436 protein-coding genes, 6 tRNA genes and 1 other RNA gene (2 of these 443 running past the window's edge) are annotated in these 453544 nt (G+C 60.2%); 208 read left to right on the top strand and 235 right to left on the bottom strand.

The annotated features are described in order from the left end of the window. Positions 1 to 409, top strand: partial view of a pentapeptide repeat-containing protein gene (locus VL130_RS07350; RefSeq protein WP_325362099.1) — the 3' portion only. Its footprint begins 788 nt before the window's first position; the window shows 409 of its 1197 coding nt (coding positions 789-1197); its start codon lies off the left edge, out of view; it ends in the stop codon at positions 407 to 409. Positions 410 to 562: 153 nt separating this feature from the next. On the opposite strand, the gene VL130_RS07345 is transcribed toward VL130_RS07350, so the two are convergent. The 5 genes from VL130_RS07345 to VL130_RS07325 form a co-directional block, all read right to left on the bottom strand. Next, positions 563 to 1528 carry a magnesium transporter CorA family protein gene (locus VL130_RS07345; protein WP_325362098.1) on the bottom strand — a complete coding sequence of 322 codons (966 nt, stop codon included), beginning with the start codon at positions 1526 to 1528 and terminating at the stop codon, positions 563 to 565. Between the two features lie 60 nt (positions 1529 to 1588). Beyond that, on the bottom strand, positions 1589 to 2485 hold the full coding sequence (locus tag VL130_RS07340; RefSeq protein WP_325362097.1) for a CHAP domain-containing protein: 897 nt from the start codon (positions 2483 to 2485) through the stop codon (positions 1589 to 1591). A gap of 90 nt (positions 2486 to 2575) precedes the next feature. Then, the gene (locus VL130_RS07335; protein WP_325362095.1) at positions 2576 to 3673 is read right to left on the bottom strand and encodes an acyltransferase; all 1098 of its coding nucleotides are present in this window, start codon (positions 3671 to 3673) and stop codon (positions 2576 to 2578) included. Between the two features lie 241 nt (positions 3674 to 3914). After that, positions 3915 to 4301: a YdbL family protein gene (locus VL130_RS07330; RefSeq protein WP_325362094.1), complete on the bottom strand. Its 387-nt coding sequence runs from the start codon at positions 4299 to 4301 to the stop codon at positions 3915 to 3917. Between the two features lie 20 nt (positions 4302 to 4321). Next, on the bottom strand, positions 4322 to 4504 hold the full coding sequence (locus tag VL130_RS07325) for a YnbE family lipoprotein (protein ID WP_325362093.1): 183 nt from the start codon (positions 4502 to 4504) through the stop codon (positions 4322 to 4324). A 149-nt stretch (positions 4505 to 4653) separates the two neighbouring features. Between VL130_RS07325 and VL130_RS07320 the strand changes: the two genes are divergently transcribed. Then, positions 4654 to 5682 (top strand): potassium channel family protein, encoded by a 1029-nt coding sequence (locus tag VL130_RS07320; protein ID WP_325362092.1) that lies wholly within the window; start codon positions 4654 to 4656, stop codon positions 5680 to 5682. 44 nt (positions 5683 to 5726) lie between these two features. Continuing rightward, positions 5727 to 6272 (top strand): dihydrofolate reductase family protein, encoded by a 546-nt coding sequence (locus VL130_RS07315; protein ID WP_325362090.1) that lies wholly within the window; start codon positions 5727 to 5729, stop codon positions 6270 to 6272. A gap of 5 nt (positions 6273 to 6277) precedes the next feature. On the opposite strand, the gene VL130_RS07310 is transcribed toward VL130_RS07315, so the two are convergent. Then, entirely contained in the window at positions 6278 to 9799 is a 3522-nt protein-coding gene (locus tag VL130_RS07310) for an intermembrane phospholipid transport protein YdbH family protein (RefSeq protein WP_325362089.1), read from the bottom strand. Positions 9800 to 10335: 536 nt separating this feature from the next. Here VL130_RS07310 and VL130_RS07305 point away from each other — a divergent pair. Next, positions 10336 to 11802 carry a M23 family metallopeptidase gene (locus tag VL130_RS07305; protein WP_325362088.1) on the top strand — a complete coding sequence of 489 codons (1467 nt, stop codon included), beginning with the start codon at positions 10336 to 10338 and terminating at the stop codon, positions 11800 to 11802. Between the two features lie 95 nt (positions 11803 to 11897). Here the strand turns inward: VL130_RS07305 and VL130_RS07300 are convergent, their stop codons facing one another. After that, the gene (locus VL130_RS07300) at positions 11898 to 13172 is read right to left on the bottom strand and encodes an MFS transporter (protein ID WP_325362087.1); all 1275 of its coding nucleotides are present in this window, start codon (positions 13170 to 13172) and stop codon (positions 11898 to 11900) included. 80 nt (positions 13173 to 13252) lie between these two features. On the opposite strand from VL130_RS07300, the gene dapE reads away from it, so the two are divergent. Continuing rightward, positions 13253 to 14413: a succinyl-diaminopimelate desuccinylase gene (gene dapE, locus VL130_RS07295; protein ID WP_325362086.1), complete on the top strand. Its 1161-nt coding sequence runs from the start codon at positions 13253 to 13255 to the stop codon at positions 14411 to 14413. Here the strand turns inward: dapE and truA are convergent. From truA to ffs, 8 genes are all read right to left on the bottom strand, one after another. Beyond that, positions 14362 to 15144 (bottom strand): tRNA pseudouridine(38-40) synthase TruA, encoded by a 783-nt coding sequence (truA, locus tag VL130_RS07290; RefSeq protein ID WP_325362085.1) that lies wholly within the window; start codon positions 15142 to 15144, stop codon positions 14362 to 14364. The two genes, dapE and truA, sit on opposite strands and share 52 nt — an antisense overlap. Continuing rightward, entirely contained in the window at positions 15144 to 16073 is a 930-nt protein-coding gene (gene fmt, locus VL130_RS07285) for a methionyl-tRNA formyltransferase (protein ID WP_325362084.1), read from the bottom strand. The genes truA and fmt overlap by 1 nt, the downstream gene beginning before the upstream one ends. Positions 16074 to 16135: 62 nt before the next feature. Further along, positions 16136 to 16672, bottom strand: a complete 537-nt coding sequence (gene def / locus VL130_RS07280) for a peptide deformylase (RefSeq protein WP_325362083.1) — start codon at positions 16670 to 16672, stop codon at positions 16136 to 16138. Between the two features lie 36 nt (positions 16673 to 16708). Next, positions 16709 to 17995: a DNA recombination protein RmuC gene (rmuC, locus tag VL130_RS07275; RefSeq protein ID WP_325362082.1), complete on the bottom strand. Its 1287-nt coding sequence runs from the start codon at positions 17993 to 17995 to the stop codon at positions 16709 to 16711. A 53-nt stretch (positions 17996 to 18048) separates the two neighbouring features. Beyond that, positions 18049 to 18651: a recombination mediator RecR gene (recR, locus tag VL130_RS07270; RefSeq protein ID WP_325362387.1), complete on the bottom strand. Its 603-nt coding sequence runs from the start codon at positions 18649 to 18651 to the stop codon at positions 18049 to 18051. A 111-nt stretch (positions 18652 to 18762) separates the two neighbouring features. Continuing rightward, a complete protein-coding gene (locus VL130_RS07265) occupies positions 18763 to 19095 on the bottom strand; it encodes a YbaB/EbfC family nucleoid-associated protein (RefSeq protein WP_414636240.1) in 333 nt (110 codons plus the stop codon). Further along, on the bottom strand, positions 19092 to 20903 hold the full coding sequence (locus tag VL130_RS07260) for a DNA polymerase III subunit gamma/tau (RefSeq protein WP_325362080.1): 1812 nt from the start codon (positions 20901 to 20903) through the stop codon (positions 19092 to 19094). The genes VL130_RS07265 and VL130_RS07260 overlap by 4 nt, the downstream gene beginning before the upstream one ends. Positions 20904 to 21077: 174 nt before the next feature. Continuing rightward, an RNA gene (gene ffs, locus VL130_RS07255) (signal recognition particle sRNA small type) lies at positions 21078 to 21171 on the bottom strand. 230 nt (positions 21172 to 21401) lie between these two features. Between ffs and VL130_RS07250 the strand changes: the two genes are divergently transcribed. The 4 genes from VL130_RS07250 (at position 21402) to VL130_RS07235 (ending at position 25456) form a co-directional block, all read left to right on the top strand. After that, positions 21402 to 23066 carry an alpha-glucosidase gene (locus VL130_RS07250; protein ID WP_325362079.1) on the top strand — a complete coding sequence of 555 codons (1665 nt, stop codon included), beginning with the start codon at positions 21402 to 21404 and terminating at the stop codon, positions 23064 to 23066. Positions 23067 to 23162: 96 nt separating this feature from the next. Then, positions 23163 to 23663, top strand: a complete 501-nt coding sequence (locus VL130_RS07245) for a hypothetical protein (protein WP_325362078.1) — start codon at positions 23163 to 23165, stop codon at positions 23661 to 23663. Positions 23664 to 23705: 42 nt separating this feature from the next. Beyond that, positions 23706 to 24758: a class I SAM-dependent methyltransferase gene (locus tag VL130_RS07240; RefSeq protein WP_325362077.1), complete on the top strand. Its 1053-nt coding sequence runs from the start codon at positions 23706 to 23708 to the stop codon at positions 24756 to 24758. Continuing rightward, a complete protein-coding gene (locus VL130_RS07235; RefSeq protein ID WP_325362076.1) occupies positions 24755 to 25456 on the top strand; it encodes a 16S rRNA pseudouridine(516) synthase in 702 nt (233 codons plus the stop codon). The genes VL130_RS07240 and VL130_RS07235 overlap by 4 nt, the downstream gene beginning before the upstream one ends. On the opposite strand, the gene VL130_RS07230 is transcribed toward VL130_RS07235, so the two are convergent. Further along, positions 25453 to 25872, bottom strand: a complete 420-nt coding sequence (locus VL130_RS07230) for a hypothetical protein (protein ID WP_325362075.1) — start codon at positions 25870 to 25872, stop codon at positions 25453 to 25455. The genes VL130_RS07235 and VL130_RS07230 overlap by 4 nt on opposite strands. A gap of 16 nt (positions 25873 to 25888) precedes the next feature. Further along, the gene (locus VL130_RS07225) at positions 25889 to 26500 is read right to left on the bottom strand and encodes a TetR/AcrR family transcriptional regulator (protein WP_325362074.1); all 612 of its coding nucleotides are present in this window, start codon (positions 26498 to 26500) and stop codon (positions 25889 to 25891) included. Between the two features lie 87 nt (positions 26501 to 26587). Between VL130_RS07225 and VL130_RS07220 the strand changes: the two genes are divergently transcribed. Further along, positions 26588 to 26986 carry a hypothetical protein gene (locus VL130_RS07220; RefSeq protein WP_325362073.1) on the top strand — a complete coding sequence of 133 codons (399 nt, stop codon included), beginning with the start codon at positions 26588 to 26590 and terminating at the stop codon, positions 26984 to 26986. Here VL130_RS07220 and VL130_RS07215 read toward each other — a convergent pair. The 4 genes from VL130_RS07215 to VL130_RS07200 form a co-directional block, all read right to left on the bottom strand. Further along, on the bottom strand, positions 26983 to 27531 hold the full coding sequence (locus VL130_RS07215; protein WP_325362072.1) for a hypothetical protein: 549 nt from the start codon (positions 27529 to 27531) through the stop codon (positions 26983 to 26985). The two genes, VL130_RS07220 and VL130_RS07215, sit on opposite strands and share 4 nt — an antisense overlap. A gap of 59 nt (positions 27532 to 27590) precedes the next feature. Further along, positions 27591 to 28472, bottom strand: a complete 882-nt coding sequence (gene aguB, locus VL130_RS07210; RefSeq protein ID WP_325362071.1) for an N-carbamoylputrescine amidase — start codon at positions 28470 to 28472, stop codon at positions 27591 to 27593. Between the two features lie 199 nt (positions 28473 to 28671). Then, positions 28672 to 29703: an agmatine deiminase family protein gene (locus VL130_RS07205; RefSeq protein WP_325362070.1), complete on the bottom strand. Its 1032-nt coding sequence runs from the start codon at positions 29701 to 29703 to the stop codon at positions 28672 to 28674. Positions 29704 to 29841: 138 nt separating this feature from the next. Next, complete coding sequence (locus VL130_RS07200) at positions 29842 to 32346, bottom strand: TonB-dependent receptor (protein WP_325362069.1); 2505 nt, start codon at positions 32344 to 32346, stop codon at positions 29842 to 29844. Here VL130_RS07200 and VL130_RS07195 point away from each other — a divergent pair. After that, positions 32324 to 32680, top strand: coding sequence for a hypothetical protein (locus VL130_RS07195; RefSeq protein ID WP_325362068.1), 357 nt, complete (start codon positions 32324 to 32326; stop codon positions 32678 to 32680). The two genes, VL130_RS07200 and VL130_RS07195, sit on opposite strands and share 23 nt — an antisense overlap. Positions 32681 to 32695: 15 nt before the next feature. Here VL130_RS07195 and VL130_RS07190 read toward each other — a convergent pair whose 3' ends face one another. Further along, a complete protein-coding gene (locus VL130_RS07190; RefSeq protein WP_325362067.1) occupies positions 32696 to 33934 on the bottom strand; it encodes an OmpA family protein in 1239 nt (412 codons plus the stop codon). Positions 33935 to 34338: 404 nt separating this feature from the next. Here VL130_RS07190 and VL130_RS07185 point away from each other — a divergent pair. Beyond that, positions 34339 to 34428, top strand: a tRNA-Ser gene (locus VL130_RS07185). 285 nt (positions 34429 to 34713) lie between these two features. Here VL130_RS07185 and VL130_RS07180 read toward each other — a convergent pair. Genes VL130_RS07180 through VL130_RS07170 form a run of 3 tightly spaced genes read right to left on the bottom strand, consistent with a single transcriptional unit; the run spans position 34714 to position 38992 of the window. Next, positions 34714 to 35955 (bottom strand): hypothetical protein, encoded by a 1242-nt coding sequence (locus VL130_RS07180; protein WP_325362066.1) that lies wholly within the window; start codon positions 35953 to 35955, stop codon positions 34714 to 34716. A gap of 31 nt (positions 35956 to 35986) precedes the next feature. Then, on the bottom strand, positions 35987 to 38359 hold the full coding sequence (locus tag VL130_RS07175; RefSeq protein WP_325362065.1) for a bifunctional diguanylate cyclase/phosphodiesterase: 2373 nt from the start codon (positions 38357 to 38359) through the stop codon (positions 35987 to 35989). Between the two features lie 3 nt (positions 38360 to 38362). Beyond that, complete coding sequence (locus tag VL130_RS07170; RefSeq protein ID WP_325362064.1) at positions 38363 to 38992, bottom strand: hypothetical protein; 630 nt, start codon at positions 38990 to 38992, stop codon at positions 38363 to 38365. 141 nt (positions 38993 to 39133) lie between these two features. Here VL130_RS07170 and VL130_RS07165 point away from each other — a divergent pair, with 141 nt between their 5' ends. The 3 genes from VL130_RS07165 (at position 39134) to ybaK (ending at position 41127) form a co-directional block, all read left to right on the top strand. Continuing rightward, positions 39134 to 39436 (top strand): antibiotic biosynthesis monooxygenase family protein, encoded by a 303-nt coding sequence (locus tag VL130_RS07165; RefSeq protein WP_325362063.1) that lies wholly within the window; start codon positions 39134 to 39136, stop codon positions 39434 to 39436. 64 nt (positions 39437 to 39500) lie between these two features. Further along, the gene (locus VL130_RS07160; protein ID WP_325362062.1) at positions 39501 to 40517 is read left to right on the top strand and encodes a threonine aldolase family protein; all 1017 of its coding nucleotides are present in this window, start codon (positions 39501 to 39503) and stop codon (positions 40515 to 40517) included. A 136-nt stretch (positions 40518 to 40653) separates the two neighbouring features. Next, positions 40654 to 41127, top strand: a complete 474-nt coding sequence (gene ybaK, locus VL130_RS07155; RefSeq protein WP_325362061.1) for a Cys-tRNA(Pro) deacylase — start codon at positions 40654 to 40656, stop codon at positions 41125 to 41127. A gap of 135 nt (positions 41128 to 41262) precedes the next feature. On the opposite strand, the gene VL130_RS07150 is transcribed toward ybaK, so the two are convergent. Beyond that, positions 41263 to 42027, bottom strand: coding sequence for a molybdopterin-dependent oxidoreductase (locus tag VL130_RS07150; RefSeq protein WP_325362060.1), 765 nt, complete (start codon positions 42025 to 42027; stop codon positions 41263 to 41265). Between the two features lies 1 nt (position 42028). Continuing rightward, entirely contained in the window at positions 42029 to 42640 is a 612-nt protein-coding gene (locus tag VL130_RS07145; RefSeq protein WP_325362059.1) for a cytochrome b/b6 domain-containing protein, read from the bottom strand. A 133-nt stretch (positions 42641 to 42773) separates the two neighbouring features. Between VL130_RS07145 and VL130_RS07140 the strand changes: the two genes are divergently transcribed. Further along, the gene (locus VL130_RS07140) at positions 42774 to 43232 is read left to right on the top strand and encodes a DUF4442 domain-containing protein (protein ID WP_325362058.1); all 459 of its coding nucleotides are present in this window, start codon (positions 42774 to 42776) and stop codon (positions 43230 to 43232) included. Here VL130_RS07140 and VL130_RS07135 read toward each other — a convergent pair. Genes VL130_RS07135 through VL130_RS07125 form a run of 3 tightly spaced genes read right to left on the bottom strand, consistent with a single transcriptional unit; the run spans position 43229 to position 44564 of the window. Further along, positions 43229 to 43357 carry a hypothetical protein gene (locus VL130_RS07135; RefSeq protein WP_325362057.1) on the bottom strand — a complete coding sequence of 43 codons (129 nt, stop codon included), beginning with the start codon at positions 43355 to 43357 and terminating at the stop codon, positions 43229 to 43231. The genes VL130_RS07140 and VL130_RS07135 overlap by 4 nt on opposite strands. A 54-nt stretch (positions 43358 to 43411) precedes the next feature. Beyond that, a complete protein-coding gene (locus VL130_RS07130) occupies positions 43412 to 44041 on the bottom strand; it encodes a glutathione S-transferase family protein (RefSeq protein ID WP_325362056.1) in 630 nt (209 codons plus the stop codon). A gap of 58 nt (positions 44042 to 44099) precedes the next feature. Next, positions 44100 to 44564 carry a DUF2269 domain-containing protein gene (locus tag VL130_RS07125; protein WP_325362055.1) on the bottom strand — a complete coding sequence of 155 codons (465 nt, stop codon included), beginning with the start codon at positions 44562 to 44564 and terminating at the stop codon, positions 44100 to 44102. Positions 44565 to 44617: 53 nt separating this feature from the next. Between VL130_RS07125 and VL130_RS07120 the strand changes: the two genes are divergently transcribed. The 3 genes from VL130_RS07120 to VL130_RS07110 are packed head-to-tail and all read left to right on the top strand — an operon-like array spanning position 44618 to position 46729. Continuing rightward, positions 44618 to 45022: a DCC1-like thiol-disulfide oxidoreductase family protein gene (locus tag VL130_RS07120; protein ID WP_325362054.1), complete on the top strand. Its 405-nt coding sequence runs from the start codon at positions 44618 to 44620 to the stop codon at positions 45020 to 45022. Next, positions 45019 to 45645 carry a DUF4166 domain-containing protein gene (locus VL130_RS07115; protein WP_325362053.1) on the top strand — a complete coding sequence of 209 codons (627 nt, stop codon included), beginning with the start codon at positions 45019 to 45021 and terminating at the stop codon, positions 45643 to 45645. The genes VL130_RS07120 and VL130_RS07115 overlap by 4 nt, the downstream gene beginning before the upstream one ends. Then, positions 45638 to 46729 carry a saccharopine dehydrogenase family protein gene (locus tag VL130_RS07110; RefSeq protein ID WP_325362052.1) on the top strand — a complete coding sequence of 364 codons (1092 nt, stop codon included), beginning with the start codon at positions 45638 to 45640 and terminating at the stop codon, positions 46727 to 46729. The genes VL130_RS07115 and VL130_RS07110 overlap by 8 nt, the downstream gene beginning before the upstream one ends. Before the next feature lie 132 nt (positions 46730 to 46861). On the opposite strand, the gene VL130_RS07105 is transcribed toward VL130_RS07110, so the two are convergent. Next, on the bottom strand, positions 46862 to 47377 hold the full coding sequence (locus VL130_RS07105; RefSeq protein WP_325362051.1) for a DUF1993 domain-containing protein: 516 nt from the start codon (positions 47375 to 47377) through the stop codon (positions 46862 to 46864). 45 nt (positions 47378 to 47422) lie between these two features. Beyond that, positions 47423 to 48202: a tetratricopeptide repeat protein gene (locus tag VL130_RS07100; protein WP_325362050.1), complete on the bottom strand. Its 780-nt coding sequence runs from the start codon at positions 48200 to 48202 to the stop codon at positions 47423 to 47425. Positions 48203 to 48406: 204 nt separating this feature from the next. Here VL130_RS07100 and VL130_RS07095 point away from each other — a divergent pair, with 204 nt between their 5' ends. The 3 genes from VL130_RS07095 to VL130_RS07085 all read left to right on the top strand — a co-directional run bounded on the left by VL130_RS07095 (position 48407) and on the right by VL130_RS07085 (position 50445). Beyond that, positions 48407 to 48997 (top strand): YceI family protein, encoded by a 591-nt coding sequence (locus VL130_RS07095; RefSeq protein ID WP_325362049.1) that lies wholly within the window; start codon positions 48407 to 48409, stop codon positions 48995 to 48997. A 19-nt stretch (positions 48998 to 49016) separates the two neighbouring features. Next, positions 49017 to 49577, top strand: a complete 561-nt coding sequence (locus VL130_RS07090) for a YceI family protein (protein WP_325362048.1) — start codon at positions 49017 to 49019, stop codon at positions 49575 to 49577. Positions 49578 to 49647: 70 nt separating this feature from the next. Next, positions 49648 to 50445: a class III extradiol ring-cleavage dioxygenase gene (locus VL130_RS07085; RefSeq protein ID WP_325362047.1), complete on the top strand. Its 798-nt coding sequence runs from the start codon at positions 49648 to 49650 to the stop codon at positions 50443 to 50445. 44 nt (positions 50446 to 50489) lie between these two features. Here the strand turns inward: VL130_RS07085 and cysK are convergent, their stop codons facing one another. Next, entirely contained in the window at positions 50490 to 51461 is a 972-nt protein-coding gene (cysK, locus tag VL130_RS07080) for a cysteine synthase A (protein WP_325362046.1), read from the bottom strand. A gap of 216 nt (positions 51462 to 51677) precedes the next feature. Between cysK and chpT the strand changes: the two genes are divergently transcribed. Further along, positions 51678 to 52391 (top strand): histidine phosphotransferase ChpT, encoded by a 714-nt coding sequence (gene chpT / locus VL130_RS07075; protein WP_325362045.1) that lies wholly within the window; start codon positions 51678 to 51680, stop codon positions 52389 to 52391. Between the two features lie 117 nt (positions 52392 to 52508). Here chpT and trhA read toward each other — a convergent pair whose 3' ends face one another. Continuing rightward, positions 52509 to 53180 carry a PAQR family membrane homeostasis protein TrhA gene (gene trhA / locus VL130_RS07070; protein ID WP_325362044.1) on the bottom strand — a complete coding sequence of 224 codons (672 nt, stop codon included), beginning with the start codon at positions 53178 to 53180 and terminating at the stop codon, positions 52509 to 52511. A gap of 223 nt (positions 53181 to 53403) precedes the next feature. Between trhA and VL130_RS07065 the strand changes: the two genes are divergently transcribed. After that, positions 53404 to 54576: an MFS transporter gene (locus VL130_RS07065; RefSeq protein ID WP_325362043.1), complete on the top strand. Its 1173-nt coding sequence runs from the start codon at positions 53404 to 53406 to the stop codon at positions 54574 to 54576. Here the strand turns inward: VL130_RS07065 and VL130_RS07060 are convergent. Next, positions 54573 to 55520 carry a cation diffusion facilitator family transporter gene (locus VL130_RS07060; protein WP_325362042.1) on the bottom strand — a complete coding sequence of 316 codons (948 nt, stop codon included), beginning with the start codon at positions 55518 to 55520 and terminating at the stop codon, positions 54573 to 54575. The genes VL130_RS07065 and VL130_RS07060 overlap by 4 nt on opposite strands. Positions 55521 to 55691: 171 nt before the next feature. Between VL130_RS07060 and VL130_RS07055 the strand changes: the two genes are divergently transcribed. Together VL130_RS07055 and VL130_RS07050 are read left to right on the top strand one after the other, a co-directional pair. Continuing rightward, positions 55692 to 56930: an SGNH/GDSL hydrolase family protein gene (locus tag VL130_RS07055; protein WP_325362041.1), complete on the top strand. Its 1239-nt coding sequence runs from the start codon at positions 55692 to 55694 to the stop codon at positions 56928 to 56930. Between the two features lie 2 nt (positions 56931 to 56932). After that, on the top strand, positions 56933 to 58033 hold the full coding sequence (locus VL130_RS07050; RefSeq protein ID WP_325362040.1) for a nitronate monooxygenase: 1101 nt from the start codon (positions 56933 to 56935) through the stop codon (positions 58031 to 58033). Between the two features lie 116 nt (positions 58034 to 58149). On the opposite strand, the gene VL130_RS07045 is transcribed toward VL130_RS07050, so the two are convergent. Together VL130_RS07045 and VL130_RS07040 are read right to left on the bottom strand one after the other, a co-directional pair. Further along, positions 58150 to 58518, bottom strand: a complete 369-nt coding sequence (locus VL130_RS07045) for a hypothetical protein (RefSeq protein WP_325362038.1) — start codon at positions 58516 to 58518, stop codon at positions 58150 to 58152. A gap of 101 nt (positions 58519 to 58619) precedes the next feature. Then, a complete protein-coding gene (locus VL130_RS07040; protein WP_325362037.1) occupies positions 58620 to 58946 on the bottom strand; it encodes a DUF1491 family protein in 327 nt (108 codons plus the stop codon). A gap of 90 nt (positions 58947 to 59036) precedes the next feature. Between VL130_RS07040 and VL130_RS07035 the strand changes: the two genes are divergently transcribed. The 3 genes from VL130_RS07035 (at position 59037) to VL130_RS07025 (ending at position 60786) form a co-directional block, all read left to right on the top strand. Then, on the top strand, positions 59037 to 60014 hold the full coding sequence (locus tag VL130_RS07035) for a hypothetical protein (RefSeq protein ID WP_325362036.1): 978 nt from the start codon (positions 59037 to 59039) through the stop codon (positions 60012 to 60014). A gap of 138 nt (positions 60015 to 60152) precedes the next feature. Beyond that, positions 60153 to 60365: a hypothetical protein gene (locus VL130_RS07030; RefSeq protein WP_325362035.1), complete on the top strand. Its 213-nt coding sequence runs from the start codon at positions 60153 to 60155 to the stop codon at positions 60363 to 60365. 4 nt (positions 60366 to 60369) lie between these two features. After that, positions 60370 to 60786 (top strand): DUF1801 domain-containing protein, encoded by a 417-nt coding sequence (locus VL130_RS07025; RefSeq protein WP_325362034.1) that lies wholly within the window; start codon positions 60370 to 60372, stop codon positions 60784 to 60786. Positions 60787 to 60943: 157 nt separating this feature from the next. Here the strand turns inward: VL130_RS07025 and VL130_RS07020 are convergent, their stop codons facing one another. Together VL130_RS07020 and VL130_RS07015 are read right to left on the bottom strand one after the other, a co-directional pair. Then, on the bottom strand, positions 60944 to 61111 hold the full coding sequence (locus tag VL130_RS07020; protein WP_325362033.1) for a DUF559 domain-containing protein: 168 nt from the start codon (positions 61109 to 61111) through the stop codon (positions 60944 to 60946). 112 nt (positions 61112 to 61223) lie between these two features. After that, positions 61224 to 63062: a HAMP domain-containing sensor histidine kinase gene (locus tag VL130_RS07015; RefSeq protein WP_325362032.1), complete on the bottom strand. Its 1839-nt coding sequence runs from the start codon at positions 63060 to 63062 to the stop codon at positions 61224 to 61226. 255 nt (positions 63063 to 63317) lie between these two features. Between VL130_RS07015 and VL130_RS07010 the strand changes: the two genes are divergently transcribed. Continuing rightward, positions 63318 to 64085, top strand: a complete 768-nt coding sequence (locus VL130_RS07010; protein ID WP_325362031.1) for a HAMP domain-containing sensor histidine kinase — start codon at positions 63318 to 63320, stop codon at positions 64083 to 64085. On the opposite strand, the gene VL130_RS07005 is transcribed toward VL130_RS07010, so the two are convergent. Further along, complete coding sequence (locus VL130_RS07005) at positions 64082 to 65593, bottom strand: FAD-dependent monooxygenase (protein WP_325362030.1); 1512 nt, start codon at positions 65591 to 65593, stop codon at positions 64082 to 64084. The genes VL130_RS07010 and VL130_RS07005 overlap by 4 nt on opposite strands. Positions 65594 to 65770: 177 nt before the next feature. Here VL130_RS07005 and VL130_RS07000 point away from each other — a divergent pair, with 177 nt between their 5' ends. Then, positions 65771 to 66181 (top strand): SufE family protein, encoded by a 411-nt coding sequence (locus VL130_RS07000; protein ID WP_325362029.1) that lies wholly within the window; start codon positions 65771 to 65773, stop codon positions 66179 to 66181. 14 nt (positions 66182 to 66195) lie between these two features. Here VL130_RS07000 and VL130_RS06995 read toward each other — a convergent pair whose 3' ends face one another. The 4 genes from VL130_RS06995 to VL130_RS06980 all read right to left on the bottom strand — a co-directional run bounded on the left by VL130_RS06995 (position 66196) and on the right by VL130_RS06980 (position 69757). Further along, entirely contained in the window at positions 66196 to 66621 is a 426-nt protein-coding gene (locus tag VL130_RS06995; protein WP_325362028.1) for a helix-turn-helix domain-containing protein, read from the bottom strand. A gap of 281 nt (positions 66622 to 66902) precedes the next feature. Further along, a complete protein-coding gene (locus VL130_RS06990; RefSeq protein ID WP_325362027.1) occupies positions 66903 to 67406 on the bottom strand; it encodes a PAS domain-containing protein in 504 nt (167 codons plus the stop codon). 422 nt (positions 67407 to 67828) lie between these two features. Further along, on the bottom strand, positions 67829 to 68260 hold the full coding sequence (locus tag VL130_RS06985; RefSeq protein WP_325362026.1) for a MucR family transcriptional regulator: 432 nt from the start codon (positions 68258 to 68260) through the stop codon (positions 67829 to 67831). Positions 68261 to 68449: 189 nt separating this feature from the next. Further along, positions 68450 to 69757, bottom strand: a complete 1308-nt coding sequence (locus VL130_RS06980; protein WP_325362024.1) for a DUF2336 domain-containing protein — start codon at positions 69755 to 69757, stop codon at positions 68450 to 68452. 141 nt (positions 69758 to 69898) lie between these two features. Between VL130_RS06980 and VL130_RS06975 the strand changes: the two genes are divergently transcribed. From VL130_RS06975 to VL130_RS06950, 6 genes are all read left to right on the top strand, one after another. Further along, positions 69899 to 70594: a glutathione S-transferase family protein gene (locus VL130_RS06975; RefSeq protein ID WP_325362022.1), complete on the top strand. Its 696-nt coding sequence runs from the start codon at positions 69899 to 69901 to the stop codon at positions 70592 to 70594. Between the two features lie 62 nt (positions 70595 to 70656). Then, complete coding sequence (locus VL130_RS06970) at positions 70657 to 72675, top strand: glycoside hydrolase family 97 protein (RefSeq protein WP_325362021.1); 2019 nt, start codon at positions 70657 to 70659, stop codon at positions 72673 to 72675. A 201-nt stretch (positions 72676 to 72876) separates the two neighbouring features. Beyond that, positions 72877 to 74088 (top strand): multidrug effflux MFS transporter, encoded by a 1212-nt coding sequence (locus VL130_RS06965; RefSeq protein ID WP_325362020.1) that lies wholly within the window; start codon positions 72877 to 72879, stop codon positions 74086 to 74088. Positions 74089 to 74170: 82 nt separating this feature from the next. Next, positions 74171 to 74533, top strand: a complete 363-nt coding sequence (locus VL130_RS06960; protein WP_325362019.1) for a PadR family transcriptional regulator — start codon at positions 74171 to 74173, stop codon at positions 74531 to 74533. After that, on the top strand, positions 74530 to 75096 hold the full coding sequence (locus tag VL130_RS06955) for a DUF1700 domain-containing protein (protein WP_325362018.1): 567 nt from the start codon (positions 74530 to 74532) through the stop codon (positions 75094 to 75096). Before VL130_RS06960 ends, VL130_RS06955 begins: the two co-directional genes overlap by 4 nt. A gap of 88 nt (positions 75097 to 75184) precedes the next feature. Then, the gene (locus VL130_RS06950) at positions 75185 to 76576 is read left to right on the top strand and encodes an alpha/beta hydrolase family protein (protein ID WP_325362017.1); all 1392 of its coding nucleotides are present in this window, start codon (positions 75185 to 75187) and stop codon (positions 76574 to 76576) included. Here the strand turns inward: VL130_RS06950 and VL130_RS06945 are convergent. The 5 genes from VL130_RS06945 to VL130_RS06925 form a co-directional block, all read right to left on the bottom strand. Continuing rightward, positions 76573 to 76971 (bottom strand): metallopeptidase family protein, encoded by a 399-nt coding sequence (locus VL130_RS06945; protein WP_325362016.1) that lies wholly within the window; start codon positions 76969 to 76971, stop codon positions 76573 to 76575. The genes VL130_RS06950 and VL130_RS06945 overlap by 4 nt on opposite strands. Positions 76972 to 77087: 116 nt before the next feature. Beyond that, positions 77088 to 77903: an enoyl-ACP reductase gene (locus VL130_RS06940; RefSeq protein WP_325362015.1), complete on the bottom strand. Its 816-nt coding sequence runs from the start codon at positions 77901 to 77903 to the stop codon at positions 77088 to 77090. Positions 77904 to 77913: 10 nt separating this feature from the next. Next, the gene (fabB, locus tag VL130_RS06935) at positions 77914 to 79137 is read right to left on the bottom strand and encodes a beta-ketoacyl-ACP synthase I (RefSeq protein ID WP_325362014.1); all 1224 of its coding nucleotides are present in this window, start codon (positions 79135 to 79137) and stop codon (positions 77914 to 77916) included. A 57-nt stretch (positions 79138 to 79194) separates the two neighbouring features. Next, complete coding sequence (gene fabA / locus VL130_RS06930; protein ID WP_325362013.1) at positions 79195 to 79713, bottom strand: 3-hydroxyacyl-[acyl-carrier-protein] dehydratase FabA; 519 nt, start codon at positions 79711 to 79713, stop codon at positions 79195 to 79197. Between the two features lie 183 nt (positions 79714 to 79896). After that, complete coding sequence (locus tag VL130_RS06925; protein ID WP_325362012.1) at positions 79897 to 80418, bottom strand: SH3 domain-containing protein; 522 nt, start codon at positions 80416 to 80418, stop codon at positions 79897 to 79899. A gap of 346 nt (positions 80419 to 80764) precedes the next feature. Here VL130_RS06925 and VL130_RS06920 point away from each other — a divergent pair, with 346 nt between their 5' ends. The 3 genes from VL130_RS06920 (at position 80765) to VL130_RS06910 (ending at position 82692) form a co-directional block, all read left to right on the top strand. Next, positions 80765 to 81751: a D-glycerate dehydrogenase gene (locus VL130_RS06920; protein ID WP_325362011.1), complete on the top strand. Its 987-nt coding sequence runs from the start codon at positions 80765 to 80767 to the stop codon at positions 81749 to 81751. A 198-nt stretch (positions 81752 to 81949) separates the two neighbouring features. Then, positions 81950 to 82024: transfer RNA gene (locus tag VL130_RS06915), tRNA-Gly, on the top strand. A 410-nt stretch (positions 82025 to 82434) separates the two neighbouring features. Beyond that, positions 82435 to 82692 (top strand): DUF2171 domain-containing protein, encoded by a 258-nt coding sequence (locus tag VL130_RS06910; protein WP_325362010.1) that lies wholly within the window; start codon positions 82435 to 82437, stop codon positions 82690 to 82692. Between the two features lie 61 nt (positions 82693 to 82753). Here the strand turns inward: VL130_RS06910 and VL130_RS06905 are convergent, their stop codons facing one another. Beyond that, positions 82754 to 83236: a hypothetical protein gene (locus VL130_RS06905; RefSeq protein WP_325362009.1), complete on the bottom strand. Its 483-nt coding sequence runs from the start codon at positions 83234 to 83236 to the stop codon at positions 82754 to 82756. Between the two features lie 83 nt (positions 83237 to 83319). Between VL130_RS06905 and VL130_RS06900 the strand changes: the two genes are divergently transcribed. Next, entirely contained in the window at positions 83320 to 83493 is a 174-nt protein-coding gene (locus VL130_RS06900) for a hypothetical protein (RefSeq protein ID WP_325362008.1), read from the top strand. On the opposite strand, the gene VL130_RS06895 is transcribed toward VL130_RS06900, so the two are convergent. Beyond that, positions 83468 to 83752: a hypothetical protein gene (locus VL130_RS06895; protein ID WP_325362007.1), complete on the bottom strand. Its 285-nt coding sequence runs from the start codon at positions 83750 to 83752 to the stop codon at positions 83468 to 83470. The genes VL130_RS06900 and VL130_RS06895 overlap by 26 nt on opposite strands. Positions 83753 to 84136: 384 nt before the next feature. Between VL130_RS06895 and VL130_RS06890 the strand changes: the two genes are divergently transcribed. Together VL130_RS06890 and VL130_RS06885 are read left to right on the top strand one after the other, a co-directional pair. Next, positions 84137 to 86698, top strand: coding sequence for a PAS domain S-box protein (locus VL130_RS06890; protein ID WP_325362006.1), 2562 nt, complete (start codon positions 84137 to 84139; stop codon positions 86696 to 86698). A 218-nt stretch (positions 86699 to 86916) separates the two neighbouring features. Beyond that, positions 86917 to 87486, top strand: coding sequence for a Smr/MutS family protein (locus tag VL130_RS06885; RefSeq protein WP_325362005.1), 570 nt, complete (start codon positions 86917 to 86919; stop codon positions 87484 to 87486). Positions 87487 to 87559: 73 nt separating this feature from the next. On the opposite strand, the gene VL130_RS06880 is transcribed toward VL130_RS06885, so the two are convergent. Beyond that, a complete protein-coding gene (locus tag VL130_RS06880) occupies positions 87560 to 88555 on the bottom strand; it encodes an adenosine kinase (RefSeq protein WP_325362004.1) in 996 nt (331 codons plus the stop codon). Positions 88556 to 88614: 59 nt separating this feature from the next. On the opposite strand from VL130_RS06880, the gene VL130_RS06875 reads away from it, so the two are divergent. The 3 genes from VL130_RS06875 to VL130_RS06865 all read left to right on the top strand — a co-directional run bounded on the left by VL130_RS06875 (position 88615) and on the right by VL130_RS06865 (position 91077). Next, a complete protein-coding gene (locus VL130_RS06875) occupies positions 88615 to 89508 on the top strand; it encodes a hypothetical protein (protein WP_325362003.1) in 894 nt (297 codons plus the stop codon). Beyond that, positions 89471 to 90010: a GNAT family N-acetyltransferase gene (locus VL130_RS06870; protein ID WP_325362002.1), complete on the top strand. Its 540-nt coding sequence runs from the start codon at positions 89471 to 89473 to the stop codon at positions 90008 to 90010. Before VL130_RS06875 ends, VL130_RS06870 begins: the two co-directional genes overlap by 38 nt. 80 nt (positions 90011 to 90090) lie before the next feature. Further along, on the top strand, positions 90091 to 91077 hold the full coding sequence (locus VL130_RS06865; RefSeq protein ID WP_325362001.1) for an acyl-CoA desaturase: 987 nt from the start codon (positions 90091 to 90093) through the stop codon (positions 91075 to 91077). On the opposite strand, the gene nth is transcribed toward VL130_RS06865, so the two are convergent. Next, a complete protein-coding gene (nth, locus tag VL130_RS06860; RefSeq protein WP_325362000.1) occupies positions 91074 to 91748 on the bottom strand; it encodes an endonuclease III in 675 nt (224 codons plus the stop codon). The genes VL130_RS06865 and nth overlap by 4 nt on opposite strands. A 58-nt stretch (positions 91749 to 91806) precedes the next feature. Between nth and VL130_RS06855 the strand changes: the two genes are divergently transcribed. From VL130_RS06855 to VL130_RS06845, 3 genes are read left to right on the top strand one after another with little or no spacing between them, the layout of a single operon-like run. Further along, positions 91807 to 92271, top strand: a complete 465-nt coding sequence (locus tag VL130_RS06855) for a low molecular weight protein-tyrosine-phosphatase (protein WP_325361998.1) — start codon at positions 91807 to 91809, stop codon at positions 92269 to 92271. Between the two features lie 29 nt (positions 92272 to 92300). Beyond that, positions 92301 to 92594, top strand: a complete 294-nt coding sequence (locus VL130_RS06850) for a DUF3144 domain-containing protein (RefSeq protein ID WP_325361997.1) — start codon at positions 92301 to 92303, stop codon at positions 92592 to 92594. 2 nt (positions 92595 to 92596) lie between these two features. Next, positions 92597 to 92875 carry a DUF3144 domain-containing protein gene (locus tag VL130_RS06845; protein WP_325361996.1) on the top strand — a complete coding sequence of 93 codons (279 nt, stop codon included), beginning with the start codon at positions 92597 to 92599 and terminating at the stop codon, positions 92873 to 92875. Here the strand turns inward: VL130_RS06845 and hslU are convergent, their stop codons facing one another. The 3 genes from hslU to hslV are packed head-to-tail and all read right to left on the bottom strand — an operon-like array spanning position 92876 to position 95198. Further along, on the bottom strand, positions 92876 to 94171 hold the full coding sequence (gene hslU / locus VL130_RS06840; protein WP_325361995.1) for an ATP-dependent protease ATPase subunit HslU: 1296 nt from the start codon (positions 94169 to 94171) through the stop codon (positions 92876 to 92878). A gap of 2 nt (positions 94172 to 94173) precedes the next feature. After that, the gene (locus tag VL130_RS06835) at positions 94174 to 94644 is read right to left on the bottom strand and encodes a GNAT family N-acetyltransferase (RefSeq protein ID WP_325361994.1); all 471 of its coding nucleotides are present in this window, start codon (positions 94642 to 94644) and stop codon (positions 94174 to 94176) included. Continuing rightward, positions 94641 to 95198, bottom strand: coding sequence for an ATP-dependent protease subunit HslV (gene hslV / locus VL130_RS06830; RefSeq protein ID WP_325361993.1), 558 nt, complete (start codon positions 95196 to 95198; stop codon positions 94641 to 94643). Before hslV ends, VL130_RS06835 begins: the two co-directional genes overlap by 4 nt. A 181-nt stretch (positions 95199 to 95379) precedes the next feature. Between hslV and VL130_RS06825 the strand changes: the two genes are divergently transcribed. Then, complete coding sequence (locus VL130_RS06825) at positions 95380 to 96153, top strand: HesA/MoeB/ThiF family protein (protein ID WP_325361992.1); 774 nt, start codon at positions 95380 to 95382, stop codon at positions 96151 to 96153. Here the strand turns inward: VL130_RS06825 and VL130_RS06820 are convergent. The 7 genes from VL130_RS06820 to VL130_RS06790 all read right to left on the bottom strand — a co-directional run bounded on the left by VL130_RS06820 (position 96150) and on the right by VL130_RS06790 (position 102346). Continuing rightward, positions 96150 to 97520 carry a sigma-54 dependent transcriptional regulator gene (locus VL130_RS06820; protein ID WP_325361991.1) on the bottom strand — a complete coding sequence of 457 codons (1371 nt, stop codon included), beginning with the start codon at positions 97518 to 97520 and terminating at the stop codon, positions 96150 to 96152. The genes VL130_RS06825 and VL130_RS06820 overlap by 4 nt on opposite strands. Continuing rightward, complete coding sequence (gene fliN / locus VL130_RS06815; protein ID WP_325361990.1) at positions 97517 to 97846, bottom strand: flagellar motor switch protein FliN; 330 nt, start codon at positions 97844 to 97846, stop codon at positions 97517 to 97519. Before fliN ends, VL130_RS06820 begins: the two co-directional genes overlap by 4 nt. Before the next feature lie 10 nt (positions 97847 to 97856). Further along, on the bottom strand, positions 97857 to 98495 hold the full coding sequence (locus VL130_RS06810) for a flagellar assembly protein FliH (protein WP_325361989.1): 639 nt from the start codon (positions 98493 to 98495) through the stop codon (positions 97857 to 97859). A 159-nt stretch (positions 98496 to 98654) separates the two neighbouring features. Continuing rightward, positions 98655 to 99686 (bottom strand): flagellar motor switch protein FliG, encoded by a 1032-nt coding sequence (fliG, locus tag VL130_RS06805; protein ID WP_325361988.1) that lies wholly within the window; start codon positions 99684 to 99686, stop codon positions 98655 to 98657. A gap of 3 nt (positions 99687 to 99689) precedes the next feature. Further along, positions 99690 to 101360, bottom strand: coding sequence for a flagellar basal-body MS-ring/collar protein FliF (fliF, locus tag VL130_RS06800; RefSeq protein ID WP_325361987.1), 1671 nt, complete (start codon positions 101358 to 101360; stop codon positions 99690 to 99692). 249 nt (positions 101361 to 101609) lie between these two features. Continuing rightward, a complete protein-coding gene (locus tag VL130_RS06795) occupies positions 101610 to 101909 on the bottom strand; it encodes a hypothetical protein (protein WP_325361986.1) in 300 nt (99 codons plus the stop codon). Then, positions 101909 to 102346 (bottom strand): hypothetical protein, encoded by a 438-nt coding sequence (locus VL130_RS06790; RefSeq protein ID WP_325361985.1) that lies wholly within the window; start codon positions 102344 to 102346, stop codon positions 101909 to 101911. Before VL130_RS06790 ends, VL130_RS06795 begins: the two co-directional genes overlap by 1 nt. Positions 102347 to 102514: 168 nt before the next feature. Here VL130_RS06790 and VL130_RS06785 point away from each other — a divergent pair, with 168 nt between their 5' ends. Both VL130_RS06785 and VL130_RS06780 read left to right on the top strand, forming a co-directional pair. Next, positions 102515 to 103417, top strand: a complete 903-nt coding sequence (locus VL130_RS06785) for an AraC family transcriptional regulator (RefSeq protein ID WP_325361984.1) — start codon at positions 102515 to 102517, stop codon at positions 103415 to 103417. A gap of 216 nt (positions 103418 to 103633) precedes the next feature. Next, positions 103634 to 104662, top strand: a complete 1029-nt coding sequence (locus VL130_RS06780; protein WP_325361983.1) for an aspartate-semialdehyde dehydrogenase — start codon at positions 103634 to 103636, stop codon at positions 104660 to 104662. Positions 104663 to 104692: 30 nt separating this feature from the next. Here VL130_RS06780 and VL130_RS06775 read toward each other — a convergent pair whose 3' ends face one another. The 5 genes from VL130_RS06775 to VL130_RS06755 form a co-directional block, all read right to left on the bottom strand. Next, a complete protein-coding gene (locus VL130_RS06775) occupies positions 104693 to 105385 on the bottom strand; it encodes a glutathione S-transferase (RefSeq protein WP_325361982.1) in 693 nt (230 codons plus the stop codon). 133 nt (positions 105386 to 105518) lie between these two features. Continuing rightward, entirely contained in the window at positions 105519 to 105800 is a 282-nt protein-coding gene (locus VL130_RS06770; protein ID WP_325361981.1) for a DUF1153 domain-containing protein, read from the bottom strand. A gap of 236 nt (positions 105801 to 106036) precedes the next feature. Next, a complete protein-coding gene (locus VL130_RS06765; protein ID WP_325361980.1) occupies positions 106037 to 107554 on the bottom strand; it encodes a flagellar hook-basal body complex protein in 1518 nt (505 codons plus the stop codon). 43 nt (positions 107555 to 107597) lie between these two features. Continuing rightward, positions 107598 to 108254: a flagellar hook assembly protein FlgD gene (locus VL130_RS06760; RefSeq protein ID WP_325361979.1), complete on the bottom strand. Its 657-nt coding sequence runs from the start codon at positions 108252 to 108254 to the stop codon at positions 107598 to 107600. A 9-nt stretch (positions 108255 to 108263) separates the two neighbouring features. Next, a complete protein-coding gene (locus VL130_RS06755) occupies positions 108264 to 110291 on the bottom strand; it encodes a flagellar hook-length control protein FliK (protein WP_325361978.1) in 2028 nt (675 codons plus the stop codon). A 519-nt stretch (positions 110292 to 110810) separates the two neighbouring features. Between VL130_RS06755 and flgK the strand changes: the two genes are divergently transcribed. Beyond that, positions 110811 to 112976, top strand: a complete 2166-nt coding sequence (gene flgK, locus VL130_RS06750) for a flagellar hook-associated protein FlgK (protein WP_325361977.1) — start codon at positions 110811 to 110813, stop codon at positions 112974 to 112976. Positions 112977 to 112981: 5 nt separating this feature from the next. Continuing rightward, entirely contained in the window at positions 112982 to 113908 is a 927-nt protein-coding gene (locus VL130_RS06745; RefSeq protein ID WP_325361976.1) for a flagellin, read from the top strand. Here VL130_RS06745 and arsH read toward each other — a convergent pair whose 3' ends face one another. From arsH to VL130_RS06720, 5 genes are read right to left on the bottom strand one after another with little or no spacing between them, the layout of a single operon-like run. Then, complete coding sequence (gene arsH, locus VL130_RS06740) at positions 113909 to 114601, bottom strand: arsenical resistance protein ArsH (RefSeq protein WP_325362385.1); 693 nt, start codon at positions 114599 to 114601, stop codon at positions 113909 to 113911. It lies immediately after the preceding gene. Between the two features lie 22 nt (positions 114602 to 114623). Continuing rightward, the gene (gene arsC, locus VL130_RS06735) at positions 114624 to 115046 is read right to left on the bottom strand and encodes an arsenate reductase (glutaredoxin) (RefSeq protein ID WP_325361975.1); all 423 of its coding nucleotides are present in this window, start codon (positions 115044 to 115046) and stop codon (positions 114624 to 114626) included. Then, positions 115043 to 115717 (bottom strand): MIP/aquaporin family protein, encoded by a 675-nt coding sequence (locus VL130_RS06730; RefSeq protein ID WP_325361974.1) that lies wholly within the window; start codon positions 115715 to 115717, stop codon positions 115043 to 115045. Before VL130_RS06730 ends, arsC begins: the two co-directional genes overlap by 4 nt. Continuing rightward, entirely contained in the window at positions 115717 to 116217 is a 501-nt protein-coding gene (locus VL130_RS06725) for an arsenate reductase ArsC (RefSeq protein WP_325361973.1), read from the bottom strand. The genes VL130_RS06730 and VL130_RS06725 overlap by 1 nt, the downstream gene beginning before the upstream one ends. A 7-nt stretch (positions 116218 to 116224) precedes the next feature. Beyond that, positions 116225 to 116557 (bottom strand): metalloregulator ArsR/SmtB family transcription factor, encoded by a 333-nt coding sequence (locus VL130_RS06720; RefSeq protein WP_325361971.1) that lies wholly within the window; start codon positions 116555 to 116557, stop codon positions 116225 to 116227. A 218-nt stretch (positions 116558 to 116775) separates the two neighbouring features. Here VL130_RS06720 and VL130_RS06715 point away from each other — a divergent pair, with 218 nt between their 5' ends. Next, positions 116776 to 118128: a hypothetical protein gene (locus VL130_RS06715; protein ID WP_325361970.1), complete on the top strand. Its 1353-nt coding sequence runs from the start codon at positions 116776 to 116778 to the stop codon at positions 118126 to 118128. Positions 118129 to 118132: 4 nt separating this feature from the next. Here the strand turns inward: VL130_RS06715 and VL130_RS06710 are convergent, their stop codons facing one another. Next, complete coding sequence (locus VL130_RS06710; protein WP_325361969.1) at positions 118133 to 119029, bottom strand: AraC family transcriptional regulator; 897 nt, start codon at positions 119027 to 119029, stop codon at positions 118133 to 118135. A 135-nt stretch (positions 119030 to 119164) separates the two neighbouring features. On the opposite strand from VL130_RS06710, the gene VL130_RS06705 reads away from it, so the two are divergent. The 3 genes from VL130_RS06705 (at position 119165) to VL130_RS06695 (ending at position 122077) form a co-directional block, all read left to right on the top strand. After that, positions 119165 to 119920 carry an SDR family NAD(P)-dependent oxidoreductase gene (locus VL130_RS06705; RefSeq protein WP_325361968.1) on the top strand — a complete coding sequence of 252 codons (756 nt, stop codon included), beginning with the start codon at positions 119165 to 119167 and terminating at the stop codon, positions 119918 to 119920. A 159-nt stretch (positions 119921 to 120079) separates the two neighbouring features. After that, entirely contained in the window at positions 120080 to 121264 is a 1185-nt protein-coding gene (gene mnmA / locus VL130_RS06700) for a tRNA 2-thiouridine(34) synthase MnmA (protein WP_325361967.1), read from the top strand. Positions 121265 to 121333: 69 nt separating this feature from the next. Beyond that, positions 121334 to 122077, top strand: coding sequence for a hypothetical protein (locus VL130_RS06695; RefSeq protein ID WP_325361966.1), 744 nt, complete (start codon positions 121334 to 121336; stop codon positions 122075 to 122077). A 60-nt stretch (positions 122078 to 122137) separates the two neighbouring features. On the opposite strand, the gene VL130_RS06690 is transcribed toward VL130_RS06695, so the two are convergent. Both VL130_RS06690 and VL130_RS06685 read right to left on the bottom strand, forming a co-directional pair. Further along, the gene (locus VL130_RS06690; RefSeq protein WP_325361964.1) at positions 122138 to 122923 is read right to left on the bottom strand and encodes an ABC transporter ATP-binding protein; all 786 of its coding nucleotides are present in this window, start codon (positions 122921 to 122923) and stop codon (positions 122138 to 122140) included. A gap of 107 nt (positions 122924 to 123030) precedes the next feature. Next, entirely contained in the window at positions 123031 to 123441 is a 411-nt protein-coding gene (locus VL130_RS06685) for a hypothetical protein (protein WP_325361963.1), read from the bottom strand. A 251-nt stretch (positions 123442 to 123692) separates the two neighbouring features. Here VL130_RS06685 and VL130_RS06680 point away from each other — a divergent pair, with 251 nt between their 5' ends. Beyond that, positions 123693 to 124097: a response regulator gene (locus tag VL130_RS06680; protein WP_325361962.1), complete on the top strand. Its 405-nt coding sequence runs from the start codon at positions 123693 to 123695 to the stop codon at positions 124095 to 124097. Positions 124098 to 124106: 9 nt separating this feature from the next. Here the strand turns inward: VL130_RS06680 and VL130_RS06675 are convergent. Next, positions 124107 to 124183 (bottom strand) — tRNA-Met (locus VL130_RS06675). Positions 124184 to 124265: 82 nt separating this feature from the next. Then, positions 124266 to 125300 (bottom strand): glycosyltransferase, encoded by a 1035-nt coding sequence (locus VL130_RS06670; RefSeq protein WP_325361961.1) that lies wholly within the window; start codon positions 125298 to 125300, stop codon positions 124266 to 124268. Positions 125301 to 125527: 227 nt separating this feature from the next. Between VL130_RS06670 and VL130_RS06665 the strand changes: the two genes are divergently transcribed. From VL130_RS06665 to VL130_RS06645, 5 genes are all read left to right on the top strand, one after another. Further along, complete coding sequence (locus VL130_RS06665) at positions 125528 to 126040, top strand: Lrp/AsnC family transcriptional regulator (RefSeq protein WP_325361960.1); 513 nt, start codon at positions 125528 to 125530, stop codon at positions 126038 to 126040. After that, a complete protein-coding gene (locus VL130_RS06660; RefSeq protein WP_325361959.1) occupies positions 126040 to 127305 on the top strand; it encodes a tetratricopeptide repeat protein in 1266 nt (421 codons plus the stop codon). The genes VL130_RS06665 and VL130_RS06660 overlap by 1 nt, the downstream gene beginning before the upstream one ends. A 585-nt stretch (positions 127306 to 127890) precedes the next feature. After that, positions 127891 to 128409, top strand: a complete 519-nt coding sequence (locus VL130_RS06655; protein ID WP_325361958.1) for a hypothetical protein — start codon at positions 127891 to 127893, stop codon at positions 128407 to 128409. 202 nt (positions 128410 to 128611) lie between these two features. After that, positions 128612 to 129115, top strand: coding sequence for a helix-turn-helix domain-containing protein (locus VL130_RS06650; protein ID WP_325361957.1), 504 nt, complete (start codon positions 128612 to 128614; stop codon positions 129113 to 129115). 133 nt (positions 129116 to 129248) lie between these two features. Further along, positions 129249 to 130091 (top strand): endonuclease/exonuclease/phosphatase family protein, encoded by an 843-nt coding sequence (locus VL130_RS06645; RefSeq protein WP_325361956.1) that lies wholly within the window; start codon positions 129249 to 129251, stop codon positions 130089 to 130091. Here VL130_RS06645 and VL130_RS06640 read toward each other — a convergent pair. Further along, on the bottom strand, positions 130088 to 130390 hold the full coding sequence (locus VL130_RS06640; protein WP_325361955.1) for a DUF883 family protein: 303 nt from the start codon (positions 130388 to 130390) through the stop codon (positions 130088 to 130090). The two genes, VL130_RS06645 and VL130_RS06640, sit on opposite strands and share 4 nt — an antisense overlap. 217 nt (positions 130391 to 130607) lie before the next feature. Between VL130_RS06640 and groES the strand changes: the two genes are divergently transcribed. Further along, positions 130608 to 130898, top strand: coding sequence for a co-chaperone GroES (groES, locus tag VL130_RS06635; protein ID WP_325361954.1), 291 nt, complete (start codon positions 130608 to 130610; stop codon positions 130896 to 130898). Between the two features lie 153 nt (positions 130899 to 131051). After that, positions 131052 to 132698, top strand: coding sequence for a chaperonin GroEL (gene groL / locus VL130_RS06630; RefSeq protein ID WP_325361953.1), 1647 nt, complete (start codon positions 131052 to 131054; stop codon positions 132696 to 132698). A gap of 77 nt (positions 132699 to 132775) precedes the next feature. Here groL and VL130_RS06625 read toward each other — a convergent pair whose 3' ends face one another. Then, the gene (locus VL130_RS06625; RefSeq protein WP_325361952.1) at positions 132776 to 133885 is read right to left on the bottom strand and encodes a DUF4236 domain-containing protein; all 1110 of its coding nucleotides are present in this window, start codon (positions 133883 to 133885) and stop codon (positions 132776 to 132778) included. A 363-nt stretch (positions 133886 to 134248) separates the two neighbouring features. Here VL130_RS06625 and VL130_RS06620 point away from each other — a divergent pair, with 363 nt between their 5' ends. From VL130_RS06620 to VL130_RS06595, 6 genes are all read left to right on the top strand, one after another. After that, positions 134249 to 134680, top strand: coding sequence for a hypothetical protein (locus tag VL130_RS06620; RefSeq protein WP_325361951.1), 432 nt, complete (start codon positions 134249 to 134251; stop codon positions 134678 to 134680). Positions 134681 to 134744: 64 nt separating this feature from the next. After that, complete coding sequence (locus VL130_RS06615) at positions 134745 to 135329, top strand: YdeI/OmpD-associated family protein (protein WP_325361950.1); 585 nt, start codon at positions 134745 to 134747, stop codon at positions 135327 to 135329. Positions 135330 to 135397: 68 nt separating this feature from the next. Further along, complete coding sequence (locus VL130_RS06610; protein ID WP_325361949.1) at positions 135398 to 137458, top strand: AsmA family protein; 2061 nt, start codon at positions 135398 to 135400, stop codon at positions 137456 to 137458. 67 nt (positions 137459 to 137525) lie between these two features. Further along, positions 137526 to 138173, top strand: a complete 648-nt coding sequence (locus VL130_RS06605; RefSeq protein WP_325361948.1) for a helix-turn-helix transcriptional regulator — start codon at positions 137526 to 137528, stop codon at positions 138171 to 138173. A gap of 80 nt (positions 138174 to 138253) precedes the next feature. After that, entirely contained in the window at positions 138254 to 138709 is a 456-nt protein-coding gene (locus VL130_RS06600; protein WP_325361947.1) for a hypothetical protein, read from the top strand. A 32-nt stretch (positions 138710 to 138741) separates the two neighbouring features. Then, a complete protein-coding gene (locus tag VL130_RS06595; RefSeq protein WP_325361946.1) occupies positions 138742 to 139398 on the top strand; it encodes a DUF6629 family protein in 657 nt (218 codons plus the stop codon). On the opposite strand, the gene VL130_RS06590 is transcribed toward VL130_RS06595, so the two are convergent. Beyond that, positions 139392 to 140180 carry a DUF899 family protein gene (locus tag VL130_RS06590; RefSeq protein ID WP_325361945.1) on the bottom strand — a complete coding sequence of 263 codons (789 nt, stop codon included), beginning with the start codon at positions 140178 to 140180 and terminating at the stop codon, positions 139392 to 139394. The two genes, VL130_RS06595 and VL130_RS06590, sit on opposite strands and share 7 nt — an antisense overlap. Before the next feature lie 89 nt (positions 140181 to 140269). On the opposite strand from VL130_RS06590, the gene VL130_RS06585 reads away from it, so the two are divergent. After that, complete coding sequence (locus tag VL130_RS06585; RefSeq protein WP_325361944.1) at positions 140270 to 142450, top strand: glycoside hydrolase family 3 C-terminal domain-containing protein; 2181 nt, start codon at positions 140270 to 140272, stop codon at positions 142448 to 142450. A gap of 59 nt (positions 142451 to 142509) precedes the next feature. Continuing rightward, positions 142510 to 143190, top strand: coding sequence for a peptidylprolyl isomerase (locus VL130_RS06580; RefSeq protein ID WP_325361943.1), 681 nt, complete (start codon positions 142510 to 142512; stop codon positions 143188 to 143190). On the opposite strand, the gene VL130_RS06575 is transcribed toward VL130_RS06580, so the two are convergent. Together VL130_RS06575 and VL130_RS06570 are read right to left on the bottom strand one after the other, a co-directional pair. Further along, positions 143187 to 144413 carry a Xaa-Pro peptidase family protein gene (locus VL130_RS06575; RefSeq protein WP_325361942.1) on the bottom strand — a complete coding sequence of 409 codons (1227 nt, stop codon included), beginning with the start codon at positions 144411 to 144413 and terminating at the stop codon, positions 143187 to 143189. The two genes, VL130_RS06580 and VL130_RS06575, sit on opposite strands and share 4 nt — an antisense overlap. Then, positions 144410 to 144751, bottom strand: coding sequence for an MmcQ/YjbR family DNA-binding protein (locus VL130_RS06570; RefSeq protein WP_325361941.1), 342 nt, complete (start codon positions 144749 to 144751; stop codon positions 144410 to 144412). Before VL130_RS06570 ends, VL130_RS06575 begins: the two co-directional genes overlap by 4 nt. A 158-nt stretch (positions 144752 to 144909) precedes the next feature. On the opposite strand from VL130_RS06570, the gene VL130_RS06565 reads away from it, so the two are divergent. Then, positions 144910 to 145113: a hypothetical protein gene (locus VL130_RS06565; RefSeq protein WP_325361940.1), complete on the top strand. Its 204-nt coding sequence runs from the start codon at positions 144910 to 144912 to the stop codon at positions 145111 to 145113. A gap of 59 nt (positions 145114 to 145172) precedes the next feature. On the opposite strand, the gene VL130_RS06560 is transcribed toward VL130_RS06565, so the two are convergent. After that, a complete protein-coding gene (locus VL130_RS06560) occupies positions 145173 to 145811 on the bottom strand; it encodes a hypothetical protein (protein ID WP_325361939.1) in 639 nt (212 codons plus the stop codon). A 365-nt stretch (positions 145812 to 146176) separates the two neighbouring features. On the opposite strand from VL130_RS06560, the gene VL130_RS06555 reads away from it, so the two are divergent. The 3 genes from VL130_RS06555 to VL130_RS06545 all read left to right on the top strand — a co-directional run bounded on the left by VL130_RS06555 (position 146177) and on the right by VL130_RS06545 (position 148221). Then, positions 146177 to 146866, top strand: coding sequence for a hypothetical protein (locus tag VL130_RS06555; protein ID WP_325361938.1), 690 nt, complete (start codon positions 146177 to 146179; stop codon positions 146864 to 146866). 142 nt (positions 146867 to 147008) lie between these two features. Then, entirely contained in the window at positions 147009 to 147770 is a 762-nt protein-coding gene (locus VL130_RS06550; protein ID WP_325361937.1) for a prephenate dehydrogenase/arogenate dehydrogenase family protein, read from the top strand. A 67-nt stretch (positions 147771 to 147837) separates the two neighbouring features. Next, entirely contained in the window at positions 147838 to 148221 is a 384-nt protein-coding gene (locus tag VL130_RS06545) for a hypothetical protein (RefSeq protein ID WP_325361936.1), read from the top strand. On the opposite strand, the gene VL130_RS06540 is transcribed toward VL130_RS06545, so the two are convergent. Next, the gene (locus tag VL130_RS06540; protein WP_325361935.1) at positions 148218 to 150080 is read right to left on the bottom strand and encodes a cation:proton antiporter; all 1863 of its coding nucleotides are present in this window, start codon (positions 150078 to 150080) and stop codon (positions 148218 to 148220) included. The two genes, VL130_RS06545 and VL130_RS06540, sit on opposite strands and share 4 nt — an antisense overlap. A gap of 230 nt (positions 150081 to 150310) precedes the next feature. On the opposite strand from VL130_RS06540, the gene VL130_RS06535 reads away from it, so the two are divergent. Continuing rightward, entirely contained in the window at positions 150311 to 152446 is a 2136-nt protein-coding gene (locus VL130_RS06535; protein ID WP_325361934.1) for a M13 family metallopeptidase, read from the top strand. A 262-nt stretch (positions 152447 to 152708) separates the two neighbouring features. Here the strand turns inward: VL130_RS06535 and VL130_RS06530 are convergent, their stop codons facing one another. Further along, positions 152709 to 152894, bottom strand: coding sequence for a hypothetical protein (locus tag VL130_RS06530; protein WP_325361933.1), 186 nt, complete (start codon positions 152892 to 152894; stop codon positions 152709 to 152711). A gap of 47 nt (positions 152895 to 152941) precedes the next feature. Beyond that, positions 152942 to 153562 carry a TetR/AcrR family transcriptional regulator gene (locus VL130_RS06525; protein ID WP_325361932.1) on the bottom strand — a complete coding sequence of 207 codons (621 nt, stop codon included), beginning with the start codon at positions 153560 to 153562 and terminating at the stop codon, positions 152942 to 152944. 267 nt (positions 153563 to 153829) lie between these two features. Between VL130_RS06525 and VL130_RS06520 the strand changes: the two genes are divergently transcribed. Next, entirely contained in the window at positions 153830 to 154069 is a 240-nt protein-coding gene (locus tag VL130_RS06520) for a hypothetical protein (RefSeq protein WP_325361931.1), read from the top strand. Between the two features lie 96 nt (positions 154070 to 154165). Here the strand turns inward: VL130_RS06520 and VL130_RS06515 are convergent, their stop codons facing one another. Beyond that, entirely contained in the window at positions 154166 to 156238 is a 2073-nt protein-coding gene (locus VL130_RS06515) for a M13 family metallopeptidase (protein ID WP_325361930.1), read from the bottom strand. 427 nt (positions 156239 to 156665) lie between these two features. Continuing rightward, complete coding sequence (hisS, locus tag VL130_RS06510; RefSeq protein ID WP_325361929.1) at positions 156666 to 158168, bottom strand: histidine--tRNA ligase; 1503 nt, start codon at positions 158166 to 158168, stop codon at positions 156666 to 156668. A gap of 179 nt (positions 158169 to 158347) precedes the next feature. On the opposite strand from hisS, the gene VL130_RS06505 reads away from it, so the two are divergent. The 3 genes from VL130_RS06505 (at position 158348) to VL130_RS06495 (ending at position 159676) form a co-directional block, all read left to right on the top strand. Then, positions 158348 to 158518, top strand: coding sequence for a hypothetical protein (locus VL130_RS06505; protein ID WP_325361928.1), 171 nt, complete (start codon positions 158348 to 158350; stop codon positions 158516 to 158518). A 217-nt stretch (positions 158519 to 158735) separates the two neighbouring features. Continuing rightward, positions 158736 to 159224, top strand: coding sequence for a hypothetical protein (locus VL130_RS06500; protein WP_325361927.1), 489 nt, complete (start codon positions 158736 to 158738; stop codon positions 159222 to 159224). Further along, positions 159224 to 159676, top strand: a complete 453-nt coding sequence (locus VL130_RS06495) for a hypothetical protein (protein WP_325361926.1) — start codon at positions 159224 to 159226, stop codon at positions 159674 to 159676. Before VL130_RS06500 ends, VL130_RS06495 begins: the two co-directional genes overlap by 1 nt. Before the next feature lie 168 nt (positions 159677 to 159844). On the opposite strand, the gene VL130_RS06490 is transcribed toward VL130_RS06495, so the two are convergent. From VL130_RS06490 to VL130_RS06465, 6 genes are all read right to left on the bottom strand, one after another. After that, complete coding sequence (locus tag VL130_RS06490) at positions 159845 to 161911, bottom strand: protein-disulfide reductase DsbD family protein (protein WP_325361925.1); 2067 nt, start codon at positions 161909 to 161911, stop codon at positions 159845 to 159847. A 178-nt stretch (positions 161912 to 162089) separates the two neighbouring features. Next, a complete protein-coding gene (locus VL130_RS06485) occupies positions 162090 to 162779 on the bottom strand; it encodes a hypothetical protein (RefSeq protein ID WP_325361924.1) in 690 nt (229 codons plus the stop codon). Positions 162780 to 162854: 75 nt separating this feature from the next. After that, positions 162855 to 165056 (bottom strand): phosphoenolpyruvate--protein phosphotransferase, encoded by a 2202-nt coding sequence (gene ptsP, locus VL130_RS06480; RefSeq protein ID WP_325362383.1) that lies wholly within the window; start codon positions 165054 to 165056, stop codon positions 162855 to 162857. 219 nt (positions 165057 to 165275) lie between these two features. Continuing rightward, complete coding sequence (locus tag VL130_RS06475) at positions 165276 to 166058, bottom strand: polysaccharide lyase (RefSeq protein ID WP_325361923.1); 783 nt, start codon at positions 166056 to 166058, stop codon at positions 165276 to 165278. A gap of 3 nt (positions 166059 to 166061) precedes the next feature. Further along, complete coding sequence (locus VL130_RS06470) at positions 166062 to 167747, bottom strand: methyl-accepting chemotaxis protein (protein WP_325361922.1); 1686 nt, start codon at positions 167745 to 167747, stop codon at positions 166062 to 166064. A gap of 157 nt (positions 167748 to 167904) precedes the next feature. Continuing rightward, positions 167905 to 169173: an aspartate kinase gene (locus VL130_RS06465; protein WP_325361921.1), complete on the bottom strand. Its 1269-nt coding sequence runs from the start codon at positions 169171 to 169173 to the stop codon at positions 167905 to 167907. A gap of 129 nt (positions 169174 to 169302) precedes the next feature. Here VL130_RS06465 and ubiG point away from each other — a divergent pair, with 129 nt between their 5' ends. The 3 genes from ubiG to VL130_RS06450 all read left to right on the top strand — a co-directional run bounded on the left by ubiG (position 169303) and on the right by VL130_RS06450 (position 172483). After that, positions 169303 to 170091, top strand: a complete 789-nt coding sequence (ubiG, locus tag VL130_RS06460) for a bifunctional 2-polyprenyl-6-hydroxyphenol methylase/3-demethylubiquinol 3-O-methyltransferase UbiG (RefSeq protein ID WP_325361920.1) — start codon at positions 169303 to 169305, stop codon at positions 170089 to 170091. A 192-nt stretch (positions 170092 to 170283) separates the two neighbouring features. Beyond that, positions 170284 to 171138: a peptide chain release factor N(5)-glutamine methyltransferase gene (prmC, locus tag VL130_RS06455; protein WP_325361919.1), complete on the top strand. Its 855-nt coding sequence runs from the start codon at positions 170284 to 170286 to the stop codon at positions 171136 to 171138. A 316-nt stretch (positions 171139 to 171454) separates the two neighbouring features. Continuing rightward, positions 171455 to 172483: a DUF4167 domain-containing protein gene (locus tag VL130_RS06450; protein ID WP_325361918.1), complete on the top strand. Its 1029-nt coding sequence runs from the start codon at positions 171455 to 171457 to the stop codon at positions 172481 to 172483. 40 nt (positions 172484 to 172523) lie between these two features. Here VL130_RS06450 and VL130_RS06445 read toward each other — a convergent pair whose 3' ends face one another. Genes VL130_RS06445 through VL130_RS06430 form a run of 4 tightly spaced genes read right to left on the bottom strand, consistent with a single transcriptional unit; the run spans position 172524 to position 174974 of the window. Beyond that, positions 172524 to 173012, bottom strand: a complete 489-nt coding sequence (locus VL130_RS06445) for a DUF1178 family protein (RefSeq protein ID WP_325361917.1) — start codon at positions 173010 to 173012, stop codon at positions 172524 to 172526. Continuing rightward, a complete protein-coding gene (locus VL130_RS06440; protein ID WP_325361916.1) occupies positions 173009 to 173839 on the bottom strand; it encodes a carbon-nitrogen hydrolase family protein in 831 nt (276 codons plus the stop codon). The genes VL130_RS06445 and VL130_RS06440 overlap by 4 nt, the downstream gene beginning before the upstream one ends. Beyond that, the gene (gene grxC, locus VL130_RS06435; RefSeq protein WP_325361915.1) at positions 173840 to 174094 is read right to left on the bottom strand and encodes a glutaredoxin 3; all 255 of its coding nucleotides are present in this window, start codon (positions 174092 to 174094) and stop codon (positions 173840 to 173842) included. Between the two features lie 55 nt (positions 174095 to 174149). Further along, positions 174150 to 174974 (bottom strand): ComF family protein, encoded by an 825-nt coding sequence (locus tag VL130_RS06430; RefSeq protein ID WP_325361914.1) that lies wholly within the window; start codon positions 174972 to 174974, stop codon positions 174150 to 174152. A 15-nt stretch (positions 174975 to 174989) separates the two neighbouring features. Between VL130_RS06430 and VL130_RS06425 the strand changes: the two genes are divergently transcribed. Beyond that, a complete protein-coding gene (locus VL130_RS06425; protein ID WP_325361913.1) occupies positions 174990 to 175889 on the top strand; it encodes a methyltransferase domain-containing protein in 900 nt (299 codons plus the stop codon). Here the strand turns inward: VL130_RS06425 and VL130_RS06420 are convergent. The 5 genes from VL130_RS06420 to VL130_RS06400 all read right to left on the bottom strand — a co-directional run bounded on the left by VL130_RS06420 (position 175886) and on the right by VL130_RS06400 (position 180206). After that, entirely contained in the window at positions 175886 to 176221 is a 336-nt protein-coding gene (locus VL130_RS06420; RefSeq protein WP_325361912.1) for an excalibur calcium-binding domain-containing protein, read from the bottom strand. The two genes, VL130_RS06425 and VL130_RS06420, sit on opposite strands and share 4 nt — an antisense overlap. Before the next feature lie 69 nt (positions 176222 to 176290). Then, on the bottom strand, positions 176291 to 176689 hold the full coding sequence (gene mutT, locus VL130_RS06415; RefSeq protein ID WP_325361911.1) for an 8-oxo-dGTP diphosphatase MutT: 399 nt from the start codon (positions 176687 to 176689) through the stop codon (positions 176291 to 176293). A gap of 64 nt (positions 176690 to 176753) precedes the next feature. After that, on the bottom strand, positions 176754 to 177056 hold the full coding sequence (locus tag VL130_RS06410) for a DUF1330 domain-containing protein (RefSeq protein ID WP_325361910.1): 303 nt from the start codon (positions 177054 to 177056) through the stop codon (positions 176754 to 176756). 264 nt (positions 177057 to 177320) lie between these two features. Beyond that, positions 177321 to 178742 (bottom strand): bifunctional glutamate N-acetyltransferase/amino-acid acetyltransferase ArgJ, encoded by a 1422-nt coding sequence (gene argJ / locus VL130_RS06405; RefSeq protein WP_325361909.1) that lies wholly within the window; start codon positions 178740 to 178742, stop codon positions 177321 to 177323. A gap of 483 nt (positions 178743 to 179225) precedes the next feature. Then, on the bottom strand, positions 179226 to 180206 hold the full coding sequence (locus VL130_RS06400; protein WP_325361908.1) for a peptidylprolyl isomerase: 981 nt from the start codon (positions 180204 to 180206) through the stop codon (positions 179226 to 179228). Positions 180207 to 180505: 299 nt separating this feature from the next. Here VL130_RS06400 and secA point away from each other — a divergent pair, with 299 nt between their 5' ends. The 7 genes from secA (at position 180506) to gabT (ending at position 190848) form a co-directional block, all read left to right on the top strand. Continuing rightward, positions 180506 to 183385, top strand: coding sequence for a preprotein translocase subunit SecA (gene secA, locus VL130_RS06395; RefSeq protein ID WP_325361906.1), 2880 nt, complete (start codon positions 180506 to 180508; stop codon positions 183383 to 183385). Between the two features lie 200 nt (positions 183386 to 183585). Next, the gene (locus VL130_RS06390; RefSeq protein WP_325361905.1) at positions 183586 to 184173 is read left to right on the top strand and encodes a hypothetical protein; all 588 of its coding nucleotides are present in this window, start codon (positions 183586 to 183588) and stop codon (positions 184171 to 184173) included. Positions 184174 to 184220: 47 nt separating this feature from the next. Next, positions 184221 to 185156 (top strand): hypothetical protein, encoded by a 936-nt coding sequence (locus tag VL130_RS06385; protein ID WP_325361904.1) that lies wholly within the window; start codon positions 184221 to 184223, stop codon positions 185154 to 185156. Between the two features lie 69 nt (positions 185157 to 185225). Then, the gene (locus VL130_RS06380) at positions 185226 to 186356 is read left to right on the top strand and encodes a succinylglutamate desuccinylase/aspartoacylase family protein (protein WP_325361903.1); all 1131 of its coding nucleotides are present in this window, start codon (positions 185226 to 185228) and stop codon (positions 186354 to 186356) included. After that, entirely contained in the window at positions 186353 to 187975 is a 1623-nt protein-coding gene (locus tag VL130_RS06375) for a tetratricopeptide repeat-containing sulfotransferase family protein (protein ID WP_325361902.1), read from the top strand. The genes VL130_RS06380 and VL130_RS06375 overlap by 4 nt, the downstream gene beginning before the upstream one ends. Then, positions 187962 to 189503 carry a tetratricopeptide repeat-containing sulfotransferase family protein gene (locus VL130_RS06370; protein WP_325361901.1) on the top strand — a complete coding sequence of 514 codons (1542 nt, stop codon included), beginning with the start codon at positions 187962 to 187964 and terminating at the stop codon, positions 189501 to 189503. The genes VL130_RS06375 and VL130_RS06370 overlap by 14 nt, the downstream gene beginning before the upstream one ends. A 67-nt stretch (positions 189504 to 189570) precedes the next feature. Continuing rightward, positions 189571 to 190848 (top strand): 4-aminobutyrate--2-oxoglutarate transaminase, encoded by a 1278-nt coding sequence (gene gabT / locus VL130_RS06365; protein ID WP_325361900.1) that lies wholly within the window; start codon positions 189571 to 189573, stop codon positions 190846 to 190848. On the opposite strand, the gene VL130_RS06360 is transcribed toward gabT, so the two are convergent. From VL130_RS06360 to VL130_RS06345, 4 genes are all read right to left on the bottom strand, one after another. After that, complete coding sequence (locus tag VL130_RS06360; protein WP_325361899.1) at positions 190845 to 192350, bottom strand: tryptophan halogenase family protein; 1506 nt, start codon at positions 192348 to 192350, stop codon at positions 190845 to 190847. The genes gabT and VL130_RS06360 overlap by 4 nt on opposite strands. Next, the gene (locus tag VL130_RS06355) at positions 192347 to 193873 is read right to left on the bottom strand and encodes a tryptophan halogenase family protein (RefSeq protein ID WP_325361898.1); all 1527 of its coding nucleotides are present in this window, start codon (positions 193871 to 193873) and stop codon (positions 192347 to 192349) included. The genes VL130_RS06360 and VL130_RS06355 overlap by 4 nt, the downstream gene beginning before the upstream one ends. Next, the gene (locus VL130_RS06350) at positions 193870 to 195405 is read right to left on the bottom strand and encodes a tryptophan halogenase family protein (RefSeq protein WP_325361897.1); all 1536 of its coding nucleotides are present in this window, start codon (positions 195403 to 195405) and stop codon (positions 193870 to 193872) included. The genes VL130_RS06355 and VL130_RS06350 overlap by 4 nt, the downstream gene beginning before the upstream one ends. A gap of 183 nt (positions 195406 to 195588) precedes the next feature. Further along, positions 195589 to 199119: a TonB-dependent receptor gene (locus VL130_RS06345; RefSeq protein WP_325361896.1), complete on the bottom strand. Its 3531-nt coding sequence runs from the start codon at positions 199117 to 199119 to the stop codon at positions 195589 to 195591. 783 nt (positions 199120 to 199902) lie between these two features. Here VL130_RS06345 and VL130_RS06340 point away from each other — a divergent pair. Beyond that, the gene (locus VL130_RS06340; protein ID WP_325361895.1) at positions 199903 to 200937 is read left to right on the top strand and encodes a cupin-like domain-containing protein; all 1035 of its coding nucleotides are present in this window, start codon (positions 199903 to 199905) and stop codon (positions 200935 to 200937) included. 35 nt (positions 200938 to 200972) lie between these two features. On the opposite strand, the gene VL130_RS06335 is transcribed toward VL130_RS06340, so the two are convergent. The 3 genes from VL130_RS06335 to VL130_RS06325 all read right to left on the bottom strand — a co-directional run bounded on the left by VL130_RS06335 (position 200973) and on the right by VL130_RS06325 (position 204408). Continuing rightward, complete coding sequence (locus tag VL130_RS06335; RefSeq protein WP_325361894.1) at positions 200973 to 202112, bottom strand: aminotransferase class I/II-fold pyridoxal phosphate-dependent enzyme; 1140 nt, start codon at positions 202110 to 202112, stop codon at positions 200973 to 200975. Positions 202113 to 202225: 113 nt separating this feature from the next. Next, positions 202226 to 203260, bottom strand: coding sequence for an ABC transporter substrate-binding protein (locus VL130_RS06330; RefSeq protein ID WP_325361893.1), 1035 nt, complete (start codon positions 203258 to 203260; stop codon positions 202226 to 202228). A gap of 119 nt (positions 203261 to 203379) precedes the next feature. Continuing rightward, positions 203380 to 204408: a glycoside hydrolase family 5 protein gene (locus tag VL130_RS06325; RefSeq protein ID WP_325361892.1), complete on the bottom strand. Its 1029-nt coding sequence runs from the start codon at positions 204406 to 204408 to the stop codon at positions 203380 to 203382. Between VL130_RS06325 and VL130_RS06320 the strand changes: the two genes are divergently transcribed. Next, positions 204368 to 204796 (top strand): hypothetical protein, encoded by a 429-nt coding sequence (locus VL130_RS06320; protein WP_325361891.1) that lies wholly within the window; start codon positions 204368 to 204370, stop codon positions 204794 to 204796. The genes VL130_RS06325 and VL130_RS06320 overlap by 41 nt on opposite strands. A gap of 95 nt (positions 204797 to 204891) precedes the next feature. On the opposite strand, the gene mgrA is transcribed toward VL130_RS06320, so the two are convergent. Together mgrA and VL130_RS06310 are read right to left on the bottom strand one after the other, a co-directional pair. Next, complete coding sequence (mgrA, locus tag VL130_RS06315; protein ID WP_325361890.1) at positions 204892 to 205932, bottom strand: L-glyceraldehyde 3-phosphate reductase; 1041 nt, start codon at positions 205930 to 205932, stop codon at positions 204892 to 204894. A 27-nt stretch (positions 205933 to 205959) separates the two neighbouring features. After that, the gene (locus VL130_RS06310) at positions 205960 to 206379 is read right to left on the bottom strand and encodes a heme-binding protein (RefSeq protein WP_325361889.1); all 420 of its coding nucleotides are present in this window, start codon (positions 206377 to 206379) and stop codon (positions 205960 to 205962) included. A gap of 225 nt (positions 206380 to 206604) precedes the next feature. Here VL130_RS06310 and VL130_RS06305 point away from each other — a divergent pair, with 225 nt between their 5' ends. Then, positions 206605 to 209064, top strand: coding sequence for a glycoside hydrolase family 3 protein (locus VL130_RS06305; RefSeq protein ID WP_325361888.1), 2460 nt, complete (start codon positions 206605 to 206607; stop codon positions 209062 to 209064). A 43-nt stretch (positions 209065 to 209107) separates the two neighbouring features. Here VL130_RS06305 and VL130_RS06300 read toward each other — a convergent pair whose 3' ends face one another. The 3 genes from VL130_RS06300 to VL130_RS06290 are packed head-to-tail and all read right to left on the bottom strand — an operon-like array spanning position 209108 to position 211408. Continuing rightward, on the bottom strand, positions 209108 to 209341 hold the full coding sequence (locus VL130_RS06300) for a DUF6587 family protein (protein ID WP_325361887.1): 234 nt from the start codon (positions 209339 to 209341) through the stop codon (positions 209108 to 209110). Further along, a complete protein-coding gene (gene feoB / locus VL130_RS06295) occupies positions 209338 to 211167 on the bottom strand; it encodes a ferrous iron transporter B (RefSeq protein WP_325361886.1) in 1830 nt (609 codons plus the stop codon). The genes VL130_RS06300 and feoB overlap by 4 nt, the downstream gene beginning before the upstream one ends. A gap of 1 nt (position 211168) precedes the next feature. Continuing rightward, positions 211169 to 211408, bottom strand: coding sequence for a FeoA family protein (locus VL130_RS06290; RefSeq protein WP_325361885.1), 240 nt, complete (start codon positions 211406 to 211408; stop codon positions 211169 to 211171). Positions 211409 to 211640: 232 nt separating this feature from the next. On the opposite strand from VL130_RS06290, the gene VL130_RS06285 reads away from it, so the two are divergent. Together VL130_RS06285 and VL130_RS06280 are read left to right on the top strand one after the other, a co-directional pair. Beyond that, positions 211641 to 213905 carry a catecholate siderophore receptor Fiu gene (locus tag VL130_RS06285; RefSeq protein WP_325361884.1) on the top strand — a complete coding sequence of 755 codons (2265 nt, stop codon included), beginning with the start codon at positions 211641 to 211643 and terminating at the stop codon, positions 213903 to 213905. A gap of 78 nt (positions 213906 to 213983) precedes the next feature. Beyond that, positions 213984 to 214664 carry a Fe2+-dependent dioxygenase gene (locus tag VL130_RS06280; protein ID WP_325361883.1) on the top strand — a complete coding sequence of 227 codons (681 nt, stop codon included), beginning with the start codon at positions 213984 to 213986 and terminating at the stop codon, positions 214662 to 214664. 37 nt (positions 214665 to 214701) lie between these two features. On the opposite strand, the gene VL130_RS06275 is transcribed toward VL130_RS06280, so the two are convergent. Beyond that, positions 214702 to 215391, bottom strand: a complete 690-nt coding sequence (locus VL130_RS06275) for a TetR/AcrR family transcriptional regulator (RefSeq protein WP_325361882.1) — start codon at positions 215389 to 215391, stop codon at positions 214702 to 214704. Between the two features lie 309 nt (positions 215392 to 215700). Here VL130_RS06275 and VL130_RS06270 point away from each other — a divergent pair, with 309 nt between their 5' ends. The 4 genes from VL130_RS06270 to VL130_RS06255 all read left to right on the top strand — a co-directional run bounded on the left by VL130_RS06270 (position 215701) and on the right by VL130_RS06255 (position 222041). Further along, entirely contained in the window at positions 215701 to 216888 is a 1188-nt protein-coding gene (locus VL130_RS06270) for an efflux RND transporter periplasmic adaptor subunit (protein WP_325361881.1), read from the top strand. 187 nt (positions 216889 to 217075) lie between these two features. Next, entirely contained in the window at positions 217076 to 220285 is a 3210-nt protein-coding gene (locus VL130_RS06265; RefSeq protein ID WP_325361880.1) for a multidrug efflux RND transporter permease subunit, read from the top strand. Between the two features lie 10 nt (positions 220286 to 220295). Further along, positions 220296 to 221690 (top strand): efflux transporter outer membrane subunit, encoded by a 1395-nt coding sequence (locus VL130_RS06260; RefSeq protein WP_325361879.1) that lies wholly within the window; start codon positions 220296 to 220298, stop codon positions 221688 to 221690. Positions 221691 to 221967: 277 nt separating this feature from the next. Further along, a tRNA-Gly gene (locus VL130_RS06255) sits at positions 221968 to 222041 on the top strand. A 292-nt stretch (positions 222042 to 222333) separates the two neighbouring features. On the opposite strand, the gene VL130_RS06250 is transcribed toward VL130_RS06255, so the two are convergent. Further along, positions 222334 to 222549 (bottom strand): Arm DNA-binding domain-containing protein, encoded by a 216-nt coding sequence (locus VL130_RS06250; protein WP_325361877.1) that lies wholly within the window; start codon positions 222547 to 222549, stop codon positions 222334 to 222336. A gap of 169 nt (positions 222550 to 222718) precedes the next feature. After that, a tRNA-Leu gene (locus VL130_RS06245) sits at positions 222719 to 222805 on the bottom strand. A 212-nt stretch (positions 222806 to 223017) separates the two neighbouring features. On the opposite strand from VL130_RS06245, the gene VL130_RS06240 reads away from it, so the two are divergent. Continuing rightward, a complete protein-coding gene (locus tag VL130_RS06240) occupies positions 223018 to 224304 on the top strand; it encodes a cyclopropane-fatty-acyl-phospholipid synthase family protein (protein WP_325361875.1) in 1287 nt (428 codons plus the stop codon). Here VL130_RS06240 and VL130_RS06235 read toward each other — a convergent pair. Continuing rightward, positions 224209 to 225087, bottom strand: a complete 879-nt coding sequence (locus tag VL130_RS06235; RefSeq protein ID WP_325361874.1) for a LysR family transcriptional regulator — start codon at positions 225085 to 225087, stop codon at positions 224209 to 224211. The genes VL130_RS06240 and VL130_RS06235 overlap by 96 nt on opposite strands. Positions 225088 to 225202: 115 nt before the next feature. On the opposite strand from VL130_RS06235, the gene VL130_RS06230 reads away from it, so the two are divergent. From VL130_RS06230 to VL130_RS06210, 5 genes are all read left to right on the top strand, one after another. Further along, positions 225203 to 226810, top strand: a complete 1608-nt coding sequence (locus tag VL130_RS06230) for a carboxyl transferase domain-containing protein (protein WP_349255484.1) — start codon at positions 225203 to 225205, stop codon at positions 226808 to 226810. A 21-nt stretch (positions 226811 to 226831) separates the two neighbouring features. After that, positions 226832 to 227599, top strand: a complete 768-nt coding sequence (locus VL130_RS06225) for an enoyl-CoA hydratase-related protein (protein WP_325361873.1) — start codon at positions 226832 to 226834, stop codon at positions 227597 to 227599. Further along, complete coding sequence (locus VL130_RS06220) at positions 227599 to 229308, top strand: acetyl/propionyl/methylcrotonyl-CoA carboxylase subunit alpha (RefSeq protein WP_325361872.1); 1710 nt, start codon at positions 227599 to 227601, stop codon at positions 229306 to 229308. The genes VL130_RS06225 and VL130_RS06220 overlap by 1 nt, the downstream gene beginning before the upstream one ends. Before the next feature lie 88 nt (positions 229309 to 229396). Next, on the top strand, positions 229397 to 230560 hold the full coding sequence (locus VL130_RS06215) for an isovaleryl-CoA dehydrogenase (protein ID WP_325362380.1): 1164 nt from the start codon (positions 229397 to 229399) through the stop codon (positions 230558 to 230560). Continuing rightward, the gene (locus VL130_RS06210; protein WP_325361871.1) at positions 230557 to 231453 is read left to right on the top strand and encodes a hydroxymethylglutaryl-CoA lyase; all 897 of its coding nucleotides are present in this window, start codon (positions 230557 to 230559) and stop codon (positions 231451 to 231453) included. The genes VL130_RS06215 and VL130_RS06210 overlap by 4 nt, the downstream gene beginning before the upstream one ends. On the opposite strand, the gene VL130_RS06205 is transcribed toward VL130_RS06210, so the two are convergent. From VL130_RS06205 to VL130_RS06185, 5 genes are all read right to left on the bottom strand, one after another. Next, the gene (locus tag VL130_RS06205; RefSeq protein WP_325361870.1) at positions 231450 to 232961 is read right to left on the bottom strand and encodes a tryptophan halogenase family protein; all 1512 of its coding nucleotides are present in this window, start codon (positions 232959 to 232961) and stop codon (positions 231450 to 231452) included. The two genes, VL130_RS06210 and VL130_RS06205, sit on opposite strands and share 4 nt — an antisense overlap. Positions 232962 to 233052: 91 nt before the next feature. Further along, entirely contained in the window at positions 233053 to 235908 is a 2856-nt protein-coding gene (locus tag VL130_RS06200) for a TonB-dependent receptor (RefSeq protein ID WP_325361869.1), read from the bottom strand. Positions 235909 to 236285: 377 nt separating this feature from the next. Beyond that, positions 236286 to 237308, bottom strand: a complete 1023-nt coding sequence (locus VL130_RS06195; RefSeq protein WP_325361868.1) for a LacI family DNA-binding transcriptional regulator — start codon at positions 237306 to 237308, stop codon at positions 236286 to 236288. An 89-nt stretch (positions 237309 to 237397) separates the two neighbouring features. Next, positions 237398 to 238300, bottom strand: coding sequence for an alpha/beta hydrolase (locus tag VL130_RS06190; RefSeq protein ID WP_325361867.1), 903 nt, complete (start codon positions 238298 to 238300; stop codon positions 237398 to 237400). Then, a complete protein-coding gene (locus VL130_RS06185; protein ID WP_325361866.1) occupies positions 238297 to 240408 on the bottom strand; it encodes a glycoside hydrolase family 97 protein in 2112 nt (703 codons plus the stop codon). Before VL130_RS06185 ends, VL130_RS06190 begins: the two co-directional genes overlap by 4 nt. A gap of 658 nt (positions 240409 to 241066) precedes the next feature. On the opposite strand from VL130_RS06185, the gene VL130_RS06180 reads away from it, so the two are divergent. Continuing rightward, complete coding sequence (locus tag VL130_RS06180; protein WP_325361865.1) at positions 241067 to 243487, top strand: glucan 1,4-alpha-glucosidase; 2421 nt, start codon at positions 241067 to 241069, stop codon at positions 243485 to 243487. A gap of 99 nt (positions 243488 to 243586) precedes the next feature. On the opposite strand, the gene mscL is transcribed toward VL130_RS06180, so the two are convergent. From mscL to VL130_RS06155, 5 genes are all read right to left on the bottom strand, one after another. Further along, complete coding sequence (mscL, locus tag VL130_RS06175; protein WP_325361864.1) at positions 243587 to 243982, bottom strand: large-conductance mechanosensitive channel protein MscL; 396 nt, start codon at positions 243980 to 243982, stop codon at positions 243587 to 243589. A gap of 15 nt (positions 243983 to 243997) precedes the next feature. Next, complete coding sequence (locus VL130_RS06170; protein WP_018080639.1) at positions 243998 to 244294, bottom strand: integration host factor subunit beta; 297 nt, start codon at positions 244292 to 244294, stop codon at positions 243998 to 244000. Positions 244295 to 244684: 390 nt separating this feature from the next. Further along, positions 244685 to 246376 carry a 30S ribosomal protein S1 gene (rpsA, locus tag VL130_RS06165; protein WP_325361863.1) on the bottom strand — a complete coding sequence of 564 codons (1692 nt, stop codon included), beginning with the start codon at positions 246374 to 246376 and terminating at the stop codon, positions 244685 to 244687. 238 nt (positions 246377 to 246614) lie between these two features. Next, the gene (locus VL130_RS06160) at positions 246615 to 247229 is read right to left on the bottom strand and encodes a d(CMP) kinase (RefSeq protein WP_325361862.1); all 615 of its coding nucleotides are present in this window, start codon (positions 247227 to 247229) and stop codon (positions 246615 to 246617) included. Then, the gene (locus VL130_RS06155) at positions 247226 to 248503 is read right to left on the bottom strand and encodes a 3-phosphoshikimate 1-carboxyvinyltransferase (protein WP_414636225.1); all 1278 of its coding nucleotides are present in this window, start codon (positions 248501 to 248503) and stop codon (positions 247226 to 247228) included. Before VL130_RS06155 ends, VL130_RS06160 begins: the two co-directional genes overlap by 4 nt. A 126-nt stretch (positions 248504 to 248629) precedes the next feature. Between VL130_RS06155 and VL130_RS06150 the strand changes: the two genes are divergently transcribed. Both VL130_RS06150 and VL130_RS06145 read left to right on the top strand, forming a co-directional pair. Further along, a complete protein-coding gene (locus VL130_RS06150) occupies positions 248630 to 249121 on the top strand; it encodes a TIGR02300 family protein (protein ID WP_325361861.1) in 492 nt (163 codons plus the stop codon). Positions 249122 to 249281: 160 nt separating this feature from the next. Next, a tRNA-Ala gene (locus VL130_RS06145) sits at positions 249282 to 249357 on the top strand. A 216-nt stretch (positions 249358 to 249573) separates the two neighbouring features. Here the strand turns inward: VL130_RS06145 and VL130_RS06140 are convergent. The 4 genes from VL130_RS06140 to VL130_RS06125 are packed head-to-tail and all read right to left on the bottom strand — an operon-like array spanning position 249574 to position 251134. Then, the gene (locus VL130_RS06140; protein ID WP_325361860.1) at positions 249574 to 249966 is read right to left on the bottom strand and encodes a DUF1801 domain-containing protein; all 393 of its coding nucleotides are present in this window, start codon (positions 249964 to 249966) and stop codon (positions 249574 to 249576) included. Positions 249967 to 249972: 6 nt separating this feature from the next. Then, positions 249973 to 250365 carry a VOC family protein gene (locus VL130_RS06135; protein ID WP_325361859.1) on the bottom strand — a complete coding sequence of 131 codons (393 nt, stop codon included), beginning with the start codon at positions 250363 to 250365 and terminating at the stop codon, positions 249973 to 249975. A gap of 17 nt (positions 250366 to 250382) precedes the next feature. Next, positions 250383 to 250814: an SRPBCC domain-containing protein gene (locus VL130_RS06130; RefSeq protein WP_325361858.1), complete on the bottom strand. Its 432-nt coding sequence runs from the start codon at positions 250812 to 250814 to the stop codon at positions 250383 to 250385. Further along, entirely contained in the window at positions 250811 to 251134 is a 324-nt protein-coding gene (locus VL130_RS06125; RefSeq protein WP_325361857.1) for a metalloregulator ArsR/SmtB family transcription factor, read from the bottom strand. Before VL130_RS06125 ends, VL130_RS06130 begins: the two co-directional genes overlap by 4 nt. A gap of 192 nt (positions 251135 to 251326) precedes the next feature. Here VL130_RS06125 and VL130_RS06120 point away from each other — a divergent pair, with 192 nt between their 5' ends. The 11 genes from VL130_RS06120 (at position 251327) to ptsN (ending at position 259253) form a co-directional block, all read left to right on the top strand. Then, complete coding sequence (locus VL130_RS06120; RefSeq protein ID WP_325361856.1) at positions 251327 to 251470, top strand: hypothetical protein; 144 nt, start codon at positions 251327 to 251329, stop codon at positions 251468 to 251470. Positions 251471 to 251546: 76 nt separating this feature from the next. After that, positions 251547 to 252209, top strand: coding sequence for a dienelactone hydrolase family protein (locus VL130_RS06115; RefSeq protein WP_325361855.1), 663 nt, complete (start codon positions 251547 to 251549; stop codon positions 252207 to 252209). A gap of 25 nt (positions 252210 to 252234) precedes the next feature. Further along, a complete protein-coding gene (locus tag VL130_RS06110; protein WP_325361854.1) occupies positions 252235 to 252756 on the top strand; it encodes a hypothetical protein in 522 nt (173 codons plus the stop codon). Further along, positions 252753 to 253259: a hypothetical protein gene (locus VL130_RS06105; protein ID WP_325361852.1), complete on the top strand. Its 507-nt coding sequence runs from the start codon at positions 252753 to 252755 to the stop codon at positions 253257 to 253259. The genes VL130_RS06110 and VL130_RS06105 overlap by 4 nt, the downstream gene beginning before the upstream one ends. A 91-nt stretch (positions 253260 to 253350) precedes the next feature. Then, complete coding sequence (locus VL130_RS06100) at positions 253351 to 253971, top strand: ribonuclease D (RefSeq protein WP_325361851.1); 621 nt, start codon at positions 253351 to 253353, stop codon at positions 253969 to 253971. A gap of 37 nt (positions 253972 to 254008) precedes the next feature. After that, complete coding sequence (lptC, locus tag VL130_RS06095) at positions 254009 to 254707, top strand: LPS export ABC transporter periplasmic protein LptC (RefSeq protein WP_325361850.1); 699 nt, start codon at positions 254009 to 254011, stop codon at positions 254705 to 254707. A gap of 39 nt (positions 254708 to 254746) precedes the next feature. Then, positions 254747 to 255259 carry a lipopolysaccharide transport periplasmic protein LptA gene (lptA, locus tag VL130_RS06090; RefSeq protein ID WP_325361849.1) on the top strand — a complete coding sequence of 171 codons (513 nt, stop codon included), beginning with the start codon at positions 254747 to 254749 and terminating at the stop codon, positions 255257 to 255259. 5 nt (positions 255260 to 255264) lie between these two features. Continuing rightward, complete coding sequence (gene lptB, locus VL130_RS06085) at positions 255265 to 256044, top strand: LPS export ABC transporter ATP-binding protein (RefSeq protein ID WP_325361848.1); 780 nt, start codon at positions 255265 to 255267, stop codon at positions 256042 to 256044. A 174-nt stretch (positions 256045 to 256218) separates the two neighbouring features. Beyond that, a complete protein-coding gene (gene rpoN / locus VL130_RS06080; RefSeq protein WP_325361847.1) occupies positions 256219 to 257739 on the top strand; it encodes an RNA polymerase factor sigma-54 in 1521 nt (506 codons plus the stop codon). Positions 257740 to 258003: 264 nt separating this feature from the next. After that, the gene (gene hpf / locus VL130_RS06075; protein ID WP_325361846.1) at positions 258004 to 258618 is read left to right on the top strand and encodes a ribosome hibernation-promoting factor, HPF/YfiA family; all 615 of its coding nucleotides are present in this window, start codon (positions 258004 to 258006) and stop codon (positions 258616 to 258618) included. Positions 258619 to 258788: 170 nt separating this feature from the next. After that, positions 258789 to 259253 carry a PTS IIA-like nitrogen regulatory protein PtsN gene (gene ptsN / locus VL130_RS06070; protein ID WP_325361845.1) on the top strand — a complete coding sequence of 155 codons (465 nt, stop codon included), beginning with the start codon at positions 258789 to 258791 and terminating at the stop codon, positions 259251 to 259253. 126 nt (positions 259254 to 259379) lie between these two features. Here the strand turns inward: ptsN and VL130_RS06065 are convergent, their stop codons facing one another. Next, entirely contained in the window at positions 259380 to 259799 is a 420-nt protein-coding gene (locus tag VL130_RS06065) for an Hsp20 family protein (protein ID WP_325361844.1), read from the bottom strand. 36 nt (positions 259800 to 259835) lie between these two features. After that, complete coding sequence (locus VL130_RS06060) at positions 259836 to 260801, bottom strand: alpha/beta hydrolase (protein ID WP_325361843.1); 966 nt, start codon at positions 260799 to 260801, stop codon at positions 259836 to 259838. Between the two features lie 274 nt (positions 260802 to 261075). Between VL130_RS06060 and VL130_RS06055 the strand changes: the two genes are divergently transcribed. Further along, the gene (locus tag VL130_RS06055) at positions 261076 to 261594 is read left to right on the top strand and encodes a hypothetical protein (RefSeq protein ID WP_325361842.1); all 519 of its coding nucleotides are present in this window, start codon (positions 261076 to 261078) and stop codon (positions 261592 to 261594) included. 33 nt (positions 261595 to 261627) lie between these two features. Here the strand turns inward: VL130_RS06055 and rimO are convergent, their stop codons facing one another. Next, positions 261628 to 263052 carry a 30S ribosomal protein S12 methylthiotransferase RimO gene (gene rimO / locus VL130_RS06050; RefSeq protein ID WP_414636223.1) on the bottom strand — a complete coding sequence of 475 codons (1425 nt, stop codon included), beginning with the start codon at positions 263050 to 263052 and terminating at the stop codon, positions 261628 to 261630. Between the two features lie 110 nt (positions 263053 to 263162). On the opposite strand from rimO, the gene fsa reads away from it, so the two are divergent. After that, positions 263163 to 263816: a fructose-6-phosphate aldolase gene (gene fsa / locus VL130_RS06045; RefSeq protein WP_325361841.1), complete on the top strand. Its 654-nt coding sequence runs from the start codon at positions 263163 to 263165 to the stop codon at positions 263814 to 263816. Positions 263817 to 263933: 117 nt separating this feature from the next. Beyond that, complete coding sequence (locus VL130_RS06040) at positions 263934 to 265109, top strand: DUF1624 domain-containing protein (RefSeq protein WP_325361840.1); 1176 nt, start codon at positions 263934 to 263936, stop codon at positions 265107 to 265109. 32 nt (positions 265110 to 265141) lie between these two features. Here the strand turns inward: VL130_RS06040 and glmM are convergent, their stop codons facing one another. Then, positions 265142 to 266767 (bottom strand): phosphoglucosamine mutase, encoded by a 1626-nt coding sequence (glmM, locus tag VL130_RS06035; protein ID WP_325361839.1) that lies wholly within the window; start codon positions 266765 to 266767, stop codon positions 265142 to 265144. Between the two features lie 274 nt (positions 266768 to 267041). Here glmM and glmS point away from each other — a divergent pair, with 274 nt between their 5' ends. The 8 genes from glmS (at position 267042) to VL130_RS05995 (ending at position 275308) form a co-directional block, all read left to right on the top strand. After that, the gene (gene glmS, locus VL130_RS06030; protein WP_325361838.1) at positions 267042 to 268880 is read left to right on the top strand and encodes a glutamine--fructose-6-phosphate transaminase (isomerizing); all 1839 of its coding nucleotides are present in this window, start codon (positions 267042 to 267044) and stop codon (positions 268878 to 268880) included. Positions 268881 to 268910: 30 nt separating this feature from the next. Next, on the top strand, positions 268911 to 269825 hold the full coding sequence (locus VL130_RS06025; protein ID WP_325361837.1) for an EamA family transporter: 915 nt from the start codon (positions 268911 to 268913) through the stop codon (positions 269823 to 269825). A 59-nt stretch (positions 269826 to 269884) separates the two neighbouring features. After that, positions 269885 to 270364, top strand: a complete 480-nt coding sequence (locus VL130_RS06020; RefSeq protein WP_325361836.1) for an SRPBCC family protein — start codon at positions 269885 to 269887, stop codon at positions 270362 to 270364. Beyond that, entirely contained in the window at positions 270354 to 270662 is a 309-nt protein-coding gene (locus VL130_RS06015) for a metalloregulator ArsR/SmtB family transcription factor (protein ID WP_325361835.1), read from the top strand. The genes VL130_RS06020 and VL130_RS06015 overlap by 11 nt, the downstream gene beginning before the upstream one ends. Before the next feature lie 94 nt (positions 270663 to 270756). Continuing rightward, entirely contained in the window at positions 270757 to 271965 is a 1209-nt protein-coding gene (locus tag VL130_RS06010; protein ID WP_325361834.1) for an MFS transporter, read from the top strand. A 282-nt stretch (positions 271966 to 272247) separates the two neighbouring features. Next, positions 272248 to 273453, top strand: a complete 1206-nt coding sequence (locus tag VL130_RS06005; protein WP_325361833.1) for an LL-diaminopimelate aminotransferase — start codon at positions 272248 to 272250, stop codon at positions 273451 to 273453. 306 nt (positions 273454 to 273759) lie between these two features. After that, positions 273760 to 273987: a hypothetical protein gene (locus VL130_RS06000; protein WP_325361832.1), complete on the top strand. Its 228-nt coding sequence runs from the start codon at positions 273760 to 273762 to the stop codon at positions 273985 to 273987. A gap of 43 nt (positions 273988 to 274030) precedes the next feature. Continuing rightward, complete coding sequence (locus tag VL130_RS05995) at positions 274031 to 275308, top strand: glycosyltransferase (protein WP_325361831.1); 1278 nt, start codon at positions 274031 to 274033, stop codon at positions 275306 to 275308. On the opposite strand, the gene VL130_RS05990 is transcribed toward VL130_RS05995, so the two are convergent. Continuing rightward, positions 275262 to 276125, bottom strand: coding sequence for a LytTR family DNA-binding domain-containing protein (locus VL130_RS05990; RefSeq protein ID WP_325361830.1), 864 nt, complete (start codon positions 276123 to 276125; stop codon positions 275262 to 275264). The two genes, VL130_RS05995 and VL130_RS05990, sit on opposite strands and share 47 nt — an antisense overlap. A 198-nt stretch (positions 276126 to 276323) precedes the next feature. Between VL130_RS05990 and VL130_RS05985 the strand changes: the two genes are divergently transcribed. The 4 genes from VL130_RS05985 to rimM all read left to right on the top strand — a co-directional run bounded on the left by VL130_RS05985 (position 276324) and on the right by rimM (position 281155). Beyond that, positions 276324 to 278261: a TonB-dependent receptor plug domain-containing protein gene (locus tag VL130_RS05985; protein ID WP_325361829.1), complete on the top strand. Its 1938-nt coding sequence runs from the start codon at positions 276324 to 276326 to the stop codon at positions 278259 to 278261. A 219-nt stretch (positions 278262 to 278480) separates the two neighbouring features. Beyond that, positions 278481 to 280055 carry a signal recognition particle protein gene (ffh, locus tag VL130_RS05980; protein ID WP_325361828.1) on the top strand — a complete coding sequence of 525 codons (1575 nt, stop codon included), beginning with the start codon at positions 278481 to 278483 and terminating at the stop codon, positions 280053 to 280055. 25 nt (positions 280056 to 280080) lie between these two features. Further along, positions 280081 to 280581, top strand: coding sequence for a 30S ribosomal protein S16 (gene rpsP, locus VL130_RS05975; protein ID WP_325361827.1), 501 nt, complete (start codon positions 280081 to 280083; stop codon positions 280579 to 280581). 73 nt (positions 280582 to 280654) lie between these two features. Beyond that, the gene (gene rimM / locus VL130_RS05970; RefSeq protein WP_325361826.1) at positions 280655 to 281155 is read left to right on the top strand and encodes a ribosome maturation factor RimM; all 501 of its coding nucleotides are present in this window, start codon (positions 280655 to 280657) and stop codon (positions 281153 to 281155) included. On the opposite strand, the gene VL130_RS05965 is transcribed toward rimM, so the two are convergent. Continuing rightward, the gene (locus VL130_RS05965) at positions 281152 to 281904 is read right to left on the bottom strand and encodes an SDR family NAD(P)-dependent oxidoreductase (RefSeq protein WP_325361825.1); all 753 of its coding nucleotides are present in this window, start codon (positions 281902 to 281904) and stop codon (positions 281152 to 281154) included. The two genes, rimM and VL130_RS05965, sit on opposite strands and share 4 nt — an antisense overlap. Positions 281905 to 281998: 94 nt before the next feature. On the opposite strand from VL130_RS05965, the gene VL130_RS05960 reads away from it, so the two are divergent. Next, on the top strand, positions 281999 to 282895 hold the full coding sequence (locus VL130_RS05960; RefSeq protein ID WP_325361824.1) for a LysR family transcriptional regulator: 897 nt from the start codon (positions 281999 to 282001) through the stop codon (positions 282893 to 282895). Between the two features lie 51 nt (positions 282896 to 282946). On the opposite strand, the gene phnD is transcribed toward VL130_RS05960, so the two are convergent. Continuing rightward, complete coding sequence (gene phnD / locus VL130_RS05955; protein WP_325361823.1) at positions 282947 to 283987, bottom strand: phosphate/phosphite/phosphonate ABC transporter substrate-binding protein; 1041 nt, start codon at positions 283985 to 283987, stop codon at positions 282947 to 282949. A gap of 306 nt (positions 283988 to 284293) precedes the next feature. On the opposite strand from phnD, the gene VL130_RS05950 reads away from it, so the two are divergent. Further along, positions 284294 to 285568 carry a type III PLP-dependent enzyme gene (locus tag VL130_RS05950; protein ID WP_325361822.1) on the top strand — a complete coding sequence of 425 codons (1275 nt, stop codon included), beginning with the start codon at positions 284294 to 284296 and terminating at the stop codon, positions 285566 to 285568. 80 nt (positions 285569 to 285648) lie between these two features. On the opposite strand, the gene VL130_RS05945 is transcribed toward VL130_RS05950, so the two are convergent. Beyond that, positions 285649 to 286071 (bottom strand): DUF3597 domain-containing protein, encoded by a 423-nt coding sequence (locus tag VL130_RS05945; RefSeq protein ID WP_325361821.1) that lies wholly within the window; start codon positions 286069 to 286071, stop codon positions 285649 to 285651. 89 nt (positions 286072 to 286160) lie between these two features. On the opposite strand from VL130_RS05945, the gene cutA reads away from it, so the two are divergent. Beyond that, on the top strand, positions 286161 to 286478 hold the full coding sequence (gene cutA, locus VL130_RS05940) for a divalent-cation tolerance protein CutA (protein WP_325361820.1): 318 nt from the start codon (positions 286161 to 286163) through the stop codon (positions 286476 to 286478). Here cutA and VL130_RS05935 read toward each other — a convergent pair. Further along, complete coding sequence (locus tag VL130_RS05935) at positions 286475 to 287275, bottom strand: methyltransferase (protein ID WP_325361819.1); 801 nt, start codon at positions 287273 to 287275, stop codon at positions 286475 to 286477. The two genes, cutA and VL130_RS05935, sit on opposite strands and share 4 nt — an antisense overlap. Before the next feature lie 106 nt (positions 287276 to 287381). Between VL130_RS05935 and VL130_RS05930 the strand changes: the two genes are divergently transcribed. After that, positions 287382 to 288506: a serine hydrolase domain-containing protein gene (locus VL130_RS05930; protein ID WP_325361818.1), complete on the top strand. Its 1125-nt coding sequence runs from the start codon at positions 287382 to 287384 to the stop codon at positions 288504 to 288506. A 33-nt stretch (positions 288507 to 288539) separates the two neighbouring features. On the opposite strand, the gene rarD is transcribed toward VL130_RS05930, so the two are convergent. The 3 genes from rarD to VL130_RS05915 all read right to left on the bottom strand — a co-directional run bounded on the left by rarD (position 288540) and on the right by VL130_RS05915 (position 291060). After that, positions 288540 to 289442, bottom strand: a complete 903-nt coding sequence (gene rarD / locus VL130_RS05925; protein WP_325361817.1) for an EamA family transporter RarD — start codon at positions 289440 to 289442, stop codon at positions 288540 to 288542. A 76-nt stretch (positions 289443 to 289518) separates the two neighbouring features. Then, on the bottom strand, positions 289519 to 290550 hold the full coding sequence (locus VL130_RS05920) for an aspartate-semialdehyde dehydrogenase (RefSeq protein ID WP_325361816.1): 1032 nt from the start codon (positions 290548 to 290550) through the stop codon (positions 289519 to 289521). Positions 290551 to 290649: 99 nt separating this feature from the next. Further along, positions 290650 to 291060 (bottom strand): response regulator, encoded by a 411-nt coding sequence (locus VL130_RS05915; protein WP_325361815.1) that lies wholly within the window; start codon positions 291058 to 291060, stop codon positions 290650 to 290652. A gap of 82 nt (positions 291061 to 291142) precedes the next feature. Here VL130_RS05915 and VL130_RS05910 point away from each other — a divergent pair, with 82 nt between their 5' ends. After that, positions 291143 to 292009, top strand: coding sequence for an NAD(P)/FAD-dependent oxidoreductase (locus tag VL130_RS05910; protein WP_325361814.1), 867 nt, complete (start codon positions 291143 to 291145; stop codon positions 292007 to 292009). Here the strand turns inward: VL130_RS05910 and VL130_RS05905 are convergent. After that, positions 291985 to 292251, bottom strand: coding sequence for a hypothetical protein (locus VL130_RS05905; protein WP_325361813.1), 267 nt, complete (start codon positions 292249 to 292251; stop codon positions 291985 to 291987). The genes VL130_RS05910 and VL130_RS05905 overlap by 25 nt on opposite strands. A 182-nt stretch (positions 292252 to 292433) precedes the next feature. Here VL130_RS05905 and zapE point away from each other — a divergent pair, with 182 nt between their 5' ends. Beyond that, positions 292434 to 293546, top strand: coding sequence for a cell division protein ZapE (zapE, locus tag VL130_RS05900; protein WP_325361812.1), 1113 nt, complete (start codon positions 292434 to 292436; stop codon positions 293544 to 293546). A 48-nt stretch (positions 293547 to 293594) separates the two neighbouring features. Continuing rightward, positions 293595 to 295178: a citramalate synthase gene (cimA, locus tag VL130_RS05895; RefSeq protein WP_325361810.1), complete on the top strand. Its 1584-nt coding sequence runs from the start codon at positions 293595 to 293597 to the stop codon at positions 295176 to 295178. A gap of 4 nt (positions 295179 to 295182) precedes the next feature. On the opposite strand, the gene VL130_RS05890 is transcribed toward cimA, so the two are convergent. Next, positions 295183 to 295968: a CoA ester lyase gene (locus VL130_RS05890; protein ID WP_325361809.1), complete on the bottom strand. Its 786-nt coding sequence runs from the start codon at positions 295966 to 295968 to the stop codon at positions 295183 to 295185. A gap of 9 nt (positions 295969 to 295977) precedes the next feature. Further along, positions 295978 to 297012 carry an aldo/keto reductase gene (locus tag VL130_RS05885; protein WP_325361808.1) on the bottom strand — a complete coding sequence of 345 codons (1035 nt, stop codon included), beginning with the start codon at positions 297010 to 297012 and terminating at the stop codon, positions 295978 to 295980. A gap of 153 nt (positions 297013 to 297165) precedes the next feature. Between VL130_RS05885 and VL130_RS05880 the strand changes: the two genes are divergently transcribed. Then, positions 297166 to 297918 carry a Bax inhibitor-1/YccA family protein gene (locus tag VL130_RS05880; protein WP_325361807.1) on the top strand — a complete coding sequence of 251 codons (753 nt, stop codon included), beginning with the start codon at positions 297166 to 297168 and terminating at the stop codon, positions 297916 to 297918. 57 nt (positions 297919 to 297975) lie between these two features. On the opposite strand, the gene VL130_RS05875 is transcribed toward VL130_RS05880, so the two are convergent. The 5 genes from VL130_RS05875 to acnA form a co-directional block, all read right to left on the bottom strand. After that, positions 297976 to 298323 carry a DUF2794 domain-containing protein gene (locus VL130_RS05875; protein ID WP_325361806.1) on the bottom strand — a complete coding sequence of 116 codons (348 nt, stop codon included), beginning with the start codon at positions 298321 to 298323 and terminating at the stop codon, positions 297976 to 297978. Between the two features lie 411 nt (positions 298324 to 298734). Continuing rightward, positions 298735 to 299373, bottom strand: a complete 639-nt coding sequence (locus VL130_RS05870; protein WP_325361805.1) for a glutathione S-transferase — start codon at positions 299371 to 299373, stop codon at positions 298735 to 298737. A 65-nt stretch (positions 299374 to 299438) separates the two neighbouring features. Next, complete coding sequence (locus tag VL130_RS05865) at positions 299439 to 299714, bottom strand: hypothetical protein (RefSeq protein ID WP_325361804.1); 276 nt, start codon at positions 299712 to 299714, stop codon at positions 299439 to 299441. Between the two features lies 1 nt (position 299715). Continuing rightward, positions 299716 to 299973, bottom strand: coding sequence for a hypothetical protein (locus tag VL130_RS05860; protein WP_325361803.1), 258 nt, complete (start codon positions 299971 to 299973; stop codon positions 299716 to 299718). A 157-nt stretch (positions 299974 to 300130) separates the two neighbouring features. After that, positions 300131 to 302836 carry an aconitate hydratase AcnA gene (gene acnA, locus VL130_RS05855; protein WP_325361802.1) on the bottom strand — a complete coding sequence of 902 codons (2706 nt, stop codon included), beginning with the start codon at positions 302834 to 302836 and terminating at the stop codon, positions 300131 to 300133. A 189-nt stretch (positions 302837 to 303025) separates the two neighbouring features. Between acnA and ccmA the strand changes: the two genes are divergently transcribed. Both ccmA and ccmB read left to right on the top strand, forming a co-directional pair. After that, entirely contained in the window at positions 303026 to 303661 is a 636-nt protein-coding gene (gene ccmA, locus VL130_RS05850; protein ID WP_325361801.1) for a heme ABC exporter ATP-binding protein CcmA, read from the top strand. Positions 303662 to 303811: 150 nt separating this feature from the next. Then, positions 303812 to 304480: a heme exporter protein CcmB gene (ccmB, locus tag VL130_RS05845; RefSeq protein ID WP_325361800.1), complete on the top strand. Its 669-nt coding sequence runs from the start codon at positions 303812 to 303814 to the stop codon at positions 304478 to 304480. A 3-nt stretch (positions 304481 to 304483) separates the two neighbouring features. Here the strand turns inward: ccmB and VL130_RS05840 are convergent, their stop codons facing one another. Continuing rightward, on the bottom strand, positions 304484 to 304834 hold the full coding sequence (locus VL130_RS05840) for a hypothetical protein (RefSeq protein WP_325361799.1): 351 nt from the start codon (positions 304832 to 304834) through the stop codon (positions 304484 to 304486). A gap of 70 nt (positions 304835 to 304904) precedes the next feature. Between VL130_RS05840 and VL130_RS05835 the strand changes: the two genes are divergently transcribed. The 4 genes from VL130_RS05835 (at position 304905) to VL130_RS05820 (ending at position 306949) form a co-directional block, all read left to right on the top strand. Then, positions 304905 to 305624, top strand: a complete 720-nt coding sequence (locus VL130_RS05835; protein ID WP_325361798.1) for a heme ABC transporter permease — start codon at positions 304905 to 304907, stop codon at positions 305622 to 305624. A 9-nt stretch (positions 305625 to 305633) separates the two neighbouring features. After that, positions 305634 to 305789, top strand: a complete 156-nt coding sequence (gene ccmD, locus VL130_RS05830; RefSeq protein ID WP_325361797.1) for a heme exporter protein CcmD — start codon at positions 305634 to 305636, stop codon at positions 305787 to 305789. Beyond that, the gene (locus tag VL130_RS05825) at positions 305786 to 306316 is read left to right on the top strand and encodes a DsbE family thiol:disulfide interchange protein (protein WP_325361796.1); all 531 of its coding nucleotides are present in this window, start codon (positions 305786 to 305788) and stop codon (positions 306314 to 306316) included. Before ccmD ends, VL130_RS05825 begins: the two co-directional genes overlap by 4 nt. Positions 306317 to 306412: 96 nt before the next feature. Beyond that, positions 306413 to 306949, top strand: a complete 537-nt coding sequence (locus VL130_RS05820) for a response regulator (RefSeq protein WP_325361795.1) — start codon at positions 306413 to 306415, stop codon at positions 306947 to 306949. Between the two features lie 122 nt (positions 306950 to 307071). On the opposite strand, the gene VL130_RS05815 is transcribed toward VL130_RS05820, so the two are convergent. From VL130_RS05815 to VL130_RS05805, 3 genes are read right to left on the bottom strand one after another with little or no spacing between them, the layout of a single operon-like run. After that, entirely contained in the window at positions 307072 to 307464 is a 393-nt protein-coding gene (locus VL130_RS05815; RefSeq protein ID WP_325361794.1) for a hypothetical protein, read from the bottom strand. 6 nt (positions 307465 to 307470) lie between these two features. Continuing rightward, entirely contained in the window at positions 307471 to 307668 is a 198-nt protein-coding gene (locus VL130_RS05810; RefSeq protein WP_325361793.1) for a SlyX family protein, read from the bottom strand. Next, positions 307665 to 308528: a prephenate dehydratase gene (locus VL130_RS05805; protein WP_325361792.1), complete on the bottom strand. Its 864-nt coding sequence runs from the start codon at positions 308526 to 308528 to the stop codon at positions 307665 to 307667. Before VL130_RS05805 ends, VL130_RS05810 begins: the two co-directional genes overlap by 4 nt. Before the next feature lie 297 nt (positions 308529 to 308825). Between VL130_RS05805 and VL130_RS05800 the strand changes: the two genes are divergently transcribed. Continuing rightward, the gene (locus VL130_RS05800) at positions 308826 to 309470 is read left to right on the top strand and encodes a cytochrome c family protein (protein ID WP_325361791.1); all 645 of its coding nucleotides are present in this window, start codon (positions 308826 to 308828) and stop codon (positions 309468 to 309470) included. Between the two features lie 96 nt (positions 309471 to 309566). Here the strand turns inward: VL130_RS05800 and VL130_RS05795 are convergent, their stop codons facing one another. Continuing rightward, positions 309567 to 310421, bottom strand: a complete 855-nt coding sequence (locus VL130_RS05795) for an NlpC/P60 family protein (RefSeq protein WP_325361790.1) — start codon at positions 310419 to 310421, stop codon at positions 309567 to 309569. A 150-nt stretch (positions 310422 to 310571) separates the two neighbouring features. Beyond that, entirely contained in the window at positions 310572 to 311981 is a 1410-nt protein-coding gene (locus VL130_RS05790) for a leucyl aminopeptidase family protein (protein ID WP_325361789.1), read from the bottom strand. 84 nt (positions 311982 to 312065) lie between these two features. Here VL130_RS05790 and VL130_RS05785 point away from each other — a divergent pair, with 84 nt between their 5' ends. After that, complete coding sequence (locus VL130_RS05785) at positions 312066 to 312917, top strand: tetratricopeptide repeat protein (protein ID WP_325361788.1); 852 nt, start codon at positions 312066 to 312068, stop codon at positions 312915 to 312917. A 444-nt stretch (positions 312918 to 313361) separates the two neighbouring features. Continuing rightward, positions 313362 to 314420 carry a ribonucleotide-diphosphate reductase subunit beta gene (locus tag VL130_RS05780; protein ID WP_325361787.1) on the top strand — a complete coding sequence of 353 codons (1059 nt, stop codon included), beginning with the start codon at positions 313362 to 313364 and terminating at the stop codon, positions 314418 to 314420. A gap of 286 nt (positions 314421 to 314706) precedes the next feature. Here the strand turns inward: VL130_RS05780 and VL130_RS05775 are convergent, their stop codons facing one another. Continuing rightward, entirely contained in the window at positions 314707 to 315303 is a 597-nt protein-coding gene (locus VL130_RS05775) for a hypothetical protein (RefSeq protein ID WP_325361786.1), read from the bottom strand. Between the two features lie 393 nt (positions 315304 to 315696). Here VL130_RS05775 and VL130_RS05770 point away from each other — a divergent pair, with 393 nt between their 5' ends. Both VL130_RS05770 and VL130_RS05765 read left to right on the top strand, forming a co-directional pair. Beyond that, a complete protein-coding gene (locus VL130_RS05770) occupies positions 315697 to 316059 on the top strand; it encodes an endonuclease domain-containing protein (protein ID WP_325361785.1) in 363 nt (120 codons plus the stop codon). A 102-nt stretch (positions 316060 to 316161) separates the two neighbouring features. Next, complete coding sequence (locus VL130_RS05765) at positions 316162 to 316518, top strand: hypothetical protein (RefSeq protein WP_325361783.1); 357 nt, start codon at positions 316162 to 316164, stop codon at positions 316516 to 316518. A gap of 475 nt (positions 316519 to 316993) precedes the next feature. Here the strand turns inward: VL130_RS05765 and VL130_RS05760 are convergent, their stop codons facing one another. Next, on the bottom strand, positions 316994 to 317191 hold the full coding sequence (locus tag VL130_RS05760; protein WP_325361782.1) for a CsbD family protein: 198 nt from the start codon (positions 317189 to 317191) through the stop codon (positions 316994 to 316996). A 176-nt stretch (positions 317192 to 317367) separates the two neighbouring features. Here VL130_RS05760 and VL130_RS05755 point away from each other — a divergent pair, with 176 nt between their 5' ends. Beyond that, positions 317368 to 318939 (top strand): DUF5060 domain-containing protein, encoded by a 1572-nt coding sequence (locus tag VL130_RS05755; protein WP_325361781.1) that lies wholly within the window; start codon positions 317368 to 317370, stop codon positions 318937 to 318939. Here VL130_RS05755 and VL130_RS05750 read toward each other — a convergent pair. The 5 genes from VL130_RS05750 to VL130_RS05730 all read right to left on the bottom strand — a co-directional run bounded on the left by VL130_RS05750 (position 318936) and on the right by VL130_RS05730 (position 322320). Further along, the gene (locus VL130_RS05750) at positions 318936 to 319673 is read right to left on the bottom strand and encodes a hypothetical protein (protein ID WP_325361780.1); all 738 of its coding nucleotides are present in this window, start codon (positions 319671 to 319673) and stop codon (positions 318936 to 318938) included. The genes VL130_RS05755 and VL130_RS05750 overlap by 4 nt on opposite strands. Beyond that, positions 319670 to 319957: an HPr family phosphocarrier protein gene (locus tag VL130_RS05745; protein WP_325361779.1), complete on the bottom strand. Its 288-nt coding sequence runs from the start codon at positions 319955 to 319957 to the stop codon at positions 319670 to 319672. Before VL130_RS05745 ends, VL130_RS05750 begins: the two co-directional genes overlap by 4 nt. Before the next feature lie 89 nt (positions 319958 to 320046). Continuing rightward, positions 320047 to 320451 carry a PTS sugar transporter subunit IIA gene (locus tag VL130_RS05740; protein ID WP_325361778.1) on the bottom strand — a complete coding sequence of 135 codons (405 nt, stop codon included), beginning with the start codon at positions 320449 to 320451 and terminating at the stop codon, positions 320047 to 320049. Between the two features lie 254 nt (positions 320452 to 320705). Continuing rightward, complete coding sequence (locus VL130_RS05735; protein WP_325361777.1) at positions 320706 to 321143, bottom strand: HPr kinase/phosphatase C-terminal domain-containing protein; 438 nt, start codon at positions 321141 to 321143, stop codon at positions 320706 to 320708. A 64-nt stretch (positions 321144 to 321207) separates the two neighbouring features. Next, positions 321208 to 322320 carry an aspartyl protease family protein gene (locus VL130_RS05730; RefSeq protein ID WP_325361776.1) on the bottom strand — a complete coding sequence of 371 codons (1113 nt, stop codon included), beginning with the start codon at positions 322318 to 322320 and terminating at the stop codon, positions 321208 to 321210. Positions 322321 to 322409: 89 nt separating this feature from the next. Here VL130_RS05730 and bioB point away from each other — a divergent pair, with 89 nt between their 5' ends. From bioB to VL130_RS05715, 3 genes are all read left to right on the top strand, one after another. After that, entirely contained in the window at positions 322410 to 323390 is a 981-nt protein-coding gene (bioB, locus tag VL130_RS05725; protein WP_325361775.1) for a biotin synthase BioB, read from the top strand. A 47-nt stretch (positions 323391 to 323437) separates the two neighbouring features. Continuing rightward, a complete protein-coding gene (locus VL130_RS05720) occupies positions 323438 to 324943 on the top strand; it encodes an AMP nucleosidase (RefSeq protein WP_325361774.1) in 1506 nt (501 codons plus the stop codon). 277 nt (positions 324944 to 325220) lie between these two features. Then, positions 325221 to 326624 (top strand): anthranilate synthase component I family protein, encoded by a 1404-nt coding sequence (locus VL130_RS05715; protein ID WP_325361772.1) that lies wholly within the window; start codon positions 325221 to 325223, stop codon positions 326622 to 326624. Here the strand turns inward: VL130_RS05715 and VL130_RS05710 are convergent. From VL130_RS05710 to VL130_RS05700, 3 genes are all read right to left on the bottom strand, one after another. Continuing rightward, the gene (locus VL130_RS05710; RefSeq protein WP_325361770.1) at positions 326621 to 327208 is read right to left on the bottom strand and encodes a TadE/TadG family type IV pilus assembly protein; all 588 of its coding nucleotides are present in this window, start codon (positions 327206 to 327208) and stop codon (positions 326621 to 326623) included. The genes VL130_RS05715 and VL130_RS05710 overlap by 4 nt on opposite strands. A gap of 1 nt (position 327209) precedes the next feature. Next, the gene (locus VL130_RS05705; protein WP_325361768.1) at positions 327210 to 327734 is read right to left on the bottom strand and encodes a TadE/TadG family type IV pilus assembly protein; all 525 of its coding nucleotides are present in this window, start codon (positions 327732 to 327734) and stop codon (positions 327210 to 327212) included. 84 nt (positions 327735 to 327818) lie between these two features. After that, positions 327819 to 328250 carry a pilus assembly protein N-terminal domain-containing protein gene (locus tag VL130_RS05700; RefSeq protein ID WP_325361767.1) on the bottom strand — a complete coding sequence of 144 codons (432 nt, stop codon included), beginning with the start codon at positions 328248 to 328250 and terminating at the stop codon, positions 327819 to 327821. A gap of 379 nt (positions 328251 to 328629) precedes the next feature. Here VL130_RS05700 and VL130_RS05695 point away from each other — a divergent pair, with 379 nt between their 5' ends. The 10 genes from VL130_RS05695 (at position 328630) to VL130_RS05650 (ending at position 338353) form a co-directional block, all read left to right on the top strand. Next, a complete protein-coding gene (locus VL130_RS05695; RefSeq protein WP_325361766.1) occupies positions 328630 to 328818 on the top strand; it encodes a Flp family type IVb pilin in 189 nt (62 codons plus the stop codon). A 128-nt stretch (positions 328819 to 328946) separates the two neighbouring features. After that, positions 328947 to 329123: a Flp family type IVb pilin gene (locus VL130_RS05690; protein WP_325361765.1), complete on the top strand. Its 177-nt coding sequence runs from the start codon at positions 328947 to 328949 to the stop codon at positions 329121 to 329123. 56 nt (positions 329124 to 329179) lie between these two features. After that, positions 329180 to 329707: an A24 family peptidase gene (locus VL130_RS05685; protein WP_325361764.1), complete on the top strand. Its 528-nt coding sequence runs from the start codon at positions 329180 to 329182 to the stop codon at positions 329705 to 329707. A 243-nt stretch (positions 329708 to 329950) separates the two neighbouring features. Then, complete coding sequence (gene cpaB, locus VL130_RS05680) at positions 329951 to 330898, top strand: Flp pilus assembly protein CpaB (RefSeq protein WP_325361763.1); 948 nt, start codon at positions 329951 to 329953, stop codon at positions 330896 to 330898. Next, entirely contained in the window at positions 330895 to 332418 is a 1524-nt protein-coding gene (locus tag VL130_RS05675; protein ID WP_325361762.1) for a type II and III secretion system protein family protein, read from the top strand. Before cpaB ends, VL130_RS05675 begins: the two co-directional genes overlap by 4 nt. A gap of 8 nt (positions 332419 to 332426) precedes the next feature. Further along, positions 332427 to 333110 carry a CpaD family pilus assembly protein gene (locus tag VL130_RS05670; RefSeq protein WP_325361761.1) on the top strand — a complete coding sequence of 228 codons (684 nt, stop codon included), beginning with the start codon at positions 332427 to 332429 and terminating at the stop codon, positions 333108 to 333110. A 13-nt stretch (positions 333111 to 333123) separates the two neighbouring features. Beyond that, a complete protein-coding gene (locus VL130_RS05665) occupies positions 333124 to 334590 on the top strand; it encodes an AAA family ATPase (RefSeq protein WP_325361760.1) in 1467 nt (488 codons plus the stop codon). 10 nt (positions 334591 to 334600) lie between these two features. After that, on the top strand, positions 334601 to 336238 hold the full coding sequence (locus VL130_RS05660; protein WP_414636217.1) for a CpaF family protein: 1638 nt from the start codon (positions 334601 to 334603) through the stop codon (positions 336236 to 336238). 83 nt (positions 336239 to 336321) lie between these two features. Further along, complete coding sequence (locus VL130_RS05655) at positions 336322 to 337317, top strand: type II secretion system F family protein (RefSeq protein ID WP_325361759.1); 996 nt, start codon at positions 336322 to 336324, stop codon at positions 337315 to 337317. Between the two features lie 13 nt (positions 337318 to 337330). Then, positions 337331 to 338353: a type II secretion system F family protein gene (locus VL130_RS05650; RefSeq protein ID WP_325361758.1), complete on the top strand. Its 1023-nt coding sequence runs from the start codon at positions 337331 to 337333 to the stop codon at positions 338351 to 338353. 172 nt (positions 338354 to 338525) lie between these two features. On the opposite strand, the gene VL130_RS05645 is transcribed toward VL130_RS05650, so the two are convergent. The 3 genes from VL130_RS05645 to VL130_RS05635 all read right to left on the bottom strand — a co-directional run bounded on the left by VL130_RS05645 (position 338526) and on the right by VL130_RS05635 (position 341761). Continuing rightward, on the bottom strand, positions 338526 to 340343 hold the full coding sequence (locus VL130_RS05645; RefSeq protein WP_414636216.1) for a ribonucleoside-diphosphate reductase subunit alpha: 1818 nt from the start codon (positions 340341 to 340343) through the stop codon (positions 338526 to 338528). 299 nt (positions 340344 to 340642) lie between these two features. Further along, the gene (panD, locus tag VL130_RS05640) at positions 340643 to 341020 is read right to left on the bottom strand and encodes an aspartate 1-decarboxylase (RefSeq protein WP_325361756.1); all 378 of its coding nucleotides are present in this window, start codon (positions 341018 to 341020) and stop codon (positions 340643 to 340645) included. 81 nt (positions 341021 to 341101) lie between these two features. Beyond that, complete coding sequence (locus tag VL130_RS05635; RefSeq protein ID WP_325361755.1) at positions 341102 to 341761, bottom strand: helix-turn-helix domain-containing protein; 660 nt, start codon at positions 341759 to 341761, stop codon at positions 341102 to 341104. A gap of 285 nt (positions 341762 to 342046) precedes the next feature. Here VL130_RS05635 and VL130_RS05630 point away from each other — a divergent pair, with 285 nt between their 5' ends. Next, positions 342047 to 343126: a glycosyltransferase family 1 protein gene (locus tag VL130_RS05630; protein ID WP_325361754.1), complete on the top strand. Its 1080-nt coding sequence runs from the start codon at positions 342047 to 342049 to the stop codon at positions 343124 to 343126. 99 nt (positions 343127 to 343225) lie between these two features. Continuing rightward, complete coding sequence (locus VL130_RS05625) at positions 343226 to 344245, top strand: LacI family DNA-binding transcriptional regulator (RefSeq protein ID WP_325361753.1); 1020 nt, start codon at positions 343226 to 343228, stop codon at positions 344243 to 344245. Here the strand turns inward: VL130_RS05625 and VL130_RS05620 are convergent, their stop codons facing one another. Beyond that, positions 344246 to 345193 carry a glucokinase gene (locus tag VL130_RS05620; protein ID WP_325361752.1) on the bottom strand — a complete coding sequence of 316 codons (948 nt, stop codon included), beginning with the start codon at positions 345191 to 345193 and terminating at the stop codon, positions 344246 to 344248. It abuts the gene before it with no gap. A 141-nt stretch (positions 345194 to 345334) separates the two neighbouring features. Between VL130_RS05620 and VL130_RS05615 the strand changes: the two genes are divergently transcribed. The 5 genes from VL130_RS05615 (at position 345335) to VL130_RS05595 (ending at position 350464) form a co-directional block, all read left to right on the top strand. Continuing rightward, positions 345335 to 345985, top strand: a complete 651-nt coding sequence (locus VL130_RS05615; protein WP_325361751.1) for a phosphoribosylanthranilate isomerase — start codon at positions 345335 to 345337, stop codon at positions 345983 to 345985. Positions 345986 to 346023: 38 nt separating this feature from the next. Beyond that, a complete protein-coding gene (trpB, locus tag VL130_RS05610) occupies positions 346024 to 347259 on the top strand; it encodes a tryptophan synthase subunit beta (protein ID WP_325361750.1) in 1236 nt (411 codons plus the stop codon). Beyond that, positions 347256 to 348074, top strand: coding sequence for a tryptophan synthase subunit alpha (gene trpA / locus VL130_RS05605; protein ID WP_325361749.1), 819 nt, complete (start codon positions 347256 to 347258; stop codon positions 348072 to 348074). The genes trpB and trpA overlap by 4 nt, the downstream gene beginning before the upstream one ends. 17 nt (positions 348075 to 348091) lie before the next feature. After that, positions 348092 to 349027 (top strand): acetyl-CoA carboxylase carboxyltransferase subunit beta, encoded by a 936-nt coding sequence (locus tag VL130_RS05600; protein WP_325361748.1) that lies wholly within the window; start codon positions 348092 to 348094, stop codon positions 349025 to 349027. A 135-nt stretch (positions 349028 to 349162) separates the two neighbouring features. After that, complete coding sequence (locus VL130_RS05595; RefSeq protein ID WP_325361747.1) at positions 349163 to 350464, top strand: folylpolyglutamate synthase/dihydrofolate synthase family protein; 1302 nt, start codon at positions 349163 to 349165, stop codon at positions 350462 to 350464. On the opposite strand, the gene trxA is transcribed toward VL130_RS05595, so the two are convergent. The 7 genes from trxA to VL130_RS05560 are packed head-to-tail and all read right to left on the bottom strand — an operon-like array spanning position 350461 to position 360460. Continuing rightward, complete coding sequence (gene trxA, locus VL130_RS05590) at positions 350461 to 350787, bottom strand: thioredoxin (RefSeq protein ID WP_018080668.1); 327 nt, start codon at positions 350785 to 350787, stop codon at positions 350461 to 350463. The genes VL130_RS05595 and trxA overlap by 4 nt on opposite strands. 58 nt (positions 350788 to 350845) lie before the next feature. After that, a complete protein-coding gene (addA, locus tag VL130_RS05585; RefSeq protein ID WP_325361746.1) occupies positions 350846 to 354358 on the bottom strand; it encodes a double-strand break repair helicase AddA in 3513 nt (1170 codons plus the stop codon). Further along, the gene (gene addB, locus VL130_RS05580; RefSeq protein ID WP_325361745.1) at positions 354355 to 357378 is read right to left on the bottom strand and encodes a double-strand break repair protein AddB; all 3024 of its coding nucleotides are present in this window, start codon (positions 357376 to 357378) and stop codon (positions 354355 to 354357) included. The genes addA and addB overlap by 4 nt, the downstream gene beginning before the upstream one ends. Continuing rightward, on the bottom strand, positions 357375 to 358085 hold the full coding sequence (murU, locus tag VL130_RS05575; RefSeq protein ID WP_325361744.1) for an N-acetylmuramate alpha-1-phosphate uridylyltransferase MurU: 711 nt from the start codon (positions 358083 to 358085) through the stop codon (positions 357375 to 357377). The genes addB and murU overlap by 4 nt, the downstream gene beginning before the upstream one ends. Then, positions 358082 to 359161 (bottom strand): N-acetylmuramate/N-acetylglucosamine kinase AmgK, encoded by a 1080-nt coding sequence (amgK, locus tag VL130_RS05570; RefSeq protein ID WP_325361743.1) that lies wholly within the window; start codon positions 359159 to 359161, stop codon positions 358082 to 358084. Before amgK ends, murU begins: the two co-directional genes overlap by 4 nt. A gap of 8 nt (positions 359162 to 359169) precedes the next feature. Beyond that, positions 359170 to 359643, bottom strand: a complete 474-nt coding sequence (tsaE, locus tag VL130_RS05565; protein ID WP_325361742.1) for a tRNA (adenosine(37)-N6)-threonylcarbamoyltransferase complex ATPase subunit type 1 TsaE — start codon at positions 359641 to 359643, stop codon at positions 359170 to 359172. After that, positions 359636 to 360460, bottom strand: coding sequence for a GNAT family N-acetyltransferase (locus tag VL130_RS05560; RefSeq protein ID WP_325362376.1), 825 nt, complete (start codon positions 360458 to 360460; stop codon positions 359636 to 359638). The genes tsaE and VL130_RS05560 overlap by 8 nt, the downstream gene beginning before the upstream one ends. 118 nt (positions 360461 to 360578) lie before the next feature. Here VL130_RS05560 and VL130_RS05555 point away from each other — a divergent pair, with 118 nt between their 5' ends. After that, positions 360579 to 360746, top strand: coding sequence for a hypothetical protein (locus VL130_RS05555; RefSeq protein WP_325361741.1), 168 nt, complete (start codon positions 360579 to 360581; stop codon positions 360744 to 360746). Between the two features lie 146 nt (positions 360747 to 360892). Further along, positions 360893 to 361765, top strand: a complete 873-nt coding sequence (locus VL130_RS05550; RefSeq protein WP_325361740.1) for a hypothetical protein — start codon at positions 360893 to 360895, stop codon at positions 361763 to 361765. Between the two features lie 144 nt (positions 361766 to 361909). Here the strand turns inward: VL130_RS05550 and VL130_RS05545 are convergent, their stop codons facing one another. Genes VL130_RS05545 through atpH form a run of 6 tightly spaced genes read right to left on the bottom strand, consistent with a single transcriptional unit; the run spans position 361910 to position 367797 of the window. Beyond that, a complete protein-coding gene (locus VL130_RS05545) occupies positions 361910 to 362185 on the bottom strand; it encodes an ATP synthase F1 subunit epsilon (RefSeq protein WP_325361739.1) in 276 nt (91 codons plus the stop codon). A 2-nt stretch (positions 362186 to 362187) separates the two neighbouring features. Then, the gene (atpD, locus tag VL130_RS05540; RefSeq protein WP_325361738.1) at positions 362188 to 363636 is read right to left on the bottom strand and encodes a F0F1 ATP synthase subunit beta; all 1449 of its coding nucleotides are present in this window, start codon (positions 363634 to 363636) and stop codon (positions 362188 to 362190) included. Positions 363637 to 363683: 47 nt separating this feature from the next. Beyond that, complete coding sequence (locus tag VL130_RS05535) at positions 363684 to 364787, bottom strand: phytanoyl-CoA dioxygenase family protein (RefSeq protein WP_325361737.1); 1104 nt, start codon at positions 364785 to 364787, stop codon at positions 363684 to 363686. An 18-nt stretch (positions 364788 to 364805) separates the two neighbouring features. Beyond that, positions 364806 to 365681: a F0F1 ATP synthase subunit gamma gene (locus tag VL130_RS05530; RefSeq protein WP_325361736.1), complete on the bottom strand. Its 876-nt coding sequence runs from the start codon at positions 365679 to 365681 to the stop codon at positions 364806 to 364808. Between the two features lie 23 nt (positions 365682 to 365704). Further along, complete coding sequence (gene atpA / locus VL130_RS05525) at positions 365705 to 367237, bottom strand: F0F1 ATP synthase subunit alpha (protein WP_325361735.1); 1533 nt, start codon at positions 367235 to 367237, stop codon at positions 365705 to 365707. Between the two features lie 5 nt (positions 367238 to 367242). Next, positions 367243 to 367797, bottom strand: coding sequence for an ATP synthase F1 subunit delta (atpH, locus tag VL130_RS05520; protein ID WP_325361734.1), 555 nt, complete (start codon positions 367795 to 367797; stop codon positions 367243 to 367245). A gap of 307 nt (positions 367798 to 368104) precedes the next feature. On the opposite strand from atpH, the gene VL130_RS05515 reads away from it, so the two are divergent. Then, positions 368105 to 368848, top strand: a complete 744-nt coding sequence (locus VL130_RS05515; RefSeq protein WP_325361733.1) for a TerC family protein — start codon at positions 368105 to 368107, stop codon at positions 368846 to 368848. 178 nt (positions 368849 to 369026) lie between these two features. Then, positions 369027 to 370283 carry a serine hydrolase domain-containing protein gene (locus VL130_RS05510; protein ID WP_325361732.1) on the top strand — a complete coding sequence of 419 codons (1257 nt, stop codon included), beginning with the start codon at positions 369027 to 369029 and terminating at the stop codon, positions 370281 to 370283. A 1-nt stretch (position 370284) separates the two neighbouring features. Here the strand turns inward: VL130_RS05510 and VL130_RS05505 are convergent, their stop codons facing one another. Next, positions 370285 to 372507 carry a primosomal protein N' gene (locus tag VL130_RS05505; RefSeq protein ID WP_325361731.1) on the bottom strand — a complete coding sequence of 741 codons (2223 nt, stop codon included), beginning with the start codon at positions 372505 to 372507 and terminating at the stop codon, positions 370285 to 370287. 93 nt (positions 372508 to 372600) lie between these two features. On the opposite strand from VL130_RS05505, the gene VL130_RS05500 reads away from it, so the two are divergent. From VL130_RS05500 to VL130_RS05485, 4 genes are all read left to right on the top strand, one after another. Next, positions 372601 to 373284 (top strand): DUF484 family protein, encoded by a 684-nt coding sequence (locus VL130_RS05500; protein ID WP_325361730.1) that lies wholly within the window; start codon positions 372601 to 372603, stop codon positions 373282 to 373284. Between the two features lie 113 nt (positions 373285 to 373397). Then, a complete protein-coding gene (locus VL130_RS05495) occupies positions 373398 to 374846 on the top strand; it encodes a hypothetical protein (RefSeq protein WP_325361729.1) in 1449 nt (482 codons plus the stop codon). 300 nt (positions 374847 to 375146) lie between these two features. After that, a complete protein-coding gene (locus tag VL130_RS05490; protein ID WP_325362375.1) occupies positions 375147 to 376061 on the top strand; it encodes a tyrosine recombinase XerC in 915 nt (304 codons plus the stop codon). Between the two features lie 62 nt (positions 376062 to 376123). Beyond that, a complete protein-coding gene (locus VL130_RS05485; RefSeq protein ID WP_325361728.1) occupies positions 376124 to 377143 on the top strand; it encodes a LacI family DNA-binding transcriptional regulator in 1020 nt (339 codons plus the stop codon). On the opposite strand, the gene VL130_RS05480 is transcribed toward VL130_RS05485, so the two are convergent. Further along, positions 377140 to 378771: a tryptophan halogenase family protein gene (locus tag VL130_RS05480; protein ID WP_325361726.1), complete on the bottom strand. Its 1632-nt coding sequence runs from the start codon at positions 378769 to 378771 to the stop codon at positions 377140 to 377142. The two genes, VL130_RS05485 and VL130_RS05480, sit on opposite strands and share 4 nt — an antisense overlap. Before the next feature lie 210 nt (positions 378772 to 378981). On the opposite strand from VL130_RS05480, the gene VL130_RS05475 reads away from it, so the two are divergent. The 4 genes from VL130_RS05475 to VL130_RS05460 are packed head-to-tail and all read left to right on the top strand — an operon-like array spanning position 378982 to position 383054. Continuing rightward, the gene (locus VL130_RS05475) at positions 378982 to 379458 is read left to right on the top strand and encodes a (2Fe-2S)-binding protein (RefSeq protein WP_325361725.1); all 477 of its coding nucleotides are present in this window, start codon (positions 378982 to 378984) and stop codon (positions 379456 to 379458) included. Between the two features lies 1 nt (position 379459). Further along, positions 379460 to 381607: a xanthine dehydrogenase family protein molybdopterin-binding subunit gene (locus tag VL130_RS05470; protein WP_325361724.1), complete on the top strand. Its 2148-nt coding sequence runs from the start codon at positions 379460 to 379462 to the stop codon at positions 381605 to 381607. Next, on the top strand, positions 381604 to 382491 hold the full coding sequence (locus tag VL130_RS05465; RefSeq protein ID WP_325361723.1) for an XdhC family protein: 888 nt from the start codon (positions 381604 to 381606) through the stop codon (positions 382489 to 382491). Before VL130_RS05470 ends, VL130_RS05465 begins: the two co-directional genes overlap by 4 nt. Continuing rightward, positions 382467 to 383054: a nucleotidyltransferase family protein gene (locus tag VL130_RS05460; RefSeq protein ID WP_325361722.1), complete on the top strand. Its 588-nt coding sequence runs from the start codon at positions 382467 to 382469 to the stop codon at positions 383052 to 383054. Before VL130_RS05465 ends, VL130_RS05460 begins: the two co-directional genes overlap by 25 nt. Here VL130_RS05460 and VL130_RS05455 read toward each other — a convergent pair. Next, complete coding sequence (locus VL130_RS05455) at positions 383026 to 384555, bottom strand: tryptophan halogenase family protein (RefSeq protein ID WP_325361721.1); 1530 nt, start codon at positions 384553 to 384555, stop codon at positions 383026 to 383028. The genes VL130_RS05460 and VL130_RS05455 overlap by 29 nt on opposite strands. Continuing rightward, positions 384555 to 385265 (bottom strand): SapC family protein, encoded by a 711-nt coding sequence (locus VL130_RS05450; RefSeq protein ID WP_325361720.1) that lies wholly within the window; start codon positions 385263 to 385265, stop codon positions 384555 to 384557. Before VL130_RS05450 ends, VL130_RS05455 begins: the two co-directional genes overlap by 1 nt. Positions 385266 to 385448: 183 nt before the next feature. Here VL130_RS05450 and VL130_RS05445 point away from each other — a divergent pair, with 183 nt between their 5' ends. Then, the gene (locus VL130_RS05445; RefSeq protein ID WP_325361719.1) at positions 385449 to 386468 is read left to right on the top strand and encodes a cupin-like domain-containing protein; all 1020 of its coding nucleotides are present in this window, start codon (positions 385449 to 385451) and stop codon (positions 386466 to 386468) included. Positions 386469 to 386521: 53 nt separating this feature from the next. On the opposite strand, the gene VL130_RS05440 is transcribed toward VL130_RS05445, so the two are convergent. Beyond that, a complete protein-coding gene (locus VL130_RS05440; protein ID WP_325361718.1) occupies positions 386522 to 389437 on the bottom strand; it encodes a TonB-dependent receptor in 2916 nt (971 codons plus the stop codon). A gap of 635 nt (positions 389438 to 390072) precedes the next feature. On the opposite strand from VL130_RS05440, the gene VL130_RS05435 reads away from it, so the two are divergent. Then, positions 390073 to 391524, top strand: a complete 1452-nt coding sequence (locus VL130_RS05435) for a GH1 family beta-glucosidase (RefSeq protein ID WP_325361717.1) — start codon at positions 390073 to 390075, stop codon at positions 391522 to 391524. Between the two features lie 239 nt (positions 391525 to 391763). On the opposite strand, the gene VL130_RS05430 is transcribed toward VL130_RS05435, so the two are convergent. The 6 genes from VL130_RS05430 to VL130_RS05405 form a co-directional block, all read right to left on the bottom strand. Next, positions 391764 to 392384 carry an urea carboxylase-associated family protein gene (locus VL130_RS05430; RefSeq protein WP_325361716.1) on the bottom strand — a complete coding sequence of 207 codons (621 nt, stop codon included), beginning with the start codon at positions 392382 to 392384 and terminating at the stop codon, positions 391764 to 391766. Further along, the gene (gntA, locus tag VL130_RS05425; RefSeq protein WP_325361715.1) at positions 392371 to 393066 is read right to left on the bottom strand and encodes a guanitoxin biosynthesis heme-dependent pre-guanitoxin N-hydroxylase GntA; all 696 of its coding nucleotides are present in this window, start codon (positions 393064 to 393066) and stop codon (positions 392371 to 392373) included. The genes VL130_RS05430 and gntA overlap by 14 nt, the downstream gene beginning before the upstream one ends. Next, positions 393060 to 394034, bottom strand: a complete 975-nt coding sequence (locus VL130_RS05420; protein ID WP_325361714.1) for a hypothetical protein — start codon at positions 394032 to 394034, stop codon at positions 393060 to 393062. Before VL130_RS05420 ends, gntA begins: the two co-directional genes overlap by 7 nt. A 29-nt stretch (positions 394035 to 394063) precedes the next feature. Next, positions 394064 to 394279 (bottom strand): hypothetical protein, encoded by a 216-nt coding sequence (locus VL130_RS05415; RefSeq protein WP_325361713.1) that lies wholly within the window; start codon positions 394277 to 394279, stop codon positions 394064 to 394066. Between the two features lie 103 nt (positions 394280 to 394382). Beyond that, positions 394383 to 395108: a DUF6445 family protein gene (locus VL130_RS05410; protein ID WP_325361712.1), complete on the bottom strand. Its 726-nt coding sequence runs from the start codon at positions 395106 to 395108 to the stop codon at positions 394383 to 394385. A 50-nt stretch (positions 395109 to 395158) separates the two neighbouring features. Next, positions 395159 to 395896, bottom strand: coding sequence for a GntR family transcriptional regulator (locus tag VL130_RS05405; RefSeq protein ID WP_325361711.1), 738 nt, complete (start codon positions 395894 to 395896; stop codon positions 395159 to 395161). Positions 395897 to 396641: 745 nt separating this feature from the next. Between VL130_RS05405 and VL130_RS05400 the strand changes: the two genes are divergently transcribed. Next, a complete protein-coding gene (locus tag VL130_RS05400; protein ID WP_325361710.1) occupies positions 396642 to 399167 on the top strand; it encodes a family 20 glycosylhydrolase in 2526 nt (841 codons plus the stop codon). Between the two features lie 10 nt (positions 399168 to 399177). Beyond that, on the top strand, positions 399178 to 400080 hold the full coding sequence (locus VL130_RS05395; RefSeq protein ID WP_325361709.1) for a glycoside hydrolase family 16 protein: 903 nt from the start codon (positions 399178 to 399180) through the stop codon (positions 400078 to 400080). 41 nt (positions 400081 to 400121) lie between these two features. On the opposite strand, the gene lpdA is transcribed toward VL130_RS05395, so the two are convergent. From lpdA to VL130_RS05350, 9 genes are all read right to left on the bottom strand, one after another. Then, on the bottom strand, positions 400122 to 401528 hold the full coding sequence (lpdA, locus tag VL130_RS05390) for a dihydrolipoyl dehydrogenase (protein ID WP_325361708.1): 1407 nt from the start codon (positions 401526 to 401528) through the stop codon (positions 400122 to 400124). 182 nt (positions 401529 to 401710) lie between these two features. Then, complete coding sequence (locus VL130_RS05385; RefSeq protein WP_325361707.1) at positions 401711 to 402253, bottom strand: hypothetical protein; 543 nt, start codon at positions 402251 to 402253, stop codon at positions 401711 to 401713. Positions 402254 to 402308: 55 nt separating this feature from the next. After that, the gene (locus VL130_RS05380) at positions 402309 to 403181 is read right to left on the bottom strand and encodes a hypothetical protein (protein ID WP_325361706.1); all 873 of its coding nucleotides are present in this window, start codon (positions 403179 to 403181) and stop codon (positions 402309 to 402311) included. 104 nt (positions 403182 to 403285) lie between these two features. Next, positions 403286 to 404485: a patatin-like phospholipase family protein gene (locus VL130_RS05375; RefSeq protein WP_325361705.1), complete on the bottom strand. Its 1200-nt coding sequence runs from the start codon at positions 404483 to 404485 to the stop codon at positions 403286 to 403288. Between the two features lie 96 nt (positions 404486 to 404581). After that, the gene (gene odhB / locus VL130_RS05370) at positions 404582 to 406132 is read right to left on the bottom strand and encodes a 2-oxoglutarate dehydrogenase complex dihydrolipoyllysine-residue succinyltransferase (protein WP_325361704.1); all 1551 of its coding nucleotides are present in this window, start codon (positions 406130 to 406132) and stop codon (positions 404582 to 404584) included. 76 nt (positions 406133 to 406208) lie between these two features. Continuing rightward, a complete protein-coding gene (locus VL130_RS05365; protein ID WP_325361703.1) occupies positions 406209 to 409181 on the bottom strand; it encodes a 2-oxoglutarate dehydrogenase E1 component in 2973 nt (990 codons plus the stop codon). A gap of 184 nt (positions 409182 to 409365) precedes the next feature. After that, a complete protein-coding gene (gene sucD / locus VL130_RS05360) occupies positions 409366 to 410253 on the bottom strand; it encodes a succinate--CoA ligase subunit alpha (protein ID WP_325361702.1) in 888 nt (295 codons plus the stop codon). 6 nt (positions 410254 to 410259) lie between these two features. Continuing rightward, positions 410260 to 411465, bottom strand: coding sequence for an ADP-forming succinate--CoA ligase subunit beta (gene sucC / locus VL130_RS05355; RefSeq protein WP_325361701.1), 1206 nt, complete (start codon positions 411463 to 411465; stop codon positions 410260 to 410262). A 264-nt stretch (positions 411466 to 411729) separates the two neighbouring features. Next, the gene (locus VL130_RS05350; RefSeq protein WP_325361700.1) at positions 411730 to 412158 is read right to left on the bottom strand and encodes a DUF2306 domain-containing protein; all 429 of its coding nucleotides are present in this window, start codon (positions 412156 to 412158) and stop codon (positions 411730 to 411732) included. A gap of 63 nt (positions 412159 to 412221) precedes the next feature. Here VL130_RS05350 and VL130_RS05345 point away from each other — a divergent pair, with 63 nt between their 5' ends. Next, positions 412222 to 413043, top strand: coding sequence for a LytTR family DNA-binding domain-containing protein (locus VL130_RS05345; protein WP_325361699.1), 822 nt, complete (start codon positions 412222 to 412224; stop codon positions 413041 to 413043). 67 nt (positions 413044 to 413110) lie between these two features. Here VL130_RS05345 and VL130_RS05340 read toward each other — a convergent pair whose 3' ends face one another. From VL130_RS05340 to VL130_RS05270, 15 genes are all read right to left on the bottom strand, one after another. Then, on the bottom strand, positions 413111 to 413605 hold the full coding sequence (locus tag VL130_RS05340) for an SRPBCC domain-containing protein (protein WP_325361698.1): 495 nt from the start codon (positions 413603 to 413605) through the stop codon (positions 413111 to 413113). Positions 413606 to 413607: 2 nt separating this feature from the next. Continuing rightward, the gene (locus VL130_RS05335; RefSeq protein WP_325361697.1) at positions 413608 to 414018 is read right to left on the bottom strand and encodes a VOC family protein; all 411 of its coding nucleotides are present in this window, start codon (positions 414016 to 414018) and stop codon (positions 413608 to 413610) included. A gap of 12 nt (positions 414019 to 414030) precedes the next feature. Beyond that, positions 414031 to 414507 (bottom strand): SRPBCC family protein, encoded by a 477-nt coding sequence (locus tag VL130_RS05330; RefSeq protein WP_325361696.1) that lies wholly within the window; start codon positions 414505 to 414507, stop codon positions 414031 to 414033. Position 414508: 1 nt separating this feature from the next. Next, entirely contained in the window at positions 414509 to 415198 is a 690-nt protein-coding gene (locus VL130_RS05325) for a YceI family protein (protein WP_325361695.1), read from the bottom strand. Positions 415199 to 415228: 30 nt separating this feature from the next. Beyond that, positions 415229 to 415777, bottom strand: coding sequence for an SRPBCC family protein (locus tag VL130_RS05320; RefSeq protein ID WP_325361694.1), 549 nt, complete (start codon positions 415775 to 415777; stop codon positions 415229 to 415231). Then, positions 415774 to 416265, bottom strand: coding sequence for an SRPBCC domain-containing protein (locus VL130_RS05315; protein ID WP_325361693.1), 492 nt, complete (start codon positions 416263 to 416265; stop codon positions 415774 to 415776). Before VL130_RS05315 ends, VL130_RS05320 begins: the two co-directional genes overlap by 4 nt. Next, positions 416262 to 416777 (bottom strand): SRPBCC domain-containing protein, encoded by a 516-nt coding sequence (locus VL130_RS05310; protein WP_325361692.1) that lies wholly within the window; start codon positions 416775 to 416777, stop codon positions 416262 to 416264. Before VL130_RS05310 ends, VL130_RS05315 begins: the two co-directional genes overlap by 4 nt. Before the next feature lie 9 nt (positions 416778 to 416786). Continuing rightward, a complete protein-coding gene (locus tag VL130_RS05305; RefSeq protein ID WP_325361691.1) occupies positions 416787 to 417233 on the bottom strand; it encodes an SRPBCC domain-containing protein in 447 nt (148 codons plus the stop codon). A gap of 117 nt (positions 417234 to 417350) precedes the next feature. Further along, positions 417351 to 417689 (bottom strand): metalloregulator ArsR/SmtB family transcription factor, encoded by a 339-nt coding sequence (locus VL130_RS05300; RefSeq protein ID WP_325361690.1) that lies wholly within the window; start codon positions 417687 to 417689, stop codon positions 417351 to 417353. Positions 417690 to 417697: 8 nt separating this feature from the next. Then, on the bottom strand, positions 417698 to 418081 hold the full coding sequence (locus VL130_RS05295; RefSeq protein WP_325361689.1) for an iron chaperone: 384 nt from the start codon (positions 418079 to 418081) through the stop codon (positions 417698 to 417700). A 91-nt stretch (positions 418082 to 418172) separates the two neighbouring features. Continuing rightward, positions 418173 to 418730, bottom strand: coding sequence for a GNAT family N-acetyltransferase (locus VL130_RS05290; RefSeq protein ID WP_325361688.1), 558 nt, complete (start codon positions 418728 to 418730; stop codon positions 418173 to 418175). Positions 418731 to 418732: 2 nt separating this feature from the next. Continuing rightward, entirely contained in the window at positions 418733 to 419050 is a 318-nt protein-coding gene (locus tag VL130_RS05285; protein ID WP_325361687.1) for a hypothetical protein, read from the bottom strand. Beyond that, on the bottom strand, positions 419047 to 419739 hold the full coding sequence (locus tag VL130_RS05280; RefSeq protein WP_325361686.1) for an MliC family protein: 693 nt from the start codon (positions 419737 to 419739) through the stop codon (positions 419047 to 419049). The genes VL130_RS05285 and VL130_RS05280 overlap by 4 nt, the downstream gene beginning before the upstream one ends. Before the next feature lie 95 nt (positions 419740 to 419834). After that, on the bottom strand, positions 419835 to 420797 hold the full coding sequence (mdh, locus tag VL130_RS05275; protein WP_325361685.1) for a malate dehydrogenase: 963 nt from the start codon (positions 420795 to 420797) through the stop codon (positions 419835 to 419837). Positions 420798 to 421044: 247 nt separating this feature from the next. After that, entirely contained in the window at positions 421045 to 421662 is a 618-nt protein-coding gene (locus tag VL130_RS05270) for a hypothetical protein (RefSeq protein WP_325361684.1), read from the bottom strand. Positions 421663 to 421843: 181 nt separating this feature from the next. Between VL130_RS05270 and sdhC the strand changes: the two genes are divergently transcribed. The 6 genes from sdhC (at position 421844) to VL130_RS05240 (ending at position 426580) form a co-directional block, all read left to right on the top strand. After that, entirely contained in the window at positions 421844 to 422425 is a 582-nt protein-coding gene (gene sdhC / locus VL130_RS05265) for a succinate dehydrogenase, cytochrome b556 subunit (protein WP_325361683.1), read from the top strand. After that, a complete protein-coding gene (gene sdhD, locus VL130_RS05260; protein WP_325361682.1) occupies positions 422425 to 422799 on the top strand; it encodes a succinate dehydrogenase, hydrophobic membrane anchor protein in 375 nt (124 codons plus the stop codon). The genes sdhC and sdhD overlap by 1 nt, the downstream gene beginning before the upstream one ends. 3 nt (positions 422800 to 422802) lie before the next feature. Then, entirely contained in the window at positions 422803 to 424593 is a 1791-nt protein-coding gene (gene sdhA / locus VL130_RS05255; protein ID WP_325361681.1) for a succinate dehydrogenase flavoprotein subunit, read from the top strand. 7 nt (positions 424594 to 424600) lie between these two features. Continuing rightward, positions 424601 to 425329: a class I SAM-dependent methyltransferase gene (locus tag VL130_RS05250; RefSeq protein WP_325361680.1), complete on the top strand. Its 729-nt coding sequence runs from the start codon at positions 424601 to 424603 to the stop codon at positions 425327 to 425329. Then, complete coding sequence (locus VL130_RS05245) at positions 425322 to 426098, top strand: succinate dehydrogenase iron-sulfur subunit (RefSeq protein WP_325361679.1); 777 nt, start codon at positions 425322 to 425324, stop codon at positions 426096 to 426098. Before VL130_RS05250 ends, VL130_RS05245 begins: the two co-directional genes overlap by 8 nt. 161 nt (positions 426099 to 426259) lie before the next feature. Continuing rightward, positions 426260 to 426580 carry a 2Fe-2S iron-sulfur cluster-binding protein gene (locus VL130_RS05240; protein WP_325361678.1) on the top strand — a complete coding sequence of 107 codons (321 nt, stop codon included), beginning with the start codon at positions 426260 to 426262 and terminating at the stop codon, positions 426578 to 426580. Positions 426581 to 426616: 36 nt separating this feature from the next. Here VL130_RS05240 and pyrF read toward each other — a convergent pair whose 3' ends face one another. Next, positions 426617 to 427303, bottom strand: a complete 687-nt coding sequence (gene pyrF, locus VL130_RS05235; RefSeq protein WP_325362374.1) for an orotidine-5'-phosphate decarboxylase — start codon at positions 427301 to 427303, stop codon at positions 426617 to 426619. Between the two features lie 90 nt (positions 427304 to 427393). On the opposite strand from pyrF, the gene VL130_RS05230 reads away from it, so the two are divergent. After that, on the top strand, positions 427394 to 428125 hold the full coding sequence (locus VL130_RS05230; protein WP_325361677.1) for a MarC family protein: 732 nt from the start codon (positions 427394 to 427396) through the stop codon (positions 428123 to 428125). Here VL130_RS05230 and VL130_RS05225 read toward each other — a convergent pair whose 3' ends face one another. Together VL130_RS05225 and VL130_RS05220 are read right to left on the bottom strand one after the other, a co-directional pair. After that, a complete protein-coding gene (locus VL130_RS05225) occupies positions 428126 to 428698 on the bottom strand; it encodes an ActR/PrrA/RegA family redox response regulator transcription factor (protein WP_325361676.1) in 573 nt (190 codons plus the stop codon). Positions 428699 to 428708: 10 nt separating this feature from the next. Then, positions 428709 to 430100 (bottom strand): ActS/PrrB/RegB family redox-sensitive histidine kinase, encoded by a 1392-nt coding sequence (locus tag VL130_RS05220; RefSeq protein ID WP_325361675.1) that lies wholly within the window; start codon positions 430098 to 430100, stop codon positions 428709 to 428711. A 25-nt stretch (positions 430101 to 430125) separates the two neighbouring features. On the opposite strand from VL130_RS05220, the gene VL130_RS05215 reads away from it, so the two are divergent. The 3 genes from VL130_RS05215 (at position 430126) to VL130_RS05205 (ending at position 432890) form a co-directional block, all read left to right on the top strand. Next, on the top strand, positions 430126 to 430755 hold the full coding sequence (locus tag VL130_RS05215; RefSeq protein ID WP_325361674.1) for an SCO family protein: 630 nt from the start codon (positions 430126 to 430128) through the stop codon (positions 430753 to 430755). Positions 430756 to 430906: 151 nt separating this feature from the next. Then, positions 430907 to 432157: a polyhydroxyalkanoate depolymerase gene (locus tag VL130_RS05210; RefSeq protein ID WP_325362373.1), complete on the top strand. Its 1251-nt coding sequence runs from the start codon at positions 430907 to 430909 to the stop codon at positions 432155 to 432157. Beyond that, complete coding sequence (locus VL130_RS05205; protein WP_325361673.1) at positions 432141 to 432890, top strand: SprT family zinc-dependent metalloprotease; 750 nt, start codon at positions 432141 to 432143, stop codon at positions 432888 to 432890. Before VL130_RS05210 ends, VL130_RS05205 begins: the two co-directional genes overlap by 17 nt. A gap of 162 nt (positions 432891 to 433052) precedes the next feature. On the opposite strand, the gene VL130_RS05200 is transcribed toward VL130_RS05205, so the two are convergent. Then, positions 433053 to 435125 (bottom strand): transglycosylase domain-containing protein, encoded by a 2073-nt coding sequence (locus VL130_RS05200; RefSeq protein WP_325361672.1) that lies wholly within the window; start codon positions 435123 to 435125, stop codon positions 433053 to 433055. A 312-nt stretch (positions 435126 to 435437) separates the two neighbouring features. On the opposite strand from VL130_RS05200, the gene VL130_RS05195 reads away from it, so the two are divergent. Further along, positions 435438 to 437000, top strand: a complete 1563-nt coding sequence (locus tag VL130_RS05195) for a RecQ family ATP-dependent DNA helicase (protein WP_325361671.1) — start codon at positions 435438 to 435440, stop codon at positions 436998 to 437000. 48 nt (positions 437001 to 437048) lie between these two features. Here VL130_RS05195 and VL130_RS05190 read toward each other — a convergent pair whose 3' ends face one another. The 9 genes from VL130_RS05190 to VL130_RS05150 form a co-directional block, all read right to left on the bottom strand. Then, on the bottom strand, positions 437049 to 437894 hold the full coding sequence (locus VL130_RS05190) for a hypothetical protein (protein ID WP_325361670.1): 846 nt from the start codon (positions 437892 to 437894) through the stop codon (positions 437049 to 437051). Next, complete coding sequence (locus VL130_RS05185; RefSeq protein WP_325361669.1) at positions 437891 to 438415, bottom strand: PadR family transcriptional regulator; 525 nt, start codon at positions 438413 to 438415, stop codon at positions 437891 to 437893. Before VL130_RS05185 ends, VL130_RS05190 begins: the two co-directional genes overlap by 4 nt. Positions 438416 to 438474: 59 nt before the next feature. Further along, the gene (locus VL130_RS05180; protein WP_325361668.1) at positions 438475 to 438894 is read right to left on the bottom strand and encodes a diacylglycerol kinase family protein; all 420 of its coding nucleotides are present in this window, start codon (positions 438892 to 438894) and stop codon (positions 438475 to 438477) included. Positions 438895 to 438942: 48 nt separating this feature from the next. Continuing rightward, positions 438943 to 441381, bottom strand: a complete 2439-nt coding sequence (gene gyrB / locus VL130_RS05175) for a DNA topoisomerase (ATP-hydrolyzing) subunit B (protein WP_325361667.1) — start codon at positions 441379 to 441381, stop codon at positions 438943 to 438945. Positions 441382 to 441395: 14 nt separating this feature from the next. After that, entirely contained in the window at positions 441396 to 442505 is a 1110-nt protein-coding gene (gene recF / locus VL130_RS05170) for a DNA replication/repair protein RecF (RefSeq protein ID WP_325361666.1), read from the bottom strand. Positions 442506 to 442658: 153 nt separating this feature from the next. Further along, complete coding sequence (dnaN, locus tag VL130_RS05165) at positions 442659 to 443780, bottom strand: DNA polymerase III subunit beta (RefSeq protein WP_325361665.1); 1122 nt, start codon at positions 443778 to 443780, stop codon at positions 442659 to 442661. A 225-nt stretch (positions 443781 to 444005) separates the two neighbouring features. Then, a complete protein-coding gene (gene dnaA / locus VL130_RS05160; protein ID WP_325361664.1) occupies positions 444006 to 445409 on the bottom strand; it encodes a chromosomal replication initiator protein DnaA in 1404 nt (467 codons plus the stop codon). Between the two features lie 911 nt (positions 445410 to 446320). Next, positions 446321 to 446590 carry a 30S ribosomal protein S20 gene (rpsT, locus tag VL130_RS05155; RefSeq protein ID WP_325361663.1) on the bottom strand — a complete coding sequence of 90 codons (270 nt, stop codon included), beginning with the start codon at positions 446588 to 446590 and terminating at the stop codon, positions 446321 to 446323. 233 nt (positions 446591 to 446823) lie between these two features. Next, complete coding sequence (locus VL130_RS05150) at positions 446824 to 447327, bottom strand: response regulator (protein WP_325361662.1); 504 nt, start codon at positions 447325 to 447327, stop codon at positions 446824 to 446826. Positions 447328 to 447529: 202 nt separating this feature from the next. On the opposite strand from VL130_RS05150, the gene VL130_RS05145 reads away from it, so the two are divergent. Together VL130_RS05145 and pbpC are read left to right on the top strand one after the other, a co-directional pair. Then, positions 447530 to 452518, top strand: coding sequence for an alpha-2-macroglobulin (locus VL130_RS05145; protein WP_325361661.1), 4989 nt, complete (start codon positions 447530 to 447532; stop codon positions 452516 to 452518). Between the two features lie 100 nt (positions 452519 to 452618). Continuing rightward, a protein-coding gene (gene pbpC / locus VL130_RS05140; RefSeq protein WP_414636215.1) for a penicillin-binding protein 1C crosses the window boundary here: on the top strand, positions 452619 to 453544 show its start. 1231 nt of this gene lie beyond the right edge of the window; 926 of the gene's 2157 nt are visible here — the first part of the coding sequence; it begins with the start codon at positions 452619 to 452621; the stop codon falls past the right edge of the window.

The raw sequence follows: 453544 nt of genomic DNA, 5'->3' as shown, positions 1-453544 counted from the left end.
CCAGAGCCTGCCTGGCATCGATTTTCGCCTCGCTGGCGATATGCGCAAACGCGTCCTGACCACGCTCGATGCGGAAGGGGCCTGTTTCTTTGGGCTGGATATGAGCGGAGTCGAACTTCAGGGCGCCAACCTGGTCAATGCCGATCTGCGCCGCTGCAATCTCTCCGGGGCCGACCTGCGCGGCGTGCGCCTGATCGGCGCCAAACTGAGCCACGCCAATCTTTCAGGCGCGAATATCGGTCCGCTGGAACTGGGCGGCGGCCGCATCATGCGCAGCGATCTGTCGCGTGCCGTGCTCAATCACGCCAATCTTTCCGGCGCCGACCTGACCCGCGCCCGTATGCTGGAAATTCAGGCCGAACACGTTATCGACAAGGGCTGCAATTACATGCTCACGGAAAGAGCGTGAAGTTTGAGATTAAACTTACTCATCTTCGCCCTCCCCGTTTACGGGGAGGGGGGACCGCGAAGCGGTGGGCGGGGCCTTACTGTCTGTGGAGCGCCCCCTCCGTCGCCGACTGCGCGGCGACACCTCCCCCGTGAACAGGGGAGGCGATTCAGCTTAAAACCAACGTCGCGCTTTGAAATAGGCCAGCATCCCGATGATAATGGTGATCATCAGCGCGCATATAGCCTCAAAGGCATAGGGCTGGTGCAGGAACGGCATATGGTCGAAATTCATGCCGTAGATACTGGCGATCAGGGTCAATGGCAGGAAGATGGCCGAAACGATCGAGATCACCTTGACGATATTGTTCTGCTCGACATTGATCAGCCCCAGCGCCGCATCGAGCAGGAAGGCGATGTGGGCGGAGACATGACTCGAATGGTCGTTCAGGCTGGTCACGTCCTGGCTCATAGTGCGTAGGCGTTCATGAAATTCGCGCAGTTCCGTGGCCTTCTTCAACCCAAGCACCTGACGCTCAAGCCCGGCGGCGAAAACCGTCAGGCGCGCCAGTGACACCAGGGAGTCGCGGATCTTGGCGATATCGTTTTGCGCCGCCCCCAAACGGATCAGCACGGTTTCCAGCTTGGTTCGCCGGCGCGTGATGAAGACCTCTTTCGACAGTTCATCAATGCCGCGACTGGTCTTTTCAATCAGGTCGGCGGTGCGGTCGATGATAATATCGACCAGGTTGAGAAAGGTTGTCGGCCCATCGACACAATGCACCGGCTGCTTTTCAAGCTGATCGCCAAAAATCTTGAATGAGGCCGGATCGATATAGCGGATGGTGACCAGCCGCCCGCCGGTCAGGACAAAGGTCACCGGCCCGGATTGCAACTGCGCCAGGCCACCGAAAAAGGCCACCTGCGCCGTCATGAAAACACCGCCCTCTTCGAGATAGAGCCGGCTGGAGGTCTCGATCTCGTCCATGTCCTCGCGCGTCGGCAGCAGGACGCCGAGTTGCGCTTCCAGCTTCAGTTCTTCGTCGCGGGTGGGATTGTAGAGGTCGATCCAGGTTGTGTGCGGATCGAAATCGCCAGCCTGGGCGGCGACGTGGAAGCCTTGCGAATGAAGTGTCAGCACGCGAATATCCCTCTGGCGACCTCGAAGCTCTGTAGCTTCAAAGGAATAGAGCGTAAAGGCTTACTTCTTTTGGGTATGCTTGCGGGCCTTAGCCTTGGATGGCGACTGGGCCTTCGACTTCGCCTTGACCGACTTAGGCGCAGGCTTGATGGCGGTCTTCGCCGTGGCATGGCCGGCGGCGGCATTATCCGAATCGATCTGCGCCACCAGTTCGGCGGCCGGCTTGCCGCTGACATGGGCGGCGACGGTGACTGCCTTGCCAGAGACGTGGGATGCGGCCTTGCCATTGGCCGGGGTCAATACGCTCTTCAGGTCGGAAGGCAATTCGGTGGTATCGGCCGAAGCGATCTGCAAATAAGGACGGGCGGTGGAAGGCGCGGCTTCCGGTTGGGCGATAGTCGTAACCTTTTCACCCATTCGGACCTGCGCCGAGTCCTGATAGATAAAGCCGTAGGTCGAATAGACCGTGGTGCCGAGGTCGTTCAGCGGGCCGTACCACACCTTGACCTTCGACCAGTCGCCCTTTTCCGATACGTCCATGACGTTGACATTGTCTTCCACCTGACCGCGGCGGCCATTGATCGGCGACCAGTTGGCGTGCGTGACCTGGATGTAGCGATCGGTGATGATCTGCGAGACGACGGCGACGTGGCCGAGCTTCATTTTGCCCTGCGAGCGGAAAACGAGGACGGCGCCGGGCTTGGGCGCGGAGCCTTCTTCATAGCGGCCGGTGGCTTTTTCCCACCAGGTCCAGGCGTCGCCGAATATCTGAACACCGCTGAACTGGCGTGCGAAGGTGACACATTGGAGGTAGGCGGAACCGGCAGACGTCCTGTGGGCAGCGACCTTGACGGCAGCCGGTTTGCTGGCTTTATGGGCTTTGGTCCTGGCTTCAGCGGAGCCGGCGACACAAAGGGCAAGAAGGGCAAAGGCAATCGCCGACACGGTTTTCTGCACGCAAACACACTCGTTAACTGTTAGTCCTGTGTCTTTGCTACATCAGAAAAATTAATTTTCAAATACTTTTTCGCCCAATCCGCGTAATAGTTAACCTTCTTTAACCCACGAATACGTGATCAGTCCGTGAAGACGTTCGCCATAGTACCGCACAATCTTGCGGAACGGGCGCTCGACGAGATGGTGCGCCAGCATCGAAAGCGGAACCAGGGCAAGCAATCCGGCGAACCACCAGACGAACGGCAGGGCGGCGTGATCAGTGCCCAGCAGGCCATTGACGGCCTTGAGATAAACCCACTTCCACGGCACGTAGATCATGTAGGTGGCGAAGGAAATTTCCCCCAGATAGACCAAAATTTTGCCGGACATGGCCCCCTTGCCATCCTGCCCCAACCCGGAAATCGACAGGACCAGCAGGCCGAGCGCGATGACGGTCAGGATATCGGACTGGCCGAAGGAGGTCGAAAACACCACAGTCAGCAGGCCGATACCGGTGCCGATCAGCGCCACGCCCGGCTTGGCGACGGCGCCGGAGCGCCAGGCGAGATAAAGCGCGCTGCCATAGAGGAAGCTCGGTACGATGCGCAGGGCGCCCCACTGGAAAGTAGCATTCGTGAGATTGAAGCCGGCGAAGGCCGCGAAAGTCAGATTGACGGCTGTCAGGAAGATGATGGCGAGGGAAACGGCTACCATCGGCCGGTCACGCAAACGCCAGGCGAGAAAGGCCACGACCGGGAAGGCGAGATAGGCGAACCACTCGGCCGAGATCGACCAGGAGGGGTGGTTGAACGAGGCGGTCGGCGCCAGCCCCCAGGCCTGGGTCAGGGTAAGATGCGCCGGCAGGGCGGCCCAGTTGTCAGCATTGGCGTCGAGCGTGACGCCCTTGATGGCGGCGGCGGCGATCAGCAGCAGGGTGAACAGCAGGGTGGCGATATGCAGCGGATAGACCCGCGCCAGCCGGTGAATGACGAACTGTCCGTATTTGAAACGGCCTTCTCCGAAACCATGCAAATAGACATAGGACAGGATGAAGCCTGACAACACGAAGAACAGATCGACGCCAAGATAGCCCTTATCGATCAGGCCCAGGCTGATATTACCGCTCAGTTCGTGGATATAGGTATACATCACCACCCAGAAAGCGGCAAAAAAGCGCAAACTCGTCAGGGGTTTCAGGTGATCGTTCATGACTCCGGCCTTCCCGCTGTCCTTTCTCCGAAAAGAACAGTGTTGTCTTTAAAAATTACGCCCAAACAGGCGAACGGCTGGGTCCATGCAGGAAGTATGCCGGAGAAGATTGCAGATTCGGTAAACGGAACGCCTAAAAAGCTGCGGTCGCTGATTTTAAGGATATAACCACGAACCACACGAAACAAAAAAAAGCCCTCCGGAATACCGGAGAGCTTTTCATTTCAACAGGCGATGAAGCTTACTTCTTTACCCAGTTGCCGCTGGCGTCCTGGTAATACTCACCGGCCTTGAGCTTGGGCACGATGACATTGGCATAGGCCGAGATACCGGCGGCTTCGGCCGAAACGCCATTCTTCGCGGCGGCCTGGCCGTAGACGCTCTTGCGGCCGGCATTGATTTCGTCAACGGCGGCCTTGGTGGCGGCGTCACCGGAACCCGACACGAAGCCAAGGAAGCCGTTATTGCGTTCGCCGACCGTGCCCTTGGCCTTGGCGGCATCGACCAGCGCCTTGGAGGCCGCGACATCGGCGGCGGCAGGCATGGTCATGACGGCGCTGACGGCGACAACGGAAGAGGCCACGGCGAGGGCGGCCATAGCAGCCTTGAACAGAGAGGTCTTTTTCATAGAATTTCTCACTTTCTCACCTAGAACAGATCGGGGTTTTGCTGGATCAGCGCTTTCACGTCCTGATCAAGCTGAACCTTCACATTGACGTCAAGCTTGGCATAGATAGGCGCCAGGTTGACATTGACATTGACCGAAGGCGTGCAGGCGATGAGCAGAATTCCGCTCGCCCCCAAAGCTGCCGCCGCAATCGCTTTCTTCATAAATTGGCTCCCTTAATTCCGAGCTGTAAATACCGCTATACCATATAAACAGATATAGGCTGAACCGTGGCTGAACGAAACGGATATTTTGACTTGAAGTTTCCGGGCGTTTTACCGCATGACTGTCGGTTCAAACCGGAAGGCCGCCCATGCCGCAACCCGCTCCTGCTTCCGCGCCTGTGATCGCCCGGCGGAAGCCCAGCCTCAATATCTGGCAGTCACTGTGGCTGCGCGGCGTGCTTGTGCTGGTCCTGCTCAGCATCGCCCTGGCCGGCCACTGGTTTGACCGCAAGGGCCTGCAAGACAATACCGACGGCGTGGTGTCGTTCAGCGATGTCGTCTATTTCACCGCCATCACGGTCACCACTGTGGGCTATGGCGACATCACGCCGGTCACCGACCGCGCGCGGATGTTCGATACCTTCGTCGTCACGCCGGTCCGGCTTTTTATCTGGATAATCTTCTTCGGCACGGCCTATACTCTGGCCCTGAAGAGCACATGGGAGCAGATCCGGACCCGCATGATTCGCAAAGGCCTGAAAGATCACATTATCGTCTATGGCTACGGCTCGACCGGCGAGGCGGCGGTCGGCGAACTGCTGCGCCAGGGCGTAAAGCCGCAAGATATCGTGGTCGTCGATCACAGCGCCGACCGCATCGCTTTGGCCATAGACTGCGGCGTTACCGGCATCGAGGGCGACGCCACCTATAACGCCACCCAGGAAGCGGCCTGCATAAAGACCGCCCGCGCCGTCATGGTGGCCACCCACCGCGACGATTCCACCGTCCTGATCGTGCTCAGCGCCCGGCAGATGAACCCCGCCGTGCCGATCAGCGCCACGGTGCGCGCCACGGAAAACGAAGACCTGATCCGCCAGGCCGGTGCCGACAATATTATCAATCCGGTCAGCATGGGCGGCCATCTGCTGGCCCGCGCCTCGGAGGGCCGGCATGTCGCCGAATGTATCGCCGATCTGGCGTCTGCCGACGGTCAGGTGGTCATGCGTGAACGCGCGGTGGCGGCGGCCGAGATCGGCAAGCCGCTGAGCGCGCTCAAAACCGGCATGGGCCTGCGCATTTCCCGCAACAATCATATCCACGGCTACTGGGAACACGCCGCGCAAAGCCTGAAAGCCGGCGACATCATCGTCGAGATCGCCCGGACAAGTTCTGAATAGTTGCAGAAAGCAGAAACCCGTTCCCGTATTACAGAAGGTCTGTCATGGGCAAACTCATCCTGGGAATGAATGTCTCGCTCGACGGCTATGTCGACGATCTCGCGGGCGGGCTGGTCATGGGACCGCCAAGTCAAAAACACTTCAATTACTGGATCGAAACCATACAGGGCCTTGCCGGCAGCATTTACGGGCGGCGCATGTATGAGGTCATGCGTTACTGGGACGAGGATCACCCGGAGTGGGATGAGGCGCTTCGGACGTTTGCCATCGCCTGGCGCAAGCTGCCGAAATGGGTCGTCTCCCGCGCGCTCTCCAGCGTCGGACCGAACGCCACGCTCATTACCGGCGATATCGAAACCCAGGTCCGTGAGCTAAAGGCGCGCATCGGGGGGACAATCAGCGTTTCCGGTCCGGAACTCGCCGGCCTGATGACCCGGCTTGGCCTGATCGATGAATACCACCTCCACCTGCGTCCCTTTGTGCTGGGCCGGGGCAAGCCATTTTTCCATGAGGCCCGACCGCCCCTTCGCCTGATATCAAACGCGATGATCGACGAAGACACGGTTCATCTGGTCTACGTCCCCGCCTGACTGCGCTATGGCTGGGGCTTCTGGGCCGTGCGGACGTTAAAGGCGGTCAGATCATTGAGAATCTCATCGAGGTTGACCGGAATTTCAAGATACAGTTCGACCGGCGTCTTTGACGGCAGCTTGATCGGCTTCTGCATCCATTTACCGCTGATATAGTCAAGCAGGCTGATCTTCGCCTTTTGCGGCTGCGGCGGATCGTAATAGCCCTTGATGTGGAAATTGATATTGAGGATGCCGCCATCAATCGAGTTCAGGCGCGCATCGATCTGGTCATAGGCGACATGCTCCATCGCCTGGAAGGCCAGGTCCTGGAACGGATTGAAATTGGGGTCTGCTGCCGCGGCGGCTTCGGCATTCTGGCTGGCGATGGCGGCGGTGGCCGGCGGCGCGTCGGTCGTCACCGAACCCGTGGCCGAATTGACGCCGGTCACCGCCGTGCGCTTGATCGAAATCTGGCCCGGCGCGTCGGAATTCATCGCGCCGGCACTGACGGTGATATGACCCTGGTCGACGCCGAACGGGATGCGGCCCGACAGGTCGCCCTTGAAGGTCATGCTCGTGGCCAGGTCCGTGGCGGCGATGATCTTGCCAAAATCGAGTCCATTGAAAGTGACCACGCCGGACAGCGGCGTCTTGCCGTCGAAATAGACGTTTGTCGGTTCCAGCACCACCGGTCCGCCGGGGCTTTGCACCCGGGCGCTCTCGACCGCGACATGATCACCAAGGAACTGGACGCTGAGATTAAGATCGGTCAGCGGCACACCGAGATTCATGTTGGCGATGCTGATCTTCTGGCCGGGATCGGATTGCAATGGCGACAGTGAGGTAAAGACAACCTGCCCCTGAAGCCCCTGTGATGCGCCGGTCGCGCCGATAAAGTTGAGGCCGTCGAGCTTGAGAACGCCACCGCTGGAAGCGCCGGTCTTCGTCCAGTTGAACCCGCCATCGAAACTGGCCGGACCACTGACATCCTTACTGAAGATGGCGGCGACCAAAGGCGACAGGTAGACCGGTTGCAGGCCGGCCGGGACAAAATTCAGATCGAGCGTCTTGACCGACAGGCTGCCCGCGCCTGTAGCAATATCGCTGTTGAGATCGATGGCGGCGATGCGCAGGGGTTTGCCATCTGCGCCCTTGGTCGAGGGCGTGGCAGCGAAGAAGCGGCCAGTCGTGGCCTTGCGGTCCTGCTCGATCGCCCCATCGATCAGCAGCGGATTGAAGCGCGTCTGATCGGCCGGCACGCCATCGGTCAGGGTGGCGCCGGCGAGGTTCGCCTTGTAGCCCAGGCCATCGCCGAGGCTATAGGCCTGGAAATCGCCCTGCCCGCCATTCAGCCTGACGATGACATTGGGCGCGGTCAGGCCGAGATCGCGGTAGGCGCCGGTGGCCCGCCAGCCCTGCGGCGTATAGACAAGGAACGACTTGCCGGTTTGCACGATCGTGCCCGACAGCCCGGTCAGTTGGTCGCCGATCTGGGCCGAGGCCGCCGTGAAGTTGGCCGTATCCGCCAGGGTGACGTTGAAGCCGCCGCCCGGCAGGGTATTGAAGCGGCCGTGACCGTCGATCTTCGCGCCTTGCAGAGGATCGAAATCGAACTGCGCCGCCAGGGTATAACCGCCGGACAGAATGCCCGTATTATCTATCGCCAGGCCATCAAGCCCCAGCGCCACTTGCGGCAGGCCGTCGCCGGTCAGCGCGATACCCGCCGCGCCGGATTGGCCGCTGCCGATCAGGGGCTTCGAGCCGTGCGGCACCAGGGTCGCCTTGCCGCCGCCATTCAGCGCCGCTTCAGCGCCTTGCACACGAAGCGCCATCTGCGCCGGCGTATCGGCGTCACCGTGCAGATTCAGGCTCAGGCCCTTGACGCGCAACGCAAACCGCTGGAAGGCCTGGTCGAGTGTGATAATGGCATCGGCGGGCAGGGGATCAGGCGCACCGGGGATCGGCGGTTTGCCGGCGGCTTCGGCGCGGGCGGCGACGCGTTCCTTCGCCATCGGGGCCAACCCGCTGTAGCGTCCGCGTTCGGAGCGGATATCGCTCTTTATAGTGACGCCCCACGGCCCGGCATCGGCGCCGGCCTGCGCGCCCCCCTTGAGCGACAGGCTGGTCTGATCGAGCGACAAATCCGCGCCTTGTGCCAGATGACCGATCGTCATGCCGCCGGCGAAGGTCGCCTTGGCGCCATCGGCGTCGGAAGCCATCGACAATTCGGAGAGATTGAGACGCGCGGCCTGAACGACCAGATCGCCCTGCTTGAAGTGGCCCGCCTCGCCGGTCATCGGCCCATTGAGATTGAAGGCCAGGCCGGTTTCGCTGGAGAAGCCGGTATTAAGCGTCAGATCATCGCCGGCAATGTGCAAGCCCTCGGCCTGCATATCGCCGGAGGTCAGGTCCTTCACGCTCGTATTGACCCGCGCCTGACCGGAATAGGCCATGCCCTTCTCATTGGTCTTGAGCGCGCCATCGAGACGCAGGCTGTTTTCAAAACCGCTGGCGCGTGTACCGGCACTGACCACTTCGTCGCCAGTCAGGGTAAGCGTCGCGTCGGTGGCGCCGCTGAAGGCCTCGTACATCGACTTCGAATGGCGATACGGCAGGTGGCTGTCGAGATCGAGCACGACATTCTGCGCATGGAAACGCTGTTCCTCGGCGCCGATGGTCTCGACGAGATTACCACCGCCCTTGACGGTCCAGTTGTCTCCGACCAGATGCGCCTTGACCTGCAACTGGTCGCCATTTTTACCGGTATTTACCGAGCGCGCGGTGACACGGCCTTCGCGCAGATCGCCCGTGCCCAGCGTACCGGTCAGGTGCGTGGCCGGCAGTTTCAGGTCGAGCTGGGTGAGCAGGCCATTGCGCAGGCTCAAACCGCCATGGCCTTTCAGCAGGCCATAGTCACTGGCGAGGCTGACATCCGCATCCTCGACGACGATCTCTTCCGGCGGCGGCGCATTGGAAGGCTTGGCCGAAAGCGCATCCTGCACGATCTTGTCGAGCGAACCGAATTTCAGCTTGCCGTCCCTGATCGAAATGGCGACGACCGGCTTGACCACATGCAGGGTTTTCACCCGCGCCAGCGGCAGGCCATTGCCGGCGAAAGGCGTCAGGGCGTAATCGACATCGAAGCGCCCGACCGACATTTCCGGTTTTTTGGCATCGCCGATCAGCACGCTGCCCGTGGCATGACTGAGCGACAGCTTGTCAATGGTCACATGGGCGGTGACGCCCTGCCCTTTCAGCCAGCTTTCGGCGACCGATTCCGCGATAACCTTGCGACCCGCCACCCCGACGATACCGAGCGCGGTCACGCCGCACAGCGTAATCCACAGCCAGCTCGCGGCGCGAAAATTTCCCCCAGAACCGTTCCCGGCCCCCCCGCCTTTTCCTGACGGCCGGCGCCCCGGCAGGCCGATATCATCTTCAGAAGGAGGCGCACCATCAACCCCCGTCGGACGCGAAAAGCTCTCTCCGGTGCTCATATGCGCCGGAAACCACAGGGCTTCATCAGACAGGGAGGCTTGGCTCATCAATCGATCTTATACGGTTCTGCGCAATTCGGTAGCGGGATTTGAGCCGGCATTATGACGCATACCTCTTAAAAAGTGTGGATATAATCGATTTTCTTTTCGCACTTTAGGGTCTGTTTTAGCCGAAATTCCGGCACAAACCCCATTGACTGTGTATTTTGTGGCGCAAAATCGATTTGTGCTATTTTTTCGCACATTATGAAGCGGTTATCCACAAACCGCCCCGCCGCCCGTCATAAAAGGTTAACGCGTTAAGACCTCGTTAATTTCTTTTAAGCAGGATTTTAAGGATAACAAGGTAATGCCTTCTGCGGGCAGGGTCGGCTGATGAGGTAAAATTGCCTCATTTTCGCCTTTTTTTGGCGTAAGCAGAACCTTCCACTGTTTTGAGACTCAAGGCATATTGTGCGCTTGTACGAGTCTTAACCTGCCGCTTGACCGCCTGATTGCGGTTTTAAGCAAAGCTACACTGAGACTGCCGGCGCCTGACGATCAGGCCGGCGCCCCACGCTTAAACAGGACGAATTCGCGTATCCATGGCCCAACTCGACCCCCGCCGGCAACCTGTCAGACTGACGCCAATGATCTTCGCATTGGCGACCGCACTGACGATCGGCACCCTGTTGTGGAAGGTCGTCCAGCCGATGAACGGCGCGGTGCAGCCTATGGACCCGGCCGCCGCTATGGCGCTGGAAACCCGCGCCTTCGCCGAAGCCGCCGCGCGCCCCGGTTACGAGCAGCCGGTCGATGTGCCGGTCTCCCTGCGGTCCGGCGAAACCCTGGCCAGCGCCATCATCCGCCTGGGCGTGGCCCCGGATGAAGCCAAGGCCGCCGTCAGCCTGCTGTCCAAATCGTTCAACATCACCGATATCAAGGCCGGCCTGACGCTGGAAGCCGCCATCGCCAAGCCGACCGAAGGCACAGGTCCGGCGCAGCTTCTCGGCCTCACCGTCCGCACCGGCCCGGCCAAGCAACTGACGCTCACCACCTCGCGCGACGGCCAGATGCGCCTGCGCGCGCTGGAAGAGGCCGTGCGTGACGAGCGCCGGGTCGCCATCGGCACCATCAGCGGTTCGCTATTTACCTCCGCCGCCACCATGGGCGCCACGCCCACCCTGACCGCCCAGGTCGTCAAGCTGTTCGCCCACAAGCTCGATTTCGAGCGCGATATCCAGTCCGGCGATACCTTCAAGCTGGTGTTTGATCGTAAGGTCACCGAAAGCGGCCGCACGGTCGAGGCGGGCAACCTGCTCTATGCCGAGATCGAGGCCAAGGGCGGCGTCGATCGCTTCTATTCGTTCACGCCGAAAGGCGCCAGTTCCATCGAATATTACGATGAAACCGGCAAGAGCATCAAAGGCTTCCTGCTGGCGACACCGATCTACGGCGCTCGCACCTCATCGGGCTTCGGAATGCGTTTCCACCCGATTATCGGCTTCATGAAGATGCACACCGGCATCGATTTCGCCGCGCCTTCCGGTACGCCGATTCAGGCCGCCGGCGATGGCGTGGTGATGGATGCCAAGTGGTGGGGCGGCTATGGCCGCTGGGTCCGCATCGCCCACAATAAGGAATGGGAAACCGGCTACGGCCATATGTCAGCCATCGCTGTCAAACCGGGCCAGCATGTAACGCAGGGCCAGATTATCGGTTATGTCGGCACGACCGGCCGCTCGACCGGTCCACACCTGCATTTCGAGGTCTGGCAGAACCATCATCCGATCGATCCGAAGGGCGCCAAGGTGCCGCAGTCGAATACTCTGGCCGGCGCCGATCTGACCGCTTTCCGCGCCCGCAAGCACGAGATTGACACCATGATCGCCCAAGCCGAGGCCAGCCCCACCGGCGCTGTCGCCAATGCCGATACGACCAATGGCTACCGTTTCGACATGAATACCGATACCGCACAGCCGCAGGCCCTGGCCCAGACCGAGCCGAGCACACTGCGCAATGGCGGCCGTCCACTGCGTTCCGCCATCACCACCACGCGCGGCACGCGGTAAAAGCTGTTTGTTTTGCCCCCCTGACTTGTTCGGGGAGGGGGACCGCACAACACCGCGAAGCGGTCAGATGCGGTGGTGGGGTATCTTACTTTTCGTTACTCTAATTTATCCGCTTTCCACAACGCCGGAAACAGCTTGATCCAGGCGCCGGTGACAATCAGCGAACCGATGCCGCCGAAAAGCGCCGCATTGACCGGTCCCATCAGGCGGGCCATCACGCCGGTCTCGAACTCACCCAGTTCATTCGACGCGCCGATGAACAGATAGGACACCGAAGCGACGCGTCCGCGCATATGATTGGGCGTCACGATCTGCACCAGCGTGCCGCGCACATAAACGCTGATCATATCCGCCGCCCCCAGCACGATCATGGCGGCGATCGACACCCAGATCATTTCAGAGACCCCAAACGCGATGGTCGAAATACCAAAAACGGCCACCCCGCCGAACATCCAGGGGCCAGCGTTACGCCGGATCGGCGACCACGACAGAATGAACGACGTGATGATGGCGCCGATGGCCGGCGACGCGCGCAGAATGCCGAAAGCCTCCGGCCCGGCATGGAGGATATCCTTGACATATATGGGCATGAGCGCGATCGCGCCACCGAGCAGAACAGCGAACAGATCAAGCGATATGGCGCCCAGGATCACCTTGTTGGACCAAATATAGGCCATGCCTTCCTTCAGCATGGTCATTTTCGAACCCGATGGCGCATCGGGCGCCGTGGGCGTTTTGATGGTCAGGATCAGCACGGCTGCGATCAGGCAGAGCATGGCGCAGAAGCCATAAGCGAAACGCGGGGAAAACCCGACCAGCACGCCGCCGAGCGCCGGGCCGACAATCAGTCCGGTCTGAAAGGCCATCGAATTGACGGCGATCGCCTTGGGCAGGATATGCTTGGGCACCAGCATCGGGCCAATCGCCGAACTGGCCGGCGCACTGAAGGCCCGGCAGGCGCCCAGTACGGCGCTGAGCGCGAACAACCCCCAGAAAGGCGGATGCGGCAGGAAAGAATAGGCGAAGAAGCCCAGCGACAACAGAAATTGCGCAATCAGCACCAGACTGACAATCTTCTTGCGGTCATGGCGATCGGCGACGATCCCCGCCGGCAGGGTGAAGGCGAACAGGGTGATGAATTGCGCCAGGCCGATCAGGCCGACATAAAGCGCCGATTCGGCCACACCTTGCGTGCGCCGGGCAATTTCATAGACCTGCCAGGCGATGGCCGCGCTCTGCGCCGAGGTGCCGAGAACACCGGCAAGGCGCGAGATCCAGAAGGCACGGAAATCAGGAATTTGCAGGGGATGACGGTTGTCTTCCTGCAATGGCGGCAGGTTAATGACGGGCGGTTCGGCGGGCGTGGTCACGGCAGGGCCTTATGAAGAATACAATCCAGACTGATATTTTGAGTCTTCCCCCGGAGTCTAAACGGACTTAGAGGAAAGGCATGGCAAATGCACCAAAAAACCTTGACGTCGTTCACTTAACACAGGCACTGATTTCACGGCCCTCCGTTACCCCGGCCGATGCCGGCGCCATGGATACCGTGCAGCATATGCTGGAGGATTTGGGGTTCACCTGCCACCGGCTGAAATTCGGCGACATTGAAAATCTTTATGCCCGGCGCGGCACCACCTCGCCCAATCTCTGCTTCGCCGGCCACACCGATGTGGTGCCGACCGGCGTGCGCAATCTGTGGCGCTACGATCCCTTCGGCGCCGAAATCCATGATGGCGCGGTGATCGGACGTGGCGCGGTCGATATGAAAGGGGGGATCGCCGCCTGGATCGCCGCCGTCTCCCGTCACGCCGATCAGGCCGGTTCGCTGTCCTTCCTGATCACCGGCGATGAGGAAGGCGTGGCGACGGACGGCACAATCCGCGTGGTGCAATGGCTGAAAGCGCAGAGCGAGGTCATCGACCACTGCATCGTCGGCGAACCGTCGTCTTCGGCGCAACTGGGCGACATGATCAAGGTCGGCCGGCGCGGTTCGGTCAACGCCACCTTCACGATAACCGGCAGGCAGGGCCACGTCGCCTATCCGCATCGGGCGCTCAATCCGCTGCCGGTTCTGGTCGATCTGCTGGCGGCGCTGAAAGCCCGCGTACTCGATGACGGTTACGATCAGTTCCCACCGTCGAACCTGGAAATCACCACCATCGACACCGGCAATACGACGACCAATATCATCCCGCAGGACGCCCGCGCCCGCATCAATATCCGCTTCAATCCGGCGCATACAGGCGCGGCGCTCAAGGCGTGGTTCGAGCAACTGGCTGCTGATTTCACCGCAAAAACCGGCGCGCGGGTCGAGGTGCAAACGACCATTTCCGGCGAGGCCTTCCTGACCGAGGCCGGGCCATTCGTCGACCTGATCGCCGGGGTTATCAAGGATCGGTTGGGACTGGAAACCGACCGCTCGACCACCGGCGGCACGTCTGACGCCCGCTTTATCCGCGCCCTCTGCCCGGTGGTCGAATTCGGCCTCGTGGGGCAAACCATGCACCAGATCAACGAGTGCGTACCGGTCGCCGATCTCGAAGCCCTGACCGATACCTATTCGGCCTTGATCGAGGCGTATTTCTCGAAATTCGGTTCGGCCTCATAGGTGACGTGAGTCAGATATAACCCCTGCGCCGGCGCGACCTGCCCGCAGGCGGCGCGATTCGCCGCCGCCAGGGCTTCGGCCATATAGCCGACGGGATAACGGCCGGCGCCGATATCGACCAGGGTGCCGACCATCGAGCGGACCTGCCGGTGCAGGAAGGAGCGCGCCGCGAAGACGCAATGAACCTCCTCGCCAAAGCGCTTTACCCGGGCAATATCGAGCGTCCGCACCGGCGAATTGGCCTGACAGCCGATAAAGCGGAAGGTGGTAAAATCATGATGGCCGATCAGCGCCTGCGCCGCCTCTGCCATGACCGCGACATCGAGCGGTTTCTTGACATGCCAGACGCGTCCCTTATCGATCGCCGGCGGCGCTTCGCGATTGAGGATGCGGTAGAGATACATGCGGCCGGTGGCGGAAAAGCGCGCCGAAAAATCATCGGCGCATATGTCCGCCGCCAATATCGAGACCGGTTGCGGCATCAGCCAGGCATTCATGGCGTCGCGCACCACCCTGGGCGGGAAATCCTTTTCCAGATCGAAAGTTACGACCTGTCCGGTGGCGTGGACGCCGGTATCGGTACGCCCCGCCGTCGTGAGGCGCAGGCGCTGCCCGCTGAGTTTAAAGATCGCCTCTTCCAGCGCTGTCTGGACACTGGGCTGACCAGCCTGGGCCTGAAAGCCGTTGAACGGCCGGCCGTCATATTCGACGAGGAGTTTATATCGCGGCATCAGAGCAAAATATCGCCGGGTTCGAGCGCGGCGCCATTGAGAAAATCGGCCGCATCCTGCGCCGCCTTACCCTCGCGCTGCACGCGCAACAATTCGACGACACCCTCGCCCGTGGCGATTTTCAGGCCGCCGAGCAGACGGGTGCCGGGCGTTTCACCGGTGGCTTCGTCCGTCACGCGCGACATCAGAATTTTCAGACGCTGCTCACCTTTCGGGGTTTGCAGGATAGCCCAGGCGCCGGGAAACGGCGACAAGCCACGGATATGGAAATCGAGGTCTCGCGCTGGGCGGTTCCAGTTGACACGCGCTTCTTCAGATGTGATTTTTTTGGCGTAGGTCGGTTCGCCCACCTGTTCATGTCCGGCCGCACCGCCGCGTTCGATGGCAGCCAGAGCGACCGGCAAAAGCGACGCCCCTAACGATGCCAGCTTGTCATGCAGGGTTTGCGCGGTATCTTCCGGCGTGATTTCCTCGCGGCCCGTGAGGATGATCGCGCCTTCGTCCAGCCCCTCGCTCATGCGCATGACCTCGACGCCGGTATGGCTGTCACCGGCCATGATGGCGCGCTGGATGGGCGCCGCGCCACGCCAGCGCGGCAACAGCGAGGCGTGCAGGTTGAAACAACCAAGAGGCGGATGGTCGAGCACTTCCTTTTTGAGGATTTGTCCGTAGGCGACGACGATACAGGCATCGATATCGAGCGCCTGGAACTCAGCGATGGCTTCCGGCGCCTTCATCGACTTCGGCGTGCGGACCTCGATGCCAAGGCTTTGCGCGAAACTGTGAACCGGCGACGGACTCAATACCTGACCGCGGCCTTTCGGCGCCGGTGGCTGGGAATAGACGCACACGATCTCATGCCCGCTGGCCACCAGTTCGGCCAGGGCTTTGACAGCGAATTCGGGCGTGCCCATGAAAGCAAGACGCATAAAGAAAAACCTCACAGCTAATGCGGCGAGGTCTAATCCTTAAAGGCGGAGGGAGCAAGGGTTTAGGCCGCGTTACGCGTCAGCTTCTTGACCTTCATCACCGCCCGGTCGCGTTTCAGTTTCGACAGATGATCGATAAACAGAACGCCTTCAAGATGGTCCAGCTCGTGCTGAATACAGACGGCGTAAAGGCCATGGGCCTCTTCTTCGACTTGCTCACCCTGATAGTTCAGATAGCGGATCTTCACATGGGCCGGACGCTGCACCTCGTCATAGATTTCCGGCACCGACAGACAACCTTCTTCATAAGGCAGGGTGTCTTCCGACTTCCAGATAATCTCCGGATTGACGAAATAGCGCGGGTTCTTGACGCCCTCGGCGTCTTCCTCAGCGCCTTCGGGTTTTTCCTGCAAATCCATGACGATCACCCGGATAGGTTCACCGATCTGTATGGCGGCCAGGCCAATGCCCGGCGCGTCGTACATCGTTTCCAGCATGTCATCCATCAGGGCGCGCAGGGCGTCGTCAACCCTGTCGACGGGCTTGGATATCTGCTTCAGGAGCGGGTTCGGGACAGTAATGATTTCACGTATAGCCATGAGCGTGATGTAATATTTACGAGATAAAAAATCAAGCTAGAGCCGGTCTTCCTCAACCGATTGCAACGATTTCAGCTTGTTAGCTGCCTTCGGCTGGGCTTCGATTGCCGTCAGGTCAGGCAAGGGCTTGCCCTGGTGCTCGACCTGCAAATCCTCAAACCGCCGCGCCTGGGTCAAAACCTTGGTTTCCAGCGAACCAATGAAAGCATTGTATTTTTCGACGGCCCGGCCAAGCGCGCCGCCCAGGCCATGCACGTGGTCCCCCATCACCGACAGGCGGGCATAAAGTTCACGGCCAAGATCAGCGATATGCGAGGCATTCTTCATCTGGTCCTCGACCCGCCAGCCATAGGCCACGGCCTTGCACAGGGCAAACAGGGTGGTCGGCGTGACGATGATGACCTTCTTGTCCATCGCCTCGTTCATCAGTTGCGGCATCCGATCGAGCGCCGCCGCCAGGAAGCCGTCGCCCGGAATGAACAGGGCGACGAAATCGGGTGACTGATCCTTGAACTGATCCCAATAGGCCTTACCAGCCAGATCGCGGACATGGGCGCGCAAGGCCTGCGTATGACGCTGCAAGGCCGCCTCGCGCGCCTCATCATCGAGCGCATCCATCGAATCGAGGAAAGCGGTCAGGTTGACCTTGGAATCGATGACAAACACGCCGTTCGACTTGTCGCCCGGCATCCGCACCACCACGTCCGGACGGCGGCGGCCTTCGTCGGTATCGAGATTATGCTGCTCGATGAAATCAAAGCGCGTCAAGCCCGCCGCCTGCAAGACATTGCGCAGGGTTTCCTCACCCCACCGCCCCTGCACACCCGCGCCGCGGCGCAGGGAATTGGCCAGTTTCTGCGTCACCTCACGGGTCTGGTCCGAGGCGGTCAGCAATTGCTTGATCTGCTGTTCCAGTTCACCGCTGTTCTTCGAGCGCGCCTCTTCCATCGCCTTCACCTGGGCCTCGAACCGTGTCAGGGTTTCGGACACCGGCTTGAGACTCGAATTCATCCGCTCCAGAGCCAGCTTTTCGCGTGCCACAAAGGATTCCTCGGCGCGTTTCAACAGCGAATCCGACGACGCCTGCATGGCCTGGTGCGACACCAGTTGAAACTGCTCGCTCATGGCGGCTTTCGCATCTTCCAGATTGCGCGATCGCTCCTTTGCGCCGGAAAGTTCCGCGGTCACGTCGGTCAGGCGATCCGACAGGTCTTCATTGCGGGCGCGCAAGCGTTTGGTCTCTGCAAGAGTCAAAAACCACGCGCCGGCAAACACGGCAGCGACAACCAAAACGATCAGCAGACTCACAGTCGACATGTTCATGCTATGTTCTTAATGTCCGGAAACGCACTTGGCAAGTTCTATTTCGCGGCTATTTACCGACGAGACTTGAAGGCGTGGGCGATGGTGCCGTCGTCGAGCCAATCCAACTCGCCGCCGACGGGCACGCCGCGCGCCAGGAAGGTGATCTCGACCTGATTATCGAAGCCCTTGAGACGATCGGCGATATAGTGCGCCGTGGTCTGTCCTTCGACGGTCGCCGGCAGGGCCATGATGATTTCGCGCACCCGGCCTGCGCGCACGCGTGAGATCAGGCTATCGAGCCGCAGGTCCTCCGGCCGGATGCCATCAAGCGCCGACAAGAGGCCCCCCAGCACATGATAGGTGCCGGTAAAGGCGCCGACGCGCTCCATAGCCCAGAGCGCACTATCTTCTTCGACCACGCAGATCATGGTTTCGTCGCGCATCGGGTCAGTACAGGTGGTGCAGGGATTTTGCGTCGACAGCCGTCCGCAAATCCGGCAGGTCTCGATCTTGTCGGCGGCGTCCTGCATGGCGAAGGTCAGCGGAATCAACAGTTGATCTTTACGCTTCAGAAGCGCCAGCGCCGCCCGCCGGGCCGAACGCGGACCAAGCCCCGGCAGCTTGGACAGCAAGGCCATGAGGCGTTCGATTTCGGGACCGGCGCCGGACATCAGACGTGCCCGAAGAAAGTAAGAAACCCCACCACCACGCCGATAAATCGACGTGGTCCCCCTCCCCGACAAGTCGGGGAGGTACAAAAAAGGTGATGCGTTTCCGGACTCAAATCAGAAGAATTTCGGCATATTGGGCAGGCCGCCGCCAGGCCCCAGATCCTTGGCGGCTTCGGCCATGACTTCCGAATTCAGTTCATCGAGTTTGCGGCGTGCATCGGCGTGGGCGGCGCGGATCAAATCAGCCAGAACCTCGCCCTCGCCGGCGGTCAGCAGGCTGTCATCGATGGTCAGGCCCGACATATCACCGGAGCCCTTCAATTCCATTTTCACGAGGCCAGCGCCAGCGGAACCATGCACGGTGCTTTCGCTCATTTTCGCCTGCGCCTCATGCAGTTTTTGTTGCACCAGTTGCGCCTGCTTCATCATGGCGGCAAAATCCATCAGTCATTTTCCTTATCGATTTCAGGGCGTTCATCTTCGGGCACGACCGGCTCGATGGTGTTCACCACGGGTTTCGGCTTGGCGCGCACAGCGGTGATTTCCGCGCCGGGGAAGGCCTCCAGAACCTTGGAGACAAAGGGATTGGCCTGTAAGCGCGCCTTGGCGGCATCGCGCTCGCGGTTATCGCGCTCCATGATCGATTCGGCGCCGCCCGTGCCTTCGGTGGCGATCAGCCAGCGCTGGCCGGTCCATTCGCGCAGCTTCAGGGAGAGCTTGCGCACCAGGTCGCCCGGCGCATTGGGGGCCGGCTCGAAGGTGATGGCGCCCGGCCGGAAAGCGACCAGCCGCACGAAGCGCTCGACATCGACCCGCAGGCCAATATCACGCTTGTCGGAAATCAGCTTGAGAACGTCCTCAAAGCTTTGCGGATTGGGCATGGCCTGCTGGACGGGCCGCATCTGGACCGCCGCCTGCGCCGAAGCCCCGCCGCCGCCCGTCGGCAAACTACCCGGCCCGTTCGGCATCAGCGGTTCGCCGCTTTGCAGGCGCTTCATCAGCAGTTCCGGCCCCGGCAGGTCGGCGGCATAGCACAGCCGCACCAGCGCCATTTCAAAGGCGGCGCAGGCATCGGGCGCCCGGCGCAATTCCTCGAACGCCTTAAGCATCAGGGTCCACAGCCGCGACAAAGTGCCCGGCGAAAGCTGCGAGCCGAGCGCCGTGACGCGCATGGCCTGCGCCTTGGGCAGGCGCGTGGCGTCGGCGCCGAGCACCTTGGCCACGCTGGTGGCATGGGCGTATTCGAGCATGTCGCCCATGATCTGCGAAGGATCGGCGCCAAAGCCATAGAGGGTGCGGAAGGCCAGCAGGGCCTCGCTCATCTGGCCGGAAATGATGTTTTCAAACAGGCTTAAGGTGGCGCCGCGATCGGCCAGGCCGAGCATATCGCGCACCACTTCAGCGCTCGTCGCCTCGCCGGCTTCGCCCTGCACAAGCGCCTGATCGAGCAGCGACAGGCCATCGCGAACAGAGCCTTCGGCGGCGCGGGCGATCAGGGCCACGGCGTCCGGATCAATCTTGACGCCTTCGAGACCGCAGATTTTTTCGAGGTGCGGCGTCAGCGTCTCCGGCTCTACGCGGCGCAGATCGAAACGCTGGCAGCGCGACAGGATGGTGACCGGCACCTTGCGGATTTCGGTCGTGGCGAAGATGAACTTGGCGTGGGGGGGCGGCTCTTCCAGCGTCTTCAGCAGGGCGTTGAAGGCGCCGGTGGAGAGCATGTGGACTTCGTCGATGACGTAGACCTTGTAGCGCGCCTCGACCGGGGCATAGCGCACGGATTCAAGCAGGTCACGCATGGCGTCCACACCCGTGCGCGAGGCGGCGTCGAGTTCGAGCACGTCGATATGACGGCCTTCGATGATGGCCTGGCAGTGGATGCCCATGACCGACAGATCGACGCTGGGGCCGTGAACCGTGTCGCTCTCATAGTTGAGCGCGCGGGCCAGCAGGCGGGCGGTTGTCGTCTTGCCGACACCACGGACGCCGGTCAACATGAAGGCGTGGGCGATGCGGCCGGCGGAAAAAGCGTTGGTCAGGGTGCGGACCATCGCTTCCTGGCCGATCAGGTCCTCGAAGGTGCGCGGGCGATATTTACGGGCGAGGACGGTATAGGCCTCGGATTTCTCAATCGGCTTGGCCACGGCGACCGGCGCAGGCGCGCCGCCGAACATATCATCGGTCGCGTCATCGCGTTCCGGAAGATCGATTTCCGTGGCGGCAAAGGGATCGTCAAGGTCGGGATGTTCGGACATGAATTCTATATAGGGGCTTTTTGCACAGGCGTCACCACAATGCGCGATTCTTCAACAGGCGCAATTGTCAGCAAAGAAGGAAAGCCATCCGGCGGTTGAGGCAAGGGCGACCGGCCGCCGCCGACGTTTCGGCGAGCCATGCGGCGTCTGAGCTAAATCACCCTGCGCTATGCGCAGGGTGAGACGACTGACCCGAAGGTGAATTCGTTGTGGCTGCTGCCTTCCGGCCCTGACCAGATTGGCGAGGCCTCCGCCCAGCCGTCTCGCGGCCTATATGCGTATTTTTCGTGACCATTGCAAGAGGGGAATTTTGCGGCCAGATTGGAGGCTGAAGCAAGATACCCCACCACCATTGCGCTTCGCTTATGGTCCCCCTCCCCGACAAGCGGGGAGGAACTATTTTCTTATACCTCCCCGCTTGTTGGGGAGGGGGACCGCGCCATTCTTATGGCGGGGTGGTGGGGTATCTTGCTTAACTTTCTAACTAAAAGGTCTTCCATGCCGCCTCACACCGAAACCACCCCAAACGGCTATGTGAAACGCTGGTGGAAGGAGGCCGTCGTCTATCAGGTCTATCCGCGCTCGTTTTATGACAGCAATGGCGACGGCATAGGCGACCTGCCCGGCCTCATCGAAAAGCTCGACCATATCAAGGGTCTGGGCGTCGATGTCATCTGGCTGTCACCGCATTTCGACAGCCCCAATGCTGATAATGGCTACGATATCCGCGACTATCGCCAGGTCGGTGCCGAGTTCGGCACCATGTCGGATTTCGATGACCTGCTGGCGGCGATCAAGGCGGCCGGCATGAAGCTGATCATCGACCTGGTGGTCAACCATACCTCGGACGAACATCAGTGGTTTGTCGAAAGCCGGTCATCGCGTAATAACCCAAAACGCGACTACTATATCTGGAGCGACGAAAAACCGAACGACTGGACCTCGATTTTCGGCGGCCCGGCATGGACGCAAAGCGAAGACGGCGACTGGTATCTGCATCTGTTTGATCCGAAACAGCCGGACCTCAACTGGGATAATGCTGAGGTGCGCGAAGGCGTCTACGACATCATGCGCTTTTGGCTCGACAAGGGCATTGACGGTTTCCGCATGGATGTGATCCCCTTTATTTCAAAGGATAAAACCTTCCCCAACCTGCCGGAAGACCTGCGCGCCAAGCCGCAATATGTCTATGCCAATGGCCCAAAGGTGCATGACTATCTGCATGAGATGAACCGTAAAGTCCTGTCGCAATATGATGTCATGACCGTCGGCGAGGCGTTCGGCGTCACGCTTGCAGACACACCGAAACTGATCGATGAACGCCGGCAGGAACTGGACATGATCTTCCAGTTCGCCGCTGTTGAAGTTGATCGCGGGCGGGATGGTCGCTGGAAGCCGTGGACCCTGCCGGAATTCAAGGCGGTCTTTACGCGGCAGGATCAGGCGCTGGATCGCCACTGCTGGCCAACCTTTTTCCTCAGCAACCACGATAATCCGCGCATCGTCTCGCGCTTTGGCGATGACAGCCCGCAGTGGCGCGAAAAATCGGCCATGCTGCTGGCCACCCTCACCCTGACCATGAAGGGTACGCCCTTTATCTATCAGGGCGACGAGATGGGGCTGACCAATCGAAATTTCACAGAAATTACTCAATTCAACGATCTCTGGACCAAAAACGCCTGGCAGGCAGAGGTGGTCAATGGAAAATGGAGCGCCGAGGATTTCTTCGCCAACCAGAACAAGGTCAGCCGCGACCACGCCCGGATGCCAATCCCGTGGACGTCCGGGCGCCAAGGCGGCTTTACAGCAGGGCGGCCCTGGTTCGCACTGAACGATAATTTTCAAGACATTAATGCGGATCGGGCGATCCGCGATCCGGGGTCGATCTATTATTATTATCGGGATCTGATCGCGCGCCGCCACAAGACACCGGCGCTCATCTATGGCGACTATAAAGACCTGGCGCCCGATCATCCACACGTCTTTACCTATGAACGCAGGCTGGAAGATGAGGCATACCTCATTACCCTGAACTTTTCGCCAGTTGAAAATAAAGTGCCGTTGCCGCCACGCCTGACCGCCTGGCTGGCTGGCAATTACGGCCCTGCGGATATCTTCGACTCCTTGCGTCCGTGGGAGGCACGGATTCATCGCGTAAGCTGAGGGCCCTTATTAACCCTGTCTTATGAATTGGCGTTAAGCTTTTGTGTTGTAAGATGTTATTTGGCGGGCCAATTCAGAAAAAGGCGAATAAGCATTATGACACCGCGAAACATCCTGTTTCTGTGCAGCTTAAATGCCGGCCGCGCTATGGTCGCCAACGGCATACTCAACGCTCTCGATAGCCCGAATTACCGTGGCTTCGCCGCCGGCGATGAGCCAGATCCGATACCTTGTCCCGAAGCGCTGTCCGTACTGGCCCGCCATCTGGAAACGGTAAAAGACCTGCGAGTCAAGCACTGGAGCGCCTTTACCCAACCCGGCGCGCCCAAAATAGACGTAGTGATCAGTCTGTGTGACAATGCCAGGGGCGAAATCTGTCCGGTAACCCTGCCCGGCCGCCCTCCGATGGCACACTGGGACATCACCGACCCCTCCAGCGCACCAAACATTTCCGCGCGCCAGATCGCCCTGGAGCAGGTTTATCACGAACTCCATGCCCGTATTCTCGATCTGATAGATATTCCCCGCGACAAGACAGGGAAAAATCTTGAAAAGGCGATCAATGCGATAGGTTGGCTCAACGCCAGGGCCGCCTGACACGCTTGGCATATCGACCCCGCTGTGCGATAGCGTGCCGTTATGACTGATCCTGTTTTAGACACCCTGTTCCTGCCGTTCAAAGAGGGCGCCATCGACTGGCCCGCAAATGGTCCAGCCCTGTTCCTGCGCGCCCGCACCGGCGATGCGCTGGATGAGGTGCCGCGTGACAAACTCGTCTGTGAACAGAGCTTCAAGCCGGCGCATGATGCCCTGCTGCGCGCCGGCTTCCAGATGCGGGAAGGCCATGCCCCACCAGAGCTGACCCTGGTTCTACCACCCCGCCAGCGCGACGAAAGCCGCGCACTGCTGGCCCGCGCCATTTTGGAAACCGCCCAGGGCGGCATCGTCATGGCGGCCGTCTCCAATAACGAAGGCGCCAAAACGATCGAGGGCGATTTGAAGGCGCTCGCCGGCAATATCAGCAGTCAGTCCAAGAACAAGTGCCGCGTCTTCTGGGCGACGGTCGATCCCGCGCGCAATGACAAGACCCTGATCGACGAATGGGCGCAACTGGATGCGCCGCGCCAGATTGAGGCCAATACATCTGAAGGTCGGCGCTATATGAGCCGTCCCGGCCTCTTCGCCTGGGACCATCTCGACGCCGGTTCGAAACTGCTGGTCGATCACATGCCCACTAATCTCAAGGGCAAGGTTGCCGATCTCGGCGGCGGCTTCGGCTATCTCAGCGACGAGGTGCTGGCGAAGAACCCCACCATCACCCATCTCGATGTCATCGAAGCCGAGCACCGCGCACTCGATATGGCACGGCAAAATCTGACGAAATATGGCGAACGCGTCGCCTTCCACTGGCTCGACGCCGCCAAGACTTTGCCTGACACCTATGACGCCATTATCAGCAACCCGCCGTTTCATGTGGCTGATCGCGCCGACCGTCACGATGTCGGCAAGGCCTTCATCACCACGGCGGCGCAGTCACTGATTTCCGGCGGCCAGTTGTGGATCGTCGCCAATCGTCACCTGCCTTATGAAGAGACACTGGAAGTCTGTTTCAAGCATGTCAGCGTGGTGGCGCAGAACAACTTCTACAAGGTGTTCAAGGCTGTTGGGCCTAAGTCGGCCAAGAAAACATGAAGCTCGTAAAGCTGCTCGCCAATCTCGGCTATGGCTCGCGCAAGGAGATGCAAAAGCTGATCCGCATAGGCGCGATCACCGATGCCGAGGGCGTTCCGCTTGACGATGACAGCGCCATCGCCCACGGCGATATCCGTTACAAGGGCCGTCCACTCGATCCGGCTTTCGGCCTGGTGCTGATGCTCAACAAGCCGACTGGTTATGTCTGTTCGCTCAAGGATCGCGGCAACCTGGTCTATGAATTGCTACCAACGCGTTTTTCCGAGCGCAAGCCGGTGCTTTCCACTATCGGCCGGCTCGATTCCGACACCTCCGGCCTGCTGCTTTTTACCGATGACGGCGATTACCTGCACAAGATCATTTCGCCGAAGAACCACGTCGCCAAGATTTACGAAGTGACCTGCGCCCGTCCGCTGGAGCCGCATTATGGCGAGGTTTTCGCCGCCGGCACATTGGTTCTGGAAAGCGAAAAGGATGCGCTGAAGCCCGCCTTCCTCGAAGTGACCGGTGAAAAGACTGCCCGGCTGACACTTTATGAGGGCCGTTACCATCAGGTGCGCCGCATGTTCGCCGCCGTCGGCAACCATGTCGAAACCCTCCACCGCGCCCAGATGGGCGACCTCACGCTTGGTGACCTTAAGCCCGGCAAATGGCGCCTGCTCACCGAGGCCGAGGCGCAAGGCTTGCTAAAAGCTTAGGAAATCCATGTCGGTTTGCGATCGGCGATTTTCCATATCGATCCGTCACGATGCAGATGGATCTCCTCGCCATGACCGCACAGGCGCAGACAGAGGAAATCGACCTTGACCGTGGCTTCATCGTCATCTGTGAATTGCGGCGCGTTGAACCTTATGCTGCGTTCCGGATTACCGGTCATTGGCAGGCCAGCGGATTGGAAAGCCGCGGTGCAATCGATTTTCGTCTCGCCCTCCCCCATGACGGTCGAATCGTAATTATCGGCGGCCAGCGCCAGGCCAAGATCGCCCAGGATACGGCATTGCAGGTCGTCGCTGAGCGCCAGCCGCGCCCCGCCGGAAACATCCGCCACAGGTGGTGTGACGGCGCACCCGGCAAGGAGAAAAGCCAGGCCGGCGGCATACAAAATCTCTTTCATGTCTTTCTCCCAGGGTTCAGGTCAGGTTATGGGCGTCCAGAATGGCGGCGCTGGTCGATTTCAACAGGATCGCCACCTCCGTCGGCTTCCGGCTCTCGATCAGGATACGAAACATCGGCATACTGGTGACGCCGAACAGCAGATCAGTGGCGTCGGCCTTTGCCTTGTCGTCGCCCGTCATGCGCGCCAGCAGGGTGGCGAAAAGAAAGCGGCGGCGTTCATTGCGCGCATCGATCGCTTCGGCAAAATCCGGATCGAGTCCGGCCGCGCTGTGCAACCTCGCGAACCCCGGATGACTGCCCCAGAATTCACACATCAGGTCAATGCAGGCGAACAGGGCCGCCCTGGGATCGGGCAACTGGATCAGTTCCCGAAAGCGCATAAGGCCGCCCTTTTCGGCATTGGCATCGAACACCGCCTCCAGCAGGCCGCGCCGCGAACCGAACTGCTTGTAGACCGTCAACCGCGTGACGCCGGCCGCCTTCGCCACTGCTTCCATCGACATCAGAGCCGGCCCGTCATTGAGCAATCGGCTGGCGGCCTCGATCACGGCCTCGCGTTTTTTAGCGGCGGCGGCGTCACGCTTGGCGCTGACATAGGGACGAGATTCGGTAGCTTCTGAGCACATTGAGGCTTGCAATTCAATTTACGGCGTGTATATCTATATTTCAGTAAACGGAGTGTATATCAATTACTGACCAGACCGGAGTCTGCCATGCAAATCCTGATCATCCTAGCTCTTTCCTTGCACGTTCTGGCGGCCATTTTCTGGATGGCCACTACGGGAATGCTGGCGCGCGCCGGCGGACAAGGCGCGGAGATGCTGTTCCCCAGGCAGATGGTCGCCGTGGTTCTGGTCGTGCTGACAGGTGGATATGTGTGGAGCCAACTCCACACGGGTGGGTTCGGCACCTATGAAAAGGTGCTGGCGGCGGGTGTGGCGTGCGCCGCACTGGCGGCTTGCATTCAGGCCATAGGCGTCGGTGTCAGCTTAAAGACGCTCAAGGGCGAGCAGGGGGCGGCGGCGAGAAAACGGATTGCGGTCGTCCACCGGATCGCCGCGCCGCTGCTGGCCATCTGCCTGCTGTGCATGGTGCTGGCGCGATATATCTAGCGTTTCCAGGTGGCCAGAGGCGCGAGATCGACCTGCCAGTGACCATCCCGCCTGCTGACCGAATAGCCCGTACCTGATTGGCATTCTTTCGCGCAGTCCCTGTCCACTTCGGCATAGACGCGGTCATCGGGCAATTGCCTCGGCATGACCATGTGGCGCGCCACTTCATTCGGCGCGCCAGTTGTCATGGGAAAGCCCGTGGTGAGAATTTCCGACGCACAGTCTGGTCCTGTGCGGATATCGTTATCCCAGAACAGATAATCGACCGGCTGGGCTTCCCCTCGTGCCCGTTCCGCACTCAGGACAACGATGGCGATATCGCAAAGGTCGCTTGTCTTCGCGTAGGTCGGATAAGCCAGCCAGGCGTTACCGTTTTCGGTTCGCGTGTTTTCAATGTGCCAACCACTGGCCTTTACCGTTGTCGTCCGGGTGGTCGTCTGACCGTCGCTCGATACGGTCTCGCTGTGTGTCTCACGATATGGACCGCTGTAAATAACGCACCCCGCCAAGGGCAAAACCATCGCCGTGATCAGCCAGTTTTTCATGTATCCTTCCCCCTCTTACGGGTTCAGGATACCACACGCCGAGCGCGTGACAAGCCGGATTACGCCGGGCGCGGGCTGGCCAGGGCGGTATAGAGTTCCGGGCGGCGATCACGGAAAAAGCCCCAGGCGGCGCGGTGCGTATTCAGGTAATCGAGGTCGAATTCAGCCACCAGGACGCCCTCTTCTTTCGCGCCGAACTCGGCCACCTTGTCGCCGCGGTGACTGGCGATGAAGCTGTGGCCGTAGAAGGTTTGGCCGGCGCCATTCTGCGGCGAGATCAGGCTTTCCATGCCGATGCGGTTCGAGGCAATCACCGGCATGACATTGGCGACCGCATGGCCCTGCATGATGCGCTGCCAGGGGGCGGCGGTGTCCAGTTCGGCATCGTGCGGTTCGGAGCCGATGGCCGTGGGGTACATCAGGATTTCCGCGCCCTGCAAGGCCATCGAACGCGCCGCTTCCGGATACCACTGGTCCCAGCAGATGCCGACGCCGACTTTCGCGTACTTCGTATCCCACACCTTGAAGCCGGTATCGCCGGGGCGGAAATAGTACTTTTCCTGATAGCCGGGACCATCGGGGATGTGGCTCTTGCGGTAGACGCCCATCAGGGCGCCGTCGGCATCGATCATGACCAGCGAATTGAAATAGTGCGGGCCTTCCTTTTCGTAAATCGAGGTCGGGATGACGACATTCAGTGCCTTCGCCAGTTTCTGCATGGCCAGCACGGCCGGGTGTTCGCGCCAGGGAAAGGCGGTGGCGAACCAGCGCTCTTCCTGTGAGACACAGAAATATTCACCCTGAAACAATTCTGACGGCAGGATGATCTGCGCGCCCTTCGCCGCCGCCTCACGCACAAAGGCTTCGGTCTTGGCGATATTGGCGGCCATGTCTGCGCCATATGAGGTCTGGATGGCGGCGACGGAAACGGTTCTGGTCATTCGACTTATACTCCAAGGGGAAGCAAGAAACCCCACCACCCCGCCTCAAGAGAGGCGCGGTCCCCCTCCCCGACAAGCGGGGAGGTACAAGATAAAGATTCCAAAATTCATTCGTTGAATTTTGGCAAGGCCAAGTGGCCGCCCGAGCTGATGCGAAGCAAGCCATGCGGCGCTTGAGCTAAAGAAACCCTTATCAAGGCTACGCCTTGATAAGGGGCACCTGCTGGCTGATGCAGTGGAACGAACCGCCGCCGGTCAGGATGGCGCGCGATGACAGGCCCAGTACCTGGCGTTCGGGGAAGAGGCTTTGCAGGGCCTCCACCGCCAGTTCGCCGGGACGGTCCTTGTAGATCGGCACCACCACACAGTCATTGGCGATCAGGAAGTTCATATGGGAGGCCGGCACGATTTCGCCATCCTCATCGAGAATTTCACCCGGTGACGGGATGCGCACCACCTGCAACGGCTGGCCGCGCGAGTCGTGCTGGGTGGAAAGCAGTTTCGCCGTGGCGTCATAGACATCGGCATTGGGATCTTCGCGGCCGAACGCCACCGGACAGGCCACCACGCCCGGCGCCACGAAACGCGCCAGGTTATCGACATGGCCGTCGGTATGATCGTTCAGCAGGCCGTCATCGAGCCAGATGACCTTGCGGATGCCAAGCGACTGGAACAGGGCCTGTTCGGCGAGCGATTGCGTCCAGCCGGGATTGCGGTTCGGATTGAGCAGGCACTGACGCGTGGTGATGGCGGTGCCGTGACCATCGTGATCAAGCGCGCCGCCTTCGAGGATGAAGTCTTCAAGTTGTTGCGGAAAGCCATCCGCCGTGCTGATCTGGAGCGCTACCTCATCATCGTGCTTCAGATGATACTTGCCACCCCAGCCATTGTTGAGGAAGCTGACCGGCAGGGCCTGGTGCAGGTCGTCGTCATCGGCGTCGTCGCTGACATAGATCGGGCCGGTGTCACGGAACCAGATGTCGCCGAAGCGGCCGTCGATGATTTCGAGCCTGGTCAGGTCGCCCAGAAGTTCCTCGGCCGCGGCGCGCGCCTCGGCGCCCATGACCATCAGCCGGACGTGTTCATCGCCCAGTTCGCACAGCGCGCGCACCAGCGCCGCCACCTCGGCCTGCGCCGGGATCAGGTCTTCCTGCCACAGGTTTTCATGGCTGGGAAACCCCACCCACATCGCCTTGTGCGCATCCCATTCTGCCGGAACAAATCGTGTCATCTGATATCCTTGCCGTTCGGCCTAAGCGCCGGCTCTGTGACTGGCCTATTAGCACAGGCCCAGCCGATTTGACCACCGCTCCCACAAAAAAACGGCCCCCGAAGCGGGAGCCGTTTTCTCTTTTGCTATGCGTATCGCCTAGAAGTTGGTGTGCAGCGACAGCATGAAGGTACGCGGCGCGCCGACATTGAACGACGGCTTGTTCGAGGCGGCGACCGTGCTGCTGATCGAACCGAAGTAGTATTCGTCGGTCAGGTTGATCACGTTGAACTGGGCATAGGTGCCTTGCTTGAGGAAAGCCAGGCCCGGCAGATCCCAGCGCACCGAACCGTTCCACACCGTATAGGACGGTGTTTCCAGGTCGTTCAGGTCGGTGGCGAAGCGCTTGCCGACATACTTGCCGTTCAGGTTGAACGTAAAGTCGGTGAACGGCTTGTAGGTGACGCCGAAGGTGCCCATCCACTCCGGCACTTCCGGCAGCGCCTTGCCCTTGGTATTGACCGTCGCCGTGGCGCCCGAAGCGTAATTGTCGAGGATCTCGGTGTCGGTATAGGTCAGGCCACCGAAAAGCGCCAGCTTGGAGCTAGGCGCATAAGCCGCCGAAGCCTCGAAGCCCTTCAGATCGACGCTGCCCACGTTACGGTCGAAATAGCTGTCCGAAGCCGGATCATAGGAAGAGACGATGCGATTCTCGTATTTCTGCGCCCAGACATCCGCCGTGGCGGTGAAGGTCGGGGACGTGAAGCGATAGCCCAGTTCGACCGTCTTGTTGGTTTCCGGCAGCGGATTGGCCGGTTTGACCACGCCGTTCTCATCGACGATGACGCCGTAATAGTTGTCGGTACGCGGGGCCGACAGGGCTTCCGAGTAATTGGCGTAGACCTGGTTCGAATCAGTGATCTTATAGGTTACGCCCAGGCTGGGCAGGGTTTTCGAGAAGTCGACGGTGGTGTGGTATGGCTTGATGAAGTTGGTGTGGACAATATCGGGTCCGCCCGCAACCGGATTTTTAGTCGTAAGATAGGTGTAGCCGAAGCTGACCGTACCATCGCCATTATCAACTGTCGGCGTGCCCGTGGTGCAGAACGGGGCATAGGACCCCGAACCGTCATCCGGCGAGTAGCAGTACTGGTTCAGGTCGCGTTCCATCTTCTGCTGCTTGACACCCAGCGAGACGAACAATTTGTCTTCGAGGAAGTGGCCGCGATATTCGAGGAAGAAGGTATCGACATTGGCCAGCGAGAAGCGATAGCGGCGTTCGTGAGTCGAGCCATCGTTGCCGATGATGCGCAGGCTTTCATCTTCACGGCCGCCGAACGGATCGATATACTGACCCGCATAATTGTATCCGCCATTGCCATCGACAACCAGGGTGCTCTCACCTGACTGACGGGTACGACCACGGTCGAATGAGGCGCCGAAACGGAGCACATCGCCACGATCAAAGGTATAGACGCCCGTCGAGGTGATCGAGTAACGATTGGTGACTGTCGTGTTCGGGTTGTAGATCGAAATCGAAGTCGGATTGGGGACAGAAGGCGAACCGATCGAGCCATCGGCATTGACGTAAGGCCCACCGATGTGTCCATCGCCGTTGATATCAACGCCGCCAAGTTCATAATAGCGGAAGGTGCGGCCCGAAACGCTCATCTGGGCGTAGTCGGCGCCTTCGCTGATACCAGCAGAACCGCCGCCATTGGCCATCACGTATTGATAGGTCGGATCAACCGTGAAGAAGAAGTGGTCATTGATCACCCACTTCGAATAGCCGCGAATATTGCCGGTATTTGACGGGTTGACGCTATTGACGCCGGCGCTGTTGTAATACTTGCCATTGGCGGCGAAGCTGGCGAGGTTCTGGCTAAAGATGAAGCGGTTGCGGTTTTCATTATAGTTGCCGCGCACGCCGAAATAGCTGCCATTGGCCAGCGGCTGATAGATGTTGAAGTTATACTGCTGCTTCTTCAGCTTGCCGTTATCCGGTTTTTCGATCGTGAAGGTGTCGTAGTTCTGGTTGGAGGCGGCGAACCAGGCCTGGGTGCCGAACGGACCAATCGCGCCGGTGTTCACCATCACGAACTGACGGTTATAGTTGAAGCTGCCGGTCGAAACCGTGGCTTCGACGCCGAAGGTGTCCGAGGTCTTGCGGGTGGTATAGCTGATCGTGCCGCCGGAAGCCGAGGCGGTCATCGAGTCGACATCGGTCGCGCCGGTGATGACGGTGGCCGACTGGATCAGTTCCGGATCGAGCTGCTGGTTGGTGTAGATGGCGTAATTACCGGCGTCATTGAGCTGAACGCCGTCCATGGTCAGCGACACGCGCGCGCCATCGAGGCCGCGCAGGCGGACGTTGCCGCCCGAAGAGCCGTAAGGATCGTTATTGGTGAAATTATAGCCGGGCGCCAGGTTCAGGGTTTCGGCGATCGTCTGGCCAGCGGTTTGCGCACCGATATAGGCCTGGTCGATGGCGGTCTTGGTCTTGGTGCCGCTTTCCTTGTTGATCGGCCCCAGGCCTTTCTTTGCGCCCTTGACGACGACGACTTCGACTTCCTGGGTCGCGGTCGATTGCGCCAGTGCGGTGGTTGCCGCGAACACGCTCATCAGAGCCGTGCCAGCCAGAATGACTGATTTATTCAACTTCATGGGAAGTATCCCTCTTCCGGTTAAAAACAAGACAAGCCACCACCGTCAGGCACTATTCAGGGCGCAGTTTCCCATCGCGCAAAACGGGCCTTTTATTCCGTTCGTGCGCGTGAATGTGCTTCACAATGATTTTTTGCTGTCTCGTCTTTTAGGGGCGTCTGTGTCGATTTTTTTACAGAAGCTGCGAACCTTTTGTGACGATGGTCACAGCCGCAACGGGTTGCGCCCTAAATGTCACACGCCCATTTCGCGTGGCATATCAGTCCAGGCCTTACCGGCAAAGAAAAAGCCCGGCCTGATTGCTCAGGCCGGGCTTCATATGTTTTCGACTTAACGTCGCGTTCTGAAATTAGAACGTGATGTCGATGGTCGAACGACGGTTCAGCGGTTCCTTCACGCCGTCGCCAGTAGCGACTGCCGGGGCCGATTCACCCTTCCAGTCAACAGCCAGCTTGGAGCCGTCAACGCCGAGGCCGGCAAGGGCGTCAGCAACGGTCTTGGCGCGGCGTTCCGACAGCTTGATGTTGTAAGCGGCCGAACCGGAGGTATCCGTGTGACCGACGACAACGATACGGGCGGCGTTACCGGCCTTGGCGTAGTCGGCGGCAGCCGAGACGACCGATTGCGCATCAGTGGTCAGGGCGGACTTGTCGAATTCGAAGTACACGATGAACTCGCGGGCTTCATAAGCCGGGGCGACAGGCGCCGGCGGCGGCGGCGGCGGCGGTGCTTCCACAACCGGAGCCGGCTCAGGAGCGGGCGGCGGCGGCGGCGGCGGGGCCGCTTCGGCGCCGAAGGCCCAGCGCAGGCCGACCGTCAGGGTCTGGTCGCTGAACTTGCCGGTGAAGGTTTCAGGCTGAGTCCAGCCATCGGCAATAGCGGCGTTCGACAGCGGCGCAATACCGGCGTTGAACTTTGCCTTGCCAGCGTCGAGGTAACGATAGGTCACATCAAGGCTCAGGCGATCGGAGAGCGCCCAGGCGACACCGGCCAGCAGTTGGTAAGCGCCAACCGTGTCCTTGCCAACCATGCTGAGGTCGGAAACGCCGCCAGCCGGGCTGGTGGACAGTTGGCCGAGCATCTTCGCCTTCACGCTGTCGAGACCGATACCGGCACCGACGAACGGATGGAAGCGCGATTCCGGCATGATGTCATAGTACAGGTTGACCATGACGGTGGTTTGTTCGAACGAACCCTTGGGCGAACCGCAGGCATCGCCGGCGGCGCGGATCACACCGGTGGTGCAGATCGCGGTGTCAACCAGAGCGGCCGAACCCGGATAGGTGCGCGGGAAACCCGTGGCCGAGCTGATATCGCCAGGGCGGTAGCCGCCTTCGAATTCAACGCGCCAGTTCGGGCTGTAACGGTAACCGAGACGGGCGAAGCCGGCCCAGTCGTCGTCGGTCGCCACGTCATAGACGTAAGCGCCGCCGTCAGGCATGGCGCCTTGCGAACGCGCCTTGTAATCCGACTTCCAGTTGTAACCCAGGTCACCGGCTACATACCAGCCGTTAGCCTGTTCGGCAGCAGCGGAACCCGCCACTGCCATCGCAGCGAGAGCAGCGCTCGCTAGCAAAATGTGTTTCATGTTATTGCCCTCTCATGGCCATCCAACGAACAGCCGATCATCTCGGCTGAAACCTTAGTACGACGCTTCATAACTTTACCAGCCCGTTTTGCATAGCACCCAAATGCAACTTTGGTTAAATTCGTGCTGTTTTTTAGCCTCTTTGGCGAGAACTGACACCAGAAAGACACGCTTATGGGATTGAAGCCGTACAATGGCTCATATAGGTCAAACTTGACCGTTAAAAAGCTATAGCGCGCCATCAGCGCATTATAAAAATATCATAAAGAATGTAAAAGGGCTTGCGGTTTTCACAGGCTTTCAGTAGAGACACGCCCTCTGATCGACCCTGGCGGCGCGAGCCGTTCTGAATCAGACGCAAATGACCTTTGTTTTATAAGATTTTTTGCGTAATTCCCCCTTACGGAGAGGTGGCAGAGTGGTCGAATGTACCGCACTCGAAATGCGGCGTAGGTGGAAGCCTACCGTGGGTTCGAATCCCACCCTCTCCGCCATACCACAGCAAAACGGCTCCCCTGACCCAGGGGAGCCGTTTTGCTGTGGTATTTTGGCCGCTGTATTGATGCGCCGCAGCAGAGATGAAAAACACCACATTTAGCCCTTTTTCGCGTCTGACAGCCATTATTTCCTAACCCGGCGCACCACCACCGGCTACCGCAGATACATCACGGCGCAATCGGTCCGCCGAGAGTTGTTTTTGAAAATTTATTGTGACGCAGCACATATGCCTGCCAGTCAACGACGTCGATTATCGGGAATCGAAAGCCACCGGCCTGCGCCTAAAGACGCCACCTTAACGCGATTTGGAGCTGGGTCTGGGCCTGTTGCGGCGACAGACCGTGCGTTGTCCGCGCAGGACGATCACTGATCACACGGAGAGCCTCAATGCCGAGGTCCAGATGATCACCGACCGGCTTCATCCACGCCACGGTGGCGCTGTAGCCGGTTTCGCCATTGTTATCGACCGCTCGCCACGAATGGTCCTTGACCGCGAAATAATCAATGCGTCCCGTCAGGTGCGCGCCATTGTTATAGCTATGCGACAGCAACAGATAGGCCGACTCGAAGCCGGTATCAACGACACGGTAGCCCTGCCCCACCGGCCAGCCGGTTGCGGTCTGCCCGGTCATGTATTGGCTGAGCAGTTCGTCCTTTGCTGTCAGCCGGTAGGCTACGCCGAGATTACAGAAACGCGTCGCCCATCCCCACTGACCGTTGCGCACGGCCATCGGATCGCCTTGATTGTCGTAAAATTCGAGATTGACCGCCACCGGCGCCGGCGGTCGCCAGTCCAGCCGGACATAATAGCCCAGCCGCCCGTCCAGTTCGACCATCGGCTGGCTGGCCGGCGCCTGGTATTCATCGAAAATCCTATACCAGCCCTGATTGTCGCCATCCGGCAGTTTCAATTTGGTGTTTTCGGCGGCGGAGATATCGTGCAGCGCCCAGCCGCGCCAGCTCAGCATAGTCCCAGCCGTATCGTCGCGCGTAAAGCCGCCAACAGTCAGGCCGAGCCTATGCCCGGCGAAGGTTTGCTGCGCATTGATTTCCAGCCCGCGCACCAGCACTTCCTCGCCGATCCACGAATTGATCGCCGAGGGCGTCAGGCTGCGCGGCGTGGTCCAGCCGGTGCCGTCGTGCTCCATCGAGACCGGCGGAAACATCTGGCCAAGGCGCAGGCCATAGCGAAAACCAGATTTCGGCACAGGTTTCCATTGCAGATAGGCTTCCTCGACGCCCACCGGCACTTCGGCGTCGGAAACGCCCTGAAGCAGGACGTAACCCGAAAAGGTATCGGTCAGTTGCGGCTTCCACAGAATGGCCGCCTGGGCGATATCGGCGGCCGCTTCATCGCCATGCCGCAGCTTGCCGAAGCCGCCGTCAAGCCAGCCGCGTTCGCCGTTTGCCTGGCTGAGGCGCAGATCGATCCACGCCGTATAGTTGCCGCTGTCGAACAGGCTGGTTTCCGCCTGGGCCGTGCTTCCATACGCCGCGCCCGCCAGCAACAGCGTGGATATCAAGGCTGGAATACCCCGAACCGCCCCCATTTCGTCAGAGCGCCTTTCGATTGCGATAGGTCGGCATCTGGGTCTTGGTCTCGGCCATGCCGCTGAAATCATTCAGGAAGAGGATCAGGTCACCGAAAGGCATGGGTCTGGCTATGCCGTAGCCCTGGGCGATGTCGCAGCCCATCGATTGCAGCAGGGTAAAGGCCGCCGCTGTTTCCACGCCCTCCGCCGTCACCTTCATGCCGAGGCCGTGCGCCAGGTCTATGGCCGAGCGCACCAGCAGGGCGTCGCGCTGGCCGCTTTCGATCTCCATGATAAAGGAGCGGTCGATCTTCAGTTCGTGCGCCGGGATCTGCTTGAGATAGGCCAGCGACGACAGGCCGGTGCCGAAATCGTCGATGGAGATTTCCAGCCCGCGCTCGACAAAGGTATTGATTGCCGCCAGGCCGATCTTCGGGTCTTCGATGACCGCCGTCTCGGTGATTTCAAGGCAGATCTGCCCCACCGCCTGACCGCAGATGGCGAGCGCCTGGGCATTATAGGCTTCATCGCTGAGCAGGCGGCCGGAATAGTTGATGCTGATATCGAGGTCGAAACCGGCGGATTTCAGGCGCCCCTGATCGGCGATGCAGGTTTGCAGCACCTGGGTGGTCAGGTCGCGGATGGCGCCGGTTTCCTCGGCAATCTGGACGAAACGCTGCGGCGACACATAGCCGCGCTCAGGGTGATTCCAGCGCACCAGAGCCTCCACCGAAATGATCCGGCCTTCACGATAGCTGAACTTGGGCTGATACCACACCTGCAAGGCCTTGCTGGCCAGGGCGGCATACAGCTGATCGGTCAGCAGCAGGGTATCGGCCAGTTCGGAATAGATACGCGGGTCGAACAGGGCGATCCGGGCCTTGCCGGCGCGGGCCTGATCGAGCGCGATCAGGGCGCGTTCGATCATTTCATCCGGCGTCGGCCGGGCATTGGCCATATGGTAGACGCCGAGACTGACCATGACATCCAGGCTCTGGTCTTCGGTGACCTTGATGCGCTTGTCGAGGCGGGCGGCGATGGCGCGAGCCAGCGGCAGGGCCTGCTCGGCCTCACACGGATGCAGGCACAGGCCAAGCGTATCGGCCGACAGGCGGGCGATATAGGCGTTGGCGAAAATACGGATGAGGATATCCTGCAAACGGCCAATCAGCGTGTGGGCATAGGACACCCCCCAGACGGCGCGAATATGGGCGTAGCGGTCGATGCCGATACAGACGACGACCACGCCGTTTTCAATGCCTTTCTCCCGCAAGGCGCCGATATGATCCTCGAAGGCCGAGCGATTGGGCAGGCCGGTGGCCATGTCGCTCTTGGCCAGGCGGGTGATATCGCGTTCGCGGTCCTCGATCGAGATCGCCATATCGTTGAAGGCCGAGGCGAGATCGGCCATTTCATCATGCGTGGTGATCCGCACCTGACCGGGCTTGCCATCGCGCAGGGCGAAGGCGGCGTCCTTGAGCGCCAGGATCGGACGGGTCAGGTTACGCGCCAGATAAAGGCTGGCGGCCACCACCATGCACAGGCCGAACAGCCCGATGCCAAGCAGGGCGGCCAACAGGGGCTGGTAGGATTTCAGCGCCGCCCCCAGCGGATAGCTAAGCAGCAGCACGCTCTTTTGCCGGCTGTCGAGATTGGGCAGGGGCGTGGCGACGGCAATCATGGTGCCGTGGCTGGAAGACACCATGCTGGCGGCCTTGCTTTGCAGGCTCTTGTCGATAAAGAAGCTCAGCGAACTCGGCTTGTAGTCGCTGGTTTGTTCCTGCGGCCCCAGCCACAGGCCGCCGCGCGTCTGGGTCAGGATGCCCGCCTTGATGGGAATCGACGACAGGCCTTGCAGGTTCTGCATTTCGTTATCGTCGAGACGTTGCGCGAAAACGACCCAGCCGAGACGATCAGGCGCCATGACCGGCGCGGCCACCGCCTGATACGGATGGCTGTCGATGGCGATAATACCATTGACGGCGCCGAACTCGTTCTTGTTGCGTAAGGCGTTGGCCAGGTTCTGGCCCAGAGGCCCCTGCTCGCCGGCCATCGGCTTGCCGTCGCTGCCGATCACCAGCCCCGCCTCGACATTCAACCGCGCCTGTAGATTGTCGAAGGCGGATTCGACCGTGAGCGCGTCCTGTGTCGCCAGGGCGGACTTGAAGCCGAAATCGCGTGACAGCAGGACGGCATTGGTTTGCAGGGCGTCCGATTTCAGGGTCCAGATACGTTTGAAAACACTGGCTGAGGCCTGCAACTCCTTCTGCACCGACGTGCGGGCATAGGAGACCACCGCCATATACGAGGCAAGCGCGATCAGCAGCAGGGCCAGGGCGAACAGCCCGCCGAACATCACGGCCAGTTTGGTGCTGAGGCGTTTGAAAATCGGCATGGCTCAGTACTGGCCCGCCGTCGGCGCGATCTGGCGCACCTTGATACTGAAGGTCTGCGCGGCGGCCATTTTTCCTAAGGTGATATTTTTTACCGACTGGTGCTCCGGCGCTTCCAGGGTCGGCTGCCAGACGGCGAGACTGCCGGCGCCTTCCGGCACATTCAGGGTCACGCGGCCATCGGCGCCGGTTGTGGCGTAATACGGCGTATCGACGACGCGGATATAGGCGCTCATCGAATCGTGGATATTGCAGCCGAGCGCCACCGTGCCGGGGCGCCCGAATGTCATGGTGTGGCTCTTGCCCTTGCCGTATAACGGGAATTGAAAGGGCTGGACTGGCGAGAACGAATAGACGTGATGGTTGACGCGATCCAGATTGGGGAAAGCCACCGTCGCCCCGGCCGGAACCGCCAGCACATAGGGGGTGAACCGGACGTCTTTCTGCGCCATGACGAACGCCCTGTTCTTTTCCGCCGCCGGTATAACTGCACCACCAGCCGGCGTCCAGGTCACCACGGCAAAGGCGACCGGCTTGCCCGACGGGCTGTTGACCGCAACGGTCAGGTCAGCCGCCGTAGCCCTGCCGCCGAGCGCGAACAGCAAAATACCAAGAACAGGAAATAGGTGTTTCATACGCTCGGAATATCACAACAGTTATAAAACTCGGTTAAGCATCCATTAGAGACAAAAAGAATTGAAAACCGGTCCGGAGCGGTAAAAAGTGCGCGCATCGCGCCGGCCAAAGTATAGAATTTTCAACAGAGGGAGCCCCACATGAGCATCATGAGACTTAATGAATTCAAGGCATTACCAGGAAAATTCGAGGAATTGATCACCCGGTTTGAAGAGATAGTGGCGCAAATCCGCACAATAGAAGGCAATGAAAGCTGCACGCTCTACCTGAAAGTAGCAGACGGAATTGATGAAGATGACAAGTTGATTGTGCTGGAAGTCTGGAAAGATATTGCGGCGCACAAGAACTCTGTCTCGACAATCGATCCGAAACAGTTTGGGGCGGTCATGGCCCTGCTCAGCGAACGGCCATCCGGACAGTATTATACGGCGACGGACGCATAAAAAACGGCTTCTCAGGCGGTGATGGCGGTTCTATAGGTGTCGTTTTCTTTGTATCGAGACCCTCATGGCCAATTTCGCCAGCGACAATACCGCCCCCGTCCATCCGAAGGTGATGCATGCGCTGATCGACGTCAACAGCGGCAATATGCCGGCCTATGGCAATGATCCGGTCACCGAAAAATTGCAGGAAACGGTCCGCATGGCGTTCGGTGCGCCGCAGGCCCGCCTCTTTCCGGTGTTCAACGGCTCGGCGTGCAACGGCCTGGCATTGGCGCGGATGATCCGGCCCTATGAGTCGATCCTCACCCACCGCCAGAGCCATATCAATAACGACGAATGCGGCCTGCCGGAATTTTTCACCGGCGGCAAGATCATCGGCCTCGAAGGCGAGCACGCCAAACTGACCGTGGCCAGTATCGGCGACCTGATCGCGGCGGCGCGCGGCCATGCGCCGCATACCTCGCGCCCAAAGGTGATCAGCCTGACGCAATCGACCGAACTGGGCACGGTCTATTCGCTCGATGAGCTTAAGGCCTTGTCCGACTTCGCCAGGGCGCACGGGCTGTACATCCATATGGACGGCGCGCGCCTGGCCAATGCCGTGGCCTCGCTCGGCTGCGCACCGACCAAGGTGGTGGCCGGCGTCGATATCCTGTCATTCGGCGGCACGAAAAACGGAGCCATGCTGGCCGAAGCAGCGATCATCTTCAATCCGGCCCTGATCGAGGATTTCGCCTATATCCACAAACGCGGCGGGCAGTTGCCTTCCAAGGCGCGCTATGTCTCGGCGCAGTTGCAGACCCTGCTGGAAAACAATCTGTGGCTGGAGCTTGGCCGTCATGCCAACCGACAAGCGCAGGCCCTGCGCGATGGCCTGATCGATCGCCTGGGGGTCGGCCTGCTGCATCCAGTCGAGGCCAATGAGCTGTTCATCACCCTGCCGAAAGTCATGGCCGACCGGCTGTTCGCCAAAGGCCACCGCTTCTACAACTGGCCGAATGAAGGGCCGGACGCCTACCGCCTGGTCACCAGTTTCGCCACCACCGACGACGATGTAAAAACTTTCCTCAACGACTGCTAACCTCTTGTACCTCCCCACTCGTCGGGGTTTAGCGCCAGCGAAAGTATAGCTTTCGCCAGCTATGGGACCGTCCGGCGCAGCCTTTAGGCGAAGACGGATGGTGGTGGGGTTTCTTACTTTAACGAACACAAACACCATGTCCAAAACCACACCCGGCACATTGATGCTCACCAAACTCGGCATCGCCTTCGATCTGCACCCGTATGACTACGATCCGGACGCGCCGCGCGTCGGCTTGCAGGCGGCGGAAGCGCTCGGTATCGATCCGTCACAGACCTTCAAGACCCTGATGGCCGAGGTCGATGGGAAGCCGGTCTGCGTCGTGGTGCCGTCGGATTGCGAGGTCAGCATGAAAAAGATGGCCGCGGCTTTCCACGGCAAGTCCGGCCACATGATGAAGGTGCCCGATGCCGAACGCCTGACCGGCTACAAGGTGGGCGGCATTTCGCCTTTCGGCCAGCGTAAAGCGACTCCGACAGCGATCGACGAAACGGCGCAACTGTTTGACACGATTTACATAAATGCCGGCCAGCGCGGGCTATTATTGAGCCTCACGCCGGACGATGCCGCACGGTCATTGAACGCACCATTCGTGGATTTGACGGCGTAGCACCCTCTCCTCCCCATTTCTTGAATGGGGAGGTGGCATTGAGCAAAGCGAAATGACGGAGGGGCGCCCCTCCACCGCTTTGCAGTCCCCGGCACCGGCCGGCCGGCTCCCCACTGCGTAGGGAGGAGAAGTAGCCTAACTTCCCCCAAACCAGTTATAGCCCATGTCTTCCCAATAACCGCCAGGATAGACATTGGTGACGAATATCTCGACGATATGCTTGGGGTTTTTGTAGCCCAGCTTGGTCGGCATCCGCAGTTTCATCGGAAAACCGTATTTCGCCGGCAGCAACTGACCGTCGAAGGTAAAGGCCAGCAGGGTCTGGCTGTGCAGGGCGGTCGGCATGTCTATGCTGGTAAAATAACCGTCGGCGCATTTGAAACCGACATATTTGCATGTCGTATCGGCCCCTACCCGCTTGAGAAACTCCGAGAACATCACCCCGCCCCAGCGGCCGATGGCGCTCCAGCCCTCGACGCAGATATGGCGGGTGATCTGTTCCGTATGCGGCAGGGCATAAAGCGCCGGCAAATCCCACGGCCGGCGATCGGATATCTTGCCGGAAAGCTGAAGGCGGAAACTGCCCGGATCAACCACCGGCGCCTTATCGACGCTGTAAAAAGCGTTGAAAGGGAACGGCTCTTTGATATCGGCTTCGGTATAGGTCGGCGCCAGGTTATTCGGGTTGAAGATCACACCTTGCGCGCCATCGTTGAAGCGCGACACGGCCTTTAAAATCTCTTTCACCGAGCCATAGTGATTGAGCGCGATACCGGTGGCGAGCGACAGCCCGCCGAGCGTCAGCACATTGCCTAGCAGACGGCGCTTCGCCGGGTCTTTCAAAAGACCTTCCGCCTCTTTCAGGATCGCCTCTTCGTCAGTCTTGATGTCGTTGTCCATATCAGCGCCCCCACAACATGGCTTTGATGGTCTTCGGCACCAACAGGGCCATGACCACATGCACGACGATAAACGCCACGATCCCGCACATGGCATAGAAATGGATATAACGCGCCGCCTCATAGCCGCCGAGCAGCACCCGCAGCCAGCCGAACTGCACGTTCTTCCACAACACCAAACCGGAGGCAATCAGCACGACGAGATCGGCCATGGCGAACAGATAGGCCAGTTTCTGGATGGTGTTGTATTTGCGGATATCGGCGTGGCTGAGGTGGCCGGTGAGAAAGCCTTTGATATCGCTCCACAATACCTTCGGCGTGATCGGCCAGAACTGCTTGCCACGCCGCGAAAAGATAAACAGAACCGTATAAAGAACAGCGCTGGCGAACAGCACCCACATGGCGGCGAAATGCCATTGTATCGCTCCGCCAAGCCAGCCGCCCAGTGTCCATTTGGATGGAAACAACGGTTCATTGGTGAAGGGCACATAGAGGTGCATGAAGCGCGTGGCGTTATAGATGCGCCAACCGCTCATGATCAGCACGATCACCGCCGCGGCGTTAGCCCAGTGGATGATCCGCAGCCACAGGGGATGGATACTGATCTTGTCCACACGAAGACTCCCGGTTTTGTGTCAGCCTAACATGTATACGACTTGAAACCAAAATCGGTTACCCGCATGGCGGATTATTGACTTGCCGGCGCGCATATGTTGACGTGAACGGAAACAAATCAAGGACGTCATCATGGCTAGGACCGACCATTTCAAGATGATCAACTGGTATCCGCCACTGATCGGCGCCGGTATCAGGGTGATCGACACCGCACCGGATTTCACCGCCATTACGGTCGAGATGAAGCTGCGCTGGTGGAATAAAAACGTCGTCGGCACCCAGTTCGGCGGCTCGCTCTACATGATGTGCGATCCGTTCTTCATGGCCATTCTGATGACCAAACTGGGCCGCGATTACATCGTCTGGGACAAGGCGGCGTCGATCCGCTTTCTCAAGCCCGGCCGCAAATCCGTGCAGGCGCATTTCCATATTCCGCCGGCAGAAATCGCCCGCGTAAAGCTGGAAGCCGATACCAAAGGCAAGCTCGATGCCGAATACGAAGTCGATGTGATCGATACGGACGACGTGATCGTGGCGAAGGTCCACAAGACGCTTTACGTCCGCCGTAAGGATTTCCAGAAGCCGGCTTAAGCCTTGGCGGCTTCGGCCTTTTTCTTCTGCGCCTCGATCAGTTTGGCGGTCTGGGCCTGGATCTGGGCCTTGCGCTGTTCGGCCAGTTCAATCGGGGTCAGCAGGCGGTGCTTGGCTTTATTCATCGGACATATCTTTCAAAAAAGCTCGTATGACAGTTACGCCAGGCAAAGTACAGCTTAGGGCAGCTTCATGCCGCGCATCACCGCCGGTCGGCGGCCGACCTCGGCCAGCCAGTTGGTAATGAACGGCCGCGCCTGGATCAGCGGTTCGACATGATCGGGCACGCGGGTGCGATACTGCTGAATCCACGGATAGATGGCGATATCGGCGATCGAATATTCATCCCCGCCGACATGCTGCGACTCGCTCAGGCGCTTTTCGAGCACATTGAACAGGCGCTCGACCTCGGCGGCGTAACGCTTGACGCCCGTAGGCGTCTGGCCCTTGTCCGACACCACGAACCAGCCAAGCTGCCCCATCATCGGCCCCAGGCCGCCCATCTGCCACATCAGCCACTGGATGACGGTATAGCGTTCGTGCGGCAGGATGGGCACGAAGCGGCCATACTTATCGGCGAGATAGATCAGGATGGCGCCCGATTCAAACAGGCTCAACGGCCCGCCGTCCGCTTCGTCATCGACGATGGCCGGTATCTTGTTATTGGGCGAGATGGCGAGAAATTCCGGCCTGAACTGCTCGTCCTTACCGATATTGACCGGATGGCTCTCATAAGGAATCCCGAGTTCCTCAAGCATGATGGTGGCCTTGCGACCATTTGGCGTACCCCAGGCATAGAGATGTATCATGGTCCGTTCCTCTCGATAATTACCGTCAAAGATAGGCGCTTACCGCCCGCTTGCAAGCCTAAACCGGCCTGAAAACCATCAGCCAGAAGATCGCCACCACCGCCGGGAAGGCCATGCTGCCAAGCGTGATCCACCAGGTGTTCAAAGTCCAGTAGGCCGGCGGCAAGGGCGTATCGCTCGCCAGCGCTTCGGCGGCGAGGCGCTTCATGCGGATCTGCATCCACACCACCGGTAGCCAACAGGCGCCGGCGAATATGTAGAGCGCGAGGGCAGCAGCCAGCCAGCCGGCGCTGAACGTCACACCGGTCAGGTGCATCAGCCACAGACCGGTCAGAGGCTGGATAATGACCGCCGGCGTGGTGAAGCCCCAGTCGGCGATGACCACCGTGCGGGAGGCGAAGGTAATGGCGCGGATATCCTTGCTGAAGTTGGCCATCAGCATGAAGAAGGCCGTGCCGATACCCGTGCCGAACAGCACGGTCGATGACAGGATATGTAACCATTTGACGCAGAGATAAAGCATTGCCGCCGGTCCGCCCTGTGGTAAGATTTTGCGAACAGGAACTTAAACCCCACATGCCCGCGCCGCAATCACAACCTGACGAGACGCCGGCTATCTGGCTGGTTTACGACGGTGATTGTCCCTTCTGTTCAGCCTCCGCCCAGATGGTGCGGATCAAACAGGCGGTGGGGCGACTGCGCATCCTCAACGCGCGTGAGGCGACCAATCATCCACTGATGGCGGAGATCACGGCACAGGGGCTGGACCTCAATCAGGGCATCGCCGTCAAGTTTCAGGACCGGCTCTATCATGGCCGCGACGCCCTGCACCTGCTGGCCCTGATCGGCTCCGAAACCGGCTGGCTCAACCGGTTGAACGTCATCCTGTTTCGCCACAGGAAGACAGTCGATTTCGCCTATCCCTTCATGAAGGGCGTGCGTGATTTGACGCTGAAGGTGCTTGGCCGGACACCGATATGACCTTGCCAATTTTTGCGGAGATATTCGCCGAACAATGGAAAAGCCTGCCACCGGCGCTAAAGGCGCACTACGCCAACCGACCGTTTTCGAATGATCGCGTAACTGTGACGGGCAAGCTGACCATCCGCATGGCCCCCTTATTGCGTCTGTTCTCGCCCCTGCTGAAGGCCTGCAAGATGCTGACACCGTGGGAAGGCATGGATGTGCCCTGCACGGTCGAATTCCGCAGCGAACCGGAGTCGAAAGCGTTCATCTTCGAGCGGCGTTTTGCGTTTCCCGGACGCCCGCCATATGTCTTTCGTTCGAAAATGATCATGCAGCGGCCGCACGAAGTCATCGAATATATGGCGAACGGCGTCGGCTGGCGCTGCGCCTATTATTACGACAAGGACAAGGTACTGTTGCAGCACAGGGGTTATGTCTGGCGGATATTCGGAAGAGACCTGCCCCTGTCATGGCTCGGTGAACTTTTGCTGGGACATGGCGGCGCCTATGAACAGGCGACCGGCGAAAACAGCTTCAAGATGCGCATGGCGCTCTATGGCGGGCTGTTTCAGGCACTGACCGAATACAGTTATGAAGGCGAATTTACCGTGACGGAAGTGAGCCTGCGCGATGGGTGACATACTGATCCTGGGCGGTTACGGCAATTTTGGCAAACGCATCGCCGAGGCCCTGACGCGCCATGGCCTGCCGATATTAGTCGCCGGACGCGATCTCTCGAAAGCCGAGGCCTTGTGCCGTAAACTGCTCAATGCGCGGCCTTTGCAGGTCGATATCCACAGCAACCTCGGCACGGTTCTGGCGGCGGAGAAGCCATCCGTCGTCATCCATACCTGCGGGCCATTCCAGGGCAGCGATTATGAGGTGGCGCGGGCCTGCATCGCCGCTGGCGTTCATTATATCGATCTCGCCGACGGCCGCTATTTCGTCCGCGATTTCAGCGCTCTCGATGTCGAAGCGAAGGCCGCGGGCGTCACCCTGATCAGCGGCGCCAGCACGGTGCCCGGCCTGTCATCGGCGGTGGTCGAGCACCTGAAACCTCAATTCGCCCGCATGGATACGCTCGATTTCGGCATTTCTCCGGGGCAAAAAGCCGAGCGTGGACTGGCCACCACGCGCGCCATCATGAGCTATGTCGGCAAACCTCTGCGCCCCTTCGCCGGACATCCGCAGCCCTATGGCTGGCAGGATACGCACCGGCAGGTTTATCCGGTCATGGGAGATCGCTGGCTCAGCACCTGCGATATTCCTGATCTCGACCTGCTGCCGCCGATCTATGGTTTCCGGTCAATCCGCTTTGGCGCCGGGCTGGAACTGGGTTTCATGCACCTGGGGCTATGGGCCATATCCGGACTGGTGCGCGCGGGCCTGCCGCTTAACTTGTCGGCATTGGCGAAACCGCTGCTGGCGGTCAGTGACTGGTTCAATGTCATGGGCAGTGATGTCGGCGGGATGCACGTCACCATCAGCGGCACGGATCACATCGGCGCGCCGCTCACCCGTTCGTGGTTTATCGTGGCCAAATCCGGCGACGGCCCGCAGATCCCCTGCGTGCCGGCGATTCTTCTCGCGAAACGCCTGCATGAAAAAGACCCCACGCTTGCGCATGGGGCCTTTCCGTGTGTCGGCCTGGTCAGGCTCGAAGACTACCTCGATGAACTCCGGCGCTTCGATATTGAGGTGTTTGAAAAGAACTCCCCCTGATATCAGGGGGAGGTGGCGCTCTTGCGCCGGAGGGGGTTAAACCCAACCTCAATGCAGGCTGATTTTTCCGTAGATAACCCCACCCGGCCTTACGGCCACCCTCCCCTGATATCAGGGGAGGTTCTCACAATCTTAACCGCCCAGGAAGTCGCTCTTGCCGATCGGCACGCCGGAATGGCGCAGGATGGCGTAGGCCGTGGTGACGTGGAAAAACAGGTTGGGGATGGCGAAACCGGTCAGGTAGCTCAAACCGGTGAATTCCATGGTGCGGCTGGGGAATTTCAGCACCACTTCGCGCGTTTCCGAACCAATGAAGCCCCTGGCATCGACCGATTTGACGAAATCGATCGTCTTTTGCAGGCGTTCGTGCAGGTCCGCGAAGGTCGCTTCTTCATCGGCATAGGACGGATTTTCGACGCCACCAAGACGCGCCGCAATGCCCTTGGCCGTATCGCTGACCAGTTGGATCTGCCTGGAGAAAGGCAGCATGTCGAGTGCCAGGCGGGCGTTCAGTACGGTGGCTTCCTTGACGTTTTTCTCCGCGGCCCAGGCCTCGGCCTTGCCGAGTATGGCCTTCAGGTTGGTGAGCGCGTTAAGCACCACCGGCACGGATGCCTTGTACATATCGATTTGAACCGCCTCAGACATATGTTTTCCTCTTGGTGTGTCAGGTAGGGAGGCCTGCATATGGGGTCAGTTGGCCGGCTTGGAAGGCCTGTTCTGCGCAATATATTCAAGTTCGCTCTGGGCGGTCTCGTCATCGGGCTCCAGCTTGAGAGAGTCCTTATACGCCGTCTCGGCTTCATCCCAGCGCTCAAGCTCGACCAGCACATAGCCGCGCTTGCGCAGGGCATTGGCCATCTGCGCATCCGGCAGGTCAGGATTGCGCGCCAGGTAGGCGTCAAGCTGACCGAGCGCCTCGGGGCTGCGATGCAGCGCCGCCAGGGTCAGGGTGTCTTCCATGATCAAGGAATGGTAATTCGGATCGTTGATCAGCCCCTTGGCATAGGCGTCATGCGCCGACTGGAAATCCTCATTCTCGAATTCAATCCAGCCGACGACAAAAGCCAGCAGCGGATAAGGCAAGGCCTCATGCTGCGCCACCTTCGATGCTCCAAATTCCTTTTCATGGCCCTGGATCATGGCCGAAACCGTCAGCACGTCGCTCAGTTCATCCGAATAGACAATGATGCTGTCGCCGCAATGTTCCGGATGCGAAAGTACGTCCGGCGCATGACCGAGCGCCGCTTTCAGATCGGGCAGCCGGGCGTTCAGCTTGTCGATATCGTGCGCCTGCATGAGATCGAGCGCCGACATCGCCAGGGCCTGGTCAGCCTTTTCCTGCGTCGCGTCATGCGTGCGGCACTCGACGATCTGAACATCCGGCAGACGTGGCGTGGCATCCTCCGCCAAGGCCGGTGCGGCCACAAAAAAAGCAGCCGCCATCAGGCCAAACATACGCATCGAAATCATAAATATCCCCCTGTTCTGGATCGTGAACAGACCACACTTCTTTCACTCAGGCAATTACCGTTTCTTATCTGCCACCGCCGCAATTACGCCGTATAACAGGGGGATGAAGTTCCTTCGAATTGTGACGGCGGTCCCTTGAAATTCACAACAGTAACCACTATTGTTACGTTTCAATTTTATGATTCACCCCCTGAAAGAGTTCCAATGACCAAGTTAGCTCTCAAATCCGTCCTGTCCGCCTCGGCCTTCGCTTTCGCCCTGCTGTCCTTCTCGGCGCCGGCCTTCGCCGCCGATACCTACACTCTGGAACCCACCCATACCTCGGTGACGTTCCAGTATACCCACTTCGGCTTCTCGCACCCGACCGGCAAGTTCATGAACGCCGTGGGCACCGTGACGCTCGATGACGCCACCCCTGCCAATAGTTCGGTCGAGGTCTCCTTCGCCATCGATGGCGTCAATACCGGCGTGCCGAAGCTCGACGAACACCTGAAAAGCGCCGACTTCTTCGACGCCGCCAAGTTCCCGACCGCCACATTCAAAAGCACCAGGGTCGAGCCGACCAGCGCCACCACCGCCAAGGTGACCGGCGACCTGACGCTGCATGGCGTCACCAAGCCGGTGACCCTCGATGTGACACTGAACCAGAAGGGGCCGAACATGATGAAGAAGCTCACCGCCGGCTTTACCGCCAAGGGCACGATCAATCGTTCGGATTTCGGCATCAGCACCTATGTGCCAGCCGTCAGCGACCAGATCGATCTCTATATTGAAGCGGAAGCCAACGCTCAGTAAGCGCTGAAAGGAGGTTCGGATGTTGAGATTTGCCGCCATCTGTATTGCGCTTGGCCTCATGGCCGGTTCGGCGCAGGCTGATACCTTGACATTCGAACCCGACCACACCTCGGTCATCTTCCAATATCCACATTTCGGCCTGTCGCATCCATCGGGCAAGATCATGGGCGCTACCGGCACCCTGACGCTTGATCATGATGACCTGACGAAGAGCGCCGTCGATATCACGCTCGATATGACAACCCTGACCACCGCCCTGCCCGCTTTCGACGCCCTGCTGAAAAGCGAGAAATATTTCGCGGTCGCGCAATTCCCTACCGCGACTTTTAAAAGCGCCCAGGTCGAGTTAACCGGCGAGAACACCGCCAACATTACCGGCGACCTGACCATCCACGGCGTCACCCAAAGCGAGGTATTGGCCGTCACCTTCAACAAAAAAGCCTTCAATCCGGCCGTCTTCAAAACAGGCTATGGCTTTTCCGCCACCGCGCATCTCAGCCGCAGGGCTTTCGGGCTGGGCAATCTGGAGCCGATCGTCGGCGATGATATCGACCTGATCATCGACGCCGAAGCCTATTAGCCGCTCAAGCGCCGCCAACCTTTTTTGAAGGCATGGACTCCTCAGGTTTGGAGATTTGAGAGAAATGATTATGACCAGAACCCCGACCGTTTACATTCCTCACGGCGGCGGACCGTGCTTTTTCATGGACTGGAACCCCGCCGGCATGTGGGACAAGATGGGCGCATACCTTAAGCGCCTGCCCTCTGATGTCGGCGAGAAACCCAAAGCACTGCTAATCGTTTCGGCGCATTGGGAAGAGGCCGATTTTACCGTGCAAACCAAGCCGGCGCCGGGCATGTTTTTCGACTATTACGGCTTTCCGCCGCACACCTACGAGCTGAACTATCCGGCGCGCGGCTCCGAAGCCATCGCCGCCCGCGTGCAGGCGCTCGCCGCCGAAGCCGGCATTACGGTCGCCGCCGACAGCCAGCGCGATTTCGACCACGGCGTCTTTATTCCGATGCTGCTGGCCTGGCCCGACGCCGAGATCCCGACCCTGCAACTGTCATTGAAAAAGGGCCTCAATCCGGCGGAACATATTGCGCTGGGCAAGGCCCTGGCGCCTCTGCGTGACGAAGGCGTGCTGATCATTGGTTCGGGCATGAGCTACCATTCCATCCCCCCGCTGATGGGGCGTGGTTCCGGAAGTGGTCCGGTGTCACACGCTTTCGACAACTGGCTGAATGAGACACTGACGGCCGACATCAACGGCCTGAATGAGTGGGCCAGCGCCCCCGGCGCTCATGACTGCCACCCGCGCGAGGAGCACCTGATCCCGCTGATGGTGGCGGCCGGCGCGGCCGATGGCGACACCGTGCGCCGGACCTATCACGAGGATAGTCTAGGCACCACCGGCATCGCCATCAGCGCGTTTCAGTTTGGCTGATTTCATCTTTAAAACTCCCCCTGGTTTCAGGGGGAGTTTTTTTGCTACAGTCCGTCGAAGAGGGCCGTCGACAGATAACGTTCGGCGAAGGACGGGATGATCGCCACAATCGTCTTGCCGGCATATTCGTCCATCACCGCCAGACGGAAAGCGACTTCCAGCGCCGCACCCGACGAAATACCGACCGGCAGACCTTCGACCTGGGCCGATTTGCGCGCCATCGCAAAGGCCGCATCATTGCTGACCGTCTCGACGCTATCGATGACGCCGCGATCGAGAATGGCCGGCACAAAACCAGCGCCAAGTCCCTGGATCTTGTGTGGACCAGGCTCACCACCGGACAGGATCGCCGAAGCTTCCGGCTCAATGGCCACCATCTTTACCGACGGCTTCTTCGCCTTGAGCACTTCGCCCACGCCGCTGATCGTGCCGCCGGTGCCGACCCCCGACACCACCACATCGACCGCGCCATTGGTGTCGTTCCAGATTTCCTCGGCGGTCGATAAGCGGTGAACGAAGGTATTGGCTTCATTCTCGAATTGCTTCGGAATGACGCCGCCCGGTGTTTCTTCCAGCAGTTCCTGCGCGCGGGCCATGGCGCCGCGCATACCCTTTTCGGCGGGGGTCAGTTCGAGGCGCGCCCCCAGAATCAGCAGCATCTTGCGACGTTCGATCGACATCGATTCCGGCATGACGAGAATGCACTTGTACCCCTTGGCGGCGGCGACAAAGGCCAGGGCGATACCGGTATTGCCGGAGGTGGCTTCAATGATGGTGCCGCCGGCTTTCAGCTTGCCGGCCGCTTCCAGCGCCTCGACCATCGAAATGCCGATACGGTCCTTGACCGACGCCATCGGATTGAAGAATTCGAGCTTGGCCAGCACGGTGGCCTTGGCGCCGTATTGCGCTGACAGGCGCGGCAGGCGGATCAGGGGCGTATCGCCCATTGTGTCGAGAATCGAATCAAATATCTTGCCGCGGCCTTTGCGGGCGAGGGAGGATTGAGCATCAGCCATAAGGGGTCTCCAGGTTGTTTTTCTAAATGAACAGGGGATTCCGGGCGATCGCCCCTGCGCGCGTGCGCTTTGTAAACCGCTCGTTAAGACATATCAAAACATCTTATCTCTTCCTGGCTTCCAGAGTAAGGCAAATCACCTCACACTTCGGATCAGTCACACTAAACTGAAGCCCGACCCCAAAGCCTGAACAAGCGAACGGATAAGAAGATGAGCATGGACGATCTGTCAACACCGAACCTGAACAATGCAGAGAACGCCGCTATCGATCCTGCCATGCCGGCACCTTCGGTTCTGGAGATGCACCCGCACGACCTGGCCACCCAACTGGTCGGCAAGCTGTGCCACGATTTCATCTCGCCCGCCGGCGCCATCATGTCGGGCCTCGATCTGCTGGAAGATCCGTCCGCGCAGGATATGCGCCAGGAAGCGCTCAACCTGATCACCGCCTCGGCCAAAAAGATGCTGACCCTGGTGCATTTCGCCCGTGTCGCCTACGGCGCCGCCAGCACCTCGGAAGCCTTCAGCGGCGCCCAGCTTGAAAAAATCCTCAGCGACGTGTTCTCGACCCTGCGCGCCGAACTCGATTTCGCCATTCCGGCCGACATGTTGTTCCAAAAGCCGGCCGCGCGCACCCTGCTCAATCTCGGCCTGCTCGCCAGCAATTCCCTACCGACCGGGGGCAAGGCGACGCTGACCGCCGTGACGAATGACAATGGCCTGACCCTGACGGCCGATGCCGCCGGCCCGCGCGCCCGCCTCAAGGCCGAAGCCATCGAAGGCCTCAAGGGCCTGCCTTTGGGTGATGGCCTGAACGGTCAGTGGATTCAGCCGCACTGGCTGTGGTCTACGGTCAATGAAGCCGGCGGCACGCTCGATTTCACCGCCGAGACTGATCATCTGGTTCTGACGGTCAAGCTGCCGGGTTAAGAAATCTCCTCCCTACGAAGTGGGGAGGTGGCATTTGCGTAGCAAATGACGGAGGGGCGCCCCTCCACCACTGCGTGGTCCCCCTCCCCATTTAAGAAATGGGGAGGAGAAAGCCAGCTAATTCGAGCCCACCAGCACGACGCCGACGAGAATAGCGACATAGTGCAGAACCGCGCCGGTCAGGACGTGACCGTGCCAGATGGCGCGGCGGAATTTCAGTTTTTTCATGGCGTAGAAGATGGTGCCGACGCTGTAGGCCACGCCGCCAAGCGCCAGCAGGATCATGGCCGGCAACGGCACTTCGCGGACCATCGGCCCGATGGCGATCACCACCAGCCAGCCCAAAATCAGATAGAGCACAACCCAAAAGCCCTTGCCCAACCCCGGCAGGAACAACTTGGCCAGGATACCCAGAGCGGCCAGCGACCAGACACCGACGCTCATCCACAAGGCCCAACCGCCTTTCAGCGCCTGGGTGGTGAAGGGCGTATAACTGGCGGCGATCATCAGGAAGATGCCGGCGTGATCGAGCCGGCGCAGCAGCGGTTGCCAGCGCGGCACAGCGAAATTATAGGCCATTGAAAAGGCCAGCATGGCAATCATGCCGAGCGCGTAAATAGTAATGGCGGCGATCCGCCCCAGAAGCCCATGATTGACCGCAAGACCCAGCGCCACCCCGCCGCCGAACAAGGCAAAGGCCAGCGCCACGATATGCACGATGAGGTCGGCATGGCGCGCCCATCTGGTGGGGTAGTGCGATAGTTTTTCGGTTAGTTTCTCGATGGTCATGATGTGTATTTTAGGCCTTTGACAGCGGTCTTCCCAATCACAATTTTGCGTTTTGCAAGGGGATAAAATCTAACGTTTACGTAAGCGGAAAATGAGGTGAAGTAAAGGCCGGCCCCATCAAGAAAGGTGACGTGTTCTTTCGATGCGACTTGCCTCTGTAACTCTGGCGGTTATATGTCGCATTGGGCCTCCCTGCCCCAAAGACGCCCCCAGAGATATAAGCATGACCTCCGCCAAAACCACCCTTACGCCGGCGCTTGTCGGTCTGTTCTCACTTGTCTGCGGCGTTATCGTCGGCAATCTCTATTATGGCCAGCCGATCATCGCCCTGATCGCGCCCGATGTCGGGCTGTCCGATCATGCGGCGTCGCTGATCGTTTCGTTGACGCAGATAGGCTACGGCCTCGGTCTTTTGTTCATCGTGCCCCTGGCCGACCGGATGGAAAACCGCCGGCTGATCATGATCCTGCTGGCAGCGTCCTTCATCAGCCTGCTCATGGCGGCGCTGGCCACCAATGGCAGCCTGTTCCTCATCGTTTCGCTGCTGATCGGCGTGGCCGCCGTCGCGGTACAGGTGCTGATACCCCTGGCGGCGCATATGGCTCCGGATGAAACGCGTGGCCGCATCGTCGGCAATATCATGGGCGGACTGGTGCTTGGCATCCTGCTGTCGCGGCCGCTCTCCAGCCTGATCGCCGATCATTGCGGCTGGCGCGCCGTCTATTTCACCGCGGCCGCTTTCATGGTGCTGATGGGCGGATTGCTGGCCCTGAACCTGCCATCGCATCAACCGACCCACAGGACCACCTATGTGCGGCTGATCCATTCATTGACGGTTCTGTGGCGCGCCCATCCGAGCTTACGTCTGCGCACCTTTTTTCAGGCCTGCATGTTCTGTGCGTTTTCATTGTTCTGGACCGTGGCGCCGCTCGAGCTGGCGCGACGTTTTCATCTGACGCAAACCCAGATCGCCCTGTTTGCCCTGGTAGGGGCCACCGGCGCCCTGGCCGCACCGCTCAGCGGCCGGCTGGCCGATGCCGGCCATACGGTCAAGGCGACCTTTGCCGCGCTGGCGGTGGGTTCGGCGGCGATGCTGATTACACTCCTGCCGTCGATGCGCGGCGTCATCGTGCTGGCGCTGCTGGGCGTGGTGCTCGATTTCTGCGTTCAGATGAACATGGTGCAGGGCCAGCGTGCCATCTATGCGCTCGATCCGCTCAGCCGGGGCCGCCTGAATGGCATCTATATGGCCGGCATCTTTACCGGCGGCGCCATCGGTTCGGCGGTGGCCAGTTCGTTGTATGGCAGCGGCGGCTGGGCATATGTGGCCCTGGCCGGCGGTCTCGCGCCGCTGTTGGCGCTGGGCGTTTTCGCGCTGAATTATAAGCGGGCCTAAACCACCTCGTCCGGCGCAAGGGCGCAAGGGTGCGCGCCGTCGCTCATTTCGATCTGCACCGTGGCATGGATAATGCCGTGATGGTGTTCCAGTTCTTCGGCCAGTTCGTGCAGGAAATGATCGCCCGGATGACCGCCTGGCATGGTCAGGTGCGCGGTCAGGGCCACCTCGGTCGTGCTCATCCCCCAGATATGCAGGTCATGCACGTCGGTAACGCCCGGTTGCCCGGCGAGAAAGGCCTTGACCTTGGCAAAGTCGATATGCGGCGGCACGCCCTGAAGCGACAGCCGCACGGAATCGCGCAGCAGGCCCCAGGTGCCCCAGACGATGACCACCGACACCGCGATACTGAGCAGCGGATCGAGCCACCCCCAGCCGGTCAGCAGCATGACGAGGCCCGCAATCACCACCGCGGCCGAGACCACCGCATCCGCCGCCAGATGCGCGAAAGCCGCCTTGATATTCAGGTCCGATTGTCCCTGCACAAACAACCAGGCCGTAAAGCCGTTGACCAGGATACCCGCGCCAGCCACCCACATGACCAGATCGCCTTGCACCGGTTCATGCGATGAAAAGCGCTGCACCGCTTCCCAAACAATGCCGCCGACCGCCACCATCAACAGGATAGCGTTAAACAAAGCCGCCATGATCGAGGCGCCGCGAAAGCCGTAAGTAAAACCGGCGACCGGCTTCTTCTTCGCCAGCCACCACGCCGCCCAGCTTAGAATGAGCGAAATGACGTCGCTGAAATTGTGACCGGCGTCGGCCAGCAAGGCCAGCGAATTGGCTTTCAGGCCGTAGATCACCTCGGCGAGGATAAAGGCGGCATTGAGCGCCGCCGCCCATAGAAAGCGCGTGCCGAAATCGGTTGGCGCATGAGAATGCCCATGCCCCCCATGCGAATGGCCGTGGTCATGAGATTGCGCGTGATGATCGTGGGCCATACGGACTCGCTGAAATATGGAAGAATTGAGCTTAGGCCGCCGTTTTGGAGAAGACCAGAGGCGGCAGGAAATAAATATCGAAATCAATGAGTTAGAATATTATAACATCACATTTGACGCACCCTTACAGCCATGCCATTTGTGCAGGCACAAAACAGGGAAACCCGCACGATGAATCGCTCCGCTGTCCGCGCCATTGCTTTCGCTCTCACGCTCGCCGTCCTGCCCGTCACGCCGGCCTTCGCAAAAGCGCCCGCAACGGCCTGGGTGCCCACCTGGTACGCCTCGCCGGAGCCATCAGGCGCGCCTGACGCCAAAATCAACGACAAAACCCTGCGCCAGATTGTACGCGTCAGCGCCGGCGGCACATCTGTGCGTTTGCGCCTCTCCAATGCCTATGGCACGACGCCGCTTAAGCTGGACGATATTCATGTGGCGAAGCGGATCAGTGGCAGCCGCATTGATACCGCTACGGATCAGAGGGTCACCTTCAATGGCCATAATGGCGTCACCGTCGCGCCCGGCGCCTATGTCCTCAGCGATCCGCTGACAATGAAGGTCTTGGCCGATTCCGACCTTGCGGTCAGCTTTTATGTGCCTGGTGAAACGCCTCTGGCAACGGTTCACGATATCCAGCGCGGGGCGCTCTATGTCGCACCGGGCCGCGCCAGCAACCTATCCGAACTGCCCGAAGCAAGGACCGATATTGGCGTCGGCAACGCCTTCCCGTGGCTGGCCGAGATCGAGGTGTCCGGCACCGATACACAGGCGATCATCACCTTCGGCGACTCGATCACCGACGGCTACGGCATTACGCCCGATCAGGGCCGCACCTGGCCGGAACTCCTGAGCCGCCGCCTGCATGAGTCAGGTATAAACGTGAGTGTCGTCAATGCCGGCCTGAGCGGCAACCGCCTGCTGCACCACGGCCAGTGGGCGCGCTTCGGCGACGGCGGGCTGGCGCGCTTCGACCGCGACGTCCTGGCCCAGCCCAATGCGTCCGCTGTCATCGTGCTGATTGGGATCAACGATCTGGGCCATGCGCAGGGACCGGGATCCGACGGCTATGTTTCCGCCGACGACCTGATCGACGGCCTCAGTCAGACGGCGGCGCGCGCCCACGAGCGCGGCCTGAAAATCTACGCCGCCACGCTTACGCCGTTCATCGGCACGGTATTCGAGGGCTATTATTCCGACGAAAAAGAAAGCCGCCGTCAGACGATCAACGCCTGGATCAGGCGCCAGACCGTCTTCGACGGCATTATCGATTTCGACAAGGCCGTTGAGGCGCCGGATGCGCCCGGTCACCTGCGCCCGGATTATGATGTCGGCGATCACCTGCACCCCAATGACGTCGGCGCGGCGGCCATGGCCGAGGCTATCCCGCTTGGCTTCTTCGACAAGAGATAGACATGGCCGCCTGGAAAGACCGCCGCCTGCTGGATTTGCTCGGGATCGACCTGCCGGTCATTCAGGCGCCGATGGCGGGCGCCAACGGCATCGAAATGGTGATCGCGGTCGGCCAGGCCGGCGGGCTTGGCTCCTTGCCCTGCGCGCTGTTGTCACCGGCGCAAGTACTTGAGGCGGCACGGCAAATCCGCGAACGGACCCGCGCCCCTTTCAACCTGAACTTCTTCTGTCATGCCGCGCCTGACTTGAATGATCCAGCGGTTCAGGCGCGCCTCGCAGACTGGCGGCGGCACCTGACGCCCTTTTATGAAGCCGCGGGACTTGCCGCCGATACACCGTTTCCGCTTTCCGGCCGCGCCCCGTTCGATGACGCCTATTGCCGCGCGGTCGAAGAGGTCAGGCCCGCCGTCGTCAGTTTCCATTTCGGTCTGCCCGCGCCGGCGTTACTCGCGCGCGTGAAAGCCACCGGGGCGAAAATCCTGTCCTCCGCCACAACGGTCGCCGAAGCGCGCTGGCTGGCAGAGCGCGGTGTGGATGCGGTCATCGCCACGGGCGCGGAAGCCGGCGGCCACCGGGCGTCTTTTCTGCAAATGGACATGTCGCGTCAGGTCGGCGCCTTCGCCCTGGCGCCGCAAATCGCCGACGCGGTATCGGTGCCGGTCATCGCCGCCGGCGGTATATCCGATGGCCGTGGCGTGGCCGCGGCGCTTGTGCTCGGCGCTTCGGCAGTTCAGGTCGGCACGGCCTACCTGCTGACGGACGAAGCGACCATTAGCGAGGCTCATCGCGCGGCGCTATTGACCACGACCGACGATGGCACGCAGATCACCAATATATTCACTGGCCGGCCGGCGCGCGGGATCATCAATCAGGCGATGCGCGACCTCGGTCCGCTGTCGCCGCTTGCCCCCGATTTTCCGTTGGCGGGCGGCGCCCTCACGCCTCTGAAATCAAGCGCGGCGCTCAATGGCGCGGCGGAATTCAGTAATCTATGGGCCGGACAGGCGGCGGCACTCGCCAGACGCACGGATGCCGCCAGCCTGACAAAGGCTCTGGCGGCGGAGGCATTGGCCCGGCTGCACGGCAGTCTCCAAAACCCATAAATCCTTATGAGTTTTGGCAAGGGCAAGCGCCCGCCGCGCACGCCTAGAAGTGTGCTAACGCTTCGCTTCTTGAGCACGGTGCGCGTATCTCTTATGAGAAAAGCATCGCTTGACCCCTACGCGGCCATGCGATGCCAGACCTCGTTATCGACCTTGCGGGTGTCGAGCTGGCCGATCTTCTGCTGTGCGAACATCAGCTCCATCGCCATCTCGTTCAGCGACTTGAAGCTGGCGTCCACGCTTTCCGATCCACCACTGGTCGACGTCACGAAAAACTGGGCGGCGTTGACGCGCGGCATTTTCATGTGAATCAGGTAAGCGAGCCGGCGGGCGCGCTCCGGATTATTGCGGTGCGCCTGAACATCCTCGGCGAACATTTCCTTACCCAGTTGCGCGATATAATCGACGCTGAGCGCGGAAAAGCGTTCGGCGTCCAGCGGCTGCATCATGCGCGTGGCGTCGACATCGAGGATAAGGTCATTCAACAGAAAATACAAAACGCTACCTGTACAGAGTTATGGTCGAGAACCACACTAGCCCAGAGGTTTTGTTATTCCGTTGAAAGATAAGGTAAACCGGCGATTCATTATATTTCGACTTTTTCAGTCAGGAAATGGCGGCCTGCTGAATCCTCAATTTCCACCACCCAGATATCCGGATCATATGTGGCCTGACGGGCGATCCAGGCATCGAGATCAGCTTCATCCTTCGTCTCGACCGGCTGCATCCACACGCTTTCCTCGCCCTTTTGCGCCTCACGCAGCACATAGGTGTCACGCGTCCGCAGGTTCAGCACCTTGACCAGCACGGCGCCGAATGACTTGTCCCCGCGCCGGGCGATGTAGGCGAAGCTGCCCGCCTGCTCGACCCGCCGCAGCAGGGCGCCCACCCAGATATCCGACGAAAGTAACATTTGGCTAACCTTGATTGGAAACGCCGTCTAAAGCGCGTTGGTCTATAAGCGATGAAAAGACATTCCTTAAAGACCATGTAAAGCCGTTTTATGAACCTTCACCCGATCGCTAAAAAGCTCGCCCTGACGGCTGCCGCCCTGACGGCGTGCATTACTGCACCGCTGGTGGCCCGGACGGCGGACGACTACACCCTGCCGGTGGTCAAACGGTATTTCATGGTCCAGGCCGACGCCCGCTGCCACCTGCTCGACGGCCCGACCAGCCAGGCGCTCAAGGCCGGCTACCTGCAAGCCCGTAACGATGCCCTGCGCGCCGGCCTCAGCATGGCCTATCTCGCCCCGTGGCTGGAAAAAGCGAAGACCGCCGCCCATCAGTCCGATTGCACAGCACCGTCGCTGATCGCCGAGGTCACGACAGCCGAGGGCGGCTTTCGCCGTTTCATCGCCGTGCCGCATCTGCAACTCAGTTCCGGCCGCACGGAATGGCTGGCCAATCGCACCTATGGCGACGATCAGATCTGGCGGCTGGTGCAATATCAAAATACCGATCAGGCCGACATGGCCTTTGGTCTGTACGGCGGCCTGCACCAGAACAGTTTCAGCCTGATGACGCACTTCAAGAACGGCGCCCGCCCTTATAGCGCCCGTCTTTTGGTGCGCAATACCGATATCGTGGCGACCGGCGTGATCAATCGCGCCCCTTATGGCCTGAGCGAAACCATGCCGGCGGGCTTTTCCGACTACAGTTCCCTGAGCTTCATGGCGCACGGCATCAGCGATGTGACGGCCGATCTGCACCCTGGCATGAAGACCAACCTGGCCGGCTTTACCCTGACCGGCAACTATGTCGGCACGCAGGGACCGGAAGCCGCCATGCGCTTCGATTTTCCCAGCCGCGCTTGGATGGCCATCGCCAGGCTCGATCCGCGTGAGGATATCGTAGTCGAATTCAACAGCGAAGACGGTCCGCGTTATGCCCGTTTCGAGGTCGGCGATTTCATAACGGGCCTGAGTTATGTCGCCCTGCCGGCGCCCTATACGCATAACCAGGTCAATACGCAGAGCTGAATTTTGGCTTGACTCATCCATAGCTGAATGACTATACGTCAATTCATAGCCAATGAGGTATGAATTGACGCTTGCAGATAATAGCTGTTCAGTAAAGTCGGTTCGATAAACTTGAAACCCGCTGAAAAGGATGGACGAATGAACCGGAGCGCCTGGATACGACAGAGTCACCGCTGGGTATCGATTGTCTTTGCGCTGACCGTCGTCGCCAATTTCGTGGCGATCGGACTGGGGCATCCGCTATTATGGCTGAACTACGTGCCGCTGCCGCCGTTGTTCTATCTGCTGGTCACCGGGCTATATATGTTCACCCTGCCCTATCTGCGGCCACGCGCAATGCCTGAGAACTGACCTCATGACTGATGAGACGCCCCCTCCCCGTCTTTCTGGCGGCAATCCGCAGATCAAAAAGGGCGATGGCGATGCCCCCGTGCAGGCCTATATTGCCGCCATGCCGGACTGGCAAAGCGCGGTCGGGCGACGTCTCGACGCGCTGATCGAGCGCACCCTCCCCGATGTGCGCAAGGCCGTCAAATGGAACTCCCCCTTCTACGGCACCACGCAGAACGGCTGGTTCCTCGGCGTCCATTGCTTCACGAAATATGTAAAGATAGCTTTCTTCCAAGGCGTCTTGCTCGATCCGCTGCCGCCCGGCACATCCAAGCAGAAGAATGTGCGCTATCTCGATATCCGCGAGACTGACCTGATCGACGAAGCGCAACTGGCCGACTGGATCAGGCAGGCCAGCCTGTTACCCGGTGATCCGGTTTAAGGCAGGTACGCCCGCTTCGAGGCCGGCGATTCGGTGGGTAAATTACGGACGTTTGTCACGTATGCGATCAGTCGCCAGATTGAGCATCCCCTGAACCATTTCATCCGGCTCAACACATCCTGAGCCGGAATGCGCATAACTTCGGAGCCTTCAGTCTTCATCCAGGCATCGCGTTTTTCATCGCGAAGTAAGGACCATTGGGATGATTGCGCGTAAACCTTGGAACCCCTTCATGCCGCCCTCTGATCCGCGACCAGATCAGCATTTCAGGCAGGGACATGTTCTGGCGTAAATGACGGGCGAATTCGCACGTATCCTCGTCCATTTTTTACCCCTCTCCCTTCGCCGTAAGGCGCCGAATTGAAACTCCCTCTGCAACAAGGGGAGCTTGGAAAATCGGCTTACGATTTTTCAAGAGGGGGTAAAAAACCACACACTCAGCTCTTCGGCGGGCGGATCACGAAATCGCTGAACCGGCTCAGACTATCCGGCGTGTGGCTGATATCTTCCAGCGGATTATGCGTCGCGTGCCTGGTGGCGTTTTGGGCCGCCCGTGCGAAAGCTTCCAGCGACTGCACCACGCCCTGCGGTTCCGGCTGGACCGGAACCGGCATGGGCAGTTCCGGCTGTTCATCCGTCTGCACCACCGGCAGGGAAACCGTCACCGTCGTGCCCTCGCCAAGGCGGCTGGACAAGATCATGCTTCCGCCCAGAAGATGCGCCATCGCCTTGACGATTGACAGGCCAAGCCCCGTCCCCATCGCCCTTAGTTCCGCCGAACCCGACTGCTCATAGGGCTGGCCGATACGGCTCAGGTCCTCGGCCGAGATACCGATGCCGGTATCGGTGATGACGATATCGACCACATCCTCGCGCTGGCTCAGGCTCAGGCGCACATCCCCGCCCTGCGGGGTGAATTTCACCGCATTCGACAGCAGGTTCAGGCAAATCTGCTTGATGGCGCGCTTGTCGGCGGTGACGGTCAGGGTCATTTCCGGCATCTGGCTGATGATATCGATGGTTTTTTCATGCGCCTGTCCGCGGATCAGCCGCAGCGCCGCCGAAACCGGTTCGCGCATGTCGAAACTTTCCAGGGTCAGCTCGTATTTCTGCGCCTCGATCTTCGACATATCCAGAACGTCGTTGATCATGTCGAGCACATGCTGGCCGGATTCCCAGATCAACTGCGCGTATTCGGCATATTTCGGCGGCAAGTCACCGAACATCTTCAGGCGCATGATGTCCGAAAAGCCGATGACCGCATTGAGCGGCGTGCGCAGTTCGTGGCTCATGCTGGCGAGGAACTGCGTCTTGCCCTGATTCAGGCTCTCGGCCTCAATCCGCGCCGCCTCCAGCGAGGCTTCGTGCGCGTGTGACAAAGACGCATCGTGCATCACGCCGTAAAGCCGGTCATCCCCCCCTTTACGCAGGGACAGCAGCACGTAATGATCCATAGCGGCGTGGGGGGTGAAGCCGATGTCGGCCCGGCCTTCCATGATGGCCGTTTCAATCGCCGCCTTGACCCCCATGCGGTCGGGCACATGGGCCGAGGCCGGCAGGCCCAGTTGCAGCAGCGCCTTGAGGTCAAGCCCCGCCGGCGCCTCGCCATAAGCCGCCACCACCCGGCCGTCGCCATCGAGGCAGATCAGCAGGCTCGGCTGTTCGGTCAGCATTTTCAGCAGGCGGTCGCGGGTGTCTTCGGCCTCATTGGCGCGCTCGGAGCGCATCCGCAGGGCCGGCAGAACGGCCAGTCCCAGTCCGGCAACGATGGAGACATTGGCGATGACCGACAGCCAGAAGCCTTCCTGTTCGTCGGGCAGCTTGATGCCGTGCCACACGCTGATCATGATGGCGAATAGGGTGACGCCGAATGCCAGTGACGCCCCCAGTGTGATCAGGGTCCGCTGATTGAGCACGACCGCCGCCAGCAGCGGCAGCGCGCACCATACCGCCAGCGGGCCGGATATGCCGCCGGTCAGCCCCACAGCCAGCAAGGCGCCCAACGACCACACCCACATCAGGGCCTGGCGCATGAACCGGCTGTCACGGCTGAGCAGGATAACACAGGCAGCGCCGGGCACGGTGATCATCACCAGCGCCGCGATAACCAGCGGTGACGCCGGCAACAACAGCAGGCCAAGCAGGCCGAACAGGCAATAGCCGGCCCAGCACAGGTGCCAGACCACGACGCTCAACCGCAGCCCCGGCAACCGAAGGCCGGGCAAGCCTTCAGCGGCATTCGGGGCTTCATCCTGAAAATAGGCTTTAAGCGACACGCCTGGTGAATTCCCTAAAGACGAACAAAGTGCGCGGGTCAAATATCCCGCCTATATAATAAGCATCTGAATTTTAGCCGGAAATATGACATTGCCCAAGCATATCCCTCACAGCGGGAGATTCCGGGGACGTCACGTTACAAAACCGGGTCTTTTTACTATGCCACAGGCCGGGGTAACCGATGCTTAATACCCCCCGCCTAAATTGAGATTTATGCCGCGCGTCCTGACCACCGCCCGGCTTTCAGGTGCAGCATGTCTTTCCCGCAGCCGGCCGAAGCGCCCAACTGGCCCCTGGAGGCCGCCCGCGAGGCGGTGGCGGAAGACGCTGCGAAAGAGTCCGCAAAACGCGCCTTCCTGCGCATGGTCAGCCACGAACTGCGCACCCCGCTCAACAGCATCATCGGCTTTGCCGACATCCTGAACCAGGAACTTTACGGCCCGCTCGGTTCGCCGCAATATATCGAATACGCCGGCATTATCCGCGACAGTGGCAAGAAGCTGCTGACCCTGTTCAACAATGTGCTCGATATAGTGCGCCTCGAAGGCGGCGGCGGGCTGAACCCGATGAACGAGCCGGTCCTGCCGATCATTGAGGAAGCGATCGGAAAACTTCAATCCCAGGCAAAGGCGAGCGGCGTCACCCTGTATAATCGCCTCGTCGATGAAGACCTGCACGCCTGGCTTGATCCGCGCGGACTGGCCGTCTGTCTTGACCACCTGCTGCGCAATGCCCTCGATTTCACCGTCGCCGGTGAAGTCGTCGAGGTCAATGCCCGGCGGGCAGACGGCTATGTCGCCCTCACCGTCTTCAATCGCGGCAATGCCCCCGATCAGAGCGAAATCGAACGTTTGATGAAGCCTTTTGAACAGGGCGAAAACGCCGAGAACCGCCGCCATGAAGGCGCCGGCCTGGGCTGGGCCGTGGTCAGGCTGAATGCCGAAGCTATGGGCGGCGCCTTCGGCGTCGTGTCGCGCAAGGGCGAAGCGTTGAAGGCGATTGTGCGGCTAAAGACGGCTTAAGATCCGAACCAGGTCGTCAGCGCGTCAGTGAGGCCCGACTGAACACCTCCTCCTACCCAGGCCACATAACCGTCGGGCCGGATCAGCACGGCGGTGGGAGGCGTAACTTCTCCAAGCACCGGAAGTGTCCACGAACCCGTATATTCGGCGTCGATCACCTTCACCCGATCGGCCCACGGCGTGATAACAAAAGCGCCGGGTTCGCCGAGATTGAGCAGCACCGGCCGGGCATAGTGCAACAGGGAGAAAACCCGCAGCGGCCCACTGGCGGCAATCAGGTCGAGATCAGGCATTCGGCGTCCGAGCAACGGATGTCCCTCGCCGCAATCATAATGAATACTCAACCCCGAAATCATTGCGGCGAATGTCTTGCGCGGCGCGTCCATGCCAAGGAGTTCCGCCATTGTATCGCGCAGAGCCTTGGTGCGATCGTCTTCGCAGCGAAGGGCGACAGCGGCCATCGTGTTACGCAGCACACGGGCGCCCACCGGGTGGCGCTCGGCGTGATAGGTATCAAGCAGGCTTTCCGGTGACGCGCCTTTTATGACCTGGGCGAGTTTCCATCCCAGATTCACCGCATCCTGCATACCGGTCTGAAGGCCCTGGCCACCATCCGGCGCATGTATATGCGCGGCATCACCAGCCAGCAGCACACGCCCCTTGCGGTAGACTTCGGCTTGCCGTGCCGCATCGGTAAACCGGGAAATAGAAGCCGGACTGTGGATACCGTAATCGGTGCCGTATACGGCGACAAGCGCCGACCTGAGATCATCCAGGGTGGGTTCGGTGACGTGCCCGACCTGCCGTTCGGTCACCAGGATGCGGACCGGCCCCTCATCCGCGTAAACTATCTCGCCGTCACGAATTTCATAATCCACCCTGCCGATGGAATGGATGCCCAAGGCATCGCGCCGGATGCCCCATTGTGGCGGCGTCTCGGACAACTCGGCCTCGGCGATCAGATTGCTGGTTGTCGGGTCCGATCCGGGGAACGCGATGCCAGCGGTTTTCCGGATCACGCTACGTCCGCCATCGCACCCAACGAGATATTGCGCCCGCAACACCTCACCGCCGGACAACTCGACATCGACGCCGGACTCGTCCTGTGTGAAATCCGTCACTTCACGTCCGCGATAAACCGGCACCGCCAATTCGGCGACCCAGCCGGCCAGTATGCGCTCGATATGGTTCTGCCAAAGGCCGAGGCTGTAAGGGTGGCGGGTCGGAAAATCACTGATGCTCAACGTAACGCCGGCGAACCCGATGGCCTGCGCCTTCTGCCCCTCCGCCAGGAACCGCCCGGCGATTCCGCGCTGATCGAAGACCTCGATGGTGCGGGCGTGCAGTCCGCCGGCGCGTGAGCCGGTGATATCCTGATTGGGGCGACGCTCGACAATGGCGACGTCAATTCCCGCCAGGGCCAGTTCGCCCGCCAGCATCAATCCGGCAGGGCCACCGCCCGCGATCACCACGGCATGTTCAGTCCGTGACTTGCTCGATTGCTGCATGTTCTTTTGGCCTCTTCCACTGAGGCTCCGCAGTCTACGCATAAAAAATGGTCTGCCAATTCTTGAACTGGACTATTTTACCCCCAGATATGAATTGAGAGAGGCACCTGCATATCGGCGCTTGAACCGCACAGCGTAAATCGACATATAGGCACCAGTTTCACAACGAGCGCCGCCATGTCCGAATTCCAATCCCGCCTGAACGACCTGCTCGATGAGTTCGAGCTGTTCGATGACTGGGAGGAGCGTTACCGCTACATCATCGATCTCGGCAAGGACCTGGCGCCGCTCAAACCGGAAGAAAAAACCGCCGCCACCAAGGTGCTGGGCTGCGCCTCGCAGGTCTGGCTGGTGATGGATAAAGGCCCGGAAGGTATTTTACGCTTTCGCGGCGAGTCCGACGCCTTTATCGTCAAGGGCCTGATCGCGGTGCTGATCCGCCTGCTTGATGGCCTGCCCTACAGCGATATTCAGGACTTCTCAATCCGCGACACCCTGGCCAAACTGGGCCTCAATGAAGCCCTGTCTTCCCAGCGCACCAACGGCCTGATGTCGATGGTCGAACGGCTGAAAAAAGCGACGGCCTGAGCCATCGCCTTTGTTTAAGCCACCATCTCCATCAGATTGGTGCTGAGCAGTTTAACATCGAACGGGTCAGGCGCACTTTTCAGGCACATTTCCAGATGCTCCAGCCGGGCATCGAATGACCGGTCATCGCGCAAATCCTCGACCAGCCGGCAGGCATAACCTGCCGTCGTCCGATCACGGCCGAAAGCAGCGCCGATCCGCGCCAGCGGCCATTCAAAACTGACATAGGCAAGGTACATCGCAACCTGCCGCGCCCGCGCCGCACGGGCCTGACCGCGGGTTGCGCTGCGGATCTGCGCCGCCGGCACACCGGTCGCCAGCGCCACCAGGTCCATCACGAACAGCGCCCGCGCCACATCACGCCGCAAACCATCGGCCCGCACCTGCGGACGGCTGCCACGCATCTCCAAAACACTCGCTGTACTTTGTGCCTTTATCATCTTAACTCCCATCGCCCGCTGGCCGTGTTTAACCCACGGACAAATCATAAGCGCGCCCCACGACGAGAGGATAACTTTCCTATTTAAAAATGTGAATAGGTATAATTTCCTTTTTTACGCGCGTTTATGTAGTTAATTTATATAAATATAATTCAAGTTGTATTTTTATTTGGCGCGCGCCAGAAGCGGGCATTAGCCGCCAAATGACTTAGGGATAAAAACAGTTTGAAGAGCGGACAACCACCGTATCCAGCGGATTTTATGCTCGTGACGCGTGCTTTTTAAGCTGAGCGGATACCGGATTGCAGCAGATCGACCTTGCCGATCAGCGCATCATGTCCAAGGATCATATCGACATTGACGCCATCCGACGCCAGCGGCAAACGCAACCAGAACAGGCTTAAGCCCTTGGCGCCGCGCCAGGCCATCGAATGCAGGCCGACATTGGGCTTGCCGGTCTCAACCACTAAGGTCAGGTGTTCGGCCCAGTATTGCGCTTCGGGTTCGGTATAGATGCTGTCGAGCCGCTTGCCGGTGATCTCCTCGCCGTAGGCGGCGAAAAGCTCGGTGCCGGCCAGGCGCTGGCGGAAACCTTCGGGGTTATTTTCAGGATTTGGCGTCAGTACATCGATCAGGCTAATGGTCGGCAGGCGGCGCTTGATCGCCGCCGGGTCGAGATCTTGCCGTGAGGGCAACCTGCCGCACCGACGCAGACTCTTCCAGTAACGAAAGATGTCCTCATGCGAGCGCAGGGCCGCCAACATATCGGAAGCTAAACCAGCCATAAGTAAAAGTTCGTTTGCCCCTTCGCTAAAACCATTTCCATTGGACAAACCAAGGATAAGGCTCTCGCATTTACACCTACAAAATAGAACAAGACGCGAACACTTGAATCAAGTCTGTATAAAACAGCCCATGCCCGCGAATCACCCAAATTCACCTTCTCTTAACTGGTGAATCCTTGGCAAGCAAAAAAGGGTTAACGCAGACTTTATCCAGAACCCATTAATCCGTTTATTCATGGGGATTAATGAGATTTGGCGACCATATCTCCGTCACGGGCACCTTCGCTTTTATTTTAAATACGGCCAAATTGAGTCATATTGGCCACAGTAAAATATTGCCGATCCTCTGGATAAAAACGATCCGCAAATAAAAACCCCGGCCAACAGGACCGGGGTTTTTAAAATTCTCAATTCGGCAAGGTTTAGACCTTGGCGACGCGGGGCTTGCGGGTGACCTGACGGCCGCCCTGACCGAGGCCCATTTGCTTGGCCAGATCCGAACGCGCCTTGGCGTAGTTCGGGGCGACCATCGGATAATCCTTCGGCAGGTTCCACTTGGCGCGGTAATCCTCGGGACTCATGCCATACTTGGTGCGCAGGTGACGCTTCAGCGACTTGAATTTGCGGCCGTCTTCGAGGCAGATAATAAAGTCGGAAGAAATCGATTTCTTGACCGAAACAGCCGGTTCCTTGGGCGCTTCGATCTTGGTCTCTTCACCGGAAGAAATAGAGTTGAGCGCAGCATAGACGCTTTGGATCAGCGAAGGCAGTTCGCTGGCCGGTACGGAGTTATTACCGACAAAGGCAGAAACGATATCCGCCGTCATGTCTAAGGTATCCGTCTTGCTTTCCATTATATTATCCTTTGCACTTTGTCGACTTTACCTAAGCCACTGCTTTGCAATGTTCAAGCCTTATCGTCAAAAAAAACGCATCCCGCTCAGATGTAAGCGGCGGATTACTTGACACATGGAGAATTAAAGACAGTTCAGAGAGACTTATCAGGACTGCAAACTATAGATACATCCTGTTTTCCGGGCGCTCTACCCCTTTAAATCTTGCGCGAAAGCGAGCATGGCCGCGCGTTGCGGCACGCTCAGCGAATCGAGATCGACATCTTCGCCTGAAGATATGGCGCGCAGCATGACGTGCGTCAGGGCCGACGACAGCGACCAGTTCCAGTAACGCAGCACGGTCTGGGCGCGATCAACCGCCAGGATATCATAGGTGATCAACACTTCGGCGAGGTGCGGGTGCATGAGGCCTTCCGCTGTGCGCAGCGGACGGCGCAGGGCTTTCCACAAGGCCTTGAGCGCTTTCTTGGAGAGGCCGGTCGCCTTGCACAGCACGGCCAGGCCTTCACCGCCGCGATCGCGCATCAGCTTGGCGCCGGTGGCCGGCTTGATGCCCGACATGTAGGAAATTTCTTCGGCCATGTGGCGCGTCATGCCCAGCCGCGCCGCCTCGGCGATGGCGGCTTCCAGCGAGGCGTAGGGGCTTTTCTCCAGCGCCTCACGGTTACGCTGGCGGCGTTCGATGAATTGCAGCGCCTTGCGGGCCAGCGGGTCCTGCCACTTTTCAGCGGCCATCATGGCGAAGACATCCGACGCCATATCCTGCATGATTTCACGATTGACGCCAAAGCGGGTCAGGATCAGACGGCGGCTGTCAGCCTCCGCCCACCAGAAGAGCACATAGGCCGAGGATGGGCGCAGTTCGGCGCGCTTCATGATCAGAGGAATGAGCTGCGAGTAGTTCTGGCTCATGGCCACCGCCGCCTCAAGCGCCGGCTGCGACAGGCGCGCCCGCTGGTTTTTCAGCAGGGTCTCGATGACCGGAATATTTTCGGTATCGACCAGATATTCGCACAGGATGCTCGACAGTTCCTTGCGCGTGGCCAGAAGCATATGGTGATGGTGATTGCCGAACTTCGCACAATAATAAAGATCGGCGTCGCTGAGGGATTCGCAGTCCTCGATCAGCGGCCGCGCCACCTCGGCATCGTCGGTGATCAGCATCCGGATCAGCGAATTGGGAATTTCCGCCAGGATACTGACCCGTTTGGCGACGCGCATCCGGTCGTGCAGCGCCGATTCCCGCAGCATCTCGACCAGCAGGTCGGCGGTGACGGCGCGCTCGAAGGCGTTGATCCGGCTTTCCGGCAGGCAGACCACATCGGCCAGGCGTCTCAGCAGGACATGGCGCGCCTGGTTTTTCGGCTGCGGCGCCTCGGCGATGATATCGTCGAAAATCTGATCCAGTTCAGCGGATTGCGCCGCATCAACACCTTCGCCAATCGAGGCCTCATCGGCTTCGGACAGGGAATCGGCGCGGGCGAGGGAACTGACCATGCCGGCATCATCGCCTGCATCCGTTAATCTTTTGTTGTTTTGGCCGGAACTCGATCCTTTTTGGCGGGAAAACCCTCTGGAGATTTTACGGTCTTTGCGACATCTTCCGCGCATTGTTAGCGCTCACGGAAAGATGCTCCCATGTCCAATACCCAATACGAACTGCATATCGGCAACAAGAACTATTCGTCATGGTCGCTGCGTCCGTGGATCCTGCTGAAGGCGCTCGATATCCCCTTCATCGAGCACCAGCACTATTTCACGCCCGACAACAGCGCCTTCAAGGCGTTTTCGCCAACCGCCCTGGTGCCCTGCCTGATCGATAACAAGACCGCCGTCTGGGATTCGCTGGCCATCGCCGAATATATCTACGAAGACCACTCCGCCGTCTGGCCTGCCAACCGCGAGGCGCGCAGCTTCGCCCGCTCGGCGGCAGCGGAAATGCACGCCGGTTTCAGCGCCCTGCGCAATCTGTGTTCGATGAACGTCGGCATCCGCGTCAAGATGTTCGACACCCCGCCCGCCCTGATCCGCGACCTGGCCCGCATCGATGAGATCTGGCGCAGCGGCCTCGCCAATTTCGGCGGTCCGTTTCTCGCCGGCGGCCAGTTCACGGCGGTGGACGCCTTCTATGCGCCGGTGGTTTTCCGTATCCAGACCTATGGCATAGGCTTCGACCTCAGCAAGGAGGCCCGTGCCTATGTCGATTTCATGCTGCAACACCCCGCCATGAAAGAGTGGTATGCCGCCGGCATCGCCGAAACCGAACGCGACGCCGCGCATGAGGCCGAAATCACAGCGGCCGGCGAGGTAATCGCCGACTACCGCGCCAAATAACTTGCTCAAAAAAATCGTACATTTTAAGCTCCCGGAAAACGATAATTACCGGGAGCTTTTTCATGTCACGATATCTGCTGGCCGCCAGCCTCATCGCTTTATCTGCCGCGACGGCTCACGCTGAAACCGTCACCGTCGCATCGCCCGATGGCCGCAATATCGTGACCGTGGACAGTGACAAGCTGACCTATGCCGTCAGCCGCGACGGCAAAGCGGTCATCGATCCGTCGCCGCTGGGCCTGAACCTGGATATCGCCTCCGTGGGCGCCGGTGCGCAATATACCAATCACACCGGCATCGAGGTCAACGAAACCTGGGACATCGTCGTCGGCAAGGCCGATACAGCGCCGGATCACTACAACCAGTCGGACCTCGCCTTCACTACCGACAAAGGTTTCAAATTCGATATCATCGTTCGTGCCTATAATGAGGGCATAGCCTTCCGTTATGCCGTGCCGGAACAGCCCGGCGTCAGCGATTTCAAGGTGATGAACGAGGCGACGCAGTTCAATTTCCCGAAGGATTACGATTGCTGGGGCGCCAATATGGGCCGCTTCGACAGCAGTTTCGAGGCCGAATACGATCAGGTCAAAGCCTCGAAGATCCGCAACTTCAATAACTATATGGCGCCGCTGGTCTGCAAGACAGGTGACGCGCAAACCACCTTCGCCATCGCCGAATCCGACGTCAAGGACTATCCGGGCTTTTATCTTTCCGGCCGCGGTGATGCCGGTCTGGGCGTTATGGTCACCCTGCCGCCGCGCTTCGACAACGACCGCAATTTCCGATTCAAGCAATCCGTCTCGGCCAAGGTGCATATGTCCGGCAAGGGCTTCCAGACACCGTGGCGCGCGGTCATGCTGGGCGATATGCCGGGCGACCTGACCGCCTCCACCCTGATCCCGACCCTGGCCACCCCCTCGCAGATCAAGGATACAAGCTGGATCAGGCCCGCCAAGACCTCATGGGACTGGTGGAACGACTGGGCGCTTGATATGCCGAACGCCGGCATCAATACCGAAACCTACAAGGCCTTCGTCGATTTCTCGAAGGAGATGAAGCTCGATGATATCCTGATCGATGAAGGCTGGTCGGTCGGCAGCGATATCGAACCCAATCCGGCGGCCGATGTCACGAAAGCCAAACCGGTGGTCGACATGCCGGAACTGCTGGCCTATGCGAAATCCAAAGGCGTCGGCGTCTGGCTGTGGGTGCAGTGGCAGCAACTCGACAATCAGATGGATGCGGCGCTGACGCAATATGAGGCCTGGGGGGTCAAGGGCATCAAGGTCGATTTCATGAACCGCAACGATCAGGAGATGGTCGACTGGTATCACAAGGTTCTGGAGAAGGCGGCGGCACATCATATCATGGTCGATCTGCATGGCGCCTACCCGCCAAATGGCCTGGCCCGCACCTGGCCGAACTACATCACCCAGGAAGGCGTGCTGGGCGCCGAGAATAACAAGTGGAGCGCCCGCATCACGGCAACGCATAATGTCACCCTGCCCTTTACGCGCATGATTTTGGGGCCGATGGACTATACCCCCGGCGGTTTCCGTTCGCTGACACCGGCCGATTTCAGGACGCAGCAGCGCTATCATGCGCCGTTCGTGCAGACGACGCGCGGCCAGGCCGTAGCCATGTATGTGGTCTATGACAGCCCGTTCCAGATGGTCTCCGACAGTCCGGACGCGTATAAAAACGCTGACGGCACCTGGGCGGATGGCGCCGAATTTATCCAACAGGTGCCGACCTCGTGGGACGAAACCCGCGTCCTGGCCGGCGATATCGGGCAATATATCGTCACCGCCCGCCGCAAGGGCAACACCTGGTATATCGGCGCCATGACCAACGAAGACGGCCGCACGATCGAGGTGCCGCTGAGCTTCCTCGGTCAGGACGAATATAGCGTGCATGTCCGGCAGGATAGCGCGGATGTCAACCATCTGACGGCGTCGGATATCACCGTAGACGCTGGCAAAAGCCTGACGCTGACGCTTGCCCCTTCCGGCGGCGCGGTGGCGGTGATTGCCCCAAATGCCAAGGGTAAAAAGAAGATCAAGGCGGTCATGAAGTAAGAAACCCCACCACCAAAGCGCAAGAGCGCTTCGGTCCCCCTCCCCGACAAGCGGGGGAGGTACAGAAAGAAGCATTTCAATTCTTGTACCTCCCCATCTAGAGGGGGAGTGGGACCGCGCCATTCTTCATGGCGTGGTGGTGGGGTATCTTGCTTCACTTTCCCCTCGCACCCGCGAAACAAAAGCCGTATAGGCTGCGCCATGTCCGAAACCGCTCCCAGAAAGCCGCATTTCGCCGAATTCGTCGCCCTGATCGCCTCGCTGATGGCGCTGGGCGCACTCGGCATCGACTCTATGCTGCCCGCCCTGCCGGTGATCGGCGCGGATCTGGATGTGAAGGTCGAAAACCATCTGCAATGGATCGTTTCGATCTACTTCCTCGGCATGGGCATCGGCCAACTGTGCTTTGGCATCCTGTCCGACTGGCTGGGCCGTAAACGCGTATTGATTGCCGGCGTGGTGGTCTATGTTATCTTCAGCCTGATCGCCGCCTTCAGCCAGAATTTCGCCTTCCTGCTGATCCTGCGCCTGTTTCAGGGGTTCGCCGTCGCCACCACCGGCGTAGTGACGCGCTCGATTATCCGCGACCTCTACAGTGGCGCGCAAATGGCCAAGGTCATGTCGATCAGCGTTGTCGTCTTCCTGCTCGTGCCGATCCTCGCCCCCAGTCTCGGCCAGCTTGTGCTTCTGGTCTGGCCGTGGCGCGCCATCTTCCTGATCATGTCGATCCTGGGGGCCATGACCGCCATCTGGGCGTGGATTCGCTTGCCGGAAACCATGAACCCCGCCGATCGCCGCCGCCCTGACCTGGCGCACCTGAAACGCGTCACCTTTTTTGTCGTCACCGAACCCGGTTCGATCTTCTATTCGCTGGCCATCATGTGCCTGATCGGCGGCCTGCTCGCCTATGTCGCCCTGATGCCGCAGATATTCGCCGAAGTCTTCCACAAGCCGCACCTGATGGCCGGCATCTTCGCCGCCTGCGCCGGCACAATGGGCGCGGCCTCGGCGCTCAATGCCTCGCTGGTCGAACGCCTCGGCACCAAACGCATTTCGCATACCGCCCTCACCGGCTACCTGGTGGTGACCGCCATCCATATGGCCTGGGCGTGGAGCGGCCGCGAAACCATAGTCAGCTTCGCCCTCCTGCAAGCCCTGACGATGGGCCTGATGTCGCTGTCGACCTCCAATTTCTCAGCCGTGGCCATGGAAAAGGTCGGCCATGTCGCCGGCACGGCCGCCTCCCTGCAAGGGGTCATCACCACGGTGGGCGGGGCTTTCGTTTCCGGCTTTATCGGCGCCGGCTGGACCGGCCATATCTATTGGCTGCCGCTGGCCGCATTGATCTGCGGCACGATCGCCTTCACGCTGATCGCCATCGCCGAAAAGGGCCGGCTGTACAGAAACCAGTAATCTACCGGCACAAACCGCTTGCCAAAAACGCCGCCTGATCATATACCTTGCATCACAAAGTAATTGGTCATGAAAGGCTCAAGTGCCGCCGTCACCTGACAAAACGCCAGAAAGCCGCCGCACCCAGATGTACAAGGGCGTGCTCGAACTGGCCCTGATGCGCCTGTTGCAGGATGGCGCGCAGTACGGCCTGAAAATCCTCGACGCCCTGCGCACGGAAGCCGGTCTCGACCTGTCCGAAGGCACGCTTTACCCGTTGCTGCACCGGCTGGAAAAGGCGGGCCTGATCAAGGCCGAGTGGCGGCATGAGGCCGAAGCCAGTCATCCGCGCAAATATTACGGCCTGACACCGGCGGGCGCCACCGAACTGAAGGTGCAGACGGAAATCTGGCTGGACCTGACCGGCCAGCTGAACGCGTTTTTGCAAAGGGGGATCAAGCCATGAGCGAGCAAGCCGACATCGATACCTGGCTGGGCTATCTCGAACAGGTGCTGGCGCCCCTGCCCGCCGCCGAGCGGGAGGACATTGTGGTCGAGGCCCGTGCTCATCTGGAAGAGCGCCTGGCCGCCGGCCTTAGCGCCACTTCCGCTCTGGCCGGTTTCGGCAAGGCGGAAACCTATGCCCGCGCCTTTCTGGAAGACCACAAGCTGAATACTGCGCTCGACAGCCAGCGCAGCGTCGCCATGGTCAGGGCGCTGCTGTCCGTGGCCGGCCAGAGCCTGATCGCCACGCTTGGCCTGATCATGTTCCTGGTTTTCAGCCTCACCACACTGGGCGCAATTGCCTGCATCCTGCTCAAGATGGCCCAGCCGCAGATGGTCGGGGTCTGGTCGGAGCCAGGCTATTTCGCCCTCGGCGCCCTGACCGATCCACCGAAAGTACCGGAAATGCTGGGCGGCTGGGTTTATCCGATTTTGATCTCCATCGCCGTCATCGATGCCTGGCTGGCGCGCTTCAGCCTGGTGCTGGCGCTCAAGGGCATAAAGGGACAATCCGGTCGGGAATAGGCGGGCGGTCTTTTTCTACCCGCCCCTCTGGACATTTTGACAACTCTGGATTAATTCGGAATATGACAAAATAAGAGGGGAAATCATCATGAAGACATCTCTGGCACTGATCAGCGCCGCCCTGGCCATGGTATTCGCTGCGCCTGCTTTTGCTGAAGAGGCCGCGGGCGACTGGGGCGGGCTGCTGATGGCGCAGTTGCACATCATCGTCCACGTCAAAAAGGACGACAAGGGCCAGTACAGCGCCTCGCTGGAAAGCCCCGATCAGGGTGCCTTCGTCCTGCCGGCCGATGCGGTGACGGCCACGCCTGATCATCTCGCCTTCGCCATCACCAAGATCAACGGCAGTTATGACGGCGTCTGGGACGATAAGAAACAGGCATGGGTCGGCACCTGGACTCAAGGCCAGGCCATGCCGCTCGAACTCAAGCGACTGGCTGACGGCAAGGTGGTCGCTTCTGAACCCAAACGCCCCCAGGAAGAGGCGATCATGGCCGGGCCACGCCCCTATACGGTTGCCGAAGTCGCCTTCGACAGTTCGGCGGCCGGTGTCAGACTGGCCGGCACTTTCAGCGTGCCTGAGGGCCAAGGCCCCTTCCCCGCCGTCGTGCTGATCGCCGGTTCCGGGCCGCAGACACGCGTTGAAAACGTCTTCGGCCACAAGCTATTTCTCGTGCTGGCCGATGCGCTGAACCGCGCCGGCATCGCCGTACTGCGGTATGACAAGCGCGGTATCGGCCAGTCCACCGGCGACTATGCGAATGCGACAACGACGGATTTTACCGCCGACGCCATCGCCGCGGTGAACTGGCTGAAGACACGCCCCGAGGTCGACAAGGCGCATGTCGGCGTCATTGGCCATTCCGAAGGCGGGCTGATCGCGCCGGCTGTCGCCGTCAGCGATTCATCGGTCGGCTTTATCGTCCTGATGGCCGGTCCCGGCCTTCCCGGCGATCAGATACTTCTGTTGCAGCAGGCCGCTATCGCCCGTGCGGCCGGACAACCGGAAGCCGCTATCGCTAATGCTGAAAAGGTGAACAAGGCGGCCTTTGAGATAATCAAATCGGCGCAGAGCCTTGAGGATGCGAAAGCAAAAGCCGCCGCCATGGCCGCCGATCTGGTCGCCGGCGGACAGATGACCCAGGCCCAGGCCGATGCGGCTTTTGCCAGGGTTACGACGCCCTGGTTCTACGAATTCATCCGTTCCGATCCCCGCCCCGTGCTGGAAAAGGTGAAGGCGCCGGTGCTGGCAATCAATGGCGCGCTCGACACGCAGGTCCCGCCAAAGGAAGATCTGGCAGCGATCCGGGAGGCGCTGAAAAACAATCCGGACACGACCGTCATGGAACTGCCCGGCTTCAACCATATCTTCCAGACCGCCACGACCGGGGCGCCTTCGGAATATGAGCGCATTGAGGAAACCCTGTCACCGGTGGCCTTGAAAATCATCACCGACTGGGTAGTGGCACATAGCCGTTAAGACGTCTTCAGTTCGCCTTCCAGCCATTCCATGTCGTCGTCACTGAGGCCGAAATGGTGCCCCGTTTCGTGGATCAGGATATGGCTTACAAGGTCTTCCAGTGTGACACCGCCGTCCGCCCATTCATCGAGTATGGCGCGACGGAACAGGTGGATCATCGGCGGCAGGTCGCCGGTCATGGCTTCCAGTTCTGCCGGGCGCCCTGTGTAAAGGCCCGTCAACTCGTAAGCATCCCCGATTTCCAGTTGATTGAGCAGGTCCTCGGACGGAAAGTCCTCGACGATCAGCACGACGTCTTTCAGATAGCCCGCAAACGGGTCGGGCAGCCGTTTCAGGGCTGCCCGCGCGATTATCTCGATATCGTCAAGCGAGGGTGCAAGACCGAAAGTGTTCATAAGACGTTTCTCCCAAAAATCGCGATAGGCGAGTCGAATAGCAGGAGGCTAACGCCGTCCGTATTTAAATACGGGACAGCGACGCCGACGCACTAGGCGGCCGCCTTATGTGATTTTCAGCCTTCGATGTCTTCGGGCAGGCCCACCACATGGAAACCGGCATCGACGTGAACCACTTCGCCGGTGGTCGAGAAGCCGAGGTCCGAGGCCAGCCACAAGGCTGCGCCCGCAACGCCTTCCATCGAAGTTTCCTGCTTCATCAGCGAAAATTGCCCCGACTTGGCGTGCAGACCGCGGCCGCCGGAAATACCCGCCAGCGACAGGGTGCGCATGGCGCCCGCCGAGATGGCGTTGACGCGGATACCCTTGGGACCCAGATCGCGGGCGATATAACGGGTCGAGGCTTCCAGCGCCGCCTTGGCGACGCCCATCGTGTTGTAGTTGGGGATCACGCGCTCGGCGCCGAGATAGGTGAGCGTCACCAGCGAACCGCCGTTCGGCATCAGTTCGGCGGCGCGGCGCGACACGTCGACGAACGAGAAGGCCGAGACATTCAGCGCCAGCAGGAAGCCTTCGCGCGTGGTGTTTTCGACGAACGAGCCTTGCAGTTCGTTCTTGTTGGCGAAGGCCACCGAGTGGATGACGAAATCGATCTCGCCGAAAACCTCTTTCAGTTTGGCGAAGGCGGCGTCCATCGACTCGTCGGAGGTCACGTCACATTCGATCAGGTGCTTGACGCCGATCGATTCCGCCAGCGGGCCGACGCGGCGCAGCAGGCTTTCACCCATATAGGAGAAGGCCATTTCGGCGCCCTGGGCGGCCAGTTGCGAGGCGATGCCCCAGGCGATGGACTTGTCATTGGCCACGCCCATGACCAGGCCCTTCTTGCCCTTCATCAGAGAGCCTGTGGGGAAGTTCCATTCGTCAGCCATGGAGTAGTCCTTATAAGTCTTCTTGGGATAAGATGATCGAGCCGTTGGTGCCGCCGAAGCCGAACGAATTCGACATGACGGTGCCGATTGGCCCGTCGAAGCGCTTGCGCAGGATGTTCATGCCGTCGAACGCCGGATCGAGATTGTCGATGTGGGCGCTTTCGGCGGCGAAACCGTTCTGCATCATCAGCAGGCAGTAGATGGCTTCCTGCGCGCCGGCAGCCCCCAGTGAGTGGCCGGTCAGCGACTTGGTCGAAGAAATCATCGGGCTGTTGCCGCCGAAGACATCGCGCACCGCGCCCATTTCCTTCTCGTCGCCCACCGGCGTCGAGGTGCCGTGCGGATTTAGATAGTCGATCTTACGGCCTTTCGCATCGGCCAGAGCGATCTTCATGCAGCGCGCCGCGCCCTCGCCGGAGGGAGCGACCATATCGTAGCCATCCGAATTGGCGGCATAACCCACCACTTCGGCGATGATATTGGCGCCGCGGGCCTTGGCGCGTTCGTATTCTTCGACCACCACCATGCCGGCGCCGCCGGCGATGACGAAGCCGTCGCGGTCGCGGTCATAGGCGCGCGAAGCAATGGCCGGTCGGTCGTTGAAGTTCGACGACATGGCGCCCATCGCGTCGAACATGTCGGAAAGCGTCCAGTCGAGTTCTTCGGTGCCGCCGGCGAACATCACGTCCTGCTTGCCCATCATGATCTGCTCCGCCGCCGCCCCGATGCAGTGCACGGAGGTGGCGCAGGCCGAGGAGATCGAATAGTTGATGCCGCGAATCTCGAACCAGGTCGCCAGCACGGCCGACGGGCCGGACGACATGGCCTTGGGCACAGCAAATGGCCCGATGCGCTTGGGCGAGGTCTTTTCGCGGGTAATATCCGCCGCCGCCACGATGGCGCTGGTCGAAGGACCGCCGGCGCCGAAGATGATGCCGGTACGCTCATTGGAGATATCGTCTTTTTCCAGGCCCGAAGACGCGATCGCCTGCTCCATGGCGATATGGCCATAGGCCAGGCCCGGCGACAGGAAGCGTGCGGCGCGGCGATCGATCAGCGATTGCCAGTCATCGATCTTCGGTGGGGCATGGACCTGGCACTTGAAGCCAAGGCGCACATAATCATCGGCGGTGACCACACCGGAGCGCGCCTCTTTCAGCGACTGCGTGACCTCATCGGCGCCAAGGCCGATGGAAGACACAATTCCCAGTCCTGTAATCACGACTCTACGCATGTAATATCCTACTTGTTAGTCCCTGCGGCGAATACCAATAAAGCCTTATACTGGCCCTTAACCGAGTTCCTTGGCGTCAAACAGGCCGACGCGCAGGCCCGACGCCTGATAGATAATCTTGCCATCGGCTTCGACAACCCCGTCGCCGATGCCCATGATCAGTTTGCCCGACATGACTCGCTTCATATCGATCTTGTACGTCACTTTCTTCACGGCGTTGGTCACCTGGCCGGTGAACTTCACCTCGCCGACGCCGAGCGCGCGGCCACGGCCGGGATTACCCTTCCAGCCAAGGAAGAAGCCGACCAGTTGCCACATGGCGTCAAGGCCGAGGCAGCCCGGCATAACCGGATCGCCGATGAAGTGGCAAGCGAAGAACCACAGGTCCGGATTGATGTCGAGTTCTGCCTCGATATACCCCTTGCCGAAAGCGCCGCCCGTCTCGCTGATCTGGACGATGCGGTCGAACATCAGCATCGGCGGGGCCGGAAGCTGGGCATTGCCCGGACCGAACATATCGCCGCGCCCGCAGGACAGCAGGTCTTCGTACGAAAAGGAGGAGGGGCGTTCGGTCATCAGCAAAAAGCTCCGCGGCAATCGGGGCGCTTCAGTCAAGCGAGTTCCCAATGCGTGTAACATTAAAAAATGATGCGTTACATGATGCCGCGCGCCGGCTCAATAGTTTTAATGCGCAATCGCCGTCAGGGTCGTGTAAAACATGTGAAATGAACGCTTGTCTTCGCCAAGGAAAACGCGTCTTTATTTACTGGCGAACGGGTCCGGACGCTTGCAGGCGGCGGTGGTTTGCGTGCCCCACAGCGGAGCCTGCGGCACCCAGCCGGTCTGGCCGGAGACGGAAATACGACACCAGCCGTCTTTGCATTTATCCAGCGAGGCCAGCACCCTTGGCTTCAATATGGCCTTGATATCGGCTTCTTCATCCGGTTTCTGGCGCATTTTCAGTTTTTGCCCCGCCGGACTGAGCACGGTTTTCGGCGCCTGAAGCATGGTGCGGCTGATCCAGGCGACCGCGCCTTCCGAATCGCAGATCAGGCGCCAGTCGCGCGTTTCGGAAATGATCTGTACCGGCAAGGAAGCCTTATGATAGACCCAGACGACGCTATTATCCTTGCTCGGTCCGTTGCGGGCATTGACCTCATTACGGCGCAGCATGGCCCAGCGCGGCACTTGCAGGCCCGAGGGCGTATCGAAGACCTCGCCTTCGGCGTGAACGGGTCCAGTGACAAACCCCGCGCCAAGGACCGTCAGGGCCGCGAACATAAGCGCCGGCTTGCGCCAAAAGGCTTGAAAGAACGGGTATAAAGCGTTTATGTCGAAAAAACCTGTGAACACGGACGGACGCATATCTGGCTGACGTTTATGGGGGTGGGCGGTTTCGGCCGGAAAGACCGGAATGACAGTCCCGCATGATTGCCCGCAAGGGTTCAGATTTGGTTAACCGAGTGTGAATTCATTCGGCAGAAACGGGCGCCAACAGCCCGGCGGCGCTTCAGGGTTTCGGGAAAGGATTCTGGCTGCGCTGACAATAACGCTTACAAGCGCTTTCCGAAACGTGTGACGCACTTTTCGGGTTAAAAAGCGCGCAAAAAAAAGAACAAAGGCATTTATGAGCGCTGTAAAACTCAAGGTCGTCCTCACCATCAAGCTGCCCGACGCGGTTGAAACGCGTATGCGCGAGCTGTTCAACACCACATTGTGGCTGCACATGACTCCGATGCCACCTTCGAGTATCCTCGAAGCCGCGCAGGACACCGACGTCCTGGTCACCTCGATCAATGACCGCATCGACGCCGACTTCTTCGCCAATTGCGGCGACCGCCTGAAGATGATCGCCAATTTTGGCGTCGGTCACGAACACATCGATATCAACGCCGCCACCGAAAAAGGCATCATGGTCACCAATACACCGGGCGTTCTGACCGAGGACACCGCTGAAATGACGATGGGCCTGATCATGGCCGTGTCGCGCCGCTTCGTTGAAGGCGCCGAACTGGTGCAGAAGGGCGAGTTTTCCGCCTGGTCGCCCACCTTCATGCTCGGCCGTCGCATCTTCGGCAAGCGCCTCGGCATCATCGGCATGGGCCGCATCGGCCAGGCGCTGGCCCGCCGCGCCCAGGCGTTTGGCATGAGCGTCCACTACCATAACCGCAAGCCGGTCTCGGCGCGGATCAGCGACGAGCTGGGCGCCACCTATTGGGACGATCTCGACCAGATGCTGGCGCGCATGGACGTTATCTCGATCAATGCCCCCGGCGGCGAAGGCACCAAGCACCTGCTCAACGCCGAGCGCCTGGCGAAGCTGCAACCCCACGCCATCCTCGTCAATACGGCGCGCGGTCAGATCGTCGATGAAAAAACCCTAGCCGCCATGTTGCGCGAAAAGCGTATCGCCGGCGTCGGACTCGATGTCTACGAACGCGAACCGGCGATCAATCCGGAACTGATCGGCCTGCCCAACGCCATCCTGCTGCCGCACATGGCGTCCTCGACCATCGAGGCCCGCCAGGACATGGGCGACCGGGTGATCCTCAACATCAAGACGCACCAGGACGGCCACCGCCCGCCCGACCGTGTCATCCCGGCCATGCTGTAGTACTCCCCACCTATGGTGGGGAGGGGGACCGCGCCGCCCTTGCGGCGTGGTGGTGGGGTTTCTGGCTTCCTTTGCCGCCTGCAAAAGTTTTTCACAGGATTCCGAAAAAAGGCGCTTGCAATGAAAACGGCCTTCCGTCTATAAGGCCGCTCTCCCGGCGAGATACTGTCTTCGGACATTGACTTGCCAACGGATAACGCGGGCGTAGCTCAGCGGTAGAGCGCGACCTTGCCAAGGTCGATGTCGAGAGTTCGATCCTCTTCGCCCGCTCCAATCCCTTTCAGGGATTGTTTTTGTTGATTTTTTGAAATCATCTTGAAATGAATAAAAAGCATCCTTCGGGGTGCTTTTTTCGTTTCCGACCTTATCCCTCAGCCCCAACTTGAGAGTTTGAAGCCCGAGGCCATTACAACGGCCAACGGTGTCAGGTCTATCGATACCCACTCCATCTACGCGCGGTCTCGCATTCTAAAATCAGGCAGATGATTTTGTTTTAGCTCGACCATTATCGCGGGAGACGCATCTGCGCTTTCTCAAACAGACAGAGGCGGTTTGGCGGCACGACGGGTCGCAAAGGCAACCACAGCCTGAATCGCTACAACCGTTCCCCACATTGTTATTTTACAGGCGGGATGTCCATTACGGAAGCGGTCGTACATTGACCATATCCTCAGGAGACGAACATGGTAGACGCTGCAGATATTAAAGAACATGCCGAAGTCATTGGCGCAGATGGCGTCCACGTTGGCACGGTTGACCACGTAGATGGCAGGCGCATCAAACTGACAAAGCTGGAAGTGGAAAACAAGGCGCACAGGGGTCATCACCATTATATTGACCTCGGCCTCGTCGCGGATATTGAAGGTGATCGGGTAAGGCTATCCGCCAATGCCGACGTCGCCGTGACACTCGAAGAAGAGGAAAACGGCCAGGACGTCTGAGCCCTGTACCATGCACGCTGCCGACACCTATTAGACTTTCAAAAAGAGCGAGCACCCGCCGTCACATCACAGCGTGCAACCGCCCGGATTTTCCAACACAGCCTTCCGGCGGGACCACTTCAGGCGCCCGGCGGAAGGTCCGGCCATTGCGTTCCAGCAAAACACCCAGATCCGCCACCGCCTCGCATAAAGGCTCCGGCCGGCCTTGCCCCACCATCCAGCGCGCATGGGCCAAAGCGCGCGCCTCATCTCCGCCCTGCGCCGCCGCGAAAAGCGCCAGCAGGCTCAGTTCATCATGCGTCATGTGGATATGCCCCGGCCGCGACAGGGTGATCGGCCGTTTCCCTTTGGCGAGGGCCAGCAAGACCCGCTCGAACGCCTTGGCGCCGGCCTCGACATGCGGCCCGAAGGCATGGCTGAACTCGCGGTGGATCATGCGACATTCCGGCGCACAGGCGACCGCCGTCCGCATCACCCAGACGATGAAATGCTCGGCATAGCTCAGATTGCGGATGTCATTAGGCGCGGCTTCCGGTGCGGACATGGCTGACCTCTGCTCAGAATTATATTGCGAATAATTCTCATTAGCATTACAGTGACCCTATGGCAAGCACCTGAGGATAGATCATGACACGTACATTTACGGAACCGACCCTCGACGATCTGTTGACCGACCCACTGGTTCAGATGGTCATGCGCAGCGACGGGCTGACACGCGGCTTCGTCAGGGAATTGATGGAAACGGCCCGCCAGACTTTGAGGCGCGCCAAGGCCCTCAGACCCAATGTATATCTGCCTTAGCCGCCTGAAGATAACAAACGGCGTTGAGCGCGGCGATCCGCTTTTTGATATCATTGGTCAGGACGGCGAGGCCCGATCCTGACAACCGGCGATTCAACGACATATCCATGAAGTGATTGAACGCCCCCAGTTCGGCCGGCACCCTGGCGGCGAAATGCGATCCGACAAGCTGCTTTATGGCCGCGAAGATGATTTCCGGCTCCGCCACCTTCTGCTCAATGCGCTTCATCAAACGATCGACTTCCCGATCCAGATCCATATCGTGCTCCATAGTCGCCGGGTGAAACGCATACGCATTTCAACCGGGGCGACCGATTAAATTTCAACAGTGGGGATGCAAGGATACTGGAGGGCCGCTGGTCAGAAACGCTGATCGGGGCCGCTCGTTACTATGGCGATACGCTAACAGTCCGCGCCCAAAAGTAAACCCCATATGAGGGTAAATGGCCAGTTCACTTTACTTTTGCGTGTATAGGTTTGGCGGCCGCCTGCCAATCCCCATCCCCATCCCCATCCCCATCCCCACCAGATGATTTCGCTTGCATCCAACTCAGGTACGGTTTTTGCTTGAACCGGGGGCATCGGACGGAGTCTGTCACAAAATGACGCACCTGCCGGTTGGGGTTTGAGGTAGGGTTCGGGTATGTTGTTGCAAAGTGAGCATGATCTGGTCGCCCTTTTAGGAGTCGCCGCCTTCATCCTGCTTGCCCTGGCGGTCATCGGCGGCGTCATCGCTTCGCTCAAATCCTTCCAGGTCCGCCAGTTCCAGGACCTGCTGTTCAAGGCCGAGCGCAAGATCGACACATTAGAGCGCCGCATGTTCAACGTGCTCAACGCCGTGCCGGTGGCCCTGGTCGAAACCGACACCAGCGGCAAGTTCACCTTCGCCAACCGTTCGGCGCATCAGCTTTTGGGCCGCAAGGATTCCGAACTGCTCGGCCTGCGTTTCCATTCCGCCACCTGGGGCATCACCTATCCCGACGGCCGCATGATCCCGGCCGACCTGCTGCCGATCGCCCGCACCCTGCGCGGCCAGACCGTCAAGGGCTTCCAGCATCTGCTGGTCAATCACGGCAGCCGCGAAAAGGTGCTGGTCAGCGTCACCTCCATGCCGATCATGAACGGCGCCGGTGAGATCATCGGTTCCACCGCCGCCATGGTCGAACTGGAAACGGCCTCCGGCGAGGGCATAGACGACCTGAACGGCCTGTGGCGCGGTCAATGGTTCGCCGCGGCGACCGTGCCGTTCTGGGGGCTGGATTCCAAAGGCCAGATCATCGACATCAACAACGCCGCGCTCGACGCTTTCGATCTTACGCGCGAACAGGCGCTGGGTCAGAACTGGACGCAGTTCTTCGTGGCGGACGGCGATTTCCAGAAAGCCATCGATTATCTCGGTGACCGGCAGGATGACGCCTCGCCGCACAACCAGACCTCGATCCAACTCACGCTCAAGGCATCGCATGGCGACAGCCAGCCTTGCGTCGTCACCGCCTGGGTTGTGCGCACCCATGAAGGCGGTGACAGCGGCCTGACCGTGACGGCCCTGCCCTCCGGCATCCTGCCCGCCGCGGCACCATCTGCCGCTCCCGCCGATGAGGCACACGCGCTTGCGGCCGAGGAACTGGCCGATCACCGCCTGGCCGAAGAGGCGCGCGCCGCGCTCGGTGTCGGCACCTGGCAGTATGATGCGGAGGCCGATACCATTGTCGAAGACGCCGGCATGATGGCGCTGATTGGCCGCGAATATCCCGGCGGCCCGACGCTGATTTCCGATACCGACCAGGCCGTGGCCGATACCGCCTTCGGTCAGTTGATGAGCGGCGAAAGCGACCATCTGGCGCTCGATATCAAGGTCACGCGGCCTGATGGAAGCGAACGGTGGATTGCGCTGGAAGGCCAGGCCAAGTCCGTTAATGGCGAGCGTCATATCTATGGCGTCGCCTTCGATTGCACGACCTGGAAGAGCGCACAGCCGGCACCCGCGCTTGAAGATACTGTTTCCAAGGCCCGCGAAGCCGCTTTGGCCGAGGCGCGCACCGCTTTTGAGGCCGAGCTGGAAGCCGCCCGTATCGAAGCGGCGCTCGAACGCGAAAGCGCCATCACCGAAGCCGCCGCCGTCGCCCGCGAAGAAGCCTTGTCGGAGATGCCAACGCCCTATGACTGGCATATGCCGCCGCCCCTGCCCGATCCGGTTATCATCCACGAACCCGATCCGCTGGTCATGGCCGAGAACGCAGAACTGAGGGCACGGATCACGGACGCCGAAAGCCGCCGCGACGCCTTGCAGCGGCAACTTGATGAGGCGCTTGCGACCAAATCGGCCGAAGAGGGTCGCGTCAATGAGATGACCGCCGAACTGGGCATGGCTCGCGCCGTCCAGGCCGCGCTGGAAACCGAATTGAACGCCCTGCACAATACGCCGGTGGTCGAACCCGATTACAGCGCCTATGAAGCCCGCATCCGGTCACTGCAAACCGAGCTGAAAACGGCTGAAGACGAAAAGGCGGGTATTGAGCAACGTTACCGCGAACTGGCCGAAACGCCCGCGCCGGAGCCTGATTTCAGCGCACATGAATCCCGCATCGCCGCGCTCGAAGACAGCCTGAAAGCGGCGCAGCAGCGTCATGATGACCTGGCCCAGCGTTATCATGTGCTGTCCAATACGCCGGCGCCGGAACCGGATTACCGGATGCACGAGGCGCGCATTACCGGCCTGAAAAACGCCCTCGATCAGGCGGCGGCGCGTCATGCCGAGCTTCAGGCGGCGCATAAGGCTCTGCTGAATAGACCGGCGCCGGAGCCCGACACGTCGGAATGGGAGGCAAAACTGGCCGCCGCGCAGTTTGATATCACCAAATGGCAGGCCGCCTATCATGACGCCCAGGCGCGCCTGGAGCAGGCGCCCGCTGTCGATCACAGTGCGCTGGAAGCCCGCCTGAACGATCTGCAAACACAGTTCGATCGGGCCAACGAAGCCCTCAGCCATGCCCAGCGCTACGAGACGGTCGGCCGCCTGACCAGCGATGTGGCGCAGGATTTCGCCCAGATGCTCAATGTGATCAACGGCGCGCTGGAAGTCATGGCCCGCCAGAGCGACAGCCCGGAGAATATCCGCCGTCTGTCGGAAGCCGCGCTTGCCGCCGGCAAACGCGGCGAACGCCTGACTCGCCAGTTACAGGCGTTTCAGTCGGAAGAGTTCTGAATTCGGTAGCCTCTGGCCGCTTTTCTAAAGTAAGATACCCCACCACCACGCCTTCGGCGCGGTCCCCCTCCCCAACAAGTCGGGGAGGTATAAGGTCTATGCTTATTATCTTACCTCCCCGGCTATGCCGGGGAGGGGGACCGCGAGCCGACTCTTTAGAAGACACGCAATGAAAGGCTCGTGGTGGTGGGGTTTCTTGCTTTCTTTAGCGCAGGGTTATGGCACGGTTCGGTTTCAAGGCAGAAGATTTGCGGTTGTGGGCGCTGGTGACAGCGACCGTGCGACCGCACAAACCTGTCCGCGAACCCGAAGCCAAACCCCAGACCGAAACTCTCAAAATCGCCGACATGCCGGGCGAAATGAGCGCCACCAAGCCTGCCCCCGTGCCGCTGACGCCCTTCAAGCTCGGACAATCGCTCAAGCCCGTCAGCGGTTTCAAGATCACCCGCGCGGCGGACTATGCCCCTGATCCGATCGAGCCGAAACGCAAGCGCCGCATCAGCCGCGAACGCGACCCGATCGAGGCGCGGCTTGATCTGCACAACATGACCGCCTTCGCCGCCGAGGCCCGCCTGAAAGCCTTCGTCCAGCAGGCCTATGCCAATGATTATCGCGCCATTCTCGTCATCACCGGCAAGGGCGTTTCCGAAAACGGCATATTGAAACGCCATGCGCCCGAATGGCTGGCCGATCCGGCGTTATCGCATATCGTCGCCGGCATTTCGCAGGCCCATGCCCGCCACGGCGGCGCCGGCGCGCTGTACGTGGCGCTCAAGCGGCGAAGCTAACTCTCTCCTCCCAATCGAGCCTCGGCAAAGATGGGGAGGTGACAGCCCGTCTTCGGGCTGACGGAGGGGGCTACTAAATCAGCCCCTTTTCGGTCGCCAACGCTTTCAGCGACACCTGCGCGCGCGGGCCATAATGACCGATCACTTCCGCCGCCGCCAGTGACCCCAGTTCGGCGCAGGCGGTGACGTGCAGGCCCTGTGTCAGGCCGAACAGCACGCCTGCCGCGTAGGAATCCCCCGCGCCGGTGGTATCGACCACCTGGTCGCAATGCGCCGCCTTGATCGTGTGGGTGTCGTCCATCTTGGCGACGACCGAGCCTTGTTCGGAGCGGGTGATAAAGGCCAGATCGGCCTTGGTGCGCAGCCAGCCCAGCGCCTTGAAGAAGTCGTCGGTCTGGAACAGGGCCAGCAGTTCGCTTTCATTGGCGAAGACGACATCGATATGGCGGTCGATAAAGGCCAGCAGGTCTTCGCGCCAGCGATTGACGACGAAACCGTCCGACAGGGTAATGGCGGTCTTGCGACCCGCCGAACGGGCGATCTGCGACGCCTTGGCGAAGGTTTCGCGGCCCGACGGCGTATCGAACAGGTAGCCTTCGAGGTAGGTGATCTGCGACGCCTTGATGATGTCCTCGTCGAGGTCCTTCGGGGCGACCAGGGCCGCGGCGCCCAGAAACGTCGCCATCGTGCGCTGGCCGTCCGCCGTCACGTTGATCAGGCAGCGGCCGGTCGGGGTCGGGTCGTCATGCAGCACCGGCGTACGGAACTCGACACCCATCTTGCGCAGGTCGTGCGCGAAGAACTCGCCCATCGTATCATGCGCCACCTTGCCGACATAGGCGCATGTGGCGCCAAACGACGCCGCGCCGGAAATGGTGTTGCCGGCCGACCCGCCAGACGCCATTTCGCTCTCGGCCATCGCATCCGACAGGCTGAGGGCGCGATGTGAATCGATCAGGGTCATCGCCCCCTTGGGCAGGTCATGCCGGGCAAGAAAGGCCTCATCGGAGGGGGCGAGCACATCAACAATGGCATGGCCAACGGCGGTGATATCATAGGTGATCGTCATAAAGAGCGGTTCTCAAATTTCAGTTGCGATGTCCTAACCTAATGATCAATAAAGAGTCCATGAGCAAGCGTATTCTGATCCTGACACCCAATCCCGCCCATCCGTCGCATCATGGCCGCTGGCCCTATGTGCTGGAGGCCTACCGCGAGGCCCTGGCCGGCATAGACGCCGAAATCTTCGATCAGCCGTGGTCGGAACCGGTTACCGAGGCGTTCGACCTGATCGTGCCGCTGGTCGCCTGGGGCTATCACAACGCGCCCGATGACTTCCGCGCCGCCATGACTGCACTGGCAGGCCAACGCGTGTTCAATCCGCCGGAAATCGTAAGCTGGAATGTCGACAAGCGCTATCTGCGCGATCTTGCCGACGCCGGCATCCGCATCATCCCGACCCTGTTTGTCGATCAGGTGAGCGACAGCGAGGTGGCGCGCGCCCGTGTCGATTTCGGCCAAAAAGCGCTGGTGCTCAAACCTGTGGTTTCGGCCGGCGCCAAGCATACGCTGGTGTGGGAGGGCGACCGCCTGACCGACGCCGACGCCCCCCCGGAAGGCCAGGCCATGATCCAGCCCTTCATGCCGGCCATCCAGTCCGAAGGCGAATGGTCCCTGCTCTATTTCGCCGGACAATTCTCCCATGCCGTGCTCAAGACGCCAAAGGCGGGCGATTTCCGCTCCCAGCCCGATTACGAGGCGAATCTGCGCACGCTCGAAGCGCCCGCCGCCGCCCGCGCCCTGGCTGACGCCGCCATCGACTTCATCGGCCGCGATCGCCTGCTCTATGCCCGCGTCGATATGGTGCGCGCGTCCGATGGTGGCTTCTGCCTGATGGAACTGGAACTGATCGAGCCTGATCTTTACCTGACCTACGATCTCGAAGCCTCGATGCGCTTCAAGGATGCGGTTGAAGCGGCGCTTCATGTTTGCGGCTGTTCAAGTCCTGATCATGTTCATTGAAACCGACCGCCTGATCCTGAAACCGCTGGCCGCCACGGATTATGATTTCCTGTGCGCGCTCTGGGTCCAGCGCGGGGTCTACCATCACATCACCGGCAAGCCGATGCGGCCGGAAGAGGTGTGGCTGCGCCTGCTGCGCGATATCGGCCACTGGCAGGTTTTTGGCTTCGGCAACTGGTCGGTCCGGCTGAAAGACATCGAGCAGCCGATCGGCGTCGTCGGCATTTTCGACTATAAACGCGACATCAAGCCGGCTTTTGATACGCTTGAAACCGGCTGGGTGTTCGATCCGGCCTTTCATGGCCAGGGCTATGCCAGCGAGGCGCTGGCCGCCGCGCTCACCTGCGCCGACGACACGCTGAACCTGCCGCGCCTTGTCTGCATGATCAGCCCGGAAAATGAGGCGTCGCTGAAACTGGCGCTGAAATCCGGTTACAAACCCCTGCGTGACAGCACCTTCCACGGCGAGTCGGTATTTATTCTGGAGCGCTCACATCCTTAAATCTCCTCCGCTTGACGGTCTCAGTTTTTCATGATTAGTTATTTAGATAATTAGCTAATTGAAATTTTCAGGGATTTGCCATGTCACAGGGTTTTGAAAACATCGACCGTATTGACCCGGCTGTTGAAGCGGACGCCGTAAATGGGAAAGTCGTCTATGCTCTGGTCAAATCGCTGTTTCTGCTGAGCATGTATGCCGCCACGATCTACGGACTGATCCATTATCTGCGCTGGGATACCGCCCTGCTATTCGCCGTTAAAACAGTAGCCGTCCTCTTGCTCGGCCACAGCGTCGGGATGCACCGCCGGCTGATCCACAAGAGCTTCGGCTGTCCCTTATGGCTCGAACGCACGCTGGTCTATTTTGGTGTCCTGGTAGGACTGGGCGGGCCGTTCGCCATGATCCGCACCCACGATTTCCGCGACTGGGCGCAGCGTCAAAGGCAATGCCACGATTATTTCGCCCACCGTCGGCCCATGATCATCGATGCCCTGTGGCAAATGCACGGCGATGTTCGGCTGGACCAGCCACCTCACCTGACCATTGAATCCGAGGTTGCCAATGATCCGTTTTATCGCTTTGTCGATCGCCACTGGATCGCTGTCCATCTGCCGTGGATCATCGTCTTTTATCTGCTCGGTGGCTGGGCCTGGGTGATCTGGGGCGTCTGCGCACAAATCGCCACTACCGTGACCGGTCACTGGCTGATCGGCTATTTTGCTCATCAGGCGCATAAGGACGACTGGCAGGTGCAGGGCGCCGGTGTACAGGGCCGAAATGTCCATCTCACCGGCCTGATCACTATGGGCGAAGGCTGGCACAACAACCATCATGCCTTCCCCGGTTCGGCGCGTATCGGCCTCTACAAGGGCCAGAGTGATCCCGGTTACCGCTTTATCAAGGCGCTGGAAGCCTTGGGTCTGGCTTGGGATATCAGGGTGGCGAAGGACCTGCCCCATCGCCCGCAATTGCAATGGTCAGATGGCGCGGAACCGCATTTCAAGCCTGACACCAGGCTATGCCCATCCCTTCTTTGGATCGGTAGACACGCCCGTCTGCATCCTTAAATCAGCGGTGTGAAATCGACGCCGATCTTCGGACACAGATCACGCACAATACAGATTTCACACTTCGGTTTGCGGGCCACGCAGACATAGCGGCCATGCAGGATCAGCCAGTGGTGGGCGCGGGTCAGCCAGTGCTTCGGGATGATCTTCATCAGCTCGGCCTCAACCTTGTCCGGTGTATCGGCCGCAGCATCGACGATCCCCAGACGGTGCGACACGCGATAGACGTGGGTATCCACCGCGATGGCCGGCTCGATATCCATCTCATTCAGCACCACACTGGCCGTCTTGTTGCCGACGCCCGGCAGGCTCAACAGCGCCGCGCGGTTCATCGGCACCTGACCGCCGTATTGCGCCAGCAGGATGCGGCACATCTCCATGACATTCTTCGCCTTGTTGCGATAAAGCCCGATGGAACTGATCATCTTCATCAGCCTGTCTTCGCCGAGCGCCAGCATGTCGGCCGGATTGTCGGCGATGGCGAACAGCGGCCCGGTCGCCTTGTTGACCGATACATCGGTGGCCTGCGCCGACAGCGCCACCGCCGTCACCAGGGTAAAAGCGTTGCTGTAATTCAGTTCCGTCTTCGGCTCCGGCTTGTCCTGTTCGAAGCGCTCGAACAACTGGCGGATCAGTTCGGGATCGGGCTTGCGGGGCTTGGTGGTTTTCATCACAGGTCTTCAGCATTAGGGTCAGCGTCTCTTATGCCCGATTCTTGGAAACCCTGAAATGCCCGCCATCCTGTTCGTTTGTCTTGGCAATATCTGCCGCTCTCCCCTGGCCGAGGGCGTTTTCCGCCATCAGGTGCAGACAGCGCGGCTGGCGCATCGCTTCACCATCGATTCCGCCGGCTGCGGTGGCTGGCACGCAGGCGAATTACCCGACAAGCGTTCGGTCGCCGTGGCGCAGGCGCACGGCATCGACATTTCCGACCAGCGGGCGCGGCAGATCCATCTCGACGATTTCGATCGCTTCGACCTGATCCTGGGGCTTGATCGTGATAATGTCCGTCACCTCACCGCCATGCAGCCGCAAGGTTCACAGGCGAAGGTGGCGCTCTACCTCGAAGAGGCGCTTGGCACAGCGAAGAACGTCCCCGATCCCTATTATGGTGGCACGGCCGATTTCGAGGCGGTTTATCACCTGTGTGAAAAAGCCGGCGCGGGCTTGCTAAAAGCCCTCACAAATGCCTGAATACCGGCACACTTTATACCGAGGACATCATGGCAGAACAAAAACCGGACACCGATTTTTTCAAGCGCGTTGACGAACACATCGCCCTTTCCAATGAACAGTTGAAGACAATGGAAGGCGCGCGCGTCGCCATGTCCGGCACCTTCGCCGCCGCCCGTTTTTCCGCCTGGATGTGCGCCAATTATGACGGCTCCGGCGAGCGCATGAAGCAGCGCAAGGACGAAGCCATGCGCATCTTCACCGAGGAATTCCGCCGTATGTTCGAGGAAAGCTACGACGACTACACCAACAACTACAGCCGCTACAAAGCGAAGGCTCTGTAACCATGTCCACCCCCGAAGAACTGGCGTTTACCGCCCGCGCCAAGGCGCACATCGACATCTGTAACGAACAGAGCGCATCGGCCCATGCCGAAGACGTCGCCCTGTCGGCGCTCTATGCCGCCGCGCGTTATGGCGCCTACCTGTGCATCAACGGCAATGGCTCCGGCGAACAGATGGCGGCCCGACGCGCCGAGGCCACCCTCATGTTCGAGGAGCAGTTCCGCCAGATGTTCCACGATTGCTACGACGAGTTCGCCAGCAATTTCGAAGTGGCGAAATAGCTACAGGATATAGCGGCTCAAATCAGCGTCTGTGGCGATATCGCCCAGGCGCTTTTTGACGTAATCGGCGTCGATTTTCACCGTCTGTCCGGACATATCGGACGCCGTGTAGGAAATCTCCTCCATCACCTTCTCGATGACGGTTTGCAGCCGGCGGGCGCCGATATTTTCCACCTTGGCATTGACCGTGGCCGCCGCCTCGGCCATCACGGCGATGGCGCTGTCTTCGAACACGAGGGTCACACCCTCGGTCGCCATCAGGGCCTGGTTCTGCCGGATCAGATTGGCTTCGGGTTCGCTTAAGATGCGGCGGAAATCCTCCTGGGTCAGGGCCTTGAGTTCGACGCGGATCGGCAGGCGGCCCTGCAATTCCGGCAGCAGGTCAGATGGCTTCGAAACGTGGAAAGCCCCCGATGCGATGAACAGGATATGGTCGGTCTTGACCGGGCCGTACTTGGTAGACACCGTCGTGCCCTCGATCAGCGGCAGCAGGTCGCGCTGCACGCCTTCGCGTGACACATCGGAGCCACCGCGATCGGAACGCGAGGCCACCTTGTCGATCTCATCCAGAAAAACGATGCCTTCGTTCTCGGCCAGTTTCATGGCTTCATTCGCCACCGAATCCTGATCGAGCAGCTTGTCGGATTCCTCGGTGATCAGGCTGGGAATAGCGGCCTTCACGGTCGTCTTGACCGTCTTTTTGCGGCCGCCCATCGCTTTAGAGAGCATGTCGCTGAGATTAAACGCGCCCGCCTGCTGGCCGGGAATTTCCATGATGCCGACCGGCGCGCTGTCAGCCAGGGAAATCTCGATGTCCTTGTCGTCCAGTTCGTTGTTGCGCAGCTTCTTGCGGAAGCTTTCGCGCGTCGCGGCGGCGGCGCTTTCGCCCACCAGTGCATCGAGCAAACGCTCCTCGGCGGCGGCCTCGGCCCTGGCGCGCACACCGGCGCGGTTCTTGTCCTTCACCATGATCATGGCGGCTTCCACCAGGTCGCGCACGATCTGATCGACATCGCGCCCGACATAGCCGACCTCGGTGAACTTGGTCGCCTCGACCTTGATGAAGGGCGCCTGTGCCAGTTTGGCCAGCCGGCGGGCGATCTCGGTCTTGCCGACGCCCGTAGGCCCGATCATCAGGATATTCTTCGGGGTGATCTCGTCACGGATCGAGTCATCGGTCGCCTTGCGCCGCCAGCGGTTACGCAGGGCGACGGCCACGGCCTTCTTGGCGTCGTGGTGGCCGATGATGAAGCGATCAAGTTCGGAAACAATCTCGCGGGGAGAAAAAGTCGTCATTTTCAGGCACTCAGTTTCGGGTTTCGAGACATAAGCGTAACGCCGTCCCGTGTTTCAAGAATTTCAAAGCCGGCGGCTTTATACGCCTTGATGGCGCGATCATTATTTGCGTTCGGATCGATCACCAGGCGGATCGCACCCTTCGCCAGCAGGTCGTCGCCGAACTGGCGCAGGATTTGCGGACCAAGCCCCTCGCCCGTCAGCGACACATCACCGATAAACAGATCGACGCCCAGTGTGCCTTTCGGCTGATCGGGGCCACAGACACAAGACTGGATATAGCCGATCGGGCGTTTGTTCAGTTCGACGATAAAGGCCGCGCCGTCATCCGAACCAATCAGGTTCAAGGCTTCCTCAACCTCATCCTCCGGCGTCGAGCCAGCTTCCGTCCACCAAGGCTGAACATGTGGCGACGCCATCCAGATCAGGAGCAGACCGGCGTCGCTGTCCTTGAGGGGCCGGAAGGTAATCACGTTTCGAGCATCTCAAGCGTCAGGTGGTCATTGGTATAGACGCAGATGGAAGACGCGATCTTCATGGCCTTGCGGGCGATGACCTCGGCGTCGGGTTCATATTCCAGCAAGGCCCGCGCCGCCGACAGCGCATAGACGCCGCCCGAACCGATAGCGGCCACGCCATCCTCCGGTTCGAGCACATCGCCGACGCCGGTAATGGTCAGGACCGTGTTTTTATCGGCCACCAGCAGCATGGCTTCCAGCCGGCGCAGATAACGGTCGGTGCGCCAGTCCTTGGCGAGATCGACACAGGCGCGCGCCAACTGGTCCGGATACATTTCCAGCTTGGCTTCCAGACGTTCCAGCAGGGTGAAGGCGTCGGCCGTGGCCCCGGCAAAACCGGTGATCACCTTGCCGCCCTGGAGCGTGCGCACCTTGCGCGCTCCGCCCTTGACGATGGTCGGCCCCATCGAGACCTGGCCGTCTCCGGCGATGACCGTCTTGTTGTTCTTGCGCACGGCAATAATGGTGGTGCCGTGCCAGTTTGGAAAGGGGGAGTTATGTTCGCTCATGCGCCTGTAATTGGCCCCTTTGCCGACCGTATTCAAGAGCTTTTGCGGCGAAACCTCTGCGACACGTCATCCCAGACGGGAACAATCGCAACCACGGCCAGCATGCACCGGCGACAAAAGCCAGTACAACCTTAATAATAGGGACAGTCTCCCGGCCATCGGCAAATAAATTGATGTGGTCATGGCCGCCGCCGCACCCTATATGGAAACCATGCTGACAGACGATGAAATCGACCGCTACGCCCGCCATCTGGTGCTGAAGGAAATCGGCGGCCAGGGGCAAATGAAGCTCAAAGCCGCGAAGGTGGCGTTGGTCGGCATGGGCGGGATCGGCTCGCCGGCCGCGCTCTATCTGGCGGCGGCCGGCATCGGGACGCTTGGCCTGATCGATGATGATGAGGTGAGTGTGAGCAATCTGCAACGGCAGGTGCTGTTCGGCGCGAAGGATATTGGCGCGTCAAAAGCAGAGGCCGCCGCTGTGCATCTCGACAATCTCAATCCTTATTGCGACTGCCGCGTTCACCGCCTGCGCCTGACAGAAAGCAATGCCGCCGAGGTGCTTGGCGGCTACGACATCGTGCTCGACGGCTGCGATAATTTCGAGACCCGCCTGCTGGTCAATCGCGTCTGTCATGACCTGAAAAAGCCGCTGGTTTCGGCGGCGCTGGGGCGTTTCAGCGGCCAATTGGCGACCTTCGACTGTCGCCCTTGCTACCAATGCCTGGTGCCGGAAACCCCGCCCGATGCCGAAACCTGCGAAAGGGTCGGCGTCGTCGGCGCCCTGGCCGGCGTCATGGGATCGCTGGCGGCGCTGGAAACGATCAAGGTCATCACCGGCGCCGGCGAAACCCTGCGCGGCAAGCTGCTGATCTTCGACGGTCTCGACATGACCTCACGCATCGTCAGACTGGCCGCCGACCCGGCGTGTCCGGTGTGTGGAAGCCAGTCAGCCTAGGCCGCGCTCGCACCGCTTTGCGGGGCGGGCACCGGAATGCCGGCGTCGCCATATTCCTTGAGCTTGTTGCGCAGGGTGCGGATCGAAATGCCGAGGATATTGGCGGCGTGGGTCCGGTTGCCGAGGCAATGCGACAGGGTGTCGAGGATCAGCGTCTGTTCGACCTGGGCGACCGTTGAGCCGACAAAGGTACGCGCGGCGCTTTGGGCGGCCTCGGCGGCGCGGTTGACGTAATCCATGCCGATCGGGGCCACCGGATTGAGCGGCTGGCCATCCGGCAAACGGATCGCTTCGGCGTCGATTTCCGCCCCCGGAGAGAGCAGCACGGCGCGGTGCATGGCGTTTTCCAGCTCACGCACATTGCCCGGCCACGGATGGGCCTGCAAACGGCGCTTGGCCTCCAGCGAGATCGGCTTGAGCGCAATGGCATTGGCCTCGGCATATTTCTTGGCGAAATATTCCGACAGGGCCAGAATATCGGCCGGACGGTCACGCAGCGGCGGCAGGGCCAGATTGATGACGTTGAGGCGATAGAGCAGGTCTTCGCGGAAAGTCCCCTCCTTGACGGCCTGAACCAGATTGCGGTTGGACGTCGCCAGCACGCGGATATTGACCGGCACCGGCTTGGCACCGCCAACACGATCGATCACGCGTTCCTGCAGGGCGCGCAGCAGCTTGGCCTGCAAGCGGGTATCCATTTCGGAGATTTCATCGAGCAGCAGGGTGCCGCCGTCAGCCTCCTCGAACTTGCCGATACGCCGGGCCATCGCGCCCGTGAAAGACCCTTTTTCATGGCCGAACAGTTCCGATTCCAGCAGATTATCGGGGATGGCGGCGCAGTTGACCGAGATAAACGGCCGCGTGGCGCGCTTGCTCTTTTCGTGCAGGTAGCGCGCCATCACTTCCTTGCCGACGCCACTCTCGCCGGTGATCAGGATCGAGGCATCGCTTGCCGCCACCTGATCGGCCAGTTTCATGACCGCCAGCATGGAGGGATCGACCGTCACCAGAGGACGGGAATCGTCGGATACCGCCGCCAGCACCGCCGCGATCAGTTCGGCGTCGGGCGGCAGGGGGATGAATTCCTTGGCGCCCTGGCTGATGGCGAAGGCCGCCTTGCGCGGATCAGGATTGACGCCGCAGGCGACGACCGTGACGAAGATATGCTCACGCTCGTTGGCCTCGATCAGCGACTTGATATCAAGTTCGTAATCGACCATCAAAAGGTCCGCGCCCTGGCCTTTCAGCAGGGCGGCCGTGGCCTGGGTCGGCGTCTCGACATGCGCCACCTTGGCGCCGGTTTCCATCGCCATCTTGACCGCGACGGAGAGCTGGCCGCTCAGCTTGCCTACAACTAACAGTCTCATTGACCCGCATCCTCACTCTTGATGATTTCCGTCATGGTCACGCCCAGACGATCATCGACCACCACCACTTCGCCACGCGCGACCAGGCGGTTATTCACATAAATATCAATCGCTTCACCGACCTTCCGGTCGAGTTCTAGCACGCTGCCCTGCCCCAGTTTCAGCAACTGCGACACGGACATGTAGCTCTTGCCCAGCACCGCCGAAATATTGACCGGCACATCGAAAACCGGCGCCAGATCGGCGGCGGACTTGTCGCCTTCGTCTTCCGGACCGACGCCCGGCATACCGGCGTCTTCAAAATCTTCCAGACCCAGATCGGCCATGACTTACTCCTTACTCATGGGTGCGGGATTGATGATATGCCTCGGCTTCGAGGGCTTCATTGAGGGCGTGTTCGAGCACCTCGAACACCTGTTGCGGATTGTATTCGGCGCGGCCGTCGCTCCACACGACTTCAAAACCGCCCTTCGGCAGGTTCGGATGGTCGCGGAACTGCACGGCGCCGATGTAGCCGGCCATGATGGCGGCTTCCTCGGCCAGAGCTTTCAGCTCATCACTCGGATTGCTGGCGGACAGGATCAGGCGCGTCGCCGGTTCGATCTCCTGACCGAGCGCATCGAGCGCGGCGGTCAGGGGCGCTTCGGGGAAGCGGTCCAGCGCCTCGGCGGCGATCTTTTGCGCGCAGACCAAGGCCAGGCGGACGGCGGCTTCCTTGTGGGCGTGGATGGCGTCGGTCAGGCCGCCAAGGCCCTGCTGCGCGGCGTCGGCCAGGCTCTGCAAGGCGGCGGACTGCGCCATCTGCGCGCGGGCGAGCGCCGAGTTCTCACCCGCGGCCTGGGCGGCCTGACGGATCTCCTCGACCTCATCGGGGGTATAGAATTTCTTCGGCGGCGGCGCGGGCCTGGAGACGACATTGCCGCCGGCGCCAAAGACGGTGCCGAACTCGAAGCGCTTGTGAACGGTCTGGGTCATGCGGCGACTCCCATCAGAACTCCCCCTGATTTCAGGGGGAGGTGGCCTGCAAGGCCGGAGGGGGTTAAAACCCAAAGGATGAGCTTGCAGATACGGCGGGATTTAACCCCCTCCGTCGCTGCGCGACACCCTCCCCTGAAATCAGGAAAGGTTCCATTCTTAATAAATAAGCTCATCATCGCCTCCCTGACCGGCCAGCATGATTTCGCCCTTGGCGGCCAGGTCCTTGGCGACCTGCACCATCGCCATCTGCGCCGCATCGACGTCCTTGAGGCGCACCGGCCCCATCGATTCCATGTCGTCGCGCATGATCTTGGCGGCGCGTTCCGACATGTTGGACATGAACATATCGCGCAACGCATCCGACGATCCCTTGAGCGCCAGCGCCAGTTGATCGCGCTCGACGGCGCGCAGCAGGGTCTGCACCCCGCCCGGATCGAGCTTCGACAGGTCTTCGAACACGAACATCAGGGCGCGGATGCGTTCGGCGGATTCACGGTTGCGTTCTTCCAGCGCGGCGACAAAGCGGCTCTCGGTCTGACGATCGAAATTGTTGAAAATTTCGGCCATCAGTTCGTGCGAATCGCGCTTGCTCGTGCGCGCCAGGTTCGACATGAATTCGATGCGCAGGGTCTGCTCGATCTTGTCGAGAATCTCGCGCTGCACCGGTTCCATGCGCAGCATCCGCTGCACGCATTCGAGCGCGAAATCCTCCGGCAAGGAGGAAAGCACCCGCGCCGCATGATCGGCCTTGATCTTGGAGAGGACCACGGCGACGGTCTGCGGATATTCGTTCTTCAGGTAGTTGGCCAGCACCGCCTCGTTGACGTTGCCGAGCTTGTCCCACATGGTCCGGCCGGCCGGCCCACGGATTTCTTCCATCAGGGCCTCGACCTTGTCGGGCGGCAGGAAGTTATTGAGCAGGCGCTGGGTCTGCTCGAACGAACCCATGATGGTGCCGGAAGACGACATGCCGGAAACGAACTCGACCAGCAGGTCTTCGACGACATTGGAACTGACCGTGCCGAGCGCCGACATGGCCTGCGAAATTTCCTTGATCTCTTCCTCATCGAGCGATTGCCACAGCGAGACGTGCTCTTCGCCGAGCGCCAGCAGGACGACGGCGGCCTTTTCCACACCGGAGAGGCGCTTCGGATCATCTATGATGTTTTTGCGGGGTACACTGGCCATGTCTTAATTCTCATGCAGCCAGGAGCGCAGGATCGACACCGACTCTTCGGGGTGGCGATCGACGAATTCCGACACCTTCTTGACCGACGAGGCCTTCACCTGACCTTCGATGCGGGCGATGTCGATACCCGAAGGCTCATTGACCACAGGCGCCAGGCCGCCATTGCCGATCTGCGGGAAATGGCTTTCGGCGGGGCCGCTGAGGCCATGAGCTGCGCCGGCCGGGGCCAGGCCTTCGGGGCCTGAGAGCGCCCCGCCATTGGCCGCGACCAGGTAATTGGTCGGCGACGAGGTGATGTATTTGAGCAAGGGGCGCGCCACCAGCAACAGGGTCAGCAGGGCGACGACGAACAGGACAGCCACTTCGAGGGCGCGCATGATGTCGTTCTTGTCGAAATTGAACATCGACGCCTTGCCGCCGGTGCCGCCGGCGACATCGATATCACCATGATTGAAACGGATATTGGTGACCTTGACAACATCGCCGCGCGTGGCGTCGATGCCGACGGCGGCGCGCACCAGGTCCTCGATCTTCTGCATGTCCTCCGGCGAGCGCGCGGCATAGACCGGCGGGGTTTTGCCGTCCTTGGAAGGCGTCAGCGTGCCATCGACCACGACAGCGACGGCCAGTTTCTTGACTTCGCCGGGCGCGGTGACAGAGGTGGTCGTCGTCTTGGAGATTTCGTAATTGGTCAGTTCCGAGGTGGTGCCGCTCTGCTGCGTGGCCGTGGAAGCGCCCGGCTGTTGCTGGCCGCCGGGAATATTGGCCGAGGCCGTGACCGCGCCATTGGTATTGGGGTCGGCGGTCTTGTCGTTGCTCTCCGAGGTCTGGGTCGAGCGGACAACCTGGCCATCCGGGTCGAACTGGATCTGTTCCTTGGTGGTGCTCGTCTGGTCGAGATCGGCGGTCACCGTCACGCGGGCCGCACCTGGCCCAACCACGCCTTCGACGATATCGGTGATGCGCTTGCGCAGGGTGTCCTCGACCTCATCGCGGTGCGCCGCGCCCAGGCCATTGGCCGATTCGTCGCCGCCCGCCGCCAGCAGGTGGTTGCGGTCATCGACGATGGTGACGTCCGACGGTTTCAGATTGGGCACGGCCGATGCCACGAGATTGCGAATGGCGCCGACCTGCTCGGCATTGGGATTGCCGCTCGACAGGCCGAGCACGACGGTCGCCTTGGCTTGCTGGGCACTGTCGCTGAACAGTTCGCGCTTGGGCATGACCAGATGGACACGGGTCGAGGAGACGCCTTTCAGGGTATTGATGGTGCGCGACAGTTCGCCTTCAAGGGCGCGCTGGTTATCGAGATTTTGCACGAACTCCGTCTGGCCGAGGGTCGGCGCCTTGTCGAAGATTTCATAACCGACCGAGGCCGCGGTGGGCAGGCCCTTGCCGGCCAGCATCATGCGCGCGGTGGCCACCTTGTCTCGGTCGACCATGATGGCGGAACCATCACCCTTGGCGGTGTATTTGATACCCGCCTGATCAAGATTGGTGGTGATCTCGCCGGCTTCCTTGAGGTCGAGATTGGAATAGAGCAGCGATTGCGGCTGGGCGCTGACGTGCAGGATAATCGCGGCCAGCACCGCGGCCACGCCGGCGGCCGCGCCCAGAATGGCCGTCAGCCGGCCGATACCGAACTTCTGTAAACCTGCGAAAAAGGATTCCACGCGTCTGACGCCCCATCACCAACAGGCGGACAAACGCATTGTCCACCGAACTAGGCAGTAATTTCCCAGTAGCCGGTTAATTTGCTGTTAATGAGTGGGGGCGATTTTATGAATTTAATCAGCCGACTGCGCAAAAAAGCTTATTCCGCATGGCACTTTGCTTTTTGGAACCGGATTAACTTTTTAACACGGGCACAGGCAGTGGGCGAGTGCCCAGGCCTTCAAATTCGCGTTATTGGCGAGACGGCCTTACCGCACCGTGTGCCGGACCGGTGAAACGCTCCACGAAACCGTCCCCTGGTCGATCAGGGCATGGACCGGTGAGTCGGCCAGTTCCGTCATCACGCCGCCGGCGGCGGCCTCGCCATCCGCCACTGACGCCCAGATCAGCATGTCGACGATCAGGCCGTCGCCGCGTTCGCAGATGCGTCGCGAACGAAAGCCGGGCTGCCGCCTGAGCCAGGCATCGACATCGGCATTGGCGGCGATGAATTCGGCGCAGGTGCCGCGGGCCAGCCGGAAGCTGGTAATTTCAACGGCTTCACTCATCACAGGCGCTCCGTATTCATGACATCCGACAGGCCACAGAAGGTCAATGCGTTCTGGATCAGGTTGGGCGATGCCTGCGCTTCCAGCATCAGCAGCGCGCCGTCGCATTTCAGCAGGCCGAGGCAGGTTTTGATATCGGCTTCAGCCACGGTGCAGACGATCAGGTCGAACGCCCCTTCCAGCGCACGATGGGTCACGGGGTCATTGGTGGCGAAGTAATGATCGGCGCCCATCCACAGCCGGTCCGTCGCCGAAATCACCGGGTTGAGCACGCTGACCTCGGCGCCGGTGGCGCGGGCAATACGGATGGCCATGTGCGCCAGACCGTCGGTGCCGTATATGGCAACGCACTTGCCGGCCCCGGCATGGCGGTGGCGCAGGAGGGAATGGAAGACGTGCGGGCGGGTAGCCACGCCACAGGCGGTTATGGAAGCCATGTTGTATCCCGAATATGTGGTGATGACTGATCATGCCCTGCAAACGCGCGCGGGTGGTATAGCAATCCTGCAAGCCTTATGCACGATCCTGCAAAAGGCGCGTATTCACCATTCCCTGCGCGCGCAGCTCTGCTATGCTTGGTCCTCCAAATTATAAATGGTTTCCGCATGAGCCTGCCCTTTACGCCCTATCGTGAGCTTGCCGCGCTCATTGCCCGTTACGCCACGGCCGACGGCGAGATCATGACGCCGATCGACGGCCTGTTCCTCGGCCGGCGCTCCGGCCCGTCCGACCCCCTCCACAAGGGTCAGCACGCCTGTTTCGCCCTGGTGGCGCAGGGGGCCAAGAGCGTGACCGTCGGGACGGAAACCCACCATTACGGCGTCGGTTCGTGTATCGTGATCTCACTCGACCTGCCGGTGACTTCCTGCGTCACCGACGCCAGCCCGGAGGTGCCGCAGCTCGGCATGGGGATGCTGATCAATGCCGACCGCCTGCGCGAGGTCATCGCCCGGCTTCCGGTGCCGCATCCGGCCTTCACCACCGCGCCGGTGCGCGGCGTCGGCGTCAATACGGCGGCGCCCGAACTGCTCGACGCGGTCCTGCGGCTGCTGCGGCTGCTTGACAGCCCTGCCGATATTCCCGCCATGGCGCCGTTGATCGAGCAGGAAATCCTCTATCGCCTGCTGACCGGCCCCGATGGCCCGCGCCTGTTGAATATCGCGCGCGCCGATACGCCGGGTAACCGCATCGCCCGCGCCGTCGCCTGGCTGCGCGAACATTATGCCCGTTCGCTGCGCATCGAGGATCTGGCCGGTAACTGCGGCATGAGCGTCTCTTCGCTGCACCACCATTTCAAGGCGGTGACGGCCCTGACGCCGGTGCAGTATCAGAAACAATTGCGCCTGCATGAAGCCCGCCGGCTGATGCTGGTGGAGGCTTGCGATGCCGGCACGGCGGGCCACCGCGTCGGATATCTCAGCCCGTCGCAGTTCAGCCGCGAATACAGCCGGCTTTACGGCTGCCCACCGGCGCGCGATATCGAAACCCTGCGCGAAGGCGCCACCTGACGCCTTTACGTGTCCGACATTTCCCCCTATAAGCGCCGCCATGTCCATGATGATGACCACAAAACCGACACTGACACCGACCCGTTTGCGGGGCGGTCCTGTCGTGCTGGCGGTTTAACAGCAGACACCGGACAAAGCCCCGCGAAAGCGCGGGGCCAGTCTGTACTCACGACCATCACACCTCGCGTTTCCGCCTAATCAAAGGAGACGTGACTAATGAACAAGATTCCCAATATCGGTATTGTCGGCGCCACCGGCCTGGTCGGCAGCATGATGCTGGCCCTGCTGGCCGAACGTAATTTCCCGCTGCAATCCTTACGCCTGTTCGCTTCCAGCCGTTCCGCCGGTAAAAGCGTGTCCTTCAGGGGGCAGACGATCGTTATCGAAGATGCCGCGGCGGCCGATTATGCCGGCCTCGATATCGTGTTCTTTTCGGCCGGTGGTTCGACCTCCAAAGCCCTGGCGCCGAAGGTCGCGGCGGCCGGCGCCATCGTCATCGACAACTCCTCGGCCTGGCGCAGCGATCCCGACGTGCCGCTGGTGGTATCCGAGGTCAATCCCGAAGCCCTGCGCCATATCCCGAAGGGTATTGTCGCCAATCCCAACTGCACGACGATGGCGGCCATGCCGGTACTGAAGCCGCTGCACGACGCCGCCGGGTTGATCCGTCTGGTGGCCAGCACATATCAGGCGGTTTCCGGCGGCGGCATCGAGGGTATCGAAATTTTGCGCGACCAGATCGTGGCCGGGGCAGCGGATTGCGCGGCGCTGGCCCATGACGGTTCGGGCGTGAACCTCGGCGAGGTGCGCAAGTGGGCCGTGCCGATCGCCTTCAATGTCGTGCCGCTCAACTATGTGCTGGACGAGGATGGCTATACCGAGGAAGAACTGAAACTGCGCGACGAAAGCCGCAAGATCCTCGAAATCCCCGACCTGAAGGTGGCGGCCACCTGTGTGCGCGTGCCTGTCTTCACCGGCCATTCGCTGTCCATCAACGCCGAATTCGAGCGCCCGATCGCGGCTGAGGCCGCACGGAATGTCTTAAGCCGCGCCCCGGGTGTGGTCGTGACCGATGTGCCCAATCCGCTGGCCGCGACGGGTAAGGATGAGGTTTTCGTCGGGCGCGTGCGGTGCGACCCCACGGTGGCGCACGGCCTGACCCTCTTCATCACCGGTGATAACCTGCGCAAGGGCGCCGCGCTCAATGCGGTCCAGATCGCCGAAGTTCTGCTTAGTCAGGCGTAATCACAAGTGCCCGCGGCCGAAAACCGCGGGCTAACCCGCCACCTTCCGCAGCGACGCTTCAATCTGGCCGCCGCAGTAGGCATCCCCGAAGCGTTTTTTGGAGAAGGCTGCCAGTTCGACAAATCCTTTGGTCGCCCACATCCGCTTGGTCAGACCGGCGATCAAAGGCGCCTGATCTGGCAGAATATCGCCAATCTTTGGAAACTTGTCGGCCAAAGTCCCCCAAAGCGTCGCGGTGACGATATCGGCGATGCCCGCCTTGTCGCCACCCAGCAGGAAACCGGCTTCCGGCGTCAGGCCATTGCGCCTGGCCGTCACCTCGAAAATTTTCATCCAGCGCCTGAGCCGGGGGATAAAGGCCTTCCAGCTATCCGGCGTCCACATCTCGCGGCCGCCGTCGTTGGTGATCTCATCGATGACATCATTGGCGTCGTTGACAACCTTGATCGACATCGCCCGTCCCTCAACGCCCGTCGGCAACAGGTCGAGTGTTTCGCCGAGATAGAAGGCGATCGCCGACATTTCCGACAGCCTGAAGCCTGTGCGATCATCGATCAGCACCGGCGGCCCCATGAAGGGCACCGGCTGATCTTCCGGCGCGGCGCTGGTCAGCTCTGCCACGTCGTCCGACTCGTCCCACGCTTTGCCGGCATGAGACAGGATGGCACGGATAAACTGCCCGCGAAACGGCACCGGCCAATAGATAAGGGTATAGTCCGCCATGCTTCACCTCTGTTTCACGACAACAGAATTGGCCGGACAGCGGATAAAATCGCAATAGGGATTACAAAACGACAACAGCCACACCCGATCGCTCAGGTGTGGCTGTCAAATCTCGTCGAAAGCGCCGTCAGGGTTAACGGTAGCTCTGAATCCTCGTCGTGCGCAGGCCGGCCATGCCATGAGTCTCTATGGCCTTTTGCCAACCCAGGAACTCTTCCGAGGTAATGTTGTAGCGTTCGCACGCATCGTCGAAGGTCAGCAGACCGCCGCGCACGGCCGCCACCACCTCCGCCTTGCGGCGGATAACCCAACGTTCCGTGCCGGCGGGCGGCAGGTCGTTGAGCGTCAGTTTTGCCCCGGTAGGACCAATCACGTATTTTTCGCCTTTGTTATCGCGGCGTTGCTCTTGAAGCATGGCGTTTTGCCTTTGTTACCATCACATACGAGCATCCTATACAACGTCCTTAAACATCCGCTTAATCCCCATGGTAAATATGGTGTAAAAATTGCGGTAGGATATCGTTAATACTCTGTTTAGTATGTGTTAAGGGTTCACTTTCAAGATTAACGCGTATTAATAGTTTTTCTTCACATAAGTATAAAATGAAAAAGAGCGGTTAAAACTTCAATAACTTCGCTCTTTCAATTCATTTAACGCTTGATAGCCAGCAGTTCCTGCAACATATCGTCCGCCGTGGTGACGATCTTGGAGGCCGCCGAGTAGGCGCGCTGCGTGGTGATCAGGCCGGTGAATTCCTGCGCCAGGTCGACCGTGGAAGCTTCGAGCGTATCGGCCTCGATGCTGCCGGCGCCGTTCTCGCCCGGCGTCTTCAACAGATAGGCGCCGGAATCGGTCGATACCTGATAAGCGTTGCCGCTGACGGCCGTCAGGCCGTTGGCGTTGAGGAAGGTGGCCAGGGCGACCTGGGCCAGGGTGCGGGTATTGCCGTTGTTGTAGATCGCCTTGACGATACCGTCGGCGCCGACCTCGACCTTGGACAGGGTGCCAAATTCGGTGCCGTTGGCCTTGACCGAGACGGTGGTGGAATCGCCCGATGTCTGCGTGATATTGCTGCTGCCCGCTGCGCCAAACCCCATGCTGATGTCCTGCCCTTCGGCGCCGACCGCCGTTTTCCAGCGCGGCGCGACCGTGACGTCAGCGGACGAGGCCCCGATGCTGAAGCCGGTGTCCGACAACAGTTTCGGCAGGGTGCCGCCATAGCTCGCCGGGTCTTTAACGAGTTTGCCCTTGGAATCGAAATAGATCGAGCCGGTATCAATCTGATTCAGGCCATTGTCGGAATCGACATCAGCCGAAGAGACTTCGTAGTACCAGCGCGTCATGCCGTAGGTAGGGCTGGGCGTGGTGTTGTCGGTATCGACATTGCCCTTGAGCAGGGAAATCGTGATCGTATGTTCCTGGCCGAGCGAATCCGACACCGTGGAAGTGATCGTCGAATCCGGCTTGGTGCCCGCGCCGGTGGCGGGATCGTAGATCGACATGGCCGCGGAATAGGTCGGTGGCGTTGTCGTCATGTCCGATGCGGTGACGGCGGTGGTGGCGTTATAGGGGCCGTCATCAAAGGTCGTCGGGTCGTTATCCGCCAGGTTGACCGCATCCGAGATAGTGGTGCGGGCGTCAAGATTGGCGACGAAGTTGACCGCCGTCGTGGCCTCGACCGAATTGGCCAGGTCCGACACATTGATCGGCGCCAGCAGGTTGACGTTGGTGGCCGAGGTTGAGATGTTGCCGCTGGAATCGGCGGGCCAGCCCTGCAGGTAGTAGCCGCCCGAATTGACCAGGTTGCCCTTGGTGTCGGTGGTGAAGGAGCCATCGCGCGTGAACAGCAGCGAGCTGCCTGAGGTCAGGTCTTCCGGCTTTTCCGACACGACGAAGAAACCCTGGCCGTTGATGCCGAGGCTATAGCCTGAGGTATTGCTGTTCAGTTCGCCCTGAGCGGTGTTGTTCTGGCGATTGACCGAAACCACGCCGCCGGAGCTGAAGGAGTTCTTGTTGTTCGAACCGGAAACCAGGTCGGTGAAGTTGGTCAGGACCCGTTTGAAACCGGTGGTGTTGGAATTGGCGATATTGTTCGAGATGGTGGCGAGGGCCGTGGCGTTCGCGGCGAGCGCGGTAACCCCGGACTGCATGGCGCTGTTGATACTCATGAGATGAACTCCCGGAAACGATAAAGTGAAATGGGTTTAAAAATCAGGAAACGCTGGTGACGCCGGTGAGGGGCACGGAGGTATTGCCGACCTTGAGGACGACCGTGCCGTCGACATCGGCGGCGGAGGTGACCACGCCGGTGACGCCGATGGCGGCTTTGACGTCGCCGGCGGCGTTGGTGGCCTTGATGCTGAGCTGGTACTGATCTTCGGGCAGAGCCTTGCCGCTGCTGTCCTTGCCGTCCCAGCTAAAGTCGTGGATGCCGCTCGTCAGGTCGCCGGCGGGGCCGCTCCAGACGACATTGCCTTTGGAATCGCTGACGCTCAGGGTGGCGCTGGTCGCCTCGGCGCTCAGGGCGTATTGCCAGTCGGCCTTGCCGTCCTTCAAGGTGGCGATGTCCTGATCGGCGGTCACCGTCTTGCCGATATAGCCGACGGCGGCGTTCATCGAATTCTGCGTGTTGTTGCTGGCGATGGTCTCCAGATACCCATTGGCCTTCAACTGCTGCTCGACCGAGGAATACTGCACGAGCTGGGCCGTCCACGCGGTGGTGTCCATCGGCGACAGCGGGTCCTGGTTCTTGATCTGCGCCGTCAGCAGATTGAGAAAGGTGCTGTAGTCGGAACTGAACTTCGACGTATCCGCCGCCGTCTTGGTATTATTTGTAGTCGATGAGGTATCGGTGACGTTGGCAACCATGAGAGTTTCCTAAACGCTGAGATCGAGCGCGAGGCGCGACGCGGATTGACGGTATTTCAGGCGGGCGGCGGAGGCGTCGATCGCGCTGTTGAGCGCGGCGAGATCGGCGTCCGCCGCGGCCTGATCGGCGGCGGCCTGACTGCGGGCCAGTTGCGCCAGATGCTGACTGTGAGGGCGCTGCTGCCCCTGCTGACTGTCTGCCTGGGTGAAGGCATTTTGCTGCTGCGGCGAATTGCCCGACGAGGAGTCATCGGCGCTGCGGGCATTGGCATTGACCGTCTGCGCCTGACTCTGGGCCGTGGCGTCGGTCTTGAGGCGGGTCGAGAAACTTAAGGCGTCATCGGAAAGCTTGAGGCCGGTGGCGCTCAACTGCTGACGCAGGTCGCTTTCACGGGCGCTGAAAGTGGCGGCCGTCATATCGGAATCGAAGGTCATGTGCGCCGTCATCTTGCCGTCGCGGCCAATGCTGAGCGCCACATCGACCTTGCCGAGGTCGGCCGGGTGCAGTTCCATGGTAAACTTGGTCGCGCCCTCGGCGTTGCGCTTGTTGATCTGGACGCTGAGCGCGTTGATGTTGTCAACGGCGGTTTGCGACATCAGGCTGGCAGCCGGCGCCTGCGGGGTCGCGGCGGGCGCATAACCGTTGGCGTCGCTCGTCACGGGTGCGCTGACCAGCGAGAAACCGGACGGTGCGGCAGCGACCGGCGTGCTGGCGATTTCAGGGCTGTTTTCAGCCCGGGCTGTGGCGGTCTTGCGCGTGACGGCCTGGGCCTGAACCTGGGCGGCCTGGTTTTGCGCCAAAGTCTGAACAGGCTGGGTCTGAACTGGTTGCTGCGCTTGAGGCGCAGGCACGGCGGCCTTGGCCGGCTGCGCATCGGCCTGAACATTGGCGCTCGTCGCCGGTACGGCAGGCGCGGCGGCGGGTGTGTTCGGCGTTGCCGCGTTCAGCAGGCTGGCGAATTTCGGCGCGGCTGACGCCTGCCCCTCCGGAGCGGACGGGGTGTTCGGCGCCGCTTTAGTGTCGGCAGCCTGATTTTGAGGCGCTTGCGCTTGCGGCACGGCCGGCGCAGCCGGAGTCGGGTTGCGAACCGGCGCGGGCGTGCTGTTATCCCCGGTCGCGGCGGTGACAGGCTGACTGACCGGCGCGGCTACCGGCGCCACAGGCGGCGCGATGACGGCCAGGCTGACTGCGGGGTCCGGTGCGAGCGGGATCGTTTCGGGGGCGCTTTTGCCGGTTTCAGCAACGGCGACCTTGTCTGTTTTGGCATCCGCCGCCTTGCTTTCGCTTGGCGTCACGTTTTCTTTGGGCTTCACGTCCGTCGCCTTGACAACAGGCGCCGCGACAACCGGAACCGCTTCAATCGGTGCTTCGGTCAACACCGGGGCCTGGACCGGCAAGGCTACGGGCGTAACGGGTGCGGGCTTATCTTGAGCAACGACGGTAACCAGTGCAGGCGCCGTCTGTTCAGCTTCCGGCAACACGATCACGGGCAAGGCGACTTCGGCCTGCGCCGTTTTGGGGGCTGTAGCAGAAGGCGTCGGCGTTTCGACTGGCTTTGCCTGCGGCTTCGTTGCGGGCACGGCGGGCAGGATACCCTCAGCCGGCACCGCTTCAACGACGACATCCGGCGCCAGGATCGGCAGCGGAATCGCCTGGATCGCAGGTACCGCTTCCGGCGTCACGGCATCTGCCGGCAGGATCAGGGGATTGACCGGCATGACCTGGGGCGTGACGGTTGGCTGCGCCGTATTGACCGGAGAAGCGACCGGCGCGGAAACAGCAGCCTGAAAAATGTCGATTTGCGGGTCAACGGCCTGAGACGCGGCGATCTGGAGGGCAACACTCCGCGACGCGGCATTTATCGGGGAGGCGGATCCCGGAACACCGGCGCCCGGCGCGGCGGTCAGGCCAGTCAAAGAACCCGAAAGCAAACTGGCGAAGTCACCCGTTCCCGTATTTGAGACAGACGCAGCCGTTTCCCCGCCGGTGGATGCACCGGTCGCCACTATTGGCATAAGGGGAAGATCGAACGACATGAATATCCGCGAAAACAACGAGAACAGCCGGTCGCGTCTTGCGGCAGGCGGTCGGGGCGAAGTCAACGCATTTTGCGCATCCAATCCGGAAGCGCCTTGCAAACGCCGGGCCAGTTCTTAACCATCTGATTTAACTACAATTACCGTAAAGTGACAGCCCCTGAAACGGCGGCATTTGCCGGGGACAGTGGTCAAATTTGCCTAGACCGGCGACGTTTCGCCGCTGTCGGGCCTCTCCCTGCCCCGCGTCCTGACAAATCCAGCCCCACAATGGCATTTTCAGTCGATCCCCTGCCCCGCGATATGATGATCGCGCGCGCGGGCATGAACTTTGACGATCCGCGAAGCTGGCACGCGACTTGAAACTGTTAACGCAGACAACCGCTCACCCTGTCAGGAACAAAAAGCCAAGTTTATGAAAAACAACAGTTTTTTTAAATTCAGCCATAAAACGCCCCGGCCATTTTTGCCGGGTTGCATGCAGGGTTTGCCTATGAACGCCCGCCGGGAGGCCGCCGCATGTCGTTAGCGTCCATCATGAATATCGGTGTTTCGGGGCTGATGACGGCGCAGGACCAATTGCACGTTGTCTCCGACAATATCGCCAATCTCAACACGCCGGGCTATATCCGCAAGGTTTCCCAGCAGAACAGCGTCGTCACCGCCGGCGTCGGCATGGGCGTGCAGTCGGGCCAGGTCACTCTGGCCGCCGACAAGTACCTGCAAGCGGCGGCGCTGAAAGCGACCTCGGCCTCGGCGCAATCGGACACCAGTTACGAACTGCTCGACCAGATACAGTCGCAGTTCGGCGATATCACCGACACCAATAACCTGTTCGGCCAGGCCAGTTCGGCGCTGTCCTCGATGGCGCAACTCGGCGAAGACCCGACCTCCAGCGCCGGCCGGCAGCAGGCCGTCAGCTATCTGTCCGGCTTTCTGTCCGAAGCCGATCGCATCTCGACGCGCATCCAGACCATCCGCGGCGACGCCGACGCGCGCATAGCCACCGATGTCAGCGCCGTCAACGACCTGCTGAAAAGCATCAGCGCGCTCAATGGCTCGATCTCAGGCGCCGCCGTTTCCGGCGCCGACGCCACCGGCGCACAGACCAGTCAGATGACCTACATCGACCAGTTGTCGAAACTGGTCGATGTCAAGGTCAATCAGGAACCGAACGGCGGCGTCACCGTCCGCACCCAGTCAGGCCTGACACTGGTGACTGCCGGTTCCTACGCCACCCTTGATTACAAGCCGACAACGGGTGTCGACGCCACGACCAGCTTCGGCGCCATTACCGTCACCGGCGTCAATGGCGAAACCCGCGACCTGGCCGACAGCCTGACCTCCGGCGAAATCAAGGGCCTGCTCGATATCCGCGACAAGACCTCTGTGGCGGTCAATGACCAGCTCAACGAGTATGTCACCCAGTTCGCCAGCCAGATGAACGCCGCGCACAACGCCTCAAGCGCCGTGCCGGCCCCGACCTCCCTCACCGGCAAGAACACCAGCCTGACCGAGGCAGAAGCGATCACCGGCTTTCGGGGCGAGACCAATATTGTCACGCTCGACCAGACCGGCAACATCACTCACAAGATGACCCTGACCTTCGCTACCGACGGCAGCGGCAATGGCAGCTATCTGATGGACGGTGTGGCCGGCACCTTCTCGGTCGGCAGCTTCGTCAGCGATATCAATGCCGGCCTGGGCGGCGCGGCGACACTCGATTTCAGCAGCGGTGTGATGAAGCTGACGGCGGGCGGCACGGATAGCGTGGCTGTCGTCGATTCTCCGGCCGATCCCGCCACCAGCACCACCCCGTCGAACAAGCTCGGCCAGGGTTTTTCACAGTTTTTCGGGCTGAACGACCTGATCACGTCGGACGTGCCGACCAATTTCAAGACCGGCCTGACCGGCGCCAGCGATCACGGCTTCGCCGCCGGTGACACGATCAACTTCGCCATCAAGTCCGCCAACGGCGCGACCGTCGCCAATATCGCCTACGCCATTCCGGCCGGCGCCACCACTATGTCCGACCTGATCACCGGGACCGATGGCCTGAATGACACCGCGACCGGTCTTGGCCGCTTCGGCACCTTTTCGCTCGATGGCAATGGCCAGCTCACCTTCAAGGGTTTCGGCAGTCCGGCCAATACGCTCGGCGTCGCCGGCGATGAAACCCAGCGCAATGGCACCGGCGCTTCCTTCACCCAGTTCTTCGGCCTGGCCGATAGCGCCGGTAACGCCGCGACGCATTTCAACGTCGCCTCACGCATCGAAAACAATGTCGGCAATCTGTCCCTGGCCCAGGTCGACCTGAACACCGCCGGCGGCGTCAGCGCCCTGACCGGCGGCGATGGCGCGGGCGGCATGGCGATGGCTGCCATCGGCACCCAGGCAACCACCTTCAATGCGGCCGGGCTTAACGGCGGCGGCGCCTCGACGCTCGAACGCTACGCCGCCGATCTCGCCGGCCAGGTCGGCAATCTGGCCGCCACTGCCAAGACCACCAAGGAAAGCAACGCCTCCCTGCTCAGTGAGGCGACCTCGCGCCGGTCGAGCTACGAAGGCGTCAATCTCGATGAGGAACTCATCAATCTCACCACCTTCCAGCAGGCTTACAGCGCCGCCGGCCGCCTCGTTCAGGCGGCCAAGGACATGTACGACGTCCTGCTCAACATGGTATAAAGCACATGCGCATCTCGACAGCCGAATCCTGGTCCAACGCCCTGAATAACCTGATGACGGCGCAGACCCGGCAGGAATCCGCCAATAACCAGGTCTCGACCCAGAAGATCGCCACCGATCTGGCGGGCTATGGCCGCACCTCCGAAATCATTGCCTCCTACCAGTCGTCCCTGTCACGCACCAATTCCTATATCGACGTCACCCAGACAGTCTCCGCCCGCCTGAACAGTCAGGATATCGCCCTGACCACCACCGGCGACGCCGTGACCAGCGCCAAGGATTCGATCATGAGTTCGCTGGCCAACGCCACGGGCACCACCCTGATCCTCGAATTGCAAGGCAGCTTCTCGGCGGCGCTTTCCGGCCTCAACTACCGGCACAACGGCCAGTATCTTTTCAATGGCGGCAACGATAATGACGCGCCGGTTTCGGTCAACAGCCTGTCGCAACTGGCCGCCCTGCCCGCCGCCGCCGACGCCTTCACCAACGGCACGGTCAAGAAAAGCTCGCAGATCGACGCCGGCACCACTATCCAGACCGGGATGCTGGCCTCGGATATCGGCACGCAGTTGATGGATCTCTACAAGCAGATCCAGAATTATAACGACGACCCGACCACCGGCCCCTTCGCTGACCCGTTGACCGACGGCCAGAAGGATTTCCTGACCACCAAGGCGCAGGAATTCAGCAAGCTGTACGACCAGACGCTGCAATTCAGCGCGCTCAACGGCACCATGCAGAAACGCGTCGAAAACACCCAGACCTCACTGAAAGGTCAGGCGGATTCGATGTCGCAACTGGTCGATGACCGCACCTCGGCGGATATGGCGACGGCCTATTCCAACCTGCAACAGGCGCAGGTGGCGGTCCAGGCGTCGGCCCAGGTGCTGGCCAATCTCAACCAGACCAGCCTGCTCAATTTGCTGAAATAATCAGATCGATTTGAAATTGACCCGCGCCGACAAGGCCTCCGCACTTTCCTTGCGTTCGGAATAGCGATCAACGAGATAGCCGGCGCAATCGCGCGTCAGCCAGGTGAACTTGATCAGTTCCTCCATCACATCGACGATCCTGTCGTAATAGGGCGACGGCTTCATGCGGTCGTTATCGTCAAATTCGGTGAAGGCCTTGGCGACCGATGACTGATTGGGGATCGTGACTAACCGCATCCACCGCCCCAATACACGCAACTGATTGACCGCGTTAAACGACTGCGATCCACCCGAAACCTGCATCACGGCCAGGGTCTTGCCCTGGGTTGGCCGCACCGAACCGAGCGACAGCGGAATCCAGTCGATCTGCGCCTTCATGATACCGGTCATCGCCCCGTGCCGCTCCGGCGAACACCACACCATGCCTTCCGACCACTGGACCAGGCTACGCAGTTCCTGCACCTTGGGATGATCCGCCGGCGCATCATCTGGAAGAGGCAGGCCAGAGGGGTTGAATATCCGCGTTTCGGCGCCAAAGGCCTCCAGAATGCGCGCCGCCTCCTGCGTAACCAGCCGGCTGAATGAACGCGCTCGCACCGAACCATATAACAGCAGGATGCGCGGCGCATGATCCGAGCGCTTCGGATTGAAAAGCGCCATCCGGTCCACCGGCAGAAAGCTGGCCGCATCCATTTGCGGCCTATCGTTAAGCGGATCAGACAACGCGCTGGCCTTCCGCGTCGATCATCAACTGGCCGTCCTCCTTGGCGAACGGCCCCGGCGGATAGCGATCGATCAGGTCTAGCACGGCTTCGGAAGGCCGGCACAGCTTCACCCCGCGATCGGTGACGACGAAGGGCCGGTTGACCAGAACCGGCGTTTCCAGCATGGCTTTAAAGATGGCCTCATCGCGCACGCCCTCATCAAGCAGGCCCATCTCCTTCGCCGGAGATTTGGTTTCGCGCAAGGCCTGACGCGGCGTGAGACCGGCGGCGGTCAGGAGCGTGAGCAACAATTCGCGTGTCCAGCCGGTTTTGAGATATTCGACGATTTCCGGTCGGTAGCCCGCCGCTTCAAGCACGGCCAGCACATTGCGCGAGGTGCCGCAATCGGGATTGTGAAAGATGACGGGGTTCATGCAGTTATCTCATGTGTGGGTTTCAAAAACCAGGTGCAGACGGCCAGGGCCAGCAGCGCACCGGCGATCTGGGCGAGGATAAAGGCCGGTACGTCGACCGGTCGGATGCCGGCGAAGGTGTCGGACAGGCAGCGGGCGAGGGTGACGGCCGGATTGGCGAATGAGGTGGAGGCCGTGAACCAGTAGGCGGCGGTGATGTAAAGGCCGACAGCGACGGGCACGAACTCACGGTGCGCCCTGTGGGTGGCGAAAATGGTTAGGATCAGGCCGAAAGTGGCCACCCCTTCCGAAAGCCATTGCGCCGGACCGGTGCGGACCTTTTGCGAGACTTGCAGGATCGCCTCGCCGAACATGGCGTGCGCCAGCCAGACGCCGGCGATGGCGCCGATGATCTGAACCATCACATAGGCCGCCGCCGGCGCAGTCTTCAGTTCGCGCCGGATAGCAATAATCAGCGTGACGGCCGGATTGAAATGCGCGCCGGAAATCGGTCCCAGCATGGTGATGAGCACGACCAGAATGGCGCCGGTGGCCAGGGTGTTGCCGAGCAGGGCGATGGCGACATTACCGCCCGCCAGGCGTTCCGCCATGATACCGGAACCGACGACGGTCGCCAGCAGCAGGCACGTTCCGATGAATTCGGCGAACAGCCGGCGGCCCAGGTTTGGCATTAAAGGGCATCCTTGCCGATATCGGACAGCTTCGTTTGCAGGGAGAGCTTATCGAGACTTTTAATCGGCAGGTTGATAAAGGCGGCGATGCGATTGCGCAGCACGCGATAGGCATCCGCAAACGCCAGGGCGATTTCGGCGTCCGTTCCGGTCGCCGCCGCCGGATCGGGCAGGCCCCAGTGCGCCGTCATCGGCTGACCCGGCCAGATGGGGCAGACCTCACCGGCCGCGTTATCACAAACCGTGATGATGAAATCGAGCGCAGGCGCACCCGCTCCAGCAAATTCATCCCAGCTTTTAGAGCGGGCGAAATCCGTCGGGATACCCAAACCGGACAGAAAGTTCAGCGTATTCGGATTGACCTCGCCACGCGGCATGGAACCGGCTGAATAGCCGTTGAAACGCCCATTGCCAATCTGGTTCAGGATCGCTTCGGCCAGGATGGAACGGGCGGAATTGCCGGTGCAGATAAACAGCACATTATAGATTTTGTCAGTCATGGTTTCCTCAGCACATGCAGGCCAGTTTCTCGATGACGGGCTGGCAGAGCTCCTTGCGGCCGCCGCAACAGTCTTCGAGCAAAAATTCCAGCAATCCCTTCACCCCTTCCATATCGGCGAAATAACGGATCGAGCGGCCTTCGCGGGCGTTACGGATCAGGCCGGCCTGGGTCAGGATCGACAGATTGGCCGACATCGTGTTCTGCCGTACACCGAGCGTTTCGCCGATTCCCCCCGCCAACATGCCTTCCGGGCCAGCCGTGATCAGCAGGCGGAAAACATCAAGGCGGGTTTCCTGGCCAAGCGCTGCAAAGGCGTCGAGAGATTGCTTCTTTTCCATACATCAAGATTACATGATATATAGATATCAGCAAGCCCCAAATTCATCACATCCGGATAACCTTGTTTTTATTCCCTTTTTGGGGTAGACCCCAGCGCCGGCTCTGCTATTTTGCCCCGTCCGCTCTTGCGAACGGTCGGGGGATATCGCGCACACGCCTTGCGCATCCATGAAGGGCCTTTACCGGTTAAGACCCGTTTCAGGGAGGAGTCCTGCCCTTGATCAGCCTTATGGCCAGCGTGCTAATCGCCGCGGCAACCCCCGCCAGCGCCACCGATACGGCCTCTCCGTCCGCCTTCGCGGCCTTCGATCTCTCCGCCTGCGAAGGCGAGGATACCGCTCGCAGCTTACCGCGGCAAAAGGCCATCAGCCAGCTTTTGACACGTTACCCGATCGTGATAGACGCCGCCGATTTCAGCGGCCCGCAAACCCCGCTGGCGCAACGCGTCGCCGCGGCCTGCGCCGACAATGCCTGCCTGACAGACGGCAATCTGACCGCTGGCGCCTACGCCGCGCTCAATCGCACCGTCGGCGCCATGCTTGACGCGCGTGATGACGGACGGTTTCGGCTGATCTGGGCCGGTGAAGGCGTCGAACCGGCCTCACGCACCGACCGGATCGCTGCCTTTTTCGACCTGTCGCACGACACCTACGCCCTGCAATGCGTCGGCGCGCCCCCGCCGCCGCCGATCAGCGCGCCGGTCATCGCCGCCATTCCCAACGCAGAGGCTGCGCCGAAAAAAGGCCTGCGTGCCGCCATTTCGCACTGGCGGATCGCTTCGACCGTGAATGAAACCGAAAAGGACGACTACACCAAGCGCGATCCGGCGCGGCTGTCCTATGTCGATAACGCCGCCGACAGCGCGCCGGTGATTTCGGCGAAAGGCGTCATCGCCGCGCCGGCCATTATCACCTGGGGCGATCAGAGCGTCGCCAATCGCGGCTTCGGCGACATCCGCCCGTTCGCCGGCTATGAACGCATATCGAGCGTCAATCCCGGCAGCGAGGTCAACAACCTCGATCTCGGCCTGCGCGGTCATTTCCGCTTCGCCCGCAATGACGGCAAGGAAGCCTATATCGGCGGCCTGACCGCCGCCTACGAGACCGACGACCGCTTCCAGTCGTCTCTGACGCGCTTCGAAGCCTCGCTCAGCCTGCCGCTGAAAGCCTGGACGGACCGGACCTTTCCGGGCAACGGCTCGTCGGAATGCGTCATCTGCCAGACGGCCAACATGACCCTGGTGACCGATTATGTCGATGTCAGCGATCCCGGCGAAAAGCTGGCCCTGATCGACCTGCCGCAATATGCCCGCGCCGGCTTCGACGCCCAGTGGGATGTGCGGCTCAACCGCGGCAAGAACAAGCCGGGCTTTGGCCTCAACGTGCAATACAGCCGCCGCGATGACCTGCGCGGCGATGGCGCCACGGCCAGCCGGATGATTTCGCGCGCCGCCTATTACCCGACGCCGCAAAGCCACTATGTCTTCGGCCTCGAATACGACAAGGGCGAGGACCTGATCTCGCTCAGCACCATCGACCGCTGGATGCTGACCTGGGGCTACAGGCAGTAGACCTTTACGCCACCGCTTTCACGAGCGCTCGCGCGGCTTCGGTATCGCGGCCGGGTGGCAGGCCGAACATAAGGCCGTATTCGCGGGTGAACTGCGGCACGCTTTCATAGCCGACGGCGAACGCCGCCTGTCTGGCTGGCAGCCCTTCCAACCGCATAAGCCGCCGCGCTTCGATCAGCCGCAATTGCTTCTGAAACTGAAGGGGCGACAGCGACGTCACCGCGCGGAAATGCTGATGAAATGACGACGCGCTCATGCCGGCCACCGCCGCCAGCCGTTCCACCGGCAGGCTGTGTGTGAATTCGGCGCGCAGTATCGCCACAGCGCGCGCGATCCGCCGCGTGTGACTGTCCGGGTATCCCAGTTGCCGGATCGCGGCGCCATGGCGGCCCGTCAGCAACCAGTAGTGCAATTCACGCATCATCTGCGCCTGCAATACCGGCACGGCGGCGGGCCGTTCCAGCAGGAGTTTCATCAGCCGCAGCGCCACTTCCGTCACCGCCCTGTCGGTCGGCTCTACCGTCACCGGCGCGCCGCCAGCTACAGGCGCCATCTTCATCTCCAGCGTCAGTTCGGCGATCATCGCCGGATCGAGATCGCAGACGAGGGAGAGGTAGGGCGCATCGGCCGTCGCCTCGACCACCTGGCTGACCGTCGGCACATCGGCGGTGATCAGCAGCGACTCCCCCGCGCCGAATGTCAGCACCCGACCCTCCACCGTGACGCGCTTCACGCCCTGTACGACGAGCGCCACAATCGGACGGGAAATCGCATATTGCAGTTCGCCCGGCGCCGCAGAGCGCAGCGCTGTTACCTCTGAAATGGGGGTTTGGGCAATTCCCACCGCATCGGCATGGTCGGTCACATAGCGGGAAACGGCATCAAGAAGTGTGTCTGTCATAAGCCCATTTTAACTGATCCTGCGCGGCACGCCTAGCGGCTTCGGAGAAACAGGCAAGTCATATAGCGGTTCCGGTAACGACCGCCAGATCCCCGCCCGCTATAAACCGGCCACACCCATACAGGAAATGCAGACATGACAAAGATCGCTCTCGTAACCGGCGCCAGCCGGGGCCTCGGCCGCAATACTGCCCTTAATATCGCCCGCAAGGGGAATGACGTCATCCTCACCTATCAAAGCCGTCGCGATGACGCACAGGCCGTCGTCGCCGAAATCGAGGCCATGGGCCGCAAGGCCATCGCCCTCCCGCTCGATGTGAGCGACGTAAAAAGCTTTCCCGCCTTCGCCGGCAATGTACAGGCGGCGCTGCGCGACACCTGGCAGACCGGCACCTTCGATCACCTCGTCAACAATGCCGGCCACGGCGACATGGCCCTGATCGCCGACACCACCGAGGCGCAGTTCGATGCCCTGGTCAATGTCCACTTCAAGGGCGTGTTCTTCCTGACTCAGGCCCTGCTGCCGCTGATTTGTGACGGTGGCCGCATCGTCAATCTCTCCACCGGCCTGACCCGCGTTTCCTATCCCGGCTTCGCGGCCTATTCGGCGGTGAAAGGCGCGGTCGAGATCCTCAGCGTCTATCTGGCGAAGGAACTCGGCAGCCGCGGCATCACCGTCAATACGGTGGCGCCCGGCGCGATCGAGACCGATTTCCTTGGCGGCGCCGTGCGCGACATGCCAGACCTCAACACGATCTTCGCCGAAATGACGGCGCTTGGCCGCGTCGGCGTACCGGACGATATCGGCCCGATGATCGCCAGCCTGCTGTCCGATGACAATCGCTGGATGACCGCCCAGCGCATAGAGGTCTCCGGCGGCCAGGTCATCTGACCGCTTTTTCCGGATCATACCCTAGCAATTTACTCGGTTTTGCCCTATCTAGCGGCTTTGTTTCTGTGCTCAAACGCCGCACAGGCTCCTCGCATAGGCTCGGGCAGACACTTGTCCTTTCCAGAATGCGGTGAGTCAGGCTCACCGTATTTTGGAACCATGACCGTCTGCGCCGTCCCCCTTATCCAATCGGCTGATCTTGATGCCGCCATCGAAGCCACCCGCCAAAGCGTCGGGTTGCCGCAGGGGGCGCGCGTGGTCGCGGCCATGTCGGGCGGGGTCGATTCCACCGTGGTCGCCGCCCTGCTGCATCAGGCCGGATACGAAGTCATCGGCGTCACGCTCCAGCTTTACGACCACGGCGCGGCGCTGAAAAAGACTGGCGCCTGCTGTGCCGGTCAGGATATCCACGACGCCCGCATGGCCGCCGAAAAGATCGGCATCGCCCACTATGTGCTCGATTACGAAAGCCGTTTCCGCGATTCCGTGATCGAGGAATTCGCCGACTCTTATCTGCGCGGCGAAACCCCGGTGCCGTGCATCCGCTGCAATCAAAGCGTCAAGTTCCACGACCTGCTCGATGTCGCCCGCGACCTCGGCGCCCTTGCCATGGCCACCGGCCACTATGTCGAACGCTCGACGGATGGCCAATTGCGCCGCGCATCCGATCAATCACGCGACCAGAGCTATTTCCTCTTCGCCACCACCCGGGCGCAGCTCGATTTCCTGCGTTTCCCGCTGGCCGGCATCCCCAAGCCGCAGGTGCGCGATATTGCGCAGCAACTGGGCCTGAAAATCGCCCACAAGCCCGACAGCCAGGACATCTGCTTCGTGCCGGAAGGCAAGTACACAACGCTGATCAACAAGCTGCGCCCGCAAGGCATGGAAAAGGGCGATATCCGCCATATAGACGGCCGCGTGCTCGGCAAGCATGACGGCATCACCGGCTATACCATCGGCCAGCGCCGCGGCCTGAATGTCGCGGTTGGCGAGCCTTTGTTCGTTACCCGCATCGACGCTGACGCCCGCGCCGTTATCGTTGGTCCGCGCGAGGCTTTGCTGACCCGCGCCCTGACGCTGAAGGAAACCAACTGGCTGGGCGATGAAGCCGACCTGCTGGCCGCCGCTCGCGCAAACAAGCCGGTGCTAGCACGCGTGCGTTCCACCCGCCCGCCGGTTCTGGCGCGGCTGATCGCCACCGATGACCGCATCGAAGTCGAATTCGACGGCGCGGAAGAAGGCGTGGCCCCCGGCCAGGCCTGTGTGCTGTATGATACCGCCGATGACGGCCGCGTGCTCGGCGGCGGCTTTATCGCGTCTACGCGCGCCGCCCTGGCGTCATAATACCGAAAGCGGCTTGCGGATAAAACTCGGACAATATATCGTATACAGATATATTTGAGGGGATGTTCCATGAAAATGTTTGCGTTTGCGGCTGTGTTTGCCGCCCTCGTTCTGACGCCGGTGGCCGTGTTCGCGCAGACAGCGCCGGAAGCGCCCGAAATCACCATTACCGTGACCGAAACGGCCAATCTGCGCACCCTGGCCGATCAGCAGGGCTATGATGGCCAGTCGGCGGCCAGCTATCTGTTCGTCGTCCCGGCCAAAACCAATATTCTCGGCAATCCGGGCGGCGGCTCAGGCATCGATACCGGCAAATGGCCCGAAGGCATATCGCTGGTTCTGCTCATCAAGGGCAATGTCTATGGCGGCGGCGGCAATGGCGGCGACGGCGGCGATACGCCTTTGGTGCGCGATGGCGGCCGTGGCGGTGACGCCATCTACGTTCAGGCGCCAATCGGCATCGCCATCACCAAATCCGGTTCGGTCAAGGCCGGCGGCGGCGGAGGGGCCGGCGCGGACGGCATCGGCTCGGGCGGCGGGGGCGGCTTCCCCAATGGCAAGGGCGGCGAAGGCGGCAGCGCACTGCAAGGCGACGGCGGCATCATCGTGGCCGGCAATCGCGGCTATTACGGCACGATCGGCGGCGGCGGCAAGGGTGGCCAGCGCGGCGCTTCGGGCGGCGATGGCGGCAATGCCGGTATGCCGGGGCAATCGCTGAACCGCATGGGCGGCGGCGAAGGTTTTGCTATCCGCACCAACGATTTCCCCGTTACGTTCGACAACAAAGGCGACCTGCGCGGCCAGATCGGCTGATTCTCCTCCCCATTTCTCAAATGGGGAGGTGGCGCCGCGAAGTCGGCGACGGAGGGGGCCTTAATCCACGTTGGCGCTGTACCAGTCGCCTCGTGCCCGTACCTCGACCGGCATACCAAAAAGCGCCGTCAGGTGCGCGCTGTCGAGCAGCTCCGCCTTGTCGCCTTCATGTAATAATTTACCGTCCCGCAACATGACAATATGGCCGATCTCCGGCAGGATTTCCTCGATATGATGGGTGACCATGATCAGGGTGGTATTGACCGCAAGCCTGCGCAGGCTTTCCAGGAATACCCGCCGCGAGGCCGGATCAAGCCCGGCGCACGGCTCGTCAAGCAGCAGCGCTTTTGGCCGGTGCACCAGCGCCCGCGCGATCAGCACGCGCCTGGCCTCGCCGGTCGAAAGCGTCGACATATCGCGCCCGGCCAGATGATCCGCCCCGGTTTGAATCAGCGCCTCATGGCTGCGCGCACGCATGTCTTCGGTGACGGCGTGTTGCTTCCACAGCCCCCGCGCCGCGAAGAAACCGGAGACAACGCAATCGAAAACTTCCAGCGGCGGATGAGCGTCGAAATCAAGCTGCATCGAGGACGACACGATCCCCATCAGGCTGCGCAGGTCTGTGACGTTCCAGCGCTCATGGCCGAACAGCGACACATGGCCGCCCGCCAGCGGATAGAGCTGGCGCGTAACCAGCTTGACCAAGGTGGATTTGCCGGAGCCGTTCGGACCGAGAATGGCGGTGTGCTGGCCAGCTTTGAGGGTGAGGCTGAGACCATCGAGCAGGTGGCGTTTGCCGCGCACCACCGAGGCGTCGCGTATGGTAAGCAGGGACAGGTTGGACATCCGGGCCTTTTATAGACCTTTCAACTGAAAAACTATCTTTTTCAGCCTGCCTCAACCTATCCCCCGACATCCGCAAAGCCCGGCCTTTTCAAGCGGGACTTAGTCAATCAGCGTGTCAGTTCGGCGACCTTCTTGGCACTGAGATGCGTCGCTTTCTTCGCATAGGAGCCAACATCATGACCGGTCTTCTTAACGCGGTTAAAATCGATATCGCGCAGGCTGGACGGCAGGCGCGACATATCGACAGTCCCCAGGCCTAACTGATCGCGCAGGCGTTCCACACGCGTTTTCGCTGTTTTCTGATGGCTTTTGCCATAAGCGTAACCGGCAAGCGCGCCAGCGGCCGCCACAGCCGCATAGCCGGCAATTTTGCGCCAGTCTGTTTTCCGGCTGACGGCAACGGCCTCATCGACAACATCGTCAACAAACGTATCCGTCTCTTTATCCGTGCCGTTTTCCGGCTTCATATCATCAACAGCAGCGGCCACAGTGTTTTCGAACTTGTCCAGGGTATCCATGATCAGCTCCATTTGTCATTTAGGGGTGCGTTGCACTGCACACTAAGGACAAGGACATAAAGAATATCCGGGTTACGCAATGGAGAAACATCAATAAGAAATAAGGCTGCCCCTGCAAACTCAAGCGTGTCGCGCGTCTCCCATCGAGTCCTTATTTTGAGTGCACTAAGCTTAACGATAAGCGAAAGAATTCAGCAACTGTAGCGGGCCCGGCGGACGCTCAATTCAGCAAACGCATAAGGCGAGACATCATGTCTGAAATGACTACCCATACCGCGGCTCATACCGCCCGACGCATTCTGGTCGTCGATGACAACGAGTCCTCCGCCATGACACTAAGCTGGGCGATGGAAATGTATGGCTATGAAGTCAGGACTTGCTATGATGGTGTTTCCGCTGTTGCCGTCGCGGATGATTTTCAGCCGGAAATCGTCCTGCTCGATATCGGCATGCCCATCATGGACGGTTACGAGGTGTGCCGGCAACTGCGGAAAAATCCGGCCCTTTGTGGCCTACGCGTGGTGGCACAAACCGGGTGGGGCGATGCCGAAACGCGCCGACGCACCAGAGAAGCCGGTTTTGACGAACACCTTACCAAGCCGGTAGATTTGTGGGCGCTGAAAGACATGCTCGATAGCAATCCGGCGCCGCATTAAGGCGGCGACTGGTGGTTGGAGGCGGATCCGAACCGCCGACCTGTGGGTTATGAATCCACCGCTCTAACCAACTGAGCTACCCAACCGTACCAGTGCCTTATCGAGAGCGGACAGGTTCACGCTCTCGGAGGGAGGGCGTATAACCAATATGTCGGAGGGGTTCAAGACTTAAGATAAGTGATTTTGCGCAATTTGTTCGAGCGTCTTCACCAGACGCGCCTGGCCGGCCGCCAGGCTGAACTGCGACAGGGCATAGACCTGCGCATTACGGGCCTTTTCCAGCGTCGTTTTCCAGTCGGCCAGGGCGGTGCTTATAGCCGCCGCCAGCCCCTCCGGGTCTTCCGCGGCACAGAGCTGACCGAGCGCGCCGTGCTGTAAAATCTCCTTCGGGCCATCGATATCGGTCGCCACCACCGGCACGCCGGCCGCCATGCTTTCGGCCACCACCAGCCCGAACGGCTCGACGCGCGACGGCAGCACAAACAGGTCGAGCCCGTGCAGGTAATCCGCCGGCTCATTGATCCAGCCGGCGAACTGAACGCGATCGGAGACGCCTTCGTCGATGATCAGGCGCGTCAGGTGCGGCATTTCCGGGCCATCACCGGCGATTTTCAGGATAGCATCCACGCCCTGCGCTTTCAGAAGAGCCAGGGCGCGCACCATGACATCTATGCCCTTGTTGACGTGCAGTCGCCCCAGGGTGCCCAGCACCGGCGTTCCCTTTGGCGCCGACTTGACCGGGCGCTCATTCAGCGGACCGAAATTGGCGACGGTAAACAGCGGCATATCCGGATGCGATGCCGCCACGCTGTCATGCACCGAGTCGGAGACGCAGATAGCGGCGCGCAGCCGGCTGAGTTGGCCCTTGTGGCGGAAATTATGCACCACCTGCACCGTCTTTTTCGCCGTACCGAGAAAGGGCAGCAGCGCGATGCCGGTAGCGCGGTTGCCATGCGTCAGGACGATATCGGGGCGAAATTCGCGGGCGATGCGGCGTAGCGCCCAGGCGGCGAAGGGATCGTGATTGACCAGCGCATTGACCCGGCGGAACGCCGCCGCCGGCAGGTGATGCGCCAACACGCCATCGCTGTGGCCAAGACTTAAAACGTCTATCCCCGCCGCCGTCATCGCTTCGTGGTAACGCAGGGACATGGTTTCGACACCACCGCGCACCTGGGCCAGCATGATATTGAGGACGCGCATGGAAGACTTATCCGGAGACAGACGAAAAACTCAGGGTTTTATCGTACAGATATTCGGCGGAATTACAGCCCTTTACCGCTATTTTCGTTATTCGGATGCCGGAAAGTCGCCAATTCGTTTCATTTGATGCTTTTTAGGATTTGGCTGGCGTTTTTAGGTAGAAATTTGCCCCAAATGTGCTCAGTAATAGGAATGTGTTGTGCCGAGATGCGTTCCGGGGGTAAATTTTGTCCGATCTGATTGATGAACTTGATGCCCGTATCCTGGAACTGATCCAGGAGGACGCCTCGCTCTCCGTGGCCGATCTGGCCGAACGTGTCGGCCTGTCGCCCTCGCCCTGCTGGCGGCGCATCAAGCGGCTGGAAGACCTGGGCGTGATCCGCAAGCGTGTGACGGTGCTCGACGCCGAAAAGCTCGGCCTTGGTTTCGAGGTCTATGTCTCGGTCAAGCTGTCCCTGCCCTCACGCAGCAATCTGGAAGCCTTCGAGTCGCGGCTGGAAAACTGGCCTGAAGTCGTCAGTTGCCAGACCGTCACCGGCCACGAGGACTATATGCTGCGGGTGATGACGCGCGACATGCACGCCTATGACGATTTCCTGCGCGACAAGCTGCTGGCCTCGGACCTTGTGTCCGGCGTCGAAAGCCGCATTATCATGCGCAGCGTGCGCCAGACGACGGCGGTGCCGATCAGCCTGGTGATCGACCTGACGGGCGCCTCTAAGGCAACGGGAGAGAAATAATGCGGCATATCTGGCTGATCTCCTGTCTGGCCTTTGGTTTGGCGGCCTCAGCGCAGGCGCAGGCCGTCGACCCGGCTTCCGATCTCGGCCAGTTCCGCACCCTGCGCGGCGACGGCATGACCGCGCTCGACAAGGGCGACACGGCCGCCGCTCTGGACGCTTTCGCCAAGGCGCAGGCCATTCTGCCGGATTCGCCCTCCATTCCCCTGTTGAGCGCGCAGGCCTTCCTGAAACAAAAGCGCAAACCCGAAGCCAAGGCGGCGCTGCTCGATTATCTGCGGCGCGGCAATCTGCTCGATCTCAGCAAAAACACCGAGTTCAACGCCATCTGGGACGGCGATCTGGAAAACCAGCTCCAGGCCAACCAGACGACGATAGGCGATATGGAGGGCCTGACCGCCCTCAAAGGGCTCAATATCGTTGAGGGGCTCGCCTATGTGCCGGACCCTAGCCAGCTTTACCTGAGCAGCATCCATGACGGCAAGATCCTCGCCCTGTCGCCGGAAGGTGCGCGCGATGTCATCGCCTTCCGGCCAGGCGTCGCCGCCTATGGTCTGGGCCTGCGCGATGGCACGTTGTGGGCCGCCACAGTGCAAAGCCGCCTGACCCAGGGTTACGATCCCGCCAAGCCGGTCAATTCCAAGATCGTCGCCTTCGCCGCTGCGGATGGGAAAGTCATCTCAGCGGTCAGCGACCCGGCCAAAAAAGACCGGGAGTTCGGTCATTTGCTGCCGGGGCGCGACGATCTCTATGTCGCCGATACCGCCCACGGCGAGGTTCTGCGCCTGACCGGCTATGGCAAGGATCTGGAAGTGCTGATCCCCGAAGGCTATATGGACAGCCCGCAGGGCCTGGCCGAAAATGCCGACGCCACGGCGTTGATGGTCGCCGACTTCACCTCCGGGCTTTACCGCGTTGATCTGACGGCTGGCAGCATGGCGCGCCTGTTGCCGCCGGCGGACGGCAACCTTTTAGGCATCACCTCGCTCAGCCGCCACGGCAACGACCTGATCGCGGTGCAGAATGGCCTAAAACCCAACCGAATCCTGCGCCTGCATATGTCGGCCGACTGGACGCAGGTCGAAAAAGTCGAGATCCTGCTGCGCTCGGACAAGCTGTTGTCGCAGCCGACGCAGGGCGTGGTGGCGGGCGATGAGTTCGTCTTCGTCGCCGACAGCCAGTGGGGCAATCTCGATGATCGCGGCAATGCGAAAACCGATACCCCCGAACCGGCGATTATCGGCGTGATCAAGCTTAAGCCGTAGCTTTGTGCGAATTCCTGTTGAAGAGGATCACGGAAAGGCACGGAAGAAGACGGAAACACACGAAAATATGAGCTTGTGATGACGCCTGCGCCCGCAGGGCATTTGCCGCGCGTCTGTGAAAACAGATGTGACGTGATCGCGCGTCGCGCAGAAGCTGTCACGCAAAGAATTCCGTGCCTTTCCGTGATCCCCTTATCTTTTTCACACCAAAACGTGACTCATTTTCCGCTTGCCATTTCCGTTATGCGATTTATTCTCAATCGCATAACAGGAGTCGTCATCATGGTGTTATTGAGTCTCGGATCGGAAGCCCTGATCGCCCTTTTGCGCACAGAAGACCGCCGAACCCAGCCCAGACCGCACCCGTCGCCGCCGGAAGCCCACACGCATTTACCACCCAAGCCGGGGGAGATCTCGCCGTTTTCCTCATTTTACAATCATCTAATTAGTTAACAAATTATTATTGTCATCCGGTTGCCGCTGTGGCAAATCTGGCATCGGCCTTGCGTGAGTCCCACGCAAAGGGTTCAGGACTGTACCGAAAACGGACAGCCGGCCCGCAGGCTTACAGGTGCGGAAATGCGTATGCGAACAGTTGTTTTGGGAACTCTTTTGGCCGCTTTGGCCGCCGGCGGCATGATGATCGCCAGCCTGGCCGACGCCTCAACCCTGACGCCCGATTTCAACACCTTGAGCCACTCCAGCCAAACCCTGGCGCGCAGCGGTGATTTCGACGGCGACGGCCGCACGGACGAACTTTACATGGCGGGTGAGGCTGATACCGGCCGCGTCGCCATCCATGTCCGCCTCAATACGGTCAATGGCGATGAGGATATCCGCGTCACCAGCGTCGATAGCGGCAACAGTACGCCCAACCTGCACGTTGCCGCCGCCGGCGTTTATCAGGCCGACTGCGGCACCTACACCACCGATTGCGCCACCGCCGGCATTCACACCACAAACGACAGCCTGATCCTGGGCCTCGATGGCGATACCACAGTGCTGCTGCACTGGCAGGGCGATCATTTTGAAACCGATTTCATTCGCAATGATGAAGCCCGCATGGCGCGCGCCTTTTCCGCGCTCTACGCCCTGAATCGCTAAGCGCACTGAAAAACAAACACAAACAAAGAGATGAATGGTCGCGTGATATTTCACGCGGCACCATGCGCATGTGCGACATATTATCTTTGCATTATCTTTCATTCTCCACATAATATTAAAATTATTTTGCTTGGTTATGCGCCGTGAGCATGGCTACATCGGCCCTGCCAAAAATCGAAAAAGTAAGAGTTCAAACTGAACAATGGGTCGATCAGCAGATTACAGTAAGCAGAGGTGCGCCATCGCGGCCAGCCTTGAAATCGTCGGCGAACCCTGGACCTTGCTGATCATCCGCGATGCGTTTGACGGCCTGTGCCGGTTCGAACAATGGCAGGAAGCCCTGGGCCTGGCGCGCAATGTGCTGGCCGCGCGCCTCAAGCACCTTGTCGCCCACGGTATTTTCGAGCCGCGCCTTTATTGCGAACGCCCGCGCCGCTACGAATACATCCTCACGCAAAAGGGGCAGGAACTGCGCCCAATGATCGTTTTCATGAACGACTGGGGTTCACGTCATGTCTATGGCGAGGAAAAACCGGTCACCGAACTGATCCACGAAACCTGCGGCCATTCGTTTAGCCCGGTGGCGCACTGCGCCCACTGTGAGCAGCGCGTGCAGATGACCGACCTGTTCTCGCAGCAAAACCCCGAGGCCAAATCGATCGGCGAACTGAACCGCGCCCGCCTCGTCGCCGAAGAGATCGATTAATCCCCGCTTTTATAGAAAGCCCAGATTCCACTGTCGAACCAGACATCACTCTCGAAGATGTGTTTGGTCCTGGCGTGCCAACCGGCCGATATTATAGAATACAATAACGAGCTGACACAGGCGGAGGACTGATATGCGGATATGGACAGGCTTGGGCGCTCTGGCTTTGGCGCTGATATTCACCGCATCGCCGGTTTTGGCCGGCCCCACAGTGCGGCTGATGAGCTATAATGTCCGCGTCGATGTCAGCAGCGATAATCCGCGCTGGGCCGAGCGCCGTGATCCGATGGCGAAACAGATCGCCTTCACCGCACCCGATATCTTCGGCGTTCAGGAAGCGGCGCAGACCGCCGTGGCCGACCTCGCCGACCGCCTGCCGGGCTACGACCATTACGGCCTTGGCCGCGACGACGGCAAGAACGGCGAAACCACCGCCTTGTTTTACAGCCGTGAACGGTTTGAACGGCTTGAGGCCAGCACGCAATGGTGCTCGAAAACGCCGGGTGCGCCCGGAAAGGACGCCGACGCCGCCTATCCCCGCACCATCACGCGGTTGGTCCTGCGCGACAAACTGAGCGGCCGGTTGCTCGATGTCCGCAATACCCATTTCGACAATGTCGGCGTAGTGGCGCGCGAAAATTGCGCACGTCAGCTTGAGGCCATCCCGCGTTACAAGGAGGCCGTCGTCATGGTCATGGGCGATTTCAATACCGGCGTCGACAGTACGCCCTACCGCATATTAAGCAGCGAAGAGGGCCTCAATCTGAAGGATGCCCGCATCGGCGCCGCCATCGATTTCGGCCCGGCGGGCACCTTCAATGATTTCAAGATCGCTCAGACCAACGGCGAGGCGATCGACCACATCTTCGTCGATCGCGCGCTAACTGTCAGCCGTTTCGCCGTCCTGACCGACAGTTTCGATGGCCGGGTGATTTCCGATCACTTCCCGATCGTGGCGGATGTGGTCTTGCCTTAGCGGCGATCGCCGCGGATCAGAAGGGCGCCCAGGATAAACCCGACGCCCAAGGCAATCGCCACCGACGGCAGCGGATTTTCCTCGATCTTGTGCTTCGCCTGGCTGGAATAGCGCTTCACATCGTCACTGGCGTGATCGGCGAAATCGCGCACCCTGGCCTCGGCTTCCTTGGCGCGTTCGGCCACCACATGCGTGGCGTGCTCGACCTCGTGCCTGATCATTTCGGAAATCGACTCGACCTCGCCTTCATTGAGCGATTCCAGCTTACGGGCGGCGGCTTTGGCCTTGGCAGACAACATAACAGGCTCCTCAGAATTGCGGTTAGGATCAAACCTAACGGGAATATAGTGATTAAACCGTTCGGATTTCAGACCATTTTATAATTTTTTTGTGAGGAACCGCCCTTGCCTCCCTCTTGACTCCGGCAGGCACCGGCACTACTTCAAAGCCGCCTTAGCACTCGCCGTGGGCGACTGCTAACACGCATCCTTAACAAAATGAAAATGGAGACATCCCATGAGCTTTCGCCCGTTAGGCGACCGCGTTCTGGTCAAAAGAGTCGAAGAAGAATCCAAGACCAAGGGTGGCATCATCATCCCTGACACCGCCAAGGAAAAGCCGCAGGAAGGCGAAGTCGTCTCCGTCGGCCCCGGCGCCCGCAATGACAAGGGCGAGCAAGTCGCGCTCGACGTCAAGGCCGGCGACCGCATCCTGTTCGGCAAGTGGGGCGGTACGGAAGTCAAGATCGACGGCGAAGACCTGCTGATCCTGAAGGAATCCGACGTTCTGGGCGTTCTGACGAAGTAATTTTCTGCCCCGCCTATACCTCCCCGACTTGTTGGGGAGGGGGACCGCACGACGCCGCGAAGCGGCGAGATGTGGTGGTGGGGTTTCTTGCTTCGGGTCAAGCACCCATCCAAAAACCTTTCAATTCAACGCCAAAAGATAGGACTACATATCATGGCTGCCAAACAAGTTCTCTTCGGTTCCGACGCGCGCGACAAGATGCTGCGCGGCGTAAACATCCTCGCTAACGCTGTTAAAGTGACCCTCGGCCCCAAGGGCCGCAACGTCGTGCTCGACAAGTCCTTCGGCGCCCCGCGCTCGACCAAGGACGGCGTCTCCGTCGCCAAGGAAATCGAACTGGAAGACAAGTTCGAAAACATGGGCGCGCAGATGATCCGCGAAGTCGCCTCCAAGACCAACGACAAGGCCGGTGACGGCACCACCACCGCAACTGTGCTGGCGCAAGCCATCGTGCAGGAAGGCATGAAGTCGGTCGCCGCCGGCATGAACCCGATGGACCTGAAGCGCGGCATCGACAAGGCTGTCGCCATCGTCGTCGAGCAAATCAAGGCGTCCTCCAAGAAGGTCACGACCAACGCCGAAATCGCCCAGGTCGGCACCATCTCGGCCAATGGCGACACCGAAGTCGGTGAAATGATCGCCAAGGCCATGGAAAAGGTCGGCAATGAAGGTGTCATCACGGTTGAAGAAGCCAAGACCGCCGAAACCGAACTCGACGTCGTCGAAGGCATGCAGTTCGACCGCGGCTACCTGTCGCCTTACTTCATCACCAACCCCGACAAGATGGAAGTCGTCCTCGAAGACCCGTACATCCTGGTGTTCGACAAGAAGATCTCGTCGCTCCAGCCCATGCTGCCGATCTTAGAGGCCGTCGTCCAGTCCGGCCGTCCGCTGCTGATCATCGCCGAAGACGTTGAAGGCGAAGCCCTGGCCACCCTCGTCGTCAACCGCCTGCGTGGCGGCCTGCGCGTTGCCGCCGTCAAGGCGCCTGGCTTCGGCGACCGCCGCAAGGCCATGCTGGAAGACATCGCCGTCCTGACCAAGGGCGAAGTGATCTCCGAAGACCTCGGCATCAAGCTGGAAACCGTCTCGCTCGACCAACTCGGCCGCGCCAAGAAGGTGACCATCACCAAGGAAAACACCACGATCGTTGATGGTTCCGGCGAGAAGTCCGACATTGAGTCGCGCATCGGCCAGATCAAGAAGCAGATCGAGGAAACCACCTCGGACTACGACAAGGAAAAGCTGCAGGAACGTCTGGCCAAGCTGGCCGGCGGCGTTGCCGTCATCCGCGTCGGCGGCTCGACCGAAGTCGAAGTCAAGGAAAAGAAGGACCGCGTCGACGACGCCCTCAACGCCACCCGCGCGGCCGTTGAAGAAGGCATCGTCCCCGGCGGCGGCACGGCGCTCCTGAAGGCCTCGCTGGCCCTCAAGGGTCTCGAAGGCGTCAACCCCGACCAGACGGCCGGCATCAATATCGTCCGTCGTGCGATCCAGGCGCCCCTGCGTCAGATCGCCGAAAACTCGGGCGTTGAAGGCTCCGTCGTCGTCAATGCCGTTCTGGCCAATGAATCGGCCACCTTCGGCTTCAACGCCCAGACCGAACAGTATGTCGATCTGGTTGCCGATGGCGTTATTGATCCGGCCAAGGTTGTCCGCACGGCGCTGCAAGACGCCGCTTCGGTCGCCGGCATCCTGATCACCACGGAAGCCGCTGTCGCCGAAGCCCCCAAGAAGGACGCCCCCCCGGCTCCGCAAATGGGCGGCGGCATGGGCGGCATGGGCGGTATGGATTTCTAATCCATCCCGACCACCGACTGAAAATGGAAAGAGCGGGTCGCAAGGCCCGCTCTTTTTTTATGTAACGCTAATGGCATTTAGTCTTTTCCATACCCAATCGCATTTGGATTTTTCAACATATTGCCTATTGCCGTAGAAAAGCCCGCAGTGACACCGGTACGAGAAAACTCCACGAGTTCATTAACGCCAGAAGAGCTTGTGAAATGCATTACTTCATATCGGCATATGGGGATTTGGTGATTATCCCTAAAACGACGATCAGGCCCCCCACTTTTGTTCGGATGCTTCCAAGTATGTCCAATGACAACGGCATCACGAGGGACTGGGCCTTCCTCGATGAAATTAGAATCCTGCCACCTAATATGAAGATCGCTATATGAAATAGCTCCCATCTTAACACCATCTTGCATGAGTACGACATCAGGCAGGAAGTACATAATTTGGCGCCCAACATGAAAAGCTGGGGGCGTTACATTACTAGTGATAATGGGTGGTAATTTATAGGCCAAAATCGTTGGCTTTTTTTGAACAAGATGCGACGCTCCCGCATTCCGCTTCCACGTCGTGAGATCAGTTACAGCTCCACCTGCTTCCATGTGCCATTTCCCCGCACATTCACAAAGTTTGTCGAAGTTGGAAGTAATAGCTTGGTAACGACGTTCAAAATCCTCGTCTATTTCATAAAACAGGACTGTAGTTCGTCGATAGCTATCCATCCATTTGCCAAACCCCCATCCTGGCAAGGCGAATAAACAGAGCCAAAAATCAACATATGGCGTCATCGCAGAAATTAGAAAGCCAAGCAGTCCAATCCCCCAACCAAGTAAAGTTGATAATTTTGCCTGACCGCTTTTCTTATTAATTTCATCGAGCAAATCACTAAAAGATTCATCGCGCATACCCATAACATCCGCAGATTCAACTTCGATCATCATGAAGCTGTTAGTATCACCAAATCTCTGAGGAACCGGACTTGGCTGAAATGGGCTTTGGCTGGTTTTTCTGGCTCCAGCCTTCCCTACAGTCGCCCTATAATAAAGCCCGCCTCTTCCAGCATGGACGTAGTGACCGCGCGGTCCCGTGCCTATACGAAACCCTTTCACACCGACAGATACACCCACTCCTCCCTTTGAGAAATTGAATCTGAATGGTCCTGCACTAACTGATTTACGAAAATAAAATGGCATTACTCCCCCTCACCACGCTCCACCTCAGGTAATAGAAATTCAATTTTTGCATTAGTCAATCAGGTCGGTGAAACATTCCTGAACAGGCTTCCTTATACCTCCCCGACTTGTCGGGGAGGGGGACCATGAGCCCAGCGAAATGGTGGTGGGGTTTCTGGCTTTCTTCCTTGCGTGCAGGAGCCATTTGCGGGAAGGCTGGTTAGGACATGTCGATCGCGGATAATTAAGTAAGATACCCCACCACCACGCCGCAAGCGCGGCGCGGTCCCCCTCCCCAGCAAGCCGGGGAGGTATAAGGTAGCAGTTTTCCCCGCCCTTTCAATCGCCCGCATAATGGCCACATGGAAACCTGCGACGCGGCGGTTGCGCACCGTTGCGACCCAGATTGCCGAAGAGGTCAAGTCCATCCCCCAGCCGGTTACCTTCCTGGGCGCCGAACGCGCCGGCCGCTGCGTGCTGGCCACCGATCACATGCTGGCCCAGCTTTATGAAACACCGAAATTGCCGAAACAACCGGCTTTCACTGACGACATCGAAGACGATCCGGATGCGACTGACATCTACGGACGCATGGACGTCATGGCAAAGATCGACCGTCTGTCCGTCTTCCATGCCCACGAAAACGACATACGGTATGACGGTACGCCCTTTGATCCCGACCGCCCCGTTGCGGCAACACCATCACCCGCTTCAAGGCGCAGCAAACCGGCCACTGGCCCGATTATTCGCCCTTTAGTGACGACAATCCCCATTTTTACAGCTGCACCGAGGCGAAGCGATAACCAAGCTTCCTGACTGAAGTGCCTACTGCCAAATTCTGGCAAGAGCATCCGATAGGACAGGCCTCAGGTTTCAATCCTTGAGCAGCACCGTCATGCCATCCGCCGAACATCTCGCCTTCGCCACTCCCGCCCACCTGTCGGCCTGGCTGGAAGCCAACCATGCCAGCGCCAGCGAACTGTGGGTGCGGATGTACAAGAAAGGCACCGGCACGCCCTCGGTCACCTGGGAGGACTGCGTGGTGGTGTGCCTCGCCTGGGGCTGGATCGATGGCGTCAGGCGGTCGCTGGACGAGGTGTCGTTCATACAGCGCCTGACGCCACGGCGCGCCAAATCCAACTGGTCGAAGAAGAACTGCGAACACGCCGAACGCCTGATCGCAGAGGGGCTTATGCAACCCTCCGGCCTGAGCCATGTCGAGGCGGCGCGCGCCGACGGACGCTGGGAGAGCGCCTATGCCGGCTCGTCGAACATGGTCATTCCCGACGATTTTCTGGCCGCGCTGGAGCAAGACACCGACGCCAAAGCCTTTTTTGATACGCTGAAACGCGCGCAACTCTACACCATTTACCACCGCCTCCAGACGGCCAAGCGCCCGGAAACACGTCAGAAGCGGATCGACGATATCCTGAGCAAGTTGCAACGGCGGGAGACCATCGCCTAACGAAGTCAGTAGAGTCCCGTGGTTATAACCTGATCGATTCCTGATACGCGTCATCTTACGCTTTGCAGATGATAAGCAAGGCAGACATCGCCGGCATCGAAGCCAGGGCTGTTGACTGGCTCCGCAGGGCCTGGGCATGGCTGAAGCATTTGCCGCAGGCATTATGGATGCAACTGCGCGCCCTGCCGCGCTGGGGCCAGGGTCTGCTCGCCGCCATCGTGCTGGTGATCGGTGCGATCCTGATCTTCCTGGCGCAACCGAACTGGAACTGGGCGCGGCCGATGGTCGCCTCCCTCGCGTCGGGGCGTGTGCACAGGCCGGTGCGGATCGATGGCGATCTGCGCGTCCACCTGTTCAGTTTCACGCCGACCGCGACGGTCGGCGGCCTGAAGATCGGCCAGCCGGACTGGGGGGCGAAAGCCGGACTGAAACCTTATCTGGCCGAGGTCGATAATCTCTCCGTCACCGCCGAACTGATGCCGGTGCTTGTCGGCCGCATCGTCCTGCCCCACCTCCAGGTCGACCGGCCGAATGTGCAGCTCTACCAGGACAAGGATGGCCGCGCCAACTGGGATTTCAGCAATGGAAAGAACAAGGGAAAGCCAACCAAACTGCCGCCGATCAGGAACTTTATCATCAATGACGGGCACCTGACCCTGACCAGTGTGCAGCGCAAGCTGACATTCGCCGGCACGGTCAATGCCCATGAAAAGGCCCCCGACAAAACGACCAATGCCGGTGGCCAGGCCTTCGCGCTTGTCGGCGACGGAAGCCTGAACAATCGCAAGTTCGAGCTGAACGCGACCGGCGGCCCTCTCCTCAATGTCCGCACCAGCGTGCCCTATCCGTTCGATATGGTGGTGCGCGCCGGCGATACGCGGATTACCGCAAGGGGCCGGGTGCTGCATCCGTTCAATCTTGGCGAACTGGCCGGCGCGGTGACGGTCAGCGGCCGCAATCTGGCCGATCTCTATTACCTGACCGGCCTGACCTTGCCGAATACCCCGGCCTACCGCATTGCCGCCCAGGTTACGCGCAATAACCGCATCTACGATATCGCCGGCATCCATGGCCGGGTCGGCGGCAGCGATCTCGAGGGGACTCTCAAGGTCGATACCAGCCGCAACAACCGGCCTTACCTGACTGGTGATCTGCGTTCGCGTCTGCTCGATTTCAAGGACCTCGGCTCGTTGTTCGGCGCCACCTCGGCCAATGCGCCGCAGGGCGCGGAAATTTCCGCCACACCGACCGCGAAGACCCCCGCGCGGCGCCTGCTGCCTGATGCGACGCTCGATATCGAACGCGTGCGCGGCATGGATGCCAGGGTGCGCTACCGGGCGCTGGCGGTGAAAGCGATCCATAATATGCCATTACGCGCGGTCAGTCTCGGCATCGATCTTGATCACGGCCTGATGATCCTCGATCCGGTCGAGTTCAGTTTCCCGCAGGGCCGTTTGCAAGGTACGGCGCGGATCGATGCGCGCAATGCGGTTCAGCAAAACAGCCTCGACATGCGCCTGACCGGCCTGCGCGTTCAGGATTTCATACCCAATGTCGGCGGTTCAAAACCGCTGGAAGGAATACTCGATGCGCGGGTGAAGGCTTCCGGCACCGGCAATTCGGTGCACAAGGCGGCGGCCAGCGCCAATGGTCAACTGACGCTCGTTATGCCGCGCGGCACGATCCGCCAGAGCTTCGCCGAACTGATGGGGGTCAACGCCACCAAGGGACTGTTTCAGCTCCTGACCAAGGACCCGCACCAGACCGATGTGCGCTGCGGCGTGGCCGATTTCCAGATCCGTAATGGCGTCATGCAGGCGAGTAATGCGGTCTTCGATACCGGCATCACGCGGGTGAATGGCGGCGGCACGATCAACCTCAATGACGAAAGCCTGAAACTGGTCTTCAAGGGCAAGCCGAAGAAATTCCGGCTGATCCGCATCAATGCGCCGATCGTTATCGGCGGGCATCTGTCGGCGCCGAAATTCGGCATCGACGCCGGCCCCGCAGCGGTTCAGGGCGGCCTGGCCCTGGCGCTCAATACGATCCTGCCGTTCGTCAATATCGACTACGCCAAGGACGCCAACTGCGCCGCCCTGATATCCGACATGCCGGCAAAACGGAAATAGCACGGCCTTTGTCTGGAAACGGTCCGCGATTTCTGGTTTATATACGCCAAGGCAAGGGAGAGTCTGGATGGAGACCAAAACGGCAGGAGTAGAGGCGCTGACCAGGCGCCAGAAGGAAATCCTGCGGCTGATTTCCCGGCATCTTCAGGCCAAGGAAGTGGCGCGGCTGCTCAATATCAGCGAGCGCACGGTCAAGACCCATACCGAGGAAGCCCGCCGCCGGCTGGGCGTGACAACAAGCCGCGATGCCGCGCGTTTGCTGGCCGCCCATGAAGCCGGCCTCGGTCCCGGCGACCGAGGGACGGCAAGACCGATAGCCGAAACCAGGCCCGACGGCTCAGTATCGGTTCATGAACAAGCCCTTCTTTCCAAACGATCCCTATCTGATGATGCGCTGGAGCGATCTGGAAGTCGCCTGGCGTATGCTGGCCACCCCGGACAAGCTATCCCAGGTGGAGGAGACGCTGGAGGCGGTGTACGCGCTGAGCCAGAGCGTTGGGCCGGAGAAGGTGGTGTTCAGCATGATCGCGGCGACCGCCTGGTTGACCGACGACGGGACAGCCTTGAAAAAAGACTGAACCGCCTGAATGCTTTCCAGTGGCTGGGTCTGATCGTGATTGTGGGGGTGCTCTCTGCCATACTGGCCAGCGGGCTAATCGCGGCAGTCATCGGCACCCTGGAAGGCCTTCAGGTTCTGAATCGCCAGATCGGCTGAGGGGGCAGGTCTGGCGATTCCTCTTTGGCGTTTCTGAGGGATTTCTGCCGGATTGAAATGAAAGCATGGCGGAATAACACATGACGATCCAATTTATCTGGGGGTGGACGGGAACGATTCTGCTCATCGTCAGTTGCATATGGGCCTTGTGGCGCGGTGGCCCATCCGAACGCTGGGGCGGCGGCATCATGTTTGTCGGGTTTGGCCTGAGTATACTGGCGGATAGGCTCCAGCCCGGCGTTTATGATGGCGCCGGCTTGGTTACAGTCGATACGATTGCGCTCATCGCCTTCGTCATCCTGTCCCTGTGGTCACGGCGCATCTGGACGCTTTTCATCGCCGCTTTCCAGCTCAATGCCGTCATTTCCCATTTCGCCATCCACCTGTCCTCGCATGTCGACATGTATACCCAGATTACGGCGGTCGTTTTATGGAGCGGCTACGGCATCACCTTTGCCCTGATGGCGGGCATGTGGAGCGTCGAACGCAAACGGCTCAAGGCGAAACTGTTTACATTGCTGCCGAACACATCCTAAGCTGATCCACTGTATTCAAAGGGTTCGCTTTTATGTGTTTTTCCGCAACCGTCAGTTTCGCCGCCAGCGCGTTTGTCGCCGGGGCCGGGGCATTGGCCCTGCGTGAAACCAGTACAGCGTCGGAACGCCCCTTCGCCAGCGTGCCGCTGCTGTTCGCCATGCAGCAATTCGTCGAAGGCGTCTTGTGGTTGCTGCTGCCGCAAATCGGCACCGGCGGCGCATCGCACTTGCTGGTCCAGGTCTACGCATTTTTCATCGGTGTCATCTGGCCGATGGCGATTCCCCTCGGCATCTTGCTGATCGAGCCTGACCGCCTGCGCAAACGCCTGATGATGGGGGTCTTCACTATCGGCGTCATCGTCGCCATCGGCACCTTCATGATCATTCTGCGCTATGGCGTCGGGGTCGAGGTGATCAACCACTGCCTCGTCTACACCAACCCCTTCGGCGGCGGTCTGCTGGTGCGCTCGGCCTATGTCATCGCCACTTGCGCGGCATATTTTGTGTCGTCACACCGGACAGTGCGCTGGATCGGCGTGGCTATGGTCGGCGGCTTCGGCGTCGCCTACAGCTTCTACCATCTGAACTGGCCGTCGGTCTGGTGCTTCTTCGCGGCGCTGGTCAGCGCCCTGATCTATTACCATTTCCGCCGGTCCCGGATCACGGCGGCCGCCGTCGCCGCTCAGTAGTCGAGCTTCGGATACCAGGTTTCGCCGCGGCCTTCCGGCGTGCAGTCGAGCACATTCCACAAAGGCGCCATGTCCGGCGCGCCGCGCGGGTCCTGGCCGGGATCGGCGGTCGGGCCGGTCATTTCGCCCGACCAGAAATGGCGGATCGTGCCGTCGCGTTTGGTGAAGAAGTTGAACGCCGGAATTTCCGACCCATCCGGCAGCAGGCCGAAATAATCGCGGGAATAGGTGTCGTTCAGGTCGCTGTAGAGCCGCAGGTTCTGCCAGCCGCGATGCGTCTTCCACGCCTGCAATTTTTCGATCGGCGACCGCGCCACGACAACGAGCGATATTCGCTGGGCCAGGTCTTCGGCATTCGCATCGAGCGGCCCCAGCAGGTTGGTGCACATCGGGCACGGCTTTTCCCGCAGCGGACCGAACATGTAGCTGTAGATGGCGAGGGTCTGTTTGTCGCCGAACAGGCCGGCGAAATCGACAGGGCCATCCGTGCCCATGAACTGGTAATCGCCTGCCACCGGACCGCCCGGCGGCAGGGCCCGACGCTGAGCCGCGACCCGCTCGAGATGGCGGCGCAGCTCGATTTCCTCGACCAGCAGGGCGGTGCGCGCGGCGCGGTATTCGGCGCTTTCATTGCGGATACGGACGGGATTATTGCGCGCCAGTTCGACGGCGGGGACGAGCGTGTCGGTCATGGTGGTGGCTCCGGTTTGGAAAAACTCTACGCCGCCCGGTGTCCGGATATGGCAGCAGGCCGCGCCGGAAATGGTGCTTGCCAGCGTCATTTTCGTATGACAAATTTCACCGATAACTGCCCGTTGCGCCGGTAAAATCGCGCCAACCGAGAAGCGGCCATTTCCAGGAGAAGATACGCATGTCAGGTCATTCGCGCCGCCTTGTGCTGGCCATATCCGCCGCCTGTCTGTTGGCCATGCCAGCACTGGCGCAGAATAAATATCCGTTCCAGAACCCGGAACTCCCAACTGAACAGCGCATCGACAATATCCTCTCCCTGATGACGATCGATGAGAAGATCGACATTCTCGGCACCCAGACCGGCGTGCCGCGCCTCGGCATTCCCAATATCGGCAGTTCCGAAGGCATTCACGGCGTGGTCCAGCGCGGTGGCGGCAAGCGCAATCTGACGCCGATCCCCACCACGCAATTTCCGCAACCGCCGGGTATGGGAGAAACCTGGGACCCGGAGATTGTGCAAAAGGCCGCCGGTGTCGAAGGTTACGAGGCGCGCTATATCTCGCAGACGCCGAAATACGACCGGCAAATCCTGATGCTGTGGGGACCGCAGTCCGACCTGGCGCGCGATCCGCGCTGGGGCCGCAGCGAGGAGGTCTATGGCGAAGACCCGTTCTTCAACGGCACTATGGCGACGGCCTTCGTGAAGGGCCTGCAAGGCGACGATCCGAAATACTGGCAGTCCGCCGCCCTGCTCAAGCACTTCCTGGCCAACAGCAATGAAAACGGCCGCAGCGGTTCGTCGTCGGATTTCGATAAGCGGCTGTTCTGGGAATACTATTCCGTGCCTTTCCGTATGGCTTTTCAGGATGGCGGCGCCAAGGCGGTGATGGCCTCCTATAATGCCTGGAACGGCACGCCGATGACCATCCACCCCATCCTCGACAGCATTCTGACCAAGCAATGGGGCGTGGAAGTGCTGTCATCGGATGGCGGCGCGGTTGGCAACCTAGTCAAGTGGCACAAGGCCTTCCCCAACCAGAAGGACGCCGTGGTCGCCAGCATCAAGGCCGGGATCAACCAGTTCCTTGATACCTATAAGGACGAAACCCACGCAGCGCTGGCGGATGGTTCGCTGACTCAAGCTGATATCGATTACGCCGTGCGCCGCAAGATGCGTATCGCCATCAAGCTCGGCCTGCTCGATCCGCCGGAATTGGTGCCCTATGCCAAAATCCATGATGGCGTCGAGCCGTGGAATACCGACGCCAGCCGTGATGTGTCGAAACAGATCGCGCTGGAATCGGTGGTGCTGCTTAAAAACGAAAAGAGCGCCCTGCCACTGGACATTTCAAAAGGGTTGTCCGTCGCCGTGATCGGACCGCTGGCCGACAGTGTCCATTGGGACTGGTACGGGGGCCTGCCGCCATATGCCATTACACCTTTAGAAGCTATCCGGGCGAAAATGGGTCCCGAGGCCTCAGTGATCTACGCCGCCGATAACACCGACGGTAAGGCCGTGGCCGCCGCGAAAGCCGCGGATGTCGCCATTGTCGTCGTCGGCAATGACCCGACCTGTGGCCCGAACATGGCGCACGACTGGAACGACGCCGGCACTAACCCTTGCGTCGATCCGGGCGATGGCCGCGAAGGCCGTGACCGCGAAACCCTGACCCTGGCGCAGGAGGAACTGGTCAAACAGGTCTATGCCGCCAATCCCAGGACTGTGATGGTGCTGATCTCCAGCTTCCCCTACACCATCAACTGGTCACAGGATCATGTGTCCGCCATCCTGCATATGACGCATTCGTCGCAGGATGAAGGCACGGCTCTGGCTCAGGTGATTTTCGGCGACTACAATCCCGGCGGCCATCTGGTCACCACCTGGCCAGCCTCGATGGATCAGTTGCCGCCAATGATGGACTATAATATCCGCCACGGCCGCACCTATATGTACGCCAAGGCTAAGCCGCTCTATCCCTTTGGTTTTGGCCTGAGCTACACCACCTTCGGTTATGCCAACCTGAAAACGAGCGCCCCGCAAATCGCCAAAGATGGCGTGATCACCGTCAGTGTCGATGTCAGCAATACCGGTAAGGTCGCCGGTGATACGGTTGTCCAGCTCTATATCGGCTATCCGAAATCGAAGGTCGAGCGGCCGATGAAAGAGCTGGAAGGCTTCAGACGCGTCCATCTGGCCGCCGGCGAGACGCAGACCATGCAAATCCCGCTGAAAGCTTCGCAACTGGCCTATTGGAACGTCGATGCCAAGGCGTTTACGGTTGAGACCGCGCCGGTCAGTCTGATGATCGGTGAGTCCTCAGCCGATATCAAACTCACTCAGTCGCTTTCGGTGCAGTAGGGCTTGCCAAAGCCGCCGAAATTTCGATAGTGCGAGGCAGATCACTATTGGAGACACGTATGAAACGACGGGGATTTATCGGCGCCGGACTGGCGCTCATGGCGACAGCCGTGGCTGCCTGCTCGAAAAAGCCGGAAAAGGCCGAAGCGCCCGCCCCCGTCGCGCCGAAAGTGATCGCGCCACCACCGCCTCCGCCTGAAACCGTGACGGTGGTGCTTACTACCACCAAGGGCGATATAGAGATCGTTCTGGAAGCGAAGAAGGCGCCGCTCACCACCGCCAATTTCCTGCACTATCTCGACGCTGGCAAGATCGTGGGCGCTAATTTCTGGCGCGCCGCCCATTCCGGTCCGAGCGGCTTTATCCAGGCCAGCATCCAGGGGCCGACCTTTCCGCCGATCGCCCATGAATCGACGAAGATGACCGGGCTGTCGCATACCAACGGCGCCATTTCGATGTCGCGTTTCGCCCCCGGCACGGCGACCGGCGACTTCATCCTGTGCGTTGGCGATAATACCTATATGGACGCCGGCCGCGAAGGCTCCGATGATAAGCTGGGCTATGCTGCCTTTGGTCACGTCAGCAAGGGCATGGACGTGGTGAAGGCCATCCTGAAAGGCCGTATCGACAGCCACACGCGCGAAGGCGGCTGGTCCGGCCAGATGCTGGCTGCGCCGATCGAGATCACCGGTGCCCGGCGTGTCGAGACGGCGGCCGCCGAGACATCGTCATCCGCCTAGACAGGCTCATCAATGGATCTGGCCAACGGGGTGAACAACTTCGGGCCGGCCTCGGTCATGTGCCAGCAGTCCTCCAGCCGAATGCCGAATTCGCCGGGGATATAGAGGCCCGGCTCGTCGGAAAAGCACATACCGGACGCCAGTGGCGTCAGGTCGCTGTGCACCAGATAAGGCGACTCGTGGCCGTCCATGCCGATGCCGTGGCCGGTGCGATGCGACAGGCCCGGCAGGCGATAGCCCGGTCCCCAGCCTGCCTTCTCATAATAGGCGCGCACGGCATCATCGATACTGCCGACCGGCACGCCGGGACGGGCGGTGGCCAGGGCGATCTCCTGCCCGCGCTTCACCGTTTCCCATACCTTGCGCTGCTTGGCCGAGGGCGCGCCATAGACCCAACTGCGCGAAATATCGGATTCGTAGCCATGCACGCTGCACCCGCAATCCATCAGGATCACCGAACCTTCACGCACGGTCTGCGGCTGTTTCGAGCCATGTGGATAGGCGCTGGCCTCATTGAGCAGGACCATGGAAAATTCCGGACTGCCGCCGAGCGCTGCCGTGGCCTTGTCCATCAGGGCGCCGATATCCTTGCCGGACATGCCGGGCTGGACGGCGGCATGGACCTGACGCAGGGCGGCGATAGTAATGTCGTTGGCGACCTGCATCAACGCCAGTTCGCTGGCCGATTTGATCTGACGACAGGCATTGACCAGCCCCTGTCCGGAAACCAGTTCCCAGGCCGGGGCTTGCGCCTTCAGGGCATCGACGATGAAGAAGCGGACATCGGGTTCGATGGCGATGCGACCGGTCGTAAAACCGCGATCCTTCAGCGCCTGGATGATCAGGGCCTCCGGATTTTCGTGCTCATTCCACGGCCTGACATCGGCCTCGATTTGCAGGGTTTCGCGGACGCTCGGTTCCTCGAAAGCCGGGGTGACGACGATAGCCGCGCCCTTGGCCGGCAGGACCGCCGCTGTGACGCGCTCGGAAGTCCACCACTGGATGCCGGTGAAATAATCGAGCGTGGAGCCGGATTCGACCAGCAGGGCGGATATGCCCTGCGCCTGCATCAGGCCTTGCAGTTTGTTGATGCGCGCCAGTCGTTCGGTGGCGTCGATGGGCTTGGCACTGGCAGCCAGGGAGGTCGGTGCCTTCTGAGCGAGCGCGGGGCCTGCCAGGCCAGCGGCAGCCAGGCCAGTCAAAAAAGCGCGTTTCGAAATCATGGTTCCCCCAGAGCGGCTTGCAGCTTTTTGGATAGTCCGCTGCGGATGAGTTTGTAGGATTCGAGGATGCGCGCCCGCAGTTCATCTTCGGGCGTGCCCCACGGTAACTGAACCCATGAGCGGTGCAGGTATTTGGCGCGTTCGGCGACACCAGCCTCGATCAGCATTTCCGCTGTTTCGATATCGGCCGTCTTGACCGCCACGGCAGGGGTTATCGCACCAATCGAGGCGAACATCTTACCGCCGACCTTCCAGCAATCATGCCCGCCGCCCCAGGGGTCGGACACTTCGGCGCCGGGCAGGGTGGCGCAATAGGTATTGACGAAATCACGGCTCATGACGCGGACGCTATCACGGCTTCATGCGGCGCGATACATCCGCCATATCGCTTTTCAGGCGTAATTTCTGATTGACGGACACCCGTTAACCGGTGTTAAGAGGTTATAAATCCGGCGATCGTAAAAGTTAGAATGTCATAAGTTATGGAGACGCGTGTATGTCTTTGACTGAAAAACTGCTGATGCCGAAGAAACTGATGATCGCCGGCCTGGTGATGATCGCCACCCTGACCCTGTGCATCGGCCTGCAATATTATTTCGAAATCCAGACCGTTAAGCTGGTCAAGACCGTCTTCTATTACCTGGTGCTCGACTATATCTGGGCCTCGATCCGCCGCGAGTTTTTTCCGGATCGTTCCTGATACCGGCCACAAGCTGAAATAAAACGCTTCCCCGCCCATGGCAGGGAAGCGTTCTGCTTTCAGGCCGCGACCGACAAACTGGACGCCGAGGCCGAAGCCATCGATTTCAAGTTGTCCGAACTGTAGGCCTCGATCGCACTTTGCAGATCCTTAAGCAGACTGGCGAAATCCGTTGAGGACTCCATGCTGCTGAAGGCGCTGGACGCCGATGAGTTTGCCGTCGCGTCGCCAGCAGGCGGCGGCCCACCCCGCGGACGATTGGCGGCCATCTCGCTGTCGAAGGCCGACTTCTCGGTGGCGGTGACAGAACCATCGCTGTCGCTATCCATGACCGAGAACATCTGGTCGGCGCGGGTGGTATCTGTGCTCCCGCTTTTGGAAGTATCGAAGGCCTCCATCTCGGTCTTGCTGATGGCGCCGTCACCGTCACTGTCCATATCCGACAATTCCGGCGCGCCGCCATGTTCGCCCTCCCCCTGGACTTGCTGAGCGCCCAGCAGACCGCTCATCAACCGGTCCGAAAGCGAATTGAGGAAGTAGCTTAAGTCTTCACTGACACCGGTGGTGGTTGATGTTGAGCTTGTCGAACTGGTTGTCGAAGATGACGAGGACGCGAAGGACGTTTGGGATGCCAGCCTGGCCTGCATCTGGGACAATAACTGGCTGAGGGATGGCCCTGCCGTGCTGCCTATCTGCATGTTGATCTCCTGAAAAAGCCGGAGAAAGATATCCGGCAAGATAACAAGAGAAAATATTCAAGTTAACATGGTATTATTTTAATCCATATTTCAATATGGTTACAAAAATACCGAACTTATGACTTGAAATATACAGCAATTGGCTACAAATATATCATCATAAACATATAAATAAGCAAAATTTACTGTAGGAAAAATCGCATAGGCACGTTTTTCCCGTCGATAAAGTTCGCTTGCCTATCCGCAGGGTGACGGCTAGTCTGAAAAGCGGCCTAAAATTGACCACAAAATGACCCTAGCCAGGCTTCCATCTCCACCCCTTGAATCCAGTCTTGCACCTCCACCCCTTGAATAGTGACATCGCCATGCGCCCTCTCCGCTTCCTTCTCCCGGTTCTCATCGCTGGCGCAGGCCTCGGCACCGCCGCCGGCGCACAGGATTATGTCGGCGTCGGCATGAGCCTGAACACCTTCTTCTCGCCCTCCGGCCAGCCTTTTCGCGCCGCGGCCGGCCAGCCCTATCCGGTGGCGAAGTGGGTCGAGCAGGCCGATACGGACAAGGACGGCAAGATCAGCCATGATGAATTCATCACTGACGCCACCGCCTTCTTCAACAAGCTCGACGCCAATCACGACGGCTATATCGTCAGTTCGGAAAACAGCGCCTATGAAAACCAGGTGGCGCCGGAAATCCAGAACATCGACCCGCGCATCAGGCAACCGAAAAACTACACCGCCAGCGCCGATTCCGGCGGCGGCGATACCGACCCGACGGGCGGCCGCTATCAAAAGCAGATCGTCGGCGCCTCGCAATACGGGGTGATCGACGAACCGCAACCGATCCGCGCCGCCGACAGCAATCTCGATTTCCGCGTCAAGATCGACGAATGGATCAACGCCTCAAACCAGCGCTTCACCATCCTCGACCGCAACGAGGACGGCTTTATCACGATGGATGAACTGCCGAAGACGCCGGCCCAGATCGCCAGTGAAACGCCATCACCGGATGTGAAAAAGGGCAAAAGCGACAAGAAGAAACGTTTCGGCGGTTACTGATTTTCGGGTAAAATCGTTCGCATAATGACGGTCCGATAGTCAAAACCGTCCCTTGAAAGCCATTGTAAAGAAGTTTCATCTCGCCTTACCCCTGGTTTCGTGTTACGCCGCCCGCTTCATTTTTATCCAAGGCAGTGACGGCGTGTCCAAAAAAGTGCGTAGTTTGGGGTTATTCGGTTTGGGGGCGTTCGGCCGCCTGATTGTCAAGCATCTGTCACCCTATTTCGACGTCTATGCCTGCGACCCCAGCCCGGAGGCGCGCGGCTTCGCCCGACGCCATAACGTCACCCTGGTTGATCTGCCTGCCGCTGCGGCCTGTGACATCGTGGTGCTCGCCACGCCGATCCGCACGCTACAGGCCCTGGCCCAGGCGATCGCGCCCTATGTCAAGCCGCATGGCCTGGTGATCGATGTCGGCTCGGTCAAGATCAAACCGGCAAAGTGGCTGGTCGATGCTCTGCCGCCGACGGTTTCGATCCTGTGCACCCACCCCCTTTTCGGCCCGCAATCGGCGCGCAAGGGTATCCACGACCTTGAAATCGTCCTGTGCCCGGTGCGGGTGCGCCATATGGGCACCCTGATGCGCTTCTTCAGCCAGACGCTCGACCTGAAGGTTTCGGTCGCCACCCCTGAGCAGCACGACAAGGCGCTGGCCGCCGTGCAGGGCCTGACCCACCTGATCGCCAAGGTGTTGAGCGGGCTGGAGCCTTTGCCGACCGTCCACACCACGCGCTCCTACGACCTGATGATGCAGGGCGTCGGTCTGGTCTCCGGCGATTCCGACGAATTGTTTCTGTCGATCGAACGCGATAATCCATTCGCGGCCGAGGTGCGCAAGCGCTTTTTCCACGAGATCGACGCCCTGCGCAGCCGCCTCGAAGCCCAGGATGGCAACGGTAAATAGTCCATTATTTGGGATTTTACCGGGAAACGAGCTGTGATAGCTTGCGACGCTGCTTATGGAGTCGCGTATGATCATCCCCTTGCCGAAACGCCTGGCGCCGGCCTTTATCTGCCTGTGCCTCATCGCTACAGGCGCATGGGCGCAGACCCAGGAACAGGTTCAGGAACGCCTGGTCGATTCGGTCAAGACAGCCGAACAGGAAGCCAACAGCGCCGCCGCAAAGTTCAAGGCGAATGACGCGGCCGGCGGTTGCACCGATCTGCGCGCCACCGCAGCCGATACCGCGGCCAGCCTCGAATTGGCCCGGCAGCTTTCCGGCCTGATTTCTGAGAACACCGCGCTGAATGAAGAAACGCGCGGCCGGATGCTTCAGGATGTGCTCAGCCTGTCAGCGACCCTGGTGTCGCAAAAACAGGGCATGGACACGCAGATCACCGCCCGCTGTAATTAAGCCTTCTGCGTCCCCGCCTTTTCAGCCATTGCCAGGGCCACGGCCTCCAGCGACCGTTCCGACCTGATAGGTTCAGGCTTGCGGATGCCAAACATCTTGCGGAAGACATCGCGGCGCTCGTGAACGCTGGCCAGCACCAGCCCCATCGGCACACCGAGATCGATCAGGGTGTTTTCCGCCAGTTGCAGCGAGGCTTCAATGGTCTCCGGCACGGCATCGGTGGCGCCCATTTCATAGAGGCGCTGGGCGTGGGAAGCATCACGGGCGCGGGCGATAATATGCACATCGTCGCGCATGGCCCGCACCGCCTTGACCACCTGATCGGTAAAGACCGGGTTCGACGCCGTCACCACCACGGCGCGGGCGCGCTCGATCCCTAAGCTGTGCAGGAATTCCGCCGCTGACGCATCGCCATACCAGGCCTCGACATTCATGGCGCGGGCGCGCTGGGTCACCTGCGGATTGATGTCGACCACCATATATTCGATATTGTGCAACTTCAGCATATCGGTCACCAGTTCGCCGACACGGCCAAAACCGACAACGATGACCTTGGCTGCTTCACTGACAATATCCGGCGCGACAGAGGTGGGCGCTGCGGCGTTTTTTGCCAGCTTTTTCGACAGACGGGCAGCGCCGGCGGCGAGGAAGGGAATGCAGAACAGCGAAATAATAGAGGCCAGGATGACCGCCTGTCCAACCTCGGCGCTCAGCACCTTATGACCAATGGCCTGGTCGATGATAACGAAGGCGAACTCCCCCGCCGGCCCCAGCACCGCCGCCGTCTCGATGGCGCTGCGGTTATTGAGGCCGAAGGCGCGCGCCACCGGATAGATGACGGCGGCCTTGATGACGATCAGGGCGACGGCCAGTCCCAGGACCAGCGCAGGCTGGCTGACCACGGCGGCGATTTCGAGGCGCGCCCCGACGGTGACGAAGAACAGGCCAAGCAGCAGGCCTTTGAACGGCTCGACCATATTTTCGATTTCGCGGCGATATTCGGTTTCAGCCAGCAGCACGCCGGCGACGAAAGCGCCCAGCCCCATGCTCAGGCCGGCCATGACCGATATCTGCCCGGCGACCAGCACGCACAGCAAACAGGCGGCCATGAACAGTTCGCGCGAACGGGAGAAGGCGACCGTATTGAACAACGGACGCAGCAGCCAGCGGCCGCCGACGACCAGGATGCCAATGCCGATCAGGGCCGGGATCAGGGCCAGCAGGCCACTGAGGCCATTGGCATTACCTGATGCGCCCGCAGCCCCTCCGGCCAGCATGACGACGGTGATCATGATAGGGGCGACGGCGATGTCCTGCGCCAGAAGCACGGCGAAAACGCTGCGGCCCGAAGCGGTCTTGAGCGCCTTGCGGTCGGCCAGAACGGGGATGACGACGGCGGTGGAGGACAGGGCGATGGCCATGCCGAGCGCGATCGAGGCGACAATGCTCTGGCCAAGCACCAAAAACAGGCCGGTCAGCGCCAGGGAACACAGCACCACTTGCAGTGCGCCGAGGCCGAAAACCAGCCGGCGCATCGATTTCAGGCGCTCGAAGGTCAGTTCGAGACCGATGGAAAACAGCAGGAAGACGACGCCGAGTTCGGCAAGCTGGTGGACAGTATGCGAGCGCATGACACTAAAGGCATCGAGCACCGGCCAGGCAGTGGCCAGCCTTCCCATGACGTCAGGCCCCAGCAGGACACCGATCAGAAGAAAGCCCAGAACACTGGAGACTTTATAACGTTGGAAAATGGGTACAACGACCGCGGAAGCCAATAAAAAGACGATGATGAAGATATAATAGCCTTGCGTCTCAGAATTTAAGACTGGCGCCAGGGTTTCTTTCGCGATCGTGGACATTTGACTTGCTGCGGATGCGTTCATCTTCGGTTACTTATCCTCATTAGGGGGTGCATTTAACTATAAGGGGATGCCAGCCCCAATTGTAACCCCTGATGCACACATTTTCGTGAAAGATGACGGAAAATTCATGTGGCAGCGTTCATAAAAGCGTTAAGGTGCAGATAGTATCTTTTTTAATCAATCGGACACGGTGAACGCAGAGCGCCGGTCTCAAGGGGTGCCTCCATATGAAATTGCTGAAAATCCTTGCCTGCTCGACGGCCCTGGGCGGCCTTGCGCTAAGTATCCTGCCAGCCCAGGCCGCCGATTGTATCGACGCCTATTGCCATATGCAGACGCTGGAAAGCATCGACGCCCTGATGGCCGCCGACACATCCTCCGGCAGCGATGACGCCGCGCCGAACACGGTGGCGAAGAAATACGGCGCCTGGGGCATCGATATTTCGGGTATGGACACCAGCGTCAAGCCGGGTGACAGCTTCTTCGATTACGTCAACGGCACAGCCGTCAAAAACATTGTCATTCCCGCCGACCGCACCTCCTACGGCAGCTTCCTGGCCCTGCGCGAACTGTCGGAAAACCGCATGAAGGTGCTGGTCACCGGTCTGGCCTCGCAAACGGGCCTCTCCGGCGACGACGCCAAGATCGCCAACCTCTACAACGCCATGATGGACGAGGCCACGATCCAGAAACTAGACGTCGCGCCGCTGGCCCCCAGCCTGGTCGCCATCCGCAACATCAAGACCAAACCGCAGATGGCCAGCTACATGGGCAAGACCAGCGGTGAATTCGGCGCCAGCTTCTTCAACGGCTATGTCGACGGCGACGCCAAGAACCCGGAGATCAACGTACTTTATGTCGGCCAGTCGGGCCTCGGTCTGCCCGACCGCGATTATTATCTGCAAGCCAGCTTCGCCGAGAAGAAGGCCAAGTATGAGGCCTATGTGACCCGGATGCTGATCATGGTCGGCTACCCCAACGCCACCCAGGCGGCCAAGGATATCGTGGCCATGGAAACGAAGATCGCCGAGGTGAGCTGGACGCGCATCGACCGCCGCGACGACACCAAGACCTATAATCCGATGACGCCGGCCGAACTGGCGAAATACGCCCCGGCTTTCGAGTGGAAGGCGTATTTCGAAGGCGCCGACCTGACGCAGGCGAAGAAGATCATCGTCAGCGAAAACACCGCCTTCCCTAAGATTGCGCAAGTCTATGCCAATACCCCGCTGGAAACCCTGAAAGCCTGGCAAACCTTCCGCACGGTCGATCAGGCGGCGCCCTATCTCTCCGAACGTTTCGCCACAGCCAACTGGGAATTCCGCTCGCGCGATCTCTCCGGAGCGGAGGCCCAGCGCGAACGCTGGAAGCGCGCCATCAGCGTCACCGACGATGCGCTTGGTGAAGCCATCGGCCGCACCTATGTGGCGCAATATTTCCCTGCCGAATCCAAGGCCAAGATGGAAGGCCTCGTCGCCGACCTGCGCGCCGCCCTCAAGATTCGTATCGAGAACCTGACCTGGATGAGCGCCCCCACCAAGGCAAAGGCGCTGGAGAAACTCTCCAAGTTCGGCGTCAAGATCGCCTACCCGGACAAGTGGCGCGACTATTCCGCCCTCGATATCAAGGCGGGCGACCTCTACGGCAATGTCGAGCGCTCGTCCGCCTTTGAATGGGCCTGGAATGTCGCCAAGATCGACAAGCCGGTCGATCCGCTGGAATGGGGCATGACGCCGCAAACCGTCAACGCCTACTATTCGCCGACGCGTAACGAAATTGTCTTCCCGGCCGCCATCCTGCAACCGCCCTTCTTCGATCCGGACGCCGACATGGCCGTCAATTACGGCGGCATTGGCGGCGTCATTGGTCACGAAATCACCCACGGTTTCGACGACCAGGGCCGCAACTACGACGGCGACGGCTTCCTCAAGAGCTGGTGGACGGAAGAAGACGCCGCCAAGTTCAATGCCCAGACCAAGACATACGGCGAGCAATACGACGCCTTCGAACCCCTGCCCGGCGTTCATATTCAGGGTGGCCTGACGATGGGCGAAAACATCGCCGACCTCGGCGGCAACCTGCTCGGCCTCGACGCCTACCGCATTTCGCTGCACGGCGCGGAGTCGCCGGTACTTGATGGCTTCACCGGCGACCAGCGCGTCTTCATGGGCTTCGCCCAGGTGTGGCGCTCGAAATACCGTGACGATGCCGTCAAGCAGCAGGTCGCCACCGATCCGCACTCGCCGGCGGTTTTCCGCGTCATCGGGCCAGTGCGCAATATCGACGACTGGTACAAGGCCTTCAACGTCCAGCCGGGCGAGAAGTATTACCTGGCGCCGGAAGCCCGCGTCCGCATCTGGTAAGGGGGCAAGCCCCCTTAACCCGGAATCGTGACGGTGGACGTCGTGCCGCTGGTGCGGTTCTCACCCCTTCTCCTCCCCATTTCCTAAATGGGGAGGTGTCGAGCAAGCGCGGCCGTCAGGCGAAGCGCGTCGAGACGGAGGGGCGTCTTGCTTACTTTATTCCCGCGAACCCAAGGCCCTAAGAAAGCAAGATACCCCCACCACCAACGCGCAAGCGCGCGTCGGTCCCCCTCCCCGAACAAGTCGGGGAGGTACAAGAAGACTATTGCGGCTTCTTAAACCACGTAGATGCAAACAGCGTCACGCCAAATAGCGTCATCAAAACGCCACCCCAGAAGCTCAACATTAATAGCGACCCCCAAACTGGCGAAACAAACAGCATGGCCGCTCCATTATCCCCCCAGTTTGCAAAGGCGTATTCCGCCACGACGAGTGGGATAGCGATCATGGCCAGCCCCGTGATAGTACACAATAGGCCTCGAATTCGGGTCCGTTTCACGCGTGCGCTCTACACGCCGACCGTACCAGCCAGGCGATTTCATCGGACAGTTTCTGCGCCGGCACGGCGATCAGGCGCTCTTCCAGTCCGATGCTGATAATGCCATGCACGGCGGCGAACAGCGTGCGGGCGCGGACGGTCAGGGCCACGGTATCGAGTTCCGGCATGATGGCGTGGAGCGGTTCGGCGATATGGCGAAACAGCCGCAACTGATCCTGCGCCGCCCAATCCGGCAACGGACTATCCAGCCGCAGTTCAAAGATCATCCGCCACAGGGGCAGGTTTTCCCGTGCGAAGGTCAGGTAGGTCTGCGCCACCATAACCAGCCGATCAATGGCCTCGGCGCGGGTTGAGACCGGCAGGTGCGCCGTGGCCGTCTGCGCTGCCTCGCCCAGACGCGCCAGCGTGCGCGAACTGACCAGCAGCAGCAGGGCGTCGATATCCTGCACGATATTATAAAGCCCGCCCAGCGCCACACCGATATCAGCGGCGAGATCACGCGCCTTGAGGCTGTGCATTCCTGAGTCGCAGATACGCTTTTCGGCGGCGGCAATGAGGGCTTCGAGCTGCGCCTGGCGGCGATCGGCTGTGGCGGTGGATATGGCTTTGGCGGACATTGACGCTTATCCTGAATTATTTTGAACAAAGTTCAATTTATTTGTTGAACGTCGTTCAAATTCACGCTACATAACAATTGTGAACGGCGTTCATATCATGGTTCGCCCCCGTGAGAAAGCGTTGTTTCACACCCTTGGGGGCCAGGCGTCAAAACCTGGAAATGAGGGGGGATTGCACAGTGAAAGCGTACCGGGCGGCGGTGGGATAGCGCCGTCGCCCGACTCCTCGCCGGTGAGGTTCGCCGGCACTATCTGAGGATTTGAGACATGAAACGCCTGATGTTCGCCGTGATCGCCGCCAGCTTGCTCACCATCGCCCTGTGGGTCGCTTTTCAGGCCGCCAGCCCGAATATGCGCCGCTTCGCCTATGCTGACCGCGACTGGAACCACGAACTGGCTCTGGCGGGCAACGATCTGCCGGTCCTGCTCAAATATCAGCCGACCGACGGCGCCAGCTATGCCGGCAAGGTGCGGACCTCGATGGCCTTGACGAGCGTGCAGCCATAAGAAAAGCCCGCCTCTTTCGAGACGGGCTTTTGTGAGAACCGCGACAGCGGCGCAACCGCCACCGTCACGATTCCGGGTGCAGGGGCCGTGCCCCTGCTACCAGATCTTCACGCGGTCGGCCGGTTTGACGTAATAGATCTGGCCGTCTTTGACGTTGAAGGCCGAGTACCAGGCGTCGACGTTACGCACGGCGCCGATGGCGCGAAACTTATCCGGCGAGTGCGGATCGGACGACACAAGATATTTCAGGAAGTCCGGCTGGTATTTCGATTGCCAGACCTGGGCGAAGCCGAGGAAGACGCGCTGGTCGCCGGTATAGCCGTCAATGACCGGCGCCGGTTTGCCATTAAGCGACATATGATAGGCGTCTAGGCCGAGCAAAACCCCACCGAGATCGGCGATGTTCTCGCCCATGGTCAGGCCGCCCTGGACGTGGACGCCCGGTACAGGTTCGTAGGAATCATACTGCGTACCAAGCGCCTTGGTCTGGGCCTCGAACTTGGCGGCATCTTCCGGCGTCCACCATTCAACCAGCGCACCGGTCGAATCGTAGTGGCGGCCCTGGTCATCGAAACCGTGGGTGATTTCGTGGCCGATCACCGCGCCGATGGCGCCGTAATTGACCGCCATGTCGGCCTTCGGATCGAAGAAGGGCGGTTGCAGGATGGCAGCCGGGAAAACGATCTCGTTCTTGGTCGGCGAATAGTAGGCATTGACGGTCTGCGGCGTCATTTCCCAGTCTTCCGGGTCGATCGGCTTATCGATATGCGACACCTGGTAGGCCCATTCAAACGCTGAAGAGCGCTCGATATTGCCGTAGAGATCGTCGGCCTTGATGGTCAGGGCGGAATAGTCACGCCACTTGTTAGGATAGCCGATCTTGACACCGAAGGTAGACAGCTTTTCCAGCGCCTTAGCCTTGGTGGGGGCGCTCATCCAGGTCAGGTTTTCGATGCGCAGTTTCATGGCGGCCAGCAGGCCACTGACCAGGGATTCCATCTTGGCCTTGGATTCGGGCGGGAAGTAATCGCGGACATAGGCGCGGCCGAGCGCTTCGCCCATCTTGTCGTCGGTGGTGCCAATGGCGCGCTTCCATAACGGACGTTGCTCCGCGATGCCGTACATGGTCTTGGAGCGGAAATCGAAGCGGCGGGCGTAAAAGCGGTCCGACAGATAGGCCGAGGCCTGATCGAGCGCGTTAAACGCTTCCCAGGCCTTCAGGGTTTCCAGCGGCGCATCGGCATAGATCTGGGCGATTTTCGGGATGGCGGTATTCTGCGCCACGACCACCTTCTGCGCCTGGCTGACATGGGCGGCGGCGAAGAAATTATCCCAGCTGAAACCCGGCGCGTAGCTGTTGAGGTCCTTCAGCGCCATCGGATTATAGGTCTTGGTATCGTCGCGGCTCTCGATCTTGGTCCAGCTCACCTCGGCAATTTTCGTTTCCATGGCCACGATATCCCTGGCGGCCTTTTCGGCGTTCGGGTAATTGGCCAGGGTCAGCATGTCCTTGATATAGACTTCGTAAGCCGCCTTCTTATCGGCATAGGTGTCGGTCAGGTAATAGTCGCGGTCCGGCAGGCCCAGGCCGCCTTGCGACATCTGCAAGGCGCGGTAGCCGGGCTTCTTGGCGTCGTCATAGACGAAGATGCCGAAAAACGCCGCGCCGAAGGTTTCCGCCGTCGATCCCATGAAAGCGGCCATATCGTCCTTGTTGGTGATGGCAGCGATTTTGGCCAGTTCCGGTTGAGCCGGCTTGAGATCGAGTTGGTTCTTCAGGTCGACATTCATCGCCGAGCGGTAGAGATCGGCGATCTTGAGGTCTTCGCCTGTCAGGTCGGTGCGGGCCGCCAGGCCGGTGACCAGCGCCTTCAGGCGTAGTTCGGAGAGATCGTAGAGGGCGTTGAAGCTGCCATAGCCGGGTTGGTCGCCGGGGATGACCATGTTTTTCAGCGCCGTGCCGTTGGCGTAGTCGAAGAAGTCGTCGCCCGGCTTGATCGAGGCGTCCATGCCAGCGGTATCAAAGCCCCAGGTGCCGTAGGTCTTGGCCACTGTGCTCTCAGGCACAACGGCGGCCGGGGCTTCGGCGAAAGCCGGCAGGGCGGCCATCTGGGTCGTCAGCAGGGCGGCGGCGATGGCCAGGGAAGAAATAAGGGATTTGGAACGCATATGGCTCTCCGGCAATGGAGCGGCCCCATTATCAGCGCGCCCCCAGGATCAGGATCGCACATTGATACAGTTTAACAACTGTGTCTCATGAACATTTGGTAATCTTGTTGCGAAAGTTACCGCCGTCCCCATTTTGACAGCCTCGTCACTTTTCCGGATTTCAGGCGAAAAAAAAGCCCGCTTAGGGGGGATAAAACCCAGCGAGCTTTTTTATTTTGTAATTAAAGAGCGTTTCCTCCCCGAAACGCCGGAACTGACTTCTCTCTACGGGAAAAGTTCTGCTCTCTTGGGACGGAGAAAACATTTTTTTGCCAAGACTGTCAACTCATTTTGTAACATTGCGTCAAAATTATTTCAGCAATATGGCCGCATTGTTTTTCATATCGAAATCATCCAACAGATTGACAGCGCTGTCAGTCGGCATTTTTTACGATTCTACTATGGATTTCAGGTGCTTGATGGCTTCGCCGCGCGGCAGGGTGACTTGCCCCGGACGCCCTTCCTTCCAGGCCTTATTGTCACTTATTTGCATCGCCAGATCACGGCCAAGGTCAAGATCTTTTATGGTAACGCTACCAGCTTTCAGCTCGTCCTCGCCCATCATGACGACCGCCGGACTGAGCCTGCGGTCGGCATATTTCATCTGCGCCTTCATGCCGGAACGGCCGAGGTAAACTTCGGCCGGCAGACCAGCGGCGCGCAGTTCGGCGGCCAGTTTGAAATATTCACCCATGTCCGATTCGGAGAAGGCGATGATAACGATGGGGCCACGCGCGGCGCTCTTCTTTCCCGTCTTTTGGCCGGCCTCGATCAGCGACAGGGCCGCCGCCAGGCGCGACACGCCGAACGAGAAGCCTGTAGCCGGGGTTTGCTGGCCGGTGAAGCGCGCCACCAGATCATCATAGCGTCCGCCGCCGCCAACGCTGCCCATCTGGACGAGATGGCCCTTTTCATCGCGGGTTTGCAGCAGCAATTCAGCTTCAAAAACCGGGCCGGTATAGTATTCGAGACCGCGCACAATGCCCGGATCGAAGATGGCGGCCTGTTCCGTGACGCCCATAGCCGAGACGGCGGCATCAATACGCGCCAGGTCTTCGAGGCCCGCCTGCCCTTCGGCCGAATTGGCCAGGACGGCCGCCAGCTTTTCCAGCACGCCCGAACGGCTATCGGCCCCGCCCGCGCTGACGAAATCGAGCACCGGCTGGATCGCGCCAGCCGGCAGTTGCGCGCCCTTGGTATAGTCGCCGCTTTCATCCTTGCGGCCGGCGCCGAGCAACAGGGCCACGCCTTCCAGACCGAAACGATCGAGCTTGTCGATGGCGCGCAGCACGCCGAGTTGCTGGCCGGAATCGCTGACGCCGAGGCTCGACAGCAGGCCGTTGAGCAGTTTGCGGTTATTGATGCGGATGCGCACCGGCACATCGAGCGCCTTGTAGCCAGCGACGGCGAGGGCGATCATTTCGGCATCGGCTTCCGGGCGGTCGGAGCCGACGATATCGGCGTCGCACTGCATGAATTCGCGCAGGCGGCCAGGGCCGGGTTTCTCATTGCGCCAGACGGGGCCGAAGGCATAGCGCCGGAAGGGCTTCGGCAGGGTTTCCCAGTTCTGCGCCACGAAGCGCGCCAGCGGCGCCGTCAGATCGTAACGCAGGGCCATCCACTGATCGTCGTCATCCTGCTGCGCGAACACGCCGACATTGGGACGGTCGGAATCGGGCAGGAACTTGCCCAGCGCATCGGCATATTCAAAAGCCGGCGTTTGCAGGGCTTCGAACCCAAAATCCTCATACACCTTGGAGACGGTCTCGATCAGCCGGCGCTCGATGGCGATCTGGCCGCTGCGTTTGTCGATAAAGCCGCGCGGACTGCGGGCTTCCGGACGGAAGGCTGCGGCGGTGTTTTCAGTGTCTTTTTCGGTGTTCTGGGTCATGCGCGCGAATTAAAGCATCCCGCCGCCGGAGACAAGCCGAAACGAAAAACCCGTTCGCCTTCAAGGGGAAATAAGGATGCGACGGTATTTTGACACTTAAGTCAAAAAATTACGGTTAACCCCTTCAAAATGCGGTAAAACCGTGTTATAAATGAGGCTCCCTTAAGGAGGGCAAAACAATGAGTAAGTCGCATACAGCCGAAAACTTTTCGCGTTTTGTCGTGGCCATGGTCGTCGTCGTCGCCCTGATCGGCGCTGTCGTATGGGCCTTCTCGACGTTTGATTCCGTCGGATGCGCTGTCGGCGTACCGTGCCACAAGAGCGGTGAACCCGTGCACGTCAGTTACTGACGAAGCTAAAGGCTTCGCCACCCATTATTGCAGGTATGTATCCGGCTCAATCCATGTGATTGAGCGGCGTGATAAGTATACCCTGAACGCGCGGCCATGAACGCCGCTCCGTGCCCTATCGGAGCGGCGCTAGTGGTGTTTAGTATCGCGGCATTAACGCTTTTTTGGCCGCCGTCCTGCATAGTGCCGGACAATTGTGTCACTTCCGGAGCGCACCGTGAACCGTCCCTTTGCTATCGCCTGTATGGCCAGTGTGTTGCTGGCTTCAGGTACGCCCGTTTTCGCCACCGCCACCCCGGATAAGAGCGCCATATCGCAGGAACCGTTTTTCGCCGGACTGGTGACGGAGGCAGTACGTTTGAAGGCGAAAACCGAAACCTTCAAGCCGACGCCGGCCCTGCTGTCACAACCCGATTTTCCGGCCTATGCCCAGGCCATCCACGCCCTTTCAGCGGGTGATCAGCAAGGCCACAAGACGCTGAAAGCCCGCGGCACCGACAATGACCTGAAATGTATCCTGACCGGCCTGTCACGCGACTTGCCGATCAAGCTCACCGCCATCCAGACAGCAAAAAACGATGCCGACATGAAAGCAGCCCTGACCAATATGTCCGAACTCCTCAGCGATAATATCGATGTCATCGTTACGCCGGCCACCGCCGATTCCGGGCTGGACTGCACCCTCGAATTCGGACCAAACGCCTGATGGCGCGCGTCGGGCTGATGTGTCTCGCCTTTGTCCTGTTATCCGGCTGCGACAAGCCGAAACCTGCCGCCCCGCCACCAGTTCAGGCGTCCCTGCCCGCGAGTCAAACCGCCTTTCTGGCTATCCCGCGCAAGGGCGAGACAGCCGACAACTTATGCGGGCAGTTCAAGACCTATGACCGGTTTGAAAACTGGCATGGCAAGGTGCAGGACCTGCGTATCTCCACCCTCGACGGCACGGCTGACCTGGAGATCAATATCGGCCCAGCGGGAGGCCCCGCTATCCGGCTGGAGGCCATCGTGCCGAAGGGCGATCCGGTTTATCCGGCGTTATTAAAGTTAGGTTTGGGGCAAGCCATCGTCGTTTCCGGGCAATTCACCCATGCCAATAATGACGCCGACTGTCTGTATTATTTCGGACCGTTCGGTGTGCACCTTTCTGGTCTCCATTAGAGTCGGCCACGTCTGCCAGGCAAACAGGCTCACGGAAAAGACACGGAATTCTTTGCGTGGTGACTACTGCGCCCGAAAGGTATTGCCGTGTCTGCGAAAACAGATGTGACATGGCGCTTCGCGCAGGTGTCGCCGCACGAACCTTCCGTGCCTTTTCCGTGATCCTCTCTACTTCCCTCGGATGACCTTCACTACATCGGCCGTTTTGAGCAACTGCGGCAGGACGACCGGCTCGGCATTATCCGGGCCGTAATAGACATAAAGCGGCACGCCTGAACGGCCGAAAAGCGTCAGGTAACGGGCAATGGCGGCATCCTGATTTGTCCAGTCACCGACCATGTAAACCGTACCGGTGTCGGCCACCGCTTTTTCAAAGTCCTTCGTTGACAGAACCAGCCGTTCATTGACCTTGCAGGTGACGCACCAGGCGGCGGTGAGATCGACAAAGACGGGTTTTCCCTGCGCGCGCAGGGCCGTCAGGTTTTCGGCGCTGAAATCGCTGTGCGGCAACAGGCCTGACGGCGCGGGCTGGACCTTTTCGGTGCGCGGCAAGGACGCCGCCAGTCCGCACAGCACAAGCCCGCCAATCAGCACCACCGGCTTGATGAATTTCGGCAGGCGGATCTTCATCACTGCCAGAATGACCAGCATCAGCGCGAAAACAAGCAGGATGACGCCGGCGAGTTGGACCTGTTGGGCGAAGACCCAGACCAGCCACAGGCAGGCGGCGTACATCAACAGCGACAAGGCATGTTTCAGCCAGTCCATCCACTTTCCCGGCCTGGGCAGGGCTTTGGCCACGGCGGGCACCAGCGTGATCAGGAAGGTCAGAACGACGAATGGCAGGGCGAAACCGATACCGAGCGACACGAAGATGGCGAAGGACACCAGTCCGCCTTGCGCCAGCGCCACGCCGATGGCTGTGGCCATGAAGGGGGCGGTACAGGGGGCGGCGACGACCACGGCCAGCACGCCGGTCAGCAGGGCGCCGAGGCGCGGGCGTTTCGCCGAGACCTGGATGCCGCCGACGGCTTGCAGAGAGGCACCGATCTCGAACACGCCGGACATATTCAGCGCCACCAGCAGCATGATCAGGCTCAAACCGGCGGTGACATAGGGCGATTGCAACTGGAAACCCCAGCCGATCGACTGGCCGAATATCCGCGCCGCCGTCAGGATCAGGGCCAGGCCGACAAATGTCAGGATGGTGCCCGCGCCGTAGAACAGCGACTCCTGCTGCGCCAGCCCCTTGTCATGGCCGGAGCGCGCCAGACTGAGCAGCTTCATGGACAACACGGGGAAGACGCATGGCATCAGGTTGAGGATCAGCCCACCGATAAAGGCGCCGAATATGGCGATCAGCACGCCGCTGGAGGTGGTTTTGGTTTGTGCCGCAGCGCCAAGGCCATGAACAGCCGGGTCGAGCGACGCACGGGTGAGTTTGATCGCGTAGGCGCCGCCATCGGCAAGTTTCAGTACGCCCGACAGGTCGCCATCGGGCAGGGCCGTGCCTGCGGCCTTGGTGCGCAGAGTGAAACCATTAGCCCCCATATCAAGCGCTTGCGGCGCCGGGGCGCTGGTCACACCGGCCTGTTCGGGGAAGAAATAGGCGCCTTGCGCGTTCACATCCGCCAGCGGGAAACCGAGTTCGATCTCGCCATTACGCAGGTCTACGGTCGCGGCGGTGCGCTTGATCGGCAGGGCCTTGCGCGCCTTTTCAATCAAGGCGCTGTTCGAACCGGCGGCGGGCGGCCCGACCTTGAGATCGAGACTGACATCGAGGCTTTCAGGGATGCAGACATCCGCGCAGACGAGGAAATCGACGTGCGCCCTGATCGGCAGGGTGTCGCCCGCCGTCAGGCGTGAAGCGTTATGCAGCGGAATCAGCAGAATGGTCTGGCCGGTAAAGCCATAGCTCATCAGCCCGAAGGTGGGCAGGGTTTCCGGCACCGGCCATTTGATATCGCCAGTCGTCACGCCATCGGGCAGGTTCCACTTGAACTTCGGCGGCAGGCCGGTGTCGCCGGGATTTACCCAATAGGTATGCCAGCCGGGCGCGGGGGTATAGTCAAGCGCTACGGTCACATCGCCATTTGGCGCTACCGCGGCGGATTCGGCGACCAGCCGGGCGGTGATATGGGGCGATTTTCCTTCGGTGGCACCGTCCTGGGCATTGGCCGGCAGGGCAAAGGCAAGCACGAAGAAACAGACAACAAACCGCAGAATTGAAGACACGCGCCACCCGATGGAATTGGTTTTGCCTATCTATACGTCGAAGACCGCATTTTGGTGACAGAAAATTTCAGGAACAGTCTTAGAAAGTAAGAACCCCCACCACCACGCCGCAAGAGCGTCGCGGTCCCCGGCACCGGCCGCCCGGCTCCCCGACAAGTCGGGGAGGTATAAGAATGAATCAGGGCTCTATAGCGGTTTCGCAATCACGATTGCCGTTCATCCGCGTCACCCAGACCGGCTCGATATAGCGGTCGCCATTGCGGAAACCGGGGGCGCAGCCTTCAGGTGTGCTGGCGCCGCTGCGGTTCTTGCCGGTCATATCGAGCGACAGGGCCACCGATTGCGAGCTGCCGCCGCGACGCCCCCAGCCACGTCCATAACCGTAGCCATTATCGTCATATCCATAACCATAGGGGTCGCCATAGCCATAGCCGTAACGGGCGTTATTACCGTAATCGGTCTGGCTGACCGCAATGCCCAGGGTGCCGTTTTCGCCAAGCGGAATGAGAGAAGAAACATAGGCGCTGCGATAGCCGCCCGTGCCAACGGTAACGCTGGCCTCACCATGCACCTGGCGCTTGCTGCTTGCGTCGGCGGCGGGCCACAGGCCGTCATCCGAGGCCTGATCGCCGCGGCTGATTTTCGGGGAATGGGCCGTCCAGGCGGCGACCTGTTCCTCAGTGGTCAGGGGTCTTGTCGCCTGCTCGGCCCTGGCCTGAACGTCGGCTTTCGCCTTGGCCTGTTCGGCGGCCGTCGGCAAAGGCGCTGGGCGCGAGGCGGCGACCACGACTTCATCAGCGACAGCCAGAGACGCAACCAGTGAACCGGCCGCCAGCGCAAGGGCAAAAACAATACGGGACGCAACCATAAGCGAAACCTCCAACCGGGCCATACTGAATCCGGTCTGCCACCAAATTATGGCCTTAATATATCACCTGCGCAGCTACATATCCAGATCGAGCTTGCGCGCCAGGCTCAACACCTCGTTACGCAGGGAGCCGTTGGAACTCGACATCAGCTTGGTGATCGCCTTGTTGGCGGCTTCGCGGTCGCATGACAGGATCATGCGCTTGACCTGCCCCAGACCGGCGGGCGGCATGGACAGGCGGTCGAAACCGAGTGCGATCAGCACGAAGGCTTCCAGCGGACGGCCGGCGATCTCGCCGCAGACCGAGACCGGCGTGCCTGAGTCCTTCGCCGCCTTCTGGATCATCGACAACGCCGTCAGGAAGGGCGGCGACAGCGGATCGTAGCGATCCGACATCTTCGGATTGGTGCGATCGGCGGCGAAAAGATACTGCATCAGGTCGTTGGTGCCGACGCTGGCGAAATCGACCAGCGGCAGCAGGGCGTCGAGGTGGAACAACAGGGAGGGGCACTCGATCATGGCCCCAACGCGCAGCAGCGCAGGCAGGGCGCGGCCGCGCCGCTTGGCCCAGGCGCATTCGATATCAACCATCTCCCGTGCCTGACGGAACTCATCGATCGAGGCCACCATCGGGAACATGATGCGCAGTTCGCGGCCGCGCGCCGCGGTGATCAGGGCGCGCAACTGCATCCGCAGAAGCGCCGGGCGGTCCAGTCCCATGCGGATGGCGCGCCATCCGAGCGCCGGGTTTTCCTCGCGCTCCATTTCCATATAGGGCAGGATCTTGTCGCCGCCGAGATCGAGCGTACGGAAGGTGACCGGGCGATCACCGGCGCCATCCATGATACGCTCGTAAAGATCGGTCTGGCGCTTGAGGCGCGGCAGGTCGTCGGACACCATGAACTGGAACTCGGTGCGGAACAGGCCGATGCCCTCGGCGCCGGTTTCGTTCATGATCTCGATATCGAATTCCAGGCCGGCGTTCATCAGAAGCGTGATGCGCTGGCCGTCGCGGGTGACGGCCTCGACATCCTTGATCTTGCTGAATTCGGCGCGCTGCGCGGCGCGTACGTCCATCCGCGTCGTCGCCGCCTCGATGATATCCGGCCGTGGCCGCAGATACGCCTCGCCGGTTTCGCCGTCGACAATGACGATATCGCCCTGGGACACCCGGTCGCGCAGGTTTTGCAGACGCCCGACGCAGGGGATTTGCAGGGCGCGCGCCACGATAGCGGCGTGGTTCGAGGCCGAGCCTTCTTCGAGCAGGATGCCCCTGAGCCGCGTCCGGTCGTATTCGAGCAGGTCGGCCGGACCGAGATCGCGGGCGACGAGGATCGAATTTTCCGGAATTTCACGGACAGTGGTGTTCTTGCCGGCCAGCACACGCAGCAGGCGGTTGGCCAGGTCTTCGAGATCGTGCAGACGTTCGCGCATATAGGCGTCGCGGGCATTGTTGAGCTTGGCGCGCTGCTCGTTACGCACGCGATCGACCGCCGCTTCCGCCGTCAGGCCGTTGCGCACGGCCTCGGTCAGGTTGCGCACCCAGCTCGTCGAGTGAGCGAACATGCGGTAGGTTTCGAGCACATCGAACGTTGGGCCGGCCAGGCCGTGCGTGCCCTCGAACATGGCGTCGATCTGTTCGCGCAGAACCACAATGGCGTCGTTCAGGCGCACCTCTTCGGCCACCGAGTCGTCGCTCAGCAGATGGTCAGACGTGACCGCCACCTCATGCAGGATGACGACGCCAAGCGCCAGGCCGTCGGCGAAGATCGAACCCTTCAGGCGCTCCGGCTTCTGCGGCGCGAGTTCGATATCCTTCAGTTCTTCGAGGCCGACCAGTTCACCGGCGGTCACGATCTCGGACAGCACCATGGCGATGATTTGCAGGTCTTCGACCTCTTCTTCCTCGTACCTGCGCGCCGCCATGTTTTGTACGACCAGCACGCCGATGGTGCGGCCACCGCGCAGCAGGGGCACGCCAAGGAAGGAACGGTAAGGGTCTTCACCAGTTTCCGGCCGATAGGAGAAGCTGGGGTGCGAGGTCGCGTCCATCAGGTTCAGCGGCACACCGGCGCGGGCGACTTCACCGACCAGGCCTTCACTGAGCCGCATCCGCGTCTTGTGCACGGCGTCGGCATTCAGGCCTTCGGTAGCGAAGAGTTCAAGTTCTTCCGATGTGCGGCGCAGATAGATCGAGCAGACCTCAGCCACCATGCTTGAGGCGATAATGCGCACCACGGTATCGAGGCGCGCCTGGGCGGACTGGCCCTCTTCCATCGTCTCGCGGATCTGGCGCAACAGGCCGCGCTGGCCGCGAACAGCCAGGAAGGGTTTCGGAATACCTTCAAACGGACCCAGTTTTACCACGCTAATTTCCCTTCCGGCCCTTCGGGCGTCGATACGCGACAGGCTCTTATTTTGAAACCCTTTTCGCGCGCTGTCTAGCGGTTGCGGCCGACGCAGCGCAAGTCACGAAGGGGTTATAATCACATTGATTTAACAGTCTGATACATTTGCCGCCGGATGATGCCGCCGCCGCGTCGATACAGCGATATTGTCAAACAGGGCATACTGGTCGGCCGGCGGCGCGAAATCAGGCGTGCCACCGCCAAAAAAGGTCTCGAAGCGGAAGCTGTCGATGGCGACATCCGCCATATCGCGCCAGCGGATATGCCGGTTCAGATAGACGCGGCGGCCATCCAGCCAGGACTCGCTGACACCATCGGCCTGGCCGGGATGGTTCACCCTGACATAGGTTTCGACATGGTGCCAGGCGCCGGTCGTCAGGCGGGCATCCCGCCACGGCGCTATATCGCCATAGATATCGGCTTGGCCCGGCCAGTAGAGATACTGGGCGGCACGGTCGCCGCGCCAGATCACCCGCGATGACCAGCCATCGCGGCCATCGGGTTTCTTGCCGCCACTGTTGCAGGCGCCGCCGCAAAGCCCCAACAGCTTCCCCTCCTTCACGAAGACGAACCCCTCCGGAAAATAGACATCGAACGCCAGGTAAAGCGCGTCATGACGTGCCAGGGCGACCGGGATAATGACGCCTTCCCCTACCCGGCCTGCGGGATAGTCGACGCGCAGGGCCTGGCCGCAGCGACCGGGCGCAGACACGATGGCGGCACGGCCTTCATCTATGCCGTCACTCCATGCCGGATAATGGAAATCCGCGTTCATTGCCGCCGGCGTGTAGGGGCCGGCTGGGGCGGTTTCAAAGTCGACCTTGAACAGGACGCCGCTCGCCACAGCCAGCGCTGCCACTACCCACGGCATCGCCTAAGCCGCCTGCAACTGTTTGACGAAGTTCTGCACTTCCTTTTGCAGGTCGTCGGCCTGTTCGCTAAGACTGCCGGAGAGGCCCATGAGTTGCGTCGAGGCGGCGCCGGTCATTTCGGCGGCGCGGCCAACGCCGAAGATATTCTCGGTGACTTGCAGAGTGCCGTCAGAAGCGCGGGCGGTGTTGCCGGCGATCTCATGCGTGGCGGCGCCCTGCTGCTCGACCGCCGAAGCGATATTGGCAGAAATATTTCGCATGTCGGTGATGGTGGCGATGATTTTCTCTATGGAGTCGACCGTTCGCTGCGTGGCCGCCTGAATTTGATCGACCCTGTCGCCGATATCCTGCGTCGCGCGCGCCGTTTGCGTCGCCAGGGTCTTGACCTCGGAGGCGACGACGGCGAACCCTTTACCGGCGTCGCCGGCGCGGGCGGCTTCGATAGTGGCGTTGAGCGCCAGCAGATTGGTTTGAGAGGCAATATCGTTGATCAGCTTGACCACAGCGCCGATGCCTGAGGCAGCTTCCGACAGGGCACGGATTTCGATCTCGGTATTGCCGATCTCGCTGGCGGCTTCGCTGGCAACCTCGGCGGCGCGGATCACCTGACCGTTGATTTCCTGAACCGAAGCGGCCATTTCCTCGGTGGCGGCGGCGACGGTCTGTACATTGCCGGCGGCATCTTCGGCGGCGCCGGTGACGACCTGCGCCTGACGGCTGGTTTCTTCGGCGGTGGCGGAGAGGCTTTGCGCGGCGTCAGACACTTCGGACGACGAGCGCACAAAGGAATCGGCGAGGTTCACCATCTTGCCCTGGAAGGTTTCGACCACCTGACGTTCGCGGTGCAGACGCGCCAGTTCGGCGGCCTTGGCGGCTTCGGCGGCCTCACGCAAGACACGGCCCTCTTCCAGTCCCTTGCGGAAGGTCTCCAGGGTGCGCGCCATGCCACCCAGTTCATCCTTGCGATCCTGTCCGGGGACGGTGATATCAAGTGCGCCTCTGTCCATTTCACTCATGGTGGCGTTCAGCGCCGACAGCGGCCGCACAATGCCTATGCGCGTCACCATCATAGCGCCCAGCATGACGATCACCAGTCCGAAACCGAGACCGGCCCAGGTGATGCCGATGGTGCGCTGGGTATCGACGCCGGCGGCGGCGGAAGCGGCGGCATTATCGGCGATGGTGTCATCGACCACCTGCGCCATGGTCTTTTCCAGTTGCGATATGGCGGGATCGCAGGTGGTTTTCATCAGGCGAAGCGCATCGGCATCATCGCCACTCTCGGCCAGGCGTCGGGTTTCGGCGCAGGTTTGGTCAATCGCCGCATTATAGCTGGCCTGAATGCCTTCGATGCGTCTGGCTTCCGAAGGCAGGGCCTTTAAGGCTTCACTGGTCTCTTTGGAGAAAGAGCTTTGCGCCTGCTTCAATTCGCTGTTGGCGGCGGCGATATCCTTGGGATCATTGAATGAGACCAGCTTGTAGAAGGCCGTCTGGACGCGCTGGATATTCTTGCTGGCGCGCTCCATATCGACTGCGGCTGTGCCCGGTCCGGAAATCACCCGGCCGTAATCAGCACTGATGGCGTGCATCCGCGAGGTGGTGAAAAAGACGGCCGCGATGACGACTAGGGACAGAAAACCGAGCAGGCTCAGGATTTTAGCCAGCATGGGCATGTTTTTGAACGACATCGCAGGCCCCACCATCTACAGGATGATGTATGATGTAACCGGACGTTGTTAATAACAATTTAACCGTAAAAACGCGAACAGCGTTATGACGGCAATACGCACAAAAAACGGCGTCTGCTTCCGCAGATCGCCGTTTTTATGCGTGCAGCCCCTGGGATCAGGCGCCGATCTTGTCGAGGCCATAGGCCGCGTGCAGGGCACGAACGGCCAACTCGGTATAGGCCTCATCGATCAGGACCGAAATCTTGATCTCCGAGGTCGAGATGACCTGGATATTGATGCCCTTTTCCGACAGCGCGCGGAACATGGTCTCGGCCACGCCGGTGTGCGAACGCATCCCGACGCCGACGATCGATATCTTTGACACGCCTTCATCAACCTTCAGGTCATCGAAACCGATCTCGGCCTTGGCCTCGTTCATGATCTCGGCGGCGCGCTGGGCATCGCGGCGGCCGACGGTGAAAAGCTGGTTGGCGTATTCGCCCGAACGTTTTTCCGACTGCACGATCATGTCGACATTGATATTGGCCGCCGCCAGTTTCGAGAAAACGGCCGCTGAAACGCCGATCTTGTTGGGCAGGCCAAGCAGGGTGATCTTGGCCTCATCACGGCTGTAGGCCACGCCGGAAACGATATGTTTTTCCACGATTTCTTCCTCGTCGCACACCAGGGTGCCTTGGTCTAGGTTTTCGCCGGGTTCGACGAAGGATGAGAGTACGCGCACCGGCATACGATAGGCCATAGCCAGCTCGACCGAACGGGTCTGGAGCACCTTGGCGCCGAGCGAGGCCATTTCTAGCATTTCCTCGAAGGAAATCTTGTCGAGGCGCTTCGCCTTGTTTTCGATGCGCGGGTCGGTGGTATAGACGCCATCGACGTCGGTATAGATGTCGCAGCGGATCGCCTGGGCGGCGATGGCCACAGCCACGGCCGAGGTATCGGAGCCGCCACGGCCAAGCGTGGTTATGCGGCCGTCATCGCTGACGCCCTGGAAGCCGGGAACCACGACAATCTGGCCAGAGTCCATCGCCTCAATGAGATTGTCGGCTTCGAAATCGGCGATCCGCGCCTTGGCGTGCAGCATGGAGGTCTTGATCGGCAGTTGCCAGCCCATCATCGAACGCGCCGGATAGCCGAGATTGCGCAGGGTCATGGCCAAAAGACCGGCCGTCACCTGTTCACCCGAAGCGACGACGACATCATATTCGTCATCGCTGTTGGCGTGAACCTCGGCAGCCTTGCCGGTCGGCTGGCCGGCGCCGTCTGTCCAGGCGACCAGTTCATTGGTCTTGCCGGCCATCGCCGAAACCACCACCGCCACCTTGTGACCGGCATCGACTTCCGCCGCCACCAGCCTTGCCGCCCTGCGGATGCGTTCGAGATCGGCCATGGAGGTGCCGCCAAACTTCATCACCAACCGCGTCATTTCGCCACTTTCTTTCTGACGGACAGGCATCTATCCTTGTCCGGACTTATTGCGCGGCCTAATTAGCGGTTAAGCCCCTGTGCCGCAAGGCCGATTCCAGTGACAAAAGATCAGAAATAGGCATTCAAAATGGCTGAAAACCTAAACAGTTTGGATTCAGGGGCGGCAAGCGGTTTCAGTATCGATCAAAGCGAGGTGTCGCGCTTTTCCTCCCTGGCCGCCAAGTGGTGGGACGTGAAGGGCGAATTCGCCCCGCTGCACAAATTCAATCCGACACGGGTGAAATTCATCCGCGAAACCTGCGTGGAGCATTTTGCGCTCGATTATCAAAAACGGGCGCCGTTTGAGGGCCTGCAACTGCTTGATGTCGGTTGCGGCGGCGGTTTGCTCTCCGAGCCGATGCGCCGGATGGGCTTTACCGTGACAGGTCTTGACGCTTCGGAGAAGAATATCGGCACGGCGAAGGCACATGCCGATCAGGGCGGCCTCGATATCCGCTATCTCAACCAGACGGTCGAGCAACTGGCTGAATCGGGTGAGGTTTTGTACGATGTCGTCCTGACGATGGAGGTCATCGAGCATGTCAGCGATCCGGAGGCCTTTCTCAAGACCTGCGCGTCGCTGGTAAAACCCGGCGGGCTGCTGTTCGTGGCGACGCTCAACCGTACCATCAAATCCTATGGGCTGGCGATTGTCGGCGCCGAATATGTGCTGCAATGGGTGCCGAAAGGCACACATGACTGGAAAAAGTTCCTGATGCCGGGCGAGATCGCCAGTTTTCTCGATGGCACCGACCTGATGCCGGAACCACCCGTCGGCGTCAGTTTTAATCCGCTAAATCAGACTTGGGCCTTGTCGGACGATACCGATGTCAACTACATGGTGGTGGCGAAATATCCGGTTACGGCCGCGTTTTAACCTGGAAAGCAAGATACCCCACCACCATTGCTTCGCAATGGTCCCCCTCCCTAACAAGTTGGGGAGGTATAAGAATGAGCGCAGTTCTTTGTTCCTCCCCGGCTATGCCGGGGAGGGGGACCGCACGACACCGCGAAGCGGTTAGATGTGGTGGTGGGGTTTCTTGCTTTTCAATCACTGAAGAACTTTCCAATGCCCCTTACTCTCGTCAAAGCCTGGACCGGTGCCCAGCAACGCCTCAAGGCCGCCTTCATCGACTCGCCGGCCATCGACGCGCGCCTGTTGCTCGAAGCGGCCACCGGCGCCACCCGCGCCGATATCCTCACCGATCCCTACCGTGAGCTGACCGAGAACGAGATCAACACCCTGGAAGAATACCTGGCGCGACGTGAGAAGCGCGTGCCGGTGGCGCGGATTCTCGGCCGCAAGGGCTTCTGGAAACTGCTGCTCAATCTCTCCGAACATGTGCTGATCCCGCGGCCGGAAACCGAGGTCATTGTCGATATGATCCTCAAGCGCTCACAGCCGGGCGACAGCTTTCAACTGGCCGATCTCGGCACCGGTTCCGGCGCCATCCTGCTGTCGGTGCTGTCGGAACGCCCGGCGGCCAAGGGCATTGGCACCGATATCAGCGAAGACGCCCTGGCCGTGGCGCGCGATAATTCGGCCAATCTCGGCCTCAGAGGCCAGACGGCTTTCCTGCGCACCTCATGGGGGTCCGGCCTGCATGATGGCACGTTCGATATCGTCGCTTCCAACCCGCCCTATATCCGTTCCGACGTAATTCCGACGCTCGAACCGGAGGTCAAGGAACACGACCCGATTCTCGCGCTGGATGGCGGCTTAAGCGGCCTGGAGGCCTATATAGAGCTGGCGCCGGAGATTTTCCGACTGCTCAAGCCGGGCGGCATGGCCTATCTCGAAATCGGTTTCGACCAGGCGATGGATGTCGAAAACCTAATGAGATCAGCGGGTTTTGATGATGTCACTACGTATCTCGACCTCTCCAACCTGCCGCGCGTGGTCACCGGCCAGAAGCCCGCCTAAAGCCAGAGTGAAAATTCCGCTTGGCAGAAAGCTTCGGAAAGGCTAGAGATAACTGTCTTCCTCACATCGCGAACAAGCCCGACTTTGAGTATAAGCGGTATCAACGCGGCAGAGGACTGTGAGAGCGCGAGGTTCTACGGGTCATAAACAAGGCTCCCGCGCCCCTTAAAGCCAGGACAATTGCAAGGTTTACGACCGCTCGACACGACGATAGCCAACGGTCCGACTTGAAATTTATGCACATATTTCGCCGCCCCAGGAATACACCGGGCGGAGCGTAAGAGAGACGAAATTACCGATGAAAGACTTCAGGGGCATGAAACGGCAACGCAGCCGTAGCAACCGCAAACCCGCTGGCAATTCGAATAATCCGAACCGCGCCTACGAATCGAACGGGCCGGAAGGCACCAAGGCGCGTGGCAATGCCCAGACCATCTACGAAAAATACCAGCAGTTGGCGCGCGACGCCAATTCCGCCGGTGACCGTGTGCTGGCTGAAAACCACCTGCAACACGCCGAACATTATTTCCGCATGATCCGCCAGATGCAACCGACGCGCCCGGTGTCGGAATTCGTGCAGCGCGATCCGTTCTCCAGCGGCTTCGACGATTACGACGAAGAACTGGACGGCGACGGCGGCGACGATGAAAACACGGTCGTCGGTCCCGAAGATCCCCAGCCGAGCTTTGATGAGCCGCGTTACGAAAACCGCGAGCGCAATGATCGCGACCGGAATAACAACGGCAATCGTCAAAACAACGACCGCAATAATCGCAACTTCAAGGATCGTGACGGGCGCGAACCTCGCGGTGAATTCCGTCCGAATGATCGCAATACCGGCGAGCGCAACAACGAGCCGCGCAGTTTCGAGCCGCGCAACAATGCGCCGCGCGACGCTGCCCCCCGTGACAACGCCCCGCGCGATTCGGAACCGCAATTCGATGAAAACGGCAATCGCCGCGAAACCCGTCGCGAACGCTATGAGCGCCGTCGCCAGCAGCGCTTCGCCGAGCAGGAGCAGAACGTGAATGCGCCGGCAGCCGAAGCCGAATATGTCGCGCCGGCCTTTATCGCCTCGACCCAGCCGCTAGGCGTGCGTCCGGCCCAGGCAGATCTCAGTTTTGATGCGCCTGCCGCCGAAGCGCCCGTTGTGAAAGAAAAGCGCGAGCGTTCGGAACGCAAGCCCCGCGCCGACACCTCAAACGACGCCGCGCAATTGCCAGCCTTCCTGCACCGCCCCACGCCGGTGGCCGCTGAGGCGCCTGCCGCCGCACCGGAAGCGGAAGCCAAGCCCAAGCGGGTCCGCAAGAAAAAAGAAGATGCCAGCGCTTCGGAAGAAGCCTGATCAAAAAAGCCTCCGGTTTATGACCGGAGGCTTTTTTTTCTTAATTCAGTTTCTTGTCGATGACCGGCGACGGCGCGGGCAAGACCGGCACTTTCGTCTCCGCATCAATCGCAGACGGCGGCGAGAACACCGGCACCGCCGCGACCGGCACACCGTCCTCGACCAGCCCGCGCACCTCGTCCGGCGTCGCCTCGCCATAGATCGGGCGATCCGGCGCCAGGCCTTCATGAATATCGCGGGCCTCGGTGGCGAAACCGCTGCCAACATAATCATGCGTGTTTTCAACATGCCGGCGCAGGCGATGCAGGGCCTCGGCCACGGCCTGCTGGGCCTCCGCTAAGGAAGTGGGCGCATCCTTGCCCTTGGTGGTGCGCACCATCGGCGACATGATCGCCTTGCTCACAGCCCTGGAGCCGCACATCGGGCATTCGACAAGGCCTTGCGCCACCTGTTCGTCAAAACCATTCGACGAGGAAAACCACGCTTCAAACTCGTGCTCGACAATACATTTCAACGCGTAACGGATCATAATACTCTGAACTCTCTGTCATGCTGCAACGAAGGCAAGGCCTGCCTGGCGCGCGTGACTTCACTAAAATCGATACTGGCCTCCAGAACGGCCGGACGGTCATGGTCCAGCCGGGCGATGACCTCGCCCCAGGGCGCAATCACCATCGAGTGGCCATAGGTGGTGCGGCCGTCTTCGTGCAGGCCGCCCTGGGCCGGGGCCAGCACGAAACAGCCGGTTTCAATGGCGCGGGCACGCAGCAGCACCTCCCAGTGCGCCTTGCCGGTCGGCACGGTAAAGGCGGCGCAGACAGCGATCATTTTCGCGCCACTTTTAGCGAGGGTGCGATAGAGATGCGAGAAGCGGACATCATAACAGATGGTCAGGCCCAGGCTTCCCCACGGGGTCTGGGCCACTACCGCGTTTTCGCCCGGCCGCATGGTGGCGCTTTCACGGTAGGCGCGACCATCGGGCGTATCGGCATCGAACAGGTGGATCTTGTCATAGCGCGCGGTGATATCGCCGCGGGCATTGATCAATAAACTACGGTTTGCGGCGCGGGCATCGATCCCGGACCTGATAATCGCCGAACCAATCAGGATTTCCACCCGCAACGACTGCGCCAGTTCGCGCACACCCCTGATGAAGACATCCTCGGCCTCGGTCGTGACCACCAACGCTTTCTGTTCCTTGCGCGCCTCCATCAGGTTGGCGCATTCCGGCAGCAGGATGAATTGCGCGCCATTGCTGGCGGCCTGCATGATCAGCGGACGAACGTGTTCCAGCGCGTCAGCCGGGTTGGCCGGCGTCCGCGTCTGGATCAGGGCGAGGTTGAGGATATCTGTCATTTAAGCAGCCAGCAGCGGATCGAGACCGCCGCGCGAGTCCAGCGCCATCAGGTCGTCGCAACCACCGACATGCGCGCCGTTGATGAAAATCTGCGGATAGGTATAGCGGCCGGAGCGCTCATTCATTTCCACGCGCAGGGCCGGATCGTGCGAGGCGACGATCTCCTTGAATACGGCGCCCTTCTTCTCAAGCAGCGCCTTGGCGCGCTCGCAGTAGGGGCAATAGGGCTTGGTGTAGATATCGATCTGGGGCATGGGACACTCGGTACAAGGGATACTTTAAAGAGAATATAGGAAAACGTGTAAGAAATTAAAGTGATGAGTGCTTCACGGCTCTTGCCAGCACGCAAACATCGACTGACGCCGCCCCCGCTTTCAATAGGGTATCGGCGCAAGCGCGTAAGGTGGCGCCGGTCGTAAACACATCATCGATCAGCACGATGCGCTTGCCGGTAATGCGTTTTTGGTCCTTCGCGCTGATCGCAAAAGCGCCGCGGACATTCTCCCAGCGCGCCTGGGCGCCCTTGCCACGCTGATGGGTCTGGCGCGTGCGTTTCAGCGCATTGCCGAGATAGGTCCGGTTCAGTCGCCGCGCCACAGGCCGGGCCAGTTCAGCCGCCTGATTGAAACGGCGATGCAGCAGACGCCAGGGATGCAGCGGCACCGGCATGACGATATCAGCCCCGGCAATCACATCAGCGCCGGCACGTTCCAGCCAGCGCGTCAACATGGGGGCAAGGTCGAGCCGGTCGCCATTCTTGAAACCCAGGATCAGTCCGCTCACCGCCTCATCATAGATGCAGGCGGCACGGGCGCGACGAAACGGGAACGGCTTGTCGCTGCATTCGCTGCAATGGGCGCCCACGCCCAGGAACAAGCCGCCTTCAAACGGCCGGGCGCACATATCGCAGCCGTCATGATCGAGAAAGCGCATCCGCGACCAGCTTGCTGCTGCCAGCCCAGCGCCCATCAGGCTCTCCGGCGGCGCGTCTTCCATGCTGTCAAAGCGGTGTGGCGGGAAGACGGTATCGAGCGCGTGGGCTAAAGAGGCGCGGATATGAGCGGCCGTCAGGTGGTCCTCGACAAAAGCCTTAACCTCGGAACGGATTTGGCCTAAACGGGACTTCAGTCGCATATAGAGTCCCCCGCCATGTCGCTTCCACCTCGTCTGTTTGATCGTAATTTGCTGGCCCACCGACTTGATCGCGCGGCCGGCGGCTTTTCGCAAGCGCATTTTCTGCGCGCACGCGCCGTGGAAGACCTGATCGAGACGCTTTCCGCCATCAACCGACCGTTCGATGTGGCGCTGGATATGGCGGCGCGCGACGGCGCTTTCGGGCGGGCCATTATGGGCACGCCGGTCGCGGATAAAGTCGGCCTGTTGATCGAGGGAGACCTTTCGGAAAAACTGTCCGCGCAGCAATCAGGCGCGGCGCGGCTGATCATGGACGAGGAGGCCCTGCCCTTCGGTGATGACAGCCTCAACCTCGTGGTCAATGGCTTAAGCCTGCATACGGTCAACGACCTGCCGGGCGTGCTGGTGCAGGTCAGGCGGGCGCTGAAGCCCGACGGCCTGTTTATCGGCTCACTGTTCGGCGGCGAAACCCTGACCGAGTTGCGCGCCTGCCTGATGGAGGCCGAGCTTGAGGTGCGGGGCGGTTATGGCCCGCGCATCGCGCCCTTCGCCGAGAGCCATGACCTGATCGACCTTTTGAAGCGTACCGGCTTCAACATGCCTGTGGTTGATTCAGACCGTGTGACCGTGACCTATGAGCACCCCTTGCGCCTGATGGCCGACCTGCGGCTGATGGGCGAGAGCAATATCCTGTTGCAGCGCCCACGCAAGGGCCTGAACCGCGCCATTCTGGAAAAGGCGTCCGCGCTCTATTTCGAGCGCCATGCCGATGCGGAAGGCCGCATTGCGGCGACCTTCGAGATCATCACGCTTTCCGGCTGGAAAGCGCACGACAGCCAGCAAAAGCCCCTGCGTCCCGGCTCGGCGAAAATGCGCCTGGCCGATGCGCTGGGCGTGAAAGAGGGCAAGCTTTAGAGTTTGCAGGCGATGCCTTTGCGAGCCGTATCGAGATAACTCCAGTAGCCCGGCTGACCACGATGGGCCGGCGCCAGTTTGACCGCGCGAGCGATATCGCAGCCACCGCCCGCCGCCAGATGACGCAGGGTGGTCGGCAAGTTCCACGGGCTGAACTGGGTCAGGCCGAGATAAAGACATAGGCCGATCAGGACCACGGTGCTGATCAGTTTAAGCCGGTCGGAAATCTCGCTTTCGTGTCGCAGGCGGCCAGACGCCGCCGTCATGCGCTGTCGTAAAAAGGCGGCTTCCTTCGCCGCTGCCTGTTGTCCGTAGCTTGGTCCATGCGTCATTGCCCGCCCCTCCAAATAACGAAGTTACGCATAAATCTCTAACAGCGGGTTTTCAAAAACTCTTAATGCTTAGATAAAATCGCATAACCAGGCGACCAGCGGGTCGTCGGCCGGCGGCATCGGGTAGTTGCGCATGTCATTCGGGCGCACCCATTTGAGCGCCGCATGTTCCTTCGCCTCCGGTTCGCCTTCCCAGCGCCGGATCAGGTAAAGCGGCATCAGCAGATGGAAGCTTTCATAGGTGTGCGAGGCGAAAACGAACGGTGCCAGGCAGGCCTGTTTGACCACAATGCCCAGTTCTTCTTCCAGTTCGCGGATCAGGGCGATTTCCGGGGTTTCGCCCGGTTCGACCTTGCCGCCGGGAAATTCCCACAGGCCGGCCAGTTGCTTGCCTTCCGGGCGCTGGGCGATCAGCACCCGGCCATCGGAATCAACGAGGGCGGCGGCAACGACAAGGATGGTTTTCATAGGAACGCTTCCGGACAAAAGGAAGCTCCTTTTGGCCTAAAAGCGACGCCGAGGCAAATCCCGCCTAATCGATACAGGTGACGAACTGGTCAGTAATATAGACGCGCGCATCGCAGATGGCGTGACGGCGTTGTTCCAACTTAGACTGAGAGTCCGGATCGGCCCGGAAATCGTCAAAGGCCTTCATATCCGGAAAATGCAGGATGTGAATTTCATCCGGATCACCGGGACGCGGCGCGGAGGGCTGCGAGGCTGAGACGATCTGGCCGCCGTAGCGGTAAATGATCGGCGCCATTTCGGCCTCATGCGCCCGCAGCGCTGAGATGCCGCCATCGCCGACATAAAGGAGCACCACGATCTGGATCAACGCGCTTCACCAGTGTGGTCGGGCCTTTTGAACGCTATAGACACGATTATGCGTAGGTCATGGACGTGAATACCGCATTAATATGGTTACTGTGCCAAGATATTAGGGTTTGGAAAGCAAGACACCCCACCACCATCCGTCTTCGCCTAAAGGCTTCGCCGGAGGGTCCCCCTCCCCATCATAGATGGGGAGGTATAAAATTGCGCAGTAGCGTAAGTGGTTAGCTTTGAGACGATTGCGTCGCAGTCGTCCAAAGATAGCCTCTTACGACCGGTAATCGCCGTTGATGCTGATATACCCATGCGTCAGGTCACAGGTATAGACATGCGCCGTGGCGCGGCCGACGCCGACATCGACGCTGACCTCCAGCTCCGCCTTCTTCATATAGGCGCTCATCGCCGCCTCGTCATAGGTGCGCGACACCGCCCCGTGTTCGGCCGCCACCAGATCGCCGAAGCGGATGGCGATGCGATCGCGGTCCACCGGCTCCTCGGTCTTGCCGACGGCCATGACGATCCGGCCCCAGTTGGCGTCCTCGCCAGCGAAGGCGGTCTTGACCAATGGGCTTTCGGCGATCGACTTGGCGATCCTGCGCGCCGAAGCCGGACTTGATGCGCCGGTGACATTGACCTTGACGAACTTGGTGGCGCCCTCTCCGTCGCGGATCAGTTGCGTGGCCAGGGCGTGCATGACCCTTTCCAGCTTGGCCTTGAAGTCGGCCAGGCGCTTGTCACCGGCGCGGGAGATCTTCGGCGCACCGGCAGCCCCCGTGGCGAACAGCAGGCAGGTGTCGTTGGTCGAGGTGTCGCCATCGACCGTCACCGAATTGAAGGTGGTGCGGGTGAACAGGGCCAGCAGAGCCTGCAACACACCGGGCGACAGGGTGGCGTCGGTGGCGATAAAGGCCAGCATGGTCGCCATGTCTGGCGCGATCATGCCGGACCCCTTGGCGATGCCGTTGATGCGCACCGTCACCCCGTCGATGATCGCCGTTTCCGTGGCGCCCTTGGGGAAGGTGTCGGTGGTCATGATGGTGGCGGCGGCCTCGGCCCAGGCATCGGCGCGCAGGTCTTTTTCGAGATCGAACAGCCGGGCGGCGATCCTGGAATCGTCAAGCACCTGCCCGATCACCCCGGTCGAGGCCAGCATGATATCGCGCTGGCGGCAATCGATGCGGCGGCTGAGCGCCGAAGCCGTGCGGCGGGCAGCGTCAGCGCCCGGCTTGCCGGTAAAGGCGTTGGCGCAGCCGGCATTGCAGATCAGGGCGCGGACATCGAGACCCTCATTGGCGTCGAGTTGCTTCTTGCACCAGTCAACCGGCGCGGAGCCGATCGTGTGGCGGGTGAAAACGCCGGCGCAGGTCGTGCCCTCGGCGAACTTCATCAGCAGCGTGTCTTTGCGGTCGTGTTTGTAGAAGCCGGACTGAGCCGTGGAAAGCTGCACACCCCCGACGGGCGGCATGACGGGAAACGGCACGGCCAGGGGCGAAACGGCCAGGCCGGGCTTGCCAGGTTTGGCCGGTTCGGCGTCAGCCGGATGCGTCAGGTTGGCGACCGCATCGGCGCCGGTCTGGACGGCGCGTTTGACGGCGCTGGTGAAGGGATCAAGCGCGCGCTCAAGACCTTCGGCGGCGCGCTGGGTAATGCGGCTGGCGGCGGGGGTCTTTAAAGTCGGCGTCTTGGTCATTGGCGCGGTTCCTTGCTTTACGGAATACGGTTCTGCCCCTTAACAGAGAGCCGGTAAGGACGCCATAGCTAAAGGCATCAGGGGCAATGCCAAAGCACAACACGAACCGTTACCGGGCGTTATGTCAATTGTGATGATGAACGTCTTTCTCGCATGTGCGAAATATGATATGACAGCGCTGTCAATAAATATGAACCGGGCACTTCGCCCGCAGGAATAAGTGTTATGAAGTCCATCGCAAGCATTCTCGTGAACCTCATTGTTAGTTGGGCCAAGGCGCACCGTCTGCCGGTCGTTGACTAAAACCTTCGCTTAAACACCCCCCTGCATTTGGAAATGAGTCCAATGAAAAAGCAAATTGAAGCCTTCCTGATGGGTCTGCTGGCCTTCGGTTTCGCACCCGGAACGGCGAAATTCTAATCAAACCGCCTGTTGTCGCCTGACAGCGGATGAACAAACCTTTTAAAAAGGCCGGATTGCGCTTTACGTCTTTTTTCCAGCCTTTTTCGCGGGTTCAGCGCTGGAAGCTGATGCGCTATCCGCCGACGCGTCATCGGCGGCCTCTGAAGCCGGAGCCGAATCCGGTTCCTGGGCGCCCGACATCTTGGACGGCTTGACCAGAAGCTCGACATTGGCCTTCTTGCGCAGCGAATTCAGCATACCGGCGACCTGATTATAGATCAGGTAGCGCATGATGATCGGGCGCTCTTCCTCAAGCGTCGGCAACTGTTCCGGCCGGCGATCCTCGACCCGCAGCAGCGCCCAGCCGCCTTCCGTCTGGACCGGGCCGACCGTATCACCGGTCTTGGCCGTCGCCAGCACCGGCTTATAGACCTGCGGCATGATGTCAGTGGTGAAATAGCCCATATCGCCGCCATTGAAGCGCGTGCCCTGGTCGATCGATTTTTCCATCGCCATCGCCTCGAACAGCGCCCCAGCCTGTAGTTGCTTCAGCGCGGCGTCGGCCTCGGCTTTTGTTTTCAACAGGATCAGGCGGGTGCGGATTTCCTCGGATTGTTTCGAGAGCTGAACCTGCTCATCGTAATGCGACTTGACCGCCTTGTCGTCGATATCGCGGTCGATGGTGTTTTCGACCAGCATATCCCCCAGAATCCGGTCGTGAGCGGCGCGCAGGCGGCGTTGGGCGATGGTCGATTTTTCCAGCCCCTTGGCCACGGCCGCCTTGGCCAACAGGCGCTGATCGACCACCTCTTCAAGCGTGCGCGAAAACAGGTCCGAGGTCACATCGAGCGGCTCACCGGGGCCGATCTGGCCCTGGGCGATCGCTTCGGCGCGGACATCGGAGGTCCAGATGGTTTCACCGTCGATCCGCGCCACCGCGACATCGCCGGCTTCCGGCGGCGCTTCATTGCTGACGGTCGGCTTGTTGCAACCGGCGACGCTTAAGGATAGCGCCAACAGGGCAGGCACATAAACAAGGCGCAGAACAGAGCGTTTAACCATGAATTTCCCCAAACCTTCCCCAAACCAGCAGAGCAAACCGGGTGCTTACCGAAGCTGGCCCTAAGCTAAGATTGACATACATCATTCCGCCGCTTAAGTCAGTGCCCGTGCTTGAAAAGCGCTATTCCGGACCTATTTGACCTGTAAGTCGTTTCAGTCTCGTTACGAACACTACAGATAAATAAGAAGATTTCGCGCCGCCTTCACAATGCTCCATCTCTGGCCTCTACATCTGACAGGCTAATTTGGCCCGATTTAGGCCATTTCGACTGATACGAAATTCATAGTTAAGGTTTCTCATGCTGGCCATCGCCAAAATGCTTTTCGGCTCCTCCAATGACCGCAAGGTCAAGTCCATGTTGGTGCGGGCGACACGTATCACGGCGCTTGAACCCAAATACAAGGCCATGAGTGACGACGAACTGCGCGGCCAGACGCAAATCTTCAGGGACCGCATCGCTAAGGGTGCCTCGCTCGATTCGCTGATGGACGAAGCTTTCGCCGTGGCGCGTGAGGCCTCGCTGCGGGCCATCGGCCAGCGTCACTACGATGTCCAGCTTGTCGGCGGCATGATCCTGCACAAGGGCGGTATCGCCGAAATGCGCACCGGTGAAGGCAAGACCCTGGTCGCCACCGCGCCGGTCTACCTCAATGCCCTGGCAGGCAAGGGCGTCCACCTGATCACGGTCAACGACTATCTCGCCAAGCGCGACGCCGACTGGATGGGCCGCGTCTACCGCTTCCTCGGCCTCTCGACCGGCGTCATCGTCAATGGTCTGAGCCAGGGGCAGCGCAAGCAGGCCTATAATGCCGATGTCACCTACGGCACCAATAACGAATTCGGCTTCGACTACCTGCGCGACAACCTGGCCTACAGCACCAGTGAAATGGTCCAGCGCGGCCACAATTTTGCGATCGTCGATGAAGTCGACTCGATTCTGATCGATGAAGCCCGCACGCCGCTGATCATCTCCGGCCCGACCGAGGACCGTTCGGAACTCTACAAAATTCTCAACACCGTCACCCTTGAGCTGATCAAGGACCCGGACATGTTTGAACTGGATGAAAAGCAACGCCAGGTGCTGCTGTCGGAAGCCGGTTCGGAACGCCTTGAGGAAATGCTGGAAGCCGGCGGCCATCTGGCGGAAGATTCCGCCGGTCTCTACGACCCGGTCAATATCTCGCTGGTCCACCATTCCAACCAGGCCCTGCGCGCCAATACGCTGTACCAACTCAACAAGGACTATATCGTCAAGGATGGCGAAATCGTCCTGATCGATGAATTCACCGGCCGCATGATGTCGGGGCGCAGGCTTAGCGAAGGTCTGCACCAGGCGATCGAAGCCAAGGAAGGCGTCGAGATCCAGCCGGAAAACCAGACCCTGGCCTCGGTGACCATCCAGAACTATTTCCGCATGTACGGCAAGCTGTCGGGCATGACCGGCACCGCCGCCACCGAAGCGCAGGAATTCGGCGACATCTACAAGATGGACGTGCTGGAAATCCCGACCAATCGTCCGATCAAGCGCATCGACGACGACGATGAAGTCTACCGCACCGAGGCCGAGAAATTTGCCGCCATCGCCGCCCAGGTCGCCTATTGCTACGTCAAGGGTCAGCCGATCCTGGTCGGCACCGCCTCGATCGAAAAATCCGACGACCTGTCGAAGTTCCTCAACGACTATAGTTACAAGGTCGAGGAGTCACGCACCCTGAAATCGCAGTACGCCAATGCCGACAAGAAGGAAATCCTGAAAGCCGGCGAAGACGCCTACGACATCACCTACAAATCCGGCAAGGGCATCCCGCACAATGTTCTGAACGCGCGCTTCCACGAGCAGGAATCCGACATTATTGCCGATGCCGGTATTCCCGGCGCCGTCACCATCGCCACCAACATGGCCGGCCGCGGCACCGATATCCAGCTCGGCGGCAATGTCGACATGCGCGTGCAGAAATGGCTGGCCGAACAGGACGCCGCCGGCAACGCAGTGTCGGCCGAACAGATTCTGGCTAAAAAAGGCGAAATCGAATCCCAGGTCGCCGGCCTCAAGCAAAAGGCGCTCGAACTGGGCGGCCTGTTCGTGCTCGGCACCGAACGCCACGAAAGCCGCCGTATCGACAACCAGCTTCGCGGCCGTACCGGCCGTCAGGGCGACCCCGGCCGTTCGAAATTCTTCCTATCCTGCGAAGATGACCTGATGCGCATCTTCGCCGGCGACCGCCTGAACGCGATGATGAAGTCGCTCGGCGTCGAAGAAGGCGAAGCGATCACCCACAAGCTGCTCAACGGCGCCATCGCCACCGCACAAAAACGCGTCGAGCAACGCAACTACGAAATCCGCAAAAACCTGCTGAAATACGACGATGTGGTCAATGACCAGCGCAAGGCCGTCTTCGAGCAGCGCCAGGACTTCATGGACGCCACGGATCTGTCCGAACTGATCGGCGAATTCCGCACCGACACGATCCACGATCTGGTCGAGCGCCACATGCCGCCCAAGGCCTATGCCGAAAAGTGGGAAATCCCGGAACTGAAGGAAGCCATCCTCAACCTGACCGGCCTTGACCTGCCTATGGCGGAATGGGCCGAGGAAGAAGGCATCGCCAACGAGGAATTCGAAGAGCGTATCCAGAAGCTGGCGGCTGAGAAGATGGAGGAACGCCTGCGGCTGCTCGGCGACGACCAGATGAAGGCGCTGGAAAAGCAGTTCATGCTCCAGATGATCGACATGCACTGGCGCGAACACCTGATGCACCTCGATCATCTGCGCGCCGTTATCGGCCTGCGCGGCTACGGCCAGCGCGACCCGCTCAATGAGTACAAGACCGAAGCCTTCACCCTGTTCGAGACCCTGCTGACCAATCTGCGCCACTCGGTCACACGCTGGCTGATGACCATGGAAATCCGTTTCGAGCAGCCCACAGAGGCCGCCGATCCAATGCCGTTTGCGCCTTCGCTGCCGCAACAGCGCCGGGCCTTCGAGGAAGTGCATCTCGATCCGCACACCGGCCTGAACGAGCGTGGTCCCAAGCTGGGCGACGATCTGACGCCGGAACAGCGCGCCGCCCTGCCGCCTCAGGCCCTGCCAACCGGCTGGGAGAACACCTCGCGCAACGGCCTGTGTCCATGCGGCTCGGGCAACAAGTTCAAGCATTGCCACGGCACACTGGTTTAACGCTTCTGAGCCATCAGGAATGCGATCTTGAGGCCTCCGCCTGAACTCAGGCGGAGGCCTTTTTAATGATCCCGGCAAGGAACTGCGTTTAAAAGACACACCGAACGCCTTCCGTTCGCCTGCAGGGCATTCCCCCATTGCCACAGCCTGTGGATAGAGCTAGTCTTCATGCTTAATCTTTGATTAAGCGGAGGGGTGCCGTGTTCGGGTTCAGATTCAAGGCTTTGGTGATGGCAGGCGCCGTGAGCGCTATCGCCCTGCCGTGCGCCGCGCAGGAAATTGTTGCCGCCTCCCCCTCCAATCAATACGCCCTCGCCGCCGGTGATGTTGCGGTCAGCGCCGTGGCGCAGCTCAACGACGCCGCCGAGACCGCCCACGTTCAGGAAAAAGTCGATCTTTACAAGCAGTTGATGGAACTAAACGGCGTTTCCCGCAATGTGCGCGAAGTCATCACCAATACCAAGACCGCCACGCGCCTGATCGTCATCGACCGCGCCGGCCTGACCACGCTGACGCCGGAACAGGACGCGCGCTACAATCAGATTGCCGACAAGATCCTGCTCGATACACAAAACAGCCTGATCGAGAATATCGCCGAGGCGCAGGCGCCGGCCTTCAGTTCGGACGAGATCCAGCAACTTATCATCGCCAATTCGTCGATCGCCGCAGCCAAATATAACGCCGCCAAGTTCATGCAGCAGGACGCATTGGCCGGCGAGGTTCAGACCTACATGGTCGAGGCGGTGATCCGAATCATCAAGACCTTTACGGAATCGCAGGCGAGTTAAGACACGGCAATAGCAGAGAACTTTTGGGGGGATAGGGTTTGGTGTCGGTGTCTTTTAAACGGTTGCGGATCAGTGTGTTCGCCCTGCTCGTCTTGCCCGCGGTTTCCGCTCATGCGCAAACCGCGATGACCTTCAATCAATCTTCCCAGATGCAGGCCTATCTCAATCAGAGCACGGCTACGCCCATGCGGCCGCCAACCGAAACGCAAGGCGAGATCAACCGCGCCGTCATGCAGGCCATGAGCAGCATGACACCGGAACAACTGGCCCAGGCCACCGCCGCGCCGGTCGTGGCGACAGCGGAAGCCATGTCAATGGCGGCCGATGAAACGGCGCCTGTTAAAAAAGTCAAGACCAGGGGTATGCTGGCCATTCTCGATCTTGGCGCGCCGGAGGCCGGGTCTTCCGGCATCACCTACGGCCTGGCTGCCGGCCAGGGTGCGGCGCCCGTCGTACCGGCATCGGCCAATTTCGATCACGAAACCGCTGCCGCCATTCTCACCGCCTTCAAGGCGCCGGGCCAGACAGCTGAAAGCGCCGCCACCTACGCCGCCACGCCGGTGATCGATCCGGCCGTGGAGGAGCGCATCGATCTGGCGCGCGCGGTTTACCGCATCGACGGCACCGACGCCCTCGTCCGACACTTCATCGCCACCCAGCACATGAAACTGATCATCGAGGAAGTGGCCCGCCATATCGATTTCTCCAAGCTGTCGGAATCCGACAAATACCGGCTGGCCGCCATCGCCGCCGTGGCCCAGACCGAGCTTGAAGATAAGGTCATCCGCATGAACGCCCTTGTCCAGGCTCAGGTCCTGAGCAAGCCGGAACTGCTGCAACTGCTGGCCGCCTATGACACCGACATCCAGCGCAAGCTGACCGACCTGCGCCTGCACGACGACGGCAAGGTCGATCGCGCCGCCGAACTGGATATCCGGCTGGCGCAGTTCCAGATCGTCAAGGCGTTCGAGGCCGGACACTAAACGGATACCTTGCGGCGAAACTGAAAACGGCTAAGACTACGGATCAAAGCTGTTTAGAGAGATATCCGCATGAAATACTTGACCGCTATCGTCGCCGCCCTGCTTGTTATGTCTTCGCCTGTCATGGCGCAAACCGTCTACACCGGCGACAAGGTCGATGGCGTGGCGGTGATCGAGAAGCTGGATATCAGCGACCTGCCCACCGGGGCAGTGACGAAGCTGTGGTTCCGGGTTACCGACAATTCAGTCGGCCAGGGCTGGTACGTGCCGGTTGTTGTCATCAAGGGCGCGAAGCCAGGGCCGAAATTCCTGCTGACCGCGGGCATTCACGGCGATGAGCTGAACGGCATCGCGGTCATCCAGCAGTTGGTGACGGACATCGATCCAAAGACCCTCAGCGGCACTCTCGTCGCCGTACCGGGCCTGAATGCTGCCGGACTGGAACATTCCACCCGCGCTTTCAGCGGCTACCATTCCGGCTCCGGTGGCAATCTCAACCGCCTGATGCCCAACGATACCGCCGAGCACGGTCACGAGGGCGACGCCGCCACGCGCTATGCCGGACGGCTATGGTCGAATATCTTCACGGGTAATGCCGATTTCGCCGTCGATCTGCACACGCAATCGCGCGGCGGCACCTATCCCGCCTATGTCTTCGCCCAGACAGCCCAGGCGCGCCATATCGCCGACATGCTGCGTCCGGACGTCATCAACATGGACCCCGGTATCGACGGCGCGGTCGAGAATATGTTGAACGCCATAAGCGTACCGGCCGTGACCTATGAACTGGGCGGCGCCGAGGTCTTTGACAGCAAATTGATAGCGCGCGGCCTTCGCGGTGTGCGCAATGTCATGATCGATCGCGGCATGATCGCCGGCATACCCGATCTCAGCGATCCGGAACCCTATCTCGGCAATCAGGTGACCAATGTCGAAAGCCCGCGCGGTGGCTGGTCACACGTGAAGGTAAAGCTCAACCAAAATGTCAGGAAGGGCGATGTACTCGCCACAGTCACCGATCCGTTTGGGCAGATCATCGCCACCCTCACCGCGCCCTTCGACGCTCACATTCTCGGCATGGGCACCGACCCGCGCACCCAACCGGGCGACATGGTGGTGCGGTTGATTGCCTGGTCGGATAAGGGTGTCTGCGCCCGGACCGGTTGTCCGGAAACCGCCCCGATGGTCAAGAGTAAATGACCGGTTATATCCTCCGTCCCGCCGACGCCGCTCTTGATGAGGCGATGCAGGCTGCCGGCCGCCATGACCATGCCGCTGTCATTGCCGCCGCTCGGCGCGTCGTCGAACTCGACCCGCAAAAGCTCCAGGCCTGGTGGCTGTGGGGCATGGCGGCGCTCGATAGTTATCTATATCAGGAAGCAGAGACGGTTCTGGCTGAAGGGACCAGCTTCCTGCCGATCAATCATCCGGCCCGCGTCCGTTTTCTCGCCCAGCGTGTCCGCGCCCTGACGCCGCTTGGCCGCTATGCGGAGGCTTGCGAAGCGGCCAGGCAGGCCCTGGCCATAGGGGTTGAGGACGCAGAAACCCTGCATCTGCTGGCCACCCATCTGTCGCGTGCCTCCCGCGAAAACCTGGCCTTGCCCCTGTTGCAACGCGCCACGGCCCTGCAACCGGATGCCGCCGCCTACTGGTTCAGCCGCGGCGAAACCGAACAGTTTTTGGGAGACCTGGAAGCGGCCGAGGCCAGCTTTGAAAAAGCCGCGGCGCTTGTCCCGCATATGGGGGCGCATCTCGCCCTGTCACGGTTGAAGCGCTGGTCTCCACAGAATAACCATATCGAACGGCTGCTTTCCATCGAGCCTGATCAAACGGCGCTTCATCAGGCCAGTTATTGCTATGCCCTTTTTAAGGAATACGACGATATAGACGACCGCTCCGCCGCCTGGAAATGGCTGCAAAAAGGGGCGGAATTTGCCAAGGCGGAACCTGAAACCCCGCGCAATGCCGCCTGGTCATCGCGGCTGGAAAGCGAAATCGTCGCCGCCTGGCGGACCTGGTTCCCCGCCGAGCGCTTCACAATTCCGCAGGCAACTACGCGTACTGGCCCACGCCGCATCTTCATCATCGGCCTGCCGCGTTCCGGCACCACCCTGATGGAGCGCATCCTGGCCGCCCATTCGCAAGTGCAGGCGCCCGGTGAGTTACAGGCTTTTCCCGCCGCCATGAAGATGGTGTCGAAATCGCAGACCAAGACCTTACTCGATGCTGATACCATCTCCACGGCCGCCAGGACCGATCCGCAGGCCTATGCCGATTTCTATGAGCGGGAGACGGCCTATCTCGATAACGGCCGGCCCTACATGATCGACAAGCTGCCGAACAATACCGACTATCTCGGCCTGATCCGGCTGGCCTTTCCTGACGCCCTGTTCGTTCACATGCGCCGCAATCCGCTGGATTCGCTGTTCGGCGCCTACAAGCTGCATTTCGCCGCCCGCTGGTCCTTCGATCAGAACGACCTGGCCGACCATTACGGCTATTACCGCGACTTGATGCGCCACTGGCAGGTCTGCTTTGGTAATGACATCATCGAGGTATCGCTGGAAGCGCTGATCAGCGATCCGGAAGGCCATATCCGCCGGATTCTGGACGCCTGCGGGCTGCCATTCGAGGCCGCCTGCCTCAACCCGCATGAAACCACAGGCGCCGTCGCCTCGGCCAGCTCCAGCCAGGTGCGCAAGCCGATCAATAGCGAAGGCGTGGGCGCGTGGCGGCGCTATGCGTCAGGCTTGATGCCCCTGCGCGCGCGCCTGGAGGCCATGGGTGCGATCGATGAAGACGGCAATGCCACAAATTGATGCGCCACCTGTCGGCAATACGGACATTGTTTTCGCACTCTGGAATCTGGCCGCGCGGCTCATAGAGCGCCACGACTATACCGGGGCCGAAAGTCTGCTGGCCGAAGGGCTGCGCCAGCTCGAAGGCCCGGCGCGAATCCCGTTCCTCGCTCAGCAGGGTCGGATATTGGGACCGCTTGGTCGTCAGGCCGAGGCGGTCAGCGCCGTCCGCGAAGCCGTGGCCCTGCTGGAGACGCCGGGCGCCGAAGGCGATGCCGCCACCTGGAATATGCTCGGCCTGACGCTTTGCAATGCCCGGCTCGAATCCGAAGCCCTGTCCCTGCTGCAACGCGCCACCGAACTGATGCCGCAAACTGGTCCATACTGGAAGACACGCGGTGAAACCGAGGCATTTCTCGGCCTGACCGATGAGGCTGAACGCAGCTATGATACCGCCGCCAAAACAGGCAACTGGGCGGCCCATCTGGCTCTGGCGCGGCTGAAACGCTGGACACCGGCGCGAAATCATATCGAACGATTGCTCTCTGCCCCCGTACAGACTGCGCTGCATCACGCTTGTCAGGGTTACGCGCTTTTCAAGGAATATGACGATATCGATGATCGGGCCAATGCCTGGAACTGGCTGCAAAAGGGCGCCTCTGCGGCGCGTGCCCAGCCGGTGACGCAGAGGCGTCCGGCCTGGTCGGCAGAGGCCGAACAAACGACACTCGCCGCGTGGACAACGGCCTTTCCGCCCGAGCGTTTCGCTGCCGTGCCGGATATCCGGCGCACCGGGCCGCGCCGCATCTTCATCATCGGCCTGCCACGGTCCGGCACCACCTTGGTCGAGCGCATCCTCGGCACGCATAGCCAGGTGCAGGCGCTGGGTGAACTGCCGACCTTCCCGGCCGCCGTCAAGACCGTTTCCGGTTCGCAAAGCCCGGCTCTGCTCGACACAGATACCATCATCGCCGCAGGGCACGCCGATCCGCAGGCCATTGCCGATTTCTATGATCAGGAAACGGCGTGGCGCCACGATGGCTCGCCTTGCGTCACCGACAAACTGCCGCATAATTCCGACTATGCCGGCCTGATCCGGCTGGTCTTTCCCGATGCGGCGATTGTGCATGTCCGCCGCGAGCCAATGGATGCGCTGTTCGGCGCTTACAAGCTCTATTTCGCCGCCGGCTGGTCATTTGATCAGGCCGACCTGGCGGCGCATTACGCCCATTATCGCGGGGTGATGGCGCATTGGAAAAGCTGTTTGGGCAACGGTCTGATCGATGTCTCGCTTGAGAACCTGATCCGCGATCCGGAGACGCAGATCCGGCGATTGCTCAATGCCTGCGGCCTGCCGTTTGAAGACGCCTGCCTCAGTCCGCACACCACAAAAGGCGCTGTCTCCTCGGCCAGTGCGAGCCAGGTGCGCAAGCCGATCAATGCCGATGGTATGGGCGCATGGCGACGATATGAGGCGGAACTTTTACCTTTGAGAAGCAAACTTGAGGCAGGGGGGTTCACCGACGCCAAGGGCGACGCTTTGTCTTAAAAAAGTGTCTGGCATATTGTGATCACAATCTGTAGTCTCCGCTCAATCTGATTGCCGGAGCCTTCCCATGACCAACAATGCCGATCTCGCCGCCCGTCGCACCGCCGCTGTCGCCCGCGGTATCGGTCACGCCACCACGCTTTACGCCGGTCGCGCTGAAAACGCCGAGCTGTGGGACGCCGACGGCAACCGCTTCATCGATTTCGCCGGTGGCATCGCCGTGCTCAATACCGGCCATCGCCACCCGAAGGTGCAGGCCGCCGCGCTGAAACAGATGGACGCCTTTACCCACACCGCCTTCCAGGTCGTGCCCTATGAAAGCTACATCGCCCTCGCCGAAAAGATAAACGCCCTGGCGCCGATCGACGGGCCGGCCAAGTGCGCCTTCTTCACCACCGGCTCCGAAGCGGTCGAAAACGCCGTCAAGATCGCCCGCTGCCATACCAGGCGCGAGGGTGTCATCGCCTTTACCGGTGGCTTCCACGGCCGCACCGCCCTGACCTCGGCCCTGACCGGCAAGGTAGTCCCCTACAAGAAAGACCTCGGCCCGCAACAGCCCGGCATCTATCACCTGCCCTTTCCGGTGGAGGCGCACGGCATCGACAGCGACGATACGCTGAAAATGCTCGATTACCTCTTCAAGGCCGATATCGCGCCGGACGCCGTGGCCGCCATCATCATCGAACCGGTGCAAGGCGAAGGCGGCTTTTTGATCACCCCGCCGGAACTGATGCGCGCCTTGCGTAAAAAATGCGACGAACACGGCATCCTGCTGATCGCCGATGAGGTCCAAACCGGCTTTGGCCGCACCGGCAAGCTGTTCGCCATGGAACATTACGATGTGAAGCCGGACCTGATGACGATGGCCAAATCGCTGGCCGGCGGCTATCCGCTTTCCGGCGTGGTCGGCCGCGCCGAGGTGATGGACGCGCCGGTTGTCGGCGGCCTCGGCGGCACCTATGGCGGCAATCCGGTCGCCTGCGCCGCCGCATTGGCCGTGCTGGAGGTCATCGACGAAGAAAAGCTGCTCGACGCCGCCAACCGTCAGGGCGCGAAACTAAAGGCCAGACTCGAAGCGCTGGCTAATCGCAACGATATCGTGCCGATAATCGCGATTCGCGGCCTCGGCGCCATGATCGCCTTCGATATCGTCACCGAACGCGGCAGCCACACGCCGGATGCCGCCACCACCAAGGCGGTGACAACCAAGGCGCAGGCCAATGGCCTGATCCTGCTCTCCTGCGGGGTCTACGCCAATACCATCCGCCTGCTCGTACCGCTGACCGCCTCCGACGACATCCTTGACGAAGGCCTGGCCAGGCTGGAAATCGCGCTGACAGTTTAGATATTCGCCCGGCAGTTTTTCTCGATAAAGGCGTCATGGCTGATCAGGCCATCGACGCGATCCTGAACTTTTGACCGCACCTGAGTCAGGCGCTGCTTCAGTTCGTCTTCCGAAATCAGGTCGGCGATCGGGTGATATTCACGCGGCGGCCTGCCCTGCCCGACCATTAGCGAGAACCAGCTAACCTCCTTGAAAAGGTCGGTATTGCGCACCGCCGACTGACCAACGCTCTCGAAAAGGTCCAGCCGTTCCCTGAGCGATTCGGGAATGCTCATATGGCGGCAATATTGCCAGAAAGGGGTCTCGTCGCGCTCGGTCACATGGTAGTGCGCGATCAGGAAGTCTTTGATATTGATATATTCCGCCGCCATTTCGCGGTTGTACTGATCGACCACGGCCGGCTGGATGCCGGTCTTGGGGAACATCGCCAGCAATTTGGCGATCCCGACCTGAACCAGATGGATGGACGTCGATTCCAGCGGTTCGAGAAAGCCGGACGACAGGCCGAAAGCGAGCACATTATGGCTCCATGACTTGCGGCGGCGGCCAGTCACGAAACGCAGCACCTTCGGGTCTTTCAGCGGCTTGCCTTCGAGGCGCGACAACAATTTCGTGCAGGCCTCGTCCTCGCTGATGAATTCGCTGGAAAAAACATAGCCATTGCCTGTGCGGTGCTGCAACGGAATATGCCACTGCCAGCCGGCCTCGCGCGCGGTCGAGCGCGTATAGACCTCAATCGGTCCCTCGGCTTTTTCAGTCGGCACGGCGGCGGCGCGATTACACGGCAGCCACTGGCTCCAGTCGTCATAGCCGACTTTAAGCGTCTCTTCGATCAGCAACCCGCGGAAGCCGGAGCAATCGATAAACAGGTCGCCCTCGATCCGCTCGCCGCTCGCCAGTTCCACAGCGGTGACATCACCGGATTCGGCGGCTTGATGAACCTGGACGATCTTGCCTTCGCGGCGCACCACCCCACGCGTTTCGGCGTAATCCCGCAGGAAGACAGCATAAAGACTGGCGTCGAACTGGTAGGCGTAGTTCATGCGGGGCACCCCCGAAGCGTCGGCTTTCGCCCGGCCGAACTTGCCCTCGCGGATAGCCATGATCTCGGCATTGTAGCGGCCGTAATCCTGGCTGCCGCCCATCGCCGCCTGGCGCAGCATGAAATGATGGAACTCGATGCCGTCCATATCGGCGCCGTAAAGACCGAACGGATGGATATAGGACTGGCCATCCTTGCGCCAGTCAACGAAGCGAATACCGAGCTTGAAGGTGCCGCTGGTGCGGCGGACAAAATCGTCCTCATCCAGCCCCAGCAAATCATTGAACAGCCGGATTTGCGGGATGGTCGCTTCACCAACCCCGACCGTGCCGATCTCCGCCGATTCAACCAGCGTGATGGTGTGGTTCCGCGTGCCCAGCACTTTCGACAAGGCGCTGGCGGTCATCCATCCGGCGGTGCCGCCACCGACAACGACGATGCGTTTGATTATTTTGCTCATACTGTTTTAGCCAGGCTGCCTGCTATGTTGCGTTCGATAAACGCGTCATGTGAACTCATTTTCTCCACATGCTGCTTGATAAAGCCCAGCATCTTCTGGAAGTGGCCAATGGCGTCGGCGTCAGGCGTCATGTCGGCCACCGGATCATAACTGCGCGGCATCAGGCCGTGACCGGTGAAAAGCGCCAGCCAGTCATCGGCCACGAAAACTTCCTCTTCATAAAGCGGCACCATGCCGCGCGCCTTGAACAGTTCGATCTTGTAGGCCAGCGTATCGGGGATTTCCATCGCACGCAGCCGATCCCAGAAAGGCTCATTATCGATGCGATTGAGTTTGTAATGAGCGATCTGGTAATCACGGATACGCTCAAAACTCTGCTGCATCTGGGCATTATATTCGTGCGCTTCCAACCGGCTGTCCGGCGTCACAGGGAACAGGTCGATCAGGTGAGCCAGCCCGGTTTGAAGCGCGTGCATGCCTACATTGTCGATCGGGTCGAAACCACAAGCCGCTTCGCCCACGGCAATACAATTGCCGACCCAGGCCTGCTGCCGGCGGCCGGTCATCAGGGGTGACACGACCGCATCAGGCTGGAGGCGCAGGCCGGCGATCAGGGCGGTGGCTTCCAGCGCTTCCTGATCAGTGATGTGTGTGTCGTTGTAGACATGCTGGAGGCCGGTCATATCCTGCACCGGCGTCAGGTGGAGACATCCGGAAGACAGGGCGCGCACCTGCGAATAGGCCGGCAGGCTGCGAAGCCGTTCGCCGGAAACCGTCAGGACGCGATTACCGGGGAACCATTGCGACCAGCTTTCAAAACCGACGCTTAGAGCCTGCCCCAGCAGCAGGCTTTCTGGCCCAGTCGCGTCGATGAACAGGTCACCGGTGATCACGCGGCCATCCGCGCTGATCAGGCCGGTGATATGGCCGGTCTCCGAGTCCCGCCGGGCATCAAACAGACGCAAGGGCAGTACCTCGACACCCCGGCGCAGAGCCTGCGCTTTCAGGAACTGCACATAAGACTGTGCTTTCAGGTGATAGGCGTAATCCAGCCTGCCAAACGCGCTCATCTCAGCCGTCGGCGTGAAGAAGCGCCCCTGTTTGGCCGCTGCTGCCGTCAGGGAAAACTCCTCCAGCGCGACATTCAATCCGGCCTGCCGCGCCTTGATCCAGAACGGCATGAAGGACACACGGTTGATCGAGCCACCATGACTGCCATAGGGATGGAAGAACGGCGGCGCCGCGCTGGAGAAATTGACGAAGCTCTGGCCAAGAGAATAGCTACCGCCTGTCGCCTTGAGCAGGCTATGTTCGTCGAAACCCAGCAGGCGATGGAAGTTTTCGAGTTGCGGCAGGCTCGCCAGCGTGTCCTGCGGGCGCAGCAAACCCGGTAATTCGGCGACCTCGACCTTGAGACCGGTGCCGCCCAGCGCGCGGGCCAGCGCATTCGCCGCCAGCCAGGCCGCGACATCACGGCCGACGATGACGACCTTGCGGACCTGCCTCATATCCAGACCGGTCATTTCGCCGCTCCTTCCATCATGGCTTTTGACGGCGGCACGAAACAGTAATCACCAACAAAATCAGCGTGGTCTGGCATGGCGTCGACACTGGCCTGAATACGGCCGCGCATGGTTTCCAGCTTTTCCATCAGGGTGGCGTCATCTATATTATCGGCCATGCGATCGTACCCGTGGGCCGTAATATCCTGACCATTCAGCACCGACACCCAGGAAGGCGGCGAGAACAGGCCGTCCTTGTAATTGGGAACACGGCCGCGATGGCGGTACTGCTCGATCTTGTCTTTCAGGCTGTCGGGCACGGTCATATTGCGCGTGTATTCCCACAGGGCGGCATCGGTGCGCGTATTGGCGTAATAATGCAGGATCAGGAAATCGCGCACGCGCTTGTATTCGGTATCGATCAAGCGGTTGAATTCTTCCGCCAGCTTCGGATCTATCGATTTGGTGGAGGGCAGGAGCTGGATAAAGGTGGTGATGGCGATCTGCACCAGATATAGGCTGGTCGATTCCAGCGGTTCCAGAAAGCCGCTCGACAGGCCGATGGTCAGGCAGTTGCGATACCACGATTTCTTGCGCCGGCCAGTTGTGAAACGCAGCAGCTTCGGTTCGGCCAGCGCGGCGCCGTCGAGATTGCCCATCAGGGTTTTGTGCGCCTCGTCCTCGCTGATAAAGGCGCTGGAATAGCAATAGCCATTGCCAGCGCGGTGCTGGAGCGGAATGCGCCACTGCCAGCCGGCGGCCAGCGCGGTCGAGCGGGTGTAGGAATGGAAATCTGCCGTCCGTTCCGTCGGCACCGCCAGGGCGCGATCGCACGGCAGCCATTTCGACCAATCTTCCCAACCGGCCATCAGTTGTTCCTCGATCAGCAGGCCGCGAAAGCCGGAGCAATCGATAAACAGGTCGCCTTCGATTTCCTCACCCGATTCCAGAATGAGGCTGCGGATATTGCCGCTGTCGCTATGCAGCGTAACGTTTTTCACCTTGCCTTCGGTACGTTTCAGACCGCGCGCTTCGGAGAATTCGCGCAGGAACGCCGCGTACAGCCCGGCATCGAAATGGTAGGCGTAGGAAAAGGTCGATTTGATCGATTGCTTGTCTTCCGAGGGAAAATCGAACTTCTGCCGCCGCGCCGCCTGAATGGCGTAGCAATAGTCTTCCAGCGGCGCCGCCTTACCCAGCGCATTGGCGCGGGTCCAGTGATGCTGAAATTCGACACCGGCCATCGGCATACCGAAGGCGCCGAAGGGATGATGATAATTATTACCGAGCTTCCCCCAGTCGCGGAGTTCGATCCCCAGCTTGAAGGTCGCCTTGGTCCGGCGCATGAATTCGGCTTCATTGATGCCGAGATAATCGTTGAAATCCTTGATCTGCGGCAGGGTGGCCTCACCGACCCCGACCGTGCCGATTTCGGCCGATTCAACCAGGCGCACATCCAGCAGGCTGTCTTTTTGTCCTAGTTTCAGTACGCCGCTTAAGGCCGCCGCGCACATCCAGCCGGACGTACCGCCGCCCAGAATAACGACTCTCAAAGGTGAATTCATAGTCTTCCCGTCCGTTGCCGCTTATCCGTGCGGCCTTCCTTATTCCTGTTCGCAGGATGCACGGCGAGACAGCGCGTGCAACCCTATTTTCCCTGTTTGCATAAAGAAAAAAGCGCGCCGCAGGTTACCCCGCGACGCGCTCCCCCATTGCCCCCTGTAGAGGGTCTCTTTTTAGTACTTCAGACGGACGCCGACCTGAACGCGCTTGTCGTTCTTGAACCAGGCGTTCGGCAGAAGCGTGCCGCGGTTGTCGACCTGCTGCATCAGGACCGTATCGGAATCCAGCAGGTTCGAGCCTTGAACGCTGAGTTCGACATTGTCGCTGACGCGGTAACGGATCGACGCATCGAGGTAGCCGATACCCTTCTGCCAGATCGGGAAGCCGACGCAGCAGTCAGCGGCCGTAACCAGGAACTTCGAACGCCAGTTATAGGCGGCACGAACAGCCCAAGGGCCTTTTTCGTACATGCCGATAAGGTTGTACGAGTCGTCCGACAGACCTTCGAGACGATTGACAACAATGTTGTCGTAAGCCGCGATAACACCGCCACCGCCGGAACCAAGGCCACCGCCACCACCGGCAGACGTCGAGCCGAGGCCAGCGTTCTTGACGCCGGTGTTCTTGATCTTGGTGTAGTTCGCCTGGATGCCCAGACCGTCAAAGGGCGACGGCAGGAAGTCGAAGAAGCGCTGATACGACACTTCGAAGCCCTTCAGGCTGGCGCCTTCAGCGTTGACCGGACCTGTGACTTGAACATCACGGGTGACCGGATGACGGGCCTGCGTAACGCCATCCGCTTCATAAACGGGCGCACCGTTTGCGTCGAATGTCGGCGCGGTGCCGTGGGTCAATGTGACAAGCTGGCGGGTGCCGTTTTGTACATAGTCATAGAACTGCTTGTAGAACAGGTCGAACGAGAACGAACCCACCGAAGCGAAATAGTTTTCGAAGGTGATGTCGTACTGGTCGGCCGTGGTGGCCTTCAGATACGGGTTACCTGAAGACGCCGTATAACGGAAGCCCGTATAGCTACAGGCGGCACCAGCGGCACAATTGGTTGGTGTCGGATTGTTGACATCATTCTGCTGATGATCGTAGGCCGTATTTGTACCCAGCGTAATATACGGATTGCCGACGAAAAGATCCGAATCCGTCAAAGAGGACCCCTGGATGTAGAAATAGTTACGCAGGTAGCCCATATCCGGACGCGACATAGCGCGCGAATAGGCGAAACGCATCAGCCAGGTATCATCCAGTTGCACCTTCAAATTGAAGGACGGCAGCCAGTTGATGTGAGTTGTATTCACAACCGCTGGGAACTGCGGATCACTGGTGATCTCGCCATCACGGAACGCCACGTCATCGAGAGAGTGGTGTACGATGCAGTTCCCCAAGGCCGGATATCTGCCATTGGCAGCTGCCATATCGAGCTGGAGTTGGGTGAGCTGGTAAGTATCGCAGTTGTTCTGGTTGTATTCAAACGCATCCGGGAATTTGACGCCACCACCCTTGGAGGTAATATTCGTCTGGACCCAGCGCACACCGGCGTTACCGGTAACCGATTTACCGAAAATCGTTTTGTCATTACCGCCAAATTTCAATTGAAGATAACCGGCGTAGCTTTCTTCTTCAATATCCATGATTTCAGCCGGGGTGTAGCAACTGTTGGCCACTTCGTTGGCACGATCACAGATCGGCACCCACGAACCAATACCCGTTGGGGTCATGCTATTTGTTGTCCCAGCAACACTCATCGCTTTGGACAAAGCCTCACGGCTTTCCAGTGTGTCGTAATTAAAGAAAACAAACTCATGCTGATTAATAAGGTCACTCTGGTGCATAAAGTCATTACCGAACTCTTCGGTATGATAGAGCGGCCCACCTTCACGCAGCGGCGTATCGATGTTCCAAGTTGCAGCATTTTGACTGTAGGTATTGGAAATGTTTTTCCAATTATAGGTCGACCAATTTACATTTTGCTCGCGGTCGGCATAGCGGACGCCGACCTTAATGGTGTCGATCCAGCCTTCATCCCTAGTATATTGCAGGTCAAACCGGCTGGCCAGCTCTTTGCCTTCCGAGTCTTCAGTATGATCCATAACCGAGTTATAGTAATAGTTGTTCGGATTGGTCAGACCACCCGCCGATTGGTTAACGTTCGACGGATCTTGCAAGGTCATCTTCGGATAATCACCCGTCGCATCTAGCAGGACATTGGTGAAGGAATTTATATCGACCTCGATGTCATAATTGGTGACATTCGCCTTGACATATTGCACGTCGAAGTTAGCTCGCAACTTGTCGCTGATGATCCAGCGCAAGTTGAATGAGGTATCGGTTGTCGTTTCTTCGTTGTGGTTATAACGTGTGCCGGTAGTAAACCCGGCGCCACGACGCCCCGCACCATTTTCACCCAGTTGGCAGGTCAGAGGTGTCCCGCCCCAACCATTGTCCGAGTTATTATAACATGCGGTGACCATGGCCTGACCCTGGTCATTTTGCGCAACCAATGCAGACTCTGCGGCGCCGGAACCCCACCAGCCGATATCCGATGTCAGGACACCCGTCTGGAATAGACCCTGGTCGTTGAAGGTGAAGTTTTCACCCGCCAGCGGACTGGCAGCCGAACTATTCGAGAACTGATAGCCGAGCGGTTGTGCCCAGACGTCGAAATAGCCTGTCTGTGCAAAATGCTCGTGCCACTCGTTTTCATAGCTCGAAGTATTGTACTGCAAAGTCGCCAGCAGGCTCTTGTCCTTGCTTTCCCATTGCGCCGCTGCCGAAATACCGTTGCGCGTGCGGTCGAAGTTGGTGTCACGCATCGTGGTCGTGACGGGTATATAGGCAAAGTTATGCTGGGCGGCGTCGTTGTTGTCGTTGCCGAATTGGTTCTCATTACAGGTCGTTGGATCAGTAAGGTCCGGACGATCGGTACAGAAGATGCCGATACGGCCGTACTGGATGCCTTGCGAAGTGGTGGCAATATCCGAATGCGCGGCATTGATCATCAGGCCGAACTCACCGAGTTCGGTATCCCAGCGATTAGAATAGATGGCCGAAACCGATGGCGTCCATTGCTTGGCCAGATCGCCGTAAGACTCATCGACCGACAGGGCGATCAGTTGGCCCTTGGAATCGAACGGCAGACGGGTGCGCAGGTTGATCGAACCGGCGATGCCGCCTTCGATCAGGTCAGCGGTCTGGTTCTTGTAGGTATCGACGCCGGCCATCAGTTCGGGCGAAACGTCGCCCCAGGACAGGCCGCGCGAAGAGTTGGCGGAGAAGACGTCGCGACCGTTGAATTCCGAACGGACCTGTTGCAGGCCGCGTACCAGAACGCCCGACGGTTCAGCCGAGAAGTGCGCCGTATCCGTGGCGGCGGCGAAACGGGTGACGGTGATGCCGGCGACGCGCTGCAGCGCTTCGGCCACCGACTTATCGGGGAACGAGCCGATATCGGTCGCGGTGATCGAATCGACGATCGTATCAGCGTTTTTCTTGATATCCTGCGCCGTCTTCAACGAACGGCGAACACCGACGACGACGACTTCCTGAGCTACAGCGGCGTCATCCGTCGCCGGCGCGGCGTCCTGCGCGTATGCGGGTGTGATAAGGGTGGCCGCCATCGCGGTCAGCGCGACCGCGGACACGCCGCCCTTTAACAGAGTAAGCGCCGAGGCCTTACCTTTGAAACTCTTCATGCTTTCTTCTCCCTAATTGTCTTTACGCCAGACCCGAGATTCTGGCGGTGGGACCGTTGTTACAAAACAGCAACCTGTCGAGGTGAAGCGCCTTTGATAAATGAGGACGGACCCGATCGGCAATTTTGTACGCTTTGACGTTATTATGAACCTGGAAATTTTGACCTGAGTGTCAAAAATTTGCCGGGATATTTTCGCCGCGTATCTTGAATTCCGGGAGTGACCTCTGAGCGCTTCTCGACCTGATTAATTATTTCGTCTTTATTTGTTATATAAGCGCGACGGAAATTTCCAGCACCAATATGACGCTTTCGCCACAATGTGGACAGATAATGGCACGAATGCCACACATGATAGCGCTCACAATTGGTCGAAACCACCCCGAGGGATCAAGTTATGTTGGCAACATTGCTACATTGATATTTATGTTCCGTGCGCCTTACCCTCAATTTTCTCCAATAAAGCTATGTGATTGTGTTGATTTAACAGCCATTTTATACGAATCCCGAATTCACCCCAGCGGACAAACAAATAGGAACCTATTTGTATGACATCGATCATGCAATCTTGCGAACGCATATCAATGTTGCTTCAATTAAGGCCTGATTAAGTGCGGATTTTGAATTTTCACCGCCTATTCGGCCAAATTGGTACTTCTTTGGACAGCAAGCCCACGCAAAACCTTGCCATCGTAGAGGGCGTGATTTACCACTGGAGCCGGATCAGGCGGCCAATCAAGCCCCCCGCCCAGCCATTCCAGTTCCATTCAAGAGTCTCGCAGTTATGTCAAAAACAGCCGCAATCAGCGCCTTTCCAGAGGTGAAATCGATGGCGGATGTGACGCCGGACACCTTCGCCAAAATTATCCTGCCCGCGGGAAAGCCGGTCCTGATGCGCGGGTTGGTGGCGAAATGGCCAGCGGTGGCGCACGGCCTGGCCGGCGCCGAATCGGCCGCGGAATATCTGAAAGCGATGGATAACGGCCAGCCAACCACCGTGCTGGAAGCCAACAATAAGGTGCAGGGCCGTTTCGCCTACGGCCCGGATATGCACGACTTCAACTTCAACAAGCGTTCGAAGTCGATTTCCGCCGGCATTGACCAGATACTGGCCGCGCTTGAACATCCCAACCCGCCCTACACCTATGTGCAGTCAACGGTTATTCCGGAATATATGCCACGGTTTGTACCCGAAAATCCGTGCCCCATTCTGCCGCCAGCCATTCAGCCGCGTATCTGGATCAGCAATGCCACCCGCGCCCAGACCCACAACGACAACGACCACAACCTGGCCTGCGTTATCGCCGGCCGCCGCCGCTTCACCCTGTTCCCGCCCGAGCAGGTGGCCAATCTCTATATCGGCCCGATGGACCATACGCCTTCGGGGCGCGCGATCTCACTGGCCAGCCTAGAGGAGCCGGATTTCGAGCGCTTCCCGAAATTCGCCGAAGCGCTGAAGACCGCGACCGTGGCCGAACTGGAACCGGGTGACGCGCTCTATGTGCCGAAATACTGGTGGCACCATGTCCAGTCGCTGACGCCGTTCAATGTGCTGGTCAATTACTGGTGGGGCAACAGCGCGCCAACCGTCGAGAATCCGATGGCGCCCTTCCTCGCCGCCCTGCTGGCGCTCAAGGATATTTCACCGGCGGACAAGGTGTACTGGAAAACCATGTTCGATCACTACATTTTCCAGACCGGCGGCGATCCGGTGGCGCATATCCCGCCGGCGCATCAAGGCGGACTAGGCCGGCAGACGGCGAAAAGCCGCGCTGAGATTATCGCCGCATTGAAAGCGTTGATTGCCGGACATGGTTAAGATTCAACATTGCTTTTGTTAAGGATTTTCGCAAATCAATGATTGATCAAGGCAGATGCGCCCCGCGCCAGACTATCGCGGGACTTGGCAAAACACAGGCGCAACACGGGCAGATCCCTGCCTGTCTCGCAGAAGGCCTGTAACGGTATGGTGGCCAGACCATGGTTCCGAACGAGATTATAAGCAAAATCCAGCCCGGAGCCTTCGATGCCGGAGGCCCGCAGATCGATATTGAGAAAATAGGTGCCTTCGGCCGGCAGGAGTTTGAAGCCACCATCAGTTAGCTGTCCGGCCAGATAATCGCGCTGGTCTTTCAGTTCGGCCAGGGCCGCATCGAAACGCGCCAGCGGCAGGTCAAGCCCGAAAGCCACAGCATGTTGCAGGGCCGGAGGCGTGGCGAACGTGATGAACTGGTGCGCCCGCACCACCTGGTCGATCAGCGCCTTTTCGGCGACAACAAACCCGACCTTCCAGCCGGTCAGCGAAAATATCTTGCCCGCCGAGCCGATCTTGATCGAGCGCCGCGCCAGAGCGGGAATGTGCTGCACACTGACATGGCGGCGGTCGAAAATAACCTCTTCCCACACCTCGTCGCTCATCACGTAAGCGTCGAACCGCTCGCAATAATCGCCCAGCAGGGTCAGTTGTTCGGGCGTAAAACAGTGCGTGGTCGGGTTGTTCGGCGTGGTGATCAGCACCAGTTTCGTCCGGTCATTGAAAACGGCTTTCAGGTCGTCATCGCTGAACTGCCAGTGTGGCGGATTGAGCTGGATGATGCGCGGGATGCCGCCGGCGCGTTTGATCAGCGGCACATAGGCGTCATACATCGGCTCGAAAACGACCACTTCATCGCCCGGCGTGATCATCGAAAAAATCGTCGCGCAGATGGCTTCGGTGGCGCCGGAGGTGATCAGCACCTGCGTATCCGGCTCAAGCGTCAGACCCTGCCGTCGGTGATAAAAATCGGCAACTGCCTGACGCAGAACCGGCAAACCGCGCATCGGCGCATACTGGTTGGACCGCTCCATCAAGGCGCGTGCTGCGGCTTCACGCACCTCCGGGAAGCCGTCCGTTTCGGGAAAGCCCTGCCCCAGATTGACCGCCCCGCGCGCCTTCGCTTCCAGCGACATGATCTCGAATATACTGACGGGCAGATCGGCAAAGACAGGGTTCATGTTGCGCTCCGGAATCACCTCTTATAACAGGAAAGGCCAAAAGACTGGAAAAACACAGGCGGGGAGACCTTCGGACCCTGATTTGCGCAAGGCGTGAGGAAGGGACAAGACCCTCAGGCCACCACTCGCAAATTTTCTTTCGCCACCAGCAAGACGCCCGGTTCGGCCCACTGGCCGATCTGGTGCGACTCCGGCAGGAGATGGCGGCTCTTCAGCCAGCCGGAGAGACTTTCCAGCGCCGTCAGGCGTTCGGGCTCGAAACCGATACGGGCGCCGTCGGGCAGCAGGTCGCCATAGGCCGTTTCCGCATCTTCGACCTCGACCTTGCCCTCGATCGCCGCCTGTTTCAGCGCCTCCTTCGGGAAGGCCCGCGCCCATCGGCCGGCCTCGGTCAGGTTCCCCATAATGCGCGTCACGATATCTTCGCGGCCTTCGAGCAACACATGATCGACCGTGACCGCGCGCAGTTCGACCAGTCCAGCCAGACGCGCATCGGTACGGATCTCTTCCGCCTTAAAGCGGTGCACTTCTTTCAGGTGTGCCGAGCGCGCCAGTTCCAGGCCCTTGGCGCCGAACAGGATGGCGACATCGCTTTGCCCGCCGAGCAAGGCATCGACTTCACGCCGCGCCACATCACCGAAGGGCACGCTGGGGTGATCGGCCACCACCGGCACGAACTCGATGTCGGACTTTGGAATACCCGCGACCGAAAGCACCGTTTCCCAAGCCCGCATGGAGCGCACCTGCGCCGGCGAAAAATTCCCCGCTTCCTTGATCAGGCTGAGACGGCGACCGATAAGATCGCGCAAGCCATTGATCGGCTGTCCAGAGCGGGTGACGATGCTGACCGAATGGTATGTCTGGCCAATGGCGAGCAGGCGCGACCGCTCGTTCTGGCCGTGCGCCCACAGCGCCGTGGCGGCGTCGGCTTCGCGGATCAGGTTGGGCAGGCTATGATCGAGATGCCCCTGGCGCACGCTCGGTGTCGAATTTTCGCGCACCGAGACGAGGTGGACATTCTCGCGCAGGAACTCGCGCTGCAAGACGCCGCGATTGGCGATCAGCCCCAGGGCGGTCAGGGTCGGGCAGCGAGCGTACCAGATCAGCGGCGCCGGCGCGGGGACGTCAGGGGGGCGAAATTTCGACATGATATGGGCTTTGGGGTGTGTCCGTAGATTACGAACAATACCATATCAAATCAGTGTGGTTTTGTCGGGCGATCAAATATCGCCCGACAGTTGAGCAAAATTAAAGCGTAATCCGACCGTTAGCTTCCCGCATCGACGATAGCGGTGATGGTGTCAGGGAAGGCCTGGGTCGCCGTCGCCCGGTCGAAAAGCCCGGAGCTATGGTTGCTCGCCGGGCCATTGTCCCAGTACATCGGCACGATGCCGTGCTGATAAGCTGAGCGGGTAATGTATTCATCCCAGAAGGTGCGATACTTGCCAGGCGCATCGTATTCGGTGCGCAGCATGGCCGAGTATTCACCCAGGATCACCGGCACGCCCTTGTCGACGAAGTTGGCCTTCATCTTCTGGAACTGGGCATCGGTATAGGCTTCGTTGGCCCAGGTCTCGGTCGCGGCGGGATTGGTGGCGATAGATCCCCACTGCCAGATGCCGCTGGTGGCGTTGAGCGTGAAATTATACGGATCGTAGTAGTGGACCTCCATCATCAACTTGCTGGCGGCTGTGTCGGTCGGCAGGGTCGCGTTACAGGCCACCGTATAGTCGATATTGGTGTTGTAGCCCTGGACGACCAGATAGCGGCTGGCGTTATTGCCGCCGGTGGCGCGCACGGCATTGACGAAGGTCTGATTGAAGCTGTTCTGCACCGCGCAGTTTTCCGTGGTCGGTGCGCTGTAGACATTGGTGACCATGACCTCATTGGTGCCGGCGAACAGCAGATGATCGTCATAGGTTTTGAAGTTATTGGCGATCTGGGTCCAGAATTTGGTCAGCTTGGCGTTGACCGCCGTCTGGTCGGCATAGGTCGGCTGCATCCAGCCGCCATCCCAGTGGACATTGACAACGACATAAAGCCCGGCGTTGCGGGCATAGGTCACCACCTCGGTGACGCGCGCCATCCAGGCCGCATTTATGGTGTTGCCGCCGTCAGCATATTCGCTCCAGGCCACCGGAATGCGCACGCTCTTGAAGCCCGCCGCCTTGACGGCAGTCATCAGGGCCTGCGTCGCCGCGGGATTGCCCCAGGCAGTTTCCTGCGACACCGTAAAGGGCGCCGTGCCGCCGCCGATGGCCTCCAGCGTATTGCCGAGGTTCCAGCCCGGCGACATTTCCTGCAAGGCCGTCGCGGCGGTCAGGCTGCCCGAAGAACTGGAACTGGATGAGCTTGAAGACGCAGAACTCGATGAACTGGATGAACTGGATGAACTGGAAGACCCGCTACCGCCACTACCGGCGCTGCTGCTGCCCCCGCCGCCGCAGCCAGCGATAAAAACAAGCGCCAAAAGACCAGCCGCCCAGGACATCCTAGCCCTGCCGGCCGTCGTTTTACTCAACGAATCCAATGATATCTCCCATTCCCGCTTTGTGAGCTTTGCTCGTTATTATTATGTTGGCGCTATCAAGGCAAAGGACGCCACGGTGCGTCAAATGACTGGACAGGCCCATTTGTCATACAATCGAATAAAAACCGGCACAACACGGTTATTTTATATATGATGAGATTTTTATAGATGTGGCACTTTCATCACAGACACAAACGCCCGGCGTCATCCGGACGCCGGGCGTTGAAAGGGTCATGCGATTGGCAGGGTTTAAAGTGTCGAAGACACCTTCCACAGATCGATGCCGCCCTCGGTGGCGTAGGTGTCGATATCGGCCAGTTCCTGATCGCTGAAAGCCAGATTATCAAGCGATTTCAGCGTGTCGGCTAGTTGTTCGACCGTCCGCGCCCCGACCAGCGCCGAAGTGATACGCGGATCACGCAGCACCCAGGCGATGGCCATCTGCGCCAGGGTCTGGCCACGTTTGGCGGCGATATCGTTCAGTGCCTTGATGCGGCGAATATTGTCATCGGTGATCAGGCGCTGGTTGAAAGACCCGGCTTTCGCGGCGCGGGCGTCGGCCGGCACGCCGTTGACGTATTTGTTGGACAGCAGCCCCTGCGCCAAGGGTGAGAAAGCGATGCAGCCGGTGCCCAGTTCGGCCAGGGTATCGAGCAGGCCCTCCTCGATCCAGCGATTGAGCATCGAATAGGAGGGCTGATGAATCAGCAGCGGCACGCCCTCGCTTTTCAGGATAGCGGCGGCCTTTTGCGTCAGTTCCGGCGAATAGGACGAAATGCCGACATAGAGCGCCTTGCCCTGCCGGTGCAGGTGCGCCAGTGCGCCCATCGTTTCTTCCAGCGGCGTTTCCGGATCGACGCGGTGCGAATAGAAGATATCGACATAATCAACGCCCATGCGCTTCAGGCTCTGGTCGCAGGAGGCGATCAGGTATTTGCGCGAACCGCCGACATCGCCATAGGGCCCCGGCCACATATCCCAGCCGGCCTTGGTCGAGATCACCAGCTCATCGCGGTGGGCCTTGAAATCCGTGGCCATGACGCGGCCGAAGTTTTCTTCCGCCGAGCCGTAGGGCGGGCCGTAATTGTTGGCCAGGTCGAAATGGGTGATGCCGTGATCGAAGGCATGGTGCAGGATAGCGCGGCCGGTCTCAAAGACATCCGTGCCGCCGAAATTCTGCCACAGGCCCAGCGAAATCGCCGGCAGTTTCAAGCCAGATCGTCCGCAGCGGCGATAGGGCATGGTGTCGTAACGGGTCGGTGCGGCGACGTAAGGAACGGGAAAAGCCATTTAGGGAAGCCTCATATTTTGAAAAATTCAGGACAGGGTGGCCAGAATGGCCGCGATACCGATATTGGCGATTTCGAGATCTTCGACGCCCGACAGGCCGCTGACCGCAACCGCGCCGATACACTGGCCTTTATACATGACCGGTGCGCCGCCATCCCAGCCGACATAGCGGCTGTCGCCATGATAGTGGACGTCGGAGCCGTCGGCCTGGGCATTGCGGCCAAGATCGCCGGAGGGGCCGCGCACACGGGCGGCGGTATAGACCTTGTTTTGCGCAATGACGATCGGCGGCAGGCCGCAGCCATCGGTGCGCCACAGGGCCAGCAATTCGCCATGACTGTCACCGACCGCCACCACGCCGGCCTTGCCGCGCTTTTTCAGTTCGGCGACACAGGCGTCGATGGCCAGCCGCGCTTCGGCCTCGCCGAGATTGAGTTGGGTTTGCACGTTTCCTGTCCTTGTTGTTTTTGGCGACTGTCATAAGTGAGAAACCCCACCACCAACGCGCAAGAGCGCGTCGGTGAACAAAATGAATGGTGGTGGGGTTTCTCACTTCTTAATAGCGACAACCTGAATACGAACGCAGCGTCACCGGTGTCAATAGGCACTTGACGACAGCGCTGTCATCGTGATCCATAGCGGCAATAAAATATATCAGAGAAGAAGCGCCTCATGTCCCATCGTCCCCTTTTGAAGGGCGCCGCCTCCATGGCCGTCCTGTTTCTGGCTCTCAGCGCTAATGCTTACGCCGCTGAAAAAGCGCCGGTCGTCCATCCGAAACTATGGCCCATCGCCAAGTCGCCGATTGGTCTCGACCCGGCTATGGAAAAGCGCATTACCGACATGCTGGCGCAGATGTCGATCGAGGAAAAGGTCGGTCAGGTCATCCAACCGGAATGGAAGTCGATCAAGCCGGAAGAGGTGACGCAGTATCATATCGGCTCGATCGAGAACGGCGGCGGCGCGGTGCCCGGCGGCAATAAGCACTCAACCGTCAAGGATTGGGTCGATCTGATCGAACCCTATTATCAGGCCTCGGTAGCGCCGGGGCAAAAAGTGACCATTCCGCTGATCTGGGCGTCGGATGCCGTCCACGGCCACAATAATGTCTATGGCGCCACGCTCTTCCCGCACAATATCGGCCTGGGCGCGGCACACGATCCCGATCTTCTGCGGCGCATCGGCGAAGCCACCGCCGCCGAAGTGCGCTCGACCGGCATGGACTGGTCGTTTGCCCCCACCATCGCCGTGGCGCGCGATGACCGATGGGGCCGCACCTATGAGAGCTATTCGGAAGACCCGAAAATCGTTTCGCAATATGCCGCCGCAATGGTTTCCGGTATTGAGGGGGCTGGCCCAACCTTCCTTGATGATCACCACGTTATTTCCACCGCCAAGCATTTCCTCGGCGACGGCTCAACCGATGGCGGCCGCGACCAGGGCGAATCGTCGGTCTCCGAGGCCGACCTCGCCCGCCTGCACGGTGCGGCCTATGTCGATGCCGTCAATGCCGGCACGCAATCGGTCATGGCCAGTTACAACTCGTGGCATGGCGTCAAGATGCACGCCAACAAGGACCTGATGACCGGTGTGCTGAAAGGCCGGATGGGCTTTGACGGCTTCATCATGGGCGACTGGAATGCCCACGGCCAGATACCCGGCTGCACCAACAGTGATTGCGCCACCGCCTTCAATGCCGGACTAGATATCTTCAATGCGCCGCAGGACTGGAAGGCGCTGCACGGCAATCTGGTGCGTGAGGTGAAAGACGGCAGCATTTCGATGGCGCGGCTTGATGACGCCGTGCGCCGGATATTGCGGGTGAAATTCCGCGCGGGTGTGTTCGATCAGCCCTCGCCCGCCAACCGCCCGGACACCTTCAAACCGATCGGCACGACTGAGCACCGTGCCATCGCCCGCGAGGCCGTGGCCAAGTCGTTGGTGCTGCTGAAAAACGATGGCGTGTTGCCGCTGAAAGCCGGCGCTACAGTGCTGATCGCCGGTGATGGCGCCGATAATATCGCCATGCAGTCCGGCGGCTGGACGCTTTCCTGGCAGGGCGCCGACAACACAAATGCTGATTTCCCTGGCGCGACCTCGATCTATGAAGGCCTGAAAAGCCAGATCGAAGCCGGAGGTGGACAGGCGCTGTACAGCCCGGACGGCACCGCGCCGCAAAAGCCGGACGTCGCCATCGTCGTCTTCGGTGAGACGCCCTATGCCGAGTTCATGGGCGACCAGTCGGATGTGGCTTTGCACCACGACAACAGTGAATCGCTCGACCTGATCAAAAAGCTGAAAGCGCAGGGCGTTCCGGTCGTGGCGGTGATGCTGTCGGGCCGCCCGCTTTACGTTAATCCGCAGATCAACGCCGCCAATGCCTTTGTCGCCGCCTGGTTGCCGGGGTCTGAGGGCGAAGGTATCGCTGATGTGCTGACCGGCAAGTCGGACTTCACCGGCAGGCTCAGCTTTTCGTGGCCGAAGCGCCCCGACCAGACGCCTTTGAACGTGGGCGACAAGAATTACGATCCGCAGTTCGCCTACGGCTACGGCCTGAGTTACGCCGCTCCTGCCGAAACGCCGCAACTGCCGGAAGTCGCCGACACCACAAAATACGGCGAGAAGAATGTCTATTTCAGCAAGGGTATGGCCTGGAACGGCTATAAAATAACTCTCGCCGACAGCGATCAGCATCGCATGGAATATGTCGGCACTCAGACGACAATCTACGGCACGGCGGCCTTGACGGTCTCCCCGCAGGCGGATGGCGCGATCAAGGGCGTATGGAATGGTAAGGCCGGGGCCGCGCTCGAAGTGGGGGCTGACAAGCCGTCCGATATCGCCCGCGAAGCCAATGGCGCGATGATGATTGCGCTGACATTACGGGTGAATGCCGCCCCCTCCGGTGAGGTGCGTCTGGGCGTCGGCTCGGCATCGGTTCCTGTCACCGGCTGGCTGAAGACCGCCACGGGTTATGCGGTGCTGGCCGTACCGCTGTCGTGCTTCAAGACGCAGGATTTGGCCGCCACGCCGACGGTGGCGCGCATCGAGACCGCCGGAACGCTTGATCTGTCGATCTCGGATATCCGCCTGACGGAAACGAAAGCCGGCGCGGCCTGTCCGGCGGAGTGACTCTTCACTTCTCCTCCCCCGCTTCGCAGGGGAGGAGAAGATGTTACCGCTTCAATTCCGACAGCGCGCAGCCCCTGCACGTGCCGCAACCACTGGCGGGCGTTTCGACCGGTTGCAGCTTCCGGGCAAGGACCGGCAGCCCGGCACGATCAAGCACCCTGGCGCCCTTCATCTGAAGATGATGGCTGAGGTCGGGCATCAGTTTGCGCACCATCTGCACGGCGCAGAAAGCCACAATCGCCGTTATGATCACGGCCTGTAAAACAGCGTACATCATGTCAAAGCCTTCGTAATCTGATAGGTCAGGAACGCGAAAATATAAGCGAGCGTAAACAGATACCCCGCCGTGATGCCGACCATTTTCCACGAATTGGTTTCGCGTTTGATGACCGCCAGGGTGGACAAACACTGCGGCGCGAAGACATACCACGCCATCAGCGACAGCGCCGTGGCCAGCGACCATTGCGACGAGATCAGCGAACCGAGCTGAGACGCCACGGCGTCATCGCTGCCGGACACCGCATAGACCGTGCCCAGCGCCGAGACGGCGACTTCGCGCGCGGCCAAGCCGGGGATCAGCGCCACACAGATCTGCCAGTTGAACCCCACCGCCGAAAACACCGGTTCGATCCAGTGACCGATCATGCCGGCCAGCGAATAGTCGATCGCTGGCCCCGTAGCGCCGACCGGCTTGCCGGGGAAGGTGGTCGTCACCCACAACAGGGTATTGACGGTGAAGATGATGCCGGTGATGCGGCGCATGAAGATCATGGCGCGTTCGCCGAGGCCGATCAGCAGGTTCCTGGCGTGCGGCAGACGATAGGACGGCAGCTCCATGATCAGCGGATGCTCGCTCTTGTCACGCCGGAACAGGGACATGACCAGCGAGACCGTCAACCCACCGATGATGCCGATGATATACATGCCGAACAGGATCAGGCCGCGGAAGCTGATAAAGCCCCACACCTGCTGCTCCGGCACGAAGGCGGCGATCAGCAGGGTATAGACCGGGATGCGCGCCGAGCAGGTCATCAGCGGCGCGATCAGGATGGTGGTGATGCGGTCGCGGACATCATGGATACTCCGCGTGGCCATAATGCCGGGAATGGCGCAGGCATGGCTGGACAACAGCGGAATGAAGGACCGCCCAGTCAGGCCGGCCTTGGACATCAGGTTATCGAGCAGGAAGGCGGCGCGCGGCAGATAGCCGGATTCTTCGAGGATCAGGATAAAGAAGAACAGGATGATGATCTGCGGCAGGAAGACGATGACCGACCCCAGACCGCCGATCAGGGCGTCGGCGATGAAGCTTTTCAGCAGGCCGTCGGGCAGGGTTTCGGTGACGAAGCCGCCCAGCCATGCCATGCTGGCCTCGATGAAGTCCATAGCCGGCGTCGCCCAGGTGAAAACCGCCTGGAAAACCACGAACATGATGACGATCAGGATCGGGATGCCGAGGAACGGATTGAGCAGGATGCCGTCGAGCCGGTCGTCGATCAGAGACGTGCGCTGCGGCATCATCACCGAGGCGTCGAGGATACGGCGGACGTCCTTATGCAGGTCACCGGTTTCCTTGATCTCCGGCACATGCGGCGCCACATTGGCATCGAGGTGCGCCACCAGCGCGGCGGTGCCGTTGGCTTTCACAGCGATAGTCTCGATGACCCTGACGCCGAGTTCTGCTTCCAGCTTCGCCGTATCGATGGTGATGCCGCGCTTGCGGGCGGCGTCCATCATATTGAGCGCCAGGATCATCGGCCGGCCGAGACGCTTGACCTCCAGCACGAAGCGCAGATGCAGGCGCAGATTGGTGGCGTCGGCCACGCAGACGATCAGGTCCGGCATGGTTTCGCCCGGTCGGCGGCCGAGGCAGATGTCGCGCGTGATGATCTCGTCCGGCCCCATGGCGTCGAGGCTGTAGGTACCGGGCAGATCCAGCACCTGCACCTTGCGGCCCGACGGCGCATGGAAGAAACCTTCCTTGCGCTCGACGGTGACGCCGGCATAGTTGGCGACCTTTTGCCGGGCGCCGGTAAGCTGGTTGAAAAGCGCCGTCTTCCCGCAGTTCGGGTTGCCGACAAGCGCGATGGTCATGCTGTCCATTTTACGCCGCCCGCTCCACAGTGACGCGCGCGGCTTCCGAGCGGCGCAAGGCAAAGCGCGTAAAGCCGATCTGGATCAGCAGCGGGTCGGCGCCAATGGGTCCGCGACCGACCACCTTGACCGGCTCGCCATCGACAAACCCCAGTTCACGCAGGCGGTTGCTGATCAGATCTCCATCATGGATATCGACCACGCCGGTCACGAGGGCGGAGGCAAAGGCGGGCAGTTCGGTCAGTTTCATAGTCTCTCACTCTTACGATGAGAATGATTATCATTTATGACCGGGACAGGTCAAGACATTGCGTATGAATCGCAAAACCTGCGGCAATTTGCCCCTTCCACCTGATATAGGATTCGGACGAGATTGAGGCGATAATGCAAATTATTCGCAAAATTCAGCTTGCAATTAAGAATGGTTCGCAATAACAAGCTACGGACAGCCGCCTCCCCGGCCTAATCTGAGAGAAGAACTAATGTCCTCCATCCGCAGCCGTAAGCATACGGTAAATCCATACGCACTCGCCCTGAATGTGACCTTGGCCGCCACCGCCCTGGCTCTTCCCGTAACAGCTATGGCCGATGCGGCCGCCGATGGCTCCACCCATGTTCTGGTCAAGGGCGACCGCCGCGCGCCCTACAAGACAGACACGTCCGCCAGCAAGAAGGCGACGGCCGACCTGATCGACACACCGCAAACCATTCAGATGATCGGCAAGGAAATCATCAGGGAACAGGGCGCCACCACCCTGACCGAAGCCCTGCGCAACTCGGCGGGCGTCGGCACCTTCTATCTCGGCGAAAACGGCAATACCTCGACCGGCGACGCCGTTTATATGCGTGGCGCGGACGCCTCAGGCAGCATCTTTGTTGATGGGGTGCGCGATGTCGCCTCGGTATCGCGCGATGTCTTCAATATCGAATCCGTCGAAGTGCTCAAAGGCGCTGCCGGCACCGATGTCGGCCGCGGCTCGGCCACCGGCGCCATCAACCTCTACAGCAAGCACGCCGCTCCGCATGACTTCTATAACGGCTCTGTATCTGCCGGCGGCGGTGACTTCAGCCGCGCCACGGCAGACCTGAACTGGAAGCTGGCTGAAACCGCCGCCCTGCGCCTGAACCTGATGGCCCAGGACGCCGGCGTCGCCGGCCGCGATGAGATCAGGAACAAACGCTGGGGCGCCGCCGCATCGCTCGGCTTCGGACTCGGCACGAACACACGCTATTTCCTCGATGTCATGCACGTCGATCAGGATAACACGCCCGATGGCGGCGTTTTTACCATCGGTCTGCCCGGCTATTCCTCGCCGGACGATATCAACAAGCCCGGTTACCGCGACTTCCTTAACGATGCCGCGCCGGTCAATCCGAAAAACTTTTACGGCACAAAGGATGATTTTGACGACATCCAGACCGACGTGCTCACGTTCATGGTCGAGCATGATTTCAATAACGGCCTGCATCTAAGCAACACAACGCGCTGGAGCCAGACCAGCCAGGACTATCAGCTCAGCGCGATCATGGGACAGGCGGCAACCAGCACGCGCCCCCTGCTGACGCCCAATCCCGCCGATCCTTCGACCTGGACCCTGACGCGCCTGGTCAACAACAAGGACGCCACCAACACCATGTTGACCAACCAGACCAATGTGCAGGCACGTTTCACCACGGGCGGTCTGGAGCACAGTCTGAGCAGCGGCCTGGAGCTGATCAGCGAAGAACAGGAAAACCTGTCCTTCGACAGCACCGCCGCCGGCGCCTATCCGGCCGTCAGCGTTTACAATCCTGACGCCAATGTCGGCGGCTATACGCGCAAGCATAGCGGCGCCTATACCGACGGCAAAACCGATACGATCGGCCTCTATGTCAATGACACCATCCGGTTCAGCGAAGCCTGGCAGGTCAGCGCCGGCCTGCGCCTGGATCACTACAAGACCGAATATACCAGCATGGCGGTCGATGGCACACCCACCCGCTATGAAGCCGAGGACGATCTGGTGACCGGCAAGTTCGGCGTGGTGTACAAACCCGCCGCCAATGGCAGCGTCTATGCGTCCTACGCCATCACCCAGCAACCGCCGGGCGGCTCGAACTTCACCCTGGCCGCCGGCGACTCGGCCAATGCCAACAACCCGAACGTTGATCCGCAAAAAGCCGAGACATCGGAAATCGGCGCCAAATGGGACTTGCTGCACAAACGCCTGTCGCTGACCGGCGCGTTTTACACCACCCGTTTTTCCGACGCCATCGCCACCGATACCGACGGCACCTTCTACCGTACCGGCGAAAAAAGCACATCGGGCATCGAACTGGGCGTCGTCGGCCAGATCAATCCGCACTGGAATATCAGCGCCGGTTACACGATCATGGACACCAAGGTGAAGAACCAGGCCCTCGTGACCGCCGATGGCTCGGCCGATCTCGCCTACAGCCCGACGGACGCCTTCACGCTGTGGACGACCTACGCGCCCAGCAAGCGCTTCACCATTGGTGGCGGCGCGCGCTATAACGGCGAAATGAAGCGCGGCAAAGACGGCGCCGTCGGCACGCCTGCCTTCGTCAAGTCCTATGTCGTCTTCGACGGCGTGGCGACGTACCAGCTCACGCAGCGGGTCCAGCTTCAGCTCAACGCCTATAATCTGCTCGACACAACCTATGTGGCGGCGATCAACAAGTCCGGCTATCGCTATACGCCGGGCACGCCGCAGACCTTCCGCCTCACGGCGAACGTCAGTTTCTAAGACGGCGGCAATTGTAATAAGACCTGTGAGGCCCTGGCGAACATACGCCGGGGCTTCCCCTATGATACGAGGCTAGATATGATGCTGCATGTCCCCCACGTCCTGACCGCCCAACATGTCCGCCAGATGCGCGCGGCCCTCGATAAGGCAGATTGGCTGGACGGCCGCGCCACGGTTGGCGAGCAGGGCGCCCGTGTGAAGAACAACCGGCAACTGCCGGAGTACAGCGCCTTCAGCCGCGAACTCGGCCAGATCGTGCTCGACGCCGTGAACGCCAGCGACCTGTTTTTCGCCGCCGCCCTGCCGAAACGCATCGTGCCGCCCCTGTTCAACCGTTATGAAGACGGGGAAACCTACGGCCTGCATGTCGATGGCTCAATGCGCCGGGTGCCCGGCGAAGATGGCTGGCTGCGCACCGATCTGTCCTGCACGCTTTTCCTGTGCGATCCGGATGAATACGATGGCGGCGAACTGGAGGTGGTCGATACCTACGGCGCGCATGAGGTCAAGCTGCCGGCCGGCGACCTGATCCTTTACCCGTCAACCAGCCTGCATCAGGTGACGCCGGTGACGCGCGGCGCAAGGGTGTGTTCGTTTTTCTGGCTGCAAAGCCTGGTGCGCGACGGCACTCAGCGGCAACTGTTGTTCGATCTGGATATGAATATCCGCAAGCTGCGTGCGCAACTGGGCGATACGCCTGAGGTGCTGAGCCTGACTGCGCACTATCACAACCTTATGCGCCAGTGGGCGGAAGCGTAACAACCTCTTCTCCCCATTTCTCAAATGGAGAGGAGAGTTATGGAAACAAAAAGCTCGTTGTCGCGTCTACGATCGCCTTCAAATCCTCGCGGCTGGCGCCGGCGCGGGCGCGCACGGCCAGACTGGAGGTCAGCGAGGTGATCATCTGCGACATCACCTTCGGGTCCTGGTTGGAACCGATGTGTCCCATCTCCTGCGCCTTGGTAAAGAAGTGCTCGAAACGGGCGTCGAATTCCTCGATCGTGCCCTGCAAAACGCTCATGATCGATTCATGGCGCGGGGCTTCATTGAGCGCCGTACACATGAAGGCGCAACCGAGACAGTCTTCCGTCTCGCCGGTATAGGACGAAATCATCACGTCGAAATAGCGATTGACGATGCCGCGCAGATTGTCGCCCGGGCCATTGCATTGCAGCACCGTGTCGAGTTGACCGCTGATGCCGTTGCGATAGCGCTCCATCGCCTTGAGATAGAGCGCTTCCTTGTCGCCGAAGGTCGCGGCGAGTGAGGGACGGCTGACGCCGGTGGCGGCGGAAATATCATCGAGCGAAGTATTGGCGAAACCGCGCATCCAGAACAGTTCGAGCACGGTTTCCAGCACGACATCCGGATCGAAGGCGCGCGGGCGGCCGCGTTTGCGCGGCGTTTCACAGGCGCAGGCCTCGACATCGGTTCCCTGGCCGCCGCAGGTGACATCAGGCAGCTCAAAAGTCTTCAGATCATCCAAGACACGCAACTCCTAACCAAAAGCTTTGCCTGTTTTTGGCAGTTGCCACTTTCTGGCACGCCGACAGACTAAGCATTTTTTCCCTGTCGCGCAAAGCCCCAAAACAAGAAGGCGATAAGCGCTTGAAGGCACATTAACATATTTATTTGCGATGTCGCATAAAAATATGTTTACAAAATGACAGGGCAGGGTTATTTAAATGCGACGCCGCATTAAATTAGGTCAGCGCCGCAGAAGCGCAATCCCGATTTTAGGCCCACTGTACGCGTTCCCCCCTCCCCATTCCTTTCTCCCCAAAGGATCTCCGCTATGTTCGACCCCGTTCTCTCCTCCATCAAGCTTGACCGCTACCGCAAGTTCCTCGTCGCCGGCGCCGTGTCGCTGACCGTTTTAGCCGCCGCCGGTATCGGCACCGCCCTCTCGACTCAGGCTGCCAACCAGCCGGCCGCCGCCGCCCCGACTCCGGTCACCGTCTCTGTCGTCTCTACGCAAAACGTCGCCCAGTGGACCGACTTCTCCGGCCACCTCGAAGCGGTCGATCGCGTCGAGATTCGCCCGCGCGTCGCTGGCGCCATTAAGGCCATCCACTTCCGCGAAGGCGCTCTGGTCAAGGCCGGCGACCTGCTGGTCACCATCGACCCCGCGCCCTTCCAGGCCGAAGCCGCCAAGGCCCAGGCCGAGGTTTCCGCCGCCAACGCCCGCCTGACGCTCGCCACCTCCGAACAGGCCCGCGCCCAGCGTTTGTGGGCCGATCACGCCATCGCCCAGTCGGAACTGGAAAGCCGCACCAATGACCTGAAGGCGGCCCAGGCCAATCTCGATGCCGCGCGCGCTTCGGCGCAATATGCCAACCTCAATCTCAGCTATACGCAGGTCCGCGCGCCGGTTTCCGGCCGTGTTGGCCGCATTGAGGTGACCGTCGGCAATCTGGTCGGTTCCGGTCCGCAGGCCTCCGTACTGACCACGCTCGTTTCGGTCAGCCCGATCTATGCCAGTTTCGACGCCGACGAAGAAGTCATCCACACCACCATCGCCGATCTGGGCTCGACCTCGCTGGAAACCATTCCCGTAACCGTCGAAGCCGATGGCGGGGAACCGATTGACGGCCACCTGCAACTGATCGACAACCAGTTCGACGGCACCAGCGGCACCTTGCGCGCCCGCGCTGTCTTCCAGAATACCGAAGGCAAGCTGATCCCCGGCCAGTTCGTCCGTGTCCATATGGGCGCGGCGCAGGAAAAGCCGGCCCTGCTGGTTTCGGAGCTGGCGGTCGGCACCGACCAGAGCAAGCGCTTCGTCTATGTGGTGGGCGCCGATCACAAGGTCGCCTATCGTGAAGTGACGCTCGGCGGCACGGCCAATGGCCTGCGCATCGTCACCTCCGGCCTCAAGGATGGCGAACGCATCATCGTCAGCGGCATCCAGCATGTCGGCCCCGGCTCGGTGGTTTCCGAAACCGTCGCCGCGATGGACGCGAAAGCCAAGCCGGAAGCCTAAGTTTAGTCAGCAAGACACCCCGCCACCACGCCTCAAGTGAGGCGCGGCCCCCCTCCCCGACAAGTGGGGAGGTACAGAATTCACCAATCTTTTGTTCCTCCCCGCTTGTCGGGGAGGGGGACCATTCCGCCTTCGGAATGGTGGTGGGGTGTCTTGCTTCAAATTTCGCCCAACAAAGGGGCCACACATGAACCTCTCCAAATTCTTTATCGACAGGCCGATCTTCGCCGGCGTGCTGTCCCTGCTGTTCCTCGTGGCAGGCCTGCTCAGCTTGCGTGTCCTGCCTGTCTCCGAATATCCGGAAGTCGTGCCGCCGCAGGTCGTGGTCCACGCCATGTATCCCGGCGCCTCGCCGGCCGTCATCGCCGCTACCGTCGCCTCGCCTATCGAAGAGGCGGTCAACGGCGTCGAGAACATGCTCTACATGTCCTCGCAGGCCACCGCCGACGGTCAGATGACCCTGACCGTCACCTTCAAGCTCGGCACCAATGCCGACCTGGCGCAACAGATGGTGCAAAACCGCGTGTCGCAGGCCGAAGCCCGTCTGCCGGCGGATGTCCGCGCCCTCGGCATCACCACGCAGAAAAGTCAATCCTCGCTGCCGCTGGTCGTCCACCTGACCTCGCCCAACGGCCGCTATGACGTCAACTACCTGCGCAACTACGCCCTGCTGCACGTCAAGGATCGCCTGCAAGCCATCAAGGGCGTCGGGCCGATCCAGATGTTCGGCGGCGGCGAATACGCCATGCGCGTCTGGCTCGATCCGCAAAAGGTCGCCGAACGCGGCCTTTCCCCATCTGACGTCGCCGACGCCATCCGCTCGGAAAACGTCCAGGCCGCGGCCGGCGTCATCGGCGGTTCCCCCGGCATCCCCGACCTGACCCTGCAACTGTCGGTCAACGCACAAGGCCGCCTCTCGACCGAAGAAGATTTCCGCAACATCATCGTCAAAACCGGCGCTGACGGCGCCGTCACGCGCCTCGGTGATATCGCCCGTATTGAGATGGGCGCGGCCGACTACGCCCTGCGTTCGCTGCTCGATAACAAGAACGCCGTCGGCATCCCCATCTTTGAAACCGCCGGCGCTAACTCGCTGCAACTCTCGAAAGACGTCCACGACACCATGGACGAACTGAAAAAGGCCATGCCGGAAGGCGTCTCCTACGAGATCGCCTACGACACCTCGGAATACGTCCATGAATCGATCGACTCGGTCATCCACACCCTGCTGGAAGCCATCATCCTCGTCGTCATCGTCGTCATCCTGTTCCTGCAAACCTGGCGCGCCTCGCTGATCCCGTTGCTGGCCGTGCCGGTTTCGGTCATCGGCACCTTCGCCGTGATGCACCTTTTCGGCTTCACCATCAACGCCCTCACCCTGTTCGGCCTCGTGCTCGCCATCGGGATCGTGGTCGATGACGCCATCGTCGTCGTCGAAAACGTCGAGCGTAATATCGAAGCCGGCAAGTCGCCGCGTGACGCCACCTACCAGGCGATGCGCGAAGTCTCCGGCCCGATCATCGCCATCGCGCTCGTTCTGGTCGCCGTCTTCGTGCCACTGGCCTTCATCACCGGCCTCTCCGGCCAGTTCTATCGCCAGTTCTCGCTGACCATCGCCATCTCGACCGTCATCTCGGCCATCAACTCGCTGACGCTTTCCCCGGCCCTCGCCGCCCTGCTCCTGAAAGGCCACAATGCCCCCAAGGACGGCGTGACCCGCTTCATGGATCGCTGGCTGGGCGGCTTCTTCGGCGCCTTCAACCGCACCTTCAAGAAGTCCTCGGAATCCTATGGCCGCAGCGTCGGCAAGATTGCCGGCCGCAAGGGCCTGATGCTCGGCCTCTATGCCGGTCTGGCGGCGCTCGCCTTCGTCATGTTCCAGATCGTTCCCGGCGGCTTCATCCCGCAGCAGGACAAGGCCTATCTCGTCGGCATGGTCAAGCTGCCCGATGGCGCCACGCTTGATCGCACCGAAGCCGTGGCCCGCAAGGTCTCGGCCATCGCCGCCGCCACCCCCGGCGTCGATCACGCCCTGGCCTTCCCCGGCCTGTCGATCAACGGCTTCACCATCGCCTCCAATGAAGCCGTCGTCTTCATGCCGCTGAAATCCTTCAAGGAACGCAAGGGCGCGGCCCTTTCCGCCGGCGCCATCGCCGGCGCCCTGAACGCCAAGCTCGGCGGCATCCAGGAAGGCTACGCCGTCATGTTCCCGCCGCCGCCCCTCCTCGGCCTCGGCACCACCGGCGGCTTCAAGCTGCAACTCGAAGACCGCGCAGGCCTCGGCTACCAGAAGCTTGACGAAGCCACCAAGGCTTTCATCGCCAAGGCATCGCAAACCAAGGAACTGGCGGGCGTCTTCTCCGGCTATAACATCAACACGCCGCAGCTCTACGCCGATATCGACCGCACCCGCGCCCGCCAGTTGGGCGTCTCGGTCAGCGATATCTTCTCGACCATGCAGATCTACCTCGGCTCGCAATATGTCAACGACTTCAACCGCTTCGGCCGCACCTACAGCGTCCGGGTCCAGGCTGACGCGCCCTACCGCGCCCAGGCCGAAGACATCGGCAAGCTGAAGGTCCGCTCGAAAACCGGCGAAATGGTGCCGCTGGCCGCCGTGCTGAAGGTCGATCCGGTCTCCGGTCCGGTCAATGCCAGCCGCTATAATGGCTACCTGTCCGCCGACATCTCCGGCGGTCCGGCCCCCGGCTATTCGTCCGGCCAGGCCCAGGACGCCATCAAGCGCATCGCCGCCGAGACCCTGCCCGCCGGCATCGACTACGAATGGACCGAACTGACCTACCAACAGATCCTGGCCGGTGACTCGTCCAACCTCGTCTTCGGCCTGGTCATCCTGCTCGTCTTCCTCGTGCTCGCCGCCCAGTATGAAAGCGTCGTCCTGCCGCTGTCGATCATCCTGATCGTGCCGATGGGGCTGATGTCGGCCATGATCGGGGTGTGGCTCTCCCACGGCGACAACAACATCTTCACCCAGATCGGCCTGTTCGTCCTGGTGGGGCTGTCGGCGAAAAACGCCATCCTGATCGTCGAATTCGCCCGCGAACTCGAACTGACGGGGCTTAGTCCGCTGGAGGCCGCCATCCGCGCCAGCCGCCTGCGTCTGCGCCCGATCCTGATGACCTCGATCGCCTTCATCATGGGCGTCCTGCCCTTGGTGATTTCCCAGGGCGCCGGCTCCGAAATGCGCCGCGCCATGGGCCTGGCCGTCTTCGGCGGCATGATCGGCGCCACCGCCATCGGCCTGTTCATGACGCCCTTCTTCTACATCCTGCTGCGCGCCCTTTCCGGCAATCGTCCGCTGAAATCGCACACCTCAACGCTTGAGGGCGAAGGCGAACCCGAAGAGGAGGCTCCGCATGTTCAATATATCGACTAGAGAGGCTAAAATGCCCCGTTTCGCTACCTTAACCCTGGCCGCTCTCCTCCTGACCGGCTGCGCCACCGCCCCGCTGGAAAAAGCCGCCTTCGAGACCCCGGCTGCCTTCGCCGGTAAGACAGCCGAGGCTACACCGGCGCCCGTTCAAGGCACCGCCTGGTGGCTGGTGTTCAATGACGACGTGCTCAATGACCTGACCGCACGCGCCATGCAAAAGAACAACACCATCAAGCTCGCCTCGGCGCATCTTGAGCAGGCGCAGTCCCTGATCCGTTCGTCAAAGGCTGACCTCTGGCCGCAGGCCGGCGTCGGTTACCAAGCGGTTCACGGCGCCAATATCGCCACGCTCAATCCCGGCTCGCAAAAGCCGGCCACGGGTCACGGTCTCGGCGTCGATCTCAGCTATGAGGTCGATCTTTCGGGCCGATTGTCAAAAGCCGCTTCGGCCGCCCGTCTCGATGCTGAAGCCAGCCAGGCCCTGCTGAAGGATACGCAACTCCTGATCCAGTCGCGCGTCGCCGAAAGCTATTTCGCGCTCCGGGCATTGGATGAAGACCGCGCTATTGTCCGCGATACGCTCGTCGCCTATCGCGGCAGCCTAGATGTCACCACCCGTCGCTTCGAAGAAGGCGATGTCGCCGAAATCGACGTGGCGCGGATGCAGGCCGAGGTCGCTTCGACCGAAGCGCAAGCCTCGGCGCTCGACCAACAGCGCGCGCAGGTCGCCCACGCCCTGGCCGTCCTGCTCGGCGAACCGGCCAGCGACTTCGATATCGCCACCGTCGCCTGGTCGAGCGAGCCGTGGGCCGGCGCTGTGCCGGTGATACCTGCCGGCATCCCCGCTGACGTGCTGCAACGCCGCCCCGATGTCACCGCCTCCTATGCCTCGCTTCTGGCGGCGCAAAAGCGTGTCGGCATCGCCAGGGCGGCGTGGTTCCCGACCCTTAGCCTGACCGCTTCCGGCGGTTATGCGTCCGGCGATCTCGGCAATCTGTTCGAGGACACGGCGAAAAACTGGTCGCTGACCGGCATACTGGCGCAGGCTATCTTCGACGGCGGCCGCCGCAATGCCGGCATCGACTACACCAAGGGCGGCCTCAACGCCGCCTTCGCCGATTACCAGCAGAGCACGCTTACGGCCCTCTCCGATGTTGAGGACCAGCTTTCAGACCTGACCTACCTGAAGCAGCAGCAGACGGCGCAGGATCAGGCGGTTTCCGCCGCCAGCCGAGCGCTTGCCATGTCGCAGTCGCGCTATACCAACGGCTCATCGTCTCAGCTTGAGGTCCTCGATGCCCAGCGGCAATTGCTGACCATCCGGCGTCAGGCGCTTAAGGTCCGCGCGGCGCAATATCAGTCCACGGTCGGCCTGATCCGCGCGCTGGGTGGTGGCTGGACAAGCTGACTTCTCTGCAAACCTGAAAACGAAGTCCGGTGTGGTCCCCTCGCCGGACTTCTTCGTGAGTGGATGACATCTACGGATTCTTTTCCGGCCTTCAAGGATATATGATTCAATTGGCGATCCAGTCTGCTACCGACCACCTGTTCGTGTCGGCCATTGACCAACACGCTATTGTCGTGGCATTGGGGAAACGCTTAGCGGACACTGATGTAAACTCAAGTGTAAGCTAACGAGGTTTGCCGACGTTTCTTTTTGGAAAACGTAACATTTCCTGATAGATGCGGGTGTAGCTCAATGGCAGAGCAGCAGCTTCCCAAGCTGACAACGAGGGTTCGATTCCCTTCACCCGCTCCAAGCCTATTTTTATATGTGAGGTTGCATGCAACTTGACTCCAGTTGCGTGTAATTGACTCAAACTACGCTCCTGAGGTGAGTCTGTGGCAGAGTAGTTCACTAAGAAACCGAACTAACAGTCAACCACCTAAGCTTCACGATGATTTTCGTTCTCGAAGCAGGACGGCAATTAGCGCATACCGGACATTTTCTTACGCTAATTGTAGTCGTTCGACCGACCTCGTAGATTGCGGCAGGCCTTCCAACGTAGCAAATTGTGTTTATAGAAATTTTTATGGCATACCGACAATCGTTATGACCTCATGAGAGAAAATGGGCGATGTCTAAGGAATTGCCAAAGATAGGCGCCGAGGGATAACTGTTTTTCAGTGCCCCCGAAGCGGTACTTGAACCGCCAGAGCTTCCCACCCGTGGGCGTTATGACGACCAACAGTCCGCCGTCGTCGTAAAGTTTGTACTTGGTCGCTTGCGGCTTCGCATTGCGCAAAGCGGTATCAGATAGTGCCATTGCGTTTGTCCTAAAAGCAGGACCGCACCGCTGAGAAATCCCCCCAGAAGTCCCCCCAACAAGGGCGAATGCAGGCGAACTCCAGCGGACGGAGTTGAACTCAACGTCTTATAACTAGCACATTTTAAAGGGTTTTTCAATTTTACGCGGACAGCCGCGAACCCCTAGATGGTGCCCAGGAAAGGACTCGAACCTTCACGGCCGTTAAGCCACTGGCACCTGAAGCCAGCGCGTCTACCAATTCCGCCACCTGGGCACTTACTTAGGTGGTAGTCCCCACCGATCTCTCGGCGAAGGCGGCGACCTATAGGGGGAAATATTTCACCGGTCAACGGTTTTGATGACAGTATGCACAAAAGTTTTCGCCCCGCGCTCTTAATCGAATCCTTATTTTTGAAAACACAAAGCCGATCGGTTTTTTACGCCTTCAGTTTTCTTCTGTAACCACCCTGACAGTTGGAGGTCGTCGTGCTGCACACATATCTTCAGACCCTTATTCAACAAGGCACACTGACCGTCCGGATCAATCCCGGCAAGACCTACCACTTCGGCAATCCGATACCAGAACGGCCCGATCTCGACGTCGCCATCTGGATAAACAGCCCGTGGACCGCCTTCAAAATCGGTCTGCATCCTTATCTCTACTTTGGTGAGGCCTTCATGGAGGCCGATCTGGTTGTTGAAAAAGGCACCCTGTGGAACCTGATGGAGCTGGTCGGCCTGAATATGCGCAATGCGCCGGACCGGGGCTGGCTGTCGCGTCTGCTGCATGGCGTCAAGCGCTTCCTGCCCGGCCATTCGCTCAGCGCCTCACGCGCCAATGTGGCGCATCATTACGATCTGTCAGAAAAGCTTTACCGGCTGTTTCTCGATGAGGACATGCAATACTCCTGCGCCTATTTCCCATGTGCGCAGATCTCGCTGGAAGACGCGCAGATCGCCAAGAAGGACCATATCGCCGACAAGCTTTACCTCTCGCCTGGCCAGAGCGTGCTCGATATCGGCTGTGGTTGGGGCGGGATGGCGTTGCATCTGGCCAGGCAGGCGGGCGTCAATGTCACCGGCGTGACGCTTTCAGCCGAACAACTGACGGTGGCCGAACGTCGCGCCACGGCGCCCAGTGTCAATGCGCGGGTGCGCTTCGAGCTGTGCGACTATCGCGAAGTGACCGGCGTGTTCGACCGTATCGTCAGCGTCGGCATGTTCGAGCACGTCGGACTTGCCAACTTCGACGGCTATTTCCAGACTGTCGCCGATCGGTTGAAGGACGACGGCGTGGCGCTGATTCACAGCATCGGCCGGCGCGGCCGGGTGGGTGGGCGTTCGGCCTGGCTCAATAAATACATTTTCCCCGGCGGCTATATTCCGAGTTTACCGGAAATAACGGTGGCCGTCGAAAAATCCGGCCTGTTCATTACCGATATCGAACCCTTACGCCTGCATTACGCCGAAACCCTGCGGCACTGGCGCGAACGCTTCCAGGTGCATCGTGCCGAGATCGCCGCCCTCTATGACGAACGTTTCTGCCGCATGTGGGAATTCTATCTGTGCTATTGCGAACTCGGTTTCCGCTATGGCGATCTGATGGTCTTCCAGGTGCAGTTAGCCAAGCGGCTCGACACCCTGCCGATCACCCGCGACTACATGATGCCGCGCGCTTCAGCCCGCGTGGCCGATAGCGAAGAAACCGACAGTGAAGTCCGCAAAGGCGCCGCCCGTTCCGGCAAGGCGATCCGGCAAGGCGAAGCGCGGTAGAAACAGCGCCACCGTGCGGCGCGGGTTGAAATCGCGCATCGGTATCCGCACGACATCGGGCGCTGCATAGCTATCCGGCATAACGGTGACGCCAACGCCGGCGCCAACCATACTCAGGGCGCGCTCGTCCTGCGCAGTGCGATAAACCAAAGGCGGGCGGACATTGCGATCGGTGAAATACCGGCTGGTTTCGCTAAGGACTTCACAACGCGACCGGACGATCATCGACTCATTGGACAGGTCTTCGCCACGAATAATCCGTTCACCGGCAAGGCGATGATTGACGGATAGCGCCAGTTTGTAGCCCTCCTCGAACAATGGTCTGGATGTCTTGTCATCTACGCGCCGAAGCGACAGCGCATAGTCGAGGCCGCGTTCATCCAGCCGGTTCAGCAGTTCCTGTTCGCTGCCGTCATAAAGATCGAAACGGATGCCGGGGTGCTCGGCCAAAAAGCCGGTCAGTAATCGCGCCACCAGGACGGCAGGCAGGGTTTGCAGGACACCCAGCCGCAGAACGTCGGCCTGTTCGGCCGCGGCGATCTCGGCAGAGGCCATGTTGACCTCGTGCAGGATCGCCTTGGCGCGGGGCAGAAAGCGCGATCCTGCGGTCGTCAAAGAGACGCGCTTGTTATTGCGCACGAATAGCGACACGCCCATCTGGTCTTCCAGCCGCTTGATGCCGGCGGAAAGGCTCGGCTGGGTGATCAGGCAGGCGACGGCGGCCTTGGTGAAGCTGCCGCTTTCAACCACGGCCAGAAAATAGCGCAGAAGATACAGTTCCATGCTCTATCCAGTGACGTTAATTCATAGATATTGTCTATGCACAGAATTGTGACTATCAATTTTCCCCATAGACGCCAAGCGCGTACTATCCTCCCTGTAAAAAGACAGGGACATCATGACCGCCTTCAAAAGCGACATCGATCCGGCCTCGGACGAATTCAAGGCCAATGCCGCCGCCATGACCACCGTGGTCGAAGATCTGCGCGCGCTTTCGGCCAGGATCGCAGCGGGAGGATCACCTTCGGCGCGCGAAAAACATATGGCGCGGGGCAAGCTATTGCCACGGGATCGTGTCGCCGGTCTGATCGATCCCGGTTCGCCGTTTCTCGAATTTTCGGCCCTGGCGGCGCACAAGGTCTATCATGACGAGGTGCCGGCGGCCGGCCTGATCACCGGCATCGGCCGCATCAACGGCGCGGAATGCGTCATCGTCTGCAACGACGCCACGGTGAAGGGCGGCACCTACTATCCCCTCACCGTCAAGAAACACCTGCGGGCGCAGGAGATCGCCCAAACCAACAACCTCCCCTGCGTCTATATGGTCGATTCCGGCGGGGCCAATTTGCCAAACCAGGATGAGGTCTTTCCGGACAAGGACGATTTCGGCCGCATCTTCTTCAACCAGGCGCAGATGTCCGCCAAGCGTATCCCGCAGATCGCCGTGGTCATGGGGTCCTGCACTGCCGGTGGCGCCTATGTGCCGGCTATGTCGGATGAGTCGATTATCGTGCAAAAACAGGGCACGATCTTCCTGGCCGGCCCGCCACTGGTGAAGGCCGCGACCGGTGAAGTGGTCAGCGCCGAAGACCTGGGCGGCGGCGATGTCCATGCGCGGATATCCGGCGTAGTCGATCATCTGGCCGCCAATGACGCCGATGCGCTTCAGATTGCCCGCCGCATTGTCGGCAATCTCAACCGCACGAAAAAGGTCGAACTGGCGACGAAGCCAGTGGTCGGGCCGCTATACGATGCCGAAGAGATTTACGGCATTATTCCCGCTGACACACGCCAGCCCTACGATGTCCGCGAGGTGATCGCCCGGCTGGTCGATGGCTCGGTATTCGATGAGTTCAAGAAACTGTACGGCGAAACCCTGGTGTGTGGTTTCGCGCACCTCTACGGCTATCCGGTCGGCATCATAGCCAATAATGGCGTGCTGTTTTCCGAAAGCGCGCTGAAAGGCACGCACTTTATAGAACTATGCTGCCAGCGCGGCATCCCCTTGATTTTCCTGCAAAACATCACCGGCTTCATGGTCGGCCGACAGTATGAGAACGAAGGCATCGCGCGGCATGGCGCCAAGATGGTCACCGCCGTCGCCTGCGCCAATGTGCCGAAATTCACGGTCATCATCGGCGGTTCCTACGGCGCCGGCAATTACGGCATGTGCGGCCGCGCCTTCGAGCCGCGCTTCCTGTGGATGTGGCCCAATGCACGCATCTCGGTCATGGGCGGCGAGCAGGCGGCCAATGTGCTGGCCACGGTCAGGCGCGACGGCATAGAAGCCAAAGGCGGCCAGTGGAGCGCCGCGGAGGAGGCCGCCTTCAAGGCGCCGATCCGCGACACCTACGAGGCCCAGGGCCACCCCTATTATGCCTCAGCCCGCCTGTGGGATGATGGGGTCATCGATCCCGCCGATACACGGCGCGTTCTGGGGCTGGGACTATCCGCCGCATTGAATGCAGCCATTGCACCCACCACCTTTGGTGTCTTCAGAATGTAACCGCCGAATAGGAAAACGATCATGCAGGATATCACCGTAGAAGCCGACGAACGCGGCGTGGTCCGCGTCACCCTCAATCGCCCGGCCATCCACAATGCCTTCAACGAGGGCATGATCGGCGAACTGACCGACGCCTTTGCCGATCTCGGCAAGCAGGACGGCGTGCGTGTCATCGTGCTGGCCGGCAATGGCGCCAGCTTCAGTGCTGGCGCCGATCTCAACTGGATGAAGCGCGCCGCCGAACAGGACGAATATGCCAATCGCGAAGACGCCCTGTCTATGGCCCGCATGTTCGATACGCTCAACACCTGCCCCAAGCCGACGGTCGCCCTGGTCCAGGGCGCGGCGCTCGGCGGCGGGGTGGGGCTCGTGGCCTGCTGCGATGTGGTCATTACCCAGCCGGAGACAATGTTCGGCCTGACCGAGGTGCGCCTGGGCCTGATCCCGGCGGTGATTTCGCCCTTCGTTATCGCCAAGGTGGGCCAGTCGGCGGCGCGGCGCTACATGCTGACCGGGGAGCGCTTCACGGCCGTGGAAGCCCAGCGCATCGGCCTGGTGCATGAGGTCTCAAGCGCCCTGGAGGCCGAGGGTGCCAAGGTGGTCGAGGCCCTGCTGGCCGGCGGCCCGGAAGCCATTGCCGATGCCAAGGATCTGATCGGCGATATTACGAAGATGGACGACAAGGGCGAGTTGACCGCCCACCGCATCGCCACGCGCCGCGCTTCGGATGAAGGTCGCGAAGGCGTTGCGGCCTTCCTGAGCCGACGCAAACCCCACTGGACGCTTTGATGTTCGCCAAAATACTGATCGCTAATCGCGGAGAAATCGCCCGCCGCATCATCCGCACCTGCCAGCGGATGGGCGTGGAAACCGTGGCCGTCTATTCCGACGCCGATGCGCGCGCGGCTTTCGTGCGCGAGGCGGACCGCGCCGTACTGATCGGACCGGCGGCGGCCGCTGACAGCTATCTGCGCGGCGACCGGATCATCGCTGTGGCGCTGGAGACGGGAGCCGAGGCCATCCATCCCGGCTATGGATTCCTGTCGGAAAACGCCGAATTCGCCGAAGCCTGCGAGGATGCCGGGTTGGTGTTTATCGGCCCGCGACCGGACGCCATCCGCGCCATGGCCCTGAAAGGCGCCGCCAAGGCCCTGATGACGGCCGCCGGCGTGCCGGTGACGCCCGGCTACCATGGCGATGATCAGGACCCGGACAATCTGGCCGCCGAAGCGGCGCGGATCGGTTATCCGGTGCTGATCAAGGCGGTGGCCGGCGGTGGCGGCAAGGGGATGCGGCGGGTCGATCGGGCGGAGGATTTCAAAGATGCGCTCATTTCGGCGCAACGCGAAGGGCTGAACGCCTTTTCCGATCCCAAGGTGCTGATCGAGAAATATCTCGATGTGCCGCGCCATATCGAAATCCAGTTATTCGCCGATGAGCACGGCCATGTCGTCCATCTGTTCGAGCGTGATTGTTCGCTGCAACGCCGCCATCAAAAGGTGATCGAGGAAGCGCCCGCCCCCGGCCTCCCGGAAGCCATGCGCCGGGCGATGGGACAAGCGGCGGTTCGGGCGGCGCAGGCGATAAGCTATCGTGGCGCGGGCACGGTCGAGTTCATTGTCGATGTGTCAGAGGGCATCCAAAGCGCGCCCTTCTATTTCATGGAAATGAACACGCGGCTTCAGGTCGAGCATCCGGTGACCGAGGAAATCACCGGGCTTGATCTGGTCGAATGGCAGTTGCGCGTGGCGGCAGGCGAGACCTTGCCGAAGAGCCAAGAGGAACTCACCCTGACCGGCCACGCCATCGAGGCGCGACTCTATGCCGAAGACCCTCAGAATGACTTCCTGCCCGCCACGGGCACGCTGGAACAACTGGTGTTTCCGGCAACGGCGCGCATTGAATCCGCGGTCGAGCCAGGCGATGCGGTCAGCCCGTTTTATGACCCGATGATCGCCAAGATCATCGTTCACGGCAAGGATCGCAAACAGGCTTTGAGCCGGATGCGCGAAGCTCTGATCGAGACGAAACTGCGCGGACTGGCGACCAATCTCGGCTTCCTGCGCCGTGTCGTTTCGGATGAGGCGTTTGCGGCGGTGCAGATCGATACCGGCTTTATCGCCCGCCATCAGGAGCGCCTGCTTCTGCCCTGGCCCGACAGTGAGATCGCGCCCTCACAGGCCGATCCGACCTCGCCGTGGAACGATATTACCGGCTGGCAGCTTAACTTGCCGCCCCGTTCGCCTTTGAATCTGAAATCCGAGGCGGGTGAAGAGGCTGTGGCTTCGGGCGATATCAAGGCGCCGATGCCGGGCAAACTGATCGACGTGTTTGTGACCGCTGGCGAGACGGTCGAGAAGGGCCAGAAGCTGCTGATCCTCGGCGCGATGAAGATCGAACACACCATGAAGGCCCCGAAGGCGGGCGTGGTCAGGGCCGTTCATGCCGCGACCGGTGATCAGGTGGCCGATAAGGCCATTCTGGTTGAAATTGAATGAAAACAAGAAACCCCACCACCCCGCGCCAAGAGGCGCGCGGTCCCCTCCCCAGTAGCCCGGGGAGGTATAAGAAAAGAGACAGGCGATGATCGACTTTCCGCATCTGCAATTCGGCCACAGCGACGATATCGAGTCCCTGCGCGAAGGCGTGCGCAAATTCGCCGAGATCGAGATCGCGCCGCTGGCCGCCGAGGCTGACCGCGATGACCAGTTCCCCATGCCACTATGGCGCAAGATGGGGGAGATGGGCGTGCTCGGCCTCACTGCGCCCGAACAGTATGGCGGCGCGCAAATGGGCTATCTGGCGCACACCATCGCCATGGAAGAAATCTCCCGTGCCTCCGCCTCGATCGGGCTGTCCTACGGCGCGCATTCCAACCTCTGCGTCAACCAGATCGTCCGCAATGGTAACGAAGCCCAGAAAGCGAAGTACCTGCCGAAGCTGATTTCCGGCGAACATGTCGGGGCTCTGGCCATGTCGGAAACCGCCGCCGGTTCGGATGTGGTGTCCATGAAACTACGCGCCGACAAAAAAGGCGACCGCTATATTCTCAACGGCTCGAAGATGTGGATCACCAATGGCCCCGACGCCGATACGCTGGTCGTCTACGCCAAGACCGACCTTGCGGCTGGCTCGAAAGGCATGACCGCTTTTCTCATCGAAAAAAGCTTTGCCGGCTTCTCGGTGGCGCAAAAACTCGACAAGCTGGGGATGCGCGGCTCGCATACCGGCGAACTGGTTTTCGCCGATTGCGAGGTGCCGGTGGAAAATGTTCTGGGTACGGAAGGTCGCGGCGCCGGCGTGCTGATGTCGGGCCTGGATTATGAGCGGGTCGTGCTTTCCGGCGGACCGCTCGGCATCATGCGCGCCTGTTTGGATGTGGTGATCCCCTATATCCATGAGCGTGAACAGTTCGGCAGCCCCATCGGCACCTTCCAGTTGATGCAAGGCAAGATCGCCGATATGTATTCGACCTGGGCGGCCTGTCGCGCCTATGTCTATGCCGTGGCGCAGGCTTGCGATCGCGGCGAGACCACGCGCAAGGACGCCGCCGGCTGCATCCTCTATGCCGCCGAAAAAGCCACATGGATGGCGGGCGAAGCGATCCAGTGTCTTGGCGGCAACGGCTATACCAATGACTACCCGACGGGTAGACTGTGGCGCGACGCCAAGCTGTATGAGATCGGCGCCGGCACGTCTGAAATCCGCCGGATGCTGATTGGCCGGGAACTGTTCGAGGAAACGAAATGAGACCAGCCAAAGTCATCCTTTACGAAGTCGGGCCGCGCGACGGCTTGCAGGCGGAAACCGAGATCGTCAGCGCCGCCGACAAGATCGCGCTGATCGACACATTGTCCGCCTCCGGACTGAAATATATCGAGGCTGCCAGTTTCGTCTCACCGAAATGGGTGCCGCAAATGGCCGACGCCGCAGAAGTCATGGCCGGGATCACCCGTGCGCCGGGCGTAACCTATCCGGTATTGACCCCAAATCTGAAGGGCTATGAATCCGCCAAGGACGCCCGCGCCACTACCGTCGCCATTTTCGGCGCGGCGTCGGAAACCTTCAGCCAGCGCAATATCAACTGTTCCGTGGCCGAAAGCCTCGACCGCTTTACCTTCATCATGGAGGAATCGGCGAGCGACCGCATAAAGGTGCGCGGCTATGTCTCCACCGTCATCGCCTGCCCCTATGAAGGACCAGTCAAGCCGCAGGCCGTGGCCGAAATGGCGCGAAAAATGCTCGATATCGGCTGCTACGAAATATCCCTGGGCGATACAATCGGCGTGGGAACACCCGCCGATGTGTCGCGCCTGCTCGATACCGTACTGAAGGTTATTCCGCCCGAAAAACTGGCCGTACACTTCCATGATACCTATGGCCAGGCTCTGGCCAATATTCTGACTTCGCTCGATTACGGCATCGCCACGATTGATTCATCCGTCGGTGGATTGGGCGGCTGCCCCTATGCGCCGGGCGCTTCCGGCAATGTGGCGACGGAAGATGTGCTCTATATGCTGACCGGCATGGGTATAAACACCGGCGTCGATCTCGATGCCATCGTGGCCGCCGCCTGGCAAATATCGGATGTGCTGGGCCGGCCGCCGCGCTCGAAAGTGGCGGTAGCCAAAGGCCGCCCCTAAATCACCGGTGCCTTGCAATAACGGGCGATAAATTCGTCATGGGTCGGCATCCCGGCCACGGTGCGCGCATAGATCTGGCGCAGGCTGTCGAAATAACCGTCGAGATCGTCATCGCCGACATTCAGGGCCAGCGGTGAGAAGCTTTCCGGCATGATTCCCTGGCCGATCAGCACCTGTATCCAGTTGGCCTCCTTGAACAGGTCATCTTCCTCCACGATCACCCGGCCATGCTGGCGGAAATATTCGATCTTGGTCGTCAGGCTGTCCGGCACGGTCATGGTGCGGCAATAGTTCCAGAAGGGCGTGTCGTCGCGTTTCGTGGCGTTATAGTGCAGAATGATGAAATCGCGGATCAGTTCGTATTCGCGCTGGGTCTTGCGATTGTATTCGTCGATTTCCGGCTGGTTGAAGCCAGTGTCGGGGAACAGGTTGAGCAGGCGCTGCAAGGCCGATTGCACCATATGGATGGTGGTCGATTCGATCGGCTCCATGAAGCCGGCGGCCAGGCCCAGCGCCACGCAATTCTTTTTCCAGCTTGTCTTGCGGCGGCCCGTCACGAAGCGCAGATGACGCGGGTCCGCCAGAGGTGCGCCGTCGAGATTATCGAGCAGGATGCGTGTCGCCTCGTCCGGTTCCATGAACCCACTGGAAAAGACATGGCCATTGCCGATCCGGTGTTGCAGCGGAATGCGCCATTGCCAGCCGGCGGTGCGGGCGCGTGTCTGGGTCAGCAGGCGCAAAGGCCCCGATGTGACGCAGGGCACGGCGACGGCCCGATCACACGGCAGCCAGTGCGTCCATTCTTCGTAGCCGGCGTGCAGGCTGTCCTCGATCAGCACACCGCGGAAGCCGGAGCAATCGAGGAAGAACTCGCCTTCGACCACATCGCCCGACGCCAGGGCCAGGCTTTCGATAAAGCCGGTTTCGCTGTTCTGGTTGACGCCTGACACCTTGCCTTCACGCCGCGTCACGCCTGAGCGTTCGCACACCCCGCGCAGATAACGCGCCAGCAGGCCGGCGTCGAAATGCAGGGCGTAGTTCATGCCGTCCATCCGGGGTGCGTCCGGAATTGTCTTGATATGGGTGAAGCGATTCTGTTTCGCCGCCAGTTCGTTTAGGCTGTAATCCCACAACGAACCGCCCTTGCCCTGCGCCCTTTGCCTCAGCCAGTACTGATAAAACGGCAGGACGCCGAGCGGATTGCCGGGCGCGCCGAACATATGGCGGTAGGTGTGGCCCTTCTCGTACCAGTCAGCAAATTCGACGCCGAGCTTGTAGGTGCCCTGCACATTGCGCATCACCTCCGCCTCATCGAGGCCAAGGAAATTGAGCAGGTTGATCAGTGGCGGAATGGTCGCTTCACCAACGCCGACCGTACCGATTTCCTCGGATTCGACCAGGGTGATCTCGACCGTCTTGCCGAGCACCTTGATCATCATGGAGGCGGCCAGCCAGCCAGCCGTGCCGCCGCCGAGGATGACGATTTTGCTGATAGGCGCTGATGGCATGTTGTTCCCCGTTTTTTTTAGTCTACACTTTCCAGGCATAAAAACACCTGCCGGTCGGAACCGGCAGGTGTTTTTGACAAAGCTACAAAGTCTATTGGAACTTGTAACCAATGCTGATTGCATAGGTCGCGCCGTATTTTTCGTATTTGAGTACGTTTGTCGGAGCGTCCTTGGTGTCATAGAGGACGAACGGCCTGTTGGTAATGTTCGTCGCCGACAGATTGATCGTCAGGCCCTTGGCGGGGCCATCCTGGAATTCATAACCAATTTGCGCATCGACCAGAGCTTCCGCCTTGACATAGTGGGCGCCAAGCGAGGAGTCGAAGTTGGGCACTTCACCCAGCCAGGCGTCACGATAGCGCTCGCTGATACGCGCCGAGAACCCATGCTTTTCGTAGTATAGGGTCGTATTGATGACCTGAGGCGACAGACCGGGCAGTTCGATCTTGCTGCCTGCCGGTTTCACTTCGGACTGGTTGAAAGCGGCGCTGAAGATCACGCCGAAGCCATCAAGCGCAGACCAGATAGTTTCGCCGGGAAGCGATGCTGTGAACTCCGCTCCCTGGACGTGGCCGCCATTGCCGTTGGCCTTGACCGTAAGCACCCCGGTGGTATTGGCGCGCGCCAGGTCGTAACAGCTACCCACGGCGCAACCGGCGGGATCGTTTGGTGGCGTGTAGCCAGGCAGCGTACTGAAATCGATGACGCGGGAGTTGTTATAAACGTAGCTGTCTAGCGTTTTGTAATAGAGCGCAGCGGACAGATAGCCCTTGCGGCCAAAATATTTTTCCAGAGACACGTCGAACTGCTTGGACTTCCAGGGTTTGATCTCGGGATTACCACCGCTGCCGCCCCAGTAATATTGCTGATTGCCCTGATTGTCCGGATTGGAATTGGTCCGGGCGCCATAGGTCACGCCACCGGCCATATCGTCGAGGCGCGGGCGGGACACGGTGGCCGCTGCCGCTACGCGCAGGCTGATATCGTCAGCCAGGGAGAAGTTGAAGTTCGCGCTGGGCAGGAAATCGCCATAGGTGGTCTTGTAGTGATCCGTCCGGATGTGCAGTTGCTCAAGGGGGGACAGGCCGGGAGTGATCTTGTCAACGCCGGGCGATGACAACTGGGTCACCTGCTGATCGGCATATTGATATTGCGCGCCGATATTACCGGTAACAGGTACACCGAACAGCGTCGATTCGATGTCAGCCTTAACGTAGGCGGTGGTCAGCTTTTCTTCGACGGCCCAGGACTGACTGACTTCAAAGGTACGGTCGCCGTCACCCGCATTGGTATCGACCCGCGCATCGATGGTGTCCCAGAAGCCGCTGCGGTAAAGGCCCATAGCGTCATAGGAAATGATGCCATTGCTGTTGCCGAAGAAGGCGCCATCGGTCGTGCCGGTGCGATACTGGGTGGGGACCACAGCGGTTGACTGGCCGTCGGGCAGGTACAGTATGCTCTGCCATAGATACTTGTCCTTCTTGCGGTCGGCGAAGTTGACGCCGAAGGTGACGCCCTTGAAGAAGCCGCCACCGAGCGTGCGCGTCGCCGCCAGTTTCATCGCCTGAATTTCGTCATTGACGGTGGGGTTGCCGACGTAACCAGAGCGACGCGGACCACCGCCCCAGCCACCCGGATCGGTCAGGAACACATGGTCGAAATCGGCATAATCAAACGCCGTGGTTTCGTTCGTGGTGCCATTGGCATTGGTCGTGAAGCCCAGATTATCCTGAACCACTGATCCGGCCGGACCGGTGCCTGCGGTCGATTCCAGGCGCAGGTCGGTACGATGAACCTTGGAATAGCTGACATCCGCGTTCAGGGTCCATTCGTCGTTCAGCAAATAACTGGCATTGACTCCCAGGGAGTCGACTGTGGCGTTACGCTCATTGTTATAGTTTTCAACAATGGTCGTGACGCCGTTGAAGGTGCCGCTCGTAATGCGGTCAGCATCGGCAGTATAGCCCGGTTGCAAGACGCCGGTGCCCCAGATCGTCCCGTATTCGAGACGGCGGATGGTTTGTGCTTCCTTGAATTCGGAGTGAAAGCCATCGACGATGACATGCAACTGATCGTTGGGCTTGAATTCCAATATGCCCATGAAAGCATCGCGTTTGTAATAAGAGGCCTGGACACCATCCTTCGAGCCACCGACCACAATCTTATCGGCATCCGCCGGCAGGCACTGGGCGCCGCAGGTCGGATACCCCCAGTACTCACGGGTCTGGGCCTGGTACGGCGTGGTGTTGTGTGCGTAACCGAGCGCCAGACCGACGGTTTTGTTGAAAAATTGATCGATATAGGTCGCCGAGTAGCGGTCACCCGCTGTCATCGCATCAGGTACCGGCGACTTCATCGAGTTCATTTCGCGGCGATAATTGAGCGCGATCGCCTGTTTGCCGTAGGCCAGCGGATGGACAGTTTCAATGTCGGCTGTGCCGGCGATACCGTGATAGGACTGGGCGGCGTCCGGTGTCTTGTAGACCTTCACCTGACTGACAAGTTCCGAGGGATACTGGTCGAATTCAACCGTGCGATTGTCGTTGGTTGAGGCCTGCTCACGGCCGTTGAATGTGGTGACTGTATAGTCCGGACCCAGGCCGCGAATCGACAGGGTTTGCGCACGGCCGTTGGTACGTTGGGCGGCGATACCCGGCAGGCGGGCAATGGATTCGGCGATGGAGCTGTCCGGCAACTTGCCGATATCTTCAGCCGAAACGGCTTCGATAATCGACGAATCTTTTCTCTTAGCGCTGATGGCGTCCTGGATGCCGCGGCGAATGCCGGTGACCACGATCGTGGTCGAGTCGTCAGCGGGAGCGGCAGCGGGGGCTGCATCCTGGGCCATGACGGGAACGGCGAAAGCGCAGGCCGTTACGATGGCCGCGGTGGCGCCACAGGTCAGCAGACGCGCACGCGTCGCATTTTGACCCTTGGAATTACGCATTAGGTTTCCTCCTGGTGTTGCGTTTCGATCTTAACGCTTGCCCTGTTCTTAAATGCAGGACATTCGCCTTTAGACATCTCAACCCTCATGGCGCTCTGATGGCGCTTTAGGAAAAGTATCTATACAACACGGTTCTTTTTGCAATGCTTTGCAAAATTTTGCAGTTCGAAATCTGAACAATTCGTAATATTGTGGCTTTGAAGATACGAAAATGACAGATAAGGCGCCAAATATAGGCCTATATGTAATATAATATGCCGCATAACGCGTAAAACTCACATATTACATGACAGGAATATTTTTGACGCTTTATGTAAAAAATTGCAAAAATATGCAAAGATAGCGCTAACATCACAACGTTATCGAAACGTAGCGGATCAGCCGCCGCAGGATTCACGGACGACCAGTTCGGTGGAGACGATTTCCGAATGACTTTCATCATTGGAGATCGAGCCGATCAGCTTGGAGACCATCAGCTTGCCGGCGCGCGCCAGATCCTGCGAAATGGTTGTCAATGACGGATGGGTCAGGCTGGCCAGAACGATATTATCGTAACCGACCACCGACACATCTTCCGGCACGCGCAGGCCGGCACGCATCAGACCACGAATGGCACCGAAAGCGATAATGTCCGAACAGGCGAACAGGCCGTCGATCGGAACGTCCTTATTGATCAGATTGAGAACCGCGGCTTCAGCAGAAGCGATTTCAAAATGGGTCGGCACGACCAGACGCGGATCGAACGCCAGCCCGGCCTCGGACAGCACATTGAGATAACCCTGGTAGCGCTGCTTCATCTCCACGCCCTCGGTTTCGCCGAAATAGGCGATCCGCTTGCGGCCCAGGCGCGCCAGATGCGAGGTGGCGCGCGTGCCGCCCTGAAGGTTATTGGAACCGACGGTGCAGTATTTCTGGCCGGGAATTTCCTGGCCCCAGACGATGAACTTGTTGGTGCTGCCGGCCAGATGGTTGAAGCGGTCGTGCAGGTAGCTCTGGCCGAGGAAGATGACGCCATCGGCCTTGATATTGGCCATCAGGGTGGCGAGATCGTTCTGGCTTTTCGGCGTCAGGTGCGACAGCAGCAGGTCGCAGCCCATATCGCGCGCCGCCTCGCCGACGGCTGAGATCAGTTCCTGATAAAAGGGATCGGAAAAGCGGCCTTCGCGGCCATGTGGCGGCGGAATGACGATGGCGATGGTGGCCTGCGAGCCGGACATCGACATCGGCATGTCCTGATTGAGGACATAATTATGGTCGCGGGCGATCTTCCACACGCGGCGCTTGGTGACACGGTTGACGGCGGGCGAATCGTTGAGCGCGCGGGATACCGTGGCGACCGATACGCCGGCAATCCTGGCGATATCTTCAAGCCTGACCTTGCCTGATATGGTGTCCATCATCCCTAAACCCCTGTCCGCTTAAGCGGATTTCGGTTCAGAGAACACATTTTCTCCTGCGAAAGCAAGTGCTTTCAGCATTATGAAAAAACTTAGGGATTGAGCAGGAATATCAGCGGCACGTCCACCCGTTTGCGCCAGTCCTTTTCACTGTGTTCCGCACCCGGATAAATCGGCACGCGGAAATCGGCCTCCGTCCAGCCATTCGTGCGGAACGCCGCCACGGCTTTTTCTTCGTAGGGCGTGAACAGGCCATCAAGCCCCACCGTGCCCTGGTCGCTGTAGATACGGTTTCGGCCAGGGATCATCTGCGTCGTTTTCAACCAGGCCTGCCAGCCGGCCGCCACGGTTTCTGCGTCCGCCTGAATGGCGGCGGGATCTTTGGCCGGATCGGCCATCAGCCACGGCATGGACAGCGAGGCCGATGCGCCGAAAACCTGCGGATATTCACCCTGCGCATAGAGCGCGATATGCCCGCCCATCGAAGATCCCATGATCGAGGTATTTTCCGGGCCGGACGCCGTGTGATAGGTTTGGTCGATCAGCGGTTTCAGTTCGCTGACGAGAAACTTCAGGAAATTATCCGCGTTCGGAACTTTGCCATCTTCAAAGGCGCGGATGCGCGCCTGATAGGCCGCCGGCATGAGGTCATAGACCCGCTGCGGCATGTATTCGCGCGTCCGTTCCGGAACATTGTCGATACCGACGATGATGGCCGGCGGCGCCTTGCCCTCCGCGATCAGCTTCGGCAGAACTTCGGCCACGCCCCAGTCCGCGCCGCTATATTGACTGGGCGAGAACAGATTCTGACCATCCATCATATAGATGACCTTACAATGCGCCGTTTCCACCTGGCATTGATCCGGCACAAAGACGACGACATCACGCGGAATGACATATTGCGAAGGCACCTGCGTCAAGTGATCGAGGCGCGCCTCCGCTGCGGCGGGAGTCGCCAGCAGCAGAGACGCCAGAGCCAGATGCAGGTACGTCACTTCTTCTTTTGGGCCACGAAGCGGATGGCTTCGCCGCCGCCCGGCGCCATGCGCAGGGTCAGAGTATCGCCGGCGGTGACCGTCTTTTCCTCGATGACGATATCGAAGCGGGCGTCACCGGTCATGCCGGTATTCGGGCCATCGCGATAGATCTGCGCCTTGTAGCTGCGGCCCGCTTCGAGGAATGTCAGCGGCACATCGACGCTGCGTTCGGTTTCGTCGGTCACGGCGCCGAGATACCAGTTATCGGAATGGCGATCCTTGCGGACGATGGTGGCGAAATCGCCCGGTTCGCCATTCAGCGCGATCGACTGATCCCAGTCGGTCGGCACGTCCTTGATGAACTGGAAGGGCTTCGGGTACTTGGCGTAGTTTTCCGGCAGGTCGGCCGCCATCTGGATCGGCGAATAGAGCACGACATAAAGCGCCAGTTGCTTGGCCTGGGTCGAAGGGATCGGCTTGCCCTGCCCTTGCAAGCTGAGGATTCCCGGCGTGAAATCCATCGGCCCGGAGAGCATACGAGTGAAGACCAGATTGGCCTCGTGTTCCGGCGGATTCTGCGGATCGCCCCAGGCGTTATATTCCATACCACGCTGGCCTTCGCGCGACACCCAGTTCGGATAGGTGCGGCGCAGGCCGGTGTCCTTGATCGGCTCGTGGGTATCGATGGCGATATGGTATTTCGCCGCCGTGGTGACGTTTAGCAGGTAATGACGCACCATTTCCTGGCTGTCGTTCCAGGTGTAGCGGATTTCGCCATCGGCCGCCCGAACGCGGGCGCCGCCGGCATCGGCGACATAGCCGGTCTTCACGGAGTCGACGCCGTATTTTTCATATTGCGCAAAGCCGGCTTCCATCTGCGGTTCGTAGACAGAGACATTGCCTGAAGTCTCGTTGTGGCCGACGAGATGGACGCCCTTTTTCAGGCCATAGGCGGAAATCGCCGCCAGGTCGAAATCGGGATAGGCCTCGGTGAAGGAGAAGTTGTAGCCCTTGCCGAACCAGTCTTCCCAGCCCTTGTTCCAGCCCTCGACCAGCACGCCACGGAAGCCGTTCTTGGCAGCGAAATCGATATAGTCCTCGGTGTTTTTGGTGGTGGCGCCGTGACGCGGGCCGGCTTCCCAGGTCCATTTATTAAGGTGCATCCCCCACCAGATGCCGACATATTTATATGGCTTGACCCAGGACACATCGCCGAGCTTGTTGGGTTCGTTGAGGTTCAGGATCAGGTCGGAACTGTTGTAAAGTCCGGCGGCGGTATCGGTAATCTCCATCGTCCGCCACGGCGTCGGGAAGGGCGCCTCACGCACGACCGGCGCGCCCATTGCCGAGGGCGCCAGACGCGTTTTCAGGCGCTGGCCATCGACCCGCCGCAGCCAGTAGGCGGCGTAATCGACGAGTGCCGCCTCATGGAACGAGATATAAAGCCCCTTGTCCGTCCTGATCGTCATGGGCGTTTGCGCCTCGCTGACCTCGTTCAGCGGCGTCTTCTGGTAGAGATATTCCTCGCGGTTCCATTCGCCGGCCACGTCCCACCAGGCGGTGGCCGGATCGGCGATGGCGAACTCGGTCAGCTCGTCCATGATCTCCAGCTTGTGCAATTGCGGCTGGTCGGGGAATTCGTAGCGGAAACCCAGGCCATCGTCATATATGCGGAAGACAACAGTCATCCGGCGGCTGTCCCAGACCTTCTGGACGACATTGACGCGCAGTTCGGTATAGTGATTGCGCGTGAAGCGGCGCTCGCCCCACGGCTGCTCCCAAGTGTCGTCGTGCGATGTCGTCTCCGTATTTTCCAGCGCGAAATAACGGTCGAATTTCGGCGCATTGGCCAGGATCAGGCCCAGCCGCGACGGATTGACGATAACCTCGCCATTGCGTGAAACCTGATACGACAGGTTGCCGTCACCGCTCAGCATGACATCGACGTGCAACACCTTCCCCGGCGAATCGGCGCTGGCGATGGTCTGAAATTTCGGCGCTCCCTGCGAGGATTGCGATACATCGGCAGCCGGCGCGGCGTCCTGCGCCAGGCCCGGACCGGCGGCAAAGCCCGTTACCGCTATCAGCGAAAAAGCCATCGTCAGCAGACCAGCCGCGTTACGCATGAATAGGTTTCCTTGTTCCTGTAGTCGTTTTATCGCCAAGGCTTATGTCAAATAGCCGCCGGGCAAAAGACCTTATGTGCATTTGAAGACGTGCATACGTATTCAGAGGCCCGAATGACAGTTGAATACGTATTCAAGATTGCGCGTCGCAGAAAGCGCGCATAAGCTGATGACAACTTCGGCAAACGTTGCCTTTCGCCCGCCTGTATTCAATTTCAGGCAAACAGGCTCTCGGAAATGACGCAAAATTTTTCGCCTGATGCGCTTTTCTTATTGCCCCAGGTTAGTGCAAACGTTTACAGATAAATTTCCGGTCATTTGCCGAGAGCGTCGCTGGCGCTTTGGCTAAAAACCGGCGCTCCTATTTCGGCTGTTGTGACGCGGCCGGAATACACCAATTACAGGGTCTTGCTTTGTAAGTGGTATCTTCTCAACATAAACTGCTCTTTGGCTTCTGGCCAAAGAGCTTTTTTTTGCCCTCCAACCACCCTTAAAGCTTGTGGATTCGTATTCATGCGGATTTTGCGGTCGTGAATACGTATGCAGCGCGACGCGCCCCCTTCTCTTTGCCATAGTGATGAAAAGACGGGTTTTGCCCGATCAAAATCAATAAGATTCGCGCGCCGGAATTGGCTGCGCGGATGCAGGAGAGGACATAATGCGTAAATATCTGTTGGCCGGCTGCGCCAGTGTGGCCGTGATGAGCGGCGCGGCCTTCGCTCAAGAACCGACTATCCCTGATCACAACCCGACCGTCATCGCCGACGCCAAGGCCACCAATGGCCCCGGTCTCGCCTCGCCCTGGGCCTATTCCGGCAAGCAGGGCATCGGCAGCGCCTATGAGGCCTATAAGGACTATCAGTTCTCCGATACCGCCACGACCGGCACGGTTTCAAAAGTGTGGTTCTCGCTGGCCGAAGGCGTGGTCACCGAAACCATGTATGGCCGCATCCACGAAGCGCAGATCCGCGAATTGCAGATCGCCGTTACCGGGGCCGGATGGACCGCCTTCGAGCGCACTGACACAACGAGCCATGTTGAATATATCCATACCGACGCCGATGGCCGCCCGCTATCGCCGGCCTACCGCCTGACCAATACTGATAAGCAGGGCCGCTTCGTCATCATCAAGGACGTCTTCACCGACCCCGACCACCAGACCCTGATGGTCCGCGTCACGGTCAAGGCGCTGAAAGGGCCGGTGACGCCCTATGTCATCCTTGATCCCTCGATGGCCAATACCTCCGGCGACGATGAAGGCCATGCCAATGTCACCCACCTGCAAGCCTGGCAGGGAAATGTCGCGCTCAATCTTTCCGCCAGCGTGCCGTTCAAAAAGGCGACGGTCGGTTATACCGGCGTCTCTGACGGTATCAAGGCACTGACTGCCAGCCAGTCGCTCGGCACGCTGCACAGCTCAGCCAACGCCAAGGGCAATATCGTACTGGTCGGGCAGTTGCCGACTGTGACCAGGGAATCCACGGTAGATCTGGCGGTCGGTTTTGGCGGCACAACGCAAGCGGCCAGTGCGGAATCCGCCGCCACTTTGAAAACCGGCTATGGCAAGGTGCTGGCCAATTACAACGGCGAAGGTGCAGCGGTCGGCTGGGAAGACTATCTCGCCTCGCTTTCCGAACTGAAAAGCCTCGTGCCGGTTTCCGAAGACAACGGCAAGCTGCTCTATGCCTCGGCCCTGGCCCTGAAGGTGCAGGAAGACCATACCGCCGCCGGCGCGCTGATCGCCTCGCTCAGCAATCCGTGGGGCGATACGGTGATCACCGATGTGTCCGCCACCGGTTACAAGGGCGTCTGGCCGCGCGATTTCTATCAGGTGTCGATGGCGCTGGCCGCGCTGGGCGACAAGGAAACCCCCGTCGCCGCCTTCCGCTTCCTGCCGACCATTCAGGTCAAACCCGACACGCCGGGCAACACCGGCGCCACCGGCTGGTTCCTGCAAAAGGCTCATGTCGACGGCACGCCGGAATGGGTCGGTGTCCAGCTCGACCAGACCGCCATGCCGATCCTGCTCGGCGATCGCCTGGAGCAACTGGGCCTGATCAGCCAGGCCGAACTGCTGTCATCTTACAAGACGATGCTCAAGCCGGCGGCTGATTTCCTCAGCCACGGCGGCACGGTCGGGCTGGACTGGAACCACGCCACCATTACCCCGCCCTATAGCCAGCAGGAACGCTGGGAGGAGCAGGAAGGCCATTCGCCCTCGACGACCGCCGCGGTGATCGCCGGTCTGGTGGCCGCGTCGGATATCGCCACCCAGGCGGGCGATGCGGACAGTGCTAAGCTTTACGTTGCCAAGGCTGACGATTATTCCGGAAAACTGGAACAGCGACTTTTCACCACCACCGGTAAGGTGCGTGGCGATGACAAGCCGGCCAGCTATTTCCTGCGTATTTCGCGCTCGGAAGACGCCAATACTCCCGGCACCCAGGATGAGCGTAACGGCCGCACGGGCCTGCGCTCGGATCTGATGATCGACGCCGGCTTCCTCGAACTGGTGCGCTATGGCGTCCGCCCGGCGGATGACAAGGATATCACCGCTTCGCTGGCCGTGATCGATGACCAGACCCTGCCGGAAAACCTGCGCGTCCGTTACGATTTCCACTTCCCCGGCACGGATGTCACGGTTCCTGGCTTTCGCCGTTACGGCAATGACGGCTATGGCGAAGGCACGGACGGCGGCAATTACGGTTCGATGTCACCGGACCAGCGCGGGCGCGTCTGGCCGATCTTCACCGGCGAACGGGGCCATTACGAACTGGCGCTCGACGGCCTGAAATCAGGCGGCGTCACCGATGCCGATATCGCCGCCATCCGCGGCACCTATATCAAGGGCATGGAGCTTTTCGCCAATGAAGGCCTGATGATCCCTGAGCAGGTCTATGATGGCGTCGGCTCGAAAACCGCCCACGACTACACGGTCGGCGAAGGCACTGACAGCGCCACACCGCTGGCCTGGAGCCATGCCGAATATATCAAACTTTTGCGCAGCGTACGCGATCGTCAGGTCTGGGACCGCAATCCGGTCGCCTACGCCCGCTATTCCAACAAGGTCAAAGATTAAGTCTCAACCCCTTTGACCCAACTCAGCCCCCGGCGCTTCGGCATCGGGGGCTTTTTTATGCGTACAAAGAAGAAGGCCGGAGCGAACCCCGGCCTGTCATTATTTCTTTTTCAGTTCGGCGAGAATACCGGCCAGCAGGTCTTCCTGCGTTGGCCCAGGCACCGCCGCGGGCGGTGGCGGCATCAGCCGGTTGATCGCCTTGACCACCAGGAAAATCGCCGCCCCGATGATCAGGAACTGGATCAGGGTATTGATGAAGACGCCGTAGCCGATGGCGACCTCGGCCGTCTTGGTCACCGCGTCGGCCGGCTTCATGATCAGCTTGAGACTGGAGAAATCGACGCCGCCGGTGATATAGCCGATCGGCGGCATGATGATGTTATCGACCAGGGAGGTAACAATCTTGCCAAAGGCGCCGCCGATGACCACACCAACCGCCAGGTCGATGACATTGCCGCGCATCAGGAAGGTTTTGAACTCAGATGCTATGCTCATGATCGTTCTTTCTGTTTAGCCGTTGTCGTCACCCGAAAGATTCAGGCGTTCACGCAATTCCTTGCCGCTTTTGAAGAAGGGCACATGCTTGGCGGGCACCTTGACCGATTCACCGGTGCGCGGATTACGGCCGGCGCGGGCCGGACGGGACCGCACAGACAGGGCGCCAAAGCCGCGAAGCTCGACGCGGCCACCCTTTTCCAGCGTGGTGATCATGGATTCCAGAATGAGGTTCACCGCACGCTCGACGTCTTTTTGCGTCAAATGCGGATATTCGGAAGCCAAACGTTCAATTAGTTCAGACTTGAGCATTGATCTCCCTCACGCGGTAAATCTGAGAATGGCGAGCATGTCCGAAAATGAAAATGAGTTCAAGGGCTTGTTGATAAATTAACGTGTTGATAGCGCTACCATATGCACATTTTCCATCTGTATCAGGAAATTTTCCTGTCCACAAAGCGCAAGTCGGACATCCATCATATGAAAAACCCCCGCAATGACAAGGTTTATAAAAAAACCTTACATCACGGGGACTTATGATCTCAAAGACGGCTTGTCTCCGCTGGTGCAGGGAATTGACAGCCTAGGCACAAAAAAAGCCGGAGCCTCACGAAGAGACTCCGGCTTAATTTTCAATCCTCACCCCTTGTCACTCAAGCGCATGAAACACCGTCGTGATTCCGGGCTAAGAGCCTCTGGTCCTTAGGACTCTTGCTTGCCGCGCAGGGCGGCGCCGAGGATATCACCGAGCGAAGCGCCCGAATCCTGCGAGCCGTACTGCTCGATGGCTTCCTTTTCCGAAGCCATTTCCAGGGCCTTGATCGAAACGGAGACCTTGCGGGCCGCCTTGTCGATGTTGGTCACCTGGGCGTCGATACGGTCGCCGACAGCGTAACGCTCAACGCGTTGCTCATTGCGGTCGCGCGACAGGTCGGACTTGCGGATGAAGGCCGACATCGGGGCGTCGTCTTCACCGAACTTCACTTCGATGCCACCGGTGGTGACTTCGGTGACAGTCACCGTGATGTTCTGACCCTTGCGGTAGGTGTCGCCGGTCATCGGATCGCTGCCGAGTTGCTTGATGCCCAGGCTGATGCGTTCCTTTTCGACGTCGACGTCCAGAACCTTGGACTTGACGACATCGCCCTTCTTGTACTTGGCGATGGCTTCTTCGCCGGCCACGTTCCAGTCGAGGTCCGACAGGTGGACCATGCCGTCGATTTCGTTTTCGAAGCCGATGAACAGGCCGAATTCGGTGGCGTTCTTGACTTCGCCTTCGATGGTGGAACCGACCGGATGCTGAGCCAGGAAGTCGTCCCAGGGGTTGTTCTGGGCTTGCTTCAGGCCGAGCGACACGCGGCGCTTGGAGGCGTCGACTTCGAGCACGACGACTTCAACTTCCTGCGAAGTCGAAACGATCTTGCCCGGATGGACGTTCTTCTTGGTCCACGACATTTCCGAAACGTGCACCAGGCCTTCAACGCCCGATTCCAGCTCAACGAAAGCGCCGTAGTCAGTGATGTTGGTGATGCGACCGGAGAACTTGCCTCCGACCGGATACTTCAGGTCAACACCATCCCACGGATCGGATTGCAGTTGCTTCATGCCGAGGCTGATGCGTTGCGTATCGGGGTTGATCTTGATGATCTGAACCTTGACAGCATCGCCAACGTTGAGGACTTGCGACGGATGCGACACGCGCTTCCACGACATGTCGGTGACGTGCAGCAGGCCATCGATGCCGCCGAGGTCAACGAACGCACCGTAATCGGTGATGTTCTTGACGACGCCGTCACGGATTTCGCCTTCGGCCAGTTGGCCGACCAGCTCGGTGCGTTGTTCGGCACGGGCTTCTTCGAGGATGGCGCGACGCGACACGACGATATTGCCGCGCGGACGGTCCATTTTCAGAATGGCGAAAGGCTGTTCCTTGTTCATCAGCGGGGCGACGTCGCGCACGGGGCGGATGTCGACCTGCGAACCGGGCAGGAAGCCCGAAGCGCCGTCCATGTCAACCGTGAAGCCGCCCTTGACGCGGCCAACGATCGTACCCATGACCGGCTCACCCTTGTTGAAGATAACTTCCAGGCGGGTCCAGGCTTCTTCGCGACGGGCCTTTTCACGGCTGATGACCGCTTCGCCCATGGCGTTTTCAACGCGTTCCAGGTAAACTTCGACCTGATCGCCGACCTTCAGGGTCTCGCCATCGGCGAGGGCGAATTCCTTCAGGGAGATACGGCCTTCGGTCTTCAGACCGACATCGACCATGACGTAATCTTTTTCGACGCCGACGACGAGGCCGTGAATGACCTGGCCTTCAAGCATGTCGCGGCCGTGCATGGATTCGTCAAGCAGGGCGGCGAAATCGTCGCGCGACGGATTGTAATCGCTCATAGAGTCTCTTTTGTCTGTTAGCGCGTGTCCCGTCTTTCATATCCCGAAAACGACGTGAGGCCGTGGCGTTCGACGGGGAAAGGGCGCGGGGGTGCGACTTTGGGTTTTGTGAATATGTGTGTCGGGAGGCGGCGCAATGGCCGGCCCCAATCAGGTGCGGTGCAGATCTTTCGACCCCGAAGACGTCCCGTGTGTTGCCTCTATAAAGCCGCTGGTGGATTTAACGCTCTTAAGAGTGTCACAGACGGCTTTTCACAAGGGATCGCGCAGTTGCGATGGCGGTGTCTATACTCAAGTCTGAGGTATCTAGCAAGAGCGCATCCACCGCTTTTTCCAATGGCGCGCTTGACCGCGACGAATCACGCGTGTCGCGGATGCGAATATCATGCAAAACCTCAGTCTCGGTAAGGGCCGGATCGAGCTTCACCAGTTGCAGCCACCGCCTGTGGGCGCGGATTTCCGGCGCGGCGGTGACGAAGAGTTTGACCGTCGCATGGGGCGCTATGACGGTGCCGATATCGCGTCCATCGAGCACGGCGCCGGAGGGCTGGTTGGCGAAATCCTGCTGGTATTTGAACAGGGCCGCACGGACCTCCGGAATGGCGGCGACCTGGGAGGCGCGCTCGCCGGCTTCACGGCCACGCAGAACATCATCCGCCAGGGTCTCGGCATCGATCAGCGCGGCGGCCTGAGCGGGGTCGATATTACGAATATGCGCGAGATGGCCAGCAGCGCGATAGAGCAAGCCGGTATCGAGAAATGGCAGGCCGTAATCGGCGGCAATCACCGAGGCGAGCGTACCCTTGCCGGATGCGGCGGGGCCATCAAAGGCGATCAGGAGGGGATTAGTCATTCGAACGACATCTCGACACCCACGCTTGCCAAGTCGCGCCAGTAACCCGGATAGGTCTTGGCCGTGCAGCCGGGATCGAGGATATGGATGCCGTCAATCACGAGAGCCGCCTGCGCGAAAGCCATAGCGATGCGGTGGTCATGATAGGTATGGATGTCGGCCTCAACGCGCTTGCCGATCAGGCTGCGATCGGGCGTCACCAGGAGATCGTCGCCGATTTCTTCCGCCAGGCCGGGCTGGATGCGATTGAGTTCGGTGGCCACGGCATTGATACGGTCGCATTCCTTGACACGCAGATTGGCGATGCCGACAAAACGGACCGGATAATTATTGAACGCCGCCAGAACCGCGATGGTCGGGATGGCGTCCTGCATCTGGCTGCCGTCGATCTCGGCCGGCAGGTTGGGGAACGACTTTATATAGTCATAGGCCTTGGCGTCCGGCTGCATCATGGCTTCCGGCGCAATGCCGATATCGATGTGCGTGCCCAGCAGCGCATTAATGCCCCAGACATAGGTGGCGGCGCTGGCGTCCGGCTCCACCTGATAGTCGCGCGCGGAATAAGGCGTATTGGCAATGTCCCAGCTTAAGGGACCGGTCTGCGTGATGCCGGCGTCAAAGGCGCGCATACATTCCAGCGTAATGTCGATATAGCCGCGCGCGCCGATATCGCCGTCTTTTACCCTCAAGGAGAACGGCGCATCCCCCTTTGTGCCCGCCATCATCAAGGCCGAGACATACTGGCTGGACAGGCTGGCATCGACATCGACCGAGCGGTTGGCGAAACCGCCCTCGCTGGTCACCGTCACCGGCGGACAGCCGGTGGGCGCCGTGGCCGTCACCCCGGCCGCGTTGAGCGCGTCCACCAGTGGCGCGATCGGGCGCTTCTGCATATGCGCGTCACCGGTCAGGACGGTCGTGCCGTTGATATTGGCCGCCGCCGCCGTCAGGAAACGCACCGCCGTGCCGGCATTACCAAGGAACAGCGGTTCCTGCGAAGGCGTCAATGTGCCGGTGCTGTCGACCACGAAATCCGTGTCGCCGGCATCTTCGACCATCACGCCTAGCTGGCGCAGTGCGCGCGCCATATAGGTCGTGTCGTCGCTCTTGAGCGCGCCGCTGATATGGCTCCGCCCTTTCGCCAACGCTGCGATCAGCAGCACCCGGTTGGTGATGGATTTTGATCCTGGCAGGGCGATCTGGCCGGCAAGTCTGGCTTTGGGAGGCAGAAGCTTTACGGCATTCAGATTGGCGGCATTTGTCGGACTGGCCACGGGAAAGTCTCGGTTTATACGAAAAAATGAACGGCGCGCCAAAAAGGGGCTTTGACAGCAGGCTTATCTAGTGGCAAGGGGGCCGACGCAATAGATTTTTTCTAAAGACTGAAAGAAGGACGTCTCGTGGCTGATCCTGCCTTAGGTACCAAACAAATTTGCCCCAATTGTACGGCAAAGTTCTACGACCTTAACAAACACCCCGCGCACTGCCCGCGCTGTGACACCGAATTCGACCAGGAAGAAGTCGTCCGCACGCGCCGTTCGCGTGTCCGCACCGCGCCTGCCGATTACGAAGATACAGACGAGGAAACCGAAGACCTGGCCAAGGCAAAGGCCGCCGCGGAGGAAGATGAGGACGAAGAACCCGAAATCGTCACCCCGGAAATCGACGAAGTGGTGGCCGACGATCCGCTGCTTATCGATGAGGACGAAGACCTCGATCCGGCAGATCCGGCCCGTGTCGGCACGCCCGATAGTGTCGATATGGATATCGAAGACCCGGAACTGGTCGATGATGACGACGCCGATGACGTGCCCTTCCTCGAAGACGACGAAGACGCTGACTTCGACGAAGAGATCGAAGGCCTTCCCGGCAAAGACGAAGACGACCACTAAATTAAAGAGCCGCCGGTTTGTTCCGGCGGCTCTTTTCTTTTGCCGCCACAGGCCTGTGAAAAAGTTCAAAAAAGTTTGCGAAAGGGCTTGCGTCGCCGCGAACCCTGAACTAGAAGTCGCCGCCTCGGACGGGGCAACCCGGTCGATGCCATCTAAAGATGGGGCTTTAGCTCAGCTGGTAGAGCGCTTGCATGGCATGCAAGAGGTCAGCGGTTCGACTCCGCTAAGCTCCACCATTAAAATAGCCATCCCTTGCGGATGGCTTTTTTATTGATCAGGCATAGGTCGAACCGCGCGGTTCGGCGAGACCCGAAAGGGCGAGCGACGCCGAAGGCGCCCCGAAGGGGTAAGCCGCGTAAAGCGCGGCGCATCACTCCGCCAAGCTCCGCCAATAAAGCCCGCGTCCCTAAAGGACGCAGGCTTTTCCAATTCAAAATCAAACCTTAGCCGCGTCAGCGACGATCCGCAGGCGCTTTTTTACTGACCTTGCTCTGGTTGTAAGCAATAGCGGCGCGGACAAGCGCTTTCAAAGCCGCTTCTTCGATCCGGTCAGCTTCGGTGATATCGATCGCGCGCCACACCTTGCCATTGAAGCCGTTGTTGAACAGCTTGTCGGGATCTTCGAGGCTCGCCCCGTGGGAGAAGGTCAGCTTCACCTTGTCCTTATGGGCGTTGCCGACCGCGATCATGCCATCACGGGACCATACCGGACTGCCCATCCACTTCCATTCCTCGATAATCCCGTCATCGGCCTCAAGGATAATCTTGCGGACATGAGTGAGGGTCTGGCCGCGCCAGTCCGTGAGGCCAGCAATCAACTGGTCAATCTGTTCGGTGGCGTTCATAGGGTCTCACCAGCGCGCCAGCTGCGTAAGCTGGACCAGGTTGCCGCAGCCGTCAGTCAGTTGAGCGATGGTCGAGCCGGTGACATCGGTCGGTGGCATTTTGAATTCACCGCCATTCGCCACGATGCGTTCATGGTCGGCCTTGATATCGTCAGTGAAGAACATGACTGCCGGCTGGCCTTGCTGGAAAATGGCCTGCTGATAGGCCTTGCCCGCCGGATTATCGTCGAGCGCCAGTTGCAGCTCGGCGCCGTCCGGCTCTTCAGGCGAGGTCACGGTCAGCCAGCGGAATCCGCCATTGCTGAAATCGGCCTTTTTCGCCAGGCCCAATACCTCGGTATAGAAGCGCAAGGCCTTGTCCTGGTTGTTCACATAAAGGGTGGTCAGTTTGATTTTCATGGTCATTTCCTCTTTTATCAGTCTATCCGGCCCGTGACCTGCTCCAGGTTCACCAGGAAGTTTTGCCAGCCGAGACGGGCGCCGCCAAAGGCCTGTTTCTGGTTCGGCCGGAAGCCCGCCTGCTCCACGCGCAGATGGGTGCCCGTGGCCGTCGGGGTGAGCGTAAATGTCACCACGCTTTTCAGGTTGAAGGCCGCGTCGTCGTGGGCATAGTCCCAGGTGTAGGACAGGGTTTTGTTCGGCTCTATGGCCAGAACCGTGCAGTCGAGCACGCCGCCCCATTCGCCGCGCAAATTGAAACGATGACCCACCTGCGGCTTGAAGTCATTCTTCATCAGCCACTCCTCCATCAGATGCGGCTGGGTCAGCGCCCGCCATAGCCTTTCCGGCGGAAAGGGCATGTCCCGCTCGACAACCACCGAGCGGGTTTCGGTTTCAGCGTCGGTCATTGGTCCATCCGTTTCAGCAGGTTTTCGAGATCGTCAAACCGGCCCTGCCAGAAGGTGTTCATCTGGCGGGTCCAGTCGATTAGCGGCGCAAGAGCATCGAGCTGGGCGCTGTAATGGGTCTGTCGGCCATCGGGGCGGTCGCGCACCAGACCCGCCTGCTTCAGCATGGCTAGATGCTTCGAGACGACCGGCTGCGACACACCGGCGTGGGCGGTCAGGGCGCCGACCGTCTTCTCGCCTTCGCGGCACAACCGCTCGAAAAGAGCGCGCCGTGTCGGGTCGGCGAGCGTTTTGAAAAGGACATCTTGTGCGGTCGGCATTGCAATTCATACCCATTTGGCTATGAATTTACATATAGCTATCGAGCTATGAATAAGTCAAGACAAAAATGGCCCGGCAAGGTTAACGCTCGATTCAGGTCTTCATCATCGAATCTTGACAATTATCCGTTATAAACAGGAGACAGGTTCATAGTTAAAGGATGGGCACAGATCCATCCGAGGATTCGCATCATGCAAAAGGTCGCCGCCGTAAACTGGATTTCTGCCGCCCGCTCCTGCGCCCCGTCGCAATGCGCCGCCGCCTTCGTTTCGGCTATGGCGACGCCGCGCAACCGGGTCAATACGGATACACAGCGCCAACCGCTGTCCCGGTAAGCCGGACGCATAAGGCTTCCCAATCGCGGCAAATCGGGTGTAAGAAATTCCCCTGAACGCAGCAAGGAGCCAGCCGATGGGCCGCATGATCACCCTCAATCGCCCCGATGGCGGCCACCTCGACGCTTATCTCTCCGATATCGACAAGAGCCGGCCTTGCGTCATCGTTATCCAGGAATGGTGGGGCCTGAACGACCATATCAAATCGATCGTCGACCGCTTCGAGTTCGAAGGCTTCAACGCCCTGGCGCCCGATCTCTATCATGGCCGCATCACCAAGGATGCCGACGAGGCCAGTCACATGATGGACGGTCTCGATTTCCCTGGCGCGGTCCATCAGGATATCGCCGCGGCGTTCGACTATCTGAAAAGCATCAATCCGTCGGTCGCTATCATGGGCTTTTGCATGGGCGGCGCCCTGACTATCGGCGCGGCGGCGCGTCTCGAAGGCTTCAAGGCAGCGGTCTGTTTCTACGGCGTACCACCGAAGGCATTCGCCGATCCGGCCGATATCAGTATCCCATTCCAGGGCCATTTCGGCAAGACAGACGACTGGGTAACGCCCGCCGTGGTCGCCGATATCGAGGCCTCGATGACCAGGGCCGGTAATCCGCCGGAAGTCTACAGCTATGATGCCGACCACGCCTTCTTCAACAAGACTCGCCCGGAAGTCTACGTGCCCGAAGCCGCCGAACAGGCCTGGACCCGGATGATGGCCTTTTTGCGCGCGAAACTGTAGACTGCCAAAAAAGGGGGGATTTTCAATGAATGCACGTATCGTGGCCTTTGTCGCCAGCCGGCTTTTCGCTGTTTATTTGCTGGTGACCTATGGCTTGAGCATGACGGTTCAGGCCGTGGGGACGTTTTTGCTCGGACAAGGCGGCGGAATCGCCTATGCAGGCGCCAGTGTGATTATTACCAGTCTATACGTTTTGGCGGCAGCGGGCTTGTGGACCGGCGCAAGCTGGATTGCGCGTCATGTCAGTAAGCCGTTTCCAGAAAAGCTGGAAGCAGACATGTCCTACGAACACTGGCAGGCACTTGTCTTTTTAGCGGTCGGGTTATTTGCTCTTTTCATGACCTGTCAGGTCTTCGCCCAGCTTCTCAAGGCCATGGCCGTGGACGGTTTTTCTTACGACGAGAGTGCCGCCTCGACGATTAAGGGCGGACTCATATATCTGCTGTTTGCCCTGGTGCTGCTCCTGTTGCCGCAAACGCTTGTTCGCGGATTGAATGCGTTGCGCGCCTGGGGAAATAAGCCAATCATCGAGGCAGATGAAGAATGACTCCCGCCACCTTCGCCAAACTGGGCCTGCAGATGTTGTCGGCCTATATGCTGTTCCTGGCCCTGCCCTATAGACTGGCATTCAGCGCTCATGGGCTGTGGTACGTGCTGACGCAACGCAGTACGGACAGCCTTGCGATGACCATTTTCGAGACTGTCTTCTTTTCCAGCCTTTACGCCGTCTGGCTATGGATATGGTTCCGCGCCGAAAGCCTATCACGGCACTTCATTCCTGCGGGAGCAAACGAGGCGATTTCAGGTTATGCCCGTTGGCAATCTCTGGGTCTGATGTTGATCGGCGGCTGTATGGTCGCCATTGCCATCGCCCATATGACCGGCCCTGGTTATTTCTATTCTTTGGATGCCATTGTCGCCATAACCGTTTTCGATCTTGCGGTGGGTTTGGTGTTGATTGTGGGCGCAGGCTCGCTCAAGAGAATATGCCTGCGGCTGATCGGCACGAACTGGCTGGCCGTGCTGATGGCGCAACGCGCGAAGCTTTAAACCCGACCGCAATTGACCTTTTCGGCTTTTGGGATTAGGCCAAACCCCGAAAGGGCCGCCGTTAACCGTGCCCAAAGAGAAGGCAAGTGTTTTGACCGTATTTTACCACGAAGGCGACCTGCCCGACGGACTCGATCTGGGATCGTCCGTCGCCATTGATTCCGAGACCATGGGCCTGCGATTCCGCCGCGATCCGTTGTGCGTGGTGCAACTCTCCGCCGGCGACGGCCACGCCCATGTCGTGCGCATGAGCCGACCCGATTACAACTGTCCGAACCTCAAGCGCCTGCTGACCGATCCGGCCGTGCTCAAGCTGTTCCACTTTGGCCGTTTCGATATCGGCATGTTCGAACTGCACCTCGGCGTCACCACCGCGCCGGTCTACTGCACCAAGATCGCCTCGAAACTGGCGCGCACCTATACCGATCGCCACGGCCTGAAGGATCTGACCCGCGAACTGCTGAGCGTCGATCTGTCCAAGGCGCAGCAAAGTTCCGATTGGGGCCAGGCCACGCTTTCGGCCGAGCAACTGGCCTATGCGGCGTCCGATGTGCTGCATCTGCACGCGCTCAAGGAAAAGCTCGATCTCATGCTTGCCCGTGAAGGCCGCGATCAGTTGGCCAAGGCCGCAATGGAATTTTTACCGCACCGCGTCAAACTCGATTTGGCAGGCTGGGAAGATTGCGATATCTTCGCCCATAGCTGGGCCTAAGCGCCCTTCAATTTAGCCGTTTCTGGCAAGGTGCCGAATGACCCTGACCGAGCTTAACGCGCCGTTGCAGCCTCTGGGCATCGCGGCCCCGATCGACATAGAGGCTGAAGCCGCCGACCGTCGCGTCCGCCTGGCACAGCAGGTGGCGGCGGTGCGCCGGCGTTCGCGTCTGATCCATCTGCTGCGCCGGCTGCTGCCGGGTCTGATCATCGCGCTCGGCCTGTTCAACCTGGGCTGGATCGCCGCCCAGACCATCATCAATTCGATGAATGTCTACAGCGGCAACCTGAACGAAATCCGCTACACCAATCCGCGCTATTTCGGCCAGGGCAGCAACGGCGACCGCTATACGATCAGCGGCCTGGAAGCGGTGCGCAAGGGCATGAACGCCACGACGATCTCGCTCAAGTCGCCCAATATGGAATTCAAGAGCACCGACACCGAAAGCCCGACCAGGGTTTCGGCGGCCAATGGCGTCTTTGACCAGACCACCAACAAGTTCACCCTGACAGGTCATGTGGTGATCGCGGCGGGCGGATCGGATTTCGTGCTCCGGACCGAACTGGCGGTGGTGGACCTCGACAAATCCACCGTCTCCGGTGACAAACACGTTGAAGGAAACGGTTCGGCGGGGCATATAGTGGGGGAATCCTTCCTGGTGTCCGACAATGGCCGCTCACTTGACGTCAAGGGACGCGGCGATACCAAGGCCTGGGCGACGATAAACGAGCAATGACACTTCAAGCGGACCGCTTCTCAAAAGGATAAAGACGGTATGAAAAGGCAGACGGTTGTGACGGCGCTGATCGCGGCCGGGATGGCTGCGGCGGTTTGCGGACTGGCAGGCTTCGGCGTTGCGCAGGCTCAGGTGTCGGGCCAGGGCGGCCCCGTCATGGTTGGCGGCGACTCCATGCACATGGACGAACTGGCCCACACACAAACCATTACCGGCCGGGTCGAGGTAATGCAGGATGACGCCCGCCTGCGTGCCGACAAGGTGGTCATCACCCGCCAGGCCGGACCGAACGGCAAGGGCTTCGGTGAGGTCGTCTCCATTGTCGCCAGCGGCAATGTCTATTACGTCACGCCGGAAAGCACCATGAAGGGCGAACAGGCCGTCTACACCAAGGCGACCGACGATATGGTGCTGACCGGTGATGTGATCCTGACGCAAAACCAGAACGTCACCACCGGCACGCGCCTGGTTTATGACCTGACGCAGAAGACGACCACGTTCGACGCCGGCACCGGCCGCGTCAAGGCGATCATCTATCCGGATAAGAAATAAGCCTTATGCAAGTTTTAGAAGACGTTAATCCCGCTGCTAGCACCGAAGCGGCGTCAAATGCCGGTAATGAAGGCATCGTTGTCGAAGGGATTGGCAAGACCTACAAGGAGCGCGCCGTCGTCAAGAGCGTCAGCCTCAAGCTGGGGCGCGGCGAGGTCGTCGGGCTTCTGGGGCCGAACGGCGCCGGCAAGACCACCTGTTTCTACATGATTACCGGCCTGATCGAAGCCGATTACGGCACGATCAAGCTCGATGGCCAGGACATCACCTATCAGCCGATGTACCAGCGCGCCCGCATGGGACTGGGCTACCTGCCGCAGGAAGCGTCGATCTTTCGCGGCATGTCGGTGGAGCAGAATATCCTCGCCGTTCTCGAACTGAACGAGAAAGACCCGGCCAAGGTCCGCGAGGACGTCAACCGTCTGCTCGAAGAACTGCGCATCACCCATATCCGCCATTCGCCAGCCACCGCGCTTTCGGGCGGTGAGCGCCGCCGGGTCGAAATCGCCCGCGCCCTGGCCGGCAAGCCATCCTTCATGCTGCTCGATGAACCCTTCGCCGGTATCGATCCGCTGGCGATTTCCGATATCCGCGAAGTGGTGATGTACCTGAAAAGCCGCGGCATCGGTATCCTGATCACCGACCACAATGTCCGTGAAACGCTCGATCTGGTCGATCGCGCCTCGATCATCCATTCCGGCGAGGTTCTGTTTGAGGGCACAGCGGACGAGATCACCCACGATCCGGAAGTGAAGCGCGTCTATCTCGGCGAATCCTTCAATTAATTCACGGAATCATTAGGCATAATTTACCGATTACCGCCGCTATTAACCATTCGACAGCACTTGTTAACGCAGAATGGCGAATGATTTTCGCATGGCTCCAGCAAAAATTGCCGGAGGCTAAAGAAATATAGACGATTTTCGCTCAGTATGAGGGAAAGCTTCTAAAGGTCGGTAATGGCGCTCGGTCAAAGGTTAGAACTCAAGCAGGGTCAGGGGCTGGTTATCACCCCTCAGTTGCAGCAGGCGATCAAGCTGCTGCAACTGTCGAATCTTGAGCTTGAGGCGGTCATCGAAACCGAGCTGGAGCGCAATCCGCTGTTGCAGCGCGATGAGGCTGATCCGGTCGGTGAAGCCAACGAATCGAGCGATTCCGACGGCCCGGCCATCGAGGCCGGCGACTCCCGCGAACTCGAACTCGGCGACCGCGACGCCATGGCCGCCAACAGCGAAATGGACGCCTCGACATCCGACGTTTATGGCGACGACGCGCCGGTGGTGCGCGAGCGCGACTCAGTGGTTTCCGACTCGAACGAAGGCCCGATGGTCGACTGGTCCAAGGCGGGCAAGGGCGGCGGCTTCGATGGCGACGAAGACATGGAACGCGCCCTGACGCGCGAAAAAACCCTTACCGAACACCTGACCGACCAGGCCCTGATCGCGCATTTCAGCGCGCCGGAAATGGCCATCGCCCAGGTCCTGATAGATGGCGTTGACGAAGCCGGCTATATGCGGGTGCCGCTGGCCGAAATCGCCGATCGCCTCGGCTGTGAGCTTGAGCTGGTGGAGAAGGTGCTGACCGCCTGCCAGGGCTTCGAGCCGACCGGCATCATGGCGCAAAGCGTACCAGAATGTCTGAAGCTGCAACTGGTCGAGCGCAACCGCTTCGATCCGGCCATGCAGGCGCTGATCGACAATCTCGAACTGCTGGCCCGCCGCGATCTCTCGGCCCTGCGCAAGGTGTGCGGCGTCGATGAGGAAGACCTTAGCGAGATGATCACCGAGCTGAAATCGCTCAATCCGCGCCCTGGGTCGGCCTACGGCGCCGAACCGTCGCAGACCGTGGTGCCCGATGTCTTTGTGCGCCCGGACGCCAATGGCGGCTGGCGCATCGATCTCAATTCCGACACCCTGCCGCGTGTGCTGGTCGATCAGAAATATCACGCCAAGGTGGCGACCTCTGCGCGCTCGGACTCCGAAAAATCCTATCTGAATGAATGCCTTAGTCAAGCTAACTGGCTGATCAAGAGCCTCGATCAGCGCGCCCGCACCATCCTGAAAGTGTCGGCGGAAATCGTCCGCCAGCAGGATGCCTTCTTCGTTTATGGCGTCGAATATCTGCGGCCGCTCAACCTGAAAACCGTGGCCGACGCCGTGGGGATGCACGAATCGACCATTTCGCGCGTCACCTCCAACAAATACGTCGCCACGCCACGTGGGGTCTTCGAGCTGAAGTTCTTCTTCACCTCCTCCATCGCCTCGAACGACGGCACCTCGGCGCATTCGGCCGAAGCGGTGCGTTACAAGATCAAGACCCTGATCGACGGGGAAAAGACCTCCGGCGAAATTCTCTCGGATGACCGCATCGTCGAAATCCTGAAAGAAGCCGGCGTCGATATCGCCCGCCGGACGGTCGCCAAATACAGGGAAGCCCTGCGCATCCCGTCGAGTGTCGAACGCAAGCGCCAGATACGCTGACACGAGGCCGCCTATAAAGTCGCGCATCAGGCGTATCGGCGAGCGGCATAATGACTCCCACACTTGTAAATAATCTATAATAATCAAGGTGAACGGGGGTGGTTTTATGCCGCAGCCTATACACATTTTCTTGACTTCCAAACCCCACAGAGAGGCGTAAGCTTCTCCTGTCCAACAGGACATCATGGCCGCCGGCACCTCCAGGACACGTCCTTGGCCGGCGGTGTAGTTCTTTGTTGTTTAAGAACGGAGCGACATATCGCTATGCAAATTCAAGTCAGTGGAAAACAGGTTGAAGTCGGTGACGCTCTGCGTGAGCGCATCGAGACTCAGTTGGCTCAGGGTATTTCAAAATACTTCGAGCGCGGGGGTGACGCCGAAGTCACCATCTCGAAACAGGGCTACCTTTTCAAGGCGGATTGCTGGATACGCCTGGCGTCAGGACAGACGCTCGTATCCCACGCCTTCGGCGGTGACGCCCACTCGGCCTTTGACGGTACGCTCGACAATATGGAAAAGCGGGTCCGCCGCTATAAACGCCGGCTCAAGCAGCATCACAATGGTACGCCGGTCAAGGAAGAGACGGCGAACGTGACTGTGCTGCGCGCCTATGACGGCGAGGATGACAGCGACAGTGATCTGGATGACGGCATGGATCACACCTCACCGCCGCATTCGATGATCATCGCCGAAACCGAAACTGCCTTGCGCACCATGACGGTCTCGACCGCCGTGGCCGAAATGGAGCTGTCCAACTATCCGGCGATCATGTTCCGTAACGCGGCACATGGCGGCCTGTCGGTTATCTATCGCCGGCCGGACGGCAATATCGGCTGGATCGATCCGGAACGCACCCGCGCCAAGGTGACCACTCAGTAAACCAGCTATCCGGCAGACGGACGAGATGCGGCCCGGAAGGCCTGCCCATATGAGTGGGTTGACCTTCCGGACCCGCTTCTCTATGGAGGCGTGCGCCGCGCCCCCGCCGCTTACGAGACCCGATGGGTCAGGCCTCAGGGGGAAGCCACAATGACGATAACGGATACGCTATGTTTTTAACCACCCTGCTGGACCGGCACGCCATTCTCGGCAATGTCAGTGTCAATTCCAAGCGTCAGGCCCTGCAAATGGTAGCTGACGTGGCGGCGCGCCAGTTGGGTCTGGAAGCGTCCGATGTGCATCAGGCCTTGCTGGAACGCGAAAAACTTGGTTCAACAGGCGTCGGCATGGGCGTGGCGGTGCCGCACGCCGCCCTGCCCGGCCTTGATCGGATGCATGGCATCTTTGTGCGCCTGGATGCCCCGGTCGATTACGATTCCATCGACGATATGCCGGTTGACCTGATCTTCGCCTTGCTCGCGCCGGAAAGCGCCGGCACCGAGCATCTGCGCGCCCTGGCCAAGGTGTCGCGTCTGCTGCGCCAAAAAGACCTGCGTGAACAGTTGCGCCTGATCGACAAGCCGGATGCGCTCTATGCCATCCTCACCAACATGGCGGACACAAACGCCGCTTAATCGTTATTTGCGCAGCAAATGACGATTAAGCTTTCTTAGTAAGAAATACCTCGCAAAGGCTCAGGCGGACGTTACGCCGGTTATCCGGTCGCCCTTGCCAAATCTCATGAAGAGATTTGAAATTTATTACCCTACCACTTCAATCGGAATGATCCTGACCTCATCGCTTGGCTTTGGCCGGATGAGGTCGATATGCAGCAGGCCATAGGCCAGGCTGGCTTTGGTAATTTCCAGCCCCTCGCTCAGCACGAAGGCGCGGTTGAATCCCCGAAGCCCAATGCCGCGATGCAGATAATCCCGCTCAACCGGCTCTCCGGCACGGTCACGGGCGGCGAAGACGGTCAGATGAGCGCCGCGCACCTCGATACGCAACTGATCGACGGTGAAACCCGCCACGGCGATGCTGATGCGGATATGGTCAGCACTCAGGGATTCAACATTATAGGGCGGATAATTGTCATGGCTGCGACCGATGCGCTCGATCAGCAAACGCATATCGTCAAAACCCAGCAAATACGGGCTGTCAAAAACCACGGTCCGCGTCATCAGCACCCTCACGTTTATAAAAACGATATGGGCGCTCTAACCTTGCGATTCAAGGAAGTCGGTGATCGCTATCCGCGCCTGCGGTTCGGTCAGCAGGGGCGCGTGACCGACCCGATCGATGTCGACCCGCGTCACGTCCTTTGATGTCACCATCTTCTTCGCCTCGGCGGCGTCGAGCACATCCGACAGGACGCCGCGAATGAGCAAAATCTTTCGGCCATGCGCCAGGCTGGCATAGCAGGGCGCCAGGTCATAGGCCGCCGAACCGACCGTCAGGGACTTGAAAGCATCGGTAATGCGCGGATCGTATGCCAGGTGCAAATTACCATCGCGGCCCTTTTTAAACACCCGCCGGGCGAATTTCAGCCAGTCCGCCGGGGTATTGTCAGGGAAAACCAGCCGATATTGCTCGGCGATAAAGGCGCTGGCGTCCTGCCAGTTACGCATGGCCCGGCGCTGCATGGCGGCAAGCGCCGAAATGCGCGCCTGTCCCTTTGGGGCAAGCGTAGGACCGATATCATTCAGTATGGCCGATTTGATCAGGTTGGGCCGCAGGGTGGACAGCACCATGGCCACCAGTCCGCCCATCGAATTGCCGATCAGAATCGCCTGCCCGATACCTAAGGCGTCACACAGGTCAAGGACGTCCTTGGCGTAGGTCCACAGGTGATAGTTCATGGCGTCGGGATCGTTTTCCGACAGGCCGCGACCGCGGAAATCCGGCACGATGACGCGGCGGTCGAGCGCGGCGATCCAGGGCGCGACCTCCTCAAAATCGTTGGAATTGCGTGTCAGGCCATGCAGGCAGATAACCGGCAACCGCACCCGGCCGGCAGCGGCGGGATAATCGCGGGCGTACATCCGCAGACCGTCATCGGTCATCCACCAGCGATCATGATAGATGGGAGATTTTTTCAGCACGCCGGAAATCGACGGTCCAAGATCCGGCATGGCGTCATGCGCGCGAGTGAAGTCCTGAAGCCTGTCTTTGAGATTGATCAATCTGCCCGCCCGAATTTTTCTGGGTACGCTGTCGTTAAACCTTAACACCACTTCACTCTTCAATCATGAAGAAAATGCAAACGCCCTGACAGCGCTTTCGCCTCTTGCTTGCTTTTCGCCGCATTTGCGACTATCTAGCGGTCGAGCCTGCAGGACGGCTCGGCCCCGCGAAAGACGTTTGCGTCATCCTGTTGCAAGAGACTTGCTATACATAATCTGCTCTTTTGTGGCTTTTCGGGTTGGGGAAAAGGCCTTTGTACAAAGGAGATTTCCCATGCCGAATGCGCATGATTCCAAATCCATCGACACCTATAAACGTGACGCCGCCCGGTTGCTGAAAGCCATGCGATCAGATGACGAACTGGCCCACGCCACCGCCATGCAGCGCTTTGCCCGGCTGGTGAGCCTGGTCAGGCCTGAACAGATGCAACTCAAACACGCCCTGGCCGTGGTCGCTATGGAGGCCGGCTTTCCGTCATGGACGGCGCTCAAACAGGCGCGTGAAGGTCTCGATTTTTCCGAATTTTTCGCCGCCCCCGGCCTCAAGGATTCGATCAATCACTGGTTCGCCAGTTACGATGATGCCAAGGCGCACCAGCTTGCCCACGGCGGGGTGCTCCTGCCTTACCGGCATCAATGCTTCGTGACCTCGCTCGAAATCCTGCCGCGCCTCGGTTACGAAATGGATGACCTGGACTGGCAGGATATCGGCCATGATTTCGTCAGGCCGGTATCACAGGTGGCGACGGATCGAATCCGGATGAAGCTTACGCGCCGGTTTGCCGCGCAGTGACGAAGCCAGGCCGTCCGCCAGTCGGGCGGCCTTTTAGCGCCGCATGATCAGGTTGTGCATCCGGCGCGGGGTGGCGCCCGAAACCTGACCAGGCACACGGTTCAGCTTGATCAGGCCTTCGGGTTCGCCCCACAGGTCGTAGGCGTCGGCCTTGGTAACTTTCGCCTTGACCAGATCGCCGGCTTTCAGGCCATTAAAGCCTTTCAGGAAGATATGGCCATCGATCTCCGGCGCATCGCCCTTGGTGCGGGCGATAGCCGTGCCGTCATTGCGGATGTCATCGACCAGACAGTCCTCGATACGGCCCACCTTCGCCTGCAGCTTTTGCGCCGAAATGCGCGAGGCGACCGCCATGAAGCGCGCCAAGCGGTCCTGCTTGACCTCTTCGGGCACATGATCCGGCAGCAGCTTGGCAGCCGCGCCCTCGACGTTTTCATAGGCGAAGGCGCCGACGCGATCGATCTGCGCCGCTTCCAGCCAGTCGAGCAAGAAGTTGAAATCGGCCTCGGTTTCGCCAGGGAAACCGACGACGAAGGTCGAGCGCAGGGTCAGGTCGGGGCAGATTTCGCGCCAGGAGAGGATGCGGTCAAGCGTCTTTTCCTGATTGCCGGGGCGCTTCATCGCCTTCAGGATTTTCGGCGAGGCGTGCTGGAAGGGGATATCGAGATAGGGCAGGATCTTGCCTTCTGCCATCAACGGAATGACCGAATTGACGTGCGGATAGGGGTAGACATAGTGCATCCGCACCCAGATGCCGAGTTCGCCAAGCCCGCGTGACAGGTCCTCGAACGAGGCGTTCCAGTTCTGGCCGCGCCATTCGGATTGAGCATAACGGATATCAAGCCCGTAGGCCGAGGTGTCCTGCGAGACGACCAGCAGTTCCTTGACGCCCGACTTGGCGAGGATTTCGGCTTCGCGCAATACGTCAGCGACCGGGCGAGAGGCGAGATCGCCACGCAGAGACGGAATGATGCAGAAGGAACAGCGGTGATCGCAGCCTTCGGAAATCTTGAGATAGGCATAGTGCTTCGGCGTCAGGCGCACACCGGCGGAATCTTCCGGCACCAGCGGGCGAAACGGATCAGGCTTCGGCGGCACCACATTATGCACGGCATCCATCACGGCGTCATACTGGTGCGCCCCGGTGACAGCCGCCACATTGGGGAAGCGGGCGCGGATCATCGCTTCTTCACCGCCCATGCAGCCTGTGACGATGACCTTGCCATTTTCCGCCAGGGCCTCGCCAATGGCGTTCAGGCTTTCTTCCTTGGCGGAATCGAGGAAGCCGCAGGTATTGACCACGATGACGTCGGCGCCGGCGTAGGAGGCCGAGGTGTCGTAACCCTCGCCCTTGAGGCGCGTCAGGATACGCTCGGAATCGACCAGCGCCTTGGGGCAGCCGAGAGAGACAAAGCCGACCTTGGGCTGGGCCTCCGATTTCAAAACGGCGTCACTCATACAGATAAAACTTGCTTTTTCGGGGGGGAATGGGGATTAAGCCTCCCATACAGAATTATCGCGCGCGTTGAAAGTTTATTCCTCAACCGCGCCCGTAACAGGAACATCTCATGCTGCTTTTTGCCGACACCGCCGACACGAAAGTCCTTGCCGAACTGATGGAAACCGGCCTGATAGACGGCGTTACCACCAACCCGACCATCATCGCCAAGTCCGGCCGCAACATGTTTGAGGTCATCAAGGAAATCTGCGATATCTGCGAAGGCCCGATTTCGGCCGAGGTCGCCGCCACCGACGCCGCCACCATGATCAAGGAAGGCGAAAAGCTGGCCAAGATCGCCACCAATGTCGTCATCAAGGTGCCGCTGACCATTGACGGCCTGAAAGCCACCAAGGAATTCTCGGCGCAGGGCCTGATGACCAATGTCACGCTTTGCTTCTCGGTGTCGCAGGCCCTGCTGGCCGCCAAGGCCGGCGCCACCTTCGTGTCGCCGTTCGTTGGCCGTCTCGATGATGTCGGCGCTGACGGCATGGAACTGATCCATAACATTCGCACCCTCTATGACAATTATGAGTTCGACACCGAGATCCTGGCGGCGAGCCTGCGCCACCCCGGCCATGTCGCCGAGGCCGCCCTGGCCGGCGCCGATTGCGCCACCCTGCCGCCGCAAACCTTCCGCGACATGTTCAAGCATCCGCTGACCGACAAGGGTCTGGAAACCTTCCTGGCAGACTGGGCAAAAACGGGCCAGTCGATCCTCTAAGGCTGTAAAAGCTTCAATTTAAAAGGCCCCCGCCGGCAACGACGGGGGCCTTTTTGCGTCCGCTTGCCAAGTCCGGCCTTTGCGATACAGTGTTATCTATCATTTGGGGGAATGTAGATGTCCGAGACAGAGTTCGAAGCGCCCCGCCGGCTGGAAATCATCGACCTGCTGCGCGGCCTGGTCATTATCCTTATGGTGCTGGATCATACCCGCGACTATTTCAACAAGGATGCGCTGGCTTTCGATCCGCTCGATCTTGCAAAGACAACGCCGGTTTTCTTCTTTACCCGCTGGATCACTCACCTGTGCGCCCCGACCTTTGTTTTTCTGGCCGGAGTCTCGATCTTTTTGCAGCAGGCGCGTGGCAAGACGGCGTGGCGGCTGTCCGGTTACCTGCTGACGCGTGGACTGTGGCTGGTCGCACTCGAAGTGACGCTGATCAGCTTCGGCTTCAATTTCGAATATCCGTACTTTTTCCTGCAAATCATCTTCGCCCTCGGCGTGGGGATGATCCTGATGTCGGTGCTGCACTGGCTGCCTGGGCGGTCGGTGCTGATCATCGGTATCGTGTTGATCGCCGGGCATGGCCTGCTGGGCGGCATAAGGGCGGAAACCTTGCAGGGCACGGACCAGATCATCTGGCGGTTGGCTATGGAGCCGGGGGGCCTAAGCATATTACCCGGCATGGTCGTCTATCCGGTCATCCCATGGTTCGGTATCCTGTGCCTGGGCTATGGCCTGGGGCCGGTCTTCCGCATGGAGGAACTGGCGCGGCGACGGGCGATCACCCTGCTGGCAGCCGGCTTTCTGGGGTTGTTTTTCATTCTGCGCCTGTCGAATCTGTACGGCGATCCGAACGCCTGGGAATGGCAGAAAAATCCCGGCCTGATGGTGCTGGATATGCTCAATGTGGCGAAATATCCACCCTCGCTCGACTATACGCTGGTGACCCTGGGCCTCGCTTTTTGCCTGGCCCTGACCCTGACGCACCTGCCGCGCTTTTTGCAATCGCCGCTGCTGGCCTTTGGCCAGACACCCTTCCTTACCTATCTGCTCCATATCTATATCGTGCATGTCGGGGCGATATTGCTCGGCATGGCGCAGGGCATACCACCGGCGCATTTCACCAACTTTCTTGGTAATCCGGGGCAACTGGCGCAGGACGGTTGGGGAATCGGCCTGTTGGCGACCTATGGCGTCTGGCTGGCGATCTTGTGCCTGCTTTATCCAATCTCGCGGATGTACGCCCGATACCGGCTGAAAAACCGTCAATGGTGGCTGAGTTATCTTTAATCGAATGGGCGCAGGGACTTGTCCCTGCGGCTTTACCCTTTAATGGCCTCGATAATGGAATTGACCACAGACTTGACCTGATCGGCATCATCGCCCTCGGCCATGACGCGAATCAGCGGTTCGGTGCCGGAAGGCCGGACCAGCACCCGGCCGGTGCCTTTCAGGGTTTCCTCACCGGCGCGGATCGCCTGCTTGACGTCTTCGCGCTCCGTCGGATTGGTGCCGGAATATTTTATGTTCTTCAGCAGTTGCGGCACCGTATCGAACTGCTTGCCCAGTTCGCTCATCGGCTTTTGCTGCTCGACCAGCACAGCCAGAACCTGCAGGGCCGCCATCAGGCCGTCGCCGGTGGTGGCGTGATCATGCAGGATGACGTGACCGGATTGCTCGCCACCGAGATTAAAGCCGCCTTCGCGCATCTTTTCCATGACGTAGCGGTCGCCGACCTTGGCGCGTTCCAGCTTGAGGCCCTGCTTTTCCATGAAGCGCTCAAGGCCGAGATTCGACATCACCGTGGCGACGAGGCCGCCGCCTTTCAACAGGCCTTTCTTGCCCCAGTTACCGGCGATAATGGCCATGATCTGATCGCCATCGACGATGACGCCATTTTCGTCGCAGATGATCATGCGGTCGGCGTCACCATCGAGCGCGATGCCGATATCGGCGCGAAGTTCCTTGACCTTCTGCGCCATCGCCGCCGGCTGGGTCGAGCCGCATTTCTCATTGATATTGAGGCCGTCGGGCGTGACGCCGATCGGGAAAACCTCGGCGCCCAGTTCATAAAGCGCCAGCGGGGCCACCTTGTAGGCGGCGCCATTGGCGCAATCAAGCACGATGCGCAGGCCATTGAGCGTCAGGTGACGCGGGAAGGTGGCCTTGGCGATTTCGACATAGCGCCATTGGGCGTCATCGACGCGAGCCACGCGACCGAGCTTGGCGGGATCGGCCACGCCGGAGAGGATATTGCCGTCCATGCGGGCTTCGATAGCCAGTTCGACCTCATCGGAGAGCTTGTAGCCATCGGGGCCAAACAGCTTGATGCCGTTATCAGCGAAGGCGTTATGCGAGGCCGAGATCATGACGCCGAGATCGGCCCGCATCGAACGGGTCATCATGGCTACGCCCGGCGTTGGCAGGGGGCCGAACAGGCGCACATCCATCCCTACCGAGGTGAAGCCGGCCACCAGGGCCGGTTCGATCATATAGCCCGACAGGCGGGTATCCTTGCCGATGACCACCAGGTGGCGGCGGTCAGTTTCCGACATGAACATCTTGCCGGCGGCCATGCCGACCCGGTAAGCGACCTCGGCGGTCATCGGGAAGGTATTGGCCTGACCGCGGATGCCGTCGGTGCCGAAATATTTGCGGGTCTGGGTCATGGCGGACATATGGGTGGCCATCTCTTCGTTACGGTTGCGGATAGGGTTATAGCCGTAAAGCGACATGGCCTGACGGTAATCGGCGATCTTTTGCGTGAGCAGCGAGATGAAGGCGGCTTCGAGCTTGTCGACCGTTTCCGGGCGCGGCGCCTTGGTGGAGCCATTCATGGCGCGGAAAATACTGCTCTGGGCGATGGAGGCGGCTTCGGCCACGTCCTTGATCGAAATGCCTGAGGCATTGACCGCGGCTTGCAGTTTTTCCCACTTGTTCTCGCTCATATCAGGCTTCCTTACACACGACCTAACGCTCATAAGCTTGCAACAAATAATTTGCAATTAATTTATTGCATTATTAATTTGTGTCCACGCCGCAAATTGTAAAATTCGCGTCATTTGGTGTGCAAAGTTCGAGTGTAATGAGTTAATGACCTGTTTATGGCAAATACGGGCATTCAGGTGCCATTTTTTGTAACACCAATTTATAGCAATATAATTTTCAATGTGCTATTTGAAAATCGCAATTTAGCGCGAACGGCGAAAAGGTACGGTTCTCATGTGCGGCATCATCGGTATTATCGGCAATGAACCCGCAGCCCCGCGCCTGTTGGAAAGCTTACGCCGCCTCGAATATCGCGGCTATGACTCTGCGGGCATCGCCGTGCAGACCGCCGATGGCGTCCAGCGCCGCCGCGCCGCCGGCAAGATCCGCAATCTGGAAGCGGTCATTGCCGAAGACCCGATCGCCGGCGTCACCGGCATCGGCCACACGCGCTGGGCCACCCATGGCGCGCCGACCGTCGCCAATGCCCATCCGCACACCTATGGCAAGGTCACCCTCGTCCATAACGGCATCATCGAGAACTATGCCGAACTGAAGGCCGCCCTGAAAGCGCAGGGGCAGGTGTTTGAATCCGATACCGATACCGAGGTCATCGCCCACCTGCTCGATGGCGCCCTGCAATCCGGACTTAAGGTCAAGGACGCCTTCAAATCGGTGCTCGATCAGCTTCACGGCGCCTATGCCCTGGCGATTTTGGTGAAGGGCGAAAATGACACCCTGCTCGGCGCCCGCAGGGGTTCGCCTCTGGTCATTGGCTGGGGCGAGGGTGAGATGTATCTCGGCTCGGACGCCCTGGCGGTTGGCCCCTTCACCCAGCGCGTCACCTATCTCGAAGAAGGCGACTGGGTGATCCTGCATAAGGATTCGGCCGAAGTGCGCGATGCCGGCGGCTTCCTGGTCAATCGCCCGGTGGTGACGGTTTCGGCGTCGGCGGCGCTGGTCGAAAAGGGTTCCTATCGTCACTTCATGGAAAAGGAAGTCCATGAGCAACCGGAAAGCTGCCAGCGCACGCTCTCGGCCTATCTCGATCCGGTGGCCCAGGCCGTGCGCGCCGATATCAAGGCCGGTGTCGATTTTTCAAAAATCGTCCGCATACAGATCATCGCCTGCGGCACCGCCTATTATGCCGGCTCGATTGCCCGCTACGCTTTTGAAAAACTGGCCGGATTGCCGGTCGATGTCGAGGTCGCCTCGGAATTCCGCTACCGCACCCCGGCCCTGACGCCGGGCACCTTGGCGGTGGCTGTGTCGCAATCGGGCGAGACCGCCGATACCCTGGCCGCCCTGCGCTGGTGCAAGGATCAGGGCCTGATGACCGCCGCCTTGGTCAATGTCCATTCGTCGACCATGGCGCGCGAGGCTGATCTTCTGTGGCCCACCCATGCCGGTCCGGAAATCGGTGTCGCCTCCACCAAGGCCTTCACCGCCCAGCTTTCGGCGCTGCTGTCGCTCGTCGTCTGCGCCGCTGCCCAGCGCGGCCGCATCGGCGCTGCCGAGGAAGCCCGCCTGGTCCAGACCCTGCTGGAAGCCCCCGGCCTGATCGCCGAAGCCCTCGGCATGGACAGCGACATCGCCCGCACGGCCTACGAACTGTCCAAGGCGCGTGACGTCATCTATCTCGGCCGCGGCGAAACCTATCCGCTGGCGCTCGAAGGCGCATTAAAGCTCAAGGAAATCAGCTATATTCACGCCGAGGGCTATGCCGCCGGCGAACTGAAGCACGGCCCGATCGCCCTGATCGATGAAAACACGCCGGTGGTGGTTATCGCCCCCGATGACGAGCTGTTCGAGAAAACCGCCTCCAATGTGCAGGAGGTCGCGGCGCGTGGTGGTCGGGTGATCATGATCACCAATGCGCCCGGCAAGGTGCCGACCCTTTCGGGCGATGCCGCCAAATCGCTGAAGATCATCAAGGCGCCGGACTGCGATCCCTTCATCGCCGCCCTCGTCTATTCGGTGCCAATCCAGCTTCTGGCCTACCATACCGCCGTCCATAAGGGCACTGATGTCGATCAGCCGCGCAATCTTGCCAAGTCGGTAACGGTGGAATAGGACTGCGCGCCGTTTATAAAGGCGCGCATCATGAAACCCGACTATCTGAAAGGCTGCGGACTGGCCTTCATGTCCGCCATGCTGTGGGGCGTGTCGGGCACTTTCGGCCAGTTCCTGTTCGCGCATCGTGGCGTCAATACCGAATGGCTGGTGGCGGTGCGCATGCTGGCAGCCGGTGGGCTGATGCTCGGCTTTGTCGCCCTGCGCACGCCCCGCGATCTGTTCGCCATCTGGACGGACCGGCGGGACGCCCTGCGTATGATGGTTTTCGGTCTGTTCGGTATGCTGGCCGTACAATATACCTATTTCGCCGCCATCAATGCCTCGAACGCCGCCACGGCGACCGTGATCCAGTATACCGGCCCGGTGCTGATCGTCGGCTGGTTCGCCTTGCAAAAAAAGCGCTGGCCGACTCCGTTTGAATTTCTGTGTGTCGGCATGGCGGTTACCGGCACCTTTTTTATGGTGACGCATGGCAGACTGAGCAGCCTGTCGATCTCGAAAATGGCGCTGGTCTGGGGATTAGCCTCAGCCGTGGCTCTGGCCTTCTATTCCATCCAGCCCCTGAGCCTGATGCGCCGTTATTCGCCGCCGGTCATTATCGGTTGGGGGATGCTGATCGGCGGCCTGGCGCTCAGCCTCGTTCACGCGCCCTGGGCGGTCGAGGGCGCCTGGGATACACCGGCGATCGGCGCCTTCGCCTTTGTCATCGTTTTCGGCACCCTGATCCCCTTCTATGCCTACCTGACGGCGGTGAAAACCGTCGGCGCCGAGACCTCAAGCCTGCTGGCCTGTTCAGAACCATTGGCGGCGGCCGTGATCGGCATGATCTGGCTGGGGACACGTTTCGGCTTTTATGACTGGCTGGGCACGGCCCTGATCCTCGCAACGGTGATCTCGCTGACCTTGCGTAAGATCGAACCAAAAGCGGTCAAAATCGAATAGCAACTTTTTGGTTGCGTATTCGGCGCACAAAGCGTAAAAGGCAACCAGGGAGTTGCCAGATGCAAAATGAAATCCGCAAGGAAATTATACTCAAAGCGCCACTGGAAAAGGTCTGGGCGGCGATCAGTCATGCCGATGAATTCGGTCAGTGGTTCGGCGTCCGTTTCGATGGACCGTTCAAGGCCAGCGAAAAACTGAGGGGCGTCATCGTGCCGACCGCCGTCAATGACGAGATCGCGGCCATGCAGAAACCGTATGAAGGCACACCCTTTGAGATCGTGGTCGGTGAGATCACGCCGCAGACGCGGTTCTCGTTTCACTGGCATCCTTACGGCGTCGAAAAGGACTTCGATTACAGCCAGGAACCGATGACGCTATGCACCTTCGTCCTGTCGGAGGTCGTGGAGGGCGTCCGTCTGATGATCACTGAATCCGGTTTCGAGCACATCCCGCTTGAGCGTCGCGCCAAGGCCTTCACCGCCAATGACGGCGGCTGGGAAGCCCAGACCAGATTGATCGAGGCCTACCTTGCCTTCTGAAGCGGCGGTTTTTGCGGCCCTGGGTGACGAAACCCGTCTGGCCCTGGTCGAGCAGTTGCGGACCGGCCCCGCCTCGATCGTCAGCCTGACCGGCGAGGCGGACATGACCCGTCAGGCCGTCACCAAGCATCTGCATGTGCTGGAAAAGGCCGGGCTGGTCACCTGTACGCGTCTCGGTCGCACGACGGTCTGGCAACTGGAACGGCTCCGCTTTGATGACGCCCGACATTACCTCGATATCATCTCCCGCCAGTGGGATGGCGCCCTGGAACGCCTGCGCGTTCACGTCGAGAATTGATGCGGCGCAACAATAAGTGACCTCAAAAGCCTCGTAATCCATTATAGCGCCGTGTAAATACGCGTCTAATCTGTGTGTGTTGCGAGTTCTGAATATGGAAAGCCTTGCCCCCGGTGCGGTAATCAATGCCGCGCCCGCGCGCCGTCCGGGCGTGGTGCTGTTTGCGCTGGCTATGGGCAGTTTTGCCATCGGCACCACCGAATTCGCCACCATGAGTCTGCTGCCCTATTTCTCGCAGGATCTGCATATCGATCCGGCGACGGCGGGCCATGTCATCAGCGCCTATGCGCTTGGCGTCGTAGTGGGCGCGCCGACCATCGCCGTCCTGGCGGCGCGGCTGTCGCGTAAGTTCCTGCTGATCATGCTGATGCTGGTCTTCGGCATCGCCAACGGCCTGAGCGCGCTCGCCCCTGATTATCACTGGATGCTGTTTTTCCGCTTCATTAGTGGTGTGCCGCACGGCGCCTATTTCGGCGTCGCCTCACTGGTCGGGGCGTCGATCGTGCCGGTTGAAAAGCGCGCGCAGGCCGTGGCGCGCATCATGCTCGGCCTGACCATCGCCACGGTCATCGGCGTGCCGGCGGCCAACTGGATGGGGCAGGTGATTGGCTGGCGCGCCGGTTTCGGACTGGTGGCGGTGCTTTCGGCCCTGACCATGGGGCTGGTCTGGGTCTTCGCGCCGAAACAGGCCCGCGATCTCGATGCGCATCCCATGCGTGAACTGGGCGCGCTGAAACGCGGACAGGTGTGGTTGACGCTCGGCATTGGCGCCATCGGTTTCGGCGGCATGTTCGCCGTCTACACTTATGTCGCCTCGACGCTCCTGACCGTCACGCATGTGACGGCCGGTTTTGTGCCGGTGGTGCTGTGTCTGTTTGGTCTCGGCATGACGGTCGGCACGCTGTTCTGCGGCTGGGCAGCGGACAAGGCGCAGATGCCGGCTATTGGGCTGTGCCTGCTGTGGAGCGCCTTTTGGCTCGGCGTCTATCCGTTCGCGGCGCATAATGTCTGGGCGATCAGCCTGGTCGTCTTCATGATCGGTGGCGGCGGGGGTTTGGGGATCATGCTGCAAACCCGTCTGATGGACGTGGCCGGCGACGCCCAGACGATGGCGGCGGCGCTCAATCACTCGGCCTTCAACTTCGCCAATGCCTTGGGGCCGTTGCTGGCCGGCATGGTGATTGCCCGTGGCGCCGCTTTCAACGAGACGGGGTATGTGGGTGTCTGCCTGGCGCTTGGCGGTTTTGCCATCTGGATCGTGTCGTTGCTGGATAACCGGCGGCGCGCGGGTTTGATAAAGTAAGATACCCCACCACCACGCCTACGGCGCGGTCCCCCTCCCCGACAAGCGGGGAGGAACGATTCTTTTCTGTACCTCCCCGCTTGTCGGGGAGGGGGACCATCGAGCGAAGCGAAGATGGTGGTGGGGTTCTGACTTCTCTGTGTCCAATATTACCGCCTTCGGATAATTTCCGACATTTGTGCAAAATATTCCGAAAAAAATGGCCTTGGCGGGATGACAAACGAACCGTGATGCGCCATATGACGCTTCCCATCCCTCCTGCCAAAAGGCTCTGAGTTCGTCATGCGTGACTTTTACCGTATCCGCCGCCTGCCTCCCTATGTCTTCGAAGAAGTCAACAAGGTGAAGGCGCGTCTGCGAGCGGCGGGCACGGACATCATCGATTTCGGCATGGGCAATCCCGACATGGCGACGGCACCGCATATTGTCGACAAGCTGATCGAGACGGTCAGGAAGCCGAAGACGCATGGCTATAGCGTCTCCAAGGGCGTGCAGGGCCTGCGCAAGGCTATGGCCGGCTATTACGACCGCCGTTATGGCGTGAAACTCAACCCGGATACCGAAGTCGTCGCCACGCTCGGCTCGAAGGAAGGCTTCGCCAACCTCGCCATGGCCATCACCGCGCCGGGCGATACGATCATCTGCCCTAATCCGGCCTATCCGATCCACGCCTTCGGCTTCCTGATGGCCGGCGGGGTGATCCGCCATGTGCCGGCGCTGACGCCGGAGCAATATCTCTCCGGCATAGAAAAAGCGGTCAAGCATTCGGTGCCGACGCCATCGGTGATGATCGTCTCATATCCGTCGAACCCGACGGCGCAATGGGTCGATCTCGATTTCTACAAGGAAGTCATCCGCATCGCCAAAAAGCACGACCTGATCGTGCTCAGCGATATCGCCTATTCGGAAATCTATTTCGAGGATAACCCGCCGCCGTCGATCCTTCAGGTCGAAGGCGCCATCGAGCGCTCGGTCGAGATCAATTCGCTGTCGAAAACCTACGCCATGGCCGGCTGGCGCGTCGGCATGGTGGTCGGCAACGCCCAAATCTGCGCCGCGCTGGCCCGTGTGAAATCCTATCTCGATTACGGTGGTTTCGCCCCGATCCAGGTGGCCGCGGCCGCCGCACTGAATGGACCGCAGGATAATGTCGCCGAGATTCGCGCCACCTACAAATCGCGCCGTGACGTGCTGATCGATTCCATGAAGCGCGCCGGCTGGGATATTCCCGCGCCGCCGGCCTCTATGTTCGCCTGGGCGAAGATTCCGCCCAAGTTCGAGCACATGGGGTCGATGGAATTCGCCAAGATGCTGATCGAGGAAGCGCACGTTGCCGTGGCGCCGGGCCTCGGCTTCGGCGAATATGGCGAAGGCTATGTCCGTCTCGGTCTCGTCGAGAACGAGGCGCGCATTCGCCAGGCTGCCAGGAATGTCAAAAAACTGCTGCTGCCGAACGACAAGACGATCAAGGCTGCGGAAAAAGTATAACTTTTTTCGTTTGTTGTCCGAATACTGACAACTTCAAAACTGTCTCAAAATAAATTGATCGCAGGGGTGACAAGGCTGTCATCCCTGCGTTAAGCGTCTTTGCGGACACAGACGCGCGCCTTGAGCATTAAGTTTTGCTTAATTTTTTTGACTCACAGCCATGAATAGGTTTCACTATATTTTGTGCAGTGCACAGTTTTAGGCACAGTTTTTGCAGAACCCTGATAATTCCGGCTTGGGTTTCGCATGGTGTTTAGCGCCTACGGGTCCTAGCTATGTCAGGTAAACGAAGTCAGAGGTGCCAGCGTGGTCAGTTTAGAGTTCGATCTGAATACCGATTCCGAGCAAGACGCCTTCTTTGGGGCCTTTTTTAAATTCGTCGAAGCCGCCGCCGTCACCGATGCCGATTCCATTTCCGTGCGTTCCGACCCTATGGGCGATCATCAGATCAAGGTCGTGACCTTCGAGGACAAGGATCAGGCGGATCAATTCCAGTCCTACTGGTCGCAACGCCGCAAATGGCTTGGCCTTTGAGCCGATAAGCCTGTATAGGCAGGTTTTTCTGCCGGTTTATAACATGCTGGGCCTGAGACATCTTCCCCTGAAATATCGGCTGCCGCTGATTCATGGCGCTTTGAACCTGCTCAGCCGGGCGAAGTCCAGCGGCTGGGCGAAAGCTGTGCCGGAGGGGTTGATCAAAGGGCCGTTCGTTGTTTCCGCCTTTTTCAGTGAAACCACCGGTGTGGCGCAGGGCGGCCGCCTGAGCGCGCAGGCCTTCCGGGCGGCGGGTTACGATATCATCGAACATGACCTGCGCCCCTGCTTCAAACAGTTCGTCAGCGAGGGCGCGGACTTGCCCGGCAAGGGCGGCGTCTGGTATATCCATGCCAATGCGCCGGAAGTGCTGGTGGCCCTGATGGCGCATGAACCGGCGCAGTGGGCCGACCGTTATCGCATCGCCTATTGGGCGTGGGAAACCCCCAAGGCGCCGCATGGCTGGATACGGATCGCCGAATACCTGCATGAAATCTGGGTGCCGAGCCGCTTCGTCCATGACGCCCTGGTGGCCACCTTCAATGACGCCCTGCGTGCCGACCTGATCCCGCGCCTGCGCATCATGCCGCATCCGGTGCCCCTGCCGCCGCCGGCACGTCACGCCCTGGCCCGTGCAAAATTCGGCCTGTCCGATGAGCTGTGCGAAGTCCTGTGCCTGTTCGATACCAAGTCGTCAGCGGCCCGCAAAAATCCCTGGGGCGTCCTGATCGCCTGGCAAGAAGCGTTTCCGCAGGAGAACCCGGTGGCGCGCCTGACCGTCAAGGTCAGCGACCTGTCAGATGACCGCGCCAGCGAGCGGCGGCTTTTGGCGATGGCGGCCGCGCGCAGCGATATCCGCGTCATGAGCGACCGCCTGAGCGAAGCCGATATGGAAGCCTACATCGGCGCGTTCGATATCCTTGTCTCGCTCCATCGCGCCGAAGGTTTTGGCCTGACCCTGGCGGAAGCGATGGCCGCCGGCGTGGCGGTGATCGCCACCGACTGGTCGGGCAATATTGATTTCATGACGCCGGAAAATTCGCGGCTGATCAAGGCGTCGCTGATTCCGGTCTCCGATCCGGAGGGCGGCTATAGTATCGTCAAGCGCGACCTGATGCAGGTCTGGGCCGATCCGCATATTTTCGAGGCCGTGACCGATATCCGCCAGTTGACCGATCAGCCGGGGCTGCGCAAGGCCCTGGGAGAGGCCGGCGTTCAGGCCATCCGCGACCTGCACGCGCCGTGGCGGCATGATGCGCTGGCAGAGCTGCCGTTCAACGCGTATCTTCAAGCGGAAGATCCATTACCCGCGCAGCCATGACCTTTTGTAGCGCCGCGCGATAGGTCCGGCTTACGGATATTTTGGCGCCATTCGTCAAATGCAGGCAGGCGTCTCCCGCCGGCAGGTTTTCACAAGCGGTGATGGCCGCCGGATTGACCAGCCGTGACCGGTGAATGCGCAGAAAACCCGCGCCGTTTAGTCGTCGGGCAAGGCTGGCCAGGGTCGAGCGCATCAGCAGGGCTCGCCCTGACGTAACGTGCAGCTCGACATAATTACCAGCCGCTTCCGCCCATAAAATGTCACTGGCCGGCACATAAAGGGTTTGCGCGCCATCGCGCACATCGATCACCGCGGCAGGGCGCGCCTTCGTTTGAGAGGCGCTGGCGGATTTCGCGCGTACGGCCAGAAGATATTCCGTTCCGAGATAGATCAGGCCCAGCAACAGATAGGTTAGTACGTCCTTGTAAAGATCGGCAACGAAATCCGACCACGTGAAACGGAAGATATAGGCCTCACCCTTGGTGGCATAGATGACAATTCGCAGGGCACGTGTCAGCACAAAATGGATCAGGGACACGATAGGAATGGCAAGCGCATGGGCCGCGGGTATAGCGGGCGCCGGCATTCTAGACGGCAGGGCGATGCGGAAAATCCGGACAATAGCCGGTACGAGCAGCAGCCAGATCAATCCGCTGGTTATTTCATCGACGACCAGGGCGAACAGTTCGGCGGGACGGCCCATTCGCGCGGCCTGATCGAGGCCTGACGCCACATTTCCCGCCACGGCGATGACGAGCAGTCCGCTCACGACCACGGACGGCGCCAAACGTCGCAATCTGTCGCTGTCATTCGTCACGCCATATCCACCTTTCGTCCCCATGCCTGTTAGCTGTCCCGGCCACCCTGTCAGACGCCCCTCTCCGCTAGCCTGAGCAGCGCAGATGGATACCTTGATGCCATCCAAAACATCAGGGGATTCAAACTCATGCAATCTGTACATCAGCGTGATGGCCGTCGCAAGCGCAGGAATAGGTTCGCTTTTTCCATATTTACGATGACGTATTTTACGCTCGCATCCGTTTGCGGCGCGCAGGAAGCCTATCCAGCCGCCTATTTCACCCCCTTTTCACCTCAGACGGCGCTCGACATGGTGAAGCACCTGCCCGGCTTCAGTTTTGATCCGGGCGATGCGGGGTTGCGCGGATTTTCCGAGGCGGGCGGCAATGTGCTGATTGACGGCGAGCGGCCCGCCACGAAAAGCGGCGGGCTGGCGGCGGCGCTTTCCGCCATTCCGGCCGGGCAGGTGGCACGTATTGTCATCATAAGGGGCGGTGTGTCCGCGAACGATGTGTCGGGTCAGAGCGCCATTGCTAATATCATCCGTGTCCGGAATATCCAGAGTCTGTCTGGTAGTCTCAGTCTCTCCGGCATGGCGGAGGGCCACTTCGGAAGCGCCGTGGTGACGGCCAGCCGAACCTTTGCCGGTTTTAATCTGGCCTCGACGACGATGTTTGACGCGACCGGAGAGCGGTCACATGGTTCACGCCTGTCGTTCGATGCGGCAGGCAAGCCGGTCCGGCAGGACGACCTGTCCTATCGCACGGATTACCCGGAATGGTCTCAACGTCTGAGCCTTGACGGCGACGTCGCTCAGGGGCGGATGACGGCCAATTTCATGGTGGCTGAGGCCCGTCTGAGCGAGGCCTTTCTGTTCCGCAATGATAACCAGACCGATCGTTTCCCCAAGCATACGGGCCGCCGACGGGGTGAGGTCAGTACCGACTGGACGCGCGGGCTGGGCCATGACTACAGTCTGAAACTTCTTGCCTTGGCCAATGTCGTCGATCTCGATTCGGACTCTCTCAGTCAGAGCGGAACAACGGCAACGACCTTGCAGACAACCGATCGTTTTGAAAACCGTTCTGTATCGCGTGAGGGTATATTGCGGGCCGCCGTGACAAAAGGTGGTGACAGCCCCTTGCGGCCGGAAGGCGGCGTTGAGCTTGCCTGGAACACGCTCGATAGCCGATCCGTCATGACCGGTGCCGATCCGGATCAGATCTTTGTGTCCGAAGGCCGCGCGGAGGTTTTCGGGGCATTAAACTGGCAGGTATCCCGCAAATGGCTGCTGACCGCCGGGGCCGCTTATGAAGTGTCGCGGATAAAATCCGAAGACGACAGGGACACCAGCAACCGCTTCGCCTTTCTGAAGCCGCACCTGACAGCATCTTATGCCCCGGACCCCGACAGCAGCCTGCGCCTTTCCCTGCGGCGGTCTGTCGGCCAGCTATCATTCGGCGATTTCGCGGCGTCGGCCAATCTGGCGCAGGGCACGGCGTCTTCCGGAAATGCCGATCTAGGGCCAGATAGCAAAACCACTCTCTCCCTCGACTATGACCGGCGCTTCGGCACACGCGGGGCCTTCAACCTCAGTGCCTTTTATGACTGGCGCGAAAACGGGCTTGAGGCTTCGGTCCTGCCCTCTGGTGATATAGGCGTCGTCAATGTGAAAAGCGCACGGGTCTGGAGCCTGGCGGCAAATCTTGAACTGCCGCTCGATGTCTATGTCGCTGGCGGTCTGATCAGGCTGCATTATGTGTATCTTGATTCCATAATCGCAGATCCGATAACGCGCGTAAGACGTGACATTACCGGCCAGCGTCCCGCTGAAATTACGATTTCATTCCGCCAGGATATCGCGGCCGCCAAATTATCGTGGGGCATTGATTATGCGCGCGGCTTCGAGGCCCGTCTATGGTATGCGGATGAGGTGCGTCTGCATGAGCACTCGACCGAATGGAGTCTGTTCGTGGAAACCAGCCGGTTCCTGCGCTCGAAGCTGCGTGTGGAGGTAAACGGCCTGGCGGGTATACGAAACACCTACTATCGCACCCTCTACGCCCCCAATAGGTCCGCCACAAGGAATGGCAGCGAAATCTGGGATATTCGAACACCCCCGATGCTGACCGTTTCGCTTAGTCGCAGTTTCTGATGCCGGTCTGATGTGGCCTTGACTCTTGCGGCCTTATGGGCCAAAGAACCGGCCACATCCGCGCCGGACTTGCGCTTTACCGATAAACCCTTTGTCATCACGACCTTTCCTAATGGAATAACGAGGATGAGGAGGCTCCCCGACAGCGCGTTGCGCCCTCGGGGGTTTTTTGTTTTCGGTAAAGCCGGTCAAAGCGCAGGCTAACTAAAGGTTTTGGCAATGTTCGACAGCTTGAACGACCGTCTTTCCGGTTTGTTTGACCGCCTCAGCGGCCGCGGCGTCCTTTCGGAAAAGGATGTCGACGAGGCCCTGCGCGAAGTGCGTGTCGCCCTGCTGGAAGCCGATGTCGCCCTGCCGGTCGTGCGCCAGTTCATGGCCCGCGCCAAGGAAATGGCCACCGGCGAAGCGGTCATCAAGGCTGTCCGCCCCGCCGACCAGGTGGTCAAGATCGTCTATGACGGCCTGATCGACATGCTGGGCGGCGAAGAGCCGGTGCCGCTCAATCTCGCCGCCGTGCCGCCCGTCGTCATCCTGATGGCCGGCCTGCAAGGCTCGGGTAAAACCACGACCTCGGCCAAGCTGGCCCTGCGCCTGACCAAGTTCGACCGCAAGAAGGTCATGATGGCGTCGCTCGATACGCGCCGTCCGGCCGCCATGGAACAGCTCAAGCTGCTCGGTGAACAGGTCGATGTCGCCGTCCTGCCCATCGTCGCCGGCCAAAGCCCCGCCGAAATTACCCGCCGCGCCCTGCAATCGGCCAAGCTGCAAGGCTTCGACGTCCTGATCCTCGATACCGCCGGCCGCACCACGCTCGATGAAGCGCTGATGGCGGAAGCCGCCGAGATCGCCAAAATCTCGAACCCGACCGAAACCTTCCTGGTCGCCGACAGCCTCACCGGCCAGGACGCCGTGCGCACGGCCGCTGCCTTCCATGAGCGCCTGCCGCTGACCGGCCTGATCCTGACCCGTGCCGATGGCGATGGCCGGGGCGGCGCCATGCTTTCGATGCGCGCCACTACCGGCCTGCCGATCAAATATCTCGGCGCCGGTGAAAAGGTCGATGCGCTTGACGTATTTGATGCCCGCCGCATCGCCGGCCGTATCCTCGGCCAGGGTGACGTCGTCGCCCTCGTCGAAAAAGCCGCACAGGAACTTGATACCGCCCAGGCCGAGGCCATGGCGCGCAAGATGGCCAAGGGCCAGTTCGACCTGAACGACCTCGCCGGTCAGCTCAATCAGATGAAGAAGATGGGCGGCATGACCGGCATTATGGGGCTGCTCCCCGGCGTGCAGAAGGTCAAGAAGCAGATCGAGGAATCGAACTTCAACGATAAGATCTTTGATCGTCAGGTGGCCATCATCTCCTCGATGACCAAGCTGGAGCGCAAGAAGCCAGACCTGCTGAATGCCTCGCGCAAGCGCCGCATTGCCGCCGGCGCCGGTGTCGATGTCGCCGAAATCAACCGCCTGCTCAAGCAGCACCGCCAGATGGCCGATACCTTCAAGATGATGTCGCGCTCCAATGGCCGCGGCCAGATGGGCCAGATGGCGAAAATGTTTGGCATGGGCGGCGGTGCGCAGCCCAACATGGCCGATATCGCCAAGAAGATGGGCGTCAATACCCAGGCCGGTCCTGGCGGCAATCCGCTGGAAGGCCTCAATCCGGCGCTCGATCTCGACAAACTCAAGGCGCTCGGTGGCGGCAAGCTGCCCGATGCTCAACCCTCTTCGGGCCTGTTTGGTGGCCTTCCCGGTTTGCCGGGCGCAAAGCCATTCGACCCTACAAAGAAATAACTCTTTTTAACTCTAGGATACTGAAATGCTTAAGATTCGTCTGTCCCGCGGTGGCTCCAAGAAGCGCCCTTACTACACCATCGTCATCGCTGACGCGACCGCCGCCCGCGACGGCAAGTTCATCGAAAAGGTCGGCACCTATAACCCGATGCTGCCGAAGGACGCCCAGCGCGTTACGCTCAAGGTCGAGCGCATCGCCGAATGGCTCAAGAAGGGCGCCCAGCCGACCGACCGCGTTGCGCGCTTCCTGTCGCAAGAGGGCCTGGTGAAGTGGGAACACGGCAATAACCCGCAAAAGGCTGTTCCGGGCAAGAAGGCGCAGGAACGCGCCGCTGAACGCGCCCAGCGCGAACAGGACCGTATCGACGCCGAAGCCGCTGCCAAGGCCGATGCCGCCGCCGCCAAGGAAGCCGCCGCTGCGGAAGCCGAAGCTGCCAAGAATGCCCCGGTTGTTGAAGAGGCCCCGGCTGAAGAAGCGCCTGCTGAAGAAGTGGCCGCCGAAGAAGCGCCTGCCGAAGAACAATAAGCCTTATAACAGCTGGCTAAAAATTGAGGGTCCGGATTTGCGTCCGGACCCTTTTTCTATATATGGACAGGTTATGACCAAACCCGATCTGATCTTCGTCGCGCAGGTAAGCGCCGCCAACGGCCTGCAAGGCGAATTCAAGCTGCTGAGCTTTATGGATGACCCATTCAGCGTGCTGGAATACAGCCCCCTGCTCAATGAGAAGGGCGAACCGGCCCTGGTCATCACCAAGGCACGCGAACACAAGGGCACGCTGATCGTCAAGGCAGAGGGCGTGCCGGACCGGACCGCTGTCGACAGGATCAAGGGCCTTAAGCTCTATATCGACCGCTCAGAACTGCCTGAGCCGGAAGACGATGAATACTATATCTCCGACCTGATCGGCATGAAAGCATTCGATACCGCCGGCAATGAGGTTGGCCGTGTGATGAATGTCGATAATTTCGGCGCCGGCGACCTGATCGACATAAAGCCCTTGGAAGGCCCCAGCTTTTATCTGCTGTTCAGCGACGAGAATGTGCCGGAGGTCGACCTCGACGCAAAGCGCATCGTGGTCGACCTCACCGGCATTTAGGCGTGAATACCGCCGGAAACTTCGATACGCTGGCCATTGATCCAGCCGGCGTCTTCCGACAACAGCAGGGATACCGCGCCACCAATATCATCCGGTAAGCCGACGCGGCCCAGCGGTGTGCGCCCGGCGATAGCCGCGTTCATGGCGGCATCGTCGCGTACACGCCCGCCGCCAAAATCGGTGGCGATGGCGCCGGGTGCAATCGAATTGACGCGGATACGACGCGCACCCAATTCCACTGCCTGATAGCGGGTCAGCACGTCGATGGCCCCCTTCATGGCGGCATAGGCCGAGGACCCCGGATAGCTGAAACGCGCCAGGCCCGACGAGACGTTCAGGATGGCGCCGCCGTCATTGATCAGCGGCAGCAGCTTCTGCGTCAGGACGTAGACGCCCTTGAAATGAATGTTGAACATGTCATCGAGCTGCGCCTCGGTGGTATCAGTGAACGGTGAATAAAGCGCGGTGCCCGCATTGTTGATCAGGAAATCGAAGCGCTCGCGGCCCCAGTTGGCGTTCAGCGCATCGCGGACCTGGCCGGCGAAAGCATCAAAGCCACTGGTCGTGCCGGTATCGAGTTGCAGCGCCACAGCCTTGCGGCCCATCTGTTTCAGTTCCTCGATCAGACTGTCGGCCTCGTCCTTGCGTGAGCGGTAGGTGAAGAGGATATCGGTGCCCCTGGCGGCCAGGTGGTGGGCCATGTTGCGGCCGAGGCCACGGCTACCGCCGGTGATGAGTGCGATTTTCATGAGGATGCTCCTTAGGTGATGGCTAAGGTTTACTGTTTTCATGAAAGGCGATAAACAGATCACATCGCACATCACTGTTCGGAAAATATGAACAATGAACCGCCTTGAAGCCATGTCCGCCTTTGTCCGTGTCGCCGAATTGAGCAGCTTCACGGCGGCGGCGCAGTCGCTTGGCTTGCCTAAATCGAGCGCTTCGCAGGCGGTCAGCCAGCTTGAGGCGCATCTCAAGGTGCAGTTGCTTTACCGCACCACGCGCAAGGTCCAGCTTACGCATGACGGCCAGGCCTATTATGAACGCTGCCGCGAGGTGCTGGCCGAACTCGATGAACTGGAGTCGATGTTCGAGCAGAAAAGCGACCTCACGGGGTCATTGCGCGTCGACATGCCGGTCAGCCTGGCGCGCAATTTCCTGGTGCCGCGCCTGCCGGAATTTCTTGACCGGCATCCGGGACTGAATATCGAACTCTCCTGCACCGATCGGCGGGTAGATGTGGTGGCGGAAGGGTTTGACTGCGTTATACGCGTAGGGGTTTTAAGCGATTCCGCCCTGATGTCGCGTCACCTCGGTCTGATGCACATGGGCAATTATGCCAGCCCGGACTATCTGGCGCGCCACGGCGAGCCGAAAACGCTCGACGATCTCAAGGGCCATCATTTGATCCACTATGCCCTCCACCTCGGCAGTCGGCCCTTTGGGTTTGAATACCGCGATGGTGACGATTACAAGGTCGTGGATATGCCGGGGCGCATCACAGTCAATAATACGGAGGCCTTCAGCAGCGCGGCAGTGGCGGGACTGGGCATCCTTCAATCGCCACGTACCGGCAATCATCGCCATGTGGCCGAGGGCAGGCTGGTGGAAATCCTGCCGCAATATGAGGCCGAACCACTGCCGGTGGCCCTGATCTATCCGCGCCGCCGCCATCAGGCCCGCCGGGTGCGCGCTTTCATGGACTGGGTGGCCGAAATCATGCGCGATTACCTGGACTGATCCGGCTTATCTGCGGACCACTTTACCGGCAGGACAGTGCGCTGGCCCTGATTATCGGCCCACTGATGCCGGCCGCGCGTCGGCTGGGGCTTGCGGAGCGGTCGTGGCGTCGGCGGCGCGTTTGTCGGCGCGGGCCTTCTCAAGCCGCTCCTTTGCCTTGGCGATCAGTGCCTTGTTCTCCGCCCGCTCGGCCCGCATCAGGTCGACCGAGGCTTTCATTAGCCGGATCGGAATAAAATGATCGTCATCTTCCGGCGCGAAGCCATCGAGTTGGAGGGCGGCCAGAATCCCTCGCTGGCGGTCGCCCTCGGCGCCGGGGGCGCGGCCGTAGCTGAGGAAAAACGAGCGCAACTTCTCCCGCGTCACCGGATCGAGATCGTTACGATAGATCAGCACGTCTTCCGGCAAGGCTTCCGACGCCCAGATGACCTTTACCTTCGCAAAGGTTTCGGGAGCCGTCTGCCTGAGAGCCAGCAGGATATCGGTATCGACGGCGGCAGCGTTCAGCTTGCCGGACACCACCCCAGCTACGTTTTCGTCCGCCGTGCCTAGCGTCACCGTCTTGAAGCAGGTCTTCATATCGATCTTGTTGGGCTGGAAGAAATAATAGAGCGGCGCCTGCCCCGAAGCCGCGGCCCGGCGCTCGCCAAGCCCAAGGCTGACCTTGCGGTCGCATTTCAGCAGGTCTTCCGCTTTCAGTTTCGAGGTGGCGGGCACGATGATCAGGCTCTGGTAGGCCGTAACGCCCTCCGCCTCGGCGAAGACCTCCCCGTGACCGCGCCCCAGCACTTCCGCGCCGCTCAGGTTTGGGAACCACCCGGCCTGCACCTTTTTCGCCTGGAAGGCCAGCACCTGGGCATCATAGTTGACGGATGGCACGATTTTCACCTGCAAGCCCGTCTGCTTTTGCAGATCAGTCACCACAGGCGCCCACAAAGCCTGGGTTTTGGCGTCATCACTGGAAAGGACGGAGAACGAGATATCACGGCGCGCGTCAATGCCATTACCCAGGCGCTCGCACGCGAACAACCCAAGGCTCGCGGTGATCAGCGCGCCCACCAGGGCTTTACGTGATAAAGCACTCACGGTCATGAATCCGCCATCCCCAAGATTTTGCCCCCAATTACGCCGCCAGCCTGAATCATATGGGGCATTTCATCGTGCTGGCAACCGATTTGATCACGCCTGACAGCTTCCGTGTAAATTTTTACAGGTCTGTCCGGTTTATCCCTTTACATACGCAACTATTCCCCTATTTTATGCGCCACTTCCGGCGGACCCCGAGTTCAAATGGTCCTGCCTCATTTCTTTCGCAAAGATGTTGTATCTTTAAGGGAATTGAGGCTCAGGCATCGCTGCTAACGCCGGTCTGGGTTTAACTTATCTAAGGGTATGCTGGTGGAAATCTACCAATCAGCCCTGGACCTGGTCCGCAAGCAGCCACCGGAACGTCCCGTCGCCCTCGTGCGACGCGCGCCCGTCACAGTTGCCGCGCAATGGTTTCAGGCTAATTTCAAAGGCGACATCTTCTATGCCGTGAAGGCCAATCCGTCCGTGTGGGTGCTGGAAACCCTGTGGGCGGCTGGTATTCGCTCGTTTGACGTGGCCTCGATCCAGGAAGTGGAGTTGGTCCGCTCCACGCTGCCCTCGGCGCGCCTCGCCTTCATGCACCCGGTCAAGAGCCGCGTGTCGATCGCCCGCGCCTATTTCGATTTCGGCGTCCGCACGTTCAGCCTCGATACGCATGAGGAACTGGCCAAGATCCTCGACGCCACCGGCAATGCCAAGGATCTCAACCTGGTCGTTCGCCTCGCCACCTCCGGCGAAGGCTCGAACCTGCCACTGACCAATAAATTCGGCGCCCAGACGCACGAAGCGCCTTCCCTGCTGCTGGCCACGCGCCAGGCGACGCAGGACATGATGGGCATCTCGTTCCACGTCGGTTCGCAATGTATGCGCCCGACCGCCTACGCCGGCGCCATGCTGGCCGCATCGCGGTCGCTGGTGCGCGCCGGCGTGTTTGCCGATATCGTCGATGTCGGCGGCGGCTTTCCGTCGGTCTATCCCGGCATGATCCCGCCCGCCCTTTCGGAATATACCGACACCATCAACCGCGCCTTTAATGAAATGAAGGTGCATGAGGAAACCCAGCTCTGGGCCGAACCCGGCCGCGCCCTGGTGGCGGAATCGACCTCGGTGCTCACCAAGGTCGAGTTGCGCAAGGGCGACGCCCTCTATCTAAACGATGGCTCCTACGGCAATCTGTTCGACGCCACCCACGCCAAGTGGCCCTTCCCCGTGCGCCTGCACCGCCCGGATGAAACCCACGACGACGAGCAGTTGAAGCCCTTCCGCTTCTATGGCCCGACCTGCGATTCCATCGATTCCATGCCCGGTCCCTTCTGGCTGCCGGCCGATGTCAACGAAGGCGATTACGTGGAAATCGGCATGTTGGGCGCCTATGGCGTCACTATGGGTACGCGCTTCAACGGTTATGGCGAGACGGAAACCGTCTTCCTCGACGATGCGCCGATGGCTTCGCTGTTTGGCCTGGGGCCGCGCAGCCTGACCAATCCGCGCCAGGCTTTCGAGACCGATGACAACAAGGTCGTTCGCCTCAACCGTCCCAAGGGCGGCAAGCGCGGCAAGAAGCGCGTGAAGGCGAAGGCTTGACTTATGGGGCGTGGGGTCCGCGACCCCACAAACCTGTGTGTTTGTAAGGTGCTATAAGTGTGTAGCCGCCGGGTTGCATATTAGTTTTTCAGCTCCGCCGGCACCTTGCCGCCGTTTTCGCCCAGCTTTTGCATGACCTGCTTGTGCAGCCACACATTCATGGCGCCGGAATGGCGGATGTCTCCGGTGAAGCCCAGTTCTTCCGCCAGTTTCTGACGAACGCCGAGGTCGGATTCAAGCCCGACCAGTTTCAACAAATCGACAATCGACATGCGCCAGTTGAGCTTCGGCTCGCGTTTGGCGTTTTCCTGGTCGAGAATGGCCGCGACATCGACCTGCTCCATCACGGGCGCCGGCATCGGGTCCGCCATGGTGGTGGCCGGCGCGATGGCTTCGGATGTATGACTGGAGTCTTCGGCGGGTATCGGCTGCCGGGGCGCCGGAACAATCTGGTCGCCGTGTTTGTGGAAGATGAAATCCTTGATTTGGCTGAAAATGCTCATAAGCTTTACTCCGTCGTGCCAAACCCCCTGCCTCTCTCTAGGCCAGACGATTATAAAAATGCGATAAGGGATTTCCGCAGGATGATCATATGAGTGATATTGTTACTGTATCCATTGCCTGCGCAAACGAGGCCGAGGCGCAAAGCCTGACCGGCCTGCTGATCACCGCGCACCTGGCCGCCTGCGTGCAAAGCCACGAAATCCGCTCGACCTACCGCTGGAAGGGCGAGATCGACACAACCGACGAGATCATGCTGATCGCCAAGACATTAAGCGACCGACTGCCGATGCTGGAAGCGCTGGTCAAGGCGCATCACAGTTACGAAGTGCCGGAAATCCTCGCTACGCCGGTGGTCTGGGCCAGCGAGGATTACGCGACGTGGCTGCGTGAGGCGCTTGAGACCTAACCCGGTTTGCGGAATTTAAGCGTCATACGATCTGACTCGCCGATGGCGTCATATGCCGCCCGTTCGGCGTCGGTCAGGGTGCGGGCGTCGTTCTGGCTCTGGCGCACCGGCGGCAGGGTCCAGACGCCGAAGGGATGGTCGCGCGTATCCTTCGGATTGGCGTTGATTTCCGAGCGGCCATCGAGGACAAATCCGGCCTTTTCAGCCGCGGCGATGACATAGGATTCCGGCACATAGCCGGTGCCGGCCTTGGGATCTGAGCCTTCCGGCGCGCGGTGCTGTTCCACCGCCAGGATGCCGCCCGGTTTCAGCGTATTGAAGAAGATTTTCATATAGGTGTCGGTGGTCTCGCCCTGCCGCGACCAGTTATGAAAAGCGCGCGCCACCAGCAGGAAGTCGGCCGAATTGGCTGGCAGGTCACTCGATTGGGGTGTCAGGGTATTGGCCGAAACCGTGCCAAAGATAGAGGTGTCCGCGACTTCCTTCCAGAAGTTCTCGTCCTTGGGATTGCGTACGGCGGCAATGTAATGCCCGCCGGTCGCCTTGGCATAGGGCGCCAGGATTTCAGTCCACCAGCCCTTGGCGCCGGGATCGACCTCGACGATGGTCATGCCGGGTTTTAAGCCCCAAAAAGTCAAAGCCTCGACCGGATGGCGATATTGATCGCGCGCCTTATTGCCGGCATCGCGCCACGCACCATCCACGGCAGCATCCAGCGCCGGATCGGCGGCGAAAACCGGCGCGGCACACAGACTTAAGGCGACAAAAGCGGAGATAAAAGTACGGCGAGCGAGCATGGAAATCCTCCTGTTTTGAGAATGTGTAGCAAGTTGTATCGCGTTTGTCTTGTCACATCACGGGTGTAGCGATACACACGAAGGAAACAGCCATAGGTGCCTCTTCATGACCGATATTTCCGGTATTTGCCCGCCCAGATTCGCCGCCGTAAAGGACGCCTTCGCCGCCAATCTCGCCGAAGGCAAAGAACGCGGCGCACGCTTTTCGGCGGTGATCGATGGCGAGACGGTGCTGGATATCTGGGGCGGAAATGCCGACCGCGAAGGCGCCATCCCTTTCAGTGACACGACGCTTACGCCCATATTTTCGACCGGCAAGGCGGTGATGGCGGTGATGATCGCCCGGCTGGTCGAAAAGGGCAAGCTCGACTACGAAACCGCCGTCTCGCACTACTGGCCGGAATTCGGCCAGAACGGCAAGTCGCGCATCACGGTCGGGCAACTGATCTCGCACCAGGGCGGGCTGCCGGGCTTTTCGCCGCCGCAAGACCCGACCATCTGGTTTGACGTGCCAGCCACCCTGAAAGCCCTGTGCGAACAGGCGCCTTTGTGGACGCCGGGCCAGGGTTCCGGTTATCATCCCATCGCGGGCGGCTATCTGCTGGGTGAGGTCTTCCGCCGCGTCGATGGACGCAGCCTGGGCACGGCCCTGCGCGAGGATATCGCCGCGAAGTTCGGCCTCGACCTGATGATCGGCACACCGGACGAATATGCCCCGCGCATCGCCGTCATGCAGAAGCCAAGTTCGGCGCCTGATTTGGGCGTGCTTGATTCAATCAAGCAGGCAGCCTTCCTTGATCGCGGCTCATCTCCCGCCGGCAAGGGGTCTGCGGATTGGCGACGCATAGAGATTCCCTCGGCCAATGCCCATTCGACAGCTTTATCTCTGGCGCAGTTCATGGGGATCGTCGCCAATAGCGGTATGCTGAAAGGCCAACGTATTCTGTCGTCCGATACGCTGGCGCAACTGACCCGCGAACGCGTTTACGGCCAGGATCGCGTCCTGCCGTTCAAGCTGTCATGGGCGGCGGGCCTGTTGCGCAATACGGGCATCCGGATCTACGGCCCGAACGAACGCGCGCTCGGCCATAGCGGCTGGGGCGGTTCGTGCGTCATGGCCGATGCGGATAAGCGCCTGAGCGTCGGTTATGTGATGAACAAGCAATCGGCCTATCTGATCGGCGATCCGCGCCCGGTCGGGCTGATCAATGCGCTGTATTCCTGCCTTTAGTTATGGGATCAAAGGGGGCTTGCCCCCTTTGCCTTAAACTTCGATTGGCTTGATCGCCTTCAACCGACGCCACGCCCCAAACGCAAACACCATCGCGCCGGCCCAGATAAAGGCGAACGATACCCCACGCAGCACCGTGAAGACCTCGCCCTGGAACAGGCCGATCACCAGCGTACTCGTGGGGCCGATAAACTGGATAAAGCCCATCGTCGAAAGCGGCAGCCGGCGCGCGACATAGGAAAACAGCACCAGCGGCAACACTGTCACCGGACCGGTCAGCACGAACCAGAAGGCCTGTGACGGCTTGAAAAAGTGGCCCTGCCCGGCCCCTTCCAGCCAGACAAGATAGATCAGCGCCGGCAGGAACATATAGACGCACTCAACAAACAGTCCGGCCAGGGCATTGACCGCCAGTTGCTTGCGCAGGATGCCATAACTGCCAAACGTCACGGCCAGGATCAGCGCGATCCACGGCACATGACCGATGGCGAGCGCCTGGATCACCACGCCGATAGCCGCCAGCGCGATGGCGCCCTTGCCCCAGTTATCCAGCCGTTCCTTGAAGAGAACCGCTCCGGCCGCCATGTTGAGCAGCGGATTGAGATAATAGCCGAGCGAGGACTCGATGGTATGGCCGTTGGTGACGGCCCAGACATAGACGCCCCAGTTGGTGGCGACGAGGATCGAGGTCAGCAGCAGCATCCAGCGCAGGTGCGCGGAGGCAAACGCCGCGAAAACATCCGGCCATTGCCTAGTGAGGAAGACGAGTCCGCTGGCCCAGACGACCGCCCAGATCGAGCGGTGGGCGATGATCTCGACCGCGCCGCCGCCAAAATTGTGGATGGGGATGTAGAACAGCGGCACGAAGCCCCAGATCAGGTAACACAGTATGGCCAGGCTGATCGGTGAACTGAGCCGGGAGGTCAGGGAAGGCATGGTCGTAATCCAAAAAAGAAAAAAGCCGGCGGAACCATCAGGCTCCACCGGCTTCTAACATCACAATTTGTGAGATTTAAGCGTCGGCTCGGGCCACAATGACACCGCGTTCGTCGAGGAGTTGTGCGATCTGCACGGCGTTGAGCGCCGCGCCCTTGCGCAGGTTGTCCGAGGCACACCACAGGTTCAGGCCGTAGGGCACCGTCGGATCGTTGCGGATACGCGATACATAGGTATCGAACTCACCGACGACCTCGATCGGGGTGATATAGCCACCCGGTTCGCGTTTATCGACCACCGCCACGCCCGGCGCGTCACGCAGGATTTCGCGGGCTTCGCGTTCATCGAGCGGCGACTCAAACTCGACATTGATCGATTCCGAGTGACCGACAAACACCGGCACGCGCACGCAGGTAGCGCTGACCTCAATGGTCGGGTCCATGATCTTGTGCGTTTCCACGACCATCTTCCACTCTTCTTTCGTCGAGCCGTCTTCCATGAAGACATCGATGTGCGGAATGACGTTGAAGGCGATCTGCTTGCTGAACGTCTTCGGGGTCTTGTCGCCCATGCCGTAGATGGCCTTGGTCTGGTCCCACAACTCATCCATGCCCGCCTTGCCGGCGCCGGCGACCGACTGGTAGGTCGAGACGACAATACGCTTGATCTGCGCGGCGTCGTGCAGCGGCTTCAGCACGACCAGCATCTGGATGGTCGAGCAGTTGGGGTTGGCGATGATGTTCTTCTTCTTGGCGTGCCAGACGGCATCCGGATTGACCTCCGGAATGATCAGCGGCACGTCGGGGTCCATGCGCCAGGCCGAGGAATTGTCGATGACGATGGGGCCGAGCTTGCCGATCTTTTCCGACCAGGCTTTCGACACCTCGCCGCCGGCGCTCATCAGCACGATATCGACCTTTGTGAAGTCGAATGTTTCGAGGTCGAGGCATTTAAGGTTTTTTGTGCCGAAGGACACCTCTGCACCCACCGAACGACGCGATGCGACCGCGTAGATGTCCGAGATGGGGAAGTTCACTTCTTCGAGGATCGTCATCATTTCACGACCCACAGCGCCGGTGGCGCCGACTACGGCGACCCGATAACCCATAATGCTGCTCCTTGTTTATAATGCAGAGCAGCGCAAATGATCCTTTTTAGCCCTTATGACAAGGCCTAATTGTCCACAACAACCAATTTTACCCGGAAACTAAAGCACCAGCCTGATATCCGCCGGCCCGGTGCGATTGGCGGCGCGCAAAACGCTATCGAGCGCACCGATCAGGGCCGTCGAGGTAAAGGGCTTGCTCAGGTGGCCGTCGCCGCCGGCCTCATAGCCCTGGTCGATCTGATCAGCGCTCTGATTGCCGCTGAGGAACAGGATGGGCGTATGGCCAAGGTGGAAGCCGCCTTCCATCTGGCGGATTTCACGGACGGCCTTCAGCCCCGACAGCACCGGCATTTCCATATCCATCAGCACGGCGTCATAGTCATTGACCTGCCAGGCCTCAACGGCTTCGCGGCCGTCAGTGGCGAAATCGACATCTATCCCCGTCGCCGCCAGCATAAGATCGATCATCTTGCGTTGGGTGGCGTTGTCTTCGACGCACAACAGTTTCATAGTCTTCCCCTTTTGCCCCAGGCGTGCGATTTGTGGCGAATCGCAACCTGTAACAATTATATACAATACGTGTTAGTCAGTTATGAAGATTTCCGAAACACAGGTTCTCATTATCGGCGGTGGTCCGGCCGGGATCAGTTGCGCCATCTGGCTGAAAAAGCTGGGCGTAGACTGCGTGCTGCTGGAGGCTTCGGCGCAGCTTGGCGGCCTGCAAACGCGCAGCCCCTATGAGAATTTATGGATACCGGGCGTGCAGGGCAAAACCGGCCAGCAGGTGGCGGCTTCGCTGGCGGATCATGCAGCGGCGGTAGGTGTTGATGTGAGGCTGAAGTGCCCGGTGATTTCCGTTGATGGCCGCCAGGTGACGACCGCCATGAGCGTCTTTACCGCGCCGTATCTGGTGATCGCCACGGGCTCACAACCGCGCACCGGTGGCTTTACGGCTTCGGACCGGATTATCATCGGCCCTGGCGTGGGAATGGAGGCGCTGGAGGTCAAAGGCAAGCGCGTGGCCATTTTCGGCGGCGGCGATAATGCCTTTGATCAGGCGCGCTTTGCCCGCGATCGCGGGGCTAAGGTGACGATCTTTTCCCGCAATATGCCGCGCGCGCAGACACTGTTGCAGGCGCTGATCCCGGAGGTAGGGGTGGTGGTTGGTGACTATGCCGCCGATCAGAACGCCATGACGGTGAATGGCGAACCGTTTGATGCCTTCGGGATCATGTTCGGCTTTGAGGCTATGGCGCCGACGGGACTAACGCTTGAACTCGACAACGGCTATGTGCGTGTTGATCGCTTCGGCGAAACCAGCCTGCCGGGCGTTTATGCCTGCGGCGAGGCGACGGATTACTGGCACCCATGCGTAACGACCTCGGCCGCGCATGGCATTCAGGTGGCGAAGCAGATTTCTATTAAGCTTCAAAGCTATTCATCAAAATCGGTCAATTGACCAGGCTTGCGCTTGTCACGCTTTTCTAGGCGGATTTTTTTTGCATCTTCTTCCAATTCGTATGTAGATTTACGGTTGAAAATCGGATCCCAGCGATCGGCATCCCCAAAAGCAGTCCATAAACGATGCCAGAAAGGCTTCGACTTCCATTTTTTGTTCGTCATCACATAGACAAATATAAATATCCCGCCAAGTATCCACACGACACCATAGGCATTGTGGAAAGCATTCCAATAAGCCATCTCATATCTCCCCGTGTCGTACGACCCTTATGAAGACAGACCATAGGCGTCACCGACACATTTTCCAGCAAATTCCTTCACGCACATGCAGCATTTTTTTAACGCCATATTGAGCCGTATCGTTTATAACCGACCGCAATAACTGGTGGGTGGCCGCGCAGGCCGTCGCGTGAACAAGTCGAATGGCCAATATCCGAAGTGAATACAAACGCCTGCTGAAATCAGGCGAGATCATTCCCGATGCCGCCCAGAGGGCGGCCATCGAGGCATTGGTCGTGCTTGAGCGCCGCATCCGCCAGAGCCGCGCCTTGTGGCGGCGTATTCTCGGTATCCAGCCACGCGTTTGCGGCTTGTACCTCTGGGGACCGCCAGGCCGCGGCAAGTCCATGATGATGGACCTCTTCTACAACAATATTCACAAGATCCCGAAGCGCCGCGTCCACTTCCACGCCTTCATGGCCGAGGTGCATCACTATATCCGTCTGTGGCGCGAGAGCGACGCAAAAACACGCAAGATCAATTTCAGCACCCACAAGGGCGACGATCCGATCGCGCCGGTGGCCCGTCTGATCGCCAGCCAGTCACAGCTTTTGTGCTTTGATGAGTTGCAGGTCACCGATATCGCCGACGCCATGATCCTGGGGCGTCTGTTCGAGGCGCTGTTCGCCCGCAAGGTCATCCTCGTCGCCACCTCCAATCGTCCGCCCGACGATCTCTACAAGGACGGCCTCAACCGCGAGCATATTCTGCCCTTTATCCAGATGATCAAGGACCGCACAACGCTGGTCGAGGTGTCGGGGCCGAAGGATTTCCGCATGGACCGCCTGCGCGGCGCCAGGACCTGGTTTTCGCCGTCCACCGAACCGCACGCCATTGCCGCTTTCAATACCTTGTGGGCCGACATGAAGCATCTGATGACCGAGATGGACACGGTGCTCACGGTCAATGAGCGCAAGCTGCATTTCGCCCGCGCCGCCGGGCCGATGCTGCGCGCCACCTTCGGCGAGCTGTGCGCCGCCAATAACGGGCCGTCCGATTATCTGGCGATTGCCGAGCGTTTCACTACGGTCTTCATCGAAGGCGTGCCGATCCTGTCACCTTCCAACCGCAACGAGGCCAAACGTTTCGTCACCCTGATCGACGCGCTCTATGAGGCCGGCACCAAGACGGTGATTCTGGCCGATGCGGAGCCTTCCCGGCTCTATCCGGCAGGCGACGGCGCATTCGAATTCGAGCGCACGGTGTCCCGGCTGGAAGAAATGCGATCGGAAGATTATCTCAACCGCGCCGGTTAGTTAGCTGAAATCATTTGACCGCACTTATCCCCATTCTGTAGATGGGGCATGGCCGAACGTATCTATCTTTATGACTCCACGCTGCGCGACGGTGCGCAGGCGCAAGGAATAGACTTTTCTGTTGCGGACAAGCAGGCGATTGCTGCCGCGCTTGATGCGTTTGGCATTGACTATATCGAAGGCGGCTGGCCCGGCGCCAACCCGACCGATGACGCCTTTTTCGCCGCCCTGCCGAAAACGAAAACCGCCAAGGTGTCGGCCTTTGGCATGACGCGCCGCGCTGGCCGTTCGGCTTCCAACGACCCCGGCTTGCAGGACCTGCTGGCGGTCAATACGCCGACGGTCTGTCTGGTGGGTAAGACCTGGGACTGGCAGGTCGAGACGGCGCTGAAAGTGTCCACCTCCGAAAACCTGCGCATGATCAGCGACTCGCTGGCGCATATCCGCGCCAATGGCCGTGAAGCCGTGTTCGACGCCGAGCACTTCTTCGATGGCTACAAGGCCAATCCCGCCTATGCCATCGAAGCGCTGAAGGCGGCCCATGAAGGCGGCGCCAACTGGCTGGTGCTGTGCGACACCAATGGCGGCTCGATGCCGTCGGAGATCAGGCGCATCGTCAGCGCCGTGAAGGACGCCCTGCCGGAGGCCAATCTCGGCATCCATTGCCATGACGATACCGAACAGGCCGTAGCCAATTCGCTGGCGGCGGTCGAGGCCGGCGTGCGCCAGATCCAGGGCTGCATCAACGGCATCGGCGAGCGCTGCGGCAACGCCAATCTGATCGCCATCATCCCGACCCTGATGCTCAAGATGGGTTACGATACCGGCCTTTCCGCCGAACAACTGACGCACATCGGCGAACTGTCGCGGCTGGTCGATGACCGGCTGAACCGTGCCCCCAACCGCCACGCGGCCTATGTCGGCGCCAGCGCCTTTGCGCACAAGGGCGGGCTGCACGTCAGCGCCATGAACAAGGACAGCCGATCCTATGAGCATATCGATCCGGCCCTGGTCGGCAATTCGCGCCTGATCCTGGTGTCGGACAAGGCCGGCCGCGCCAATATCGTCAACCGCCTGCACCAGATGGGGATCGAGGTCGCTGACGATGACGATCATATCGGCGCGCTTGTCACGGCGGTAAAGGAACGCGAAGCGCTCGGCTATGCCTATGAGGACGCCAGCGCCAGTTTCGAGCTGATGGCGCGCGAACGCCTGGGCCAGTTGCCGCGCTATTACGAACTGCAAAGCTACCGCGCCCTGAATGAATATCGCCTCGACGAAAAGGGCCATGCGTTCGATGTCTCCGAGGCGACGGTAAAGCTCATCGTCAAGGGCGAGCAGGTGATGAGCGTGGCCGAGGGCAATGGCCCGGTTAATGCGCTCGACGCCGCCCTGCGCAAGGCCCTGACGCCGCACTATCCGCAGCTCGAGGCCATGCACCTCAACGACTACAAGGTGCGCATCCTGACGCCTTCGGACGCCACCGCGGCGTTGACCCGTGTCATGATCGAAAGCCGTGATGACCAGGGCCGCACCTGGAACACGCTGGGTGTCAGCCACAATGTGATCGACGCGTCATATAATGCGCTGTTCGACGCGATTACCTATCACCTGCTGAAATCCGGCGTATAATCTCTTACTTCCCCAGAATAGCCTTCGCCTGGTCCAGATGCAGGCGTTCAACCATTCCGCCATTGACCGATATGACGCCGGAGTGGCTGTCTTCAAAGGCGGCAACCACGGCCTGCGCCCACTCTATTTCCGCTTCCGAAGGCGAGAAAGCCGCTTCGCACGCCGCAATCTGTGCCGGGTGGATCAGGGTCTTGCCATCGAAACCGAGGCTGCGGCCCTGTTCGCATTCCACCGCGAAACCCGGTTCATCCGTGTACTGATTATACACGCCATCGAGCACGGCCAGTCCATTGGACCGCGCGTACAACACAATCTGCGACAGGGCGAAGAGGATATCAGCGCGGCCTTCCATCGGCCGGGTGCGCAAATCCTTGCGCAGGTCGTTCGGGCCGGCGATAAGACCCTTCACGCCGGAAGCCGCGATTTCCGCCAGATTGACCAGCCCTTGCGCCGTCTCGATCATTGCCCACAGCGCCACGCCCGGCCAAACGTGCGCCACGCCGGTGATATCGGCCACGGTGTTCACTTTGGGCACCACCAGCCCGTCGATGCGCAAGCCCGCCAATGCCTTCTGAATGCCACCCAGATATTGCGGATGGATACGTACCAGCACCGTCTTCGCCACGAACCCGCCGCTGAGCGTTTCCGCCAGCCGCATCAATGCGCCATCGCGTTCGGCATCACCGACGGCATCTTCCAGATCGAAGATCAGCGCGTCGCAGACAAGCGTCGCTGCCTTGGCCATAGCCTTCGGGTTAGCGCAGGGAATGAACAGGATCGAACGGAACATGACGATCTCCTAAGGGCAGGGATTGGGATGGCTGAGGTGCAGCTTGAGCATGGCCTTGTCGATTTCCGGCGTCCATTCGGTATCAAAGGCGTCGATATCGCTGACCAGTTGTTCCATCGTGCTGGCGCCGATAATGGTCGAGGTGACGAACGGCCGCTGATCGACGAATTTCAGCGCCAGTTGTACCGCGCTCAGACCCAGTTCGGCGGCCAGATCGACATATTTGTCGATCATCGCCTCACCGCCGGGGCCTTCATAGCGGCCCAGGCGCTGATAGAGCGTCTTGCGCGCGCCTGCCGGCAAGGCGCCGTTACGGTATTTACCCGTAAGATAACCCTGCGCCAGCGACGAATAGGCCAGCAGGCCGACATCTTCGCGCAGGGCCACTTCCGCCAGGCCGTAATCGAAGCTGCGTGAGACGAGTGAATAGGCGTTCTGGATCGAGGCGATGCGCGGCAGGCCGTGCTTTTCCGATTCAGCGATGAACTTCATCACACCGTACGGGCTTTCGTTCGACACCCCGATATGGCGGATACGACCGGCCTTTACGTGGCGATCGAGCGCTTCCAGGATATTCAGGAAGCTCTCATGATCGGCATCATAATCCGTATAGTGATGGAAACCGAAGCCGGCATAGCGGCGGTCGGGCCAGTGGAGTTGGTAGAGGTCGATATAGTCGGTTTGCAGGCGTTTCAGCGAGCTTTCCACGGCGGCGTCGATATGATCGCGGGTGTGACGCGGGCCGCCGCGTATCCAGGTCATGGCATCGGCCCGTCCGGCGATCTTGGTGGCGAGGATAATATCCTGGCGATTGCCCCGTGTGGTCAGCCATTCGCCGATGATCCGCTCGGTCGCCCCTTGCGTTTCCGGCTGCGGTGGAATGGCGTAGGCCTCGGCCGTATCGATGAAATTGACGCCGCGCGTCAGCGCATAATCCATCTGCGCCCAGGCATCGGCCTGCCCTACCTGACTGCCATACATCATGGTGCCGAGGCAGACACGAGACACTTCAAGGCCAGTGCGCCCAAGCGGAGAATATTTCATGCGGATTTCGCCCAAATTTACTTAGATAATCAAAGTCCCTGCGGGTAAGAGAAAGCCTCTTGTCAGGAAAGCGCCACAGTCCCATATTATCAGGAGATCACCTTGACAAGACAGGTCAGAGGCATCGAGACATTTAACAGGGGTTTTAAACCTATGAACGACATGGACACTCGCTATATTGCTATGCCTACGGCGGAGGAACAGGCCAAGGATATGGGCCTGAAGAACTTCCTGATGGGCATTTACCAAAAGATGGCGCTTGGCCTCGTGGTGACGGGCGCCATGGCCTGGGCCGTGGCGAATACACCGGCGCTGGCAGGCCTGCTGTATCAGATTACGCCGGAAGGCCGCATTGCCGGCTATACCATCCTCGGCTGGATATTCGCCTTCGCACCGCTGGCCCTGAGCTTTATCTCCGGCCGCTTCATGAATGGCCTGGACGCCAAGGTTTCGGGCGCCTTCTATTGGGTGTTCGTCGCCGTCATGGGCGTGTCGCTGTCGTCGATCTTCCTGCTGTACACCGGCATCTCGATCGCCAACATCTTCTTCATTACGGCCGCTACCTTCGGCGTGGTCAGCCTCGTCGGCTACACCACAAAGGTCAACATGACCGGCTGGGGCGGCTTCTTCTCGGTCGCCGTGCTGGGCCTGATCATCGCTGGCGTCGCCAACGCCTTCCTGTTCAAGAGCGGCCTGATGAGCATGGTCATGTCGGGCATCGGCGTCCTGCTGTTCTCGGCCCTGATCGCCTACCAGACCCAATCCTTGAAGAACCTGTATTATTCGGCGGGCCAGGTATCGGCCAATCACCGCGCCGCGCTGACCTATATCGGCGCCATCGGCCTGTATGTCAGCTTCATCAACCTGTTCTTGAGCCTGCTGAACCTGTTCGGCGGCCGTCGCTAAAATCGACTAAAGCCTGAAATTGAAAAGCCCTCCGGATCATTCCGGAGGGCCTTTTTGTTACAGCACGTCGAACTTGCGCTTGTCGAGCACGGCCAGAACCGGTCCCAGTTCACGGCCGCGCTTGAGGATCAGCCCCGCCTGATTGAACGCGGCGAAGGCGCCCTGCTTGCGCGCCAGCGAAGGCCGTTTTTCAATTCGGTAGAATGGCGCTTCACCGGAGCGGCGGAAAATGTTGAAAGCCACGGCTTCAGCCAGTTGATCAATGGCGTAATCGCGCCATTCGCCCGCCGCCACCTGCCGGCCATAGAGCCGCAGGATCAGCTCCAGTTCCCGGCGTTCGAAGAACACCGGGCCTTTCAAATCAGGCTGTGGGCCAAAGGCGCCGCTAAAATCCTGAATACTCATGCGCACAAGAATCCGCAGTAAAATGTGACCTGATTACGCCTGATGTGGCTGAATCGCGCAAGTAAATTTATATCCTCGTCTTTATGGGATCGTTATTAAAAGGACGCGATATGACCTTATTTTGGCCCTTTGACGGCCCGGTTCCGACGCAAATATGTAGATGTCGGCCGAGGCGATTGCTAGGGTTCCACCCTGAACAGCCCCCCCAGCCCCCGGAACTCGGTAGTTCCTTGGCCGGCAGTTAGTTTTTTCTTCCCCGAGATTATTCTGGCGCTGCTACGTTCCCCTGCGTAGCGGCGTTTTTTTTGATTTTTTGTTCTCTCAAGCCGAGGGGCTTACGCGCAAACGTGCGCGGCGGCCAGTCGGCCTTGCCAAATTCCAAGGAATTTGGAATTTATGATTATGGCCTGACTACTCCGCCCAGAGACCGACCTTCGATTTCGGCATGGCGACGAAGAAGGGCTGCGCTTCCAGCCGCGCCAGCCAGCCGGTGACATTTTCAAACGGCTTGAGATCGACCCCGCCTTCCGGCGCATGGGCGACATAGGCGTAACAGGCGAGATCGGCCAGGGTCAGGGTGTCATCCACCAGCCAGGCGCGGGTGGCCAGGTGTTCATCCATCACATGCAGGAAATCGTGGGCGATCTGGTGCGCCGGCGCCGGATCAGCCGGCGTATTGAAGATATGGATGCGCCGGGCCGCCGCCAGTCCGAAAGCGATCGGTCCGGAGGCCTTGCTCACCCAGGCCATGACCTCGGCGAAGCGCTTCGGTTCCGTCGGCAGGTATTTGCGTTCCGTATCATAGGTCAGGGCCAGATAGGTCAGGATGGCGACCGAATCCCAGATGATCGTGCCGTTGTCATCGATCACCGGCACCTGACCGAAAGGGTTCATGGCCAGGAAGGCTTCGCTCTTCTGCTGCTTGCCGCGCAGGTCGATATCGATGCGCTCGAAAGGCAGATCAAGCGCCCGCAGCAGCAATTCGACGCGGTGCGTATTGCCGGAAACCGGAAAGGTGTAGAATTTGATGGGTGTGGCAGGCTGGGTCATAACGGCTCCTCGGTGTGGTGAGGCCTGATTAGTCGGCACGCCGCCAGATTATAGCAGCAAGCGGCTTATACACCCTGGCGCAAATATAGCGCTATACGCATTCCGGCGTCGGCCAGCACGAATACCGACGGGCCGATCATGGCGATGGCGAGAAACCGCCAGCCACCGCCCTTGCGCAAAGTAACGATACCGCAGCCAAGCGCCATCAGCGCCGCGATGAGGCCCCCGATCGCCAGGGTGCGACCGGCATTAGCATCCGCCGCCGGAGCGAGGTTCAGGATAATGGCGAACAGGGCGGCCACGAGGCCGGCAATGGCGATGATCGAAGCGCGATTTTTCATATCAACAACTGGTCCACTCGACATAAACGACTTCATCAGGGTGATGCTCAGAGATCGTTTCCATCGCGTCACTGATGGCTGCACGGTCATTCAGCGGAATGTCGTATGTGAAATTGGTGATGCTGATACCCTTGCCTCGGTATGTCTGGAGTTCGACCTCAGTAAGGACGCCTTGATTGACCCAGAGATTAGGCGGAAACTTATCGAATTGTTCCGTTATCGTATCCAGACCTGCTCGTGTCATAATTAAGAATGCCATCACACCTTCCTCCACTTGATGGAGTGTTAGCCGGGATTGCTCAGGTGGTCCAGCGAGCACTACCGAGTTACGGGTGCAGGGTCGTAACGACCCTGCAAAAGAAAGGCCCTCTGGTCCGAAAACCAGAGGGCCTTTCTTTTATCAATTGTCGCAGAACTTAATCGGCCGCTTCGGCCGAGACGGTGCCGCGGGCCAGGTTACGCAGGACGTACGGCATGACGCCGCCGTTGCGATAATATTCCAGCTCGGTCGGCGTATCGATGCGGCAGCGGACCGGGAACCGGGCCACCTTGCCATCGGAAGCGCGGAACAACTCGACGATCAGCTCGGCGCGCGGCGAGACATTTTCCAGGCCACGGATGGTGACGATTTCCTCGCCGGTCAGGCCGAGCTTGGCCCAGCCGTCGACCTTGAACTGCAAGGGCAGGACGCCCATGCCGACCAGGTTCGAGCGGTGGATACGCTCGAAGGATTCGGCGATGACGGCGCGGACGCCAAGCAGCTTGGTGCCCTTGGCGGCCCAGTCACGCGACGAGCCGGTACCGTATTCCTTGCCGGCGAAGACGACCAGGTTGCGGCCTTCCGACTGGTAACGCATGGCGGCGTCATAGATCGGCATGACATCGCCGGACGGGAAGTGCTTGGTGACGCCGCCTTCGATTTCCGGGGTCATCTTGTTACGGATGCGGATGTTGGCGAAGGTGCCGCGCATCATGACTTCATGGTTGCCGCGGCGGGCGCCGTAACCGTTGAATTCCGACACAGGCACGCCGCGATCGATCAGATACTTGCCGGCGGGCGAAGCCGCCTTGAAGGAACCGGCGGGCGAGATGTGGTCGGTGGTGATCGAGTCGCCGAAGACGCCGAGCACGCGGGCTTCCACGATGTCGGTCACCTTGTCCGGCGTCATGGTCATGCCGTCGAAATAGGGCGGGTTGGCGACATAGGTCGATTCCGCGTCCCAGCCGTAGGTCTGGCCGCCGGCGACCGGGATGGCCTGCCAGTGCTTGTCACCCTTGAAGACGTCGGAGTAACGGTTGGAGAACATGGCGTTGGTGACGTGCTTGCGTTGCAGGTCGGTGATTTCCTGCGTCGTCGGCCAGATGTCCTTGAGGTACACAGGCTCGCCATTGGCGCCGGTGCCGAGCGGGTCATTGACCAGATCGACATTCAGCGAGCCAGCCAGGGCGTAGGCGACAACCAGCGGCGGCGAGGCCAGGTAGTTGGCGCGGACGTCGGGGTTGACGCGGCCTTCAAAGTTACGGTTGCCGGAAAGCACCGAGGCGGCGACCAGATCGCCGGCATTGACGGCGGCCGAGATGGCTTCCGGCAGCGGGCCGGAATTGCCGATACAGGTGGTGCAGCCGTAACCGACGAGGTTGAAGCCCATGGCGTCGAGGTCTTCGGAAAGACCGGCCGAGTTGAGGTAATCGGTGACAACCTGCGATCCGGGCGCCAGCGAGGTTTTCACCCACGGCTTCACTTTGAGGCCCAAGGCGCGCGCCTTGCGGGCCACGAGACCGGCGGCGATCAGGACCGAGGGGTTCGAGGTATTGGTGCAGGAGGTAATGGCGGCGATCACCACATCGCCGTGGCCAACGGTGAAGTCGGAGCCTTCGACCTGGACGCGCCTGGCTTCGTCACCGGCCTTGCCGAATTCACCTTGCAGGGCGGAGGTGAAGGCGGTAGCGGCGTCCGACAGCAGGACGCGGTCTTGCGGACGCTTCGGACCGGCCAGCGACGGCAGGACGGAATCGAGGGCCAGTTCGAGCGTGTCGGTGAAGACCGGTTCGACCGACGGGTCGAGCCACAGGCCTTGCGCCTTGGCGTAGGCTTCGACGAGCGCGACGCGTTCCTTGGTGCGGCCGGTTTCGGTGAGGTAATTGATGGTCGGCTGCGAGATCGGGAAGAAGCCGCAGGTGGCGCCGTATTCCGGGGCCATGTTGGCAATGGTCGCCTGATCTTCGAGGGTCAGGTTGACGAGGCCGTCGCCGTAATATTCGACGAACTTGCCGACGACGCCCTTCTTGCGCAGCATCTGCGTGACGGTCAGCACCAGGTCGGTAGCGGTGGCGCCTTCGGGCAGCTTGCCGGTCATTTTGAAGCCGATGACTTCGGGGATCAGCATGGGGATCGGCTGGCCGAGCATGGCGGCTTCGGCTTCAATACCGCCGACGCCCCAACCGAGGACCGACAGGCCGTTGACCATGGTGGTGTGCGAGTCGGTGCCAACCACGGTATCCGGATAAGCGACTTCGCCGCCATCAGCCACGGCCGTCCAGACGGTCTGGGCCAGGTATTCGAGGTTGACCTGGTGGCAAATGCCGGTGCCGGGAGGCACGACGCGGAAGTTGTTGAAGGCCGAGGACCCCCAGCGCAGGAAGTTGTAGCGCTCGATATTGCGCTCATATTCACGATCGACGTTCTGCGTGAAGGAGGTCTGCTGGCCGAAATAATCGACCATGACCGAGTGGTCGATGACCAGATCGACCGGGTTTAGCGGATTGATCTTCGCCGGATCGGCGCCAAGCTTGACCATGGCGTCGCGCATGGCGGCCAGATCGACCACGGCCGGCACGCCGGTGAAATCCTGCATCAGCACGCGGGCCGGACGGAAAGAGATTTCGTGCTCGACGGCGCCCTTGTTCTTGACCCAGGCGGCCATGGCGCGGATGTCATCGGCCTTGACGGTGTCGCCGTCTTCATTGCGCAGCAGGTTTTCCAGCAGCACCTTCAGCGAGGCCGGAAGTTGCGAGACGCCTTCGAGGCCATTGGCTTCGGCGGCTTTGAGATCGTAGTAGGTGTAGGTTTTCTTGCCGACCTTCAGTTCGGCCTTGGACTTGAAGCTGTCAACGGAAGACATGTACGCTGTATCCTTCTTTCGAATCCGCCAGCCGCCACGATGACAACTGTAAATTTAAGAACGCGCGTAAATGAAGGACGCACAGGGTCTCGACATTGCGCTGCAATACCTTAAAGGCGGAGCAACTGCCTTCTAAACTTCTTATTTGTTTTCGTCTATGTAAGCCGTAAGGCGAAAAGGGTTATTTTTATGGGCATGAGTCTGAAGGTCGAAGGGGTGAGCCTGAAAAAAGGCTATAACCTTCTGATTCATAATCTGAATTTTGATATTTCGGGCGGCGATGCGATTAGCCTGACAGGCGAAAACGGCGTCGGAAAAACGACGCTTTTACGCACGCTGGCAGGCTTTCTGATGCCGTTTGCAGGCGTGATTTCTGCATATGAGAATGATGCGCAGATCGAGCCGGAAATCATGCATGGTCGCATGACCCATTTCCTTGGACATCATGATGCCTTAAGCCCGTCGCGGACGGTGGCGCAGGAGTTGCAATTCCAGGCGGACTTTCTCGGCGGCGACGTGTCCGGCATCGAACAACTGAACCTGATCGGCCTGCTCGATCTCGAAACGCGTTATCTGTCGGCGGGCCAGAAACGCCGGCTGTCGTTCGCGCGGCTTTTGATGGCGAAGCGGCCTTTGTGGCTGCTCGATGAGCCGATGGCGCCGCTCGATGTCGGCCATCGCGCGCTATTGGCTGGGATCATGCAAAAGCATCTTGCGGACGGCGGACTGATCATCGCGGCGGTGCATGATGCGCTGCCGTTCGAGACGCGCGGTCTCAAACTCGAACGGCCAACGGCGAAAGAACGCGAGGCGGCCAGTGTTTAGAGGAACGCACATCTTCTCCTCCCCTGCAAAGCGGGGGAGGTGGCCAGCTTGTCTGGCCGGAGGGGGCCTCTTGGCAGCGGTAACGCCCCCTCCGTCGCGGACTTCGCCGCGCCACCTCCCCCGCACGCTGCGCTACAGGGGAGGAGAAGGATGATCCGCGCCGCCATCGCCTTGATCAAGCGCGACCTTGGCCTGTCACTGACCCGCGGTGGCGGCCCCTTGCTCGCCGTCGGTTTTTACCTGACCCTGATGGCGATGATCCCCTTGAGTCTCGGTCCCGATCAGGCGGTGCTGTCGCGCATCGCCGCCGGCCTGACCTGGCTGTGCCTGGCACTCTCCAGCCTGTTGTCATTGGAACGCCTGTTCGAGCGGGATTACGAGGATGCGGTGTTCGATACCCTGCGGCTCGGCCCTCTGCCGCTCGAAGGGATCGCCCTGCTGAAATGCCTCAGCCAGTGGCTCGGCACCGGCGTCATATTGTCGTTGATGACGCCCGTGGTCATGATCATTCTTGGCGCACCGGTCTCGCTGGCGCTGATGGGACTGATCTCGGCATTTCTGGGGAGTTTGAGCTTCGCCCTGATCGGCGGAATCGGCGCGTCACTGGCGCTCGGATCGCGCAAGGGCGGCGTGTTGATGGCCCTGCTGGTTTTGCCGTTTTACGTGCCGCCGGTGATCTTCGGCGCCGGCCTGATGCAGGCGGTGCAGACCTCGACGTCACCCCTGCAGGCGCTGGCGTTTCTTGCCGCCTATGCCCTGTTCGCTTTGGCGCTGGGACCGATCGCTATGGGCGCGGCCTTACGCAGCGCGCTCAGCTAAGCCTTACCACGGCAGGAAGCGGGTCACCTTGATATGGTGCTGGCGATAGACAACGCTGCGGGTGTTTTTGCTGCCGAACCAGTAGCGCGCCGGGATACTCAGGCCCAGCATGACGAGAATGGAAATCTGGATCAACATCCGCGCCACCGCCTCATCGGCCACGAAACGCGCGATCCCGGCAGTGATACCGGTCATCAGCGCGGCGATGAAAAAGGCCATCCAGCGACAGTCCTTGCGCATACTGAAATAATAGATGGCGAGGGTGATCATGAAGATCAGACCCAGAATAAAGTGATCGAACGACATCGGCGCCTCCCAGCGATTACCATGATCATAGCCGAAAACTGCAAGCAATCCGTTAACGCCATGTTGGTTCTAAGAGTGGCCTCTTGCCGAAAATCACCAAACCCCCTATGTCCGGATCATGATCAATTTCCTCGCCAATCCGGAACGTTTCACCCGCGTCACGCGGCCCCTGCGGTCGTGGCTGGCCGGATTGACCGCGCTCCTGTTCGTCTGGGGGCTGTATCTCTGCTTCGCCTCGCCGGAGGATTACCAGCAGGGCGATACGGTACGGCTGATGTATATCCATGTGCCGGCCGCCTGGATGGGACTTTTCATCTACGCCGCTATGGGGGTCGCCAGCTTTTTCGGCCTGATCTTCCGCCATGCACTGGCAGATGCGGCAGCGAAGGCCCTGGCCCCGATCGGCGCGGTCTTCACCGGACTGGCGCTTGTCACCGGTTCGCTGTGGGGCAAGCCGATGTGGGGCGCCTGGTGGCAATGGGACGGCCGCATGACCTCGGTGCTGGTGCTATTCCTGTTTTATATCGGCTATATCGCGCTTCATGCCTCGATCGAGGACGAAACCCGCGCCGCCAAATCGACCGCCATTCTTGCGCTGGTCGGTCTCGTCAATTTGCCGATCATCAAGTTTTCGGTCGAATGGTGGAACAGCCTGCATCAGGGCGAGAGCATCTTCGTCAAGGGCGGCCCCACCATCGCCGCCTCCATGCTGTGGCCGCTGTTCGTCATGGTGGCCGCCTATCATGTGCTGACGATCTGGCTGTTCCTGGTCCGGCTCGATTCCGAAATCCTCGCCCGCAAATACCGCGCCCTGCGCGCGCGCCTTAGCTTTAATTAGGAGAACGCCTTGGACCTCGATATGGGCAAGTACGCCTTTTACGTCTGGGGCGCCTATGGGGCCACGCTCCTTGGTCTCGGCGCGCTGGTCGTGATCTCCCTGCGTGTGCAGGCGCAGCGCCGCATGGTGTTGGAGGCCTTGCAGGCGGCGGCGGAAACCCAATGAAACGGCTGGTCTATTTCGCGCCGCTGGTACTGTTCGTCGGCCTGCTGGCGGTGCTGGGCTATTATAATTTCCATAAAAAGGCGCAGTACGAACCGCGCGAAATGGTCGGCAAGTCGGTGCCGGACGTGGTGATCAATGACTTGCAGGATGGCACGCCGGCGTCACTGAAAGCGCTGGTCGCCGGTTTGGACAAGCCGGTGCTGGTCAATGTCTTCGCCTCGTGGTGCGCGCCGTGCATCGCCGAAAATCCGCAACTGATGGCCTTGAAGGCGAAGGGCGTGACCATCATCGGTATCGCCTGGAAGGACGAACCGCAAAACACGCTGAATTTCCTCGCCCAGCATGATAATCCGTATGTGAAGACGCTGACCGATCCGGATGGCAAGATGGCCCTGGCTCTGGGCATTTCGGGTGTGCCGGAAACCTATATCGTCAGCCCGGACGGCACCATCACCGACAAGATCGCCGGCCCGATCGTGCCGGATACCTTTGAAGCGGTCTATGCCGAGGTCAGCGGCCGAAAATAAAAGTTGTTTTTAAGAACTTTATAAAAGGTCCGGTAACCGCGTTCGCTTATGATGATCTCAGCTCCAATCACTACCTTTGGAGACGGGGAGAGTAAATTGGCCAGTCTGGCGCGCGTAAGGTTCCTGGTCGTTGATGACAACGGCCATATGTCCAACATCATCAAGACGATTTTGCGCGGCTTTGGCGCGGTCCACATCGTCGAGGCGCGTGACGCCGCCGAGGCTTTTCATCGCCTGAAAAGCGACGCTATCGACATCATCATCGTCGATTACCAGATGGAGGTGCTGAACGGCGTCGAATTCATCAACCTGGTGCGCAAGTCATCGGACAGCACCAATCGGTTCATACCGATCATCATGCTGACGGCACATTCCGAGCGTTCCCATGTGCTTGACGCCCGCGACGCCGGTTCGACCGAGTTTTGCTGCAAACCGGTGACGGCGACGGAACTGTATCGCAAGGTGGTGTCGATCGTCGATCACCCGCGCCAGTTCATCAAGGCCGGCAACTATTTCGGTCCGGAACGCCGCCGCAAGGCAGACGCCAAATATGCGGGTCCGGAACGCCGCAAGATCCGGCCGGAAAACACGGCGCCCGACAACGAACCGACACAGCTGGATCAGGCGTCTTAAGGTCGTTATAAGAACCTGTTGTCTGTTCGGATGGCTATCACCGACGTGATCGCGGGTCCGATTGTGCCGGATATATTAGATGTATGCCGAGGCCAGTGGGAAAAAGTAGGTACTTCCTGCCTCTAACCAATCCAAGGAATAGGTGCGGGTTTCATTGCAATCACCAGGCTGGCCTCACTGCCATGCTCCACTGAAATGATATGCCGAGGCTCAAAAGGTAATTCGGTGCCAACCCGAAGACTATCATTTTCGCTTATTGTGGAAGGTTGATTATCTAATACTCCGATATAGCCCGTTTCCGTTCGCCTGCTGACAATCACCCACATTCTTTCGAAGGATTCAGCTTCATCTTCGCTATGGAGCGCAATTCGGAATATGAGCTTTGCGATGTCGCCTTTATCGAGTATTTTTCTGACTTCCAAATCAGGAATTTCGAACGTCTTTGCCGCTTCTCGGTGATACTGTTCACCATCCTCAAGACACCAACCATCCAATTCAAAATTTGGCGATCTCATCGACTTTCAATAATGCGGGGGCTTGGTCACCGGCACCTCACCTGTACCGGCATCCAGATTTTCCAGACGCTCGCCCAGGCGTTCGAGGGTGCGCTTCATCCGGTCGATGACCTTCCATTGTTCGGTCAGTTGTTCCGACAGTTCGTCGATGGTCTTGCCCTGGTGCGCGATGGTTTCCTCAAGGGCTGTAATGCGGTCGCTCATCTCTGGCCCTCGGAATTACGGAAGGGATCAAGTGGATAGGTGCCGAGAATCTCGACATCGACAGCGAAGAAATTGATCTCCTCCAGCGCCTGTTTCAGACCGCCTTCGCTCGGCCGGCCTTCGACATCGCAATAGAAGACGGTCGAGGCGAAGACGCCGTTTTCGATATAGCTCTCCAGCTTGGTCATGTTGACGCCATTGGTGGCGAAACCGCCCAGCGCCTTGTAGAGCGAGGCCGGGATGTTCTTTACGCGGAAGATAAAGCTGGTCATGCAGTCGATACCGGGCGCGGGTTCGACCACGCGGTCCTCGGTGGTGAGTATCAGGAAGCGCGTCGTGTTGTTTTGCGCGTCTTCCATATGGCGGCGCAGGATTTTCAGGCCGTAAAGCTCGGCGGCTGGCTCCGGCGCGATGACGGCGCGATCGAGTTCGCGCGTCTCGGAAAGCGCGCGCGCCGCGCCGGCGGTGTCGTGGAAAACCTCGGCGGTGATGTTCAGTTCCTTCAGCGCCTTGCGGCATTGCAGCAGCGCCATTGTGTGCGAAGCCGCCACCTTGATGTTGGCCAGTTCGGTTTCAGGCACACCCATCAGGATCATTTCGATTGGCAAAAAGCGCTCGCCGATGATCTTCAGGCCGGAATTCGGCAGCAGGTGATGCACGTCGGTGACGCGGCCGGCAACGGAATTCTCGACCGGGATCATGCCCAGTTCGCACTCGCCGTCACGCACGGCGGCGAAGGCGGCTTCAAAAGTTGGGAAAGGCGTCGGGGCAAACTCGCCAAACCAGCGCTTGATGGCCTGATGGCTGAAGGCCCCCGGCTCGCCCTGATAGGCGATCTTGCGAATGGTTTGCGCGTTCATGGTAGTCCCTCAACCTCAGAAAATGCCAAAACCGAACCCGGTTTTGGCAAGCACAAATGTGCGCCCGAGCCGATGCGAGGAGCCGCAGTTAGCGTTGAGCGGATTAAGTGCGACGAAATGCCACGCAAGGTCCTATTTTAGTCCGCAGGGCCTAAAAGTGAGCTTGCGCAATTGCCGGTAGCGTGTCAGAGAGCCAAACGCAAGTAGATCAATAAGCCTTGCTTTCGCCACATATTGACACACGTCTCTGGTGGCCTAAGCTTCGGCACGAATGAATCAACAGGGTAACTTGGCGACATGAGCGGCGACCTTCAGGTAAACAAAATTCTCGGTGCGGTCCTGGCGACCGGTCTGGTCATCATGGGCGTCAAGCTCGGCGCGGAAGCGATCTACCATCGTGAGGCGCCCGAAAAGCCGGGTTACGCGATCGAAGTCGCCGATACCGGTGGCGAAGGTGGCGCTGCTGCCGCTGTCGATACCCCGCCCGACTGGGGCACGGTGATCCCGACCGCCGATATCGCTGCCGGCGAAAAGACCTTCAACACCAAATGCACCTCCTGCCATAATGACAAGCAAGGCGGACCCAACGCCATTGGTCCGAACCTGTGGGGCGTCGTCGATCGTCCGGTGGCTTCGCATCCCGGCATGGACTATTCCGACGCCATGAAGGCCCACGCCAAGGACGTGCCGAACTGGACCTGGGACGCGATGTACGCCTTCCTCGGCGCGCCGGGCAAGGTGGTCAAGGGCACCAAGATGACCTTCGTCGGCGTCAAGAAACCGCAGGACCGGATCGACCTGATCGCCTATCTGCATACGCAAGGCTCGACAGCTTATCCGGTGCCCGCGCCCAAGTCGGCTGCTGCCGCCCCTGCCGCGGGCGAAGCGCCGGCCAGCGCCCCCGCAGCAGCTGCACCCGCCGAAGCCGCGCCCGCCCACTAACGGTGCCGCCACTCAAGACAACAAAACCCCCGCCGGATCGCTCCGGCGGGGGTTTTCATTTCTTCTCCTCCCCCGTTTCACAGGGGAGGAGATGAATTACAGCCGTCTAAACGCCAGCGGCATACCGGAACCGCAGGAATCGATGCGGCCAACCGCATCGGCCAGCGGTTCGATGGCCACCTTCATATGGTGCGCATTGGCGTGAATGATGTGCACGTCGTCGGTCATGATGGCGACATGGCCCTTCCAGAAAACCAGATCGCCGCGCACCAGGCCGCGCAGATCAGCGCCGACAATAAGCGGCAAGCCCAGCTTCATCTGCATGTCGGAATCGCGCGGGCAGCCATAGCCGGCGGCGTATAGCGCCTGTTGCAGCAGGCCGGAGCAATCCAGCCCCAGGCTTTCGCGGCCGCCCCACTGATAGGGCGCATTGATATAGCTTTCCGCCACGCTGACGAAATCAGCGGCGAAGGTCTCAAAGGTCGACAGATGATTGGCGAACACCCAGCCCATTTCGTTGATATAGGCGAAACCATTCTCATAACGTGTCACCGACACCAGCGCATTGAGGCTAAGTGCGGAAAGCGTCGAGGCCTTCAGGTTCGGACCGGCGAAAACATAGGTGCGCAGGGTCGAGACATAGTGCGTCGGCAGATACCAGTCGCGCTTGAAGGCCGACACCGGCACATAGCCGACATAGCCATCGCGCAGGGCCTGGCCCCAGAAATAATCATGCTTGCGCTCGATGACCTTGAAGCGCTCGCCCATCAGCAACTGATCCAGTTGTTCGGCGCCCTGTTCGGGCTGCGACAGGATCGGGGCTGAGGCGTCATAGCAGCTCAGGATTTCGCCGGTGACATAGGTTTTCGCGCGGATCAGGCCTTCATGCGCCTGATCGGTTACGCCGTCCTTGAGGGGCGTGGTGCGTTTATCGAAAGGGTCATCACTCATATGCGTTTGCCTTCTACAGGTCACTCTATCCGTGGCGCGTAGCTATGCGCCCTATATGTGCACTGTACGGCACGGATGCAAAGATCGCCTTAACAGCCAAGGTCAACAGGAGATTTATGACTCCTGAAGCAGGTCTTAACGCTGTATCGCTCAGTAGGACGTCAGCAACTGATAGACCGCCCGCAGCGCCTGGGCCTCGGCGCCCACCGGCGAACCGGCGCGGCCACGCGGGTTCCAGGCATAGATGTCGAAATGCACCCAGGCGCCCGATTTCGGCGCGAACCTTTGCAGGAAAAGCGCCGCCGTCACCGAACCCGCCTGCGCCCAGCCGGCCGGATCATTGCGGATATCGGCGATGTCGGACTCAAGCGCGTCAGTATAGCCCTTCCACAGCGGCATCCGCCACAGGGGGTCATTCTGCGCGATTGAGGCCACTTCCAGTTGCCGCGCCACATCCTCGTCATCGGTATAGAAGGGAATGACCTCCGGTCCCAGGGCCACGCGCGCCGCACCGGTGAGGGTGGCGAAATCAATGGTCAGGGCCGGTTCCAGTTCGCTGGCGCGCGTCAGAGCATCCGCCAGGATCAGCCGGCCTTCGGCGTCGGTATTGCCGATCTCGATGGATAGCCCGGCGCGTGAGGCGATGATGTCGCCCGGCCGGAAGGCATCGCCGGAAATCGAATTTTCCACCGCCGGAATCAGCACATGAAGCGCCACCGGCAACTGGCTGGCCATCACCCAATCGGCCAAAGCGAGCGCGTGGGCCGAGCCGCCCATATCCTTCTTCATCAGCCCCATGCCGGCGCCGCCCTTGATATTGAGGCCGCCGGTATCGAAGGCGACCCCCTTGCCAACCAGGGCAACCACGGGCAACGGACCGGGCACACCTTTCGGCGACCAGCTTATCTCGATAAAACGCGGCTGGTTTTGCGGCCCGGCGGCGCGGCCGACGGCATGAACGGCCGGATAGTTCTCTTTCAGCAGGTCGTCGCCGATAATGATGTTGATCGCAGCGCCATGCGCCCCGGCGATACGGCGCGCCTCGGTCTCGATATCCGCCGGTCCCATATCATTGGTCGGCGTATTGACAAGATCACGCGCCAGATTATGCGCCTTGACCTCACGCGCCACGGCCGTTTTCGTCGCCTCATCGAGCGCGCTGTCATCGAGCCGGACTTCGCCCAAAGAACTATTGACTGTGCTGGCCGATTTATAGTGCGTGAAACTATAGGCGCCCAATCCCCAGGCGACATGAATAGCGCGGGCGTCGAGTTCCGCGTCGTACTGCAAAGCCCACAGGCCCTTCGGCAATTGCGATGGCAGGGCGCGGAAGGTCATCGGCGTATAGGCTTTGCGTGCGCCGAGGCCAAACCACGCGCGGCAGCCGCCCTCCTCCGGCAGAACGATCAGACTACCCGCCTTGCCGGTAAAGCCCTTGAGCGTCAGGAACTTCGCCTGCGCCGGTTTCAGCGCGGCGATCGCCGCGGCGGCCTCTTCCTCGAACAGGGCGAAAAGTGTGTGTTCGGCGGCGGCCTTTGGGGCTTTGATCGGCTTGGGCATCGGTATCTGTCACCGTTAACGATTGTTAAGAGCTTTAACTATATCTTCACAGGGGTCACCGAAAGCTTAATTCTGGATACGATCATGTCGCGCCACCTGCTTGTTTCCGCCGCTCTTATCGCCTGTTTCATGGCCAGCCCCGCCTCGGCCGGCCTGTTCGGCAAGGACAAGGCGAAGGACACGCCGGCGCCGTCTGTCGCCACGCCCAAGACCGAGACTTTCAAGCCGGCCGGCAAGGCGGAGATCGAGGCCGCCCTGCGCGCCGATCCGCTCCAGCAATCCGTCTTCTTCAACGATCAGTTCGAGCATAACCCCACCGACCCGAAGATGGGGCTTTACCTCTCCAACGCCCTGCGCGCGCTCGGCCGTTATCCGGAAGCCGCCGATATCGCCCATCGCGTCCTGCTGTTCGCGCCCGACAATAGCGATATCCTGCTGGCCGCCGCCCGCGCCCATATCGCCGACAACAACGCCTTCTTCGCCATCGACCCGCTGGAACACGTCATCGAATTGAAGCCGAAGGACTGGCAGGCCTATTCGCTGCTCGGCGTCGCCTATGACCAAACCAAGCGCCCCGACGAAGCCCAGACGACCTGGGCCAGGGCGCTGGCGCTTTCCCCCAATAACCCCGCCGTCCTGACCAATATGGCGATGGCGAAAGTGACGCGCGGTGATTTCACCGGCGCCGAACCGCTGCTGCGCACCGCCGTGGCGCAACCGGGCGTCACCGTGCAGATTCGCCAGAATTTGGCGCTTGTACTCGGCCTCGAAGGCAAGATGCCGGAGGCCGAAAGCCTGCTGCGCCGCGACCTGCCGCCACAACAGGCTGATGACGCCCTGGCCTGGCTGCAACAGGCGGTGGCCGCGAAAGCCGCACCGGCCTCGACTACGGCGCCAGCGCGTTCATGGGATTCGGTCAAGGCGTCGGGCAGCTAGCAGGGGCCTCGCGCTCAAGCAGCGAAGCGGTAGCGCAACTAAAAAGCTCCCTGCACCCATAACTCGACAGCGCTGAACTGTACCAGAACTCCCCCTGATTTCAGGGGGAGGTGGCGCTCTTGCGCCGGAAGGGGTTAATACCGCCAGCGCCATTTAACCCCACCCGCCCTGCGGGCACCCTCCCCTGAAACGAAGTTCGGCGTAGCCAAATCAGGGGAGGTTCTTATCCCCCATCACCAATTGTGACTCGTTAACTTTTGCCGCTGCGCCGCGCGAGACCTTGTGCTACCGTGTGCGCAACAGGAGTCGCCTTGCGACATAATGTCGGGATTGAAAAATTATCCCCAAAAACCACATACCATATGTAGATGTTAACCTAGCCTTAACCACGAAATGTGGTGATATAGCTCTCATCTGGGCTTTAGTAGCGATTCGGGATTTTTCATGAGCAGTTCAATTATTCTGGCCAATTCATCCGCCGGTCTCCTGACCCCGAGCCATTCCTACAAGCCGTTCCGCTATCCCTGGGCCTTCGAGTTCTGGCGCAAGCAGCAGCAGGTCCACTGGATTCCGGAAGAAGTGCCGCTCGGCGAAGACTGTAAAGATTGGGCCACCAAGCTCAATGACTCAGAGCGCAACCTGCTGACCCAGATTTTCCGCTTCTTCACCCAGTCGGATATCGAGGTTCAGGATAACTACCTCGAACGCTATTCGCGCGTCTTCAAGCCGACCGAAATCAAGATGATGATGTCGGCCTTCGCCAATATGGAAACCGTCCATATCGCCGCCTACGCGTTGCTGCTGGAAACCATCGGCATGCCCGAAAGCGAGTTCGGCGCGTTCATGGACTATCAGGCCATGCGCGACAAGCACGACTATATGGGCACGTTCGGCGTCGATACCGAAGCCGATGTCTGCCGGACGCTTGCCATGTTCGGTGGCTTCACCGAAGGCCTGCAACTGTTCGCCTCCTTCGCCATGCTGATGAATTTCCCGCGCTTCAACAAGATGAAGGGCATGGGCCAGATCGTGTCGTGGTCGGTGCGTGACGAAAGCCTGCACTGCGAAGGCATCATCAAACTCTACCATACGTTCAACCGCGAAACGAAGGCCGTCACCAAGTCGGTGGCCGATGACATCATCGATTGTTGCAAGACCGTGGTGACGATGGAGGACAAGTTCATCGACCTGGCCTTCGAGCAGGGGCCGGTCCAGGGCATGACCCCCGAAGATATCAAGGCCTATATCCGCTATATCGCCGACTGGCGCCTGCGCCAGTTGGAACTGCCGGAAGTCTATGGCGGCGTGAAGGAAAACCCGCTGCCGTGGTTGCAGGTTTTGTTGTCGGGCGTCGAACACGCCAACTTCTTCGAGGCCCGCGCCACCGAATATTCCAAGGCCGCCACCAAGGGGCAATGGACCGGCGAAGAGGGCGTCTGGGGGGCGTTCGATACGCTTCTCAAGAAGCGGTCGGAAGCGACCAAGGGCAATATTATCGCATAAAGAAAAGCCTCCGGAAACGGAGGCTTTTACTTTTTTTTGCGCTTCGGTGGTTGTCGCGTATTATTCTCCCAATGCAGATCGGGCCGTACAAAGAAACTCGCATCATTATAGCTGAAAAGTACCGGCGGCATGGGAATTAGATTAAATTCTTTCCCAAATTCTTCGGGAGTCATAATGCGTGTTTTTAAAGCACTGAATGGTGGCAGGGTAAGACGAGCACGTATTTTGTTTTTTAATTTAAAGTCCATCGTCAAAAAGCAGAAGAGATCATGACGCTCTGCGGTTGCTATATGCCAGCGTCATTGCTATCATCATGGTCAAGCTTACTGTATATAGCCTCAAACAAAGGGGCTCCGTAATTTCTAATTCTTTGATGTTGCTGCTCTTGGCAACTTGGCAGGTTCAAATATGATGGCCCCAAGGTTACCTGAGCATATCCATCTATACTTGGAATAGAGATGTCTTTGAAAAGGTTGAAATCAAAATAACCGTAGCCACGGTAACGACCGATGGGCTGATAATCCTGTTCTGCATCCAACTCTGCCGAGCTAAAGAGTGACAACACTCCCTCCCGCGCCAATTGCACAATACCTGCAAGATATTTAATAGACCGGTATTCTTTGCTATCACAATCTCGGGCATGCACTGGAATTCGTGCCATATGGCCTGTTTCCACATCCCGATCACCCCATTTTTTAGAACCGGTGGAAATCCAAGCGCTTTCGTGAGTAACGGCTTTGCCAAGAATATTTGTATCCACCAATACGCGAATATTTTTGCCCCGCAATTTTCGTCGTGCATTTATAACTGACTGCCTTGTCAGAAACATCGCCAATCTGGGCATGTATTTAAAGCGGAGGTGCTCTAATGTCAGAAAGCGCATGTGATCCCCTGAGAATCAATTAAGCTAGGATGATATCTTATCGCGCACATATGTAATTTACGGTGGTTGCGCCTATGTTTTGCACGTTACAGTCATAGTATGAGCTTGTACAAGCGATTCAAGGGCCGTCTAAAAAGACTTAATTGAACATAGCCCAGTACCAATCGACATAGGAAAAGATTGGGTGTGTCTTTCTTCCTCCTCCCTTGCAAGCGTAGCGCAGCGGGGGAGGTGGCGAGCAAGGCCGAAGGCCGCGTCGAGACGGAGGGGGCCGACTCGGAGCGTGGAATGGCCCCCTCCGTCAGCGACACCAGCCCTTTGGGCTTCGCGCTGACACCTCCCCCGCTTCGCCCAAGGGCTTGCAAGGGAGGAGAAGGGTGTTAGGCTTCGGTCATGAGGGTTCGGGACAAATCCAAGATCGCCTTTGCGCGAAGGCTGCGGCGCGAGTTGACGCCGCCGGAGGCGCGTATCTGGGCGCGGCTGAGAGTGCGTGATACCGGCATCAGCTTTCGCCGACAGTATCCCATCGGCCCTTATGTGCTCGATTTCTATTGCGCCAAGGCAAGGCTGGCGATCGAGGTCGACGGCCTGATCCACACAACTGAGGATCATCCGGAACGTGACGAACGGCGGGATGCGTGGTTGTTAGAACAAGGCATAACGACATGCAGGATTGCAGCCAGCGAGATCATGGCCGATCCGGATGAAGTCGCCCTCGGCATCTGGTTATTGGCGAAAGAGCGGGCGCATTCGTAAGAGCCCCCTCCGGCGCGACTACGCGCGCCACCTCCCCCGCTTTGCAGGGGAGGAGATTGAAAACTAATCCCCGCGCGTAATTCCCGTTCCATGCTTGTCCTCATGGAACACGCAAATACCCCCATCGCCACGCCTGAACAAAGACAGGCGCTTCGTCGCAACCAGCAGCAGCGCCTGCGGGATCAGGCCGAGGCGCTGTTGCGCGCCGTCGAAGTGCTGGAACCGCCCACCACCTACAAGGAGGCCGAACAGGCCGCCAAGACTCTGCTTGTGGTCGGCAAGGTGCTCGATGCGGTCAATACCGAGACGCGCGACGACCTGCCCACCAAGCCGGCCTGGGTGACGACCGCCGATCCCATAGCCGAACAGGCGGCCCTGACCACCTGGCAGGCGGTGCTCAATCACAGTCTGGAAACCCTCGCCATCGCCCGCCGGACCGCCCGCGAAGGCGCGCCATAAAAATAGAACCTCCCCTAATTTTAGGGGAGGGCGCCCGAAGGGCGGGTGGGGTTAAATCAGGCGGTTAAGCAGGCGGAGGCTTGGGTGATAACCCCCTCTGGCCCAAGCGGGGCCCATGGCTGGCAAACATATATGTTTGCTGACGCCAAACCCCCTAATATTAGGGGCGTTCTTATAGCCCTTTTATCCTCCGTCCATTCTCCCGCACAGCAATCTTACCACCTGCACCCTAAGCTGACCCTGCCGCCGAAGACCTCTTTTCATGGGACACCCGGCGGGCCTGCAGATCAGGCGCGATGTGCGGCGGGTTTTGGCTTATCTCGCTCAATGCCGGCGTCGCGCCTGGTCCCTTCCCCAACAAGATCAGCGCAAAATAAAAGAGCGGAAAGACGCATCTGAGGAAACGCCTTCCCGCCCTTATCGTCGCAACCATCCGGCGGGAAAGAAGCGACAATCTCTTTGTGGTTTCTCGCGGCTAGTGCTTGCGGTTCCACTCATTGACCTGCTTTTCAGCTTCGTCCAGGGCGATGCCGTAGCGCTCCTGAATCTTGCCGGCCAGAAGCTTGCGATCGCCTTCGATCACGTCGAGATCGTCATGGGTGAGCTTGCCCCACATTTTCTGAACATTGCCCTTGACCTGTTCCCAGGCGCCTTGTGTGCGATCGTTGTTCATGAATATCTCCTGAAATCAATAGGTTACATAATCGGATTTACTATAGGCGGCGCGAGCCTAAATTTTCGACGCTTGAGGGGCGCTGCAACATAAGAAAGGCATAAGGCCCTCCACATGGCTTGCCTTTGTGGCCATTATAATCATATGATGACTGACAAATATAATGGGAGGTTTTCATGTCAAAACTCACGCGGCGCGGTGTCATGGCGCTTGGCGGCGCGCTGTCTCTGGCGGGGGTTGCCAAGGCAGAAACGGCATCTATCGAGCGCTGGGGCCTGTATGAAATCACGCTCGACGGGCCGAAAACCGGCAACCCCTTTGCCGATGTTACGCTTGCAGCGGAATTCCGCAATGGCGCGCAAACCCTGCGTGTGCCGGGGTTTTATGACGAAGATGGCATCTATAAAATCCGTTTCAGCCCCGAAACCGAGGGCGCCTGGCAATGGCGCACGACCAGCAATACCAGGGCACTGAATGACCGCACGGGAACCTTCACCGCGCGGCCGGCCACCGGCGGCAATCACGGTCCGGTGCGGGTCACGCCCGATGGCTACCATTTCGCCTATGCCGACGGCACGCCTTTCCGCCAGATCGGCACCACGGCCTACGCCTGGGCGCAGCAGTCCGACGCCCTGTGTGCGGAAACGCTACAAACGCTCAAGGCCGCCTCGTTCAACAAGATCCGCATGTGCGTCTATGCCAATGTGAAGGCCGAGCCGATAGAACCGTTCGCCTATAGCGGCGCAGGTCCGAAGGACTGGAATGCAGCGCGGTTTAACCCCGCCTTTTTCCGCCGTTTCGAGGATCGCGTGGCGAAATTGCAGGCGCTCGGCATTGAGGCCGATATCATCCTGCACCATCCCTATGACAAGGTGCATGGTTACGCCGAAATGGCCCGCGCCGATGATGAACGCTACCTGCGTTATATGATCGCGCGGTTGGGCGCTTACCGCAATGTCTGGTGGTCGATGGCCAATGAGTTCGACCTGGTGAAGGCGAAATCAGAGGCCGACTGGGACCATATCGGGCAGTTCGTCGCCGCCGAAGACCCGCACCAGCGCCTGCGCTCGATCCATAATTGCAAGGCGTTTTTCGATAACCGCAAGCCGTGGGTGACGCATTCCAGCATCCAGAACGGCATGTCCGTCAAGGACGATACCCGCGCCGAAATCTATCGCAGTATCTGGATGAAGCCTGTGGTCTTCGATGAGATCTGTTACGAGGGCAAGTCCGATCTGCGCTGGGGTAACCTGACCGGCGAAGAGATGGTGTCGCGTTTCTGGCATGGGCTGATCGCCGGCACCTATGTCGGCCACGGCGAGGTGCTGACAGACAAGAACCTTAGCCCGGATGGCGGCTGGACCGGTATCGGCGGGCGGCTTCTGGGCACCAGTATTCCGCGCCTGGCCTTCCTGAAAACGGTGATGGAGGCAGGGCCAAAGCCGGGCGTCGATCCGGTCGATAAATGGTGGGACCGCCATATCGGTGGCCAGGCCGGGTCCTATTACCTGCGCTATTTTGGCGATCAGTCACCCGCGGAATGGCCGCTTGACCTGCCGAAGCAGGCACTGGCCGGCGGCGAACAGTTCCGCGTCGACCTGATCGACACCTGGAACATGACAGTGACGCCGGTCGAGGGTGTTTTCACAATGCAGAAAAAGGACGGCTACGATTTCCACGACCCGGCCCGGCCATCGATCGCCCTGCCCGGAAAGCTGTGGATGGCAGTCAGAATCACGCGGGTTTAGAACAGCGTATCGGCGCGCTTCTGCGGTGTGCAATAGCCCGTTTCGCCGCGGTGCGCCGCCCCCATGCCGAGGCGGCTGGCCTCGACCTCTTCGGCATAAAACGCGCCGCTTGAGCGATCGAGCGTGATGCGCAGGGCGCCGCCGTGTTTGGTGACGCGGTTGACGAGATAATAGGCCGAGCCGGTGACTGTGGCCGAACAGCCGATATCGAGGCAGATGGATTCGCGGATGAGCGACTGGTGCGCCGGATCGACGCGCAGGAACTTGAAATCAGCGTGTTCATCGGGGAAAACCGGCGACGGGAAGAGGTCGATATAGAAGATGCCCTGCGAAATGAAGCGCTTGCCTTCGCTGACCTGAGTTTCGCATTTCAGGCTGATCTGCTGGACAAGGGACGCTGCCGCCGTCACGATGGGAGCAGGCGCGGGCGGCGGTGGCGCTTCGACCGGCTGAACCGGCAAGGGTGCGGCGGTCACGGCCACGGGCGGCGGCAGGGGTTCGAGTGCGCCCGGCGTCAGCGCTTTCGCCATGTCCGGGCTGAGCGTGCTGGTGTAAGCCATGGGCGCGTCCGGTAAGGCCGGCACAGGCTTGGCAGCCGGTTTTTTGCGCTTGACGACGGGCTTCGGCGCGGGCGCGTTTTCGTTATAAGGCGCGCCTTCGGCATGAGCCAGACCCGACATACAAAGCACGGACGCCGCCAGCAACGCGAAGCAGAGCTTGAAAGCGGCCGTCATGCGTCCTCGTCGAAGCGGTTGCTGACCAGTTCGGCCAGGGCGGCCACGGCTTCCTCGGCCTGGACGCCTTCGGCCTCGATGCCGATAGCGGTGCCCTTGCCCGCGCCGAGCATCAGCAGGCCCATGATCGACTGGGCGTCGACCTTGGTTTCGTCCTTGATGACATAGATCTGCGCGTCAAACGACGAGGCCAGCTTGACGAACTTGGCCGAAGCCCGCGCGTGCAGGCCCTTCAAATTGCAAATCTCGACCTCGGTCCGCACGCCTGGCTCAGTTTCTCTCACTCATATCTCCCCGCGGCCTTCCTTTGGCCAAGGCTTTTCGCGCCGCAGAATGCGGGCGTTCGGGTGTTTAGTCCAGAGGGAAAAGTGGATCAGTTGTCGCCCGACAAAACGTAAGAGGCGACGGTAACGTATTTGCGGCCGGCTTCCTGAGCATGGCAGACGCAGGCGCCCAGGTCTTCATTTTTACGCAAGGAGGCCAGCTTGATCAGCATTGGCAGGTTGAGGCCGGCAATGACCTCGGCCTTGGTTTGCTCCATCACCGAGATGGCGAGATTGGAAGGCGTGCCGCCGAACATGTCGGTCAGCAGGATAACGCCATCACCGGAATCATTGGCAAAGGTAGCGTCGAGGATGTCCTTGCGGCGCTGGGCCACATCGTCTTCGGGGCCGATACAGATGGCGGCCACCTGAGTCTGCGGGCCGACCACATGTTCCATCGCCGATACGAACTCGTCAGCCAGTTTGCCGTGAGTAACGATGACCAGTCCGATCATTAAAGCACAATCCTTACCAAGTCTTTGGCCTTACCAAGCCTTTTGACCTTACTAATCCTTGGGCATTCCGTGCCGGTCAGAAGGCCGGCAGGCGGGGTAGCCCACCATACTAGTCCCGATTTCATCGCACTGCAAAATGAGATTAGGTGTGTCTGGCACATTTTGCGCCGCAACAGAGCCGGTGTGCCAAATATGCCAGAGGTGACATTTACAGGACATGAATGAAATCGAAGCTTCCCTTTAGGTAAGTGTTTTTAAGAAACTTTCAAGCGCGTCAGCAATTTGCCGGTTGCCGAGGCCTCGCGCGGATTGAGGCGGATGGTCGGAATCGCGTGTCCCAATATGGTCGTCGTCTCGTTTTCCGGCAAGCGTTCGATCGGGTCGGATTGCACCAGGACAGCCAGGTGGATGCGGGTCAGCTTACGCGTTTCGGTCGCCATGATGCCGATGCCGCGAATTTCCATGCGACCTTCGATGGTTTCCGGCGCCCCGGCATAGAGCTGGCCGCCGGAGGTCCACAGCAGGCTGTAATCGTCGCTCACGAGCGCACAACCGGCTTGCCCGGCCGCCTGGATCATCCGCAGGGCGAGATCGCTCTTGCCGCTGCCGGAAGGCCCCATGATCAGTACGCCGCGCCATTCAGGGCCGATGCGCAGGCTTAAGGATGTGGCATGGATGACAAGCTTGCTCATGCCGGTATTTAGGCATGGATGGCCATCTGTGAAAGCCGTTTCTCGCAGCGGAGGTAAGGTTTATCTAATAATAGTCGCTCAAGCGCAGCACCCGCGTTTCACCACCGGCCAGGGTCAGGCGGGCGGATTGCCGGGCCGGGTCGCGCTTCCAGTCGTCTATGGCGGCCAGTTGCGCCACCGGTGTGCCATCGATAGCGGTGATGATGTCACCCTTACGCCAGCCGCCAACAGCGGCCGGACTTTCCGGCGCCACGAAGATGACATTCAGCCCCTCGTCTTCCGGCAGGTAGGCCAGGCCGGAGCGTTCACGCGCAAAGGGTTGCGTCAGGTCGGCATCGCTTCCCGCCAGCCAGATACGGCGTTTGTCCATATCCCAGAAAGACCGCAGGCGCAGGAAGACATCGAGGCCGAGATTGACGTCGAATTCGAGCAGGTTGTCCGACACCTCGACCGGAATGTCGCGGAAGGTCAGCCCGCCGATCGTGGCGTCGCGCACCGAACTCATGGTGATGGTGTGCAGGCCACTGACATCGCCACCCAGCCACTGCGAACGCTTGCGGTTATGCAGCAGGTCATGGCGCAAGGCCCAGTCGCCTTTCAGGATCAGCGGCGTGCTGGAGCCGGTATCGACACTGGCGCGCACGGGGATCCCCTCGACCTCCATATCGACCACCAGCGTATTTTTTGCGCTGCGCATGACTTTCAGCGGCGTCATATCCGCAAGGGGCAGACGCGTCGCGCGGAAGGTGGCGTGACGGCGCGGGCCATCGAGATCGAGCTTGAAATGATTGAGGATATCGCGACCGATCAGCATATCGGCTTTCAGGCCGGCCTCGCGGATCGGCATGATCATGACCGGCGCGGTATAGGCGGCGTCACCCGCCATGATATGAACCGGTTCGCTCTGACCAACGCGAATGGTGCGGTAGACCCCTGCCCCTTTACGTTCGCGCGCCACTTTCAGGCCGAGGGATTGGGCGACCTGCGTATCCATCAGGCTGGCGCTGGCGCCGCAATCGAGGATGCCCTGCAAGGGACGACCACGCACCATCACCGGCATGACCAGACCTTCATTGGTCAAGCGCAGATCGAAGCCCGGCTCGGCGGCGCGAGCGATAGAGGATGTAAAGCCTAGGGCTGTAAGCGCGGTAAGAATCTGGCGGCGATTGGTGGTCATGGCGGCAGATTATCGGAGGAAGAGAGCAGAATTAGGGTGCCGGAATGGCGCGATTGGACTAATCAAGGCCGGAAGCTAAGGATTTGATGATGAACGCACCCGCCTTTATACTGCGCCACGACTGGTCGAAAGACGAGATCGCCGCCCTGTTCGACCTGCCCTTTATGGAGCTGGTGTTTCAGGCGGCCACGGTGCATCGCCAGCATTTCAATCCGTCGGAAGTGCAGTTGTCGCAACTGCTGTCGGTCAAGACCGGTGGTTGCGCGGAAAACTGCGGCTACTGTTCGCAATCGGCGCATTTCGATACCGGCCTGAAAGCCGGCAAGCTGATGGCGGTCGAAAAGGTGCTGTCCGAAGCCAGAGCGGCAAAGGACGGCGGGGCACAACGCTTCTGCATGGGCGCCGCCTGGCGCGATTTGAAGGACCGCGATGTGCCAGCTCTGGCCGCCATGATCGGCGGGGTCAAGGCGATGGGACTGGAAACCTGCGCGACGCTCGGCATGATCACGCCGGACCAGGCGCAAGCGCTGAAAGACGCCGGCCTCGACTACTACAACCACAATCTCGATACCTCGCCGGAATATTACGACTCCGTGGTGACGACCCGCACCTATCAGGAGCGACTCGATACCTTGCAGGCTGTTTCCGATGTCGGGATGAAGACCTGCTGCGGCGGTATTATGGGCATGGGCGAGGCGCGGTCTGACCGGGTATCATTCCTCCACCAACTGGCCACCCTGCCGCATCATCCGGATTCGATCCCGATCAATAATCTGGTGGCGATTTCAGGCACGCCTTTGGGGGATAAGGTCGGCCCGGATGGCGGGATCTCCGGCATCGAATTTGTCCGCACGATTGCCGTGGCGCGAATCCTCTGCCCGGAGTCGATGGTGCGCCTGTCGGCCGGCCGCAATGAGATGAGCGAAGAATTGCAGGCGCTTTGCTTTATGGCTGGCGCCAACTCGATCTTTATCGGCGACACCCTCCTGACCACGCCCAATCCGCAACCCGGCACCGACGCCCATCTGCTGCGCGAACTGGGTTTAAGGCCGATGGCCCAAGAGTCTTAAAAACAGCCGTCATGGAAAATTGACGTTCGGCGTGGGATCCTAAAGACATGAAAACAGAAAAGAAAACGGCAGCCCCCCAAACCTCCGCCGCTGAAATTGTCCGCCAGTTGCGCCAGATCTATGACGAGGCCGTGGCCGCGCTCCAGACCGACCTGCAAGCCTACCTTTCCACCCGCCAGAAGCCGTCACGTGCCCTGCGTGATGCCGGGCGCTATTGCTACCCCAAGCTGGCTATTGTCTGGAAAGGCGTGCTCGATGACGAGGATGAAGCGCTGGTCCTCGCCAACCGCCATCCGGAAGTCAACCGCGCCTATGCCCGATTCTCGCGCCCCGGCACCTATTCCTCTTCGATCACCCGGCCGGATATTTTCGGCGACTATATCGAGGAACAGCTCGACCTGCTGATCCGCGATTACAGCGCCGAATGTACGGTGTCGCTGTCGGATCAGGAAATCCCCTACCCTTACGTGCTCGATGGCGCCGGGCTTGACCTCAACAGCGTTTCGGCCATCGACCTGTCGCGGCATTTTCCCGCCACCGAACTGGCCCTGATCGGCAATGAGGTGGCCGACGGCGTCGCCTTTATCGACGCGCACGGCCACCACCCGCTGGTGCTGTTCGACGGCCTGCGCAGCGATTTCTCTATCGCTCGCCTGCGCCACTATACCGGCACGCCGGCCGAGCATACCCAGGGCTATATCCTGCTGACCAACTATAACCGCTATGTCGATGTCTTCGTCGCCTACGCGCTGGAGCAGTTGAAAAAGCCCGACACCCCCTACACCGCGCTCTCCTGCTGTGGCAATTTCACCATCACGAAAGATACACCCGATCCGGAGGCCCTGATCGCTGCTTCACCCTGGCGCAAACACCAGATGCCGGCCTATCATCTGCTGGCGCCCGGTCGGCAAGGGATTTCGCTGGTCAATATTGGCGTTGGCCCCTCCAATGCCAAGAACATCACCGACCACCTCGCCGTGATGCGGCCACATGCCTGGCTGATGATCGGCCATTGCGGCGGATTGCGCGCCTCGCAGAGCATCGGCGACTATGTGCTGGCTCATGCTTATTTGCGCGATGATCACGTCATGGACGATGTGCTGCCGATCGAGATTCCCATACCGCCGATCGCCGAGGTGCAACAGGCTTTCCATGCCGCGGCGGTACAGGTCACCGGACAGGATGGCGAGGATCTGAAAAAGCGCCTGCGCACCGGCACGGTCGTCACCACCGATGATCGCAACTGGGAACTGAAATATTCGCTTTCGGCGCGGCGGTTTTCGCAGTCGCGCGCCATCGCCATCGATATGGAATCGGCCACGCTGGCGGCGCAGGGCTATCGCTTCCGCGTGCCCTACGGGACATTGTTGTGCGTTTCCGACAAGCCGCTGCATGGTGAGTTGAAGCTGCCGGGCCAGGCCAATCATTTCTATGAACGCGCCATCGCCGAGCATATCCGCATCGGCATTGAGACGGTCGGCATATTGCGTGATTTCGGCTCAAAGCTGCACAGCCGCAAGCTCAGGGCGTTCGACGAGCCGCCGTTTCGATAGCACAGGCGCAGGGAACGCCCCTCCGTCAGCGACATCAGCCCTTCGGGCTTCACCCAAAGAGCTGGGCGCTGCCACCTCCCCATTTAAGAAATGGGGAGGAGAAACAAAAGGAGCGGGTTGCTGTGACGCAAACCGCTCCAGTCAGATCAATGGACCTCCATCCATAGGACCTAACCTTAGCGGGCGGGCGTCATCTGACGCGGGCTTGTCGGCAGGGGTTAAATCCTGATATCATTCTGAGCCTTTTCGCTCTCACTATCGAATCAAGTTGCTGTGAATGTTGCCGTTTTCGGCCATATCCCTTACTTACGTTGTGCAAAAAAAACGGCCCTTCGAGCCCGTTGAAACCCGGCTGGAAGGCTGGCTGGAACACGCTTTCGCCGCCGGATTTCTCTCCGATGGCGGCGCGCTTGGACGGTATAGTTATCTGGTCGCCCTGCCCGTTGCAAAAGCGCACCTGGCCTATGATAATTCGCGTGAAACGGCTGATTTTTTACAGGAAATGACCGTCGCCATCACGGCCGATCACTATAATGTTGAGTTGCCGCCTTTTTCTGGCGGGCTGGTCGGCATGGCGTCGTTCGAACTGGGCCTGCGACTGGAAGCCATGAAACGCCGGCCATTTCGCATCGAGGGCCGCCAGCCGTGGCCGGAACTGGTCATGCTGTGTTATCCGGCGGTGCTGGCCTTCGATCATCATGAACGGACCCTGACCGCCATCGGGCGCGGCGCAACGCCGGCGGAGGCCGAAACCGCCCGCGATGCGCTGATCGCGCTTTATGACCAGACGCCCGTTGCCAAATCCGGCCCCAAATCCGGCAATGCCCCCTTTACAGACGGCCTGCTCGATCTGGAAACGCCCGACGAGGTTCACGAGGACAAGGTGGCCGCTTTGGTGCGGCAGATTCACGCCGGCGACCTGTTCCAGGCCAATCTGGCGCGCGGCTGGAGCGGGCGACTTAAGGCGGGCACAACGCCCGGCGCCGTCATGGCCGCCCTGCACGGGCGCGGACCGGCGCCTTTCGGCGGCTTCCTCACCCTCGGTGATCGCGCCATTCTCTCCAACAGCCCGGAGCGATTTATCCGTCTTGACGCCGATGGCGCCATGGAAACCCGGCCAATCAAAGGCACGAGGCCACGTGGCCAGACGCCCGCGGAAGACGCAGGCCTGGCAACCGAATTGACCCTAAGCGAAAAGGATCGCGCCGAAAACCTGATGATCGTCGATCTGATGCGCCACGATCTTTCCAAAGTGGCCGAGGTCGGCAGCGTCAGGGTTACGGCGCTGAACGCCTTGGAATCCTACGCCAATGTCCATCATCTGGTTTCGACCGTCACGGCCCAACTATCCGCCGGGAAAACAGCCGCCGATGTGCTGACCGCCACCTTCCCGCCGGGATCGATTTCCGGCGCCCCAAAAGTGCAGGCCATGAAGGTGATCTACGAAATGGAGGCGGCGCGCGGTCCCTATTGCGGCGCATTGTTTTTCATCGACGCCGGCGGCGCGATGGATTCAAACGTACTTATCCGCACTCTGGCGCTCGAAAAGGACGATAATGGCCGCTGGCATGTCCGGGCCTGCGCCGGTGGCGGCATTGTCGCCGACAGCGAACCGGTGGCCGAACGCATCGAAACCGAAACCAAGCTGTCGCTGATCAAATCGGTGCTGGAAGGCGGCTAATTGCACAGCGGACACGTCACCTGCGCACCATTGCGCGGATGGTGAGTGTAGGTCTCCTTGAAGACGGTCCCGCTCTTGAATAAATTACCTAGAGGTGATTTGTAATCGTATTCCACCTCGGTCAGGATCAGGCTTTCGCCGGGACTGATCTGTTTGGTGGTGATCGACGAAAGCTCTTTGTTTTTTTCATACTCGGCCAGATTTGACGCCTGGCTCCAGTCCACCATCGCCCTGGGCGTGGATTCGCTGCTCATGGTCACGGAGGTCAGGCGCATTCTCAGTGAGGCGCCGTCAGTCGGGTTTGGGTCCAGCATATTGGCGCCGATTTTCCACAGGTCGGCGATATTATCCGGCGTCAGGGTTTGCGACTGAGCGGCCAGATCGCCGATGGTGCTGGCCAGATGCGAGACGCGGCGCGAAGCCATCATGCCGAGCGTCAGTTCGGCCATGCCCAGATAAAGCAGAATCAGGACGGGGGCGACCAGCGCGAATTCAATGGCGGAGACACCCCGGCCATCATCGGCGAAGCGTTTGCCAAAGGCTTTCAGGCTGACGAGGCGATTCAGGCGGCGCAGCGATATCATCTTAAAAAGGCTCGTTTCTGAAAACGGCTTTGGCGGTGATAACCGCATTGTGGTTGCCCAGCCGCGACAGGGCGCCATCGAGAAGGGGCGTAATCAACGGCCATTCGTAATAGACGCGAACCAGTTGGACCCTGCTGCCGAGGCCGACCAGGTAAACGAAGTTGGCAGCCACGAACTTGCCATCCTCGATTGGCGGGGGCGCCGTGGTAAGCTCGGCAAAGGTGCCGTAGTTCCGGACGTCTATTTGCAGGTTGCTGGTGCAACCGTCCCCCAGCCAGCTCATCTGGTCACAGATCTTCTGTTTGAACTGTTCGACGCTGGTATTCGCCTGGGTCGTCAATCCGGTGCGGATATTCCGCGAGGCTATGTCTGTGGCGTTATCGAGCGACACCGACACGAGGAAGATCAGGGCCAGTTCGACGCAGGCGCAGATCAGGAAAATCAGCGGTCCGGCCACAAGGGCGAATTCCACGGCGGCGGAGCCACGGCTATCTTTCAGGTGTAGGTCTGCAAGCCTGGCTCGCATGATGTTTCCGCGCCCCTTATTCGCAATAGTGGCTGTTAGCTTACGGGGGTTGGGTCAATAGTCCGTTAAAACCGGCTATTATATCTACGGGTTGGCAGCGACCGGCGTGCCGACAGGTGACGCATTGCCGGCATTGCTGTTGCCGACCTCTTCCGATGTGCAGATGGTGGAGCAGACCATCAAGGACGGCGTAAGGCCCTTATAGACGGTGATCGCGCCCTTTTGCGAAGCCGTCACCACGACCTCGCCATCGAACAGGGGCCGGCCCATCTGATCGGTGATGATGACGCTTGAATTGCCGAAGCCCTTGCCGACGATATAGACCGTGCGGGAGTCGATGACATTGACATCGGCGATAGCGGGATTGGCGACGATGACCGAACCGGCGGCGCCGCTCAGCGATATGCGCGCCGAATGGTTTTTTTCGACAACCAGGCGCTGGGCGGCGGAAGCGCCAAAAGCGGTGAATGTGGCGGCGAGCGCCAGAACCATAATGCCGGTCTGTTTGCTGTTCATATTCGTCATCCTAATGGCTCTTATACCGCATCGGCCCGAAACCGTTCTGGTCCGTGAGTCTCTTTATAACAGGCGGACGTAAGGGTCCGGTTAGGAAACATCCTAAATAACATTTCTTTAAATTTGCTAAACACAATATTAACGTCAAAAAATACGCATTAATACAACGATAATTATGATTAAAATAAGTTAAGGTTAATTGAAATTAACAGTAACCGTAGGTTAACTATAGAATATTCTTATTTTATTTTGATTGTTTACTTCACTTTAATCAAACATCGCTAAGTTGATCTCGTGTTCGGGAGCAAATGAGCCGTTTACTCGGTACCCGATACGAAATGGTTCACTTGCTTACAAAATTTATCCAGGAGAAAATCACATGACCAAGTTCTTCAATCGCTTCGCTAAAGACGAATCCGGCGCCACCGCCATTGAGTATGGCCTGATCGCCGCCCTGATCGCTGTCGCCCTGATCACCATTCTCGGCACCGTCGGTGGCAAGCTGCAAGACACCTTTAACAGCATTTCCGAAGGCCTTAAGGCGACGCCGGCGGCTCCGGCGGCCTAAGTAAGCTGAAAACGGCTTATCTATAATATGGACGGTCCTGACGGACTGAACTGATGCGGGCCGCAGACGATATCTTGTCTGCGGCCTGTTCTTTTAAGCATCCCACGCATTGCAATGGGTACTGGCAGATGTTCAAACGATTTTTGACAGATGAAAGCGGCGCCACGGCGATTGAATACGGCCTGATCGCCGGGCTGATCTTTCTCGCCATCGTCACGGCGGTGCATTATTATATCGAAAACACCGAAGCCATGTACCAAAGGATCGGCGATGCCGTCGTCGGTGCGACGACCCACGGCGAATAAGCATATCCTTAACCCGGAGTTGCTACTTACTCCCGGTCATTAACCCTGTCCGAGGTATGTCGTCCGTGTCGATCGTTGTTCTGCTGGCCTGCCTGTATCCGATCGCCCTCTTCTGGGCCGCCTTTTCGGACCTCACCACCATGACCATCCCCAACCGCCTGACCATTGGTCTGGCGGTCGCTTTCGTTCCGGTCGCGCTGCTGTCGCATCTGAGCCTGACCGACTGGGGTATTCATCTTGGCCTCGGCCTGGCGGGGCTGGTGCTCGGCATGATCTTTTTCGCCCTGCGATTCATGGGCGGCGGCGACGCCAAGCTGCTGGCGGCGGCTTCGCTGTGGCTGGGGTTTCACGGCTTTGTCGCCCTGTTCCTCTATACGGCGATCTTCGGCGGCGTACTGACCCTGGGGCTTTTAGGCCTGCGCCAGTTCTTCTCGCTTTACGGCCCCAAGCTGCCGCGCTGGCTCGGCCAGCACTTCGAACCCAAGGGGGACATTCCCTATGGAATCGCCATCTGCGCCGGCGGAATCGCCGCCCTGTGGCAGAGCGACTTCATGAGCACTGTGCTGCCCCTGCCGCCGTTATAAATGCGACCTTGATCATCGCTTCTCTCCCCCTCTACCTGCAAAGGCGGGGAGAGGGGGAAGAAGATGAGGCGCAAAGGACTCTCCGCAGCGAAAATAACGGCAAAATTCATCAATTTACGGCGTCGCGGCGTTTCTTTAGCCGAACGTTAACTAACCTTAAGCGATGATTCCCTAAGTTCAATTTCGAAACTGATTTGGCCTGCATGATGCGGGTTATCGGGCTTCTCAGGGGATATGGGGTAGATGAAGACGTCACGCTATGCCGTCATCGGTCTTGCGGCCATCGCGGCGCTGATTCTGGCCTTTCTGGTGCGCGGCATGGTGGCCGGCAGCGGATCCCACAAGGCCGAGGCCTCCGTCCAGGCGCCGCCAACCCAGCCAACCGCCCGTGTGCTTGTCGCCGCCCGCGACCTGCCCGCCGGCACCCGCCTCACCGAGGCCGATCTCAACTGGCAGGACTGGCCCGTCAATACCCTGAATCCCGCCTATATCGTCGATGGCGGCAAGCCCGCTGCCGCCGCCGCACCTGCCGCCGGCAGCGAAGACGCCACCGCGAAAAAGGGCGACGCAAAAGACGATCATGTCGCCGTCAAGAAACCCGCCAATGAAGTGGTTCAGGCCATTGCCGACAAGGTAGTCCCTTCGGCCGCCAAGGAAGCCTATGTCGGCGGCGTGACGCGTGAGGCTATTCTCGCCAACGAACCGATCATCGACGCCAAGATCGTCCGCGCCGACGAAGGCGGCTATATGGCCGTCATGCTCAATCCCGGCATGCGCGCCCTGGCCGTGCCGGTCAGTGTCGATAACACCGCCGGCGGCTTCATCCTGCCGGGCGACCGCGTCGATATCCTCGTCACTCACCAGACCCCGCGCACCACCGGCAGCGGCACGATCGATTCGGTCCAGCCGGTGCTACGCAATATTCGCGTGCTGGCCATCGATCAGCAGGTCGCCGCCGAGGAAGGCAAGCAGAGCGTCATCGGCGCCACGGCCACCCTCGAAGTGTCGCCCAGCGATGGTCAGGTCGTCACCCTGGCCAAGGCGTCGGGCACCCTGTCCCTGATGCTGCGCTCTTATGCCGACACCGCCGGTCCTTCGGGCGCGGTCGCCGCGGCGCCGACGGGCGCCGGTGACAAATCGGTACGCGTTTTCCGGCCCGACCAGACCACAGAGGTGATGGTGTCACGATGAAGCCCTTTAAACATCACGCTTTAATGGCCGGCCTGAGCCTCACGGCGCTCGCCTTTACGCTTTTCAGCGCGGCCTCCGTTTCGGCGGAGCCGCGCAGCTATACGGGCAACGCCGGGCTTCAGGTCCAGACGCAAAGCGCCCCGGTCAAGACGCAGGTGCTCAACCTGCCCAAGGGCCGGTCGGCGGTCGTCGATCTGCCGGTCGACGCCAGCGACGTTTTCGTTTCCAATCCCGCCGTCGCCGACGCCGTGCTGCGCACGCCGCGGCGCATCTTCGTTCTGGGCGTGGCCAATGGCCAGTCCGACGCCATCTTCTTCGACGGCATGGGCCGCCAGATCCTCAACCTGTCGATTATCGTCGATGCCCCGACCGACGGCCTGGCCGATGCGATCGGGCGTCTGTTCCCCGGCACGCATGTCGAGGTCCAGAGCGTCAACGGCCATGTCGTTTTGTCGGGCATCGCGCATGACGTCGGCGAATCCGACCAGATCAGCCGCCTCGCCGCCAGCTTTGCCGGTTCGCCGGATAACGTGCTCAACCTGATGACCATCGCTGGCAAGGATCAGGTGACGCTCAAGGTGCGCATCGTCGAAGTCAACCGCTCGTCGATCAAACAACTCGGCCTGTCCAGTTCTATTACCTACAATAACGGCACCAAGTCCTATTCCTTTGGCCGCTCCAACACCTATGGCGCCAATGGCGGCTTTCAGGGCGGCAAGGGCCTTTGCTATGGCCAGGCCAAAACCGCGACCTTGAACGGCTCCACGACCACCACAACCACGAGCGGCGGCACGACCACCACAGTTTCCAATAGCGGCAAGCTGAACTATGGCACCAGCAGCGACGCTTGCCTCGAAGCCTTTGAACACGCCGGCCTGGCCCGCACCCTGGCCGAACCCAACCTGACGGCGGTTTCCGGCGAATCGGCCAAGTTCCTGGCCGGCGGCGAATTCCCCGTTCCCACCGGCGAGGACGATCAGGGCCGCGTCAGCATCACCTTCAAGCCCTTCGGTGTCGGCCTCGGCTTCACGCCGGTCGTGCTGTCCGGCGGCCGCATCTCGCTCAAGATATCGACCGAAGTGTCCGAACTGACCAATACCGGCGCCTTCACCGTTTCCGGCGGCGTCACCATTCCGGCGCTCAGCGTCCGGCGCGCCGAAACCAGTGTCGAAATGCAGTCCGGCTCCTCGCTGATGATCGCCGGTCTGTTGCAGTCAAAGCTCAAGGAAAGCCTCGATTCGCTGCCGGGCATGACTTCGCTGCCGGTGCTCGGTTCGCTGTTCCGCTCGCGTGACTTCCTCAACGACGAAACCGAAATGGTCGTGCTGGTCACGCCCTATATCGTCGACCCGACCAACCCTGACGCCATGCAGACCCCGGCCGATAATCTCCAGGCCGCCAGCGATATGAGCGCCACCTTTATGGGCACGCTCAACCGGATCGTCAAACCCGCCGGCGATTCCACGCAGGCCGCCGCCGCGGCGCCCTATCAGGCGCCCGTCGGCTACGTGATTGAATAGGACATAACATGACTCACTTACGTCCTTTGACCTTGGTTTTAGCCCTCACCGCATTGGCGGCCCTGACCGGTTGCGCCACCGGTTCCGGCAAGGCCGGTAATGCGGCCCTGACCGCCGCGACTCCCACCGAGCAATATCCGCTCCAGGCGCAGACGATGACGAAGACCATCAACCTGCGCATCAATGCAGGTGGCCTGTCGGATAATCAGCGCACAGCCCTCGACCAGATCGCCGAAAAGGCAAGCTGGACCTCCGGCGCACCGGTCGATGTCGAGATCATCACCAGCCCCGATCCCCGCGCCATCGCCGCCGGGCAGACTGTCGGCGGCTATCTGGTGGCGCACGATGTCGACGGGTCGAACCTGTCGCAACTGAGCCAGCCGGGTCAGCCTGCCGATATCGTTACGGTCAATATCGTCAACTTCCGGGCGCGGACCTATGCCTGCGGCCAGACCTGGGAAAACCTGGCGGCCACCCGCAACAACACCGCCTATCAGAATTTCGGCTGCGCCGTCTCCTCGAACCTGGCCGCCCAGATCGCCGATCCGCGTGACCTGCAAACACCCAGGGCGGCCACGCCGGTCGATATGGGCCGCCGCTCCGCGGTGCTCGACAAGTACCGCAAGGGCGAGGTTACGTCTTCGGCGAAGGACGATAACGCCACGGGCGCCATTTCCAACGCGATCAAGTAGAGCAAGGCAAGTCATGGCAAACCCCGCCAAACATAACGATCCCTTCGACAGCCTCGATGACCTAGACGACGAATTCGTCGATTACCGGGCCAAGCTCGACACCGAGGACGACTATGCCGTGGATAGCTACGTGGCGGAAACGCCGGTGCGCGATCCGTTCGCCGAAGATTTCGACGACGAACCGGTCGATCTGCAACGTCAGGCCTTCGCCGCGCCCGCCGCACCGCTGGGCCTGCGCGAACCGGCCGGCCTGCATGTTTCCCACGATGCTGACGACATCGGCGCGATCTCCATTCCGCGCATCGCCATTCACTTTTTCCCCGACAGCGAGGAGTCCGTCGCAGCCTGCGATGCGGCGGCGCTCGATCGCCGCATGTCGCGCGCCCAGTCGCTTGTCCGGCGCGGCGGTATGCAGGAGGCCATCGAAACCTACCGCCATGAGCCAACCCCTTCGCTGATCTTTGTGGAAAGCCAGTCGCGCGGCCGCGACCTGCTCGATCAGCTGGGCCAGCTCGCCGAGGTCTGCGACGCCAATACCAAGGTCGTGGTTATCGGCGCGCATAACGACATTTCCCTTTATCGGGAATTGATCCGCCAGGGCGTCAGCGACTACATGGTCGCACCGGTCCAGCCGATGCACCTGATCAAGTCGATCGCCACCCTGTTCAACGATCCGGAAACGCCGTTCGTCGGTCGCACCATCGCCTTTGTCGGGGCGCGCGGCGGCGCCGGGTCTTCCTCCATCGCCCATAATTTCGCGTATAATCTCAGCGAACAGATGCAGTCGAACACGGTCATCATCGATTACGACCTGCCCTTCGGCACCGCCGGCCTCGATTTCAATCAGGACCCGCTGCAAGGTATGGCCGACGCACTGAATGAGCCGGACCGCCTCGATTCCGTGCTGCTCGACCGGATGCTGGCCAAGTGTACCGATCGCCTGTCGCTGTTTTCGGCGCCGGCCGCGCTCGATCAGGACTATACCGCCGATCAGGACGCCTACGAAGAAGTGACCCGCAAGGTGCGTTCCGCCGCGCCCTATATCGTCATGGACCTGCCGCACCTGTGGACGCCGTGGCTGAAGGCCAACCTGATCGCTGCCGACGAGGTGGTGATCGTCGCCACGCCGGATCTGGCGTCGTTGCGCAACGCCAAGAACATCATCGACCTGCTCAAGCATTCACGCCCCAATGACTCCGCGCCGAAGCTAGTGCTCAACCAGACCGAAATGCCGGGCCGTCCGGAAATCCCGGTAAAGGACTTCACCGCCGCGCTCGGCATCGAGCCGTGCGCCCTGATCCCCTTCGACGCCAAGCTGTTTGGCCAGGCGTCGAATAACGGCCAGATGCTGGCGGAGGTCGCCCCCGCCGGCAAGGTGGCCGATGCGATGGCGCAACTGACGGCCCGCATCACCGGTCGCAATCCGGAACTGAAAACCAAGAAATCGGCCTCCTTCCTGGGCAATCTGTTTAAGAAGTGAGGTTCTGAACGTGTTTGGTAAACGTCCGACCGAGGGGTCTCAAGGGGTTGGGGTCCGTGCGCTTGCCGGCGCGGCCAAATCTGGCCCGTCGCCTCTGGAGATTCGCGCCCAGGCCCTGAGCCAGGGCGCGGCCCCGCCGCCCGCCTCGGCCAATTCGGATATCGCCACGCGTCCGCAAACCCTCGACGGCAAGACCGCCGCCCAGAATACCGCCACCGTGCGCACCGCCCTGCCCGAACTGTCTCAGGAGAAGCGCGTTGGCGCGGATAAGGGCGCCGCACAGGCCGTCAAGCCTAAGCTTGCCCCCAATAAGCTGAGCAAGGGTCTGGAGCAGATGCACCAGGCGCAGGCGGTCACCGAGATCGTCCGTGAGCAGTCTGACTACTATCACGCCACCAAGACGGCGATCTTCAACGCCCTGCTCAATACTATCGACCTGAGCCAGCTCGCCTCGCTCGACCACAAGGCGGCCTCCGAGGAAATCCGCGACATCGTTGCCGAACTGGTGGCGATCAAGAATGTGTCGATGTCGGTGGCAGAGCAAGACAATCTCGTCCAGGACATCATCAACGACGTTCTGGGCTACGGCCCGCTGGAGCCGCTGCTGGCGCGCGACGATATCGCCGACATCATGGTCAATGGCGCCACGCGGGTCTTCATCGAAGTCGGCGGCAAGGTGCAGCTTACCAATGTGCGCTTCCGCGACAACCAGCAACTGATGAACATCTGCCAGCGCATCGTGTCGCAGGTCGGCCGCCGCGTCGATGAAAGCTCGCCGGTCTGCGACGCCCGCCTGCCCGACGGTTCGCGCGTCAACGTCATCGCGCCGCCACTGGCGCTTGATGGCCCGACGCTCACCATCCGGAAGTTCAAAAAAGACAAGCTGACCATGCGCAACCTGGTGGAGTTCGGCTCCATCAGTCCCGAAGGGGCGCGCGTGCTCGGCGTTATCGGGGCCTCGCGCTGCAACGTGCTGATCTCCGGCGGCACCGGTTCCGGCAAGACCACCCTGCTCAATACCCTGACCGCCTTTATTGACCCGACCGAGCGCGTCATCACCTGCGAAGATGCCGCCGAACTGCAACTGCAACAACCGCATGTGGTGCGTCTCGAAACGCGCCCGCCCAACCTCGAAGGTCAGGGCACCATCACCATGCGCGATCTGGTCAAGAACTGTCTGCGGATGCGCCCCGAACGCATCATCGTCGGCGAAGTCCGCGGCCCGGAAGCCTTCGACCTGTTGCAGGCCATGAACACCGGCCACGACGGTTCGATGGGCACGCTACACGCCAACTCACCGCGCGAAGCCGTATCGCGTCTCGAATCGATGATCACGATGGGCGGCTATGGCCTGCCGTCGCGCACCATCCGTGAAATGATCGTCGGCTCCATCGACATCATCGTGCAGGCCGCCCGCCTGCGCGATGGCTCGCGCCGCATCACCCACATCACCGAAGTGCTCGGCCTCGAAGGCGATGTCATCGTGACGCAGGACCTGTTCGTCTACGAAATCGAGGGTGAGGACAAACAGGGCAAGATCATCGGCCGCCACCGCTCCACCGGCATCGGCCGCCCGCGCTTCTGGGACCGCGCCAAATATTACGGCCTTGAGCGTGAACTGGCGGAGGCGCTCGATGCGAGTGAATAGCACCTTGATTTCGCAGGGAAAGCACCCCCTCCGTCGCCGACAAGCCGCGCCACCTCCCCCGTTTCACAGGGGAGGATGAAGAGATGCTCATGACTCTTGTCATCGCCTTTCTGGGCTTCGTGATTATCGCCAGTGTCGGCTTTGCCTTCACCGGTGGCGGCGCATCGCCGGCGCTGGCCAAGCGCACCCAGACGATCGGGCTGGGCACCAATACCCGCGTCAAGCAACGCCAGAAGAGTCAGGCCAAGACGCCGGAAGAGCGCCGCAAGCAGATTACCGAACAGCTCAAGGAAGCCGACAAACGCGAACGCAAGGCGCGCCTGACCCTGCGCACCCGGATGGCGCACGCCGGCGTGTCGCTCGATATCACCCAGTTCTGGATCTATAGCGGTGTGCTTGGCGCCGTGGCCTTCTTCATCCCCCTGCTGGTTCTGGGGCAGATGCCCTTCATGATGCGCCTGCTGATCGCCTGTGGCGCTGCCTTTATCGCCTGCTACGGCCTGCCGCGCTGGATTCTGGGCATGATGGCCGCCAAGCGCGTCAAGAAGTTCACCGAAGAATTCCCCAACGCCATGGACATCATCACTCGTGGCATCAAATCCGGCCTGCCGGTCAATGACGGGCTGAAACTGGTGGCCAAGGAATGCGCCGCCCCGCTCGGCCCCGAATTCCAGCGCCTGGTCGAAAATGTCGGCGTTGGCATGGCGCTTGACGGCGCGCTGGAAAAGATGAGCGAGACCATGCCCGCGCCGGAACTGCGCTTCTTCGCCATCGTGATCTCCATCCAGTCCAAGACCGGTGGCAATCTGTCCGAAGCGCTCGGCAACCTGTCGACCGTGCTGCGCGCCCGCAAGATGATGCGCGAAAAGATTAAGGCGCTGTCTTCCGAAGCCATCGCCTCGGCCTCGATCATCGGCGTGCTCCCGCCGGGCGTCGGCGTCATGATCTCTATCGTCCGGCCGGAATATATCGCGCCGATGTTCACCGACATGCGCGGACAACTGATGCTGCTGGCCGGCGCGACCTGGATGTTCATGGGCATCATGATGATGCGCAAGATGATCAACTTCAAATTCTAGGGCAGGCAATCACATGACCGACTTCGCCGCCTTTATCATGAACCCCGGCAACCTGATCTTCGGGTTCGTGGCCATCCTGGCCTTTTTCAGCCTGCTGACGCTCGGCCAGAGCCTGACCGCCGGCGAGCAGCTTGAAAAACGCATGAAGTCCGTGGCCACCCGCCGCGAAGAGCTGCGCCGCCTGTCGCGCCAGACCGTCAAGGAAGGGTCAGGCCTGCGGCATACCGACACCAGTCCTTATCGCGCCCTGGTCGAGAAGCTGAACCTCAAGACCCTGCTGGAAGACCCGAAAGTGGTCGATAACCTGGCCATGGCCGGCTTTCGCGGTCCGAAGCCGATCTCGACCTTTTACTTCTTCCGTTTCGCCATGCCGTTCGTGCTGGGCGCCATCGCCGCCTTCGAGATGTTCGTGGTCGATATCGGCCACTATCCGATACAGGTGAAGCTGCTGATTACGGTCGGCGCCTTCGTTATCGGCTATTACGCGCCCAACCTCTATATCTCGAACCGGGCCACCAAACGCCGCACCTCGATCATGCAGGCCTTCCCCGACTCACTCGATCTGATGCTGATTTCCGTCGAGGCGGGGATGTCGATCGAAACCGCCCTGCACAAGGTGGCCGCCGAAATGGGACCGTCCTCCATCGAACTGGCGGAAGAGCTTTCCCTGCTGGTGGCCGAGCTTTCGTACCTGCCGGAACGCCGCATGGCCTATGAGGGCCTGTCCAAACGTACCAACCATCCCGGCATCAAGTCGGTCTGCACCGCCATGATCCAGGCGGAAAAATACGGCACGCCGCTCGGCACCGCCCTGCGCGTCATGGCCAAGGAAAACCGCGAAATGCGTCTCTCCGCAGCAGAGAAAAAGGCCGCGGCCCTGCCGGCCCAGCTTACCGTGCCGATGATCGTTTTCTTCCTGCCGGTGCTGTTCCTGATCATTCTGGGGCCGGTCGTGCTACGCATCAGCGACATGCAGAAAAAGGACCACAACGCGCCGATGATCGGGGATCGCCCGGCGGCGGCGCAGAAGAAGTAAGACGTGGGGTCACAGACCCCACACCCCGCAAATCGGCCTGAGCATGGGCCAGCTTTATAACTAAATAAAAAGGGCCTCGCTGGAGGCCCTTTTTATTTAGTTGCATAGTCGATCCAAACTCTGTCGAGTTATGGGTGCAGGGCCTGTGGGCCTGTGGCCCTGCGTCTTTACCTTATTGGCAGGCCAGACATTCCTCGTAGTCCGTCTTCGGCGTTTCCATCTTTTCGACGGCTTCCTTGGTGTCGCTGCCGGCGTGCGAGGCGCGCTGGACCGACTTGGAACGCAGATAGTAGAGCGACTTGACGCCCTGTTCCCACGCCGTCCAATGCAGCATGTGCAGGTCCCACTTGTCGGTGTCGCCCGGCAGGAAGATATTCAGCGATTGCGACTGGCAGATTTCCGGCGTGCGGTCGGCGGCCAGTTCGACTACCCAGCGCTGGTCGATTTCAAAGGCGGTCTTGAAGACATCCTTTTCGTCTTGCGACAATTCGTCCAGATGCGCGACAGAGCCTTCATTCTCGACGATCGAGTTCCACACGTCGGTCGTATCCAGGCCCTTGGCTTCGAGCAGTTTCACCAGGTACGGATTTTTGACGGCGAAGGAGCCGGAGAGCGTCTTGTGGGTATAGATATTGGCCGGGATCGGCTCGATGCCCGCCGAGGTGCCGCCGCAGATGATCGAGATCGAGGCGGTGGGCGCGATGGCCAGCTTGTGCGAGAAGCGCTCCATGACGCCACGCTCGGCGGCGTCTTCGCACGGTCCGCGCTCTTCGGCCAGCTTGACCGAGGCCTTGTCGGCTTCGCGGCGCAGGTGCTTGAACAGGCGCATGTTCCATGACTTGGCCATGGCCGATTCAAACGCCACGTTCTGCGCTTGCAGGAAGGAGTGGAAGCCCATCAGGCCGAGGCCGACCGAGCGTTCACGCATGGCGGAATAGACGGCGTTATCCATCGAACCCGGCGCGCACTGGATGAAATCCTCCAGCACGTTGTCGAGGAAGCGCATGATGTCTTCGACGAAGCCCGGCTGATCGCGCCATTCGAGGAAGGTTTCGGCATTGACCGACGACAGGCAGCAGACGGCGGTGCGGTCGCGGCCCTTGTGGTCGACACCGGTGTGCAGCATGATTTCCGAGCACAGGTTCGACTGGCGGACCTTGAGGCCCAGTTCGCGCTGGTGCGCCGGCATGGCGCGGTTCACGGTATCGGAGAAGATCAGGTAGGGTTCGCCGGTTTGCAGACGGATTTCGAGGATCTTCTGCCACAGCGAACGGGCGTCGATGAAGCGGACAACTTCGTCGTTCTTGGGCGAGCGCAGGCCGAACGGCGTGCCATCGCGCACGGCTTCCATGAATTCGTCGGTGATGCCGATGCCGTGGTGCAGGTTGAGCGACTTGCGGTTGAAGTCCCCCGACGCCTTGCGGATTTCGAGGAACTCTTCGATTTCGGGGTGGAAGACGTCAATATAGACGGCGGCCGACCCGCGACGAAGCGAACCTTGCGAAATGGCGAGGGTCAGCGAATCCATGACGCGGATGAACGGAATGATGCCGGAGGTCTGGCCGGCGCCCTTGACCTTTTCGCCGATCGAGCGGACGCCGCCCCAGTAGGTGCCGATGCCGCCGCCGTTCGAGGCGAGCGCGACGTTTTCATTCCACACCGACACGATGCCTTCGAGATTATCCGGCACGGCGTTGAGGAAGCAGGAGATCGGCAGGCCGCGCTTGGCGCCGCCATTGGAAAGCACGGGGGTAGCAGGCATGAACCACAGGCGCGACATGTAGTCATAGATACGCTGGGCGTGGTCGCTGTCGTCAGCATAGGTAGTGGCGACGCGGGCGAACATGTCCTGGTAGGTTTCGCCCGGCATCAGGTAGCGGTCGTCGAGCGTGGTCTTGCCGAACGCGGTCAGCAGCGAATCGCGCGACGGATCGGTGACGATTTTGGTGACCAGCTTGAATTCGGCGCGTTCCTTCGGGCGGACGGCCATGTTCGGCTTCCCGGACGTTTGGGATACTTCACGCTTCACTGCTTCGTTCGCTGACATCTTCACTCTACCCTTGAAATCTCGAAATCGCTCCGTGCCCGGAGCTACCCATATGGGAGACGTTAACAACTATATCTAGTGTCTGCGTCACCCGGCCCGTCTATATAAGGGGCCATAGGCCAGAGTTTTCGTCAAGGATCAAGTCGATGTTTTGGCGAACTTTTTCGTTAATGAGAGGTTAAATTTTCGCTTTCTCCATACCGCTCAAGGGCTTGCGCAAGCGAGACACTTTTTCGCCTCAATCACGATTTCTGTGTAAGAATCGTGGAGGGCGTTTCCGAGAGATAGCGGTCAAGTTTATTATGCCGGTCGACGAGCACAACACTGGGGATAATCGGCGCGTCGGTCAGCTCAAAACCCATGATGATGATCTGCTCCGACTCGTTGATCAGGTGCGCCGCCGCCCCGTTCATGGCGATAATGCCGGAATCGCGTTCGCCGGTGATGACATAGGTCTCCAGCCGGTGACCGGAAGTGTTGGAAACCACCAGAACGCGCTCCCCCTCCCACAGCCCGACTGCCTCCATAAGCGCCTCATCGATGGTGATGGAGCCGATATAGGCCAGGTTGGCCTCGGTGACATAGGCATTGTGGATCTTGGAACGCAGGACGTGACGCATGATAAGCACTCGGCGGTGACGGGAATGCCGTGCTTATGCGCGCCAGAGGCCCGACAGGTCAAGACCAGCCGGAAACGGAGGCTATTCGCCCCACAAATCCGTGACATCGCCCTTGCGGTTGAGCATGTGGACGGCGCGCTTGATGACCGTCAGCACGGCTTCGATGCGGGCTTCGGATTCATAGGTCAGGGCGGAGCGGTGCATCCCGTCGAGCGCAAAGCGGGCGAGATCGCGGCTGGCCTGAAAGCGGGCGTCGGCGCCGGCCATGATGAAGCCCGGCGTGGCGCGGCCCATCGCGGCGTTGTCGAAAGCTTCCTGCGCCGGACGGATGGCCTTGGCGACATCGGCATCCTGGCGGGCGGCGCGTTCAAGCGCCAGGAACGCCGAAAAAGGAATGGAACTGAGCAGCCGCCAATAGGCTTCGATGGCGCCGTCGAGCGCGTCCCGATCGGGTTTCAGCTTCTTGGCCTCGGCCTCGAAGGCGGCTTCGCGCGCGGCGTGAATATGCCAGGCGGCGGCTTCAACGAGATCTTCACGGGTCGGGAAATGGTAGAGCATGGCGCCGCGCGTCAGGCCGCAGGCCTCGGCGATGGCGGCGTTACCGGCGCGGTCATAGCCCAGTTCGGCGAACAGGCGCATGGCGGTTTCGAGAATCTGGATGCGGGTCCGGCGCGACTTCGGCGTATCTTTTGCGCCTCCGTCCTTATCCCGCACCTGCGTTGTCTTTAATCGCTCTGCCATTGGTTCCTGTTTCGCCCCACGAGCACGCCACTTTGATTATCCGGCGCCCATGAGGGTCCTGACTTTAAAAATAAAGGATTTTGGCCTTTACGCAAGCGGCAAACGATCAAACGCTTTATTGTTTCCATATAAAATCGTTTTGTGCACCGCACAAACCGCCCCACGCAACAAAAACACTCCGTCGCGTCACCAGCCAACCCGGTGGAAGGCTTTGCCCTTGCCAAACTTCGCTACAATCGGCATTGAAGGCAGGATACCTCGAACCGCCCTGAAGGACAGACGAATTTGCGCATCTTGCTGGCAACCGACGCATGGGAACCCCAGGTCAACGGCGTGGTGACGACGCTCCGCCGCACCATTGAGGAGTGCGAAAAGCTCGGCCACGAGTTTCACATCATCGACTATAACCAGTTCAAGACTGTTTCATGGCCGGACTATCCGGAGGTCAAGCTGGCGCTCGGCTGCTATGAAGAAGTGCGCGAGATCATGCTCGATTACGAGCCGGACGCCATCCATATCGCCACCGAGGGCTTTGTCGGCCTGGCGGCGCGGCGCGTCTGCCAGGAATTCAAACTGCCCTTCACCACCAGCTATCACACCAAGTTCCCGGAATATGTCTCGGCCCGGTTACCGATTCCCTTGAGCGTGGGCTATGCTTTCATGCGCTGGTTCCACAAGCCGTCGGGCCGGGTGATGGTGGCGACGCCGACCCTGCAAAAGGATCTGGAAGCGCGCGGCTTCACCAATATCTCACCCTGGACGCGCGGCGTCGATACCGAGACCTTCCGCCCCGGCCTGGAACCGATCAACGGCGACCTGCCGCGTCCGATCATGACCTATGTCGGCCGCATCGCCATCGAGAAGAACCTCGAAGCCTTCCTCAGGCTCGACATGCCCGGCACCAAGGTGCTGGTCGGCAAGGGGCCGCAACTGGAGGAATTGAAGGCGAAATACCCCGATGCCGTTTTCCCCGGCCCGCAGTTCGGCGAAAACCTGGCGCGCTACTATTGCGATTCCGATGTCTTCGTCTTTCCGTCGCTGACCGATACCTTCGGACTGGTGATCACCGAAGCAATGGCCGCCGGCACGCCCGTGGCGGCTTTCCCGGCGCACGGCCCGATCGACATCATTCCCGGTTCCGGCGCCGGCGCCATCAATGACGACCTCAAGATCGCCATCGAGGAAGCCCTGAAGATCAACCGCAAGGATGTGCGGGCCTATGCCGAGAAATTCACCTGGCCGGAATGCGCGGCGGAATTCGTGCGTAATCTCGAACCCTATCCGGAACCGGCCAAGACCAAGCTGTGGACCAAACTGCGCCAGTTGCCACGCCGCATCCGGCGCAAGAAGACAAACGCCGCCTGATATCTGCAAGGTTCAGCCCTGCCCGGAGGCGTCTGCGCTTGTCTATGGACTAAAGCGGCGGGGGGTGCGATGCTGCTCCAACAAGAACAAAAGTCACCCATGAAACGCCCCACCTCGTTTGATATCGCGGCGCTTGCCGGCGTCTCCCAGGCCACCGTTTCGCGGGCGCTTTCGGGCGCCTCATCGGTCAGCGAGGCGGTGCGCCAGCGCGTGTTCGACGCCGCGGCCCAGCTCAACTACACGGTCGATATCAATGCGCGCAAACTGCGCTCGAAGAAGATCAACACCATCGCCGTGCTGGTGTCGGAAGACCTCGACCATTCCGACAACCGCATCAATCCGTTCTTCCTGCCACTGATCGGCTCGATCCTCGACTACGCCAATTTAAAGGGCGTCGATGTGCTGATGTCGCTGCAAAAGGCCGATGCCGACTGGGGCGCCGATTACGGTTTTTCGCGCCGCGCCGACGGTATTATTTTCCTCGGTTACCGCGATTTTGAATCCTACCTGCGCAAGGTAGCGGTGCTGGCCAAGGTCGGCGAGCCGTGGGTGGTCTTCGGGCCGGTCATGCCGGAAACGCCCAACCTGTTTATCGGCTCGCAGAACGAGGAAGGGGCGCACGAGGCGGTGGTGCACCTGATCCGTCTCGGCCGCAAACGTATTGTTTTTCTCGGCGAGGCCTCAGAAGCCCATTCGGAATTTTTCGAGCGCTTCAAGGGTTATCAGCGCGCCCATGCCGAGGCCGGCCTGACGCCAGACCCGCGATTGGCGGTCGATTGCTTTATCTCGCGCGAAGAAGGCGCGGCGGCGATCGAGCGCCTGCTTGACGACGGCGTTCAATTTGACGCGGTGTTCGCCGTTACCGACCTTCTGGCCATCGGCGCGATACAGTCGCTGCAAAAGCGCGGGCTGAATGTGCCGAAGGATGTTTCGGTGATGGGCTTCGACGACCTGTGGGCCTGCACCTGCATCAACCCGACGCTCTCCACCGTCCGGCAGGACACGGCCACCGCCGCGCGGGTACTGGTCGATACCCTGGCGGCGCTGATCGACAATGAACCGGTCGAGATGACCCGCATCCCGACGCAGTTAGTTATTCGGGAATCTTGTGGCGGCTGATCAGTCGAACAGGGTCGCCAGGCCGATGATCTCCATATCGGGCGCGAGTGTGCGATAGACCGGAATTTCCGAGACATAATCGCTGAGCCGGCCCTTTTCGGCATAGCGGCGGCAAAAGGCCGGCACATCGAACAGGTCGCCGATCATGTCGAGCAGGTCGCCAGCCAGATAGACTCCGCCGCGCGCCCCCAGGATCAGCGCGACATCGGACGCCATAGCGGCGAACCAGCCCATGCTGAGATCAACGGCCTGTTTGGCGCGGCCATCGCCGGTCGAGGCGAGCGCGATGATTTCCTCGATAGAGGGCGAAGGGGCATCGTCGCCTTCGATTTTCGCCAGCGCGGCCCATAGATCGACCACGCCGGGGATGGAAATGACGCGTTCACGCGACACATGGCCGTATTTATCGATCAGCACGCGCATCACCGCCTCCTCGATATCCGAGGTTGGCGCCAGGTCGGAGTGACCGCCTTCGGTCGGCATGGCCGTCCAGCCGCCCATGCCGTCCGGCACCAGCGCCGACATGCCAAGACCATTGTGCGGTCCGATAACCGCGAGGACCTGTTCTTCCATCGCATCGCCGCCACAGATTTTTTCGCATTCATCGCCATGCAGGCGCGGAATGGCCAGGGCCTTGGCGACGAAATCATTGACGAGGTTGATGCGCTGGGTATCGAGAAAGCCGCGCATGTCGGCCCGGTCGATCGAAAAACCATGATTGGGGAGTTGAATGACACCGCCACGTTCCCAGCCGGCGGCCGAAATGGCCGCGCCGGCGAGACGCGGCTTATCCTGCGCTTCCAGAAAGTCAGAAATGGCGGCTTTGTAGCTTTCGAGACTGTTACAAGCGTAATGAGTCGATTCCCGCGGGCGTTCGCCGCGTCGCGCCAAGGCCAGCTTGAGATAGCTGCCATTACTGATGTCACTCAGCAATACAAAGTCAGTCATGATTTCCTTGCCCTACGTTTTTATTTTATCCCCGGCCTTTTTATTTTTGTGGGCCGGCTTAATTAAGTTTGAAATGTAAATTCCAAACCTTGATTTTTACTAAAGCATCTGTCCAAAAGAACGCCAAATCGAGGTCTTTTTATGCCACCCAAGGTAAAAATTTGCGGAATTCGGACAATCGAAGCGGCTATCGCAGCGATAAATGACAGCGCTGACTTTTTGGGCTTCATCCATTTCCCGAAAAGTCCGCGTCATTTGACGCTCAACGCCATGAAAAACCTGATCCAGGCGATTCGTAGCGTTAACGCTAACATTCCCTGTGTCAGCGTTGTCGTCAACCCGGATGATTCGCTGCTGTCAGACCTCAAAAACACCGTCAGGCCGGACCTGATCCAGCTTCATGGTAAGGAAACACCGGCGCGCGCGGCGCAGATCGCGGACTTAACACATATTCCCCTGATCAAGGCCGTCAGCGTCAGTGAAAAAGGCGATCTCGATGGCATATCCGCCTATGAGCCGCATGTCGAATATATGATGTTCGACGCCAAGACGCCGAAGGAGGCTGACCTGCCCGGCGGACTGGGCCTGAGCTTCGATTGGAGCATCATGCAGGGCTATTCGGGTGCGAAGCCGTGGTTTCTGGCGGGCGGTCTGTCGGTTGAAAATGTCGCCGAAGCCGTCAGATTATCCGGCGCGCCCATGTTGGATGTCTCGTCAGGTGTCGAATCCGCCCCCGGCGTGAAGGATAACGGACTGATTTCGGGCTTCCTAAAAGCAGCAAAGTCGCTATAAGGCCTGTCTCCTGACCTTAATTTAAAGGAATTCCCACGGTGAGCGATCCCGTTCTCAGAAACAGCTATAGCCAACCGGACGCCAAGGGCCGGTTCGGTTCGTTCGGCGGGCTTTACGTCCCCGAAACCCTGATGCCGCTGGTGCTGGAACTGACGCAAGCCTGGCATGACGCGCGTAACGATGAGGGTTTCTGGGCCGAATATCATAGCCTGATGAAGCATTTTGTCGGCCGCCCGTCGCCGCTCTATTTCGCCGAACGCATGACCGAGCATTTCGGTGGCGCGAAAATCTATTTCAAGCGCGAAGAGCTGAACCACACCGGCGCGCACAAGATCAACAACTGCATCGGCCAGATTCTTTTGGCGAAACGCATGGGCCGCAAGCGCATCATCGCTGAAACCGGTGCAGGCCAGCATGGCGTCGCTTCGGCCACGGTCTGCGCCCGCTTTGACCTGCCCTGCATCGTCTATATGGGCGCCACCGATGTTGAGCGGCAAAAGCCCAATGTCTTCCGGATGCAGCTTCTGGGCGCCACGGTCTCCCCGGTCACCAATGGCCAGGGCACGCTGAAGGACGCCATGAACGAGGCCCTGCGCGACTGGGTGACCAATGTTCACGACACCTATTACATGATTGGCACGGCGGCGGGGATGCACCCCTATCCGGAGATGGTGCGCGAATTCCAGACCGTCATCGGCAAGGAAACCCGCACGCAGATTCTCGAACTGGAAGGCCGCCTGCCGGATGCCGTGATCGCCTGCGTCGGCGGCGGATCGAACGCCATCGGCATGTTCCACCCCTTCATCGATTACGATACCGTAAAGCTGGTCGGCGTCGAAGCGGCGGGCCACGGGCTTGACGTCTATAATGGCCACGCCTCTTCGCTGAATGGCGGTCGCCCCGGCGTGCTGCACGGCAACCGCACCTATCTGTTGCAGGACGATGACGGCCAGATTCTCGAAGGCCATTCGATTTCCGCCGGTCTCGACTATCCCGGCATCGGGCCGGAGCACGCCTATCTCTTCGATACCGGCCGCGCCAAATACGTCACCACCACCGACGAGGAGGCGCTGGCCGCCTTCGCCCTGACCTGCAAGCTGGAAGGCATTATTCCGGCGCTGGAATCCTCACACGCCATCGCCCGTGTCGGTGAACTGGCAAAGGAAGTCGGCAAGGGCGGGATCGTCGTCCTCAATCTGTCGGGCCGCGGCGACAAGGATATCGCCACCGTGGCAAAACATATGGGTGAAGCCGGAGCGAGTTTGCTGTCATGAGTGTTGCCCGTATCGACAAGCGCTTCGCCGACCTTAAGCGTGCGAATAAATCCGCCTTCATCGCCTATATCATGGCCGGTGATCCCAATCTGGAAACGACCTTTGATATCCTGAAAGGCCTGCCGGCGGCGGGTGCGGATATCATCGAACTCGGCTTTCCGTTTTCCGATCCGATGGCCGAAGGGCCGACGATTCAGCGCGCCGCCGAACGCTCGCTGGCCGCCGGCACCAAGCTGCGCGACGTCTTCATGCTGGTAAAGCGTTTCCGCGAGATAGACCAGGACACGCCGATCATCCTGATGGGCTATATGAATCCGGTCGAATTCCTCGGCTATGAACGCTTCGCCGCCAGCGCTTCGGAAGCTGGTGCGGACGGGCTTATTGTTGTCGATTGCCCGCCGGAAGAAGCCGATGGCCTGACCGATGCGCTCGATGATCACGATATCGCCCTGATCCGCCTGGCCACCCCGACTACGGACGCCAGCCGCCTGCAAACCCTGGTCAAACGCACCAAGGGCTTCATCTATTATGTCTCGGTGGCGGGCGTCACCGGCGTCAAGTCAGTCGATGCCGACGCCATCGCCGATCAGGTGGCCAGGGTGCGTGCCGCCGCCAATCTGCCGGTGGCCGTGGGCTTCGGCATCCGCACGCCGGAAAGCGCCGCCAGCGTCGCCCGCATCGCCGATGCGGCGGTTGTTGGGTCGGCGCTTGTGGACGAGATCAAGAATTCTTTACCGAATAGTAACCGGGCCAGCACGAAAGTTCTGGAAAAGGCCGCCATTTTGGCTCAGGCTGTCCACACTGCCCGGAATTAACAGGAGTACCTTAGAGTATGGCTATGGCTGATACATCTAACAAAGGCCCCAAATTACCGGCCGCCGCCAAGAACACCGAACGCCGCGAGCGTGGTGGCTGGCTGTCAAAAATTGCACCGGGTATTTCCAATTTCGTCGGCAGCAAGCGCGAAACGCCGGAAAACCTGTGGGTGAAAGACCCCGATACCGGCGACATGATCTATCGCTCGGACCTGGAAGCCGCCCTGTGGGTGACGCCTTCCGGTCGCCATATGCGCATCGGCCCCAAGGCGCGCATGAAATTCACTTTTGATGACGGCCAATACGAAAGCCTGCCGACGCCGGAAGTCACCGAAGACCCGCTGCACTTCTCCGATGGCAAGCCCTACAAGGACCGCCTGAAAGCCGCCCGCGCCGCCACCGGTGCGCGTGACGTCATGGCCATCGGCTACGGCAAGGTGCAGGGTGTCGATTGTATTGTGCTGGTGCAGGATTTCGCCTTCATGGGCGGATCGCTCGGCATGGCCGCCGGCGAGGGCTTTATCGCCGCCGCCAAGGCCGCCGTGGCCCGCAACTTGCCGATGGTGGTCTTCACCGCCGCCGGTGGCGCCCGCATGCAGGAAGGCGCCCTGTCGCTGATGCAGATGGCCCGCACCACCCTGGCCATCCAGGAACTGAAAAAGGCGCAACTGCCTTATCTTGTGGTGTTGACCGACCCGACCACCGGCGGCGTCACCGCTTCCTACGCCATGCTGGGTGATATCCACCTGGCCGAACCGGGCGCGCTGATCTGCTTCGCCGGCCCGCGCGTGATCGAAACCACCATCCGCGAAAAGCTGCCCGAAGGGTTCCAGCGCTCGGAATTTCTGGTTGAAAAAGGCATGGTCGATCGGGTGGTGCCGCGGTCGGAACTGCCGGAAGTGCTGGGCGCGCTGATGTCGATGCTGATGAGCGGCAAGCGCAAGGCGGCATAAGTTATGGGGCTTGGGGCCTGGGGCCCCAAGCCTTCCCTTCCAATAAAAAGTCCGGCCCGCTTCGGCCGGATTTTTTATTGGAAAAGACAAGATGTGGGGTCGCAGACCCCACGCCCCATGACATAAGATGAGCCTATGACCGACCGCTTACTCCCCTTCGACGCCCCGCTTGAACGCCTGAAAGCCCTGCATCCCAAGCTGATTGACCTCAATCTCGACCGGATGCTGCGCGTCTGCGAGGCCCTGGGCCGACCACAGGACAAGCTGCCGCCGGTCGTCCATGTGGCGGGCACCAACGGCAAGGGCTCGACCATCGCCCTGCTGCGCGCCATGGCCGAGGCGCAAGGCCTGAAGGTTCACGTCTATACCTCGCCGCACCTCGTCCGCTTCGCCGAACGTATTCGGCTGGCGGGCACCCTGATTGATGAGGATTATCTGGCCGATTGCCTGAACCGCGTCGAAATCGCCAATGCCGGCCAGCCCCTGACCTTCTTTGAATCGACCACCGCCGCGGCCTTTCTCGCCTTTTCGGAAACGCCCGCCGACCTGCTGCTGCTCGAAACCGGCCTTGGCGGTCTGCTCGACGCCACTAATATCATCGGGCATCCGAAACTCACCATCATCACGCCTATCGATTACGATCATCAGGCCTTCCTCGGCAACGATCTCAAGACCATCGCCAGCCAGAAGGCCGGCATCTTCAAACGCGGCATGCCGGCCCTCTCCGCCCGCCAACCGGACGAGGCCGCGCAGGCGCTGGAGCGGCAAGCCATGAAGCTCGGTGTGCCGTTGACCAGTATGGGCCAGGGCATCGACGCCTGGCGCGAAGGCGATCGCCTGATCTTTCAGGACGAAAATGCGCTATACGACCTGCCACGCCCCAGGCTGGCCGGTGAGCACCAAATCGAAAACGCCGCACTGGCCATCAAGGCGGCACTGATGTTGGGCATCCCCACGGAAGCCATCGAAACCGGGCTGAAGGCCGCGCAATGGCCGGGGCGCCTGCAAGCGTTCAAGGCCGGCCCGCTCTATGAAGCGCTCGATAATAAAGCCTCCGAACTCTGGCTTGACGGGGGTCACAATCCCCATGCCGCACGCGCCTTGCGCGAATTCATCGACCAGCAGCAGGCGCGCGATCCAAAACCGCTGCACCTGATCTGCGGCCTGATCAACACCAAGGACGCCGCCGAATTTTTCGCGCATTTCGCCGGACTGGAGGCGCACATATCCTGCGTTCCGTTCAGCAGCGACGCCGCCATTCCCCCCGCCGAACTGGTGCAGGCCGCCCAAAGCAAAGGGCTTGAAGCGGTTGTCGCCTCAAGCCCTCTGGATGCGATAGAAGCTCTGCCGCACGGCCCCCTGCGGGTGCTGATCTGCGGCTCGCTGTATCTGGCCGGTGACTGCCTGGCGCTGTCGCCAGACACATATCCGACCTAGGCGATTTGGTTTTCGCCCAGCCATTCAAGCAACTTGGCCTTCGGCATGGCGCCGACCTTCATCGAGGTCATCTGGCCATTCTTGAACAGCATCATGGTCGGGATGCCGCGCACACCAAAGCGCGAAGGGGTCATTGGCGAATCTTCGATATTGATCTTGGCGATCTTGATCTTGTCACCCAGGCCCTCGGCCAGTTCTTCAAGGATCGGCGCGATCTGCTTACACGGGCCGCACCATTCGGCCCAGAAATCGACCAAGACAGGGGTATCGGACTTCAAAACGTCGGCTTCAAAGCTTTCGTCGGTGATCTTATGCGTAGCCATGGGAAATAATCCTCGGTGAACTTTTCAGCTTCATAGGTAGTGAGTCGCCGCTGATAAATCAACGATTCAAAATTTCACCAAGCCTGAGATTTACTAAAGCCTCACTTAAGGGCGTCAGCTTCGGCCCGTCGGTCCACAGCAGGGCGGCTTCCACGGTCTTTTGCGGATAGATTTGCCGCAGCAGGGCGACATAGCCAGCCATCTGGCGCTGATAGGCGATGGCGGCGTCCTCGGCGCGATCGGGCGCCGGGCGGTTGGACTTGTAATCGATGATCACCACGCGATCCGCCGTCACCACCAGCCGGTCGATGCGGCCGGAGAGCATGATGTCGCCGCCCTGCGCCGACTTGTCAGCCATTTGGCCGATCCGGCCGGCCAGCGCCACTTCCGGACGTGAATCGGGTCCGAAGGCTTCTGCGAAGCGCGCATCGCTCAGCACCGCCAGAACCGCACCGGCCATTTCGCGGCGCTGGCTGTCCGTGAGGTCGGGCTGGCGATCGAGATATTTTGCCGCCACATCGCCGCGCTTTTCCGTGGCGATGTCCGGCAGGATTTCAAACAGCTTGTGGATCAGATTGCCGCGCCGATAGCGACCAAGGCCATTCTGCGATTCCAGCGGCGAGGGCGCGCGTTCCTCTTCTTCGCGGTCCTCGTCGCCCATCTGCGAGATCGCCGCCCAGCGCTCGCGGCCGCGTTCGGCATCGACATCGGCCTGGGCGACGACCCGCGTCACGAAATCGGGCAGGATAACCTCCGGCGGCGCGATCGCGGCTTCTGCGGCCAGCGTCGCCGAGCGCTGACCATAGAGCCTGATCACGGCGGTCTGCGCCTGTTCCAGATCATCGAACGGCGCTTTCAACGGCATGGCCTCAACCGTCGTATCCGGCAGGCGGGCGAAGGCATCGGCCAACAGGTCATACCACGGATCGAAGGCGTTATTCTTGCCGGCGGCCTTCTTGCCGGCATAGCCGCACAGGGTCAGGCGGTCGCGGGCGCGGGTCAGCGCCACATAGAGCAGACGGAGGCCCTCCTGCTCATCTTTAAGCGATTTCGCGTTACGGATTTCGGTGATATTGGCGGTATCGCCCTTGCGGCCGCCGGCGCAAAGATACATATCCCCCTCCTCGCCGCGCAACAGCAGGTCGTCCTTATTGGCGCTGGTATGCTGCGGCCCGATTGGCAGGATGATCCACGGCGCCTCCAGCCCCTTTGAGCCGTGGACGGTCATGACGCGCACGCTGCGGCCACCCTCTTCCTGCTCGCGCTTGATCTGCGCCGCCCGGAACTCGAACAGGTCAAGGCAGGTGGAAAGCCCGTTCAGGCCAATGCCCTCACCTTTCAGCGCCAGGGCCAGGGTTTCTTCCAGTACATCCTCGCATTCATCACCCAGCCGCGTCAGGAAGCGCTGCTTGATCGAACGCCCCTCATTATCGCGGCGATTGAGGACACGCGCCAGGAAGTCGAACGCCGTCAGGTTGTGCGCCGCATCCAAGGCCCAGCGCAGGAAAATACGCGCCTCGGCAAAGCGGCCGTCCGTATCAGGATGATCGCGCAACTGGCCCCACAGCGTGCCCTCGCGGCCCTGTGCCAGAGTGTACAGATCATCCTCGTTGAGATCGCACAGAGGTGAGCGCAGCACACAGGCAAGCGACAGATTGTCATTCGGTTGCAGGCAAAAACGCATCAAAGCGCGCAGGTCCTGAAAGGCGATATGGTCGCCTAGCTTGAGCCGGTCGGCGCCGGAAACCGCCACACCGGCGATCTTCAGTTCACGGATGATATGCTCGAACAGGGCATCGCGTTTGCGCACCAGGATCAGCACATCGCCGGCATGAAGCGGACGCGGCGTCTCGGTTTTCTTGGTGAAGACGGCGCGACCAGACTCGATCTCGGCCTTGATGGTGGCCGCCAGTTGCTTCGCCAGGCGTTTCGACGCCGGATCGCGCGCGCCGGCATCAACCGGCGCGACATCAACCTCATCAGCGGTCACTTCCGGCGCATCGATCGGCAAAACCAGCGGCCACAGCTCGACCAGTCCTTTGTGGAGATTGCGTTGCGCCTTGTGGATGACGACATTGCCAGTGAAATTCAGCGCGTGTGACAAATCAGGCGCGGGAAAAACGGCGTCAACGAAGCCGAGAATTTCCGGCAAGGTCCGCCAGCTTTCAATCAGGTCGGGCGCGACGAATTTTTGTCCCGCTTCCGTGATCAGCGCATCGAAATATTGGCCTTCTTTCAGGAAGATATCCGGCTGGGCGCCCTGGAAACCATAGATCGACTGCTTTTCATCACCGACCGCGAAAACCGTCCGCAAGGCGCTGGTTTGTCCGGCGCCGGTAAAGAACTCAGCCGACAACGCCTTGACGATGGCCCACTGATCGCCGGACGTATCCTGCGCCTCATCGACCAGGATGTGCTCCAGCCCGCCGTCGAGCTTGAACAACACCCAGACCGACATCAGATGATCGGATAGCAGAGTCTTGGTCCGGTTGATCAGGTCCTGGAAATCGAGCGCGCCCCTGGCCTTTTTTTCCGCCTGATAAAGGACGCTGAAAATAGCGAATAGCCGCAGACCATCAAGCGTATTTTCGGCAATTTCTGCCGCTTTCAACTGCTCGGCCAATGCCGCCACTTCAACGGCCATGCGGTCCATGAATATGGCGTCGCCCGGCGGCGTTTCCTTGGTATAGATGTTCTTGCGCAGGCTGCCTGACTTGGTGAAGAAGATGGTTTTCAACAGATCGAAATCGAGGCCCTTGCCGGCCTGATAGTCTTCGTAGAGCGTTAGGAAGGCTTGCCCCGCCTCCTGATTGGTCTTTGAGACGCCGGTGCTGAGAACGGCGGCGAGATCGCAGATAATCTCCCATTCCAGCCGGGCTTCGTAGGCATCGAGACATTCCACCGTCGTGCAGATACCTTCCAGACCGAGGCTTTGGAAAAGCGCCGTGGCCCAGTCACCCTTCGCTTCCAGTTTGGCAAAGGTCGCGGCGATATCCTCGTGCTGATGAATAAATTGCGACAGCAGCCGTTCAAAACCGGAAACCTTCAGCTTACGGATCAACCGGTCACGCGCAGCCATGACCTCCGCCAAATCAGGCGCATCAAGCGTCAACAGGCCGTCGCTGGCGGTCTTGGCCAGTTCACCGCCGATCAGATCATCCAGCACCTGAAACGCCGGAGACAAACCGGCTTCGAGCGGAAAACGCCGCAGCAGTTTTTCGCAGAAACCATGCAGGGTCTGGATCTTCAATCCGCCCGGCGTTTCCAGCGCCTTGGCGAACAGGGCGCGGGCGCGCGGCAGATCATGGACCGCCTCATCGATACTGGCGAGATCGCGCGCGAGGTCTTCATCAGGCGCAATGGCCCAGCCGCCGAGGCGCTCGAATAGCCGCCCCTGCATTTCGGCGGCTGCGGCCTTGGTATAGGTGACACAGAGAATGCGCTCCGGCTTCGCGCCGTTGAGCAACAAACGGGCGACGCGGTTGACAAGCGTCGAGGTCTTGCCGGAGCCGGCATTGGCGGTGAGGAAGGACGAGGCCTTGGGATCGGCAGCTATATTTTGGGCGTTCATTCCGAAAGCTCCTCTTCCGGGGACTCATCATCGCCCAGCACGCTCCATTCGTAGAGCCGCGCCAACTGATCGTAGTCACCCCCGCGTACTTTCAGGAACTGCGGCGCGGTCCACGACAGGTAGGGCTTGCCCGCATCGGCGTAATCCTCCAGCCGGCGGCGGAAACTTTCCAGCGCCTTGTCAGCCAGGTCGGTGGCGTTTTCGCCTTTCAGCACAGCATTTTTGGCGATCGTACTATCCGGCGACACGCGGATATAGAGCAGATCGCCAACCGGTTTCTTATGATCAATACCCGTGAAGCCGCCGTGGCGCAGTATGGCCGCGGTCAGGGTCAGTTGTGGATAGAACCCCGCCGCCACCGCCTTGGCCGAAGGCGGCTGACCGGTCTTGAAATCGAGGATATCGACGCCCTCGTCACGCACCTCGATGCGGTCGGACTTGGCGGTCAGGCTGAATTCGCCACGAGACGTTCCGAGCTTCAGTTCGCCCTGCTGCTCGATGACCAGACGCGGTTTGGCGGCGCGGCGCTCGGTTTCAAACGCCACGAATTCCCGCGCCATGCCGGCCAGCAAAGGCCGTTGCAAAGCCATCTGCGCCGGTGACAGATTGGTCGCTGCCAGTTCTTCTTCCAACATTTCAGTCAGGCGGCGAACGCCTTCATCGCCCAGCACACCCGCCTCGGCGAAACGTTCCAGGCTCTTGTGAATGGCCGTGCCGCGCTGGCGGGCCTCGACCGGCTCGTTCGGACGCTCCAGCGGCCGCAGATCGAGAATGCGGCGGGCATAGATGGCGTAGGGATCGCGGACAAAGACCTCGACCTGCGTCACCGGCATCGACATCGGCCGGACAGCCACCGGCGGTTTTGGGGCGGGCCGGACAGCCGGTTTCAAGGCTGGTGGCTTGATCTTCAACCCGGCGTCCATCGCCCGCGCCCAGTCAAGATAACGGCCGTCGGTCGGGATTTTCAGGCCCGCGCCGTCGCACAGGGTTTGCAGCCGCCACAGCCAGCGCGACGCCACCTGCGGTTCGCCTTCGCGGCGATGGCGGGTGATCAGGAAAACCTCCGGCGCGGCGGCCGCCTGCACGAAATCGTGCGCCGACAGGCCCGTGCGGCGCTCCGGCGTCGGCAGGCCCAGTTTCTGGCGCATCGGCCGCGACAGGAACGGATCAAGCGCCGGCGCCTGCGGCCAGACACCTTCTTCGAGGCCCGCCAGGATCAACCGGTCGGCCTTGACCAGCCGCGCCTCGATGGCCCCTAAAATCAGCAGGCGCGGATGGGTGTTGCCGCCGGTCCGCACCTTGCCCTGATTGATGAGATGGCTGAGAATATCGCCAACCTCATGCGTGCCGGAGAGGGTAAAACCGGCGCTTTCGCGGATCAGTTCGGCCAGCATTTCCGACGCCTGCAAGCCGGGCGCGCCAGACCACAGAACCTGCCCGTCATCCGCCGCCAGACTTTCCGCCAGGGCGACGATCCGCGAGACGGCGCGGCTGAGATCGCTGAAGGAATCCGCCCGCACCGGCGTCATGATGGCGAGATAGTCCGCCCACAGATCAATGGCGTTCTGATCGATGCGGTCCAGCCGGTCAGGCGTTGCCAGAATTTGTGTGATGGTCTCGGCGCTGACGGGCGTGGCCCCGCGCAAAATCCGTTTTTCCAGCCCAAACAGCCCGGCATGACCGGAAAAACGACAATAAGGGTGACCCAACAGGCTAAGCAGACGCACCGGATCGTGGGGCGCCTCCAACAGAGCCAGCACATCAAGCAGGAACCGGCCGGTCAGACTGTTGGCCAAGGGTTCACCTGCGGAGGAATCCGGTTGCAGGCCCCAGCGCGACAGCCGCGCGGCGACCCGGCGCGACAGGGCGATATCGGGCGTGATCAGCGCTGCCACCTTATCGGGCGTTTCCAAGGTTTCACGCATCAGCAGGGCGATAACCGAGGCGGCTTCTTCATCACGCGCTGTATGGATTTCGCTCAGGCCTTTCAAACCCTCGGTCAGGGTATCGCCTTCTTCGGCCTTGAGCACGGCGATCTGGGCCAGCCAGTCCTTGGTGGCTTCGGCGGGCCGGAGGGCTTCATTGAGGATACGCCGGCGGGCGTCGCCCTTGCGATCAGCTTCCAACGAGGCCGGCCAGATATGGACCTGTTCGCGCTTGACCTTATGACGATCCAGGGTGCGCTTCATCGTCCCCTGCGGATGTGACTCCTCGATCTGCGCCCAGACATCCTCAGCCAGAGATAAATCAAGCCCCGGCAACACCACGGCCCCTTGTTCGGCTGTCGCAACAATCTGCATCAGGTCGGCCATCGAAGGCGCCGAGCCGGTTGTGCCGGCCAGAATAAGCGGGGTGCAAGGCGGATGATCCGTCCACTGATCAACCAGCCGGCGGATAAGCGTCACCTGACGCTGCGACGGGTCCATCAGGCCCAGCTCTGCCAGCCGTTTCGGCCAGGCGCGCACCGCCAGATTGAGGAATTTTGCAGAAACCTGCCAGTGCTGCGCCCAGCCTTCGAGCGCATACTGATCCTGACCCAGACCGGAAACGAGATTTTCCAGCTTGTCAGTCGCGTCAACCTCTTCCAGGGCCAGGGAGTCAAAGAAACCAGCCAGGCTGTCGGCCAGTTCGAGCGCCAGCTTTGCCGAGATGTCGCGGCCGTCCAGCCCGTCATATTCGGCGGTGATCAGGCGCGCCAGCTCAAAGCGCCGGCGCAGGGGGGATAGCGCCGGCGGCAGATCCAGCGCCAAGGCTTCCAAATCGAACGGCGGTTCGCCTTCGTCGAGATCACCAATGGCGCGGATCTGCGGCAAGAGCAGCGCACCTGCGCGCGCCTGTTGCGAAAACGACCGCGCCATAGCCCGCGCGCCGCGCCGGGTTGGGGTCAGGATTTGTGCGGTCGAGAGACGATCACCCAGCGCCTCGCAGATGCCACGCGCCAGATCGTCGAGAAAGCACCGCCCCGACGGAATGGTGAACCAGCGCGGCCCTGGCCGGGCAAAGATATCCGGGCCGCTCATCCCTTGAGCCGGGCTTCGGCGAAATCACGGGCCTCCGGATCGCCGACGTGCATCCACTGGCCCTCGAACACCGTGCCATGGAGGCGGCCTTCTGAGGCCAACCGTCGCCAGATACGCGACAATGAGAAAGCGCCTTCCGACTCGGCGTCGACGATCTGCGGCTTGGTGATATGCACGCCCATATAGTTGAATGGGGCCGATGGGGCATCACCCCGGAAAGCCAGCCGGCCATCGCTCAGGAAAAAATCGCCCGCGCCATCGAAACCGTGGCTGCTCTCCATCGACGTAACCAGCAAAGCGGCATCCATCTCATCCGGATTCCATTGATCGCATAAAGCTTTCAGGGCCGTGCCGTCCGGTGCAGTTTCCAGCCAGACACTGTCGATATTGGCCACCCAAACCGGATCATCGCCGAGCATGGGACGCGCTTTTTTCAGGCCGCCACCGGTTTCCAGCAGGGCGTCGCGCTCGTCGGAAATGATGATATCGAGATCGCGGCGCGCCTTCAGATGCGCTTCCAGCCGGTCGGCGAAATAGTGGACATTGACGACGAACCGCTTCGCCCCCGCGGCACTCAGGCGATCAAGCATATGGTCGATCAGGGTGCGGCCGCCGACCTCGACCAGCGCCTTGGGGCGGTCGTCAGTGAGCGGACGCATCCGGGTGCCGAGGCCGGCGGCAAGAATAAAGGCGGTTTCAGGGATCACGACAGTTTATCTCCGAAACCATGACGCAGGAACCAGTCCCGCAAGCCTTCCATGCCCGGTTCACGGATATTGCGGGCGATATGGCCCCACATGCGCGGAATGAAGGCTTCATAGCGCGGCTTATGATAATGGACGACCAGCCGGGCGAAGATGCCAAGGATGCGCGCCTCGTTCAGGGTCGCCAGGGCGTTGTAATCCTGCATGAAGGCGGCGCGGTCGACCTGTGGGCGCAAGGCAAAATAATGATCGAGGCATTGCGCCTCCAGTTCGCGGGAAACATCGCGGCGGGCGTCCTGCAACAGCGACAGCAGATCCCATGCCGGGTGGGCGCGCAGGCAATCCTGGAAGTCGATCATGCCGACCCGCGCCACGCCTTCGCGCTGCGGCAGCCACAGCAGGTTTTCAGCATGGTAATCACGATGGATGAAGGTGGTGGCCCCGGCTTCGGCGCGTTGGCGCAGCGGTGCCCACAGCGCTTCCCATTCCGCGAGGGCCGCATCGCTTAAAGGATGGGACGGATCGTATTTCGGATACCACTCAACGAATAAACCAGCGCCGGTTTTCAGCGCCAGATCATCGTAACTCAGCAGAGGCCAGTCATGATCAAGGATCGCCGGTGGGGTCAAGTCGTGCAGGCGCGCCTGCGCCTCGATGGCGCTGAGGTAAAGCGGCGTTTCGTCCTCGCCACGCGCGATCAGCGCCGCGAACAGGTCGTCACCGAGATCCTCGCTGATCAGCAGGCCATTGGCGGCATCGACCTCGAAGATTTCCGGCGCGGAAAGCCCCTGCGCGCGCAGATAATGCGCGGCGCCGACAAAGGCCTCCATCCGCCCGGCGGCCAGCCGCGCCATAGCGTTATAACCGGAGGCCTGGCGTTCCTCGATCGTCTCGTTCAGGCGGCAGGGCTGGGTTTCCAGCGCCGGGGCCTGGTCCATCAGCATGAAGGTCGAGCCATCCTTGCGCACCAGGCGCTCATAACGGCGCGTCGAGGCGTCGCCCGGCAGGGGCTGGCGCTCGGCTTCTGAAAAACCCGCACTCTGCAGGAAACGGCGTTTGATGGCCTCGCGGTCAGTCATATTTTCGGTTAGTCCCTGAAGCGGCCCTGCGGCGTAAGCGTTACGTTTCGACCGCTTTTTAAATTGGTATTACCGGCCTCTTCTAGGACGATATCGAGACGGTCGTCAAAGCCCAAATGCCCCAGGCGCTGCGGCCATTCGATCAGCAGGACGCTGTGCGGCAGGGCGTCATCGAGCGCCAGTTCGTAGGATTCCTCCGGCGATTTCAGACGGTAAAGATCGAGGTGGACGATCTCGAAACCGGGGCCGTCATAGGTCTGCATCAGGGTAAAGGTCGGCGACGGCACATCCTGGTCGGGGGTCGTCAGGGCGCGGACAATGGCGCGGGCCAGCGACGACTTGCCCATGCCAAGCTCGCCTTGCAGGTAGAGGACATCACCGGCCTTGAGTAAAGGCGCGATGCGGCCGCCCAGCGCGATAGTGGCGGCTTCGTCGGGCAAGTGAAGGCTGTGCGGCTGGGAGAGATCAAGTATTTCAGGCATGAAAAACCTTATCCGGCGCTTCCGGCAGTTGCAACTCGACATAGGCCTTCAGGCGGCCGGTATCCAGACCTTCCGTTTGCGGATCGATCAATGGCCCGACCGTCAGGTCGAAACGCTTGCCGGCCTTGTTGAGGAGTTCGTGGAACAGGGTGATGTCGCGCAGTTCCTGCGAAAAGCGGTTGAACAGGTGAAACCAGAAGCTGTCTGGTCCGGCGACATGGACCGGCACGATGGGGGCATCATATTTCTGCGCCAGTGATACGGCGGTCGGCGCCCAGGCCGGATCGATCAGCCAGCCCTCGGCATTGCGTCGCGCCAGACGCCCGGCCGGAAACATCACCACGCAGCGCTCGCTCTCAAAAGCATCCTTCGCACCTTGCAACGTCACGCGGGTCTTTTCACGCGTCCGCTTGGCCTCGACCCATTCGACCGGGATCAACGCTTCGGCCAGGCGCGGATTGAAGCGCAGGGCGTCGGCATTGGCGAAGAAAATCGCGTCCGGCCGGCGCTTGAGAATGGCGTCATAGACCGCGATACCGTCGGCGATACCGGTCGGATGATTGCAGACAACGAGACAGCGGCCTTGCGCCGGCACCCGGTCAGACTGGCGGCTGACCACCTCAAGCGACAAGAGATTCGAGACATAATCCAGGCTTTCCGGGCCGGACATACCGGCGATGGCGTCGGCCATACGCACAGCCTTATGGCGGCCCAGGATCAGGTAAAGCACCGGCTTGACCACCGGCCACAGCGGCGACCGCACCAGCTTCGGCGCGCGCTCATAAATCAGTTCGTCGACGATATGCAGGTTCACGATGGCCTATGGGTGCTGTTTCTTTGTCGTAAACCGCTTCGGCTGTTTCCGGCAAGCCTGTCGGCTAACTGTTACAGCATACCGCTTGGCAAAGCGTAGATGTCTCTGTATGACAGGGGCCATGCCCGACGCCACGCACCATTCGCGCCTTCAGGACGCCGCTCTTGCGCCATCGCCGGTCAGTGAAGACCGCCGCCGTCCCAAGGCAATTGCCCCCTACGCCGGCCTGTGGATCGCGGTTGTTTTGTGTGTGGTTTTTGCACTCCTCGCCATGTTCCTGCAACGCTAAGGCGTAATATCTGCCCCCCAGGACGTTTTTCCGGGTGTTTTGCATCGATTTCTTATATTAACCATGTTGGGTATTCTGAGTGCGCGTTAAGGATTATAATCGATCCTGATGGTACGATGCTCTAACGGAGGCTTACGGGGGTGAGAATGAGCCGGAAATTCCTGCTGTGGGCTATGGCGCTGGTGGTCATACTGCCTACGCTTTTCGGTGTGGGCTACTGGTTCTACTGGGATCAGTTCCAGCGTTACGCGCCCGTCACCATCACCGCCCCGGCCGATATCGCCAGCATCCAGAGCCTGCTCGATCGCGCCGATTATGTTTCGCCCGATTTCCAGAAGGCCGTCCTGACCACAGGCCCCGCATCAGGCGTCACCACCGCCGTCACCCAACCGGTGGCCAAGCGCTGGGTCTATCTCGTCACCTTCCGCACATGTGAAGCCTGCCGCGCCTATGAAGAGACCGAATTTCCACGCCTCCAGGCGGGCGGTATCGAAACCCGCGTCGTGCCTTTTGCGCTCGCTGATAACGGAACCACCAAACAATCGACACCGGAAGAACGCTCGACCATCGCCGAGTTGTGGCTGAATCGGAGCTGGCCGCTTTACCTGCAATGGCGCAACACGCCGGCCGAAAGCTGGAAGGCGGAGAATATTCCGGTGGCGGATGACGATATGGCGCGATCGGGCGTGGTGTGGGCGTCGCGCGAATTCATCACCGAACTGGCGCCAAGCTTGCGCAACAGCAAGGTCAATGTCGCCTATCCGCTGGTCATCTGGCGCAATAAAAATAACGAACTGCGCGTCTGTAGCTGCACCAGCAACAAGGCCTATCACTTCATCCGCGAAGACCTGGGGCTGCCCGGCGATCTGGAGACCGATGTCCGCGACCTGCTGAAATTTCCCAAGCAGATATTGCCTTCCGGCAGCGAAAGTTCGGCGTCATCCTCCAGCCTCGCCCCTGCCCCGGGCCTGAGCGCCGGCGGCAATTACGGACCGGATTCAACCCCGTCCAGCTTCTGATCCAGACAACAAAGAAGCCCGCCGAGCGAACTCAGCGGGCTTCTTCAATTCTCACCACTCCACTATACCAAGGCAACGCTTTGGCAAGGCCAAGTGGCCACCGCGCCTGATGGCGCGCAAGCCCGCCCGGCTTGAGGGCGAAAACTAATGTACGTTTTCGCCGTATTCGTTGGCGTGTTCGGCCAGGATGGTCATGCCGTCTTCGTTGACGTCGGCGAAACCCCCGCGCACCTGGAAGACGCGCTTCGTCGTGCCGTCGAGGATGGTGACATCCCCTTCGGCCAGCGTGGTCATGAAGGGCGCGTGGTGCGCCAGGACGCCGAATTCACCTTCGACACCCGGCGCCACGACCTGATCGACCTCGCCCGCGAACAGTTCGCGTTCGGGCGTCACCAGGGAAACATGCAGTTTCTCGCTCATAATTACTTACCTTCGCCGGCCAGCTTTTCAGCCTTGGCGATAGCGTCTTCGATGGTGCCGACCATGTAGAAGGCGGCTTCGGGCAGGTGATCGTAATCACCGTTGCAGATGCCTTTGAAGCCCTTGATGGTGTCTTCGATCGACATCAGCACGCCCGGCGTGCCGGTGAAGATTTCGGCGACGTGGAAAGGCTGCGACATGAAGCGCTGGATCTTGCGGGCGCGGGCGACGGTCGCCTTGTCTTCTTCTGACAGTTCGTCCATGCCGAGGATGGCGATGATGTCCTTCAGCGCCTTGTATTGCTGGAGGATTTCCTGAACGCGCGTGGCGGTTTCGTAGTGTTCCAGACCAACGACGCGCGGATCAAGGATACGCGAGGTCGAATCCAGCGGATCGACGGCCGGATAGATGCCCTGTTCGGCGATCGAGCGCGACAGAACGGTGGTGGCGTCAAGGTGGGCGAACGAAGCGGCCGGGGCCGGGTCGGTCAGGTCATCGGCGGGAACGTACACGGCCTGAACCGAGGTGATAGAGCCCTTGTTGGTCGAGGTGATACGCTCTTGCAGACGGCCCATTTCGGTGGCCAGGGTCGGCTGATAGCCCACAGCCGAAGGAATACGGCCGAGCAGGGCGGACACTTCGGAACCGGCTTGCGTGAAGCGGAAGATGTTGTCGACGAAGAACAGAACGTCCTTGCCTTCGACGTCGCGGAAATATTCGGCCTGGGCCAGACCGGTCAGGGCGACGCGGGCGCGGGCGCCGGGAGGCTCGTTCATCTGACCGTAAACCAGCGTACAGCGCGAGGTGCCCCCGCCGCCGTGCTCGTTCACCTTGGATTCGATCATTTCGTGATAGAGATCGTTGCCTTCGCGGGTCCGCTCACCGACGCCGGCGAACACCGAGTAGCCGCCGTAGGCCTTGGCGATGTTGTTGATCAGTTCCTGGATGGTGACGGTCTTGCCAACGCCGGCGCCGCCGAACAGGCCGACCTTGCCGCCCTTGGAATAGGGACAGATCAGGTCGATGACCTTGATGCCGGTGACGAGAATTTCAGCCGAAGTGGCCTGATCGGCGAACGAAGGCGCGTCAGCGTGGATCGGATTGAAGAACTTGGTTTCGATCGGACCGGCTTCGTCGATCGGCTCGCCGATGACGTTCATGATGCGGCCGAGCGTGGCAGGACCAACCGGAACGGTGATCGGGGTGCCGAGGTCGGTCACGGCCTGACCGCGCACGAGGCCTTCGGTGGCGTCCATAGCGATGGTGCGGACGGTGTTTTCACCAAGGTGCTGGGCGACTTCCAGAACCAGGCGCGCGCCGGTGGCGGGGTTGGTGGTTTCCAGAGCGTTCAGGATGGCGGGCATACCGCCCTCGAACGACACGTCGACGACGGCGCCGATGATCTGGGTGACACGGCCTTTAGCGGCAGTGATCTTTTGTGGAGCGGACATGATTTAAAACCTTTTACGTCGATGTCTGTTTGGTTCGGATATTTGAATTACTTGTAACGCCTGTTTTCTTTCCAGCCGTGAAGCATGTAGTGCTGTTCTGCCGGGACACCGGCGCGCTTCACGTCCGGGTGCATCAGCAGGTACAGGTTCGCGTCGAAGTCTGCCGGCAAGGGCGGCGCCTGACCCGTATCGGGTACGTTGGCCTTAACGACGGGCGCCGTCATGGCCGGTGAAGCAGGGGCGGACGACGCTTTTACCAGGCTCTCATACGGACGCCCCAGATACATGTTGGGAACCAGTTGTTGCGTACTGATATCAACAATATCGTAAGCCTCGATATTCGACACCAACGGGTCCGAATGCGACGGCTGATAATAGACGCAATCCTCGAAGAAGTAATGCGTCACCTGCGACCAGCGTGTCTTTTCCGGATTGGTCTGCGCGCTGCCGCCATGCAGCAGGTTGGCGCTCCAGATAACCGCCTGGCCCTTTTTCGCGTGGAAATATTCCGGCTGGATACCGGACTGCTCCGCGAGGGCGCGCCAGACAGGCTCGAAAGGCCCCTGCACATCCTCGAAACGCTGCGCGCCGACATAACGGCCGAGCATGTCATTATGCAGCACCGGCCATTTATGCGAGCCGGGATAGTACATCAGGGGGCCGGCATCCGGGCCTATGTCCTCCAGCGCCAGCCAGACGCCGCACATGAAGCGTTCAGGCACGGATGAGAAATGTACCGTATCGGCATGGACATGCTGCTGCGTGCCAACCGGGAAATTCAGGGTCTGGAACGGAAACGCCTTGCGGCCGTAGAGCTTGCTCAGAAGATCGATGACGCCTTCATTGACAGCGATGGCGCGGACATCGGCATTGGTGTGCCAGGCGTTGGCCAGGCGCAGGCCATGCGAATTTTTCCAGCCGGATCGCCGCCATTGCGCGAAATCGAATTTTGGCGTCAGGTCGGCACGAATGCGTTCGATGCGGGCATCGAGTTCGTCATCCGGAAAATCGAATACCGCATACCCCTGTGTATTCAGCTGGATGGCGATGTCGCGTTCGAGATCGGTCAGACCCATGTCGGCGAGCGACGCGTTGAATAACAGAGATTCAACGTTCGGAACGCCTGGCAGGAGTTGCTGTGTCAGTGACATGACCGATCTCGACTCCGCTTACAGAGCTTCGGCGCCGGCGATGATCTCGATCAGTTCGGTCGTGATCTGGGCCTGGCGTTTACGGTTATATTTCAGGGTCATGGCGTTGATCATCTCGCCGGCATTGCGCGTGGCGTTATCCATGGCGCTCATCTGCGAGGCGTAGAAGCCGGCGTTGTTTTCCAGCAGGCTGGCCAGAAGCTGCACCGAGAGATTACGCGGCAGGAGCGTTTCGAGAAGCTCCTCCTCGGATGGCTCATATTCGTAGACCGCGCCCTGGGTATCTTCCACGGCTGAGAGATCGACATCGGCCGGGATCAGGCGCTTGGACGACGGCACCTGGGAGATGACCGACTGGAAGCGCGAATAGAAGAGGGTCACGACATCGGCGCGGCCTTCGGAAAATTCGCGGGCGATCAGGTCGGCGATCGGCGCCACCACGTCGATCGTCAGCACCTTGGTGCCCGACAGGTCGAAGGATTCGACGATCTTGTCGGCATAGGTGCGCTTCAACTGGTCACGGCCCTTGCGGCCGATACAGATGAGACGGACCTTGTTACCGGCGGCGGTTTGCTGGGCGATGAATTCGCGGGCGGCGCGGACGATGTTCGAATTGAACCCGCCGGCCAGGCCACGGTCAGCCGTGGCGACGACGACCAGTTGATGGGTCGCCGAGCCGTTGCCGACCAGCATCTGCGGAGCGCTGTCGCCCGTGATGCCCTTGGCCAGATTGGCGATGACCGCTGCCATGCGCTTGGCGTAGGGCCGGGCGTTTTCCGCCGAGTCCTGCGCGCGCTTGAGCTTGGCGGCCGCCACCATCTGCATCGCTTTCGTGATCTTCTGCGTGGCTTTCACGCTTCCGATCTGAGTGCGCATGTCCTTTAAGCTTGCCATTTTGTGTGACTAACTTTCCGGGCTTAGGCGAAGTTGGAAGTGAAATCGGCGACGATCGTCTTCAGCTGCTCTTCGAGTTCAGCCGACAGGGCCTTCTTGTCGCGGATCGCGGTCAGAAGGTCGGTGTGACGGGTGCGAAGCGAGGACAGCAGTTCCTTTTCGTAGCGGCCGACATCGCCGACAGCCACGGTGTCGAGATAACCACGCGTACCGGCGTAGATCACGCAGACCTGCTCTTCGACCTTCAAAGGTGAATATTGCGGCTGCTTCAGCAGTTCGGTCAGGCGGGCGCCACGCGCCAGCAGGCGCTGGGTAGCGGCGTCGAGATCGGAGCCGAACTTGGCGAAGGCGGCCATTTCACGATACTGGGCCAGGTCGCCCTTGATGGCGCCGGCGACTTGCTTCATCGCCTTGATCTGAGCCGACGAGCCGACGCGCGACACCGACAGACCGACGTTCACGGCCGGACGGATGCCCTGATAGAACAGGTCGGTTTCGAGGAAGATCTGGCCGTCGGTGATCGAAATCACGTTGGTCGGGATGTAAGCCGACACGTCGTTGGCCTGGGTTTCGATGATCGGCAGGGCGGTCATCGAGCCGGAGCCGTTGTCTTCGTTCAGCTTGGCGGCGCGTTCGAGCAGGCGGGAGTGCAGGTAGAAGACGTCGCCCGGATAGGCTTCGCGGCCCGGCGGACGGCGCAGCAGCAGGGACATCTGGCGGTAAGCCACGGCCTGCTTCGACAGATCGTCATAGATGATCAAGGAGTGCATACCGTTGTCGCGGAAATATTCACCCATGGCGCAACCGGCGAACGGCGCCAGGTATTGCAGCGGGGCCGGCTCAGAAGCCGAGGCGACGACGACGATGGTGTATTCCAGCGCGCCGTTTTCTTCGAGCGCCTTGACGATCTGGGCGACGGTCGAACGCTTCTGGCCGATGGCGACGTAAACGCAATAGAGCTTGGCGCTTTCGTCTGTGCCTTCGTTGACGGCCTTTTGATTCAGGATGGCGTCGATGGCGACGGCGGTCTTTCCGGTCTGACGGTCGCCAATGATCAGTTCGCGCTGGCCGCGGCCGACGGGGATCAGGGTGTCAATCGCCTTGATGCCGGTTTGCACAGGTTCATGCACCGACTTGCGCGGGATGATGCCGGGGGCTTTCAGGTCGGTACGGCGGCGTTCGGTCGATACGATCGGACCCTTGCCATCGATCGGCTCACCGAGCGGGTTGACGACGCGGCCGAGCAGGCCCTTGCCGACCGGCACGTCGACGATTTCGCCGAGGCGGCGGCATTCGTCGCCTTCCGAAATGTCGCGGTCTTCACCGAAGATAACAACGCCGACATTATCCTTTTCAAGGTTCATGGCCATGCCCTTGACGCCGGCCTTGGGGAACACGACCATTTCACCGGCCTGAACCTTGTCGAGGCCGTAGACGCGGGCGATACCGTCACCGACGCTGAGTACGGAACCTACGTCGGAGACGTCGGCTTCTTCACCGAAACCGGCGATTTGAGCTTTGAGAATGGCCGAGATTTCGGCTGCACGAATGTCCATGAGTGTTACGCTCTCTTAAGGGCGAATTTGAGGGAATCAAGTTTGGTCTTGAGCGAAGCGTCGAAGAGACGCGAGCCTACGCGGACCTTGAGGCCGCCCAGGAGAGCCGGATCAACACGGGTGCTGATTTCGGCGGATTGGCCAAGCGTCTTGGCCAGGGTCTTTTTGAGGTCCGCCAACTGCGCGTCCGACAGGGCGACAGCCGAGGTCACTTCCGCGCTGACAATACCCTTTTGGGCGTCGTACAGCTTGTTGAAAGCGGTGATGAAGGGGAACAGGTGATCGAGGCGGCCATTGGCGGCCAGGACGCCCAGGGTCTTTTGAGTCAGGGCATTGAGCTTGAGGCTCTTGGCAACCGCCAGCAGGCCGCTCAGCTTGACGTCCGACTTGTAGACCTGCGAGGCCACAAAGGTGCGCAGTTCGGCGCTGGAGAGCAGGAGCGCCTTCAGGTTCGCCACGTCGCCATGCACCTTGTCGAGGACTTTCGTATCCCCGGCGAGGTCAAAGGCGGCCTTGGCATAACGCTCGCCGGCTTCCGTTTCTCGGTATTGATCGTTCACGCTATATTCCTAAAGTGTGTCCAACAGAAAAATGTACGCGAAGCCAGGAAAAACAAGGCTTCGGATAATGGGCACAAGCTCACGGGCGCTGAAACATAGCGCCTCTGCTGGCTATAGCCGCGGGCCTCTTAGCATAGGGTTTTTGCCATCGCAACCAAACAGGGTGAGATTCTTGAGGCTAAGTCCACTTATGAGATCAAAGTTACGCGACCCGCCGATTTGTTGACCTTCCTGTCTTGTGATTCAGGCTAATTCTTTTATTTATAATGGATATTACCGCCACACCTCCGATGAGAGACCAAATACCATGGCCGACCTGACCGCCCTTGCGACCGATCCTGCCGCCTGGGCAGCCCTCCTGACCCTGATCGTTATGGAGGTGGTGCTTGGCATCGACAACCTGATCTTCATCTCAATCCTGACCAACAAGCTACCCGAAGCCATGCGCCCGAAAGCGCGCGCCCTGGGCCTTGGCGGCGCGCTGCTGATGCGGATCGCCCTGCTGTTCACGCTGTCGCACCTCGCCGGCATGAAGGATGTCGTCATCACCCTGTTCGATCACGGCTTCTCGTGGCGCGACATCATCCTGCTCGGCGGCGGGCTGTTCCTGGTCTACAAGGCGACCAGCGAGATCAACCACTCGACCGAGCACAAGGATGAAAACGGCGACAAAAAGCCGCAGGTCAAGATCGGCTTCGCCTCAGCCATCGCCCAGATCCTGATGCTGGATCTCGTCTTCTCCATCGATTCGATCCTGACCGCCGTCGGCATGACCGATCACCTGCCGATCATGATCATCGCCGTGCTGGTCGCCGTCTTCCTGATGTTCGTGGCGTCAGGGCCAATCTCGGCCTTCATTAACCGCCACCCCTCGATCGTCATGCTGGCGCTCGGCTTCCTGCTGATGATCGGCATGGTGCTGATCGCCGAAGGCTTCGGTGCGCACATTGAAAAAGGCTACATCTACGCCGCCATGGCCTTCGCCGGCTTTATCGAGGCCTTGCAGATGTTTTCGCGCGGACGGGCGAAGAAGACCTCTGATCACCACTAGAGCAAAAATGACGTTGGATAGAATCGTCATTTTTGCTCTGGTTTTTTGTTTGGCGCGCAATTTATCCGAAAAGTGGCGACCACTTTATCGGATTGCGCTCTGATTTACCGACGGCATGGCTTTACGAAACGACTGAAATCGGCAAACACTCTGTTCAGTGAGTTTGCGGGAATACGTAATGACCGATCCTAAGCCCCGCGCCCTGTTGATGCGCCGCGATGTCCTGACGGGCATAGGCGCAGGGTTGACCGGCGGCGCCGTGACTCTGTGGGCCGGTGCGACCTTCCTGCCAAAAGCTGCTGTTCATGCGCCGGACCTGTCTGCGGCCACCGAACCCGTTGCCCCGTCGCCGCCACCACCGCTGCGGAACTGGCCGTCGCTCGATGATCTGGCGAATCGCATGATTGAGCGCCAGATAACGCCGGGGCTGTCCCTCAGCGTCATGAAGGGCGGCATCATGCTCTATTCCGCCGGTTTCGGAAACGCCCGCTTGCTGCCGAAGCATCCGGTCGATGCGCACACCGGTTTTCGCATCGCCTCGATCAGCAAGCAGTTCACCGCCGCCGCCATTTTGTTGCTGGCGGAAGAGGGCAAGCTGTCTCTCGGCGATCCGCTGGCGCGCTTCCTGCCGGATTTTCCGCGCGCAGATGCGATGACCCTGCGCGAATTGTTAAGCCATACCTCCGGCCTCGACGACTATCTGAGCGGTCGACACGCCGACATGCTGATGACCGCGCAAAGCCATGACTATACACAGCAGGGCCTGCTGGAAGCGATCAAGACCGCCGCCCCGCTGTTCCGCTGTCCGCCGGGCATGAAATGGGTCTACAGCAATACCGGCTTCGCCCTGCTCGGCATCATTGTCGAGCGTCTGAGCGGCTTGCCGCTGGCGGCTTTTTGCCAGCGGCGTCTGTTTGCGGGGGCCGGCATGTCACGCACGGCTATCGATCCGCTGAACCTGGGCGATCCGGATATCTGTCAGGGCCATCGCGCCACTCGAAGTTTGCGCGATGGCTTCGGCCAGGTGTGGCCGGTTTCGCCCAGTTTCACCGGCGGATCAGGCGGGCTGCGCTCGACCAGCGCCGATCTCTGCCGCTGGCATTCAGCGCTGATGTCTGGGAAAATCCTCAAGCCGGAAAGCCTCGCCGCCATGCTGACACCGGTGCGCCTCAAGGACGGCGCCTTCGCTATGGATCGGGAGAATACCCGCTCACCGGGCTATGGGCTGGGGATGCGGCTGGGCTTTATTGATGCGCAGCCATACTTCACGCATAGCGGCCGTATCAATGGCTTTACCGGCCAGTTGATGACCCTGCCGCTCGAACAACTGACTGTGGCGACGTTATATAATTGCGACGGCGCCAATGACGGTGGTTTCTTCCCGTCACACGCCGCCCTGCGCGAAGAAGCCCTGCGGTTGGGGCGGTTGGCCTGATTTACAGAAAACTATAGGGGTCGATATCGACGACCAACCGGATGGCGTTGGGGCGTTTGATCGCCGCCAGCCAGTGACTGACGAAGGCCTGCAAATCACGGTTGCGGTCCGCCCGCACCAGGAAGCGCTTGCGCCATTGACCGCGGACCAGGGCCAAGGGCGCATCGGCCGGGCCGTAAACATCGACCCCCTCGGTATTGGGAATGAACAGGGCCAGTTCGCGCGAAAACTTATTCAGCAAATTCTGATCCTTGGCCGACAGGATCAGCGCCGCCAGCCGGCCGAACGGTGGGAATTTCGCCACCTCGCGTGACATCGATTCATAGGCATAAAAGGCGTCGCGGTCCTGATGCTGGAGCGCCTGCATCACCGGATGCTCCGGTGTATAGGTCTGGAGCACGGCCTTGCCGGGCTTCAGCTTGCGGCCCGCCCGGCCGGTGGCCTGCGCCAATAGCTGAAACGTCCGCTCGGCGGCGCGCAGATCACCGCCTTTCAGGCCCAGATCGGCATCGACAATGCCGACAAGCGTCAGATTGGGGAAGTTGTGTCCCTTGGCGGCGGCCTGCGTGGCGATGACGATATCGATCTCGTTATCCTCGATGCGCTTGATCAGCGAGGCGGAACTGGCTGCATCCGGCGTGGTGTCGGAGGAAAATATCTCCGCCCGTGCTTCGGGGAAACGGCTCTGCACCTCTTCCAGGATACGCTCGACCCCCGGCCCGACCGAAATCAAACTATCCTGCGCGCCGCAATGCGGGCAGGTCTTCGGCTTGCGCATCGAAAAACCGGTCAGATGGCAGACCAATCGCCCCGAAGCGCGGTGTTCGACCAGCCAGGAATCGGTATTGGGCGAGGTCATCTTCTCGCCGCACGCCTTGCACAGCACCAGCGGCGCATAGCCCCGGCGGTTGAGGAACAACAGCACCTGTTCGCGGCGGGACAGCGTGGCAATGATCTCACCGACCAGGGTATCGGACAGCCAGCGGGTTTCGCCGTTCTGGCCTTTTTCAGGCGAATGCGCCTTCATATCGATCAGCGAAATATCCGGCAGGACTGCCGTGCCGTGGCGCTGTTCCAGCCTGATCCAGGCGTAGCGGCCCTTTTCGGCATTGGTCAGGGTTTCCAGCGACGGCGTGGCCGAGGCCAGGACGACCATAGCGCCATCCAGCCGGGCGCGGAAAACCGCCAGGTCGCGGGCATGGTAACGCGCCCCCTCTTCCTGCTTGTAGGAGCCGTCATGCTCTTCATCAACCACGATCAAACCCAGCCGCTGGAACGGCAGGAACAGCGCCGAGCGCGCGCCCACAACCAGCCGCACATGGCCTTTTGCTACGCCTTCCCAGATGCGGCGGCGATTGCCATTGGAGATATTGGCGTGCCATTGCGCCACAAGGGCGCCAAAGCGCGCCTCAAGCCGGCCGAGCACAGCCTGGGTCAGCGCGATTTCCGGCAGCAGTATCAGCACCTGCGCTGTTGGATCAGTGCGCAGCAGGTCGGCGACGGATTCGAGATAGACTTCCGTCTTGCCGGAGCCGGTGACGCCATCGAGCAGAACCGGCGCGAAGGCATGCTTGTCCTGCTCCATCTGCAGCAACTGGTGCGCCGCCGATTGGGAGTCATTGAGGCGGGCCGGCGCGAAATCGGGATTGGGTTGCGGATAGACTTCTTCACGCGCCAGATCGACCTTTTGCAGGACGCCTTCCTTTTCCAGTGCCGAAACCACGCCGGTCGAGACACCCGCCGCCATGGCCAGTTCGCCAAGCCCCATCGGCACCAGGGCCGTATCGAGTACCGCTTGTCGGGCCTTGGTCATCCGGGCCGGTGGCTCGCCGGTCAGCACATAGCCCTGCTTTGGGGCGGCACGCGGAATCTTCAGCGCGCGAATACAGCCATTGAGGAAGACGCCCGGCGGGGTCAGGGTCCAGCCGGCGGCCCACAGCCAGAAGTTAAGGCTGGCTTCCGGCACGATCGGATCATCGAGCTTTGCCGCCACCGCCTTAAGGCGCGACAGGTCTTCGTCCGCTTCCGGTGTCTCGAACCCGATCACCAGGCCGCGCACCTTGGCATGACCGAGCGGCACGATGACATGTTCGCCGGCCCTCAGCGTCATGCCTGACGGCACGGCGTAATCAAGCGCCTCCGCCATCGGCGCGAGCACAACGATCTTGGCGATTAAGGTTACTTTTTCGCGGGATTCAAACAAATCGGAGGCAGCCGGACTCATGGTTTTAGCCTCTAACACGAAATCCCCTGCTTTGTCATAGCCGGAAGCGGAAACCGCTTCACAGACGCGAAAAGCCACATTATGGTGCTGGCTATGAGCACCGAAGGCAACATAACTTTTCCAGATCTCGACGGCTGGCAGGCCATGCGCCGCCACCTGATCGAACACGCCGATGACATCCGGCGCGATGCCGCCCTGCTGGAAGCGCTTGGCCTGCAAAGCAAGACGAAGCACCTGATCGATTTCGGACCGGCGGCGCTGTCGCGTCTCGAAGCCCGCGCGCTCAAGGATTTCGACGTCCGCCGTCAGTTGGAAATGACGGCCCGTGCCAATTTCGACGCCCAGAGCCAGACCCACGGCCTGGCCCTCAGCCTGATGGAATCGCGCAATCATTCTGATCTCGCCCGCCGGCTCAACGAAGAGGTGCGTCACCGCTTTGGCCTGGTCGCCGCCACCATCGCCCTGGAAGACACGGCGCCGGTGCCGCTCGGCTGGAAAACGCTCGATTACGGCGGCGTCGATTACATTATTGGCGAGACCGGCCTGAGCCTGCTCGGCCCGGAGGGGGTTTGCCGCGTGCTGTTCGATGAGGATGTCAAGCGCATCAAATCGGCCGCCGTGCTGCGCATCGCCTTGTGGCGCGAAGGCCGTCCGGGTCTTGTGGCGTTCGGCTCCAGTGATTTCGACGGTTTCTCGCCGGAGATGGGCGCAGAGCTTGTGGCCTTCGTCGCCCGCGTGATCGAGCGGGTGGCTGACCGCTGGCCGGTGCTGGCCTAAATCTTGCTTTATGCTCCCCGGCGGGACAATAACGTATCGTTCCGGTAAAAATGCGTATCCTGTGCATTATAGAACCGGATGCAAGCCATAAGCGTCTTCGGAGTGGGCGGACCTTGAAAAACATCATCCTTTTAGAAGCCAATGAGATCCCGCCGCGCCTTATAGACGATTATGTCGCGCGTCAGCCAAATTCAGCCCTGGCGAAACTCGTCGGATCGTCTCGCACCTATGTCAGCCGCTGCGAAGACGAAATCGAACTCGACCCGTGGATCAGTTGGCCCACCCTGCATCGCGGCGTGATCGACAAGGCGCACGGCATATTGCACCTTGGCCAGAGCCTGGAATGGGCCGACCGGCATTATCCGCCGGTCTGGCGGCTTTTACGGCAGGCAAATATCAGTGTCGGCGTGTTCGGCTCGCTGCATTCTTCGGCTGTGCCGGAAGACGCCGAAAACTATAGTTTCTATGTGCCTGATTATTTTGCCGCCGAGGCCTATGCGCATCCGGCGTCATTGCTGCCGTTTCAACGTTTTAATCTGGCCATGACCCGGCGTTCGGGCCGGAATGTGGATACCGGCATTCCGGCAAAGGCCGCCAGGGATTTCGCCGGCAGCGCCTTCAACAACGGCCTGTCTCTGGCCACGACCATGCAGGTGATCTCCCAGCTTGCCGGCGAACGTATTTCCAGTCACCGCAAAATTCGCCGGCGCAATCTGCAACCCGTCATCGGCCTCGACTTCTTTCAGAAACTTCTGAAGACGACGCAGCCCCAGTTTGCCACCTTCTACACAAACCATGTGGCGGCAGCCATGCACCGCTATTGGGCGGCGCATTTTGTCGACGATTACGAACCGGAAAACCCGATGAGCGAATCGTGGCGCGGCAAGTATCGTGACGAGATTTTTCAGGCCATGAACATCTTCGACCAGATGGTCGCCAGCCTGATGCGCCATGTCGAACAGATGGAAGACGGCGTTCTGGTGCTGGCCTCCAGCCTCGGGCAGGCGGCGGTCAATTCGAGCGGGGAAACGCGCGGCTTCACCACCGTTACCGATGTCGGCCGCTTCATGGATTTCATGGGCATGGAAAGGTCCGACTGGGAAGCCGGACACGCCATGGTGCCGTGCATCAGCATAAGCCTTAAGCCCGAAAAGGCCGGCGAATTCATGGAACGCATGAAAACGGTCGAGTTCATGGGCGTGCGCGGCGTTCACAACGAACGTGAGATCGCGCCCTTCTCCTATGATCTGCGCGACGGCAAATCCTTCCATCTCTATTTTTACTGGGAAGGCGAAGAACCGTCCGGGCAAATACTGCGCGGGAATGCAGGCGTCAGCCCGGAAGAGGCCGGCATTGGATTCTTCCGGCATGAAGATAATGTCGCCTGCTCGGCCCATCATATTCCCGAAGGCTTCATGGCCGTCTATGATCCCAAAACCGTCGCCGGCAAAACACCGGTGCGTGAGCATATTTCGACCCGTGCTTTTGCGCCCGCCCTTTTGCGCACCTTCGGCGTAACCCCGCCGGCCTATATGGTTGAGGATGCACGTTTGGTCTTCTGACAGCCGTGGACGAGCCTTTCCGGCTTCGGTTTTTGACGACCAAACATGTGTCAACTCGGCGTGATCCTGCTGCCAGGTAAAGAAATCCTCACGGTTTGACCTTAAAATTGTCCACATGCGTGACTATATTGACAATTCAAGGATGCTCCCCTGCGCCTATGAGGCTTCCTTCTCCGACGCGCCTTTAAGGTTTGGCGCCACCCTGAGGTCCGGCATGGAGAAAGCCCTCTCACCCCTCCTACCCCTCCGTAAGGACGGGGAGGGAAGCCGCCCCGGCGCAGGGGAGCATTTTCTTTGACGATTTCCCTTTCCGACGCCCAAATCGCCTGGATAAGCTGGCTCAAGGACCAGAAGCGCTGCTCGCCGCGCACGCTGGAGGCCTACGCCCACGCCCTGCGCTATTATCTCGATCATCTCGGCCGTTCGATATCCGGCGATCTGACGCTTGAGGATGTGGTGGCGGTCTCTTCCGGCGACATCCGAAGCTGGATGGCGTATCTGCGCGGCAAGGATAATCCGCTGTCGGCGCGCTCGCTGGCCCAGCACCTTTCCGCCATCAAATCGTTTCACAGCTTCCTCGATCTGCATTTCGACCGGCCGAATGTTCAGGTGGCGCTGATGCGCGGGCCGCGCCTGAAAACCACCCTGCCCCGCCCGCTCAATATCGACCAGATGCAGGGCCTGCTCAACGAAACTCATATGGATTCCGATAAGGACGACTGGGAAAACGCCCGTGACGAGGCCGTCTATATGCTGCTCTATGGTCTCGGTCTGCGGATTTCCGAGGCCCTGTCTCTGCGGGTGAAGGATACGCCACTCGGCGACACTTTGCGCATTATCGGCAAGGGCAACAAGATGCGCGCCCTGCCGGTACTGGCGGCGGTGCATGATACCATCGAGGCCTATCGCCGGCAGCAGCCTTTTCCCCTCCAGCCGGAAGATAAACTCTTCCGCGCCAAACGCGGCGGCGAACTGTCTGCGCGCCATGTCCAGGCCAGTATCCAGCACCTGCGCTCGCGCCTGGGCCTGTCCGATCGCGCCACGCCGCACGCCCTGCGCCACTCGTTCGCCACCCACTTGCTCGGCTCCGGCGCGGATCTGCGTTCGATCCAGGAACTGCTCGGCCATGTGTCGCTCTCCACAACGCAGAAATACACCCAGGTCGATACCGAGCGCCTGCTCAGCGCCTATGCGGCAGCACATCCTAAAGGTTAGCCCGCTTGCGTTAACGGTAACAGCGGTCTAAACTTCTGCGAAATCGGGGTTTTTACGTAATTATGTCAACCATCTACGATGTCGCCGAACTGGCGGGCGTTTCGGCAAAAACCGTTTCACGCGTGGTCAATGAAGACAAGGCCGTCAAGGCCAGCACACGCGAAAAGGTGCTGGCGGTCATGGCCCAGCTCGATTACCGCCCCAATGCCCAGGCGCGATCCCTCCGCATGGGCGGCAAGACCTCCATTGGCCTGCTGCTCGAAGACCCGACCAGCGGTTATCAGGGCCGTTTCCATCACGCCATGCTGGCCGCCTGCATGGAATCGCGCAAATATCTGGCCGTCGAACTTTACGAGCAGGGGATGCCGGACTGGCAGGCCTATCTCGACCGCTTCATCACCGACGCCGGCATCAAGGACATGCTCCTGCTGCCCACCCTTTGCGATTTCGGGCCGCTGAAAAGCTTCCTGAAAAGCAGAAATATAAATTGCGTGCTGATCTCGCCATCAACGCCCGACAGCCACTATGCCTCGGTCGCTATGGATGACCGGCTGGCGGCCCGCGATGTGGTCGAATATCTGTTCAGCCTCGGCCACACCAAAATTGCCCATATCGGCGGCCATCCGGATCACGCCGCCTCGATCCTGCGCCGCAACGGCTTTTACGAAGCCTATGACGCCGCAGGGATACCGCGTCCGCCGGCGGCCTACATGGAATCGGGATATTTCTCGTTCAAGTCGGGCTTTGAAGCCGCCGAACGCCTGCTGGCCCTGCCCGACCGTCCCACCGCCATCTTCGCCTGTAACGATGAAATGGCCGCCGCGACCAGTTCGGTAGCGCACAAGCGCGGCCTGCGCATTCCGGAAGACATCGCCATTATCGGCTTTGACGACGCGCCGATTTCCTCGGCAGTGTGGCCGGCGCTCAGCACCGTGCGCCAGCCCTATCTCGAAATGGCCCGCCGCAGCATCGAGATTTTCGACGCCGCCGGCGATACGGTCACCGCCAGTGACCGCCAGGTCCGTCACATCATTTCGCATGAACTGATCGTGCGCGAAACCACGGCGAAGCGCGAAGGTTAGGCCTTCCGCGTCAGCAGCGTCTTGCCCGGCGGCTGGCGCTCGACGAAGCCATCCTTATAGACCGCATCCACCAGGCTGCGGTGCGGCATCAGGTCCTTCGAAGCCTGTTCACCGAACGAGACGATGCGGGCAAAAAGCTGATCAGCGAGTTTGGTCGATTGCAGGGAGCCGCGCGCCGCCTCGTAGTCCGTTTCGAAATTCATGCCGTAGAGAATATACTGGTAGCTGAAAAAGGCGAAGCTCTCGTGATCCAGCACGAAATCGAAGCGCGACGGCGGGCGATATTTCCACAGATCAAGCAGGTCGCGCAGATGCTCAGGGATCGTCTCCGGCCTGCGGTTATCGACCCAGAACGGTTCCTGGCGCTTGCCCAGGCAATAGTGCAGCTTGATGAAGCCGATGATGGTATCGTAACGCCGGGTCATCAGATCGTTGAAAATAGGCGCCGACAAATCGGCCGGGCCGCTGTACGGAAAGAATTCGACGATCTTGTTGACGGCGGATTCGATCAGCACCATGCCGGTCGATTCCAGCGGCTCCAGGAAGCCGGCCGACAGGCCCACGGCGACGCAATTTTTCACCCACTGCTGTTGACGGTAACCGGCGGTGAAGCTGATACGGCGTGGGGTAATTTCGGCATCACTGATCCGGCCGATATATTCGCGCAAGACCTCTTCGGCACGTTCGTCCGTGGTGTAATCCGATGAATAGACATAGCCGATGCCGCGCCGGTCGCTGAGCGAGATGTCCCATGTCCAGCCGGCTTCATGGGCGCTGGCAATCGTATAGCTTTCCAGCTTGCTGTCAGGCTGGGCGTAAGGCACCTGGGCCGTCATCGCCCGGTCGGCGAACAGAACGTCCCGGATCGGCTTGAACGTCGAGTTCATCGCCTTGCCGATCAGTTCGGCGCGAAAACCCGTGCAATCGACATAGAGATCCGCCGTCAGGTCGCCATGCTCAGCCGTGGCGATATGATCGATGGCGCCATCCGCATCGAGCACCGTTTCCGTCAGGTTGCCCGACAGATGGCGGACACCCAGGCCCTTGGCGAATTTCGCCAGGACGCCGGCGAAACGGTGGGCGTCGAAATGATAGGCGTAGTTCAGCGGCCCCTGGAAATTACCCTGGTGGAGGCCCTTCGGCGACAAACCGGCATCGGCGATTTTTTTCTGGAAAGTGACCGCTTGGGCGAAAGGCGGGCGGCTGTCCTTGTCCTGCATCAGCCAGTAGGGCAACAGGTTCAGTTCTTCACGCGACCAGTAGGGCGCCTCGAACGGATGGAAATAATGGCTGTGTTTCAGTTCGCCGTTTTCATCGCGCACCGGCGTCACTTCCCAGTCATCGAAGCGGATGCCCTGCTTGAATGTGGCGTGGCTGCCGCGCATGAACTCGGCCTCGTCGATACCGAGCGAACGCAGGATATTGCGGATGGTCGGGAAGGTGCCTTCGCCGACGCCGATAATGCCGATTTCAGGCGATTCCAGCAGCGTAATCTTTGGGCCGCCATTATCAAAAGTGCCCAGATGCTTGGCCAGATAAGCCGCCGTCATCCAGCCCGCCGCGCCGCCGCCGACAATCAGGACTTCGCGGGCTGTTCCGCTTTGGGAAGGCTTGTCAGTGTGGTTCATCTCGACTGTTTTCGCTATTTTGTTATTGGGCGCCATCGCGCCAGCTTTGTTTGTAGGATCTGGGTTTATATGATCTGGTTTTATATATCTTTTCAAGGTCTATCCCTGCGGGAGACCGCTTCGTGACCGGAAGTGACCCATCCGCATCAATCCGCTTGCGCGATTTGCGCCCAAGGGCTTACTCTCAGCGCGACAAACGGGAGAAACCGCATGATCACCCTGACCATCAATGGAAAACCGCACGAGGTCGATGCGCCGGAGGACATGCCGCTGCTGTGGGCCTTGCGCGATGAACTCGACCTCAAGGGCACGAAGTTCGGCTGCGGCGTGGCGCAATGCGGCGCCTGTACGGTGCACATTGATGGCGAAGCGACCCGCGCCTGCGTGACGGCGATCGGCTCGCTCGACGGCGCGAAGATCACCACCATCGAAGGCATAGGCGACACCCGCGAAGGCCAGGCGCTGCAAACCGCGTGGCTGGAGCTGGACGTCATGCAGTGCGGCTACTGCCAGGCCGGCCAGATCATGACCGCCGCCGCCCTGCTGGCCAAAACGCCGAAACCGGATGACGCCGCGATCGATGAAGCGATGGAGGGCAATCTCTGCCGCTGCGCCACCTACAAACGCATCCGCGCCGCCATAAAATCCGCTTCCGGTCAACCCGTTGATGACCTGAGGAGCGCCTGAGATGGATACGACACGCAGACTTTTCCTCCAGGCGGGCGCCGGTATCGGCGGCGGCCTTCTGCTGGGTTTCGGCTTTGCCAGAGCCGAAGGTACGCAGGCACTGACCGACTATGTCAGCATCACGCCGGACGGCCTGATCACGATCATGGCCAAAAATCCGGAAATCGGCCAGGGCGCGAAAACCATGCTTCCCATCCTGATCGCCGAGGAACTGGACGCCGACTGGCCGCAGGTCCGCATTGAAACCGCACCTTCGGATGAAGCGCGCTACGGCGCGCAATTCGCCGGCGGCAGCATGACCACGACGATGAACTGGGAGCCGATGCGCCAGGTCGGCGCGGCCGCGCGCTGGCTGCTGATCGAGGCGGCGGCGCAGAAACTGTCCGCGCCGCATGACGCCTTCACCACCGCCAAAGGCCAGGTGATCCACACCAGCGGGAAGACCTTCACCTATGGCGAACTGGCGGCCGAGGCGGCGAAACTGACGCCACCGGCAGCGGAAAGCCTCAAGCTGAAAGACCCGAAGGATTTCAAGCTGATCGGCCAGTCGCAAAACGGTTATGACAGTCCGAAAATCGTAAAAGGCGAGCCGATCTTCGGCATCGACATGACCCTGCCGGGGATGCTCTACGCCGTTTACGTTAAATCGCCGGTCTATGGCGCGCGGCTGCAATCGTGCGATCTGACGGCGGCGAAAGCCATGCCGGGGGTGACAGATGTCTTCATCCTGAAAGGCACGGACTGGCACGGCCTGCAGGACGGCATCGCCATTCTCGCCAAAAGCTGGTGGTACGCGCAAAACGCCCGCACGGCGCTGGAACCGGTATGGGACGACGCCGTGGGTGCGTCACACGACAGCGCCGTCTATCTCGAACAGGCGAAGGCGCTGGTCAAAAGCGCGGGCGAGATCAGGCAACAGAGTGGCGATACCGATGCGGCGTTGAAAAGTGCCGCGAAAACCATCGACGCCTTTTACCAAGTCCCGTTCCTGGCGCACGTGCCGATGGAGCCGCAGAACTGCACGGCCCGCGTCACCGACTCAGGCGTCGAAATCTGGGCGCCGACCCAGGTGCCGAACAGCGGCAAGGAACTGGTCGGCAAGACGCTTGGCGTGGCGCCGGAAACCGTCACCGTCCATATGCGGCGGGCGGGCGGCGGCTTCGGGCGGCGGCTGGAAAACGACTATATGGCCGAGGTCGCCGCCATCGCCCGGAAGGCCGGCAAACCGGTAAAACTGGTGTGGTCGCGCGAGGACGATATCGCCCACGACTTCTTCCGCCCCGGCTGCTATCATGCCTTACGCGCTGGTGTCGATGCGGCGGGCAAGCTGACCGCCTATGCCTGTCATAGCGTCACTTTCAGCCGCGACGGCAAGGTGGCCCAGGGCGCCGGTATCGACGGCAACGCCTTTGCCCCGCTGGTGACGCCCAATTTCCGTCTGGAACAATCGCTGATCGAGACCACTATCCCGACCGGCTATCTGCGTGCGCCAGCCTCCAATGCGCTGGCCTTTGTGCATGAAAGCTTCTGGGACGAAATCGCCCATGCGGCGGGCCAGGACCCGGTGGCTTTCCGGCTGGCGCAACTCGACGCCCACCTGAATGACAAGGCCAATTACAATCCGGCGCGGATGCGGACCGTGCTGCAAACCGTCGCCGAGCGCTCGAACTGGGGCAAGGCCAGGCTGCCGAAAGGCGAAGGCATGGGGGTGGCGACCTATTTCAGCCATCGCGGTTATTTCGCCGAGGTGGCGCATGTCCGCGTGGCGGATGATGGCCAGTGGCGTGTTTTGCAGGTCTGGGCGGTCGGCGATGTCGGCGCGCATATCATCAACCCGACCGGGGCCTTAAATCAGGTCGAAGGGTCGGTCATGGATGGCATCGGCTCGATGGAGGCCGAAGTCACCTTTGAAAAGGGCCGCGCCGTCCAGAGCAATTTCCACGACATCCCGATGATGCGGATGCCGAAAGCGCCGAAGATCGACGTCCATTTCGTGCAGAGCGATTTCCCGCCGACCGGCCTTGGCGAACCCGCCTTGCCGCCGGTTATCCCGGCAGTGGCCAATGCGATTTACACCGCCTGTGGTGTGCGCCTGCGCAAGCTGCCGATCCTGCCGGAAACCCTGGCGGCCAAACCGGTGGCCGCTTGATCCTGCCACCGCCCGTCTACCGCGATTTCGTGCTGCCGGCGCTGATGGACTGGCGCAAGGCCGGCCGCAAGACCGCCCTGCTCACCCTGATCAGCACGACCGGCCAGTCGCCTCGCCCGGTCGGCAGCCAGCTCGCCGTCTGCGACACTGGTGAGGCCTGCGGACTGATCACCGGCGGCTGCGCCGAGGGTGCACTGGCGCTCGATGCGCTGGAGGCCATGCGCCTGGGCGAAAACCGCACCGAACTTTATGGCGAAGGCTCCCGCTTCAAGGACATCACCCTGCCGTGCGGATCGGGCCTGAAGGTCTTTTTCGACGTCCGGATCAGCGATGCCGAAATCGGAAGGATCATCGCCAGCCGGGAAGCCCGCCAACCGGCATCACTGGTCATTTCCGCGCCGGGCGAACCCATTTATACACGGCGTTATCTACCGGCCTGCCGGCTGATTGTGGTCGGGCAAGGACCGATCGCGGAGGCGCTGGCGCAACTGGCGTCGGCGCTGGAAATCGAGCTCGATATCTGGTCGCCGGATGAGGGCCTGGCTTTGAGACTGAATGGCCATCACCTCACATCACCGGATGATTTTGACATTACGCTCGACCGCTACTGCGCCGTGGCGACGGTTTTCCACGACCATACCTATGAGCCGCCGGTTCTGCTGAAGGCGTTGAACAGCGATTGCTTCTTCATCGGCGCGCTGGGCAGCCGCAAGGCTCATGCTCAACGCCTTGAAGCCTTGAAAGACGCCGGCATGGCAGCGGACGCGCTCAAGCGTATTCACGGTCCGATCGGACTCGATATCTCGGCCGGATCACCACCGGAAATCGCCCTGTCGATCATGGCGCAGGTGGTCGAACAATGGCGTCGAAAGGTAGCGACATGAAGCGCGTTTCGGCGGTGGTGCTGGCAGCGGGCACTTCGCGGCGCTTCGGCGACGACGACAAGCTATATGCGGAATTTGACGGCAAACCCGTGCTTCGCCATGTGCTCGATGGCCTTGCCGCCCTCGAGCTTGGCCAAGTTCTGGTGGTTTCGCGCGCCCCTCTGGAAGGCGTGGCGCATATCGTCAATCCACGTCCTGAAGACGGCATGGGGCGTTCGCTGGCTTTGGGAATCGCGGTGCTGAAACCCTGCGAAGGCGTCTTTATCGTGCTGGCCGACATGCCGCTGGTGGTCCCTGATCTTTACCGTAAAATGGCCGTCGCCCTGCCCGGCCATGATATCGTCGTGCCCGTTCACAACGGACAAAACGGCCATCCGGTCCTGTTTGCTTCCACCTGTTTTGATGACCTGCGCCGGCTTTCCGGCGACCACGGCGCCCGTGATCTCGTTCGATCCGGGCGCTACAGGGTGCGCCACGTCGAGGCCGGCGCTTTTATCCTCGCCGATATCGACACCCCGAAAGACCTGGCGCGACTTAGACCTTCTGGAACCCGAACTGACTGATTTTTTTCAGCAATTCGCGTGTATCGGGCAACTGGCCGGTGACCGCCTGGCGCGCCCGCGCCACATCACGGAAATGCCCCTGCGCCGCTGGCCAGTCCGGCGTCACCGGGAAAGGCCCCGGATCGGTCCGGCCGTCCATGCCGAAATAGACATATTGAAAACTGGCCGTCGGGAAGAGTTCGTCGCGGCGATCCAAATCGTCATGCCACGGAAAATGGCTCTGCCATAGGGTCAATAAATCCTTCAGGCTTTCAGGAATTGTTTGCGGATCGCGGTTGGCGGCCCAAAAGGGTTCATTGCGCGTACTCAGCACATAATGCAGCTTGAGGAAATCGACGATCCGTTCCCAGCGGTAGCGGATGGTTTCATTGAATCGCCTGGCCACAACGGCCATAGCGCTGCGATTGACCGGCAATTGATCGGCGATCATCTGCGCCGACAGTTCGGCCATGACGATGGAGGAGGCCTCCAGCGGCTCGACAAAACCCGACGCCAGACCGACCGCTGCGCAGTTTTTCACCCATGTCATTTCCCGGTAACCGGAATTAATCGGTATCTTGCGGACATCATCGCGGGTCAGCGCCTCGCCTTGCAGGCCGAGATAGGTTTTCAGATCTGCCAGGCCCTCGTCATCGCTCGTGAAACGGCTGGAATAGACATGGCCGAGGCCGCGGCGGGTCGTCAAACCGACATCCCAGATCCAGCCGGCGCGTTGGGCGATCGATTTGGTCACTGAGGCGATAGGCGCGTTTTCGTCAGCATAGGGCACCTGCACCGCCAGCGCCGTATCGATGAACAGCCGGTCGGCAACGCTGTTGAACGGCACGCCGTAATGCTTGCCGATCAGCAATGACAGGAAGCCGGTGCAATCGATGAACAGGTCGCCCGGCACCGGCTCGCGGCCGGCCGCCTGAAGCTGCGTGATATAGCCGTCGGCGTCCGTTTCCACCTGGGTCACGTCGGCCAAAATGTGAGAAACATCAAGCTTTTCAATACAATGATCGCACAGAAAGCCGGCAAATTTACCGGCGTCGAGATGATAGGCGTAGTTGGTGACCGCCTGATATTCCGGCGTGGTGATCTGTTTCGGCGCCAGGTTTTGCGCGCAGACGGCCGGTTGATAACAGACAGCATCGGCGAAGCTCAAACCTTGCGGCTCGGCCTGCCAGTAGGGCGCCAGATTGATGGCGTCATAGGCCTTCGGCAGCATGAAGGGGTGGTAATAGGTATCATTCCCAGTCGTCCAGTCGATGAATTTCGACCCTTGTTTGAAGGTGCCGTCGCAGGCGCGCAGGAAGTCCGTTTCCGACACGCCGATGCGCTTCAACGTGGTGCGGATAGTCGGCCACGTGCCTTCGCCGACCCCGATGATTTTCACATTCGGCGATTCGATCAGCGTGACCTTCACATGGCCTTTATGGCGCGCGGCGATCAGGCCTGCCGTCAGCCATCCGGCCGTGCCTCCGCCCACGACGACAACGGAGCATGTTATTTTCTCCATCATTTCAACCCACTGATCCGGCGGTTTTTACGCGCCACCAGCCCCGCCACATGGCTCAAGGAGGCCAGTTGAAAATAGGCCAGTTGCAGGAAGCCAAGGTCGCGCAATTCGATCAGTTTGTCGCCCGGCAAGGCCTGCAATTTATCGGCATTTATGGTGTAAAGCCCCTCCAGTTTCACCTCGGAATGATCGACAAACTGGACATCCAGACGCACGGATTCGATCAGTTCAAACTCGGCAAGCTTGGCGCCATAAGCATAGGCGGCGCCCGTGCCTTCCGCCAGTTCCTTCAGCGCGGAGGTCACCTTTTGCAGGTAGCCCGTGGCCCGCCCGCCTTCGGCGAAAAGCGCCTCTCCGCTGTCTTTCGACACCCGCGGACTGTCGATATCAATGGTGACGGCATGGCCTTCGCCCACCGGCGCAATCAGGAACGGCTGACGCTGAACATGCAGCGGCACATAGGCAGCGTCCCAGCGCTCATCGACCAGATACAGATTCTCTGTACCGCTGAAACCGAGCAGAGCACCCGGTTCGAAGCGACCATTTTCGGCGTTCTTGCGAAAGAAAATCGGGTAGTGCGCCACCAGCCTCTGATATTCGCGCAGGATGATGCCGACCATGCCGATATTGTCGCCAAAGCGCGACGACGGATGGGTGGCGACGCGCAAATCGCCATGGGTTTCGTGGTTCAAAACGACCTGATTGACCATTGATCCTGCCTGTTACTTTTATAGCGGAAACATCCGCGTTTATATTCAAAATCTATACCATGTACACCGCGCCAAAACAGGAAAAAATGGCAATTCAGGCGTCTTTTTCGCGGCCCCGATTGCGGTTGTATCATTTTGATTTCTCTATATATATTTATATGAAATGCATGAGGAAAACGGCGCGTGACATCGATCAGCAAATCGACGAAAATCTGGAAAAATGTCGATCGGGATATCTTTCTCGAGACCATCAAACCGCGCGCGCGGCCGGCCATTTTGAAGGGCCTGATTAGCCACTGGCCGGCGGTGGCGAAAGGCCGCGACTCCGCCGCCGCTTTAGCAGAATATATCCGTGGATTTTACAACGGCGTGCCCGCGCCTTTGTTTGAAGGCGCACCCGAAATCAACGGCCGCTTCGCCTATAAGGCCGACTTGAGCGGATTCAATTTCGAGTCGAAACGCGCCCCGCTGAATGAACTACTCGACTGGCTGATCGCCCATCTCGACGCCCCCAATCCGTCGGCGAAATATGCGGGATCATTGTCACTGGCCACCTATATCCCGGACTTTGCCAAGGAGAATTCCGCGCTTGGCCTGATCCCGGCCCCTTCGGTTATCCAGTCGATCTGGATCGGCAATCGCACCTGCATAGCGCCGCATTACGACAATCCGGAAAATCTCGCCTGTGTGGTGGCTGGCCGGCGGCGCTTCACGCTGTTTCCGATCGAGCAGATGAAAAACCTTTATATCGGCCCGCCCGACATGACGCCGGCGGGTCAGATTGTCAGCCTAGTCGATACACGCGCGCCCGATCTGGAAAAATTTCCGCTCTATGCCGAAGCGGCGGCGGCCGGTGAAATCGCCGAACTCGAACCGGGTGACGCGCTCTATATTCCGTCATTGTGGTGGCACGGCGTTGAATCGCTGTCGCCTTTCGGCGCGCTGGTCAATTACTGGTGGCGTGATGTGCCGGACTATTTCGCGCCGCCGATGCACACCTTGCTGCACGCCCTGCTCAGTCTAAAAGACCTGCCGCCGCAGCAAAGAGCCGCCTGGAAATCGGTGTTCGACCATCTGATTTTCGAGATGAACGGCGATCCGCTGGCCCATTTGCCGGAAAAGGCCCGCGGCGCCTATGGCGGCCTGACCCCTGAAATCGCCGACTATGTGCGGACCTATCTGGCCAGAAGCCTGACACGATAAAAAAGAGGCCGCCCTTCCGGACGGCCTCTTCGCTTTTGGCTTAAGTTTCGGATCTAGAACTTGTAGCGGACGCCGAGCTGATAGCGGGCCGCGCCCTGATACGCATTCAGGAACTGCTCGCTGTAACGGCCATGCAGGCGCTGCGACGAACCGGTCACATTGATGCCGTCGAAGAAGACATTGATGTGCGGGTTGATGTCGTAGCTGGCGCTGATATCGAGTTGGTCATAGGCCTCGACATACTGCGGCTCGTTGGACGACTGGCCCTGGCTGGTGGCGAGCAGGAATTCACCGCGATGGGTGAAGGCCGCACGCGCCTGGAAGCCATACTTTTCATAGAAACCAACCAGGTTGTAGGACTTCGACAGGCCGGGCAGGGCGAACTGCGAACCGATCTTTTCGTTGTCGAACTGGGCGCCGCCGGTCGGGATCGACAGGTTGGCCTGTAAGCCGAAGCCGGTATCCGCGAAGATGTGCTGGACGGCGAATTCCCAGCCGTGGATTTCCGTGCTGTTGGCGTTGGACGGCGAGGTGATATCCCAGGTGATCAAAGGATCGCCGGGCTGACCGGTGAAAGTCAGCTGGCCGGTATCCGCCTGCATCTGGGCGAAGATATTCGCCGCCGTAGTCGGCTGATTGGCCGCAATCAATTCCGCCGTCGCCGTTTGCGCCAGGGCGCCCGCCATCGGATCGGTCAGGCCGGCAAGCGGGCCTTTCACGGTCGTTTGCGTCAGGAAGTTATCGACCTGCTTGGCGAAGTAGTTGATCGAAACATAGGAGTCGCGGGTGTAATAATATTCCGCCGACAGGTCGATATTATTCGACTCGTAAGGCAGAAGACCCGGATTACCGGCGGTGGCGGTGCGGGCGCCGGGTTTCGGCGTACCGGAAACCGAGGTCGTACCGACCATCGACGTCAGGTCCGAACGGGTGATCGTCTTCGAGTATGACGCCCGCATCAGCAGCTTGTCGGTAACTTGCAGGCTGGTGTCGAGGCTTGGCAGGAACTCGTTGTACGACTTCTCGATGTTGGAGAAGGCCGGATCAGCAGCATAACGCGTGAAGAATTCGGTCGGGTTGACCCATTCCACCGAAACCGGCTTCTGCTCCAGCGAATTCGCTGTCACATTGGTCTGCTCGTAACGCAGGCCGGCCAGGGCACGGAAACGCATGCCATTGAAATCCGTGTCGAAATCAGCGACGAAATAGAGCGCCTTGGTGTCTTCCTTGATGATGTGATCGCTGGTCGGATTGGTCGGGAAGGCGAAGGTATGCGGATATTTCGACTGCACGTCCGCGACGCCCTGAGCCAGGTCGTAGGTATAGATATACGGGATAGCGATATCACAGCCGCCGCCGGAGAAATCTTCCAGCAGGGTGCAGGTATCCACCTTGGTGAAGGTCGAGGCCTTCATCAGGCCGAGATCGGCCGGATTGTAATAGCCATAGGCGAAGTTGCCGGAGTTATAGGACTGGGCGTGGGTTTCAAACACCTTGTAGTCCGCACCGATCTTGATGCTTTTCAGGCCGCTGTCGCTCGAATTGCGCCAGGTGGCGTCCAGACGAGCTTCATCGATCTTGTTTTCAAAGGTGTTGTTGTTGGCCTGGCCAAACAACGGCAGGATGGTGTCCGTGCCGATATTGTCGACCGTGGTCGGGGCCTGATAGGTCCAGAGGGTGGTCGGGATATCCGTATCGGTGACGGTGAAGATCTTGTCGATGGCGATGCCGGGATTTTGCCCGACAATCATGAACATGTTGTTGCCGTTAGCGCCGTCGCCGCCGGAATCGGCCACCGAATGGTGCGCGTCAAAATTGACGGTCAGGGTGTCCGTGGCGTCCCATTTCAGGTTCAGGCCGGTCGACTTCAGTTCATTCTTGATATGGTCATCAAACACCGAATAGGACAGATCGGAACCGGTGTCGTTGATGTTCACAGCCGTGCCGTGCTCATTGATCGTCGCCGAATGCAGGTCCCCGCCGTAACCGAACCAGGCGCCGGAGGTGTGCGAAACAAAGTGATCCTTGTAGAGGGCATAGGTGTAGTCCACCGTCGCGGTCAGGCTGTCGGTTGGGCGGAACTGCAATACGGCCTGGCCATTGAGGCGGGTGCGCTCATGGTCATCGAAGCCCCAGGCTTCCGATTGCGGCGCCCAGGTATTGCCGTAGGGGTTCTCGTTGTTGTCAACCACGACGCCTTGGCTGAAATCCTGATTTTGCAGCCAGCCGCCGATGCTGGCCTGCTCCAGGCGGCTGTTGCGTTCGGAATAGGAACCGTTGACCAGGAAACCGACCTTGCCGTCGGCGAAGGTGTTGGAGAACAGACCGGAGATTTCCGGCGTGACGTCGCTGCCTTCGACCGAAGAGGTATCATTGATCGCCTTGGCGGAAATCTGCGCTGTCAGGCCCTTATAGTTGAAGGGACGGGCCGTGGTGACGTCGATCGTCGAACCGATGCCGCCGGACGGCACATCAGCGCGGCCCGTCTTGAAGACGGCCATGCCGGCGATGCCATCTGCCGAGAGATTGGCGAAGTCGAACGAGCGCGTGGCGCTCATGCCGCCGCCGACCGAGGCCGGCATCGAGCGGCCATTGAGCGTGACCAGGTTATATTCCGGGCCGAAGCCGCGCACCGTAACGCGCGAGCCTTCGTTGTTGGAACGATCGATGGTGACGCCGGGGATGCGCTGAATGGCTTCGGCGAGGTTGGTGTCGGGGAACTTGCCGATATCTTCCGCCGTAATGGCGTCGACCATGCCCTGCGTGTTTTTCTTGATATCCTGCGAAGACCGCAAGGACCGGCGGATACCGACAACGATGATTTCAGCGTCGGCTGGTGGCGCCGCAACAGCGGGGCCATCCTCGGTCTGAGCATAGGCAGCGGTTGACAGCGCTGTCATACTTACGCCCGTCATCAGCGCAGCGCCGATCGCGCCTTTCAGCAGTCTCTTCCCAATTGTTTTAGCCATGTGTTTTCGTCCCTAATCTTATGTGAGTTTTTTACAAACTTTTACGCGTGTTCCTGGGGTATCGCTTTTGCCGCCCAATGCCGGCGTGCGGCATAGGCGGTCGATAAATCAGCGATGAGCCGATATTGTTTCTCCTCCAGCGCCCCTGCGGACCTTATATTTACCTTGCCACCATGTCCTATCGGACAGTTTAATTTGACAGCGAAGACAAATTAATAACTTGCTGATATTATTAAAATATAATGCAATTGTAGCTATATTTTAATACCGTACACCTGACAAGCTTGTCATATTTTGACAATCGACTATTTGCAAACTGTCCAATTTATGTCAAGTAATTTGTCATCGATGTCATAAAGCGGTCGGGAAATAGCCCGATATCGCTGACCACCTGTGGCGCGAGCGCATCACATGCACGGTACGGAAATAACCAGCGATCGGAATCGCCAAACCGGGATTCTCAGGACAAGCATGGCGACCATTTACGATGTGGCCGAATTGGCGGGCGTTTCGGCGAAGACCATCTCGCGCGGGGTCAGCCGGGGCTGGAAATTTTTCACTTCCGCTCGTTGACATCGATGTCATTTTGAGCGTCTATGGAAAAAAAAACACGACTTTTCTCACAGGAAACACCCATGAATCGCCGCGATCTCCTTACCTCCGCCTTAGCCCTTGGTGCCGCCTCCCTCATGCCGAATATCGCCGAAGCCAAAAAGGCTAAAAAGTTCGTTGAAGGCGCCTTCCCCGAAGGCTTTATCTGGGGCGCCGCCACCGCCGCCTATCAGATCGAGGGCGCGTGGAATGAAGACGGCAAGGGCGAATCGATCTGGGATCGCTTCACCCTGGCGCCGGGCAAGATTCTCAATGGCGACACCGGCAAGGTGGCCTGCGACAGCTACCATAAATACGAAGAAGACGTGGCCCTGCTCAAGGCCATGAACCTGAAATCCTACCGCTTCTCGACCGCCTGGACGCGCATACAACCCGATGGCACCGGCCCGGCCAACCAAAAAGGTCTCGATTACTATTCGCGCCTGACCGATGCCCTGCTCGAAGCCGGCATCCGCCCGTTGCCGACCCTCTATCACTGGGATTTGCCACAGGAACTGGAAGACCGCGGCGGCTGGCCGGTGCGCGACACCGCTCAGCGTTTCGCCGACTACGCCGATATCATGGCGCGCGCCCTGGGCGACCGTATCGAGAACTGGGCGCTGTTCAACGAATCGAAGGCCTTCACCCAGATCGGTTACTGGCAGGGGGCGTGGGCGCCCGGCCGCAAGGACCCGCTGGCCTTCTTCAAGGCCACCCACACGGTCAACCTGGCGCACGGCATGGGCTATGCGGCGATGAAGGCCGTCAATCCGAAGCTGAAAATCGGCTCGGTCTTCGATGTATCGCCGCAGATCGCCTCGACTGACTCAGAGGGCGATAAGGCTGCCGCTGTTTTCATGGATAAACTGTCGAACCTGTGGTTCGTCCAGTCCGTTCTGACTGGCGCCTATCCCGAAGGCGTCCTGCCGGCCGACCGGCAAAACGAACTGCTGGGCTTCCTGCCGGGCGACGACAAATTGATGCAGGCCGATCTCGACTTCATCGGCCTCAACTATTATTCGCGCACCCGCGTCTGGGACGCCCAAAAGCCCTCCGGCGTGCCCGGCCTGCTGCTGCCGGATACCGAATGGGCCTTTGGCGATCATGAAAAGACCGACTTCGGCTGGGACATCTATCCACAGGGTTTCTATGATATCCTCAAGCGGATGCAGGCCGTCACCGGCAACCGTCCGATCGAGATCACCGAGAATGGCGCGGCCTACAATATTGGCCCTGATGCGACGGGCGCCATCCACGACGCCAAGCGCATCGCCTACTACAAAGGCCATCTCGATGCGCTTTCCCGCGCCATTAATGACGGTGTGCCGGTGCGCGGTTATCACGCCTGGAGCCTGATGGACAATTTCGAATGGGCCGCCGGCTACAGTCAGCGTTTTGGCCTGACCTATGTTGATTTCGCCAATGACCAGAAGCGGACAATCAAGGATTCCGGCCGCTGGTATGGCCAGGTCGCCAAGGCCAACCGCACGCTTTAACGCCCTTCGCCTCAGAATATCTGTGAGGGATTAAATTTATGACATCGATGACAAAAATACTTGACGCCGGACAGGCAGTACGAGAGAAGTAACGGGCATGGCCGCGAGGTTATGTACGAAGGGTGCTGCATCTGTCGTTTCGCGCAGGCGTGGCCCGTTCTTCCCCAACTGGCTGTTTCGGTCTCAACCCCGAAACGCACTTATTTCCGTGAAGGCCTTTGTGGTCTTCACGGTTTTTTTTAATGCCCGGTTTCGATCGCGTAATGGATCGGCTTGAAAGCATAGTTGTTGGATTGCAGGGCCGAACAGGCCGTGAGCGCGACAATCAGGTCCATGTGGGCCTCGAACAGGATATGATCGCCGGCCTGGCTCTTGGGCGCATCGACGGTGAATGAGCCATCAGCGGCGATATTGACATTCATGAAAATGTTGAACGCCGTTGGAATCTGATCCGGCGTGACGCCGTAAGGTTCCAGCGCATGGGCAAGGTTGCCGAAACAGCCCTGGTGGGGATTTTCATCACCATAGATGATGCGGAAGGTGTCTTTCGAGCACGGCGTCAGCAGGAAATCATGCCGCCCGACTGTATCTTCGATAATCTTCAGCATGATGTTGGAGCGGTTGGAATAGAGCGGATCGCCGGTGCTGAGGAACAGCTTAGAGGCGTAATCAAGCGACCGGCCGGACGAGATCACTTCATTGATATCGTGCGCGTTGAAAGCCAGCATGTCGGAGACCTGCTCGCCCTGCGGATCGATCACCCGCAGGCGCTGGCCGCGATTAAGCCGGAATGCGGCCCCGTGTCTGGCCGGAATTTCGATGCGGCGGCCCTCGGTAGTCATATCGTCAGCGATCATCATTCAGTTCCTCATGATGCGATTCAAACGGGCAGCGCCAGTTTTTCGAAACGGCGCGCCCGCTATATTGCCGGGCGGCGGATATATCGCCATGCTTTGCCAGCATGGGGTTTGGCGAACCGGCCAGGGCGACATCGCGGCAGGTAATCGCCCGGCTCAATCCGTCATAACGTCCCTGAGCACGCAGGCGTTCAAACTGGTCATGCGGATTAAAGATCAGGGCCGGGGTCATGAACCGCCGCGCCGGTCGGCTGCTCAGCGGATGCAGGCCGACGAGAAAGAAGGCCTCACCGCCGAAGCTCAGCGAAAAATGCGGGTCGCCGGCGTCGGGACTGACGCGCGGATCATAGGGCTGGTGCTTCGCGGCATCGATATCGGACAGCGCCTGCACTCTCTGCCACAGGGCCTGCTCGAATCCCTTTTCCGACAGATCTTCCGGACCTCGAAACAGGACAGCCAGGCTTTGAAATGGTTGCGGATCAGCTTTGTAACGCCCGGCGAAGGCGGACAGAGCGGCATGGATGCGGGCATCATCGGCCGGGCAACAAATATCCATGGCCACAAGGATTTCGATATGATCCTGATTGAGCGCCGCCTTGGCGCCGACACACGGGTATTGGACATCAAGAATTATGGCGCGAAATTGCGCGGTCAGGTCGTCAACGGCAATATCGCGCATCAACATGATTTCACCATATCTTTAAGCGCGCTGGAAAGACGCTGCATTGAAATGATCTTGTCACGCCACGACAGGGCAATCACCGGACCGACATCCGTCTTATTGACATCGACGATATAGAGGCGGCCATCCTGGTCGCGCAGGATATCCAGTCCGCCCCAATCCAGCCCCATGCGGGCGTTGAAAGCGGCGATCAGCGCCAGTTCTTCCGGCGAATAGACTTCGGCGGGATCACGCAGGAAGGCTTTGCGATTGTGGATAGCGAAACGGCTGCCTGACGGTTTGAGCTTGATCCACACTACTACCGGTTGCCCGCCGACGCAGGGTGTGCGCAGGTCACGGCAATAGCCATCAGGCCCGGTCGTATCGATCAGGCGCTGATAACACCACCCGTCGCGGCGCTCCGCGGGAGCCGTGACGATCCGGCCATCGTGGACGCCGTTTTTTTCGGATTTGGCGACGATATCACCACGGGCCGTTTCCGGATCGACAAGCAGCGGATAGCCGAAAACCGCTTCAAAAACCCTGGCGACATGGCCCTTGCTGATATCGGTGCAGGCGAAATTTAGCCGGCGCGCATTGAGGCTGGCCGGCGGCTGGCCCGCCGTAACGTCGTCAAAATAGATAACCGCGTCGGCCTCGGATTGACGATCCACAGACTCGATACCCGCCCATAACGCCGCGCCACCGAGCAGATACCACGGACGCGGCCTGTCCGGCACAAAGGCGAGACGCGTTGTGGCCTGGCGTGTCAGCCGCGCCCAGCTTGCGACCGTCAGCAAAATGGTCAGCCACACCACCCAACTGGCGATTTCAGCCATCAGATGGCGATCGACCCGCAATCGTATGGCGGTCTTGCGGATTTCCAGACACCCGTCGCGCCAGGCGAAATCGCGATACCACGGCGCACGCGGCGCGGCAGAAAGGCCAACCGGCGAGGTAAGCGGATATCTTGTATCTGCAACAGGGCGCATCAAAACAGCTCCCGGCTTCTGGTAAGATTTCAATCGGTTTTCTTGCTTATGGCGTCACCGGCCTTTTCGACCGGATTGCGGTCTTTGAGCTGATCGCCCGCCTTGTCCACACCGTTCGGCAGGGCTTCCACCGCGTCACCGACCCGTTCTGTCCCGCTGCGATTATCCGGCAGATTAAGCAGGAAAATAGCGGCGATCACCACAAGCGCCACGCCGCACAAAATATAGATGCCGTTCTTGCCCATCGAGTTTACTCCCTCAAATTGCACATTGAGGAAACCATACTGACGCGCCCGTAAGGATAACATGCGCGTCACGGCCGCAAATTATAAACGCCGGGATTGCCCGTTATGACGCTTTGGGCCGCACAATATCGATGAAACTGTTGGCGGTCAGGCGGCCCGTGCGCGGGTCGCCGGTCAGGTGCGCGCCCTCCAGAAGCCCCGAATGCAGCACATGACTGCGATAGATGATCAGGCGGTTGAATTTCAGTTCGGCGAAATCGATCAGCTCGTAATTGGGCGTCTCATTCGTTACGTGACGTGTCAGTTGCTCGCCGGTTGTCTCCAGTTCCGCGGCCGCGTGGCGGACATAATCGGCACGACGGCGGGCATCGATCCCCTCGAAACCGGTCGCCTTGTGACGAAAGAACCCGGTGCCGCCCGGCATGTCGCGGCAGAGATAATGCACCAGGGCGATGCGAAACGGATCGGGCGAATCGTGGTGAGGCACCTTCTGAACCGGTTCCAGGTCTTCCGGCGCCTCCGTGGCCAGGGCCAGGAAACCGAACATCGTCTTGCGCAGGTTCGCCGGCATACCGAATCCGCGCGCCAGCAATGGATTGACCGCACTGAGGATGCCCTGGCCATAATAATCCGGCAAGGGGGCGTTGAGGCCGGGATAGCGCGTGTGATCCGGTTTTTCAAATACGGCGGTAACGGCTGATTCAATCAGCCTTTCCGGCTCAGCGATCGCATTATCGATGATCAAAAGCGGATGGCCTTCGCGGCCGACCCGGCGCATTTCCATACGGGCATCGGCACTGATACGTAAAGGCGGCGTTTCACTGGTCATGGAGCGATCTGGGGGTCATAGAGCAGGTCTAGCGCAGTGGCACGCCCGGATCAAACGCGATTCAACTCGGCCACCACATCATAGGCGTCGCCGCGATACCAGCTCTGGGTGAATTCGGCGGCGCGGCCATCGGCGAGGAAGCCCCGCCGCTCGATGAACAGGCCGGCATCCCCTGGCCGGATGCCGAGGACCTCCGCCTGATCGGCGCTGAAAGCGACGGCGCGAAGGCGTTGCAGGGCGCGCACCGGGCGATTGCCGGCGGCATCGAGCGCGGCATAGAGCGAGTCCTCGACCGCGCCGGGCGCCGGCAGGCAGTAGCCTGGGATGGTAGAACTTTCCAGCGCCATCGTCTGGCCATCGGCATAGCGCAGGCGCTGGAAACGATAGACCAGCGTGCCGGGCGACAAGCCGAGCGACAGCGATTCCTCCGGCGTCACCGCACCGGCCGATTTCGACAGCCATTCGCTGTGCGGCACGCGTCCGCGTGAGATCATGTCCTCGGAAAAGGACGATAATTTGGAAAAGCTTTTCTCGACCCGGCTGGCGACGAAGGTGCCGGCCCCACGGCGACGCGTGATCAGGCCCTCATTGACCAGGCCATCGACCGCCTTGCGCACGGTCAGGCGCGACACGCCAAACTCCTCGGCCAGATCGCGCTCCGGCGGGATGGCGGCTTCGGGGGTGAGAATACGCGACAGGATGGCGTCACGCAGTACCTTCTGGAGCTGCATGTAAAGCGGCGCCGGATCGTCACTGACCAGTCCACCGACGGTTTCGATAAATGACATACGCCCTCCCCGAGCGGCTTTTATAAGTCCATTTTTTGCGGAAACGGCTCCTGTTTCCGTTTGCTGTACGGACCTGCACAGTCCGAAAACGGCCCACTTCACGAAGAACGCCGTTGTCGAACTGCCGACACTATTCCATTGGTATTGCTCCGTCAACGGTTTTGTCCGGCAATTGGCGGGTGAAAGTGACGCCCGATTTTGACTAAGGTGATAAATTTATATATGAAAATTCAGATGATTAAGTATAAAATGTAACAGCCCTTCCCGACAGCAGGACCTGCCATTGCTTTCACTGGCTAGTGCGGAAGATAAATTGGTATTATCCAAACAGCTTGAAATCGCTATAATAATTCAATTTGAAGTAAGGATTGGTCTTTTGCTCCGCGGGGCGGCACAGGATGCGTTCTCCGGCAGGGACGGATGATGGAGACAGGCGCTTCAGGCGTCAGGTTGCGGCCAGTGGTTTATGCCGCCAAATTGGTATTGCAAATACGTCCTTTATACCCACCAGACAAAATACGAAATCGTGTTTTTGTATGCACAAATAAACATATATTATTATTTAAATACATAGCATTATGCTAAATTTGCATGAATTTTAATTTTCATTTCGCCCATGCAAAGCCGCCATATTGGTTCTATATTGGAGGCTAAATGATGCCATATAGGTCCTGTCTGGCAATTGACAAGTCCCCTGGCTTGGGTCACCTTGCCCGGAGAAAAAGATAAACAGAGGGGCGCCAACATGCCGAAATCATCCCGCATCCGCCATTTTCGTGGCTTGATTGGCGCCGCCCTGTTCGCCACCACGGCCCTTGTTCCGATCATGGCGCATACGGCGGCGGTCAATCCTGTCACCTATTTCACGGATCATCTCGGCTACAAGCTGAGCGTAATTCCAAACGCATCTAATGACGGATTCAACACCCGCCTTGACCTGACCCTGCCCAAAACCGACCTGCCCGAAGGCGCGTGGGCGCTCTATTTCGGCTCGGTCAGTCCGCTCGATCTGATTGGTGACACCGCCTTCGACCTGACTCATATCAATGGCGACAATTACAAACTGACCCCCAGAGCCGGCGTCACGCTCACGCCTGGTGAAACCTATTCGGTGACCTGGGCCGGCCATTCGCCTTCCGAATACCTGGCCATGCCCAATGCTTATATCGTGGCCGATGGCGCCCCCCCGGTTACGATCGCGGCGTCACGGACGAAATTCGATCCGGCGACCGGACTGGAATATCTGCCCTTCGTGACGCCGATCACCGACGAAGCGACCACACGCAAGGGGCCGCAGGACGCCACCCAATGGCTGACGCCGGAGCGCGCCTTCGTGCAGAACGCTTCCCGCGAAGTGGCGCAGGCGAAACCCGATATCATCATTCTGCCGACGCCCGTTGCCGCGAAACATCTCGATGGCCAACCGCTCGATCTCGGCAAGGGGATCGCCCTCAAGCTCACCGGCCTCACCATTCCCGACATCAAGGCGGCGCTCGACGCCTCGCATCTGAAACTGGTCGCCTCAGGTGTTCCGGTCGAAATCACGATCAATGACGGCAAGCCCGAATCCTATCATTTACTGGCGCAGAACGGTAAAATCGTCATTACCGCCGCCGATGCCGCCGGCGCCGCCTACGCTGTTGAAAGCCTGTCGCAACAGGCCGCTTTCGAGCACAACCGCCTGAAACCGATCGAGATCAGCGACGCCCCACGTTTCGGTTTCCGCGGCCTGCATATCGATCTGGCGCGCAATTTCCATTCCAAGACCTTCATCCTCAACACCATCGACCAGATGGCGGAATACAAGCTCAACCGCCTGCACCTGCACCTGGGCGACGATGAAGGCTGGCGGCTGGCGATCAACGGCCTGCCGGAACTGACCGACATCGGCAGCCGTCGCTGCCATGACCTGAAAGAAGAGGCCTGCCTGCTGCCGCAACTCGGCGCAGGCCCGCAAGGCTCGAAAATCGTCGATGGCTATCTGACCAGGGCCGACTATATCGAGATCATCAGATCAGCTAATGCGCGTCATATCGAGGTCATTCCGTCGTTCGACATGCCGGGCCATTCGCGCGCCGCCGTCCGCTCGATGGAGGCGCGTTACCGCCGCCTGATGGCCGAAGGCAAGCCGGAGGCCGCCAATGAATTCCGCCTGCAAGATCCGGCTGACAAGACCGTCTATGACTCGATCCAGCACTACAACGACAATACGCTGAACGTCTGCATCCCCTCGACCTATCACTTCATCGAGACGGTGATCGACGATATCAGGGCGATGCACACGGAAGCCGGCGTGCCGCTGAAAATCTACCATATCGGTGCCGATGAAACTGCCGGCGCCTGGACCGATTCCCCCGCCTGTCAGGCGCTGGTCAGGGCAAAGGGTCTCGATCCGGCGCATATGACCCCTTACTTTATCACCCAGGTGTCGCAGATGCTTGGCCAGAAGGGCATCGAACCCGCCGGCTGGAGCGACGGCATGGGCCATGTCAAGCCGGAAGAGATGCCGAAACAGGTGCAGTCCAATAGCTGGGGCGGGCTATTCAGCGGCGGTGTGGCCGAGGCCTATCGTCAGGCCAATCGCGGCTGGGATATCGTGATGTCGACGCCCGAAGTGCTCTATCTCGACATGCCCTATGCGCCCGATCCGAAAGAGCGCGGCATGGACTGGGCTTCGCGCAGCACTGATCTTTTCAAGGTCTTTGCCTTCATGCCGGAAAATCTGGGCGCCAATGCCAGCCTGATGACCGACATCCAGGCGCACGGCCAGACCATTCTCGACAGCGAACCGCTGGAGGCCGGACGCAAAATCACCGGGATGCAAGGACAGCTATGGAGCGAAGGCGTACGCGCCGACAGCATCGCCGACTATATGTTCTATCCGCGCGTGCTGGCTTTGGCCGAACGCGCCTGGCACACGGCTACGTGGGAACCGGCCTATGTCGCCGGCAAATCCTACCGCTACGGCGATCGTCAGGTCGATGGTCAGGCGCTGCTCGCCGACTGGCAAGGCTTCAATGACCGCCTGACGCCGCGCCTCGCCGAACTGGATCGGGAAAAGGTCGCCTATCGCCTGCCGCCGCCGGGCGCGCGTGTCACTGGCGGCATTTTCGAGGCCAACCTGGCCTATGGCGACCTAAAAATCCAGTACCGCACCCAAGGCGGAAAATGGCTGACCTATCACGACGCCGTGGAGGTCAAAGGACCGATCGAGACCCGCTCGGTCGCGCCGGACGGCCAGCGCTACAGCCGGATAGTTACGGTAAAATAGGGGGCTAACTATGCACAAGTACGGGATTATCGGCGCGGCCGCGTTCATCACCCTGACCGCAAGCGCGCTGTCCGCCTGCGGTGGCGGTGGCGGTGGCGGTGTGAGCACGGGCGGCGGAAGCAGCTCATCTTCATCTTCGTCTTCTTCCAGCAGTTCATCATCCTCCAGTTCATCGGATGCGCCGGCAGGATACAGTCTCGTCTGGGTCGATGATTTTTCCACCGATGGTCTGCCGGATTCCGCCGTCTGGACCTATGACACCGAGGCCAACGCCACCGGCTGGTACAACAACGAGAAGCAGTATTATGCTGTGGGCCGGCTGGAAAATTCCAGCATCTCCGGCGGCATCCTGTCGATCACCGCGCGCAAGGAGGACCTGACCTCCGCCGCCGATTACGGCGGCCAGCACTACACCTCCGCCCGCCTGATCACCCACGGCAAGAAGAGCTGGACCTACGGCTATTTCGAGGTCCGCGCCAAGCTGCCCTGCGGTCAGGGCACCTGGCCGGCAATCTGGATGCTGGGTGAGAACGGCTCCTGGCCCGCCGCCGGTGAAATCGACATCATGGAACAGGTCAATTCGGACACCACCATCTACGGCACAATGCACACCCAGCAAACGGTCAATACCGGCGTCACCGGCGGCACACATATTTCCGTGCCGACCGCCTGTACGGATTTTCATAAGTATCAGTTGACCTGGACAGCGGACAAGATCGAGGTCGGGGTCGATGGCACGGTCTACCAGACCTTTACCAATGCCCACACCGGCCACGATCAATGGCCTTTCGATGAACCGCAATACCTGTTGCTCAATCTGGCTATCGGTGGCGATTGGCCGGGCGCGATCGACGACAGCATCTTCCCGCGCACCATGCAGGTTGATTACGTCAAGGTTTATCAAAAGCGGTGAACTTACCGGGCGTGGGGTCCGCGACCCCAAACCCCGTAATCTTACATCTGCATGGTCCAGTTTTCGACGCCCATGGCCGCCTGGCGGACCGCTTCCGAACGCGTCGGGTGCGGATGGCAGGTGCGGGCCAGATCTTCCGATGCGCCGCCGAAGGCCATCAGCACGCAGACCTCGCCGATCATTTCACCGACCTGCGGTCCCATCATGTGCACGCCCAGAACCTTGTCGGTCTTGGCGTCGGCGATGAACTTCACGAAGCCTTCGGTCTCGTGGTTGATCTTGGCGCGACTGTTGGCCATGAAGGGGAACTTGCCGGTCTTGTACACTACGCCCGACGCCTTGACCTGCTCTTCGGTCTGGCCGACCCAGGCCACTTCCGGCGAGGTATAGACGACCGACGGCACCAGATTGTAATCGACGTGACCGGCCTTGCCGGCGATCAGTTCGATACAGGCGACCGCGTCTTCTTCGGCCTTGTGCGCCAACATTGGCCCCAGGATCACATCGCCGATCGCCCAGACGCCCGGCGCGGAGGTCTTGAAGTGGCTGGTCGGGATAAACCCGCGCGGATCGGGGGTAATGCCGACCGTTTCCAGGCCGAGGCCTTTGGTGAACGGACGGCGGCCGATGGCGACCAGCACGACGTCGGCATTGAGTTTTTCGGCATTGCCGCCGGCCGCCGCTTCGAGCGTCAGTTCAACGCCCTTCGCGCCGGTCTTGGCGGCCGTCACCTTGGTGCCGAGCTTGAAGGCGAAGCCCTGCTTTGTGAGGGTCTTCTGGAAGGCGGTGGCGGTTTCGGTATCCATACCCGGCGTAATGCGGTCGAGGAATTCAACCACGGTCACCTGCGCACCGAGGCGACGCCACACGGAACCCAGTTCGAGGCCGATAATGCCGGCGCCGACGACGACCAGCGACTTCGGCACGGAGGGAAGCGACAAGGCGCCGGTGGAATCGACGATCTGCTTCTGATCGACATCAACCCCCGGCAGCGGGGTCGGCTCGGAACCGGTGGCGATGACGATATTCTTGGTGGTCAGGTTAGAAGTGGTGCCGTCATTGCCGGTGACCACGACCTTACCGGGGCCGGTGATCTTGCCGAAGCCCGCCAGGTATGTGACCTTATTCTTCTTCATCAGGAACTCGACGCCCTTGGTCAGGGCGGTGACACTGTCCTGCTTGGCCTTCATCATCTGGACGAGGTTGAGCTTCGGCGCCGGCACTTCGATGCCGATATTGGCGAACTCATGACCGGCGGTTTCGAACAGTTCCGAGGCGTGCAGCAGGGCCTTCGAGGGCATACAGCCGACGTTCAGGCAGGTGCCGCCCAACACGCCCCGCGATTCGACGATGGCGGTTTTCAGGCCGAGCTGGCCAGCGCGAACCGCCGCATTATAGCCACCAGGCCCGCCACCGATGATCACCACGTCGAAATTGTCGTCAGCCATGCGAAAGCCCTCTCGCTCCGAGCGCATCCCGAAAAGTGTAACGCACTTTTCGGACCAAGATGCGCGTTAAAGACAAAACTTAGAGCACGTTTCCAAAACGTGTTCTAAGGTAAATTTTCTGCCCGTTAGCTAGGAGCGCAAGCCTGCCGGGTCAAGTCAATTACGCAGACTTATGGACTTTTTTACGCCAAACCCGCGCGTCCCGCCCTCGGTATGGGCCGGAAGCGCGACATGTAGATGAGGAAGCCGAGAACCAGGGCCACCAGAGTCAGCACATAACGCGGATCCCAGCCGGAAAGCACGGTGTAGAGCTTGTCGAACAGGCCGAGGCTTTTATCGCCATTGGTCAGGTAAGTCAGGATCAGATCGGCGCCAAAACCAAGCACATAGATGAAGCCGGCGCGGAAATTGCCGTTGGCATGAAGGAACGCCGCCAGCAGATAAAGTGTGATCACCGCGCCCCACAGCCAGACGACCGGCTTGTTGTCGGTGACAATGGCGGTGACCGCCGTATCGCCCTGAATGGAATCGGTCGCAGGAGCGGCCTGTTCCCCCATCATCGGCGCGTCGAAACCGCCGGAATAATCGGTGGAATCCATCGAACGCGCCCCGATGGTCGGGCCATTATCGACCGGCGGCAGGATAAAGGCCTTGACGACCGGGAAGGCGATCCAGGCGACGTAGGCCAGCACCACCAGAACAAGGAACCCCCGCAGATATTTCATCCTGTCACCCCTCATTTATGGTTAATGAGAGCTTAACCCAAATCCCGCCGTCACGCTACTCCTCAACCTTGGCCATGCCGACATCGGCGACGACGGCGGTAGGGCTGTCTTTCATATTGCCGAGCGCACCGAGATTGCGACTGGCGAAATCGGCCACCCGCATGAAATATTCCCGGTCGCCACAGGCCAGTACGCCCTCGGCATATGACAGGCGATAGGCCTTCACAGCCGCCTCCTGCGCGGTGGCGAACTGTTCCGGCGTCAGCTTGGTCTCGGCAATATCAACCGTCTGGACCTTGTGCATCCGGGCGAAACCATAGGCCGACTGACCACAGGCGGTGGCGGCATTGACGACATTCGGCTTGAGGATCAGGTCTTCATTGAGATTGAATTCCTTATCCTGGTTGGGATCATCCGGCACGAAGGCCATCGGCGGCGCGCCGGGCGCAGACTCGGCCTGCGCTACGCCGGCCAGGCTGGCGCGCGACTTCGGCCGGCCGACATGCTTGGCGAGATAGATCCAGAACTCGGACTGATCGAGCATGGCGTCTTCGTTGAAGGTGATGTCGAACTTGTCGGATTTGGTAATGTAGAGGTCCAGCATATCGCGGAAGCCGCGCTTCAGTTTGTCCCGGTCATCCTTCGACATCTGGCTCGATACCGACGGGCGGCCCAGATCGAGGGCGATGCCGTATTCCAGCATGATATCCGGGTGCTGGACATCGGCTTTTTGCAGCAGATCCATCATCGGCGCGGCCATGGCCGCATTGACATAGGCCTGGCCTTTCAGGGCGTCGGCCGGCGTGAAGCTTTCCCGATTGCTGAGTTCTTTTTTCTGCCCCTTCGCGGCGGCCGTACCGCCTATAGCCAGAGACACACCCAGCAAAATACCCACTGCCGTCAGCGCGGCGCCCCGTAACGTCTTCATCCCTGCCCTCATTTATAATAATTATTTTTGAGAGACTAATTCAACGCCGCCCACCGCACCAGTGCTTTAGGAAAAACTGCGTTCCTTCACAGGCGGACTGTGGCTTATTTATCGGTCCAGTTTTGCGGCGACAGGCCGATGGCGTAGCCCTTGTCGAAGACCTTGTTCATGCTCTCGGTATCGAAGGCCATCATGCCGCCATTGATGAAATCATCCGGCATGGCCGTCACCGAAACACTCAGATCGTTACGCTCGGAAAAGGCCTTCAGCGCCACCAGGGTGACGCGCGCCTGCGCCTTGGTGATGGTTTCCAGGCTGCGCGCGGCGATGGTGACGGCATTGTTCTTGGTCACCGCATAGGCCGGATTGATCTTGCCATTGACCAGCACATAGACATGGCCGCCGTGGCGCAGGTCGGTCGGCACGGTCCAGTCGAGCATCGATTCCGGCAGGATAAAAAACGGCAGGGTGACGCTGCCATCGACGTGCATTTCCTGCAACGGATGCCCCTTGGGGCCTTGCGCTTCGGGGTTTTGGTCGCCGACCGTATCGGTCTCGATCATCACCGGCGCGAAAGCCCCCGGCACGCTGGCCGAGGCGACCAGCACCTTGCAGAACAACTCACGCGCCGCTTCCCGCTTATGGGGGTGGGTCTGCGCCTCAAGTGCGATGGCGCCAAGGTCCCAGACCACGCCTTCCTGGCTGTCGAGATTGGTGGTGGCGACGAACAGGCGGCGGCCCTTCAATTGCTCGCGGGCGATGGCGGTCAGGAGGTCGTCGTCGATATAGCGCGCCACCAGATCGCGCAGTTCCCCCGCCTGGAAAATGCCCGGTGTGAAGGCGGCATAGAGCCCGCGCTTGCGTGTCAGGCCGGCAGCGGCGCCGCTGGTATAGGCGTCACGCAGCTTGGCGTCATAGTCCGGGCCGAGAAAGGCGAAAGGCGCGATCAGGGCGCCGGTCGAAACACCGGTGACGACGTTGAATTGCGGGCGGTCGCCGCGTTTCGTCCAGCCGATCAGCACACCCGCCCCGAAAGCGCCATCGGCCCCGCCACCGGACAGCGCCAGTATCTGGTACGGTCCGCTGGAAGGTGTTTTCGCCGCTGTGGTGCGCATATCCTTTTCCAGCCGGGCCGACAAGGTGGGGTCGTCGGCATTGAAGCGCGCATTGGGAAATTCCGGCACGGTCGCCGAGGCGGCCTCATTGAGCACGGTGGCGTCACGCGGCACGGTCAGACAACCACCGAGCGACAGCAGGGCGCAGGCGGCGAGCACAAGACGGAAGATGGGGAGCGACTGACGCATAGAGGCCTCTTTTCCGCATGATCTTACCACATACCGGATAAACAAAAAGCCACCCCTTCGCAGGAGCGGCTTCTGTTTTTTGGTTTATACCTGACCTTAGACGTCGAGGATAAAGCGCTGCGGGTCTTCCAGGCCTTCCTTGATACGGACGAGGAAGGTGACCGCTTCCTTGCCATCAACGATGCGGTGATCATAGGACAGCGCCAGGTACATCATCGGGCGGGCGACGATCTGCCCATTGACGACCATCGGGCGCTGCACGATGTTGTGCATCCCCAGGATGCCGGCCTGCGGCATGTTGAGGATCGGCGTCGACATCAGCGACCCATAGATACCGCCATTGGTGATGGTGAAGGTGCCGCCCTGCAGCTGGTCGATGCTGAGCGTGCCGTCGCGGGCCTGCTTGCCCAGGGCGGCAATGCCCTTTTCGATGCCGGCGAGCGACAGGGTGTCGACATCACGCAGGACCGGAACGACCAGGCCCTTGTCGGTGCCGACGGCGACGCCGAGGTCATAATGGTTCTTGTAGATGATGTCGGTGCCGTCGATCTCGGCATTGACCGCCGGGATGTCTTTCAGCGCCGCGACAACCGCCTTGGCGAAAAACGACATGAATCCCAATTTCACACCATGACGCTTTTCAAAAACGTCCTTGTAGGTGGCGCGCAGGGCCATGACCGTGGTCATATCGACCTCGTTGAAGGTCGTGAGCTGGGCGGCGGTCGATTGCGATTCCTTGAGGCGGCGGGCGATGGTCTGGCGCAGGCGCGTCATCTTCACACGCTCTTCACGAGGTGCGGTGGGACGCGGTGCAGCCGGTGCAGCCACAGACACCGGCACGGGGGCCGAAGCGGCCGGGGCCGGTGTCGAAAGGGCAGCAAGAGCATCACCCTTGGTGATACGGCCGTCCTTGCCGGTGCCATCGACCTTGTTCGGATCGAGACCGGTTTCAGTGACGATGCGCTGAACCGAAGGCGACAGCGGCTTGTCGGTCGAAGGGGCAGCAGCGACAGGCGCGGCCACAGGCGCCGGCGCAGCCGCAGGGGCCGAAGCGGAAACAGACCCGTCGGTGGAGATGCGGGCGATCACCTGACCCGGCGTCACGGTGGCGCCATCGCCGGCCACGATGTCGGCGAGCGTCCCATCGGCCGGGGCGGCGACTTCGAGCGCCACCTTGTCGGTTTCGATCTCGACGAGGATTTCGTCCTTCTTGACGGTGTCGCCCTTCTTCTTGAGCCAGGTCGACAATGTGCCTTCGGCGACCGATTCACCCATGACCGGGGTCTTGACCTCGATCAGATTACCGGAAGCCGGAGCGGCGGCAGGCGCGGCCACCGGAGCAGGCGCAGCGGCAGCAGGTGCCGCAGCGACAGGCGCCGGTGCAGCGGCGGCTTTCGGCGTGGCAACGGCAGCGCCAGCCCCACCAACCGTGCCGAGCACGATACCCGGCGTGACGGTTTCGCCTTCACCGACGAGGATTTGCAAGATCCCATCAGCGGGCGAAGCGACTTCGAGCGAAACCTTGTCGGTTTCAAGCTCGACAAGCATTTCGTCCTTCTTGACGGTTTCGCCGGACTTCTTGGTCCACTTGGCGATGGTGGCTTCGGTTACGGATTCTCCCAGGACGGGAACGAGGATGTCAGCCATAGGTCAGGCTCCAGTTTTGAATTTTTGCGTGCTGTTCAGCGAATGAGTGAGAAAGACTTCGAGGAAACCTCCGCCCTTAGGCGAAGGCCTCGTTTAAGAAGGTTTCGAGTTCTTTGAGGTGGCGGCTCATCGTGCCGGCGGCGGTCGAGGCCGAAGCCGGACGACCGACATAACGGGCGCGCTTAGCCTTGATGCTCAGGCGGGCGAGCGTCAGTTCAAGCCACGGGTCGACAAACGTCCAGCCGCCCATGTTCTTCGGTTCTTCCTGACACCACACCAGTTCGGCGTTCTTGAATCGGGCCAGTTCGGTCATCAGCGACTTCATCGGCCACGGGTAGAACTGCTCAAGGCGCATCAGGTAGACGTCCTTGATCTGCTTCTTTTCGCGGTCTTCGAGCAGGTCGTAATAGACCTTGCCGGAACACAGCACGACGCGGCGAATCTTGTCGTCCGCCGCGATCTTGACGCCAGCCACGGCGGGGCGGCTCTCGGCGTCATCGTGCAGGACACGGTGGAAGGACGAGCCTTCCGAGATTTCCGACAGTGACGACACGGCCTTCTTGTGACGCAGCAGCGATTTCGGCGTCATCAGGATCAGCGGCTTGCGGAACGGCCGGTGGATCTGACGGCGCAGGATGTGGAAGTAGTTTGAGGGCGTCGTGCAATTGGCGACCTGCATATTATCTTCGGCGCATTGTTGCAGGAAGCGTTCAAGACGGGCCGAGGAGTGTTCCGGCCCCTGGCCTTCGTAGCCGTGCGGCAGCAGCATGACGAGACCCGACATGCGCAGCCACTTGCGTTCACCCGACGAGATGAACTGATCGATGATGACCTGGGCGCCGTTAACGAAGTCTCCGAACTGGCCTTCCCACAGGGTCAGCGTGTTCGGATCGGCCAGCGAGTAGCCGTATTCGTAACCGAGCACCGCTTCTTCCGACAGCGCCGAATCGATGCCTTCATAGAGGGCTTGGCCATCGCGGATGTGGTTGAACGGGAAGTAGCGGTCTTCTGTGCGCTGATCGACAAAGGCCGAATGGCGCTGCGAGAAGGTGCCGCGGATCGAATCCTGCCCCGACAGACGAACCGGGAAGCCTTCATCGAGCAATGAAGTGAAGGCCAGCGATTCCGCCGTTGCCCAATCGAGGTTCTCGCCGGTTTCGATCATCTGGCGGCGGGCGTCGATAACGCGGCGCAAGGTCTTGTGGGCGTCGACATCGTTGGGGATGGTGGTGATCTTGGTGCCGAGTTCAACGAGCTTGGCGCGCGGCACGGAGGTAGACCCACGGCGTTCGTCTTCTTCCGGCAGGCCGAGGCCCTGCCACTTGCCGTCCAGCCAGTCGGCCTTGGTGGCCTTGTAGGCTTTGCCGGCTTCGAATTCGGAATCGAGGAAGGCGTCGAAATCAGCGATGAAACCATCGACTTCCGCCTGAGTGACCATACCCTCACTGATCAGGCGCGCGGTATAGAGTTCGCGCGTCGACGGATGGTTCTTGATCTTGGCGTACATGATCGGCTGGGTGAAGGTCGGATCGTCGCCTTCGTTGTGACCGAAGCGGCGATAGCAGAACATATCGACCACCACGTCCTTGGCGAACTTCTGGCGGAATTCGGTCGCCATCTTGGCGGCGAAAACCACGGCTTCCGGATCGTCACCGTTACAGTGCAGGATCGGCGCCTGGGCCATCAGCGCCACATCCGACGGATAGGGGGAGGAGCGCGAGAAGCGCGGCGCGGTGGTGAAACCGATCTGGTTGTTGATGATGAAGTGCATCGTGCCGCCGGTTTTGTAGCCCTTGAGGCCCATCAGCGCGAGACATTCCATGCCGACGCCCTGACCGGCGAAGGCGGCATCACCGTGGATCAGAAGGCCCATCGCCATGCCGCGATCCGGACCATTTTCGGTGTTCAGTTCAGGGTTGTTCTTGAGATGGAAGGCCTGCTTGGCGCGCGTCTTGCCGAGCACGACCGGATTGACGATCTCCAGGTGCGACGGGTTGGCGGTCAGCGACAGGTGAACCTTGTTGCCATCGAATTCACGATCCGATGACGCGCCCATATGATATTTGACGTCCGACGAACCTTCGATATCCGACGGCAGCGAGGTGCCGCCCTGGAATTCGTGGAAGATGGCGCGATAGGGTTTGCCCATGACGCCGGCCAGAGTGTTCAGGCGGCCGCGGTGGGCCATGCCGAAGATGATATCCTTGACGCCGAGTGCGCCGCCACGCTTGATGATCTGCTCCAGCGCCGGGATCATGGCTTCGCCGCCATCGAGGCCGAAGCGCTTGGTGCCGGGGAAGCGGCGGTGACAGAAGCGCTCGAAGCCTTCGGTTTCGATCAGCTTCTTGAGGATGGCGATCTTGCCTTCCTTTGTGAAGCTGATTTCCTTGTCGCGGCCTTCGATGCGCTCCTGCACCCAGGCCTTTTCAGCCGGGTCGGTGATGTGCATGTACTGGACGCCAATATTGCCGCAATAGGTACGGCGCAGGATGGCGAGAATTTCGCGGATCGTCGCCTGCTCCATACCGAGCACGCCATCGATGAAGATCGGGCGATCCATGTCGGAATCGGCGAAGCCCCAATAGGAAGGCTCAAGTTCCGGATTATGGATCGGCGGCTCAAGACCCAGCGGGTCGAGGTTCGATTGCAGGTGGCCGCGAATACGGAAGGTGCGGATCAGCATCAGCGCCCGAACCGAGTCGCGCGAGGCGGCTTGCAGATCAACCGGCGAAACACCGGGAGTCTTGGCGGCAATGGCCTTTTCGACCTTGGCCTGCACGGCCGGCCACACGCCGTCCATCGCTGACGTCAACTCGTCGCGCGGGGCATTGACCGGGTTCGCCCAGCCGCCGACATTGGCGTTGGCGTTGGCGTTGACCGTTTCGGGCCTGTCCATGAGGGAATCGAAGAAGGCGCGCCATTCGGGAGATACCGAATTGGGGTCCTGTGCCCAGCGTTCCTGCATCTGTTCGATGAAGATCGCATTTGTGCCGTAGAGGAACGAGGTCTCGGCAAAGACCTGATTAAGCCGACTGGAATCGTCTGCCATGAGTGCAACCATCGAGACGGCCAATTACGACACCGCCTCCCTTTCGCAAATGTTTTTGTGCTCAACCACCCATAGGGCTTGAGAGCGGGTTAAGGGAGCGGCCAATAACGACACCGCCCCGAACTGTATGATACCTGAAATTATGCCCCAGGGCCATAAGGCTCTGGGGCATAAATCAGACTATTTAAAGACCTTTTAAGACGCTCAAAAGAGTTTCGCCCAAAGCCGCTGGAGACGGGGCGACTTTGATGCCCGCGGCTTCCATCGCCGCGATCTTGTCTTCCGCGCCGCCCTTGCCACCGGAGATGATGGCGCCGGCGTGGCCCATGCGACGGCCCGGAGGGGCCGTGCGGCCGGCGATGAAGCCGGCCATCGGTTTCTTGCGGCCGCGCTTGGCTTCATCACGGATGAACTGCGCGGCGTCTTCTTCAGCCGAACCGCCGATTTCGCCGATCATGATGATCGACTTGGTGTCGTCGTCGGCCAGGAACATTTCGAGGATGTCGATGAACTCGGTGCCCTTGACCGGATCGCCGCCGATGCCGACAGCGGTGGTCTGGCCAAGGCCGGCATTGGTGGTCTGGAACACGGCTTCATAGGTCAGGGTGCCGGAGCGTGACACAACCCCCACCGAACCCGGCGAGAAGATGTTGCCCGGCATGATGCCGATCTTGCACTGGTTGGGCGTCAGGACGCCGGGGCAGTTCGGGCCGATGAGGCGCGACTTCGAGCCGGAGAGCGAACGCTTCACCTTCACCATATCCTGCACCGGAATACCTTCGGTGATGCAGATGATCAGTTCCATTTCGGCGTCGATGGCTTCCAGGATGGAATCGGCGGCGAAGGGAGGCGGTACGTAGATGGCGGTGGCCGTAGCGCCGGTGCGGTCACGGGCCTCAGCCACAGTATTATAGACCGGCAGGCCGATATGGGTCTGGCCGCCCTTGCCGGGGGTGACGCCGCCGACCATCTGGGTGCCATAAGCAATGGCCTGCTCGGAGTGGAAGGTGCCTTGCGCGCCGGTGAAACCCTGCGTGATGACCTTGGTATTACGATCGATAAGAACAGACATTGATACTTAACCCTTCACGGCCTTGACGATCTTGGCGGCCGCATCGGCCAGATCGTTAGCGGCGATAACGTTCAGTCCGCTCTCATTGATGATTTTCTTGCCGAGTTCGACATTGGTGCCTTCGAGGCGCACCACCAGCGGCACTTTCAGGCCGACTTCCTTCACGGCGGCGATGACGCCTTCCGCGATGATGTCGCACTTCATGATGCCGCCGAAGATGTTGACCAGGATACCCTTGACCTTCGGATCGGAGGTGATGATCTTGAACGCCGCCGTCACCTTTTCCGTGGTGGCGCCGCCGCCGACGTCGAGGAAGTTGGCGGGTTCGGAGCCGTAGAGCTTGATGATGTCGAGCGTGGCCATGGCCAGACCGGCTCCGTTGACCATGCAGCCGATTTCGCCGTCGAGGGCGATATAGCTGAGGTCGTACTTCGAGGCTTCGATTTCCTTGGCGTCTTCTTCGCTTTCGTCGCGCAGGGCGAAGATGTCCGGATGACGGAACAGGGCGTTGCTATCGAACGAGACCTTGGCGTCGAGGACGATCAGCCTGTCGTCACCCGTGATGATCAGCGGGTTGATTTCCAGCATGTCCATATCCTTGGCCACGAACGCCGCGTAGAGCTGGCCGAGCAGTTTGGCGCCCTGCTTGGCGACGTCGCCGGTCAGGTTCAGCGCGGCAGCCAGGGTGCGGCCGTGGTGCGGGAAAACGCCGGTGGCCGGATCGATGGTGAAGGTGATGATCTTGTCGGGCGTATTGTGCGCCACGTCTTCGATGTCCATGCCGCCTTCGGTCGAGGCGACGACCGAAACGCGCGACGACACGCGATCGACCAGCAGGGACAGGTAAAGCTCCTTGGCAATGTCAGCGCCCTCTTCGATATAGAGGCGATTGACCTGCTTGCCGGCAGGGCCGGTCTGGTGCGTGACGAGGACGCGACCGAGCATTTCGTCGGCGTTGACCTTGACGTCTTCAGGCGAAAATACGACGCGGACGCCGCCCTTGGCGTCAGGCCCCAGGCCTTCGAACCTGCCCTTGCCGCGGCCGCCCGCGTGAATTTGCGATTTGACGACGAAAACCTTGGAGCCGGCGTCCTTCGCCAGGTCCTTGGCGGCCTTCAGGGCTTCGTCAGGGGAATAAACGGCATATCCGCGCGGAACGGCGACGCCGAACTCTTTGAGGACGGCCTTAGCTTGATGCTCGTGAATGTTCATGAAACCGGTCTTGTGATGCTTGCCATACGGCAAATGCGTGCAGGACGGATCATCGCGCCCGTCCTTCGAACGGGGGCTTTATAGAGAGGCACGCGCTTGTGTGCAACCGCTCACACACATAAATTTGATGAATTCCGGCATTTTGATTCTTAAGGTTTCCCTTTTGTGACAGCCATGTTACCGCTACCGCCAGGCCAGGCAAGACGACAGCGCTGTCAGGACGCCGCCCCCACACCGCATAATATATACGATTTTTTTCGTTGCTCAGCCAAAGACCATTTGCCACATCAGGCGCCCCGGCAGGAAGGTGAACAGCCCGGCGATCAGCAACGCCCCGGTATAAAGGCGGGTCGCGTACTTTTTGTGCGCCTTGATATCCTTCTTTCGGGCAGCATAGACGATCATCGGCGCGGCGATCAGGGTAGCGCCGGAGAGGATATGGATGAAGCTGAATCCGCCATGATTGATGATCCTGATGAAGAAGGACGACCCTGCCACCACCACCATGAAGACGATCCAGGTCCAGCCCAGGATGCGGTGCATACCCGTGCCCTTCGGGCCGAAGATCTGCACCGCGCCGATGGAGAAGGCGGCCAGCGCCGCCAGCAGGTGAATCTGGATGACCGGCGAGACCTGGCCGATCAGGGCGATATTCGGCAGGTGCGGATGGGCGTAAGGGTCGAGCAGTGTCATAGGGCTTCCTTTTGAAAATCGGATGCCCCATAAGACAGCGGTCTTTTCTGGATGCCCGGCCCCATGCGTGAATCGCCCGACCTAATTCGTGAAACGCCGCCCCGTGTCACTGGCGCTTCGTCAGTGACACGGCTGATAATGGCCATCATCGGCCCGCACTGGTTGCGCACCTATGGCATCGCGCTCGGCATGGCGCTGCTGCTCACCTTCACGGCCGCCAACGGCACCGATGGCGTGCCGCTGCTGATTCGCTTTCCCTACTGGCTGATCCTCATGATTCTGGGCACGCTGGTGGCGCAGATTACCGGCCGGATGCTTGATCGCTACGCCAGCCTCACCCTGTGGCAGACCGTCGTGGCCATGATCTCAATCACTACGCCGTTGATCTGCCTGATCGTGTGGCTGGTGACGGCGGGTTTCAACAGCGACCACAGGCTTGACCCGGCCCGCCTGTTTTATCTCGTCGGGCCGGTGCTGGTGATCACGCTCGCTATGGCGATATTGCACGTCCTGATCAGCGGTACGCCGGCGCAAAGCCATGCCTTCGCGCAGGACAGCCAGACCGAACCCGGCGCCGCTTTCCGCGAGCGCCTGCCGTTCAAATTCCGTCATGCCGAGATTCACGCGCTGGAGGCCGAGGACCATTATCTGCGCGTCCATACCGCCGCTGGCGACACCCTGATCCTGATGCGCCTCTATGACGCCATCCGCGAACTGGACGGCATCGAAGGGTCTCAGACCCACCGGTCGTGGTGGGTGGCCAGGGCCGCCGTCACCGACACGACCCGCTCGAATGGCCGTGTCGGCTTTACCCTCAAGGGCGATCTGACTGCGCCCGTCAGCCGTAGTTTCCAGAAAGCGCTACGGCAGGACGGCTGGTTTTAAGTCATCAGGTCAATAGGGCAGCCTCTGTCGAATCTGCGTCTTTATCGTGACAGGTTTGTCTCGTAACTCATGCGGAAATCTCCATCGGAAAAGAGAGCAGGGTATGCAAGCGGTCGAAACTCGACCACCAGCCGTCGCCATGGCCTTCGGCTTCGTGTGCCGACTGGAAGGGCTGCTGGCTGAGCGTCACCAGGGTCTGGCTGCCCCGATCTGCAAAAGTAATGACGACTGTATTGGTTTCGCCACGTTCGCCGGCCTCTTCCCAGACGAAGGTGAAGACCAGTTTTTCCAGCGGCACGACTTCGGTGAAGACGCCGTTCTGCCACAGATCGTCACCAGTCTCGACCGAGGTCAGGCAGTTGCGCCACCGGCCACCCGGCCGCACATCCATGTCGAGATGCGTGGCCGGATAGTGCGCCGGTCCCCACCATTGCGACAGCAGGGCCGGATTGGTCCAGGCTTCATAAACGAGGGCTCGCGGCGCATCGAACAGACGCTCGATCCTGAGGTCGCTATCGGTATGAATGATGTTGCGGCAGGCCGCACCCGCAATCTCTGGCATAATTAGGCCGCCGCCTCGACATTGATCATCCACGGCGTGCCGAAACGATCGGTGACCATGCCGAATTGCAAGGCCCAGAAGGTCGGCTGCAATTCCATCTGCACATTGCCGCCCTCGGCGAAGGCGGCGTAGATGCGCTTTGCGTCATCGGCGGTTGACGGGTTGATCGTGACCATGAAGCCGGCCGGCTTGGCCTGCATATGCAGGGGCGCATCCGAGCCGGCGAGGGTATTGTCACCCACCTGAAGCGTGGCGTGCATGATCTTGTCCTGCCAGTCGGCGCCAACCATGTCCTTCATCGGGCTTTCGCCGTGGGTCTGCATGAAGGTGATCTCGCCGCCCAGGGTCTCGGCGTAGAATTTGAAAGCCTCGGCGCACGTGCCGGGGAAGTTGAGATAGGGGAAGATTTTCATGGGTCTGTTTCCTTATGCGTCTGCTTTTTGAGAAATAACAAAGGCGATCGCCATATCGATCAGCGTTTCAGTGCCGGTCTTGCGGTCTTCCGGCGTCGGGTAACCGTCAAAATGGACGATCTGTTCAGTCAGTTTGAGGTGCGTGCCCTGGCCGTTCGGGGTGAATTCGATTGTCGCCAGCGAACACGACAGCCGCTTGTCATTATGGTGCATGTCATAGCTGTAAACGATACGCTGATCCGGCACGATGTCGCGGTATTCGCAGGTGAAATCGCTGACCGTACCGCTTTGCCAGCGGCCCTTCAGCCGTTCGGCGCCGCCTTCGCGGAAATCGAGATGGCGCTCGATCAGTTCCCATCTGTCGGCGGGCGCGGTGAACCACTGCGCCTTAGCGTCGGCATTGGCCCAGGCGAAAAATACCAGATTGGCCGGCGCATCGATATCGCGCTCAATGATAAAGGTATCGTGATGGGTGGAGCGTTCGGTCATCTCATTTCTCCTGTGTTTTCAAGGCGGGACCGGTCATCTCGGTCTCGATGGTGAAATCGACCTCGTCGCCCACCCCCATTGTGGTGCCGGGCGCCGGAATGCCGTAGCCCATGCCGAACAGCGAGCGCTTGAGCGTCCCCTTGGCCGAGAAGCCGATGCGGGCATTGGGATCGATACCTACCAGGCCAGGATAGCCACCATTGAAGGTGACGGCCAGGGTCACCGGCTGGGTGACGCCATGCAGGCTCAGGTCGCCGGTCACATTGGCGGTATTAGCGCCGGTGATGTCGATTTTGGTCGAGGCATAGGTGATCTTAGGGAAGGCCGCAGCGTCGAAGAACATCTTGCCCATCAGCTCATCATGGAAGCCCTTGGGCGGCGCGTTCAGTTCGAGCGATTGCGGATCGATGGTCACGGTCAGAGCGGCCGCTTCAAGATGCGCCGGATCAAGCTTCAGATGCGCATCGATATCGCCGAAACGCGCCGTATAGTGCGAGTAACTCATGTGATTGACGGTGAAGGTCAGCGAGGTATGCGCCGGGTCGGTCTTGTAATCGCCAGCAGGAATATTGGCGATCGAGGGCGCACTTGTGGCAACCAGGGCCGATTCAGCGGGTTTTTGTTCGGCTTTTTTGGCCGGCGTGCAGGCACAGAGGCTCAGAGCCGTACACAATATGAGCAGGCGTTCCATGGGTAATCTCCTTGTAAGGTCTTGACGGCCCTAAGTGGTCGGTTTTTCGCTCAGGCGTTTCAGGTTCTCCAGCCCGCGTTCGAAATCCTTGCCGATCAGGTCGTCCATGTTCATGACGGTGCCCATCAGCTTCGACATGAAGGGCGACGGCCCGAACATGGCCCAGGTCACCACCGTGTCTTCACCGCCAGAACCTGAAACAGGTTGCAACAGGAATTCGGCACTGTTGGTCGCTGCAATGGGCTTGATGAAGTCGAGATTGATCAGCAGGCGATGGGCAGGCGCGGCTTCGCGGATAGTCATGCGTCCCTGACCGGCCTTGCCGTTACCCTGCCAGTCATAAACCGCGCCGACGCCGGACGTTTCGCCGCTAAAGGTGCGCTTGAGTTCGGGATCGAGTTGCTCCCACGGCGACCAGTCCTTCCATTGGCGGAAGTCGTCGATATGGCCGTAGACGGTTTGCGCCGGAGCATTGATCGTCACCGAGCGCTGCATACGGAAATGGTTCGGCTTGCTGACGACGACGAACAGGAAGGTCAGGAGCGCGGCCAGAACCAGGATGATAATGAGCATAATCATTTCATATTTCCCGGAAGTGTATTGAGGTAGGCGTCAAGGGAGTCCGCCATGCCTTTCGTGCCGTCGATCCGGTCTTCGAGGTGATCGACGCCATCGATGAACAGGATCTGCTCAACGAGCTTGAGATGTGAACCAGACCCCTTTGCCGAAAATTCCAGCACCTGTTGCGACACGGTGAACAGCTTGCCATCCATCGTCATATTGTACTGGTGGATGATGCGTTCATCCGGCAGGATATCGAGATAGAGCGAGTCATTGGTCATCCACGGCGCGTCGGCGTTTGGCCGGCCGCGCCATTTTTCCCAACCGCCGACGGTGAAATCGAGCGTGTGCTTCGTGACCTCCCATTTCGGCTGACCGCCGTACCAGACCTGCTTGGCTTCCAGATTGGTGAAAGCCCAGAAGACCAGCGATACGGGATGATCGTAATCGCGCTCGACCGTGAAGGTTTCGGGTTTGGCGGCCCGGATTAATGCGGGTTGAGTCATTTGAGCCTCGCCAGGTAGGCATCGAGCTGCATGAAGGTGCCGCCGAAGCCCATTTGCATACTGGAATGACCGGCCTTGAAGATGGCGCGCTCTTCCGGCGTCGCATTGATCGGGAAGGAGTGGCTGTCGAGCACTGTCTTGCCGTCTTTTTCCACCAGCGTCTGGATAGCGAGAACTTCGAGCGGCCACAGCGGCGCCATCGGGTGACGGACCGGCTGGCCGGCTTCATTACAGAAGGAAACGACGTAGGCCAGGCTATCGGGCGCATTGATTTCGCGGAACACCCACTTGCCCCACATGGTCACACCGGTGGGCATCTGCATCCCGTAAAGGAAGACGCCGCCGACCTTGAGATCGAGCGATTTGACGATCAGTTTCATGCCGGCCGGACCAAACCAGTTGGCGAGATGCTCGCCCTTCGTCAGCACATCCCACAGCAGAGCCTTCGAGGCGTCGAAGGTGCGGGAGAGCTTGAAGACTTCATCTTCGGCGGCGGGGGTTTCAAGAGTCATTTTCGGTCCTCAGAGGGTTTGGAGATGAGTTTCAAGCCGGTCGAAATTCTGTTCGTTAGCGGCTTCGAGAAAGGGCGCCAGGCCGTCATCCTGGCCGGGGGCAAAATCCATGATCCAGGTCAGGTCGGTGGCGTCATCACCCGCCGGTTCAAAGGTCATGGTCATGACAAAATCGTGCATCGGCTCGATATGCTGCATGACGATGCGCTGCGGCGATACCTCGATGAATGCCTTGATATTGTCGAATTCGCGGTCGTTCTCGTTGATCATGGTGAAGCGCCATTGGCCGCCCTCACGCAGATCGAAAGTGTCTATCCGGTTGGTGAAGCCATCCGGCCCCCACCAAAGCTTCACCTGCTCCGGATCGGCGAAAGCGCCGTAGACCTGGGAAGGCGGAAAAGGCAGCCGGCGGTGATTGAGCACCTGATAAGCCGGCGTATCGGTTGTCTCAGTCATTTTTAGCTCCCTTGGCTTGCAGGGTTTTCAGATAGGCCGCCAAACGATTGAGGCGCGCTTCCCAGATTTGTCTGTAATATTGCCACCACATACCGGCCTCCTCAATTCACGTTAGCTTTAATTGGTTGGACCGTCCGGCTTCAGTGTCTTCAGATAGGCGTCAAGCCGGTCAAAGCGGGCCTCCCACATCTGGCGGTACTCGCCAATCCAGGCATCGACCTCTTTCAGCGGTTCCGGCTCCAGTTTGCACGGCCGCCACTGCGCTTCACGGCCGCGCGAGATCAGCCCGGCCTTTTCCAGCACCTTCAGATGCCTGGAAACCGCCGGCAAACTCATATCAAATGGCTCGGCCAGTTCGGTGACCGAGGTCTCGCCAAGCGACAGACGGGCCAGTATGGCGCGGCGCGTCGGATCAGCCAGAGCGGTCAGGGTTTGCGATAAGCGATCAGCGGACATGGGGTACTCTATTTCTTCTTTTTAGCAGCCTTCGCGGCCGCATTCTCGGCGATGCGGGTCGTGATGATGGCCCGCAGAACCTGATCCGGCATCGGATGTTCCGGCGTGAAGCGCACCGTACCGGGCGAGGTCGAAAAATCCGTCAATTCGCCGGCAAATGCTGCCAGCACCTTAGGCGACATGCCGTAAAAGGCGCAATGTTTCGCCGCCGCGCCAAAGGAGACCAAGGGACCATCGAGCTTGTAGCACGGCACGCCATAACTGATCACCTCAAGCGCATCGGGCGCCAGCTCGCGGATTAGGGCGCGCAAATGATTCAGCGCTGGTCTGAATTCCGGTTTCACATCGGCCAGATAGGCGTCGACATCTTTGTAAGCCGCCTTGGCATTCATGGCACCACCATTTAACCCATTTGTTAAATAACTTATCGGTTAAATACAATTCAGAGTCAAGCGCCTTGGGTGAAAAAAATTACGCCTTGTTTTACAAGAATTTTTTGCGGTTTTCGCGCCATTCCTCGCGCGTCTGCCCCCAGACATCGACCACCAGATCGGCGAAAGGATCGGGCAATCGGGCCTGCCGCATGACGTAAGACCCCAGCGTCCTGGCCAGTTTCGCCGAGGGCGCATTGGTCGGCGAAATGGTGTGGATGACGGTCTCCCAACCCAGCGTATCGCAGGCGAAATCCATGCTGGCGATCGCCGCTTCCCTGGCATAGCCTTTGCCTTGCGCTTCTGCCAGCAACCCCCAGCCGACCTCGCGGTCCGGCCAGCCATGCGGACAGAGCGGCCCGATGCGTCCGATCCATTTGCCCGTGCTTTTCTCGATCACGCTGAACATGCCGAAGCCATCGAGCGCCCACGAACCGGCGATGGTTCGCATGGTGCGCCACACCACCGGCGGTGTCGCCACGCCGCCGAGAAAGGTCATGGCCTCGACATCGGCATGGAAGGCGCAAAAACCGTCAAAATCGGCATCGACCGGCGGGCGCAGAATCAGGCGGTCCGTTTCGAGCGTCGGCCCCAGCGGCGAATGTGTCAAAGTCAGCGATCCTCGATATCAAGCGTGCGTCCGGAACGGCGGTCTATATAGACGTAACGCGTCACCGTCGAGGCCCCGCCGCCCCAGGCACTCAGCCCCATCAGAAAGCCCAGGTCATACCAGCGGCCGATATTGGGATAGGCATACATGCGGATCGTATCGGAAAACAGGCTGACGACGAAGGAGATCGGCGCCAGCAGTCCGTCGATAATGCCGCGCACCAGGGCCGGATCATTATGCCCGCCCATTGGCCGCGTGGCACAGGCGGTTAGCAGGCAAAGCCCGGTCAGGGCCGCGATGGTCAGGATGGTTTTTTTCATGGCTTTATTTCCTCACAAACGATCATGCCAGCGCCGGGTACGGTCCACATAACCTCGTCGCCCTTGTTCCAGAATTCGTAAGGCCCATCCGGCAGATCGGCGGCATAGCGCGCGCCGGACGCACTGATGGCCTGGGTCAAAACGGCGCTCTTGCCGGCCCATTTGACATAGACCATCGAGTCGGCGCCATTGATAAAGGTCGAGGTCATCAAATCGGCCTGACCGGGGCAGCGCCAGCTTATCGGCCCAATGCTGACGGCGGTATCGCTGCGCGCCACCGGATAGCCGGCGCGCAGGTCGCTGATCCGGCCGGCATAGGCGTTGAGCAGGCAGGCCTCACTGTTCTCGGTCGTGGCGCAGGCATTGCGCTTGTTCAGCCAGCCGCCTTGCAGACGCTGGAGCGCCACGCGGTCGATGCCGGGCGCCTTGCCGATCAGGCCATAGAGGCGTGTGACCTCGACATCGAGCTGCGCGAGGCGGGCATTGCCGCAGACCATGATCTCGGCCTTGAGCGTGGCCTTGGCGCAATTGAAACTGGGCGTGGCCGCAGCGGCCTGGGCCAGCGGCGCAATGGCGGCGCTCGCCTGCTCGGAAGCGGCGGCGGAACTTTGCGCCTCGGCCTTGTGGCTCGGCGCGCAGGCAGTCATCAGGGCGGTGACGGCCAGGATCGGGATAAACGATTTGAACATGGCGGGAACTCCTCAGATGAGGGAGCCTAGCATATCCGGAAATAAAAAAGCCGCCCGTTTTCACGAGCGGCTTTTTCAATTCAGTTTTCTCGAACTTAAGCGAGCGACGGATCGATCGTCTTGCAGGCGGCGATCAGCCCCTGCACGCTTTCGACCGACTTGGCGAACATCGCCTTTTCTTCGTCATTGGTCGAGAACTCGATGATGCGCTCGGCGCCGTCCTTACCGATCACGGCCGGGACGCCGACATAGAGACCGCGCAGGCCGTATTCACCATTGAGATAAACGGCGCAAGGCAGGACGCGCTTCTTGTCGAGCAGGTAGGACTTGGCCATGACGATGGCCGATTCCGCCGGCGCATAGAAGGCCGAACCGGTTTTCAGCAGGGCGACGATTTCGCCGCCACCGCCACGGGTACGCTTCACGATGGCGTCGAGTTCTTCCTGAGTGAAGAAGCCTTGCGCCACGCATTCCGGCAAGGGCAGGCCGCCGACAGTCGAATGGCGCACCATAGGCACCATGTCGTCGCCGTGACCACCGAGGGTCCAGGCGTGGATGTCTTCGACCGACACGCCGGTCTTTTCAGCCAGGAAGTAGGCGAAACGGCCCGAATCGAGCACGCCGGCCATACCGATGACCTTCTTGTGCGGCAGGCCGGAGAATTCGCGCAGCGCCCACACCATCGCGTCGAGCGGGTTGGTGATGCAGATAACGAAGGCGTTCGGGGCATGTTGCTTGATGCCTTCACCGACGGCCTTCATGACCTTCAGGTTGATGCCCAGCAGGTCGTCGCGGCTCATGCCCGGCTTGCGCGGTACGCCGGCGGTGACGATGCAGACGTCGGCCCCGGCGATGCCGGCGTAATCGTTGGCGCCCTTCAGAGTGACATCCTTGCCGAAGACGGCGGTGGCTTCGGCGAGATCGAGCGCCTTGCCTTGCGGCGTGCCTTCCATGATGTCGAAGAGAACGATGTCGCCCAGTTCTTCACGGGCGGCGATGTGGGCCAGCGTGCCCCCGATCATACCCGAACCAATCAGAGCAATCTTTGCGCGTGCCATGGGAACTCCCTTTAAAAATGCCGCAGGTCAAAACCTGCCCGCGTCGTAATCCTTAACGATGCGGCGCGCAAGAGTTTGCTGCATAGCACCTAAAAAAGTGAGGCGTGTGTAGCTTACGGGCATTTAAATGGGATTAATTGCCGGGCATGATGTCATAGAAGCAAGAAACCCCACCACCAAAGCGCAAGAGCGCTTCGGTCCCCCTCCCCAACAAGTTGGGGAGGTACAAGAGCGGACATTTCTTAGATTAATTCCCCATCCGGACCTGCGCCATGGTCACCGGCGTCTTTTCGCCCTGGGGATTGAGCATATAGCCGCGCCACAGCGCATCGCCGCCCTGGGTCAGGTGCAGGATGGTCGGTGAGCGCGCGCCGCCGGCATAGTAGGTCACTTCCATATCCTTGCCGGTCTGGTTGATATCGGACACAAAACCCGAATTGTTCATGCCAAGGCCCGCCAGCATCGAACGCCAGGCCCCCTCCACCCGGCCGCTGACCACCCGGTCGCTGCGCAGTTCCAGCCCCAGCAGCTTGCGGCCCGCCGTATCGGCCACCACCCACGACCCCTCCATATTGCCGACACGGCTTTCTTTCGATCGCAAGGCCGACAGCAGGCCGGAATCATAGCCCAACTCGCTCGAATCCTTCGGACCCTCGTAATTGCGGCGATAGGCATCGACACTGACCGCCGTGCCCGCCAGCGGAGCGGTATCCATTGCCGCCGCCGCTTCCGGCGTATCGGGCTTCATGGTCGCCTGCGGGGGCAGGGCCGTGGCAGTGGCCGGCCGAGCGGCGTCCGGCAGCAGGTCATCTTGAGCCGCACCCGGCATCATCAGGGCGGCCGAAAGGATCAGGGCGGAAATCACTATAGGTACACTCTCTTACTACAGGCGATGGCGTCAGAAGCGGCGAAAGGGGCGCCGTTATGCTGAGCTAATCAGGCGCGCGTTAAGAATTCTTTCACCTCACGAGTGAACTACAGAAATTTGTCGAAGCTGGGGCAGACCGTGAGTCACATCACCGTGAAGCACCAGAAAGGCCCCAGCCATGAGGATGCGAAGCGTTCTCACGACGCGGGTGCAAAAAACAACTTTTCGTATTGAAAGCTTGATTGACACACGGCTTTCAGGGTCTAAAAGACCGGCAAGTGTAACGTTCCGGGCCACGGCTATTCTGCCGTTCCGTACAAGACATTGGTTAAGGCCGCATCATATGTCTCAGACTCCTCACCGTCCTTTATCTCCCCATCTGCAAATCTGGCGATTTCATATCACCATGTTCACTTCCATTCTGCACCGGGCCACTGGCTTGGCGTTAGTCGTAGGTTCGGTGCTTGTGGCTGCCTGGCTGCTGGCCATCGGCATAACGGCTTCGGGCATCTGCCCGCAGGCCTATACGGTCTTCCTGACCTTCGCCGCGTCTCCGCTCGGACTACTGGTGTGGTTCGGACTGAGCCTTGCCGCCTTCCTGCATCTGACCGGCGGCTTGCGCCACCTGGTTTGGGACTTAGGTCAAGGCTTCCAGCTCAAGTCGGCCAATGCCATGTCATGGTGGGGCCTGATCGGCGGCATTGTTCTGACGATCATTTTCTGGGTGGTTCTTTTCGCTACTGGCAAGGTGGTGCTGTAATGGTCGATTCGTATTTGCGTCAGCGGTCCTCGAAGGACTGGAAAACATCGGAAAAGCACGGCGCCGCCGAATGGCTGGCCGAGCGCTGGACTTCAGTCGCGCTGATCGTACTGGGTGGCTGGGCGTTGTGGAGCGCCTTTGGCCTGATGAACCAGGGCTATGAAGTCGCCCTGGCCTTCGTGAAGGCGCCGGTCAATGCGGGCCTGATGGCGCTCACCTTCGTCATCACTGTATGGCACAGCTATGTGGGCCTGAATGCCAACGTGCTCGACTACTTCCCCAATTCCCGCGCGCTCAAGCTGCTCAACCTGCTATTCTGCCTCGTCGTTCTCGCGGCGGCGCTGGGTGGCCTGTTCCTGGCATTCAAGGCATAACTCATGGCCAAACCATACAATATCATCAATCACGACTATGATGTGGTCGTGGTCGGCGCTGGCGGCTCCGGCCTGCGCGCCGCGCTCGGCGCCGGTCAGGCCGGCCTGAAAACCGCCTGCATCACCAAGGTCTTCCCGACCCGCTCCCACACCGTGGCCGCCCAGGGCGGCGTCGCCGCCTCGCTCGGAAACATGGGCGAAGACAAGTGGGAATGGCACATGTACGACACCGTCAAGGGGTCGGACTGGCTGGGCGACCAGGACGCCATCGAATACCTCGTGCGTAATGCCCCCAAGGCGGTTTACGAACTCGAACACTGGGGCGTGCCCTTCTCGCGCACCGAAGACGGCAAGATCTACCAGCGTCCGTTCGGCGGCATGACCAAGAACTTCGGCGAAGGGCCGGTGCAGCGCACCTGCGCCGCTGCCGACCGCACCGGTCACGCTATGCTGCACACCCTCTATGGCCAGTCCCTGCGCAATGACGTCGAGTTCTTCATCGAGCATTTCGCCCTCGACCTGATTATGGACGATGGGGTTTGCCGCGGCGTCACCACCTGGCAGCTCGATAATGGCGACATCCACGTTTTCCGCGCCCACCTCGTCATCCTGGCGACGGGCGGTTATGGCCGCGCCTATTTCTCGGCCACATCGGCCCACACCTGCACGGGTGATGGTAATGCGATGGTGCTGCGCGCCGGCCTGCCTTTGCAGGACATGGAATTCGTGCAATTCCACCCCACCGGCATCTACGGCTCAGGCTGCCTGATCACCGAAGGCGCGCGCGGCGAGGGCGGTTACCTGACCAACTCGGCCGGTGAGCGCTTCATGGAACGCTACGCCCCCTCGGCCAAAGACCTGGCTTCGCGTGACGTCGTGTCGCGCTCGATGACCATGGAAATCCGCGAAGGCCGCGGCGTCGGTCCGAAGAAGGACCACATCTTCCTGCACCTCGATCATCTGCCACCGGAAATCCTGCACAAGCGCCTGCCGGGCATTTCGGAATCGGCCAAGATCTTCGCCGGCGTCGATGTGACCAAGGAACCGATCCCGGTCATCCCGACCGTCCACTACAATATGGGCGGCATCCCGACCAACTATCACGGCGAAGTCCTGACCAAGGTCGGCGACAATGCCGATACGGTCGTGCCCGGCCTGATGGCCGTCGGCGAAGCGGCTTGCGTGTCGGTGCATGGCGCCAACCGCCTCGGTTCCAATTCGCTGATCGACCTCGTGGTCTTCGGCCGCGCCGCCGGCCTGCGTTCGAAAGAACTGGTCAAGCCAAACACGCCACATAAGGACCTGCCCTCGACCGTCGTCCAGAAGCACCTCGATCGCCTCGATACCTTCCGCTACGCCGCTGGCTCCACGCCCGTCGCCAAGCTGCGCCTCGACATGCAGATCGCCATGCAGCAGGACGCCGCCGTTTTCCGCACGGGCGAAACGCTGAATCAGGGCGTCTCGCGTCTCGACGCCATCCACAAGGCGTCCAGCGACCTCGGCATCAAGGATCGCGGCATGATCTGGAATACCGACCTGATCGAGGCGCTGGAATATGACAACCTGATCAATCAGGCGGTGGTCACGGTCAATTCGGCCGCCAACCGTGAAGAAAGCCGCGGCGCTCACGCCCGCGAGGACTTCCCGAACCGCAATGATGAGGTCTGGATGAAGCACAGCCTGATGTGGATCGATACCCAGTCCGGTCAGGTCAAGGCCGACTTCCGTCCGGTCCATACCTACACCATGACGAACGATATCGCGTACATTCAGCCGAAGGCACGGGTTTACTGAGACTTTAATGGCACTGCTTTATCGAAATACAGACAAGGACTGGCAACAGATCGGTGAACTTCATCCGTTCTGGGGGGTGCTGACCGCGCCTGAATTTCGTAACGAGGCCCTTACCCCACAAAACGTTGAAAGCTTTTATGCTTCCGGCGTTGAGCATGTGAATTGGCTGGCGGAAATTGTCGAGCGTCATTTCGGGCAACCGTTAAAAGCTATGAAAGCGCTGGATTTCGGCTGTGGCGTCGGGCGCCTGACGCACGCCATGACGGCCCTGGCTGAAAGCGTTACCGGCCTCGACATTTCTCCGGGTATGCTGGCCAAGGCGCGCGAACGGACAGCGGCCAAGGTGCATTTCCTCAACGCCCTGACGGATGAACAGTTTGACTGGCTACATTCTTTTATCGTTTTCCAGCATATTCCCCCGGCGCGCGGTATGGTTATTCTTGAAGACTTGCTGCGCCGGCTGACGCCTGGCGGCCTGGTGACCCTGCATTTTACCACAGGCCGCAGTGCGTTTCACCGTGGCAAGACTGTGCTGGCCCGTCTGCGGCAATGGTTTACCAAGCGGTTGAAACCGACCGATCGTATCAGCATGTTCGATTATGACCTCGGCAGGCTGACCAATATGTTTTACACGTCTGGCATACGTCAGATGACCTTTTTACCGACGGATCATGGTGGACACCTGGGGGTGTTTGTCATCGGCCGCCGCGATCTCGAAGGAAGTGCCAATGGTTGAGTTAACCCTCCCCCGCGACTCGAAAATCAAGCCAGGCAAGCGTTACAAGGCCGCCAAGCGGACGAAAACGACGCGCACCTACAAGATCTACCGCTTCGATCCCGACGCCGGCGAGAACCCGCGCTGGGACACATATGAGGTCGACTCGGCCGATCACGGCCCGATGCTGCTCGACTCGCTGATCCACATCAAGAACAATATTGATTCGACCCTGGCCTTCCGCCGCTCGTGCCGCGAAGGCATCTGCGGGTCCTGCGCCATGAATATCGGCGGCCGCAACACCCTGGCCTGCACCAAGGGCCATGACGAATTCAAGGGCGACATCACCATCGCGCCTTTGCCGCATATGCCGGTCGTGAAAGACCTGATCCCCGACCTGTCGGGCTTCTACAACCAGTATGCCTCGATCGAGCCGTGGCTGGAAACGAAGACGCCCGATCCGGAAAAGGAACGTCTGCAAACCCCGGCGAACCGCGACAAGCTCGATGGCCTGTACGAGTGCATCCTGTGCGCCTGCTGCTCGACCTCGTGCCCCAGCTACTGGTGGAACCAGGACAAGTACCTTGGCCCCGCGGCCCTGCTGCAAGCCTATCGCTGGATCGCCGATTCGCGCGACGAGAACCAGAAGGCGCGCCTGGAATCGCTGGAAGACCCGTTCAAGCTCTATCGCTGCCACACCATCATGAACTGCGCGCAGGTCTGCCCGAAAGGACTTAACCCCGCCAAGGCGATCGCCGAGATCAAGAAGATGATGCCCGCGAAGGGATAGGTACTTAAGAACCTCCTCTGATATCGGGGGCGGGTGCCCGAAGGGCGGGTGGGGTTACTACCCAACTTTCAATTTGCGATAGCGCCGGTGATTAACCCCCTCCGGCGCAAGAGCGCCACCTCCTCCTGATATCAGGGGGAGTTCTTTATTTAGAGACCACAATGGCCAAGATCACCTATATCGAAAACGACGGCAAAGCACACACCATCGAGGCCAAGCCAGGCCAGAGCGTCATGGAAGGCGCGGTAAAGAACAACATCCCCGGTATCGACGCCGATTGCGGCGGCGCCTGCGCCTGCGCCACCTGCCACGTCTATGTCGATGACGCCTGGGTCGAAAAAACCGGCAAGGCCTCGGTGATGGAAGAATCGATGCTCGATTTCGCCAACGATCTCCAGCCGACCTCGCGCCTGTCCTGCCAGATCATCGTCTCCGACGCCCTCGACGGCCTGATAGTTCGCCTGCCGGAAAACCAACACTAGAGCGCCCTGGCAGAAGCCCAAAGGCAAGAGGTCACATTACACGTTCTGAATCGCCGCCAGGATTGCCTGCGTGGCCGCCACCGGATCGGCGACGCGGGTAATAGGCCGGCCCACCACCACATGCGACGCGCCGTTGCGGAAGGCGTCTTCCGGCGTGGCGATGCGCTGCTGGTCATCGACCGACGCGCCCACCGGTCGCACACCCGGCGTCACGATCAGAAAGTCCTTCGGCACACGGGCGCGGATCAAAGCCGCTTCATGCGGTGACGATACAACCCCATCCATGCCACATTCGACCGCCTGATCGACGCGCTTCAGCACCAGATCGGCCAGAGGGACGCCATAGCCCATCGCGTCGAGATCAGCCTGCGTCAGCGAGGTCAGCACCGTTACCCCGATGACCTTGGTTTTCGGATGACGGCCCTTGATCGCCGCGGTCATCACCTGCGGTTCGGCATGAACCGTCAGCAGGTCACAGGCGCCGGATGACGCCGCCCTGGCAGCCCCTTCGACCTGCGCGCCGATATCATGCAGTTTCCAGTCCTGAAAGATTTGCTTGCCCTGCGCCGCCAGTTCTTCACACAAGACAAGTCCGCCCTGCGCCAGAAGCGTCAGGCCGATCTTGTAATAACTGACGTTATCACCGAGCGTTTTCACCAGGGCGCGGGCGGAGGCCAGATCGGGTTCATCGAGGGCGACGATCAGGCGGGGATCGGCTTTCAACATGGTGACACCTGTAACAAGGGGTTGCGGCAAAGGGCGAATTGCTGTGTGGTAGGGTCTTCGCACTTGATGCGTCTCTTGGGGTGCCAAATGACTCTTGTTGCGTTCTACGTCAACTTCTTCATCACGCTTTTCGCCCTGATCGACCCGATCGGCAATGTACCCATCTTTGCGGCGGCGACACAAAGCCAGAGCAAGGCTTCACGGCGCCTGCTCAGCATCTACATTTCAATCTTCACGGCCCTGATCCTGACGGTCTTCTTCTTCGCCGGCCTGAGCATATTGAAATTCTTCGGTATTTCGATGGATGCTTTCCGCATCGCCGGCGGGCTGATCCTGTTCCTGATGGGGCTGGACATGGCGCGCGGCGATTTCCTGGAGACCTTCACCCATGCCGAAGAAGTCAAGTCTGGCGGCGATGCTGCCACCGGCGTCCAACCGCTCGGCCACAAGGAAAGCGCCAAAAACGCCTTTGAAAAACTGGTGGTGCCCTTCGCCTTCCCGCTGATGGTCGGCCCCGGCACCATCTCAACCGTAGTCATTCAGGCGGCGGAGGCGCAGAAACTCGGCATTATCGGCCTGGCCACCGGCGTGGCGGCCATCTGCACCACCGCCTTTGCGGTTCTGATTACGCTGCTGTTTGCAAACACAATTTCACGCGTCTTCGGTCGTGTCGGCATGGTCGTCGTCGTGCGCGTCCTCGGCCTGATTCTATGCGCGTTGTCGGTGCAGATCATCATTTCGTCGGTCAGCGAGATCACGCATAACCTGATCCTGCCTTCCGCCGCACACCCCTATGACACCAGTTCGCACCACAGGTAATTACTTCGGGGCGCGTTTCGCCAGAATGCGCTGCAAGGTCCGGCGGTGCATATTCAGCCGCCGTGCCGTTTCGGAAACATTCTGGCCGCACAGGGCATAGACGCGCTGGATATGTTCCCAGCGCACCCGATCGGCCGACATCGGGTTTTCCGGCGGCGGCGGGGCATGATCCTCAACCGCCAGCAGGGCTTTCACCACATCATCGGCATCGGCCGGTTTTGACAGGTAATCGATGGCGCCCGATTTGACCGCCGCTACCGCCGTGGCGATATTGCCATAACCGGTCAGCATGATTACCCGCGCCTCCGGGCGTTTCTTGTGGAGCGCCTCGACCGCCTGCAAACCGTTGCCATCCTCAAGCCGCATATCCATCACCGCGAAGGCCGGCGGATCGGCGTCGATCATCTCCATCGCCTGATGCACGCCCTCGGCCACCGCTACGGTGAAGCCGCGCGCCTCCAGCGCCCGCGCCAGGCGGGTGCGGAACGGGGCATCGTCATCCATCAGCAGCAGCGACCTGTCCGCCAGGGCGGCAATCGCGGTTTTCAGGGTTTCGTGGGGGTCGGCGTCCATAGTTTGGCCTTTATATATCTGGGGACAGGATATCGATTTGGTCGCGCTGCCACAAGGCCCGCACATAGGCGCCGCCCACCTCGCGGTTGCCGAAGGTGACATTGGCGCCGGTATGCTCCAGCAGGGTCTTGGCGATGAAAAAGCCCAGCCCCATGCCGGAATGGCTTTGCGCACCTAGCTTTTTGCCGGCTTTCGCGCCCTCCTCGCCGTCATAGCGCGAGGAAATATAAGGCTCGCCCAGCCGCGACAATATGTCCGGCGCGAATCCCGGCCCGTCGTCCGAAATCGTCAGGGCCACGTAGCCGCGCGTCACTTCGGCGCTGATCCGCACTTCCGAGCGGGCAAAATCGACGGCGTTTTCGATAAAGGCCGAAAAAGCGTGCAGCCATTCCGGACGGCGGCGGATCAGGATGCCGCTGTCGGCGTCACTGATGCCCCGCGCCTCGACATCGATATGGATGGCGACGCGCGCACTTTGATAGGGTTCGGCGGCGCTGCTCAGCAAGGTTTTCAACGGCACCTGGTCATAGACCGCATCGCGCGTTTCCGGCCGGGCGGAGAGTGCCTTCAGGATATCGCGGCAACGCTGGCTTTGCGACACCAGCAGTTCGGCATCTTCATAAAGCGGATTGTCCGCTTTCAGGCCATGCAGCATTTCACGCGCCACCACCTGGATCGTCCCCAGCGGCGTACCCAGTTCGTGCGCCGCCGCCGCCGCCAGTCCGCCCAGCGCCGACAGTCGCGTTTCCTTTTCCAGAACGGCCTGCGTCGCGGCCAGAGCCTGCGCCATCCGCGCCGATTCCAACGCCGCCTGCCAGGCATAGCCGGCGGTGAAGGCGATCCCGACCAGAATGGCGGCGAGGAAGCCCAGCCGGTACATTTGCGGCAGAACGAAGGCTTCGCCAGCCTTCCACGGCAGGTCGAGCGACCAGAAGGCCAGCGCAATAGCGGCGGCCATGGAAACGAAAACCACCACCAGGCCATGACGCGTCGGCAGGTTGGCGGCGGCGACGGTCGGCGGCGCGATCAGCATCAGACAGAAGGGATTGTTCAGCCCGCCGGTGACGCCGAGCAGCAAACCAAGCTGCACGGTGTCAAAACTCAGTTGCAGGGTCGCTTCCCAACCCGCCACGCGCGAATTGCGCCGGCCAAGACTGAGGATGACGTTCAGCCAGGCGCTGCCCATAATGATGCTGAGGCAGGACCACAGGCGAAGCTGATAGTTGAAACCATAGGCGATCAACAGGATCATGGCGCTCTGGCCAAGAATGGCCAGCCAGCGCAGCATGATCAGGGTGCGCAGGCGCAGATGATCCTTCCCGGCCCCGCCGCCGATAGGGGCTGCGACATCGGAGCCGTTTAAAAAGGTCGAGATATGGTTTAGGGTCTTGCTGACAAACATTGATATTCCGGCACGAAAGTTTCCGATGACTAAATTCCGACTGGCGATCATCGCCGCCGCCTTCGCCCTCCTGATCGGCCTGGCCGGCTACAACTGGTACAACAGCCTGCACGGCGGCGCAAATGGCGGAAGATCACAGTACATATCGCAGGTCGATCCGTCGGTGACGATCGGCGGACCGTTCACGCTTACCAACCAGGACGGCCAGCGCGTCGATCAATCGATCCTCAATGGCAAATGGACGGCGGTTTTCTTCGGTTACACCTATTGCCCGGATGTCTGCCCGCTGACCCTGCAATCCCTGGCGCGCACCAAGGCGGCGCTGGGCAAGGACGCCGACAAGCTCCAGATCGTCTTCATCACGGTCGATCCGGAACGCGATTCACCGGCAAACATGAAGGCCTATCTGGCCAGCGGCGGGTTTCCACCCGGCGTAATCGGCCTGACCGGCACGCCGGAAGAGGTCAAAGCGGTCGAAAAAGCCTATCGCGTGACGGCCAGCAAGAGCGGCGACGGCGATAATTACACCTATAATCACACGGCCGTGATCTTTTTGATGAATCCGCAGGGCCAGTTCGACTCGCCGCTGATGAGCGATATTACCCCCCAGCAAAGCGCCGAACAGATCAAAGACTCAATGAAGGCAGCCACTTAGTTCGGAACTTGCAACCGCTTAAAACATATGGGTGCAGGGTCGGTGACCCTGCCCCTGGTAAACTTATGTTTTCAGGCGTCGTAAGGAATTGGCAGGACAGTTTTGCTAGGGTACGTTACCGCTAACGGTAACAAGAGTACAAATGACCTCCATGCTCTATTCGCTCCACGAATACGCCTACTATTCCGCTGCCCCGCTGCGGGCCATGGCGCAGATGACGCGCGATTTCTGGGGGTCGAAGCTCAATCCGGCTTCGGACACCGCTATCGGCCGCACGCTTTACGCCTCGGCGGAACTGTTTTCCAACGTCACCAAACGCTACGGCAAGCCCGAATGGGGCATCAATACCGTCAGGATCAACGATGTCGATGTCCGCGTCAGCATCATCGAGGACTGGTCGAACCCGTGGTGCAGGCTGCTGCGCTTTCAGCGTGATGCGTCCGATCTGCGCCGCGCCAAACGCAAGACCTCGGCGCCGGCCGTCCTGATCGTGGCGCCGCTGTCCGGCCACTACGCTACACTTCTGCGCGGCACGGTGCAGGAATTCCTGCTCGATCACGATGTCTATATCACCGATTGGGCAAATGCCCGCCAGGTGCCCGTGCTCGAAGGCCGCTTCGATTTTTATGCCTATATGGACGCCATCCGCGACATGCTGACCGCCATCGGCAGCCGCACCCATGTCGTGGCCGTCTGCCAGCCGGGACCGCCGGTGCTGGCCACCGCCTGCCTGATGAGCGAGGATAACGACCCCTGCCGTCCGGCCTCGATGACCTTCATGGGGTCACCGATCGACGCCCGCTTCAACCCGACCGTCACCAACGACCTGGCGCAGGACAAGCCCTTCGCCTGGTTCAAGTCGAACATGATCCATACCGTGCCGCCGCCCTATCCGGGCCTCGGCCGCCGCGTCTATCCCGGCTTCGTGCAGCTTTACAGCTTCATGAGCATGAACGAAGCGCGCCATACCGACGCACATTGGGAATATTTCCATTCGCTGGTCGATAACGATGGCGATGCCGAGACCAAGCATCTCGAATTTTATGACGAATATCTATCGGTGCTCGACCTGACCGAGGAATTTTATCTCCAGACCATAGAGCTGGTGTTCCAGAAGTTCGCCCTGCCGAAAGGTGAGCTGGTTCATAACGGTCGCGTGGTCGACACAAAAGCCATCACCGATATCGCCCTGATGACGGTCGAGGGCGAAAAGGACGATATTTCCGGCGTCGGCCAGACCCAGGCGGCGCACGCCATGTGCCCAAATATCCCGGCGGACAAAAAGGAACTGTACGTCCAGAAGGGCGCCGGCCATTATGGCGTCTTCAACGGCCGCCGTTTCCGTGACGAGATATATCCGCGCATCCGCGATTTCATCGCCGCTAATGATAAGCTCGCTTAAGGCCCTGCTCCGTCCGGCGACTGCCTACACGGCGGGAGATGTGCTCGATTGCGGCGAATACAAACTGCGCCTGCGGGTCAATGTGCGCGCCCGGCGGATAAGCCTGCGCATCGACGCCAAAAGCGGCGAGGCCGTGGTGACCGCGCCACGTCCGAAAAACCTGCCGGACGCCGTTGATTTCGCCCGCAGCCGCCACGACTGGATTCTCCAGCACCGCCGCGACCAGGGCGCGCCTGAAGCGTTCGCGGCGGGTATGATCCTGCATATTCGCGGCCATACTGTTACGCTCGCGGAAAAGGCCGGGGTGATCACGGCACGGCCGATCCAGGCCGAAGACGGTTCGTGGCAACTGGTCACCAGCGGCGATGAAAAGCTGTTCGCCCGCCGCATCGAGCGCTACCTGCGCCAGCAGGCACTGAAAGCTTTGCAGGCCGAAACCGACCGCTATGCCGCCATGCTTGGCGTTTCCGGCGTCAGGATTTCGCTGTTCGATGCCCGTGGCCGCTGGGGATCATGTACGCCCTCACGCAAGACCATTCGCTATAGCTGGCGGGTGATCCTGGCGCCGCCGAAGGTGCTGGAATACCTTGTCGCCCACGAATGCGCGCATTTGCGTCATCCCGATCACTCGGATCGCTTCTGGGCCGAGGTGACGACGATGTTCGGTGATTACAAACCGGCACGCAAATGGCTCAAGACCGAAGGCCATACCCTGTTTAAGTACAGCAGTTAATTTCTCCTCCCTACGAAGTGGGGAGGTGGCATTGAGCGAAGCGAAATGACGGAGGGGCGCCCCTACGTCAGCGACACCAGCCCTGCGGGCTTCGCGCTGCCACCTCCCCATTTGAGAAATGGGGAGGAGAAGAAAATCTGGATCCAAGGTGTGCGCGCCCTGCTACTGGTTTTTCTTCTGCGCTTCCGAGAACAGATCGTCCACGGAATCCTTCTTCTTTTCTTCCGGATTGGGGATCGGCTGCATGGTGACGATCGGCGGAGGCCCCTGGCCGGTATCAGCCGCCGACTGCGAAGCCGCGACCGCATCGGCCTGCGTACCCAGCAGATCGCGCAGGGCGTCCTCGGCCACCGGCGTCAGTTCACTTGGCGGCGGACCTTCCGGAATGGCGCTGACCTGAATGCGCTTGAGCGCCGAAGTCATGTAGGCTTTCCAGATCGCGGCCGGCGTATTGGCGCCGGTGACCTTGCCCTTCATGACCGTATTGTCATCGCGGCCAACCCAGACAATGGTGACGAAACCGCCGGTAAAGCCATCGAACCAGGCGTCACGATAATCGCTGGTGGTGCCGGTCTTGCCGCCGATATCATAGCCCGGAATATTGGCGCTGGCGCCGGAGCCATGCGCCATGACGCCGCGCAGCATCTGGTTCATATTGGACAGCGCCGGATTATTGATGACGCGCACACGACCGCCATCCTCGCCCGGATCGCGGTACTGATACATCACCTTGCCGGTCGCGGTGCGGATGCGGATCACGCCATGAACCGTGGCGCGGATACCGCCGTTGGAGAACGGAATATAGGCCTGGGCCATTTCGAGCGGCGTGGCTTCGGAGGTGCCGAGCGCCATCGCCGGATCTGTGTTGATCCTGGCGGTCAGCCCCAGGCGATGCGCCGTGGCGGCGACATTGTCGCGGCCGATATCATTCGCCAGCCGCACGGCCACGGTGTTGATCGAATTGGCCAGCGCCGTTTGCAGGTCGATCAGGCCCATATAGCGTTTGGTATAGTTCTCCGGCGAATAATCGCCAATGCTGTAAGGCTCATCGACCACGGGCGTCGTCGGTTGGTAACCCTTTTCCATCGCCGTCAGGTAAACGAACGGCTTGAACGACGAGCCCGTCTGGCGGTGGGCGTCGGTGGCGCGGTTGAACTGTGAGTCGGCATAGGAGACCCCGCCGATCATGGCGCGGATGCGGCCTTCGCCATCAACCGAAACGACCGCCGCCTGCTGCACGCCCTTCCTGGCGTCGCGCGCCATGATGGTTTGCACGGCGCGTTCGGCGTCGGTCTGGATAGGCAGGTCGAGCGTGGTCTCGACGATCAGGTCTTCGGTATTTTTCGGATCGATCAGCGAACGGATATCCTTGTCCAGCCAGTCGATGAAATACTGCGCGTGGGCCGAGGCCAGGGTCTTCGACACACTGATCGGCTTGGCGATCGCTTCGTCGCGCTGCTCGGTGGTGATGACCTTCGACTGCACCATTTCATTGAGCACGATCATGGCGCGGCGGCCGGCGCGTTCCTGGTCGGAGAGCGGCGAATAGGAGTTGGGAGCCTTCATCAATCCGGCCAGCATGGCGGCCTCGCCGACGCGCAAATCCTTGGCGTCCTTGTTGAAATAACGCTGTGACGCCGCCTCGATGCCATAGGCCCCCGCGCCGAAATAGACGCGGTTAAGGTACATCTCCAGGATTTCCTTCTTGGTGTACTTGTGCTCAAGCCACACCGCGATCATCAGTTCCTGAACCTTGCGTTTCACGTTCTGGTTGGCGGAAAGGAACAGATTGCGCGCCAGTTGCTGGGTGATGGTCGAGCCGCCGGCCAGGTTGGCGCCCTTCTTCTTGCTCAGATTGCTGAGCAGGGCACGGCTGATGCCGACGGGATCGAAACCCGGATGGGTGAAGAAGCGGCGGTCTTCGATGGCCACGAAGGCGAGCGGCACATAGTCCGGCAGATCCTCGATCTTGACCGGTGCCGAGGCCTGCGATCCGCCGCGCACGGCGATCAGCGCGCCGGAACGGTCGAGATAGGTGATCGACGGCTGCCGGTCAGGACTGTCGAGCTTGGAGATATCCGGCAGGTCGATCGCCATGAAACCGATAAAGGCCACGCCGAAAATCGCCACCCAGATAACCGCGATGGTCAGCCAGTAGAAAGCCGTCTGCACAGGCGAGCGATGCCCTCTTTTCCCCGTCCCCGCTCCATCATCGGGACCCCGACCATTAGCCATTCAAACCTCACACATGAACATGGTTTCCGCATCGCCCGCTGCGGTCTTGATACGTCTTATAGCAAATCTGGGGAGACTGTCGCGTGAAGATTGGTTAACCCGCGCGTGCCCCCCGGCGCCGGATTTACCATAGCCTCGCTATTCGGGCAAAATTAAGCCGCCGGATACGCGGCCTTCCTTGTACCTCCCCATCTCTGATGGGGAGGGTAATCGCGCCGCCCTTTACGGCGTGGTGGTCGGGTTTCTTACTTTCTTTCCGTGCTCTAGGCCTTTTCTCTTGGTCATAAAACCAAAGCACTCTAATTCTGCCCTATGCTTTCACACGCCGATATCCTTGACCGACCCGCCAGCGAAATGGCCCGCGCCGAGGATATCCTGCGCAACACCTTTGGCTATGAGGCCTTTCGCGGCAAGCAGGCCGAGGTCATCGCCTCCATCCTGTCCGGCAGAGACACTCTGGCCGTCCTGCCGACCGGTGGCGGCAAGAGCCTGTGCTACCAGATTCCGGCGCTCTTAAGCGGTCGTATCGGCATTGTTATCTCGCCGCTGATCGCCCTGATGAGTGATCAGGTCATGGCCTTGAAAGCCCGTGGCGTGCGCGCCGAACGGCTCGATTCCTCGCAATCGCTCGACGCCCGCAACCAGCTTTGGGACGATGCCCGCGACGGCCATATCGACCTGCTCTACCTCTCGCCGGAAGCGCTCGCGCCTTTCGTGCTTGATAAACTGGTCAAGCTGCGCCCGTCGATCATGGCCATCGACGAAGCCCACTGTATCAGTCAGTGGGGCCATGATTTCCGTCCGGAATATCGCGCGCTCGGCCAGCTCAAATCGCTGCTGCCCGATGTGCCGACCCTGGCGCTCACCGCCACCGCCGACGCCCATACCCGTGCCGACATCAAGGCCGCCCTGCATATCGACGCCGCCCATGAAGTCGTGGCCGGCTTTGACCGCCCCAACCTCTCCCTGCGCTTCGTCCGCCGCAAGGGCGCCGTGCTGAAATCGATCCTCGATATCCTGCGCCGGCAAAAAGGCGCCGCCGGCATCATCTATTGCGGCTCACGCGACGGCACCGAAAAGCTGGCGCAGAACCTGACCAAGGAAGGCTTTTCCGCCGCTTCCTACCACGCCGGACTGTCGGCTCAGGTGCGCGAGGACCGGCTGAAGGCCTTCATGGCGGGCAAATCCAAGATCATGGTCGCCACCATCGCCTTCGGCATGGGCATCAATAAAGCCGATGTGCGTTTCGTCATCCACGCCGACCCGCCCTCCTCCACCGAAGCCTACTGGCAGGAGGTTGGCCGCGCCGGTCGTGACGGCCTGCCCGCCGCCGGCATCTGTTTCCATAATCCCGGCGATCTCGGCTGGGCCATCCGGCGCCTGGGCCTGCGCGAAAATGAAGGCGCGGCGGATCAGAGCGTGCAAAAGGAAAAAGCGCGCGACTTCTTTCAGATGGTGCTGGGCCATGAGTGCCGCAAAAGCGCCATCCGCCGCTATTTCGGCGAAGAACCCGGCGAGACCTGCCGCAGTTGCGACAACTGCCTCAATCGCGGCAAGCTGCTTGACGTCACCGAACCGGCGCAGATGCTGATGTCGGCCCTCTATCGCCTGAATGGTCCGCGCGGCCGCAAGAAGCTGATCGAGCATGTCATGGGCAAGGCCGATAAGCCCGATTACACCACGCGCATCAAGACCTTCGGTATCGCCAGGGATTATGACGCCGGCCTGCTGACCCATGTGCTCGATCAGTGCGAAGCCCTCGGCATCATCGAGGAAGAACTCTACGACAACAAGATGCCCATCGTCGGGCTAAAGAACGCCGACAAGCTAAAGCAGCTCTTCAAGGGCGATCTGAAGATAGAGGCGAAGTTATAAGACGTGGGGTCGCAGACCCCACACCCCATAACTCGACAGTGCGCTTCTTCAACGCGTGGTGGTGGGGGTTCTTGCTTTCTTCAACATGATCAAGGCCGCCAAAACACCGAACAGGAAATTCGACACGCCCACCTCGATCAGATGCACCTGCCGGACCGGCCACGGCATAAGCGGATTGGGATACAGCAGAGGCAACGCCATCAGCACGGAAAAAGCCACGCCCGTCAGCAATGCCCGCCGCCATGTACCACCGGTCAGACCCGCCACGCTCAACAGAGCCAGTAAGGCCCAGATCAAGCCGCGCCCCACCTGTAACAGCGCCAGTTGCCCCTGATTGATATCGAAGCCCTGCGCGTAATAGGCCCGCACATCGGCGCTTTGCCAGGCGATCAGCGCCCCGGCCCCAAAATAGAAGACGATATAGATCGGAATAATTACTGGTATCTTCCAGGCCAGACCGCTGAATCGTTCGGCGGGTTGCGCCTCCCCACGCCACAGGGCCGCACAGACCAGCGCCCCGATCGCCGCCTTGATGACACCGCTGATCGCCATCAGCATTAGCAGGCTGTTCGACATATGCAGATAGGTGTTGAAATAGATCGCCTCGATCTCGGACAGTCCGCTTTCCAGTACATACAACAGTAGGAACACGACCGCAGCCCGCCCCCAAAAGCCCCAGCGCAGGCGCGACGCCATAGCCGACAGGACCAGCGCATACAGGCCCGATACAAGCACCATCGCCGTCATCAGATCGAACGGCCCATCCGGTTTGGACGCCGGAGTGGCGGCATGGGTCAGCATCTGCCCGATCATGCCACCCGCCATCTGGCCGATAATCAGGGCCAGCCACACGCCTGCGAACTTCGCGGCGAAAATCACATATCTGTTCATCATACCTCCCCTTTCAATGCCTCATATGCCTCCGACGCCCATTGCGCCGAAGCCTCCAGTGATCGCAGGCCATGCATGACCGCCAGACGCGCCTGCAGCGGCATGGCTTGTGCTTCATCGCCCGCCAGCCAGTTTCGCAGACCCGACGCCCGCCCGGCCATGACGGTGATAAACGTGGTCAGGAATTCGAGCGTCACCTGCCGGTCCGGATGATCGTGCAGGAAAGCGAAACGCAGCAGCGCCGTCTCTACGCTTTCCTCCGGCCCCATCGGCGCGGTCAGCCAGTCATCGAATTTCCGCCGCCCCTCAGGCGTGATGTGCAGCACGCGCTTGCCGATGGCCTGCGCCGCGATCAGGCCCTGCTTTTCGAGGCTTTTCAGCGCCGGATAGATGCTGCCTGGGCTGCTCGAATAACTACCCATCGGCGTCGTCTCGAAAACCATACGCAAGGCATAGCCGGTCCGTGGTTCGGCGCGGATCAGGCCCAGCAGGGCAAAACCGAGGGTCGTGAGAATGGCCGGCAATTAATACGCTCCGTACTATTTGAAGGCAAAATAATACGAAACGTATTAAGGCACAAGCTTTACAGGGATACCGGCCCGTGGAAGCGGTCGAGCATCAGCTCAACATAGGGCCACAGCGTCAGGAAGCCGATCACCGCCGCCCCGAAGGCACACACGAGAACCGCGCCGGCGGCGATATCCTTGGCGTGCTTCACCGCCTCGGAATAACCGGGCGACACGACATCGCAGACATATTCGACCGCGGTATTGAAGGCTTCGGCCCCCCAGACCATGACGATAGCGACGATCAGCCAGCGCCAGTCCTCCAGCCGCACCTGTAGAAACGACGCCGCCAGTATAACCACCACAGTCGCCGCCAGATGCAGCCAGGCATTATGCTGGGTCTTCAGCATGAAGCTTAACCCCCGCAAGGCATAACCAATGCTTTTCAGGCGCGAGGAGGCACTGAAGCTGGCAGGCGGTGGAACATCCTCTGTCATATCAGGTCATTGCTCAGATAACGTATGGGTGCAGGGACGCGTCCCTGCCTAGGCATCCACTTCCGCGTTCAGGGCGTTTTCCTGAATGAATTCGCGGCGCGGCTCGACCAGATCGCCCATCAGCTTCGAGAACATCTCATCGGCTTCATCCGCGTGGTTGACCTTGACCTGCAACAGGGTGCGGACATCCTTGTCGAGCGTGGTTTCCCACAACTGCTCGGCGTTCATTTCGCCCAGCCCCTTATAGCGCTGGATGGTCATGCCCTTGCGGCCGGCATCGAGCACCGCCGAAACCAGATCGAGCGGCCCGCGGATATCCGTCGGTTTTTCCTTGCGCGTATAGATGGAGACGGCGTTATAGATATCGCCCAGGCCATCGGCGCGTTCACCAAGACGGCGGGCGTCCTGGCTCTGCATCAGGGTTTCGTCGAGGACGATCTTCTCGGTGACGCCACGGCGGACGCGTTCGAACACATAACCACCGAGTTCGCCGGCTTCGACCTTCCAAGGGCCGTCGCCATCCTGGTTGAGGCGGGTCAGGGCCCTGGCGACGCGATCGAGATCAGGATGACCACTGAACAGGCCACCGAGCGCCGCCTGTTCCAAAGCGAAGGCCGGGGCGCGCGAGGCCAGGCGATCGACCGACCCCTTGAATGTCTTGGCGGCACGGATTTGGGCTTCGAGGTCATTGCCGGTGATGCGTTCGCCGGTCGGCAGGGCCAGCACGGCGTCGCTGACGCCTTCCTCGATCAGGAAGGTGTCGAGTTCGGCGTCATCCTTGACGTAGCGCGACGACTTGCCCTTGGCCACCTTATACAGCGGCGGCTGGGCGATATACAGGTAACCGCGCTCGATCAGTTCGGGCATCTGACGGTAGAAGAAGGTCAGCAACAGGGTGCGGATGTGCGCGCCATCGACGTCGGCGTCGGTCATGATGATGATCTTGTGGTAGCGCACCTTATCGGCGTTAAAATCGTCACGGCCAATGCCGGCGCCGAGCGCCACGATCAGGGTGCCGATCTGCTCGGACGACAGCATCTTGTCGAAACGGGCGCGCTCGACGTTCAGCACCTTGCCGCGCAGGGGCAGGATGGCCTGGTTTTCGCGGTTACGCGCCTGCTTGGCCGAACCGCCGGCGGAATCCCCTTCGACGATGAAGATTTCGGACTTGGCCGGATCGCGTTCCTGACAGTCGGCCAGCTTGCCGGGCAGGCTGGAGATGTCCAAAGCCGACTTGCGACGGGTCAGGTCGCGCGCCTTGCGGGCGGCTTCACGCGCCGAAGCGGCTTCGATGATCTTGGAGACGATCGCCTTGGCTTCGGCGGGGTTTTCCTCGAACCACTGCGACAGCTTGTCATAGACCAGGCCTTCGACGGCCGGGCGCACCTCGGAGGAAACCAGCTTGTCCTTGGTCTGCGACGAGAACTTGGGATCGGGCACCTTGACCGACAGCACGCAGGTCAGGCCTTCGCGGGCGTCTTCGCCGGTGACGGTGACCTTTTCCTTTTTCGCCGCGCCGGACGATTCCATATAGGCGGTCATGACGCGGGTCAGCGCCCCGCGGAAGGCCGCCAGGTGGGTGCCGCCGTCGCGCTGCGGAATGTTATTGGTGAAGCACAGCATGGTCTCGTGGTAGCTGTCGTTCCATTGCAGGGCGAGATCGACCTCCACCTTGTCACGCACGCCGCGCACATCGACCGGCGCCTTCAAAATCGAGGTCTTGGCCTTGTCCAGGTGCTTGACGAATTCGACGATGCCGCCATCGTAATGCAGGATGGTTTCGTAGGGTTCGGCCTCGCGCATGTCGGCGAAGCGGATATAGACGCCCGAATTGAGAAAGGCCAGTTCGCGCAGGCGGTGTTCCAGCGTCTTGCGGTCGAAATCGATAAAGGCGAAGGTGGTCAGCGACGGAAAAAAGCGCACCTCCGTGCCGGTATAGTCCTTGCCGTTTTCGCGCTTGAAGGTATCACCCACCACCTTGAGCGGGCTAACCGTGTCGCCGCGCTCGAAACGGACTTCGTGCTTCTTGCCTTGGCGGTAGATGGTCAGTTCGAGATAGTCGGACAGGGCGTTGACGACCGAGACACCGACGCCGTGCAGGCCGCCGGAGACCTTGTAGGAATTCTGGTCGAATTTACCACCGGCGTGCAGCTCGGTCATGATGACCTCGGCGGCGGAAACGCCCTCGCCTTCGTGGATATCGACCGGCACGCCGCGACCGTCATCGGTGACCGTGCAGGAGCCATCAGGATTGAGGATGACTTCGACGCGCGTGGCGTGGCCGGCCAACACTTCATCGATGGCGTTATCCACCACTTCGTAGACCATGTGGTGCAGGCCGGAGCCGTCATCGGTATCGCCGATATACATGCCGGGACGCTTGCGAACGGCGTCGAGTCCCTTCAAAACCTTGATCGAATCAGCGCCGTATTCGGACTGTCCGTTGGCGTCGAGGCCGCTGTTCAGTTCTTCGGGTTCGTCGGTCATGGAAAGCCTTTTATTTACTCAATAAATTCAACGAATTGACCGCTTTCGATACGCACGCCCAGCGCGCGATTTTTCAGGCCGTCGAACAGGCTCAAATCAGTGCCCGTAAACACCGTTTGTAGCCCTAAAGCGTGGGTCTCGTCAAACAATGCGTGGCGCCGCAAGGGGTCGAGATGGGCGGCTACCTCATCGAGCAAAAGGATTGGTTTGGAAAGGGATTCCGCCTTGGCGAGACGTGCGCCCTGCCCCAGAATGATGTTGAGCAGAAGCGCTTTTTGCTCGCCGGTCGAACAGTCGGCGGCGGGGCGGTTTTTCTCACGATGGAGGACGGTCAGGTCCATGCGATGGGGGCCAAACAATGACCGTCCGGCAGCGCCGTCACGGCTGCGGGCGCGGCGATAACCGTCGATCAGGTCATCTTCCGGGATCTCGCCGGTAAAGCTGAGGTCGGCCTTCGGGAAAGCGCCCTGATGACCTTCGATCTCGGCCTGTAACGCCGACATAGCGGCCAGGCGGGCGCGCATCATCTGCGCGCCGGTTTCGGCCAGTTTCTGCTCCAGCAGCGTCAGCCAGGCTTCATCAACAGGACCATCGGTGAGCAGTTTCAGGCGTTCGCGCAAGGCCTTTTCATAGGCGCTGACCGTGGCGGCATGGCCGTGATCGGCGGCATAGACCAGCCGATCGAAAAAGCGCAGGCGTTCGGCGCGCGCTTCGAGGAACAGACGGTCCTGCAAGGGGGTCAGCCATATCTGGCGGACGTGCTCCAGCAGGCGCGAAGCGGTGACGGTTTCGCCATCCAGCCGGATGATGCGCTTGCCCGGATCACGCGGATCAGAACCTGTGCCGAGGTGAACCTCGTCCTCGCCTTCGTGAAACCGCGCCGCCACACCCCAGGCGCGGCCCCTGGCTTCATCGGGCAGGCGACGACCGAGATCGCTGAACGCCGCGCCGCGCAGGCCACGACCGGGATTCAGGACGCTGATCGCCTCCAGCAGATTGGTCTTGCCGGCGCCATTGGGGCCATAGAGATAGACGCTGCGGCCGCTGATGGCGAAGTCCAGCCGCTCATAAGAGCGGAATTCGGTCAGGGAGAGGTGCTGGAGCGCGTGTTTATCGGGAGTCATCATAATCTCCTCCCCTGCAAAGCGGGGGAGGTGTCGCGGCATAGTCCGCGACGGAGGAGGCCATCACCCATGTCAAAAAGCCCCCTCCACCACTTCGTGGTCCCCCTCCCCCGCTTTGCAGGGGAGGAGAAGGGGGAATGATTCATATCTGGTCTACACCCGCAGCGGCATCAGCACGTATTGCACGCCGTTATCGACCGGATCGAGCACCAGGGTCGGCGAAGAGGCGTCCGAAAAGCGCAACTCGACCGTATCGCCGCCGATCTGACCCATCACGTCCATGATATAACGGGCGTTAAAACCGATATCGAGCGTCTCGTTGTCGTAGTCGATCTCGGCTTCTTCAACAGCTTGACCGGCTTCGATATTGCGCACGGAAAGCGTCAGGCGGCCAGTTTCGATGGTCATCTTCACCGAGCGCGACTTTTCCGCCGAAATGGTCGAAACGCGATCCACGGCCTTCGACAGCACGCCGGCGGAGACCGTCATCACCTTGTCATTGCCCTTGGGGATGACGCGGCCATAGTCGGGGAAGGAACCGTCGATGATCTTGGAGGTGAGGGAGGCGTTGCCGAACTGGAAGCGGATCTTGGCCGGCGAAACGGTCATTTCGACATAGCCGGTGCCGTCATCGAGCAGACGGCGGGCCTGATCGATGGTCTTGCGTGGGACGATTACACCGGCGCCACCCATGGCGCCTTCGGGCGCGGGCATTTCGGCGAGGGCGAGACGGTGACCATCGGTGGCCACGGCGCGGAGGTAGTTGGAGCCGTCCTCAGCCAGGCAATGCAGGAACAGGCCGTTCAGGTAATAGCGGGTTTCTTCGGTCGAGACAGCGAAGCGCGTCTTGTCGATCAGGCGCTTCAGGTCATCGCGCAGGATCTGGTAGGAGACGCCTTCGTGGTCGCTCGACATGATCGGGAAGTCACCGGCCGGCAGGACCGGCAGGGCGAAGCGCGAACGGCCGGCGGAAACCGACAGGCGCGGATCATCACCAGAAGCGAATTTCAGTTCGACATCGGCGCCATCGGGCAGCTTGCGGACGATTTCATAGAGGGTATGGGCCGGGGCGGTGATCTGGCCGGGGACCGAGACGATGGCTTCGGCGGTATCGACGATTTCCATATCGAGATCGGTGGCCGAGAAGGACACCTGGCCGCGCTCGGCGGACAGCAGGACGTTGGACAGGATGGGAATGGTGTTGCGGCGCTCGACGACGTTCTGGACGTGGCCAAGGGCCTTCAAAAGGGCGCCACGTTCGATGGTGAATTGCATCTTGTTATCCTACCAGATTCTGCGTTTCCGGCTCTCGAAAACACAGGGCCGGGAGGCGGACATTAGAGCAAAATTTACGAAATTCAAACGGTTTGTCCGCTGAAACGCCGACAAACGAATGGGGCGTGGGGTCCGCGCCCCACATCTTGTTCTTGTTTTTCCTTCGTCCCGTGGGGCGAGAGAAAAACAAGAAGAGAAGTCTTGGGGCCACAGGCCCCAAACCCATCAGACGTTGCGGAGTTTACGCGTCAAAGCTTCGACATCGCGGGCGATCTGATCATCGGCCTGCAACAGTTCCTCGACCTTCTTCACCGCATGCAAAACCGTCGTGTGATCGCGTCCGCCGAAGCGACGGCCAATATCCGGATAGGAACGCGTTGTGTGCTGCTTGCACAGCCACATCGCCACCTGGCGCGGACGGGCGATCGCGCGGGTCCGGCGCTCGGACAGAAGATCCGCCTGTTTCAGGCCGAAATGCTCGGAAACCAGCTTCTGGATCTCATCCACGGTGACGCGACGTTCGACGGCCACCTTCAAATTCGGCTGCAACAGCGCCATAGCTTCTTCCAAAGTCAAACTCCCAAGACGCGGCCCAGCGGACGCCACCAGGGTATTGACCGCACCTTCAAGTTCACGGATCGACCCTGGCACACGCTCGGCCAGAAAATGTAAAACATCGGAACGCGGATTCTGGGCGGCGCCCAGGCGTTGCGACAACTGTTCGAGCTTGCGCTCGATAATGCCCATGCGCAGCGACTGATCCGCGACATCCAGCGCGCATACCAGCCCGGAGGACAGGTGCGAACGCAGGCGTGCTTCGATCTCGGTCAATTGCGAAGGCGGACGATCAGCCGTGAAAACGACACGGCGATTGTTTTCGATCAGCGAGGTCAGCGTATGGAACAACTCTTCCTGGCTGGAGGTCTTGCCGCCGATGAAATGCACATCATCGACCAGCAACAGGTCGGCCCCCCGAACCTCATCCTTGAAGGCGTTGACGGACTTGTCCATCAGCGCTTTCACGAAGGTCGAGGTGAACTTTTCCGCCGTCAGATAAACGATTTTCGCGTCCGGGCGGCGGCTCTGCGCTTCCCAGCCGATGGCGTTCAGCAGGTGGGTCTTGCCGTAGCCATAGGGGCCATGGAAAAACACCGGATTGAAGTGACCGTCCGCCCAGCTCGCCACCTGGCGTGACATCTGGAAGGCGAACTCATTGCCGCGGCCGGCGACGAAGCTGTCGAAGGTCAGGCGTTCCTGCAAACCGCCGATGCGATTGGCCGGCGGTGAAACCACGGCCGCCTCAACAGCGACCGGTGTCACTTCCGCCACAGCAGGCGTTTCTCCGCCCCGCGTCTGATCTTCGTATTCGATGCGCGAGCGGATTTCCAGCACGCGGGAATCCGGATCGTGCTGCGTCCACAGCTCCTGCGCCCGGCGGGCGGCATTGCGCGAAATCCAGTCACGCGCATAGGCCGTCGGCGTCACCAGAACCGGGTCGCCATAAGGCCCCGGACGCACGCTGGACGGCGCCACGTAAGAATTGAACGGACCCTCCCCCAGTTCCTTCCGGAGGATTGTCGCTACTTTTGACCATACCATTTCCGGTAAAATCGGTGACCAGCTTGTCATGCTTGGCATTCTTTTATCGCCCCGATCATTTGCCTTAACCCACACCACTGTACGCGTTTACTTAAAGAACCGCCGAAAGCCGCCGCCGGACCATCAGTCCCGCACGAAGCTCGCGGCCATCTACCCTGTGTCCGGCCAGTGACCATTTCGCCACCCGCCGTCTTGAAACGTCGCAACAGGCCCCCATCACAAGGCGCATTGCCGTCACTGGAGGTTGCACGCGCAAACCGCGAAGTCCGCGCGTAAACACCCCCTCACTTTCCCCTTCTACGAGTAAAGGGGGCGCCGCCATAGCCACACTTATCCGCACACCGGAACCGCAAAAAACGGCATCGGCGAGAAGTAAAGTCAAATCCCGGCAACCAGAAACAAAAGCCCCCGGCCTGCCCGAAAAGGTTAGCTAATCCGTCACGTAAGGCTACCGGATATATTGGCCCCAAAAGCCGCCATCCCCGATTTTACAAGCCTTTGAGCGCCACAGACACGTACCGTTGGACCGGAGGCGTGTCGGTTTTACCCTGGTATCCGGCCCCTGGCCGGTGCCCACTCAATTCCTCCGTATCAGGAGGAGTTCAGCGGAGAAGGGACAAATTAACGTCCTGCGCCGCCGGGTCAATGACCTAATTTATCAACAGCAGCGGATATTTTTATTGACTCCGCTAACCTGTTCGCCCGTAACGAGAAATTAAACATATAACAGACAATTATTTTTCGCCCCGCCACAGTTCTCAATCAGGACTGAATCCGGTGGTAAAATCGGCAACGAAAATGCCTCGCCCGCCGCGGCGTTCGTGGGATAATTCATTGTATTTTCGGGAATTACGGAAGGATCAGGGGATTTTTCAATCAACCGGTCCCACACAGGCGCAAAAAAAGCGGCGGGCGTTTAACGGCCCGCCGCTTTTGCGTAATTAGGCGACGCTGAGCTTCTTGAGCTGGGCAGCCAGACGCGACACCTTGCGCGAACCGGTGTTCTTGTGAACAACGCCCTTGGACACGGCGCGCATCAGTTCGGATTGCGCCTCGACAAAGGCGGCCTTGGCGACATCGGCGTTGCCGCCGGTCAGGGCTTCTTCAAACTTACGCACGAAAGTACGGACACGCGAACGGCGCGACTTGTTGACTTCGGTACGGGCAGCGATCTTGCGGATCGCTTTACGGGCGCCGGGATTATTGGCCATTCATCACCTTACAGGACGAGATAGTTGACTAAAAAGCCTCCGCCAAAGGCAGCGAAGACATGAATTTCAAGGGGGCGGGGTATAACTGATGAAGTTCCCCCGGTCAATGCTCGCAAGCCCGCTTTTATCGTTCCGGGCGTAAAAATTATTCACACCTGTGATTGGCGCCGGACGAGCCGGCAGATTTTGACCACGAACCACACGAACAGACACGCCGCGTGTTCAAAGCGCGCCTACATTTTGCCGTCGGCCTTGTCGGCAATACGGCGGAAGGGGCCTTTGAAGTCGGGATGGGCGCGGCGGCGGCGGTCGGGGCCGACATAGTTGGCCGATTTGACCCAGCCGCGTTCGTTATTGATGACGCTGCGCAGGCGGTCGATCAGGGCGCGGGCGGTCAGGGGCTTGGCGACGAATTCATTGACGCCTGCGTCGCGCGCTTCGATGACGCGGCGGCGGTCGGTGTGGCCCGTCATCATGATGATCGGCACGTACGGATGCGGGCTGTCGATACCGCGGCGGATCAGCTTGGTGAATTCGATGCCGTCGATGGTTTCCATCATCAGGTCGAGGATGATGACATCGGGCCGCCAGTCGCGGACGATTTCCAGCGCCTCGGCGCCGTCGGAGGCTTCACGGATCAGGGTGATGCCCATCGAGCGCAGCATGGTGCTGACAATGACCCGCATATAATGGTTATCATCGACCACCAGCACCATAACGCGTGCAAACTGACTCAAGCGCGATTCTCCAAGGCTTCGACCTGTCGTTCGGCGGTATTATAGGATAGGTGTCGCACCGCCCGGCAAGCCCTTTGACGGGAATCACTATCCTTATTTGCGCAATTCACAAAACAAAGATTGATCTTTCCGCCGTTCTGTTCTTGATTCGCCCATAACGGTAAAATGGCGCTTCTGCGCTTCCGAAACGGGGAACTTCACCATGATCGACTGGCACAACCGGACCCTGATTGCCGGCGCGGCGGCGGTATTGATTGCCGGTTTCGGCATCGGCTTCCTGACCGATCATGCGCTCAGCAGCCACGCCCGGCAAAAGGCCGCCAGCGCCACGGCCGAGGTCGGTCAGCCGGCGACGGGCCTGTTCGGCAAGGTGCGCGACAAGAACGCCCCGCGCGCTTCCGATAAAAAGCCCGCCGGATTCGCCGTCTGGAAGCAGAATCTCGATACCTCCGGCAGCGCGCCCAAGGCCTGTATCCAGTTCTCGAAGCCGCTCGATCCCGCCAAGCCCTATGGTGACTATGTCGTCGTGTCACCCGCCCTGCCATCGTCTCCCGCTATTTCGGTCAAGGATGATACCCTGTGCGTCTCCGGTTTTGGCTTTACCGACCGCCGCGTCACCCTGCTGAAAGGCCTGCCGGCCAAAGGCAATGACCAGCTCAAGGCCAATGCCGATCTCGATTTCACCTTTGGCGAGAAGCCGCCCTATGTCGGCTTCGCCGGCAATGGCGTCATCCTGCCGCGTGAGGAAGCCGATGGCGTGGCGGTGGAAACGGTCAATGTCTCGACCCTGGCGTTTGAGGTCTGGCACGTGTCGGATCGCAACCTGGTGAGGAAGTCGGTTTCCGCGCCCGATCCGGTGGCCGAAGGCGAGTATGATTACAGCTACGGCGATGATTCCGCCGACGATATCGGCGTCAAGATCTGGACCGGCAAGGTGGCGGTGAAGCCCGGTAATGGCGAACGCGTCACCACCGTTTTCCCATTGGGGGCTGTGCTGAAATCGCTCAAGGCGGGGGCCTATGTCGTCAAGGTGCGCGATGCCTCCGGCGGCCGCGACAAAAACGAAAACGACGAGCCGGCCCAGGCGCGTCGCTGGATTCTCTATACCGACATGGCCCTGACCACCTATAAGGGGCAGAATGGCCTGGATGTTGTGGTGCGGTCACTGAAAACCGCCAAGCCGCTGGCCGGGGTCAAGGTCGACCTGGTGGCGACCAATGGCGATACGCTTGGCGAAGTGAAATCGGGCGTCGATGGCCGTGCCACCTTTGCCGGCGCGCTGCTCAAGGGCAAGGACGCCCTGACGCCGAAGATGATCATGGCCTATGGCGCGGGTGATGATTTCACCGCTTCCGATCTCGATCGTTCGCCGATGGACCTGACCTCGCATGGCGTCGGCGGGCGCTCGGAAGATGGCGAAGCCGGCGATGGCCGCACGGCGACCATGGGTGTCGATTCCTATATGTACAGCGATCGCGGCATCTATCGGCCGGGCGAAGCCGTCCACATTGTCGCCATGATCCGAGATCCGCAGGGCCGCGCCATCAAGGACCGCAAGGGCGCCCTTATCATTACGCGCCCAAGCGGCGTGGAGGCCTATCGCCTCGGTTTCGACAAGACGCCCATGGGCTATGCCGGCGCCAATGTCACCCTGCCGAAGACGGCGCCACGCGGGCAATGGTCAGCGCGGGTTGAGCTGGAAGGCATGGACGGACCGGCGGGCACAACCACATTCGCCGTCGAGGATTTCGCGCCGCAGCGCCTGGCCGTCGATATCAGGGCCGATGCCACGCGGCCGCTGATGAGCGCCACGGAAACGCGCCCGGTTACGGTGGCGGCGCGCTATCTCTATGGCGCCATCGCTTCGGGCCTGCAGGTAACCGGCGAGGCGCGTATCCGCGCCGACGGCAACCCGTTCCCGAAATTCGCCGATTATCGCTTCGGTGATGAGAGCAAGCCTTATGAAGAGAAATATGTCGATCTGCCGGCCACAACGACGGATGCGCAGGGCAATGCCCTCTTCCCGTTCGATGCGGCGCAGGCCGGTGATACCACTGAGCCGCTGACCGTACTGCTGACCGCGTCGGTCTTTGAGCCGGGCGGGCGTCCGGTGCGCGAAAGCCAGACCCTGCGCATCAAGACCGCGCCGCTCTATCTCGGCGTCAAGGTCGATCAGAAGGACGGTTCGTGGAAGGACGCGCCGCGCATGGCCTTCAATATTCTGGGCCTCACCCCGCAGGGTGACAGACGCGCGGTCAAGGGCGTGATGGTCAGGCTGATCTCGGAAATCTGGGATTACGACTGGTATATTGCCGACGGCAAATGGAACTGGCGCTCGACCCATCGCGACGTGGTGGTGTCGTCGAAAGCCTACGATCTGAACGCCAATACCGGCGCCACCTTCGAGCGCAATCTCGACTGGGGCGATTACCGGCTCGAAGTGGAAGTGCCCGGACAAGCCAGGACGGTCACGCGCTTCTCCTCCGGTTGGGGCTCGACGCAGAAGGGCACGGATGCGCCGGACTTTGTGCGCATCACCGCCGGAAGCAAGACCTATAACCAGGGCGATACGATCGAAATCACCCTGAAGGGCCCATATAAGGGCGAGGCGCAGATCGCCGTCGCCACCGATCATGTCATCGAAATGAAGACGGTTTCCATCGGCGAAAACGGCACGACGGTGCGGCTGAAATCGACGGCGGAATGGGGCGGTGGGGCCTATATCATGGCCAGCGTCATGCAGCCGCGCGATCCGGTCAATGCCTCGAAGCCGCGCCGCGCCATCGGCCTGATCTATGTGCCGCTCGATCCAAAATCGCGCAAGCTCGGCGTCAAAATCCTGGCCAGCGACCAGCCGCAGCGCCCGCAGACCGACAGAAACGGCCACAACTTCATCGATGTGCCGATCCAGGTGTCCGGCGTGAAGCTCGGCGATCGCGCCAAGGTGAGCGTGGCCGTGGTCGATCAGGGCATCCTCAACCTGACCAAGTTCAAGTCGCCCGATCCGGCTGGCTGGTATTTCGGCAAGCGCGCGCTCGGCGTCGATTATAATGACGACTATGGCCGTCTGCTCGATCCGAACCTGGCCGCCGCCGCCCCAACCTTTGGTGGCGACCAGTTGGGCGGCGAAGGCCTGACCACGACGCCGATCCGTACCATTGCGTTATGGTCCGGCGTCGTGCAGACCACGCTTGACGGCAAGGCCTATGTCCGCCTGCCGATCGAGAAGTTCAATGGCGAACTGCGGGTCATGGCCGTGGCCTGGACCGACGATGCGGTGGGCTCCATTGATGGCCGCATGATCATCCGCGAGCCGGTGGTGGCTGATCTGGCCCTGCCGCGCTTCCTGGCGCCGGGCGATACCGCCTATGCCACCCTGCAACTCGATAATACCGACGGCAAGCCGGGGCTTTATACGGCGATTGTCAAGGGGATCAAGGGGCTGGTTTTGGCCTTCCAGAAGGCATTCAACCTCAATCATGGCCAGCAGGCGATAGAGACGATCGAGATGAAAGCGCCGAATACCACCGGCATTTCGACCGTGCAGATCGGGCTGAATGGCCAGGGCTACAGCTTCAATGACAGCTTCAGCCTGCAAACCCGCAATGGCTGGGGTCCGCAAACCCGCGTGGCGACCGCATCACAAAAAGTCAATGAAAGCTGGGTGCCCGATGCCTCGCTGCTGGCCGGTCTGCAACCGGGATCGGCGACGGTGGAGGTCAGCTATTCGCCCTTCCGCAATATCGACCCGGCGCCGCTGGCCGCCAATCTCGCCAAGTATCCTTACGGCTGCACCGAACAGGTGACATCGGCCGCCATGCCGTGGCTCTTCGTCTCGGAATCGCTGGTTGGGAAAACGGCGGCGAAACCCGGCGTCAATGCGCTGAAAATCGCCGTCGACAAGATTCTCGATCGTCAATCGGAAGACGGCGCCTTCGGTTTGTGGCGTCCCGGTGACGCCCAGGCGGATGGCTTTATCGGCGCCTATGCCACCGACTTCCTGCTGGAAGCGCGGGCCCGTGGCGCCTATGTGCCTCAGGAGGCCATAGATAAATCGCTGAACGCCATGCGCGCCATGTCACGGCCGGATGGCTACGCCAATGTCAATTATCGCCTGAGCGTGCCCTCCTACTGGAACTGGTTCGGCGTGTCCGGCGAACAGCAGACCAAGCAACTGCGTTCCCGCGCCTCGGCCTATGCGCTCTATGTGCTGGCCAAGGGCAAGTCCGGCGATCTGGCGCGCCTGCGCTGGTATCACGATGTCCAGTTCAAGGCGGAAAAGTCGCCGCTGTCACGGGCGCAGATCGCCGCCGGCCTGGCCATGATGGGTGATCATGCCCGCGCCCGCCTCAGCTTCCGCGAGGCGATCCAGACACTCGGTTATTCCGATCCGAACGACTGGTATCAGACGCCCTTGCGCGATCTGGCCGGGGTTATCGCTCTGGCCTATGAGTCGGGTGAGGACGATATCGCCCGCTCGCTGATTCCGCGTCTGGAAAACGCCATGAAGTCGCCCGCCCAGATGAACACCATCGAGAGCGCCTATGTGCTCAAGGCGGCGTCTTATATGCTGAAAGCCGCCGGTCCGCTTAAAGTTCAGGCGCAAGGGCTTAACACCCTGCCGGGTGGCCTGAACGTCCAGCGCTTCGGCGTGGGCCAGATTGCCGGCGCCAGTGTGAAAAATGGCGGCGCTGGTCCGGTGTGGCGCACGGTGACGGTGATCGGTACACCGTCGGCGGCGCCGGGGGCCGAAAGCCACGGCCTCAACCTCGTCAAGACCTACTATAATCTGGACGGTTCGCGCCTTGATCCGTCGCATATCACGCAGGGTCAGAAAGTGCTCGTGGTGATCTCCGGCCGCTCCGACCGTAACGAACTGAGGCCGATCGTGGTCGATGATCCGCTGCCGGCGGGCTTCGAGATCGAGTCGACGCTGACCAACGAGGACGCCCAGAACGGGCCGTTCGGCTTTATCGGCAAGCTGACCGATCTCAAGGTCTCGGAGGCGCGTGATGACCGCTTTATCGCGGCGCTCGATGTGTCTTCTAGTGAGGGTTTCAGCATGGCCTATATTGCCCGGGCGGTCACACAGGGTGATTTCTATCTGCCGGGCGCCGAGGCCAAGGACTTCTATCGTCCGGAGACCTTCGCCCGCACGCAGGGCGGCCGTACGGTAATCAGCGCGCGGTAATGCAAAGGCGTGTGCGTATACCTTTCTCCTCCCCTGCAAAGCGGGGGAGGTGTCGAGCAAGCGTAGCGCGTCGAGACGGAGGGGGCGACATAGCTGTGGCATGCCCCCTCCGTCACGGACAAGCCGTGACACCTCCCCCGTACGCTGCGCTACAGGGGAGGAGGAAGTGAAGATTAGCTCTTTCAATCCCGACTCCCTGATCCGGCCGCTGGTCAAGACCCTGATCGGCGTGCTGGGGTTTCAGTGTGTCATCGCCGCCGTCAACCTGATCTTTCCGCCGGATATGTCACGCGCCCAAACCGCCTCCGCCGTGGCGCTCGATCGTAACGGCGCCTGGCTGCGGGCGCTGCCGGTCGATAACGGCCGCTGGCGGATTCGCGCCGACCTCGACCGTACCGATCCGTCGTTTGTGCGGCGTTTGCTCAAGGTCGAGGACGAGCGCTTTTACTGGCACCCCGGTGTGGATGCGACCTCGATCGTTCGGGCGCTTTTGTCCAATATCCACGCCGGTACTATCGTCTCCGGCGGCTCGACCATTACCATGCAGACGGCGCGTTTGCTCAATCCGCATCCGCGCAACTATGGCAACAAGCTGATCGAGGCCCTGCGCGCCGTGCAGCTTGAAATGCGTTATTCGAAGCGCGACATCCTGGCCATGTACCTGACGCTCGCCCCCTATGGCGGCAATCTTGAAGGGGTACGCGCCGCCTCGCTCTCCTATTTCGGCCACGAGCCGGAAAGCCTGACCCTGGATGAACAGGCCCTGCTGATTTCGCTGCCACAGTCCCCGGAAGCCCGCCGGCCCGACCGCAAACCGGCCAATGCGGTGAAGGCGAGGAACTTGATCCTCAAACGTATGTCCGAGGCCAATATCATCGGCTCATCGCAGGCCAGCGAAGCGATGAACGAGCCAATGGTAACCTCACGCTTCGCCTTCCCGACACTGGCCTGGCATACGGCCGGACGGCTGGCGCGGGGCGTCAAAGGCTTGCAGGCGACGGTGGTGACGAGCATAGACGCCAACCT

This window comes from Asticcacaulis sp. (assembly GCF_035497195.1).
Classification (GTDB): Bacteria; Pseudomonadota; Alphaproteobacteria; order Caulobacterales; family Caulobacteraceae; genus Asticcacaulis.
This window is presented reverse-complemented; position numbering and strand designations above follow the sequence as displayed.

What these genes read in the sequence shown, in the direction of transcription:
- VL130_RS06995 (WP_325362028.1), bottom strand. Translation starts at nt 66,621, where the DNA reads ATGATAAAGGCACAAAGTACAGCGAGTGTTTTGGAGATGCGTGGCAGC.
- VL130_RS07095 (WP_325362049.1), top strand. Translation starts at nt 48,407, where the DNA reads ATGACCAAGTTAGCTCTCAAATCCGTCCTGTCCGCCTCGGCCTTCGCT.
- VL130_RS06160 (WP_325361862.1), bottom strand. Translation starts at nt 247,229, where the DNA reads ATGACTAATCCCCTCCTGATCGCCTTTGATGGCCCCGCCGCATCCGGC.
- fsa (WP_325361841.1), top strand. Translation starts at nt 263,163, where the DNA reads ATGCTGCTTTTTGCCGACACCGCCGACACGAAAGTCCTTGCCGAACTG.
- phnD (WP_325361823.1), bottom strand. Translation starts at nt 283,987, where the DNA reads ATGACCGTGAGTGCTTTATCACGTAAAGCCCTGGTGGGCGCGCTGATC.
- VL130_RS06505 (WP_325361928.1), top strand. Translation starts at nt 158,348, where the DNA reads ATGAGTAAGTCGCATACAGCCGAAAACTTTTCGCGTTTTGTCGTGGCC.
- VL130_RS05930 (WP_325361818.1), top strand. Translation starts at nt 287,382, where the DNA reads ATGACCGATATTTCCGGTATTTGCCCGCCCAGATTCGCCGCCGTAAAG.
- VL130_RS06980 (WP_325362024.1), bottom strand. Translation starts at nt 69,757, where the DNA reads ATGGTCAGTTCCCTCGCCCGCGCCGATTCCCTGTCCGAAGCCGATGAG.
- VL130_RS07060 (WP_325362042.1), bottom strand. Translation starts at nt 55,520, where the DNA reads ATGGCCCACGATCATCACGCGCAATCTCATGACCACGGCCATTCGCAT.
- VL130_RS05415 (WP_325361713.1), bottom strand. Translation starts at nt 394,279, where the DNA reads ATGGGCAAGAACGGCATCTATATTTTGTGCGGCGTGGCGCTTGTGGTG.
- VL130_RS07220 (WP_325362073.1), top strand. Translation starts at nt 26,588, where the DNA reads ATGCAAATCCTGATCATCCTAGCTCTTTCCTTGCACGTTCTGGCGGCC.
- rarD (WP_325361817.1), bottom strand. Translation starts at nt 289,442, where the DNA reads ATGCCTTCCCTGACCTCCCGGCTCAGTTCACCGATCAGCCTGGCCATA.
- VL130_RS06195 (WP_325361868.1), bottom strand. Translation starts at nt 237,308, where the DNA reads ATGATGGACACCATATCAGGCAAGGTCAGGCTTGAAGATATCGCCAGG.
- VL130_RS06765 (WP_325361980.1), bottom strand. Translation starts at nt 107,554, where the DNA reads ATGAGTATCAACAGCGCCATGCAGTCCGGGGTTACCGCGCTCGCCGCG.
- dapE (WP_325362086.1), top strand. Translation starts at nt 13,253, where the DNA reads ATGGCAAATGCACCAAAAAACCTTGACGTCGTTCACTTAACACAGGCA.
- VL130_RS06535 (WP_325361934.1), top strand. Translation starts at nt 150,311, where the DNA reads ATGAAATTGCTGAAAATCCTTGCCTGCTCGACGGCCCTGGGCGGCCTT.
- VL130_RS05530 (WP_325361736.1), bottom strand. Translation starts at nt 365,681, where the DNA reads ATGGCAAGCTTAAAGGACATGCGCACTCAGATCGGAAGCGTGAAAGCC.
- VL130_RS06125 (WP_325361857.1), bottom strand. Translation starts at nt 251,134, where the DNA reads ATGCCGACCGCACAAGATGTCCTTTTCAAAACGCTCGCCGACCCGACA.
- ccmB (WP_325361800.1), top strand. Translation starts at nt 303,812, where the DNA reads ATGATCCGCGCCGCCATCGCCTTGATCAAGCGCGACCTTGGCCTGTCA.
- VL130_RS07250 (WP_325362079.1), top strand. Translation starts at nt 21,402, where the DNA reads ATGCCGCCTCACACCGAAACCACCCCAAACGGCTATGTGAAACGCTGG.
- VL130_RS05760 (WP_325361782.1), bottom strand. Translation starts at nt 317,191, where the DNA reads ATGAACAACGATCGCACACAAGGCGCCTGGGAACAGGTCAAGGGCAAT.
- VL130_RS05225 (WP_325361676.1), bottom strand. Translation starts at nt 428,698, where the DNA reads ATGGACGCCGACCCCCACGAAACCCTGAAAACCGCGATTGCCGCCCTG.
- cimA (WP_325361810.1), top strand. Translation starts at nt 293,595, where the DNA reads ATGGCCGAACGTATCTATCTTTATGACTCCACGCTGCGCGACGGTGCG.
- VL130_RS06380 (WP_325361903.1), top strand. Translation starts at nt 185,226, where the DNA reads ATGAAATACTTGACCGCTATCGTCGCCGCCCTGCTTGTTATGTCTTCG.
- VL130_RS06115 (WP_325361855.1), top strand. Translation starts at nt 251,547, where the DNA reads ATGGGCCGCATGATCACCCTCAATCGCCCCGATGGCGGCCACCTCGAC.
- VL130_RS05665 (WP_325361760.1), top strand. Translation starts at nt 333,124, where the DNA reads ATGGCAAACCCCGCCAAACATAACGATCCCTTCGACAGCCTCGATGAC.
- VL130_RS07240 (WP_325362077.1), top strand. Translation starts at nt 23,706, where the DNA reads ATGACTGATCCTGTTTTAGACACCCTGTTCCTGCCGTTCAAAGAGGGC.
- VL130_RS05375 (WP_325361705.1), bottom strand. Translation starts at nt 404,485, where the DNA reads ATGCGTCAGTCGCTCCCCATCTTCCGTCTTGTGCTCGCCGCCTGCGCC.
- VL130_RS06185 (WP_325361866.1), bottom strand. Translation starts at nt 240,408, where the DNA reads ATGCGTAACGCGGCTGGTCTGCTGACGATGGCTTTTTCGCTGATAGCG.
- VL130_RS05460 (WP_325361722.1), top strand. Translation starts at nt 382,467, where the DNA reads ATGGCGTCGAAAGGTAGCGACATGAAGCGCGTTTCGGCGGTGGTGCTG.
- groES (WP_325361954.1), top strand. Translation starts at nt 130,608, where the DNA reads ATGAGCTTTCGCCCGTTAGGCGACCGCGTTCTGGTCAAAAGAGTCGAA.
- VL130_RS07100 (WP_325362050.1), bottom strand. Translation starts at nt 48,202, where the DNA reads ATGATTTCGATGCGTATGTTTGGCCTGATGGCGGCTGCTTTTTTTGTG.
- VL130_RS05960 (WP_325361824.1), top strand. Translation starts at nt 281,999, where the DNA reads ATGAACCGCCTTGAAGCCATGTCCGCCTTTGTCCGTGTCGCCGAATTG.
- VL130_RS05730 (WP_325361776.1), bottom strand. Translation starts at nt 322,320, where the DNA reads ATGACCACCAATCGCCGCCAGATTCTTACCGCGCTTACAGCCCTAGGC.
- sucD (WP_325361702.1), bottom strand. Translation starts at nt 410,253, where the DNA reads ATGTCTGTTCTTATCGATCGTAATACCAAGGTCATCACGCAGGGTTTC.
- VL130_RS06780 (WP_325361983.1), top strand. Translation starts at nt 103,634, where the DNA reads ATGAACAAGATTCCCAATATCGGTATTGTCGGCGCCACCGGCCTGGTC.
- VL130_RS07165 (WP_325362063.1), top strand. Translation starts at nt 39,134, where the DNA reads ATGAGCATCATGAGACTTAATGAATTCAAGGCATTACCAGGAAAATTC.
- VL130_RS06360 (WP_325361899.1), bottom strand. Translation starts at nt 192,350, where the DNA reads ATGAGCAAAATAATCAAACGCATCGTCGTTGTCGGTGGCGGCACCGCC.
- VL130_RS05690 (WP_325361765.1), top strand. Translation starts at nt 328,947, where the DNA reads ATGTTCAAACGATTTTTGACAGATGAAAGCGGCGCCACGGCGATTGAA.
- VL130_RS07105 (WP_325362051.1), bottom strand. Translation starts at nt 47,377, where the DNA reads ATGTCTGAGGCGGTTCAAATCGATATGTACAAGGCATCCGTGCCGGTG.
- truA (WP_325362085.1), bottom strand. Translation starts at nt 15,144, where the DNA reads ATGCCGCGATATAAACTCCTCGTCGAATATGACGGCCGGCCGTTCAAC.
- fabB (WP_325362014.1), bottom strand. Translation starts at nt 79,137, where the DNA reads ATGCGTAGAGTCGTGATTACAGGACTGGGAATTGTGTCTTCCATCGGC.
- VL130_RS06280 (WP_325361883.1), top strand. Translation starts at nt 213,984, where the DNA reads ATGATGCTGCATGTCCCCCACGTCCTGACCGCCCAACATGTCCGCCAG.
- VL130_RS06730 (WP_325361974.1), bottom strand. Translation starts at nt 115,717, where the DNA reads ATGCCAAACCTGGGCCGCCGGCTGTTCGCCGAATTCATCGGAACGTGC.
- ptsN (WP_325361845.1), top strand. Translation starts at nt 258,789, where the DNA reads ATGTTTTTAACCACCCTGCTGGACCGGCACGCCATTCTCGGCAATGTC.
- aguB (WP_325362071.1), bottom strand. Translation starts at nt 28,472, where the DNA reads ATGACCAGAACCGTTTCCGTCGCCGCCATCCAGACCTCATATGGCGCA.
- rimM (WP_325361826.1), top strand. Translation starts at nt 280,655, where the DNA reads ATGACCAAACCCGATCTGATCTTCGTCGCGCAGGTAAGCGCCGCCAAC.
- VL130_RS06945 (WP_325362016.1), bottom strand. Translation starts at nt 76,971, where the DNA reads ATGAACACTTTCGGTCTTGCACCCTCGCTTGACGATATCGAGATAATC.
- VL130_RS05350 (WP_325361700.1), bottom strand. Translation starts at nt 412,158, where the DNA reads ATGACACTGCTCGACCCTTACGCCCATCCGCACCTGCCGAATATCGCC.
- VL130_RS06970 (WP_325362021.1), top strand. Translation starts at nt 70,657, where the DNA reads ATGTCACGATATCTGCTGGCCGCCAGCCTCATCGCTTTATCTGCCGCG.
- VL130_RS05635 (WP_325361755.1), bottom strand. Translation starts at nt 341,761, where the DNA reads ATGGCAGAGCGATTAAAGACAACGCAGGTGCGGGATAAGGACGGAGGC.
- VL130_RS06645 (WP_325361956.1), top strand. Translation starts at nt 129,249, where the DNA reads ATGCGGATATGGACAGGCTTGGGCGCTCTGGCTTTGGCGCTGATATTC.
- VL130_RS06265 (WP_325361880.1), top strand. Translation starts at nt 217,076, where the DNA reads ATGAACCTCTCCAAATTCTTTATCGACAGGCCGATCTTCGCCGGCGTG.
- VL130_RS07110 (WP_325362052.1), top strand. Translation starts at nt 45,638, where the DNA reads ATGGGTGACATACTGATCCTGGGCGGTTACGGCAATTTTGGCAAACGC.
- VL130_RS07020 (WP_325362033.1), bottom strand. Translation starts at nt 61,111, where the DNA reads ATGGACGAGGATACGTGCGAATTCGCCCGTCATTTACGCCAGAACATG.
- VL130_RS05550 (WP_325361740.1), top strand. Translation starts at nt 360,893, where the DNA reads ATGAGCCGGAAATTCCTGCTGTGGGCTATGGCGCTGGTGGTCATACTG.
- VL130_RS06865 (WP_325362001.1), top strand. Translation starts at nt 90,091, where the DNA reads ATGTCACAGGGTTTTGAAAACATCGACCGTATTGACCCGGCTGTTGAA.
- VL130_RS05230 (WP_325361677.1), top strand. Translation starts at nt 427,394, where the DNA reads ATGACTCTTGTTGCGTTCTACGTCAACTTCTTCATCACGCTTTTCGCC.
- flgK (WP_325361977.1), top strand. Translation starts at nt 110,811, where the DNA reads ATGTCGTTAGCGTCCATCATGAATATCGGTGTTTCGGGGCTGATGACG.
- rpoN (WP_325361847.1), top strand. Translation starts at nt 256,219, where the DNA reads ATGGCGCTCGGTCAAAGGTTAGAACTCAAGCAGGGTCAGGGGCTGGTT.
- VL130_RS05870 (WP_325361805.1), bottom strand. Translation starts at nt 299,373, where the DNA reads ATGACCCAGCCTGCCACACCCATCAAATTCTACACCTTTCCGGTTTCC.
- VL130_RS05920 (WP_325361816.1), bottom strand. Translation starts at nt 290,550, where the DNA reads ATGGGTTATCGGGTCGCCGTAGTCGGCGCCACCGGCGCTGTGGGTCGT.
- gabT (WP_325361900.1), top strand. Translation starts at nt 189,571, where the DNA reads ATGACCAACAATGCCGATCTCGCCGCCCGTCGCACCGCCGCTGTCGCC.
- VL130_RS07135 (WP_325362057.1), bottom strand. Translation starts at nt 43,357, where the DNA reads ATGAATAAAGCCAAGCACCGCCTGCTGACCCCGATTGAACTGGCCGAA.
- tsaE (WP_325361742.1), bottom strand. Translation starts at nt 359,643, where the DNA reads ATGCCTGAAATACTTGATCTCTCCCAGCCGCACAGCCTTCACTTGCCC.
- VL130_RS05240 (WP_325361678.1), top strand. Translation starts at nt 426,260, where the DNA reads ATGGCCAAGATCACCTATATCGAAAACGACGGCAAAGCACACACCATC.
- atpD (WP_325361738.1), bottom strand. Translation starts at nt 363,636, where the DNA reads ATGTCCGCTCCACAAAAGATCACTGCCGCTAAAGGCCGTGTCACCCAG.
- VL130_RS06540 (WP_325361935.1), bottom strand. Translation starts at nt 150,080, where the DNA reads ATGTCCACGATCGCGAAAGAAACCCTGGCGCCAGTCTTAAATTCTGAG.
- VL130_RS06425 (WP_325361913.1), top strand. Translation starts at nt 174,990, where the DNA reads ATGTCGCTTCCACCTCGTCTGTTTGATCGTAATTTGCTGGCCCACCGA.
- VL130_RS05470 (WP_325361724.1), top strand. Translation starts at nt 379,460, where the DNA reads ATGGATACGACACGCAGACTTTTCCTCCAGGCGGGCGCCGGTATCGGC.
- VL130_RS06450 (WP_325361918.1), top strand. Translation starts at nt 171,455, where the DNA reads ATGAAACGGCAACGCAGCCGTAGCAACCGCAAACCCGCTGGCAATTCG.
- VL130_RS05755 (WP_325361781.1), top strand. Translation starts at nt 317,368, where the DNA reads ATGTCAAAACTCACGCGGCGCGGTGTCATGGCGCTTGGCGGCGCGCTG.
- VL130_RS06725 (WP_325361973.1), bottom strand. Translation starts at nt 116,217, where the DNA reads ATGACTGACAAAATCTATAATGTGCTGTTTATCTGCACCGGCAATTCC.
- VL130_RS05825 (WP_325361796.1), top strand. Translation starts at nt 305,786, where the DNA reads ATGAAACGGCTGGTCTATTTCGCGCCGCTGGTACTGTTCGTCGGCCTG.
- VL130_RS05740 (WP_325361778.1), bottom strand. Translation starts at nt 320,451, where the DNA reads ATGATCGGACTGGTCATCGTTACTCACGGCAAACTGGCTGACGAGTTC.
- VL130_RS06180 (WP_325361865.1), top strand. Translation starts at nt 241,067, where the DNA reads ATGCGTAAATATCTGTTGGCCGGCTGCGCCAGTGTGGCCGTGATGAGC.
- VL130_RS06880 (WP_325362004.1), bottom strand. Translation starts at nt 88,555, where the DNA reads ATGACGATCACCTATGATATCACCGCCGTTGGCCATGCCATTGTTGAT.
- VL130_RS06820 (WP_325361991.1), bottom strand. Translation starts at nt 97,520, where the DNA reads ATGAGACTGTTAGTTGTAGGCAAGCTGAGCGGCCAGCTCTCCGTCGCG.
- fliG (WP_325361988.1), bottom strand. Translation starts at nt 99,686, where the DNA reads ATGGCCAGTGTACCCCGCAAAAACATCATAGATGATCCGAAGCGCCTC.
- VL130_RS06600 (WP_325361947.1), top strand. Translation starts at nt 138,254, where the DNA reads ATGACGATCCAATTTATCTGGGGGTGGACGGGAACGATTCTGCTCATC.
- addA (WP_325361746.1), bottom strand. Translation starts at nt 354,358, where the DNA reads ATGAACGCCCAAAATATAGCTGCCGATCCCAAGGCCTCGTCCTTCCTC.
- VL130_RS06975 (WP_325362022.1), top strand. Translation starts at nt 69,899, where the DNA reads ATGTCCAATACCCAATACGAACTGCATATCGGCAACAAGAACTATTCG.
- VL130_RS05280 (WP_325361686.1), bottom strand. Translation starts at nt 419,739, where the DNA reads ATGTTCAAATCGTTTATCCCGATCCTGGCCGTCACCGCCCTGATGACT.
- VL130_RS06225 (WP_325361873.1), top strand. Translation starts at nt 226,832, where the DNA reads ATGCAGGATATCACCGTAGAAGCCGACGAACGCGGCGTGGTCCGCGTC.
- VL130_RS05670 (WP_325361761.1), top strand. Translation starts at nt 332,427, where the DNA reads ATGACTCACTTACGTCCTTTGACCTTGGTTTTAGCCCTCACCGCATTG.
- VL130_RS06420 (WP_325361912.1), bottom strand. Translation starts at nt 176,221, where the DNA reads ATGACGCATGGACCAAGCTACGGACAACAGGCAGCGGCGAAGGAAGCC.
- VL130_RS06515 (WP_325361930.1), bottom strand. Translation starts at nt 156,238, where the DNA reads ATGCGTTCCAAATCCCTTATTTCTTCCCTGGCCATCGCCGCCGCCCTG.
- VL130_RS05535 (WP_325361737.1), bottom strand. Translation starts at nt 364,787, where the DNA reads ATGTCACTGACACAGCAACTCCTGCCAGGCGTTCCGAACGTTGAATCT.
- VL130_RS07195 (WP_325362068.1), top strand. Translation starts at nt 32,324, where the DNA reads ATGACTGATTTATTCAACTTCATGGGAAGTATCCCTCTTCCGGTTAAA.
- VL130_RS05675 (WP_325361762.1), top strand. Translation starts at nt 330,895, where the DNA reads ATGAAGCCCTTTAAACATCACGCTTTAATGGCCGGCCTGAGCCTCACG.
- VL130_RS07335 (WP_325362095.1), bottom strand. Translation starts at nt 3,673, where the DNA reads ATGAACGATCACCTGAAACCCCTGACGAGTTTGCGCTTTTTTGCCGCT.
- VL130_RS05710 (WP_325361770.1), bottom strand. Translation starts at nt 327,208, where the DNA reads ATGATATCGCTGCGCCGCCTGAATCGCCTCGTCAGCCTGAAAGCCTTT.
- argJ (WP_325361909.1), bottom strand. Translation starts at nt 178,742, where the DNA reads ATGACCAAGACGCCGACTTTAAAGACCCCCGCCGCCAGCCGCATTACC.
- VL130_RS06940 (WP_325362015.1), bottom strand. Translation starts at nt 77,903, where the DNA reads ATGGCTGACGAATGGAACTTCCCCACAGGCTCTCTGATGAAGGGCAAG.
- VL130_RS06870 (WP_325362002.1), top strand. Translation starts at nt 89,471, where the DNA reads ATGTTTGCGGCTGTTCAAGTCCTGATCATGTTCATTGAAACCGACCGC.
- VL130_RS06890 (WP_325362006.1), top strand. Translation starts at nt 84,137, where the DNA reads ATGTTGTTGCAAAGTGAGCATGATCTGGTCGCCCTTTTAGGAGTCGCC.
- VL130_RS05325 (WP_325361695.1), bottom strand. Translation starts at nt 415,198, where the DNA reads ATGGAACGCCTGCTCATATTGTGTACGGCTCTGAGCCTCTGTGCCTGC.
- addB (WP_325361745.1), bottom strand. Translation starts at nt 357,378, where the DNA reads ATGAGCGGCCCGGATATCTTTGCCCGGCCAGGGCCGCGCTGGTTCACC.
- cysK (WP_325362046.1), bottom strand. Translation starts at nt 51,461, where the DNA reads ATGGCTGATGCTCAATCCTCCCTCGCCCGCAAAGGCCGCGGCAAGATA.
- VL130_RS06575 (WP_325361942.1), bottom strand. Translation starts at nt 144,413, where the DNA reads ATGATTTCGAAACGCGCTTTTTTGACTGGCCTGGCTGCCGCTGGCCTG.
- VL130_RS06355 (WP_325361898.1), bottom strand. Translation starts at nt 193,873, where the DNA reads ATGACCGGTCTGGATATGAGGCAGGTCCGCAAGGTCGTCATCGTCGGC.
- VL130_RS06120 (WP_325361856.1), top strand. Translation starts at nt 251,327, where the DNA reads ATGCAAAAGGTCGCCGCCGTAAACTGGATTTCTGCCGCCCGCTCCTGC.
- ubiG (WP_325361920.1), top strand. Translation starts at nt 169,303, where the DNA reads ATGGCTGAAAACCTAAACAGTTTGGATTCAGGGGCGGCAAGCGGTTTC.
- VL130_RS05395 (WP_325361709.1), top strand. Translation starts at nt 399,178, where the DNA reads ATGCACAAGTACGGGATTATCGGCGCGGCCGCGTTCATCACCCTGACC.
- VL130_RS06595 (WP_325361946.1), top strand. Translation starts at nt 138,742, where the DNA reads ATGTGTTTTTCCGCAACCGTCAGTTTCGCCGCCAGCGCGTTTGTCGCC.
- glmM (WP_325361839.1), bottom strand. Translation starts at nt 266,767, where the DNA reads ATGAGCGAGAACAAGTGGGAAAAACTGCAAGCCGCGGTCAATGCCTCA.
- VL130_RS05785 (WP_325361788.1), top strand. Translation starts at nt 312,066, where the DNA reads ATGTCGCGCCACCTGCTTGTTTCCGCCGCTCTTATCGCCTGTTTCATG.
- VL130_RS07315 (WP_325362090.1), top strand. Translation starts at nt 5,727, where the DNA reads ATGGGCAAACTCATCCTGGGAATGAATGTCTCGCTCGACGGCTATGTC.
- VL130_RS05340 (WP_325361698.1), bottom strand. Translation starts at nt 413,605, where the DNA reads ATGCCAGAGATTGCGGGTGCGGCCTGCCGCAACATCATTCATACCGAT.
- VL130_RS07030 (WP_325362035.1), top strand. Translation starts at nt 60,153, where the DNA reads ATGAACCGGAGCGCCTGGATACGACAGAGTCACCGCTGGGTATCGATT.
- VL130_RS06655 (WP_325361958.1), top strand. Translation starts at nt 127,891, where the DNA reads ATGCGAACAGTTGTTTTGGGAACTCTTTTGGCCGCTTTGGCCGCCGGC.
- VL130_RS05735 (WP_325361777.1), bottom strand. Translation starts at nt 321,143, where the DNA reads ATGAGCAAGCTTGTCATCCATGCCACATCCTTAAGCCTGCGCATCGGC.
- VL130_RS05215 (WP_325361674.1), top strand. Translation starts at nt 430,126, where the DNA reads ATGACTAAATTCCGACTGGCGATCATCGCCGCCGCCTTCGCCCTCCTG.
- VL130_RS07320 (WP_325362092.1), top strand. Translation starts at nt 4,654, where the DNA reads ATGCCGCAACCCGCTCCTGCTTCCGCGCCTGTGATCGCCCGGCGGAAG.
- VL130_RS07190 (WP_325362067.1), bottom strand. Translation starts at nt 33,934, where the DNA reads ATGAAACACATTTTGCTAGCGAGCGCTGCTCTCGCTGCGATGGCAGTG.
- VL130_RS06660 (WP_325361959.1), top strand. Translation starts at nt 126,040, where the DNA reads ATGCGGCATATCTGGCTGATCTCCTGTCTGGCCTTTGGTTTGGCGGCC.
- VL130_RS07160 (WP_325362062.1), top strand. Translation starts at nt 39,501, where the DNA reads ATGGCCAATTTCGCCAGCGACAATACCGCCCCCGTCCATCCGAAGGTG.
- VL130_RS06370 (WP_325361901.1), top strand. Translation starts at nt 187,962, where the DNA reads ATGCCACAAATTGATGCGCCACCTGTCGGCAATACGGACATTGTTTTC.
- VL130_RS06560 (WP_325361939.1), bottom strand. Translation starts at nt 145,811, where the DNA reads ATGCAGATAGGCAGCACGGCAGGGCCATCCCTCAGCCAGTTATTGTCC.
- VL130_RS05685 (WP_325361764.1), top strand. Translation starts at nt 329,180, where the DNA reads ATGTCGTCCGTGTCGATCGTTGTTCTGCTGGCCTGCCTGTATCCGATC.
- VL130_RS05650 (WP_325361758.1), top strand. Translation starts at nt 337,331, where the DNA reads ATGACCGACTTCGCCGCCTTTATCATGAACCCCGGCAACCTGATCTTC.
- VL130_RS06580 (WP_325361943.1), top strand. Translation starts at nt 142,510, where the DNA reads ATGAAACGACGGGGATTTATCGGCGCCGGACTGGCGCTCATGGCGACA.
- VL130_RS06285 (WP_325361884.1), top strand. Translation starts at nt 211,641, where the DNA reads ATGTCCTCCATCCGCAGCCGTAAGCATACGGTAAATCCATACGCACTC.
- VL130_RS05945 (WP_325361821.1), bottom strand. Translation starts at nt 286,071, where the DNA reads ATGAGCATTTTCAGCCAAATCAAGGATTTCATCTTCCACAAACACGGC.
- VL130_RS07005 (WP_325362030.1), bottom strand. Translation starts at nt 65,593, where the DNA reads ATGCAGCAATCGAGCAAGTCACGGACTGAACATGCCGTGGTGATCGCG.
- VL130_RS06260 (WP_325361879.1), top strand. Translation starts at nt 220,296, where the DNA reads ATGCCCCGTTTCGCTACCTTAACCCTGGCCGCTCTCCTCCTGACCGGC.
- VL130_RS06955 (WP_325362018.1), top strand. Translation starts at nt 74,530, where the DNA reads ATGAGCGAGCAAGCCGACATCGATACCTGGCTGGGCTATCTCGAACAG.
- VL130_RS05705 (WP_325361768.1), bottom strand. Translation starts at nt 327,734, where the DNA reads ATGCGAGCCAGGCTTGCAGACCTACACCTGAAAGATAGCCGTGGCTCC.
- hisS (WP_325361929.1), bottom strand. Translation starts at nt 158,168, where the DNA reads ATGACCCAGAACACCGAAAAAGACACTGAAAACACCGCCGCAGCCTTC.
- ptsP (WP_325362383.1), bottom strand. Translation starts at nt 165,056, where the DNA reads ATGGAAGAGGGCCAGTCCGCCCAGGCGCGCCTCGATACCGTGGTGCGC.
- VL130_RS06270 (WP_325361881.1), top strand. Translation starts at nt 215,701, where the DNA reads ATGTTCGACCCCGTTCTCTCCTCCATCAAGCTTGACCGCTACCGCAAG.
- VL130_RS06025 (WP_325361837.1), top strand. Translation starts at nt 268,911, where the DNA reads ATGAAACCCGACTATCTGAAAGGCTGCGGACTGGCCTTCATGTCCGCC.
- VL130_RS06855 (WP_325361998.1), top strand. Translation starts at nt 91,807, where the DNA reads ATGCCCGCCATCCTGTTCGTTTGTCTTGGCAATATCTGCCGCTCTCCC.
- VL130_RS06810 (WP_325361989.1), bottom strand. Translation starts at nt 98,495, where the DNA reads ATGACCCAGACCGTTCACAAGCGCTTCGAGTTCGGCACCGTCTTTGGC.
- rimO (WP_414636223.1), bottom strand. Translation starts at nt 263,052, where the DNA reads ATGAGTGACGCCGTTTTGAAATCGGAGGCCCAGCCCAAGGTCGGCTTT.
- VL130_RS06135 (WP_325361859.1), bottom strand. Translation starts at nt 250,365, where the DNA reads ATGAAAATCAAACTGACCACCCTTTATGTGAACAACCAGGACAAGGCC.
- VL130_RS06985 (WP_325362026.1), bottom strand. Translation starts at nt 68,260, where the DNA reads ATGGAAAGCAAGACGGATACCTTAGACATGACGGCGGATATCGTTTCT.
- VL130_RS05310 (WP_325361692.1), bottom strand. Translation starts at nt 416,777, where the DNA reads ATGACTCTTGAAACCCCCGCCGCCGAAGATGAAGTCTTCAAGCTCTCC.
- rpsT (WP_325361663.1), bottom strand. Translation starts at nt 446,590, where the DNA reads ATGGCCAATAATCCCGGCGCCCGTAAAGCGATCCGCAAGATCGCTGCC.
- VL130_RS06885 (WP_325362005.1), top strand. Translation starts at nt 86,917, where the DNA reads ATGGCACGGTTCGGTTTCAAGGCAGAAGATTTGCGGTTGTGGGCGCTG.
- VL130_RS05885 (WP_325361808.1), bottom strand. Translation starts at nt 297,012, where the DNA reads ATGAAATATTCTCCGCTTGGGCGCACTGGCCTTGAAGTGTCTCGTGTC.
- VL130_RS05380 (WP_325361706.1), bottom strand. Translation starts at nt 403,181, where the DNA reads ATGAAGACGTTACGGGGCGCCGCGCTGACGGCAGTGGGTATTTTGCTG.
- VL130_RS05700 (WP_325361767.1), bottom strand. Translation starts at nt 328,250, where the DNA reads ATGAACAGCAAACAGACCGGCATTATGGTTCTGGCGCTCGCCGCCACA.
- VL130_RS05145 (WP_325361661.1), top strand. Translation starts at nt 447,530, where the DNA reads ATGATCGACTGGCACAACCGGACCCTGATTGCCGGCGCGGCGGCGGTA.
- VL130_RS06555 (WP_325361938.1), top strand. Translation starts at nt 146,177, where the DNA reads ATGCGCCCTCTCCGCTTCCTTCTCCCGGTTCTCATCGCTGGCGCAGGC.
- grxC (WP_325361915.1), bottom strand. Translation starts at nt 174,094, where the DNA reads ATGCCCCAGATCGATATCTACACCAAGCCCTATTGCCCCTACTGCGAG.
- VL130_RS05645 (WP_414636216.1), bottom strand. Translation starts at nt 340,343, where the DNA reads ATGGCCGTCCGCCCGAAGGAACGCGCCGAATTCAAGCTGGTCACCAAA.
- fliN (WP_325361990.1), bottom strand. Translation starts at nt 97,846, where the DNA reads ATGGCCGATCTGGGTCTGGAAGATTTTGAAGACGCCGGTATGCCGGGC.
- VL130_RS06525 (WP_325361932.1), bottom strand. Translation starts at nt 153,562, where the DNA reads ATGTCCGCCAAAGCCATATCCACCGCCACAGCCGATCGCCGCCAGGCG.
- VL130_RS06755 (WP_325361978.1), bottom strand. Translation starts at nt 110,291, where the DNA reads ATGTCGTTCGATCTTCCCCTTATGCCAATAGTGGCGACCGGTGCATCC.
- VL130_RS07120 (WP_325362054.1), top strand. Translation starts at nt 44,618, where the DNA reads ATGCCCGCGCCGCAATCACAACCTGACGAGACGCCGGCTATCTGGCTG.
- sdhD (WP_325361682.1), top strand. Translation starts at nt 422,425, where the DNA reads ATGGTCGATTCGTATTTGCGTCAGCGGTCCTCGAAGGACTGGAAAACA.
- feoB (WP_325361886.1), bottom strand. Translation starts at nt 211,167, where the DNA reads ATGGACAGCATGACCATCGCGCTTGTCGGCAACCCGAACTGCGGGAAG.
- VL130_RS07050 (WP_325362040.1), top strand. Translation starts at nt 56,933, where the DNA reads ATGGCCGCCTGGAAAGACCGCCGCCTGCTGGATTTGCTCGGGATCGAC.
- VL130_RS06720 (WP_325361971.1), bottom strand. Translation starts at nt 116,557, where the DNA reads ATGGAAAAGAAGCAATCTCTCGACGCCTTTGCAGCGCTTGGCCAGGAA.
- VL130_RS05435 (WP_325361717.1), top strand. Translation starts at nt 390,073, where the DNA reads ATGAATCGCCGCGATCTCCTTACCTCCGCCTTAGCCCTTGGTGCCGCC.
- VL130_RS06825 (WP_325361992.1), top strand. Translation starts at nt 95,380, where the DNA reads ATGGCCGCCGCCGCACCCTATATGGAAACCATGCTGACAGACGATGAA.
- VL130_RS05515 (WP_325361733.1), top strand. Translation starts at nt 368,105, where the DNA reads ATGGCCGACCTGACCGCCCTTGCGACCGATCCTGCCGCCTGGGCAGCC.
- VL130_RS05720 (WP_325361774.1), top strand. Translation starts at nt 323,438, where the DNA reads ATGAAAACAGAAAAGAAAACGGCAGCCCCCCAAACCTCCGCCGCTGAA.
- VL130_RS07140 (WP_325362058.1), top strand. Translation starts at nt 42,774, where the DNA reads ATGGCTAGGACCGACCATTTCAAGATGATCAACTGGTATCCGCCACTG.
- recF (WP_325361666.1), bottom strand. Translation starts at nt 442,505, where the DNA reads ATGACTCCCGATAAACACGCGCTCCAGCACCTCTCCCTGACCGAATTC.
- VL130_RS06770 (WP_325361981.1), bottom strand. Translation starts at nt 105,800, where the DNA reads ATGCTTCAAGAGCAACGCCGCGATAACAAAGGCGAAAAATACGTGATT.
- VL130_RS05910 (WP_325361814.1), top strand. Translation starts at nt 291,143, where the DNA reads ATGAAGATTTCCGAAACACAGGTTCTCATTATCGGCGGTGGTCCGGCC.
- mutT (WP_325361911.1), bottom strand. Translation starts at nt 176,689, where the DNA reads ATGAAAACCATCCTTGTCGTTGCCGCCGCCCTCGTTGATTCCGATGGC.
- hpf (WP_325361846.1), top strand. Translation starts at nt 258,004, where the DNA reads ATGCAAATTCAAGTCAGTGGAAAACAGGTTGAAGTCGGTGACGCTCTG.
- VL130_RS05750 (WP_325361780.1), bottom strand. Translation starts at nt 319,673, where the DNA reads ATGACGGCCGCTTTCAAGCTCTGCTTCGCGTTGCTGGCGGCGTCCGTG.
- arsC (WP_325361975.1), bottom strand. Translation starts at nt 115,046, where the DNA reads ATGAACCCCGTCATCTTTCACAATCCCGATTGCGGCACCTCGCGCAAT.
- VL130_RS06910 (WP_325362010.1), top strand. Translation starts at nt 82,435, where the DNA reads ATGGTAGACGCTGCAGATATTAAAGAACATGCCGAAGTCATTGGCGCA.
- VL130_RS05790 (WP_325361789.1), bottom strand. Translation starts at nt 311,981, where the DNA reads ATGCCCAAGCCGATCAAAGCCCCAAAGGCCGCCGCCGAACACACACTT.
- VL130_RS06590 (WP_325361945.1), bottom strand. Translation starts at nt 140,180, where the DNA reads ATGACGCTGGCAAGCACCATTTCCGGCGCGGCCTGCTGCCATATCCGG.
- VL130_RS05220 (WP_325361675.1), bottom strand. Translation starts at nt 430,100, where the DNA reads ATGTTTGTCAGCAAGACCCTAAACCATATCTCGACCTTTTTAAACGGC.
- VL130_RS06695 (WP_325361966.1), top strand. Translation starts at nt 121,334, where the DNA reads ATGAAAATGTTTGCGTTTGCGGCTGTGTTTGCCGCCCTCGTTCTGACG.
- VL130_RS06900 (WP_325362008.1), top strand. Translation starts at nt 83,320, where the DNA reads ATGACACGTACATTTACGGAACCGACCCTCGACGATCTGTTGACCGAC.
- VL130_RS06520 (WP_325361931.1), top strand. Translation starts at nt 153,830, where the DNA reads ATGAAACGCCTGATGTTCGCCGTGATCGCCGCCAGCTTGCTCACCATC.
- VL130_RS07330 (WP_325362094.1), bottom strand. Translation starts at nt 4,301, where the DNA reads ATGAAAAAGACCTCTCTGTTCAAGGCTGCTATGGCCGCCCTCGCCGTG.
- VL130_RS05335 (WP_325361697.1), bottom strand. Translation starts at nt 414,018, where the DNA reads ATGAAAATCTTCCCCTATCTCAACTTCCCCGGCACGTGCGCCGAGGCT.
- hslU (WP_325361995.1), bottom strand. Translation starts at nt 94,171, where the DNA reads ATGACGACTTTTTCTCCCCGCGAGATTGTTTCCGAACTTGATCGCTTC.
- fabA (WP_325362013.1), bottom strand. Translation starts at nt 79,713, where the DNA reads ATGACCGAACGCCCCTCCTCCTTTTCGTACGAAGACCTGCTGTCCTGC.
- VL130_RS06545 (WP_325361936.1), top strand. Translation starts at nt 147,838, where the DNA reads ATGATCATCCCCTTGCCGAAACGCCTGGCGCCGGCCTTTATCTGCCTG.
- VL130_RS06610 (WP_325361949.1), top strand. Translation starts at nt 135,398, where the DNA reads ATGATAAGCAAGGCAGACATCGCCGGCATCGAAGCCAGGGCTGTTGAC.
- VL130_RS05485 (WP_325361728.1), top strand. Translation starts at nt 376,124, where the DNA reads ATGTCAACCATCTACGATGTCGCCGAACTGGCGGGCGTTTCGGCAAAA.
- VL130_RS07125 (WP_325362055.1), bottom strand. Translation starts at nt 44,564, where the DNA reads ATGCTTTATCTCTGCGTCAAATGGTTACATATCCTGTCATCGACCGTG.
- VL130_RS06040 (WP_325361840.1), top strand. Translation starts at nt 263,934, where the DNA reads ATGTCCGAGACAGAGTTCGAAGCGCCCCGCCGGCTGGAAATCATCGAC.
- VL130_RS05765 (WP_325361783.1), top strand. Translation starts at nt 316,162, where the DNA reads ATGGAACACGCAAATACCCCCATCGCCACGCCTGAACAAAGACAGGCG.
- VL130_RS06375 (WP_325361902.1), top strand. Translation starts at nt 186,353, where the DNA reads ATGACCGGTTATATCCTCCGTCCCGCCGACGCCGCTCTTGATGAGGCG.
- VL130_RS06745 (WP_325361976.1), top strand. Translation starts at nt 112,982, where the DNA reads ATGCGCATCTCGACAGCCGAATCCTGGTCCAACGCCCTGAATAACCTG.
- sucC (WP_325361701.1), bottom strand. Translation starts at nt 411,465, where the DNA reads ATGAACATTCACGAGCATCAAGCTAAGGCCGTCCTCAAAGAGTTCGGC.
- VL130_RS05795 (WP_325361790.1), bottom strand. Translation starts at nt 310,421, where the DNA reads ATGAGTGATGACCCTTTCGATAAACGCACCACGCCCCTCAAGGACGGC.
- bioB (WP_325361775.1), top strand. Translation starts at nt 322,410, where the DNA reads ATGAACGCACCCGCCTTTATACTGCGCCACGACTGGTCGAAAGACGAG.
- VL130_RS07090 (WP_325362048.1), top strand. Translation starts at nt 49,017, where the DNA reads ATGTTGAGATTTGCCGCCATCTGTATTGCGCTTGGCCTCATGGCCGGT.
- VL130_RS07310 (WP_325362089.1), bottom strand. Translation starts at nt 9,799, where the DNA reads ATGAGCCAAGCCTCCCTGTCTGATGAAGCCCTGTGGTTTCCGGCGCAT.
- VL130_RS05915 (WP_325361815.1), bottom strand. Translation starts at nt 291,060, where the DNA reads ATGAAACTGTTGTGCGTCGAAGACAACGCCACCCAACGCAAGATGATC.
- VL130_RS05475 (WP_325361725.1), top strand. Translation starts at nt 378,982, where the DNA reads ATGATCACCCTGACCATCAATGGAAAACCGCACGAGGTCGATGCGCCG.
- VL130_RS06875 (WP_325362003.1), top strand. Translation starts at nt 88,615, where the DNA reads ATGAGCAAGCGTATTCTGATCCTGACACCCAATCCCGCCCATCCGTCG.
- VL130_RS05505 (WP_325361731.1), bottom strand. Translation starts at nt 372,507, where the DNA reads ATGAGTCCGGCTGCCTCCGATTTGTTTGAATCCCGCGAAAAAGTAACC.
- VL130_RS07325 (WP_325362093.1), bottom strand. Translation starts at nt 4,504, where the DNA reads ATGAAGAAAGCGATTGCGGCGGCAGCTTTGGGGGCGAGCGGAATTCTG.
- VL130_RS05815 (WP_325361794.1), bottom strand. Translation starts at nt 307,464, where the DNA reads ATGAGATCGCCAAATTTTGAATTGGATGGTTGGTGTCTTGAGGATGGT.
- panD (WP_325361756.1), bottom strand. Translation starts at nt 341,020, where the DNA reads ATGCGTCACGTCCTGCGTTCCAAGATCCACAATGCCTATGTCACCGAG.
- VL130_RS06400 (WP_325361908.1), bottom strand. Translation starts at nt 180,206, where the DNA reads ATGGTTAAACGCTCTGTTCTGCGCCTTGTTTATGTGCCTGCCCTGTTG.
- VL130_RS06210 (WP_325361871.1), top strand. Translation starts at nt 230,557, where the DNA reads ATGAGACCAGCCAAAGTCATCCTTTACGAAGTCGGGCCGCGCGACGGC.
- trpA (WP_325361749.1), top strand. Translation starts at nt 347,256, where the DNA reads ATGAGTGTTGCCCGTATCGACAAGCGCTTCGCCGACCTTAAGCGTGCG.
- VL130_RS06625 (WP_325361952.1), bottom strand. Translation starts at nt 133,885, where the DNA reads ATGCCATTTTATTTTCGTAAATCAGTTAGTGCAGGACCATTCAGATTC.
- VL130_RS06205 (WP_325361870.1), bottom strand. Translation starts at nt 232,961, where the DNA reads ATGCCATCAGCGCCTATCAGCAAAATCGTCATCCTCGGCGGCGGCACG.
- VL130_RS05400 (WP_325361710.1), top strand. Translation starts at nt 396,642, where the DNA reads ATGCCGAAATCATCCCGCATCCGCCATTTTCGTGGCTTGATTGGCGCC.
- VL130_RS05800 (WP_325361791.1), top strand. Translation starts at nt 308,826, where the DNA reads ATGAGCGGCGACCTTCAGGTAAACAAAATTCTCGGTGCGGTCCTGGCG.
- VL130_RS06200 (WP_325361869.1), bottom strand. Translation starts at nt 235,908, where the DNA reads ATGCGTAATTCCAAGGGTCAAAATGCGACGCGTGCGCGTCTGCTGACC.
- def (WP_325362083.1), bottom strand. Translation starts at nt 16,672, where the DNA reads ATGGCTATACGTGAAATCATTACTGTCCCGAACCCGCTCCTGAAGCAG.
- trxA (WP_018080668.1), bottom strand. Translation starts at nt 350,787, where the DNA reads ATGGCTACGCATAAGATCACCGACGAAAGCTTTGAAGCCGACGTTTTG.
- VL130_RS06950 (WP_325362017.1), top strand. Translation starts at nt 75,185, where the DNA reads ATGAAGACATCTCTGGCACTGATCAGCGCCGCCCTGGCCATGGTATTC.
- VL130_RS06670 (WP_325361961.1), bottom strand. Translation starts at nt 125,300, where the DNA reads ATGCGCGTCCTCAATATCATGCTGGCCCAGGTGCGCGGTGGTGTCGAA.
- VL130_RS05835 (WP_325361798.1), top strand. Translation starts at nt 304,905, where the DNA reads ATGATCAATTTCCTCGCCAATCCGGAACGTTTCACCCGCGTCACGCGG.
- VL130_RS07230 (WP_325362075.1), bottom strand. Translation starts at nt 25,872, where the DNA reads ATGAAAGAGATTTTGTATGCCGCCGGCCTGGCTTTTCTCCTTGCCGGG.
- ccmA (WP_325361801.1), top strand. Translation starts at nt 303,026, where the DNA reads ATGGGCATGAGTCTGAAGGTCGAAGGGGTGAGCCTGAAAAAAGGCTAT.
- VL130_RS06010 (WP_325361834.1), top strand. Translation starts at nt 270,757, where the DNA reads ATGGAAAGCCTTGCCCCCGGTGCGGTAATCAATGCCGCGCCCGCGCGC.
- nth (WP_325362000.1), bottom strand. Translation starts at nt 91,748, where the DNA reads ATGAAAACCACCAAGCCCCGCAAGCCCGATCCCGAACTGATCCGCCAG.
- VL130_RS07215 (WP_325362072.1), bottom strand. Translation starts at nt 27,531, where the DNA reads ATGAAAAACTGGCTGATCACGGCGATGGTTTTGCCCTTGGCGGGGTGC.
- rpsA (WP_325361863.1), bottom strand. Translation starts at nt 246,376, where the DNA reads ATGAGCGATTACAATCCGTCGCGCGACGATTTCGCCGCCCTGCTTGAC.
- VL130_RS06685 (WP_325361963.1), bottom strand. Translation starts at nt 123,441, where the DNA reads ATGGATACCCTGGACAAGTTCGAAAACACTGTGGCCGCTGCTGTTGAT.
- VL130_RS06110 (WP_325361854.1), top strand. Translation starts at nt 252,235, where the DNA reads ATGAATGCACGTATCGTGGCCTTTGTCGCCAGCCGGCTTTTCGCTGTT.
- hslV (WP_325361993.1), bottom strand. Translation starts at nt 95,198, where the DNA reads ATGAGCGAACATAACTCCCCCTTTCCAAACTGGCACGGCACCACCATT.
- VL130_RS06650 (WP_325361957.1), top strand. Translation starts at nt 128,612, where the DNA reads ATGGGTCGATCAGCAGATTACAGTAAGCAGAGGTGCGCCATCGCGGCC.
- VL130_RS06065 (WP_325361844.1), bottom strand. Translation starts at nt 259,799, where the DNA reads ATGACGCGGACCGTGGTTTTTGACAGCCCGTATTTGCTGGGTTTTGAC.
- VL130_RS06775 (WP_325361982.1), bottom strand. Translation starts at nt 105,385, where the DNA reads ATGGCGGACTATACCCTTATCTATTGGCCGGTGCCGTTTCGCGGGCAG.
- arsH (WP_325362385.1), bottom strand. Translation starts at nt 114,601, where the DNA reads ATGGATGCGGCCAGCTTTCTGCCGGTGGACCGGATGGCGCTTTTCAAT.
- lptC (WP_325361850.1), top strand. Translation starts at nt 254,009, where the DNA reads ATGACCCTGACCGAGCTTAACGCGCCGTTGCAGCCTCTGGGCATCGCG.
- VL130_RS06475 (WP_325361923.1), bottom strand. Translation starts at nt 166,058, where the DNA reads ATGCCGTGGGTAGTGGCAGCGCTGGCTGTGGCGAGCGGCGTCCTGTTC.
- VL130_RS05695 (WP_325361766.1), top strand. Translation starts at nt 328,630, where the DNA reads ATGACCAAGTTCTTCAATCGCTTCGCTAAAGACGAATCCGGCGCCACC.
- VL130_RS06710 (WP_325361969.1), bottom strand. Translation starts at nt 119,029, where the DNA reads ATGACAGACACACTTCTTGATGCCGTTTCCCGCTATGTGACCGACCAT.
- VL130_RS06680 (WP_325361962.1), top strand. Translation starts at nt 123,693, where the DNA reads ATGTCTGAAATGACTACCCATACCGCGGCTCATACCGCCCGACGCATT.
- VL130_RS06565 (WP_325361940.1), top strand. Translation starts at nt 144,910, where the DNA reads ATGTCTTTGACTGAAAAACTGCTGATGCCGAAGAAACTGATGATCGCC.
- VL130_RS05180 (WP_325361668.1), bottom strand. Translation starts at nt 438,894, where the DNA reads ATGACAGAGGATGTTCCACCGCCTGCCAGCTTCAGTGCCTCCTCGCGC.
- VL130_RS05315 (WP_325361693.1), bottom strand. Translation starts at nt 416,265, where the DNA reads ATGACTCAACCCGCATTAATCCGGGCCGCCAAACCCGAAACCTTCACG.
- VL130_RS06905 (WP_325362009.1), bottom strand. Translation starts at nt 83,236, where the DNA reads ATGTCCGCACCGGAAGCCGCGCCTAATGACATCCGCAATCTGAGCTAT.
- VL130_RS06330 (WP_325361893.1), bottom strand. Translation starts at nt 203,260, where the DNA reads ATGTCGAAATTTCGCCCCCCTGACGTCCCCGCGCCGGCGCCGCTGATC.
- groL (WP_325361953.1), top strand. Translation starts at nt 131,052, where the DNA reads ATGGCTGCCAAACAAGTTCTCTTCGGTTCCGACGCGCGCGACAAGATG.
- chpT (WP_325362045.1), top strand. Translation starts at nt 51,678, where the DNA reads ATGGACGATCTGTCAACACCGAACCTGAACAATGCAGAGAACGCCGCT.
- VL130_RS07035 (WP_325362036.1), top strand. Translation starts at nt 59,037, where the DNA reads ATGAACCTTCACCCGATCGCTAAAAAGCTCGCCCTGACGGCTGCCGCC.
- VL130_RS05655 (WP_325361759.1), top strand. Translation starts at nt 336,322, where the DNA reads ATGCTCATGACTCTTGTCATCGCCTTTCTGGGCTTCGTGATTATCGCC.
- cpaB (WP_325361763.1), top strand. Translation starts at nt 329,951, where the DNA reads ATGAAGACGTCACGCTATGCCGTCATCGGTCTTGCGGCCATCGCGGCG.
- VL130_RS05875 (WP_325361806.1), bottom strand. Translation starts at nt 298,323, where the DNA reads ATGAGTATTCAGGATTTTAGCGGCGCCTTTGGCCCACAGCCTGATTTG.
- VL130_RS06605 (WP_325361948.1), top strand. Translation starts at nt 137,526, where the DNA reads ATGGAGACCAAAACGGCAGGAGTAGAGGCGCTGACCAGGCGCCAGAAG.
- VL130_RS07150 (WP_325362060.1), bottom strand. Translation starts at nt 42,027, where the DNA reads ATGGACAACGACATCAAGACTGACGAAGAGGCGATCCTGAAAGAGGCG.
- VL130_RS07055 (WP_325362041.1), top strand. Translation starts at nt 55,692, where the DNA reads ATGAATCGCTCCGCTGTCCGCGCCATTGCTTTCGCTCTCACGCTCGCC.
- mscL (WP_325361864.1), bottom strand. Translation starts at nt 243,982, where the DNA reads ATGAGCATAGCATCTGAGTTCAAAACCTTCCTGATGCGCGGCAATGTC.
- VL130_RS07115 (WP_325362053.1), top strand. Translation starts at nt 45,019, where the DNA reads ATGACCTTGCCAATTTTTGCGGAGATATTCGCCGAACAATGGAAAAGC.
- fmt (WP_325362084.1), bottom strand. Translation starts at nt 16,073, where the DNA reads ATGCGTCTTGCTTTCATGGGCACGCCCGAATTCGCTGTCAAAGCCCTG.
- VL130_RS05205 (WP_325361673.1), top strand. Translation starts at nt 432,141, where the DNA reads ATGATAAGCTCGCTTAAGGCCCTGCTCCGTCCGGCGACTGCCTACACG.
- VL130_RS06335 (WP_325361894.1), bottom strand. Translation starts at nt 202,112, where the DNA reads ATGAACCCTGTCTTTGCCGATCTGCCCGTCAGTATATTCGAGATCATG.
- VL130_RS06235 (WP_325361874.1), bottom strand. Translation starts at nt 225,087, where the DNA reads ATGGAACTGTATCTTCTGCGCTATTTTCTGGCCGTGGTTGAAAGCGGC.
- sdhC (WP_325361683.1), top strand. Translation starts at nt 421,844, where the DNA reads ATGAGGATGCGAAGCGTTCTCACGACGCGGGTGCAAAAAACAACTTTT.
- VL130_RS07305 (WP_325362088.1), top strand. Translation starts at nt 10,336, where the DNA reads ATGGCCCAACTCGACCCCCGCCGGCAACCTGTCAGACTGACGCCAATG.
- rmuC (WP_325362082.1), bottom strand. Translation starts at nt 17,995, where the DNA reads ATGAACATGTCGACTGTGAGTCTGCTGATCGTTTTGGTTGTCGCTGCC.
- rpsP (WP_325361827.1), top strand. Translation starts at nt 280,081, where the DNA reads ATGCTTAAGATTCGTCTGTCCCGCGGTGGCTCCAAGAAGCGCCCTTAC.
- VL130_RS06470 (WP_325361922.1), bottom strand. Translation starts at nt 167,747, where the DNA reads ATGTCGTTCAAAAACATGCCCATGCTGGCTAAAATCCTGAGCCTGCTC.
- VL130_RS05210 (WP_325362373.1), top strand. Translation starts at nt 430,907, where the DNA reads ATGCTCTATTCGCTCCACGAATACGCCTACTATTCCGCTGCCCCGCTG.
- secA (WP_325361906.1), top strand. Translation starts at nt 180,506, where the DNA reads ATGCTGGCCATCGCCAAAATGCTTTTCGGCTCCTCCAATGACCGCAAG.
- VL130_RS05405 (WP_325361711.1), bottom strand. Translation starts at nt 395,896, where the DNA reads ATGTCATTTATCGAAACCGTCGGTGGACTGGTCAGTGACGATCCGGCG.
- VL130_RS05555 (WP_325361741.1), top strand. Translation starts at nt 360,579, where the DNA reads ATGCCCGACGCCACGCACCATTCGCGCCTTCAGGACGCCGCTCTTGCG.
- VL130_RS06305 (WP_325361888.1), top strand. Translation starts at nt 206,605, where the DNA reads ATGTCCCATCGTCCCCTTTTGAAGGGCGCCGCCTCCATGGCCGTCCTG.
- ffh (WP_325361828.1), top strand. Translation starts at nt 278,481, where the DNA reads ATGTTCGACAGCTTGAACGACCGTCTTTCCGGTTTGTTTGACCGCCTC.
- VL130_RS06790 (WP_325361985.1), bottom strand. Translation starts at nt 102,346, where the DNA reads ATGGCTTCCATAACCGCCTGTGGCGTGGCTACCCGCCCGCACGTCTTC.
- VL130_RS05510 (WP_325361732.1), top strand. Translation starts at nt 369,027, where the DNA reads ATGACCGATCCTAAGCCCCGCGCCCTGTTGATGCGCCGCGATGTCCTG.
- VL130_RS05770 (WP_325361785.1), top strand. Translation starts at nt 315,697, where the DNA reads ATGAGGGTTCGGGACAAATCCAAGATCGCCTTTGCGCGAAGGCTGCGG.
- VL130_RS07175 (WP_325362065.1), bottom strand. Translation starts at nt 38,359, where the DNA reads ATGCCGATTTTCAAACGCCTCAGCACCAAACTGGCCGTGATGTTCGGC.
- VL130_RS05620 (WP_325361752.1), bottom strand. Translation starts at nt 345,193, where the DNA reads ATGACTGACTTTGTATTGCTGAGTGACATCAGTAATGGCAGCTATCTC.
- VL130_RS06640 (WP_325361955.1), bottom strand. Translation starts at nt 130,390, where the DNA reads ATGTTGTCTGCCAAGGCCAAAGCCGCCGCCCGTAAGCTGGAATCGCTC.
- VL130_RS05905 (WP_325361813.1), bottom strand. Translation starts at nt 292,251, where the DNA reads ATGGCTTATTGGAATGCTTTCCACAATGCCTATGGTGTCGTGTGGATA.
- VL130_RS06320 (WP_325361891.1), top strand. Translation starts at nt 204,368, where the DNA reads ATGGCCTCCAGCGTATTGCCGAGGTTCCAGCCCGGCGACATTTCCTGC.
- VL130_RS06845 (WP_325361996.1), top strand. Translation starts at nt 92,597, where the DNA reads ATGTCCACCCCCGAAGAACTGGCGTTTACCGCCCGCGCCAAGGCGCAC.
- VL130_RS05985 (WP_325361829.1), top strand. Translation starts at nt 276,324, where the DNA reads ATGACGTATTTTACGCTCGCATCCGTTTGCGGCGCGCAGGAAGCCTAT.
- gntA (WP_325361715.1), bottom strand. Translation starts at nt 393,066, where the DNA reads ATGTTGATGCGCGATATTGCCGTTGACGACCTGACCGCGCAATTTCGC.
- VL130_RS06105 (WP_325361852.1), top strand. Translation starts at nt 252,753, where the DNA reads ATGACTCCCGCCACCTTCGCCAAACTGGGCCTGCAGATGTTGTCGGCC.
- VL130_RS05250 (WP_325361680.1), top strand. Translation starts at nt 424,601, where the DNA reads ATGGCACTGCTTTATCGAAATACAGACAAGGACTGGCAACAGATCGGT.
- VL130_RS05305 (WP_325361691.1), bottom strand. Translation starts at nt 417,233, where the DNA reads ATGACTGAGACAACCGATACGCCGGCTTATCAGGTGCTCAATCACCGC.
- prmC (WP_325361919.1), top strand. Translation starts at nt 170,284, where the DNA reads ATGCCCCTTACTCTCGTCAAAGCCTGGACCGGTGCCCAGCAACGCCTC.
- VL130_RS07225 (WP_325362074.1), bottom strand. Translation starts at nt 26,500, where the DNA reads ATGTGCTCAGAAGCTACCGAATCTCGTCCCTATGTCAGCGCCAAGCGT.
- VL130_RS05285 (WP_325361687.1), bottom strand. Translation starts at nt 419,050, where the DNA reads ATGAAAAAAACCATCCTGACCATCGCGGCCCTGACCGGGCTTTGCCTG.
- VL130_RS05430 (WP_325361716.1), bottom strand. Translation starts at nt 392,384, where the DNA reads ATGATGATCGCTGACGATATGACTACCGAGGGCCGCCGCATCGAAATT.
- VL130_RS06965 (WP_325362020.1), top strand. Translation starts at nt 72,877, where the DNA reads ATGTCCGAAACCGCTCCCAGAAAGCCGCATTTCGCCGAATTCGTCGCC.
- VL130_RS05595 (WP_325361747.1), top strand. Translation starts at nt 349,163, where the DNA reads ATGACCGACCGCTTACTCCCCTTCGACGCCCCGCTTGAACGCCTGAAA.
- VL130_RS06705 (WP_325361968.1), top strand. Translation starts at nt 119,165, where the DNA reads ATGACAAAGATCGCTCTCGTAACCGGCGCCAGCCGGGGCCTCGGCCGC.
- VL130_RS07065 (WP_325362043.1), top strand. Translation starts at nt 53,404, where the DNA reads ATGACCTCCGCCAAAACCACCCTTACGCCGGCGCTTGTCGGTCTGTTC.
- VL130_RS05860 (WP_325361803.1), bottom strand. Translation starts at nt 299,973, where the DNA reads ATGGCATTCTTAATTATGACACGAGCAGGTCTGGATACGATAACGGAA.
- VL130_RS06430 (WP_325361914.1), bottom strand. Translation starts at nt 174,974, where the DNA reads ATGCGACTGAAGTCCCGTTTAGGCCAAATCCGTTCCGAGGTTAAGGCT.
- VL130_RS06530 (WP_325361933.1), bottom strand. Translation starts at nt 152,894, where the DNA reads ATGATCGCTATCCCACTCGTCGTGGCGGAATACGCCTTTGCAAACTGG.
- VL130_RS06340 (WP_325361895.1), top strand. Translation starts at nt 199,903, where the DNA reads ATGTCAAAAACAGCCGCAATCAGCGCCTTTCCAGAGGTGAAATCGATG.
- VL130_RS05345 (WP_325361699.1), top strand. Translation starts at nt 412,222, where the DNA reads ATGCGTGAATCGCCCGACCTAATTCGTGAAACGCCGCCCCGTGTCACT.
- VL130_RS05245 (WP_325361679.1), top strand. Translation starts at nt 425,322, where the DNA reads ATGGTTGAGTTAACCCTCCCCCGCGACTCGAAAATCAAGCCAGGCAAG.
- VL130_RS05420 (WP_325361714.1), bottom strand. Translation starts at nt 394,034, where the DNA reads ATGCGCCCTGTTGCAGATACAAGATATCCGCTTACCTCGCCGGTTGGC.
- VL130_RS06465 (WP_325361921.1), bottom strand. Translation starts at nt 169,173, where the DNA reads ATGACGCGGTTGGTGATGAAGTTTGGCGGCACCTCCATGGCCGATCTC.
- VL130_RS06795 (WP_325361986.1), bottom strand. Translation starts at nt 101,909, where the DNA reads ATGAGTGAAGCCGTTGAAATTACCAGCTTCCGGCTGGCCCGCGGCACC.
- VL130_RS06760 (WP_325361979.1), bottom strand. Translation starts at nt 108,254, where the DNA reads ATGGTTGCCAACGTCACCGATACCTCATCGACTACAAATAATACCAAG.
- VL130_RS07130 (WP_325362056.1), bottom strand. Translation starts at nt 44,041, where the DNA reads ATGATACATCTCTATGCCTGGGGTACGCCAAATGGTCGCAAGGCCACC.
- VL130_RS06585 (WP_325361944.1), top strand. Translation starts at nt 140,270, where the DNA reads ATGTCAGGTCATTCGCGCCGCCTTGTGCTGGCCATATCCGCCGCCTGT.
- VL130_RS05545 (WP_325361739.1), bottom strand. Translation starts at nt 362,185, where the DNA reads ATGAGCGAGAAACTGCATGTTTCCCTGGTGACGCCCGAACGCGAACTG.
- VL130_RS05410 (WP_325361712.1), bottom strand. Translation starts at nt 395,108, where the DNA reads ATGACCAGTGAAACGCCGCCTTTACGTATCAGTGCCGATGCCCGTATG.
- VL130_RS06220 (WP_325361872.1), top strand. Translation starts at nt 227,599, where the DNA reads ATGTTCGCCAAAATACTGATCGCTAATCGCGGAGAAATCGCCCGCCGC.
- VL130_RS06020 (WP_325361836.1), top strand. Translation starts at nt 269,885, where the DNA reads ATGCAAAATGAAATCCGCAAGGAAATTATACTCAAAGCGCCACTGGAA.
- VL130_RS05805 (WP_325361792.1), bottom strand. Translation starts at nt 308,528, where the DNA reads ATGAACGCGCAAACCATTCGCAAGATCGCCTATCAGGGCGAGCCGGGG.
- VL130_RS07025 (WP_325362034.1), top strand. Translation starts at nt 60,370, where the DNA reads ATGACTGATGAGACGCCCCCTCCCCGTCTTTCTGGCGGCAATCCGCAG.
- VL130_RS05200 (WP_325361672.1), bottom strand. Translation starts at nt 435,125, where the DNA reads ATGGCTAATGGTCGGGGTCCCGATGATGGAGCGGGGACGGGGAAAAGA.
- VL130_RS05780 (WP_325361787.1), top strand. Translation starts at nt 313,362, where the DNA reads ATGAGCAGTTCAATTATTCTGGCCAATTCATCCGCCGGTCTCCTGACC.
- VL130_RS05300 (WP_325361690.1), bottom strand. Translation starts at nt 417,689, where the DNA reads ATGTCCGCTGATCGCTTATCGCAAACCCTGACCGCTCTGGCTGATCCG.
- lptA (WP_325361849.1), top strand. Translation starts at nt 254,747, where the DNA reads ATGAAAAGGCAGACGGTTGTGACGGCGCTGATCGCGGCCGGGATGGCT.
- VL130_RS06690 (WP_325361964.1), bottom strand. Translation starts at nt 122,923, where the DNA reads ATGTCCAACCTGTCCCTGCTTACCATACGCGACGCCTCGGTGGTGCGC.
- VL130_RS05500 (WP_325361730.1), top strand. Translation starts at nt 372,601, where the DNA reads ATGAGCACCGAAGGCAACATAACTTTTCCAGATCTCGACGGCTGGCAG.
- VL130_RS06290 (WP_325361885.1), bottom strand. Translation starts at nt 211,408, where the DNA reads ATGAAACTGACCGAACTGCCCGCCTTTGCCTCCGCCCTCGTGACCGGC.
- VL130_RS05615 (WP_325361751.1), top strand. Translation starts at nt 345,335, where the DNA reads ATGCCACCCAAGGTAAAAATTTGCGGAATTCGGACAATCGAAGCGGCT.
- VL130_RS06440 (WP_325361916.1), bottom strand. Translation starts at nt 173,839, where the DNA reads ATGACAGATATCCTCAACCTCGCCCTGATCCAGACGCGGACGCCGGCC.
- VL130_RS05320 (WP_325361694.1), bottom strand. Translation starts at nt 415,777, where the DNA reads ATGATTATGCTCATTATCATCCTGGTTCTGGCCGCGCTCCTGACCTTC.
- VL130_RS06895 (WP_325362007.1), bottom strand. Translation starts at nt 83,752, where the DNA reads ATGGATCTGGATCGGGAAGTCGATCGTTTGATGAAGCGCATTGAGCAG.
- dnaN (WP_325361665.1), bottom strand. Translation starts at nt 443,780, where the DNA reads ATGCAATTCACCATCGAACGTGGCGCCCTTTTGAAGGCCCTTGGCCAC.
- VL130_RS06055 (WP_325361842.1), top strand. Translation starts at nt 261,076, where the DNA reads ATGCCGAATGCGCATGATTCCAAATCCATCGACACCTATAAACGTGAC.
- VL130_RS05365 (WP_325361703.1), bottom strand. Translation starts at nt 409,181, where the DNA reads ATGGCAGACGATTCCAGTCGGCTTAATCAGGTCTTTGCCGAGACCTCG.
- VL130_RS07235 (WP_325362076.1), top strand. Translation starts at nt 24,755, where the DNA reads ATGAAGCTCGTAAAGCTGCTCGCCAATCTCGGCTATGGCTCGCGCAAG.
- acnA (WP_325361802.1), bottom strand. Translation starts at nt 302,836, where the DNA reads ATGTCTTCCGTTGACAGCTTCAAGTCCAAGGCCGAACTGAAGGTCGGC.
- VL130_RS06850 (WP_325361997.1), top strand. Translation starts at nt 92,301, where the DNA reads ATGGCAGAACAAAAACCGGACACCGATTTTTTCAAGCGCGTTGACGAA.
- VL130_RS07085 (WP_325362047.1), top strand. Translation starts at nt 49,648, where the DNA reads ATGACCAGAACCCCGACCGTTTACATTCCTCACGGCGGCGGACCGTGC.
- VL130_RS05890 (WP_325361809.1), bottom strand. Translation starts at nt 295,968, where the DNA reads ATGTTCCGTTCGATCCTGTTCATTCCCTGCGCTAACCCGAAGGCTATG.
- VL130_RS06785 (WP_325361984.1), top strand. Translation starts at nt 102,515, where the DNA reads ATGAGCCTGCCCTTTACGCCCTATCGTGAGCTTGCCGCGCTCATTGCC.
- VL130_RS06005 (WP_325361833.1), top strand. Translation starts at nt 272,248, where the DNA reads ATGCGTGACTTTTACCGTATCCGCCGCCTGCCTCCCTATGTCTTCGAA.
- VL130_RS05450 (WP_325361720.1), bottom strand. Translation starts at nt 385,265, where the DNA reads ATGGTCAATCAGGTCGTTTTGAACCACGAAACCCATGGCGATTTGCGC.
- mgrA (WP_325361890.1), bottom strand. Translation starts at nt 205,932, where the DNA reads ATGGCTTTTCCCGTTCCTTACGTCGCCGCACCGACCCGTTACGACACC.
- mnmA (WP_325361967.1), top strand. Translation starts at nt 120,080, where the DNA reads ATGACCGTCTGCGCCGTCCCCCTTATCCAATCGGCTGATCTTGATGCC.
- VL130_RS06990 (WP_325362027.1), bottom strand. Translation starts at nt 67,406, where the DNA reads ATGGCTGGTTTAGCTTCCGATATGTTGGCGGCCCTGCGCTCGCATGAG.
- VL130_RS07205 (WP_325362070.1), bottom strand. Translation starts at nt 29,703, where the DNA reads ATGACACGATTTGTTCCGGCAGAATGGGATGCGCACAAGGCGATGTGG.
- VL130_RS06130 (WP_325361858.1), bottom strand. Translation starts at nt 250,814, where the DNA reads ATGACCGACGCTGAAACCGAAACCCGCTCGGTGGTTGTCGAGCGGGAC.
- VL130_RS07010 (WP_325362031.1), top strand. Translation starts at nt 63,318, where the DNA reads ATGTCTTTCCCGCAGCCGGCCGAAGCGCCCAACTGGCCCCTGGAGGCC.
- VL130_RS06345 (WP_325361896.1), bottom strand. Translation starts at nt 199,119, where the DNA reads ATGAAGAGTTTCAAAGGTAAGGCCTCGGCGCTTACTCTGTTAAAGGGC.
- trhA (WP_325362044.1), bottom strand. Translation starts at nt 53,180, where the DNA reads ATGACCATCGAGAAACTAACCGAAAAACTATCGCACTACCCCACCAGA.
- gyrB (WP_325361667.1), bottom strand. Translation starts at nt 441,381, where the DNA reads ATGACCGACGAACCCGAAGAACTGAACAGCGGCCTCGACGCCAACGGA.
- lptB (WP_325361848.1), top strand. Translation starts at nt 255,265, where the DNA reads ATGCAAGTTTTAGAAGACGTTAATCCCGCTGCTAGCACCGAAGCGGCG.
- VL130_RS06445 (WP_325361917.1), bottom strand. Translation starts at nt 173,012, where the DNA reads ATGATCCGTTACGCGTTGAAATGTATTGTCGAGCACGAGTTTGAAGCG.
- VL130_RS06300 (WP_325361887.1), bottom strand. Translation starts at nt 209,341, where the DNA reads ATGATGTACGCTGTTTTACAGGCCGTGATCATAACGGCGATTGTGGCT.
- VL130_RS05995 (WP_325361831.1), top strand. Translation starts at nt 274,031, where the DNA reads ATGCTGGGCCTGAGACATCTTCCCCTGAAATATCGGCTGCCGCTGATT.
- VL130_RS06920 (WP_325362011.1), top strand. Translation starts at nt 80,765, where the DNA reads ATGAGCGCTGTAAAACTCAAGGTCGTCCTCACCATCAAGCTGCCCGAC.
- VL130_RS05295 (WP_325361689.1), bottom strand. Translation starts at nt 418,081, where the DNA reads ATGAATGCCAAGGCGGCTTACAAAGATGTCGACGCCTATCTGGCCGAT.
- atpA (WP_325361735.1), bottom strand. Translation starts at nt 367,237, where the DNA reads ATGGACATTCGTGCAGCCGAAATCTCGGCCATTCTCAAAGCTCAAATC.
- VL130_RS06495 (WP_325361926.1), top strand. Translation starts at nt 159,224, where the DNA reads ATGGCGCGCGTCGGGCTGATGTGTCTCGCCTTTGTCCTGTTATCCGGC.
- VL130_RS06570 (WP_325361941.1), bottom strand. Translation starts at nt 144,751, where the DNA reads ATGAGCCGTGATTTCGTCAATACCTATTGCGCCACCCTGCCCGGCGCC.
- VL130_RS07040 (WP_325362037.1), bottom strand. Translation starts at nt 58,946, where the DNA reads ATGTTACTTTCGTCGGATATCTGGGTGGGCGCCCTGCTGCGGCGGGTC.
- VL130_RS05935 (WP_325361819.1), bottom strand. Translation starts at nt 287,275, where the DNA reads ATGCTCGCTCGCCGTACTTTTATCTCCGCTTTTGTCGCCTTAAGTCTG.
- ybaK (WP_325362061.1), top strand. Translation starts at nt 40,654, where the DNA reads ATGTCCAAAACCACACCCGGCACATTGATGCTCACCAAACTCGGCATC.
- VL130_RS05715 (WP_325361772.1), top strand. Translation starts at nt 325,221, where the DNA reads ATGTTGCCGTTTTCGGCCATATCCCTTACTTACGTTGTGCAAAAAAAA.
- amgK (WP_325361743.1), bottom strand. Translation starts at nt 359,161, where the DNA reads ATGACTGACCGCGAGGCCATCAAACGCCGTTTCCTGCAGAGTGCGGGT.
- cutA (WP_325361820.1), top strand. Translation starts at nt 286,161, where the DNA reads ATGAGTGATATTGTTACTGTATCCATTGCCTGCGCAAACGAGGCCGAG.
- VL130_RS05385 (WP_325361707.1), bottom strand. Translation starts at nt 402,253, where the DNA reads ATGAAATATCTGCGGGGGTTCCTTGTTCTGGTGGTGCTGGCCTACGTC.
- mdh (WP_325361685.1), bottom strand. Translation starts at nt 420,797, where the DNA reads ATGGCACGCGCAAAGATTGCTCTGATTGGTTCGGGTATGATCGGGGGC.
- VL130_RS05330 (WP_325361696.1), bottom strand. Translation starts at nt 414,507, where the DNA reads ATGACCGAACGCTCCACCCATCACGATACCTTTATCATTGAGCGCGAT.
- VL130_RS05880 (WP_325361807.1), top strand. Translation starts at nt 297,166, where the DNA reads ATGAACGACATGGACACTCGCTATATTGCTATGCCTACGGCGGAGGAA.
- odhB (WP_325361704.1), bottom strand. Translation starts at nt 406,132, where the DNA reads ATGGCTGACATCCTCGTTCCCGTCCTGGGAGAATCCGTAACCGAAGCC.
- zapE (WP_325361812.1), top strand. Translation starts at nt 292,434, where the DNA reads ATGGCCAATATCCGAAGTGAATACAAACGCCTGCTGAAATCAGGCGAG.
- VL130_RS07200 (WP_325362069.1), bottom strand. Translation starts at nt 32,346, where the DNA reads ATGAAGTTGAATAAATCAGTCATTCTGGCTGGCACGGCTCTGATGAGC.
- VL130_RS06140 (WP_325361860.1), bottom strand. Translation starts at nt 249,966, where the DNA reads ATGAACGCCACCGAACAGATTGACCAGTTGATTGCTGGCCTCACGGAC.
- VL130_RS05865 (WP_325361804.1), bottom strand. Translation starts at nt 299,714, where the DNA reads ATGAAAAATCGCGCTTCGATCATCGCCATTGCCGGCCTCGTGGCCGCC.
- VL130_RS05625 (WP_325361753.1), top strand. Translation starts at nt 343,226, where the DNA reads ATGAAACGCCCCACCTCGTTTGATATCGCGGCGCTTGCCGGCGTCTCC.
- VL130_RS07000 (WP_325362029.1), top strand. Translation starts at nt 65,771, where the DNA reads ATGTCCGAATTCCAATCCCGCCTGAACGACCTGCTCGATGAGTTCGAG.
- VL130_RS06325 (WP_325361892.1), bottom strand. Translation starts at nt 204,408, where the DNA reads ATGTCGCCGGGCTGGAACCTCGGCAATACGCTGGAGGCCATCGGCGGC.
- VL130_RS05190 (WP_325361670.1), bottom strand. Translation starts at nt 437,894, where the DNA reads ATGATGAACAGATATGTGATTTTCGCCGCGAAGTTCGCAGGCGTGTGG.
- VL130_RS05455 (WP_325361721.1), bottom strand. Translation starts at nt 384,555, where the DNA reads ATGGAGAAAATAACATGCTCCGTTGTCGTCGTGGGCGGAGGCACGGCC.
- VL130_RS06925 (WP_325362012.1), bottom strand. Translation starts at nt 80,418, where the DNA reads ATGTTCGCGGCCCTGACGGTCCTTGGCGCGGGGTTTGTCACTGGACCC.
- VL130_RS06170 (WP_018080639.1), bottom strand. Translation starts at nt 244,294, where the DNA reads ATGCTCAAGTCTGAACTAATTGAACGTTTGGCTTCCGAATATCCGCAT.
- VL130_RS05195 (WP_325361671.1), top strand. Translation starts at nt 435,438, where the DNA reads ATGCTTTCACACGCCGATATCCTTGACCGACCCGCCAGCGAAATGGCC.
- VL130_RS05810 (WP_325361793.1), bottom strand. Translation starts at nt 307,668, where the DNA reads ATGAGCGACCGCATTACAGCCCTTGAGGAAACCATCGCGCACCAGGGC.
- VL130_RS05480 (WP_325361726.1), bottom strand. Translation starts at nt 378,771, where the DNA reads ATGAACCACACTGACAAGCCTTCCCAAAGCGGAACAGCCCGCGAAGTC.
- sdhA (WP_325361681.1), top strand. Translation starts at nt 422,803, where the DNA reads ATGGCCAAACCATACAATATCATCAATCACGACTATGATGTGGTCGTG.
- lpdA (WP_325361708.1), bottom strand. Translation starts at nt 401,528, where the DNA reads ATGGCTGACGACAATTTCGACGTGGTGATCATCGGTGGCGGGCCTGGT.
- VL130_RS05600 (WP_325361748.1), top strand. Translation starts at nt 348,092, where the DNA reads ATGGCTATGGCTGATACATCTAACAAAGGCCCCAAATTACCGGCCGCC.
- VL130_RS07245 (WP_325362078.1), top strand. Translation starts at nt 23,163, where the DNA reads ATGACACCGCGAAACATCCTGTTTCTGTGCAGCTTAAATGCCGGCCGC.
- dnaA (WP_325361664.1), bottom strand. Translation starts at nt 445,409, where the DNA reads ATGACAAGCTGGTCACCGATTTTACCGGAAATGGTATGGTCAAAAGTA.
- glmS (WP_325361838.1), top strand. Translation starts at nt 267,042, where the DNA reads ATGTGCGGCATCATCGGTATTATCGGCAATGAACCCGCAGCCCCGCGC.
- VL130_RS06250 (WP_325361877.1), bottom strand. Translation starts at nt 222,549, where the DNA reads ATGGCACTATCTGATACCGCTTTGCGCAATGCGAAGCCGCAAGCGACC.
- VL130_RS05440 (WP_325361718.1), bottom strand. Translation starts at nt 389,437, where the DNA reads ATGGCTAAAACAATTGGGAAGAGACTGCTGAAAGGCGCGATCGGCGCT.
- VL130_RS05965 (WP_325361825.1), bottom strand. Translation starts at nt 281,904, where the DNA reads ATGAAAATCGCACTCATCACCGGCGGTAGCCGTGGCCTCGGCCGCAAC.
- VL130_RS07170 (WP_325362064.1), bottom strand. Translation starts at nt 38,992, where the DNA reads ATGAAACACCTATTTCCTGTTCTTGGTATTTTGCTGTTCGCGCTCGGC.
- VL130_RS07260 (WP_325362080.1), bottom strand. Translation starts at nt 20,903, where the DNA reads ATGTCCGAACATCCCGACCTTGACGATCCCTTTGCCGCCACGGAAATC.
- VL130_RS06230 (WP_349255484.1), top strand. Translation starts at nt 225,203, where the DNA reads ATGACCGCCTTCAAAAGCGACATCGATCCGGCCTCGGACGAATTCAAG.
- VL130_RS06485 (WP_325361924.1), bottom strand. Translation starts at nt 162,779, where the DNA reads ATGGTTGCGTCCCGTATTGTTTTTGCCCTTGCGCTGGCGGCCGGTTCA.
- VL130_RS05775 (WP_325361786.1), bottom strand. Translation starts at nt 315,303, where the DNA reads ATGCGCTTTCTGACATTAGAGCACCTCCGCTTTAAATACATGCCCAGA.